At 46.6% G+C, this 461,373-nt stretch carries 388 protein-coding genes, 5 tRNA genes, 1 other RNA gene and 3 pseudogenes (2 of these 397 only partly in view); 137 read left to right on the top strand and 260 right to left on the bottom strand.

The window, feature by feature from the left end; translation table 11 throughout:
• From ACZ5NB_RS08170 to ACZ5NB_RS08130, 9 genes are all read right to left on the bottom strand, one after another.
• Positions 1-948, bottom strand: the 5' portion of a protein-coding gene (locus ACZ5NB_RS08170) for a polysaccharide deacetylase family protein (protein WP_460232637.1). Its footprint begins 84 nt before the window's first position; the window shows 948 of its 1,032 coding nt (coding positions 1-948); its start codon is at positions 946-948; its stop codon lies off the left edge, out of view.
• Entirely contained in the window at positions 945-2,210 is a 1,266-nt protein-coding gene (locus ACZ5NB_RS08165; protein ID WP_464107903.1) for a glycosyltransferase, read from the bottom strand. Before ACZ5NB_RS08165 ends, ACZ5NB_RS08170 begins: the two co-directional genes overlap by 4 nt.
• Positions 2,210-2,977, bottom strand: coding sequence for a WecB/TagA/CpsF family glycosyltransferase (locus tag ACZ5NB_RS08160; RefSeq protein ID WP_460232634.1), 768 nt, complete (start codon positions 2,975-2,977; stop codon positions 2,210-2,212). The genes ACZ5NB_RS08165 and ACZ5NB_RS08160 overlap by 1 nt, the downstream gene beginning before the upstream one ends.
• Positions 2,978-3,098: 121 nt before the next feature.
• A complete protein-coding gene (locus ACZ5NB_RS08155; RefSeq protein ID WP_460232633.1) occupies positions 3,099-4,517 on the bottom strand; it encodes an undecaprenyl-phosphate glucose phosphotransferase in 1,419 nt (472 codons plus the stop codon).
• A gap of 40 nt (positions 4,518-4,557) precedes the next feature.
• The gene (locus ACZ5NB_RS08150) at positions 4,558-5,565 is read right to left on the bottom strand and encodes an ExeA family protein (RefSeq protein WP_460232631.1); all 1,008 of its coding nucleotides are present in this window, start codon (positions 5,563-5,565) and stop codon (positions 4,558-4,560) included.
• Between the two features lie 15 nt (positions 5,566-5,580).
• Positions 5,581-6,912 carry a hypothetical protein gene (locus ACZ5NB_RS08145; protein WP_460232629.1) on the bottom strand — a complete coding sequence of 444 codons (1,332 nt, stop codon included), beginning with the start codon at positions 6,910-6,912 and terminating at the stop codon, positions 5,581-5,583.
• 19 nt (positions 6,913-6,931) lie between these two features.
• Positions 6,932-7,792 (bottom strand): CpsD/CapB family tyrosine-protein kinase, encoded by an 861-nt coding sequence (locus tag ACZ5NB_RS08140; protein ID WP_460232628.1) that lies wholly within the window; start codon positions 7,790-7,792, stop codon positions 6,932-6,934.
• 3 nt (positions 7,793-7,795) lie between these two features.
• Positions 7,796-9,331 (bottom strand): XrtA system polysaccharide chain length determinant, encoded by a 1,536-nt coding sequence (locus ACZ5NB_RS08135; protein ID WP_460232626.1) that lies wholly within the window; start codon positions 9,329-9,331, stop codon positions 7,796-7,798.
• Between the two features lie 54 nt (positions 9,332-9,385).
• Positions 9,386-10,015, bottom strand: coding sequence for an XrtA/PEP-CTERM system exopolysaccharide export protein (locus tag ACZ5NB_RS08130; protein ID WP_460232625.1), 630 nt, complete (start codon positions 10,013-10,015; stop codon positions 9,386-9,388).
• A gap of 861 nt (positions 10,016-10,876) precedes the next feature.
• Between ACZ5NB_RS08130 and ACZ5NB_RS08125 the strand changes: the two genes are divergently transcribed.
• The gene (locus ACZ5NB_RS08125; protein ID WP_460232624.1) at positions 10,877-12,157 is read left to right on the top strand and encodes a nucleotide sugar dehydrogenase; all 1,281 of its coding nucleotides are present in this window, start codon (positions 10,877-10,879) and stop codon (positions 12,155-12,157) included.
• Positions 12,158-13,165, top strand: coding sequence for an NAD-dependent epimerase (locus ACZ5NB_RS08120; protein WP_460232622.1), 1,008 nt, complete (start codon positions 12,158-12,160; stop codon positions 13,163-13,165).
• Between the two features lie 88 nt (positions 13,166-13,253).
• Here the strand turns inward: ACZ5NB_RS08120 and ACZ5NB_RS08115 are convergent, their stop codons facing one another.
• The 17 genes from ACZ5NB_RS08115 to leuB form a co-directional block, all read right to left on the bottom strand.
• Complete coding sequence (locus ACZ5NB_RS08115; protein WP_460232620.1) at positions 13,254-14,552, bottom strand: ammonium transporter; 1,299 nt, start codon at positions 14,550-14,552, stop codon at positions 13,254-13,256.
• Between the two features lie 219 nt (positions 14,553-14,771).
• Positions 14,772-16,763 (bottom strand): transglutaminase TgpA family protein, encoded by a 1,992-nt coding sequence (locus tag ACZ5NB_RS08110; protein WP_460232619.1) that lies wholly within the window; start codon positions 16,761-16,763, stop codon positions 14,772-14,774.
• The gene (locus ACZ5NB_RS08105) at positions 16,760-17,767 is read right to left on the bottom strand and encodes a DUF58 domain-containing protein (protein ID WP_460232617.1); all 1,008 of its coding nucleotides are present in this window, start codon (positions 17,765-17,767) and stop codon (positions 16,760-16,762) included. Before ACZ5NB_RS08105 ends, ACZ5NB_RS08110 begins: the two co-directional genes overlap by 4 nt.
• A gap of 37 nt (positions 17,768-17,804) precedes the next feature.
• Positions 17,805-18,755: an AAA family ATPase gene (locus ACZ5NB_RS08100; RefSeq protein ID WP_460232615.1), complete on the bottom strand. Its 951-nt coding sequence runs from the start codon at positions 18,753-18,755 to the stop codon at positions 17,805-17,807.
• Positions 18,756-18,864: 109 nt separating this feature from the next.
• A complete protein-coding gene (locus ACZ5NB_RS08095) occupies positions 18,865-20,067 on the bottom strand; it encodes an O-succinylhomoserine sulfhydrylase (protein WP_460232613.1) in 1,203 nt (400 codons plus the stop codon).
• A gap of 49 nt (positions 20,068-20,116) precedes the next feature.
• Positions 20,117-21,652 carry an amidophosphoribosyltransferase gene (gene purF / locus ACZ5NB_RS08090; RefSeq protein ID WP_460232612.1) on the bottom strand — a complete coding sequence of 512 codons (1,536 nt, stop codon included), beginning with the start codon at positions 21,650-21,652 and terminating at the stop codon, positions 20,117-20,119.
• Positions 21,653-21,720: 68 nt separating this feature from the next.
• Positions 21,721-22,218 carry a CvpA family protein gene (locus tag ACZ5NB_RS08085; protein ID WP_460232610.1) on the bottom strand — a complete coding sequence of 166 codons (498 nt, stop codon included), beginning with the start codon at positions 22,216-22,218 and terminating at the stop codon, positions 21,721-21,723.
• Between the two features lie 123 nt (positions 22,219-22,341).
• Positions 22,342-22,914 carry an SPOR domain-containing protein gene (locus ACZ5NB_RS08080; protein WP_460232608.1) on the bottom strand — a complete coding sequence of 191 codons (573 nt, stop codon included), beginning with the start codon at positions 22,912-22,914 and terminating at the stop codon, positions 22,342-22,344.
• Positions 22,907-24,211: a bifunctional tetrahydrofolate synthase/dihydrofolate synthase gene (folC, locus tag ACZ5NB_RS08075; protein WP_460232606.1), complete on the bottom strand. Its 1,305-nt coding sequence runs from the start codon at positions 24,209-24,211 to the stop codon at positions 22,907-22,909. The genes ACZ5NB_RS08080 and folC overlap by 8 nt, the downstream gene beginning before the upstream one ends.
• A gap of 57 nt (positions 24,212-24,268) precedes the next feature.
• On the bottom strand, positions 24,269-25,075 hold the full coding sequence (gene trpA / locus ACZ5NB_RS08070; RefSeq protein WP_460232605.1) for a tryptophan synthase subunit alpha: 807 nt from the start codon (positions 25,073-25,075) through the stop codon (positions 24,269-24,271).
• A 39-nt stretch (positions 25,076-25,114) separates the two neighbouring features.
• Positions 25,115-26,329 (bottom strand): tryptophan synthase subunit beta, encoded by a 1,215-nt coding sequence (gene trpB / locus ACZ5NB_RS08065; protein ID WP_460232603.1) that lies wholly within the window; start codon positions 26,327-26,329, stop codon positions 25,115-25,117.
• 82 nt (positions 26,330-26,411) lie between these two features.
• The gene (locus tag ACZ5NB_RS08060; RefSeq protein WP_460232602.1) at positions 26,412-27,092 is read right to left on the bottom strand and encodes a phosphoribosylanthranilate isomerase; all 681 of its coding nucleotides are present in this window, start codon (positions 27,090-27,092) and stop codon (positions 26,412-26,414) included.
• A 166-nt stretch (positions 27,093-27,258) separates the two neighbouring features.
• Positions 27,259-28,137 carry a tRNA pseudouridine(38-40) synthase TruA gene (truA, locus tag ACZ5NB_RS08055; RefSeq protein ID WP_460232600.1) on the bottom strand — a complete coding sequence of 293 codons (879 nt, stop codon included), beginning with the start codon at positions 28,135-28,137 and terminating at the stop codon, positions 27,259-27,261.
• Positions 28,138-28,261: 124 nt separating this feature from the next.
• Complete coding sequence (locus tag ACZ5NB_RS08050) at positions 28,262-31,576, bottom strand: FimV/HubP family polar landmark protein (RefSeq protein WP_460232599.1); 3,315 nt, start codon at positions 31,574-31,576, stop codon at positions 28,262-28,264.
• A 308-nt stretch (positions 31,577-31,884) separates the two neighbouring features.
• Positions 31,885-32,889, bottom strand: coding sequence for an Asd/ArgC dimerization domain-containing protein (locus ACZ5NB_RS08045; protein WP_460232597.1), 1,005 nt, complete (start codon positions 32,887-32,889; stop codon positions 31,885-31,887).
• Between the two features lie 126 nt (positions 32,890-33,015).
• A complete protein-coding gene (asd, locus tag ACZ5NB_RS08040; RefSeq protein WP_460232596.1) occupies positions 33,016-34,125 on the bottom strand; it encodes an aspartate-semialdehyde dehydrogenase in 1,110 nt (369 codons plus the stop codon).
• 127 nt (positions 34,126-34,252) lie between these two features.
• Positions 34,253-35,326, bottom strand: a complete 1,074-nt coding sequence (leuB, locus tag ACZ5NB_RS08035) for a 3-isopropylmalate dehydrogenase (RefSeq protein ID WP_460232595.1) — start codon at positions 35,324-35,326, stop codon at positions 34,253-34,255.
• A 317-nt stretch (positions 35,327-35,643) separates the two neighbouring features.
• Between leuB and ACZ5NB_RS08030 the strand changes: the two genes are divergently transcribed.
• A complete protein-coding gene (locus ACZ5NB_RS08030; RefSeq protein WP_460232593.1) occupies positions 35,644-38,178 on the top strand; it encodes a hypothetical protein in 2,535 nt (844 codons plus the stop codon).
• Between the two features lie 182 nt (positions 38,179-38,360).
• Here the strand turns inward: ACZ5NB_RS08030 and ACZ5NB_RS08025 are convergent, their stop codons facing one another.
• Positions 38,361-38,846, bottom strand: coding sequence for a regulatory protein RecX (locus ACZ5NB_RS08025; RefSeq protein ID WP_460232592.1), 486 nt, complete (start codon positions 38,844-38,846; stop codon positions 38,361-38,363).
• Positions 38,847-38,872: 26 nt separating this feature from the next.
• A pseudogene (locus ACZ5NB_RS08020) lies at positions 38,873-39,304 on the bottom strand (recombinase RecA family protein); the annotation flags it as partial.
• 227 nt (positions 39,305-39,531) lie between these two features.
• On the opposite strand from ACZ5NB_RS08020, the gene ACZ5NB_RS08015 reads away from it, so the two are divergent.
• The 8 genes from ACZ5NB_RS08015 (at position 39,532) to ACZ5NB_RS07980 (ending at position 54,279) form a co-directional block, all read left to right on the top strand.
• Positions 39,532-39,831: a hypothetical protein gene (locus ACZ5NB_RS08015; protein WP_460232590.1), complete on the top strand. Its 300-nt coding sequence runs from the start codon at positions 39,532-39,534 to the stop codon at positions 39,829-39,831.
• A 200-nt stretch (positions 39,832-40,031) separates the two neighbouring features.
• On the top strand, positions 40,032-43,451 hold the full coding sequence (locus tag ACZ5NB_RS08010; RefSeq protein WP_460232588.1) for a TM0106 family RecB-like putative nuclease: 3,420 nt from the start codon (positions 40,032-40,034) through the stop codon (positions 43,449-43,451).
• A gap of 134 nt (positions 43,452-43,585) precedes the next feature.
• On the top strand, positions 43,586-45,085 hold the full coding sequence (locus tag ACZ5NB_RS08005) for a restriction endonuclease-related protein (protein WP_460232586.1): 1,500 nt from the start codon (positions 43,586-43,588) through the stop codon (positions 45,083-45,085).
• Positions 45,082-48,531, top strand: coding sequence for a pPIWI_RE_Z domain-containing protein (locus tag ACZ5NB_RS08000; protein WP_460232584.1), 3,450 nt, complete (start codon positions 45,082-45,084; stop codon positions 48,529-48,531). The genes ACZ5NB_RS08005 and ACZ5NB_RS08000 overlap by 4 nt, the downstream gene beginning before the upstream one ends.
• Positions 48,532-51,381, top strand: coding sequence for a pPIWI_RE module domain-containing protein (locus ACZ5NB_RS07995; protein ID WP_460232582.1), 2,850 nt, complete (start codon positions 48,532-48,534; stop codon positions 51,379-51,381).
• Between the two features lie 142 nt (positions 51,382-51,523).
• Positions 51,524-52,108, top strand: a complete 585-nt coding sequence (locus ACZ5NB_RS07990; RefSeq protein WP_019604646.1) for a hypothetical protein — start codon at positions 51,524-51,526, stop codon at positions 52,106-52,108.
• An 82-nt stretch (positions 52,109-52,190) separates the two neighbouring features.
• Positions 52,191-52,382, top strand: coding sequence for a hypothetical protein (locus ACZ5NB_RS07985; protein ID WP_460232581.1), 192 nt, complete (start codon positions 52,191-52,193; stop codon positions 52,380-52,382).
• Between the two features lie 322 nt (positions 52,383-52,704).
• The gene (locus tag ACZ5NB_RS07980) at positions 52,705-54,279 is read left to right on the top strand and encodes a hypothetical protein (RefSeq protein WP_460232579.1); all 1,575 of its coding nucleotides are present in this window, start codon (positions 52,705-52,707) and stop codon (positions 54,277-54,279) included.
• A 103-nt stretch (positions 54,280-54,382) separates the two neighbouring features.
• On the opposite strand, the gene ACZ5NB_RS07975 is transcribed toward ACZ5NB_RS07980, so the two are convergent.
• The 4 genes from ACZ5NB_RS07975 to cadR all read right to left on the bottom strand — a co-directional run bounded on the left by ACZ5NB_RS07975 (position 54,383) and on the right by cadR (position 57,282).
• Positions 54,383-55,021, bottom strand: coding sequence for a hypothetical protein (locus ACZ5NB_RS07975; protein ID WP_460232577.1), 639 nt, complete (start codon positions 55,019-55,021; stop codon positions 54,383-54,385).
• Between the two features lie 129 nt (positions 55,022-55,150).
• Positions 55,151-55,876 carry a hypothetical protein gene (locus tag ACZ5NB_RS07970; protein ID WP_460232576.1) on the bottom strand — a complete coding sequence of 242 codons (726 nt, stop codon included), beginning with the start codon at positions 55,874-55,876 and terminating at the stop codon, positions 55,151-55,153.
• Complete coding sequence (locus ACZ5NB_RS07965; RefSeq protein WP_019604650.1) at positions 55,873-56,535, bottom strand: hypothetical protein; 663 nt, start codon at positions 56,533-56,535, stop codon at positions 55,873-55,875. The genes ACZ5NB_RS07970 and ACZ5NB_RS07965 overlap by 4 nt, the downstream gene beginning before the upstream one ends.
• A gap of 348 nt (positions 56,536-56,883) precedes the next feature.
• Positions 56,884-57,282, bottom strand: a complete 399-nt coding sequence (gene cadR, locus ACZ5NB_RS07960) for a Cd(II)/Pb(II)-responsive transcriptional regulator (protein ID WP_460232574.1) — start codon at positions 57,280-57,282, stop codon at positions 56,884-56,886.
• A 71-nt stretch (positions 57,283-57,353) separates the two neighbouring features.
• Here cadR and ACZ5NB_RS07955 point away from each other — a divergent pair, with 71 nt between their 5' ends.
• From ACZ5NB_RS07955 to ACZ5NB_RS07875, 17 genes are all read left to right on the top strand, one after another.
• Positions 57,354-58,259, top strand: coding sequence for a cation efflux transmembrane domain-containing protein (locus tag ACZ5NB_RS07955; RefSeq protein ID WP_460232572.1), 906 nt, complete (start codon positions 57,354-57,356; stop codon positions 58,257-58,259).
• A gap of 151 nt (positions 58,260-58,410) precedes the next feature.
• Positions 58,411-58,974, top strand: coding sequence for a hypothetical protein (locus tag ACZ5NB_RS07950; protein WP_464107902.1), 564 nt, complete (start codon positions 58,411-58,413; stop codon positions 58,972-58,974).
• A gap of 457 nt (positions 58,975-59,431) precedes the next feature.
• Positions 59,432-60,706: a TolC family protein gene (locus ACZ5NB_RS07945; RefSeq protein WP_460232568.1), complete on the top strand. Its 1,275-nt coding sequence runs from the start codon at positions 59,432-59,434 to the stop codon at positions 60,704-60,706.
• A gap of 55 nt (positions 60,707-60,761) precedes the next feature.
• Positions 60,762-61,661 (top strand): efflux RND transporter periplasmic adaptor subunit, encoded by a 900-nt coding sequence (locus ACZ5NB_RS07940; protein WP_460232567.1) that lies wholly within the window; start codon positions 60,762-60,764, stop codon positions 61,659-61,661.
• A 9-nt stretch (positions 61,662-61,670) separates the two neighbouring features.
• Positions 61,671-64,784 (top strand): efflux RND transporter permease subunit, encoded by a 3,114-nt coding sequence (locus tag ACZ5NB_RS07935; protein WP_460232566.1) that lies wholly within the window; start codon positions 61,671-61,673, stop codon positions 64,782-64,784.
• Positions 64,785-64,909: 125 nt separating this feature from the next.
• Positions 64,910-66,811 carry an FTR1 family protein gene (locus tag ACZ5NB_RS07930; protein ID WP_460232564.1) on the top strand — a complete coding sequence of 634 codons (1,902 nt, stop codon included), beginning with the start codon at positions 64,910-64,912 and terminating at the stop codon, positions 66,809-66,811.
• A gap of 227 nt (positions 66,812-67,038) precedes the next feature.
• Complete coding sequence (locus ACZ5NB_RS07925; protein WP_460232562.1) at positions 67,039-67,395, top strand: hypothetical protein; 357 nt, start codon at positions 67,039-67,041, stop codon at positions 67,393-67,395.
• A gap of 61 nt (positions 67,396-67,456) precedes the next feature.
• Positions 67,457-68,728 (top strand): TolC family protein, encoded by a 1,272-nt coding sequence (locus tag ACZ5NB_RS07920; protein ID WP_460232560.1) that lies wholly within the window; start codon positions 67,457-67,459, stop codon positions 68,726-68,728.
• Positions 68,729-68,782: 54 nt separating this feature from the next.
• Complete coding sequence (locus tag ACZ5NB_RS07915; protein ID WP_460232558.1) at positions 68,783-69,058, top strand: hypothetical protein; 276 nt, start codon at positions 68,783-68,785, stop codon at positions 69,056-69,058.
• Positions 69,058-70,146 carry an efflux RND transporter periplasmic adaptor subunit gene (locus ACZ5NB_RS07910; RefSeq protein ID WP_460232556.1) on the top strand — a complete coding sequence of 363 codons (1,089 nt, stop codon included), beginning with the start codon at positions 69,058-69,060 and terminating at the stop codon, positions 70,144-70,146. Before ACZ5NB_RS07915 ends, ACZ5NB_RS07910 begins: the two co-directional genes overlap by 1 nt.
• A gap of 10 nt (positions 70,147-70,156) precedes the next feature.
• Positions 70,157-73,273, top strand: a complete 3,117-nt coding sequence (locus ACZ5NB_RS07905) for an efflux RND transporter permease subunit (RefSeq protein WP_460232555.1) — start codon at positions 70,157-70,159, stop codon at positions 73,271-73,273.
• A gap of 37 nt (positions 73,274-73,310) precedes the next feature.
• On the top strand, positions 73,311-73,913 hold the full coding sequence (locus tag ACZ5NB_RS07900; RefSeq protein WP_460232553.1) for a methyltransferase family protein: 603 nt from the start codon (positions 73,311-73,313) through the stop codon (positions 73,911-73,913).
• A 10-nt stretch (positions 73,914-73,923) separates the two neighbouring features.
• Positions 73,924-74,814, top strand: coding sequence for a cation diffusion facilitator family transporter (locus tag ACZ5NB_RS07895; RefSeq protein ID WP_460232551.1), 891 nt, complete (start codon positions 73,924-73,926; stop codon positions 74,812-74,814).
• Between the two features lie 3 nt (positions 74,815-74,817).
• On the top strand, positions 74,818-75,210 hold the full coding sequence (gene merR, locus ACZ5NB_RS07890; protein ID WP_460232550.1) for an Hg(II)-responsive transcriptional regulator: 393 nt from the start codon (positions 74,818-74,820) through the stop codon (positions 75,208-75,210).
• Between the two features lie 67 nt (positions 75,211-75,277).
• Positions 75,278-75,637, top strand: a complete 360-nt coding sequence (locus ACZ5NB_RS07885) for a mercuric transporter MerT family protein (protein ID WP_460232548.1) — start codon at positions 75,278-75,280, stop codon at positions 75,635-75,637.
• Between the two features lie 12 nt (positions 75,638-75,649).
• Entirely contained in the window at positions 75,650-75,940 is a 291-nt protein-coding gene (gene merP, locus ACZ5NB_RS07880; protein WP_460232546.1) for a mercury resistance system periplasmic binding protein MerP, read from the top strand.
• Positions 75,933-76,148, top strand: coding sequence for a GDCCVxC domain-containing (seleno)protein (locus ACZ5NB_RS07875; protein ID WP_460232545.1), 216 nt, complete (start codon positions 75,933-75,935; stop codon positions 76,146-76,148). Before merP ends, ACZ5NB_RS07875 begins: the two co-directional genes overlap by 8 nt.
• 192 nt (positions 76,149-76,340) lie before the next feature.
• On the opposite strand, the gene petA is transcribed toward ACZ5NB_RS07875, so the two are convergent.
• The 19 genes from petA to ACZ5NB_RS07780 all read right to left on the bottom strand — a co-directional run bounded on the left by petA (position 76,341) and on the right by ACZ5NB_RS07780 (position 88,945).
• On the bottom strand, positions 76,341-76,925 hold the full coding sequence (gene petA / locus ACZ5NB_RS07870; RefSeq protein WP_460232544.1) for a ubiquinol-cytochrome c reductase iron-sulfur subunit: 585 nt from the start codon (positions 76,923-76,925) through the stop codon (positions 76,341-76,343).
• Positions 76,926-76,967: 42 nt separating this feature from the next.
• On the bottom strand, positions 76,968-77,312 hold the full coding sequence (locus ACZ5NB_RS07865; RefSeq protein ID WP_460232542.1) for a hypothetical protein: 345 nt from the start codon (positions 77,310-77,312) through the stop codon (positions 76,968-76,970).
• A gap of 42 nt (positions 77,313-77,354) precedes the next feature.
• Positions 77,355-79,043 (bottom strand): alpha-glucan family phosphorylase, encoded by a 1,689-nt coding sequence (gene glgP / locus ACZ5NB_RS07860; RefSeq protein WP_460232541.1) that lies wholly within the window; start codon positions 79,041-79,043, stop codon positions 77,355-77,357.
• Between the two features lie 24 nt (positions 79,044-79,067).
• Positions 79,068-79,439 carry a cation transporter gene (locus tag ACZ5NB_RS07855; protein ID WP_460232539.1) on the bottom strand — a complete coding sequence of 124 codons (372 nt, stop codon included), beginning with the start codon at positions 79,437-79,439 and terminating at the stop codon, positions 79,068-79,070.
• 82 nt (positions 79,440-79,521) lie between these two features.
• Positions 79,522-79,860: a hypothetical protein gene (locus tag ACZ5NB_RS07850; protein ID WP_460232537.1), complete on the bottom strand. Its 339-nt coding sequence runs from the start codon at positions 79,858-79,860 to the stop codon at positions 79,522-79,524.
• 9 nt (positions 79,861-79,869) lie between these two features.
• A complete protein-coding gene (locus ACZ5NB_RS07845) occupies positions 79,870-80,520 on the bottom strand; it encodes a methyltransferase family protein (RefSeq protein WP_460232535.1) in 651 nt (216 codons plus the stop codon).
• 10 nt (positions 80,521-80,530) lie between these two features.
• Positions 80,531-80,824, bottom strand: coding sequence for a DUF2933 domain-containing protein (locus ACZ5NB_RS07840; protein ID WP_460232533.1), 294 nt, complete (start codon positions 80,822-80,824; stop codon positions 80,531-80,533).
• On the bottom strand, positions 80,817-81,158 hold the full coding sequence (locus tag ACZ5NB_RS07835) for a DUF5676 family membrane protein (protein ID WP_460232532.1): 342 nt from the start codon (positions 81,156-81,158) through the stop codon (positions 80,817-80,819). Before ACZ5NB_RS07835 ends, ACZ5NB_RS07840 begins: the two co-directional genes overlap by 8 nt.
• Positions 81,155-81,520, bottom strand: coding sequence for a cupredoxin domain-containing protein (locus ACZ5NB_RS07830; protein ID WP_460232531.1), 366 nt, complete (start codon positions 81,518-81,520; stop codon positions 81,155-81,157). The genes ACZ5NB_RS07835 and ACZ5NB_RS07830 overlap by 4 nt, the downstream gene beginning before the upstream one ends.
• A gap of 27 nt (positions 81,521-81,547) precedes the next feature.
• A complete protein-coding gene (locus ACZ5NB_RS07825; RefSeq protein WP_460232529.1) occupies positions 81,548-83,869 on the bottom strand; it encodes a heavy metal translocating P-type ATPase in 2,322 nt (773 codons plus the stop codon).
• Entirely contained in the window at positions 83,862-84,293 is a 432-nt protein-coding gene (locus ACZ5NB_RS07820) for a MerR family transcriptional regulator (protein ID WP_460232528.1), read from the bottom strand. The genes ACZ5NB_RS07825 and ACZ5NB_RS07820 overlap by 8 nt, the downstream gene beginning before the upstream one ends.
• 106 nt (positions 84,294-84,399) lie before the next feature.
• The gene (locus ACZ5NB_RS07815) at positions 84,400-84,753 is read right to left on the bottom strand and encodes a hypothetical protein (RefSeq protein WP_460232526.1); all 354 of its coding nucleotides are present in this window, start codon (positions 84,751-84,753) and stop codon (positions 84,400-84,402) included.
• Between the two features lie 37 nt (positions 84,754-84,790).
• The gene (locus ACZ5NB_RS07810; protein WP_460232524.1) at positions 84,791-85,342 is read right to left on the bottom strand and encodes a c-type cytochrome; all 552 of its coding nucleotides are present in this window, start codon (positions 85,340-85,342) and stop codon (positions 84,791-84,793) included.
• 11 nt (positions 85,343-85,353) lie between these two features.
• Positions 85,354-86,475, bottom strand: a complete 1,122-nt coding sequence (locus ACZ5NB_RS07805) for a porin (RefSeq protein WP_460232522.1) — start codon at positions 86,473-86,475, stop codon at positions 85,354-85,356.
• A gap of 187 nt (positions 86,476-86,662) precedes the next feature.
• Positions 86,663-87,037 carry a hypothetical protein gene (locus ACZ5NB_RS07800; RefSeq protein WP_460232520.1) on the bottom strand — a complete coding sequence of 125 codons (375 nt, stop codon included), beginning with the start codon at positions 87,035-87,037 and terminating at the stop codon, positions 86,663-86,665.
• 139 nt (positions 87,038-87,176) lie between these two features.
• The gene (locus ACZ5NB_RS07795) at positions 87,177-87,557 is read right to left on the bottom strand and encodes a hypothetical protein (RefSeq protein ID WP_460232518.1); all 381 of its coding nucleotides are present in this window, start codon (positions 87,555-87,557) and stop codon (positions 87,177-87,179) included.
• A complete protein-coding gene (locus ACZ5NB_RS07790; RefSeq protein WP_460232516.1) occupies positions 87,541-88,101 on the bottom strand; it encodes a GNAT family N-acetyltransferase in 561 nt (186 codons plus the stop codon). The genes ACZ5NB_RS07795 and ACZ5NB_RS07790 overlap by 17 nt, the downstream gene beginning before the upstream one ends.
• Positions 88,088-88,633 (bottom strand): c-type cytochrome, encoded by a 546-nt coding sequence (locus tag ACZ5NB_RS07785; protein ID WP_460232515.1) that lies wholly within the window; start codon positions 88,631-88,633, stop codon positions 88,088-88,090. Before ACZ5NB_RS07785 ends, ACZ5NB_RS07790 begins: the two co-directional genes overlap by 14 nt.
• 30 nt (positions 88,634-88,663) lie before the next feature.
• Positions 88,664-88,945 (bottom strand): hypothetical protein, encoded by a 282-nt coding sequence (locus tag ACZ5NB_RS07780; RefSeq protein WP_460232513.1) that lies wholly within the window; start codon positions 88,943-88,945, stop codon positions 88,664-88,666.
• A gap of 228 nt (positions 88,946-89,173) precedes the next feature.
• On the opposite strand from ACZ5NB_RS07780, the gene ACZ5NB_RS07775 reads away from it, so the two are divergent.
• Both ACZ5NB_RS07775 and ACZ5NB_RS07770 read left to right on the top strand, forming a co-directional pair.
• Positions 89,174-89,854, top strand: coding sequence for a heavy metal response regulator transcription factor (locus tag ACZ5NB_RS07775; protein WP_460232511.1), 681 nt, complete (start codon positions 89,174-89,176; stop codon positions 89,852-89,854).
• Entirely contained in the window at positions 89,838-91,256 is a 1,419-nt protein-coding gene (locus ACZ5NB_RS07770) for a heavy metal sensor histidine kinase (protein WP_460232509.1), read from the top strand. Before ACZ5NB_RS07775 ends, ACZ5NB_RS07770 begins: the two co-directional genes overlap by 17 nt.
• Before the next feature lie 97 nt (positions 91,257-91,353).
• Here ACZ5NB_RS07770 and ACZ5NB_RS07765 read toward each other — a convergent pair whose 3' ends face one another.
• The 7 genes from ACZ5NB_RS07765 to ACZ5NB_RS07735 all read right to left on the bottom strand — a co-directional run bounded on the left by ACZ5NB_RS07765 (position 91,354) and on the right by ACZ5NB_RS07735 (position 99,982).
• Positions 91,354-92,220: a formyltransferase family protein gene (locus ACZ5NB_RS07765; protein ID WP_460232508.1), complete on the bottom strand. Its 867-nt coding sequence runs from the start codon at positions 92,218-92,220 to the stop codon at positions 91,354-91,356.
• Between the two features lie 194 nt (positions 92,221-92,414).
• On the bottom strand, positions 92,415-92,765 hold the full coding sequence (locus ACZ5NB_RS07760) for a hypothetical protein (RefSeq protein ID WP_460232506.1): 351 nt from the start codon (positions 92,763-92,765) through the stop codon (positions 92,415-92,417).
• Between the two features lie 65 nt (positions 92,766-92,830).
• The gene (locus ACZ5NB_RS07755; protein ID WP_460232504.1) at positions 92,831-95,941 is read right to left on the bottom strand and encodes an efflux RND transporter permease subunit; all 3,111 of its coding nucleotides are present in this window, start codon (positions 95,939-95,941) and stop codon (positions 92,831-92,833) included.
• Between the two features lie 3 nt (positions 95,942-95,944).
• Positions 95,945-97,612, bottom strand: coding sequence for an efflux RND transporter periplasmic adaptor subunit (locus tag ACZ5NB_RS07750; protein WP_460232502.1), 1,668 nt, complete (start codon positions 97,610-97,612; stop codon positions 95,945-95,947).
• A gap of 22 nt (positions 97,613-97,634) precedes the next feature.
• The gene (locus tag ACZ5NB_RS07745; protein WP_460232501.1) at positions 97,635-98,975 is read right to left on the bottom strand and encodes a TolC family protein; all 1,341 of its coding nucleotides are present in this window, start codon (positions 98,973-98,975) and stop codon (positions 97,635-97,637) included.
• On the bottom strand, positions 98,975-99,469 hold the full coding sequence (locus tag ACZ5NB_RS07740; RefSeq protein WP_460232500.1) for a DUF411 domain-containing protein: 495 nt from the start codon (positions 99,467-99,469) through the stop codon (positions 98,975-98,977). Before ACZ5NB_RS07740 ends, ACZ5NB_RS07745 begins: the two co-directional genes overlap by 1 nt.
• Positions 99,470-99,583: 114 nt before the next feature.
• Positions 99,584-99,982 (bottom strand): hypothetical protein, encoded by a 399-nt coding sequence (locus ACZ5NB_RS07735; protein ID WP_460232498.1) that lies wholly within the window; start codon positions 99,980-99,982, stop codon positions 99,584-99,586.
• Between the two features lie 326 nt (positions 99,983-100,308).
• Between ACZ5NB_RS07735 and ACZ5NB_RS07730 the strand changes: the two genes are divergently transcribed.
• Positions 100,309-100,944, top strand: a complete 636-nt coding sequence (locus tag ACZ5NB_RS07730; RefSeq protein WP_460232497.1) for a DUF6088 family protein — start codon at positions 100,309-100,311, stop codon at positions 100,942-100,944.
• 45 nt (positions 100,945-100,989) lie between these two features.
• Here ACZ5NB_RS07730 and ACZ5NB_RS07725 read toward each other — a convergent pair whose 3' ends face one another.
• On the bottom strand, positions 100,990-101,340 hold the full coding sequence (locus ACZ5NB_RS07725) for a helix-turn-helix domain-containing protein (protein WP_460232496.1): 351 nt from the start codon (positions 101,338-101,340) through the stop codon (positions 100,990-100,992).
• Here ACZ5NB_RS07725 and ACZ5NB_RS07720 point away from each other — a divergent pair.
• Genes ACZ5NB_RS07720 through ACZ5NB_RS07710 form a run of 3 tightly spaced genes read left to right on the top strand, consistent with a single transcriptional unit; the run spans position 101,330 to position 103,707 of the window.
• Positions 101,330-101,893: a hypothetical protein gene (locus ACZ5NB_RS07720; RefSeq protein WP_460232494.1), complete on the top strand. Its 564-nt coding sequence runs from the start codon at positions 101,330-101,332 to the stop codon at positions 101,891-101,893. The genes ACZ5NB_RS07725 and ACZ5NB_RS07720 overlap by 11 nt on opposite strands.
• Complete coding sequence (locus tag ACZ5NB_RS07715; RefSeq protein WP_460232493.1) at positions 101,887-103,326, top strand: DEAD/DEAH box helicase; 1,440 nt, start codon at positions 101,887-101,889, stop codon at positions 103,324-103,326. The genes ACZ5NB_RS07720 and ACZ5NB_RS07715 overlap by 7 nt, the downstream gene beginning before the upstream one ends.
• Before the next feature lie 27 nt (positions 103,327-103,353).
• Positions 103,354-103,707, top strand: a complete 354-nt coding sequence (locus ACZ5NB_RS07710; RefSeq protein ID WP_460232492.1) for a hypothetical protein — start codon at positions 103,354-103,356, stop codon at positions 103,705-103,707.
• Between the two features lies 1 nt (position 103,708).
• On the opposite strand, the gene ACZ5NB_RS07705 is transcribed toward ACZ5NB_RS07710, so the two are convergent.
• From ACZ5NB_RS07705 to ACZ5NB_RS07665, 9 genes and pseudogenes are all read right to left on the bottom strand, one after another.
• Positions 103,709-104,140, bottom strand: a complete 432-nt coding sequence (locus ACZ5NB_RS07705) for a regulatory protein RecX (RefSeq protein WP_460232490.1) — start codon at positions 104,138-104,140, stop codon at positions 103,709-103,711.
• Positions 104,137-105,384, bottom strand: a complete 1,248-nt coding sequence (locus ACZ5NB_RS07700) for a site-specific integrase (RefSeq protein WP_460232489.1) — start codon at positions 105,382-105,384, stop codon at positions 104,137-104,139. Before ACZ5NB_RS07700 ends, ACZ5NB_RS07705 begins: the two co-directional genes overlap by 4 nt.
• Positions 105,369-105,812: a hypothetical protein gene (locus ACZ5NB_RS07695; RefSeq protein WP_460232487.1), complete on the bottom strand. Its 444-nt coding sequence runs from the start codon at positions 105,810-105,812 to the stop codon at positions 105,369-105,371. The genes ACZ5NB_RS07700 and ACZ5NB_RS07695 overlap by 16 nt, the downstream gene beginning before the upstream one ends.
• Entirely contained in the window at positions 105,813-108,071 is a 2,259-nt protein-coding gene (locus tag ACZ5NB_RS07690) for a hypothetical protein (protein WP_460232485.1), read from the bottom strand.
• Positions 108,068-110,059: a hypothetical protein gene (locus tag ACZ5NB_RS07685; RefSeq protein WP_460232484.1), complete on the bottom strand. Its 1,992-nt coding sequence runs from the start codon at positions 110,057-110,059 to the stop codon at positions 108,068-108,070. Before ACZ5NB_RS07685 ends, ACZ5NB_RS07690 begins: the two co-directional genes overlap by 4 nt.
• Before the next feature lie 12 nt (positions 110,060-110,071).
• Positions 110,072-111,106 (bottom strand): recombinase RecA, encoded by a 1,035-nt coding sequence (gene recA, locus ACZ5NB_RS07680; protein ID WP_460232482.1) that lies wholly within the window; start codon positions 111,104-111,106, stop codon positions 110,072-110,074.
• Positions 111,107-111,268: 162 nt separating this feature from the next.
• Positions 111,269-111,892: pseudogene (gene recA, locus ACZ5NB_RS07675) on the bottom strand (recombinase RecA); the annotation flags it as partial.
• Between the two features lie 167 nt (positions 111,893-112,059).
• Positions 112,060-112,566: a CinA family protein gene (locus tag ACZ5NB_RS07670; protein ID WP_460232481.1), complete on the bottom strand. Its 507-nt coding sequence runs from the start codon at positions 112,564-112,566 to the stop codon at positions 112,060-112,062.
• Positions 112,567-112,726: 160 nt separating this feature from the next.
• Complete coding sequence (locus tag ACZ5NB_RS07665; RefSeq protein WP_460232479.1) at positions 112,727-113,794, bottom strand: GGDEF domain-containing protein; 1,068 nt, start codon at positions 113,792-113,794, stop codon at positions 112,727-112,729.
• A 428-nt stretch (positions 113,795-114,222) separates the two neighbouring features.
• On the opposite strand from ACZ5NB_RS07665, the gene ACZ5NB_RS07660 reads away from it, so the two are divergent.
• The 3 genes from ACZ5NB_RS07660 (at position 114,223) to ACZ5NB_RS07650 (ending at position 118,983) form a co-directional block, all read left to right on the top strand.
• The gene (locus ACZ5NB_RS07660; RefSeq protein WP_460232477.1) at positions 114,223-116,346 is read left to right on the top strand and encodes a PKD domain-containing protein; all 2,124 of its coding nucleotides are present in this window, start codon (positions 114,223-114,225) and stop codon (positions 116,344-116,346) included.
• A 262-nt stretch (positions 116,347-116,608) separates the two neighbouring features.
• Positions 116,609-117,847, top strand: a complete 1,239-nt coding sequence (locus ACZ5NB_RS07655; protein WP_460232476.1) for an acyl-CoA dehydrogenase family protein — start codon at positions 116,609-116,611, stop codon at positions 117,845-117,847.
• A complete protein-coding gene (locus ACZ5NB_RS07650) occupies positions 117,847-118,983 on the top strand; it encodes an acyl-CoA dehydrogenase family protein (protein ID WP_460232474.1) in 1,137 nt (378 codons plus the stop codon). Before ACZ5NB_RS07655 ends, ACZ5NB_RS07650 begins: the two co-directional genes overlap by 1 nt.
• 77 nt (positions 118,984-119,060) lie before the next feature.
• On the opposite strand, the gene ACZ5NB_RS07645 is transcribed toward ACZ5NB_RS07650, so the two are convergent.
• The 3 genes from ACZ5NB_RS07645 to ACZ5NB_RS07635 all read right to left on the bottom strand — a co-directional run bounded on the left by ACZ5NB_RS07645 (position 119,061) and on the right by ACZ5NB_RS07635 (position 123,918).
• Positions 119,061-120,365 (bottom strand): thiolase family protein, encoded by a 1,305-nt coding sequence (locus ACZ5NB_RS07645; protein ID WP_460232473.1) that lies wholly within the window; start codon positions 120,363-120,365, stop codon positions 119,061-119,063.
• 143 nt (positions 120,366-120,508) lie between these two features.
• The gene (locus ACZ5NB_RS07640) at positions 120,509-122,329 is read right to left on the bottom strand and encodes a di-heme-cytochrome C peroxidase (protein WP_460232472.1); all 1,821 of its coding nucleotides are present in this window, start codon (positions 122,327-122,329) and stop codon (positions 120,509-120,511) included.
• A 317-nt stretch (positions 122,330-122,646) separates the two neighbouring features.
• Positions 122,647-123,918 (bottom strand): NAD(P)/FAD-dependent oxidoreductase, encoded by a 1,272-nt coding sequence (locus ACZ5NB_RS07635; protein ID WP_460232470.1) that lies wholly within the window; start codon positions 123,916-123,918, stop codon positions 122,647-122,649.
• A gap of 368 nt (positions 123,919-124,286) precedes the next feature.
• On the opposite strand from ACZ5NB_RS07635, the gene ACZ5NB_RS07630 reads away from it, so the two are divergent.
• The 3 genes from ACZ5NB_RS07630 to fdxA all read left to right on the top strand — a co-directional run bounded on the left by ACZ5NB_RS07630 (position 124,287) and on the right by fdxA (position 129,348).
• A complete protein-coding gene (locus ACZ5NB_RS07630) occupies positions 124,287-126,185 on the top strand; it encodes a fibronectin type III domain-containing protein (protein ID WP_460232468.1) in 1,899 nt (632 codons plus the stop codon).
• 116 nt (positions 126,186-126,301) lie between these two features.
• Positions 126,302-128,929 (top strand): DNA mismatch repair protein MutS, encoded by a 2,628-nt coding sequence (gene mutS, locus ACZ5NB_RS07625; protein WP_460232466.1) that lies wholly within the window; start codon positions 126,302-126,304, stop codon positions 128,927-128,929.
• Between the two features lie 95 nt (positions 128,930-129,024).
• Entirely contained in the window at positions 129,025-129,348 is a 324-nt protein-coding gene (gene fdxA / locus ACZ5NB_RS07620; protein WP_460232465.1) for a ferredoxin FdxA, read from the top strand.
• Between the two features lie 288 nt (positions 129,349-129,636).
• On the opposite strand, the gene ACZ5NB_RS07615 is transcribed toward fdxA, so the two are convergent.
• The 7 genes from ACZ5NB_RS07615 to ACZ5NB_RS07585 form a co-directional block, all read right to left on the bottom strand.
• Positions 129,637-129,726, bottom strand: a tRNA-Ser gene (locus ACZ5NB_RS07615).
• 538 nt (positions 129,727-130,264) lie between these two features.
• Entirely contained in the window at positions 130,265-130,459 is a 195-nt protein-coding gene (gene csrA, locus ACZ5NB_RS07610; protein WP_460232464.1) for a carbon storage regulator CsrA, read from the bottom strand.
• A gap of 243 nt (positions 130,460-130,702) precedes the next feature.
• Positions 130,703-131,935, bottom strand: a complete 1,233-nt coding sequence (locus ACZ5NB_RS07605; protein WP_460232463.1) for an aspartate kinase — start codon at positions 131,933-131,935, stop codon at positions 130,703-130,705.
• Positions 131,936-132,191: 256 nt separating this feature from the next.
• Entirely contained in the window at positions 132,192-134,789 is a 2,598-nt protein-coding gene (gene alaS, locus ACZ5NB_RS07600) for an alanine--tRNA ligase (RefSeq protein ID WP_460232461.1), read from the bottom strand.
• Between the two features lie 553 nt (positions 134,790-135,342).
• The gene (locus ACZ5NB_RS07595) at positions 135,343-135,693 is read right to left on the bottom strand and encodes a histidine triad nucleotide-binding protein (RefSeq protein WP_460232459.1); all 351 of its coding nucleotides are present in this window, start codon (positions 135,691-135,693) and stop codon (positions 135,343-135,345) included.
• Positions 135,694-135,784: 91 nt separating this feature from the next.
• Complete coding sequence (locus tag ACZ5NB_RS07590; protein ID WP_460232457.1) at positions 135,785-135,982, bottom strand: Trm112 family protein; 198 nt, start codon at positions 135,980-135,982, stop codon at positions 135,785-135,787.
• 92 nt (positions 135,983-136,074) lie between these two features.
• Positions 136,075-136,980 (bottom strand): M23 family metallopeptidase, encoded by a 906-nt coding sequence (locus ACZ5NB_RS07585; RefSeq protein ID WP_460232455.1) that lies wholly within the window; start codon positions 136,978-136,980, stop codon positions 136,075-136,077.
• A gap of 223 nt (positions 136,981-137,203) precedes the next feature.
• Between ACZ5NB_RS07585 and ahpC the strand changes: the two genes are divergently transcribed.
• Both ahpC and ahpF read left to right on the top strand, forming a co-directional pair.
• On the top strand, positions 137,204-137,773 hold the full coding sequence (ahpC, locus tag ACZ5NB_RS07580) for an alkyl hydroperoxide reductase subunit C (RefSeq protein ID WP_460232453.1): 570 nt from the start codon (positions 137,204-137,206) through the stop codon (positions 137,771-137,773).
• Positions 137,774-137,879: 106 nt separating this feature from the next.
• Positions 137,880-139,460: an alkyl hydroperoxide reductase subunit F gene (gene ahpF / locus ACZ5NB_RS07575; protein ID WP_460232451.1), complete on the top strand. Its 1,581-nt coding sequence runs from the start codon at positions 137,880-137,882 to the stop codon at positions 139,458-139,460.
• A 74-nt stretch (positions 139,461-139,534) separates the two neighbouring features.
• On the opposite strand, the gene ACZ5NB_RS07570 is transcribed toward ahpF, so the two are convergent.
• The 4 genes from ACZ5NB_RS07570 to msrA all read right to left on the bottom strand — a co-directional run bounded on the left by ACZ5NB_RS07570 (position 139,535) and on the right by msrA (position 144,083).
• A complete protein-coding gene (locus ACZ5NB_RS07570; RefSeq protein ID WP_460232450.1) occupies positions 139,535-141,418 on the bottom strand; it encodes an alpha/beta hydrolase family protein in 1,884 nt (627 codons plus the stop codon).
• 194 nt (positions 141,419-141,612) lie between these two features.
• Positions 141,613-142,137, bottom strand: coding sequence for a hypothetical protein (locus tag ACZ5NB_RS07565; RefSeq protein ID WP_460232449.1), 525 nt, complete (start codon positions 142,135-142,137; stop codon positions 141,613-141,615).
• Between the two features lie 209 nt (positions 142,138-142,346).
• Positions 142,347-143,270, bottom strand: coding sequence for a DUF4382 domain-containing protein (locus ACZ5NB_RS07560; protein WP_460232447.1), 924 nt, complete (start codon positions 143,268-143,270; stop codon positions 142,347-142,349).
• Between the two features lie 177 nt (positions 143,271-143,447).
• On the bottom strand, positions 143,448-144,083 hold the full coding sequence (msrA, locus tag ACZ5NB_RS07555) for a peptide-methionine (S)-S-oxide reductase MsrA (protein ID WP_460232445.1): 636 nt from the start codon (positions 144,081-144,083) through the stop codon (positions 143,448-143,450).
• 152 nt (positions 144,084-144,235) lie between these two features.
• On the opposite strand from msrA, the gene ACZ5NB_RS07550 reads away from it, so the two are divergent.
• From ACZ5NB_RS07550 to ACZ5NB_RS07540, 3 genes are all read left to right on the top strand, one after another.
• Positions 144,236-144,312: transfer RNA gene (locus ACZ5NB_RS07550), tRNA-Pro, on the top strand.
• 137 nt (positions 144,313-144,449) lie between these two features.
• The gene (locus tag ACZ5NB_RS07545) at positions 144,450-145,280 is read left to right on the top strand and encodes a polyphosphate kinase 2 family protein (protein ID WP_460232444.1); all 831 of its coding nucleotides are present in this window, start codon (positions 144,450-144,452) and stop codon (positions 145,278-145,280) included.
• Positions 145,281-145,370: 90 nt separating this feature from the next.
• Positions 145,371-146,177 (top strand): N-acyl homoserine lactonase family protein, encoded by an 807-nt coding sequence (locus tag ACZ5NB_RS07540; protein WP_460232442.1) that lies wholly within the window; start codon positions 145,371-145,373, stop codon positions 146,175-146,177.
• Positions 146,178-146,353: 176 nt separating this feature from the next.
• Here ACZ5NB_RS07540 and ACZ5NB_RS07535 read toward each other — a convergent pair whose 3' ends face one another.
• Positions 146,354-146,617: a DUF3144 domain-containing protein gene (locus ACZ5NB_RS07535; RefSeq protein ID WP_460232440.1), complete on the bottom strand. Its 264-nt coding sequence runs from the start codon at positions 146,615-146,617 to the stop codon at positions 146,354-146,356.
• A gap of 225 nt (positions 146,618-146,842) precedes the next feature.
• Between ACZ5NB_RS07535 and ACZ5NB_RS07530 the strand changes: the two genes are divergently transcribed.
• From ACZ5NB_RS07530 to ACZ5NB_RS07520, 3 genes are all read left to right on the top strand, one after another.
• Positions 146,843-147,244: a hypothetical protein gene (locus ACZ5NB_RS07530; protein WP_460232439.1), complete on the top strand. Its 402-nt coding sequence runs from the start codon at positions 146,843-146,845 to the stop codon at positions 147,242-147,244.
• A gap of 92 nt (positions 147,245-147,336) precedes the next feature.
• Positions 147,337-148,848, top strand: a complete 1,512-nt coding sequence (locus ACZ5NB_RS07525) for an efflux RND transporter periplasmic adaptor subunit (protein ID WP_460232438.1) — start codon at positions 147,337-147,339, stop codon at positions 148,846-148,848.
• An 8-nt stretch (positions 148,849-148,856) separates the two neighbouring features.
• Positions 148,857-151,982, top strand: coding sequence for an efflux RND transporter permease subunit (locus ACZ5NB_RS07520; protein WP_460232436.1), 3,126 nt, complete (start codon positions 148,857-148,859; stop codon positions 151,980-151,982).
• Between the two features lie 500 nt (positions 151,983-152,482).
• Here the strand turns inward: ACZ5NB_RS07520 and ACZ5NB_RS07515 are convergent, their stop codons facing one another.
• The 15 genes from ACZ5NB_RS07515 to ACZ5NB_RS07445 form a co-directional block, all read right to left on the bottom strand.
• The gene (locus ACZ5NB_RS07515) at positions 152,483-153,484 is read right to left on the bottom strand and encodes a YhdH/YhfP family quinone oxidoreductase (RefSeq protein ID WP_460232435.1); all 1,002 of its coding nucleotides are present in this window, start codon (positions 153,482-153,484) and stop codon (positions 152,483-152,485) included.
• 45 nt (positions 153,485-153,529) lie between these two features.
• Positions 153,530-154,636, bottom strand: coding sequence for a protease SohB (gene sohB, locus ACZ5NB_RS07510; protein ID WP_460232433.1), 1,107 nt, complete (start codon positions 154,634-154,636; stop codon positions 153,530-153,532).
• A 151-nt stretch (positions 154,637-154,787) separates the two neighbouring features.
• Entirely contained in the window at positions 154,788-155,444 is a 657-nt protein-coding gene (locus tag ACZ5NB_RS07505; RefSeq protein WP_460232431.1) for a cation/multidrug efflux pump, read from the bottom strand.
• A 12-nt stretch (positions 155,445-155,456) separates the two neighbouring features.
• On the bottom strand, positions 155,457-156,290 hold the full coding sequence (nudC, locus tag ACZ5NB_RS07500; protein ID WP_460232430.1) for an NAD(+) diphosphatase: 834 nt from the start codon (positions 156,288-156,290) through the stop codon (positions 155,457-155,459).
• A 20-nt stretch (positions 156,291-156,310) separates the two neighbouring features.
• Positions 156,311-158,020, bottom strand: coding sequence for a pilus assembly protein (locus tag ACZ5NB_RS07495; RefSeq protein WP_460232428.1), 1,710 nt, complete (start codon positions 158,018-158,020; stop codon positions 156,311-156,313).
• A 685-nt stretch (positions 158,021-158,705) separates the two neighbouring features.
• Positions 158,706-160,103, bottom strand: coding sequence for a Si-specific NAD(P)(+) transhydrogenase (sthA, locus tag ACZ5NB_RS07490; protein ID WP_460232426.1), 1,398 nt, complete (start codon positions 160,101-160,103; stop codon positions 158,706-158,708).
• 30 nt (positions 160,104-160,133) lie between these two features.
• The gene (gene nqrM, locus ACZ5NB_RS07485; RefSeq protein ID WP_460232424.1) at positions 160,134-160,370 is read right to left on the bottom strand and encodes a (Na+)-NQR maturation NqrM; all 237 of its coding nucleotides are present in this window, start codon (positions 160,368-160,370) and stop codon (positions 160,134-160,136) included.
• Positions 160,371-160,421: 51 nt separating this feature from the next.
• Positions 160,422-161,492, bottom strand: a complete 1,071-nt coding sequence (locus ACZ5NB_RS07480; protein WP_460232422.1) for an FAD:protein FMN transferase — start codon at positions 161,490-161,492, stop codon at positions 160,422-160,424.
• 19 nt (positions 161,493-161,511) lie between these two features.
• Entirely contained in the window at positions 161,512-162,732 is a 1,221-nt protein-coding gene (gene nqrF, locus ACZ5NB_RS07475; protein WP_460232421.1) for an NADH:ubiquinone reductase (Na(+)-transporting) subunit F, read from the bottom strand.
• 9 nt (positions 162,733-162,741) lie between these two features.
• A complete protein-coding gene (nqrE, locus tag ACZ5NB_RS07470) occupies positions 162,742-163,350 on the bottom strand; it encodes an NADH:ubiquinone reductase (Na(+)-transporting) subunit E (protein WP_460232419.1) in 609 nt (202 codons plus the stop codon).
• A gap of 3 nt (positions 163,351-163,353) precedes the next feature.
• Positions 163,354-164,010: an NADH:ubiquinone reductase (Na(+)-transporting) subunit D gene (locus tag ACZ5NB_RS07465; protein ID WP_460232417.1), complete on the bottom strand. Its 657-nt coding sequence runs from the start codon at positions 164,008-164,010 to the stop codon at positions 163,354-163,356.
• Positions 164,010-164,783 carry a Na(+)-translocating NADH-quinone reductase subunit C gene (locus ACZ5NB_RS07460; RefSeq protein ID WP_460232416.1) on the bottom strand — a complete coding sequence of 258 codons (774 nt, stop codon included), beginning with the start codon at positions 164,781-164,783 and terminating at the stop codon, positions 164,010-164,012. The genes ACZ5NB_RS07465 and ACZ5NB_RS07460 overlap by 1 nt, the downstream gene beginning before the upstream one ends.
• Positions 164,776-165,978, bottom strand: coding sequence for an NADH:ubiquinone reductase (Na(+)-transporting) subunit B (locus ACZ5NB_RS07455; RefSeq protein ID WP_460232415.1), 1,203 nt, complete (start codon positions 165,976-165,978; stop codon positions 164,776-164,778). Before ACZ5NB_RS07455 ends, ACZ5NB_RS07460 begins: the two co-directional genes overlap by 8 nt.
• 2 nt (positions 165,979-165,980) lie before the next feature.
• Entirely contained in the window at positions 165,981-167,324 is a 1,344-nt protein-coding gene (locus ACZ5NB_RS07450) for a Na(+)-translocating NADH-quinone reductase subunit A (RefSeq protein WP_460232414.1), read from the bottom strand.
• 366 nt (positions 167,325-167,690) lie between these two features.
• Entirely contained in the window at positions 167,691-169,091 is a 1,401-nt protein-coding gene (locus tag ACZ5NB_RS07445; RefSeq protein ID WP_460232988.1) for a glyceraldehyde-3-phosphate dehydrogenase, read from the bottom strand.
• 377 nt (positions 169,092-169,468) lie between these two features.
• Between ACZ5NB_RS07445 and mfd the strand changes: the two genes are divergently transcribed.
• Positions 169,469-172,936 (top strand): transcription-repair coupling factor, encoded by a 3,468-nt coding sequence (mfd, locus tag ACZ5NB_RS07440; protein ID WP_460232412.1) that lies wholly within the window; start codon positions 169,469-169,471, stop codon positions 172,934-172,936.
• Positions 172,937-173,935: a CsiV family protein gene (locus ACZ5NB_RS07435; RefSeq protein ID WP_460232410.1), complete on the top strand. Its 999-nt coding sequence runs from the start codon at positions 172,937-172,939 to the stop codon at positions 173,933-173,935.
• A gap of 101 nt (positions 173,936-174,036) precedes the next feature.
• Here the strand turns inward: ACZ5NB_RS07435 and ACZ5NB_RS07430 are convergent, their stop codons facing one another.
• The 5 genes from ACZ5NB_RS07430 to nagZ all read right to left on the bottom strand — a co-directional run bounded on the left by ACZ5NB_RS07430 (position 174,037) and on the right by nagZ (position 178,349).
• The gene (locus tag ACZ5NB_RS07430; protein ID WP_460232409.1) at positions 174,037-174,249 is read right to left on the bottom strand and encodes a cold-shock protein; all 213 of its coding nucleotides are present in this window, start codon (positions 174,247-174,249) and stop codon (positions 174,037-174,039) included.
• 392 nt (positions 174,250-174,641) lie between these two features.
• Positions 174,642-175,415, bottom strand: coding sequence for an S-methyl-5'-thioinosine phosphorylase (locus ACZ5NB_RS07425; RefSeq protein WP_460232407.1), 774 nt, complete (start codon positions 175,413-175,415; stop codon positions 174,642-174,644).
• A 120-nt stretch (positions 175,416-175,535) separates the two neighbouring features.
• Positions 175,536-176,105, bottom strand: a complete 570-nt coding sequence (locus ACZ5NB_RS07420) for a hypoxanthine-guanine phosphoribosyltransferase (RefSeq protein WP_460232406.1) — start codon at positions 176,103-176,105, stop codon at positions 175,536-175,538.
• Between the two features lie 10 nt (positions 176,106-176,115).
• The gene (locus tag ACZ5NB_RS07415; RefSeq protein ID WP_460232405.1) at positions 176,116-177,225 is read right to left on the bottom strand and encodes a mechanosensitive ion channel family protein; all 1,110 of its coding nucleotides are present in this window, start codon (positions 177,223-177,225) and stop codon (positions 176,116-176,118) included.
• Between the two features lie 68 nt (positions 177,226-177,293).
• Positions 177,294-178,349 carry a beta-N-acetylhexosaminidase gene (gene nagZ / locus ACZ5NB_RS07410; protein ID WP_460232404.1) on the bottom strand — a complete coding sequence of 352 codons (1,056 nt, stop codon included), beginning with the start codon at positions 178,347-178,349 and terminating at the stop codon, positions 177,294-177,296.
• 301 nt (positions 178,350-178,650) lie between these two features.
• Between nagZ and lexA the strand changes: the two genes are divergently transcribed.
• Positions 178,651-179,256, top strand: a complete 606-nt coding sequence (gene lexA, locus ACZ5NB_RS07405; protein WP_460232403.1) for a transcriptional repressor LexA — start codon at positions 178,651-178,653, stop codon at positions 179,254-179,256.
• Between the two features lie 39 nt (positions 179,257-179,295).
• Positions 179,296-179,862 carry a hypothetical protein gene (locus ACZ5NB_RS07400; RefSeq protein WP_460232401.1) on the top strand — a complete coding sequence of 189 codons (567 nt, stop codon included), beginning with the start codon at positions 179,296-179,298 and terminating at the stop codon, positions 179,860-179,862.
• 263 nt (positions 179,863-180,125) lie between these two features.
• Here ACZ5NB_RS07400 and ACZ5NB_RS07395 read toward each other — a convergent pair whose 3' ends face one another.
• From ACZ5NB_RS07395 to topA, 3 genes are all read right to left on the bottom strand, one after another.
• Complete coding sequence (locus ACZ5NB_RS07395) at positions 180,126-180,590, bottom strand: hypothetical protein (protein WP_460232399.1); 465 nt, start codon at positions 180,588-180,590, stop codon at positions 180,126-180,128.
• Between the two features lie 305 nt (positions 180,591-180,895).
• Positions 180,896-181,426 (bottom strand): DUF6586 family protein, encoded by a 531-nt coding sequence (locus ACZ5NB_RS07390; RefSeq protein WP_460232398.1) that lies wholly within the window; start codon positions 181,424-181,426, stop codon positions 180,896-180,898.
• A 33-nt stretch (positions 181,427-181,459) separates the two neighbouring features.
• Positions 181,460-184,180, bottom strand: a complete 2,721-nt coding sequence (topA, locus tag ACZ5NB_RS07385) for a type I DNA topoisomerase (protein WP_460232396.1) — start codon at positions 184,178-184,180, stop codon at positions 181,460-181,462.
• Positions 184,181-184,578: 398 nt separating this feature from the next.
• Between topA and ACZ5NB_RS07380 the strand changes: the two genes are divergently transcribed.
• Positions 184,579-185,418 (top strand): hypothetical protein, encoded by an 840-nt coding sequence (locus tag ACZ5NB_RS07380; protein WP_460232394.1) that lies wholly within the window; start codon positions 184,579-184,581, stop codon positions 185,416-185,418.
• Between the two features lie 13 nt (positions 185,419-185,431).
• Here ACZ5NB_RS07380 and ACZ5NB_RS07375 read toward each other — a convergent pair whose 3' ends face one another.
• Positions 185,432-185,980, bottom strand: coding sequence for a hypothetical protein (locus ACZ5NB_RS07375; protein WP_460232392.1), 549 nt, complete (start codon positions 185,978-185,980; stop codon positions 185,432-185,434).
• Between the two features lie 130 nt (positions 185,981-186,110).
• On the opposite strand from ACZ5NB_RS07375, the gene ACZ5NB_RS07370 reads away from it, so the two are divergent.
• The 3 genes from ACZ5NB_RS07370 (at position 186,111) to ACZ5NB_RS07360 (ending at position 189,657) form a co-directional block, all read left to right on the top strand.
• Positions 186,111-186,545 carry a universal stress protein gene (locus ACZ5NB_RS07370; RefSeq protein ID WP_460232391.1) on the top strand — a complete coding sequence of 145 codons (435 nt, stop codon included), beginning with the start codon at positions 186,111-186,113 and terminating at the stop codon, positions 186,543-186,545.
• 298 nt (positions 186,546-186,843) lie between these two features.
• Positions 186,844-188,904 carry a transglycosylase SLT domain-containing protein gene (locus ACZ5NB_RS07365; RefSeq protein WP_460232390.1) on the top strand — a complete coding sequence of 687 codons (2,061 nt, stop codon included), beginning with the start codon at positions 186,844-186,846 and terminating at the stop codon, positions 188,902-188,904.
• 189 nt (positions 188,905-189,093) lie between these two features.
• Positions 189,094-189,657 (top strand): hypothetical protein, encoded by a 564-nt coding sequence (locus ACZ5NB_RS07360; protein WP_460232388.1) that lies wholly within the window; start codon positions 189,094-189,096, stop codon positions 189,655-189,657.
• A gap of 48 nt (positions 189,658-189,705) precedes the next feature.
• Here the strand turns inward: ACZ5NB_RS07360 and ACZ5NB_RS07355 are convergent, their stop codons facing one another.
• From ACZ5NB_RS07355 to ACZ5NB_RS07340, 4 genes are all read right to left on the bottom strand, one after another.
• A complete protein-coding gene (locus tag ACZ5NB_RS07355; RefSeq protein ID WP_460232387.1) occupies positions 189,706-190,659 on the bottom strand; it encodes a chemotaxis protein CheV in 954 nt (317 codons plus the stop codon).
• An 89-nt stretch (positions 190,660-190,748) separates the two neighbouring features.
• Positions 190,749-190,997, bottom strand: coding sequence for a glutaredoxin family protein (locus ACZ5NB_RS07350; protein WP_460232386.1), 249 nt, complete (start codon positions 190,995-190,997; stop codon positions 190,749-190,751).
• A gap of 66 nt (positions 190,998-191,063) precedes the next feature.
• Entirely contained in the window at positions 191,064-192,335 is a 1,272-nt protein-coding gene (locus tag ACZ5NB_RS07345) for a DUF5610 domain-containing protein (protein WP_460232384.1), read from the bottom strand.
• A 153-nt stretch (positions 192,336-192,488) separates the two neighbouring features.
• Entirely contained in the window at positions 192,489-193,394 is a 906-nt protein-coding gene (locus ACZ5NB_RS07340) for an FHA domain-containing protein (protein ID WP_460232382.1), read from the bottom strand.
• Positions 193,395-193,670: 276 nt separating this feature from the next.
• Between ACZ5NB_RS07340 and ACZ5NB_RS07335 the strand changes: the two genes are divergently transcribed.
• Together ACZ5NB_RS07335 and ACZ5NB_RS07330 are read left to right on the top strand one after the other, a co-directional pair.
• Entirely contained in the window at positions 193,671-194,525 is an 855-nt protein-coding gene (locus ACZ5NB_RS07335; protein WP_460232381.1) for a PP2C family protein-serine/threonine phosphatase, read from the top strand.
• 89 nt (positions 194,526-194,614) lie between these two features.
• Entirely contained in the window at positions 194,615-196,996 is a 2,382-nt protein-coding gene (locus ACZ5NB_RS07330) for an SUMF1/EgtB/PvdO family nonheme iron enzyme (RefSeq protein WP_460232380.1), read from the top strand.
• A gap of 11 nt (positions 196,997-197,007) precedes the next feature.
• Here ACZ5NB_RS07330 and uvrB read toward each other — a convergent pair whose 3' ends face one another.
• On the bottom strand, positions 197,008-199,014 hold the full coding sequence (gene uvrB / locus ACZ5NB_RS07325) for an excinuclease ABC subunit UvrB (protein WP_460232379.1): 2,007 nt from the start codon (positions 199,012-199,014) through the stop codon (positions 197,008-197,010).
• Positions 199,015-199,039: 25 nt separating this feature from the next.
• Positions 199,040-201,208 carry a bifunctional 23S rRNA (guanine(2069)-N(7))-methyltransferase RlmK/23S rRNA (guanine(2445)-N(2))-methyltransferase RlmL gene (rlmKL, locus tag ACZ5NB_RS07320; RefSeq protein ID WP_460232378.1) on the bottom strand — a complete coding sequence of 723 codons (2,169 nt, stop codon included), beginning with the start codon at positions 201,206-201,208 and terminating at the stop codon, positions 199,040-199,042.
• 798 nt (positions 201,209-202,006) lie between these two features.
• On the opposite strand from rlmKL, the gene rmf reads away from it, so the two are divergent.
• Entirely contained in the window at positions 202,007-202,210 is a 204-nt protein-coding gene (gene rmf / locus ACZ5NB_RS07315; RefSeq protein ID WP_460232377.1) for a ribosome modulation factor, read from the top strand.
• Positions 202,211-202,347: 137 nt separating this feature from the next.
• Here the strand turns inward: rmf and ACZ5NB_RS07310 are convergent, their stop codons facing one another.
• From ACZ5NB_RS07310 to ACZ5NB_RS07300, 3 genes are all read right to left on the bottom strand, one after another.
• Entirely contained in the window at positions 202,348-203,373 is a 1,026-nt protein-coding gene (locus tag ACZ5NB_RS07310) for a quinone-dependent dihydroorotate dehydrogenase (protein ID WP_460232376.1), read from the bottom strand.
• Between the two features lie 143 nt (positions 203,374-203,516).
• A complete protein-coding gene (locus ACZ5NB_RS07305) occupies positions 203,517-203,735 on the bottom strand; it encodes a DUF2835 domain-containing protein (RefSeq protein WP_460232375.1) in 219 nt (72 codons plus the stop codon).
• 26 nt (positions 203,736-203,761) lie between these two features.
• A complete protein-coding gene (locus tag ACZ5NB_RS07300; RefSeq protein ID WP_460232374.1) occupies positions 203,762-208,690 on the bottom strand; it encodes an NAD-glutamate dehydrogenase in 4,929 nt (1,642 codons plus the stop codon).
• Positions 208,691-209,079: 389 nt separating this feature from the next.
• On the opposite strand from ACZ5NB_RS07300, the gene ACZ5NB_RS07295 reads away from it, so the two are divergent.
• The 6 genes from ACZ5NB_RS07295 to ACZ5NB_RS07270 all read left to right on the top strand — a co-directional run bounded on the left by ACZ5NB_RS07295 (position 209,080) and on the right by ACZ5NB_RS07270 (position 216,639).
• Positions 209,080-210,081 carry an AAA family ATPase gene (locus tag ACZ5NB_RS07295; protein WP_460232373.1) on the top strand — a complete coding sequence of 334 codons (1,002 nt, stop codon included), beginning with the start codon at positions 209,080-209,082 and terminating at the stop codon, positions 210,079-210,081.
• A 20-nt stretch (positions 210,082-210,101) separates the two neighbouring features.
• Positions 210,102-211,100, top strand: coding sequence for a DUF58 domain-containing protein (locus ACZ5NB_RS07290; RefSeq protein ID WP_460232372.1), 999 nt, complete (start codon positions 210,102-210,104; stop codon positions 211,098-211,100).
• A gap of 64 nt (positions 211,101-211,164) precedes the next feature.
• Positions 211,165-211,773, top strand: coding sequence for a DUF4381 domain-containing protein (locus tag ACZ5NB_RS07285; protein ID WP_460232371.1), 609 nt, complete (start codon positions 211,165-211,167; stop codon positions 211,771-211,773).
• Positions 211,766-212,842 (top strand): vWA domain-containing protein, encoded by a 1,077-nt coding sequence (locus ACZ5NB_RS07280; protein ID WP_460232370.1) that lies wholly within the window; start codon positions 211,766-211,768, stop codon positions 212,840-212,842. The genes ACZ5NB_RS07285 and ACZ5NB_RS07280 overlap by 8 nt, the downstream gene beginning before the upstream one ends.
• On the top strand, positions 212,835-214,820 hold the full coding sequence (locus ACZ5NB_RS07275) for a VWA domain-containing protein (RefSeq protein ID WP_460232369.1): 1,986 nt from the start codon (positions 212,835-212,837) through the stop codon (positions 214,818-214,820). The genes ACZ5NB_RS07280 and ACZ5NB_RS07275 overlap by 8 nt, the downstream gene beginning before the upstream one ends.
• On the top strand, positions 214,807-216,639 hold the full coding sequence (locus ACZ5NB_RS07270) for a BatD family protein (RefSeq protein WP_460232368.1): 1,833 nt from the start codon (positions 214,807-214,809) through the stop codon (positions 216,637-216,639). Before ACZ5NB_RS07275 ends, ACZ5NB_RS07270 begins: the two co-directional genes overlap by 14 nt.
• A 6-nt stretch (positions 216,640-216,645) precedes the next feature.
• Here the strand turns inward: ACZ5NB_RS07270 and ACZ5NB_RS07265 are convergent, their stop codons facing one another.
• On the bottom strand, positions 216,646-218,457 hold the full coding sequence (locus ACZ5NB_RS07265; RefSeq protein ID WP_460232367.1) for a hypothetical protein: 1,812 nt from the start codon (positions 218,455-218,457) through the stop codon (positions 216,646-216,648).
• Positions 218,458-218,634: 177 nt separating this feature from the next.
• Between ACZ5NB_RS07265 and ACZ5NB_RS07260 the strand changes: the two genes are divergently transcribed.
• The gene (locus tag ACZ5NB_RS07260; RefSeq protein WP_460232366.1) at positions 218,635-219,252 is read left to right on the top strand and encodes a histidine kinase; all 618 of its coding nucleotides are present in this window, start codon (positions 218,635-218,637) and stop codon (positions 219,250-219,252) included.
• Positions 219,253-219,254: 2 nt separating this feature from the next.
• Complete coding sequence (locus ACZ5NB_RS07255; protein WP_460232365.1) at positions 219,255-220,214, top strand: GGDEF domain-containing protein; 960 nt, start codon at positions 219,255-219,257, stop codon at positions 220,212-220,214.
• A 27-nt stretch (positions 220,215-220,241) separates the two neighbouring features.
• Here the strand turns inward: ACZ5NB_RS07255 and ACZ5NB_RS07250 are convergent, their stop codons facing one another.
• The 12 genes from ACZ5NB_RS07250 to ACZ5NB_RS07195 form a co-directional block, all read right to left on the bottom strand.
• The gene (locus ACZ5NB_RS07250) at positions 220,242-222,116 is read right to left on the bottom strand and encodes a SurA N-terminal domain-containing protein (RefSeq protein ID WP_464107901.1); all 1,875 of its coding nucleotides are present in this window, start codon (positions 222,114-222,116) and stop codon (positions 220,242-220,244) included.
• A gap of 274 nt (positions 222,117-222,390) precedes the next feature.
• Positions 222,391-222,663 (bottom strand): HU family DNA-binding protein, encoded by a 273-nt coding sequence (locus ACZ5NB_RS07245; protein ID WP_460232363.1) that lies wholly within the window; start codon positions 222,661-222,663, stop codon positions 222,391-222,393.
• A gap of 353 nt (positions 222,664-223,016) precedes the next feature.
• On the bottom strand, positions 223,017-225,440 hold the full coding sequence (gene lon, locus ACZ5NB_RS07240; protein WP_464107900.1) for an endopeptidase La: 2,424 nt from the start codon (positions 225,438-225,440) through the stop codon (positions 223,017-223,019).
• Positions 225,441-225,652: 212 nt separating this feature from the next.
• The gene (gene clpX / locus ACZ5NB_RS07235) at positions 225,653-226,957 is read right to left on the bottom strand and encodes an ATP-dependent Clp protease ATP-binding subunit ClpX (protein WP_460232361.1); all 1,305 of its coding nucleotides are present in this window, start codon (positions 226,955-226,957) and stop codon (positions 225,653-225,655) included.
• A gap of 290 nt (positions 226,958-227,247) precedes the next feature.
• Positions 227,248-227,883 (bottom strand): ATP-dependent Clp endopeptidase proteolytic subunit ClpP, encoded by a 636-nt coding sequence (clpP, locus tag ACZ5NB_RS07230; RefSeq protein ID WP_460232360.1) that lies wholly within the window; start codon positions 227,881-227,883, stop codon positions 227,248-227,250.
• Positions 227,884-228,133: 250 nt separating this feature from the next.
• Complete coding sequence (tig, locus tag ACZ5NB_RS07225; protein WP_464107899.1) at positions 228,134-229,453, bottom strand: trigger factor; 1,320 nt, start codon at positions 229,451-229,453, stop codon at positions 228,134-228,136.
• A 74-nt stretch (positions 229,454-229,527) separates the two neighbouring features.
• Positions 229,528-229,612 (bottom strand) — tRNA-Leu (locus tag ACZ5NB_RS07220).
• A 169-nt stretch (positions 229,613-229,781) separates the two neighbouring features.
• A complete protein-coding gene (locus tag ACZ5NB_RS07215) occupies positions 229,782-231,176 on the bottom strand; it encodes a hypothetical protein (protein WP_464107898.1) in 1,395 nt (464 codons plus the stop codon).
• A 122-nt stretch (positions 231,177-231,298) separates the two neighbouring features.
• On the bottom strand, positions 231,299-232,477 hold the full coding sequence (fadA, locus tag ACZ5NB_RS07210; protein WP_464107897.1) for an acetyl-CoA C-acyltransferase FadA: 1,179 nt from the start codon (positions 232,475-232,477) through the stop codon (positions 231,299-231,301).
• A 43-nt stretch (positions 232,478-232,520) separates the two neighbouring features.
• Positions 232,521-234,671 (bottom strand): fatty acid oxidation complex subunit alpha FadB, encoded by a 2,151-nt coding sequence (gene fadB / locus ACZ5NB_RS07205; RefSeq protein WP_464107896.1) that lies wholly within the window; start codon positions 234,669-234,671, stop codon positions 232,521-232,523.
• Positions 234,672-234,971: 300 nt separating this feature from the next.
• Positions 234,972-235,535, bottom strand: a complete 564-nt coding sequence (locus ACZ5NB_RS07200) for a cupin domain-containing protein (RefSeq protein WP_464107895.1) — start codon at positions 235,533-235,535, stop codon at positions 234,972-234,974.
• A gap of 205 nt (positions 235,536-235,740) precedes the next feature.
• On the bottom strand, positions 235,741-237,657 hold the full coding sequence (locus ACZ5NB_RS07195) for a beta-ketoacyl synthase (protein ID WP_464107894.1): 1,917 nt from the start codon (positions 237,655-237,657) through the stop codon (positions 235,741-235,743).
• A gap of 166 nt (positions 237,658-237,823) precedes the next feature.
• Here ACZ5NB_RS07195 and ACZ5NB_RS07190 point away from each other — a divergent pair, with 166 nt between their 5' ends.
• Positions 237,824-238,840, top strand: a complete 1,017-nt coding sequence (locus tag ACZ5NB_RS07190; protein WP_464107893.1) for a GlxA family transcriptional regulator — start codon at positions 237,824-237,826, stop codon at positions 238,838-238,840.
• 24 nt (positions 238,841-238,864) lie between these two features.
• On the opposite strand, the gene ACZ5NB_RS07185 is transcribed toward ACZ5NB_RS07190, so the two are convergent.
• Both ACZ5NB_RS07185 and ACZ5NB_RS07180 read right to left on the bottom strand, forming a co-directional pair.
• Positions 238,865-240,037 (bottom strand): methyl-accepting chemotaxis protein, encoded by a 1,173-nt coding sequence (locus tag ACZ5NB_RS07185; RefSeq protein WP_464107892.1) that lies wholly within the window; start codon positions 240,035-240,037, stop codon positions 238,865-238,867.
• A gap of 226 nt (positions 240,038-240,263) precedes the next feature.
• Positions 240,264-245,435, bottom strand: coding sequence for a hypothetical protein (locus tag ACZ5NB_RS07180; protein WP_464107891.1), 5,172 nt, complete (start codon positions 245,433-245,435; stop codon positions 240,264-240,266).
• Positions 245,436-245,635: 200 nt separating this feature from the next.
• On the opposite strand from ACZ5NB_RS07180, the gene ACZ5NB_RS07175 reads away from it, so the two are divergent.
• The gene (locus ACZ5NB_RS07175) at positions 245,636-245,773 is read left to right on the top strand and encodes a hypothetical protein (protein WP_460232350.1); all 138 of its coding nucleotides are present in this window, start codon (positions 245,636-245,638) and stop codon (positions 245,771-245,773) included.
• Between the two features lie 70 nt (positions 245,774-245,843).
• Here ACZ5NB_RS07175 and ACZ5NB_RS07170 read toward each other — a convergent pair whose 3' ends face one another.
• Together ACZ5NB_RS07170 and ACZ5NB_RS07165 are read right to left on the bottom strand one after the other, a co-directional pair.
• Positions 245,844-247,103, bottom strand: coding sequence for an ABC transporter permease (locus ACZ5NB_RS07170; protein ID WP_460232349.1), 1,260 nt, complete (start codon positions 247,101-247,103; stop codon positions 245,844-245,846).
• The gene (locus ACZ5NB_RS07165) at positions 247,097-247,804 is read right to left on the bottom strand and encodes an ABC transporter ATP-binding protein (RefSeq protein ID WP_460232348.1); all 708 of its coding nucleotides are present in this window, start codon (positions 247,802-247,804) and stop codon (positions 247,097-247,099) included. The genes ACZ5NB_RS07170 and ACZ5NB_RS07165 overlap by 7 nt, the downstream gene beginning before the upstream one ends.
• 157 nt (positions 247,805-247,961) lie before the next feature.
• Here ACZ5NB_RS07165 and ACZ5NB_RS07160 point away from each other — a divergent pair, with 157 nt between their 5' ends.
• On the top strand, positions 247,962-248,573 hold the full coding sequence (locus ACZ5NB_RS07160; RefSeq protein WP_460232347.1) for a DUF3299 domain-containing protein: 612 nt from the start codon (positions 247,962-247,964) through the stop codon (positions 248,571-248,573).
• A gap of 21 nt (positions 248,574-248,594) precedes the next feature.
• On the opposite strand, the gene ACZ5NB_RS07155 is transcribed toward ACZ5NB_RS07160, so the two are convergent.
• The 7 genes from ACZ5NB_RS07155 to ACZ5NB_RS07125 all read right to left on the bottom strand — a co-directional run bounded on the left by ACZ5NB_RS07155 (position 248,595) and on the right by ACZ5NB_RS07125 (position 254,270).
• Positions 248,595-249,062: a transcriptional repressor gene (locus ACZ5NB_RS07155; RefSeq protein WP_460232346.1), complete on the bottom strand. Its 468-nt coding sequence runs from the start codon at positions 249,060-249,062 to the stop codon at positions 248,595-248,597.
• Between the two features lie 116 nt (positions 249,063-249,178).
• A complete protein-coding gene (locus ACZ5NB_RS07150; protein WP_464107890.1) occupies positions 249,179-250,186 on the bottom strand; it encodes a CobW family GTP-binding protein in 1,008 nt (335 codons plus the stop codon).
• Positions 250,187-250,397: 211 nt separating this feature from the next.
• Complete coding sequence (locus ACZ5NB_RS07145) at positions 250,398-250,979, bottom strand: ZrgA family zinc uptake protein (RefSeq protein WP_460232343.1); 582 nt, start codon at positions 250,977-250,979, stop codon at positions 250,398-250,400.
• A 47-nt stretch (positions 250,980-251,026) separates the two neighbouring features.
• Positions 251,027-251,680 carry a DUF1826 domain-containing protein gene (locus ACZ5NB_RS07140; protein ID WP_460232342.1) on the bottom strand — a complete coding sequence of 218 codons (654 nt, stop codon included), beginning with the start codon at positions 251,678-251,680 and terminating at the stop codon, positions 251,027-251,029.
• Between the two features lie 37 nt (positions 251,681-251,717).
• Complete coding sequence (zigA, locus tag ACZ5NB_RS07135; RefSeq protein WP_460232341.1) at positions 251,718-252,944, bottom strand: zinc metallochaperone GTPase ZigA; 1,227 nt, start codon at positions 252,942-252,944, stop codon at positions 251,718-251,720.
• A gap of 1,110 nt (positions 252,945-254,054) precedes the next feature.
• Positions 254,055-254,130 (bottom strand) — tRNA-Gly (locus tag ACZ5NB_RS07130).
• Positions 254,131-254,194: 64 nt separating this feature from the next.
• Positions 254,195-254,270: transfer RNA gene (locus ACZ5NB_RS07125), tRNA-Glu, on the bottom strand.
• A gap of 276 nt (positions 254,271-254,546) precedes the next feature.
• Between ACZ5NB_RS07125 and ACZ5NB_RS07120 the strand changes: the two genes are divergently transcribed.
• Positions 254,547-255,329, top strand: a complete 783-nt coding sequence (locus tag ACZ5NB_RS07120) for a hypothetical protein (protein WP_460232340.1) — start codon at positions 254,547-254,549, stop codon at positions 255,327-255,329.
• Here the strand turns inward: ACZ5NB_RS07120 and ACZ5NB_RS07115 are convergent.
• From ACZ5NB_RS07115 to msrB, 3 genes are read right to left on the bottom strand one after another with little or no spacing between them, the layout of a single operon-like run.
• Positions 255,326-256,063, bottom strand: coding sequence for a DUF1499 domain-containing protein (locus tag ACZ5NB_RS07115; protein ID WP_460232339.1), 738 nt, complete (start codon positions 256,061-256,063; stop codon positions 255,326-255,328). The two genes, ACZ5NB_RS07120 and ACZ5NB_RS07115, sit on opposite strands and share 4 nt — an antisense overlap.
• A 37-nt stretch (positions 256,064-256,100) precedes the next feature.
• Positions 256,101-256,787 (bottom strand): DNA-3-methyladenine glycosylase I, encoded by a 687-nt coding sequence (locus ACZ5NB_RS07110; RefSeq protein ID WP_460232338.1) that lies wholly within the window; start codon positions 256,785-256,787, stop codon positions 256,101-256,103.
• Complete coding sequence (msrB, locus tag ACZ5NB_RS07105; RefSeq protein WP_460232337.1) at positions 256,784-257,200, bottom strand: peptide-methionine (R)-S-oxide reductase MsrB; 417 nt, start codon at positions 257,198-257,200, stop codon at positions 256,784-256,786. Before msrB ends, ACZ5NB_RS07110 begins: the two co-directional genes overlap by 4 nt.
• A 151-nt stretch (positions 257,201-257,351) precedes the next feature.
• On the opposite strand from msrB, the gene ACZ5NB_RS07100 reads away from it, so the two are divergent.
• On the top strand, positions 257,352-258,569 hold the full coding sequence (locus ACZ5NB_RS07100; RefSeq protein WP_460232336.1) for a pyridoxal phosphate-dependent aminotransferase: 1,218 nt from the start codon (positions 257,352-257,354) through the stop codon (positions 258,567-258,569).
• Positions 258,570-258,601: 32 nt separating this feature from the next.
• On the opposite strand, the gene pdxB is transcribed toward ACZ5NB_RS07100, so the two are convergent.
• The 3 genes from pdxB to ACZ5NB_RS07085 are packed head-to-tail and all read right to left on the bottom strand — an operon-like array spanning position 258,602 to position 261,210.
• The gene (pdxB, locus tag ACZ5NB_RS07095) at positions 258,602-259,738 is read right to left on the bottom strand and encodes a 4-phosphoerythronate dehydrogenase PdxB (RefSeq protein WP_460232335.1); all 1,137 of its coding nucleotides are present in this window, start codon (positions 259,736-259,738) and stop codon (positions 258,602-258,604) included.
• 2 nt (positions 259,739-259,740) lie between these two features.
• Positions 259,741-260,649 carry a 5'-3' exonuclease gene (locus tag ACZ5NB_RS07090; protein ID WP_460232334.1) on the bottom strand — a complete coding sequence of 303 codons (909 nt, stop codon included), beginning with the start codon at positions 260,647-260,649 and terminating at the stop codon, positions 259,741-259,743.
• On the bottom strand, positions 260,650-261,210 hold the full coding sequence (locus ACZ5NB_RS07085; protein ID WP_460232333.1) for an elongation factor P hydroxylase: 561 nt from the start codon (positions 261,208-261,210) through the stop codon (positions 260,650-260,652).
• A 266-nt stretch (positions 261,211-261,476) separates the two neighbouring features.
• On the opposite strand from ACZ5NB_RS07085, the gene ACZ5NB_RS07080 reads away from it, so the two are divergent.
• Positions 261,477-262,178, top strand: a complete 702-nt coding sequence (locus tag ACZ5NB_RS07080; protein ID WP_460232332.1) for a hypothetical protein — start codon at positions 261,477-261,479, stop codon at positions 262,176-262,178.
• A gap of 104 nt (positions 262,179-262,282) precedes the next feature.
• On the opposite strand, the gene tusA is transcribed toward ACZ5NB_RS07080, so the two are convergent.
• Genes tusA through ACZ5NB_RS07065 form a run of 3 tightly spaced genes read right to left on the bottom strand, consistent with a single transcriptional unit; the run spans position 262,283 to position 263,451 of the window.
• Positions 262,283-262,561 carry a sulfurtransferase TusA gene (gene tusA / locus ACZ5NB_RS07075; RefSeq protein WP_460232331.1) on the bottom strand — a complete coding sequence of 93 codons (279 nt, stop codon included), beginning with the start codon at positions 262,559-262,561 and terminating at the stop codon, positions 262,283-262,285.
• 13 nt (positions 262,562-262,574) lie between these two features.
• Positions 262,575-263,204, bottom strand: a complete 630-nt coding sequence (locus ACZ5NB_RS07070; RefSeq protein WP_460232330.1) for an alpha/beta family hydrolase — start codon at positions 263,202-263,204, stop codon at positions 262,575-262,577.
• Positions 263,182-263,451: a YheU family protein gene (locus tag ACZ5NB_RS07065; protein ID WP_460232329.1), complete on the bottom strand. Its 270-nt coding sequence runs from the start codon at positions 263,449-263,451 to the stop codon at positions 263,182-263,184. Before ACZ5NB_RS07065 ends, ACZ5NB_RS07070 begins: the two co-directional genes overlap by 23 nt.
• Positions 263,452-263,636: 185 nt before the next feature.
• Between ACZ5NB_RS07065 and ACZ5NB_RS07060 the strand changes: the two genes are divergently transcribed.
• On the top strand, positions 263,637-264,158 hold the full coding sequence (locus ACZ5NB_RS07060; protein WP_460232328.1) for a glycine cleavage system transcriptional repressor: 522 nt from the start codon (positions 263,637-263,639) through the stop codon (positions 264,156-264,158).
• A 4-nt stretch (positions 264,159-264,162) separates the two neighbouring features.
• Here the strand turns inward: ACZ5NB_RS07060 and ACZ5NB_RS07055 are convergent, their stop codons facing one another.
• From ACZ5NB_RS07055 to pilM, 17 genes are all read right to left on the bottom strand, one after another.
• The gene (locus ACZ5NB_RS07055) at positions 264,163-264,921 is read right to left on the bottom strand and encodes a VIT1/CCC1 transporter family protein (protein ID WP_460232327.1); all 759 of its coding nucleotides are present in this window, start codon (positions 264,919-264,921) and stop codon (positions 264,163-264,165) included.
• A gap of 17 nt (positions 264,922-264,938) precedes the next feature.
• A complete protein-coding gene (locus tag ACZ5NB_RS07050; RefSeq protein WP_460232987.1) occupies positions 264,939-268,772 on the bottom strand; it encodes a DUF6701 domain-containing protein in 3,834 nt (1,277 codons plus the stop codon).
• 8 nt (positions 268,773-268,780) lie between these two features.
• Entirely contained in the window at positions 268,781-269,236 is a 456-nt protein-coding gene (locus ACZ5NB_RS07045; protein ID WP_460232326.1) for a hypothetical protein, read from the bottom strand.
• Positions 269,226-270,029 (bottom strand): prepilin-type N-terminal cleavage/methylation domain-containing protein, encoded by an 804-nt coding sequence (locus ACZ5NB_RS07040; RefSeq protein ID WP_460232325.1) that lies wholly within the window; start codon positions 270,027-270,029, stop codon positions 269,226-269,228. The genes ACZ5NB_RS07045 and ACZ5NB_RS07040 overlap by 11 nt, the downstream gene beginning before the upstream one ends.
• Positions 270,030-270,037: 8 nt before the next feature.
• Positions 270,038-270,526 carry a type IV pilus modification PilV family protein gene (locus ACZ5NB_RS07035; protein ID WP_460232324.1) on the bottom strand — a complete coding sequence of 163 codons (489 nt, stop codon included), beginning with the start codon at positions 270,524-270,526 and terminating at the stop codon, positions 270,038-270,040.
• Positions 270,516-270,944: a prepilin-type N-terminal cleavage/methylation domain-containing protein gene (locus ACZ5NB_RS07030; protein WP_460232323.1), complete on the bottom strand. Its 429-nt coding sequence runs from the start codon at positions 270,942-270,944 to the stop codon at positions 270,516-270,518. Before ACZ5NB_RS07030 ends, ACZ5NB_RS07035 begins: the two co-directional genes overlap by 11 nt.
• A gap of 26 nt (positions 270,945-270,970) precedes the next feature.
• Positions 270,971-271,393 carry a type II secretion system protein gene (locus ACZ5NB_RS07025; protein WP_460232322.1) on the bottom strand — a complete coding sequence of 141 codons (423 nt, stop codon included), beginning with the start codon at positions 271,391-271,393 and terminating at the stop codon, positions 270,971-270,973.
• Positions 271,394-271,526: 133 nt separating this feature from the next.
• Positions 271,527-272,129, bottom strand: coding sequence for a type II secretion system protein (locus ACZ5NB_RS07020; protein ID WP_460232321.1), 603 nt, complete (start codon positions 272,127-272,129; stop codon positions 271,527-271,529).
• On the bottom strand, positions 272,113-273,333 hold the full coding sequence (locus ACZ5NB_RS07015; RefSeq protein ID WP_460232320.1) for a type II secretion system F family protein: 1,221 nt from the start codon (positions 273,331-273,333) through the stop codon (positions 272,113-272,115). The genes ACZ5NB_RS07020 and ACZ5NB_RS07015 overlap by 17 nt, the downstream gene beginning before the upstream one ends.
• Positions 273,334-273,335: 2 nt before the next feature.
• Entirely contained in the window at positions 273,336-275,072 is a 1,737-nt protein-coding gene (locus ACZ5NB_RS07010; RefSeq protein ID WP_460232319.1) for a GspE/PulE family protein, read from the bottom strand.
• Positions 275,065-276,264 (bottom strand): hypothetical protein, encoded by a 1,200-nt coding sequence (locus ACZ5NB_RS07005; protein WP_460232318.1) that lies wholly within the window; start codon positions 276,262-276,264, stop codon positions 275,065-275,067. Before ACZ5NB_RS07005 ends, ACZ5NB_RS07010 begins: the two co-directional genes overlap by 8 nt.
• Entirely contained in the window at positions 276,261-277,178 is a 918-nt protein-coding gene (locus tag ACZ5NB_RS07000) for an ExeA family protein (protein ID WP_460232317.1), read from the bottom strand. Before ACZ5NB_RS07000 ends, ACZ5NB_RS07005 begins: the two co-directional genes overlap by 4 nt.
• Positions 277,179-277,189: 11 nt before the next feature.
• The gene (gene mshL / locus ACZ5NB_RS06995; protein WP_464107889.1) at positions 277,190-278,848 is read right to left on the bottom strand and encodes a pilus (MSHA type) biogenesis protein MshL; all 1,659 of its coding nucleotides are present in this window, start codon (positions 278,846-278,848) and stop codon (positions 277,190-277,192) included.
• Positions 278,849-278,851: 3 nt separating this feature from the next.
• Positions 278,852-279,172 (bottom strand): hypothetical protein, encoded by a 321-nt coding sequence (locus ACZ5NB_RS06990; RefSeq protein WP_460232315.1) that lies wholly within the window; start codon positions 279,170-279,172, stop codon positions 278,852-278,854.
• Entirely contained in the window at positions 279,165-279,857 is a 693-nt protein-coding gene (locus ACZ5NB_RS06985; protein WP_460232314.1) for a hypothetical protein, read from the bottom strand. The genes ACZ5NB_RS06990 and ACZ5NB_RS06985 overlap by 8 nt, the downstream gene beginning before the upstream one ends.
• A complete protein-coding gene (locus ACZ5NB_RS06980; RefSeq protein ID WP_460232313.1) occupies positions 279,854-280,468 on the bottom strand; it encodes a hypothetical protein in 615 nt (204 codons plus the stop codon). The genes ACZ5NB_RS06985 and ACZ5NB_RS06980 overlap by 4 nt, the downstream gene beginning before the upstream one ends.
• A complete protein-coding gene (gene pilM / locus ACZ5NB_RS06975) occupies positions 280,465-281,400 on the bottom strand; it encodes a type IV pilus biogenesis protein PilM (RefSeq protein ID WP_460232312.1) in 936 nt (311 codons plus the stop codon). Before pilM ends, ACZ5NB_RS06980 begins: the two co-directional genes overlap by 4 nt.
• A gap of 231 nt (positions 281,401-281,631) precedes the next feature.
• Between pilM and trmL the strand changes: the two genes are divergently transcribed.
• The 5 genes from trmL to ACZ5NB_RS06950 all read left to right on the top strand — a co-directional run bounded on the left by trmL (position 281,632) and on the right by ACZ5NB_RS06950 (position 286,172).
• Positions 281,632-282,096: a tRNA (uridine(34)/cytosine(34)/5-carboxymethylaminomethyluridine(34)-2'-O)-methyltransferase TrmL gene (gene trmL / locus ACZ5NB_RS06970; protein WP_460232311.1), complete on the top strand. Its 465-nt coding sequence runs from the start codon at positions 281,632-281,634 to the stop codon at positions 282,094-282,096.
• A gap of 10 nt (positions 282,097-282,106) precedes the next feature.
• A complete protein-coding gene (fldB, locus tag ACZ5NB_RS06965) occupies positions 282,107-282,649 on the top strand; it encodes a flavodoxin FldB (RefSeq protein WP_460232310.1) in 543 nt (180 codons plus the stop codon).
• Between the two features lie 6 nt (positions 282,650-282,655).
• Positions 282,656-284,782 (top strand): bifunctional tRNA (5-methylaminomethyl-2-thiouridine)(34)-methyltransferase MnmC2/FAD-dependent 5-carboxymethylaminomethyl-2-thiouridine(34) oxidoreductase MnmC1, encoded by a 2,127-nt coding sequence (mnmC, locus tag ACZ5NB_RS06960; protein WP_460232309.1) that lies wholly within the window; start codon positions 282,656-282,658, stop codon positions 284,780-284,782.
• 101 nt (positions 284,783-284,883) lie between these two features.
• Positions 284,884-285,252 carry a late competence development ComFB family protein gene (locus ACZ5NB_RS06955; protein ID WP_460232308.1) on the top strand — a complete coding sequence of 123 codons (369 nt, stop codon included), beginning with the start codon at positions 284,884-284,886 and terminating at the stop codon, positions 285,250-285,252.
• 65 nt (positions 285,253-285,317) lie between these two features.
• Complete coding sequence (locus tag ACZ5NB_RS06950; protein WP_460232307.1) at positions 285,318-286,172, top strand: glutaminyl-peptide cyclotransferase; 855 nt, start codon at positions 285,318-285,320, stop codon at positions 286,170-286,172.
• On the opposite strand, the gene ACZ5NB_RS06945 is transcribed toward ACZ5NB_RS06950, so the two are convergent.
• A complete protein-coding gene (locus ACZ5NB_RS06945) occupies positions 286,105-287,247 on the bottom strand; it encodes a DUF484 family protein (protein WP_460232306.1) in 1,143 nt (380 codons plus the stop codon). The two genes, ACZ5NB_RS06950 and ACZ5NB_RS06945, sit on opposite strands and share 68 nt — an antisense overlap.
• Positions 287,248-287,558: 311 nt before the next feature.
• On the opposite strand from ACZ5NB_RS06945, the gene fnr reads away from it, so the two are divergent.
• The 3 genes from fnr to ACZ5NB_RS06930 all read left to right on the top strand — a co-directional run bounded on the left by fnr (position 287,559) and on the right by ACZ5NB_RS06930 (position 289,886).
• Positions 287,559-288,314, top strand: coding sequence for a fumarate/nitrate reduction transcriptional regulator Fnr (gene fnr / locus ACZ5NB_RS06940; protein ID WP_460232305.1), 756 nt, complete (start codon positions 287,559-287,561; stop codon positions 288,312-288,314).
• 54 nt (positions 288,315-288,368) lie between these two features.
• Positions 288,369-288,953, top strand: coding sequence for a DUF4202 domain-containing protein (locus tag ACZ5NB_RS06935; RefSeq protein ID WP_460232304.1), 585 nt, complete (start codon positions 288,369-288,371; stop codon positions 288,951-288,953).
• Between the two features lie 402 nt (positions 288,954-289,355).
• Complete coding sequence (locus ACZ5NB_RS06930) at positions 289,356-289,886, top strand: hypothetical protein (protein WP_460232303.1); 531 nt, start codon at positions 289,356-289,358, stop codon at positions 289,884-289,886.
• 85 nt (positions 289,887-289,971) lie between these two features.
• Here ACZ5NB_RS06930 and ACZ5NB_RS06925 read toward each other — a convergent pair whose 3' ends face one another.
• Positions 289,972-290,286 (bottom strand): BolA family protein, encoded by a 315-nt coding sequence (locus ACZ5NB_RS06925; protein ID WP_460232302.1) that lies wholly within the window; start codon positions 290,284-290,286, stop codon positions 289,972-289,974.
• Between the two features lie 332 nt (positions 290,287-290,618).
• Between ACZ5NB_RS06925 and ACZ5NB_RS06920 the strand changes: the two genes are divergently transcribed.
• The gene (locus ACZ5NB_RS06920; protein ID WP_460232301.1) at positions 290,619-290,849 is read left to right on the top strand and encodes a hypothetical protein; all 231 of its coding nucleotides are present in this window, start codon (positions 290,619-290,621) and stop codon (positions 290,847-290,849) included.
• A gap of 22 nt (positions 290,850-290,871) precedes the next feature.
• On the opposite strand, the gene ACZ5NB_RS06915 is transcribed toward ACZ5NB_RS06920, so the two are convergent.
• From ACZ5NB_RS06915 to ACZ5NB_RS06905, 3 genes are read right to left on the bottom strand one after another with little or no spacing between them, the layout of a single operon-like run.
• The gene (locus ACZ5NB_RS06915) at positions 290,872-291,390 is read right to left on the bottom strand and encodes a hypothetical protein (protein WP_460232300.1); all 519 of its coding nucleotides are present in this window, start codon (positions 291,388-291,390) and stop codon (positions 290,872-290,874) included.
• Between the two features lie 5 nt (positions 291,391-291,395).
• Entirely contained in the window at positions 291,396-292,118 is a 723-nt protein-coding gene (locus ACZ5NB_RS06910) for an OmpA family protein (protein WP_460232299.1), read from the bottom strand.
• Positions 292,078-293,367, bottom strand: coding sequence for a hypothetical protein (locus tag ACZ5NB_RS06905; RefSeq protein WP_460232298.1), 1,290 nt, complete (start codon positions 293,365-293,367; stop codon positions 292,078-292,080). Before ACZ5NB_RS06905 ends, ACZ5NB_RS06910 begins: the two co-directional genes overlap by 41 nt.
• A 244-nt stretch (positions 293,368-293,611) precedes the next feature.
• Between ACZ5NB_RS06905 and ACZ5NB_RS06900 the strand changes: the two genes are divergently transcribed.
• Genes ACZ5NB_RS06900 through ACZ5NB_RS06890 form a run of 3 tightly spaced genes read left to right on the top strand, consistent with a single transcriptional unit; the run spans position 293,612 to position 295,856 of the window.
• Positions 293,612-294,316, top strand: a complete 705-nt coding sequence (locus tag ACZ5NB_RS06900; RefSeq protein ID WP_460232297.1) for an START domain-containing protein — start codon at positions 293,612-293,614, stop codon at positions 294,314-294,316.
• 6 nt (positions 294,317-294,322) lie between these two features.
• A complete protein-coding gene (locus ACZ5NB_RS06895) occupies positions 294,323-295,054 on the top strand; it encodes an START domain-containing protein (protein ID WP_460232296.1) in 732 nt (243 codons plus the stop codon).
• Between the two features lie 37 nt (positions 295,055-295,091).
• On the top strand, positions 295,092-295,856 hold the full coding sequence (locus ACZ5NB_RS06890) for an SIR2 family NAD-dependent protein deacylase (RefSeq protein ID WP_460232295.1): 765 nt from the start codon (positions 295,092-295,094) through the stop codon (positions 295,854-295,856).
• A gap of 56 nt (positions 295,857-295,912) precedes the next feature.
• Here the strand turns inward: ACZ5NB_RS06890 and ACZ5NB_RS06885 are convergent, their stop codons facing one another.
• Together ACZ5NB_RS06885 and ACZ5NB_RS06880 are read right to left on the bottom strand one after the other, a co-directional pair.
• Positions 295,913-297,133, bottom strand: coding sequence for a serine hydrolase domain-containing protein (locus tag ACZ5NB_RS06885; protein ID WP_460232294.1), 1,221 nt, complete (start codon positions 297,131-297,133; stop codon positions 295,913-295,915).
• 42 nt (positions 297,134-297,175) lie between these two features.
• Entirely contained in the window at positions 297,176-297,697 is a 522-nt protein-coding gene (locus tag ACZ5NB_RS06880) for a TIGR00645 family protein (protein ID WP_460232293.1), read from the bottom strand.
• Positions 297,698-297,864: 167 nt separating this feature from the next.
• On the opposite strand from ACZ5NB_RS06880, the gene ACZ5NB_RS06875 reads away from it, so the two are divergent.
• From ACZ5NB_RS06875 to ACZ5NB_RS06850, 6 genes are all read left to right on the top strand, one after another.
• On the top strand, positions 297,865-298,635 hold the full coding sequence (locus ACZ5NB_RS06875; protein ID WP_460232292.1) for a redoxin domain-containing protein: 771 nt from the start codon (positions 297,865-297,867) through the stop codon (positions 298,633-298,635).
• A 43-nt stretch (positions 298,636-298,678) separates the two neighbouring features.
• A complete protein-coding gene (locus ACZ5NB_RS06870; RefSeq protein WP_460232291.1) occupies positions 298,679-299,134 on the top strand; it encodes a GNAT family N-acetyltransferase in 456 nt (151 codons plus the stop codon).
• 260 nt (positions 299,135-299,394) lie between these two features.
• Entirely contained in the window at positions 299,395-300,357 is a 963-nt protein-coding gene (locus ACZ5NB_RS06865; RefSeq protein ID WP_460232290.1) for an NAD(P)H-dependent flavin oxidoreductase, read from the top strand.
• A gap of 545 nt (positions 300,358-300,902) precedes the next feature.
• Complete coding sequence (locus ACZ5NB_RS06860) at positions 300,903-303,005, top strand: TonB-dependent receptor (RefSeq protein ID WP_460232289.1); 2,103 nt, start codon at positions 300,903-300,905, stop codon at positions 303,003-303,005.
• A gap of 61 nt (positions 303,006-303,066) precedes the next feature.
• Entirely contained in the window at positions 303,067-303,828 is a 762-nt protein-coding gene (locus ACZ5NB_RS06855; protein WP_460232288.1) for a sulfite exporter TauE/SafE family protein, read from the top strand.
• Between the two features lie 79 nt (positions 303,829-303,907).
• The gene (locus tag ACZ5NB_RS06850; protein ID WP_460232287.1) at positions 303,908-304,714 is read left to right on the top strand and encodes a sterol desaturase family protein; all 807 of its coding nucleotides are present in this window, start codon (positions 303,908-303,910) and stop codon (positions 304,712-304,714) included.
• A 67-nt stretch (positions 304,715-304,781) separates the two neighbouring features.
• On the opposite strand, the gene ACZ5NB_RS06845 is transcribed toward ACZ5NB_RS06850, so the two are convergent.
• From ACZ5NB_RS06845 to ppnP, 3 genes are read right to left on the bottom strand one after another with little or no spacing between them, the layout of a single operon-like run.
• The gene (locus tag ACZ5NB_RS06845) at positions 304,782-305,888 is read right to left on the bottom strand and encodes an S-(hydroxymethyl)glutathione dehydrogenase/class III alcohol dehydrogenase (protein ID WP_460232286.1); all 1,107 of its coding nucleotides are present in this window, start codon (positions 305,886-305,888) and stop codon (positions 304,782-304,784) included.
• Between the two features lie 40 nt (positions 305,889-305,928).
• Entirely contained in the window at positions 305,929-306,759 is an 831-nt protein-coding gene (fghA, locus tag ACZ5NB_RS06840; RefSeq protein ID WP_460232285.1) for an S-formylglutathione hydrolase, read from the bottom strand.
• Between the two features lie 22 nt (positions 306,760-306,781).
• A complete protein-coding gene (gene ppnP / locus ACZ5NB_RS06835; RefSeq protein ID WP_460232284.1) occupies positions 306,782-307,096 on the bottom strand; it encodes a pyrimidine/purine nucleoside phosphorylase in 315 nt (104 codons plus the stop codon).
• A 289-nt stretch (positions 307,097-307,385) separates the two neighbouring features.
• On the opposite strand from ppnP, the gene ACZ5NB_RS06830 reads away from it, so the two are divergent.
• From ACZ5NB_RS06830 to ACZ5NB_RS06820, 3 genes are all read left to right on the top strand, one after another.
• Entirely contained in the window at positions 307,386-307,604 is a 219-nt protein-coding gene (locus ACZ5NB_RS06830; RefSeq protein WP_460232283.1) for a DUF6316 family protein, read from the top strand.
• A gap of 288 nt (positions 307,605-307,892) precedes the next feature.
• Positions 307,893-309,692, top strand: a complete 1,800-nt coding sequence (locus ACZ5NB_RS06825) for an acyl-CoA dehydrogenase (protein ID WP_460232282.1) — start codon at positions 307,893-307,895, stop codon at positions 309,690-309,692.
• 135 nt (positions 309,693-309,827) lie between these two features.
• Positions 309,828-310,373, top strand: coding sequence for a hypothetical protein (locus ACZ5NB_RS06820; protein WP_460232281.1), 546 nt, complete (start codon positions 309,828-309,830; stop codon positions 310,371-310,373).
• Positions 310,374-310,392: 19 nt separating this feature from the next.
• Here the strand turns inward: ACZ5NB_RS06820 and ACZ5NB_RS06815 are convergent, their stop codons facing one another.
• Complete coding sequence (locus tag ACZ5NB_RS06815) at positions 310,393-311,268, bottom strand: alpha/beta fold hydrolase (RefSeq protein WP_460232280.1); 876 nt, start codon at positions 311,266-311,268, stop codon at positions 310,393-310,395.
• Between the two features lie 270 nt (positions 311,269-311,538).
• Here ACZ5NB_RS06815 and ACZ5NB_RS06810 point away from each other — a divergent pair, with 270 nt between their 5' ends.
• A complete protein-coding gene (locus ACZ5NB_RS06810) occupies positions 311,539-313,110 on the top strand; it encodes a hypothetical protein (protein ID WP_460232279.1) in 1,572 nt (523 codons plus the stop codon).
• Positions 313,111-313,147: 37 nt separating this feature from the next.
• Here ACZ5NB_RS06810 and ACZ5NB_RS06805 read toward each other — a convergent pair whose 3' ends face one another.
• The 4 genes from ACZ5NB_RS06805 to ACZ5NB_RS06790 all read right to left on the bottom strand — a co-directional run bounded on the left by ACZ5NB_RS06805 (position 313,148) and on the right by ACZ5NB_RS06790 (position 318,236).
• Positions 313,148-313,987, bottom strand: a complete 840-nt coding sequence (locus ACZ5NB_RS06805) for an ion transporter (protein ID WP_460232278.1) — start codon at positions 313,985-313,987, stop codon at positions 313,148-313,150.
• A 114-nt stretch (positions 313,988-314,101) separates the two neighbouring features.
• Positions 314,102-315,544, bottom strand: coding sequence for a sodium:proton antiporter NhaD (nhaD, locus tag ACZ5NB_RS06800; RefSeq protein WP_460232277.1), 1,443 nt, complete (start codon positions 315,542-315,544; stop codon positions 314,102-314,104).
• A gap of 317 nt (positions 315,545-315,861) precedes the next feature.
• Complete coding sequence (locus ACZ5NB_RS06795; protein WP_460232276.1) at positions 315,862-316,893, bottom strand: hypothetical protein; 1,032 nt, start codon at positions 316,891-316,893, stop codon at positions 315,862-315,864.
• Positions 316,894-317,039: 146 nt separating this feature from the next.
• Positions 317,040-318,236, bottom strand: a complete 1,197-nt coding sequence (locus ACZ5NB_RS06790; protein WP_460232275.1) for an acetyl-CoA C-acyltransferase — start codon at positions 318,234-318,236, stop codon at positions 317,040-317,042.
• Positions 318,237-318,493: 257 nt separating this feature from the next.
• Between ACZ5NB_RS06790 and ACZ5NB_RS06785 the strand changes: the two genes are divergently transcribed.
• From ACZ5NB_RS06785 to ACZ5NB_RS06760, 6 genes are all read left to right on the top strand, one after another.
• On the top strand, positions 318,494-320,842 hold the full coding sequence (locus tag ACZ5NB_RS06785) for a Tex family protein (RefSeq protein WP_464107888.1): 2,349 nt from the start codon (positions 318,494-318,496) through the stop codon (positions 320,840-320,842).
• Between the two features lie 174 nt (positions 320,843-321,016).
• Positions 321,017-321,616 carry a DUF2239 family protein gene (locus ACZ5NB_RS06780; RefSeq protein ID WP_460232274.1) on the top strand — a complete coding sequence of 200 codons (600 nt, stop codon included), beginning with the start codon at positions 321,017-321,019 and terminating at the stop codon, positions 321,614-321,616.
• 4 nt (positions 321,617-321,620) lie between these two features.
• Positions 321,621-322,097, top strand: coding sequence for an ABA4-like family protein (locus ACZ5NB_RS06775; protein WP_460232273.1), 477 nt, complete (start codon positions 321,621-321,623; stop codon positions 322,095-322,097).
• Between the two features lie 117 nt (positions 322,098-322,214).
• Positions 322,215-324,170 (top strand): VacB/RNase II family 3'-5' exoribonuclease, encoded by a 1,956-nt coding sequence (locus ACZ5NB_RS06770; protein WP_460232272.1) that lies wholly within the window; start codon positions 322,215-322,217, stop codon positions 324,168-324,170.
• A gap of 25 nt (positions 324,171-324,195) precedes the next feature.
• Complete coding sequence (locus tag ACZ5NB_RS06765; protein WP_460232271.1) at positions 324,196-325,131, top strand: TraB/GumN family protein; 936 nt, start codon at positions 324,196-324,198, stop codon at positions 325,129-325,131.
• 488 nt (positions 325,132-325,619) lie between these two features.
• On the top strand, positions 325,620-328,718 hold the full coding sequence (locus ACZ5NB_RS06760; RefSeq protein WP_460232270.1) for a YncE family protein: 3,099 nt from the start codon (positions 325,620-325,622) through the stop codon (positions 328,716-328,718).
• 75 nt (positions 328,719-328,793) lie between these two features.
• Here the strand turns inward: ACZ5NB_RS06760 and ACZ5NB_RS06755 are convergent, their stop codons facing one another.
• The 9 genes from ACZ5NB_RS06755 to ACZ5NB_RS06715 form a co-directional block, all read right to left on the bottom strand.
• Positions 328,794-329,150, bottom strand: coding sequence for an FHA domain-containing protein (locus ACZ5NB_RS06755; RefSeq protein ID WP_460232269.1), 357 nt, complete (start codon positions 329,148-329,150; stop codon positions 328,794-328,796).
• A gap of 96 nt (positions 329,151-329,246) precedes the next feature.
• Positions 329,247-331,688, bottom strand: a complete 2,442-nt coding sequence (locus tag ACZ5NB_RS06750; RefSeq protein WP_460232268.1) for a protein kinase domain-containing protein — start codon at positions 331,686-331,688, stop codon at positions 329,247-329,249.
• Between the two features lie 102 nt (positions 331,689-331,790).
• Positions 331,791-332,144 (bottom strand): FHA domain-containing protein, encoded by a 354-nt coding sequence (locus ACZ5NB_RS06745; protein ID WP_460232267.1) that lies wholly within the window; start codon positions 332,142-332,144, stop codon positions 331,791-331,793.
• A gap of 32 nt (positions 332,145-332,176) precedes the next feature.
• On the bottom strand, positions 332,177-333,754 hold the full coding sequence (gene guaA / locus ACZ5NB_RS06740) for a glutamine-hydrolyzing GMP synthase (RefSeq protein WP_460232266.1): 1,578 nt from the start codon (positions 333,752-333,754) through the stop codon (positions 332,177-332,179).
• 122 nt (positions 333,755-333,876) lie between these two features.
• Positions 333,877-335,352, bottom strand: a complete 1,476-nt coding sequence (guaB, locus tag ACZ5NB_RS06735; protein ID WP_460232265.1) for an IMP dehydrogenase — start codon at positions 335,350-335,352, stop codon at positions 333,877-333,879.
• An 80-nt stretch (positions 335,353-335,432) separates the two neighbouring features.
• On the bottom strand, positions 335,433-336,800 hold the full coding sequence (locus ACZ5NB_RS06730) for a CaiB/BaiF CoA transferase family protein (protein ID WP_460232264.1): 1,368 nt from the start codon (positions 336,798-336,800) through the stop codon (positions 335,433-335,435).
• A gap of 28 nt (positions 336,801-336,828) precedes the next feature.
• Positions 336,829-337,989, bottom strand: coding sequence for an ABC transporter permease (locus ACZ5NB_RS06725; protein ID WP_460232263.1), 1,161 nt, complete (start codon positions 337,987-337,989; stop codon positions 336,829-336,831).
• The gene (locus ACZ5NB_RS06720; protein WP_460232262.1) at positions 337,989-338,717 is read right to left on the bottom strand and encodes an ABC transporter ATP-binding protein; all 729 of its coding nucleotides are present in this window, start codon (positions 338,715-338,717) and stop codon (positions 337,989-337,991) included. The genes ACZ5NB_RS06725 and ACZ5NB_RS06720 overlap by 1 nt, the downstream gene beginning before the upstream one ends.
• Complete coding sequence (locus ACZ5NB_RS06715) at positions 338,710-340,320, bottom strand: alpha/beta fold hydrolase (RefSeq protein ID WP_460232261.1); 1,611 nt, start codon at positions 340,318-340,320, stop codon at positions 338,710-338,712. The genes ACZ5NB_RS06720 and ACZ5NB_RS06715 overlap by 8 nt, the downstream gene beginning before the upstream one ends.
• A 179-nt stretch (positions 340,321-340,499) precedes the next feature.
• On the opposite strand from ACZ5NB_RS06715, the gene ACZ5NB_RS06710 reads away from it, so the two are divergent.
• From ACZ5NB_RS06710 to ACZ5NB_RS06695, 4 genes and pseudogenes are all read left to right on the top strand, one after another.
• A complete protein-coding gene (locus tag ACZ5NB_RS06710; protein ID WP_460232260.1) occupies positions 340,500-342,053 on the top strand; it encodes an alkaline phosphatase in 1,554 nt (517 codons plus the stop codon).
• A gap of 132 nt (positions 342,054-342,185) precedes the next feature.
• Positions 342,186-342,832, top strand: a pseudogene (locus ACZ5NB_RS06705) (M14 family zinc carboxypeptidase); the annotation flags it as partial.
• Between the two features lie 352 nt (positions 342,833-343,184).
• Complete coding sequence (locus ACZ5NB_RS06700) at positions 343,185-343,934, top strand: alpha/beta fold hydrolase (RefSeq protein ID WP_460232259.1); 750 nt, start codon at positions 343,185-343,187, stop codon at positions 343,932-343,934.
• A gap of 38 nt (positions 343,935-343,972) precedes the next feature.
• Entirely contained in the window at positions 343,973-344,575 is a 603-nt protein-coding gene (locus ACZ5NB_RS06695; protein ID WP_460232258.1) for a glutathione S-transferase family protein, read from the top strand.
• Between the two features lie 29 nt (positions 344,576-344,604).
• On the opposite strand, the gene ACZ5NB_RS06690 is transcribed toward ACZ5NB_RS06695, so the two are convergent.
• Together ACZ5NB_RS06690 and ACZ5NB_RS06685 are read right to left on the bottom strand one after the other, a co-directional pair.
• The gene (locus ACZ5NB_RS06690; RefSeq protein ID WP_460232257.1) at positions 344,605-345,117 is read right to left on the bottom strand and encodes a hypothetical protein; all 513 of its coding nucleotides are present in this window, start codon (positions 345,115-345,117) and stop codon (positions 344,605-344,607) included.
• Between the two features lie 11 nt (positions 345,118-345,128).
• Positions 345,129-348,080, bottom strand: coding sequence for a S8 family peptidase (locus ACZ5NB_RS06685; RefSeq protein ID WP_460232256.1), 2,952 nt, complete (start codon positions 348,078-348,080; stop codon positions 345,129-345,131).
• Positions 348,081-348,818: 738 nt separating this feature from the next.
• Here ACZ5NB_RS06685 and ACZ5NB_RS06680 point away from each other — a divergent pair.
• Positions 348,819-349,454, top strand: coding sequence for a histidine phosphatase family protein (locus ACZ5NB_RS06680; protein ID WP_460232255.1), 636 nt, complete (start codon positions 348,819-348,821; stop codon positions 349,452-349,454).
• Between the two features lie 109 nt (positions 349,455-349,563).
• Positions 349,564-350,217, top strand: coding sequence for a maleylacetoacetate isomerase (gene maiA, locus ACZ5NB_RS06675; protein ID WP_460232254.1), 654 nt, complete (start codon positions 349,564-349,566; stop codon positions 350,215-350,217).
• A gap of 47 nt (positions 350,218-350,264) precedes the next feature.
• On the opposite strand, the gene ACZ5NB_RS06670 is transcribed toward maiA, so the two are convergent.
• The 3 genes from ACZ5NB_RS06670 to ACZ5NB_RS06660 form a co-directional block, all read right to left on the bottom strand.
• Positions 350,265-352,814 carry an ABC transporter permease gene (locus ACZ5NB_RS06670; RefSeq protein WP_460232253.1) on the bottom strand — a complete coding sequence of 850 codons (2,550 nt, stop codon included), beginning with the start codon at positions 352,812-352,814 and terminating at the stop codon, positions 350,265-350,267.
• Positions 352,815-353,495 carry an ABC transporter ATP-binding protein gene (locus ACZ5NB_RS06665; protein WP_460232252.1) on the bottom strand — a complete coding sequence of 227 codons (681 nt, stop codon included), beginning with the start codon at positions 353,493-353,495 and terminating at the stop codon, positions 352,815-352,817.
• Between the two features lie 121 nt (positions 353,496-353,616).
• Positions 353,617-354,099 (bottom strand): YajQ family cyclic di-GMP-binding protein, encoded by a 483-nt coding sequence (locus ACZ5NB_RS06660; RefSeq protein WP_460232251.1) that lies wholly within the window; start codon positions 354,097-354,099, stop codon positions 353,617-353,619.
• Between the two features lie 136 nt (positions 354,100-354,235).
• Here ACZ5NB_RS06660 and ACZ5NB_RS06655 point away from each other — a divergent pair, with 136 nt between their 5' ends.
• Positions 354,236-355,456, top strand: a complete 1,221-nt coding sequence (locus tag ACZ5NB_RS06655; protein WP_460232250.1) for a transposase — start codon at positions 354,236-354,238, stop codon at positions 355,454-355,456.
• A gap of 12 nt (positions 355,457-355,468) precedes the next feature.
• Here ACZ5NB_RS06655 and ampE read toward each other — a convergent pair whose 3' ends face one another.
• The 3 genes from ampE to ACZ5NB_RS06640 all read right to left on the bottom strand — a co-directional run bounded on the left by ampE (position 355,469) and on the right by ACZ5NB_RS06640 (position 359,474).
• Entirely contained in the window at positions 355,469-356,323 is an 855-nt protein-coding gene (gene ampE / locus ACZ5NB_RS06650) for a regulatory signaling modulator protein AmpE (RefSeq protein ID WP_460232249.1), read from the bottom strand.
• A 68-nt stretch (positions 356,324-356,391) separates the two neighbouring features.
• Positions 356,392-356,973, bottom strand: coding sequence for a 1,6-anhydro-N-acetylmuramyl-L-alanine amidase AmpD (gene ampD, locus ACZ5NB_RS06645; RefSeq protein ID WP_460232248.1), 582 nt, complete (start codon positions 356,971-356,973; stop codon positions 356,392-356,394).
• A gap of 107 nt (positions 356,974-357,080) precedes the next feature.
• Entirely contained in the window at positions 357,081-359,474 is a 2,394-nt protein-coding gene (locus tag ACZ5NB_RS06640; RefSeq protein WP_460232247.1) for a DUF1631 domain-containing protein, read from the bottom strand.
• Between the two features lie 321 nt (positions 359,475-359,795).
• Here ACZ5NB_RS06640 and ACZ5NB_RS06635 point away from each other — a divergent pair, with 321 nt between their 5' ends.
• The 3 genes from ACZ5NB_RS06635 to ACZ5NB_RS06625 all read left to right on the top strand — a co-directional run bounded on the left by ACZ5NB_RS06635 (position 359,796) and on the right by ACZ5NB_RS06625 (position 362,273).
• Positions 359,796-360,317: a retropepsin-like aspartic protease family protein gene (locus ACZ5NB_RS06635; RefSeq protein ID WP_460232246.1), complete on the top strand. Its 522-nt coding sequence runs from the start codon at positions 359,796-359,798 to the stop codon at positions 360,315-360,317.
• A gap of 91 nt (positions 360,318-360,408) precedes the next feature.
• Positions 360,409-361,272, top strand: coding sequence for a carboxylating nicotinate-nucleotide diphosphorylase (gene nadC, locus ACZ5NB_RS06630; RefSeq protein WP_460232244.1), 864 nt, complete (start codon positions 360,409-360,411; stop codon positions 361,270-361,272).
• Positions 361,273-361,379: 107 nt separating this feature from the next.
• Entirely contained in the window at positions 361,380-362,273 is an 894-nt protein-coding gene (locus ACZ5NB_RS06625; RefSeq protein ID WP_460232243.1) for a glycosyltransferase, read from the top strand.
• 141 nt (positions 362,274-362,414) lie between these two features.
• Here the strand turns inward: ACZ5NB_RS06625 and ACZ5NB_RS06620 are convergent, their stop codons facing one another.
• The 5 genes from ACZ5NB_RS06620 to ACZ5NB_RS06600 all read right to left on the bottom strand — a co-directional run bounded on the left by ACZ5NB_RS06620 (position 362,415) and on the right by ACZ5NB_RS06600 (position 368,101).
• Positions 362,415-363,356, bottom strand: a complete 942-nt coding sequence (locus ACZ5NB_RS06620) for a glycosyltransferase family 2 protein (protein WP_460232242.1) — start codon at positions 363,354-363,356, stop codon at positions 362,415-362,417.
• Between the two features lie 21 nt (positions 363,357-363,377).
• Positions 363,378-364,610, bottom strand: coding sequence for a glycosyltransferase (locus ACZ5NB_RS06615; protein ID WP_460232241.1), 1,233 nt, complete (start codon positions 364,608-364,610; stop codon positions 363,378-363,380).
• A gap of 13 nt (positions 364,611-364,623) precedes the next feature.
• A complete protein-coding gene (locus tag ACZ5NB_RS06610; RefSeq protein ID WP_460232240.1) occupies positions 364,624-365,502 on the bottom strand; it encodes a glycosyltransferase family 2 protein in 879 nt (292 codons plus the stop codon).
• A gap of 66 nt (positions 365,503-365,568) precedes the next feature.
• Positions 365,569-367,503 carry a tetratricopeptide repeat protein gene (locus ACZ5NB_RS06605; RefSeq protein ID WP_460232238.1) on the bottom strand — a complete coding sequence of 645 codons (1,935 nt, stop codon included), beginning with the start codon at positions 367,501-367,503 and terminating at the stop codon, positions 365,569-365,571.
• Positions 367,504-367,672: 169 nt separating this feature from the next.
• Positions 367,673-368,101: a pilin gene (locus ACZ5NB_RS06600; RefSeq protein WP_460232237.1), complete on the bottom strand. Its 429-nt coding sequence runs from the start codon at positions 368,099-368,101 to the stop codon at positions 367,673-367,675.
• A 345-nt stretch (positions 368,102-368,446) separates the two neighbouring features.
• Between ACZ5NB_RS06600 and pilB the strand changes: the two genes are divergently transcribed.
• Genes pilB through yacG form a run of 5 tightly spaced genes read left to right on the top strand, consistent with a single transcriptional unit; the run spans position 368,447 to position 373,143 of the window.
• Positions 368,447-370,177 carry a type IV-A pilus assembly ATPase PilB gene (pilB, locus tag ACZ5NB_RS06595; RefSeq protein WP_460232236.1) on the top strand — a complete coding sequence of 577 codons (1,731 nt, stop codon included), beginning with the start codon at positions 368,447-368,449 and terminating at the stop codon, positions 370,175-370,177.
• Between the two features lie 4 nt (positions 370,178-370,181).
• Positions 370,182-371,402, top strand: coding sequence for a type II secretion system F family protein (locus ACZ5NB_RS06590; RefSeq protein WP_460232235.1), 1,221 nt, complete (start codon positions 370,182-370,184; stop codon positions 371,400-371,402).
• Positions 371,403-371,408: 6 nt separating this feature from the next.
• Positions 371,409-372,275: a prepilin peptidase gene (locus tag ACZ5NB_RS06585; RefSeq protein WP_460232234.1), complete on the top strand. Its 867-nt coding sequence runs from the start codon at positions 371,409-371,411 to the stop codon at positions 372,273-372,275.
• A gap of 18 nt (positions 372,276-372,293) precedes the next feature.
• Positions 372,294-372,899 carry a dephospho-CoA kinase gene (gene coaE, locus ACZ5NB_RS06580; protein ID WP_460232233.1) on the top strand — a complete coding sequence of 202 codons (606 nt, stop codon included), beginning with the start codon at positions 372,294-372,296 and terminating at the stop codon, positions 372,897-372,899.
• Between the two features lie 43 nt (positions 372,900-372,942).
• On the top strand, positions 372,943-373,143 hold the full coding sequence (yacG, locus tag ACZ5NB_RS06575; protein WP_460232232.1) for a DNA gyrase inhibitor YacG: 201 nt from the start codon (positions 372,943-372,945) through the stop codon (positions 373,141-373,143).
• Positions 373,144-373,166: 23 nt separating this feature from the next.
• Here the strand turns inward: yacG and ACZ5NB_RS06570 are convergent, their stop codons facing one another.
• The 21 genes from ACZ5NB_RS06570 to ACZ5NB_RS06470 all read right to left on the bottom strand — a co-directional run bounded on the left by ACZ5NB_RS06570 (position 373,167) and on the right by ACZ5NB_RS06470 (position 398,437).
• Positions 373,167-374,129 carry a Nudix family hydrolase gene (locus tag ACZ5NB_RS06570; protein WP_460232231.1) on the bottom strand — a complete coding sequence of 321 codons (963 nt, stop codon included), beginning with the start codon at positions 374,127-374,129 and terminating at the stop codon, positions 373,167-373,169.
• Between the two features lie 12 nt (positions 374,130-374,141).
• Entirely contained in the window at positions 374,142-376,901 is a 2,760-nt protein-coding gene (secA, locus tag ACZ5NB_RS06565; RefSeq protein WP_464107887.1) for a preprotein translocase subunit SecA, read from the bottom strand.
• Positions 376,902-377,115: 214 nt separating this feature from the next.
• Complete coding sequence (locus ACZ5NB_RS06560; protein WP_460232229.1) at positions 377,116-378,048, bottom strand: M23 family metallopeptidase; 933 nt, start codon at positions 378,046-378,048, stop codon at positions 377,116-377,118.
• A gap of 279 nt (positions 378,049-378,327) precedes the next feature.
• Positions 378,328-379,239, bottom strand: a complete 912-nt coding sequence (gene lpxC / locus ACZ5NB_RS06555) for a UDP-3-O-acyl-N-acetylglucosamine deacetylase (protein ID WP_460232228.1) — start codon at positions 379,237-379,239, stop codon at positions 378,328-378,330.
• A 283-nt stretch (positions 379,240-379,522) separates the two neighbouring features.
• Entirely contained in the window at positions 379,523-380,695 is a 1,173-nt protein-coding gene (gene ftsZ, locus ACZ5NB_RS06550) for a cell division protein FtsZ (protein WP_460232227.1), read from the bottom strand.
• 59 nt (positions 380,696-380,754) lie between these two features.
• Positions 380,755-381,990 carry a cell division protein FtsA gene (gene ftsA / locus ACZ5NB_RS06545; RefSeq protein WP_460232226.1) on the bottom strand — a complete coding sequence of 412 codons (1,236 nt, stop codon included), beginning with the start codon at positions 381,988-381,990 and terminating at the stop codon, positions 380,755-380,757.
• 14 nt (positions 381,991-382,004) lie between these two features.
• Complete coding sequence (locus ACZ5NB_RS06540; protein ID WP_460232225.1) at positions 382,005-382,910, bottom strand: cell division protein FtsQ/DivIB; 906 nt, start codon at positions 382,908-382,910, stop codon at positions 382,005-382,007.
• 2 nt (positions 382,911-382,912) lie between these two features.
• The gene (locus ACZ5NB_RS06535) at positions 382,913-383,857 is read right to left on the bottom strand and encodes a D-alanine--D-alanine ligase (protein ID WP_460232985.1); all 945 of its coding nucleotides are present in this window, start codon (positions 383,855-383,857) and stop codon (positions 382,913-382,915) included.
• A gap of 30 nt (positions 383,858-383,887) precedes the next feature.
• Positions 383,888-385,300 (bottom strand): UDP-N-acetylmuramate--L-alanine ligase, encoded by a 1,413-nt coding sequence (gene murC, locus ACZ5NB_RS06530; RefSeq protein WP_460232984.1) that lies wholly within the window; start codon positions 385,298-385,300, stop codon positions 383,888-383,890.
• 1 nt (position 385,301) lies between these two features.
• A complete protein-coding gene (gene murG / locus ACZ5NB_RS06525) occupies positions 385,302-386,381 on the bottom strand; it encodes an undecaprenyldiphospho-muramoylpentapeptide beta-N-acetylglucosaminyltransferase (RefSeq protein WP_460232224.1) in 1,080 nt (359 codons plus the stop codon).
• Positions 386,381-387,562 (bottom strand): putative lipid II flippase FtsW, encoded by a 1,182-nt coding sequence (ftsW, locus tag ACZ5NB_RS06520; protein WP_460232223.1) that lies wholly within the window; start codon positions 387,560-387,562, stop codon positions 386,381-386,383. The genes murG and ftsW overlap by 1 nt, the downstream gene beginning before the upstream one ends.
• A gap of 5 nt (positions 387,563-387,567) precedes the next feature.
• Positions 387,568-388,938 carry a UDP-N-acetylmuramoyl-L-alanine--D-glutamate ligase gene (gene murD, locus ACZ5NB_RS06515; RefSeq protein ID WP_460232222.1) on the bottom strand — a complete coding sequence of 457 codons (1,371 nt, stop codon included), beginning with the start codon at positions 388,936-388,938 and terminating at the stop codon, positions 387,568-387,570.
• 28 nt (positions 388,939-388,966) lie between these two features.
• Positions 388,967-390,049, bottom strand: a complete 1,083-nt coding sequence (mraY, locus tag ACZ5NB_RS06510; RefSeq protein WP_460232221.1) for a phospho-N-acetylmuramoyl-pentapeptide-transferase — start codon at positions 390,047-390,049, stop codon at positions 388,967-388,969.
• Positions 390,049-391,422, bottom strand: coding sequence for a UDP-N-acetylmuramoyl-tripeptide--D-alanyl-D-alanine ligase (locus tag ACZ5NB_RS06505; RefSeq protein ID WP_460232220.1), 1,374 nt, complete (start codon positions 391,420-391,422; stop codon positions 390,049-390,051). Before ACZ5NB_RS06505 ends, mraY begins: the two co-directional genes overlap by 1 nt.
• On the bottom strand, positions 391,419-392,951 hold the full coding sequence (locus ACZ5NB_RS06500; protein WP_460232983.1) for a UDP-N-acetylmuramoyl-L-alanyl-D-glutamate--2,6-diaminopimelate ligase: 1,533 nt from the start codon (positions 392,949-392,951) through the stop codon (positions 391,419-391,421). The genes ACZ5NB_RS06505 and ACZ5NB_RS06500 overlap by 4 nt, the downstream gene beginning before the upstream one ends.
• On the bottom strand, positions 392,951-394,789 hold the full coding sequence (locus ACZ5NB_RS06495) for a peptidoglycan D,D-transpeptidase FtsI family protein (protein WP_460232219.1): 1,839 nt from the start codon (positions 394,787-394,789) through the stop codon (positions 392,951-392,953). Before ACZ5NB_RS06495 ends, ACZ5NB_RS06500 begins: the two co-directional genes overlap by 1 nt.
• A gap of 30 nt (positions 394,790-394,819) precedes the next feature.
• A complete protein-coding gene (gene ftsL / locus ACZ5NB_RS06490; RefSeq protein ID WP_460232218.1) occupies positions 394,820-395,110 on the bottom strand; it encodes a cell division protein FtsL in 291 nt (96 codons plus the stop codon).
• A 23-nt stretch (positions 395,111-395,133) separates the two neighbouring features.
• Positions 395,134-396,069 carry a 16S rRNA (cytosine(1402)-N(4))-methyltransferase RsmH gene (gene rsmH / locus ACZ5NB_RS06485; RefSeq protein WP_460232217.1) on the bottom strand — a complete coding sequence of 312 codons (936 nt, stop codon included), beginning with the start codon at positions 396,067-396,069 and terminating at the stop codon, positions 395,134-395,136.
• A gap of 2 nt (positions 396,070-396,071) precedes the next feature.
• Complete coding sequence (gene mraZ / locus ACZ5NB_RS06480) at positions 396,072-396,515, bottom strand: division/cell wall cluster transcriptional repressor MraZ (RefSeq protein WP_460232216.1); 444 nt, start codon at positions 396,513-396,515, stop codon at positions 396,072-396,074.
• 537 nt (positions 396,516-397,052) lie between these two features.
• An RNA gene (gene rnpB, locus ACZ5NB_RS06475) (RNase P RNA component class A) lies at positions 397,053-397,426 on the bottom strand.
• A gap of 39 nt (positions 397,427-397,465) precedes the next feature.
• Complete coding sequence (locus tag ACZ5NB_RS06470) at positions 397,466-398,437, bottom strand: alpha/beta fold hydrolase (RefSeq protein WP_460232215.1); 972 nt, start codon at positions 398,435-398,437, stop codon at positions 397,466-397,468.
• Between the two features lie 292 nt (positions 398,438-398,729).
• On the opposite strand from ACZ5NB_RS06470, the gene ACZ5NB_RS06465 reads away from it, so the two are divergent.
• Positions 398,730-399,749 (top strand): hypothetical protein, encoded by a 1,020-nt coding sequence (locus ACZ5NB_RS06465; protein WP_460232214.1) that lies wholly within the window; start codon positions 398,730-398,732, stop codon positions 399,747-399,749.
• Between the two features lie 73 nt (positions 399,750-399,822).
• On the opposite strand, the gene ACZ5NB_RS06460 is transcribed toward ACZ5NB_RS06465, so the two are convergent.
• From ACZ5NB_RS06460 to ACZ5NB_RS06445, 4 genes are all read right to left on the bottom strand, one after another.
• Positions 399,823-401,859 (bottom strand): TonB-dependent receptor family protein, encoded by a 2,037-nt coding sequence (locus ACZ5NB_RS06460; protein WP_460232213.1) that lies wholly within the window; start codon positions 401,857-401,859, stop codon positions 399,823-399,825.
• A 126-nt stretch (positions 401,860-401,985) separates the two neighbouring features.
• Entirely contained in the window at positions 401,986-402,480 is a 495-nt protein-coding gene (locus ACZ5NB_RS06455) for a Crp/Fnr family transcriptional regulator (RefSeq protein WP_460232212.1), read from the bottom strand.
• A 158-nt stretch (positions 402,481-402,638) separates the two neighbouring features.
• Positions 402,639-403,241, bottom strand: coding sequence for a Yip1 family protein (locus ACZ5NB_RS06450; RefSeq protein WP_460232211.1), 603 nt, complete (start codon positions 403,239-403,241; stop codon positions 402,639-402,641).
• A 118-nt stretch (positions 403,242-403,359) separates the two neighbouring features.
• On the bottom strand, positions 403,360-404,415 hold the full coding sequence (locus tag ACZ5NB_RS06445; RefSeq protein WP_460232210.1) for a COX15/CtaA family protein: 1,056 nt from the start codon (positions 404,413-404,415) through the stop codon (positions 403,360-403,362).
• 273 nt (positions 404,416-404,688) lie between these two features.
• Between ACZ5NB_RS06445 and ACZ5NB_RS06440 the strand changes: the two genes are divergently transcribed.
• The 3 genes from ACZ5NB_RS06440 to ACZ5NB_RS06430 all read left to right on the top strand — a co-directional run bounded on the left by ACZ5NB_RS06440 (position 404,689) and on the right by ACZ5NB_RS06430 (position 407,534).
• Complete coding sequence (locus tag ACZ5NB_RS06440; RefSeq protein WP_460232209.1) at positions 404,689-405,156, top strand: c-type cytochrome; 468 nt, start codon at positions 404,689-404,691, stop codon at positions 405,154-405,156.
• 2 nt (positions 405,157-405,158) lie between these two features.
• A complete protein-coding gene (locus ACZ5NB_RS06435; RefSeq protein ID WP_460232208.1) occupies positions 405,159-405,839 on the top strand; it encodes a cytochrome b/b6 domain-containing protein in 681 nt (226 codons plus the stop codon).
• 246 nt (positions 405,840-406,085) lie between these two features.
• Positions 406,086-407,534 carry a spinster family MFS transporter gene (locus ACZ5NB_RS06430; protein WP_464107886.1) on the top strand — a complete coding sequence of 483 codons (1,449 nt, stop codon included), beginning with the start codon at positions 406,086-406,088 and terminating at the stop codon, positions 407,532-407,534.
• A 151-nt stretch (positions 407,535-407,685) separates the two neighbouring features.
• Here the strand turns inward: ACZ5NB_RS06430 and ACZ5NB_RS06425 are convergent, their stop codons facing one another.
• The 11 genes from ACZ5NB_RS06425 to ACZ5NB_RS06375 form a co-directional block, all read right to left on the bottom strand.
• Positions 407,686-408,399, bottom strand: coding sequence for a sulfite exporter TauE/SafE family protein (locus ACZ5NB_RS06425; protein ID WP_460236467.1), 714 nt, complete (start codon positions 408,397-408,399; stop codon positions 407,686-407,688).
• Between the two features lie 25 nt (positions 408,400-408,424).
• Entirely contained in the window at positions 408,425-408,634 is a 210-nt protein-coding gene (ccoS, locus tag ACZ5NB_RS06420) for a cbb3-type cytochrome oxidase assembly protein CcoS (protein ID WP_460236466.1), read from the bottom strand.
• Between the two features lie 53 nt (positions 408,635-408,687).
• Complete coding sequence (locus tag ACZ5NB_RS06415; RefSeq protein WP_460236465.1) at positions 408,688-411,156, bottom strand: heavy metal translocating P-type ATPase; 2,469 nt, start codon at positions 411,154-411,156, stop codon at positions 408,688-408,690.
• A gap of 11 nt (positions 411,157-411,167) precedes the next feature.
• Positions 411,168-411,707: a FixH family protein gene (locus ACZ5NB_RS06410; RefSeq protein ID WP_460232203.1), complete on the bottom strand. Its 540-nt coding sequence runs from the start codon at positions 411,705-411,707 to the stop codon at positions 411,168-411,170.
• Between the two features lie 179 nt (positions 411,708-411,886).
• Positions 411,887-413,281 (bottom strand): cytochrome c oxidase accessory protein CcoG, encoded by a 1,395-nt coding sequence (ccoG, locus tag ACZ5NB_RS06405; RefSeq protein WP_460232202.1) that lies wholly within the window; start codon positions 413,279-413,281, stop codon positions 411,887-411,889.
• Positions 413,282-413,454: 173 nt separating this feature from the next.
• A complete protein-coding gene (gene ccoP, locus ACZ5NB_RS06400; protein WP_460232201.1) occupies positions 413,455-414,360 on the bottom strand; it encodes a cytochrome-c oxidase, cbb3-type subunit III in 906 nt (301 codons plus the stop codon).
• An 84-nt stretch (positions 414,361-414,444) separates the two neighbouring features.
• Entirely contained in the window at positions 414,445-414,627 is a 183-nt protein-coding gene (locus ACZ5NB_RS06395; protein ID WP_460232200.1) for a cbb3-type cytochrome oxidase subunit 3, read from the bottom strand.
• A 33-nt stretch (positions 414,628-414,660) separates the two neighbouring features.
• Positions 414,661-415,272 carry a cytochrome-c oxidase, cbb3-type subunit II gene (gene ccoO / locus ACZ5NB_RS06390; RefSeq protein WP_460232199.1) on the bottom strand — a complete coding sequence of 204 codons (612 nt, stop codon included), beginning with the start codon at positions 415,270-415,272 and terminating at the stop codon, positions 414,661-414,663.
• Between the two features lie 56 nt (positions 415,273-415,328).
• Positions 415,329-416,768: a cytochrome-c oxidase, cbb3-type subunit I gene (gene ccoN, locus ACZ5NB_RS06385; RefSeq protein WP_460232198.1), complete on the bottom strand. Its 1,440-nt coding sequence runs from the start codon at positions 416,766-416,768 to the stop codon at positions 415,329-415,331.
• A 438-nt stretch (positions 416,769-417,206) separates the two neighbouring features.
• On the bottom strand, positions 417,207-418,439 hold the full coding sequence (locus tag ACZ5NB_RS06380) for an argininosuccinate synthase (RefSeq protein ID WP_460232197.1): 1,233 nt from the start codon (positions 418,437-418,439) through the stop codon (positions 417,207-417,209).
• 185 nt (positions 418,440-418,624) lie between these two features.
• Positions 418,625-419,539, bottom strand: a complete 915-nt coding sequence (locus tag ACZ5NB_RS06375) for a flagellar protein MotY (RefSeq protein WP_460232196.1) — start codon at positions 419,537-419,539, stop codon at positions 418,625-418,627.
• A 202-nt stretch (positions 419,540-419,741) separates the two neighbouring features.
• Here ACZ5NB_RS06375 and pyrC point away from each other — a divergent pair, with 202 nt between their 5' ends.
• Positions 419,742-420,779, top strand: a complete 1,038-nt coding sequence (gene pyrC / locus ACZ5NB_RS06370) for a dihydroorotase (protein WP_460232195.1) — start codon at positions 419,742-419,744, stop codon at positions 420,777-420,779.
• Between the two features lie 68 nt (positions 420,780-420,847).
• Entirely contained in the window at positions 420,848-421,462 is a 615-nt protein-coding gene (gene rnt / locus ACZ5NB_RS06365; protein WP_460232982.1) for a ribonuclease T, read from the top strand.
• A gap of 14 nt (positions 421,463-421,476) precedes the next feature.
• On the opposite strand, the gene ACZ5NB_RS06360 is transcribed toward rnt, so the two are convergent.
• Genes ACZ5NB_RS06360 through ACZ5NB_RS06330 form a run of 7 tightly spaced genes read right to left on the bottom strand, consistent with a single transcriptional unit; the run spans position 421,477 to position 427,498 of the window.
• Complete coding sequence (locus ACZ5NB_RS06360; RefSeq protein ID WP_460232194.1) at positions 421,477-422,283, bottom strand: hypothetical protein; 807 nt, start codon at positions 422,281-422,283, stop codon at positions 421,477-421,479.
• Positions 422,276-422,806, bottom strand: coding sequence for a DUF2878 domain-containing protein (locus ACZ5NB_RS06355; protein WP_460232193.1), 531 nt, complete (start codon positions 422,804-422,806; stop codon positions 422,276-422,278). Before ACZ5NB_RS06355 ends, ACZ5NB_RS06360 begins: the two co-directional genes overlap by 8 nt.
• Before the next feature lie 12 nt (positions 422,807-422,818).
• The gene (locus tag ACZ5NB_RS06350; RefSeq protein WP_460232192.1) at positions 422,819-424,078 is read right to left on the bottom strand and encodes a class I SAM-dependent methyltransferase; all 1,260 of its coding nucleotides are present in this window, start codon (positions 424,076-424,078) and stop codon (positions 422,819-422,821) included.
• Positions 424,079-424,106: 28 nt separating this feature from the next.
• Positions 424,107-424,952: a DUF1365 domain-containing protein gene (locus ACZ5NB_RS06345; protein WP_460232191.1), complete on the bottom strand. Its 846-nt coding sequence runs from the start codon at positions 424,950-424,952 to the stop codon at positions 424,107-424,109.
• Positions 424,953-424,965: 13 nt separating this feature from the next.
• A complete protein-coding gene (locus tag ACZ5NB_RS06340; RefSeq protein ID WP_460232190.1) occupies positions 424,966-426,273 on the bottom strand; it encodes an NAD(P)/FAD-dependent oxidoreductase in 1,308 nt (435 codons plus the stop codon).
• Positions 426,270-427,064, bottom strand: a complete 795-nt coding sequence (locus ACZ5NB_RS06335) for an SDR family NAD(P)-dependent oxidoreductase (protein WP_460232189.1) — start codon at positions 427,062-427,064, stop codon at positions 426,270-426,272. Before ACZ5NB_RS06335 ends, ACZ5NB_RS06340 begins: the two co-directional genes overlap by 4 nt.
• A gap of 2 nt (positions 427,065-427,066) precedes the next feature.
• Entirely contained in the window at positions 427,067-427,498 is a 432-nt protein-coding gene (locus tag ACZ5NB_RS06330) for a nuclear transport factor 2 family protein (RefSeq protein WP_460232188.1), read from the bottom strand.
• Between the two features lie 206 nt (positions 427,499-427,704).
• Between ACZ5NB_RS06330 and ACZ5NB_RS06325 the strand changes: the two genes are divergently transcribed.
• Together ACZ5NB_RS06325 and ACZ5NB_RS06320 are read left to right on the top strand one after the other, a co-directional pair.
• Positions 427,705-428,292, top strand: coding sequence for a sigma-70 family RNA polymerase sigma factor (locus tag ACZ5NB_RS06325; protein ID WP_460232187.1), 588 nt, complete (start codon positions 427,705-427,707; stop codon positions 428,290-428,292).
• Between the two features lie 4 nt (positions 428,293-428,296).
• Positions 428,297-429,040 (top strand): ChrR family anti-sigma-E factor, encoded by a 744-nt coding sequence (locus ACZ5NB_RS06320; RefSeq protein ID WP_460232186.1) that lies wholly within the window; start codon positions 428,297-428,299, stop codon positions 429,038-429,040.
• A gap of 91 nt (positions 429,041-429,131) precedes the next feature.
• Here ACZ5NB_RS06320 and ACZ5NB_RS06315 read toward each other — a convergent pair whose 3' ends face one another.
• On the bottom strand, positions 429,132-429,734 hold the full coding sequence (locus tag ACZ5NB_RS06315; RefSeq protein ID WP_460232185.1) for a peroxiredoxin: 603 nt from the start codon (positions 429,732-429,734) through the stop codon (positions 429,132-429,134).
• Between the two features lie 364 nt (positions 429,735-430,098).
• Here ACZ5NB_RS06315 and ACZ5NB_RS06310 point away from each other — a divergent pair, with 364 nt between their 5' ends.
• The gene (locus tag ACZ5NB_RS06310) at positions 430,099-430,299 is read left to right on the top strand and encodes a (2Fe-2S)-binding protein (RefSeq protein ID WP_460232184.1); all 201 of its coding nucleotides are present in this window, start codon (positions 430,099-430,101) and stop codon (positions 430,297-430,299) included.
• 187 nt (positions 430,300-430,486) lie between these two features.
• Here ACZ5NB_RS06310 and ACZ5NB_RS06305 read toward each other — a convergent pair whose 3' ends face one another.
• From ACZ5NB_RS06305 to nirB, 6 genes are all read right to left on the bottom strand, one after another.
• Entirely contained in the window at positions 430,487-431,662 is a 1,176-nt protein-coding gene (locus ACZ5NB_RS06305) for a pyridoxal-phosphate-dependent aminotransferase family protein (protein WP_460232183.1), read from the bottom strand.
• 147 nt (positions 431,663-431,809) lie between these two features.
• Positions 431,810-434,773: a TonB-dependent receptor plug domain-containing protein gene (locus tag ACZ5NB_RS06300; protein WP_464107885.1), complete on the bottom strand. Its 2,964-nt coding sequence runs from the start codon at positions 434,771-434,773 to the stop codon at positions 431,810-431,812.
• Positions 434,774-435,228: 455 nt separating this feature from the next.
• The gene (locus tag ACZ5NB_RS06295) at positions 435,229-436,983 is read right to left on the bottom strand and encodes a protein kinase domain-containing protein (protein WP_460232181.1); all 1,755 of its coding nucleotides are present in this window, start codon (positions 436,981-436,983) and stop codon (positions 435,229-435,231) included.
• Positions 436,984-437,104: 121 nt separating this feature from the next.
• A complete protein-coding gene (locus ACZ5NB_RS06290) occupies positions 437,105-438,571 on the bottom strand; it encodes a NarK family nitrate/nitrite MFS transporter (RefSeq protein WP_460232180.1) in 1,467 nt (488 codons plus the stop codon).
• A 113-nt stretch (positions 438,572-438,684) separates the two neighbouring features.
• Positions 438,685-439,026, bottom strand: coding sequence for a nitrite reductase small subunit NirD (gene nirD / locus ACZ5NB_RS06285; protein ID WP_460232179.1), 342 nt, complete (start codon positions 439,024-439,026; stop codon positions 438,685-438,687).
• Positions 439,027-439,029: 3 nt separating this feature from the next.
• Positions 439,030-441,561, bottom strand: a complete 2,532-nt coding sequence (gene nirB / locus ACZ5NB_RS06280) for a nitrite reductase large subunit NirB (protein WP_460232178.1) — start codon at positions 441,559-441,561, stop codon at positions 439,030-439,032.
• Positions 441,562-442,066: 505 nt separating this feature from the next.
• Here nirB and moaA point away from each other — a divergent pair.
• From moaA to ACZ5NB_RS06260, 4 genes are read left to right on the top strand one after another with little or no spacing between them, the layout of a single operon-like run.
• Complete coding sequence (gene moaA, locus ACZ5NB_RS06275; RefSeq protein WP_460232177.1) at positions 442,067-443,053, top strand: GTP 3',8-cyclase MoaA; 987 nt, start codon at positions 442,067-442,069, stop codon at positions 443,051-443,053.
• A gap of 4 nt (positions 443,054-443,057) precedes the next feature.
• Positions 443,058-443,573: a molybdopterin-guanine dinucleotide biosynthesis protein B gene (mobB, locus tag ACZ5NB_RS06270; RefSeq protein ID WP_460232176.1), complete on the top strand. Its 516-nt coding sequence runs from the start codon at positions 443,058-443,060 to the stop codon at positions 443,571-443,573.
• Positions 443,557-444,066, top strand: a complete 510-nt coding sequence (gene moaB / locus ACZ5NB_RS06265; RefSeq protein WP_460232175.1) for a molybdenum cofactor biosynthesis protein B — start codon at positions 443,557-443,559, stop codon at positions 444,064-444,066. The genes mobB and moaB overlap by 17 nt, the downstream gene beginning before the upstream one ends.
• A gap of 23 nt (positions 444,067-444,089) precedes the next feature.
• Positions 444,090-444,386: a DUF1244 domain-containing protein gene (locus ACZ5NB_RS06260; protein WP_460232174.1), complete on the top strand. Its 297-nt coding sequence runs from the start codon at positions 444,090-444,092 to the stop codon at positions 444,384-444,386.
• A gap of 19 nt (positions 444,387-444,405) precedes the next feature.
• On the opposite strand, the gene ACZ5NB_RS06255 is transcribed toward ACZ5NB_RS06260, so the two are convergent.
• Complete coding sequence (locus tag ACZ5NB_RS06255) at positions 444,406-446,070, bottom strand: BamA/TamA family outer membrane protein (RefSeq protein WP_460232173.1); 1,665 nt, start codon at positions 446,068-446,070, stop codon at positions 444,406-444,408.
• 154 nt (positions 446,071-446,224) lie between these two features.
• Between ACZ5NB_RS06255 and ACZ5NB_RS06250 the strand changes: the two genes are divergently transcribed.
• Entirely contained in the window at positions 446,225-446,578 is a 354-nt protein-coding gene (locus ACZ5NB_RS06250; RefSeq protein ID WP_460232172.1) for a 4a-hydroxytetrahydrobiopterin dehydratase, read from the top strand.
• A 140-nt stretch (positions 446,579-446,718) separates the two neighbouring features.
• Here ACZ5NB_RS06250 and ACZ5NB_RS06245 read toward each other — a convergent pair whose 3' ends face one another.
• The 4 genes from ACZ5NB_RS06245 to ACZ5NB_RS06230 all read right to left on the bottom strand — a co-directional run bounded on the left by ACZ5NB_RS06245 (position 446,719) and on the right by ACZ5NB_RS06230 (position 454,029).
• Positions 446,719-447,927, bottom strand: coding sequence for a TonB-dependent receptor (locus tag ACZ5NB_RS06245; RefSeq protein ID WP_460236464.1), 1,209 nt, complete (start codon positions 447,925-447,927; stop codon positions 446,719-446,721).
• Positions 447,928-447,958: 31 nt separating this feature from the next.
• Positions 447,959-450,361 carry a tetratricopeptide repeat protein gene (locus tag ACZ5NB_RS06240; protein ID WP_460236463.1) on the bottom strand — a complete coding sequence of 801 codons (2,403 nt, stop codon included), beginning with the start codon at positions 450,359-450,361 and terminating at the stop codon, positions 447,959-447,961.
• The gene (locus ACZ5NB_RS06235; protein ID WP_460236462.1) at positions 450,358-452,862 is read right to left on the bottom strand and encodes a sugar-transfer associated ATP-grasp domain-containing protein; all 2,505 of its coding nucleotides are present in this window, start codon (positions 452,860-452,862) and stop codon (positions 450,358-450,360) included. The genes ACZ5NB_RS06240 and ACZ5NB_RS06235 overlap by 4 nt, the downstream gene beginning before the upstream one ends.
• 138 nt (positions 452,863-453,000) lie before the next feature.
• The gene (locus tag ACZ5NB_RS06230) at positions 453,001-454,029 is read right to left on the bottom strand and encodes an amidohydrolase family protein (RefSeq protein ID WP_460236461.1); all 1,029 of its coding nucleotides are present in this window, start codon (positions 454,027-454,029) and stop codon (positions 453,001-453,003) included.
• Between the two features lie 160 nt (positions 454,030-454,189).
• Here ACZ5NB_RS06230 and ACZ5NB_RS06225 point away from each other — a divergent pair, with 160 nt between their 5' ends.
• The 3 genes from ACZ5NB_RS06225 to ACZ5NB_RS06215 all read left to right on the top strand — a co-directional run bounded on the left by ACZ5NB_RS06225 (position 454,190) and on the right by ACZ5NB_RS06215 (position 456,687).
• The gene (locus tag ACZ5NB_RS06225; RefSeq protein WP_464107884.1) at positions 454,190-455,176 is read left to right on the top strand and encodes an adenylate/guanylate cyclase domain-containing protein; all 987 of its coding nucleotides are present in this window, start codon (positions 454,190-454,192) and stop codon (positions 455,174-455,176) included.
• 340 nt (positions 455,177-455,516) lie between these two features.
• A complete protein-coding gene (locus tag ACZ5NB_RS06220; RefSeq protein WP_460236459.1) occupies positions 455,517-456,116 on the top strand; it encodes a hypothetical protein in 600 nt (199 codons plus the stop codon).
• A 43-nt stretch (positions 456,117-456,159) separates the two neighbouring features.
• The gene (locus ACZ5NB_RS06215) at positions 456,160-456,687 is read left to right on the top strand and encodes an RDD family protein (protein ID WP_460236458.1); all 528 of its coding nucleotides are present in this window, start codon (positions 456,160-456,162) and stop codon (positions 456,685-456,687) included.
• On the opposite strand, the gene lptG is transcribed toward ACZ5NB_RS06215, so the two are convergent.
• Positions 456,684-457,778 (bottom strand): LPS export ABC transporter permease LptG, encoded by a 1,095-nt coding sequence (lptG, locus tag ACZ5NB_RS06210; RefSeq protein ID WP_460237049.1) that lies wholly within the window; start codon positions 457,776-457,778, stop codon positions 456,684-456,686. The two genes, ACZ5NB_RS06215 and lptG, sit on opposite strands and share 4 nt — an antisense overlap.
• Positions 457,778-458,920, bottom strand: coding sequence for an LPS export ABC transporter permease LptF (gene lptF / locus ACZ5NB_RS06205; protein ID WP_460236457.1), 1,143 nt, complete (start codon positions 458,918-458,920; stop codon positions 457,778-457,780). The genes lptG and lptF overlap by 1 nt, the downstream gene beginning before the upstream one ends.
• A 219-nt stretch (positions 458,921-459,139) precedes the next feature.
• Between lptF and ACZ5NB_RS06200 the strand changes: the two genes are divergently transcribed.
• The 3 genes in view from ACZ5NB_RS06200 to ACZ5NB_RS06190 are tightly spaced (at most 48 nt apart) and all read left to right on the top strand, a layout consistent with a single transcriptional unit that may run on beyond the window.
• Positions 459,140-460,639, top strand: a complete 1,500-nt coding sequence (locus ACZ5NB_RS06200) for a leucyl aminopeptidase (RefSeq protein WP_460236456.1) — start codon at positions 459,140-459,142, stop codon at positions 460,637-460,639.
• 23 nt (positions 460,640-460,662) lie between these two features.
• The gene (locus tag ACZ5NB_RS06195; protein WP_460232162.1) at positions 460,663-461,109 is read left to right on the top strand and encodes a DNA polymerase III subunit chi; all 447 of its coding nucleotides are present in this window, start codon (positions 460,663-460,665) and stop codon (positions 461,107-461,109) included.
• 48 nt (positions 461,110-461,157) lie between these two features.
• Positions 461,158-461,373, top strand: partial view of a hypothetical protein gene (locus tag ACZ5NB_RS06190; protein WP_460236455.1) — the 5' portion only. Its footprint extends 1,065 nt past the window's final position; 216 of the gene's 1,281 nt are visible here — the first part of the coding sequence; the start codon lies at positions 461,158-461,160; the stop codon falls past the right edge of the window.

The raw sequence follows: 461,373 nt of genomic DNA, 5'->3' as shown, positions 1-461,373 counted from the left end.
GCGTCTGAGTAAAAATAGATTATCTCCAAGTTTATTCAGCCCTTGTTGAGTCGTGACAGCGGAGTTGTATCCACATTGCTGCACAAGGCTAGCGGTATTTCGAGAAGCATCTCCATTGGGATAGCAGAAATGTTTACACTCCCGTCCCATGTACTTTCCTAGAGTTTCTTTTGACTGCGCCAGCTCTTTAATTAGCTCGCTGGTACAAACATGAGTGACTCGTATATGTGAAACAGTATGGCTGCCGAAATCTAATAAAGGGTTCTGCACCTGTAGATCATCCTTCTGAAGCAAGTCACTCCATACATCACCATCTAGCACTTGCTCTAGTGACGCTCCACTTTCACTCTCAAGCATCGAGCAGTTTTTATCTAAGTCGGCAAGCATTTGATAATCGTTTTGGTAGGCACCCTTCAATGCTAAACGGTATGCTTGATAGCTAAAAGATAATTCTTTACGACTTCTAAGATTAATCGTCTTTGAATCCGCCCCACAGGGTAATTCTACGCAGCTCTTATCGAGCTGCTGAAGAGCAAAGTCTAACCGATCAATCCAATATGGTTTTCTTTGTTCCACCGCTGAAAGCGTTGGGTAAACGATCATTGGGACTTGAAGGTTTTCTAGTACGGGTAACGCTTTAGTTAAATTGTTCTTATAGCCATCATCAAAAGTAAGAACTGCAGCATTTTTAACCCACTGAACCTCGCCTTGTAGCATCGCCACCGCATGCTCCAAAGAAATAAAGGTAAAATGCTTTTGATAGGCTTTGACAATAAGCTCCAACTGTTCAGGCGAGGTTCTTTGCCAAGTTGGCTGCCATTTGTCGTGAATTGTAGGTGCCGCAACTCCATGCAACATGAAGATTACCAATTTGTTCCGTGTCAAGTAGCGAGCCAACCAATTAATGCCCAACCACTGAAACATACGAGACAAAATTGCTTTCTTCATCCCCCACTGGCCTCCTTGCCACCCGGGTAAGAACTTCCGGATTTTTGTTCTATAACTCGGTTCAGATTTCTGAACCATTTCCCCGCCACAACATCTCGAGCCACATTTTGCGCTGCCCAGTCGTAGCCAGCCGAGGACAAACTATTCCAGTGCTCGATATCAGACAACAATTTAGCAATAGGCTCAACAAATTCTATTGCTTCTCCATCTAGTAAATATCCCGTTTTACCTTGCTTAATCGCTGACTTTAAATCACCCACGTTAGACACTACTGGAACCGTACCTGAACCCAGCGCCTCCAACATTGCTATTGACACGCCCTCCCACCGGGAAGTGAGTAAAAACACCTTTGCATTTGCCAACAGGCTTTCAACATCTTTCCGCTGCCCGAGAAAATGCAAATTCTCGGTCAACTTATATTCTGCGCTAAGGGCTTCAAGCTCCTGACGCATCTCGCCGTCGCCAACAATATTGATCGACAATTTGGGACATTGCGTAACGAGGTGACGTGCAATATCGACAATCCACTGAGGCCTTTTCCTTTCGATCAGTTGCCCAACATAAATAATATCGCAAGACCGTTCCTGATAGCTTGCTCTATCGCTGGGAACAATCACGCTGCCTGTTTGTATAATAATCTGGCCAGTAGGTTTAGCTTTCTCAAGAAAATACTGTTTCGCACCCTCTCCCCTCACCACGATTAGATCAATGTGCTTTACCAGCCTCTCGGCCAAACGCTCAACAAAATGGCTAGGTTGGGACAACGCATTTAATATTCGATTATCAGCTTTCCAACCACCGCCCTCTATTTCATTGGAGCCAGAAGTCGCTTGATAACATACCGGACGGTTAAATAACGCGCCGCAAAATACCGCTATAGGGGCTGTGGGATAAATATGATATGCCATAAATAAATCAGGACGATATTTATACCCTACGTAGACCGACCAAACAAATTTGGCACCCGCTCTTGATATAACTTTTGATAACCATTTAGGAGGACAGGCATAAACTAAGTTGTCCAAGCTATCAACGACATCATCCGTAACTAAAACCACTTCACCAATTTGAGCCTTTGCAAGAGGAGCCACATGCGCATGGAACCAATTAGGGTTGTGAAAAGTACCTATTACGACGATGCAACTTTGTCGATCCCACCTATTATTCGCAAATGGTCTCATCACGAAACGAACAACAATAGGTAGAAGATAACTAATTGACAATATAACTCTTGATAATAGCTTCAATAGGAAAGTTTTCATCAACTTTCCTTTGATTGAGCACTTGAGGTGGGCAACAATCGTTTAACGATTGCAATCAACAGGTACCAGCAAAATAATGAGTTGGTTACCAAGTATCGACGCCATAGTCTACCCGGCTCTTGCAACAGTCGATACATCCATTCAAGACCGAGTTTTTGCCATAAAACTGGCGCGCGTTTTACTTTACCTGCAACAACATCGAAAGAACCGCCAACACCATGCACGACCGGGACGTTCATAATTTTGGCCCAGTCGGCCATAAACTTTTCTTTTTTGGGGGAAGTTATCGCGACAAATAAAACATCGGCTTTTGACTCACCGATTGAATCAGCAATACTCTCTTCTTCTTCAGCTGTAAAATAACCGTTTCTTCTCCCTGCAATAACTACATGTGGGTAGTTTTCTTTTACAAAACGTTCTACCTTTTCTGAAATTTCTTCAGTTGCGCCAAGGAAATAAACCCTCCAACCTAACAAATTTCCTTTTTCAAGAATCTCCAGCATTAAATCAATTCCTGCGACACGCTCTGTAAGGGGCGAGCCTAACAACTTACTAGCCCATACAACAGAAGCCCCATCAGCGAGAACCATATCAGAGGAAAGTACGTCTTGAGCAAGTTCAGGGTTTCTATGCATGTTGACCACTTTCGCGGCATTAACAACACCGACATGAAGCTGATCTCTCGATTGAATAGCAGAGGAAACACGCTCAACAGCCTGGGACATTGAATAGTTGTCTATAGGAATACCGAATAGGTTAATTCTCATTATCTAAGCTCAAGCAGTAAAATGTTCAAAATAGGTGGAGGTCTAGTCGAATGCGGAGGTTTAGAACAAGCGCCCCAAAAGCCCAGTGTGATACTGGGCTTAATGTATAACTTATAAGGTTCTAGTACGCGTTGCTATGCCCCATAACAACTTGCCTAATGGTAAGAAAGATAATTCTCAAATCAAAACCGAGGTGCCATCCACGAATGTAATCCAAATCGTATTCAACACGCTTTTCCATTTTCTCAAGCGTATCTGTTTCGCCTCGCCAGCCGTTAACCTGCGCCCATCCTGTAATACCTGGTTTCACTTTATGACGCAGCATGTATCCTTTAATCTGAGACCGGTAGGCTTCATTATGAGCAACGGCATGGGGTCTCGGACCGACAATTGACATGGTTCCACCCACAACCTGCAAAAATTGCGGCAACTCATCCAGCGAGGTGCGGCGTAAAAAACCACCGAATTTGGTAATACGTTGATCACCTTTAGTCGCCTGAACAACATTGTCACCATCTTCGCAAACCGTCATTGTGCGAAACTTTAGCACCTTCACGACTTCGCCATTAAGACCATATCGGCGCTGTTTAAAAAACACTGGGCCTGGAGAACTTAACTTTACGCCAATTGCAATAATAGACATCGGAATGGCAATCATCGCTAAAATAACAGAGCCAATACAAATATCTTCAACTCGTTTTAATATTCCGTCTACGCCATAAAAAGGATTATCAACGACACTCATAACGGGAATATCGCCAATGTTGGACCATTGCGCACGCAACAGATCGAACCCGCCAAAATCGTACGCTAAGTGGACGGATGCTGTAGTATCTGAGAGACGACTGACAAGTTCTGCAATTCGTGGTTCTGCTCGCGGTGGAAGCGCGATATATACATGGTCCACTTCGTTATTTCGCGCTGCCTCTACAAGCGCACTAAGATTACCTTTTAATCCGCCCAATCGAATACTGTTTGGATCGAGCCGGTCCAACATCCGATCATCATAAAAACCTACCAACTCTAACCCCATCCAGGGTGAGTTTTTGATACTTTGCGCCAACTGCGCACCTAAAGCAGAAGCTCCAACAATCGCTGTCGTTCTTACATTATACCCTCGGCTATGCGCTTCTTGAGATAAAGCTTCGGCAATTACACGCCAGATTGAAAGGACGACTGGTGAAATAACCGCCCAAGTCATCATCACCCTACGCGAGTGCTCTTCTGATGTTTTGGAGGCAAAGGCGTAAAGAACTACAACAAGAAAAGCGGCGCCCCAGGCAAGCGCGACTCTTTGAACGAGTGTAAACATCTTTCCGCTAGGTGCTGCACGGTATAGACCAGAAATTTGAGCTGTTAAGTAAAATACGATGCCCGCAATTACCGCACCCACCGTATATTCATTGCGCCACACTTCGGATTGAATGTAACACGCGAGCCAAAAACTAAAACCAATTATGGCCATATCTAGCAAGCGAGAAGCGAAATTCAGCTCTGCCTCGAAAGGCCGAATCATCGCTTTATCCTTTCCTCTTGTCATCTGATCTACTCCTATAGAACATTGACTATTAAATCACTGACTATCTATTTACTTCTTTTCCAGGAGAGCCGACATCCTCTCTCGAACTCATTTCTCTTAAACTATTTGCTATATCTGCCAAGTGTTTTTCAATTGCACCTAGCGTGCTTTCTAGTTGATCATTCCTAACAGCTGATTCTTGGGGTGACCGCTGCAACTCAACAATATTGTTGTTGCCCTTCCTTGCTTCCTCTCTCGAAAGCCTAGGGGGTTGCGTATCCCAACCCAATTCGGTTTCAGCTTCAGAAACCTGCTTGGATGAGATCGCGTAGAAACCATCTGCATACCCGCAAGTTAGCGCGGTGTCTGCCAGAACATTGATGAGTCTAGGTAACCCATTCGTTAATTCGTAAATTTTCTTGACCGCATCTTGAGTGAAAATCTCTAGTTTTTGGCCCGCTTTTTTAACCCTAAATGAAACATACTCTTTAGTTTCATTGTAATCTAATGGTGTCAGATGAAAGCGCAGTTTTATCCGCTGATTCAACTGTTCCAGCGTACCACTTTCTACAATCTGTTTTAGCTCTGGCTGGCCACATAAGATTATATTGATATTGGTCTTGGACTTAAGCAGGTCAATACCTGCCAAAAGCCTTAATTCTTCTAAAGTTTCGCGTGAAAAGCGCTGAGCCTCATCAATCACCAAAACAACATTTTTTTGAGAGTCCAGGATGTAGTCATTAATTAACTGAAATAGCTTGGGTTTAGGGACCTGCTCTCCCGAAACCAACCCCAATTGCTCGGCAATGACATAAAGAAGCTCATACGGAGATAACTGTGTCTGGTAAAGCGTAACAACTTCAGCACTCGCTGGCATAGTCTTAAGTAAATGCTGGAGCAATATTGTTTTACCTGAACCGATATCTCCAGTAAGTAGAGTAAATGTATCCTTGTTCCACAACGCATAATTAAGATACGTGAACGCCTTTTTATGACCACGACTTAGGTACAAAAACTCTGAGTTAGGCGCGATCTCGAAGGGTTCGACTTCAAAACCAAAATGCTCCAAATACATGGCAATTCCCTAGTTACGAATTAATGGGGTATACACAAAACCAATTCTTCCACCCCTTTCGTCAAAATTGTTGTTCGCCGCTTCGCCTGAAGCATCTCGCGAATTCAACTCGATATAAGTTTCAAAATTTAAGGAAGCAAAATAGGTGAGCCTAAGCGCTAGCGACCCAGTATCCTGGGTCTGATCCGTAAGATTAAACTCATCCTCGCTATAGAAATAGCGCACCTGATAACCGAACGCTGACACACCACCGGTATTCGAAAAACGGTCAGAGAGTGAAAAATTAAAGAATGTCCGTTCTTCGTCAAACAGGCCTTGATTACCCTGAACGTCTTCATCACTTTTGATAGTTCGCGCACCGACATTTACATCCAATAGTAAATTTCGCTTCACATAGGTGTATCGAAAATTGAGTGCCTTTTCGACAACAATGCCATCTGAAAAACCGGCCTGATCATTCGCCGATACATTAACTAATGTATTATCAAGATCAACTGTTAGTGCATCCCCAAAGCCCTGGCTATATCCAGCAGTCAATGAGCTAAAGGAATTAATTTGACGAATGAGTGAAAAGCGAGCAGAAGACTGGTAAGCATCATTTACGCCTCCGTCATTGAGAATCCTCTGCCTTCCATATTCAAGCACAAAATTAGTAATGCCTCCGCGCCCAGAGATGCCTACAAAACCCTCTTCTTGCTTAAACTCCTGATCTGTATCTGAAAGCTCAGTATTTTGTTTTCTAGCATTGACCAGAAGCGACAGGTATGAATTGACTTGTCTCTCATAGCCCAAAGTGAAAATATCGAAGTCCCTCGACGTCACACCCTCTTTATCTCGAATACTGGAAAATCTGTACTCTGTGTTGATTCGAGACACAGGTGATATAAGAATGAAGTAGCTAGGCACAACACTAAATACGTTGATATCCCTGAGGTTATTAACTGTCTGGGCAGACTCCCGGTCCAGCGCCACCTGAAGATATGAATCGAAAACCCCTAATCTAAAGTTAGTATCATCAGGTTGGTACACACCACTTAGATTCAGTGTTCGCTGATCATCAGAGGTAAGCTCATCTAGCGAATACCAATTTCGAGCATAAGCCCCATCAATCGATGTAACGAACTCTACATTAGGGTCTGACTGAAAATTAAACTCGACGCCAGCAGTAGTGACCGTACCGCTTTCAGTTTCTTGCCCTCCTCCCAACACGGGAAGCTGGGCCAGGTTATCCGAATAGCCAACGCTTGAAAAAAAGCTATACCCATAACTCTGAGCTTTAGAATCCAACGGGAAAACCAGTGTCAAGATAGCGACAACAACAACCGAAAAGCCCTTTATCATTAGTCCTTCACCAACCAAATCAGAATTGATTTAAAACCACACCTGCCAGCTTTTGCTTGCCAATAATTTGAGCAGCAGCCTTAATCTGATCAGTAGTGCATAGCCCGTATGGGATAACTAAAATTACTCTGTCACACAACTCCAACAATATGCGCGCGTCTGCAGATTCATTAATACTAGGAGCGTCTATAATCGGGTATCGCTCTGGATACCGCTCAACCACCTCGCCGATAACACTTTTCATTTTTTCAGATGTAAAATATTCGGCTGAGTTTTCTTGCGACCTTCCACTTGGCATAAACCTTAGACGCGGCACACCCGTTTCATAGAGAATGTCAGCAACATGGAGCTCTTCGCTTTCTAGACAATCCATCAAACCGGGCTTTTCATTATCCAGTTCAAACAAACCCGCTAATGACGGCGTATGGACATTCCCCTCTATCAGCAATGACGTTTTTCCTTCATCAAAAGCAAACGTCGCTGCCAAATTAGCGGAGACTAAACTGCTTCCTCCGCCTGATACAACCGATGTAACTAACGTCGTAAAATTACTGGACGCTGACGATGCAAGCAATTTTGTTCGCAAATTTCGGTAGATATTGAGAAGCTCTTTATCTTTCATACGAGGATAAATGAGCCGCTTTGCGGCCATCTCTTCTTCAGAAAGCAACAAGCGGTGAGACATGTTTTTAATTTGCGATTTTGCCGAAACGATATCTTTCATGCGTGCTTTAGAAACGGCTTTTGACGTTTCTTCGGAAACGGGCTGACTATCACTAGCGGCCAAATTATCTGCGGCTGCATGCTGGTCTACGCCACCCGATTCCTTCTGCGCATGCTCTCTTAACGCTTTAGAAAAAGCAGATTCTAGTTTACTCATAACTTAACCCGCTATCCTCAACCATGCAGCGTACCCATACAGAGCCCAGCTTAATAAAATCACAAAAAGTATTATCGATTTTTTAAATGTATTTAGTGTGTATTCAGTTGGAGTGTTGACGTGATAAACGGACGCTAAAACTGGCAGCCCCATTCCTTCTGTAATCAATTTTTCAGAACGAACTTTCTGATCTATCAAGGTAACGCCATAAATCAAACACAATGGGAGCATAAAACTCAAAATCGCGCCTGCAGCGAGAAAATGTGCAAATCGGATACCTTCCGGCGTCAAAGGCAGCGCAGCGTGCTCTTGAACTTTGAAAGTCATACCTTGATTTTCTTTGTCTATATTCATCGAAATGCGAGCATTTTCACGTTGGCGCAGCAATGACTGATACAGCTCCTGGTTTACTTGATAATCCCGCGTCAATTGAGCTAATTTTGCCTCTACATCGTTAATTCGGATTATTCGTTCTTCTTCTACGGCTAATAGCTGCTTGGTTTCCTCAAGCCGAGCAGTTAACGACGCTAATTGCGTTTCCGCGGCCGACGCCTGGCTTCTTAACTCTTGATATAGCAGACTGGTTGTAGCAGCTTGAGAAATACCCCGTTCTTTATCAGCCACACTTAAACCGGCATTTGACTCTTGTTCTTTAAGCAGCGCCGTCTCAATAGTTGCGATCTGAGTTTTGATTCTAACGATATCAGGGTATGTGTCTAAATAGCTCAGTCTCAGAGTGCTTAGTTGCTCTTCAAGCGCCGCAAGTCTTTCTCGGTATTGTCCTTCACGAGTTAAATTTTCAGTAATAGCAGCCTCACCAGAAAGTTGCTTCTGAAGAGTTTCTTTACGGATTTTCAGCTCCCGGACTTCCAACTGCGTTGCCTCCATTCGCCGACGGAGTTCCATGATTCGGCCATTGACTTCATCTTGTGAGCCTGGGCGCGCATCTACATTCGCAGTGTGAAAATCTTTTAGGGCTTGTTCAGCAACCTGTAATTTTTCTTGGTACTCTTCGACCTGACCGTTAATAAAATCGTAGGCGTCCTGACTTTCTTTCTGCTTTGCTGAAATACTATGCTCGATGAAAACATCGGTTATCGCACTAGCCGTTTTGTAAGCAACCTCAGGGTCAGCATTTTTTACCGCAATACTTAATAAGTTTCGTCCAGCATTTCTGACCTCGACCATTTTGCCTACAGCAACAATTGCCTTTTCTTTCTCTAACTCAGTAGAGTTTTCAGTTACCCACCCTGACGTTACCAATGCTTCTTCCATCGCGCCTCTACTGGAGATAATTTGTCGGGCGATTCGAGCTCGATCAACCACGTCAGTGGTTACTGCCGTCCCCTCCATTAGCGGGCGCAGGATATTAAATTGATCAACAAGAATAGCGCTTGAAGAGGTGTAAGATTTTGGCCAAAACCAGCCCACACCTAAAAAAGCGAGACTAGTAATCAAATACAGTGCTGCAAATACGCGTCTCTTATCCCAGATTTCACGCCGTAGCAACGATAATATTTCAGAAATTTCAGCGTTCATTCAAAGATGTACCTGCTTGATCGAATTTATTGGAGCGTGACGACAAAACTTAGATTAAAAGAGGCGCTCAGGAATAGTCAGGACATCACCAGGCTCCACGGCATAATTTGTATCCATTTTCCCGGACTTCAGAATATCAGCAACCTTCACCGAGATCGCTTGGACCCCTTCTTCCGTTTGCCGATACAGCTTGGCACTGTTGCCTGAAGCAAAATCGTTCAGACCTCCAGCCTCCAACACCAAATCCAATACCGTCATCCCCTGCCGAAACCGAAAAGAGGAAGGAGTATTAACTGCACCAGAAACCCGTACTCGAGACAGAAACTCATGGCTTCTTAGCTCCACTAGAATAACGGCAACTTGCGGGTCACGAATGTAGGCGGAAAGTTTTTGTGTGATATCGTCAGCGACCATTTTTGGCGTTTTACCTCCAGCCATCACCTCCCCAACAAGAGGGATAGATATTTGGCCGTCTGGGCGCACAGGAACCGTAATGGATAAATCAGGGTTTTTCCAAACGCTCACCTGTATTTGGTCATCGACCCCAATCAAATACTGGTCGACCAATAACACCGGCACAGCATTCTTTTGCGGCGCATAAGCCATGTCATCAGGCGTACTCGAACAGCCAACCACTAGACTACAAACCACTATAGCGGTTAACGATAAAAATATAGTTTTCACTTTGTTATAGCTATATAGCACTTTTCTAATGCTCCCAATCCATCCATAAAAGGTCATTAATAAGGTGTGTATCTCAAACGCCTCTTCCGCTAGAGCCCCGCTTGCAATTTATACAGTGAACCATCTAGCACTTTAAGCAAACTTTGCCTGTCGCTGAAATCTATTTACTTTAAGCTGTGGTGAGCGTACTCCAATTTACCCCAATTACAGCTAACCGAAGCTCACCCCTGCAGTGGCTGGAATCACCAGCAGAAACCTTGAATATTATCACATAATGGACATCTGCAACGACACCAAAATCAACATCCACCCGACAGAGAGCAACGCTCGCCCAACCAGCTTTTTGTGATACAAGTCACAAAATATGCCGATATCACTGTGACGGAATAAGCGCCCGCGGCAGGTGAAACAGAAAACGTAAGCAATGCTTATCTTCCACCCAACAAAACCTCTCAAATATTGTTGGCATGGCAATGATTGGTTAAGCACTTGCGTAGAGAAATATACTCACACTATGCACTTAAATCTTTATACGAATGACACAAGGGCTTTGATAGCCGATGAAACGAAGCTCAATCTAAGTTGAAGCTTCGGGTGCACCTAAGATAGAAAAATAGAGATAGGAATATAAGATTGCCTCTTCCACTCCCTGAAAAAGCAGCTGCGTATCTGAACTCATCCATAAGACGCGCGTAATCTAACTTACCCATAATTAAAATTCAATATTTATCCTTCTCATAGCTTCCCGACTGAGCACCTCTTTCGCAGAAATCACCGCAGCACTAAAAGCTCCGCACAGTCACATGCAATATGTCATAATGTCGCCGCCTTGATTACCTCCTCTGACCAAGAGAGCATACAGTGAACAGAAAAATATCCGTTATCGGTCTCGGCTATGTTGGACTTCCTGTCGCCGTTGCCTTTGGACAAACCCACCACGTTATTGGATTCGATATCAACACGCATCGAATCCGAGAACTTAGTGAGGGCAAAGACTCTACCCTCGAGGTAGAACCAGAACAACTTCAAGCAGCAGACATCCACTTCACCAGTGACGCGCAAGACTTAAGTGAGGCGGACTTTCATATAGTGGCAGTTCCTACACCTATCAGACGCACCAAGCAACCAGATCTTGGTCCCCTACTGAGCGCCTCGAGGACTATAGGTAAACACCTTAAAAAGGGCGACATCGTTGTATTCGAGTCTACTGTTTACCCTGGAGCAACGGAGGAAGACTGTTTACCTATACTTGAAGCGGAATCCGGCTTGACCGCAAGCGTAGATTTCACCGTTGGCTACTCACCAGAGCGGATCAACCCAGGAGATAAAGAGCATACCTTCACCAAAATAACCAAAGTAGTCTCGGGTCAAACAATAGAGACACTCAATATTATCGCTGAGGTCTATGGCAGCGTTGTGACAGCGGGTATACACAAAGCGCCATCAATTAAGGCGGCCGAGGCTGCCAAAGTGATCGAGAATACACAGAGAGATCTCAATATCGCGTTGATGAATGAGCTATCTGTTATCTTCAAGCGTATGAATATTGACACGCTTGACGTGCTTCAAGCAGCCTCTACCAAATGGAACTTCCTTCCATTTAAACCAGGGCTCGTTGGAGGTCATTGTATTGGTGTAGACCCCTACTACCTCACCTACAAAGCAGAGCAGCTAGGATATCAACCTAATGTAATTCTTGCAGGGCGTCGCATTAATGACTCAATGAGTGATTACATAGTCACCGAAGCCATCAAAAAGATGGTGTTAAATGACATTCCCGTGCGTAATAGCCGCGTTGCGATTCTTGGCCTTACCTTTAAAGAAAACTGCCCCGACCTTCGGAACTCCAGAGTGATGGATATTGTTTCCGAGCTTTCCAGCTATGAGATCAACCCGCTAATCCACGATCCATTGGCTGACCCAAAAGAGGCCACTGAAGAATATGGTCTAACGCTCAGCGAGTGGGATGACATCAATCAACTGGACTTGGTTATCATAGCAACCGCTCATGATGACTATAAATCGCTCTCACCAGCGAACCTAGCAGCACGATTAAAACCTAACGCGTTAATATTCGACGTAAAAGGAATTTTGAACCGAGAAGACTATGCCGCAGCAGGCATGACCATTTGGAGATTGTAAATGAAAGTATTAGTAACTGGCGCTGCTGGTTTTATTGGATCTACTCTCAGCCACCAATTACTTGAGCGCGGAGACCAGGTTGTCGGCATCGACAATTTGAACGACTACTATGACGTGCAGTTAAAATTAGATCGCCTAGCCCGCCTTGAACCACATAAAAGCTTCAGCTTTGTAAAGCTTGATGTCGCTGATCGGGAAGGTATGACCTCTCTTTTTAACAAAGAAAAATTCGACCGAGTCGTACACCTTGCGGCACAGGCTGGCGTGCGCTACTCGATTGAAAACCCTCACTCCTATATAGATTCAAATATTGTCGGTTTTTGCAATATTCTAGAAGGATGCCGCCATAACATGGTAGAACATCTTGTTTACGCGTCATCAAGTTCTGTCTATGGTGCGAACAAAGCTCAACCATTCTCTGAACAACACAATGTAGACCACCCAATCGCCCTATACGCCGCCAGTAAAAAAGCAAATGAGTTAATGGCGCACTCGTACTCTAGTCTGTACAACCTGCCGACCACAGGGCTTCGCTTCTTTACGGTTTACGGCCCTTGGGGCCGCCCCGATATGGCCCTATTCAAGTTTACAAAAGGAATTATTGAAGATTCGCCTATCGATATTTATAACCATGGCGAAATGATCCGTGACTTTACCTACATTGACGACATAGTCGAAGGTGTCGTGCGGACTCTAGACAACGTTGCCACTGCAAACTCTGATTGGGACGGGACTGATCCAGACCCCTCGACAAGTTATGCGCCTTATCGGATCTACAATATTGGAAATAACACACCGGTAAGACTAATGGACTTCATCGAAGCAATCGAAAAAGCCGTGGGAAAACCTGCTATCAAGAATATGATGGATATGCAGCCAGGGGACGTTCCGTCAACATGTGCTGACGTTTCAGCGCTAGAAAATGATGTCGGTTTCAAGCCCAATACATCAGTCGTTGATGGTATTAACCGATTCGTCAGCTGGTACCGCGAATACTTCAAAATATAGCGGCGGCGTTACCACGCGCTCGACACAACTTACTCACAAAAAAGGCCATCGTATGATGGCCTTTTTTGTGACTACGCGATAACAAGCTTTATAAGTTATACCCAGACTCTTCATGCGAGACCACATCCAGCCCCTGGGTCTCATCTTCTGCACTGACTCGAATACCACCGGTCAATACACTGGTGATCTTGAGAATCACCCAGGTAGCCACCGCGGTGAATACGATAGTCGCGACAACACCGATTAGTTGCGCTTGAAGCTGACCTCCCATGGTCATACCTTCAGCGTATCCTTGACCACTGAAAGCACCTATCTGGTCAGATGCAAAGAATGCCACTAAAAGACTACCTAAAATGCCGCCTACGCCATGGACTGGAAAGACATCCAGAGAGTCGTCAATTACTAGCTTGCGTTTGATGAACTGAGTCGCCGCAAAACAGACCAAACCCGCCAACAAACCTATAACAATTGCCCCTACTGGTCCAACAAATCCGGAGCAAGGCGTGATGGTCCCCAAACCTGCTACCATGCCAGTGACAATACCTAACACACTTGGCTTACCAAATTTCTTCCACTCCATCGCGACCCAAGCAAGAGATCCAGCCGCTGCGGATAAATGGGTAACCAACATAGCCATCGCTGCGTCACCATTAGCTGCGAGAGCGGAACCACCATTAAACCCAAACCAGCCAACCCACAGCATGCCAGCACCCGTGACTGTCATGGTCAGGTTATGTGGAGGCATAGGTGTTTTTGGAAACCCATTGCGGTTACCAATGACAACAGCACACACGAGTGCGGCAACACCGGCTGTAATGTGGACCACAATCCCACCCGCAAAATCTAGCACGCCAAGCTCTGACAACCAGCCGCCGCCCCATACCCAGTGGCAGACAGGTGCATACACACCGATCAACCAGAGTGAACTAAATATGAGAACCGAGGAAAACTTCATTCGCTCAGCAAACGCACCAACAATGAGTGCCGGCGTGATTATTGCGAAGGTCATTTGGAACGTAGCGAACAAGCTTTCAGGAATATCTCCCGATAAGGTATCTTCTCCTATACCGCTAAACAACACCTTGGAAAAATCGCCAATCAAGCTATTGCCAGTCCCAAAGGCAAAACTATAACCGAGCAGCAACCACAGGATTGACGCAATACAGGCAATAGAAAAACATTGCATCAACACCGATAAGACGTTTTTCTTACGAACAAGACCGCCATAAAACAGGGATAAGCCTGGCAGAGTCATAAATAAGACAAGCGCAGTAGATGTCAAAATCCACGCTGTGTTGCCGGTGTCTAATGTATCGGCTAGTGCAGTTGTCGGGATCAGCAGCGCGAGCAACGCCGCCGTCGGTAAGGTTACCAACGTTCTTTTCATGGGGCTCTCTCCAAGCAATGGTCTATCTTTGGCTACCGTCGAGGGCAGCTCTGATCGTTGTATTGTTATATTAATTACAAATTAGAGGATAGAGAGTTGCCTAGCTCAAAAACTAGCCATCGACTCGCCCCATTTTGCGGCACAAATAATAACGAAAATCGGAAGCGCGTACAGCTCAAAAATTGAATTTTCTGAATCGACAGACAGTCAATCGGCACTTTATCGATTGACTAGCGAACGCAGCACCTCCAGCTGAGCGGCGTCATTTTGATAGGTGTACGTTTCATAAGCGGTTGAAACCTGCTCAATCCAGTCTGCCTGATCCGGTAAGGCAGACATTGAGCGTCGAGCAAATGTCCGCGGTGGCTCTCCTTTCCCCCTCTCAATTCCCAGCGTTGAAAGGCGCTTTAAAAACTTATGGTAATACTTATCAGCCAATGTCATTCGCTGCTGACGCATTGAGATCAACAAGCTCACTCCGATTGCGGCCAAAATAACTGCCCCCGAGCCAATGAGTAGCAATGCTATGCGCATTGGAGTGATATCTCCCAACAACCGGCGTAAAAAAGCAGTCTGTTGTTCTTGGTTATAGCCCATCACCGTCGACTGCCACTGATATTCGATAGCCTCTAACCTCAACTTAAGGTTATTGATAAAGGAAAGGTGGCTAAAACGCTCGAGTGACAATGTGCCTGTGAGCAAAGGTACTTCGTCAACGCTTAACGCGGCGTCTATCCCGCTTTCAATTCTATTCGGCGCTACCCAAGCGGTAGGATCAACTCTCACCCACCCTTCGCCTTCAAACCAAACTTCCGACCAAGCGTGCGCATCCGCTTGTGATACTCGCAAAAAATTTTCTAAAGGATTCCACTTCCCGCCTTGATAACCTGCAACCACTCTCGCTGGTATACCAGCTGCGCGCATCATCACTGTAAAGCTTGACGCAAAGTGTTCACAAAACCCCCGACGCGTTTTCCACATAAACTCGTCAACGGAGTGTTGCCCCAACAATGGAGGAGATAATGTATAAACAAAATCGGAGCGGAAATAATTAAGGACTTTTTGCATGTAGGCTCTTTCATCGTTACCTACCTCGTTTAACCATTGATGGGCCGTTGCAATGGATTCAGCGTTGAATCCGTCGGGCAAATAGGTGTTACGCCGACGAATATGGCTGGGCAAAGAGTCCATTTGAAATGCAAAATTCAAATAACTTTCCACAGAATAACTTATTCTTGTCCCGATAGGTTTACGACGGACCAAACGATTGTCACCGGTAACACGAACTGCCTCTTCATTTGAACGAGCAGTAGGAATAGCGTAAAGCCAATGCTGCTGAGTCGGCTCCATAATGACATTATAGCGAATTAGCTTGCCGTCAGCTTGAAGTAAAGGTTCATCCCTTGTCGCGCTAGCAGATTGCCGCGTTGGAACAGGATAAGATGAAATACCACCCAGTTCCCAGCGCCTCCCATCAAAATCAGAAAACACAAGACCGCGCCAATACAGATCGGAATTAAGAGGAATGACTTCGTTTTCAAATTTCACTTTAAAGGCTGTGGCGTTACTTTGAGCCAGGTTGCTAAAATCACCGGGCGCCATACTGTCACTAACCCCCGTTTTAGCCGTGTTAGTAGGCTGCGGAACAGCCCATATCGACCCAACTCTTGGCATCGTAATGAATAAAACAAACATTAACGGGACACTTTGAAATACCATGGTCGCGGCATAGCGAAAGCTTATAGCGGGTCGTGTGTGCGCAGACTGATACAAACTAAGCAAGGTTGTAGTTAACAGAATCACGCAGAAGAACACATAGATTGTTGCGAGCATCGACTGGTAAAAAAGTAATTCTGTCGCAACAACAAAATACCCCAAATAAATAATTAACAACGCATCGCGTTTACTACTCATCTCCAGCAACTTCAGGATAAACATAGTAATCAACAGCGCGACCATCGGTTCTAAACCGTAAAACTTGCGAAAACTTGCACCCAGGCCTATCACGCAAACCAACAACAACGTCGCTTTTACCCAAGATTTTGGAAATCCCCAAATACCACGATATATTTGTACTCGCCACACAACCGCAACAGACCATGCTGCAATAACCCAAATAGGAAGACGACCTAGATGTGGCACTATCAGCAGTAATTGGCTCACCAACAACCAAACAAAACTGGCACGCGATAACTGAAAATAAGGCGTCATAATGTGGACGACTCCGCTACGTTCCCGTTTGCTTCACCAGCTCGAAACAGCGCGAGTTCGCGTAACATGTTTTCGATATGCTGCGACCCTTGCGCAGGACTGACCTCGATACCGGGCAAACGCAGTCCAACATCGCGTCTCTCTTTCGACGCCTCTAACACCCAATAACACAAACGTGACAAGCGCGCTTCAGTATCCATCCCTCCGAGGTAATCCCAATCCAACCATAAACGCTGATCAACATAAGCCGAATATTCTTTCGACATCACATCCATTCCCCGAGCGAAATGTTTCCATGAGACATTCTTCATCGAGTCTCCGACGTGATATTCACGAAAACCGACGAACTCATCTGCTCCCACACGAGCGGATTCAACGCCCTCATCAGCAATAGCCATTGATGGTGGCAAAGGCCCTGCGTCTACCGGTTTGGGATAGACCAATACAGCGGGAGGGAAACGAAGACGAGCCCAACAACGTATCAATCCGAGCGGGAAATAGGATTTTACGTGTAGCACCCCTGGGTTAAACCAACCTCTTTGGTCGGCGCTGGCACTTACCGACACAGTCCGCTCTATAATTGATACCAACTCTGTATGTACAGGGTCATTCTCTTCCCAAGCCAGCCCAATATCTTCCCGGATCCGTTTGCTGTTTCGGGTAAGCAATATTTTTATTTCTGCTATTTCCCCCTGAAAAACGGGGGACGCGCCCTGCAATTCGATGCTAAGGCCTGATAAATTTGAGTACGAATGTAAAATCGTGACGACCATTAATGTTGTCAGTAAAAAAGCCAAACTAAGCACGATATTATTTTCGTAATTTGTCCCCAGCAGCCAAAGAAGTAGTGTCACCAGCAAGAACCAAAAGCCCTGCATCGAAGGAAAAATGAAAAGATTTTTTTGGCTAAAGGTATGTTGATTGGAAATAGGAATACGTTTGTTTGCCCATTGGACAAATCGCTTCTGAAAAAAATGCTTTAAGCGCTGTATCATTGTGAACATTATCAACTCGTTAATGCAGCTAGCTTGAAAGGCAAATTTATGCGAATACATCTACCGCATTAAGAAGTCTATCCACCAGGGCTTTGCCGTGACTCTCCCCATAATCGCCGACATCGCGCACACGATGACCGATTACTGCCGGCGCAACAGACTGAATATCTTCAGGGATAACATGTTGACGATTATCTATTAACGCCCACGCTTTTGCTGACCGTAACAACGCAATAGCACCTCGAGGAGACAACCCATAACCAAACTCAGGCGCTGTGCGGGTATATTTTATAATTCTTTGCACGTAGTCGAGCAACGCATCGGACGCCATGACGCCATCAACCTGGTCTTGTAAGCTAGCAAACTCTTTTAGCGTCACGCGAGGTGCAAGTGTGTCGAGCTTTTCGCGGGGATTAAGCCCTTCTAACAAGGTTCGTTCAGCGCGAGGATCGGGATAACCCAACTCAATCCGCATCAAAAAACGATCAAGTTGGCTCTCCGGCAAGGCAAAAGTACCCGATTGAGATGAAGGGTTCTGTGTGGCAATGACAAAAAATGGATCAGGCAGCGCACGGGTCTCCCCTTCAATAGTTACCTGGCGCTCCTCCATTGCTTCCAGTAACGCGCTCTGTGTTTTGGGTGTGGTACGATTAATTTCATCGGCCAATAACACTTGAGAAAATACCGGGCCTGGATGGAAATTAAATTGCTGTGTCTCCTTGTCGAAAATAGAGTACCCCAGGATATCTGCGGGTAGCATATCGCTAGTAAACTGGATGCGTTGGTAGGCTAAGCCTAAGGTGTTTGCAACAGCATGCGCCAAGGTAGTTTTACCCATTCCGGGTAAATCTTCGATGAGCAAATGGCCACGGGAGAGCAAACAGGCCAAGGCAAGCTTCACTTGGACATCTTTGCCCAACAAGACTGTACCGATCTGCTCGACTATTTGATTGAGGGTATTGTAAGTGTCGCCGCTTTTTACTACTGCTTTTTTCATAGGATAATCGAACGATGCTTAAGACTGTTGGCAGGCTCAGCACATCTATCGATAACCAGGTTGCGACTATGTGTGGAGATAAATGGCGCGATGCTAAAACGATAACCCTCTACACACGGGCAAAACCGCGATCAATGTCTGCAATTAAGTCTGCGGGATCTTCTAAGCCTACCGCGATGCGCACCAAATTTTCAGTAATTCCCGCTGCACTCTTATCTTCCGGCGACAGGCGGCCGTGAGTAGTGGTAGCTGGATGAACAATGGTGGTTTTTGCATCACCTAAATTGGCTGTTAAAGACATAATAGACGTCCCATCAATGAATCGCCATGTCGCGTCCTGATCGCCTTTCACGCAAAACGATAGCACTCCACCAAATCCACTCTGCTGTTTCTTAGCAAGATCATGGCCGGGGTGGCTAGGTAACCCAGCGTAATATACTCGCTCTACCTTGGGATGTACGGCTAGGTACTCGGCAACTTTCTGCGCATTGCTGGAATGTGCTTCCATACGAAGCCTCAAGGTTTCTAAACCTTTGAGAAAAACCCAAGCATTGAATGCACTCATAGTTGGACCGGCAGTACGTAAAAAAGAAAGCACTTCATCCATTTCTTCGCGCCGGCCAACTACCGCACCGCCGACACAACGCCCTTGGCCATCAATATATTTTGTCGCCGAATGGATGACGATATCAGCGCCGAATAACAGCGGTTTTTGAAGCGCTGGAGTACAAAAGCAGTTATCAACTACAAGCAGGCAATCTCGCGAATGAGCAAGGTCTGCCATTTGTTGAATATCCACTACCTCGCACAACGGATTAGACGGTGTTTCCAAAAACAAGAATTTTGTTTTATCAGTAATGGCACCTTCCCATGCGGCATAGTCTTTCAATGGCACAAGTGTTACATCAACGCCAAACTTTTGCATGTAACGCGTAAACAATACGGTGGTTGTTCCGAAAACACTGCGCGAGCATACAACGTGATCACCTGACTGCAATAACGCCATACACGTACTTAAAATGGCCGACATTCCCGACGCAGTAGCAACGGCCGCTTCGGCACCTTCCAACGCCGCGATACGATCTTGGAAATTTCGCACTGTTGGGTTGGTGTAACGCGAGTAAACATTGCCAGGTTTGTCGCCAGCAAAACGTGCGGCAGCATCCGCAGCCGAATCAAAGACATAACTTGACGTTAAAAACATCGCTTCTGCATGCTCACCTTCTTGCGAACGGGTTTGCCCGCCACGTACCGCAATGGTGTCTATTTCCCCATCCAGAATAAATGTTTGTGCGTCCGAATCTCGGCTCATCTTGCTTCCCAACTGCTTAATCAATTAATTGAATCGTATATCGTATTACTTAACCTGCTTCGGATGCATCATTATGTAAACCGATAATTGTTTCGTTATCGCTCACCGTTTGTTGGCGGCGTAATGACTTAATTTTATCGTTTCGCTCTGATTCTATGCGGTCCAAATAAGTGGTGTCGACATCACCGGTGATGTACTCACCAGTAAACACCGAGCATTCAAAAGCATCGATATCTGGGTTACCTTCGCGCGAAGCCGCTATTAAATCATCTAAGTCTTGATAGATTAATAAGTCCGCTCCAATTTCTTGGCATACCTCTTCGGTCGTTCGCCCATGCGCAATTAATTCTGAGGCGCTTGGCATATCAATGCCGTACACATTAGGATATTTAACTGCCGGTGCAGCGGACGCAAAATAGACCTTCGCTGCTCCCGCCTCTCGAGCCATTTGGATTATCTGCTGGCAGGTAGTACCACGCACAATAGAATCGTCTACCAGTAACACGTTTTTGCCTTTGAATTCTAAATCAATCGCATTAAGTTTTTGACGAACCGACTTTTTGCGTTGTTGTTGACCAGGCATGATAAAGGTTCGACCAATGTAGCGGTTTTTCACTAAGCCTTCACGAAATTTGACGCCTAAATGTTGCGCTAACGCTTGCCCAGCTACCCGGCTACTATCAGGAATAGGGATAACCACATCAATATCGTGGTTCGGCATATCACGCAGAATTTTTTCGGCAAGTTTTTCACCTTGGCGTAAACGCGCTTTGTACACGGATACATCATCCATAATGGAATCAGGGCGCGCGAAATATACTTGCTCAAAAATACACGGGCGAAGAATTGGCTTTTCAGCACATTGCCGTGTATGTAATTTACCGTTTATATCAATGTACACCGCCTCACCGGGAGCCACATCGCGTACACGATCAAAACCAAGCACATCGAGAGCAACGCTTTCAGACGCGATCATGTATTCGTCACCTTTTGGTCCCTGTCGTTTTCCAAAAACCAACGGCCGAATACCCCACGGATCGCGAAAACCCAGAATGCCGTAATTGGCAATCAGTGCAACGGCTGAATAACCACCGCGTACACGCCGGTGTAACCCTTCGATTGCTTTAAAAATTTCTTCTTCTGTGGGTACCAATTTACCCATCGCTTGCAATTCGTGGGCAAAGACATTCAGCAACACCTCAGAGTCTGAATCAGTATTGACGTGGCGAAGATCGGTTTTATATAAGTGCTCGTTAACTTCTTTCGAGTTAGTTAAATTTCCATTGTGCGCAAGCGCAATACCATAAGGCGAGTTAACATAAAAAGGTTGTGCTAGCGCTGGTCCTGAACCGCCAGCAGTAGGGTAACGAACATGACCAATGCCAATATTGCCTAACAAGCGCTGCATGTGACGAGTTCGGAAAACATCGCTGACCAAGCCATTGGCTTTTTGCTGCGCAAGCTTCCCGTCTCCGCAGGTCACCATCCCGGCTGCATCTTGTCCACGGTGCTGAAGAACCGTCAGAGCATCATACAACTGAAGGTTAACATCGGACTTACCTACGATACCGACTATGCCACACATATAAGAATCACCTTTGATCAATATCGACCGGGACAGTGTCGATCACCAACCCAATCCTAAAATCTACTTTAAGAGAATAGCCCTTGTACCATTTCGATAACAGTACTCGCCAACTGTCTGCACCAACCTTCCATCGATAAAAAATAGGGAATTAACGATGACTCTCGCCACCAGGGTTCTTGATCGATAGGTAAGATGGGAGGCACTAACAACAATAACGCCATCACGACAATCACACCGCGTACAGCGCCAAACACCATGCCAAACGTTCTATCTGTGCCAGCAAGGCCGGTCATTCGCACCACCTCGCCGATGAGATAATTAGCCATGGCTGACACAACCAATGTGGCAGCAAACAGAATACCGAAGGAAACCATTTCTCGAAGCGATGGCGAGGCAATGGTATCGACAAACAGGGTTGCCAGTGAACGACTGAACAGAATTGCAACCACGAAAGCGGCCACCCAAGCGGCCAGAGATAGCGCCTCTTTAATGAATCCTCGCTTCAAGCTAATCAAGCTGGAAATGAGAATAATTACCAGGATGGCTATGTCGGCCCAGTTCATTATGGCGTCTCATGAAAAGGGTCTAGAACAACCCATGTTGAGTGAGCCGGTATGCTACTGACAATCGCTAAATGAATCAATTCGCGACAGCCGCTTTGACTAATTTCTCGCATACAGCTGTTATTAAGGCGCAAATTTAACCAATAAGCTATCAACCTTGAGCTCCCGCTCTAACGTCGCTTGTTCTTCGAGCGCCTTTTCTTTGCTTAACTTTGGACCAACAAATACTCGATAGACTGGCTTCCCCGCCACATCGCCCTGACGAACATAGCTTCGGGCGAACCCTTTATCCCTGACCAACTGCAAAAACGCGTCAGCGCGCTTGCCGTCAGCAAAGCTAGCGACCTGAATAGACCAGCCAGTAGGGACACCACTGCTGCTTATATCGGGTGCCCGCTGTGGGACACGATCGGCCAGGCTTTTAGTGCTGGTTTCAGCGGGTGTTATATCCGCTTCTAGCTCGGCTTCGGGATGGGCGTAATTTTCATCGAGCGGTTTAGCAGGTCGAACCACCTGAGGCGGTGCAGGCGGGGGCAATTCGAGTGGCTCTGCGATGACCACTGGCTCTGGAGGCACCTTGGTTGCTAGATCTATTACCCTTCGCCCGCCGCTGTCCAAGAAAGTTGGGACAAAAATTACAGCAACCGCAATAAGAACAACGGCTCCAATTAGTCGCTGCTTTAAACCATCATCCATTAAGGTCTCCTGATTCACTTGAAAACGCTGTGATGACGGATAACACCTCTGCCACAGTATAGAATGAGCCAAACACTACAATTGTATCGCCTGCCGGTGTGTTTCGAATACAGCGCTCAAACGCTTGGCGCACTGTATCACAGCGATCAACTGCATGCCCTTCCCTCGCTAGCTGCTTTTGCAAATCGTCAGACGCTGCTGCACGCGGGTTGTTTTCTAAACCCGCCACCACCCATTGATCTATGAGAGGTAATAATGGACGACAGATTCCGGGGATGTCTTTGTCCGCCATCACTGCAAATATCGCTGCTTTACTACCTGGTATTGTCGATAAACGCGTTGCAAGCAACTCTGCAGCCGCTGGGTTATGAGCAACATCGAGAATAATTCGCCTACCCGATACCCAGCACTGCTGGTTCCGGCCGGTTAACGTCAAACGTTTTAACTCTCGACTCACCTGGTCTCTATCGAAGGTTACCCCGACATAAGCTAGGGCCTGCAACCCTGCAACAACTGACGGCATAGGTAGAGAGGGAATGGGGAGACTAGTGTAATCACTGTTTGACCGCAGGTCGGCCTGATCCCGCGTGATGCTAAATTGCCAACTCACATCGTCCGTAGACCAATTCAGGCTATTGCCGGCAGAGACCAACCTAGCGCCAACCTCAAGAGCGTAGCCAGCAATACTATTTGGTGGATCTGGGTCTACACAAATTGCGGGAGCCCCGGCGCGCATGATGCCGGCTTTCTCTCGGCCAATTGTTTCACGGTCATTACCTAACCAATCTTGGTGATCCAGGGCAATACTCGTAATCACAGCAACATCAGGCTCGATGATATTGACGGCGTCGAGCCTCCCTCCTAGACCGACTTCGAGCAACCAAATATCAAGGTCTGCCTCACAAAATATCCATAAGCCTGCGAGGGTCGTGTATTCGAAGTAAGTTAATGAAACACTTTCGCGGGCACGCTCGATGACGTTGAATGCTCGCAATAAGGCATCATCCGACACCATTGCACCATTAACCCGAATGCGCTCATTGAAATGCAAAAAATGGGGGGAAGTATAAGCGCCCACCGTGAGGCCAGATGCTAGCGCGAACGTTTCCATGGTTGCCACGCAGGAGCCTTTTCCATTAGTCCCGGCAACAGTAACAACTTTGGTATTACTCGACTTAAGACGAGTAAATATGTCGAGACGTTTAGCAACGATCGAAATGCGATCGAGTCCCAACTCAATATCTTTTGGGTGCAATGACTCTAGCCAACCAAGCCAATCCGACAGGGTCTTTCGCATAGTGAGACCGATACCAATTTATACTGACAATTGAATCAACGACAGGCGCTCAAAACACTAGCTATCAATCGCCGCACGGATAGGTGCAACCAATTCTTTTACTGCCGCCGCAATTTCATCGTCGGCTTTAGATGCCCGCTGCCCCATGGCATCAACAAATAAACTGCCAACCACTGCGCCATCGGATATTTGTGTCACTGCACGCGCAGAATCTCCAGTTTTGATACCAAAACCGACGCAAATCGGTAAGTCAGTTAGTTCGCGTAATGCGTTCAATTTATCATTCACATCGTCGGTATCGAGAGTACTAGAGCCGGTAACACCTTTAACTGACACGTAGTACAAAAACCCGCTGGCACAAGCAATAATTTTTTTCGCGCGTTCTTCTGTCGTGCTCGGTGCAACTAGGTAAATCATATTTAAGGAACGGTCGGCCAAGGCTTGTTTTAGTGCGGCGCCCTCTTCCGGTGGAAGATCTACAATAATCACTCCATCGACACCCACTCGCTCAGCTTCGGCTGCAAACGTTTCGTAGCCCATGCGCTCAATCGGGTTTTCATAACCCATTAAAACAACGGGAACATCTTTATTGCTTTTGCGGAACTCTTCAACAACAGCGAGACTAGAGCGCAAGCTTGCTTTATTTTCTAGTGCTCGTTGATGCCCCAACTGAATCGCACCGCCGTCTGCCATCGGATCTGAAAACGGCACACCTAATTCAATGATATCCGCCCCGCCTTCTACCAAAGCATGCATAGTCGGTAAGGTCGCGGTCAAACTTGGATCGCCATTCACGATGTAGGTTACTAACGCTTTACGGTTCTCTTTTTTTAGTGCTGCAAAGCGCTCTTCAATTCGGCTCATGTAAATTATTCCCGCACAATGTCTTTATCTAATTGGTAATCAGCTAATCTGAACGCCATCAAGTTCGGCGACGGTATACAAGTCTTTATCTCCGCGACCCGATAAATTAATTACTAAAATATCCTCTTTATCCATAGTAGGTGCCAGCTTTGCGCCATAGGCCATTGCATGGCTAGACTCCAACGCGGGAATAATACCTTCAACCTGAGAGGTTTGCCGGAAGGCTGCCAGCGCTTCGTCATCATTGATAGTGACGTAATTAACGCGACCAATATCATTTAACCAGGCATGCTCCGGGCCAACACCTGGATAATCCAAACCGGCGGATACAGAATGGGTTTCGATAATTTGTCCGTCTTCGTCTTCCATTAAATAGGTACGATTCCCATGAAGTACACCAGGAATTCCTGCGGTTAACGGTGCAGCATGTTTTCCAGTCTCAATACCAAGGCCACCCGCCTCAACTCCATACATCGCCACTGACTCATCAGCCAAAAAGGGATGGAACAAGCCAATCGCATTTGAGCCGCCACCAACACATGCAATCAATGCATCGGGTAAACGGCCCGTTTGCTCAAGACACTGCGCTCGAGCCTCGCGACCAATAACTGCTTGGAAATCTCGCACCAGTAAAGGATAAGGGTGTGGCCCCGCAACAGTACCAATAATATAAAAGGTGTCATCGATGTTCGTAACCCAGTCACGCATCGCTTCATTCATGGCATCTTTTAAAGTTTTTGAGCCTGAGTGAACGGGAATTACTTCAGCCCCCAACAGCTTCATACGATAAACATTGGGTGCCTGGCGCTTCACGTCTTCAGCCCCCATGTATACCTGGCACTCTAAGCCAAGTCGCGCAGCAATCGTCGCCGTCGCCACACCATGTTGACCTGCACCAGTCTCAGCGATCACGCGCTTTTTACCTGTGTGCTTCGCTAACAATGCTTGACCAATCGTATTATTAATTTTGTGCGCGCCAGTATGATTTAAGTCTTCGCGCTTTAAAAAAACTTTTGCTCCGCCCCACACTTGAGTTAAACGTTCTGCAAAATACAGGGGTGAGGGTCGACCAACATAATGCGCGAGATCTCGATCAATATCCGCTAAAAACTCTTCATCACTTTTTAAACGGTCATACAACTCCGTCAGTTGATCGAGTGCATCCATCAAGGTCTCAGCAACAAAGCGTCCACCGTATGGCCCAAAGTGGCCAGTGGTGTCAGGAATTGCTGCATAATCGGGTTTATCGGTCATCCGAGCCTCTTTCAAATGTCATTTACTGTGTGTTTGGTTGTCTAACCTAGTGGTTAGGTGCCGATAATGTTCGTCGGCGAAGTCAATGGTCTACGCACCAGCCGTGCGAATTGATTACAAATTCGCGTACTTTGTCTAAATCTTTTATCCCCGGCGAGATTTCGATGCCGCTACTGACATCAACTGCATACGGTTCCACACCTTGTATAGCCTCCCCCACATTGCCGGCCGTTAAACCGCCGGCAAGGATTAGCGGGATATTTTCACAACGGCCACTGTGCAACTCGGGCACCGCTTGCCAATTAAACTGTTCACCAGTGCCGCCGTATGCCGATTCACTGTAAGCGTCTAATAAAACGCCGCTCGCGGATTGGTAAGACAACACTATTGTTTTCACCCCAGCTCTCACCTCGCTGAGGGATGCATTGGGGTCTCCAGACCGGACACGTAGAGCTTTAATGTAAGGAAGATTAAATTGCGAGCAATAGGCTTCTGTTTCATCGCCATGAAACTGGAGCATATTTAAATCGACCGAAGCTGCCACCTCACTGACACGCTCTTGCGACGCATTGACAAACAGTCCAACGACAGACACAAACGGCCCAACTGCTCGAACAATCTCTTGGGCAGTGCTAATAGAAATATAACGCGGACTCTGCTCGTAAAAATTAAGCCCTATCGCATCGGCACCTGTTTGCGCAACAGCCATTGCATCGGCAACTGATGTTATACCGCAAATTTTCACACGCGCGAAACTAGACATTGCTTGATTGCTTACCAAAAGGAAAAGGCTATATGTATATGATTGACCAGTGCTTGAAGGGTACTACTCAACCGAAGGAAAATCTTTCCAAAATTGACCGCTGATAATAACAGATGATGGCGCTGCTGTCTGGATATCCTCGGTCATCGTGCCCGTGCAAAGACGCCTATTTATCGCCTACAATTTGCCAATCCAGTTGCTCTGGAACAAGATCTGGCCCCGGCGGGGTGTCGGGGATGCCAAATTCTGCTGGGTAATCGACAGCCACCAAGTATAGCCCGTCGCCTGGTGCCGTAGCAGCAGCTAAGCGGCGATCCCTCCCCTCGAGCAATTCTTTCATCCAGCTGACAGGTTTATCGCCCGCCGCAATAGCGAGTAGCGAACCGACAATATTTCGAACCATATGGTGCAAGAATGCATTGGCTTTAATTTCTATGACAACAAAGTCTCTAAATGCCGCAAAACGGAGTGACTCGACTCGCCTTACCGGGCTATTCGCCTGGCACTGAGACGCTCTAAACGCACTGAAGTCATGCTCTCCGAGCAAACACGCCGCAGCGCTTTGCAGTGAATCGTGATCAAGCGGACGCTTGAACCACGTTACTAGCTTAGACAAAACCGCTGGCCGACTAGGATTGTTGTAGATGACATACCGATAGGTTCTCGCCGTTGCACTAAACCTCGCGTGAAATGCTGGTACCGCAGGCATAGCCCACTTAATACTGACCCCAGCGGGCAAACGTGCATTAACCCCCATCGACCAGGCCTTTAGTGGCCGGTCAGCCAGGGTATCAAAATGCGCCACCTGACTGGAGGCATGAACACCAGCGTCGGTTCTCCCAGCGCAGACCAAGGTAATACTTTCGTCAGCAACCCAGGACAGAGCCTCATGCAATGCTCCTTGCACTGTATCAACAGCAAATTTCTGCACCTGAAACCCATGAAATGCAGTGCCATTGTATTCAATACCAATACACATGCGCTGCATATGATCAGGGAATTCTATTCCAGGTTTTAGTTCACAATTGCGGGAGTAAATTGTCATTAGGGTTACAGCACGTTAAGAACGGATTATCTATTAGAACAAAAAAGCCCTGCTCATAGAGCAGGGCTTTCTGTATTGTCTAACGATTTAAGGTCGAAGTCGATTAGCCTGATTGAGGAGCAGCTTATAACCGCCCCAACAGCTCTTGCGCCTCAGACTTCTGCTCGTCGTTACCTTCACTACTGACTTCTTCGAGAATATCTCGCGCACCATCTTTATCGCCCATATCGATATAGGCACGTGCTAAGTCTAATTTTGTAGCGACTTCGTCTGTATCAGCAAGGAAGTCTAATTCGCTGTCCATATCGTCGTCAGCACTATCATCGTCGCTGTCAAACGTTAAGTCATCAACAGAAAAATCGTCTGCAGCGCCGTCCTGATCGCCAAGCGCCAAGTCATCAAGCGAAGTATCATCAAGCGAAATCAAATCATCCAAGTCAGTGGCAGTTTCGCCGCCTGAGGCATCTCCGTCTAGCGCTGCCTTATCTCCAATATCGTCAGCCGACACTTTGGGGACAACTTCTGTAGGTGTAACCTCTAGATCAAGGTCATCGTCGTCATCAAGACCACCAACTAATGCATCCATTTCTTGGTCTAACGCGGCAAGATCAACATCTCCACTTTCAAGATCAAAGGCATCGTCGAGCGCATTGGCGCTTTCGTCGCTAGCAAAGTCGAAACTCAAATCGTCACTATCTTCACTATCGGCAGTTTCAGCTTGAGGCTCTGCGTCGTCATCAGAAGCGGGGCTAAACTCTAGGTCAGCAAGGAAATCATCCTCTTCAGAGGCGCTTTCACTGTCATCTTCAGCTATATCAAGATCGACACTATCGTCACCTAAATCGAGGTCAGCGGCGTCGAACTCAATAGGCGCCTCGTCGTTTTCAATCTCAAGGTCATCAGCCTCAACACCCAACTCTAGGCCGTCACCTTCCGGCGCTTCGTTAGTATCAAAACCTTCAATAGATAGCTCTTCCGTATCCAGAGCACCATCGAGATCAAGCGTTAAGTCGTCTTCATCAGTTGCTGCTTCCTCAGCGCTTTCCCCGAGGTCAAAATCAAAAGTGAGGTCATCATCCTTCGTTTCTTCAGCGGCGACGGGCTCTTCTGAGGAGTCTAGATCAAGGTCGAAGTCGAGAGTATCCGTATCAGCATCTGACGAGCCACTTTCATCGAGATCTAAATCAAAACTGAGATCGTCTTCAGCCGATGCTTCCGTATCGTCGGAATTTTCATCACCGAGGTCGAAGTCAAAATCTAACTCTGTATCGTCTCCGGACACTGGCTCAGCGGTGTCTTGTGGCTCAGACTCCGTACCCGCGTCTAAATCTAGGTCGAGGTCACCAAAATCAAAATCATCAGCTTCTTCGTCTGGAGCACTTTCCTCTTCAGGCTCATCGATTTGGTCTAAGTCATCGAAATTTAAGTCACCTGATAAGTCTTCAACATCACTATCAGTGGCAGTAGCAACGGCCGCTGCGCCCCCAACAAAGGCGGCGATACCGGGTATCGTATTGCGAAGATCAGCCGCTTTTTGTTCTGCTGACGCATCGCCTGTTGCAACAACCTGCGCGTATTGGGCATCAAATTTATCAGCGTCACGGGTCTCAGCATAGACCTCTAGGAGTTTCAAACGCGCTTCAGTATTACCTGGCTCATCATCTAAGGCTCTAACTAGCATTTCCTCAGCTTGATCAAACTTACCGTAGGCAATATAGATGTCCGCCTCAGCGACAGCATCTCCAGTCTCAGATTGGACAGGTGCCGCTTGCTCTTCTTGCGGCTCTTCCTCTTCATCCAATTCGTCCGTCGCGAGATCAAATTCGTCGGTATCAAACTCGGTATCAGCGAGATCTCCAAAGTCATCATCTAGAGAATCTTCCTGATCAACAAACTCAGTGTCATCGTATGAATCAAACTCTTCCATTTCACGCTGGGTACGACGCTGGAAGATTACAAATGCAATGATCGCCACGAGCACACCAATACCCGCTAACACATACCAGATGTATCCCATTAGGGTATCGACGAGAGAAGGCTCTGGTGGTTTTGCTCGGATAACGGGCGCCTTGCTAACCGGGGCCTCTTCGACTGCTACTTGATCATCCTCAGTCGCTGATTCAGCCGTGCTTTCCGCATCAGACTCGGCGGCATCTGCTACTTCATCTTGGGCCGCAGCTTCAACAGCATCTGTTTGCGCGATGCCTTGTTGCAATTCGCTTAGCTCTGCATTGCTAACCTCGATAAGGCGCTCAATGGTCTCTATTTGGTCGTCCAGCTCACTGACACGTTCGTTAAGCTCATCGTTCTCGCGGCGAACTGAATCAAGTTGCTCCATGTTAATCGCGAGATCGTTTTCCAAGATTTCTTGGTTGAGAGAGTCACCACCGCCACTCTGTGATGCGGCAGACGCGCTGTCACTCGGCGCAGCAATGCGCAATTGGCCTTGCTGTTCCGATGGCTCGTCGTCATAACTAATTTCAGTACTCGCGCCCTCAAGCTGAGCACCCACAGATGAATCGGATCCACGCCACTGATTGTTTTGATAGGCAACTTCGCTAACAGCCTCAGAAAGCGACAATGCATCTATATCAGACTGGCTTGGGATACGTAAAACCTGCCCTTTCTTCAGCAGGTTAATGTTGTCATTAATAAACGCATCAGGGTTTAAACGCTGCAACGCAAGCATCGTCTGCTGGACAGATGAACTCCTGCTCGGTCTGGTACGCAGCGCGATCTCCCACAAGGTATCATTGGCTTGCACTTGATAGCTGTCGTCACCGTAACGAACAGGTTCTTGAGCAGGCGTCGCTTGAACAACGGTGGTGCGAGCTGGTGCTTCTTCTACATAATCGTCTTCAGGTGCAGCACGAGGGGGTTCATTAGCGGCAGTTGGCTCAGCAACATCTTCCCGAGTTGCCTGAACTGGAGCCGGCAACGGGCGCGCTTGGGCTGGTGCGACAGGTTCTGGGGCTGGAGCAGGTTGCGCAACAGGGCGCTGAGTTTGGGCTGGCTGAATAGGCTGAGACGGGGCCCGCTCAAAAACGGGCAAGTCTAAAAGTACAGTATATTCTCGCAGCAAACGTCCGCTAGGCCATTGCGTTTTCACCAAAAAATTAAGAAATGGTTCCTGAACAGGACGGTCTGAGGTTACATGAACAACCGGTCCACCCGGGTTATCCATATCAACATCGAATTCTAAGCCTTGAAGAAAGAAGACGCGATCAACACCAGCACGTGCGAAATCTGAACGATCAGCTAGCTCAACGACAATTTCGCTTTCAGACAGGTCTCGCACCTGAAGCAGCTTGATCTCTGCGTCCAATGGTTCATTGAGCGCGGAGTTAAGAGTAATCTCTCCCAAACCTAGGCCGTAGGCCCCGCTGGCACACATTGCCCCAACTGTGCTAATGGCGAGCGTCAGTTTTCGAAGATGCATAGGAATTTCCTTTATCGTTCACCCCAGCGGCTGACACTGCAGGTCTCGCCCTGCCCTTGCCCTATACCACTATTTCCTGTGTAACCGCGATTGCGATTCACACTCACTCACAGTATGGATCCACTCAAAACTGCCGCGAAGCTCGATGAACCGCACACGTTTTACAACCAATTTTCGGTTGAAAGTGCGGCTTTTAGCAAAAGCTCTGAACAGTTTTAGCAGATTCACCAATGTGAGTTGCTTTAAAATGCATATAAAATTAGAGCGGAAAGCTAGAATATCTCTTCACTATCCGTCGTAAGTATTCATTATAAATAGCTTTTTATCAATATTTCTGCAATTTGTACAGCATTCACAGCCACACCTCTACGGAGCTCATCAGCGACCGACCAAAGGCAAAAATGGCGATCGCTACCAGATACTTGGCGAATTCTACTGATCACTAGCTCTCCAGATGAAAGCATGTCACTCACCGCAGTAGGCACCGTCTTAGCACTATTAGACACCCTCACGCCATCCACTTTTTTGAGAGATGATGAAATAGCACCGACACTGACAGGCTCGGCAAACTCAACGTTTACGACCATGGATTGCGAATAGAACACGGGAACATGGAGGCATGTAGCAGAAAGCAGCATAGCCTCCTGTCCTAGCACCTGGCGCACATCCGATGTAATGGCGGCTTCCTCAATACTGTTACCTTGTTCATCCCGAACCGAGTCACCCGGAAGTACATTAAACGCAATTTGCTCCGAGAAAATTTTCTTCTCTGCTGGCAAGCCATTCATAAGACGCGCAGTCTGCCCTACCAACTCATCCACTCCCTCTTTGTCGCGACGAATTGCCGGAAGATGGCAACAAACGGACACGGATCGAATGGCCGCTAGCGCACCTAGCGGATTTAGAATTAAAGATAGCATTACGCTGCTTGAACAAGGGGCTCGCACAATGTCGCCCGGTTTTACATCAGCTAACAGGCTCGCATTTACGTCAGGAATAACAGGTGAAGCTTCGACGCCATCTCGCGCAACATCTGCCCGGCAATCGATGACATAGCATGCTTCGCCCCGGGCAGATTGAATCACGCTCTCATCTACAGCCCCCATGAGAAATACAATGTCGGCTTGACCAAAATCGAAATCCACCACTGCCTGGGGTAAAAGTTTACGCTTTTGGTAGGTTAGCTCCTCGGCATCATATGGCGCATCGCTTAATAATGTCAGTGCCTCGCAATCAACACCCCTTTCTTCAATAGAATCGACCAACACCTGCGCCGCTGCGGCTTCGGGACCAATAATAGCAATATGAGCCATAACCATATTCTCTGTTATATATAGCCGTCAGCTAATGAGGCTATGCAGGGGGATTCTTCCCCATAAAACGAAAAACCGGGTGCCATGATCGCGCATGGGCACCCGGTAAACTCTACAAATGGAAAATTACTGCTCGCGCAATATATTCAACATTCTGCGAAGGGGCTCGGCAGCGCCCCACAACAGCTGATCGCCCACTGTGAACGCAGATAAGTAATTAGACCCCATTGCCATTTTTCGGAGTCGACCAACGGGTATTTCTAACCCCCCAGTAACGCGAGTTGGAGTCAAGTCATGAAGACTCGCTTCACGCGTATTGGGTACAACTTTGGACCAGTCGTTGGCATTCGCTATGATCGATTCGACATCACTGAGCGGTACATCCTGCTTAAGTTTGATTGTTAAAGCCTGGCTATGACACCGCATTGCTCCGACACGCACGCACACACCATCGATCGGAATCAGTGATTGCTGAATGCCAAGGATTTTGTTGGTCTCGGCCTGAGCTTTCCATTCCTCACGGCTCTGACCGTTCTCCAGTTGGCGGTCAATATAAGGTAACACGCTACCCGCGAGTGGAGTGACCGTTTGACTGACTGGGAACTCGTCAGCACGCATGGTCGCGAGAACTTTTTGATCAATTTCTAGAATGGCGCTCGCTGGATTTGCAATTTCCTCCGCAACCGCGCCATGAATTGAACCCATTTGAGCGATCAACTCGCGCATAGCTTGGGCTCCAGCACCGCTCGCGGCTTGGTAGGTCATTGCCGACACCCACTCGACTAGGCCTTCTTTAAATAAACCAGAAAGCCCCATTAACATGAGACTGACGGTGCAATTTCCACCGATGAAGTCTTTCACACCATCTCGCAAGCCCTGATCGATGACATCACGATTCACAGGGTCTAACACGATGATTGATTGGTCTTTCATGCGTAACGTTGATGCAGCATCAATCCAATAGCCTTTCCAGCCGGCATCACGCAGTTTTGGATAAATCTCTTGGGTGTAATCCCCTCCCTGGCAGGTAACGATGACATCCATCGGTGTTAATTCAGCAATGTCTGTCGCGTCTTTGAGGGCGGGAATGTCAACACCAATAGCAGGGCCTTCACCGCCAACATTAGATGTGGTGAAAAAAATTGGCTCAATACCTTTAAAATCGGACTCAGCCAACATTCGCTCCATTAAAACGGAGCCAACCATTCCTCGCCAACCAACAAAACCTACTCTCATTACAACTCCACTATGTGTTACGACCGCTTTTAGCGGCCAACGGACAATTTTCAATCAGACTGACTATTTTACAACACCAGCCTGTTAATTTGCAGGGTAATGACACGCTCTCAAAATGATTTATCAATTAAAGCGCATCGACAACCGCGTCACCCATCTCTACCGTTGACACAGCCTTGAAACCATCAGACACGATATCCGAAGTTCTCAAGCCCTGATCAAGAACACGCCCCACTGCCGCCTCAATTCGGTTCGCGGCCGCTTGCTGGTCTAAGGAATATCTCAATAACATGGCGCCAGATAAAATCGTGGCAAGCGGATTAGCGATACCCTGCCCGGCAATATCGGGCGCTGAGCCGTGACATGGTTCATAAAGCCCGCAACCAGTGCTGTTTAACGAGGCAGACGGCAACATCCCGATTGAACCCGTTAACATTGCCGCCGCATCAGACAAAATATCGCCAAACATGTTGCCAGTAACTACCACGTCAAATTGCTTAGGCGCTCGCACGAGCTGCATTGCAGCATTGTCGACATACATATGAGACAACTCGACATCAGGATATTCTTTCGCTAGTTCGTCCATCACCTCTCGCCATAACATAGTGGCTTCTAACACATTGGCTTTGTCTACTGAGCACACACGCTTATCGCGTTTTTGCGCCATCTCAAATGCCACTCGACCGATACGGATAACTTCGTGTTCCGCATAGCGATAAGTATTGAACCCTTCCCTCTCGCCATTTTCGAGGGTCTGAATTCCTCGTGGTTGCCCAAAGTAAATCCCACCCGTTAGCTCCCGAACAATCATAATATCGAGGCCACTGACGATGTCAGGCTTGAGGGACGACGCATCGGCTAGTTGCGGATAGAGCAAAGCAGGACGCAGATTCGCAAATAAACCCAAACCAGATCGCAACTGCAACAATCCTTGCTCCGGACGAATCGAGCGCTCAATATTGTCCCACTTAGGGCCGCCAACAGACCCCATTAAAATAGCATCGGCCTGCTTCGCCTTGGCTAGCGTTTCATCGGGAAGAGGCTTGCCCACCGCATCAATGCCCGCCCCACCCAAAGGAGCTTCTTCAAACGTTAGGTTTAAGCCTTCAAGCTCACTTACCCGGCGAAGAACTTTGGAAGCTTCCGAAACGATTTCGGGACCAATACCATCACCAGGCAAGATAAGAATGTTATTCGACACGTTGTACTCCTAAGGGAAATCAAAGGTATCGGAGCGTAGGCTCCCGCAAATGGGCGGGGATTATAAAGGTAAACGTAGCCAGTCTCTAATACTTCTACCTCCCGCGAGCATTTGGCAATGCGTCACTTGAGGGCATCGTATAATCGCCTCCTGATCGTTAACTGCTCACAATTGAAACTGAGTGGTACGTCTCACGCCGAAAAAATAGCCAGAACTCTGTGATAAGGCGCACATATTTTTCGGCGTTTATGGCTATTCTTCCAAGACGATTGTCTGACCAATTTACCCCCAAACAACCCACTCTGTTGGTAATGAAGATGCAATTCAGCGTAATTCTTGAAGGTGCCTGTGAAGAATATTCAGCTTCCACAGAAGACTCTAAATCAGAGGTAGAAAGGTTTTTGCACTCTGTTAAAGTGTCTCCGCAACTCCTCACCAAACTCACATCGAATAACGCCATCACCTTAAAAAACGGCTTAAAATACGATGAAGCAATTAAGATCTGCGACCGCCTGGGAGAGTTTGGTCTAGACTGTTTTATCGACCCCCCAACTAAACCCGAAGAAAACGAAGAACCCGTACTAGCGAGTACCGCGAACGTCCACAACATGGCGGACAGCGCACACAAGGCTCGCAAAGAACAGCCGTCCAAACCAAAAGAGAATTCAAAACCGGCCCGAAGCAACGTCACGCCTCTGCGTCGACCTGAACCCATACGGAAAAAACTAGAGGGTAAAAAACCAGCCAAGCAGCCCGACCTAGCAACCGCGTTAAGGCAAATTAAAACCCTATTTCAGCTTCCAAAGGAAGGTGCCATAAAGCACAGCACCTCGCAGTCAAAAAGATTCGCGGCTTTATCCCACACGATAACCCTGATGAGCATTTGCCTTGGTTACCCAATATTAATCGCCGGTCTAACGGTAATGTCCGCTTTTGGTGTTTATAGTCTTTTTACGCTAGTGAGCCAATTCAGTATTTTGTTCGCAATCATTAGCGCAGGAGTACTCTCTTGCTGCGCAGGCGCTATCATTTTTATCCTGCTAACACCGCTTTGGAGTCGACAAGCGGCACCTGTTGAGAGCATTTTTCTGAAGGAAGACGAAGAAGCCAAGTTTTTTGCTCTAGTTACCATCTGCTGCAAAATCTTAGGCATTACACCACCCGCATCAATCAACTTAGTGCTGCCGCCAAACCCAAATTTCTCGTATGCCATGCGCTGCGAAACCGAATCTCCTCGGGAGCAACTATTACGCATCGGCTCGAAGCATGACACCGGTTACACGTTATCTATTAACGCTCTGCACATACGTTTTTTTAGCGCCCGCGAATTCTGCGGGTACCTGGCGGCCACATGTGCTAGGTATAGTGTTCCAGCGCTTCGATATAATTGTATCCTAGAGCAATATGCTACTAATCTGCTATTCGAGTTTTCACGAAACACCTCGGTTAGCAGCCACAGCCTATCTAAACTTGCTCAAAATACACCAAGCATATCAACAGCCGCTACAAGGCTTGGGCAACTTGTTTCGGGCATTGAGTCTTTCCCAAGGGCTTATAGTAAATTGACGACCAACATCCTCAGGAAAAAACTAGCCGAGCCACCGCGCTTTACAAAAGAGTTCCAAGCCTGTGTAGAAGGCTCTAAAAAACAGCAATTAACCACTCAGACGCTAGAGAATGCCGATATATTTTACCGCTTGGCGCTAGAAGAATTACTAGAAAACAATTCATCCAACGAATTTATCAATGACATACCCGAGTTTGCTCGACTCCTATTGAAGGAGTCGTCAACGGAAACTACAAGCACTCAGGAAATGAGTGCGGTCGAAGCCACCAACAGTATCATTGTCAAAGATTTTCCGATTCGAAATTTGCTAGTAGGACGATCAAAATACAGTGCACAATTAACAGCTGAACTGCTCTACCAAAACGGCATTAAAATCAAAAAAGAAAACCTCATTACCATCAAGTCTTTTAGAGCCAACTTAGAAAAACAACGTAAGCTAAAAGCACTGTCTGACGAATACTTTAGCCACTGGTTTAGTACACAGCAATTCTGGAGACTCCCGTCTATTGACTCTTTTAAAAACCTCCATAGTGACGCAGTAATGAAGCAGTTGGACCACTGCATTGAGCGTATTCGTTTCGCCTCTCCTGACCGGAATAACCATGTCGAAACACATCATAAGCAGGTCCAGCAAATTGCAGAGCTACAAGCTTCAAACAAACTAAAACAAAGCGGAATTGAGTTAGCAACTAAAACAACGCATATCGCGGGCACTGAACAAGAGAAGTATCTCAAAAAAGTATTATTTGACTTTAAAGAGCTCACTACTGAGCTCGGCCAGCAAAATGCGCTAATGGGAGAACGGCTCGCGTTAGGCCTATTACTCGATGTTCAAAGACACGCAACTACTCAAAAGCTTCACCAAAGTCTCCGCGAGATTGGCGAATATGGAAATAAAGTGACTCAGCTCCGTACATATTTAATAGAGTTTTCTCTTCTTCTGCGTAACCAGCCCAAGAAATATTCGCAACACCACCAACTCCAGACCAAGGAATTATCAAACAAAGTTAGCGAAGGTAGTAAAAATCTTCTAAGAACACTTAAACACTGCCCTTTCGACATGTGCGACCCTCGTTACTTAACCCTGGCACATTTTGCAGAAAATAAGCTGTCACTAGTTAACACAAACAACGCTGATGAACGAATTTTAGAAAGAGGAAAAGCCATTGTGAATGCCCTTGAACAAGGGTATGAACAAATGAGTTATGTAGCTGCTGCGTACGCATCGCGCATGGAAAAATTGTGTGGTGTGCAAAGTATTCGAAAAGCGGTAATGACCAAATAAGTCGCGATAATACGATGTCATTATTGACCCATTCGTTTCAACATGTGTTAGGACGTTTATACCTTAGACATAAGAGCAGTACGAAAGTGTACAAAAGTGGCCGTCACATTGCATAGTTCAGAATCAATTGATGATGGTCTATTACGAACGCAGCCTATGATTACGAGAGAAGCACCGAAAGCTCATGAGAGCGCCTTTCGAATATGATCTGCAGAGAAACCACGGTATTGCAAAAATCGATATTGCTTCGCTTGCTGTTTTCTATCTTGAGTGGCGTTTTCACCATATTTACGAGCACAAACATCTTTCGCTAGCGCCACCCATTCAGACGGATCAAACGCTTCAAGATTCATCGCTATCACGCTTTTTTCAACACCACGCTGACGCAACTCCATACCGATTCGGTTTGGCCCCTGACCTCGCCTTACCCGCGATGCTACAAACGCTTCGGCAAACCGCTCATCTGATTGCAGGTTTTCTGACTGGAGCTGCTTAATTGCTTCGGTAATTAAGGAAAGATCTCTAGGAAATCGCTTTTGGAGTTTTTGATACAGCTCTTGAGCCGAATGCTCGCGACGCGCAAGTAGATTCATTGCGGAAAAACGGACAGCGCCGAGCGACGCTGTCCCAGTAGACGACTCGGAAGTCGTGGCCAGAGTTTTAGTCATAGGACTAAAAGGAGAAAAATAAACAGTTACTTGGCTTCAAGCTCAACGACATTATCATCAGCCGCTTCACCCTCAGAGCCTTCACCAAGCAGCTCTTGACGAATTTTAGTTTCTAGCGCCTGCACAATTTCCGGGTTCTCTTCCAAGAAGCGAACCACATTATTTTTGCCTTGACCGATTTTAGTTCCTTGGTAGCTGTACCATGCACCAGATTTCTCAACAAGGCCCAGCTGCACACCAAAGTCGATAATCTCGCCTAAATGGTTAATGCCTTTACCGTATAAGATTTGAAATTCGGTCTGCTTAAAGGGCGGTGCGACCTTGTTTTTAACAACTTTAACGCGAGTTTCATTACCAGTAACTTCATCACCATCTTTGACCGAGCCAATGCGGCGAATATCTAAACGTACTGAAGAGTAGAACTTCAAAGCGTTACCACCAGTAGTAGTCTCTGGGTTAGATCTACTATTGAGAAATACGTCACATTCTGTACAGACCCAATCATCAGTATCCACACACCAACCACAATCCGCTGACAACCCCACCCAGAATACTCACCCGCATCGACGAAGTAAAACTCCTTACCCAAAAGAAATCCACCATCAACCGACCAATCGATCCAAATTTGACGGGCTATTTATTCGTGTCACGGTTTCATCTCACTTTCAAACAAGAGGCATTTGATATGGCACGATACCGAGTGGGAAATAGCTACCTTTCACAGCACGAATACGATCAACATGTTTTTGAGCATGCTGCTGGCGTAATTATGATCATCGGAGCGTCTATAGGTGGGCTGCTAGCCTATTACTTCAGCAGCCCAGAATGGCCGAAACTTATACGACTTGGCCTTATCGTTGGTGCATCCATATATTTCGGGTATAAATCAGTACAGTACCACGCCATAATTCTTGCTGTTGTTCAACTAAGCCTCATGGGGATTGCAGCCTACCAATTAGTACCATTTATATGGTCACTCCTGTAAACCAATACAAGACGGCACCCCTTTCAGTCAAGCCAATCCCCTCGTAAGAGAGGTGGTTGCGATGCCACACAAATATCTTGCTCGCCAAAAGCCTTTTTGCCCCCTTAAGGTGGCGCCACTCCTCATTACTACTTGTTACGCTCTACAAAAAAACAGGGCATACTTCCTTAAAAACTAGATAAAGGCTAAAACCATACCCAATGTATAAAGAAGCCGGAAAACTATTCTTCTCTCCAACCGACCTAACGACTTTCGTGAAAAGCCCGTTTGCATCTTGGATGCAGCGCCTTGAAGTCGAATCTCCACTGTCTGCTCCAGAGAAAGACCCTGAATCTGAAATGACAAAGTCTCTGTCTCAGAAAGGCTATGAGCACGAACAGAATCTGCTCGACGACCTAATAAATCAGGGACTTCATGTTGAAGAGATTACCGACGAGCTTATCTCCGAAGAAGAGCATGTACCCTTCAACCTAAAACACCAAGCCACCGTCGACGCTATAGATAGGGAAGTCGATGTTGTTTTTCAAGCCGCGCTACAAAGTGGTCCATTTAGAGGTTTTGCTGACTTTTTAGTTAAAAAAAGCACTTCATCCGGACAAAGTTACTACGAAGTTTGGGATACAAAGCTTTCATCAACTATCAAGCCGGCCCACATCATTCAATTGTGTTGCTACACAGATATACTTACCACCACCAAAGTAATCAAGCCAGATTCGTTCGTTGTTGTATTGGGCTCGGGCGAACAAGAGCGTCTTTATGTGGATGACTATTTTCACTATTACCTTGCCCTAAAGGATAGATTCCTACGATTTCATGATGAATTTGATGAAAACAATATGCCTGACCCAGCGAACTCTAAAATGTTTGGACGCTGGGAAACATTTGCCACTGAACAACTAAAAGCGCGAGATCATGTTTCTTTAATCGCAAACATTACTCGAACCCAAGTCAAGAAACTCTGTGCCGCTGGGGTAGAAAGCAGAGAAAAGTTATTATCCGCTCACCATTCTGAAATCAACGGTATCCAAGTAGATATTTTTGAAAAATTAAAGAAGCAAGCCAGCCTACAACTAAAAACTAACGGTCGTATTCCGCCACAATTTGAAATCAAACACTCTGAGCAGCAAACTCATATTGGGCTGACTTTGCTACCACCACACTCAGCAATGGATATATTTTTTGATATCGAGGGATACCCTCTTACTAAAGGTGGACTGGAATATCTGTGGGGCTCCACCTATTACGATGAATCTGGCAATAGAGCGTTCAGAGATTTTTGGGCTCATAACGCCGACCAAGAAAAGGCTGCCTTTGAAGCATTTATTCAGTGGGTTTACAAACGCTGGACAGCTGACCCTGCAATGCATATTTATCATTACGCAAATTATGAAATTGCAGCATGCCGAAAACTCATGGGGCGCTACGGGGTTTGCGAATATGAACTGGACCAGTTACTAAGAAATGATGTATTTGTTGACCTATACAAAATAGTAATACATGGACTAGTCGTAGGAGAGCCAAGGTACTCCATCAAGAACATCGAGCATCTTTATCGCGGGCAGCGTGACACAGAGGTCGAATCTGGCGGCGACTCCGTAGTTGTCTATGAAAAATGGCAAACACTCCATAGAGCAGGCTTAGAAAATGACAACTGGCAAGAATCAGAAATACTTCGAGATATCCGAGACTACAATATCGATGACTGCAACTCTACTGAAGAGCTCACAATTTGGCTTCGAAAGCAACAAGCAGAACACAACATTCCCTATATGGGCACAACAGAAACTGTTGAGCCCGACATTTCGGAAGAGGTCACTGCTAGAAGCACTCTAAGAGACGAACTCTTGGACAAAGTCCACCTGCAGCCTGAGCCCCAAAAAAGCGTTACCGAGAATCTTGCATGGTCTCTGGAATTCCACCGAAGAGAAATAAAGCCACTCTACTGGCGCCTCTTCGATCGCCTAGGTATGGAGCACAATGAATTATTGGACGATATGGACTGCCTGGCAATGTGTCACCGCACCGATCGAGAACCGTTCAAGCCAACAGCCAGGTCAAGGAACATGGCATACGAATACCAGATGAGCGTGGATCAAGAATTCAAGCCTCCTCGCCTAGCCTCACTTTACCTCCTTGAACCCGAACAGAGGAAAGTAAATCTAATTAAAGACCAGTCAGATTTTGATAGCGGCCTCATTGTCATTCAAGCCAGCCATGATCCAGCCCCCCTTATCACTCTCATTCCCGATGAATACATAAGTCCCGGCCAAATTCCTCAGGCCATTGACGACGTTATCAATGATTACAACACGTTAAGCGATTCCGAATTCGACTCCAAGCACAGCGCAATAGCAGACTATTTGTTTCGTAGAAAACCCAATATTAAGGGCTGCAGAGGAAACATAGTCCATAGCGAAATACCCGACGAAAAACTAAAAGAAACCATAACGGCAATCAACAATCTCAATAAAAGCTACCTCATAATCCAAGGCCCGCCGGGCTCAGGAAAAACCTATACCGGAAAACATGTTATTGCCAACTTACTTTCTCAAGGCAAGAGCGTGGGCATTTCCAGCAATAGTCATAAAGCCATTAATCACCTTCTCTGCGGCGTTGCCACATACTGTAAAGAACAACAAATCGCTGCGGCGACCTACGCCACCAAAAATACCGGAGAAGAATTACAAGAAGCTGGGGTGGAGATCCTGACAAGCCGAGAACTCGCTGACAAAGCTGGCCCAGGCGTCGTCATCGGCACCACTGCGTGGGGGTTCTGTCGATCTGACCTAATCAATACTTTTGACTATCTATTCATTGATGAAGCCGGACAAGTCCCCATGGCCCGCCTCGTTGGAATGAGTCGTGCAACAGATAACCTTATATTAATGGGGGACCAAATGCAGCTAAGCCAGCCCTCGCAAGGAACACATCCTGCCGAGAGCGGATTATCCATTCTGGATTACGCGCTAGGCGATACCGCTATCGTAGACAATGACATGGGCATTTTTCTCGGAACGAGCTTCAGAATGCACTCCAAGATTAACGAGTTTATCAGTCCAGCCTTTTACCAGGGAAAGCTACTCACAGAACCACAAAACGATACACAAGAGCTCCTAATAGGTAACACCCAATGCAACCCACCCCTAAAAAGCGCAGGCGTCCAGTTTATTTCAGTTGAACACTCCGGCAACCAACAAGCTAGTGACGAGGAAGCCGAAAAAATTCTTGAGCTATCCAAAGCTTTGATGAACTGCCAATATCGAGACAAAAATGGAGTCACTCGACCGATCACTCTCCATGACATGCTTTTCCTAAGCCCCTATAACCACCAAGTCAATCGTCTTCAGATGCTATTAGGTGCGGACGCAAAAGTGGGGACAGTGGACAAATTTCAAGGGCAAGAAGCTCCTATTGTGTTCTACAGCCTGTGCTCAAGTGAACCATCCGAATCGCCACGAGGGTTAGAGTTTCTTTACGACCGCAACCGCACCAACGTCGCAATATCTCGAGGCCAATGCCTGGTAATCACAGTTGGAAACCCGACGCTTGCGTGCCCTGACACCTCTACAATTGAACAGATGAAACTTGCAAACAATATGTCACGACTGCTATCAATCTGACCTGCCACACGACCAGAACGCCAAAATACTACAGTAATAAGTGTAATATTTTGCAATAATTCTAGTTTAGACCTTGAATACTACAGTTATAAGTGTAATATTACACCTAACACTGTAGTTTCTTATGGCTAGATATGAATATTGAATTATCGCAATACTCTGAATGGAGCGGATCACAAGACGGGTTAGTAGCCCTTGTTGGCGAACTCAGCCCTCTCCTAATTCCGGGCGACCAACCCATCACTAAAAGAACGCTCATTTATTACCGCGGCAAAGGGGTCATCTCGCCCGCAAACGGTAAAAAGTATGGCTACCTTCATCTGGCACAATGCCTAGCAGCAAGAAAACTGATTTCACACGGATGGACTGTGAGCCAACTGGCACAACTGATAGCCAATGTTGATGAATGGACCCTCACACAAGTCGCATACGGGGAAATCGAAGCCGATGCTGCCATAGGACTTAGTGCATCGCCTGCCGCCCAAGATTTAAAGCCGAACGAGCTAAACGATAAAGCCTTTAATGTAACCCCTGATTTACCTCTCCCAGAGCTGGCTGTACAAATGCTGGCAATTGGAGTCTGTGACAGTTTTAACCGCGTAATTGATGAGCACAAAATTGTAAACGGGAACGATATCCCCTTTAACCTAAAGAGAGCTATGGGACTACTGGGGCGCCTTTGCATTGAGGAGGGTAAAGAGGACTCCTTCGCGTCCATTCATGACACATTAACGCTCTGTAAACTGCCCTTTAACGATGCCTCCTGGGCTCTCTCTGCATTTAAAGACGCACATTTTGAGCTAGGTTCTGTCAATCTAATTGACCAAGACCATCGGTGCCCAACTCAGGATTGCGTAGAACTTGCCAGCGGCGGTAATGAAGCCAATATCAAAGAGCAGTTCAGTTTTGAGCTTTTAACTCAGCTGTGTTCAGGCTTTGGAACACAAAAACACAGAGTCTACACGTCAGTGCGACGGTTCATTGGTGAAAAACCGGTCACAACAGGGCGTGAAATTGCTGCTCACGCCAAAAAGCACTCAATGGCAAAGATCGAACAGTTTTTATCCCGAGAAGTGTACTCCCCGATAGGAAGCCACATATTGATTGATGAGCGACTTTATTTATGCCCCAAATGCGGAGCGCCGATCCGCAAGGTCGAAGAAAAACTTGGAAAATGTACGATTAAACAATGCCCCGATTATGGGAAGCATATACCGCTCATTGACGGCCGCAAGCCCGAAGCCGATAGCCTTGTTTTAAAGCCTCACTTACTTTCTTTTTGGTTTGGCCCTTCAATCGATGAGCTAGCGGTATATGAGTTGGCAAGAAAACTACTGCCAGAGACTGAGATTCAGTTATACCCTGAGAGTGATGCCTGCGATATCTCAATTGACGGATATGATATCGGTATTGACGTAAAATCTTATTCAAGCCCATACCTATTAGCGAACGCCCTTAACAGAACCATTGGACGTCTCAACCGATACACCAAGAAGATTATTGCTGTCAGTGACACCTCGATATCTCGCCACAGAGATTATCTCGCCACCCTAAAAAGATACTATAACAACGAAATTCCCATCGAGTTCATGTCCGTATCAAGCGTTAAAAATATGATAAGGAGTGAGCGATGAAACAATCAATCGACATCTGGACAGGCAATGACAAAATTAATTGGCTCTGCCTATTCATTAATGAGTTCACAGGGAAAAGTGATTTAAACTTAGCTCCACTATTACTGTCTGGGTTTCACTCACTTCGCTCCTCTTCTGTCGCCCAAGAGAATGAGTTCGCGTACTTCAATATTCGCCAATTAATGCTGCGCTTCTCTAACCTAACAGCAATTAAAAAAGCGGTTGTCCGTTATAATGAACATTATACAAGCGGTGAGACTACGAGCGACCAACGACTGTTTAATATCGATGAAAAGACACTGACCTTCCAACCACTACTGGATTTAATGCCACCCGAATACGAGCAAGCCAAACAAGTTTTGCTAAAACCTCTCGAATTTTCAAAGCACGGAAAAAGTGTCGCAAAAGCCGATAAAGAGTTGTTCATCGAGGTAGACGATATCGGTATTAAACGTCCGTACAACATTAAAGATTTGCCGAGCACCCTTTCAAACACGCAACATAATATAAGCAATCAATCCAGCGGACCTATTCAAATCCCTATCGCAGAGTTATTCGAAGAAGCAACAGAGATGGATCTACTTGACGTAAAGCACTCGCGACGCCCTGGTAACTGGGTTTCACGGCTTGAGAACATCTTATTAGAAAAACCCAAGGAAAACGGCGGTTTTTCTCGCGCAGATACCCTTGAACTTGCAGGTTTAAAACACCTCATTGGACTACCAGGAGCCGGCAAGACAACGCTATTAATGTGCTTAACGCGATGGCTCTCACGAAAAGACTATAAAACGGCCGTTGTATTTCCATCTGTAGAAGTCAGCCGTCAATACCTGACAGCCTTAAAAGACTACGATGTGGCTGCAGGCCTGTTAACTGGACAAAGCCAATCCACTCGAGCCCGACACGCTCATAATATCGCCGAAACAATTGCATGTGCAGACCCACTAAAAGGCTTCGCAAAAGAATTTGCAGGAAGCGAGTACTTTTCCACGCATTGTGTATTACCTGCTTTTACCGATGCAATGGAAGATGGGATAAATCCAACACGTAACTTTTGCGGCAAGGTAAAAGAAAGAACAAAGAGTCGAGATGGTAGTGCGAGCAAGCCTGTCAGCCGCCTCTGTCCTCTATGGGGGATGTGTGGTTATCACAAAGCATCCCGAGAACTTATTGATGTGAACGTCTGGCTAGGCCACATTGCATCATTTGACACCCTCATTCCTCCTCATGCAACTCAGCTTCATTATCGATACTTCGAGCACATCGCTAGGGAGTTTGATGTCGTAATTATTGATGAAGCAGACCAAGTTCAATCTTGGCTAGATGATCAAGGCGTGTCGAAGCTCACACTAACAGGAGACTCCGAATCATTTCATGCCGACCTGCAAAAACGCCAAAATCAAATGACCGTCGAGCATAATTATGCGCTTGGCGACCCCAACATATTTAACTTTACGTTAACGGCCATGGATTTTAGCCGAAACAGCCATATGCTGGTTGGCACTATCCAAAAACTAGACGAGGAACTCCGAAAACAATATCAAGGCATTTTTCTTACCTCTTCTCGCTTGATAAATGCCATTGTCAGTGGTGATAAAGCCAAGAGCGGATTGGCCGAAGAACTAGAGGGTATCGATAGTCGCTTCAGACAAAAAGAAGCCATTACACTTCTTTGGGAAAGCGCAGCTAACGCCGCTTTTTACAATCGACAAGATATGGCCGAACAAGATACCGTTGAACAATTGAAAATTCAGCGTATAGCTGAAAACCTTAACTTTAGTGAAGAGGAAATTAAAAACCAATTTAAAAACCTTTCAAGTGCTTGCAGAATTTGGCTAACAGAAGAACGTAGCTCTAATCGCGACATCGGAATGACCAGGATATGCACAGCTCTTTCTGAACTAGCTCACCGAAGTCAATCCCCGTCTTTCGATAAAAAGGTTCACTTACTGGTTTGCGTAACTTTTACGATTTTCTCCTACAAAAAACTGGCCCCCCACTCCGAAGCTCTCATTGAGCAAGGTTTTTTGACGCCGTCGCATGTCGAGCAACGTTGCTCTGACGATTTACTAAGCTACACAACAGATAATATATTAGGCAGACTGTCCGGGGTGCGATTTTTTCTTGATAATCGTTCGTCCAAACACTCGGAGTTGTCGAGCGTAAAGTTACAATACGCCGTGTTTTCAGGTTCTCCGAGATCCTTTATTTATCACCTCCACAAGTCCGTACCGGGAGTAAGTCGCGCCCCCGCCGTTTTATTAGCAAGTGCTACAAGCTATTTAGAGCAAAGCCCTGCTTACCATATCAACCGCGTACCAGATTATATCGTCAGAGCGTGCAACAACGACGAAAGATCTGACAAAAGCTTTTTTGAATTTAAGCCCATTCCTAACGCATCAAAGCCAGGAACATGCCTCCGATACAGTGGCGAAGCACTACCCTCGGTTCGAGAAGGCAATCTCCGAAAAATGGTATCGTACCTACTCAAAGATGGCGTTGATGACTCCGTGGTAGGCAAAGCGATTACAAGCTTCGATTCAGGTGAGCGCAAAAGGAAAGCCGCATTCGTGGTGAATAGCTACCAACACTGTGAAATGCTCAAGCGACACATCGACCAACGACATCCTGAGTGGGCCTCAAAGACAGTTGCCGTTGTAAAGGATGTGGAAGCATACGATGGCGCCCCGGGTTACGTCACGAACTCACAAGTCGAAGCGCTCGGAGACATGGATAATATTGAACTTATCATTTTCCCTATGGGCGCCATAGGCAGAGGAACTAATATCGTATTCAGTAAAGGGACGAGAGCACGAGACGCGGCAATAGGAACGATGTACTTTTTGACACGCCCACACCCTTCCACTGATGACCTATCACTACTGATTAGCATTGCCGCACAACAATCCGAGGAGTTTAACGCCGAGACATTCTCGGAAGACGCTTCATTTGAAGATATTGCCACGCATCATATGACTGCTCGTAATAAAGCCTACGATAAAGTCTGGAGGCTGTTACTCAACCCACTTATTGCCAGCAGGCTTGGCGATTTAATGGAACCCTTCACGGCTAACATTTCCGTGTCGCTACTACAAACTATTGGACGGGGAATGCGAAATAGCTGCCGAGTTCAATGCTTTTTTGTGGATGCAGCCTGGGCTAAAAACTCCGCCAAAAACGATGAATCGATACTAGATACAAACGAAACCAGTATGCTCGTGCAGCTCATCAACATATTAAAATCCTGCGTAAATCACACCGATCCAATTAAGCGCTCAGTTTACGAGGAGTTATACAGCGCTTTCTTAGAGCCGCTAAGCGAAACACAGGGACTTCATTACGATAAAAGAAATGTAAAAACACTCTCGCCGCACTACGACGCCGCAAGCGAGAGTAGCCTCGATGGAATAACTACAACCGAAGCTTTACTTTCCGACAACACCTAAATGACAAAGGTAACAAAAGTGACTAAGAATACGAATAAATCGACTGAAAAGGATGTTGCACATGCGCTTTTTTACCCTGGAGATGCGGAAGCGCTTTCTAGAAATACCTGTTTAGTAAAATGGACGCCGCAATGGATGACAATCATGCGGGAAATCATATCTTACGCTGAAGCCGCAAGTAACGACTTCCAATCCATTCCAACAGCATCGTTAAAATCTATCCTGGAAATACACTTAGATGGGCTGCTACTTGTACGAGCATATTCAGGCCTAAAAACAAACGACTTAAAGTACTTCAAGCCTTCATCAAAAATAGAACCCTTTATTATCGCGATTGATCAAAGTGATATTGCTGAAACCATTAGTAGTTGCATTGATACTTGGGTGGACGACTACCTCGTACCGTTCATGGAAAAGCGTGAAATGCCGGATTCATTGCGCGATAATTTATTTTCAGCGCTGGATTCAAAATTAGTATTTTCTGTAGAATCACAATCCTTTGAGCTACTGCCTTGGGGCGCCTCAAACAATGGCACTGCCGCACCACTCTTTAGCCCACATGGGTATTCTATTACAGCAAATGATATCGCCAGACTTTTAGAGGGCGTATCTATCTTCCCCGAATTACCGCCAGTAATGCGAGTTATAGGATCAGATTTAGGCAACAATACCGCCGAACTCATAACCCCAATCATAGATCAGTTTCAAGAAAAGGGCTTATTTAGTCTTTATTGTAAAATTTCAATTGAAACACTGCCCACCGTCAGTTACCCAATTATCAATTTCAATTTTGGCCGCAGGCGATGGGTATCAGCACTGAAAGAAAAGTTTTCGCACAATCAAAATGCATCAGCCTTTCTATTTGATGAAGGCAAGGGGCGTGTTTACACCTTCAATATTGCGAAGAGGAGGCAGGATAACGGTGAGAGAAAATGGCTTCCCGACGACTCATTTAGCGCCCTGCGTGACCGCTTTGATCTACCGGAGATAATCGATGAAAGTGAAATATATACGCTCAATATCAATGGTATTCGATCTAGCGTCAGCCATTCTCACTCCAGCGATGGCGGTGGCTATTCTGGGAAAAATTTGTTGGGCTCCGGGGTAACAGAACGAGATAGAAGCGACGCATTTAATCTTATATTCGATAACTTAGCGCCCTACGGGTTTCATAGAATGGATAGCTTTCACAAAATTGATAATGAAATTCAGTTTTTAAAAAGAAAAAAGATCAACTATCTCGACCTCGTCACACTGTGCATGCACATTAATGAAGATCAAACCGCCTCTGAGGATTTGAGCAACGAAACCATCAATAGCGATATTCTACCAAACGAAAGAGAAACAATACAATTGTTAGGTCAGGAATGGTTTGAAATGACCGCCCTACTCGCGGAAAATTTAAGTGACCCTGACAAACTGAAAAATATAAAACAAAAAGCCGATAAAGTGGGGAATATGAAAAATATAAACCGCGATATTATCCGCGACCACTTCCCCACCAATAATGCCCCTAGAATTTTACTCATTTGTCAAGATCAGAGCCAACAAGGGATTATTAAGTATATTGTTGATCAATTATTTGGCGACAGCATTCAAGTGATCAGCACGCTATTACCAGCAAACACGCATGGACCAAAAAAATCCCTCCCCGGCTCAGAGTTAACTACAGCAAAACGATTACAACTTCGAAAAGATATTTGGGACGCAGCAATTAACAATGCCATTTCCAATCAACAAGTGGATATGTGCATAATCCAAGCAGACCAATTTTATGAAGGCCAAGGACGAGATGATACAATTAACAAACCCGCAGCAAAGATCGCTTTCGCTCAGTCAGGAATACCCACACAATATTTAAATCCAATCGACCGAAGAATCACTAAGCGAGACAAACAATTAAAAGACTATCTCAATAGAATTCGGAGTGCATTTTTCGATCTGGTTTTTGGGCACCATGGCATCGTCCCTGCGATCAGCGAGAGTGTCACTAAGTATTTCCCTAAGGAGGAAAGTAAGCCTCACTTCATTTATGGCATTACAAATATTAGAGTGAACACGCGATCAGGGCCCACACCTGCTGAGATTGCCGTTGCGACACGGATAGACGTAAACACCGGCCAACCTTCGATTAGATTTTGCCACCAAGAGCGCATTTTAGTCACCTCGGACTGGCTCAATTACCGAGATGCAATTCAATATCTCACCACGCGATTTAACCGGAAAGTCACACTCGGAACAAATAAATCAAGACTCCCTCGTCACGAAGTCTACCTCCTATTTTGCAAAAATATTTTTAAGGAAGCCAACCAGAACAAAGGAGTCATCTATCTGGAAAGCGCCCCAAAGAGCGCATTGACCCCGTGGATGTCTGACACCCAAGTCGGAGAAGATTCAAGCTTATTCTCAGACTTCCCCGCTCTTAGAGTGATACGAGTTCGTAGGCAGGCTCCACAACTCTTGATCGAAAAACACAAGGATAATTATTTTACACCTACAACCTGTCGCCGCTTATATTCTGTCGATATGGGAGAGGTTCCAACATATTGGTCACTTGGTCAGCCACTCAGTCAAAAGAAACGTGGCATTAGTACTTACCGCAGCATTGAACTGCCAGGGAAAGGAGAAGACGAAACAAAGCTTCATGATCCAATCCTGGGCTCAACGCCGACGCCAAACGCCGTTGAATTTGTCGTACTATCAGCACCTGAAGATGAACCGGTCGATAAGCTCATCCAATTTACTACTTCACTAAGGGTTGGCATTCTTCAGGCTAATTATTCGAATTTCGTCTCTTTACCTGCACCGCTTTTCATCACCAGAAAGCTCAAAGAGTATTTTGAACTGTGAACTGACGACGCTTTCCGTTACGACGTACACAACTGACATATTCATAGAGTGGGAAATGTAAGCTATGCCTATAACTCATAACAAATACAGCCCAACATCTGCACAAAACATAGTTAACAACATTAAGGGAAATTGAATTTTAATGAGCATTATCTGGTGGGAAAAAACGGTCGAATATTATTTCGTAAAAAAATACGTAGAGCTAGATGCATTTATTGCTCCCCTTGATGGACATCAGGAGCGCGCAGGGGACACAATATTGGGAAACGAAGAAAACTGGATTCTTATTGAATTCAAAAAGGACGAAACATGCTTAACAGATGAGTGCCGAAAATTCACCAACTATGAAGAAGCAAAAGGTATTCTAATTGATGAAAGCAGCCACCACTTAATAATCTACGGAGAGAGTTCAGGAAGAGACATTGATTTAGTATGCCAAGAGTATTTTTCTGAAGAACAACTGCATATCGAGGATGCTCTTAGCCAGGGCACTGATATCGATAGTTTTTTTGAGTACGTGAGGAAGTTTGTCACATTTAAAAAGAATTCAAATAAGAGTTCCGGAGGTTTCGGACTCGTTGCGGGTATTAGGAGCGATGGCACAGTGACGAAGTGTATGAAACTATCTGAGTTTGGACAAGCGATGCAACTGGAACAGAAACTACAAGCGAAACTCAAGCCGTCGCCAGTACGCAACAGAGACCCGGGGCCGTCATGGGACCGCTAGATAAATCCAAGATCTCACTTTACCACCGCAAAGAAGTCCCCTATAAAACAACTTTAAAAGCTAATTATACAGAGCGAACATCTTGAAATCACATACCGGAGGAAAGCAACTCACGATTCCTTATGCCTTAGTGGTCACACTAGATTCGAGCAACGTCAAGCCACATATCTACGAAGAAGTTAAGCCCAGCCTTGAACAACAGATAAAACAAGCGACCAAAGAGAAAACCTCGCCAATGAGACTCACTCACGCCATCTGCCTCATTGCAGCCTAAGAAGGTAGGTGCTTTTAGCATCTACCTTTATACAACACCCCGCCCGCTCAGATAACAGCTACCCCCCACTACAAGCCACAAACGCAGCCCCCAACAGAACATTCAAAGGCGCCCTCTTTGTTTGTTGACCGTATTGCCAAAACCTGTAGATCTGGTATCTTAAGTATCGGAGCTGATGCCAAGGCTGTAAGTGACCTAAAAGACAGCAATTTTAACTACCTACTTTTCAGTCGATTTTTTCTAACTCCGCTGGCAAGTGTAGTGAATTAAACACTTACTACTACATACCAAAGCCCAGCATTGTTAAGAAAGGATCACTCCAATGAGTACAGACCTCTCCAAGCTTTGCGCAGATTTTCTGCGTCAAAAACATGCTTCTCTATCCCCCGAAAAACTAAAAGCATCACATGCCAGAGAACTGGTGGCGGCTTTTTTTGGGTATAAAAGCCATGCAGCGCTTATGGCAGAAAAAGCGTATCCCCTTCAAAGGCTCGAAGATGCCTATATCTTTATTCCCGACCTTCCCTTACTGGAAGATCGGCGCGTGAAGCTAAACGATTTACCTGCCGACCTCATCTCTTCAATGAATATTGCGAAGCTTCTTTCAGACTTTTTATCCGGTGAAGGATTATGTGGCGGAAACGTTTGGCTCTATGACTCTCTCGAGAGCTACATCACTGACGTCTTCCTTCCTGACAGCCAAACACTGATTGATGATGAGCTATCGGGCGTGATGGCAGAAACTAATGCGGGCTTCTTTGACTCGCCATATTATGATGATGTCAAAATTCATAATGGCGATGACGAATTGATCGTCACTGCCTCCGCGCAATACAAAGGCGAACCTCTCGATGATAAGCCATTTTGTGGTGACACCATTGATATGGGCGTTCAAATTACTTTACCTCGTATAGCCGGAAAGCGTGGTTTTTACGACTTCGAATTAGAGGTAGGCGGCAGTATCAATGATGACTGGGTGGATCCGGACCTAAAATATGGCAAACCTCTTCAAAGCAGACTCGCAGAGGAACTGGGCATTAGTGATGATGACCTAGAAATGCTGGAATGGGAAACACAAGAAAACAGCAGTAATGACGGACTGATTTATGATTTCATTCTGACCTTTGACGACACTTGCCCACCTGAAATATTGGGGAAAATTGAAGGCTTGAGTGATGACAAAACTATTCGTGTTAGCGCCAACGTATTTGATGAGCACACACAATTAGCGGAGCCTTCTACACCTAACGACAATAGGGGAAATACGATGAGCACTTACCCCAAACGGGTTGCCGATAATATTTTGCCATTATCCATGGCGGGGGATTTGCCTGCGGCATTTAAAGAATGGCATTTCACCGATAAAGTGAAAGATCATTTAAAACCTAATGAAGATTGCGAGCTATGTGACAACGAAAAGTTACGATATCACTTCGAAATTGAAAACGAAATTACTCGAAACCGACTATGGATTGGATCCAGCTGTATTCTAAAGTTTCAAGTTCAAGTATTTGATAATAAGGGTAACGTTCTCAACGCAAAAGATACCGAGAAAAAACTAAATAAATTAAAAGACAAAATGTGTTATGACGCGTGCATTAATGCTCTTAAAAACCTCGCAATAGCTGAACCAAACGAAATTTTAAGCAATGCACTAAATTATTACCTTAAGAACAAATACTTGACCCCCAAGTATGCCTTTGTCGTTTTCTGGCGACTGAACAAGAATGACATTGATCATAGTCCGTCATTTTTTAAAGTCGCACTCAATAAGAACAAGTACAAAGAACACCTGGAGGAAATGGACACCTTTAAAGTTCATACGTTCTGGAAGGCTTTATCCAGCAGCCAAAAGAAAATTGCTGAGCGATTGGGTCATACCGCGCCTCCAGCATAGTTATTGGCCGCGAACCACAGCAGCTTGCCAGCACCGCAGAGGTCAACTGACCAGTTTTATATCGAATCAACTAATACTTGATGGGTATCTCTCCGAGTACCCATCAAGCGTAGATAACAAATAAATTAGGCGAGTCAGATTGCATTTTAAGCGCCGACCTACCACATTTAATCGTCAGATAGCTGGCATCATCCACAAGCTTACTCATTTCAACCCCCTCCTGAAGGTGCTCACTCCAATACCCGTCGGTACCAATGACAATACTGGCTGCGGCTAGCTCTGGATCTTTAATGTCTATTTTGGAAGTCACTAAATCTGGGCGAGTAAAGCGGCGCGCATTGAGGCATTGCGTCAGTGTGTGCTCTGAAATATCACGCGCTGATGGGTTAATATCTTGGCCCCCCTGCCCTTGAGGAATTAATAACGGGAATTCATTCAATCTATGCGGCCTATTTAACCACTGCGCTTCCCCTGAATACGTTACCAACCCAATGCGACAATCACCTGTATAGAGCCACTGAACATCGCCAGTCTCGAGATTCAAAATGAGTATGCCATAGCTTGCAATATCATGAAGATAGAGACTTCTAAGTTGTTTTTGCTGATCCGATAACATATTAATTATCGCTTCATCAGAATAGCTCCCTTCAAGCTGAAGTATTCTCTTTAAGCAGCTATCCGCCCAGAAAACCGCAAGTCGCTTTTTTTGCCCCGGAGTACTCGATGTTACTCTTCTGGTCACGCGGCTCTCCGCTGCATCTACTAGAACTGCAATTAAAAAGCCGCCCTTGTAACCCAATGCAATCGCGTCGTTGTTCTGAGAGCGCTCATTTCCACACCGGCTTGTCCACTTAACATCCATAATATCGCATTACTCATTACCATCGATGGTGTATGAAGCCAAAGCCTCTAACCGCTCAAAAATCAAGGCCTCTCTACCTTCATCCCCTTTGGACTGGCTTTGAACTGCGTACTCAAAATTAGTGTCACTTAAGAGCGGGGTTAACTCTTTCGATATATATTGCTGTAATTCAGGCGATGCTAATTGCACCTCCCCCAAAAGCTCTTCCCTACCATCGACAAGATTGAGAATATCCTCGATGTCTCTACTACCGAGCGCATCGTTATTCCCTCGACCTTTGTAGGCCTCTAATTTGGTAGCCAGAAAATAAACTGGGGTTACTAGTTTAATCGATAACTCAGTAGTGAGGTCATAGCATTCCGCGGTCTCCATGGCGCCTTGATACCAACGATTACCAAAACCTAGAACACCCTCATCATCGGGCATGAAATCCACCCGAAGATCACCCAGCTGCATTGCGCAGATAGGCGACTCCTCACCTGGAACGGGGCTAGGGATAGTGAAACCTCGCTCTTGAAGACTTTTCTGTAGCTTATGAAATTCAACATAACCCATTGCATGGACAATTAGGTCTACGTCATCCGTATGTCGCACTTGCTCTTTTGTATATTCATCTGTGAGCAACAGTCCGGTGGTGCAGCCGCCGACAAATGTCATTTGCTGTCGAAACTCTTCCCCAAGTGCGTTAGCCACTTGCTCGAGCATCTTGATGTGAACTGGAAGTGCGCTCATCATGAAACCCCAAGGCGCTGCTTAAGCAAGTCAGCTGCAAGGGCCTTCTCACGAGGCTGCCCTAGACGTATAGCATCGACCAAAGCCAGCAAGGAATACATTTCAGGATCTCGCCTTATTGCATGCCCCACGGACTTGTATAATGGCTCTACAGCCTGCCCTTTTGTATTGCCTTTTGCGTCCGGCCAAATAGGCACAAACTCTCCAGCGCTCATCAGCTTGTCTTTCAATACTGGCGCGGCAAAAGCGGTGGCTATACCCCGCGTGATTTCTTTTGGCTTAGCAGGAAATACATATTTAAGGCCAAAGACAATAAATTCAAATAAGGCTCGAACATTAGCCCTGGGAACCCCTAGCTTTCGGTCTTTTTTCGCTAAACCAATATCGAGGCAGCGGTTTAACGCCAGATTGATTTGAGACTTGCTTATCCCGGTGTCGGCCTCAAGCTTCCTTGCGGTATATAGAGTGGAGATATATTCATTAACACCAAACCTTCTCTCTGGAAGCAGAAAATCATCAAGAGCGGACTGCTCCTCTTCAATAACCTCCCAGTCCTGCCAGCCAGAGGGCCAGGCATTGCTTTCGGAGCCGCCCTCAATTCGCTGTTCTTGTTTCCGTAGGGATACAAGCTTCAGCAACAATAATATATCTTGACTTTTCAAAGCGCATCACCTCTCTACGTCCCGCGTCCTAGGATTTAGGACTAACATATCTTAGTATACTCAAGCTTTCAACCAAGAACACTAAAAAAGAGGTCTGAATGGAGGGGTCAGGCTGTCTTGATAGGATTAAATGGGCTTGCTGCGAGCATACTCACGCATACCAGCATAATTGTTTAGTGTGTTGCTGGCGCAATCATGGTCACAGGGGCGCTTTTAGAAATGCCGAATGGCCCAAATAGGCTCGATTTAGATTAATCATGAGCGGATCAATCTACACCAGATACAGCTCAAGACCACACCAATATTCATACTCTTGTTCATCTCAGGGCATAACCTCAAATATTTGCCTCATCCTCCTTCCGCTTTTAGCCCCCTGATTATTCCACACTGCTCAACAGTACGATTCTCTGCGCAATGCCCTCTTAACCCTATTAGCTGGCTGTGTAGATCTTGAAGTTCAGCGATTCTATCCTCCACTCGCTGGATATGCAGGTCAAGGATCTGATTGACCTTATCACACGCTGAGCCAGGCTCTTGGGTAAGGGTCAATAGCTGCTTCACTTCCACCAAAGTGAGATCCAGACTGCGGCAACGCTTAACGAACATCAGCCGCTCTTCCGCATACTTATCATACAACCGGAAGTTCCCCTCGCTGCGCGCAGCAGAACTCAATAGCCCCTCCCTTTCATAGTACCGAATGGTCTGCACTGAGCAGCCACTGCGCTTTGCCAGCTCACCAATTTTCATCAACTCCACCCTTGACTCTATAGTTGCTATAGAGTTTACACTCTCCATTACTGTGTAAACAAGAGCCATTTATGACCGAAGACTCGAAGACTTGTGGTTGCAACGCTAGTCAAGAAACGTCATTGCAACCTGAATCGCAAGCAGCAAGTAGTGCTCACGCTGAAATGAGCCACCTGAGCGTATTTGACGTTCCTAAGATGGATTGCCCATCCGAAGAGAACTTGATTCGTACGGCTTTTGCTAGCTTTGAAGCAACCGTCGTATTCGAATTCGACTTGCCCGGACGCAAGGTGCATATATATCACCCTGATATGGCGGATAAAGTGGAAAAAGCCTTGAAGTCTGTTGGCCTCGGCGCAACCTTGGTCTCATTCGAGTCAGTAGATCACAATGCGGTTCAGGCTGCCTTGGAAGCCACAACAATCAATGAAACGCGTGAATATCAAGTATTAAAATGGCTGTTGGCCATTAACGCGGCCATGTTTGTACTTGAGCTCGGCGTGGGCATTGTGGCGCAATCGACAGGGCTTATCGCCGACTCACTGGATATGTTCGCCGATGCGGCGGTCTACGGCGTGTCGCTATATGCAGTGGGCAAGGCGGCCACGCTTAAACTCAAAGCGGCTCACTTTTCGGGTTGGTTGCAGATTGCACTTGCTCTGGGTGTTCTATTGGAGGTTGTCAGACGCTTCCTATATGGAAGTGAACCGGTCTCGGTGCTCATGATGAGCTTTGGCGCCGTGGCCTTGATAGCGAATATTACCTGTCTCTTGTTGATCTTCAAATCGCGAAACCAAGGCTCCCATATGAAAGCGAGCTGGATATTTTCTGCCAATGACGTGTTGGCCAATGCGGGAGTGATAACAGCGGGAATTCTAGTGGCGGTGACAGGGTCTCAAATGCCAGATTTGGTCATCGGCCTATTAATAGCAGGCCTGGTTATGTGGGGGGCGGTTCGCATCTTGCGACTGAAATAAACGCGATATGGTCAATACAATGCGACAACTATTCACCAAAAAGAAGTTGACACTCTTGCTCATCAGCGTCGTGCTCAGTGCTTGTGTTAGCAACAATCGGCCAAACAATATCACCTCTATTGGTATCGAGGACTTATCTCAAAAAAAGGCAGTGAATGCCATTATTTTTGACAATATAAGCCCCGCAGCACAGGAAAAAACAAAAAGTTTCGATCAGGCGGCCAAAGATATAACCAATGCTTTAAAGGAACTAGCCAAGGGCAATAAAATACGCCTAAATAACACAGCCACATATGCTGGGGATTGGCTCGATGTTGCTGATCTGCATTTCAATGACGCAGACTATAACTGGACCCTAAGGTTTTGGGACTCAAACCTACCTAAGTTAGGCTTTCAAAACTTTTCAACAGACATAGATTCCTCCATCGAAGTGCATTTCCGTTATTGCAAGGAACGAACGATACAATTTGCGAATATTTCTGAATCTCAATTATTGAACGATCACAATTATTGGTTAAAACATTTTTACCCTGCAGCGATACATAGCCTGTATTTATTGATGAAAGGCAATATAGAACTAGCCCCCATTCAAGTAAAAGCCTATGGCGGCAGGCTGGTTAACGGCACAAAACTAGGGGAGAACGAAGACTTTATTTTTGTGTTAAATGGCGAAACCGAAATCTATATTGTGCCCAAGTTAAATATGAATTCTTAACATCCTATTATGTATTTTTTAATCGAAACCTAGTGGCAGCCCTGATGGTAAAACCCACCCTAATATATTTGATGCTCGTATTGACGGTTTTTCAGTCAAGTATCGCTATGGGGGATGTAGACCAGATAACACTGTCAGGCTCTGATAATTATTCAGTTAATAATACTCTAACTGGGTTCGACGAGATGGATCCGACTGAAACAAATATTGATCCGCTTGAAGAGGAACACGACTGCAGTCACTGCAGTCTTTGTCATGGGCATGGCTGCCTCGTAATATTAGTTAAATCGTCGGGTTTTTCGCTTCAAAAAACGCGCACAGATGTTCCTGATTATCGCAAAAACTTCTCCTCTGAAATACCTAGCCCTCTCCAGCGTCCTCCGATCTCCTGATCCTAATTGATACACACCACTCACTCCGCTAGCGCGGAATAGATTGACTTAATCAGGATCATTTTATGCTATTTAACACCACACTTAATGGGTGTCGGTCGATTTGCCTGTCAGCTATAGTTTTGGTCGCAGGTATATCCGCGTCTCCTAGCTATGCAAGTGCTGACCCCGCTCTTACATTAAAAGAAGCGATTACCCAGACGCTAGAACGGAACCCGCAGCTATATCAGTACACCTTCGCTACTGAAATGTTTGAAGCTCGAAAGCAAACCCACTCTTTGCGCCCAGCAATAGAACTCGAACTCGAAGTAGAAAACTTTGCAGGGTCCGGCGATACCCAAGGGTTTGAAGGTGCAGAAACCACACTACAACTCTCATCGGTTATTGAACTAGGGAGCAAGCGCAAGGCGCGTATGTCCCTAGTAGATGCTCGAATCAATAAAAATCATTGGGAACAGCAAGCAGCTACATTGGATGTCTTGGGTCAACTGACCCAAGTATTTATCGAAGGCTTGTCAACGCAGGCAAATATCGACCTTGCTAACAACTCGTTGGATCTGTCGCGATCACTGTTCAAGGCCGTACAAACACGAGCAAAGCAAGGCGCGACACCTGAAGCCGAGGTTATGCGTGCGCAGGCTGCGGTCATTCGGGCGGAGCTTCAATTAGCCGCGTTGACCTCAAAGCTTCAACGACAAAAAATACTGCTGGCACATTTTTGGGGAGAGACATCTCCCGAATTTAGTCACCTAAATGGAAGTTTATTCGAATCTGGTAAGAGCGAGAGTTTCGATCAGCTTTATGCGCGCATTAAAACATCGCCTTCTCTTCAGGTGTTTGCGAGTGATGCACGAATAAAAGACGCGGAAATTACTTTAGCGCGCACAAATAGTCGTAGCGACATTACCTGGCGTGCGGGCGTTAGGCGCTTTGAAGAAACGGGTGATTCTGCGTTAACCGCCGGCCTGTCAATACCACTGTTTGCATCCAAGCGAAATCGGGGTGAAGTTAAAGCCGCACTCGCTGAACGCAACGCCATCGTGTATGCCAAGCAAGACTCCCTCCTGCGCTTACATGCAAAACTTTTCCAAGCTTGGTCTCTGCGAAACCAAAACATGGACGCTGTGATGAAGATGGAAGACACGGCCATCCCCGCTCTGGAAAAGGCATTTCAATCAACAAAAAAAGCGTATGAAAACGGACGATATCGATATCAAGATCTCGTCGCCGCACAGGAAGAGTTACTCGCGACAAAACAAGCCCTTATTGATGCCGCCACGAATGTGCAGATAAGCCAGGTACTGATCGAACAGTTAACCGGTGCATCGATCTCTCGATAAACCGTTTTGAACAATTTAAATGACCCATCAATACATGGATCAAACAGGACTAACAATGAATAAATACTTACTCTCACTACTTCTATTGCTTGGCGTTTTAGCGCCGATTCAAACCATCTTGGCAGATGACGACGATGATGATGATGAATATGAAGAAATTAGTCGAATTAACGACGAGTTATCTACCAAGGTAGGCATTGTTACCGCAAAAGCAACTGCAGGGACAATCAGTCAAACCGTTACTGTTTATGGCAGCGTGACACAAGCGCCTGAGAACAGTCACGAAATTTATGCGCGCTTCCCCGGCATCATCAAATCAGTCAACGTTGCAATCGGTGATACTGTTGAAAAAGGGGATCGCATCGCGACCATTGAGTCAAACGAAAGCTTAAAAAGCTATCCGATACACGCGCCAACATCTGGGATCATTGTGCAACGCCATGCGAACCCAGGTGAACCAACTCAAGAACGGCGGTTATTGACGATTACCAACCTGGATACGGTGTGGGCGGAGTTCCGTATTTACCCGGAAAAGCAGGCAAAAGTGAGCGCCGGACAGCCTGTTTCTATCACCATCAACGATAAGACTATTCGTTCCGTTGTAGCTCACCTGATACCGGTAGAGGGTAAACCTTATGTGCTTGCTCGCGTAAAGCTTGAAAACAGCGAATTAAACCTGTCACCCGGTCTGCTTGCCAAAGGGAAAATACATACCAATGAATTTGACGTCTCTTTAGCGGTAACGAAAGACGCCGTACAAGAATTGGGGGAACGATTAGGTGTGTTTGTTAAAGAAGGTGAAGCTTATGAGTTTGCGCCTTTGGTACTAGGGAAATCCGACGACAATTTCATTGAGGTTGTTTTAGGGCTGGAACATGGGGCCGAATATGTTTCAGAAAATAGCTACTTAATCAAAGCGGATATTTTGAAATCCGAAGCTGAAGACGACGACTAGGGGTGCATTATGATTGAATCAATTTTGCGCCTCACGATAGAGAGGCGTTTTCTATTTTTAAGTTCTATTTTGGTGATTGTCAGTATTGGCGTGTGGAGTTATCAAAAACTTCCCATCGATGCAGTACCGGATATCACCAATGTACAGGTACAAATTAATACCTCGGCACCGGGCTATTCGCCTCTGGAATCAGAACAACGGATCACCTATCCCGTTGAAACGGCTCTCGCCGGCTTACCCAAGCTTTCGCACACGCGTTCTTTATCTCGTTATGGCTTATCTCAAATCACAGTGGTATTTGAAGAAGGCACCGATATCTATTTCGCTAGAAACCTGATTAATGCGCGCCTTGGTGCGATTAAAAGTGTGTTACCTGCAGGGCTGGAGCCAGAGATGGGCCCCATATCAACGGGCCTTGGTGAGATATTTATGTATACGGTTCAAGCAGATCCGTCTGCGCGCATGAGTAATGGCGAGCCGTATACAGCCACTGCGTTACGAGAAATTCAGGACTGGATTATTAAACCTCAGCTCGCCCAAGTAAAAGGCGTAATTGAAGTTAATAGTATTGGTGGCTACAACAAGCAATACCATGTGATGCCAACCCCGGAAAAGCTTTTATACCATCAGGTCAGTCTCGAGGATGTTGCCGATGCTTTAAGGTCAAATAACGATAACCGAGGTGCCGGCTACATCGAAGCCAATGGCCAACAATTATTGGTGCGTTCTCAAGGTCAATTAGGCACGATTGAGGAGATTCGTCAGGTCATCATCAAACAAAATGATGGTGTGCCTGTGAAAATAGACGATGTAGCAGAGGTTGCCATAGGGAAGGAACTCCGTACCGGTGCCGCAACGCGGAATGGAGTGGAGACAGTACTGGGAACCGCCATGATGTTGATTGGCGAAAACTCACGTACAGTGGCACGAGATATCGCGCTTAAACTGGCGGATATACAAGCCTCACTGCCAGAAGGCGTTATTGCGGAAGCGGTATACGATCGTACAAGCCTGGTTGATAAAGCCGTTAAGACCGTAAGCAAAAATTTATTGGAAGGCGCGCTACTCGTTATTGTTGTTTTATTTGTATTACTGGGGAATATACGTGCAGCACTGATCACCGCTGCAGTCATTCCTTTGGCGATGCTGATGACGATAACGGGCATGGTAAAAACAGGCGTGTCTGCCAATTTAATGAGCTTGGGAGCGCTCGATTTTGGTTTGATTGTCGATGGCGCTGTAATTATCGTTGAAAATTGTATCCGACGCTTGGCTGAAGCACAGCATCAGAGTGGACGACAAGATCTTCGTGAACGACTGAATACGGTATTTGAAGCGACTTCTGAAGTGATACGTCCAAGCCTGTTCGGTGTCGCCATCATTACCATCGTCTACATCCCGATATTTAGCTTGACTGGCGTTGAAGGAAAAATGTTCCACCCGATGGCTGCGACCGTCGTGATGGCGCTAATTTCTGCCATGATATTGTCGTTAACGCTGGTTCCTGCAGCGGTCGCGGTGATTATGAATGGAAAAATTAGTGAAAAAGAAAGCGTCGTCATCAGCGCAGCCAAATCTGTTTATCGTCCGTTACTGCTTGCCACACTCAAGTTTCGCTGGGTGGTCGTATCAGGTGCAGCTCTCCTTGTGGCGTTTAGTCTTTGGCTGGCGACCACCCTAGGGTCAGAATTTGTGCCGCAGTTAAACGAAGGTGACATTGCTCTTCAAGCGCTACGCATACCCGGTACAGGCTTGGAACAATCTGTCGAAATGCAGGAGGTTCTGGAACAGCGCATTAAAGCGTTTCCCGAGGTCGATAAAGTCTTTGCGCGTATAGGGACACCCGAAGTAGCCACTGATCCCATGCCGCCAAGTATTGCAGACATTTTTGTAATTCTAAAACCCAGAAGTGTATGGACAGAACCATCAAAAACAAAGAGTGAACTACTTGAAGAAATTGAAGAGGCACTGTGGCAATTACCCGGCAATAACTATGAATTCACGCAACCCATACAAATGCGTTTTAATGAACTCATTTCGGGTGTGCGAGCTGACCTGGGGATAAAGATTTTTGGTGATGACCTAGATCAACTGACCTTGACCGCAAAAGACATTCTTCAGGTTGTCACTACCGTTGAAGGCGCGGCGGATGTCCGAATGGAGCAAGTGGAGGGATTACCATCCTTGTCAGTGAGCCCTAAACGAGAAACACTCGGCCGCTATGGGCTAAATGTAGTTCAACTACAGGACTGGATTGCTGCAGCAATAGGCGGTGAATCAGCGGGTGTTTTATACGAAGGAGATCGTCGCTTCGAGCTAATCGTGCGACTTCCCGAGTTCCTCAGACGGGATATCGAAGGTCTTAAATCCTTACCTGTTCCTCTTCCCAACGGCGACTACGTCCCTCTGGAAGAAGTGGCGACTCTCAGTATTGCGCCGTCTCCAGCACAAATTAGTCGAGAAAATGGGAAACGACGTGTTGTGGTAACTGCAAACGTGCGCGGGCGAGACCTTGGAAGCTTTGTCAGTGAGGTAAAACAGCAAATTCGTGACCAAGCCGATATCCCTCCAGGCTACTGGTTAGATTACGGCGGCACCTTTGAACAGTTGGAATCGGCCAGTCAGCGACTATCCCTTGTGGTGCCACTCACTCTGATAGTGATTTTGGGTTTGCTGGTCATGGCCTTTGCATCACTGAAAGACGCATTGATTATTTTCAGTGGTGTGCCACTCGCGCTCACTGGTGGCGTGTTATCACTGTATTTACGTGATATGCCGTTATCGATCTCGGCTGGCATCGGGTTCATCGCTTTATCAGGGGTAGCCGTTCTGAATGGCCTGGTGATGCTCGCTTTCATACGTCAACTTTGGCATGAGACGGGAGAATTGACCCAGTCCATCGTAGACGGAGCCATGATCCGACTACGGCCAGTGTTAATGACGGCACTTGTCGCAAGTTTGGGGTTTGTGCCGATGGCACTGAATACCGGTACCGGTGCCGAGGTCCAACGCCCACTTGCGACTGTTGTGATTGGAGGAATTATCTCCTCAACTCTCTTAACCTTGCTCGTACTTCCAGTGTTGTATCAGTGGGTACATCGAAAAGATGTTAAGCAAGGCTAGCAGAAATCCCCCCCCTCTTCAGCCGTGGAGGGGCATCTATAAGCGGGGTGTTGACTCTATACTAGCTATAGAGCTTATAATCGAGATTAATTCTCATTCCACTTATAAACCCCTGAGGTTGTATCGTGTTTTTTCCTTGGTTTAATGGCTCTAAAGTTCACACAGCAATGTTGCTATTGATATCAATACTATCGGTCAATTGTATTGCCAATACACAAATACCAGACTACAGGCAGATGGCTCAGTTGGCCGAATATATAGGCGTGGACTATCCAGAAGCAATCGATAGTGGTGAGATTATCAATAATGCGGAGTATCAGGAAATGCTGGAGTTTTCCGGTATCTTGATAACACAGGCAAAGGCATCAAAGGTAAGTGCACTCGCTTCCAAGGCAGAAATATTGGAAGCGGCCATCAAGGAAAAGAAAGCATCTTCAGTAATACAACAATTGTGTAACGAGCTACGTTCTGAACTATTGGAGCAAATGCCTCAAGCGGTACTGCCTCGGCAACTGTTGCCAGAGCCTGAAACCCAATCTCTATTTCAGCAACAATGCTCAACCTGTCACGGCCGCCAAGGCAAAGGTGATGGCCCCACTAGTATTGGGCTAGAACCACCGCCCACAGATTTTACCGACAGAACGCGCGCGATGAATCGTTCCATTCTCGGGTTATACGATGCGATATCCAATGGCATCGATGAAACAGCCATGGTTGCTTACGACCAACTGGGCGAAGAGCAGCGTTGGTCGCTGGCTTTTTATGCGGGAAGTTTGGCTTTTGAAGAGGTTAAGGTCGAGTTTGCGAAATCACCAAATGTTACCTTGGAGGATTTGATCAATAATAGCCCAACGCAATTAGCTAATGGGGATATCGACGAGCTTGAAAAAGTTGCGCGACTTCGCGCTTCACCCAACTCGCTTTTTTCATATTCCCCTTCCCCCCTAGGTATAGCTCGAAGCAAGTTGTTAGCAGCTCGCTCCGCCTACGAAAATGGTCAATTGGAGAAAGCGAATCACCTCGCCGTGAGCGCATACTTAGACGGGTTTGAGTTGGTGGAAAGCAGCCTCGATACACGAGACTCAAACCTGAGAAGGCAAATTGAAGCCAATATGATGGCACTTAGGAAGCTATTTAGAAGCACCACGAACCGTGAACAACTAGAAACGAGCTTGGACACTACTCTGGCCCAACTCGAAAGTGCTGAACAGCTCTTGTCTGCAGAAGGCTTATCTAACGCGACCTTATTTAGTGCCAGTTTAATAATACTGCTCCGTGAAGGCCTAGAAGCCCTTCTGGTTACGCTTGCACTGGCGATGGTGTTGATACGTTCTGGACGAGCCGACGCCCTCAGATACGTGCACGCAGGTTGGGCCACAGCACTCCTAGCTGGAGGACTAACCTGGTGGGCTGCGCGTGAACTTATCGGTATCAGTGGTGCCAGCCGTGAAGTAATGGAAGGCGTGGCCGCCCTGACTGCCGCTGCAGTGTTATTTTACGTGGGCGTTTGGATGCACAGTAAAACTCATGCAGCACAATGGAAAGCTTATATCCAAAAACAGGTCACTCAGAGATTAAAGGCCGGCACACTTTGGGGGATCGCCCTATTAGCGTTTATCGCGGTCTACCGAGAGGTCTTTGAAACAGTGTTGTTTTACGAAGCCCTTTTAACACAATCGCTACCTTCTCAAACGCCCACAATTATCAGTGGATTCTTAGCAGGAACACTTTGTTTAGCGGTGGTAGCGTGGCTGACAATCCGTTACTCAGTTAAACTTCCGATTGGTCGATTTTTCTCCGTGACGACTTATCTGCTGGTTGGACTATCTTTTGTGCTGATCGGTAAAGGTATTATCGCTTTGCAGGAAGCAGCAATCATCGGTATCTCTCCGCTGCCTATGACTTTCGAGCTAGACTGGATAGGACTGAAATCAACGTGGCAAAGCCTCCTAGCTCAAGCCTTAGTCATTGCTGTATTTGTTGCTTATACAATCCGCTCCAGACTTTCCAGAATCCAGGTCATGTAATGAAAAATATTCCCAGCCGATTAAGCGGGCTAGATAAAGATGTATTGGCCAGGCGTGGTCATTGCGGGAACCCTTGTGGCGCTGACGGGTCTCAAATACCGAACTTGATCATCGGTGTTATCATTGGGTTCATTGTTTTAAACGGCGCCCGACGTATACTTTTGCTAAGATGATCGAGTGATAACCCATTTAATAGAATCACATAACGAATGAATTAGAATTGTATAATGAGCAAACGTTTCCTGACATATTTTATCCTTGCACTGGTGGTGTTCCAATCCGCCGCAGGGATTGCCGATGCGCATCAGTCGCATCAGTCAGGCACGGAGCATCTCACTTTTGACGATCATCAGCATTCGCACGAAGATGTCGAGGTTGATCATAAATTAGTTGATGGAGCAGGCGGTCAAGAAAGGGACTGCCACCATTGCTGCCATTGTCATGGTCATTTTAGCCCTGCAGTTTTAGTTAAACCCTCTGGGTTCGTCTTAAATAAATCGTCCACATCCAATACGGATTACAGCGAAAACTTCCCATCTAAAGTCATTAACCCGCTCTTACGCCCTCCGATCGCACACACCTAATTCAAGCCCTTATTTTAATTTCGCGAAAGCGGAAAAATTAGACTTAATTTAGGATCAAGTTATGCGATTTATTACACTTATTGGGTGTAGAAAGATCTGTGTGATTGTGTTTATCCTCGCTGGAGGTTTACTACCACCAGTTGGATACGCTAGCACTGACACCCCGCTCACACTAAAAAACGCGATCACTCAGACCCTCGCGCAAAACCCACAGTTATATCAATACCGGTTTGTAAATGACGCTTTAAAAGCTCAAAAGCAAACGGGTGCACTACGCCCCGCAATGGAGCTCGAGTTAGAGGTAGAAAACTTTGCGGGTTCAGGTGCATTTAAAGGACTCGATAGTCCTGAAGCCACACTGTCACTTTCTTCCGTTATTGAAATGGGTGGAAAAAGAAAAGCACGCATGTCTTTGGTGGATGCTCGAATTCACCAAGCGGAATGGGAACAGCAAGCCTCTACACTGGATGTACTCGGTGAACTGACGGCGAGCTACATCGAGAGTTTGGCAACCCAAGCCAACATTCGGCTGGCAGAAGAATCATTGGCGCTATCCCAGTCATTACTAAAAACTGTCAAAAGGCGCTCAAAGAAGGGAGCAACACCCGAAGCGGAAGTCATGCGCGCTCAAGCGGCAGTTGCCCGCGCTGAGATCCGCCTTGCTGCGTTAGTGGAGCGGCTAGAACGTCAGAAAGTGCGGCTTGCGCGTTTTTGGGGAGATACCACTCCGGCCTTTAGTTCTCTGGAGGGAAGCCTATTTGCATTTGGCTCAAGCCAAGGATTCGACCAGCTGTATGCGCGAGTGAAGACATCACCCACTATTCAGGTGTTTGCGAGCGAGGCGCGAATCAAAGATGCAGAAGTGACGCTGGCACGCGCCGGTGGTCGCAGTGATCTGACCTGGCGTGCGGGTATCAGACGCTTTGAAGAGACTGGCGATTCAGCATTCACCGCAGGGCTCTCCATTCCCTTATTTTCAAAAAAACGAAACAGCGGTGAAGTTAAGGCTGCCCTGGCAAACCGCAACGCCGTGGATTATGCCCGGCAGGATCTTCTTTTACGTTTGCACTCCCAACTTTTTGAGGCCTATTCGCTTCGACGGCAAAGCATCGCGGCCGTGAATAAAACCGAAAATGAGATCATTCCAGCGCTTGAAAACGCGCTCAAACTCACACGTAAAGCTTATGAAAACGGGCGCTATCGATACTTGGATTTGATTGCTGCCCAGGAAGAGCTGCTTGCTACCAAGCAAGCACGTATCGATGCAGCATCGACAGCACTTATTAGTCAAGCATTGATAGAAAAGCTGTCCAGTGAATCGCTTAATCAATAATTCAATCCATTTTATTCAGGTTTGATCACTATCAGGCCTTAGGAATTTATGACCATGAAAAAATCAATTGTCACAGTACTCACGACGCTAACCGTTATTTTAAGCAGCTTTGTTTTAAGTACGTATGTTCACGCAGCGGAAGAACATAACCACGACCATCAACATGAAGAAAGTGGAAACCATAAAAAACATCACGCTGAAGGCGATCAAGAGCAACATGAAAAGCATGTCGATCACGAAGAGAAATCTAAAGATAAACACGTTGAAGATCATGACCACAACGATCACGCCGATGACCATGTGAATAAAAAAACAAAGGAGAATAAATAATGAAAGGCTTAACTACTTTGTTTTCTTATTTCAAACCTAAAAGCAAAACACCTTTTTTAGGCGTACTGTTTGCTTCGGCATTTCTGTTAAGTGCACTTTCATTAAACGCCTGGTCGGAGGGTGACCACGAACACGAGCATGAAGCCAATGAACAACATGCACCACATCATGAAGACGGTGACCATGATAAGCACGAAGATCATGTTGATCACGATGAAGACGAGCACGATCATGATGAGCATGGTCATGGAAATGATGACGAAGATGAGCACGGACACGGCGAAGCTTATGGCAGCCGCATCGATAGCGACATGGCGCAACAAGTGGGCATCGTTACCGCAATCGCCGGCTCACAAGAGCTCCACCAAACCATCACTGTTTACGGTAACTTGGTCTCGGGGCCAGAACAACTGAGTCATGTACGTGCACGCTTTGAAGGTCTCGTTAAGTCTGTTCAAGTTACTATTGGCGATACTGTAAAAACCGGTGACGTATTGGCAGAAATTGAATCCAACGAAAGCCTTAAAATTTACAAAATCCGCTCACCTATTTCTGGTCGTGTTGTTCAACGGCATGCCAACAGTGGTGAAGTGACTCAGGATCAAATTCTATTTTCTATCGCCAACTTTGACACTGTTTGGGCAGAGCTGCGCGTTTATCCTGCGCAACAATCCTCGGTCGCAGAAGGTCAGTCCGTGCATGTTTTGACAACCAACGGACGCGTTGAGTCTAGGGTCAAACATGTTGTGCCGTCGATGGACTCCCCTTATCAATTGGCGCGCGTCAAGCTGGACAACAGCAAGCACACCTTATCTCCGGGCTTGATGGTGGAAGCCCAATTAGAGATTGGTCGCTTTCCCGTCTCCCTTGCCGTTGCGAAAGATGCCGTTCAAAACTTGGGTGGCCGCCAAGGCGTATTTGTTAAGCGCGGCGACGAATACACCTTTACACCCCTTGTGCTAGGTCGTGGAGACGATCACTTTTATGAAGTCATCGATGGCCTTGAGAGTAGCGCTGAGTACGTCAGTCAAAACAGCTATTTAATTAAAGCCGATATCGAAAAATCCGAAGCTGAACACGAACACTAAGGGGCGCACCATGATTGAATCTATCTTGCGCCTAGCTATAGAAAGGCGCTTACTGCTTTTATGTTTTATTTTTGTCATCGTCGGTGTGGGTGTGTGGAGTTATCAAAAGCTCCCGATTGATGCGGTACCCGATATCACCAATGTTCAGGTACAAATCAATACCGCTGCTCCGGGTTACTCACCATTGGAATCGGAACAACGCATAACCTATCCGGTGGAGACTGCGCTGGCCGGCTTACCCAATCTATCCTACACGCGATCACTGTCACGTTATGGTTTGTCACAAGTTACGGTCGTGTTTGAAGAAGGCACGGATATCTATTTTGCCCGCAACCTAATTAACGCTCGACTGGGTGCGATCAAAAGTGTCTTACCGCCTGGGTTGGAACCCGAGATGGGCCCCATATCCACCGGTTTGGGTGAAATCTTTATGTACACCGTGCAAGCCAAACCTGATGCCCGCATGGCCAATGGCGAACCCTACACCTCAACCGCATTGCGAGAAATTCAGGACTGGATTATCAAACCTCAGCTCGCCCAGGTGAAAGGCGTGATAGAAGTTAACAGTATTGGCGGCTACAACAAGCAATACCACGTGATGCCTGATCCCACCAAATTGCTGCTCTACAAAGTCAGTATTGAAGAGCTTGTGCAAGCCTTGCAAGCTAACAACGATAACCGTGGCGCGGGCTATATCGAAAGAAATGGCCAGCAACTTTTAGTTCGTTCGCCCGGTCAGCTCGCAACGACCGAAGACATCGGCAATGTCATCATTACAGAACATGACAGCGTGCCGATCAAAATCAAGGATGTCGCTGAGATTGGAATTGGTAAAGAACTTCGCACAGGCGCCGCAACACGCGATGGTGCTGAAACGGTGTTGGGTACCGCGATGATGTTGATCGGCGAGAATTCGCGTACGGTTGCTCAAGATGTAGCGAGCAAACTCGACAATATCCAAGCATCATTACCGGAAGGTGTGGTGGCGGAAGCCGTCTACGATCGCACCGCACTGGTCGATAAGGCCATTGCTACGGTGTCCAAAAATCTGATGGAAGGCGCGCTTCTAGTTGTCGTGGTGTTGTTTCTCTTGTTAGGAAATATGCGCGCTGCATTGATCACTGCGGCGGTCATTCCATTAGCCATGTTGATGACAATTACTGGCATGGTGAAAACCGGCGTGTCGGCCAATCTTATGAGTTTGGGAGCCCTCGATTTCGGATTGATTGTTGATGGTGCGGTGATCATTGTTGAAAACTGTGTTCGCCGCTTGGCCGAAGCTCAGCATGCGAATGGCAGACTGCAAGACTTACGCGAGCGTCTAAACACGGTCTTCGAAGCAACATCCGAGGTGATTCGCCCAAGTCTGTTTGGCGTGGCCATTATTACCATCGTTTACATCCCGATATTCAGCCTAACCGGCGTTGAAGGCAAAATGTTCCACCCGATGGCTGCAACTGTGGTGATGGCCTTATTGTCTGCCATGGTGCTGTCGTTAACGGTGGTGCCTGCGGCGGTTGCCGTGTTTATGAATGGCAAGATCAGTGAAAAAGAAAGCATCGTTATCAGCAAAGCAAAATCTGCCTACAAACCCTTGCTTAACCTCGCTTTGAAATTTCGCTGGGCAGTGGTGAGCTTTGCCTCAGTACTCGTTGTGTTTTGTTTATGGTTAGCTTCCACTTTAGGCTCCGAATTTATTCCACAATTAAATGAGGGGGACATCGCACTGCACGCCATGCGTATTCCAGGTACTGGTCTTGAGAAAGCCGTGGAGATGCAAGAAATCCTTGAACAGAGAATCAAATCCTTTCCTGAAGTGGATAAGGTCTTTGCCCGTATCGGCACAGCGGAAGTGGCCACCGATCCTATGCCACCCAATGTTGCAGATAACTTTGTGACATTGAAGCCGCGAAGTGAATGGCCAAATCCAACCAAGACGAAAGCTGAACTCGTTGAGGAGATAGAACGCTCGGTGGAGGAACTCCCAGGAAACAACTATGAGTTCACCCAACCCATTCAAATGCGCTTTAACGAGTTAATTTCGGGCGTGCGTGCGGATCTGGGCATTAAGGTGTTTGGCGACGACTTGGACCAACTCGTCATAACCGCCAACGACATCCTGGGCATCGTTAACGCAATTGAAGGCGCGGCCGATGCTCGGGTTGAACAAGTGACTGGGTTACCAACGCTTTCCGTGATACCGAACCGTACTGCGTTAGGCCGATATGGCTTAAACGTTGCCGAACTTCAAGATTGGATTTCCGCTGCCATTGGTGGTGAATCCTCCGGCATTATCTACGAGGGTGATCGACGCTTTGAATTGGTGGTTCGCTTGCCAGAAACAACACGTCGCGATATCGATCGCTTAAAGTTTTTACCCGTGCCTTTGCGAAATGGAGATTACGTGCCACTCGAAGAAGTCGCCACCTTGGATATCTCACCGGCGCCTGCGCAAATCAGTCGTGAGAATGGTAAGCGCCGCGTTGTGGTAACAGCCAATGTTCGCGGACGAGACCTGGGCAGTTTCGTTAAAGAGGTACAAGCCAGCATCCGAGAAGAAGCGGATATCCCACCGGGCTACTGGTTGGATTATGGCGGCACCTTTGAACAACTGGAGTCAGCCAGCCAACGCTTATCCATCGTCGTACCTATCACCCTGTTGGTAATCTTAGGTTTTCTCGTTATGGCCTTTGGCTCGCTTAAAGATGCACTAATTATTTTTAGTGGAGTACCTCTCGCACTAACGGGTGGAGTTTTATCGCTCTATTTACGAGGCATGCCCCTTTCTATTTCAGCCGGTATTGGTTTTATCGCTCTATCCGGCGTAGCGGTATTAAATGGCCTTGTGATGCTCGCCTTTATTCGGGACCTTTGGCATGAGAAAGGCGACTTAATTTTGGCAGTTACCGAAGGCGCAATGATTCGTTTGCGACCAGTCTTGATGACAGCACTGGTTGCAAGCTTGGGCTTTGTGCCGATGGCACTCAATACTGGTACCGGTGCGGAAGTTCAGCGCCCACTTGCCACAGTGGTGATCGGCGGCATCATTTCATCAACACTCTTAACGCTACTCGTTTTACCGGTGCTGTATCACTGGTTGCATAAAAACGAAAAGGTTAACCAATAACAATGGAGGAGCCCCTTCTTTGCAAGGGGCTATACCTATGCAAAATACCATTATCATTTTTTTAGGCGTTTACTTTATTTGCTTCTTTGGGTTCGCCGTTATATTCAGGAATTTTGTTGTTACAAAGAGAACGGGCGTCAACGCCTTTAAACTCAACCAAAAGACAGGCGCCGAATCGATTACGGGGTGGTACTTTAAATTTCTACCTATTGTTTCCATTCTGGTTTTTATTCTCTATAGCTTTCTGCCAAACCTGTATCAATCTATCGGGCCGATTGACCTGATGAACCATGCCGCTATTCAGTGGATGGGAATGGGAATAATGGTTGTTTCACTAGTTTGGGTACTGGCGGCACAATCTCAAATGGGCGCGTCATGGAGAATCGGAATTGATCATGAAGCAAAGACCGAGTTTGTTCAGAAAGGCTTATTTAAATACTCTAGAAATCCTATTTTTGTCGGGGTGATTTTCATTTCTTTCGGATTTTTTCTGTTACTCCCCAATCCAATGACGTTAACGATACTTGCCCTCGATATTGCGCTGATTCAAATACAAGTGGCCTTGGAAGAGGAGTATTTAACAAAGCAGCATGGGGAATCATATAGTGAGTATTGCCAACATGTTCGTCGCTGGCTATAGGTGAAATACTATGCACAATCATGCGCACCACAGCCACGCACAACACAATGAAAGTACTTCCAGAATAGCCTGGGCATTTTTCCTGAATGTCGGATTTACGATCATCGAATTTATTGGAGGCTGGCTGACTAACAGCACCGCAATCATGGCTGACGCGGTTCACGATCTTGGGGATAGTTTATCGATTGGTCTCGCTTGGACACTTGGCAAACTGAGCAATAGGGAGTCCACCTCAAAGTTTAGCTATGGCTATCGCAGGTTTTCTTTACTGGGCGCACTGATTAATGGAATCGTATTAATTATCGGTTCAATTTGGGTATTATCTGAAGCAATACCCAAAATCTTTAATCCAGAAATGCCTGCTGTGGAAGGTATGTTCGGCCTGGCCATCCTGGGAGTAGCAGTCAATGGCTATGCGGCGTTTAAATTATCCAAAGGTAAGTCACTTAATGAGCAGATGCTGAATTGGCACCTGCTGGAAGACGTACTGGGTTGGGTGGCCGTACTGGTAGTCTCAATCATTTTGATGTTTGCCGAGTGGCCCATACTCGATCCTATTCTTTCCATTGCTTTTACAATTTTTATATTGATCAACGTTCTTCGTAATTTATGGGCCACAACTAAACTGTTTCTTCAGGCGGCGCCAAATGATGATACGGCCAATACTATTCGTGAATCACTATTGAGTTTTGCGGAAGTCAAAGAGATTCACCATCTACATTTTTGGTCGCTCGATGGGGAGCACCATGTCATGACTGCGCATTTAGAATTGAGTAAGCTAATCGAACCAACTCGTCAAATCCAATTAAAAACCGAGATTGCTGACCGTCTATCGGGGTTTGGTTTAGAGCACACAACCATCGAGCTAGAGTTTCCCAATGAACCGTGCAGGGATCGATAAACCATGACCAGAACAATCAGCCGCCTTGCGAAAGAGCTGGGTATTAATATTGAGACCATTCGTTTTTATGAACGCAAAGGCTTAATCCAACAACCACCAAAGCCAACAACCGGGTACCGCCACTACCCGAATGAGACGGTCAATCGAATCCATTTTATTAAGCGTGCACAGGAACTAGGATTTACCCTTGATGAAATCGTGCACTTACTTAGCCTGGAAGACTCGCCGTGCAACGAGATCCAAGCACTTGCAAACAATAAACTTGAAAAAGTGCAGGCCAAAATACTCGATTTAAGACGCTTAGAAAATGCACTTGAAGCACTACTCTCTCAATGTCATGAGAATGACGACAAAAGCCATTGCCCCATTATCGACTCATTACAACCGCCTCTATAACCTTGACTCCGTACCTAAGTACGGAGCATACACTTACGGTATCTCAACCTGAATAGGGGCAAAAGCAGTGCTCAAGAACAAATCACTTTGGTCAATGCTGGCGGGCCTTGGCGCCGCTATCGGTGCCAGCCTTTGCTGTGCTGGACCACTGATATTATTGTCAGTTGGTGTGAGTGGCGCCTGGATCGCCAACCTGGCTAGCCTGGAGCCCTACCGCCCCCTATTTGTCGCCGCCGTCATTGTGTTATTTGGCTGGGCAGGCTGGCAATTATTCAAACCAGACTCAACAGGAAGCAATAATTGCAAATTTGGGGAAGCATGCGCGATTCCTGAAACACAAAGAAATCGCAAGATCCTGTTTGTCGTATCACTTATTGCTGCTATTGGCTTTGTGGCAAGCCCATACTGGATTCCACTATTTGTATAGAAAGGTACTCACATGAAAAAGTTAACCGTTTTTTTATTAAGCTTGTTTTCGATCGGCAGCGTATTTGCAGAAGAACAGCTAGTTGAACTGAGCCTTCCCTCCATGAATTGCGCGGTATGCCCGATTACAGTGAAAAAAGCATTGGAAAAAGTTGAAGGCGTGCATTTTGTCGAGGTCACTTATAAAACCAAACTTGCAACGGTGAAGTTCGAAGACACGGCCACTTCTATTGACGAGTTAATCTCGGCAACCACCAGTGCTGGCTTTCCATCTACTTTAAAGTCAGAAGCGACCAATGACTAAACCACTCGTAGCAGACTCAGAGATCACATGCCCAGAGTGCGGCTTTAAGAAAGTGGAAACAATGCCTACCGATGCTTGCCAGTGGTTTTATGAGTGTAAGTCGTGCCACTCGCTGTTAAGCCCGAAGCCAGGAGACTGCTGCGTGTACTGCTCTTATGGAACGGTGCCATGTCCACCGATTCAGCTAAACCAGCAATGCTGTAAGTAATCTCAATATAAGTCGACAGAGTGTGACCATAACTCGCATACAGGCTCTTAAAATGGAGCCTTAAGATCGTGAGTTTATAGTGAGAGAATTGCACGCAGAAGTTAGGACTGCGGCGACAATAACTATTACAATGGTTTTTGGCGATAAGTTAATATCGGGTAACTCTTGTTGTGCTTGTGGCATGAGACACTCCTAGCTGGTTTTATCGGTACCGATTTCCACGATACTGTCGTTGATATAATGATGAGGTGGCACAATGAGATTGGTCGGCGCAGGAACGCTCTTATACACACGACCCGCGAGATCAAATTTCGAGCCATGGCACGGACAAAAATACAGGCCATGAGACACATTGATCATCCCGTTTTCGCGATACTCAGGCACACAGCCTAAATGCGTACAAATCCCAACCACCACCAAGATATCGGGGCGGATACTTCTAGCCGCATTTTTGGCGTACTCAGGTTGGTTATTCACATCCGAAGCGGGATCGCGTAACTGACTCAGATGCTCAGCAGTCGATAAGATGTCAAGAATGCCCACCGACCGGCGCAACACGAACACAGGTTTCCCCTGCCATGCCACACTCACCATTGCCCCTGGTTCAATTTTGTCGACATTGACTTGCACGGGTGCACCAATGGCTTTTGCTTTCGCACTCGGCTGCCAGGAACCGATAAAAGGGACTGAGGCTCCGACCACGCCGGCGCCAGCGACAAAGCCGGTGGCAAGACTTAAAAAACGTCGTCGTTTTTCATTGGGAATGGTTTTATCCACACGATTCACCTTACTCTGTTAGAAAACGATGGGTTTCGATACTTATGGCGAAAACTCCACAATATCGTGTTTCTTAACACTTCCCTCTGTCACGTTTGCAACAGCAAAATGTTCGCCTGTTATACGCGTAATTTTGACTTTGCCGACCGTTTCTCTGTCATAGATATCAGTACCTGAGGCATCCTGTCCCGATACAACGACCCGATAAACGTTCAGCTCATCAGATACTTCTGCGCCATCTTTTTTCCCAATGCAGACTCGAACTTGATCATCGCTCACATTTACCACATGCCCTCGCATAAAATGCTCGTGATAAAAAGGGTTTTGCGAACATGCAGCAAGAAAAAGTGAGGCAGTCACAAGCCCTAACAACACAATATTTTTCATCAAATCGTCCTCAATTAATTTCGTTCTTTAAACCATGCCAATCTACAAATAGGCCTCACAGACATAACGACGCATCATGCGATGACTATTAAAATAGGTACCGTTTTTCTGGATGCAGGTTTTCATCATTTGGATCCAGTCAAGCTTACAGTCGTAATACATTGGCAATACTTGCTGCTCTAGCTTTTGATAGAGGCTCAATGCATCATTGCCATTTTCTGACGGGGAAACACCACCGATGGCCCACCCGGTTTTTCCTTCAACACAGCCTTCTATCCACCACCCATCGAGCACGCTCAAATTGGCTATACCGTTAATCGACGCTTTCATCCCGCTCGTGCCAGATGCTTCATATGGTCGCAGTGGAGTGTTCAACCAAATATCGCAACCGCCGATCAATTGCCTGGCTTGAGCGATATCGTAATTTTCGAGAAATACAACAGGGAGCACGTTTTTCACGGTCTTTGCAACAATATGTAATTGTTGAATCAAATGCTTTCCTTCATGATCCTGTGGGTGGGCTTTCCCTCCCAGAACAATCTGAAAAGGATATCGCTCAGCAATCTGAACCAGTCGATCAATATCGGAAAATAGTAAGTCCGCACGTTTGTAGGATGTCATTCGGCGAGCAAACCCTAAGATCGGCAATTCCAATTGAAGTGCTGTTTTTTGTTGCTCTTGGATATGCGATATTAGGGATTGTTTCGCTAACTGATGCGCCTGCCAAAGCGCGTCATTTGGGATACCGTCAACGTTGCGTAACAGCTCAGGCTCGTGGCACCAACCCGGTAAATAGGTATCCAATACTTCCGCCAATGATGGGCTCACCCAGCGATGTGGGTGCACGCCGTTGGTAATTGCATGGATACGATAGCCTGGAAACATATCGCGTGACACGTCCGCATGTTTTTTGGCGACGCCATTGATATATTGACTTCCATTCAAAGCCAACTGCGTCATGTTTAAGCACTCGTCTCCAGCCAGCTTTTTTACGGTATTGAGGTCAACTTCTTCTCCTAATACCGCCTCAACCATCGCGTAGTCAAACCTATCGTGCCCAGCATCAACCGGTGTATGCGTGGTAAAACAGCACAATTTTTTTACACGTGGAATATCGGACGAATATTCACTATTCCGCATATTCTCCGATGAAAATCGATACTGTTTCAGTAATTCTGAGATCAGTAACGCGGAATGGCCTTCGTTCATATGGTAGCGAAAGATTGTAAAACCCAGCGCGCGGAGCATTCGTTCACCACCCATGCCGAGCAGCGCTTCCTGCTTCAAACGGTAGTGCGCATCGCCCCCATACAAGCGATGTGTCAAGGCCTGATTATCAGACGAATTCCCCTCGACAAACGTATCCAATAAAATGATCGGGATACAACCATTCATATGCCCTTTCAATTCATAGAGCCACGCACCGATCCATACGGTTTCCCCCTGTAATTGAATAGAGGTTTTCGCGGGCAAGCGCGTGGCATACTGGGAGGGATCCCACGTTTCCGGTGACTCCGATTGACTGCCGTCGCGATCAAGATGTTGGCGAAAATAGCCCTCACGGCTGACCAGCGTGACGCCCACCATCGGTAAATCCAAATCCGCGGCCGACAGCATCGAATCACCTGCGAGCACACCCAAGCCCCCCGAGTAGGTAGGCAAGTCTTCGTGAAAGGCGATCTCCATTGAGAGATAGGCAACACGTGGCGTATGAGCAAAATAATCTAACATGTCTTCCCCTCCCGCATCGACGCTCTATTTTTTTCGCTTCGGTGCTTGGTTCACGTTGCCATGACAGCTCCATGGTTCAGTTTTGGCATTCTCTTTGATGTTGTCATCCACAAAGCGGTAATAGCCTTCTTTAAAGTGCGTCCACCAATCATGACTAATCTGGACCTGATATTTCTCGAGAACTTCCTCGACACAATCAATGCAAATACGTGTCGCATCATAGGCAACGTTAAGCACATGTGATTTTTCATCAAAGGACACGGAGTCAAGGCCGTATATTTCATCAATTTCAGCCACGGCTTTCGCAACGCTGTCGTTCTCGGCCGTTTCTAATTTCAGATGACGCACGACGAGATTAACCTCGGACACACCGAGTCGATGCTCGTTATTACTCATAATAGAACTCCTCGTTTATTCATTTATTCTCAGCCTGACAGTTATAGTCTTGCTGCACATGAGATAAAATTAACTACTCAGGTCAGCTTCCCTTATGTTCGTGACCCATGGGAGATTCGCCCATCATTTTTTCCATCATGCTCATACACGCTTGCATGTCAGCCATTTGTTCTTGCATCAGTACTTCGCGTTTTTTTACGTCTTTTTCTGACTGTATTTTTTTCATTGTTAACTTCATTTTCTTCATGCGCTGTTGCATCGCCATTTTTTGTTCGTGACTCATCTTATCCATCATTCCGCATTGCATAGCATGCGCTTGATTGTTCCCGTCAATTGAATTGCCTCCATGCAAATGACCACCTTGTGCGTAGGTAAAAGCGCTAACCAAAAATGCTAACGCAAACGTTGTAATAAATTTCATGTTATCTCCTCAAGCTGTTTTAATTTTTTCGCTGTTAAATTTTGGTAGCCATGCTGGTGTGACTTCCATATACGCGCGATACTCATCACCAAATTCATTGAGCGCAATGGCTTCTTCACGCTTTGCTAAACGCACATAGACCACTACCAATATTGGGAACATCACAACGGTTGGAATCGTCGGCCACTGCAATAGAAATCCGAACATAATCATGATAAATGCGATGTATTGCGGGTGACGGCAGCGCGCGTACCAGCCGGTAGATGCCAGTGACCGCGTCTGTTGGGCTTTGTGTAAGACCGACCACGCCGAGGAAAGTAAAATGAATCCCAGGAAAATAAGCACATTGCTGGCAATATGCAGTGGATCAAAATGCGCATTCCCCTCAAATCCAAATAGCGTATGGAGCAAATGGCCATTCTCGTGCGCAAGAAAATCCACGCCAGGATAATTTTCTGCCAGCCAACCGGATAAAAAATAAATGGTCAGTGGGAACCCATACATTTCTGTGAATAACGCTACGATAAATGCAGAGAATGCGGTAAGGCTCCGCCAGTCCGTTTTCGTTTTTGGTTTTACAAAACTAAACGCGAAAAAAATAAAAATGGCCGAGTTTAAAATGACTAAAACCCATAGGCCGTAAGAAGAGTCGCCGTGCATAATCCACCTCCTAATGTGAGTGGTGTTGGTTGGAATTTTTTTGCCCATCTTTCAGGCCACGCTTGTATGCTTCCGATTCATTTTCCGAACTTCCGTTATGATCATCGTGTCCACCATGGTTATGGCCGTGGCCACCGTGCATAAATATATGCATCAGCGGGCACAATAAAATAATGAGAAACGGTAACCACTGAAAAAAGTGCTGGCGATGCTCCATTAGTACAAAATAAGACACTGAGGCAATAAGCCCCATCGCAGCGAAGCCCTTAGGGCTCATCCAGAAAGATTGTTTTTGATCACTCATAAGTTGACCCTCCAAGCAAACGTTGATAAACAGTCACGATGCTCCACACCGTCACCCATGAAAAAAGTGTCCAGGCCAACAGGCCTACAACAAACGTGTCCAGCCCCATATCCCAAGCCCACTGAGAAAGGTTGAGATGCACCATGGCGCCCGATATCGTGCGCAACGCGTCCGGTGCAACGACAATAGCAACGGAACACAACACCCACACCGCGGCCACATAAACTGCCGTGGCGGTTGCCAGTTTTACGGAGTTAATTCGCATGATTGCCCCCCTAAAAAAGTGGTTTTCATTGAAACTATCGAAAATCGCGACGACTTTGCATAGACTCATGATGGGTCTCCTTCCACCTTGATCGTTCCTTTGTACATTTGCATTTGACAATGAAAGGCGTATTCACCTGCATTTAATGGCGGGATGTGTATTTTTGTTGGCTTGTTGAGCGGTAAGGTTTCGCTGATTTCTAACTCTGGAATCAAGAGTGTTTCAGCACAAGGTGAAGCATCTTTGCGTAAAAACGTTATGCCGTGAGCATCGTTACCATCCATCAAAATATGGGACGGTTTATACACGCCGTTTTCGACAACGACCACCAAGTCATCATTACCCACCTGCTCTGCTTTGGGTTTGTACAACCAAAACCACCAAATAATAAGCGCAATTAAAATCACGCCGGCTATATTGATTATTAACATCTGAACGCTCCTCAGTGTTGCTGTGTATTAGTGTTCTTTGGCTTTAAATAAACGCAATCGATTGGCGTTGCTCACGACCGTGAGTGACGAGAACGCCATGGCCGCACCGGCAATAACCGGGTTCATCAATATGCCAAGCACGGGATAGAGAATGCCGGCCGCTACCGGTACACCGGCGACGTTGTAGACAAAGGCGCCAAATAAGTTTTGTTTGATGTTTCTCAGTGTGGCTTTACTCACGGCAATGGCATCGGCCAGCCCATGGAGTGACCCACGCATCAGCGTGATATCGGCACTTTCAATGGCCACATCAGTGCCAGTGCCAATGGCAAAACCCACATTGGCTAAGGCCAGTGCAGGCGCATCATTGATACCGTCCCCCGTCATGCCCACGACTTCCCCGGCCATTTGAAGCTCTTGTACTTTCTTAGCTTTATCCTCCGGCAACACCTCGGCTATAAACTCCGATATACCCACGTTTGCCGCCACGGCTTTGGCGGTATCGCGGTTATCCCCCGTGAGCATGACGACACGAATACCGTTTTTCTGTAGTCGCTGAATTGCCGAGATGGAGTCTTCTTTGATGGGATCGGCGACCGCGATAATGCCGGCCAACTTGCCATCAATTGCGAAGTACATGGGCGTTTTTGCGTCAGCCGCCAACGACTGTGCCTTTTGAACAAAATCGTCTCCTTCCACATTCAAAGTGACGTCTCGTTCATGCATTAGCTTTTCATTACCAAATAACACACGACGACCGTCTACTTCAGCCTCGACACCTCTTGCGGTAATCGCGTTAAAGGACGTCGCTTTACTCAGCTCGATCGCTTTTTCTTGTGCGGTTTCCATAATGGCCAGCGCCAATGGGTGCTCTGAACCCGCTTCCACACTGGCGGCTAACTGCAATACTTCGTGCTCAGTTCGCCCCTTCACGACGACGACATCGGTTACCTTGGGTGAACCCAAGGTAATCGTGCCGGTTTTATCGAGAATCATGGCGGTAATTTTGGAGGCGGTTTGCAAGGCTTCACCATTGCGAATCAAGACACCAGCCTCCGCGGCTTTTCCTACACCGACCATCACCGACATGGGCGTCGCTAATCCCAAAGCGCATGGGCAAGCGATAATGAGTACGGTGGTCGCAGACACGATGGCAAAGGCGATGGCTGGCGTTGGGCCAAAATTGAGCCAGGCTAAGGCACTGATGACAGCGGTAATCATGACGACCGGCACGAAAAACGCTGAAATAACATCGGCCAATCGACCAATCGGTGGCTTGGAGTTTTGGGCGCGCTTGACCATATTGATGATCTGCGCCAACGCGGTGTCTTTTCCTACCCGCGTTGCCCTAAATACAATACTGCCGGTTTTATTGAGTGTGCCGGCGACCACTTCGTCACCCTTGGCTTTTTCCACAGGCATGGGCTCACCCGTCAACATGGACTCATCAATGGCGGTGTGCCCATCCGTCACCTCACCGTCGACGGGGATCTTTTCGCCGGGGCGGACGCGAACAAGGTCATCCAGCAGTACGTGCTCAATGGGTAAATCCATTTCTTGATCGTCACGAATGACGCGTGCCGTTTTCGCCTGTAAGCCGATCAAACGCTTAATGGCTTCACTGGTACGACCTCTCGCCTTTATCTCCAGCGCCAGACCTAAATCTATCAAGCCGATAATGATGGCGGTGGCTTCAAAATAGACGTGCCGGGCTTGAGCAGGCACCGCTTCCGGAAAAAACACCACCACCATGGAATACAGCCACGCCGTGCCAGTACCCAACGCAATCAATGTATCCATGTTCGCGGAGTGATTGAGAAATGACTTCCAAGCACCGACGAAGAAGTGACGTCCGCTGGCGAGTAGGACGCCTAGCGTTAGAATACCGATGATCAGCCACACGATGCGCTCAGTCGTGGTATTGACACTCATCTCCCCGGTGATCAGCGCATAGGCCATCAACGGCGCACCCAGAGCCAAGGCAATCCAGGTCTCTCGCATCAACTTTTTGTAGTAGGTAAGATCGGCTTGTTCTTTTTCGTCTAGTTCATCACTATCTGACTCGGCGGAACTGACCTTGGCGTTGTACCCCGCGCGCTCTACTGCCTGAATCAATGCCTCATTGGGTGCCGTACCTGAAACACTGACGGTGCGTTGCGCAAAGTTCATTTCAGCCTGCTGCACCCCGGATACCGCTTTGAGCGCACCTTCGATTTTGCCTACACAGCTGGCGCATCCAGCACCGTCGATAATGAGTTCAGTAACCGCCGAGGTCACGGGTTGTACCGCACGCGGTTTTTCGGGGTGTTCGGAATGACAATGATTGTCAGTAACGGTGGATTCACTCATTGCGTTCGCCTCCTGTGGTGTTTTTGGTAAAGTTTTCAATCAAATGGCAAATCATATGTCCGGTGGGTTCTTCATCCGGCAAACCACTCCACTCGCGCACAGCGGTGCGCATACGATTACGGAGTTCTTCGGTGGCTTTAAATTGCGCTTCAGTTTCCATCAGGCGTTGCTCAATCAGCATTCGCACTACTGGACAAGGCGCATTTTGCTTATCCGCCACCGCCAATATTTCACCGATATCATTGACCGTAAAACCGAGTGCCCTCGCGCTCAAAATAAAACGCATACGAGCCTGATCTTTAGGGCCGTACTCTTTGTAGCCGTTCGCTGGGCTCTTGGTCGGCGACAAATAGCCCTTGCGGGTATAGAACCGCACCGTTTCAGCGCTGACCTTAAGCATCTTGGCTAAATCTTTGACTCGCATGGCGTTACCTGTCCAATCCAAATATTTCAGCTTAGACCCAAGTGTTAAACCTAGGTCTAATCGTTAAGTTTCACGATAAACCTGTGTCCAACACACAGGTCAAGGCTTATTGATTATGTTTTTCACCCTCCATAGTCATTTTGTGGTGTTTATGGCTCTTTTTTTCTTTGCTTGCATCGACAAGGTCCTCTTGTTTTTCACGGTTAGCGTGTTCGCGATGGGTTTTCCCTTGCATCTGAGCACCATTGCGCATGGTGTGCTTGTTGACCGTTTGCTTGTCGCTATCACTCGGTGCTGCTTCGTTTTTCTGTTTTTCCATATACTCCTGGTGTGACGCTTCTGGCATGGTGGCTTTATGGTGCTTATGCGTTGCTTTGTCTTCTGCAAACGTCAATGATGCGTACCCTACTGCCAACGTGGTCAATGACAGAATGGCGAAATGGTTGATGTGTTTTTTCATGATGCTATTCCTGTATTTTTTTCGTTAATTAAGTGGATTAAAATGTTGATAGATAATCAGCCAAGGCTTCAATTTCATCATCCGATAACGGCATTTTTGGCATCGGCGAGGCCGGATTATTAAATTGAGGGTTTTTTAGCTTTTGATGAAAATACGTTTTTCCTTTATCCGCTATTGTGGTGTCCAAAGCAGGCCCCACTGTCCCACCTTTCCCGTTAACACTGTGGCAACCCTGGCAACTGTATTTGTTAAACAGCGCTTCACCATTTAAAACGAGAGCTCCCTCTTTTGCGCTAGCGCTTTTGGTCTCACCCCTTTTCACGAGGGTAATAAATGCCATCACGGCATCGGTTTCTTTGCCAGTCAAGTGCGCTTTTTCACGCATGTGCGGCATAATCACCGCCCACTCTTGCAATGAAAATTCATCAAGTGAACGTGCGTTATGGCAGCGGGCACAATTGTTATTAAAAACCTCCGCGCCGTTGATCCGTGATGGTTCAGCGCTTACCCAAGGTGCGCTAAACATCAATAAAAACAGGATCGACATGAAAGTTGTTGATAAAGGAGTGCGATTTATAAGTTGTTTCATAGTGGTCTCTCCTAGAAGCCATAGCTCAATTGAATGGCAAAACGTTGATCGTCTTCTCCCTCTTCGAGATCGGTATCGTCATAGGCAACTTTGATCACCGAGCGGGCATCCAACCAGTAATTCACCCCGACCATCCAACGACTGGCTTCTGCCAGCTTGTTGGTTTCGGCGTACTCGAGCACCAACTCCGTACCCGAAAGCGATGGCCAAAGTTTTCCCGTTTGAAAAGTGCTTTGCAGATACCAGCCATCGCGCTTGAAGGTATGAGTTTCACTCTCGCCGTCTTCTTCCTCGCGCCCATCCGTTTGCGTTTCAATGTACTCTCCACGCAGCAGGTAATGTGAGCCAATCAGATTGATATCGACACCCTGGGCCCGGAAGTCTAATGACTCTTCTTCGTCATAGCTGGCGCTATAGTAGGATGCGCCAAGTTCGAGGCCTGGCAGCATGGCGTAAGCGACACGACCACCAAATGCCTTGTCTTTATTGTTGTCACCACTGGTAGCCTCAAAGGCAAGTTCAGGCAACTCGGCGTGTTCACTCTCTTCTTCTTGATGTTCACCCTCAACAGGTTCTTCGGCGTGATCGTCGGCCTCCACTCCAGGACCATTGGTACTGTAGAGATCGATAAATATCTTTTGATGGCCACCCAGAACAATGGTTTGCTGAACGGCGACGCCCACATCACTCAATATCGGCAACAAGGCTTCCATCGCTTGATTGCTGCCGTGCGATCCATAAATACCTGGGGTCCACGGCGAACGATTGATCCAGCTTGGGTGAATATTGGGCCCAAATTGACCAAACGGGATGAGAAATTTACCCGCTGTAATCGTGGTGGTGTCGGTCAGAAAATAATGAAGATCGGCATATTCCAACTCAACTTCAGTTTCACCTTCTGCGTTAATGCTAATTTCAGTTTCAGCTTCAACGTGCATTTTGTCGTTGAGGCTGAATAGAAAAATGGGGACAAAGCGCGCGCTGTACGCACTGCTGTCTTCCGCTTCCGTTGTTTCATATTTCACATCGCCATAGCCACCAAGAGCAAACCGTTCTCGGTCAATTTCGGCTGCCATTGCGACATGGGAAAACGACGCAGCAAATGTTATTGCAGTAAAAGACTTTATAGTCATTTAATTTCTCCTTTTTTTCATCACAGTTGAAACTCTTTGGTTCACAAAAAAATGTTTGAAGGATTGATTCCTAATAATTAAGAGGGACCGTTGTCGATGTAGGGCGCATACTTGTGAAACACGTCGAGCTTGAGTTGGTGGAATTTAGGGGGACTCATCCACAGAAAACCACAAACGACAGACGGACTTACCCAGAGTTTAAGAAAAAATGGGGGGGGCGAATTAATAGCCGTTTGTGTGCGGCTAACGTATCTCGAGAAAGAAACAGGTTGGCTGGGTCGGTAGGATCGAAAAGGAAAGAGAAAGAGAACGCAGCGGGTACTACAAACGCGCCACATTGGCAGAGGCTCACGTCACCATTAACACATGGATCGGCGTTGTGAGCAGTGATATTTCTTAGCGTTTCAGGCTGGCCACGACTTGTATGATGTACATTCTGTGCAACATACTGGTGTTCCAGTGAATATCCGTGCTTCGCCGCAGTTTTGGATAGGAGCGAGAGTGTGGGCTGAAACAACAGCACCCATGCTAATAGTATTGCTTTACCTCGAGTCAATTTCATTGATTACTCTAACTCATCACAATTTGGCAGTGCCGTCAGGTCAAGCTCAAAAATCAGCGTGTTTCAATACAAAACACCTTTTGTAAAAAAGCAGAAAAGTAGTGCACCACTAAACTACCACTCTGTTCACGCTTACTTACTAAATAACCTCGTCTAATTGATCCAACGTTTTCTTAGTCGCTTTAAGCGCCTTACCCAACTCTTTGAAATAATCGACTTCACCTTCTTTTTTAATACAATTTTTTGCGCGAGTTCCTGATAGCTCATTCCTTAATAGCAATAGTGTTGACCTTATTCCTCTTACTTGTTGAGAAAGGTGTTTCTTTTTTTTATTTAGGTCGGAGGTTAATTCAAATTCAGCATGATGCGATTTGATCTGGGTCGATAGATTTTTCAATTCCCGATTTTGATCAAGACCACTATGTGGGTAAGCGGTATTGCTAGAAACACCAATAATCAACACACCAAAGAGTGCAAGGCGCAATGCAGAATTGCAGTAACTATCAATACTTGTTTTCAATGATTTCTCCATCATTACCTGATCGCTCACTATACTTAGATGTCAATAATTTTTGAGTGTGTACGCACACGAGTTCAACACCGAATTTTTTATAAAGATTTCTCAACACATTATTTTCTATCGGCCTAGAAATCGTCATCAAGCTTACGCCTTGCCTCGATAAGCGCGTGCTAGCCAGTGATAGGAGTTTGGTGGCAACGCCTTTTCTTCGAAATATTCCTATGACGTACACGGAAACTATTTCGGCCATATTGATCTCTTGCCCATAATAAACATCATGCTTAACCTGAGTCGCTATAAACCCAACTTTATGGTTTCCACTGTAGGCTGCGATAACATCTATACCAGAAGTCGTTGCCCAGAAATCGAGCACAGCGCTCACGGTATTCTTGTCTCTTGAAAAGCGCATTAAAAATTCTGCATGCGCAAAAAGATACCGCTCTTCATCAAGCTGGGCATTCAATAACGGGGATAAGGCTCGCATTTGTTCAATCTTTTCAACCGTTTCATACCTTGCAATCCCGGTCTCATCAATGATGCTCATGCTGGCCTTCGCCTCGCGCGGTTAGGATCTGATATTGCTCTGAGTCCAGCTCTGGTAATCGCTGCAAAAAGGCCACCATCGCCCAGATACGCTCATCACTATGCGTCGGTCCCCACGCAGGCATACCTGAAGCCTTAACTCCATGCTTAATGATCCAAAATTGGCGCCTAGCTTGCCCCTCTACAGACGGGGCGTCGTATGTATGGCCCGTGTGTATTACACTTAAATTTGGCGGCTTAGGGTACAGTCCAACGCTCAAATCAGATTCCACCTTTCCTGGCTTTAAGTGACAAGAGGCACACATATCGTTGTAGTCCGCCCCACCGCGTAATAACCAATCCGGGCTTTCTAGATTTGGCACTTCAATATCTTGAGATGCGCGCGAAATCGAACGTTCACGAACAAACTCAAGTAGACCGTAGGTCAGCGTGGTGTGAGGTACATCTGCCCCGATGGGATACAGGCCTAAAACCACGTAGCCTACCCCACCAAAACCGAATGAAAATATCACCGCAAATAAAACGCGTTTCACAAGAGTTGAGCTCCTAGTTACCACGAATAATTAATGATTGTGCGAATCCTCTTTTTTATGATTCGCTGACTGTTGGTGTGACGCCTCCATTTCTTTTTTCGGCTGATTGGCGTGTGTTTTCATGCACTTTTTCATCATGGCCTGCATCACGGGGTCACCCTTTTTCATTTTGCTATGATCCATGGCGCTCATCGCTTCACACCTGGGAGACTCGGCAGTTTTTCCATGCTCAGTCTCTTCGTGAGCCAGCACAAAAGTTGGCAAAATGATCAGTGCGCCATAAGCGGCAACATGAGTAATAGTTTTATACATAACAACAGCCTTTCTCTGCGCATGATTGGATTTACTGCTCCCCACCTCAATTCCGATCCTACACTCAGTAGAATGGATGGTTATCTGGGGGCCTTATTCATCGTTTATAATTTAGCTCACTCCCCCCAACAAACCGATTACGACTGCATTACAATTTGGTAATGTCACTCGCGAGGATGGAGAGGACAGCGTACCCTTGAATTTCTTTAGGCAGCGCTAGATAAACCTATGAAAATACTTGTAGTAGAAGATGAGCCAAAGATCGGCCAATACGTACAAAAGGGGCTCTCAGAATCCGGATACAATGTCCATTGGTGTGATAACGGGCTAGATGGGCACCACATCGCGAAAACCGAAGCCTTCGACATCATCATTCTGGATGTTATGCTGCCGGATATTGATGGGTTTCGTTTGGTGACTGCTCTCCGGGAAGCCGCTATTACAACGCCTGTACTCTTCCTTACAGCCAGAGACAGTATCGATGACCGTGTGAAGGGCCTCGAGCTTGGCGGTGACGATTACCTCATTAAACCTTTTGCTTTTCCCGAACTCCTAGCCCGTGTAAAAACTCTATTACGCCGGGGAACAGCTGCCCCGCTGTCAGAGACCATTGACATTGATGACATGCATATCGACCTAAAAAAGCGGCGAGTGCATCGTGCTGGTCAGCGTATTGCTTTAAGCGCAAAGGAGTTTTCATTGTTGGAATTTCTCGCCAGTCGGCGTGGCGAAGTGCTGACTAGAGCTCTGATTGCATCCCACGTTTGGGATATAAACTTTGACAGTGATACCAATGTAATCGATGTTGCTATACGACGCTTGCGCGCTAAAATTGACGACCCCGCATCAACAAAACTGATTCACACGGTACGTGGCATGGGGTATACCTTAGATGTTCTTAATGATTAATCAGCTGCCGCGTTCTATTACGTTTCGTACGGCGTCATTCGTTGGTGGCATCGTATTGGTCTGCTTCTTGTTATTGGGGTTTATAGTTGAATATTCCGTTAAACGCCATTTTATCGAACAGGATACTGACGAGCTACAAGTGGTCCTCATGGCGATTGATGATACGCTGGAATTGAAAAACGCTGACATTCCTACTCTGAGTACTCATTTAGAATCAAGTGTTGCCGGCCATCATGGCATCCATTTTGGTGTATATATATACCCAGATCATCTTGTATATAGCAACCACAAGACTCTCACAGAATATGCGTTAACCATTGGTACAAGCTATCAAGATTTGAGCTCCAACACCCTGTCTAATGCCGTATTTATGGGGCATGAGTACCGCCTTACGCGTTTATCTCGTCAGGTAAATAATCGAAGCTACGTCATAATTCTCGGCGCCTCGCTCGACTTTCACAATCATTTTATAAAAGATTTTCGACAAGCACTGTGGCTCATCATCTTTGTCTTGTGTAACGTCAGCGCTGTGGCTATCTTCTATTTTACACGGCTCGGACTTAGCCCAATTCACCGTATTTCGGAAGACATCCGCAACATCGGCGCCAGTGAGTTAGACCAGCGTTTGCAGATAAAAAACACGCCAGTCGAGCTAAAAGAACTTGTTTGTGCGTTTAATGCGATGCTGACAAAAGTCGAAAAAGGCTACGATACGCTCAACAATTTTTCAGCCGATCTTGCCCATGAGTTTCGTACCCCCCTAGCCAATCTCAGCGTGCAAACACAAGTTGCGCTAACCAAAACACGAACGAATGACGAGTATAAAGAAACACTATACTCCTGCCTTGAAGAGTATGAGCGTTTAACAGGAATGGTCAACGACATGCTGTGGCTGGCAAAGACAGATAACATGCAATTTGATATTGTCCGAGAGCCTATTGCTTTCGATTTCGAGGTTCTTTCCATTATCGACTACTTTAGTGATCTTATTGATGAAAAGATGATTAAATTAAGTGTTTCGTTGGATCCGGTGAGTATCAATGGGGAGAAAAACATGGTTCGACGCGCCCTTAACAATATGGTATCGAACGCTATTCGGCATACGCCGGAAGAAGGAGCCGTTACGATTCGGCTTAAATCTAATATTCAACATTGCAGTGACAAACCATGCGCAATGCTGTCCATAAGCAATACGGGAGATACAATTCCGAAGAGTGAAATCAACAGAATTTTTGACCGTTTTTATCAAGCAAAGGGTGGCCGAAACTCAGGCAGCAGTGGCTTGGGACTCGCCATTGTGAAAGCTATTATAGATCTACACAAAGGTACTATACGTTGCACCAGTGAAAGAGGGGTAACAGAATTTGCCATCCAGTTTCCGGTTGTAACCAGCCCCAAGTGACGCCCAAATAACCGATACCAATAGGTATCGTTTCCTACCATTAAACCATTAAGCCGTTATACGTAAACCAACGATGGATCAATACTCATTAAGATAATCAATGGCCAATTGATAAACCAAGATTCCGCACTTCAGTAACGTCAAGCGTCCGAAGAATATTCTTTTTAGCCAAAAACGCGAGCCCCTCTTTAGTCGCGATAGTGAAAGCATAACGGTCTTCGCTTAATGGTTTTCCCGCCGGGAAACGATGAGAAAAAATGCTAAGTTCAAGATCATTAATGAGTAAATACGTATCGCCCACCATTGTAATCACACCCCATCGACCAAACGCTTTTGTGATGGTTCTGATTTTATCTTGAGTCATATCCCAATCGATTAATCGCTCAGCTATTGTAGCCGGTGGCCAATTAACGCCTAACTCCTGACTAATTGCTTTTTCATAAAGTTCGGAAAAATTCTCTAGCAACTCAGGAAGAGCCCAAGCCACCTCAATCTGGACCTTCGCCATGTACAATTCCCAACCATCCTGTTCTTCTAACAGAATTGACCTTTGGCATAAGATATCACCCGCATCAAAGGTACCATTCAACTTGTGGAAAGTAACACCTGCACCCTCTCTGTATTTGAGCGTTACCCAAGCAGCCGCATCTGGCCCTCTCCCTAATGGCAACATCGTTGGATGAATATTCAGTGACATGACAGCATCATAATCAAATTGGATTTTCCATCCGTAACCAGCAGAAAATACACAATCAATTTTCTCTTCACAAATGATTTTATCTACAAACCCAGCCTCTACCTTATCGAATCTTATGGGAATGTTTTCAGCATTCGCCAGTGCAAGTAACTTGTCTCCATACCCTTCTTCTGCGCAAACGAATACATACGCTATTTCATGTCCGAATTTTCGCAGCATATAAAAGCAATTAATAAAAAAGTCATCCCCAAAATATGCTATTTTCACTAGTCCGCCCTTACCCTTGTATTGTTTACTGTCGCCCCTCATCGTCTCGAGTGAGTTTAGAAGAGCACTGTAAATCAACAGTAGATAGCGGCAACCAACACAAACATGACACCCTCATTACAATTATGTAAGCCACTCAACTAAATGAAAACAATGGGCGCCCAGTATGAGGCACCCATTGCTTAAGTTTCGTGTTATTTAGCTCGCTCAGCAATATCGTGAACTTTGATATCTCCTTTGATCACTTTAGCGATCGCATAGTGTTCATCAACGATGCTTACGATTTCAACATGACCAACATCAATAAGTTCGTAGTCAGACTCTCCCTCTTCAACAACAGCTGTACGGAAAGTAGAGCGTACAACACGGAATTCATCGTTCACTTTAGCCCCTTCACGACTGCCAATACATAGCGTAACTTCACCGTCATTCACCTTAACAACCTTCCCCTTCATTAACACTTTGTGATAGGCGGAGGAAGAGCAAGCGCCAAGAATTAAAACAAAGGCCAACAAGACACCGATCTTAATAATTTGAGTTTTCATAGTAGCTTTACCTTTTTAACGTTTAAAAAATGCCGACATAGCCAATCAGGTGCCGGCATGCGAGATTAGGAAACACGCTTCTTCCATAAGAAATATACGGCTGGCAATACCAACAGTGTTAAAAACACCGCACTGATCATTCCGCCAACCATCGGCGCGGCAATCCGGCTCATCACTTCGGAACCTGTGCCTGAACCGTATAAAATCGGAAGCAGACCGACGGTCACAGCCGCGGCCGTCATCATGACTGGCCGAACACGAAGACCCGCCCCATCGATAACCGCTTGTCGAAGTGCTTCAGGTGACAAAACGTCTCCCTCAGCATCGGCCTTTGCTCGGTTCCATGCTTGATTCAGGTACACCAACATGATCACGCTTATTTCGACGGCGACACCGGCGAGGGCAATAAACCCCACGCCAACGGCGATAGAGAAATTAAAGCTTTCAAAATACATCAGCCAAATACTGCCAATCAGGGCGAATGGCAATGTCCCCATCAAAATAGCCACTTCAATAAAGCTTCGGAAGTTCAAAAACAGCAATATGGCGATAATGGCCAACGTTAACGGAATGACGTAAGTCAGTTTTGCTTTGGCACGCTCCATGTATTCATACTGTCCTGACCATCCCACCGAATAGCCTGCGGGTAATTCGAGCTGCTCCGCAACTACCTGCTGAGCGTTCACAACATAAGTGCCGACGTCAATGCCATCGATATCCACAAAGGTCCAACCATTTATGCGGGCGTTCTCACTTTTTATACCTGGAGGTCCATCTTCTATCCTTACATCCGCGACATCACCAAGGGCTATCCGCTCACCTCTGGGCGTAACAATCGGCAGTAACGCAAGTTGTTGGGGCGAATCTCGATACGACTGAGGATACCGAATATTAACAGGGTAACGTTCAAGTCCTTCCACGGTTTGCGTGACGTTCATGCCACCAATCGCCGACGCAATGACCTGTTGAACATCCGCAATATTCAACCCAAAGCGCGCAGCTTTAGCCCGGTTAATATCTACGTTGAGATAGCGCCCGCCCGCTACGCGCTCTGAGTAAACCGATGCCGTACCGGGCACATCTTTCAAAATTACCTCCAACTGCTTTCCGATGTCCTGTATCACAGTTAAATCCGGTCCCGCGATTTTTATGCCCACCGGCGTTTTAATGCCCGTGGCTAACATATCGATGCGCGTTTTAATGGGCATCACCCAAGCATTTGTGACACCTGGAAGTTTAACCAAGGCATCAAATTCTTTTTTTAGCGTTTCCGTGGTGACACCTTCTCGCCACTCGCTTTGTGGTTTTAATTGAATGAAGGTTTCTATCATGGTGAGCGGTGCGGGGTCGGTCGCAGAATCCGCTCGCCCGATCTTGCCGAACACTGTTTTTACTTCGGGCACACTGGCAATCAGCTTATCGGTTTGCTGCAGTAACTCTCGAGCTTTACCGATTGATATCCCTGGATACGTGGTTGGCATATACATCAAGTCACCTTCATCCAATGGCGGAATAAACTCACTGCCGATTTTCCCTAAGGGCCACATGACAGTCGATAGTAGCAACAGTGCGATCACCAGCGTCATTTTTGGAAACGCCAGCACTTTTTTCAGCACGGGCATGTACGTCGCCGTTAAAAAACGATTGATGGGATTTTTGTGTTCCGGCAGAACACGACCGCGAATAAAATACCCCATTAGTATCGGCACCAAGGTGATTGCCAGTGCCGCGGACGCGGCCATTGCATAGGTCTTGGTATAGGCAAGTGGGCTAAACATCCGTCCCTCTTGAGCCTCTAAAGTAAATACAGGAACGAAACTCACTGTAATAATCAGCAAACTAAAAAACAGCGCTGGCCCAACCTCAGAGGCCGACTCCGCGACAACCTGCCAACGATTCTCTTTGGTCAATGGCGTCTTTTCCATGTGTTTATGCATGTTTTCAATCATGACAATTGCTCCATCAATCATGGCGCCAATGGCAATCGCGATCCCTCCGAGAGACATGATATTGGCGTTAATACCTTGAGCATGCATGATGATAAACGCCGTCAGAATACCCACCGGCAAACTGAATATTGCCACTAGGGATGAGCGAATATGAAAAAGGAAGGCCATACACACGAGCGCAACAACTACAAACTCTTCAAGCAGTTTGTGCCACAGATTTTCAACCGCGCGCTCAATCAGGCCAGATCGATCGTAAACAGTGACAACCTCCACGCCTTCAGGTAAGCCCTGTTTCAATTGCTCAAGCTTAGCTTTGACACCATCGATGGTGGTTTGGGCGTTTTCACCAAAGCGCATAACCACAACACCACCCACCGTTTCACCTTCGCCATTGAGCTCGGCAATCCCTCTGCGCATTTGCGGTCCGAGACCAATATCCGCAACGTCCTTCAGAAGCAATGGCGTCCCATTTTCGTTCACGCCCAAGGGGATATTGGCCAAATCATCTTCACTTTGTAAATAACCTGAGGCTCGTACCATGTACTCAGCTTCAGCCATTTCAACGACTGATGCACCGACCTCTTGATTTGCTCGCTTAATAGCCATCTGGATATGGGACAAGGGAATATCAAAAGCCCGCAATTTTTCAGGGTTTACAGTCACTTGGTATTGCTTGACCATGCCTCCAACTGCTGCGACTTCAGAAACACCTGGAACCGTCTGAAGTTCGTATTTCAAGAACCAATCCTGCAAACTTCGGAGCTGGCTTAGGTCGTGTTTTCCCGTTCGATCAATGAGCGAGTAGATGTAGACCCAACCCACGCCGGTAGCATCGGGGCCTAATTGAGGTTTCGCCGCTGAGGGTAACGAAGGCGCCACCTGACTCAGATACTCCAAGACGCGGCTTCTCGCCCAGTAGAGATCCGTTTGCTCATCAAAAATGATGTACACGTACGAATCACCAAAAAATGAGTAGCCGCGTACGGTGACTGCACCAGGCACTGACAGCATCGCGGTGGTAAGTGGATAGGTCACTTGATCTTCAACAACCTGAGGCGCCTGCCCCGGGTAAGACGTTTTGATAATGACCTGTACGTCACTGAGATCGGGAATCGCATCCACAGGTGTACGTTTTAGTGAAAACAACCCGATGCCAACCAGTATAGCTGTCGCTAGTAGCACAAAAAAACGATTGACAACGGACCATCGAATAATGGATTCAATCATGCTTTACTCCTTTTCGCCTGAATGCTGTTGGTGATTGGAGTGGTCCATCTTTGAGTGATCAACCGTAGTTTTCATACCACCATGATTCATCTCACCATGATTCATCTCACCGTGATTCATCTCATCGTGATTCATCTCACCGTGATTCATTAGGCTGTGGTCCACATTTTCTTCAACTACCGGAGATATGCTTTCATCACTTTCGCCATTCATAATATGCGTGCCAGTCATTTCATACTGCCCACTATCGAGCTTGGTAATTTCCATATGTAGCTGAGTGCCAGGTGTTAAAACCTCAAAATTTACTTTTGGGTTAACCTGAAAATCCATGCTCATTGCTGGCCACTCCCAAGCGTCAATCGCATCATGCTTGACGGTCACCATGCGGTGGCTCGACATTACGCTATCGATTGTTGCGGCTACCCAGACTGAACTTGGCTGACCGTCGCCGTGATGCATCCGCTTAAAATCAGAAGTTTTACTGGATTCAGAGTCGAGTAGGAACTGGGCTGATGTCACTACCCTATCTCCTTCGCTCAGGCCATCGATGATTTCGGCAATCGTTTGGTCTTGACGGCCTACTTTGACGGCAATCGATTTGTAGCTACCCTCACCCAAGGCCAACACCACTCGATCTTGACTACCGGTACGAATCAGTGCCTCCCTAGGGATAACAAGTAATTGCTCAGTACTGTCGGAGTGCACAGCGACTTGCGCAAACATATTAGGCTTGAGAGCAAAATTTGGGTTTTCAAAACGTAAACGAAGACGAACAGTGCGTGTCTTACTGTCCAGAGTTGGATAGATATAATCAATCTGACCAGACCAGGTTTTACCCGGTAGGTAGTCCAAGGTCATGGTGACAGGATCCCCGGCTTTAACGAGGGCCGCTTGGCGTTCAAAGATTTCTGCCTCTACCCATACTTGATCCAATGCGCCAATACTGAGCATCGTCGTGCCAGGTTTAACGTAAAAACCTTCCCGAATATTCAGATTATCTACGACGCCAGTTTGCGGTGCGTAGAACGTCACTGTTTGCTGAACTTTTAAGGTGCGCTTTAGCGCTTTAATTGACTCATCTGGGATTTGTAAGGCCTTAAGCCTGTCTTCCGAAGCTTCAATTAAGCGTGTGTTTTTTCGATTAAGTGCGAGCACCAACTCCTCTTGTGCATTGACTAATTCTGGTGAATAAAGTGAATACAAAGGCTCGCCCTGTTGTACCGGATCGCCCGCTGCCTTCACGTATAATTTCTCCACCCAACCAGAAATTCGAGGATGAATGTGGATCAACTTGTCTTCATCGTATTTAACATACCCGACAGTGACAATTTCCGTATGAAGTGGCTGGCGCTCAACCAAGCCGGTACGAACCCCCAAATTATTAATCACGTCGGGTGATATGCTGATTGTTCCGGGGCCTTCGTCATTGGCTTTTGCACCTTCGTCGTAGACTGGAATAAGATCCATGCCCATGGGCGACTTACCCGGTTTATCGCGTCGATAATTCGGGTCCATCGGCGCCACCCAATACAAGGGTTCTTGTTTAGCCCCCGGAGACGTCTCGGAACCGCTGTTTCCACCACCAAGAGAGACAGTCAGTAGGCCGCCTACAAGGATGCCCGAGATTGCAGCAACAAGCGTTGCGGGCTTAAATATGTCTGATGTATTCATGTTTTTCTCCTATCGTTGCGCTTCACTCAAACGCAGCGTGGCTAGATTCTTTTGTAGATGGGGTGCCCGCCTGAAAATAATTAAGCTGGGCAATGTTTTTTTGCATGTCGATATCCACATGTAATGCTTCTATCCGTGCATTAAGTTCGGCAATACGCGCACGCACGACTTCAGCAAAATCACCGTCGTCATTTGTATAAGCGGAAAGAGACGCTTCTGCTTGCTCGGCCATTTCTTTTAGCAAACGGGAATCAAATAAAAACTTGCGCTCGACTAACCTGAGGTACATGGCTTCTGCCGAGTCATAGCTAGCTTTCAATTGTCGCAGTACTAGCGCTCGCTCGGTTTTCACGGCTTCTAATTCAGCATTAGCCGATTGCACCTTTTTGTCTTGTCGCTTACCCGTAAACAACGGCACATCGAAGCTCACACCAACAGAAAAAAAGTCTGAGCGATCATCGCCCATGGGTGTTTGATCCCGATAACCATAACTCGCGTTAACGCCCCATTGCGGCTTGTAGCTTTGCTTCGCTAATTTCACACTGGAATCAAACGCATTAATTTTTTGGTCAATGCGTTTTATCTTGGGATGGCGACTCAAGACGTCTGACAATTGACGAAGCTTCGTCGAGCGATCACGTTCTTTTAACAAACCAGGCGCCTTCAGTTCAATGAGGCTTTCTGAGTTCTCGTTTTCGGAAATATTGATGACCGGGTCGCCCAACCATTCACCCAACTTAGCGAGCGACATATCCCGCTGCTGATATAAACGAGTGAGGCGGTCGTCAAGCCGAGTCAGTTCGAGCTGTGCCCTGACAAGATCCTGTTGACGCGTTCTCCCGGAAGCTGTGGTGTAGCTAGATTGAGCCACGTCGACCAGATGCTCAAAAAGCCCCCGGTCCTGCTCTATCAGATGGATTGTCTGTTCACTTCTGTAAGTATCCAGCCACAGCTGAGCAACCGTTACGGCAACTTGCGCGTTTCGATCCGCTCTCGCATGGGGTTGCATCTCACTCAACTTTTGTAGCTTTTCACGCTTGAGAGCGAGCGTTTTACCGCGCGGGAACATTTGGCTCACACCCACTTTAAATTGCGTCATGCCCTCCTGAGAAAAATCAAAGGTATCTATCGGAAGGTTTGCCACGCCCAAGCTGACTGAGGGGTCCGGGAGCGAGCCCGCTTCAACACTCAGCGCATCAAGGCTTTCTTGACGCTTCAAACTTCCCTGTACCCAAGGGTCTTGTCGTTGGGCTGTTGTCACTGCATTTTCAAGCGAGTATGAATCGGCTTGTGCTAAGTTTGCCGACAAGGCAACCAGCGAGGCGCATACTATGGGCCTCCAAATTTTGTAGTCAAAGTGCATTAATATTGCTCCTCTAGGCTGGACACCGTGGCGAAGGGTTCCGTGCTGCCGTCAGCTTTTACCAATAACACTTCATAGGGTGTGAAACGGTCCCCCATTTCCATACCTGGACTACCGGCGGGCATGCCCGGCACCGCCAGACCAATCGCACCTTCCGGCGGATTGGCTATAAATGCAGTGATATGCTTGGCGGGAATATGGCCTTCAAAGAAATACCCATCAGAGGTCACGCCGGTATGGCAAGACTGCATATTGGCAGGAATATTGAGGTTCTTTTTGATGCCATCGAGGGAGTTACGATTGCGGATGGTGGGGTCAAAACCATTTTCTTCGATATGGGAAACCCATTTGCCACAACACCCGCAGCTTGGGCTCTTAAATACTTCTATTGCGATGCCTTGTGTCGCCTTTGACGATTCAGGTGCTGACGATTCGGAACAGGCCACCAGGGCCATAAATATGATTGAAAGGATACTGAGCGTTACAGCTTTCATTGTTTAATCCTCTAAGATCCACGAGCAACAGCGCTTGCGGAAATGATTAAATATGAGGATCAAAGGGATCCTCGGCTTTAAAAACGTCTTATTTCAGACGCAATTAGGGTGTGATTAGCCGAGAATGGGAGGACGGTAGAGAGAGCTAGTAGGCTTAATGACTCCTGCCTGACTTAAAAAGAAAGAAGATTGATTACGAAACCCGAGAGTCTCAAGTCGAACGGAAGTTAGAATCGCGCTGACAGAGTGGCATGCTGTCATCGGGCATCCGTCATCGCAACACTCGTCATCAGCACTAGTGACCGTTTCAGAGGTGTGAGTTGCGGCCTCAGGATGGTGAACTGCGTCACCATGACATGTCGAGCTTACGGCAGGCTGAAGAGCAATGTCAGCGACTGTATTACTAAACATCATATTCGATTGCACGTCCGCCAACACTACCTGACCCAAGAAGGTCAATAGTGCGAAAAGCACCCATTTGCGGGTGTTTTTGTTGGTTCGGAACGAATTCATATTCATCTTTAACTTAGATTACAACGTTAACAATAGCATTTCGTATCGAATTTGCCCAGCGAGCAAGAGGTATAGATTGACTTAAGTCATGTTACATATCACGTAACCGGTCTACGTCAATCCACTCACTGATTGTCACTTTCAAACTCGGGCACGACTCGACAAATTAGATAAAATTACGTCCTCTCAGCGGTAGGGTAGGTATTTCTTGTACCTACCCTACCGCTTCAAGCAAACCATTTTCTGAGGCTCAACACCCTGCTATTCAATGCATGTCTTATACTGCACCGTCAACACGAACTCGGTACATAGAACTTTTGGCAAACATGACCACACAAGATATTGTCCTTCACTACATTGATAACCTCGAACGTGGCACCCCATTCTACATAAACGAACTCTACGAGCTCGCGCCCAAGGGCTCTGTTCAAAAAGCGATAGGTAAGCTTGTCCGAGCCGGCAAAGTCGTTCGCGTTAACAAGGGGATGTATGCAGCACCAAAACCACTTCCGAGCGTCCCAAGCATTGTCATCACAACCAACCCAGATGAAATCGCCAAGCTTTGGGCAAAGAAACGTCGGTATCGCCTAGTCAGCCAAGGGGTCGAAGCAGCCTATAAAATTGGCTTTCAAACGCAAGCACCGGTCAGAACTGTTTATTGGAGTGATGGGCCTACAAAGGAATTTACATTCGGGAACGCTACGTTATTTATTCGCCGAGTTTCTAGTAAAAAGCTTAAGTTTTCTGGCCAAGCTCTAGGTGTATTGCTGCGAGCGATCTACGTAACAAACGCAGATGCGATTGAGATGAAGGATCTACAAACTGCGTTTAACCGGTTGTCTATTACCAGTATAGAAATGGCAAGGATTCTTAAACAACTCCAAGAAGAACCTTTGCCGAAGAAGTGGATTAGCAAGCTTAAATCTTTCGAGAAGTTATCTACTCAGGGGCTCGGCGACTAATACGCTCAAAAATCCGTTGTTGTCGATTTTGACAACTATATAAATCTAAGCATCTACGTTTCGGCTTTCACTCGACATAGACTGAATCATCACTTCCAACCCTTCTTGTGGGTCAGCACCAATGACATGGCAGTATTGGATAAACTCTAATATCTCTATTTTACGTCTATCCTGTTCCATCTTCCCCAACACAGAATGATGTCTCCCCATCTTAATAGATGCAGCTCGAAGAGATAGACCACTGTCTTCACGCTTCTGCTTCATCCAAGCGCGCAATCTATCGTAGTGAGGTGAATAAGGAGATGTTTTCATTGTCTCGATGATAGAGACAATATAGAATGTCGCGAAATTCGAGACACCAAAAGACATAGACACTAAGAAGTAGATGAAGACCATAGAAATCAAGCCTGAGCTACTTGCTGTCCTCAGATCCTTTACCCAACAGCAATTTACGGTAGACCAACTGACAACAGCCTACCTAGAAAGTAAGGCATGCAAACATTCGAACAAAAAATCAGCACGCCAATTCGTCTATAGAAATATGGTTCGAATGATGAAAGCTGAATTAATGAGTCGCGAAATCAAGAAAGGTGGTTGGCCAACCTATGTGCTCACTAAGCGTTTTAGCGAGAGCGCCGACAATAAAAAAGTCTCCCCTAAAGTGAGCACCAATAAGCAACGCCAACACAGGAAACAAGATGATCCAGAAAAGCCTAGCGTTACTACAGCCATAAGAGAGTTATCAGAAAGGTTAAGCCAGCATAGATCGGACATGCTTTGTGCCGTTGGGGAAGCCGAAGAATATCACGCCCTGTGCACTGCTCATCCAGGGCTAAAAATACAGACTCAAGAGCTCTACAACCGAGCGAGGGAGCGCAGTGCCATCCTCCTTGGCAAGATCAAGGCTCTCGAAACACTTATCTCTATCAAAGCGCCTGAGCAGTGCTAAAGCTTCGTAAGTGGCAAGCAGAGGCGATTTCTGCAATTCGGCGAAAGTATGCGCAAGGACAATCACACTTTCTCTGTCTTGCGACCCCCGGTGCGGGCAAAACGCTCATGGCATCAATTTTGGCGAAACAGTTATTTCAATCCAACAAGATTGACTTGGTCATTTGTTTTTCACCGTCGATTAATATCGCTACTGCCTTACAGCACTCTCTCGAAAAACATATTGGACATCACATTAACGGACGGCTAGGTGCCAAGGGTCATGTAATGACCTATCAATCAATGCTAAGCCTTGATCAAAGCTATTGGGAAATTCTTTCTCAATACCGTGTTTTGGCCATTTTTGATGAAATACACCACTGTGCCGGCGACGCGTTTGGCAACGGCAATAGCTGGGGGCAAACAATAGTTAACTCCATACAAGGTAGAGCAACCTATACGCTGTCGTTGACCGGCACACCTTGGCGTTCAGATAACATACCCATTGCACTCTCTAACTATTGTGAGCAAGGAAAAGTCAACTGCGACTATAGCTACGGTTTAAATAAAGCCATTAAAGATTATGTTTGTAGAGCCCCTAAAATTATAGCCATCGACAACGAGAAGATATCGTTACGAGAAAATGGTAGGGAGTCCTATTATAACTCGTTTGAATCACTACTTAGCGAGTCGACTTGCAGCTACCAGCAAATACTCGACAATCCCGGCCTCATTCGCCAAGTCATCAAAAAGGCATCGGCCCAGCTATCTTCTTTACGCAAGCAAAACCGTGACGCAGGTGCTCTAATCGTTGCAGCCAGTATTAACCACGCGTTAAAAATTTCTAAAACCCTCAAAGAGGTTACAGGTGATGAAAGTGCTGTCGTAACTCACTTACACGACGACGCTCAAGATATTATTCAACAATTCCGATCTTCCACTCAAAAATGGATTATTTCCGTTGGCATGATCAGCGAGGGTACAGATATTCCTCGACTTCGTGTCTGCTGCCATTTAAGCAGAATAAAAACTGAACTCGCCTTCCGTCAAGTGCTTGGAAGGGTTCTCCGCTCTTCAGGAAAGCATGACTCTCCCGGATACCTATTTATGCCAGCAGAGCCCAACCTAATTGCATTTGCACAACGCGTAGCGGAAGACGTTCCCGAGGAACACACCGTATCCATTGACGTAATGGAAGAGCAAACATCCTTCACCGAATGCACCAGTAACGAACCTAACGACGAACTAGGGATTAACTATCCACCTATCGATGAAGTGCTTTTACACGTTCCATTCGATTTGGACGGGTCACCTCTTAATGAGAATACATCATCACCGGATATAACCAATGGAATCTACCCAAGTTTATCCGACACATACAATATGACGATCGACTTTTTCGGACGCTTCAAGCAGCAAATAATTCAACCCACGATTCTCAACAGCTCAACCTAATTGTTTCAAAAAGATAGGAGTAGACCTTTGAAATTACCTGAAGATAAACACCAAGGCCAATGTGACCACTGCAAAACCGAGGTGCCTCTCGATGCCGTTGTTTGTGCTGCCTGCGGCGCGCGCTGGGGTAGTTCAACGGGAAAGACCAGACAACAAGTCTATGATCTCGGTAAAACTAAAGTTAAAATGGGGCTAATAGGAGGGGCATTTTTTATAATATTTTTAGCCGTGACCCTCTATTTCGAGTCCGGATGGATGCTGTTGTCGATGGCACTTGGTTTTTTAGCAGGACCTATATGTGTAGGCTGGATAATCGGTGGACTACTTTCAATACGAAGAGCGAAAACAAATCTTTCGATTCAGTGGTGGCGACAAAGTTAATTCACCAACTAACAACTTCACGAATGAGTTCAGGCGAATAACCCTTGTATTGAAAAAAACGAATGCGCTTGGCTCTTTCTTTATCATCTTGCGCTACTGTTTCACCATACTTTTGGAATGATAACGCCTTCAAAGCAGCGCACCATTCCACACCTAAATCGGCGAGCACCAATTCGGCTAATGATGCATCAACACCCTTTTGGCGAAGCTCAGAGATAATTCGTATGGGCCCAATGCTCTTAGCCACACGCCCACGAATATACATCTCTGTAAAGCGTTGATCGGATAATAGGTTTTCATTCTCTAGCTTATCAAGAACAGTATCAATCGATTGCTCTTCATTCCGAAAGCGATGAAGTAGTTTGTTTCTTAACTCAGTCCGAGAGTGCTCTCTACGAGCCAATAAATCTAGCGCTTTATTTCGTATACTCACAGCACCTCCACAGCTTCACGTCCCAACTTCCTGAGTTCTGCGTTTGCGTTATTTAAGCTTTGCCTCAAAGCAACGTTTTCCTCTTCTAAACTCAATTTTTTATCACGCGCTGCGTTTGCTCGCGCAACAATCCGTTCAGCTCTAAGGTAGTATTTAAGAAAGATGTTACCTGCATTTCGATTTTCTATTTTGTGCCCAGCTTCCTGACTCACGGTCAAAATGGCTGTAGTTTGTGAAACACCCAGCTCAATTAGCTCAATAAATCGCTCTGTTAACCCCTGAGCCCTGCCGTCCTGAGGTGTCACGCCGAATTGTCGACACAAGTTAGTAATAGAGTTGGGCATAAAAAAACTACCCGTTTTCAAGGAGGGTATAAGTGCAGCAGACTTCTTCTTTCCAAGAACCAATTCTCTCCTTGAAGTCGCTATAAACGTCTGAATATCAGAGTATAAAGCCGAGTGAATACCAACATCCCTAACATCGTATATTTTGGTCTTGGGCAGGGTAATAATCTTCTTACGCTCACCAGGAATAAGTGGCTCAGTAAAAAGCCCCACCGTCAGATGAATCATCTCAATACGACGCAATGAGCTTTCTAAAAATAATCTTAAAATCATCTCATCTCGGTGAAACCTTGCGACCATTTGATTACTTAATCCATCCGCGTCAAACTGAGTCACCAAATCTATCGCTTTATCCCACGCATTCCGAGAACTCGTTTTCCTTATACTCCCTCGCTTCGTTTTACCTCGAGAAAGCAGAAATGGTATTTTGTACTGCTTGCCTCTCTGAAAAGACGGTTCAAGCGCCACCTGGTACAGACGTTCAGACACGCTGATATCATTAATACCTATAACCCCATCGCAAATCCCGTTTTTTTCTGCCCACCAAAGGAAAGCAATAAAGGTACTGATATAACTATTGATCGTGCCTTGTTGCAGGCTTTTTTTGTTATGTCCATCTAACCTTAGAGTATTCATTAGCAACTCAAGATGAGAGCTTGTCACGTGACGCCACTGAAATCCTGAATCTCCCATGCCAAGCCTGTTCAGGACCACCAAAATACGTAGCACTGCTAGCCGTACAGTATTATCCAAATCTTTATCCTGAGTACCTGCCAAATATAAGATATAATCATTCAGCTCATCAAAAGGTTTCCCTGCCTGGTCCACAATAAAGGGAAGCTCGGGTAGCGGCTTGCCGTTGTGACAAAAGTTTTCTGTTCCTTTTATCCTAACGTACACTTACACTCCCCCTCTCCGGCACAGAGCCTCCTCTCGTATTGCCTGAGCTTTCTATCCTGTTCATTTAACTTCACTCTAAGATCTCTATTTGCATCAACTAACCCTGCAACTTGCAAATTCAAAGTTTCAATTTCTTCTTTCAATCCTTTAATCGTGTTACCAACGGTTGCCTTAGGTGTTTTTACCTTTTTGACCAAAGACTTGACTTGCTTTAGAAATTCTTTATTACGCTCCTTGTATAAATAAGTTCCGTTAGTTACGTTTACCCCACCTTCTGACCAAATCAAAAAGTCGCTAACACTACGAGGGAGGCCATCACAAGAAATATTTTTCTTCAATCGATCATCCACTACCGACTTTAAATATTTAACTTTCTTTGATAGGGCTTCTTTTGCGTCATCACTTTTTTGCTGGTTATGATCGTTCATTTAACCCTCTACTTTTCTATCGCCCATAGAAAGTTTAATAGCGGCCTCCAATATTGAGGACGAATCACACTCAGGGGTTTGCATTGCAGCCACACTCCTATCGTTCTTAATATCTTCGACTGGTAGTAAGTTTGGGCACCCATCACACATTTCCTCGGATGCGCGATGACACATTACGTAACCATCGCTGTAACACTTGCTTAACTCTGAGCGCCTTGGTGTATTCCCAAAGCAAATCCCCTCACTAATAAAATCCATTCTTAATGAATTTTCTTCAATATACTTCATCGCGATTACTGAACGATTTTCAGGGACAACATCGATCGTTTGTTTAATTCTATCACTCAAATCACGCAATACGCCTCGAGTTTCACCCTCTGCCCCCAGCATACCCACTAGCTTCTCAGCCATAAACTCTTTTTCAACTTCTCGAAAAATACGGCCACATTCTTGCTCAGTCAGATAAACCGCTGTATTTGACCAATCTTCATGGCGAAGTTCGTACGTCAGGGCTTCTAGATCAGCCTGCTTTTCGTATCGATAAAAATACATAACGGCAAAGAATCGGCGAAACTGGTGTTCACTGAACTTAAACCTTTCTCCACCCTCGGATTTTTCGACTCCTATAAAATCCAAAAATGACTCCATCGCGATATTTAGTCGATCCATATTAATCGGAGATCGATTAAAGGTATCATCAAAACAAAACAAGGAATCACTGTTCGAGACTTGACGCCCCGACTCACTTAATCGCTCAAGCATCTCTATCGCCTTAATAACTACCGGAACACTTGTAAACCACTCATGGCGGCGTCGACTCTTAGCAACATAAAATTTGACTCGCCATCCATCATAAAATTTTTTATAACAATCCGTGGTCATACCAAATACCTCTGACTCCCTTCGGGCAGAAAAGGCGAATATAACAACCAAACAACTCAGTGGTAAAAACTGGTAGAGAGCCTTCTGCAAGGACACTCCTGTATGAGGAACATCACGACTATAATTATGTATTTTACGAGCGCGCTTAGATCGGTAATCAAATTGGCCTTTTGACAGCCCTAGTCGATCTCTCACTTGCTTGGGGCTTAGACCGGCATCAAGCAATGAACACAAATCACTCAAATCTTTTTGCGAAATTTTCTCTTCACGGGCTTGGTAGTGCTTATAAGAAGCCAAAGGAAAAGGCGAATACCGCCCTTCAACCAGCATCCCCATCTCCCTAGCAATTCCATTCACCTCCTTCCCCGCCAAGTAATTTCCGAGTCTTTTTGTGTAACACTCATGCTTTTCAGCTAATATTTTTTCTGCATCAAAAAGTGCTTCTGAATAATCCAGAATGTACCGAATGGAAGCATCAACTAATTTCAGAAATAATGGGACAGGAATATTTCTTGTCCGAGATCCATTAGCGGGTTTTAGATTTGAAAGATTCAATGCCTCATAAGAATCACCAATAAGCTTAATCATGCTTGCATTGACGAATTGATTTGGCAGTAAATATGTCTGCTCTTGATACAGTTCCGTTGCTCTTAGAATATCGTGATAGTAATCCCGACTTAAAGTCTTTTGGTAGGCTGTTGCTCGAGACTCACGCTTGTCACGGCGTAATTTTTTCAACGGCAACTGATCATTGTACATCTCATATACCCGATCCCAGTATTCTTGAATATTGGGATTACGCTGGGCATGAAACCTATTTATACCAATCGCGTCATAAACAACTTCATAATTAATTTTGTTAATGGACTTAGAGCTTCGAACAGGAAGATTGGCAACCCCAACATTATTAATATATTCCTTTAACCGAGGAAGGTAGCTTTGTGATACTGAAGGCTTATTCTTTAACCGTTCTATCAATATTTGACTTTTTCCCCTTGTCCATTCCGACCAACAAAATCCGTCCATATCATAGATTTCATTGAAAACACGCTTAAGAGCGTTAAGGTGATGCCGCATAGCAGAGCAACTGCGTATCTTTGCGTGCTTTTTAAAAATTGAAAACTCAACAGCAAGCACCAAAGATTGCTTTAAGTCATCCATTAGCCCTTCGATTTCTGACAAACGTCCGCCACCAATCAGGGGGCCATCAAAACTCAGGGTTTCTGTTATAGGGCTCGATGGATTCTCCGGATCGCGTATATTCCAAGTTAACCCAGAGTATTCCGATTGTAACCAATCATATTTCCTTTGTGATATGTCCTTACTGTGTGGCGAACCATCTAGAATCCGGTAAATGATCGATGAGCTATTACTCATAACCCACCAAAATCAATACGAAGGTAAGGATTTTCCATAAAATCGAGCTTAACTTTGGCGCTGTGCAGAAGCGCTCTATATCTTTCGCCCCCTTGATATAGCCTTTCTAAAACAACCTCAATAAATACGCACCAAAAAGCCCAGTCAGTCTCCTCAACAACATTAATTTCACCTGCTTCGTCTGCTTTTTTCAATGCCTCATTCCATTGCAATAGCTGCACAATATTATTTTCCGTCACAACAAATAGATTTTTTTTATTGCCACAGGTCATACACTTGCTAATTGCGCCACAATTTTCTCCTTTTTGGGTTCCGGGCTGTATTCCTGCTCTTGGATCGCGGCAATATACTCCACCGAACTGTGACGCTATGATTTTATTTTTATTACATTCATATTGATCCTTATCAAGGCCAAGCTTAATCGGCACATCTTCAAGATCAACCGTAACGAGAACCTGAAGCCACTCTCTAAACTCTCGCATTTTCTGATCAAAAGCCATTCGCATTGGAATAGAGTTGGAATACAACATTGAAGTACGAATACTGTTATGCTGTGCGGCTTGTTGAACAGCAATTAGTCCTCCAGTCAGCCCTTTATATAGCAATAAGCTAACGCGGATAGATCGTGCTGTTCCGCCCCAAAGCCCACCCGAAGCTGCATGAATTATCTTTTTAATATAGTTCAGCAGTGTGAACGAACTTGGAACCATAGGCGTAACATGCTCTTGGTTATAATTTTTTTTGGATGAGCCTTTCGCTGAGTGGTGATGCAAAAACAATTGATTTCGAAAATGATTAGCTGCTAACTTCCTGTAGCGCGTCGTAGCCCGTCTAATAATTCTTATAACTTTTGCTGGGGAGTATTCCCTCTCTCTACAGTCAATAGCCGTTAGCAATCCTTTTGCTCTCGGTTTTACCCACTCAATATCAACAGCTCCGTAATCGGTTACGCTATCTGCATCCACGGCAATATTGCGAATTGAATCAACATTTGCAACGAGATCATGAATTAACAAAATACTCGCTGAGGCAATAAACTCCATGCTACAACCTATTGCTTCCGCTGTAGCCAAGTCAGCTCTGCGATCCTTTCGACTCGAAAACTGCTTTCTAATCATGTTGTATTCTCTTGAGGCTAATACACCAGACTTCGGCTCAACACCTCCATTCCGATACCAGCACCAAGCTAGATAGACTCCCCACCATTGTTCATCCGATAGTTGATTAATATTATCCTTATAAGGATTAGTAGCTCCAGTATCTCTAGATTTACGCCAAGCAAACCATTGATCAACAACAGGAAGCAAATAACGATACTTTCTAATCGACAAGAGCCCTGAAAGCCTAAGATTTCCACAGCGAATAAATTGCTTTTCCGCTTCTGAGCGGATCACAGTCAATCTATTCTTTAATAAGCAGGCGCATAGGTCAGCAATATTTTCAGAACCAACATCACCCAACTCATACTGCAACGACTCAACAATTTTACCAATTTCGTCTACGTCTTCGCCCTCAGGTTCGCATCCGAATATTTCATACTCATCAAAACAAAAATCAAGCAACGACTTTGAAACTTTCTTTTCAATTTTAAATGTTGATAAAGCATTAAACCTAGGTATAAAACCATCATTTTGAAGACGGAGAAAAACGTAATTCAAACCTGAAATGTATTTGTTTTTTCCAGACGAGGATAAATTTTGCCCCTGTAGACGCCAATAAACTAAAGCAACAAATTTCATCCAGGATGATTTTTTTCCGAAGGTGGTTAATCCACACTGTATTTCAGTTAAAAGTTCTGGATTTAACTCTTCTAGCTCATTAAAAAGAAGCTTTATGGAAGAGCAAATACTTCTAAAGTGATAAATCGAATATTGTGAGACATCATTGCAACTAGACTGAATAGCGACAACAAAGGGATTGCCCGCAACAGGGAGAAACACCCCGAGATCAAAGTCCTTTTCGGGGTGTCTTAATTGAAGGGAACTCATTACAAAACAAGTTTAGCGTTCTAACTCTCCAACCTCAATCTCAGACGATTTCGGCTCGGGTTCCTGTAAAAACTCACTTCGGATCGCCTTATCCAGCTCCTCAACGGCTGCAGGGTTCCCTTCAAGAAACACCGCTGCATTCTTTTTGCCTTGACCAATTTTGTCGCCTTTATAGGAATACCAAGCACCTGCCTTATCAATCAATCCAACTTTTACTCCTAAATCAATAAGCTCTCCAAAATAATTAAATCCTTGGCCATACAATATTTGTGTTTCACATTGCTTAAATGGCGGAGACACTTTATTCTTAACGACCTTGATCCGTGTTTCGTTACCAATAACTTCGTCACCTTCCTTTACAGAACCTATTCGACGAATATCCAATCTAACAGAAGAATAGAACTTTAAGCTGTTCCCCCCCGCAGTAGTTTCGGGGTTTCCGAACATAACACCAATCTTCATTCTGATTTGGTTGATAAAAATCACTAGACAATTTGCATTTTTAATATTGCCTGTTAACTTTCTCAGTGCTTGCGACATCAATCGCGCTTGAAGACCGACATGGTGATCACCCATCTCACCTTCAATTTCTGCTTTTGGTGTTAAAGCAGCAACAGAGTCAATAATTACAACATCAACGGCACCCGAGCGTACTAACATATCGGTAACCTCTAACGCCTGCTCACCAGTATCTGGTTGCGAGACAATAAGATCGTCCGTATTAACTCCCAATGTTTGCGCATAACCAGGATCTAGTGCATGCTCGGCATCAATAAACGCACATGTCTTGCCTTGCTTCTGCGCTTGCGCAATGGTACTTAATGTTAAAGTCGTTTTACCAGATGACTCCGGCCCATATATTTCAACAATTCGGCCGTAAGGTAAACCACCAATTCCCAAAGCAATATCAAGTGGCAAACTACCTGTTGATACCGAAGGTATTTTTTCTATAGGCTTATCACCTAATTTCATCGCAGTTCCTTTACCAAACTGCCGATCAATTTGAGCTAATGCAGCCTGCAAAGCTTTTTCTTTATTCGCATCCATAATTATTTCCTACCAAAAAAATTAAAGTATTTTTAGACGACTCACAACAACGCTTTGGCTATATTAGGCTGCTGAAGCTAGGTGAGAATTGTACAGACCGTCATTTGCGGGCTGAAGGCCAATAATAGCAAGGGATTTAGTGGGTGTGTATAGTTCTTCAATAGTAGATAATGGGTTACCAAACATGACGCCAATTTTCATTCGGATTTGGTTAATAAAGATCACCAGGCAGTTAGCGTTTTTGATGTTACCGGTAATTTTACGTAGTGCTTGCGACATCAAACGCGCTTGCAAGCCCACGTGGTGATCACCCATCTCACCTTCGATCTCAGCTTTTGGCGTTAGCGCCGCCACTGAGTCAACAACAAGTACGTCAACAGCATTAGAGCGTACCAACATATCCGCAACTTCTAGCGCCTGCTCACCAGTATCTGGTTGAGAAACAATCAAATCATCAACGTTTACACCGAGTTTTTCCGCATAGATAGGATCGAGAGCGTGCTCTGCATCAACGAAAGCGCAGGTACCCCCGGTCTTTTGTGCTTCGGCAATAACCTGCAAAGTCAGTGTGGTCTTACCCGATGATTCTGGGCCATAAATCTCCACGATACGACCACGAGGTAAACCACCCACGCCAAGGGCCACGTCGAGCCCCAGTGAGCCAGTGGAAATCGCAGGAATATTGACCTTCTCTCGGTCTCCCATGCGCATCACTGTCCCTTTACCGAATTGACGCTCAATTTGACCCAGTGCTGCTTGTAAGGCTTTTTCCTTGTTTTGATCCATGACTCACCTCTAATTAGGTAAAATAGGTTGATATTTGTGTCCAGGCATCCGCGACCGGAGTTGTTTTTAGCCTGGAAGCAGCCCAAACCTCTGACATACAGGGCTACGTTGTAAGTTGCAGGCTACGATACAGTATTTTTACTGTATACGCAAACAGTGCTAAGCATTTATACAGGGGTTTTTAGTAAGATACTATTCAGGCCGCTGATAGCGTGCTCAATTGCCTGCTGCCGCACATGGTCTCTGTCACCCTTAAAGAAGCATCGCTCGGCCTCTGGGGACTGCCCCTTGATCTGCCACGCAAACCACACCGTGCCAACCGGTTTCTCAGGTGAACCACCGTCCGGCCCAGCAATACCACTTATTGCAACACCTACTTCTGCGTCGCTTAAAGATAGAGCCCCCGCGACCATTTCCTTCACAACGGCTTCACTCACAGCGCCCAGCCTTTCCAGTGTTTCCTGATGCACGCCAAGCAGTTTGTTTTTTATACGATTGCTATAAGTGACATAGCCCGCTTCAAACCAAGTAGAGCTCCCCGGTACCGCTGTAAAAGCGTGGGCGACGCCCCCACCAGTGCATGATTCGGCGGTGGTGACACACCATCGACGACCGATTAGATGATCGGCTAGATCGGTGACTGCTTTTTCCGAGATCAATTGTAAGTCAGACATCAAAGATGAGCCTCCATAAAACACAGCGCAAATATAACACTATCGCTTGATGTGCAGGAGAGCTAATAAACGATAGTGTAGATTAGAGACTGTACGCCGAATGGTTGTGCGTGGCTTGAGTACAGAGAAGGGAATGTAACTTAGCTAAGTAAGCGAGTGATTAAAAGAGTTCAATATCATCGTCACGTCGAATGGTAAATTTATCTGCAATAGTAGAAAAGTTTTGAACACAATTGCGACCCGCACTTTTGGCTTCATAAACAGCTTTATCGGCTTCTTCAAGCAGGGAGTGCAATGTTCGATTAGCATCAAAGCGCGTATAGCCGACACTTACCGTAACATGTTCAAAAGGAAATGGATAAGATTCTACTGCACAGCGAAATCGTTCCAATACTTTTTCCACTGCGTCATTACTAACGCCATTCAGGATCACTAGGAATTCTTCTCCACCATAGCGAAAAATAAAATCAGAGTAGTTGAATGTTTCTTTCATTAGGTTGGAGAAATGAATTAGAACCTCATCACCATAAAGATGACCATGCGTATCATTCACATGCTTGAAGTGATCGATATCAAATATCACCAACCAAGACGCCTTGCGTGAATCATAGGCCAGAGGGCTTCCTCTGTAATAGGTAACGATTTGATCAACGATATGGTCTAGGCTGTGACGATTTAGCAATTGGGTTAGGGAGTCCCGTTCTTTACGGTCTAATAATGCAATTTGAGAGGCATATACAGAATACAGGCCATACAGGATGCTCTTATAGTCTTCGCTTAACTGACCTTTGATGAGTACTGCTCGGCGAGGACTCGCCCCGTCTATGACATTCAGCAATATGTAGTTGCTTCCGTGAACAAGGCAATCAAAGAGTACAGTTTCGTCTGTATGGATCAAGCGATGAAGAACATCAAGGTTCTCGTCGTTGACAACTTTCTCAAGGGATAGAGGAAATCGGCGAAAGAACACATCTCCCCCGCCGCCGTCCTCGTTAGTGTTACCGGCGTTGGTGTTGCAGGGGTTGGTGTTGCAGGGATTGCTGATAAAGACCTCGTAAGCAGAGGCTTCAATAACTCCAGGCATGCTTCCAACCAAACCAAGTAGAGTATTGGTCATCGAGTGATAGTCGCCACAACGTATCAGTGACGCCGAAAGCTCGAACGCTCCACGAATTGCCTGTAAGCCATTTGACCCTACATCACGCAGCGCTAATTGATTATCCGACACACATCTATCCATAAGAATGCTAATAAGTTGATGGCTTGATGTTTAACTCACACGAAAAGTCGTTCACTTTTGATACTTTATAAGGACTATTGTTTTAGTATTGTCTAAAAGTCGGCTAGATCAACTCATTTCTTACTAAATTTGAATAAGCGCCTCCGCCTCGTCTTAATCATGACGAGTACACCGACAATTTCTCGACAAAATCATCCATGACGCTTTAAACACTCCCCAAAATAAGGGATACCCCACCCCTTTGATTAGCCTTATTGTTCTCGCCAGTAGTTTCGCGTGCTCATCGACTACCAGCAGTTTTACTTTTAATCACTTGTTGAAAGAAGCAGTACGGCTAACCATCGCTTGGAATACCAAAGTGCAGGTTCAAACGTATGCAACTCTTTTGAGACTAGAACCATTGAAGGATAGCGTTTATGGCTTGCTTAAAAAATTCCCGCTCCACCTGCTACCGCGTGATTGTTGCGATGCTATCAGTCACGGTGCTGCTCAATTTAACCGGGTGCCCGTGGTTTGATTCGGATGATGATGGACCCTCAGAAACTGTAACAACCACATTACCCGAATCGAGCTTTAGCGCATCAATACAAACTGGGCAAGCGCCACTCAGTGTCGATTTTATCGATACCTCGAGCAATGGTTCCTCCGCAATCACAAGCTGGCAATGGGATTTTGGCGACGGCAATTCAAGCAATGAAAGAAACCCTCAACACCTATATGAAGAACCTGGGGTTTACGATGTTAGCCTAACCGTCATAAGCGAAGATGGTGAAGATACGTCCACACAGCTGGACCATGTGACTGTTTATGGCGCAGATATCCCAGTGACTTTTGCCGTGGTAGATACCAATGGATTATTGCTGGATGACATTACTTTCGAGTCTTCAACTTACCAAATAGCCCCCACAAGCAAAGGCATTAATGGCTTTACTGTCAGCGTCAAACCCAGCGACGATGAAGGTGTGATAAAAATAAGCAAAAGTGGTTACCTCAGACAACTTGTGCATTTTGAAGGCATCCTTAATCCTGAGCATCGCTCAGTTACCCTGATTGAACGTGGCGACCCCATCCCTTTCAACGGCATGACCGGTAGCACACTGCAAACCACTCACGGAATCTCAGTCGATATTCCTGCCGAGTCTCTCGTTGATAGCAATGGTAGCGTTGTCTTAGGAGAAATCTCGGCTTATGTAACGCCCATAGATACCAGCGATAGAATTGCTCTCAATGCGTTTCCTGGTAGTTTCTTTGGAGCATTGGATGAAAACACTCCAGTCGATGAACAAGAACAGCTATTTTCGTATGGCGTCGTCGATATCACTTTTCATGACAATCAAAGTGGTGAGGAACTACAGCTAAGAGATGGATTTGAAGCACAATTAAAACTGCCATTATTTTCCAATAAAAACGTTAATGGCGAAGACCTAGAGCCGGGCGATGTAATTCCAATTTGGTATTTAGATGAAGACACAGGTATTTGGCTGCGTGTAAACGACGGAATTGTAGTTGAAAATCCATTGGCACCTCACGGATTATCATTGCTTGGTTCTACCTCGCATTTTACTACGTTTAATTCAGACATAAATCCTCCAGGTTTAGGTCGCCGAGACAACGGCAGTGGTGGTGGAAACGGAGGCAGTGGTAACGGCACGTCCTTCTGCACACTCAACTTAGATATGTTAGGGGGAGAAGTTGGAGAAACGTATACGTATGTACTTCGCTACTTTCTCGCGGGCCTACCACCTTCTGCTAGAACGCGTTTGTGGAGATATAATGGCAGCCCACTATCCCACTCAATCATTCGCGGCTACATGATTAACGTACAAGCAATATCGCCAGATGGCGAGAGCGCATCAGAAGTTGTGAGTTGCGGTTCAAACGATATCGTTGAAGCATTGTTTGACTTTGGCAATTCAGAACCAGAATTTCGTTATTTCGAACCAACCGCACGTCCCGTTTTCACGAAAACCGGCCTCATCAGTCGATACGAGATTATCACCAATACAATTCAAGTGGGTGCCGAGTTCGTTGGTACTGACGCGATAACAATTACTTCTGACATTTTAGATCAACCATTAATTCTCGGTCGAAACATTTATCGAGATATTACATACTCCATCAATGATGCTAGCCCGGTCAGTTTTACAGCGACCCTTTCTGATGAAAGCGGCGATATCGTAGTAGAACAAACGAAGACGGTTGAATTTATTGATAGCCAAGCACCGATCCCAGGTATCACAGTTGCCTTTTATGATAGTGACCTCTTTGCGACAATCATTGAATGGATAAATTGGCAGGGTGCAGATGAGTACCGCATCTATTACCTAGGTGAAGATCTTACAGCACCAGGGTCGCTGGAAAGCTCAGGGACGATTGACCATAGATTTTCGCGTCAAGTACGACAAATTAATCAGGAACTTACGGGGTATCTACGCATAGAATTTGTAAATCAATACGGCATCACTGAAGAGTATATTCGTATTTCGGAAACCCCCTGCCCTATTGGAACCGATCTTTGTACGCCAAGCCAAACTCGTTAATAGCTAATTGATGAGTCGCTAAAGCGGCTCATCAACTCGATTTTGTGAATTCCCCTGCTACCGTTCGCGATCATTATAGGTTATCAACCAACTCTTAGTGGTTCTTAACGTTTCTCGCAAGCTATCCTCTCTACGATGATTTAACCTTAGTGGCGATTAGAAAGCATGACCAATATCATAGACTTTCGATTCAATTTCTTTACATTGCTTCTTCAATCAAAACATATTGACTGCACTTGCTGATAGCAACGAGGAGGATACCTTGGCTACATTAGATGAGTTTCGCGCAAGCACCCGCGCCTGGCTAGAAGAGAACTGCCCTGCTTCTATGCGCACCCCTATGCCTGAAGATGAAGTGGTTTGGGGTGGACGCAACCCCACCTTCAAAAACCCCGATAGTAAGGTGTGGCTCGATCGCATGGCCAAAAAAGGCTGGACCACCCCTACCTGGCCTTCAGCCTACGGTGGCGGCGGCCTATCTAAAGAAGAAAATATTATTCTCCAACAAGAGCTCGCTCGTATTAAAGCCCGCCCTGCCCTAAATAGTTTTGGCATTAGTATGTTGGGGCCGGTGCTTTTAGAGTACGGTAGTGAAGAACAAAAAATGGAGCACATTCCTAAAATCATCCGTGGCGAAATACGCTGGTGCCAAGGTTATAGTGAACCAGGCGCGGGGTCTGACTTAGCGGCACTGGGAACAAAAGCCGAACGCGATGGCGACGACTTTATTATCAATGGCCAAAAAATTTGGACGTCCTACGCAAATTTATCTGATTGGATTTTCTGTCTAGTTAGAACCGATAGCACTGTTGCAAAACATTCGGGTATCAGTTTCATTTTGTTCGACATGGGCTCACCCGGCGTTTCCACGCGCCCCATTCCACTTATCAGCGGTGCCTCGCCTTTCTGTGAAACTTTTTTTGATAATGTGCGTGTACCAGCAACCAATCTAGTTGGCGAGCTTAATAGCGGCTGGACAATTGCCAAACGTTTGCTGCAACACGAGCGCACAATGATCTCTGGCTTTGGTCTTGGTCGAGCAAGACCCGGTGCAAAAGCCTTAACCTTAGACGAAGCGGCTAAGACCTATAGCGGCGACGGAGAAACTATTACCGACGCAGGCCTTCGCGATCGTATCGCACAATTTATGATTGATTCAGAAGCCTTCGCCTATACCTCTCGACGTTCTATCGAAGAAGCCAAACAAAGTGCCGGACCCAATGCGACTTCGTCAATGCTGAAATATTACGGCACAGAATTAAATAAACGGCGCTTGGAGTTAATGGTTGAAGTCATGGGAAATCAAGGCTTAGGCTGGGAAGGTGACGGCTTTGAAGGTGAAGAATTATCAGTGACTCGTCAGTGGCTCCGTTCAAAAGGTAACTCCATTGAAGGTGGTACGTCAGAAGTACAACTCAATGTGATTGCGAAACGCGTGCTTGGTTTGCCTGACATGACTAGCATGGTCGCAAGCCTAGACAAGTCTAAGGGAGCAAAATAATGAGCTTAGTACTAAATGAAGATCAAAAAATGGTACAAGAGTCTGCAAGCGCATTTTGCCAAGAACAAGTACCAGTCTCAGTCATGCGGCGCCTTAGAGACGACAAAGATGCAACAGGCTACGACAAAGACTTATGGGCAAAAATGGTAGAACTCGGCTGGACGGGTATGGCGATCCCAGAAGCTTATGGCGGTTTTGGGTTTGGTTATGGTGGCCTTGCTGTTGTTTTGGAAGAAACAGGAAAGACATTAGTTAACTCACCGCTTATTTCAACAGTTTTATTATCGGCCACTGCTGTTAATGAAGCGGGTACAGAAACACAAAAAGAAACATTGTTGCCTGCAATTGCATCAGGTGAGTTAGTGATTGCGTTTGCTATTGACGAAAAACCCGTTCACGCACCAGCATTAACGGCACTTTCTGCTAAAGCCTCAGGCGATGGTTTTACCCTCAACGGCGAGAAGGTCATGGTGTTGGATGGACATGTCGCGGATAAAATTATCGTTGTCACTCGTACGACTGAAGGCGATAACGAACTCGGTATGTTTATTGTGGATGCCAATGCCCCTGGCGTTGACATTCAACGCTTACACATGGTGGATAACCGCAACAACGCCAAAGTAACATTTAGCAATGTTAGCGTTACCGCTGATCAAGTATTAAATGGCGTAGATAATACCGGTGAGGCCATCGAGAAGACATTGGATATCGCACGTCTTGGTATAGCCGCTGAAATGCTCGGGAGCATGCAACAAGTGTTTGAAACTACCGTGCAATACCTAAAAGATCGCACACAGTTTGGCGTTGCAATCGGCTCATTCCAAGCGTTACAACATCGCACATCCATTATGTACAGTGATATTGAGTTATGTCGCTCAATGGTCCGCCGCGGTTTTGAAGCACTTGATGAAAATGAACCCGCTGAAAAAATTGCACAGTTAGCGAGTGCTGCAAAGGCCAAAGTTTCTGACACGATGTTTTTAGTCAGTAACGAAGGTGTTCAAATGCACGGCGGTATCGGCATGACCGATGAATTCGATATTGGCTTTTACCTAAAACGCGCGCGTGTTGCGCAACACTTTTTAGGTAACGCCTCGTTTCATCGAGATCGCTATGCGACATTGAAAGGGTTTTAGTCCAGTTTTATATAAACAAAAAAAACCGTGACCAATTCGGCCACGGTTTTTTCGTTTCTAGCAGCCCGCATTTATTCTTAATAGAGTGCTTCAACAATAGTCGATATACCCTCACCCGAACCAATACATTGTGTCGCTAACCCATAGCGTTTACCACTACGGCGCAATTCTTTAGCCACAGTCATCACAAGGCGAGCACCAGTCGCGCCCAATGGATGACCAATACCTAACGAACCACCATTAACATTGACAATATCTTCTGAGATACCGAGTTCGCGCACAGAAGGAATAACTTGCGCCGCAAAGGCTTCATTAAACTCCACGCGATCTAATTCAGCAGCTGTAATGCCCGCATGTTTAAGCGCTTTATGCGTTGAAGGAATTGGGCCAATACCCATTAGCTGCCCTTTAACACCACCCACTCCCATACCTACAATTCGTGCAATTGGCTCTAAACCTAGTGCAAGCGCTTTTTCTTCGCTCATCAACAACAATGCAGACGCGCCGCTATTGGTTGGGCACGAATTTCCGGCTGTGACATGCACTTCATTGCCCAACAAACTCACCACGCCTTTAATCGGGCCAAGCTTGGCTAAGCCTTCCATGCTACATTCGCGACGCAAGCATTCATCTTGATCAAAAGTGACCATCGGTCCTTTTTCTTCCGGTACCCACAATTTGTTTTCATCAAAGATGGGTTTTTCCACTTCCATTGGAATGACTTCATCTTTGTAAAAGCCAGCATCGTAAGCCGCCGCCAATTTTTTATGACTATTGACTGCAAACTGATCCAGCTCTTCACGTGTCAGGTTATACATATCCACCACATTTTGCGCGGTTTGCGGCATTGGCTGGGAAGGTGGAGAGTCTAGAATGGCATCCGGAATTGGCACAGAAAAATACTTATCGTGATCCTCTGACATATCCCGTTGTAATTGCGTTTTTTCCATCGCACGGGGGTTCGGTTCATTTACGCGAGTGGTTTCCATTTGTGGACGACCACCGACCAACGAGCGCCCCAATCGCTCGACACCGAGCGCAATACCACACTCACTAGCGCCAACCATAATCGACATAGCAATACGCTGCATTGTCTCCATGGAAGAGCCACACTGGCGATTGGTCACGAAATTAGTGGTTTCTACAGGCAAACCTGAAAGGCGTTTGATGACAGTTACATTGGACAAGTCAGGCTGTCCCGCGACATGCCCCAACCCAAAGTCTTCTACCATGGTGGGCTTCACTTTAGGGTTGCGAGCCATCAGCTCTTTAACCACGTGAGCGGCGACATCATCGAGCCGAGTCGCTTCAAACATTCCACGACCGCCCCACGAAAAAGGAGACCGCACTCCATCAACAATAACTACATTATTAAGCTTCATCGCTGCTCCTTGAATATTGAAAATATCACCGAAGTCTACCCAATGCTTATTCGATTAAAAGCAAATTTTTCTTAAGCCACCTTAAGTAATTATCAAATAGTCTATTGATGGCGATGACCACAAAGATGCATAGGACTGAGTCTCTACAGCGTTTTTAAGAATTCTAGCAATGCTAATTTTTGCTCTTCTGTTAATCCACTGGCCATATCGTGCCCCGCATTGCTGTTTCCGGGGATAATTCTATTATTCTCATCTCGTACTTGAAATTGCTCTAAGCCTTCATGTGACACTAGGCCTACGTTGACTGTATCAATTTTTCGAGAGCCAACCCAAAATCGCGAAGGTCGATCATCTGGATGTTGCAGCAGCGCATGTAAATTCGGCACCGAACCATTATGAAGGTAGGGAGCTGTCGCCCAAATACCTGTGAGTGGTCTCGCCTTATAGACTGGGCCTTCTGCCTGCAAGGTGCTTGTTGCTTGGATGTAATCGTTAAACGCTCGTTCAAGTGTTAGCTCAGCCTGGTCGTCGTTAGTTGGTTCGCTTATTAAAGGTTCCAGATTGGAAGAACTTTTTTGGCCAGATTTTAGCCCAGCTTTTACAACGGTAACCGGCTCTTTTAGCATTAAACCAAACGTGCCATTAAAAGAAAATTTAATCGCTGGTTCTATCTCAGCAAACTTAGGGCCTTTTAAAATAGCTACACGCTGCCCCTCTAAAATACCGCTGCGAGCCATATGACTATTGGCTTGCTCCGTCATCAGTGGATCAGTCCCAACAATGGCAGCAGGTATCAAGTTAGCCTTGTACAATTCACCTTCATTTTCGCGCGGGACATATTGGTGGCATCGCACGCACCCTATTTCTTGGTCAAAATAAATTTCTCTACCGCGTTCCGCGAGCGCGTGATCAATTTCGCCGGGCCAACTGGGTGATCTCAAATCACGCAGAAGAACTTCAATATCACCCAGGTTCGCAAAATCAATACTGCCTTGGTATTTTAATTTTTGACCGGGAACCCAACTCCACCACCACGGGTTTTCTTCGATAGCTAAACGGCCTAGTACTCCGATAACCTCACCAGAATTACGTGCTAGAGGACCAAGAAACACATCATTCGGTAACGCGCCATTCCACTGCACGACATTACTTTGGTGTGCCCCCCACAAAAACGGATAAGACACTGGTGCATTCGGTTCATTGATATTACCTTCATCATCTAGTGCTAGCACTGATGCAGCATTTTGAATTATGCCAAACGCATCAATCCGGCCAAAGCCGTAGTGGTCTTCACCAGGCGTTGAACCGACTTGGTTGATACGCTCATGCCTATTTAAATAATCGATGACATTTTTCATGTCGCGCAGTAATTCGCTACGCATAGATTCTGTATTCTTTTCAGGCCCGTATAAATTATTTGCAAAGCGGGCGAACTTCGCTCCATCCTCTTTGCCACTACGATAGGTTACCTCCAGAGCCCCAATTAACTCAGAAAAAAATAAATGCCAATTCCCCATAGTCGGTCCACCTTCGACCAAATACGGGCGCCCCTCGAATTCAACTTTCGCTGTATGACAAGCGGCACAGGTAAAACCCATCCACGCATCTTGTGTTTGCTTATCAATTGTGACGGCAAAACCCAGCGGCAACGCGCCTCGATTTTCAGGAGAACGAGACATGGGAATGTAGCGCATCGACTCGATATGCTCTGGCTCATTAAACCATGCTTGAGAATCCGCTTGCTCTAGATAGGCATACCACATGTAAGGCACAAAGCGGGAGCCTTGTGACGTATACCAAAATCGCTTTCGCTGCGTGTTGTCCCAATTTTGATCCAAATAAGACACTGACTTGGTTTCATAGTCATGTTCGACGGCCCGAAACTCGCCAAAACTGGGGTGCGGCTGAGGCTTTTCAGCACACGCACACAGGATAAAGCTTAATAGCAACGCTAAATATTTCATTTATTGTTCCTCACGGCATTTGATTGTTGCCGATATACCCCCGCAATGCGCATATCTGCCTTGCGCATCATAAGCAAAGATATCGAGGGAGACTACTAGCCAAAGGGCGTACGCCCTCGCGCTTTCGAAATCTGTGAATACAAGTAGCGCTGATCGAATACCGTATTATTAGTGAGTACTACAAAGTGAAATATTGACACTATCCGTGTAATCAACAAGGGAACGAACTACAGCTCACCTTTAACTGAGCGACGAGCGAAACGAAAACAGATAGCCTAAAGCTACCTGTTTAAGGACATGCAAAAATAACAAGCTGACTAATCTTTCAGGCGAACAATCCCCAAGGCTTTCAATACGTATTTCTCATAAATCGGTTCGGTCTTGCCCGTGCGCATTTTACGCATGAAATATTTTTCAAAAGCAATCTTTCCAAGGTGAACCCACTTACCACGTTTTGCCCAGGTCACGTTTCTAGGAGGTATTTGCGGCAGCGCCACGAAAGCAATGCCATCATCTCCCAGATCCGCAAGACACAAAGCGTTCCAGGTGGCCTTTGCCGTCGCCTCTTTTCCGTGAATGTCGGCATGAATATTTTCAACAATCGCGGTAACCATCGACTCAATCATGTAACCTGTCTTTGGCGCACCTGTCGGTACTGGCGTGGGTTCAACTGGCGGAATGGCAACGCACACTCCAGCTGAAAAAATATTGGGGTATTTGGGGTTCCGTTGGTGCTCATCAATTTGTACAAAGCCTCGCGGATTCACCATCCCTTCCACTGCCGCCACAGGGTCTACGCCTTTGAACGCGGGTATAAACATATTAAAGCGACTTGGTAGCTCATGTGTATTGATGGGCTCGGCCTTGTCATTGTGCTCTGTGACCTTAACAACGTCTCCGGTAACTTCGTCCAATTTAGCATTTGTAATCCATTTAATGTGGCGCTGGCGCAGTTCAGACTCTAGCAAGCCTTTGGAATCACCTACGCCCCCTAACCCCATATGGCCTACATAGGGCTCACTGGTAACGAAAGTAATGGGCACTTTGTCGCGAATTTTTCGTTTGCGTAAATCAGAATCGAGAATAAATGCGAATTCGTAAGCCGGACCAAAACAACTTGCTCCTTGAGCGGCTCCGACGACGACTGGACCAGGGTTTTCAAGAAATTTTTGGTAATTTTCGAATGCGGTTCGTGCGTGGGGGGTCGTACATATCGATTGCGTATAACCTTCGGGCCCTAATCCGGGGACTTCATCAAACGCTAGTTTTGGCCCTGTCGTAATCACTAAATAGTCGTAATCGAGAGTATCGCCGTTCGCCAACGCTAATTGGTTTGCGTCCGCATCAATCCGCTCAACCGCAGAAGCGATAAATTCGACACCGCGCTTTTTGGTGTGCTGTTCTATTGGAATAACGACGTCATCTTGCGTGCGCCAACCTACCGCAACCCATGGGTTGGACGGGGTAAACTGGAAGTACTCATCTCGGTTTACCAAGATTACTCGGTGCTCTTTACCCAACTCCTTCTTTAAATCATAGGCAGCTGGCATCCCCCCCAGACCTGCACCCATCACCACAACAGTAGCCATATGCATTCCTCCGCTTCGCGGTTTTTATTCGTGTGGGATCGACGAATACAGGGCTAGGAGACATATACCTTGCCGCTCTGTCGATTATGTTTTGCGACGACAATTGTATATTAGCACATTCTAATATAAATAGACCCTTTTTCTTCTATTTTCCGTAAAGAGTTATTAAGAGAGAAAAATTGGTGTACCGGAGCACATGGAGCGTGTCGCCGCATTATTCATCTAGAGCTAATAAACCACAGTGTATTCGAATAGTTAACAGCAAACCGCCCGGAGTTAGAAAAATGATCGTTCAATGTCAACCAATTAGCCCTGTCATTCGTTAACCCTATTACTCGTTAAAATTACCTGGAGATCACTATGCCTGCATGGAGCAAGTTGTTTGTTTAGCTAGTTTATTGTTGACGTTATGTCTCGCTGCATGTGGCTCAGGAGGCAGTGATGGCGGGGGGCAGAATCAGACTGGAGATGGTGACCCGATTTCAGACCCCGGTGACGATGGTATAAATTTTGACGAAAATGACGATCTAATCGACATTGGCGGGGAAAACAACGAACCAGAATCCCCAAACCAAATCAGCTCACTCAACACTCATTTATTGAGCAATACAAATAACTTGGTGCACATAGGCTCAATTCTCGCCGTCCCAACGGCACTAACATTAGAAGATCTGCAAAACGTCAGCGTATACCTCACTAACACAGGAACAGATTCGATAGTCCGAACTAAATTTTCGTTTGACAGCACAACGGGGCAACTTCTAGTGGACCCGGAGTATGACCTCACCCCCAATCTCGGGTACCGCTTGGAGGTATCGACACCAACGAATACTGCGATTTATGACCTCAACACGCGACCCGTCGAGTGGCACGCTGCAGGGTATATTCTCTATGCAGTTGACCAAGTGATCTCATCAGATCACCCCGCATTAAATTCATCCGGCTCGGAATTTTTGGAGGGGGTCGCTCTCCGATTTTCATGGCCAAGCTTTGAGAATGACTCTGGAGAGTACGACTTCTCACCACTTGCCAATTCGCTAGACGTGATTAGAGCCGTAAACAAAAAAGCCTCCGTAAGCATTTTTCCTGCCAGCAAGTCATTGAATGAACCACTGCTCGCTAGACCAGAAAGAGTATTCTATAGCGCCAATGCTAACCCCAATGGTGGCACACTAGGAGATTGCAGTCGCATTGCAGATCCTTTTGATGAAAATTACCGCAGCCGCTACTACCGTATGTTGCATGCACTAGGACGACACCTAAACGAAAATCCAGAATTAAACGATGCAATAAGTTATGTCATTGGAGCTGGCGATATGACGACGCGTAATTGGGCTTACGGTTTGGCATTCCAGGATTTATTTTCAGACGCCACATGCACAACGCCAATCACCTGGGCAGAGGCCGGATTTAACGCCGAGTCTATGCTCGCAATAGTCAAGGAAGGTATTGCAGTATTCATGGAAGCTTTTCCCGATAAAGTACTGTGGCTGTCAGTGGGTGATCTGAAGTTTGATGGTACAGAGTTGAGTTGTGGTAAATCATCTTGCGTTGCAACGCTCGCAGCAGACTGGGCGTTAGAACATTACCCTAATCGAGTTGGTATATGGCGAGAGGATTTAAATGCAAAACAAAACCCTCCAAGAGAAGGCTCTCTGTGGGAAACCATCTCGAGTTATAGGCCACGTCTAGGTGCACAAATGGTATTCAATGTTCAAGGTTGCCCCGGAGACGCTACCCGAAATTGTCGGGTCGCCGATAACGGCACGCCACCGGATGTCGCACTTAGTTCAGCACTGACTATTGGCGTATCAAATAACACAGCGCAGAACTACGGGCGATATCTCATGAACTACGTAGAGATCTATGCAGCAGATGTCCAAGATGAAAGCCTGTCATCCGTGTTCTCCGAGATGGCAGAAAACAATGAATGGCGTTCAGACATCACGCCTCCCACCACTCCCTTGGGACTATCTAACCTCAGTAATGAAGCAGGCAGGGTAGAATTAACGTGGTTACCCGTTTTAGACCGCTGGGATAAAGAGAATAGTTCAACCGATGCGTTAAACCCTTTTCCTTCTAAAGCGGCAACTTTATCCATAGTCTACAAAGTCTGGAAAGATGGAGCGTTAATCGCTAACACCAATGTCAATAACTTCACTGACTCTGCTGCAGTTAACGGTACATTTAACTATCAAATTTCCGCAGTAGACGCACTAGGCAATGAATCTCAACGGTCATCAATACTGGCTGTAAACGTTCCATAAATTCAAGGCAAGCGAAACCACCTTGCCTTTCAAAGGCCTATTTTATTTGGGTAAAGCCAACAAGTGCCGTAGAATACGCGCCTGTTAGTAAGCCACCCAAAATAATATAAGTTCTTATGAATCAAGAAGTTACCCCAAAAGAAAAGCACACACCCATGATGCAGCAGTACTTGAAGATCAAGGCTGAGCACCCCAATGAACTCGTGTTTTATCGAATGGGCGACTTCTATGAGCTGTTTTTTGACGATGCTAAAAAAGCCTCTGATCTTTTAGACGTCACCCTGACTGCGCGTGGCAAATCCGCCGGAGAACCCATCCCCATGGCCGGAGTGCCCTACCACGCAGCAGAGGGATATCTGGCAAAATTGGTACGACTCGGACAGTCCGTCGCGATCTGCGAACAAGTCGGCGATCCTGCGACTAGCAAAGGGCCGGTAGAGCGCAAGGTAATGCGCATTGTTACCCCCGGGACCTTAACCGATGAAGCGCTTCTTGATGAGTCCAAGGATAATTTGCTCGTCGCGATACACGAACAAGATGGCACGTTTGGTATTGCGCATTTAGATATTGGCAGTGGCCGCTTTCGTGTCTTGGAAGTAGTCGGTGAAGAGCAAGTCAGTGCTGAGATTGAACGCTTAAACCCTGCGGAGTTGTTACTGCCACCTGATTTCCCACAACTCGCCGCTTTAAAGCCTCGCAAAGGCATTCGCACAAGACCGGAGTGGGAATTCGATCTAGACAGCGCTACCGATTTATTAACGCGACAATTTCAAACACAAGACCTTAACGGCTTCGGCTGCGCACACTTACTAACAGCAATTTGTGCTGCGGGGTGCTTACTTGCCTATGCCCATGAAACGCAACGCACAAAGTTGCCACATATCACCCAAATCAATCATGAAAACCGCGCGGATACTGTCACACTCGATGGCGCAACCCGGCGCAATTTAGAAATAGATCGCACGCTATCAGGTGAAGAAGAAAACACACTATTTGCAGTACTCAATAAATCCGCTACAGCAATGGGTGGACGATTGCTACGTCGCTGGTTAAATCGGCCACTGCGTAATCTTGATCAATTAATTCAGCGCCAAGATGCGATTGCGGAATTAAAAAAGAATTATCAATTCGAACAAGTACATCGCGCATTGCGACACATAGGCGATATGGAGCGTATATTGGGCCGAGTTGCACTGCGTTCCGCACGCCCACGTGACCTATCACGGTTATACTCGTCCCTTGCTACCTATCCAGAAATTCAAAGCCTACTAGAAGATACTGACACTACACTGTTAAAACAAACAGCGTCAGATATTTCAACGTTTCCAGAGTTAGTAACAACGCTGGAAAAAGCTATCGTCGAAAATCCACCCGTAGTAATTCGAGATGGCGGCGTTATTGCCGATGGATTTGACAGTGAGTTAGACGAGCTTCGGAACATAAGTACCAATGCGGGACAATACCTAGTTGATTTAGAGCTGCGGGAAAAAGAGCGAACCGGAATTAGCACGTTAAAAGTAGGTTACAACCGCGTCCACGGGTACTACATTGAGATATCAAAAGGGCAATCTGCTCAGGCACCTGCCGAATATATTCGTCGGCAAACCATTAAAAATGCGGAGCGCTTCATCACACCAGAACTCAAAGAGTTCGAGGATAAAGCACTTTCAGCCAAATCGCGTGCGCTGACGCGCGAAAAAGCGTTATACGATGACTTAGTCGAACTCATTAATGAATCACTAATCAAGCTACAAATTTCCGCTGCTGGCGTATCGCAACTCGATGTACTAACCACATTGGCTGAGCGCTCTGACGCGCTCAGCTATCGTCGACCGACGCTTATTCACGACCGCTGTATTGATATTAAATCCGGGCGCCACCCCGTTGTGGAGCAAGTTATCGATGACTCATTTATTCCCAATGATCTAGAGTTTAACAGTGCGCGCGAAACACTCATTATCACCGGCCCAAACATGGGTGGTAAATCTACTTACATGCGCCAAGCCGCCCTCCTCACCCTGTTAGCACATATCGGCTCAGATATTCCTGCTGAATCGGCGACCATCGGGATGGTAGACAGAATATTTACCCGAATCGGCTCATCGGATGACCTCGCAGGAGGGCGTTCAACCTTCATGGTCGAGATGACGGAAACGGCAAATATTCTGCACAATGCCACAGACCGTAGCTTGGTACTGCTTGATGAGATTGGTCGAGGAACAAGCACCTTTGATGGACTAGCTCTCGCTTGGGCATGCGCCAATCATCTCGCCAATCAGAGCAAGGCATTCACCCTCTTCGCAACACATTATTTTGAGCTAACGAGCCTCGCCGAATCAAACCCAGCGATTCACAATGTTCACCTCGATGCGACCGAACACAACGATTCCATTGTGTTTCTCCACCATGTGCAGCCGGGGCCGGCGAATAAAAGCTACGGCATCCAAGTGGCCAAGCTTGCAGGACTCCCAGAGGCCGTATTAAGTGACGCACGCCAGTTGCTTGAAAACCTCGAAAGTGAGGCATCGTCGAACACCGTAAATTCGCCCCCAAAGCAAACCCCATTGCCTGATACTGAGCCCATGACCTCACCTGATGGGCCCCCGTCTCAATCAGAGCTGTTTAGCGCACCTGCACCAAACCCTGTAGTGGGTATGCTCGAATCCTTGTCGATAGACGATTTAACCCCAAGGGAAGCATTAGACAAATTGTACCAACTGCAGAAAATGGCGAAAAAACTTTAGTAAACAAGGATATAAAGATATAACCGCAAGGCTCTTTATCCTTTATTTAATTCTGCTAGAATGCGGCCCTCAATTTTTCGATGGGAGTTCACACAATGACGTTTGTGGTCGGTGAAAACTGTATTAAGTGTAAGCACACAGATTGTGTGGAAGTTTGCCCTGTAGACTGCTTCTACGAAGGCCCTAACTTCTTAGTCATCCACCCCGATGAGTGTATTGATTGCGCTTTGTGTGAGCCTGAATGTCCAGCCAATGCCATCTTCTCAGAAGACGAGCTTCCCGCTGATCAAGCTGTATTCTTGGAGCTTAATGCCGAACTCGCCGAAGTCTGGCCGAACATTACCGAGATGAAAGACGCTCCAGACGATGCTGAAGAATGGGATGGCGTTGAAGGGAAGTTGAAGTATCTAGAGCGTTAAAACCTAGTGTGTTAATTCTCGAAAAAGCCGCGTTTATCGCGGCTTTTTTGTGGGTGGTGTCCCGTCCTGCCACCCGGCCTTCGGCCAGCGGAGCAGTTCAAAACGTCTGCCCTGACGATTTATCGTCGCTTCGTGCATTACCTGGCCATTTGCTTGGCGTTGAAGGTGTTTTTCGCGCAACATGTTTCGTACGTTTTGAACACCCGAAATCGATGATTTTGCGTTGGATCTTGCGACCGTGAGCCATAAACAGAAAAGCCAGGCTATGCCTGGCTTGATCCTAATTAATGGCGGTGAGGGAGGGATTCGAACCCTCGATCAGGTTTCCCCGATACTCCCTTAGCAGGGGAGCGCCTTCGGCCACTCGGCCACCTCACCGGAAATCGTTTCTATTTGTCTATTTTGCAGAGCCAAACTGAACATCAAGTCGGCGCTGTTTTTATTTTTGGGGAGCGCGTGACTCGTCGCTGCTCTCCTCGCCCTTCGGGTCGCCTGTTCGGCGCTCTCTCCGCTGGCGCTGCGAGTCGGCCACTCGGCCACCTCACCGGAAATCGTTTCTATTTGTCTATTTTGCAGAGCCAAACTGAACTTCACGTCGGCGCTGTTTTTTATTTTTGGGGAGCGCGTAACTCGTCGCTGCTCTCCTCGCCCTTCGGGTCGCCTGTTCGACGCTCTCTCCACTGGCGCTGCGAATCGGCCACTCGGCCACCTCACTGGAAATCATTTGTACAATCAATAGAGCATATCTGTCGCCCTATCGAAGGAGCGCGATCATACCATATCTCGCTAAAAATCAAAGTTTATTGCGCAATAAAATCAATAGTTTAACAAGTTTTGATCAATTGAATTTTAAATACTCTAGAAACAACAAAGGCAGCTCCGCAGAACTGCCTTCTGTATATCAACATCGCGTCGCTTAACGAGAGCTGTTGCCTCCCTCGTCTTGCTTTTCACGTTGAATTCTTTGGTAAATCTCTTCGCGGTGTACGGCAATTTCTTTGGGGGCATTGACACCAATGCGCACCTGATTGCCTTTCACACCGAGGACCGTGACCGTGACTTCATCGCCAACCATCAAGGTCTCGCCGATACGGCGGGTTAAAATTAACATTGCATCTATCTCCTTAGGTCATCCTGTGAAGCAGAGCTTTCGTTGTATATGCTCTACAAGAACCCTTCCCTATTCCTGTCGCCAGTTATTTAAGAGTAGCTGGATATTTAAGCAATATCGACCGCTACCTTAAAAAGAAAGGGTTTAGCATATCGGTAATTCTTATAGTGATACGTGCGTTACCGTCTATGCGAATTGGCACCAAAGTCATCATTTTGCAAAACTTTGGCGCCAAATTCTACATTAATCTTCAAGATTCTTATCTAAACCAAATGCGGTATGCAAGCTGCGTACAGCCAACTCTAGGTAACGCTCATCAATGATAACTGACACCTTGATTTCCGATGTAGTTATCATCTGAATATTAATATTCTCTTCCGCTAAGGTATTAAACATTTTGGCAGCTACCCCAGCGTGAGATCGCATGCCGACGCCCACTAAAGACACTTTAGTAATTTGATCGTCTGACTCGACACCTTGAGCACCTATCTCATGTGCGATCGGCTCGAGCACTTTCACGGCTTTAGCGGAATCATTGCGATGCACAGTGAAGGTTAGGTCATTTGCATTATTTGCTGCGACGTTTTGTACAATCACGTCGACTTCGATGTTCGCATCACCAATAGGTCCAAGCAGCTTGGACGCGACACCGGGGATGTCCGGCACACCTTTAACCGTAATCTTTGCTTCATCGCGATTGTACGCGATCCCAGAAACCAGGGGCTGCTCCATAGAATCATCTTCCTCATCGAGGGTTATTAACGTGCCTGGGCCATCCTCAAAGCTCGATAAAACACGTAGTGGGACTTTATATTTGCCTGCAAATTCTACCGAGCGAATTTGCAATACTTTTGAGCCAAGGCTCGCCATTTCTAACATTTCTTCAAATGTAATTTTTTCTAGCCGCTTAGCTTTAGGCACCATCCGAGGATCTGTTGTGTAGACTCCATCGACATCGGTATAAATTTGAGCTTCGTCAGCTTCAAGTGCCGCAGCAAGCGCAACACCTGTGGTATCTGAGCCGCCTCGACCAAGTGTTGTGATATTGCCGTCTGCATCCATCCCCTGAAAACCCGCGACAACAATGACACGTCCCTGGGAAAGATCAGTACGCATGCGTTCAACATCGATTTCCTGGATGCGCGCCTTGGTATGAGCACTATCCGTGTGGATACGTACTTGGCCACCAGTGTATGACTTAGCATCGATACCGAGCTTTTTTAACGCCATGCATAAAAGCGCGATCGTGACCTGCTCACCAGTGGAGACAAGTACGTCCATTTCACGAGGATCTGGATCGTCCTGAATGTCTTTTGCTAATGCGATCAATCGATTGGTTTCACCACTCATGGCTGAAACCACAACCACCATATCGTGGCCATCAGACTTGAATCGTGCAACGCGCTCCGCGACTGCTTCAATTCGTTCGGTCGTACCTACTGAAGTACCACCGTACTTTTGAACATACAATGCCATGCTCAAATTTTCCTAAAATTACTAACAACAATAAAAGGCTCTTTCAGGCACTAGCCAAAAGAACCTGCTCCTTAAACACTTTATGTATACGTGCAGCCTGAACTACCTGGTCGAAAGGACATAAAAGGGGGCGCCAATTTAACAACAAAACTCCGTAAAAGTTAAGCTAGAAATACGAATCTTTATAGTTAGCAAAGCGCTAACATTCGAGCTCTTTCCAGTATCAATCGACACTGCTCAGAACTGTTATAACTATTTAAACTAGTCTTTCCGATATCCATTCCTTTGCTGCCTTTAATGCATGAGGAAGCGCAGCGACGTCACTGCCTCCACCTTGAGCCATATCGGGTCTACCACCACCTTTTCCTCCAACGTGTTGTGCTACTTCACGCATAAGATCGCCGGCTTTCAACTTAGAGGTTGTACCCTTACTCACCCCTGCCACTAGAGAAATTTTCTCTCCATCACTACAAGCCAACAAAACAACTGACTCACCAAGCTTATTCTTGAGCTGATCAACCATATCGCGCAACGACTTAGCATCAGCACCCTCAACATCCACTGCCAATACTTTGGTGCCGTTCACATCAATCGCTTGAGCAACCAAGTCGTCGCTGGAGCTGCTAGCCAATTTGGATTTGAGGGCGAGCATATCTTTTTCAAGCTGTCGGTTTTGCTGTATCAACTGCTCAACTTTTTCAATTACCCTATCGGCATTAGATTTCACCAATGAGCTAACAGTATCCAACGTTGATTGTTGCTGGTCTATATACGCTAGTGCGGTGCTACCAGTTACAGCTTCGATACGCCGAACACCGGCGGCAATACCTGATTCGGACAGAATTTTCATTAAACCGATATCGCCTGTTCTCGATACGTGCGTGCCGCCACAAAGTTCAACGGAAAAACCATCCCCCATACTCAAAACACGTACTTCGTCGCCGTATTTTTCTCCAAAAAGCGCCATAGCACCTTTTGTTTTCGCGGTTTCCATATCACATAATTCTGTGTAAACAGATGAATTTTTTAAAATCTGTTGATTCACCATCTGCTCAATAGTTTTTAATTCGGCTTGAGTTACGGCTTCCAAATGAGAAAAATCAAAACGTAGACGCTCCGAATCCACAAGCGAGCCTTTTTGCGTCACATGTTCGCCGAGCACTGTTCGTAATGCCGCATGTAACAAGTGAGTTGCCGAGTGATTGAGTGCTGTTGCTCGCCTCACATCATCGTCAACATTCGCTGATACTTTTTCTCCAACCGCCAAAGAACCAGAAAGTAATTTACCAATGTGCAAATGGTTAGAACCCGACTTTTGACAATCACGCACTTCAAATTTTGCGCCACTAGTAATCAAGTAACCTGTATCTCCGACCTGGCCACCGGACTCTCCATAAAAAGGCGTTTTATCTAGAACGATTACCGCTTCGTCACCTTCATTTATCTGAGACACCGCATCATTCGCCAGGTAAATATGTGACACAGTACTGTTGTCACTTAGTGCGTCGTAACCCGTGAATTCTGTTACGCCGTCTACTTTGAGTGACTTTGTGTAATCAATACCAAACTGGCCCGCTTCGCTAGAGCGTTTACGTTGTTCCTCCATGCAGCGTGAGTAACCATCCATATCAATGGTTAAGCTTTTCTCACGCGCAATATCATTGGTTAGATCAGTGGGGAAGCCATAAGTATCATGCAGCGTGAAAACCACCTCGCCCGGGATTTCTGTACCAGATAATTCTGCCAAGGCGTTTTCCAAAACAGCCATGCCTTTTTCCAGCGTTTTTGCAAATTGCTGCTCTTCCGTTAATAGAACCTTTTTTATGAGATCTTTTTGTTCAATAAGTTCTGGATACGCTTCGCCCATTTCTGTTGCTAAAGCATCAACCAGTTGATAGAAAAAATTCTCGGTCTGTCCAAGTTTATTACCGTGACGAACAGCTCGTCGAATAATCCGACGCAACACGTAACCCCGGCCTTCATTAGAAGGAATAACACCATCGGCAATAAGAAACGAGCAAGAACGGATGTGATCTGCAATGACTCGAAGTGATTGGTTAGATAAATCTTTGGTGCCTGTGACTTTTGCAGCGGCGCTCAGTAAAGCTTGAAACAAATCAATTTCGTAATTGTTGTGAACGCCTTGCATAACCGCGGCAATACGCTCTAGCCCCATGCCAGTATCAACCGAGGGCTTGGGCAAATTTTTCAAACTACCATCAGCTTGACGTTCATACTGCATAAAGACCAAATTCCAGACTTCGATATAGCGATCAAGGTCGTCATTTTCACTGCCTGGTGGTCCGCCAGGCACATCCTCACCATGATCGTAGAATATTTCAGAACACGGGCCACAGGGACCGGTATCCCCCATTTGCCAAAAGTTGTCTTCGTCAAGGCGAGAAAAACGCGCGGGATCGACACCCATTTTTTTTATCCAGATGTCCGCAGCTTCATCGTCAGAAATGTGTACTGTGACCCACAAACGCTCAGCCGGCAGTTTGAGTACTTCGGTAAGAAATTCCCAAGCAAAGCGGATCGCGTCTTCTTTGAAGTAGTCGCCAAAACTGAAGTTGCCCAACATTTCAAAGAACGTATGGTGGCGCGCTGTATAGCCTACGTTTTCCAGGTCATTGTGTTTACCACCTGCGCGAACACAGCGTTGAGAACTGGTAGCACGTGTATACGGGCGTTGCTCTAAACCTAAGAACGCATCCTTAAATTGCACCATACCTGCATTAGTAAATAGCAGAGTGGGATCATTGCCAGGAACCAGTGAACTACTGGGTACGACGGTATGGTCCTGTTTAGCAAAATAATCTAAAAACGCTTGGCGAATTTCGGCGCTCTTCATACGTAACTTCCAAATGATATCAAAGGCTTACATCCCTTTTTCGGGACGCCTCTGCAGGTTGGGAAAAATGTGTGCAATGGTAGGGATTACTGCTCTGAGAAACAAGCTATCTAGGCGATATATACAGGCTATAGAGGGTTATTTCCTTATAAAAAGTACGTGCTTGACCAAAATTACACCGTCTTATACGGTTGGACCGGAGAATTTGAGTGAAAACTCAGAATTCCCCGCTTCACGCAGTATCGAAGTCGTAGTCAAATCCATAATAAATTGGCACAACGGAGATAGTTTATGAGTAGCGAAAGTTTACAACCGGGCGATGCCCAAACACTAAAATCAGTCGGCTTGGTGGTTGGCGGCCTTATTCTCGTCATGGTCATCTGTATCAGCATTGCACTGACTATATAGCGTCAATGACGTCTTGGGCAGCCAGGCTTTGGGTCAACTTTTTAGGACTCGTGATGCCCCAGACTATCCAATTACCAGCTTCCCTCGCAAAAGCCACAAAGGCTTTTACGCACACAGCTCGAACGCTGCAAGCCAAAGAGGCGACTTAGAAGCCTAGATTACCCTCACTAAACGACTTGCCACCAAGAATATGCATGTGCAAATGGAAGACGGTTTGACCAGCCTCTTCGCCATTATTTATTACTAAACGAAACGCATCACCAACACCTAACTGCGTCGCTACTTTGCCGACAGTCACCATTAGATGACCTAATAGTGCTTGATCTTCAGTCCCTGCATCGACTAAGCGGGGAATCGGCTTACGCGGAATGATAAGTACGTGGGTCGGCGCTTTGGGAGCAATGTCTTTGATACATATGCAATGGTCGTCTTCGTAGATCGTCTCCGACGGAATCTCTCCGTTCATAATACGCGTAAAAATGCTGGGTTCGCTCATGGTACATTGATCCTTTCTGGACTTAGCTCGGCACCGGCTGGAGGAGCTAACGGGAATAACGATAGGTATGCGGCAATTTCAGGTTTTAAAGCTAGGCTCGACCGTGTGCTTCGCGCTCTTCGGCGGTAATCGGCCTCGCCTCACTCTCCAGCATTACCGGAATATCATCTCGAATTGGGTACACTAGACTACTAGCCCAACAAATTAGCTCCTGCTTTTCTTTATCATATTCAAGCGGTGCTTTGCTCACGGGACAAACCAAAATACTTAATAATTTTTGATCAATCATTCTTCTGCCTAAAATCTGTATTGCAGCGCAAGCCTGTTACTAACCTAGATCTTGCCCGAATAGGTGTTGGTTTAACGCGAGTATAACGCGATCTACTGCGATTGGTCTTGCCGCATAACCTCCGCCATCGGCGGCACCAACAATTGGGGGTCTATTTTCGATGTAAACCAATTCATCCGCCAATCTAAGTGTGGCCCGGTCACCCTACCGGTAGCACCTATTTTGGCAATCGGTTCGCCCCTCTCCACCTCCTGGCCTTCCTTAACGAGTATTTCACTGAGGTGCAGGAAGCTAGACGATATACCATGGCCATGATCGAGAATCATTGTCCCTCCCGAAAAAAACATGTTCTCGTGAGCCATAGTGACGATACCGCCAGCTGGCGCAACCACTAACGTGCCAGTCGGTCGCGCCACGTCAACACCATAGTGCGGCCTCCGCGGCTCACCGTTATAGTAGCGTTGACTGCCATAAACTCCGCTAATAGGACCAAGCACTGGCCATTGGAACTCGCTCAAAAAGTCCCTCCTCGGTAAGTCTTTGCGCCGAGCAGCCCGCGTCAATGCACTTTCTCGATTAATCCTGGCAATTTCTTCAGCGGGGGGATTAACTGTTTTTGCAGGAACGCCCTCAACCCGCTGAATGTTGTATTCACGTTGCTGAACTGAAAATGAGTGACGCTCACTAGAGCCGTCAACAGACGTCACTATCACTTCAACAGAAGCAGGCTCATCCCTATCCAACCCGATAACGAATACACCATCACTATCAACCCGAACATCACGCTTGTTAAAGGACACCGAACTACCGGGAGTAACCTGGCCAATCAGCATCTGACCTTGAACCCAGTCCCCTTCAAGCTCCAATGCGTAGGACTTGACTGGAATCGACAACATCAACATCACCCAAAGGGCAACTCTCTCAATGATTGTCGTGCGTTGTCGAAGTAGATGCATTGTTAATAGCACGCTAAAAATCCCTAATCGATTGAATTTCATAGATTTTATGGCCTTTGCAAAGTAAAGGCTTATGTCGTCGAGTATACCCCGCTCCCACTGTCACGAGAACCGTAATACACCGGCAGATACGGCCGATTAATATTTTTTATTAAACCCTTTGATTATATTGATTTCATCAAGCGCAAAGCACTCCCTAAGATGTGCCTATCTTAACCCGTTAGAGAAAAACCCAATTAACCCAAGACTCAACCAGGAGATATCCATGTCACAGTCACTCATTAATACTGAAATCAAACCTTTTAAAGCGACCGCATTCCACAATGGTGAATTTGTCGATGTTAGCGACGTGGACCTCAAAGGCAAATGGTCCGTTGTGTTCTTTTACCCGGCTGACTTTACTTTCGTCTGCCCCACCGAGCTGGGAGACGTCGCAGACTATTACGAAGAGCTGCAATCACGCGGAGTCGAAGTGTACTCAGTCTCTACAGATACTCACTTCACGCACAAAGCTTGGCATGACACTTCCGAAACCATTGCGAAAATAAAATTCCCAATGATCGGTGACCCCACAGGCCAAATCACCCGCAACTTCGGTGTCATGATTGAAGAAGCGGGTTTAGCGGAACGCGGCACGTTCGTGATTGATCCTGAAGGAAAAATCCAAGTCGTAGAAATTAATGCAGGAGGCATTGGCCGCGACGCATCCGAATTAGTCCGAAAAGTAAAAGCAGCACAATACATCGCCGCTAATCCAGGTGAAGTATGCCCCGCGAAATGGAAAGAAGGTGCTGAAACACTTGCCCCCTCTTTGGACTTGGTGGGGAAAATTTAACGGCAATAGCTAAAGAGGCACACCGCCCTGCGGTGTGTCGTCGAATACACCGGTTGCGTGTCGCAATCGCGCGCAATTCTTAACCGACATAATGGTAGGAGTACCCATGTTAGACAATCAATTAAAACAGCAATTAAGTGCTTATCTACAACACATCGTACACCCGATTGAGCTGCATGTGCGTACCGGCGAAGATCAAAAATCAAAAGAGCTTTCCGACCTTGCAGAGGAAATCGCATCGATGTCCGACGCCGTATCCATTGTGACAGATGGAAGCCAATCTCAACGATCACCGAATCTCGGCATAGCTCAAAAAGGTGGGACCCCACGAGTAAATTTTGCCGGCATTCCAATGGGACACGAATTCACATCCTTGGTGTTAGCGCTACTTCAAACAGGCGGGCACCCACCCAAAATAAGCGCTGAAGAAATTGAGCAAATTCAATCGTTATCAACTGAATTGCACTTTGAAACCTATATCTCGCTTAGCTGCCAAAATTGCCCTGAAGTTGTTCAAGCATTAAATTTAATGGCCACCTTGAACCCCAATATTTCGCATACGATGGTAGACGGTGCATTGTTTCAAGAAGAGGTTGAAGCCAAAAATATAATGGCTGTACCCGCAATTTACCTAAACGGCGAACCACTGGCGAGTGGTCGTATGTCATTAACTGATATTTTAAATAAAGTTGATACCAACGCGCATCAACGTGCTGCCGAAAGCCTAGCAAACAAAGACCCTTATGAGGTTTTGATTATTGGAGGAGGACCAGCAGGCGCATCCGCCGCCATATATGCTGCGCGGAAAGGTATTCGCACGGGTATTGTAGCGGAACGATTCGGTGGTCAAGTAATGGATACTGTCGCTATCGAAAATTTTATTTCCGTAAAGGAAACCGAAGGCCCGAAGCTTGTTGCAAACCTAGAGCAGCACGTACTCGAATACGATGTGGATCTAATCAACACGCAACGTGCGGTATCCCTCAACGACCAAGGAATGATAGAGGTCACCACGGAAAGCGGCGCAACCCTACGTACACAAACCGCAATTTTGGCAACGGGTGCACGCTGGAGAGAAATGAATGTACCCGGCGAGAAGGAATACCGAGGAAAAGGCGTTGCTTACTGTCCACACTGTGATGGTCCATTATTCAAAGGCAAAAAAGTTGCCGTTATTGGTGGAGGAAACTCTGGTATAGAAGCGGCCATCGACCTAGCGGGGATTGTCGATCACGTAACAGTGCTAGAATTTGCCGACACGTTACGTGCTGATGAGGTATTGCAACGTAAAGCCAAGTCGATGGGGAATATTGATATCGTTAAGAGCGCAATGACCACCGAAGTCGTCGGGAATGGAGAAAAAGTCACTGGACTTCGCTATACCGATCGCACAACAGACGAAGAGAAATCACTAGAGCTCGCGGGCATCTTTGTGCAAATAGGCTTAATACCCAATACGGATTGGCTCAAAGATACCGTTGAACTCAACGAAAGAGGTGAAATCATCGTTGACAAACGAGGGGAAACCTCGATCCCTGGAGTATTTGCTGCAGGCGACGTCACTGACAGCCACTACAAGCAAATTATTATTTCCATGGGATCTGGGGCAACGGCCGCTTTGTCGGCATTTGATCATATTATTAGAGAAATTGATGACAAATCGATTCAGGAGGCGGACGCCGCCTAGATTTAAATTCCTGCCACCAAAATATTTTTTTGGCGACAGGAATTTATTTGCTGAGTATAGAATAACGCTATTAACTAATTAGAAGACATATTTTTTTCCAGAAAAGCAATTACTTTTTTCATATAAGAAATTCTATTTTCGTTACTATAAAAACCATGACCGGATTTTTTTATAACGAAACTTTCGTATTCAAGTCCCACCTCATCCATTGCCTCAGTCATACGCTTGTAGTGCTCATAGTGCGCTCTTGAATCCTTTTCACCGTGAGCAATAAAAATATCAGCCTTGATTTTTTCAGCGTAATTCACAGGTGATATTGATTTCAACTCTTCAATATCGTTGCCAATAACTTCTTCTAAATATTCATCTCCCCAATAGAAATCTTTAACATCACCTTTGGTATATAGCAATCCCAAATCATAAATACCAGCTGCAGCAACAATACATTTATATAAGTCTGGCTCTAATGAGGCACTTTGGAAAGCAGAGTAGGCACCAAAACTTCCGCCCATTATGCACACTTTTTCTTCCAACACGTTTTTATGTTTTATTGCCCATTTAGTACCTGCGATAATATCTCTTTGTATTGCTTTTCCCCACTGTTTATCTCCGGCATGCAAAAACTCTTTCCCATAACCTTTTGAGCCACGGTAATTTATCTGAAGCACAGAATAACCAGCGGATGTTAAAGCTTGCACCTGTGGGTGAAAACCCCAATAATCTCTAATTCTAGGTCCACCATGAACCAAAACAATCATCGGTGATGGTTTACCACTCTCATTATGAGCTTGCGAATAATATCCGTGTATTTCTAGGCCATCAAAAGATTCATAACTTATAGCTTCCATTTTAGTTAATTTTTGGGTACTTAGCTCAGGGTAGGATTTGAATAAAAATTTCATTTTCGTATTCTCTTTATCAAAGAGATAGTAGCTTGCGGGCTCGACATCAGAACTCACTAAAACAATCCAATATTTGTTATCTCTACTGCTACTAGTAATATTGACGACTGCCCCTGGAAAGGACGCTAACATTCTTCTAAATACCTTCGCATTTTCATCCTCCTGCGAAAGCATTAAATAACTAGGGTAACCATCATAGACCATCATACCCACAACTGCGCTATGATCTTGATTAAAAATAAACCTTTTTATATCTACCGTATCATGCACAAATAGCTTTTCGTATCCGCTCCCATCTAGTGACAACTTAAATAAACCAGCCTTATCTGTCTCATAATCGTCAAAAATAAAATATGAACTCCCCGATGGATCAGCAGCTAAAGGGCCAAAAGCGTCACCAAACGTGCCGTTTTCTAATTCAAGCCAATTGCCATCTTCCATCTTCACTTCAATATGAGCAGTACGATCTGCACGCACGCTCGTAATTATTCGGGGCTCGTGCTGCTGATCAGTATAAAATCTCGCCTCAGGGTATTTAGAAGACTTTCCCGTATCTTTATCAAACCCTCGATATACATCAAGATACTGGACTCTCGACACGTTATTTCGAGAATAGGAGGCTTGAGTATAAGAAATCAGTATTTTCCTTGGATCATTTGGCAATAAATCAATAATTTCAGCCCAGGCTCTCTCTTCTTTCTTTTGTCGAACTGCAGTGCCCACTCGCTCACGTCCGGCACGATAACCGAAGATAAGCTCGCCTTTTTTTCCATCAAGATTAATAGCGTAAAGCTCCCCGTAAAACCTTGGCGCCTCTTCAAATCGGTTAAATTGCTGCAAATTGATCACAACTCGTTCATTATTTACCCAAAAAAAATCTCCCACCTCTTCTCCACCAGGTAGAAAACCGCCCCCTGTTGCTTTGAATCCATCTCGCTCGACAAACATTAGCCCATGCTTTCCATCCCTGAAAATTCTCAGTGCAAAGTGCTCACCATCTGGCGATATTTTAACCGATGTAATTTCTGGCCTAGAAAATAGCGCTTCTATATCCACCGCTATTGCAAAAGGAGGGAAAAGTGTAAGAACTATCAATATAAGAGAGCAAAGACGCATCGATTTCAGATCCCCAATAAGAAATTATTATTTATTGCAGAAACCTTAACGTCAAAAGACTACAGACGCAATATGGCCTCCAAGCTGAACCCTGGATAACTTAACGCGACCGGAGTTATGCGAATGCGGCAATTTTAATACCTTGAGTTGAACCTAAACATGAACTGCATAAACAGTAGAGGTGATGTATTCGATTTGAATTTTGGTATATATACAAAGTTTATCGCCAAGGCTTCTGTTCCGACGGATATAAACGGTAAGACACCTAAGAATGGTGCTCCATCTCGATAGCTTTCATGACTCATAACGAATGCAGTAAGGCCAGCATCGACTCTACCTTTAATTTCCAGCGCTTCGAACTGAAATCGACGCTGAATACCACCGCCAATCATGTTCGCCGTGTGGTTTCTGCTATCTTTGAAGGTATTAAAGGTGACAAATTTTTGGACGGGTTTCCCCTCGTCGAACAATACATTAATACCCGCCCCCCAATTTTTTTCGTTGTAAGGCGTTTCTCGATCAAAGTGGTACGCTTTACCATTCGCAACGAAGCGAACTTCGTTTGCCATGGCGGAATGGCTAACGATCCATAGCCCAAGAAAGACGCTAGCGACAAGACCGCTGGCTCGATACGAACGCTCAAACCACGTGGACACCATTGATATCTACCTACGCATTTACCCAATATTATTGGTGTTACACCTAAATCATTATTAAGCGTAGGAGAAATTCATCCTTTGGGTGTGTATTTTTTATGAAAACTAGAATTGCACAGATAGGATTTTATACTAGAGGACTAAAAAATAGGGGGTAAAAGCTGCACACCGACTAGACAGATGCGCAGCAACATCACAGTAGATGAAAACGGTCAATCAATAAAGTTTACTGTTTCAATTTCGCCCGACCCTACCTGTATTTCTTCCGCATCAGATCGAGCCATAATGCTTTCATTATCTGCTTGGAGCTCATCTAATTTTCCATCACAGGTAAAAAACAAGGTGTAGGTGCCAGGTTCTAGATTGTACAGGCTGTAGGTATAACCCGTAGTGCTTTTGATGACCGAAGCAACCGCATAAGGGTCGCCACTATTTTGCTGAATATCTTGAAAAGTCACGCCAGCGCCTAAAAAAGCATACACTGCATTCCCTTCGTCGTCGCCGACTCCATTGTCGTCGCAGGATGAGTCTTCAGGAAGAGCATTATCGACTTGCCCAGTAATCGTTGCAGAGCGTTCATTCCGAACCAGGCGTAAGGCAGGCAAAAGATAATACACTTGCGGATCTACGCTAGCATCTTCCTGTAGAGACTTATAGAGGTCGATATTGATAGTAATTTCATACTCTGAATCATCTTCTATTTCAAAATTTACGTTGCTAGTTAGGTTATTTTCAAAACCGGCTTTTACAGATAAATCGAACATTTGGTTTTCAAATTCAACGTTGTTATCAAAGCTACTGAGCACTAGCTCAACGGATTCGTAATTATCGATATCCAAAGAATACTCATCGAGCAATCGTTCTGTTTCACCGTTTTCTAGCCCCATTAAATTAACAGCGATATCAGGTTCAATATCAATGTCAATCGGAACACCACCCGTCGGTGTCACACGTAAGGCAGTGATCAGCAGGTTTACTGAATCGACCCTATTGCGGTCATCAATGGGGGAGCTGCTAATATAAACGGAAACCTCACCTTGGCCATCATTACGGGTATCTTTAGTGTCAACCCCGCGACATGCAGTTATCGAAGCGATGCACGCGACGAATACCACACTCAATTTCAATGCTTTCACTAACGGTCTTCCTTATAAAATGAGTTGTCTATTTATTGTCTAATAGTTCTATTTATTTATATCGTCTTACTATCAGCCTCCGACTGAACGACTGCACTAGCGGTTAAATTTTAGCAGCGATAAGCCGCCGAGTTATATGACACTAGCTGCCTAATTATCTCCCAGCCTGCGCTCAACTTACGAAGATGGACAGGAAACACCTGTACCCTGAAGACCGCAATAACCTCCGGGGTTTTTGGCTAAATATTGCTGATGATACCCTTCTGCATAGTAGAACGTTTCAAGTGGCATGATTTCAGTCGTAATCTCATCTAGCCCTCGTACATTCAGTGCTTGCTTATAACGGTCTCGAGAGTTTACGGCAGCCTGGTACTGTTCACGGGAAGTGGTATAGATACCAGAGCGATACTGAGTACCACGATCATTCCCCTGACGCATTCCCTGTGTTGGATCGTGAGACTCCCAAAACACCTGCAGTATTCGATCGAGATCTAACTCAGCCGGGTCATACACAATCAGTACAACTTCATTGTGGCCTGTATACCCCGTACAAACCTCTTCGTAGGTTGGATTGGGTGTCAAGCCAGCGGCGTAACCCACCGCTGTGGTATAGGCTCCTGGTAAAGCCCAAAAAAGACGCTCTACACCCCAGAAGCACCCCATGCCAACAACAATTGAGTCGCACGTTTGCGGAAATGGAGGTTGAATCGGCCGACCGTGAACATAATGCTTGTTCTCCACCGCCATTGCCTCACAGCGCCCCGGTAAGGCTTGTTCTTTAGCCGGTAGGCTAGTCAACTTTGTTCTCCACATCAGATGTATACTCCAACAGCGGTGTAGTGAATCGATACCTTTTCGGACAATCCTAACATGGATATGTCACACAGAATTTAACATTAACGCTCAAATTACTTCGATACTGAAGCCTTCACAGTTTTACTCGACGTAAGCTAGAATAACCGCAACGGAGCGTAGCGCAGTTTGGTAGCGCACCTCGTTCGGGACGAGGGGGTCGGAGGTTCAAATCCTCTCGCTCCGACCAATTCATCGAGACCCGTGACAACTTTCACCCGATTAACGTTATGTTAACGACTTCCTTCTCGCTCCATCGCACCCACCACCTGCTGCCGCTTATCACGAGGCATACAGCTAAACACCTCAGCTAAGGTAGTTCATTCGATGACAAACGCCCCATCCCCGATTGATATTGAAACTCAACCACCGAAACTCAGCGATATCGACCTCAGCGCTTGCTGCACTGAAGCGGAGTACGAGTCCGGTTTGAACTTACTTCAATGGGAGATGCTACGTATTCAACAAGCCTATTTTCACCAACAGTTGCGTGCATTAATTGTTTTCGAGGGGTGGGACGCTGCTGGAAAAGGTGGCGCGATTAGGCGCTTAACGGAAAAGCTCGACCCGCGCAGCATCAACGTCTACCCAATTGGAGCGCCCTCAGCAGAAGAGCAAAGTAGACACTATTTATACCGATTTTTTAACAAGTTGCCTGCGGCAGGCTCCTTGGCCGTGTTTGACCGCTCCTATTACGGTCGTGTACTAGTTGAGCGAGTTGAGGGGTACGCGAGCGATCCTGAATGGCAGCGCGCCTATCAAGAAATAAACGAGTTTGAGCGCCTACTCATTAATGATGGCGTGCGTATTGTAAAATTATTTTTACATATTGACGCCGACGAACAACTGAAACGCTTTGAACAGCGATTGCAAGACCCGGTAAAACGTTGGAAACTCACGGCAGATGATATTCGAAATCGGCAACAATGGTCCGAATACGAAATCGCGATTAACGACATGTTTCGCAACACATCCACACGATTAGCCCCCTGGTGTGTTATACCTGCAAACAAAAAATGGTTCGCTCGCCTAAGCGTCATGCAAACTGTCGTCGATACACTATCAAAGGGCGTCGACCTTACAGCGCCACCACTTGATAAAGACCTTATTATTGCAGCTGAAAAACAATTGGGCATCAGTTTTTCAGATAAAAAATGATCGCAGCATTACCACTGAGCGACGTTGATCTACTAAGCCAATTGTGGTCCACCACATAAACATAACAACGAAATAAAAAGGAGTGAAAACATGCAAAGGTTACTAATGTTCGCTGCCGCTTGTGTTTTTAGCGCAGGGTGTCTGAGCGACAACACTGTCGAGATATCACTAACCCGGCTCGATTGCGGTTCTGCCCCAGAACCTTCTAACGTTTCGCGATTTTCCGACGCCTACGATTACCGCGATACAAAAATTCAATTTACCTATAGCTGTTATCTCATCAAACACGGGGAAAACTATCTAATGTGGGATGCTGGGAATCCAGATGATGGCAGTCCCCGCGCCCCCCAAAAGAACCTTGTTACACTATTGGGTGAGCTCAATATTAAGCCCAATCAAATCGATTATTTAGCATTGAGCCACTATCACGGGGACCATATTGGGCAATCATATTTACTACCCGATGCGACCTTGCTCGTGGGACAGGGCGACTGGGATGCACTTTCTGGACGAGTACCCAATCGAATGGCCAATGCAGCTCCGGTAAAACATTGGGTAGACGGAAATGGCAAAGTCGACGTTGTCGCCAAAGACAAAGATATATTTGGTGATGGAACGGTCATCATGCTAGGCATGCCAGGCCACACACCAGGGCACTCTGCATTGTTAGTCCAGTTAAAAACCATGGGGTATGTGTTGCTCAGTGGTGATTTAGCACATTTCCACGAGAATTATGATAATGAACGTGTACCCAGTTTTAACACTAATCGCGCTGATACTCTCGCATCGTTTGACCGATTTAAGGATATCGCTAAGAACTTGAACGCTACGGTAATTATTCAGCACGATGCACGCGACATCGATAAACTACCTAGTTTTCCACAAGCCGCGAGATAAAAACGCTTTTTTCGGCGAATGCCGACACAGTGTTTTAACCAGAGCGCGACTGTGGCAGCATCACTCTAACGTCATATCCAGTGATAGACTTTTAGAGTCGTTCAATCAGCTACATGGGCAGAAGTGTTACGTCCTTGAAATGCCTCAAGGATGTAACACTCGACGCTTCGTTAACGTTATTGCTCACTTTCGAAGTCTTCTAAACTTTCTTCTAACATCACTCGGTACTGCTTGGTGAAATAACGAAGCGCACCGGCTTTCTCACTCTCAAAATCTTCCTCGGTGGTATTCGCGACAATAAATGCATTAAATCTGGCAGCCGCATACAAGATCGCGGAACTCACTTTACCTGGGTCTGAGTGTTCCATTTGTTCATTCGCCATGTTGATGAAGCTATCGGCTAAGTCCCAAAATTCCTGATCAGGTTGATTGTCATTCATGTAGTCTATCTCTTTTACTTGTGTACTTAGAGCCGCGATTATACGTAGCCAACCCGCTAGGCGATATGGACCCAGACCAAATTTTGTTGATTAAAATGCGCCCCCAACTTGGAACCCGCGGTCATATCCTATACTCTAAGCTAATCGTTATTCACTAGGATAAAACCTCTTCACGGGTCCTTGTAGGATCTGAAAATAAAGGCTCTATAAAATGGCGCGCTGTACATGACACGCTATAAACATGTGTTTGCAATGTTTTGCTGGCTGCTTTTCACACTTGATGTGATGGCCGCTGCGCTGCCTGCCTGTAGCGATATGCCGGTGACCACCAGCGATTCAGACTTGTCGCAACACATGTCGCAACAGGTGTCACAACATAGTCACCATCATGCGGCAAACGATATGCTTGAGCCACCACTAAACGAGCCCTCTCCATCGAACCAACTACATGATTGCTGCCAAATCGATTGTAGTGAACAGTGCGCCCCCCTCCATTTCAGCGCGGTTGCTGCCGCTAACATAGACCAAGTGTTTTTAGGCTCTGCAAAACAAGTGCCTACCGATCTACCGTCATCGATCCACCCTTCCTTCGACAATACCCCCTTTCGTCCTCCCATCGCTGGCTAAGACAGGATAGTTGCGCCCGCAATTCCTGAAATCTCTTAGGTTTTAATGCTTTCTGTGCTATGCGCAGGAGATAACTTAGCGTGGGAAACACAATGAATCTGCTTGCAAAAAACGCCGTATTAATTGCTCTGGGTATTGGCTTGGGTATTGCCATCACACTAATCGCAACCCCCTCATTTAATAAGGGGGTATCAAGCGCTCTCAACAGCAGCGATGCCCTCAATAAGCCCTTGTACTGGGCCGCACCGATGGACCCCAATTACCGACGCGATGAGCCAGGCCTTTCGCCTATGGGAATGGAATTGGTTCCCGTCTATGACGAATCAAATAACGAGACCGATGTCGGCGTAGTAAAAATTTCCCCCGACATCGTGAATAACCTTGGCGTACGCACAACGATTATCAGCGAGCAGTTATTGCAAAGTGATATTAAAACTGTCGGATACGTACAATACGATGAAGATCGATTAGTCCATATTCACCCTCGCGTGTCGGGCTGGGTCGACAAATTGTATATCAAAGCCGAAGGCGACCCGGTGATTAAAGGCGAGAAATTGTATGACTTATATTCGCCCGACTTGGTAAGCGCGCAAGAAGATTTAGTCCAAGCACTTCAACGCAACTCATCGCGCTTGGTTGAAGCTGCGATAGAGCGTTTGCGCGCACTGCAAGTGCCTGAGTCCACCATTCAAACGTTGAAAAAAGATCGTAACGTCAAGCAAACGGTAACGCTCTACGCGCCGCAAAATGGAGTCGTGGATAATTTACTCATCCGCGAAGGGTTTTATGTTCAACCGGGCACAACGATGATGTCGATTGGTGATCTCGACGAAGTATGGATTCAAGCTGAAATTTTCGAGCGTCAGGCAGCGTTAGTCAACGAAGGTGCTGCAGTCACTATTTCATTAGACTATTTGCCAGGCAAGGTTTGGCAAGGTCGAGTAGATTACGTTTATCCCACCTTAGAACCCACCACCCGCACGGTGCGAGTTCGCATGCGCTTTGACAATAAAGATCGCGAATTAAAACCCAACATGTTTGCGCAAGTAATTATTCACAGCGAAGACCAATCCCCCACCCTCCTCGCACCGCGTGATGCCGTCATACGTACGGGGTCATCGCAGCGCATCGTGCTAGCGTTGGGTGAAGGACGCTTTAAATCAGTCAATGTTACAACTGGTAGGTCCGACGACAAACATATCGAAATTCTTAACGGGCTGTCATCAGGCGATGAAGTCGTTGTCTCGGCGAACTTTTTACTGGATTCAGAATCCAGCATTCACTCCGACTTTACTCGCATGAACCACAGTGCGCACAACGACCTCGTATGGGTCGATGCCACCATCGAGCAAATTGATATCGACAACAATAGAATCATGGCAACCCATGAAGCCATTAGTGAATGGAATCAACCACGCATGCAAATGGATTTTTCAGTAGCCAGCAATCTAGACGTCTCACACATTGAACCCGGCATGCATGTGCGCTTGCACATTTATGAATCGGCATCGAATCAATTTGTGATTGCCAATATCGCGCACAAAATGACGAATGAACATGACGGAGTAGAAGCCGCCTCACCAACTGATCATTCGAATCATTAGGAGTGGCTATGATTAATTTTATTATTCAGTGGTCAATCCACAATCGCGTGTTAATTTTGATTCTAACCACACTACTTTGTGGCGCAGGTATTTTCGCCATCAAAAACACACCGGTTGACGCCATTCCAGATTTATCTGATGTCCAGGTAATCATTAAAACCAGTTATCCGGGTCAAGCACCTCAAGTGGTAGAAGACCAAGTCACTTATCCACTCACCACAGCAATGCTGTCCGTACCCGGTGCAGTCAACGTGCGCGGTTTTTCTTACTTTGGGGATTCTTATGTGTACGTTATTTTTGATGACGACACCGACCTTTATTGGGCGCGCAGTCGTGTACTCGAGTATCTCAGCCAGGTGGCCCCCACGTTGCCAGATAGCGCTAGGCCACAACTTGGTCCAGATGCCACGGGTGTTGGTTGGATATATTTGTATGCATTAATAGACAAATCTGGTCAACACGACATTAGTCAATTGCGCAGTTTGCAGGACTGGTTTTTAAAATACGAATTACAAACCGTACCGGGCGTCTCTGAAATCGCAACTGTCGGCGGTATGGTCAAGCAATACCAAGTCAAAGTCGATCCAGAAAAATTACGTGCATTTGGTATTCCGCTAAGCCATATTCATACCGCGATTCATCGCGGCAATCAGGAAGTCGGTGCATCGGTTTTAGAAATGGCCGAAGCAGAATATATGGTACGAGCCAGTGGCTACATTCAATCAGTCAGCGATTTAGAAAATATACCATTAGGCATCAACAAAAATGGTAGTCCCATTTTATTAAGAGATGTGTCGCAGATTAACTTAGGCCCCCAGATGCGCCGTGGAATTGCGGAGTGGAAAGGTAAGGGCGAAACTGTCGGCGGTATCGTGGTGATGCGGTTCGGTGAAAATGCACAGAAAACAATCGATGCCGTCAAACAAAAGCTCGACACCTTGAGCCATAGCCTGCCTCAAGGTGTGGAGGTTGTCACCGTGTATGACCGCTCAAGCCTCATCGAAAACGCAACCAATCATTTGTGGCAAAAGTTATTGGAAGAGTTTTTTGTAGTTGCTCTTATTTGTGCACTCTTTTTAGTCCATGTGCGCTCATCACTGGTTGCCATCATCTCCATACCAGTAGGCATCTTAGCCGCCTTTATAGTCATGTATATTCAAGGTGTCTCCGCCAACATCATGTCGCTTGGGGGGATTGCCATTGCAATTGGAGCCATGGTCGATGGAGCAATTGTGATGATAGAAAACCTACATAAACACCTCGAAGGGAAAACATTGAATAACACTGATCGCTGGAAAGCCGTCTCCGAGGCAGCGAGCGAAGTAGGCCCAGGGTTATTCTTTAGTTTGCTGATCATTACGGTGAGCTTTTTGCCGGTATTTACGCTGGAAGCACAGGAGGGCCGGATGTTTAGCCCCCTGGCCTATACCAAAAGCTATGCCATGGCAGCCTCAGCCATTTTAGCCATTACTCTTGTACCCGTATTAATGGGCTATTTGATTCGTGGCAACATCCGACCCGAAGCCACGAATCCCGTGAATCGCTTTTTGATTACACTTTATCAACCGACACTTCGTGCGGTATTGCGCTTTCCCAAGATCACCTTGGTGTTCGCGCTCATCATCACTATCGTGGGGTTTATGCCGATTAAAAATATCGGCAGCGAATTTATGCCGCCACTCGATGAAGGTGATTTGATGTATATGCCAACCACGCACCCTGGTGTGTCTATTGGTAAAGCCAGAGAAATACTACAACAAACCGATAAGCTCATCATGACTGTACCCGAGGTCGAGTCAGTGATGGGGAAAATTGGTCGCGCCGAAACCGCTACGGATCCTGCACCATTAACAATGGTGGAATCTTTTATTCGACTTAAACCCCGCGATCAATGGCGTGAAGGCGTTACACCGGAATCCTTGCGCCAGGAACTCAATCAACTGATCCGCATACCCGGTATGGTTAACGCATGGGTAATGCCGATCAAAACACGTATCGACATGCTAGCCACTGGAGTAAAAACACCGGTAGGGATTAAAGTCTCTGGACCGGATCTTGAAATCATACAGCGCGTCGGTCAACAACTGGAATCCATTCTGTCGACACTACCAGGCACAGCCTCGGTCTATTCCGAGCGGGTTGCCGGTGGTCGCTATATAAAGGTAGATATCGATCGTGGGCGCGCCGCTCGCTATGGTTTGAATATTGCCGATGTACAACAAGTTGTCGCCACCGCCATTGGCGGTACCAACGTGACCTATTCCGTTGAGGGTTTAGAACGCTACCCTATTAGTCTTCGCTATCCTCAAGATTATCGTAATTCACCGGAAGCACTTGAACTGCTACCCATCGTAACGCCAAGCGGTGCTCGCATCGCACTCAGTGATGTAGCAAGTATCCGTATTGCCGATGGGCCTGCCAGTATTAAAAGTGAAAATGCACGAATTAACGGCTGGACGCTGATTGATATTGACGGTACCGACGTCGGCAGCTACGTCGACGCTGCCCAGGCCGCTGTTAAACAACAACTCCAGCTTCCCGCAGGCTATTCCCTGCAGTGGAGCGGACAGTTTGAATACATGGAGCGAGCAAAAAATAACTTGCTGTACATTGTGCCGCTGACGTTCGCCATTATTGTGTTACTGCTATTTTTGAATTTTCAACGCTTCACGGAGATCGCTGTCACACTTGCCTGTGTACCTACCGCCACACTCGGGGCGGTTTGGATGATGGCAGCACTCGGGCACAATTTTTCGGTCGCCGTTGGCGTGGGTTTTATTGCCTTCATTGGTGTTTGCGTCGAGCTGACTGTAATTATGTTGATGTATTTAAATCAATCGACAACCGACGTCTATGCTCAACTCAAAGCGAGTCCTCAGCAGGTTACCGATCAACAGCTTCGGGATAGGGTGTTAGCCGGAGCCACTCGGCGCGTCCGCCCGATAGTGATGACGACAGCAACAGTCGTCTTGGGCTTAGCGCCGATATTGATAAGCTCAGGCACCGGATCGGAAGTAATGAGTAGAATTGCCACCCCCATGGTCGGCGGAATGCTTAGCGCAATTGTCGTTACCTTGTTCCTAGTCCCTACGGCGTATTACTGGTTGATGACTATTAGAATCATTAACAAGTAACCGTTAACAGGGGCCCACCGGGACAACACGTGTCGCCTTAAAGCACAAATCTCCACTTATTCAACGGGGTCCAATACGAATTCAGCGTTAGCCCATCTCCTGCGGCCCAGTAATTGAACGGATTGTTCAGCCATAAATCAATGTGGAATTTTCCACAAAATCTGTGGATAAGTCAGTGGATAATGAGGTGCAAAACCGGGAAAAGGCCCATTTTATCGGGGGGTGTTACAAATTGATTAAAATTTACTCTCGGTATATTTTTCTTTATTTTTCAATAGGTTATAAATGTCAACAACAATATGTAAAGAAGAGAAAGTCGAATTTGGGTCTTCCACCGTGCACACACCAAATTTGTGCATAAAAAGTTAGTAGCCTCTAACCGTGGAACGGCCGCAAACACATTTAGATGACATTTTTTCGACAGGGTTATATTGAATAGTTATTTAAACCCGGTCCAGAAATGAACACAAAATCTCAATCCTGAGGACGCGATAGCGCGACTACAAGCTTAGATCTACAACATATCGACCACGGGCGTGGCCATTCAACAATCTAGCAAGGTACTCGGGCGCCTCCTGAAGGCGGATCAACTCAGCCATAGTCTCAAGCTGGGGCAGTTTGAATTCGCCAGACAACAAATCCCAGTTCGCCACTTTTGCGGCAAGAGGCAATTCAACACAATCCACTCCAAGCAAATTGACACCGCGTAATATGAATGGAAATACATTCGTGTTCAGCTGCGGAGACAACGTCATACCACAAATGGCGACGCTACCTTGGTACTGAAGAGATTTGATAACGTTATTAAGAATTTCTCCACCCACACAATCAATGGCATGCGCCCAACGCGGCTGCGCCAGTGGTCTGTCCGAGAGTTCCGTTAAGCTTGCACGATCTAAAATTTGTTGCGCCCCTAAGCTTGATAACCATTCGCTTTGCTCCAGTTTGCCCGTGCTCGCAACGACCGAAAATTGCAGATGGTTTAACAGCGCAACAGCGAAACTTCCCACTCCACCGGTGGCGCCTGTCACGATGACTTGACCATCGTCGGCTTTAGCGCCCATACGAAGAATTTTTTGTACACACAGTGCGGCAGTAAACCCAGCCGTGCCGATAGTCATCGCTTCTAACATCGACAAATTATCGGGGAGAGGTACGGCCCAGTCAGATGGGACGGATATCCGTTGGGCTAGGCCACCGGGCGTATTCATGCCGAGATCATAGCCCGATACAATAACGGCATCACCCACTTGAAATTTTCCGCTGGTGTCTTCGATAACGTAACCAGCGGCATCAATACCTGGCGTATGTGGGTATTGCTTGGTGACACCGGGCTTGCCGTTGGCAGAAAGCGCATCTTTATAATTCAGTGAAGAGTAGCGAACATCAACCAACAGCGGGTGTTTGGGTAAATCACTTACGTTACGCTCGACGACTTTTTGTACCGTTTGCCTATTTGCCGTTGATTCAACCCAAAGCGCGGAAAAGACGTCGTCACTCATAGTTTTTCACTTCCTACCTATCACTAAATCAAATGTTGTTAGAACCTATGAAAAAAATCGGCTCTGATTCGCCCGCTCCCACCATGTTAACAATAGGCGGTCCATCGCGTGTTGGGCGGCAAAACCAATTTTTTCCTGAAGACTCTTTTTCACCAGGTATTGCACTTCTACGATATCAGCATCTTTCACTTGCCCTGTGAGATAGGCATCGCTTGTCTGCACTAGATCAATTAACTTATTGTCTAGCGCTCGCTTGCCATACCATGTTTCACCGGTAGCGACTGCTTCAACATCAAGCTCTGGACGGTTATCTCGGATATATTCTTTGAACAGCCCATGAGTTTCTTCCAACTCTTGACCAAACTTCTCTCGTGCCTTGTCGGTATTTTCCGCAAAGACGGTTAAGGTGCGCTTGTACTCTCCGGCCGTGTGCATCTCAAAGTCGATATCGTTTTTCTTCAGTAGGCGATTAAAATTGGGTAACTGCCCCACCACACCAATCGATCCCACAATGGCGAACGGCGCCGCAATAATTTTGTCCGCCACACAAGCCATCATGTAGCCACCGCTGGCCGCAACTTTATCGACGCAGACCGTCAACGGAATTGATTTTTCAGTAATTCGTTGCAGCTGGCTAGCGGCTAATCCATAGCTATGTACCATACCGCCTCCGCTCTCGAGACGCATGACGACTTCGTCTTTTTCTCTAGCAAGGCTGAGAATAGCGGTAATTTCTTCACGCAAGTTGTCAGTAGCCGACGCTTTGACATCTCCATCAAAATTCACCACATAGACGCGCTTACGTGCGGTGTCATCAGCTGTCTCAGCCGTACTGTCTGATTCCGACGCTTTGGCCTTCTGGGACTTCATCTGCTTTTTACGCTCAGCTTTCTCTGCTTTCGCTTTTTTCTTGGCAGCTTTTGCATCGAGCTTTTCTTGCTCAGGGGATACCACAGAAGCTTTAAGGGTATGGCTCATATCGTCGTAAAGATCATTTAAGTTAGTAACTTCAATATGACCTTTTTGCGGCTTGTGCCCTTTTTGCCCAAGGGCAAACGCCAAAATCATAATAATGGCAATACTGACAAGGACTGTGAGTGTTTTGGCTAGGAAGAGTCCATAGCTGGAGAGAAAATCTGCGGTATATTCCATGAAGGGTCTGTCTGCGTTAATAGTCTTAAGTGAACGTGCGATTAGCAAGCAACCATTATTAGAATTATCCAGTTGGTTGCGAGCCTACAGCGCATCATTCTAACGTATTACACAACGTTTACCATCCTATGGAGGTGCGTAACGTTTACGCTTATTCAGACCATTGATAGAGGGCCGTACGCGCGATGTCATTCAGTGGCCGTGCAAGGAGACCCGTATTCGACAAGCGTACTTCATAGACAGCGCCATCCGTCATGGGAACGAATGTGGCCGTGCCATATATCGCATCAATGATATTGAGAAAAGAACCCCAACCACGGAAGCTCTCCCAAATGTCGATACCCATGGCGCTTTCATTCAAGGCATAAACTGTCCGCTCAGCGTTGCGCTCTTCCTCGAGGGAGTAATAGCGACCACTGATTCGATCCAAGCGATATCCAGGTTTAACACCGGCACCTTGTAGCGCCGTTGGCCATTTGATCAGCCGAGCATCCAATTGCCATTGGTCACCGGCCAATTCGTAACGTTGTTCAGAGCCATCGCTATCTACCAGTATCGCTGTATATCGCTGAGTCTCAAGCTGCTCAAAACTCACCGTCGCCACAAATTCCTCTTCTACCAATTGTTTGTAGCTATACAAGTCGAGCGCGCCAAAAACTACTATTACGCCGCCAAAAACCAGCAACACCCCCGCCATACCGCGTAACCAGCCTAGCAGCCAGCCTTTGCGAACCAGCACTTTTAAAGCCAAGAGTACGAGGACGACACCGAGAAGGGTAATAACCGCTGAAAAAATTGTGTAGAACATAGTTATCCCTTTTTATTGATGCTGTTCCACAAAGCGTTGTATCAACCGCCCTGCAATACTGCCAGTAGGAGGGACAGGGGGCAGCTCGTTAAATTTGAACCATCGCGCGTCCGCAATTTCCACACCGTCTACCTTAATCTCACCGCTATCGTATTCTGCCGTATAGCCCAACATCAACTGTCCGGGGTAAGGCCAGGGCTGTGATGCAAAGTATTGAATGTTCTTCACCGAGACCCCAACTTCTTCTGCCACCTCGCGATGTAGCGCTTGTTCCACGCTCTCTCCCGCTTCGATAAAACCTGCAAGCGTGCTATAAAAATTAGACGGGCTTCGATTGTGTCGTGCCAACAAACAATGATCATCTCTCGACACCAGCGTGATAACACAAGGCGAGATGCGGGGATAAAAATGAATTTTACAAGATCCGCACACCTTGGCTCTATCGCTCGAGTGCTCGCCCACTGGCGAGCCGCAGCGGCTACAAAATTGGTGAGTTTGTTCCCAGTCCAGCACTTGCAACGCTGCACCGACCATCCCAAATTCATCGTCTAGAATTCGTTGAGCCGACAACAATTGGCGCAAACCAACCCAATGAAAAGGTTCTGGTGGCATCGACAGGGTATCAATCTTAACCGCAAAACAAGGATGGCCTTCATAACCACCTAGAAGATGTTGGGCTGACGCAGGTATATCCAGTGATCGCCACTGCGGCTCAGATAGAGGTCGCCACGGAAAATCCCCCGTCGCCAACAAAGTGTCCCCTTCCCCCAGTACAACATAGTAAGGTGTTGGGTTAGACGTGGTTTGATCTACTGCAAACTGTTTACCGGAGATAAAGCGATGCATTAATTTGCCACTAGGTCGTTTTAACTTGCCACGGGGTGGCCTAAAGCCTCTAAACTTTCTTCTGCAATTTCCAAGATCGCGTCACCCGCCTGGCGGTCAGTCTTGACAGCATCAAGGTAATATTCCAGGCCAATTACCGCATCCGCAAAGGTCTCTAATAGATGTTGCAACGCTGCAGGTTGATCATTGTGTAGCAAAGTATCTTCTACAAACTCAACGCAACTGGCTACAACTTTACTGCCCCGCTGTAGATTCAAAACCGCCATGCCACCACGCACGCTATTAAGTGTTGCTGCAACATTTTTGATGTGGCCACGATCGTAGTTTGAATCAGCAAAAGAGTTGAGTGCTCGCTTAATCATGGCTAGACCGGATTCCGCTTCATTCAACACAACCATTTCGGCTTCAGCTAATTGGCTAGAGGCGATGACTTCTTTTCGCGCGATAGAATTTGCACGGTTGAGCTTATCATCCGATAAATTGGACATTTCTAAGCCAGAAATTGTGCTTTCGACGTAGAGGACTGCGTCCGCGAGATCAATCATGCCTTTTGCGTCAGCCGATTGTGGTGACTCTTTCCACGTCGCTACGTGCTTAATTTCATCTTTTAACGCATTGCTGGCCATTGTTAAGCCAACAACGGCGAGAATTTCTGCAACTTTGTTAAGGGTACTCACTAACTGGTCGATGTCATCGATGCCTTCTACACCACTCTGTGACGCGCGCTCTAGAACATCTTTAATAGAATTGAGTTCATCTTTCAGTACCGCCGCGACAGAATTAACAGTAGTCGCACTTGGGCCACTCAACGCCTCTCGTTCCCGGGCTAACTCTTTGTCGGTATAGCCTAAAGCCTCGTAAGCGTAGACTTCTTGAATGTTGTTAACCTCCTCAGAAGAAGCACCTGAGGAAGCGATAATGTATAAACAATCTTTTACCAATAACTTGGGAGGCTCTTTATCGAGAGCTGCCTGCCCTTTCTGTTGAAGTTGTTTGATTTCGCGGTCGATTGCACCAAAGAGTAATTTACGCGCGCGGTTAGCCTCCATCTGTTCGGAGCCCATTACACCAAATGCAACCGACGCCACTTGCCAAAGCGTATCGAGGGGTCGACCACCACATACTGCCGACAACCTTTCAACGGCACGCTGCATCATCCCAAACGAGGGTTTTACCAATTTACCATGCATGATGTTGAGCAAGCCGACTTGGTACATATGACGTAAACGCCGTACAAGTGCCGATAAGTCTTCGCTCAATACCGCACTACTGCGTCCTGCCAAATTTTTCCCGCGGGTTAAGTCCACTTCAAAAAAGTAGCTTTCTTCGTAAGCTCTAATACCTCTTGCTTGTCGAAGTTCATTGATATAGGGGATCAGTAATACGGGAATGGCACGATGAGTTTGTAAGGTATACTCAATATAACGTGGGACGATGAAAAACGCGCTGGTGAGGACACTGAGCTTATGCTCCATGCCGTCATCGCCGACCGTAATTTCATTGGCGAGTGCGAGCAATTCTTTTGCGAGCAGATCAGCGCCATGCAGCTGCAATAGACTCAATGTACCGCTAATTTGCTGCATACCTTCAATGCTCTCTTGCAGCAGTTCGGCATTATTCATATCGCCGACAAACTGTTCCAGCTTTGACGCGGCTTGTTCAATCGTGGCAACTAATTCATCGTGAACCAGCTTAAGGGAAGTTAAATTCACTTTAGCGCTTTGCGTCACAACAGTTTCCTTAAAACGAATGATAGTGGTGATTAGGCTGCGAGCTAGATCGAAAGCGGCGACCAAAGCCTGGTGAGGATTCTGCGCCCTCTAGTGTGCGGACCTGAGGCTCAACTTTAGAGGCTCAACTAATGACGCCCAGTTAAACACGCCTAGATATCAATCAGCTTCTAGTAAAAATTCATTAGATTCCCGAAGCTTAGCGTATCTAATTAAACTTTTCCCTCAGTTTTTCGCTGAACTGCCGGCTTTTTCAGCCCTGCGGTCGATCATTAGCGACCGACTGCGTTGAGCACCGCTCGTTATGCTAGAATTCATCTTTGATTCATAGGCTAACTTATTGTTGTTAAAAGAAATATACCTCATATTCCTTTTCTATTTGCTGCGCGCAAACAAGAAAAACCCTACATTTTGCACAACTATACAGTTGCTATCAGTGTTTACTTTGATAGTGATACTCGACACGCCAAAAGCTGGTCTCAGTTATCACATAACATTGAGGCGATGCTCATTCGATATCCGCTACATTAAGTGCCTACAGCCTTGAAGCGACTGATGAAAGAGAATCGAAAGCTTTTCTCCTAACCCGAGTTATCGTCGATTGAGTATCTCTTGATCTTAAATGCACAAAAAAGCCGCGAGTATCTTCACTCACGGCTTTCGCGCTTACTTCAATCATTCAGGGTTAATAGCGGTTTAGACGATTAATACCTTCCAGTGCCGCGGTCCGGTAGGCTTCTGCCATGGTAGGATAATTAAAGACGGTATTCACAAAATAGTGAATATTGTTGGCGTCACCGGTTTGATTCATGATGGCCTGGCCAATGTGAATAATTTCAGATGCTTCCGCGCCAAAGCAATGGATGCCTAAAATTTCATAGGTATCTATATGAAACAGCAACTTAAGAACGCCTACTTCGTCACCACTAATCTGAGCACGCGCGGTGTTTTTAAAATATGCCCGCCCTACCTCGTATGGAACCTTCGCTTCGGTGAGTTCACGCTCCGTTTTACCTAACGAACTAATTTCTGGAAGCGTATAGATGCCCGTCGGGGTTTCAGTGATTGGCTTTGATTCTTCACCCAATATCGCGGCGGCAACAACTCGCCCTTGGTTGTATGATGCACTCGCCAAACTAGGCCAGCCAATCACATCACCGGCAGCATAGACATGATCTACGCCAGTTTGATACTGCTCGTTAACCGATACTTGGCCGCGGTGATCGTGAACCAAGCCAACGTTTTCCAAGCCTAACGTATCGGTGTTGCCGCTGCGGCCGTTACACCATAACAACGCATCGGCACGTAAACGTTTGCCAGACTTCAGATAAATTTCCAAGCGATCGGCGTCATCGCCCATCTTTAGGAATTCTTCATTGTGCCTTACCATCACACTATTATCGCGAAGGTGATAACTTAAGGCATCGGAGATTTCATCATCTAAAAAGGATAGCAATCTATCGCGACTGTTAATGAGATCAACTTTAACGCCCATACCAGAAAAGATAGAGGCATATTCACATCCAATGACACCAGCGCCATAAATAATCATGGTGCGTGGAGTATGCGCCATGTCTAAAATAGTATCGCTATCGTATACGCGAGGGTGATTAAAGTTCACTTCATCCGGGCGATAGGGTCGCGAGCCGGTAGCAATAACAATTTTATCGGCCGTGTAGGTTTCTCGCACACCATCTTCATACTCGACTTCGACTTTATGCAGGTCAACCAGTTTGGCCAAACCTTTTAAAATAGTGATTCTGTTTCGAGTGAAATGCCGTGCATGCATATCGGCTTGCTTAGGTATGACATGCAATGCGGATTCAACGACTTTCGGAAAGCTTAAAACACGTGCATCGCCGATAGCTCTGAAAAGCGGATTAGTATTGAATCTAGCAACTTGCTTTATCGCGTTACGCAAAGCTTTAGACGGGATAGTGCCTTTGTGAGTACAGTTGCCCCCGACGGCCATCTGACTTTCCACCATGGCGACGCGTTTGCCATTTTTCACACAGGCCATTGCGGCACCCTCACCTGCTGGGCCGGAGCCGATGACTAAAACATCATAATCCATACGCATCATCCAAAGCTAACTGCTCAATCAACACGAACATTACGAGTTACGGGAAGCATCGTAGGCCAATTCTTTCTGCTCCCGAACTTCATCGTCGGCATTCGTTTCTTCACATTTATTGGGGTCACCGCCGCAAATATCACAACTAGTATCAATGCCTAGCGCGCTCATACCGCCGCATGATCCAGATATTGGCTTCCTGCCCAACAAAATGCCAATCGACATTCCTGCCACTACGAGCGATAACACAATTAAAGTAAACACAAAGGTAGCCATAAAACTCTCTCTTTCTAGCACAACGCTAGTCATTAACTTCGACTGACAGGTTTATCCTTCAGCCTTCAGGTATCGATTAAATGCGCTCGAATACCGGGTAATAAATTGATCGCCTTCTTTGATAATAACGTAAATAGCCAGGTTCTGCTCTTCCGCTAGGCGCAAAGCATTTTCCGCACCCATCACTGATAGACCTGTCGCAAGCCCATCTGCAAATGCCGCCGTGTCGGCAACGACCGTAACCGACGCCAGCGCATTGGCTATGGGTTTACCGGTGCGCGGATCAATGATGTGCGAATAGCGGACTCCGTCTTCCTCATAAAAATTTCGGTAGTCTCCTGAGGTTGCTACCGCTTTACCACTGACGCTAATCGCCTGCTGAACACCACCTTGCACTGGTGAGGGGATTTCGATGCCTATACGCCAAGGCTGTCCTTTCGGATTCGCCCCTTTTGTTCGCAGCTCACCACCAATTTCCACAAGATAATCTTCGACTCCGTATGCTGCCAACAATTCCGCCACAACATCAACGCCGTAGCCTTTGGCAATCGACGATAAATCAATATGAAGCCCCTTAGGCTTTTTTAACTCAGGTGGAGACAAATGCAATTGCAGCTTTTCGTAGCCGACATCTTGGCGAGCAGCGGCAATTTGAATATCGGTCGGTATAACAATTGGCTTTTGGCTCGGACCAAAGCCCCATAAATTAACCAAGGGCGCGACGGTTACATCGAGCGCACCACCGGTCATTGCCCCCACCAAAATAGCTTCAGAGAGAACTGTAGCCAACTCTGTGGATACGGATTGCCAGCCGGGGTCTATCGTCGAATTTAACTGACTTAACTCTGAGTCAGGAATGTAAGTCGACATTGCTTGATTCACGCGACGCAAGCGCTCGTCAATAATGCTCTTAATTTCCTCTGGTAATCGGCTTTTTTCCCCTGGTAAGAGAGTAATATGATAACTGGTGCCCATGGTTTGGCCGGACAAGGAAAGCGTAGCCGGTCCGTCACTACACCCCGTCAACACTACAAAAGAAAGGGCAGCCATAACGAATAAAAGCGAAGAGAGTTGTGCTCTCTTCGCTTTTATTAATGAAATGCCGAATACAAGTCTGGCCATTATTTAAAGCAATCGCCTATTAACCGCCAAAGTCATCCAACAGAATGTTCTCGTCCTCGACACCGAGGTCTTTCAACATTTTGATAACCGCAGCGTTCATCATGGGAGGCCCACACATGTAGTACTCACAATCTTCTGGTGCCGGATGATCTTTCAGATACTCTTCATACAAGACGTTATGAATAAAGCCAGTAAGACCTGTCCAGTTGTCCTCAGGTTGAGGGTCAGACATAGCCACGTGCCATGAGAAATTTTCATTCTCTTCGGCTAGTTTATCGTACTCATCCTGATAGAACAGTTCACGAAGTGAACGAGCACCGTACCAGAAGGACATTTTGCGATCGGAACCTAAGCGCTTCAACTGATCGAATATGTGTGAACGCATTGGCGCCATACCAGCACCACCACCGATAAACACCATTTCGTTTTTGGTTTCTTTCGCGAAGAACTCACCAAATGGGCCATAAACTTTTACTTTATCACCTGGCTTTAAGTTAAATACGTAAGACGACATAACACCGGGTGGAATACCTTTGGAACCAGGAGGTGGTGTAGCAATACGAATATTGAACTTCACCATTCCGCGTTCTTCAGGATAGTTCGCCATAGAATAAGCACGAATAACGGGTTCGTTATTTTTCGCCGTTAGATTAAAGAACCCGAAACGCTCCCAATCACCACGGTATTCTTCTTCAACATCAAAGTCAGAGAACTTAATATCGTATGGAGGGCACTCAAGCTGAACGTAACCGCCCGCACGGAAGTCTACGTTCTCCCCTTCTGGCAACTTCAGTGTTAGCTCTTTAATAAACGTCGCAACGTTGGGATTAGAAACAACTTCGCATTCCCACTGTTTTACACCGAAGACTTCTTCAGGGACTTCGATTTTCATATCTTGCTTAACAGGGACCTGACAAGACAAACGCCAACCTTCGGCTTCTTCACGACGTGTGAAGTGCGCTTCTTCGGTCGGCAACATCGCACCCCCGCCTTCGCTAACGACACATTTACATTGCGCACACGAACCGCCACCGCCGCATGCTGATGCAAGAAACAAATCATTGTCCGCCAAGGTGTTGAGCAATTTACTACCAGCGGGAACAGTAATGGTTTTCTCACCATTCACTTCGATATTTACGTTACCGCTATTTACAAGTTTTGACCGGGCAAACAAGATCACAACCACCAGCGATAAAACAATCGCTGTAAACATGCCTACACCGAGTGATACTTCATTCATGGTTGCTACCTATAGATCAATTCCGCCGAAAGACATAAACCCTAGAGACATAAGGCCTACCGTGATAAAGGTAATACCTAAACCTTGCAAGCCGTCGGGAATGTCGCTGTATTTCATTTTTTCACGAAGGCCCGCTAATGCAGTTATCGCGAGAGCCCAACCGACCCCTGAACCTAAACCAAACACTACACTTTCAGAAAAGTTGTATGAGCGCTCTACCATAAACAATGAAGCACCCATGATTGCGCAGTTCACTGTAATTAGCGGGAGGAATACGCCAAGAGCGTTGTATAGAGCAGGGACAAACTTGTCGAGAAACATCTCGAGTATTTGTACCAACGCAGCAATAACGCCGATGTACGAAATTAAGCCCAAAAAGCTTAGATCAACATCAGGGAAGCCAGCCCACGCCAACGCGCCATCTGCCAGCAGGTAGTTGTAAATCAAGTTGTTAATCGGCACGGTGATACCAAGCACAACGACTACGGCAATACCTAAACCGATCGCCGCATCTACTTTCTTGGAAATAGCCAAAAAGGTACACATTCCCAAGAAGAACATCAGCGCCATATTGTCGATGAATATGGAGCGAACAAACAAGCTAATTAAATGCTCCATCGCTTAAGCCTCCTGAGGGCGAGTGTTTTTGGCAATTCTAAATTCAGGCGCTTCAACCTGATCTTTCTTCCACGAGCGCAGCGCCCAAATAATGAGGCCAATGAGGAAGAAGGCACTAGGCGGTAGCAGGAAGAGACCATTTGGAACATACCAGCCACCGTCGTTAACCGTTGGCAAAATCGTAATTCCAAATAATTTACCGGCGCCAATCAGTTCGCGGATGAAGGCTAAAACAAGTAGTAAAACGCTATAACCTAAACCGTTACCGATCCCATCTAAAAAGCTAGGAATCGGCGGGTTCTTCATTGCAAACGCTTCCGCTCGGCCCATCACAATACAGTTGGTGATAATCAAGCCAACAAATACAGACAACTGTTTACTAATTTCGTAAACGTATGCTTTGAGCATTTGATCCACCAGAATTACCAAAGAAGCAATAATGGTCATCTGTACAATAATGCGAATATTGCTAGGGATCTGCTTACGAACCAACGACACAAAAAAGTTTGAGAATGCCGTTACGGTGGTTAGCGCGATACACATAACGACTGTGACTTGTAAGCTAGCCGTTACCGCCAGCGCAGAACAAATACCCAGGATTTGTAACGCAATCGGGTTATTGTCAAAAATGGGTTTGAAGAGGAGTTCTTTAGCTTTCATTACGCTTTCCCCTGTCTTAGGTTAGTCAAGAATTTGCTATATCCATTCTCGCCCAACCAATATTGAAACATTAAATCTACGCCGCGAGTTGTTAACGTCGCGCCAGCTAAGCCATCTACCTTGTACTCTTTACGAGGATCAGAAGGCTCCACTGGACCTTTTTGTACGTGAAGCGCTAGATCGCCGCCCTCATACAACTTCTTACCAGTCCACAAGCCTTTCCAGCGGGGATTATCGACTTCTCCGCCGAGTCCAGGTGTTTCTTGATGATCGTAGTAGGACAAACCAATGACTGTATTAGCATCAGATTCCAGCGCGAGGTAACCATACAAGGTTCCCCACAGTCCGTAACCACGAATGGGCAAGATAACCAACTCGATGCCGTTGTCACCTTCGAGCGTATACACTTCAGCATATTTCTCTCGGCGTTTTAACTTCGCGATATCCTCGTCGCCCGGAATAGATTCCGACATGTCTTGGCTTTTCGCTGCGATCAGCTGATCATAACTTTCAGGATCAACCGCGTCAGTGAATTTACCCGTATCAAGATCAACAATACGTGCTGTGAATTGCTCGAATTGCTCCTGGACGGGCTTCGACGCATCGTACATATGCGCAGACTGAAGAATATTGCGTTTTAGGAATGCTGCCTTGTTCGTTTCTTGCTGTGGTCTTAATAGTACTGCCGCCGCCGAAACGATGACCGAACACACCAGGCAGAGAACAACAGCAACGATAAAGGTTTTTGAAATCGTATCGTTATTACTAGACACGCGCTAACCTCCGCTTAATGTTGGCTTGCACAACGACATGATCGATCAGTGGTGCAAATAAATTGGCAAACAAGATGGCGAGCATGATGCCTTCGGGAAACGCTGGATTCACTACGCGAATCAACACCACCATCACACCGATAAGAATACCGAAAGCCCAACGGCCAGCGTGAGTCATCGATGCAGAAACGGGGTCAGTTGCCATGAACATCATACCGAACGCAAAACCACCCATTACAAGGTGCCAGTGCCAGGGCACTGCAAACATTGGATTGCTTTCAGAGCCGACCACATTGAACAACAACGCAGTCGCTACCATACCAATCATTACGCCAGCCACGATGCGGAAAGAAGCGATACCCATTGCTAACAAGACAAGGCCTCCTAGCAAAATCGCTATTGTCGACGTCTCGCCGATTGAACCATGGATGTTGCCCACAAATGCATTCATCCAACCAATGTGGGACTCCAGCCCTTCCACACCTTGCGAAGCAGCAACAGACAGTGAAGTCGCACCCGAAAAGCCGTCAACCGCAGTCCATACGCTATCACCAGACATCCAAGGCGCATAAGCAAAATACAAAAACGCTCGGCCGGTTAGAGCAGGGTTAAGGAAGTTTTTGCCGGTGCCACCGAAAACTTCTTTACCGATAACAACACCGAAACTAATACCCATTGCTACTTGCCACAATGGCAGATCAGGGGGACAAATTAAGGCAAACAAAATTGAAGTGACGAAGAAGCCTTCGTTTACTTCGTGTCCACGAACCATCGCGAATAAGACTTCCCAGAAGCCACCCACGATAAAGGTCGTCATATAGATTGGCAGAAAGTAAACCGCACCGTGCCATAAGCAATCCCAAATACTATTTGGGTCATAGCCCGCGAGCAATTCAATCAATGGCGCATGCCAATCACCCGTGGACAAAATGCCTTGCGCTTCCATGATGGTATTTGCCTGAAAGCCCAGGTTGTACATTCCATAAAACATTGCTGGGAATGTACACGCCCATACCGTAATCATAATACGCTTAAGGTCGATGCCATCACGGACATGCGAAGTCGTTTTGGTTACTTCGTTAGGCTGGAAAAGTCCGGTATCTACCGCTTCGTAAAGTGCATACCACTTTTCTAGCTTTCCACCTTTGTGAAAATGCGGCTCTAGAGAGTCAAACCAGTTACGTAATGCTTTCACGGTTACCCCTCCTTCTCAATTTTAGTGAGATTGTCACGCAAGATGGGACCGTATTCGTACTTACCGGGGCAAACATAGGTACACAAGGCAAGATCTTCCTCATCTAGTTCTAAACAACCAAGTTTTTGAGCGACCTCAGTATCACTAACAATCAATGCACGAAGCAATTGGGTTGGTAAAATATCAAGAGGCATAACACGTTCGTAGGCACCCACTGGCACCATCGCACGCTCACTGCCATTGGTTGACGTTGTGAAATTAAAACGCTTTCCGCTGAAAAGCTTGGATATGTAGATAGGCATTTTCGAGAAGCGGTCTGCACCAGCTCGCATGTAGTGCAAAAACGGACGCTCGCGGCCCTCTTCCAACACAGCCACTTGGTTGTGATAACGTCCAAGGTATGCGTACGGACCGTAGGCGTTACGACCACCAAATACAGAGCCGGAAATAACACGGTTTTCACCGTCTCTCATTAAACCAGCCGTTAATTCTTCGAGGTTTGCACCCAGCTGAGTGCGCACGAGCTTCGGCTTTTCTATTTGCGGCCCTGCTAATGAGATGACGCGATCAACGTATAATTGGCCAGTAAGGAAAAGCTTACCAAACGCAATAACGTCTTGATATCCAATAGTCCATACGGTCTTAGTTGCGCTGACAGGATCTAGATAATGGATATGCGTGCCGGCATTGCCCGCTGGGTGAGGCCCAGCAAACGTTTGCACAGATACTTGCCCAGAGTTGGCTACGCCTAAATCCGCACCCTGCGCGGCACAGACATACACTGAACCTTCTGTTAAGCGAGCGAGTACCGTCAAACCAGCGTCAAAGGCCTCTTTTTGCTCAGCAACTACTACAGCAGGATCGGCAGCTAGCGGATTGGTGTCCATCGCCGTCACAAATATTGAACTCGGCTTAGATCCGATCTCTGGCACTTTGCTGAATGGACGTGTGCGCAGAGCTACCCATAGGCCTGACTTAACCAGGTTATCGGTAATTGATTCGGCATTCAGTCCGCTGATTTGATCAGCGCTATAGCTGTCGAATGACTCTTGCTCATCGCCTTCTACATCAATCACGACCGATTGGAGTACACGGCGCGCGCCACGGTGAATAGCCGATACAACACCTGCAGCAGGTGCAGTGTATAGAACGCCTGGGTTCTTTTTATCGGAAAAGAGTACTTGCCCTAATTTAACCTTATCGCCCACAGCGACAGCCATGGTAGGTTTCATACCATTGTAGTCTGGTCCAACAACGGCCACTGAGCGAACGGGATTACCTGGGGCTATGGACTGTTCGGGAGAACCCGATATAGGTAAATCTAGTCCCTGACGGATCTGGATCATACGTCTTAGCCTAATTTAAATGGATAAAACGGGCTTGCGATTGCTTACCCTGATGTCACAGGCACACAGGTACGTGAGCCTAGTTTAGTGCTGATAAAGTGACAGACCTTATTTCGCCAGTGTAGTACATCACTGGGTTTACGGCAGACCACTTCACCAAGTGTAGGCGATGCCGGGGATACCGGACCCACCCCAAAGAAAAATCGGCGCAATTATAAAGATGACGCTTAAACCTTTCCAGGTCTAATTCACTATTTATCGAAGGGAATTCATGCGCCAACAGAGCAAAGACGATATACGCCTATAAAATCGACAAGGAGCGGGCACTATACCCACTCCTTAATTCCACTGTCACGGAAATACCGATCAAGCATTTTCCTCAAGCGGATACATCTTGTAGTTAACGCCCGCCATATCCTCTAAACAGCGCACCACCTGACAGCTATAACCAAACTCGTTGTCATACCAGCAGTAGAGCACGCAGTTTTCACCATCGACGATACTTGCGCGACTATCGAAAACACACGCATGGCGTGAACCAACAAAATCCGTCGATACAACTTCCGGCGAATTGGTGTAATCAATTTGGCGCTGAAGATCAGAATGTAGAGCAACCTCGCGCATGTACGCGTTCAACTCATCTTTAGTGGCGGCGTTGTTGAGGCGTAGATTAAGAATCGCCATCGACACGTTAGGCGTAGGTACGCGAATCGCATTACCGGTGAGCTTGCCACCAAGTTCTGGCAACGCTTTAGCCACAGCTTTCGCAGCACCGGTTTCGGTGATGACCAAATTCAAAGGCGCTGCACGACCACGGCGCTCACCTTTGTGGAAGTTATCAATCAAGTTTTGATCGTTGGTGAAAGCATGCACAGTTTCTACGTGTCCATGCTCTACGCCGTATTTATCATTGATCGCTTTTAATACAGGCACGATCGCATTGGTAGTACAAGATGCCGCTGATATGATCTTGTCTTCAGGCTGAATCTCACCATTGTTGATACCGTAAACGATGTTTTTCAAGTTACCTTTACCCGGTGCGGTCAAAATCACCTTCGATACGCCAGGGCATTCTAAATGCTGACTCAAGCCGGCTTCGTCACGCCATACACCAGTGTTATCCACCACGATAGCGTTGTTGATACCGTACTTGGTGTAATCCACTTCACTTGGCGAGTTAGCGTAGATCACTTTGATCTCGTTGCCATTACATACCAAGGTATCGGTATCTTCATCAATTCGGATAGTACCTTTGAAGGAACCATGCACGGAATCACGACGTAATAGACTAGCGCGCTTCTCCAGGTCGTTGTCGGCTTTCGATTTGCGCACAACGATAGCTTTGACTCGCATCACCTCGCCACTACCCGCTTTTTCAATAAGCAGGCGCGCCACTAAGCGACCAATTCGGCCAAAACCGTATAGTACGATGTCCTGCGCTTCGGGGATTGGCTTGCCGGCTGTACCGACAAGATTGGCTAGCTCCGCGTCCAAAAAGCTATCAATACCATCGACAACACCATTATTGGCCTTCATGTTGTGGACAGCGAGCTTACCAAGGTCAATATGGGCGTGACCAAGGTCTAATTTGCTAAGGGCTTCGAGGATAGGAAAGGTTTCGAATTCCGACAGTTCATTCTCTTCAATCTGGCGAACACGACGGTGCGCTTTCATGATATCGATGACAGAACGGGCCACCAACGAACGGCCATACATATAGATGTTCACGTTACGATCTCGGTTGAGCTTACCGATGATGGGGATCATGGCCTCAGCGAGTGCTTCACGTTGTTTCCAGTCTTTAAAGTAGTCTTCCGGTTTTGGTCGATTCACGTGTCGTTACCTTTGCTCTCGATTCTCAATGATGAACTCTAATTCCTTCCCCGCGCCCGTCACCCAGGTTCTGGGGGCCGCCATTATCCCGATAGGCCCACTAGATTGCAAAAAATTTGTCCACTTTAGATGACCGAAGTCTGCCCCTGAGTGATGAGTAACCAAAGAACCGGGTTCGCACCCTAACGGGTAGCATTAAATCCCCGTATCATCCCGTAAAAGCGACACCCCTGACCTACCGATAAAGCTCAAAACCGTTACAATACCCGGCCACATAACCACCCCCACCAAGACAGCAGCTATTACACGTAATGACAACGATCAACCCTTTAACGCCAGACATTCCTCAACAAGCATCTGACCACAGACGCTGGGGCGATTTTGCGGGCAGCAGCCTCGCGCTTTCCATTGTAAAAGCCGCCGAGCAGCAACCCAATTTGACCGTTGTGATTACTGCAGATACAGCAAGTGCCGCAACACTAGAAGCAGAAATCAACTTCTACAGTCGTCAGGAGGATAGCTCCCCTCCTTGGCCAATTTTTCATCTACCCGACTGGGAAACTTTACCTTACGATTTCTTTTCACCACACCAGGACATTATTTCTGAACGTCTCAACACCCTCTACCACCTTCCTCACACAGAACGAGGGATATTGGTAGTACCCGCCAGCACGTTAATACACAGACTCTGCCCAAAGGAGTATGTCCAACACCAAAGCCTGATCATAAACACCGGCGATAGCGTCACGCTGCAAGATATGACGCGACAGCTGGAGGCAACGGGCTATCGCAATGTCGACACTGTCTACGAACACGGCGAGTACGCCGTACGTGGGTCAATACTCGACATTTTCCCAATGGGAAGCCACCAGCCCTACCGAATTGATTTGTGGGACGATGAAGTCGAAACTCTCCGCACCTTCGATCCCGAGAACCAACTAACCGTAGAAAAGATTGACAGTATTCGGCTCCTTCCCGCTAAAGAATATCCGCTAGACGGCGACGGAATTAACGCCTTTCGCAATAGTTGGCATCAGCACTTCGATGTCGATCACCGGCGCTGCCCGCTATATCAAGATGTGAGCGAAGGCATTGCTCCCGCAGGCATCGAATATTACCTACCCCTCTTTTTTGAACAGTGCGGAACTCTATTCGACTACTTGCCAAAGAACGCACTGATTTTTACCTGCGGTAATATAGAGGCATCCGTCGACCACTTTTGGCAAGAAGCACAGCGTCGATTCGACAGCCGCTGTGCAGATATCGAGCGCCCTATCCTGCCGCCCTCCTCACTATTTCTCGGCAACGATACGCTCTTCGCGAAACTCAAAGAATATCCGCGAATCAACGTCAATAACGAACTCCGTGGTGCACTCCAATCTAGTTCCGCAGCACTTCCTAATTTAAGTATTGATAGCCGAGCAACCAACCCTCTATCCGCCCTAGAAGCATTTTTATTGGAGACCGACACGCGAGTGTTATTTTGTGCGGAAACAGCGGGCCGCCGAGAAACGCTACTGGAGTTACTCGCGCGCATAGGCGTTAAACCTCAAGCGATGTCGTGCTGGCAAGAATTTCTTGGCGACAAGGTCGACATTGCAATGACTGTCGAACCGATAAGTCGAGGTATCTGGCTGAAGGAAGACAACATCGCCATCATCACTGAAGGCGAATTATTCGGCCAGCGAATTCAACAACAAAGACGCCGTAAACGCGAGCAGGATAATGCCGATCAAGTCATCAAGAACCTCACTGAGTTAAGTATTGGTGCAGCCGTAGTCCATATCGATCACGGCGTTGGTCGTTACCAGGGCCTGGAGATCCTTGAAGTCGAAGGTCAGTCTCATGAATTTTTACTATTGGAGTATGCCGGTAACGACAAGCTGTATGTTCCAGTTGCGAGCTTGGAGAGAATTAGTCGCTATTCTGGTAGCGGCGATAGCGTTGTACCACTGCATCGCTTAGGCAGTGATCAATGGGCCAAAGCGAAACGCAAAGCGGCTGAAAAAATTCGCGATGTTGCCGCCGAACTCTTGGACATCTACGCACAACGCGCCGTGAAACCGGGTTATCAATTTGATAATCCTGGCGATGCATACGAGAAATTTTCAAACGCATTCCCGTTTGAAGAAACACCAGATCAAGAACAAGCCATTGCCGCAGTCCGCAGTGACATGTTATCACCCAACGCAATGGATCGATTGGTGTGCGGTGATGTGGGTTTCGGTAAAACCGAAGTAGCCATGCGCGCAGCGTTTATTGCCGTTCAAAGCGGGAAGCAAGTGGCTGTACTGGTACCAACCACACTCTTAGCTCAACAGCATTTCGAAAATTTTAAAGATCGCTTTGCCGATTGGCCCGTCAATGTAGAAGTGCTATCTCGCTTCCGCAGCAACAAAGAGCTGGAATCTGTTCAAGCTAAAATAGCCTCAGGTAACGTAGACATTGTTATCGGTACTCACAAACTAATTCAAAGTGACATTAAATATCACGAGCTTGGCCTTTTAATCATCGACGAAGAACACCGTTTCGGCGTGAGGCAAAAGGAAAAACTCAAAGCAATGCGCAGTGAAGTGGACATCCTCACATTGACCGCGACCCCCATACCTCGCACCTTAAACATGTCCATGGCCGGCATGCGTGACCTCTCAATCATCAGCACACCGCCAGCAAAGCGTCTGTCAGTAAAAACCTTCGTGCGTCAAAGTGATGATGGACTCATCAAGGAAGCGATCGCTCGAGAAATTTTACGGGGTGGTCAAGTTTACTATCTTCACAATGAAGTCAAGTCAATTGAAAAAACTGCACGGGAACTGCAAGAGCTAATGCCCGAAGCGCGAATCGGTATTGGTCACGGACAATTGCGCGAAAGCGAATTGGAACAAGTGATGAGCGATTTCTACCATAAGCGTTTTAACGTCTTGGTCTGTAGTACGATCATTGAAACAGGGATTGATGTTCCAAATGCAAACACCATCATTATTGATCGAGCCGACAAATTTGGTCTCGCCCAACTGCATCAGTTGCGTGGTCGGGTTGGTAGATCTCACCATCAAGCCTATGCTTATCTCCTAACACCTCCGCCAAAACAAATGACGGGTGACGCAGTCAAAAGGCTTGAGGCCATCGCGAACACCTCGGATTTAGGTGCAGGATTCACGCTGGCAACACACGACATGGAAATTCGCGGCGCGGGCGAACTTTTAGGCGACGAACAAAGCGGCCAAATAGAAAGTATTGGCTTCTCACTGTACATGGAATTGCTAGATAAAGCAGTTAAGGCCTTAAAGGCTGGCAAGGACATCAACTCGGATCTAACCGCTAGCACCAATGTTGAAGTGAATCTAAGCCTCCCGGCGTTGATTCCCGACGACTATCTGCCGGATGTCCACAGCCGTTTAATCATGTATAAACGAATTGCAAACGCTCAAAATAGCGATCAACTGCGAGAGCTTCAAGTTGAAATGATTGACCGCTTTGGCCTCCTTCCGGATGCGACCAAAAACCTCTTCCATGTCAGTGAGCTAAAATTGCGAGCAGAAACCCTGGGAATCATTAAAATTGAAGCATCGGTGGAACGCGGACGTATCGAGTTTTCAAGCGAACCACTCATCGATCCTTTGACCATTGTAAAATTGGTGCAAACCCAACCACAAAATTACCAATTAAGTGGCGCAAACCATTTGAAATTCAATGCCGAAATGGCCACTATCGAACAACGCTTTGCCAGTATCGAACAATTACTCGACAGACTGTCGCAAAAATCACAGGCCGCTTAAATGTTGCAAAAATCGCTTTTACGATACCTCACTCTTCCGCTGTTTGTCGGCGGCTTGTCTTGCTCTGTAAATGCACAGGAAAGCGAGGCTTCAGATGTTACTTGGTACACAGTCGAACTGATCCTCTTTCGTCAAGGAGGCAACCCCGATCATACAGTGGAGCAGTGGCGTAACGATATACGCATGTCATATCCATTAGAGTGGCGCAGCCTCATCCCCCAAAGCCTAGCACCTGAACCACTCGTTTCTGACGAAGAAATTCAAAGCCTCAGCGATGACAGTGCAATGTCGCTTGCCGCAAGTAACGGCGACAATAATCCAGCCAGTGAACCTGTCCTCAACAACGAAGACGATGGCGTTGAAAACGATTCTCCAGCGTTAATCATTGGTGATGATCCATTGATATTACTTGCGCCAGAGGAGCTACAACTCTCCGAACAGGTTGAAAAAATTCAACGCAATAACCATTACCGAGTATTATTTCATGGCGGCTGGCATCACCCTTTTGTTGAACGTGAAAAAGAGCGAGGCATCATAATTAGCGCTGGTGACCGCTTCGATCATCACCATGAGTTGGAAGGCAGTATCGAGCTCAAGTTGCAGCGTTACCTGCACTTAACCACCAACCTTTGGCTCACCCAATTTGCGACAAACTTTGGCGAAGAGAGTGAATGGCCAGAACTACCCTGGCCACCAAATCGGCAACGTCCCATTCAAGATTTAAGTACAAACAATTGGTTCACTGGTGGCTTCAATCAAAGTTTTAATAACGAGATCCAATTCGATTCTTTGGTAGAAAAATCATACGTAGTGAAAAACATAGCCCCTGTCGAGGTGACTCGACGCATGCGAAGTAATGAACTGCACTACATCGATCATCCGTTAGTAGGCATCCTCGTCCAATTCACACCCTATGATCCACTTGAAAATGTACAAGAAGACGTGATAGCTGAAGACGAAGGTGCAGAACAAAACCCACCCATTTCTTCGCCTAACTAAGCCTCAATAAGTGTAAGCCATTAACAAAAAAGGCCGGGAATTAATTCCTGGCCTTTTTTGTTTTTATCGATCAATAAATTGACTATCAGCAAGCGTGCTATTTAGACACAGACAACATCTTCTGCCTGGAGCCCTTTTTCCCCTTCCTGAAGAGCAAACTCAACTTCTTGCCCTTCATTGAGAGAACGAAAACCATCACCACGAATGTTACGATAATGAACAAATACATCTGAACTTGATTCCCCACAAGTGATAAACCCATAACCCCTTGCGTTATTAAACCACTTAACCGTTCCCCGGTTTCGATCTTCCATACTGCCTAACCTCGTTGATTTTTTATCATGTGCGCTATTGTTAACAACCGTCACATTCCTTTGTTGTCCACTCCCGTTTGCCTAGAATGCGCGCCAGCAAGACCTTACTCTTCAGGACATATTAGAAACCGTTTTACGCAAAAACGTGTTAGCTTAGTGACAAGCAACAAGCCCCAATAAAATCAAGACAGCTCTACATCGAAGGTGAAAACGTCCGGTATTTTATTCAAATTAGTAAAATGATAGGGAAGCGAACAGCACTATTTTCGTAGTCAAAGTTAACAAAAAATAACACCCAAATAGCGAAATGGCGGCGTAAGTGGTTTTTGGCACACCACTCATCATTATAAAAACCAACACTTACCAAAAAGCGAAAAGTTGTTTGAGAAAATTTAAGGGGGCGGGCTATCTCCTACAGAGCGGGCAAAGGCTTCAACGAATGACTTAACATCTTCAATTGAACTCTCCAATTGCTGATAAATTGCTTCAAGAGTAATGGCTCCTGGGCTCAGTCCGGCGGCCCAGTTCACCACCACAGACAATGAGGCATAAGGCAGATTTAACTCACGGGCTAACGCCGCCTCCGGCATCACAGTCATACCGATTAAATCACACCCATCACGCTCAAAGCGCTTAATTTCCGCTGCTGTCTCTAAGCGTGGGCCCTGAGCACAACCATAAACGCCGCCCGCAATGAGTTCGTGCTGATTTCGCTCAGCTAAATGTATCAACGCACTTCGCCAGCTAGGATCAAAGGGTTCTGTAAAATCAATATGCTCAACACCAGCCTCATCGCCAGTAAAATATGTGTGCTCCCGCCCATAGGTGTAGTCGATGATTTGGTCGGGCAGTACTAGAGACCCTGGCTGCATATCCGAACGGATTCCGCCGACCGCGTTCACCGATAAAACAGCAGCGACACCTACGCTGTGAAGAGCCCACATGTTGGCTCGATAGTTAATCCGGTGAGGAGGTAGCGCGTGACCATCGCCGTGACGCGGCAGAAAGACGACATCAGACCCACTTAATGTTCCAAAAACCGCAGGCGCAGACAACCCGTAGGGTGTTTCAATAACGGACGTTTCGTGGATGTTTAATTCTGGAAATTGATTAAAGCCAGACCCACCAATGACGGCGAAAGCTTTGCCCTCAAGTGAAAAACTCATCGATACCTCTTTCTTTAATGTGTTTACCGGGCAGCAAACGTGCTAACGCTTACTCCTCTATCTATAGAATATTGACTAGCCAGCAATTGACTGATTACCACAGGCGACCAATGTGGCCGACTAAGAGAGCAATAGCGACTGTAATTGATCATCGAGAGCATAGATGTTCTCAAGATTGCGACCATACCCCGCCACATCCATACCGTAACCAACGACAAATTTATCTGGCACCTCAAGACCGACATAGTCGGCACTTAACACGTGTTCATTTTTCTCTTTAGGCTTCGCTACCAGTACCGCGGTCGCAACTTTTTCTGCACCGCCGCGTCGACAATAATCAGCAATGGCCGCCAAAGTAATACCTTCGTCTAAGATATCATCGACGATGATAACGTCGCGGCCTTGTAATGACACTGATGGCTCAACTGTCCAAGATAGCTCATCGCCAACACATTGATCGCCATAGCGGCTTGCATGAAGGTAATCCACCTCTAGAGGAAAACGCAGTGATAACATAAGCCGAGCGAAAAAAGGTAACGCCCCGTTCATCACCCCGACAAGAATGGGCTTAGAGTGTCGAAAGTCGTTAGTTATATCCTTGGCCATACATTCAATAGCATTCTCTATCTGGTCACGTCGCCAAAGTAGCTCCGCATTTTGCCGAATGGCTTCGAATTGATCACTATTCATTGCGGTACGTCTACTTGCTAGTATTTTCCGGGACAACGCCTTGCAGTCTCACGACTTCAGGAACATGTAACGTTGATGTGGGGAACGCACACTCGGCACCATGCTGTTCAATAATATCGAATATTGAAAATAACACGCGCTGTTTGATCTCGTGATACTCAATCCAGTTCGTCGTTTTTGTGAAAGTGTAAACAAAAAAGTCGAGTGATGAAGCACCAAAACTATTAAAGTTAACAATTAACGTTTGAGAGTGATCAATGTCTTCATGACCTTCTAACATCGCCCTCACATCGTCAACTATTCCCGGTAATTTACTGGCATCGTCATAACGCACGCCAATTGTTTCGTAAATGCGACGATTCGTCATACGTGAGGGGTTTTCAACCGAAATATGAGTGAATGTTGAGTTCGGCACATATAATAAGCGTTTGTCGAACGTGCGGATTCGAGTTAGTCGCCAGCCAATTTCTTCAACTGTGCCTTCGATTTCTTGGTCCGGCGAACGAATCCATTCGCCAACCGAAAACTGCCGGTCAAGGTATACCATTAATCCGCCGAAGAAATTAGCTAACAAGTCTTTCGCTGCAAAACCAACGGCCAAACCACCGATCCCACCAAATGCCAATACACCACTAATACTAACGCCAAAAGTTTGTAGCACGAAAAGAACCGCGGTGATGATGACCGAAACCCGCAGTAGTTTTCCAACGGCTGTCACCGTCGTGATATCCATGGGCTTATTTTTTGTAAACTCTGGCTGCGTTAAATTTTCTTCCGCTTTGCGAATAAAAAGCACTAAGAACCAGGTAACGATAACGTTGACCCCCACCTTTCGCGCGGCATCTACAATATCGACTAACTCTGGAGACGTTTCCTTTATTGCAAACTCGATAGCAACAGACAACCCTACAAGCCAAATAAACCATTTTAGCGGCCGCTTCACAGAGCTAATCAGTGCATCATCCCACAAGGTCTTGGTCTGCTGGGTTCGCGCCTCAATCCGATCTAAAACAACCTTGGCAATGTACGCGACAATCAACGTGGTAAACACCACCAGAAAATCTTTCATTACCCAGAGATACGCCTCTGGAATCCACTGCTTTAGCCACTCTTCTAACATCCTGCCTTTCCTACTATTCGTTTAACGCTTTAATGAGATATTGTCGATACACCTGGCCGAGTGTAGGTTTAAATAATTTCTTTTTGTTGTGTTAATTCAGCCAATGATTCACGGACGTGTTGCCAACGTGTGGACGCTAACAGTTCTGCCCAGGAGACCTCTTGTCGAGCTTTCATAGAGGCCAAACGGGGGCTCGGCTCCAACGCCTGACCTTCAAGCCCCGCTACAACTTCATTTGCACCGTCACGATTGTTACACACCAACACCATGTCGCAGCCTGCCGCAAGCGCTTGCCGTGCGCGATCGGTGAAACTACCTGCGGAGCGGGCACCTGCCATATCTAAATCATCTGAAAAGATGACCCCTTGGTAAGCCAAATCACCTCGCAAAAACTCCTGCAGCCATTTTGAAGAAAACCCTACTGGCATGGGGTCAACGTCGGAGAACACAATATGAGCGGGCATGACCGCATCGAGTTCATGTTGCAAACGCATAAACGGCACCAGGTCTCGTGCTTTGATATCATCCATCGGTCGATCATCGACAGGCAACTCAAGATGACTATCCCCCACCACACTGCCATGTCCTGGGAAATGCTTGCCAGTGGTTGCCATACCGGCTTCATGCATTCCTGCCAGAAACGCACTAGCGAGCTCTACCACCTCTTCCGGCTTATTTGAGAAAGAGCGATCGGCTATGACACTACAATAAGCATCATCAACATCCAGCACTGGGGCAAAACTAAAATCCATTCCTGTCGCCAACACTTCACTAGCCATTAGCCAACCACAATCCTTCACTAAGCCTAATGTGTGTTCCTGATTGGTTCGATATAGAGGAAGAAATGCCTGCATGGGTGGCAATCGTGTATAGCCGTCACGCAAGCGCTGTACTCGTCCTCCCTCTTGGTCAACCGCAAGCAAAAGTTCTGGTCGAATATCACGCACGGCAGAGACCAGAGCGAAAATTTGCTCTCTAGATTCGATATTGCGCGCAAAGAAGATCACTCCACCAACCAATGGGTTTAACAACAAGGCTCTGTCATCTTCCGTTATTTCGGTTCCGATCAGGTCGACCATTACTGGGCCGAGCTTTAAAGGGGTTCCGGCTAAGCTTACTGCCATGGTTGATTGTCCTCGTGAGCAACTTGCTGGGTATATTTAGAGGTCGTAACCATATACCAACCTCCTCACAAGTTACAGCGCGCTGGCTATCAGAAATGACGGATTTAACGAAGAGCCGCCTACAGCAACAGAGAAATCGCGCAAAAATAAAACACTTGCACTGGCATTAACACTGTATATAATGCCATGTACTGTATATACCAACAGACTGTATAGGATAAACACATACAGTTTACATACCATTGACGGCACAGACGGATTGCGTTGACACCGTAAATGCAATCCAGCACGAGGACATAGCATGATTAAACTTACCGAACGCCAGGAAGAAGTTCTGCAGTTAATCCGTGATTATATTGAAGAAACAGGCTACCCCCCTACTCGTGCAGAAATTGCAGAGGAACTTGGTTTTAGGTCTGCCAACGCCGCTGAAGAACATTTACGCGCACTTGCACGCAAAGGTGCTATCGAGATGGTTCCAGGTGCATCTCGTGGCATTCGGTTACCCGAAAGCGAATCAGGAATTCCTGTCGTCGGCAGGGTCGCGGCAGGCAACCCCATTTTGGCAGAGGAAAATATTGAAGACTATTGTGATATTTCGCCTTCTTTTTTCTCTCCCCAAGCTGACTACATGTTACGAGTAAAAGGCTACAGCATGAAAGATGCTGGGATACTTGATGGTGACTTGCTCGCCGTTCACAAAACCAATCAGGCTCGCAACGGACAGATTGTTGTCGCTCGTATTGGCGAAGAAGTCACTGTGAAGCGTTTTCGTCGAGAGAGAAATAAGCAACAAGTTGAGCTTGTGCCAGAGAACGCTGATTTTGATGTGATCGAGGTCAATCTGAAAGATGACGATTTCGAAATCGAAGGTTTAAGCGTCGGGATTATTCGTCGCGGCGAATAGTTTCGCTGAAAAGCAAGGTAGATCAGAGGTAACGTCGTTATGTTCCCACAGCAGCTTTCTGAAACAACAGCATCATTTCCAGAGGATCTGGCTAGCGCAGCTTATCATGCTTCTAACTCACAGGGGCAGCTGTCTCCCCATGCGACAGCTCACGCCGTGACATCGCTCTCTATAGAGCTTCCCCGACTCAACACTCAGCAACAATCACTGTCACTGAGTGTTTATAGACACTGTCTCTTGAGTTCTATAACAAGCGCATTAACTACTGCAGACGATGATCTCGATCAATCTCGATGGGTAACGGTTATCGTGGATTCTTTGACCGCGCGCTGGCTTGCTTCGCAAACACTGAATAGTAAACATCTCCGCATCATTCGTGTCGATTGTAATGATGATGCACTTTGGTCCGCTTGGGAGGCATTGGCGCTGGGCAATAGTATGACAGTGATTGCTGCTCTGACTAATCTCACATCTCAAGAAAAAAACCATCTCGAACAGGCCGCGCAGAAAGGAAGCTCGCGAGCCTTACTCATTAACCAGCTTATTTCTATACCATCGCAGCAGGTTGATTATTTCAGTCCCGAAATACAAAACGCTGCAGCATAGTATCAGTAATCCAATATCGCTCTATAGAAACTTTTCCAAGGAAATGTTGCTGACGGGCTTCAAGGGTAAGTACGTTGCCTTACAGCCTGAAAATTCACAAGCGGTGTAAGACAAGTGGAAAACTAGAGCGGGTTATGTGGAACGTAATCCTAAGGAAATTACCTTTTAAGCCATTCGCGTACAACTCTACGTTGATTAGAGTCTCGACAGCATCCACATCTTTTATGAGTGATGATCTATCAACACTCATCGTGAGATATAAGTTAATGAACCAAATGTGACTCCATGGCGAGTGAATTCATGTCAGTACCACTCTCGCTATTATCGTTGTCGTTCTCCAAACTATTACTGCGCTTGAGGCCCTTAATTTGAGTCTGATCCGCACCCTTCTGCGGAGTAACTTCTGGTTCAGTCGATGTTCCAAGCGATTCTTTAGCATCCGACAAAGACGTCTGCTGTTCATTCTCTTCGCTTGTAGATTCAATTCCCAACTCGACCTGTTTTGCCCCATCACTGGTGATCGCCGCATAGTGATTGGCAACCTCAGCCACTCTCTCTAGGCCTGCCTCCATCATCACTTTCGCAATAGAGAACTTATCCCCCTCAAGGAAGCGTACTAGTTCTGTTGAAAATCGTATTGTAACCAGTGTTTGCGCATCATTTTCGCCCTCTCGCTGCAGCGCAACATCCCCGTTAGGAAGTTCTACGATTTCGTATGTTTTAGTCATTTTTTTCTCCAAATGGTACAGCTGTGCTTACCTCTGGTGTAAACATCTAACCCGTTTCTATTATTCCTTCGCGGTGTTAAAAACTCGAACGCGACAACTAAAGCCCCCAAACAGTCACAGCATACTGAATAACGTCGATCAAAGGTCGTGATTAAACTTCAAAAGCGACAGGTCAGCCTACTCACGGCCCCAGCGGGTAGACAAATTCTACCATCCAATTAACGCGCGCATGGAGTGCTGTTTTGAAATAGTCAGAGAAATGTGACAGATAAGGCTTTAACAACCGGGTAGTGCTTGGTTAGAACTTATTCTTCTGCGCAATGTATGCGTTGAGCGTCGATCAAAGACTGGGCTTCGCTCAACAAGCCTTTGACCATCGAAAGCCCATCGGTATTGTTTCGCGTATCAAGCGAGGTTGAGGCAATTAAACTAGGTGTCGCAGATGTCTGCACTGGTTGAGAGAGAGCATTGCCATTAAGAAAGCTACCAAGGCGTTGAGGATCACGCTCGAGCGATATCAAGAGGCTCAACCAGGAATCTGTTTGTGACGAGAGCTTCTGCCATTCTTGCAACTCTTTGCTATGAGGATGTGCAACACAGAAATACGCGATAACACTGCCAATGTTTTCGGGTAACGCAAGCAACTTTTCAGGCTTAGACTCTCCACTCAGCTCAGCCAAGAAAAATACGATGGCTTTGTGGAGCTGCAATATCGCCGCATCAAGTGCCGCATGTTGACGTAAACGCTGTTCGATATCAGGGTCCGGTGTTGGTTCAGCTGTTCTCAGCTGCACACGGACAAAAGCCAGCCGTTGGTTAACCAGTGTTGATATCATTTAAACCCCTAAAACTCGAACTCAGTACCCTGGCTATTTCTTTTTCGCACTGGCTTTTTTCTTAGGTGCTACTTTTTTCTTTACTGCGGTCTTTGCTTTTGGCTTCGCCTTGGCCTTCGTTTTGGCAGTAGTGCCCTGTGCAACCCATTTGCCGCCCTCGTAGAACGCCTTCCAGCCCGTTGCCTTTCCTTCAACTTCCGACTGTACGTACTGCTCCTTGGTCTTCCTACTGTAGCGAATAACCGTTTTTACCCCATCTGGGTCTTCGGTAGGCGCACTGAATAAAAAGCTATATTTTGGATCGATTTCATCTTTGTGAGGCAAAATTTCGTCGACCAGTGGTGCACGAGTTTCGCGGTTTTTCGGAAATTGACTTGCAGCCAAGAATAAACCTGAAGCCCCGTCACGCAGCACGTAAGTATCATCAACCTTTTCACAGGCAAGCTCTGGCATCGCCACCGGATCCATTTTGGGCGGTGCCGCTTCGCCATTTCTCAATAGCTTGCGGGTATTTTTACAGTCATCGCTTGTACAGCCAAAGTATTTACCAAAGCGCCCTGTTTTAAGCTGCATTTCACTACCGCATTTGTCGCACTCTAGGGTAGGCCCCTCGTAACCTTTAAGTTTAAATGAGCCTTTTTCGATTTCGTATCCACTACAATCTGGATTGTTACCGCAAATATGTAGTTTTCGTTGCTCATCTAATAGGTAGCTGTCCATTGCGGTGTTGCATAATTTGCAGCGTCGGCGTTCACGGAGTTGCTTTGATTCAGCCTCTTCATCTTCATCAACATTCACCGCTTCGTCGCCAGAGACCAAGTTCATGGTACTTTTGCAACGCTCTTTAGGCGGTAAGTTATAACCCGAACAGCCTAAAAATACCCCTGTACTGCCGGTACGAATCTGCATCGGACGTCCGCACTGCTGGCACTCAATATCCGTTTCAGTCGGTGAGTTTCGTCGCATGCCATCATCAGGGCTCTGTGCCTTTTCCAGCTGAGTCGTAAAATCCGCATAGAAATCATCAAGTACGGAGCGCCAGTCTTTATCACCTTCCGCGACTTCGTCTAACAGTTCTTCCATCTTCGCGGTAAAGCTGTAATCCATAAGCTCTTGAAAGCTTTCAACTAAACGCTCCGTCACAATATCGCCCATTTTTTCAGCGTAGAAACGACGGTTTTCAACACGAACGTAACCACGATCTTGAATCGTAGAAATGATCGACGCGTAAGTTGATGGCCGCCCAATGCCGCGTTTTTCCAACTCCTTTACCAAGCTAGCTTCTGTATATCGCGCGGGAGGCTTAGTGAAATGCTGATTGGGATCGAGTTTAACCAGATCAAGAATATCACCCACTTTGACATCAGGCAATACAACATCTTCTTCTTTTTTCGATACAGGCGGCATGACTTTCATAAAGCCATCGAATCGCATAATACGACCACGTGTTCTTAGCTCAAAGTCACCCGCCTTAAGCGTGACCGATGTACTGGTGAATTGCGCAGGCGTCATCTGACAGGCAACGAATTGCTGCCAAATTAGCGTATACAATCGCTCTGCATCTCTCTCCATGCCCGATAACTGAGTAGGCTTAACAGCAACGTCCGATGGGCGTATCGCTTCGTGAGCCTCTTGTGCACCCTCCTTACTGCTGTAGCTGTTGGGAGCCTCAGGCAAATATTTTTTGCCATAATTATCGACAATAAAATCTCGACAGGCCGCCACCGCTTCCTTGCTTAAATTTGTGGAGTCTGTACGCATATAGGTGATGTAACCAGCTTCATAGAGGCGCTGCGCTAACACCATGGTTTTTTTCACCCCGAATCCCATACGTGTACTCGCAGCCTGTTGTAGAGTCGACGTAATAAATGGAGCTGAGGGTTTAGATTGTGTGGGCTTATCTTCCCGTGTCGCGACCTGATATTCTGCTTTCTCAAGCTTGCTTACAGCGTCTTTCGCTTGGGCCTCATTGAAAGGTTTAAATGCCTTGCCGGCTTCCTTTTTAACTTCGAAGCGGACTTTTTCTTTTTTCTTGGTGTTTAAATCTGCAAAAACGTCCCAGTATTCCTCAGGAATAAAGGCTCGGATCTCGCGTTCTCGCTCAACAACGAGACGCACCGCTACGGATTGAACGCGCCCGGCGGACAAACCTCGAGCAATTTTTTCCCATAGTAACGGGGATACCATATACCCAACGACTCGATCCAAAAAGCGCCGTGCTTGCTGAGCATCTACTCGGCTTTGGTCGATAGGACCTGGATGCTGAAAAGCCTCCTGAATGGCGGATTTGGTAATCTCGTTAAATACTACCCGGCGAAAACGGTCATCGTCGCCGCCAATGGATTCTCGCAGGTGCCAAGCAATGGCCTCTCCTTCGCGATCCAAATCCGTTGCGAGATAAATAGTGTCGGCGTTTTCAGCTAGCTCGCGCAGCTCTTTAATCACCTTTTCTTTATTCGGCAAAATCTCATAATGCGCTTCCCAATTTTTATCAGGATTAATACCCATTCGGTTAATTAACTGCGCTTTAGCTTTCTTTAACTTGTGCTTAACTTTCTCTGCAGGCGACAGTTTACGGGTAATAGCCGCTTGTCGAGCCCTCTCTTTGGCGTCGACCGGCTTTTTCGCACCACCACTTGTAGGAAGATCACGAATGTGACCGACACTGGATTTTACGATGTAGTCTTTACCCAGATATCGATTGATCGTCTTGGCTTTGGCTGGTGACTCGACGATAACAAGAGATTTACCCATAGTTCCCTTCTACTGCAGTAGCGGCTGCGTTAAAGCATGTGACGTGTGATTAGCTAAACCACCGGGCATTAGAGACGTCGCAACGCTGAAAAAACAATCAAGACCGTCAATTTCTGACTAAAAAGCATACAAAACGATCTTGCCTTCGTATTATTCATCTTTATGGGAGCGCATATATAAAGGCTCAAAATTGACGGGTCAAGCATAAATAATTTTTCTCTTAGTGTTCGCGTCCCGTTTTAACAACATTTTACACCTACCAAACACGCCCACCCCGCACCACCTAAGTCTATGATTTTAATCATTTTTAATTTGCTCATTAGGCTGTTTTATAAAACCAACCAAATCAAATATTACTGCTAAAATTAATTTATCTTCCCTGATAGTCTTAGCTGCCAATGATTACCGCTGCAAGTTTAATCCTACTCAGTGCAATCGGAATCGCCGCACTTTTTCTCGTCAGCCTGGTGAATCGTCGACAAGCGAAAGCCAGGCAGGCTCGCCAACGGGTCAAAATGCTCAAGTTCCGCTTCGATTCGCTAGACGAACTAGCCTCTGTTATCGATAGCCTTGTCGATAATCGAGCAATTTCAAGGCGTATCTATGACGAAGCACTAAAAATGCTAGACGCTATGCAGCGTCTGGATCCTACCGCTTCTCACATCCAAGCGAGTGTTGCCCACGCTCAACGTAGAGCAGTAGAACTCGCCGACAACGCCAGTAGCCGGGTAATTAACCGCTTGCGCGAGAGCGATGGGCAGATAGCTAAGGCTCAGCAATCACTGGCCGAAGCCGGCAGAATACTTAAACAGCAGTTTAACCGAGGCGATATCGCGGAAACTGAGTACGATAATTACATTGCCGAGCTTCGCTGGCTTCACTTATTTGTCGAAGTCATTTCACTGACAGGACGCGGCATGATTAGCATGCAGCGTGACGATGTGATGGGTGCTTTCTCCTTTTATAAGCGCGCTCAAGCGTGCTTACTACAATCCGAAAACCGTGATGAACGCCGCACGAGGCTAATAAAAGAATTGAATGAAATGATAGGTAAAAAACGTTCAAGCTTGTCGCCGGACTTAATGCCGGAAGCTAAACACCTTTTGCATAAGTTAGATGAGCTCAATACCAATGTGCCTCACTCGACACCAGAGCAAACTCAATCACCCGTTGAGGAAGATTTGTTACCCTTGGATGAACCGTCCTCAACGCCTTCTCGAGGCTCAGAGCCACTTTAGCTATGCCCCTATTTCAAGGTAAAAAGCATTGAGCACAAATCTGTTTTAAATCCTGAAGTGTTGTTTTTAAACGATCAACCGAATCGACACCACCTTTTTCGGTCCACGCAATTGCAACCCCATCCGGTCTGCACTGCAGAGCTACAATAGTGGGATTCAATGACTCAACGAAGACTTTAAGTGGTTCAAGCTTCTCTGAATCTCTTTGCAGAGACCCCGGAGCTTTTCCAGACAGCCACTGCCAATGATGATGAAAATGGATTTCATGAGCGCTCGGGCGGCGGCTGAGCAGCCAATTATTTCCACTGTCTAGCACAGCTAACGCTTTTTCTTGGTCCTGGCTTAAATCCCAGGGCAAAAAATAAACGGCCACTTCATCTTTATCCTCTCTCGTATCCAAGCGAAGTTGATCACGAGGCACCAATTGCACTTTTAAGCCACAATTCGCAGCGCGGGCGCGTAGGCTACCAATTCGTCGGTCACGATCCGAAGGGCTCAGCCAAAAAACCGGGCCAGCGACCATCGCGATGGTCAAGCCAATAATCAGAATAGAAACCCACATACCCAAACCTTTTGCTCATTTTATTAATCAAAATCAATTCTTTAGCGCGATTCTGACTTGTTAATGCTATGCACCCCAAATAAAACGGAATAGTATAGGGAAGAATAAATATTAGGGGGAGGAATAACTCATGAGCCTATACAAACACATTCTTGTCGCGCTGGATTTAACGGAAGAATCCACGGAAATTCTGACTAAAGCCATGCAGCTTGCAGAAGGGGCTAACTTGCATTTAGTTCACGTGATTGAACCTTTGGCATACGCCTATGGAGGAGATATCCCAATGGACCTAACGGAAGTCCAAGCGCAACTGCAACAACAAGCCAGTGAGCAACTAGCAAAACTGGCACAAAGTGTTGGCATCAGCCCAGAAAACCAGCAAGTTGTTATCGGACAACCTACCTCCGAAATTCACCGCCTAGCGGAAGAGCTTGATGCTGACCTCGTCGTACTGGGGAGCCATGGCCGTCAAGGCTTAGCCTTGTTATTGGGCTCTACCGCTAACGGCGTTCTGCACGGTACAAAATGTGATGTGCTTGCCGTTAGAGTATCCAGTCCAGACTAGAACACTAATACCTGCTTCGACCTTCCAATGTTGGGTGCCATCCTAGTGGCACCCAACGTGCATATCTTTATTCCTAACGGTAAATTCGAGCGACTAGTCACGACACGTCTATAATTAACACGTGATAGGCTAGCACTTTCTAGATCAAAGCCTTTTATTCCTGGGTTTTTGCCAGAATTTGATAGGTGGTCGCCAGTTTTTTGACACCTTTCTAGAACATAATGCAGCGGACATTGCCGTTAGGTGTTTAAACCTGACGCTAGCCGCTAAAAAACACGTAGTAGATAGTCAAAAGCTTATGGCCAACAACCCAGCGAAAAGCCGCCATTTTGCTGTCCGTGTAGCTCAGCAGCTCGCGGTGACAGCGGCGACGCTATTAGTCACAACAGGATTGTTGAGCGTTAGTCATATTACCAACGCAAACTCCTCTATAAAACCTAAAGATTTGCTCAACCCTGGTGGATCAGGCCTAACCCAGCTGCAACGAGGCCAATACCAACAAGCCAGGCGCGCGCTCAAAAAAGGGCACTTCAAAAGCTTTAACAAATACCTCAAGACACTTAACGGCTACCCCCTAAAACCGTACTTGGACTACGAAAACCTTCGGCGCAAACTTTATTTATTCCCTTACCAAGAAGTCGAAGCCTTTCTGCAACAACACCAAAACACCTACATCGGCGATAAGCTCGATCGAGACTGGCTAGAGTTACTGGCCAAGCAGCGGCATTGGCACGATTACAGAACATACTACCCGACGTCGACTATCGCCAAGGGCAGCGCCGAACTGACTTGCTACTATATTCAAGCTCGCATAAATACTGGCGATGCCAAGGCGTTAGAAGAAGTCGAGACACTATGGAATGTTGGCAAATCTCAACCAGACGAGTGCGATCCACTGTTTAAAACTTGGCGAGAAGCCGGGTACCTAACCCCCGAATTGGCCTGGGACCGTCACAGCAAAGCCATTGACGGCCGCAAGCGAACACTTGCACGCTATATCGCCAAACAAATGCCGGTGGAGATGCAGAAGCTCGCCAAACTCTACCAAACGGTTGACCGCTATCCTCAAAAGCTCGAAAACGTCCGTCGCTTTGCCGACCAGACACCAGAAATGCAAGAAATCATTCTGCATGGGTTAAGGCGATACGCACGGCGGGATTCACTAAAGTCATTGGCACTCTGGGAACGCTACAACGCAAGCCACTACTTTGACTCTGAGGAGCGGGCCTACACGTTAGAATATTTGATTACTCAATTAGCCCGCCAAGGCAATATGCCTCAGGCCGAACTGTTGCTTGCTACGGCACCTAGCGCCTCGAGTGAAGAACTTGTGGCTTGGATGGTTCGCGATTCTCTGAGTCAACAAGACTGGCAAAGAGTGTATAACGCGCTGCAATTATTTAGCCCTGAAGAGCAGCAAAGTGAACGCTGGTTATACTGGCGCGCTCGCGCAATGGAGCAACTAGGCATTGACGACCCAGCCTACCCAACTCCCAAACAGATCTATGCAAGCCTTTCATTAACGCGCAGCTTTTACGGCTTTATGGCTGCAGATATTGTGGGGCAAGACTACACCCTCTTAAATCGACCGGTTGATTCCCCGGTAGATCAGGTGAATATCGTCCGTAATCTACCGGCAATGCAACGTGCCTATGAATTACTTGAGATAGGCAATCTGCGCGATGCACGCCGTGAATGGTATTACGCAACCAAAGATATGGAGCCTGATCAGCTACTCGCCGCTGGAAAATTAGCTGATCAGTGGGGATGGCACCGAAAAACCATTCAAGCGATGGCAGCTGCCCGTTATTGGGACGATTTAAAATTACGATTCCCGCTCGCCTACCAAAGCGAAGTCGAAGTGGCTTCAAAAGCCACCCATATTGAGAGCCCATTGCTTTTCGCCATTGCTCGCCAAGAAAGTGCCTTTGCCGCGGACGCCAAATCTTCTGTCGGTGCCATGGGCTTGATGCAACTAATGCCCGCAACCGCCAAACAAACGGCACGACGTAATGGAATAAAGTATCGGTATTGGGACTTAATTAAACCCGAGCACAATATCGCTCTTGGCAGCCGCTATCTCGATCAATTGTTAGAGCAATTTAACGGAAATCGCGTCCTTGCTGCGGCTGCCTATAATGCAGGCCCTCACCGTGTTAAACAGTGGCTGGCGAAAACAGATTCTGAACTTCCAAACGATGTGTGGATCGAGACCATTCCCTTTAAAGAGACGCGCGGTTACGTACAAAATGTTCTCTCCTACTCTCTGATCTACAGCTATCGCTTAGGCGAAAGCGCGCCACTGCTGCAAGCACACGAACTATTGCCGCCAAAACAGTCCCTGCGGAATACAAAATAACCATAATCAAATTATTTTGATTATGGTTTAAATCTTCAATGCATATTTTCAAGATTTTCTTTCTCTTATCGGACAGTTGTCTATCCTTAGATAAGGCGGTCAGTTTTCCGCATTAACCAGCTAATAAAATGGTAGTCGTACTCCATTGCTGTCTAAACGCTCACTATAGAATTTACTGCGAATATGAATATGGACTCGTTCAAACAAAGCTCAGAATCACAAACAGCTCCCTCAGATGTGATGACTCACGATGCTTGGGTACATACACGCGAAACTGTCACCATGCTCTATCTCGCCATTTGCCAAATAGAGACTTCTATCGTTGAGAGCAATACCTCAGTACAACAACTGACTGACACTTTTACCCGCCTAGCAGGGCAAACACTCGGCAGCAATGTTGAAAAAGACAGTGATGGCAACCCTATCTGGACGACTGAAGAAATGCGCGAGCGCATTAACGAAGCCATTACCGCTTTCCAATTTTATGACCGCATCAGCCAACGACTCGATCATGTTTCTCGTGGGCTTGAAAGGATGACAAAAATTTTTAGCGACCTAAACTCGCTTAACGATATTGGCAGCTGGGAACAGATCAAAGAAGAAGTACGCGAAAGCTATTCGATGGAATGCGAGCGCGCCATGTTCGAGAAAATAGTCAGCGGGGCAAGTGTTGAAGAAGCCTTGGCCACCTACCGAGAATTACTGCACAAACAAGACGATCAAGAAGACGAAGATGATATAGAGCTCTTTTAGAGCTCTAAAAGAAAGTTACTACAGAAATCGCTTGATTCTGAAAGCATTCTATTGATCTTTTGGTTTCACACCTAATCTCACACGCACGCGCTCTTGAACACGCTCCGCCAATAAGTCTGGAGTGAACTTCGATAAAAAATCATCACACCCAACTTTTTCCACCATTGCTTTGTTAAAGCTACCACTTAACGAGGTGTGAAGCACAATGTACAAATCTTTCAGACTAGGGTCGTTGCGTATTTCGTGGGTAAGACGGTAGCCATCCATCTCAGGCATTTCAGCATCCGTAATTACCATAAACACCTTGTCATGCGGGTTAACACCAGTGGCGACCCACTCTTTCAGTAGACTTAACGCCATCAAACCATCTTGCACCGCAATCAACCCAACGCCAAGATTCTGCAGCGTTTCTTTTACTTGACTCATTGCTGTAGGTGAATCGTCGACAAATAATACTTTGAGCTCAGCATCGCGCGCCAGGTTCGCCAACTCCGCGTCCAAAACATCGTCTGAAACCGATGTGTCATACGGCACAATATCAGACAATACCCGCTCAACATCGAGAATTTCAACAATACGATCGTCCACTTGAGTGATTGCCGTCAGGTAGTGTTTTTTCCCCGCACCCTTTGGCGGAGGCATGATGGTATCCCAGTTTAAATTCACAATTCGATCGACGGCGCCGACCAAGAAACCCTGTACGCTCTGGTTGTATTCAGTAACAATGAGGTTACATTGACTCATATCCGCCATCGGCCTTCTGCCAATCGCTGCACTTAAATCTATAACAGGAATGGTGCGATTCCGCAGGTGTGTTACGCCACAAACCAAAGGGTTTCGTTGTGGCATAGCAACCAGAGGGGGAACGCTCATCACCTCTTTGATTTTGAATACGTTAAGCGCAAACATCTGCTGACCGTTCAAACAGAACATCAACAGTTCGAGTCGGTTTTCACCTACCAGCTGGGTACGAGAATCGACGGAAGCGAGTATTTTCGACATAATAATGCTAATTCTTGGTATCTACTTTGAAGTGTAGACCCAAAAATTCGCGATAGCCGAAAAATAAACGACGCGGAGCGCATCAAATACTAGGAGATACGCGAATTGAGTAGCAAACGAACTTGGGATTCGTCGAAGGGCCAGTAAAGCTTTTCTCCAGACTTTTCATATTCTAATACTGGAATAGATGTGCCGTAGAGTTCCATTAATTGATCAGAGTCGGCAATATCGACCTCTGATAACGTAAAATTTGTGTTCGCAAGAATTGGCCAAAGAATCTCCTTGGCATGATCACACAAATGACAGCCTAGCGTGGAATAAAGTATCAATTGCTGCATAATTTGGCCCGACAAAAAGCCGACATTTTAACACGCAGAAATAGCGTTCGTCAGAATGATGAAGCGTTAGCTGTTCGCTTCGGGCAGAGCGTCTAGTATGTCACCAACAAAGCGCTCGAATCGCGATGGCGACTCGGCCTCTTCATGTGCTTGATATAATTGCTCAAAACGACCGGCCAGATCGCTAATTAAACGCGCTGGATCTGCAAAGGGATGAGCTGCATCAACAGCATCCAATACACCGCGAGCGAAATCTCCAACAGGTAATAAACTGTTTGAAAATCCGGTTCCGCCATTATCAGCAGCAGGCGACGCGGGCAGGAACTGCTGATAAGCTGCCGTGACGCGCTCTACTTCTACCTGACGCAGGTTCAACGAGTAACCAACAATCTCCTGCTGATCATAGCCTAGATTTACGGCTTGATTGAACGCACCTTCAACATCGCCAGAAAAAAACGTTTGTGAAAGATCTTCCACTCGCCCCAGCAAATCATTGATTGCCGACATTTCGTCAGCATTTAAATCGCCGTCGACGGAAAAAGAAAAGCGCGATGAATCTTGGCTGTTACTGGAAAATTGCTCGAATGCGCCACTGAAATGGTCACCATTCGTACCCTCTTGGTTAAAAGCACCATAGCGGTATTGCGCAACATACAGCGATTTTGAACTCGCTTGGATGGTAACAGTGTCGCCTTCTGCTGTTTCCACTTCAAATTCAAAGCTACTGGATTGACCGTAACGGACCTCGCCAAAGCCTGCCTCTAATGCGGCACCAACTGTCGAGCGAGCTGGCTCTGGCTCCTCGGTGCGAGCAAGATAGCGTTCCTTCAGATCGTCTATCCCGGCGGTCACGAGTTCGTAGGTCTTGCCAATATCTTCATTAATCTCTGGCGATAGAAACCCCAATGACTCAAGCTTCTCCTTTGCCTCAGCAAAACCCTGCTTAAACCCTGCCAGGCCCTCTTCCAAACGCTGCGAAATTTCCTCTGTGCTAGCTCCCTTTTGAATGTCTTGCTTCACTCGGTGCTCAATGAATCCGAGAATGTTGTTAGCTACATTTTCAGCCGATGTCGCAGGCAACAACTCCGTTGCCCCTACTTTCACACCACGATTAGCAAGAAATTCGTAGGTTTTCTCTAACTGTTTTTCAAAAGCCGCAAAACCCGCTTTGCGAAGGCTCCCCCCCTGCCCATTCGAATGCTCGCTAGAAGCCCCAGAATGGAGCCTGTTAACGTTTGCCTGATGATGACGGCCACCTTGCTGTGCGTGCTGCAAACCCTCTCGACCGGACAACAGTCGGCTAAGGTCTGAAGGTTGTGTAAATGGCAGAATGTGCATGGCAATCCCCTAGCGTTAGAGCCTACTGCTCGACAAATGGCAGCGATTGCTAGGGTTATCGGCTAGATTGCGGAGACCTTAATACTAAATTGCCCACGTGGCGCCTCACATCACGGGTGGAAGGGATATTGGCACCTCAATGTTCACTAGCTCTTAAAAAGTGATTAAGCCTTGCTGAACACCGACCGCCACGGCAGCCGCTATGCCGAGGATGAGAACCCCAAGGATCAAGCCAAACTTCGACTTGGGTTCTGGGGTCGAATAATCTGTGCCAAATTCGTCAGAATCAGACCAGTCGCTCGACTCTTCCGCTATCGGCAATGCTCCGGTATTACCTTTAACAGCATGAACAGGTGCCTTGTGTTGCTTAGCCGCCGCCTTTTGTGGCGCTGGGGTCTGTTGATTAGCAGGCCGAACCGTTGTTTTATCCAAATCCTGTGACGGCCCAATGACTCCAAAACTGAGCGTATCAAAGCGCAAATCGTCGCCACGGTTGACGCGAGACTCGGTTATCCTCTCTCCGTTGAGGTAAGTCCCATTCGCCGAGCCAAGATCTTTGACATACAGTAAACCTTCATTCACCGTTAATTGTGCGTGACGACGTGATAAGTGCGCGGCAGCTAAAGTAATGTCGCATTCGTTAGAACGACCAATAACGGTTGTTGCTTTGATGCTAAACACTCGATTGGCTAACGCGGTGCTATTCGCCTTTAACGCCCAGCCAGTACTTGGGGGAGCTTTCTTGGCAGATTTAGGTGCTACCGGTCGATCCGACTTAGGGTCAACAATTTGCAGAATTGTCTTACCAATAATAATTTCGTCGTTGATAGACAACGGCGCAGTATGATTAATCGCTTTACGATTGACGTATACAGGTTTGTTACCGGAAACGTTAACGATATTTAGACTTTCATACTTCACCGTGATTTCGGCATGTGCGTCCGCCACATTGGGATCATCAACCACAAGATCGTTGCCACTGGCACGACCAATGGTTACTTTTGGTTCTACAAGCCACACCGCATTGAGCTTATTATTTTTAAAGCGGATCTTAAGCATGAGTAACGCCCTGTTTTTAAGCTCTTTGTTGCTGGCATTGGCTTTGTTTAAGCATTCGAGCCAGAAAATAAAGAACTACACTGCTGTTATTTGTATCTAACTTGACCACCAGTGCGGCATGTTGGATGCGTGATAATTTAACAAAAGGATTTGATAATTCAATAGCTTAGAGACAAAATGTAGATTAAAGGAACCGCTGGTTAACGCCAACACAGCGGAAGAACAATCAGTAAATTGTTGCCCAAGTGTGAACTAATTCGCAATCTAGGACCCTGAATGGCCATAATAAAAAGCAGCGCTGTCACCGATAAAGGACTACAGCGAGGCAATAACGAAGACAGCTATATAAGTCTTCCCGAACAGGGTCTTTGGGTTATTGCCGACGGCATGGGTGGTCATGACGCCGGTGAAGTCGCCAGTGCAATCGTTGTCGAGACCATTCAAAAAGAACGACTCGATGAACGTTCATTAGCTGATGCTATTCAACGCTCGCATCAGTCGGTTTTAGAAGCTGTGGAAAATGGCACCGGTGCGAAAGGCATGGGTTCGACAGTGGTCGCGTTGGAAACTAGTGAGACTGAATACCAGGTTTCCTGGGTCGGAGACAGTCGTGCCTATCTGTGGACGCCAGACAAATCAGGCGGCACGTTAGAGCAACTCACAACTGACCACTCTTACGTGCAAATGCTCCTAGCCACAGGCGCCATTAGTGAAGAAGATGTCGCCACCCACCCTGATAAAAATATTATCACGCAATGTATCGGTTCAACCGATGTTGACGCTGTAAAAGTCGATTCAGTGCACGGCAAATGGCAAAGCGGCCAATGGGTATTATTGTGTAGCGATGGACTGACCGATGAAGTCTCCGATGAAAATATTGCGCAAACACTCTGCGAAAGTAGAACAACAGATCAAGCGGCAACCGCGTTGATGAAGTTAGCTCTCGATCACGGCGGTAGAGACAACATTACACTTCTACTCGTTGAAGCACCGAGACAGCAGCATTCAGCAATCGCATTTTTACAAGACTGGCTGCCCTCCTTATCGGGCAAGCCAACCGTCGATCATAGTATCTATGGTATTACTCTCTTGTGTTTTATCTTATTGTGCTACTGGCTTTGGATGGTGTAGTCGCATCTATTTTAACCAAGCATATAGATCAAACTTCATTGAGTTTATTAATAATTAAAATAATCTAAGAAAGGTTATAAACCGCGCACATGCAAATTCCTGGTTACAAAATTCTGCGCAAAATAAACCAGGGCGGTATGTCTACTGTTTACCTTGCTATTCAGCTCAGCGTCGGGCGTGAAGTTGCACTTAAAGTCATGTCGCCAGTACTCAATGCAGATCCAGTATTTGGAGAGCGTTTTCAGCGTGAGGCCAACATTGTTGGGCAATTATCTCACCCCAATATTGTGTCCATTTATGATATTGGCCGCTACAAAGGTTTGAATTACATTGCGATGGACTATCTTCCTGGCGGAACAGTCCATGAGAAAATGGTTCAAGGGTTAGACACGGCGGGCACATTATCCGTATTGCGCCAAATTGCTCACGCCCTAGATGTCGCACACCGGAAAGGTTATGTACATCGGGATATCAAGCCAGAAAACATCCTGTTTCGCGACGATGGAACTGCGGTATTAACCGATTTCGGTGTCGCCAAAGCCGCGTCGGCGTCGACACAAGTGACGAACGCGGGCACCGTGGTTGGAACCCCGCATTATATGAGCCCAGAACAGTCGCGGGGAATGCCTCTCGACGGCCGTTCAGATCTATACAGTTTAGGGGTTGTACTCTACGAAATGTTGACGGGGTCTGTACCCTTTCAAGGGGAAGAGTCTGTTGCTATCGCTATCAAGCACCTCACCGAACCTGTTCCGAAGTTGCCTGGTCAGCACGCCGTGTTACAACCTCTCATCGATAAATTATTGGCTAAAAATGCCAATGATCGTTTTCAAACGGGTGCCGAATTAGTTGCCGCTATCGATATATTAGAGGAAACCCTTTCGGGGTTCCCGAATCGAAAAACACCTTATACAGACCCCGCCAGCATGAATGTCATGGCGCTGTTTAAGGCCCTCGTGCTCACAAGTATCGCAGCACTGCGCATCAAGTGGATGCAGCTAACAGAACGGCTCTTTAGCTGGCGCTGGACGCCTTCACGCGGCCTCTATAAGCGCCCTCAGGTGAATGTTACTGAGGTCTACTTCAGCAGCGACCCTAGCCTTGAAACCCGCGACACCGTGGTCTCAACTCGCGTAAGAAAAGCAGCACACTATCAAGAGGTAGGCGCACGCCAAATTAGTATCATTACGCGTTTTTTTACCATTGTTTTGATTTTGGGCGTTATGTGGAGTGCGTTCAGTGTGGGCTTTACTAAACTCATTGAGCCACGTCATTCCGTTTATGCCAGTGGCATGGGAAAAATTATTCATGTCACAGCATCTGTCATCGAAAGCTACGCTGACGAGCTGCTCGGTCGCGATCAGGTAGCGATCGAGTCGCCACCTGCTACGCCGAGTATACCCACCATCGTCGAACAGCCCGCGCCACAGCAACAAATAGAGCCTGAGGCGGTAGACACTCATGACTCAAGTGACGTTACTGACGTGACTGATGACGAACCACCGACGGTCACGGAGTTGGTGACATACCACCTCAATGTCACACCTAAACCTAACAACGCACGAATAAGAGTCCTTAATATCAAAGAGCGCTTTCATCAAGGAATGCGATTAGAGCCCGGCCGCTATTTAATCGAAACGTCACGCCCGGGCTATATCACCGAGAAACAATGGATAAACATTAATGATGAAGACTACCAGCATATTGTCTCACTAAAAGTTGACTATCAACCGGGTGACAAAATTCGGGATACGCTGGCCGATGGCTCTCAAGCCCCCTCGTTGGTCGTTGTACCCACAGGAGAATTTTTGATGGGTCATAAAGGTGAAGCAAACGCTTCACCCCAACATTCCGTGAGCATTAATACACCGTTTGCAATAGGTCAATTTGAGGTAACATTTGTTGATTACGATAAGTTTGCGAAAGCGACAAGCCGACCACTTCCTAGCGACAACAATTGGGGACGAGCCAATCGGCCAGTTATCAACGTAAGCTGGCAGGACGCCTACGAATATACCCAATGGTTAAGCCAGCAAACCGGCGCTCAATACCGCTTACCTTCCGAATCAGAATGGGAGTACATTCACCGCGGAGGAACCGAGACTAATTACTGGTGGGGGAATGGAAAGCCGGAGCAACATGCAAACTGTAAGCGTGGGTGTGATTCAGATTACACCAGCCTCTTCAAAGCAAAGACGGCTCCAGTAGGAAGTTTTCCTGCGAACCGTTATGCCGTTATGGATACAGCTGGAAACGTTGCTGAATGGACACTGGATTGCTATCAACCGCATTACATGGGTGCCCCCACAGATGGTCAAGCAGTGGAAAATGAAAGCTGCACCAAACGGGCTATCCGTGGTGGCGCTGCAAATGATTCAGCGAAAAAATTGTTTAGCTATTCACGTGACGGAGAGAAATCACATACAACTAGCGAATGGATCGGCTTTCGAATTCTTAGAGAATTGAACTAACACGTTATCCTTTAAGATGCGTTCAATTTGAGCTTCTCGATACGATCGCGCAGCGCTGCCGCCTCTTCAAACTCCAAGTTTTTGGCATGCTCGAACATTTGTTTCTCTAATTGATCGATCAACTTCCAGACATCTTTCCCACTCAGTGCATCAACATCATACTCTGCGTATTTCTGCGCAACTGTTTGACGTTTTTGCTTGGGCCCTTTCCCAGGGTTATAGGTCGCCTCGAGAATATCAACCACTCGCTTGGTTATACCTTGCGGTGTAATATTGTGTTCTTCGTTATGTGCGATTTGTTTTTTACGACGCCGTTCAGTTTCTGCTATCGCTCGCTCCATTGACCCTGTCATGCCGTCTGCATATAAAATTGCTTTACCATGAACATTCCGTGCAGCACGACCAATTGTTTGAATCAGTGATCGATCTGAACGTAAAAAACCCTCTTTATCTGCATCAAAAATAGCCACCAGAGATACCTCTGGCATATCCAAGCCTTCTCGCAAGAGGTTAATTCCGACGAGCACATCGAACTTACCTAAACGCAAGTCACGAATAATCTCAACGCGCTCTACGGTATCTATATCAGAGTGCAAATAGCGCACGCGAACACCCTGCTCATCCAAATATTCAGACAAGTTTTCCGCCATACGTTTGGTGAGCACTGTGATCAAGACACGTTCATCAAGCGCTACACATCGCTTAATTTCAGACAGGACGTCATCCACCTGCGTACTGGCGGGACGCACCTCAATCTCTGGGTCGACTAATCCGGTTGGTCGTACCACTTGCTCAACCACTTGCGCTGCGTGCTCTTCCTCGTATGGCCCTGGAGTGGCTGATACAAAAATCATTTGCGGCGCTAACCGCTCCCATTCATCAAATCTCATCGGTCGATTATCTAACGCCGAGGGCAACCGAAATCCGTATTCAACCAACGTTTCTTTTCTTGAACGATCTCCACGATACATTCCGCCAATTTGAGGCACTGACACATGGCTTTCGTCAATAATTAGCAACGCATCAGACGGCAGATAATCAAATAGTGTTGGCGGTGCTTCACCTGGATTTCTACCAGATAAATATCGCGAGTAGTTTTCGATACCCGTGCAATAACCCAGCTCGCGCATCATTTCGATATCATAGCGTGTGCGCTGTTCTAACCGTTGCGCTTCCACGAGCTTGTCTTCCTTGCGCAAAAACTCTAAGCGTTCGCCTAACTCCGCTTCAATTTTGTCGATCGCATCGAGAACTGTTTGCCGAGGCGTCACGTAATGCGATTTAGGGTAAATCGTAAATCGAGCAACTTTTTGTAGCACTTCGCCCGTCAATGGATCGAATAAAGATAAGTTTTCGATTTCATCATCGAACAGTTCAACGCGAATCGCTTCGCGGTCTGAATCTGCGGGGTAGATATCGATCACATCGCCGCGCACGCGATAGGTCGCGCGACGGAAATCCATATCATTTCGGTTGTATTGTAATTCAGCTAAGCGCCGTAAAATGGCGCGTTGATCAATGCGATCACCTCTCACCAGGTGAAGCACCATTTTGAAGTATGACTCTGGATCACCCAAACCATAAATTGCAGAAACTGTGGCTACGATCAACGCATCTTTTCGTTCCATCAATGCCTTAGTCGCCGACAGCCGCATTTGCTCGATATGTTCGTTAATTGATGCATCTTTTTCGATAAAGGTATCTGAAGACGGTACGTAAGCCTCTGGCTGATAATAATCGTAATAAGAAACAAAATATTCTACGGCATTATCGGGAAAGAACTCTTTAAATTCGCCATAGAGCTGCGCCGCCAGCGTTTTGTTTGGAGCCATAACCATGGTCGGGCGCTGCACTCGTTCCACCACATTCGCCGCGGTAAAGGTCTTACCGGACCCAGTCACGCCCAGTAACGTTTGATGTGCTAAGCCAGCGTTGATTCCATTAACTAACCCTTCAATGGCAGTCACCTGGTCACCAGCGGGCTTGAATTGACTCTTTACAACGAAGGGTTTTGACATTTCTACCTAACCTATTCAACCGTGTTCACGACGTATGGCGGATAAGGAAACACTGATGGATTTTGCTATTGCGTTGAAAATCTTTGTCCAACGTATCGACTGTAATATCACTCACATCAAATTTATCGAGAGCTTCGTTGTCTAGTTTGAAGCTACGTAAATTGTTGGAAAACACTAAGGTACCTTTTGGATTAAGTAGTTCCATGCAGCGCTTAATTAATGATACGTGATCGCGCTGAATATCCAAGACTTCGTCCATCCGTTTGGAGTTTGAGAAACTAGGAGGATCGAGCAGTATTACGTCGAAGGGCTCGCGGCAGGCCTTCAACCAAGCCAAACAGTCCGCTTGAACGAGTTCATGACGATCACTTAGTTTGTTGGTACGAAAATTCTTTTCCGCCCACCGCAGGTAGGTGCGAGACATATCAACACTGACACTGCTACTTGCGCCTCCTAGCGCCGCCTGCACTGTGGCAGTCGCCGTATAACAAAACAAATTGAGTAAACGCTGTCCCAAAGATAATTCGGCAACCAACTGCCGGACTGGTCGATGATCAAGGAAAATTCCGGTGTCTAAGTAGCTATCCAAATTCACCCAAAAGTTTGCCTTGCCTTCTCGAATAGTAAATTGGTCTGTAAAAGGATCTGAGCCGAGCTTTTCGTATTGCTGTTTCCCTTTATTGCGACGGCGCTGCTTTACATGGATATGCTCGCGGGAAACATCACAACTCGCTACCACAGCCTGCTGTAATTCGTTAAATCGTTTTTCTGCTTTTTTAGGGTCTACGGATTTCGGCGCCGCATACTCTTGCACATGGATATGATCTTCGTAGACATCAATTGCTGCGGCATATTCGGGTAAGTCTGCATCGTATAGCCGGTAGCAGCTGACGTGTGACTGCTTTAACCACTTCGCCAATTGCTTCTGATTTTTTTTCAGGCGATTGGCTACCATTTGCGCCCCTTCAGATAATCGCGGCCCTCGATCACCAGGTTCGCGATCCTTCACGAAATACTGCGGCTCAATGTCAAACATCAATAATTGGCTCGCCAAAGCCCCATTGAATAGCTTGTATTGCTTATAGGAACGCAGCCCCATGTTTTTCGCGAGTTCAATATTCGATGTGAAGACACCGGCTTTCCAGCCTTGAAACTCAGACTTCAACACCGCTCCCAAACGCTGGTACAGCGGCAACAAACTCTCTTGATCTCCAAGACGCTCACCATAAGGCGGGTTGGTTATCACCAAGCCTTTATCGAGAGGCTTATGGGTGGGCCGCTTAAATTCAGCGAGCGGCTTCACCATTGCTTTAATCAAGCCCTCGAAACCAGCAATGGCACTATTTTCCTGCGTCGCAGTTACAGCTCGAGGGTTCTCATCGTAGCCGCGAATCTCTTCTAGCGGCCGCTCTAACCCTGCTTCGTGCCGAGCAAAGGCTTCTTTACGCAACGCCGCCCAAACATCGGGTTGATGCTGTTTCCAACGCTCAAAACCAAACTGATCCCGCAACAACCCTGGGGCTGTATCCGTCGCCATCATGGCGGCTTCGATCAACAAGGTGCCACTTCCACACATCGGATCAATCAAACCATAGCCCTGCTCAGCCAATGCAGGCCACTGGCAGCGAATGAGTAAACCAGCAGCCAAATTCTCTTTCATCGGTGCTTCGACGGTGAATTCTCGATAGCCACGCTTGTGAAGGCTAGCCCCAGAAAGGTCTATAGCTATAGTTAGCTGCCCCCGGTGCAGGCGCACGTTGATGACTACATCAGGGCTATTCTTGTTGATTGTTGGCCTACAACCATCAGGCTGCCTGAGCTGGTCAACAACGGCGTCTTTGACTAGCTGCGAGCCAAACTGAGTATTTCGAATCGCCTGACTGGTACCATTGAAGTCGATCCACAGGTGCGATTCTGGCTCCATATGGCTCGCCCATTCAATCTTATCAACCGCCCTATACAGTGCTTGAGCATCATCAACAGGGCTTCGTGAAAGCACGAGAAGCACTCTGTTAGCCAGCCTTGACCATAGACAGCACCGATAGGCCACGGTGCAATCGCCTTGAAAGCTCACTCCAGCGACTGTTTCGCGCACATTTTGACCACCCAACGCATCAATTTCAGCGAGCAATAGCGATTCCAACCCTTTAGGACACGTTGCAAATAGGTCAAACAGTGGAGAGGAGGTAGTCATTATCAATTCTTCTTTCAAAAATGTGTGAATCTAGCGATTGGGTACGTTACTTTCTTCGACGTTTTTCAACGACTTAGCGATGAATATTTCATTAAGCGATAACCTTCTAAAGCTATAGAACAATTAATTCATTCACAAGCCTCAGGATTTTTTGTCTACTGGAAGTCCGCTTTGACGAAAGTTACTTTTTCAACAGGGGCTCTGCGGTTCGGTTTTTGAACAACTCCTATTTCGGAGTGCTTAGCCAAGCCCGCCTTGTTTCTCAGATGACCGCCTACGTTATTTAGGCTTTTTACCACCTAAGACCAATTGCCTCCAGCATTAGGTCGTGTCAAGAGGTCAGTAAGTTTTCAAAATATTAGCTGCTTGGATGACATGTTCAAAAACACGTGTTCCGAAATTGTTGCCGTAAACGCTTTGAAGGCAACTAATACATGATGCAAATTATTTGGCCAAAGCCAAGATTTTCATACACTAACAAACCAACAACGATAACCAACCACGGAGGTTAAAAAGTAAGGGGCAACGTGATCGCCCGCACCCAAATTGTTTTGGATATTGCTTTTACAGCATAGCGGCAAATACCTTGTAAATACTCAATACACAGGTCTGCGCCCGCTAAAGACCCAAAACATTATGCACCGATTCGCATCTTCAATAACCTTATAAAGCATTAAACACTCGCTTTATTTGGTGAACATGCAAGAGGAAAACAACTGCTGAGTGATAAGCGCTATGTCATCAACATCGCCTACAGCTCTCGCAGTTAAGTCATAAATACAAGAGGTACTTACACTTATGAAACGCCAAAAACGAAACCAAATTAACCGTGCATTTACAAAAGGATATCAAGCAGGTGTTGAGGGACGATCACATTCTCAATGCCCCCACCAAGACGGTCCAATTCGTCACGAGTGGGTAAGTGGCTGGCGTGAAGGTAGAGAAGATCTCTGGAATGGTTTCAACCGAGCAGCTCAGGCTCAACGTATTAGCAATTTTTGACCTCTAAAGTCCGATTTCTAACGCATTAAAACTGCCCTTGGCAGCCAACAATTTCCTGTCTCCTCAACAGGGATCCCGAGACGTTTATCGTCTCATTTGATAGCTCACTGATTCGGTGAGCTGGTACTTTAGGTACCCTAACCCGAGCGGCACGACGCTATCGCGTCTGCCGCCTCGGTAATTAGCTCAGGCCCGCGATAAATAAAGCCACTATAAATTTGAACAAGACTAGCGCCAGCTTCTATTTTTTCTTGTGCGGACTCACCATCCATAATGCCACCGACACCAATAATGGGTAACCTAGAGCCTAGTTCTGCATGCAGTAATTTAATGACTTGAGTTGAAGCTGCTGTCACTGGCGCGCCACTAAGGCCACCCGCCTCATCTGCATAGACATGCCCAGCTACAGCCTCACGACTTAATGTGGTATTTGTCGCGATGACTCCATCTATACCGCTGCCTAGCAGACTTGTAGCCACCTGTTTGATTTCCGTTTCATCCATATCCGGCGCGATTTTGACGGCAATAGGTACATAACGTCCGTGCTGATCCGTTAATAATTGTTGCTCGTGCTTTAACATCGAAAGCAACTGATCGAGTTGCTCTCCATATTGCAGCGTCCGCAACCCGGGAGTATTAGGGGATGAAATATTGACAGTTATGTAATCCGCATGCGGATAAACTTTATGTAGGCAAATTTTATAATCGTCGTTGGCATTTTCTACCGGCGTAACAGCATTCTTGCCAATGTTGATACCCAAGACTCCCTTATATTTTCGCGCTTTTACTTTTTCGACCAGGTGATCAACACCGAGATTGTTAAATCCCATTCGATTAATAATGGCCTGGTGTTCTGGCAATCGAAAAAGACGAGGTTTGTCATTCCCCGGTTGCGGCTTCGGTGTGATGGTACCAATTTCAATAAAGCCGAACCCTAAATTCCCAAGAGCATCGATATGATCTCCGTTTTTATCTAAGCCTGCTGCGAGCCCTACCGGGTTAGGAAAAGTGATTCCCATTACCGTGATGGGGTCACTAGGAACCTTAGGAGCAAAAGGCTTGAGAAGATGGCAGGCATTTACCCAATCCAAGGCGGACAAGGAGACGCCATGAGCACGCTCTGCATCTAGCTTAAACAATAAAGGGCGAATTAAACCGTACATAGAATCGAAGCAAACCTCTAGCTAAACGGAAGGGTAAGTCAGGCCGCGCAGCTTACCGGAATCGCTGCAGAAGGTCGACCGAAGCACGGTGATTGACCAAAAGAAAGCCAACCTTGCTTAAACACAATACACTCTGAATAAACCTACAATTTGTAAACAGAGTGAAAGCGGTTACGGTGGTCAAAGTTAATTTGAAAGCGGCCACGAATGCCGCTGCGAGTCACATAGGGTATAAGTATTTTTCCGGGGAATCTTACCGTTTGGCCATTGCTAGCGTGGGTTACCACATCTTTGGCGCTGCCCTGATACAGTCGCTCAAACTCGTCGGCGCTAATTGCAATATCGACAATAAGACTGTTCATAGCCGATGTGACTGTCCCCTCTCTTCCTAACAAGCCTCATCAAGGGAAATACAATGCTGGCTCGCCTGTGCCAGATCCAGCAGTTCGCGCAAAGCCACAGAGAACATAGCGAAGTCTGTCCCAGGTGCCGCTTGCAGCTCAGTAATCATATCTCGCCAGCGGCCCACTAACGTAGAGTGAAAGGCCATCCATTTTTCGACGGTTTCTTCGATATCACCTTCTGGACCTGCCAGCCGAATAATCGCGACTGACAGCGTCCGCATCTGAGCCTCTAAATCATCCATGTATGACTCTCGGGCCATCGCTTGCCAATAGCTCTCGACTTTGACTTCTGACACCTCGTTGGCAAACCAACCCAGTGATATTTTATCTCCCAGAATAAAATACGTCTGAGCGGCTTTATGAACAGATGTTTCCGATTGCTGTGCGGCCTCAATCATACCGAGGCCACTATAAAGATTCGTGGGCATCGCAAGTGCGGTGGCTAACTCAGAAGAAACCCCTAAGTTGATTAGACGGTTATATTCACTATTCCACTGCACCAGCGAATCACCTCGTAGTACATCCGGCAAAGAAGCTGAAATATCTTGCATTAGCGGTAGAAAGGTATTGATCTCTTGCTCCGGCGATAACTGACCGCGACGGTTTCGCAAAAACCAACGTGTGCCTCGACGGACACGCCTCACCATCCCAATTAACATTTCAGATTGTAAATCTGCGGGAATTTTGTAGTCGAAACCTTCCACCGCATGTTTAAATTCGGGAAAGCCAAAGATATCTCGCGCGGTAACATAGGCCTTGGCAATTTGATCCGCACTGGCACCCGTCGACTCAGACAAGCGTTGAACAAAGGTAAAGCCCATGGTGTTAACCATATCATTGGCTAATTGGGTGGCGATAATCTCATTGCGCAATCGATGAGCAGCTATTGCATCAGAAAAACGTTGTTGTAAAGGCGTTGGAAATGGTTTGTTCAAGCATTTCGCCATATAGCTATCAGCAGCTAAATCACTCTTAGCCAACACTTCCTTTAGCTCAACTTTTGAATAAGAGACGAGCACTGAAAGCTCAGGGCGAGTTAAACCTATACCTGCTGTTTGGCGTTCAATTAATACCTCATCCTCTGGAATAAACTCCAATTGCCGGTCTAAAGTACCTTTTGTTTGCAAATCATTGATAAAGCGCCGATATTCCCCCATTCGCTGAACGGCTTGACTAGACGCAATACTGATCGACAAGGTTTGTTGATAGTTGTTGTCTAACACCAACTCAGCCACTTCATCCGTCATTTCCGCAAGTAACTGATTACGCTGCTTCTCAGTCATGTCACCGTTAACCACCAAGTCATTTAAAAGAATTTTGATGTTAACTTCATGGTCAGAACAATCGACACCGGCGGAGTTATCGATGAAGTCTGTGTTACATGCCCCGCCATTAAGACAAAACTCAACTCGCCCCAATTGCGTCATCCCAAGGTTGCCGCCCTCCCCAAATACTTTGCAACGCAGTTCATCCCCGTTCACTCTTAACGTATCATTGGCTTTATCTCCAACATCCGCGTGGCTTTCATTGCGTGATTTGATGTAGGTCCCGATGCCACCATTCCACAATAAATCAACGGGTGACCTGAGCAAGGCTGATATCAACTCGTTCGGCGTCAACGATGAGGCACTAATACCAAACCGTTTTTTCATTTCAGGTGAAATTGAAATGGACTTAAGCGAACGGGAAAAAACACCTCCCCCCTTGCTAATTAAGGTGTCATCATAATCTGACCAACTACTTTTGGGCAGAGCAAATAAACGCTGCCTTTCTTTAAAACTTTTTGCCGCGTTGGGATTAGGGTCTACGAAAATATGTAGATGATTAAAGGCTGCCGTCAAGCAAATATGCTCTGACAACAACATGCCATTGCCGAACACATCACCTGCCATATCCCCGATACCAACGACAGTAAAGTCATCCTTTTGTATATCAATACCTTTCTCTTTAAAATGCCGTCGCACACTCACCCACGCACCGCGAGCGGTAATACCCATACCTTTGTGGTCATACCCTTGGCTACCGCCTGAAGCAAAGGCATCACCCAACCAGTGGTTGTAATCTTTTGAAATGGCATTCGCGATATCTGAAAAAGTGGCAGTCCCTTTGTCCGCCGCGACAACAAGGTAAGGATCATCTCCGTCTTTTCGCACAACCTGTTCCGGAGGCGCTATTTCGTTATTAATGAGATTATCGGTAATATCCAGCAAACCCGAAATAAACGTTTTGTAGCAAGCAACTCCTTCCTCAAAAGTTTCTTCGCGCGTGAAGTGTGGCATCACTGACTTTGCGATAAAACCACCCTTCGCCCCACCAGGAACTATCACGGCATTTTTAACATGTTGTGCTTTGACCAATCCAAGTACTTCAGTCCGATAGTCCTCAAACCGATCCGACCAGCGTAAACCGCCACGAGCAACTGCACCGCCGCGCAAGTGAACACCTTCGACACGAGGTGAATAGACAAAAATTTCAAATTTTGGTCGAGGTTCCGGAATGTCCGCGATCGTTCTTGGTGAAAACTTGATACTCAGGTATTCCTTTCGCTTACCATTGGAGTCAACCTGAAAATAATTAGTCCTTAACGTACCCTGTATAAGATCCAGGTACCGGCGGATGATTCGATCCTCGTTTAAATTTTCAACGGCATCTAAAGATTTAAGTATTTTATCCGTAAGCCTATCAATGCGCTCGCGATCCTTATCGGTACTTTGATTTATTCTAGGGTCAAAATTTGCTTTGAATAACGCGATTAAATTGCGAGTTATATCTAAGTGTGCAGATAATGTACTGGCGATATAGCTTTGGCTAAAATTGAACATCGTCTGTTTCATATACGCGGCGTAGGCACGCAGAATATTGACTTCTGGCCAGTTAAGACGAGCACCGAGAACGAGATGATTAAACTCATCGCTCTCAACCTTCCCTTGCCATATTGCCAAAAAGGATTCATGAAAATTCTGTCGCGCAGCGTTGACATCGATAATCGTGGGCAAATTATATTCTAGCGAAAAATCATGCAGCCATATCATCTGCTTTTCTCCACTGACAACACGTCGCAACTGATATGGATGCTCACCGATAACTCTTAAGCCCAGATTTTCGAGCAGAGGAATGATATCTGATAATTCTAATGCGTGATCTTTACGAAAAATCTTAAATCGAACTGATCGCTCTTCGGAACCAATAGGCTGATAGAAGCTCATAACAATATCAGTATCGCCATTTAGTTCGTCCAGCATTTGAATATCGTGAACTGCGGTTCTCGCGTCATAGCTCTCGCGATAAGCGTTAGAAAAACCATCTTTATACTGGTTATAGAACTGGGTCCCTTTCTCCTCACCTAACGTTTCAACAAGAGATGTCGCAAGATGCTCACCCCATGAGCGAATGACATCGATAATTCGCTGTTCAAGCTCTTTGACGTCGAACTCAAGAGGCGACTTTGGATTGATTTTAAATACCAGGTGCACTCTTGCCAGAATGGACTCTGAGAAATAGGTGGTAAATTCCTGCTCCGTTGCCCCGAGAACCTCACCAATAATGCTTTGTATTTTCAGCCTAACTTGGGTATTGAAAATATCCTTCGGCACATAGAGCATGCAGCTGACAAATTTTCCGTACGGCCCTCTGCGCATGAACAACCGAACGCGGTAACGTTCATTGATTTGCGCTATGCGAATGGCTACATCATATAATTCTTCTGGCGTAGACTGGAACAGCTCGTCTCTTGGAAATGTTTCCAAGATTTGTTTTAGCATTTTTCCCGTATGACTATCGACCTCCAACCCTGCCTTTGAAAAGACATAACCAACCTTATCAGAAATGATGGGGATTGCGGTCGGCGAGTCATTATAGACTTCAGCGGTGTACAAACCCTTAAACCGGCTTTCTCCACAGACGTTACCGTTTTTATCAAATCGTTTCACGATGACATAATCAGGATAAGCTGATCTGTGTACCCGCGACCTGGCAAACGCCTTGGCGAAGTTTATCACCCGTGAAGATTCATAAAATTGCTTGACGCCGGGAAGGTCTTCGCTCAAATCAATGCGCCGGGCAGGAATGTCAAGTAATTTTGCAATGCCCATGCGAGATTCTATATTCTCAACTAACTCTTTTCCGGACTTACTTTTTTTTATGTCATATTCGGCATAGCCCATAAACGTAAAGTAGCCTTCTCTCATCCATTGCAGAAAGATCTCGGCCCTCGCCATCTCAGTCAGTAGTGAATCGTCGCTGCACTGTGAACGCGCGTGTTTAATGTTGTCGATTGAGGCCTGTGCTTGTTCTAATAGTGGATGATAACTATTGACCACCGCATCAACGCTTTTTAGTACATCGCTAATTGCTGAACTAATCTCATGCAGTGCTTGTTTATCGGTATGACGATTAATCTCCAAAAACAATAGCGACTCATTTGCCGCTAAGCCCTGAGCGGCATCAGCTGATGGGAGCTTATCGCTGCTCTTACCCGGAAGCACTCTAAGCAACTCGCTGCTCTCATTTCGCTCCACCGAAATCAAAGTACTTTTGATTGTATGAATTGCTATGTTTCGTCGATTTATTTCGAGGCGAATAGAGTCAACTAAAAAGGGGACATCTCGATGTAGTACCGCAATAGCCGTGTGGCTGCTTAGCCAGCCATGCTCTTCAAGGCTAGGATTAAAGACCCGTACTTTACTGCTCGAACGGTCAAATTTTTGTAGAAACTCCCACCAACCGTAGAGGCAGCCAAATAGGTCATCCCAATTTTGGCCAACTAACTCCTCCCGAGGGTACTGGTGGAAATACAGTTCAACGAAAGTAAAAAAGTCAGCATTTTCGGTCTCTCTGAGCCGATCCCTAAATTGCGTGTTAACCTCTTTCGCAAACGCCTCTGCCGTCTCTATATCCAGTGCACTTATTTTCACGGTCTGGTCCTTAAATTCAATAAATACCTACCCTTCTGTTTAGCATAGACCATACTGAAAACCAGGCATCACAGAGGCTTGGGCGAGTTTTAGAGCTATACCTAGCTATCAACCCATAATGCAAATTCCAGCGTTTAGGGGACAAAGCTTCAATCGGGAACTTTTAATCGATAAGGGTCTCAATAAGGGTTTTACGGCCCTAGGCTAGAGGGTAAAATCTCTCGACAATTCAATAACTTGAGATATAACCCAGCTTAGTGTGAGGCGCAGCCCTCGCAACACGGGCTGCGGTAGCTTGAAAACGGGCACATGGCCCTCATTTTGGCCGCGAGCGAAATAGTACGGCAGTCAGCAGGCGCTGATTAAAATAACAGTTTAAGGAATATTTGATGAGCAACCCTACGTCAGCGGAAACGTCAGCCAATACCGTTCACGGTCCGGCAAACGCCATTGACCAACTTCGACGCTATATGAATGGCCAAATTATCGGCCAGGAAGCGTTAGTTGAGCGACTATTAATCGCCTTGCTGGCTAACGGACACTTGTTAGTGGAAGGTCCCCCCGGACTAGCTAAAACCAAAGCCATTAAGTGTTTATCCGATGGAATCGAGGGCAACTTTCACCGGATTCAATTCACGCCAGACTTGCTGCCATCCGATGTCACAGGGACAGATATATACCGCCCAGAAACAGGTGACTTTGAATTCCAACCTGGGCCCATCTTTCATAACCTCGTATTAGCCGATGAAATCAACCGCGCACCGGCGAAAGTCCAGTCTGCCCTTCTAGAAGCTATGGCTGAGCACCAAATATCAGTCGGTAGAGCAACCTACGCCTTACCCGAACTATTTATGGTCATGGCGACACAAAACCCTATTGAACAAGAAGGCACTTATCCTCTACCAGAAGCACAGCTCGACCGTTTCTTAATGCACGTCAAAGTGAGTTACCCCAAAGCGGAAGCTGAAGCGGAAATCCTGCGGTTAGTCCGCCAAGAAGCGCAAGCCAATGAGGCACCACCCTCACAAGCTATAAGCCAAGCAGATTTGATGCAAGCTCGCCAAGATATATTGCAAATGCACATGGCACCAACTGTAGAAGAATACATAGTGCAATTGATCATGGCGACACGTGAACCACAACTCTACAATGAAGAACTAGCGAGTTTATTTGAGTTTGGTGCAAGTCCACGCGGCACAATTGCATTAGACCGTTGTTCGAGAGCGCATGCCTGGCTACAAAATAAGGATTTCGTAACACCGGACGATGTTCAAGCTGTTGTTCATGATGTACTGCGCCACCGCATTATTTTAAGTTTTGAAGCCGAAGCAAACGGCGTCACAAGTGACCAAGTCATCGACAAACTCATTAATACCGTTCCAGCGGCATAACCAAAGTTGAGAGTGACCCAGTGGTGAATCCCGCACAGGCATTAAGATCAAAAAACTCAGCGGCGGAGACAAGCGCGCTAAAGACAGCGCTATTAGCGAAAGGCGCCTTCACGGATCTTGAGACGTTATTAACGTTACGACATGTTGCTGCTGATCTAAAACTCTGGCCATTGAAACCTAGCCTCGCGACACAAGCAGGTAGCACTCGAACACGTTTTCGTGGTCGCGGAATGGAGTTTGAAGAGGTTCGTGTCTACCAACCCGGCGATGATATTCGAACCATAGATTGGCGTGTCACCGCACGCACACAAGTCCCGCATACAAAATTGTTTCGAGAAGAGCGCGAGCGCCCAACATTGATTGTATTCGATCAGCGTTCGAGTTTATTTTTTGGCAGCCAACGTTGTTTCAAATCAGTGTTAGCTGCACACATTGGCGTTTTAATCGCTTGGGCATCATTACAACACAGTGACCGAGTCGGAGGCTTGGTATTTGGCGATACCCACCACCAAGACGTAAGACCCCAAAAAAGCAAACATGCTGTACTCGAGCTGGTCAAAGTCATTAATCAGTTTAATCATCAACTGAAGTCACCCGATAAAAATACTGGTGATCAATCTATTTCTTTGTCACAGCTATTAGAAGACACACGACGATTGGCCAAGCCAGGCACCGCTGTCTATATCATTAGCGACTTTCAAGACCTCCTGACGGAGACAAAGAATGATATTAGCAAGCAGCTGTATTTGTTAGCGAGACATTGCGAAGTGACATTATTCCAAGTATTCGACCCGTTAGAACGTCGTATTGATACGCCTGGATTTTTCACGGTCAGCGACGGCAACCGACGGGCTCAAATTAAAGGTGACGATAAACATCTGAACGACTCGCTACAGGCCCAATTCGACAACGTCATCAATACACTTAAACATATTACCGGTCCATTGCGGATAAACCACGCTATGTTCTCGACCGCAGATGACGAACTACAGCAATTGAGACAAATATTTAGAAAATAGAACGGTTTGATAAACAACTAAGCTAATCACCACGTCAAGACAATAACGAATCTGAATAATCTGAATGAATAGTAACGACCCGCTAGCGCAGCTGCGAGACATCCACCTACCACCCGAGATTGGTTTATGGCCAATAGCACTCGGTTGGTGGATCGTATTGGCGGTTATAATAATTGCTGCGGTAGGCGTAATAGTGTTTTTTCTCAACAAGCGACGAGGGGGTAATCACTACCGCCAACAAGCGTTGTCATTACTCGACGTCTCGTGGCATCAATATCAGGCTAGTGGCGATGCAAGGCAGCATCTGGCTGAACTAACCCGCATACTTAGACGGACTGCAATAACGGCTTACCCACACTACCCCATACAGTCACTCTCCGGAAAATGTTGGCTGCGCTTTCTCGATGCTTGCGATGATCGTTCGAACAGTGAATTTAGTAACGGTGCGGGTCAAGCCATAGCCACACTACCCTATCAAGAATCCATCAATCAGGATCTAAAACCACTACACCAGTGCGTTAAAATGTGGATTATCAATCACCGCAACAAAGTGCCAACATCCATCATACTGCGCATTTTTTCGGATGCAAATATTTCTTTCATCCCAAATGACTCATCGATGGTGGCCGCAACCACCCAACACGCTACTCGAGAGTTACGTCACCATGCTTGAGTTTGATCTACCATGGCTTTGGTGGCTACTGCCGCTTCCAATAGTAATTTGGCTAGCACCTCGAGCGCCACAAACCGAGACAGCACTCCGTGTACCTTTTTATCGCTTACTCAGCAATCAACATATAGAGAGCTCAACCTCTAATTCTTCTCCCCGACTCTACTCAATTGCAATCGGTTGCCTATGGGTTTGTATTCTCGCCGCAGCTGCTGGACCTCGCTGGTTTGGTGAACCGGTATCTCTACCTAGCAGCGGACGAGACCTACTCTTAGCGGTCGATATATCCGGTAGTATGAAAACTGCCGATATGGTTATCGGCAATGACCGCGTCGATCGCCTTACGGCAGTAAAAGCAGTCGTCAGTGAATTCGTCGAGCGTCGACAAACAGATCGCCTTGGTTTAATTTTGTTTGGCACAAACGCCTACTTGCAGGCTCCTCTGACATTCGACAGAAACACTGTTCAGACATTGTTACTCGAAGCGCGCTTAGGTTTTGCCGGAGAAAAAACAGCCATAGGCGATGCGATTGGCTTAGCCACAAAACGATTACTTAATCGCCCAGAAAATTCTCGCGTACTTATTCTACTCACCGACGGAGCAAATACCGCCGGTGAAGTGAACCCTATTCAAGCCGCCGAGTTAGCTAAACAAACGCAAGTAAAAATTTATACCATTGGCGTAGGTGCCGATGAACTCGTGGTGCCAGGCATCTTTGGTAGCGACTTGGGCGCACGACGCATGAACCCTTCTGCCGACCTCGACGAAAAAACGCTGCAGCAAATTGCTGAAATCACCGGAGGCGAATATTTCCGAGCAAAAGACATCACCGAACTGCAAGAGATTTATGCCAAACTCGATATCTTAGAACCTATTGAACAGGAGGCGGAAACGTTTCGCCCAACCACTGCCTTGTTTTATTGGCCCTTGACCATTGCGCTAGCGCTAAGTATTGCGCTTGCATTCGCTAAACGCTGGCCCATCGGTTTAAATCGCAGTACGCCCAACAACACTCGTCAATCGCGCCCAATCGACGTTAGTTTAAAAGCGGAGGCCCGAACCAATGACTGAATTTCATTTCATTCGGCCACTTTGGTTGCTTAGCCTTCTACCGTTATTGGCACTTTGGTGGGCGCTGTGGACACGCCACAGTAAACAAACCCAGTGGAGTAAGCTCATTCCTCAGGATTTATTACAACACCTCCTCGAGTCCAGTAATCAACAACGTCAACGATGGCCGTTGATTGCGCTTCTTGTCGCGTGGGTGTTAGCAGCCGCCGCATTAGCTGGCCCTACGTGGCAAAAATTACCTCAACCAATTCATCGCTCAACCGCTGCGGTCGTTATTGTGATGGACCTTTCTCCATCAATGGTAGCCGAAGACTTAAAGCCGTCTCGCTTAGTACGAACGCGTTATAAAATTCTTGATTTTCTGAATCAGCGCAATGAAGGGATGACAGCACTTGTCGCATACGCCGGAGAGGCACATGTAGTTAGTCCACTCACTGACGACAACGACACCATTAGCAATTTAGTGCCTGCTTTGTCACCCGATGTACTCCCATTGACAGGCAGTAACGTAGAGATGGCCATTGAAAAAGCTCAAACTCTACTCGCCGACGCAGGAATTCATCGTGGGCAAATTCTATTATTTACCGATGGCATTGCAAAAGAGGCGATGAATGAAGTTAAAAAACTAATCATTGGATCGCCACATACATTGTCTGTCATTGGCGTCGGCAGTGATGATGGTGCCCCAATTCCAACAGGAAACGGGGGCTTCACCAAAGACCGACAAGGTAATATTGTGATCGCCAAGCTCAATAGCAGCGGGCTCTCTGATTTAGCACGCTCAGTTGGGGGTAGCTATTCACCGCTCACTACAGACACTCGCGACCTTGACAGTCTGGAAGAAATACAACGGCAGCAAGCAGCTCTATCAGAAAGCCAACAAGTGAATCGGGAATTCGATGTGTGGCAAGACCAAGGCCACTGGCTGGCGATATTGCTTGTTCCTTTTGCATTGTTTACCTTCCGAAGGGGCTGGGTCCTGTCGATTGCTGCAGTGGCATTTATCTTTCCACAGCCCAGCAACGCCTTTGAGTGGCAAGATCTATGGGCAACCGATGACCAACAAGCGCACGCCGCTTTTGAGTCTGGCGACCCGCAAACAGCGGCTGAAAAATTTGAGAGCCGCCAATGGCGCGGTAGCGCACAGTACAAAAGTGGCGATTACGCAGCAGCCGCGAAAACATTCGCAGAAGGCAAGTCAGTATTAGATTATTACAACCTTGGCAATGCCCTATTAAAACAAGGTGCGATTGATGATGCTATAGAGGCATATCAAACAGCCTTAGATAAAGACCCCAAGCATCAAGATGCTAAAGCAAACTTAGAGCTTGCTCGGTCGTTAAAAAATCAGTCGCAGCAGAATTCATCCTCAGATGACCAAAATCAGCAGAGCGATCAAAATGGCGAGCAACAGCAAGATGGAAATTCTAGCTCGCCAAAAGACGGGCAAGAAAACTCGGACAACGGACAAGCCGATCAATCCAGCAAGAAATCCGGCGAGAACGGCCAGCAAAATGACAATCAAAATCCGGAGAGCACGAGAGAAAACACGGAGCTAGCTGATAAATCCGCCGAATCGCAATCCAGCAACAGTAGTGGAGAAATCGACGAAGAAGCTGCGCAACAACTCGCTGCCGACGACCCGACCCGACAAGCGCTGTCAGATAACGAGAAACAACAAATAAACAACTCAGATTCGTCGGAGCCTGAAGAAGAGAATGAATCGACAGCGGCACTTAATACAGGTGAAAATGATTCGCAGAAAAACGAAGAACAATCGCTAGTTGCACAAGAACTCACAAGCCAACAAGGCGACAGCGAAAAACAACAAGCTTTGGAACAATGGCTGCGCCAGATCCCTGATGATCCAAGCGGGTTACTACGACGCAAATTCGAGTACCAGCACAGACAGTTGCGACAACAGTATCGCACAGGCGAGTGGCAACCGCCGGAGAACCAGGCCTATGAACGCTGGTAACTCAATAATTAACTATATTGTAAAACCATCAAATATGATGACTTCGATGAACACAAAGTACTTTAAATTTACAACACTTAGACCACTGTTGGTGTGTTTAAACCTGTTTTTACTTATCATAATAAGTTTGCCTTCTTTCGCAGCAGATTTTTCTGCGGAAGTCGATCGAACAGTCATTACTGAAGATGAATCTCTATTGCTGACTTTACATATCAACGAGCAAATTGGTTACGGTGGACCCGATTTAACACTGCTCGAAGAGGATTTCGACATTCTCAATCAGCAACGTAGTAATCAGTTTCGAAGCCTCAACGGCCGTACAGAAGCCTGGACCGAATGGACTATTTCGTTGTCACCTAAACGTCATGGCAAACTGCTTATTCCCAGCTTCAGTTTTTCAGGTAGTTATACCGATGCGATTGAAATTACTGTCAATCAACTCACAGCAACCAACAATGAATCGCGAGATATTTTTGCTACTGTCGCAACTGAAAAAGAAGCGGTATATGTTCAAGAACAACTTTTAGTCACTGTTCGACTCCATACCGCCGTTGATTTAAGAGAAATAACAGTAGAAAAAGATTTAGTCATCGATGGTGCAACAGTTGAACACGTCAGCGAAGTGTCGTATCGCAAGAATATCAACGGAAGGCTATATAAAGTCGTCGAAATGGTCTATGCGGTTTACCCGCAACAAAGTGGTGAATTAACGATTCCTGAGCTCGCTTGGAATGCGTTGGTAGTAAACAATCGCTGGCGAAACGACCCTTTTAGAGCATCACGAGGCACTCTACGGCGGATAAAAAGTTTACCAACAAAGGTAGCCGTGGAAAGTAAACCTGATAATTACACTGGCAACATCTGGCTACCTGCAAAAAATGTAAGACTAGAACAGCATTGGAGCAGCGACCCAAAACGCTTTGTCGTCGGGGAGCCTTTGACCCGTCGCATATCGATTATTGCCGAAGGTCTTTCCGCCGCGCAGCTACCGCCTTTTGACGAACCAATGCTGGACGATATAAAAATATACAGTGACCAGCCGCAACTGGATGAACAAAAATCTTCCAGCGGTATTGTCGGCTCTCGCCATGAAAGCCTGGCTATCGTGCCTACTCGTTCAGGTAACATCACTCTACCTGCGATCGACATCACATGGTGGAATACCACCACTGGCAGACAAGAAGTAGCCACTTTACCCTCTCAAACCATTCAGGTTGCTCCAGCGCCGGTGAACAACCCAATGGCGACCAATCTTGCTTCACCCGCGCTCTCCACTCAGCCGGGTGCCGACAACAGCAATGTAGAGCAAATTAATTCCGAAATTTCGGGTGACGGGTTCGGCGCAACACCTTTGCATTTATGGATAAGCAATGCACTATTCGCCGTGCTTGCCGCTGTATTTTTTATCGCTTGGCTCAACGCCCGCACACGCTCTGCACATAATCCGCTTCATGATGATGAAACCGCAGTTCCTGAAGCGGTTAATGAGAAGCAGCTCTTCAATGAGCTGCGAAAATCTTGCGCTGATAACCAGGCAAACCAAGCACGACACGCACTATGCCAATGGGCACGGTGTCATTGGCATTTAGCTCAGCAGCCAAGCCTAGAGAATATTAAATTGCAATTTGACGATGAAAAACTAAATTATCAGCTGGATCTTCTCGACAAGACATTGTATTCAAACAATAACGATTCAGACTGGGACGGCACTGCCTTATGGACGGCACTAACAGCCGCAAAACGGGCAGAAAGAAAGAGAAAGAATAGCGAAAGTACGTCACACAATGACCTCCCTCCCCTTTACCCCAGTACGCGTTAATCTCGACTAAGGTAGAATTAACGCTCCCTGCAAATCGACCTGCGGCAAAGCAACAATAATATCCATTGCGTGGCGCGATCCACCAGGTTGCATGAGGTGCAGCCTGTAGTCAGAGAATATTTTATTAATCCTTTTTCTTGCTTGACTCAGCGAATTTCCCGCAACGACTTCGCCCTCTAAAAGCTCAGAATCAATTGTTGAATACCCAATTAATTGATTCGCCACAAAAAAACCTAAAACATTTGCGATACAAAGACCATCGCAGTCGGGGTTTACTTGAGGTAACTCCTGGCTACCAATCGGGTTTAGCGAACTGTAGTTTCCATAAAGCTCAATTATCTTGCGCGCACTTCGCATCTGATCTTGCGCGGATTGAGCATTTAACAAAGCCATCACACGTTGCAAAGACTGAAAGCTTTCTGTTAGATCTTCTTGTTTCTTAATTTGTCGCGCTATACCAAACTGTAGAAAGTCATAACTTGAAAGCTGCCAATTAAACCAGTTGGTACTAATTACCATCAATCCTGAATCGAGACCATCACTGCCATTCGACCACCACGTTTGGTTAACCATTAGGACATGAACTAATTTTCCGTATGCAGCAGTTAACCCTTTCCAGTGCGCTACAGAAAAATCTTTATCTAACGACGGCTCCGAAATATAGAGATGATACATTGCATCGCGACTAGCGGCTTCTGGCCCTAGGTCGGAATAGCTTGGATAGCCCGAGGCAATCAAAAGCGGAGGGGAAACATCGTCATCACCGTTCTTAACAGTATGAAATATCACGCGGCCAAGCGCCTTACCTTGATAAAATATTTCATAACCATGCCCAACACCCACATCTTCGTGCGATGCCAAAGGGATTAGTTCCAGGCCGAGAGCAGACGTTAGCGCTTGATGTATAGCCAATTGCCACTCGCTTACACCCCAGCGGCGAATTGGATGACTGGCTGATAGCGCCAACACATTGTTTAACGGTAACTGTGAAAGCTGGTGTAGGTCATCCTCCACATCTTCAGCGAGAATATTGCTACTGAGTTGTGGGCGTTGGTGTTCGATGTACTGGTCAATCTCCCCACTTGCGTGCCCTAAAAATACCTCCAGCGCGCCTGGTGCAGGCATGCTAGTCAACTCTCTCGCCATAGCTAGCGGCGTTGGATAGCCTAACTGACTTGCGAGCTTGCCCAATCCTTGCATTATGTTCTCTAAATAAACTTTATCTTCACCTGATGACTTTGATCGGGCTTGCAACTGGCGCCTGATCCGATTGAGTTCATACCCGACGCGTAACCCAGACGCTACTTCAAATTGATCTCTAGGTAAATTCACGCCGGTATGACGCATATCTTGTAGCCATTTATTAACCATATGTTGAGTAGCCGTATCAAAAGGACTGACATCAACATGACTAATAACGCCGTAGACTTCAGGTGAATGTAGTTTGCTATATCGAAAACGGGCGATGGTAAGTAAACAGCGGTCTATCTCCGCACGGCCTTGTAGATCAGCTTGTAAATATCGCAATTGCTGAGAGGCTTCGACTTCCGCTAACGCCCTAAGACTAGAATCGATTATTGATAGCGTTTCGCGCCCGAGCTCGGCACTGGCCCTGTTGAAAGGCTCAGAAGGCATTAACCTTGCTAAGGAGGTTTCTATTTTTTCTAACTGAGCAAGGCACTGCTTATTTCCATTTGCGCTTAATTGATTCGACAACGAATCGTCACCTTGTCGCTCCCCACCACAGGCACCGAGAAAGATCGCGGTAACTAGGGCCAACGCTTTCATGCGCAAACGTAATAGATTGAATCGCGGCACTGTCAAACACTCCGATGAAATTAAATGTGTGATGAGCTCGTACTCAAACCGAGGAAAGACAGGCTGACTCCCCACATTTTGGCTATGCTTAAAAGAAACCAACACACCTAAGCTCATTGGGTATCAAATCGTACCCCAATGATCTTAAATCTCAAGACAAACACAGCCAAAACCTAAATGGATGCAGCAAACACAATAAACCTCTCAGCTGACGAGCGCGACTGCCTTCAGGAAATAACCAATGTTGCGATGGGACAAGCTGCAGACCATCTAGCACGGTTATTAGATCAATTTGTCGTACTCTCGATACCCCACGTAGAGCTGCTCAGCCCGTCTGACATAGCAATGGCCTTGCAATCATTACAAGGGCCTCAATCAGTCTCTGGAGTTTGCCAAGGATTTCTGGGAGGCGGATTAGCCGGCGAATGTATGCTGATTTTTAATGACGCCAGCTTTCAGGATTTAGCCAGTCTGTTTAAATATGAATCCGAATTAGATGAGCATACTGAACACGAGCTATTAATGGATGCCGCCAACGTCCTGGTCGGCGCCTGCTTAAAAGGCTTAGCAGAACAATTAGACGTCGAGTTCAGTTTTGGCCCCCCAATGCTTCTGGGCCAACACCTTTGTATTGACGAACTCTTAAAAAATACCAACAAACTATGGAAGCAAGCACTTGTTGTAGAAATAAACTACCGAATCGAAGACTTCAATGTCAACTGCGACCTACTGCTTATATTGACGGAAGACTCTATTCACAGACTGCTCACTAAGATCGCCTGTTTATTGGATTAATTATGGCCGAGAAGATCAACATCCTTGATGAACTGCATTGGCTAATGGACGTGCTTCAAAGCATTGACGTTGGCTTGGTGGTATTAAATCAGGATTTTGAGATAGAGCTGTGGAATAGCTTCATGCAGAACCACAGCGCATTAATGCCATCCGACGTAATGGGCAAAAGTTTATTTAGCTTATTTCCCGAACTACCGGAAAATTGGTTTCGACGAAAAGCTGAATCGGTGTTTGTACTACATAATGCAGCTTTTACCACTTGGGAACAGCGTCAATATCTCATCAAATTTAAAAACTATCGACCCATCACGGGCGTAGCAGAATACATGTATCAAAACAGCACCATCGTGCCGTTGATTGATACTCAGGGTGACGTAAATCATATTTGCTTAATAATATATGATGTCACAGACACCGCTGTGAACAAGGAAGGCATGCGCAATGCGAACGCGCAGCTTGAGCAACTCAGCCGAACTGACCGCTTGACCCAATTATTCAATCGAGGTTGGTGGGAAGAATGCTTAGAAAAAGAGTTTAAACGTAACCAAAGACAGCCAAGTGATTGCTGCTTGGTTATGTTCGACATTGATCATTTTAAGAAAGTGAATGATACCTATGGGCATCCAGCTGGGGATGAAGTCATTCGCCGCACCGCCGAAACATTACGCAATAACTTACGCGATGTAGATATAGCCGGTCGTTACGGTGGTGAAGAGTTTGCGATCATTCTCATTAATGCCGACGAAGATGGTGCCGGTATATTCGCCGAACGATTGAGGGCTAATATCGAAAGCCTCGAAGTATTCTACGATGGAACCCAAATACCCTACACAATAAGCCTGGGTATTTCACAGCTGAACGAAAAAATTAACTCTCCAGGAGGCTGGATAGAGGCGGCCGACTCAGCGCTTTACGAAGCCAAGCATGCAGGAAGAAACTGCTGGAAGGTTAACAAACCATAACCCTCCAGCAATAGTTTTTTGGTAAACCTAACGATCTATTGAAGCTTGAGCTTGTTGATGAGCTTCGAAAGCAGAATAAGACACTTCCCCCCAGCTAGATGCCAAGCGGTCACTCAAATTAGCTTTTTCCGCATCACTCAAATTTCCTAAACTGCCGTCTGTCACACTGGTGAGGCTTACCACTGCGTAGTCACCTGAGGCAAGTTCAACTTTTTCGACAAGCGCCGAGCCTGCGGGCTTAGCCATTGCAAATACATGTTGCAAAATATCACGCCCAACTTTCGGATCGTTCCGCTGAGCACTCTCAGCAATCTGCCACTCGTATTCATCGGCCTGCGCAACTTCTTCAACACTTTTACCTGATTGAATCTCAGAAACCAGTTCATCTGCAACAGACGCTATTTCTGCAATCGCCTTGTTACGCTTTAGGTCAGCGACAATCGAATTCTTCACTTCATCAAGTTCAAGCGCTCGCGGCTCATGATGATTCGTCACTCGCAGGACTACAAGGTGAGTGGAAGACACCTCAATGACATCGCTTGAATGACGGGTATCGAGCGCATCACCATCGAAGGCTGCTTCAATTACTTTGGGGTTTGATGCTAGGCCAAAGCCACCACTGCGGCTAAAGGGACCCGCAAACTGAAGTCTCAAACCCAACTCTTTCGCGGCAGGGCCAAGTTCAGCAACGTTGTATGTAAGATCTTCATATTGACGGCGCAACTCGACGAAGCGGTCTTCTGCCATCGCACGTCGCATAGCGCGCTCTATCCGACCACGATCTTCCTCAAAACTGGGTGGTTCTGCACCACTGACTTCAAGTAACTTGATAATGTGAGTACCTGCATCAGTCACAACTGGAGCCGATACCTCTCCCACCTGTAGGCTTGCCAAGGCGTCTTCGAATGCTTGTGGGAATGTATCACCGGATGTAAAACCTAAATCACCTCCATCTTCGCGCGACCCAAAGTCATCTGATAACTCTTCAGCCACATCGGCAAACGCCTCACCATCTGCAAGACGCTTTTGGACATCAGCGATAATTTCTTGCTCAGAACCATCGTCTTTTGCCTCGATTAAGATATGCGCCGCTCGACGCTCTGAGTCAGCAACGAATGCCGATATCTCTTGCTCATACTGCTCGCGAATGTCCTCTTCTGAGAGCTCAATCTGCTCTTCCAGTTGCGCCAAGTTGAGCTCTACAAACTCAATCGCGACTTGTTCTGGGTTCTGATAATCCGCTTTATTAGCCTCGTAGTATTCACCGATCTCCTCATCACTAATCTCGATAGAGGCTTGCACCGGCGCTAGTGGCACGGTTAGGTAATGAAAGCTTCGAGATTGCTGCGAGAGCGCTACCATACGCTCAAGCTGTGCGTCTGTTATAAAACTGCTCGATGTAAGCCCCGCCACTTGCTGACCCAGCACAATATCTTCTTCGAGCTGACTTCGGTAGCTCATCGGAGTATAGCCAACACGCGCCAGTAAATTTCTGAATGTATTCTCGTCAAATTTACCGTCGACGCGAAACTCAGGAACACTCAAAATATATTCATTGATCCGCGCAGTAGACGCCGCAAATCCCGAATCTTTAGCCGCAACAACCATTACTTTACGACGAATCAATTCGTTCAACACTGGCTCGCGCAAATTATCGTCCGACAAAAATTCTTCTGGAAGATTATCTCCGAATTGTGAACGCAATTGATTTTGACGGGCACTTATCGCGCGCTGTAAATCAATTTCTGTAATTTTTTCGCCTTCAACTTCTGCTACCTCACCCGGAGAAATACTACCGGTGAACAGCGAATCGACACCGAACAATACCAGTGGCACAACCATCAATCCGACGATGATTACTGCAACCGCACCCTTAAGGTTATCTCTCAAACTTTGTAACATGTTGACCTCGAATTATTACCCAACGTGTTTCTTTCCTGCTATGTCAAACACGGCTGGGCACAAAAACGTGCTAGGAAATAATTTTAATTTACCTAACTCGTTAAGCTTATGCTCAAATCTAAACGGAATCGCTTCAATGAAAAAAGGCGCATCGTTCAGAAGCGCCTTAATGTTTATAGTGTCTCTAGTCGCTTATGTGAGCTCTCAAGTAACGCTTATCTAATTTAAGTTCACAAATTGCTTTTAGGAATCTAAAGACCTTTTTAATGTTAATTTAGTTAACTGCGTCTTTAAGCGCTTTACCCGCCTTGAAACTAGGAATTTTCGCCGCTGCAATCTGAATTGGCTCACCTGTTTGCGGGTTACGTCCGGTGCGCGCTGCGCGGTCTTTAACACTAAACGTGCCGAAGCCCACTAAAACAACCTGGTCACCTTTCTTAAGAGCATCGGCAACAGTGTCTACCATTGCGTCTAATGCGCGTCCAGCCGCTGCTTTTGGAATATCAGCAGACGCTGCGATCGCTTCAATTAGCTCTGATTTATTCACTCTATACACCCCTTATTATTGTTTTCTAGAACCTTTATCCAGAAAATTTGAATGGAAATCTGTTGTCGGTCTTCGGCGGCTATAAGTCCCGTAATATCTGGCTTATAGCCCACCCCAAGCGCTGAATGGAGATTTATACCAACTGCAATATAGGGGGTCAAGGAGACATTACTCAAATACACAATAAGTATGAATATCTGATTGGTTTTTAACCGATTACCCCCGAAGTTTCGACCTTGTGGATGAAGCGTTACTCAAAAGCGCCCCAATTTGATATCACAATCACGTAGCCGCTATTGCAACTATCAATGCACCCGCCGCGCGAAATTGCGCGACGATTTCACTTTTCGTTATCAATGAGCTTGAATGGCTCCGGGCTTCCCTTCAGATTCAGAAGACTCAGCCTTAGCTTCTAACGCTTGAAACTCTTCATCTGAGAATGGCTCTGGCTTATGCGCGAGTGCAAGCTCAAGAACCTGGTCAATCCACTTAACCGGGTGGATATCCATCGCCTCAGTAATATTGTCTGGAATCTCTTTTAAGTCTGGTTCGTTGTCGGCTGGAATAATGACTCGTTTAATTCCGCCCCGATGGGCAGCCAACAATTTCTCTTTTAAACCACCGATTTTTAATACTTCGCCGCGTAAGGTGATTTCTCCGGTCATCGCTACATCAGCTCTGACAGGTATATTAGTTAACACCGATACTAATGCCGTACACATCGCAATCCCGGCACTAGGGCCGTCTTTTGGCGTTGCACCCTCGGGAACATGGATGTGAATATCTCGACGGTCTAAAAAGTCGGGATGAATACCCAATACCTTGGAGCGGGAGCGCACAACCGTTAGCGCCGCTTGGATGGACTCTTGCATAACGTCTCCGAGGGAACCCGTTTTTACAATTCGTCCTTTACCACGCACAGCCGATGACTCAATAGTTAACAGCTCACCACCAACTTGTGTCCATGCTAAGCCTGTGACTTGACCCACTTGGTTTTCTTCCTCAGCTCTGCCAAAGTCGAATTTCCGCACTCCTAAATATTCTTCGAGGGATTCGCTCGTCACGTTGATGGTATCGTTTGAATTGGCTTTTACATTGGCAGTTACCACTTTGCGGCAAATTTTTGCGACTTCTCGGTCTAGGCCACGAACTCCCGCTTCACGTGAGTAGTAGCGAATGATGTCACGAATTGCAGCTTCTTCGACATGAATCTCACGCTCTTTCAAACCATTGCGCTTCATTTGCTTCGGTAGCAAGTAGCGAGTTGCAATGTTGACCTTTTCGTCTTCCGTGTAACCAGGAATTCGAATAACTTCCATACGATCCAATAATGGACCAGGGATATTCATTGAGTTTGAAGTACAGACAAACATCACATCAGAAAGATCGTAGTCAACTTCAAGGTAATGATCATTAAACGTGTTGTTTTGCTCGGGATCTAACACTTCCAGCAGCGCTGACGCCGGATCACCGCGGTGGTCCATTCCCATTTTGTCAATTTCGTCCAAAAGGAACAGCGGGTTTTTAACCCCTGCTTTCGACATTTTCTGTATCAACTTACCAGGCAATGAACCAATATAGGTTCTACGATGCCCTCGGATTTCTGCCTCATCTCGCACACCACCGAGCGCCATACGAACAAATTTACGATTCGTGGCACGAGCGATGGACTCGCCTAACGAGGTTTTACCAACACCGGGAGGGCCAACCAAACACAAAACAGGGCCTTTGATTTTTTTAACCCGCTGCTGTACTGCCAAATATTCCAGTATCCGCTCTTTCACCTCTTCTAAACCATAATGGTCTTCGTTAAGGATTTTTTCTGCACGACCAAGGTCATGACGTACCTTGCTACGTTTTTTCCACGGTACATTCACCATCCAATCGATGTAGGCGCGTACGACAGATGCCTCCGCTGACATTGGCGACATCATCTTTAATTTATTCAGTTCAGCACGGGTTTTCTCTTCGGCCTCTTTTGGCATACCCGCTTCTTTTATTTTGTTATCAAGGTCTTCGGCTTCATTGGGTTCATCACCTAAATCACCCAACTCCTTTTGGATAGCCTTCATTTGCTCGTTGAGGTAGTACTCGCGTTGGCTCTTTTCCATCTGCTTTTTAACGCGTCCACGAATTCGCTTCTCAACTTGAAACAGGTCAATTTCAGACTCCATCAAACCCAGCAAATGCTCGAGTCGCCCCCTAACATCAATCATCTCCAAAATTTCTTGCTTTTGCGGAAGCTCCAGAGACATATTTGCAGCAACCGTATCGGCCAAACGACCTGGCTCATCAATACCAGTCAGCGCCGTCATGACTTCAGCCGGAACTTTCTTGCTCAAATTGACATACTGTTCGAATTGAGTCATCGCAGACCGAACCAGAAGCTCCGCTTCCTTAGATGGGATGACCTCACTTTCTAAAGACTCGACATCAGCACGAAAATAACTTTGCTCCGTGTCGACTGATAGTATCTTTGCACGCGTGCCGCCCTCGACAAGGACTTTAACGGTGCCGTCAGGCAACTTTAGGAGTTGCAGAATTGTGGAGATGGTTCCGACTTCGTAGATATCATCAGCGGAGGGGTCGTCTTCCGAGGCGCTACGTTGAGCAACAAGCAAAACTTGCTTATCGGTTGCCATCGCTGTTTCTAAAGCTTCAATAGATTTCTCTCTCCCAACGAAGAGTGGAATAACCATGTGCGGATAAACCACTACATCGCGAAGAGGTAGTAATGGATATTGGTTGGAGCTGTCTGTTATTGAGTGTTCGGTCATTTTTCCCTCTTTATCACTGAGGCTGCGGCCCAAAGGGCTCGCTGCAATGAATTTACAGTGGGGGCACAGAAAAGGAATTACAAGTCAGGGCGAGATAATCCCCAAAATTAATCTTACCGCCTGGGCTACCTGAGTAACTAGGTTATCTAAGCATCTAAGTTACCCAGAAACAATTAGGGCGGTTAAAATTTAACCGCCCTACTCGAAGTGTGCTAGTTTTTGTCTTTGGCTGATGCAGCTGACTTGCCGGACTCGGCATTTTCATAGACCAGCAAGGGTTCTGATTCGCCTTTTATCACAGACTCATCAACAACCACCTTAGCGACGTCTTTTTCCGATGGAATTTTATACATCGTATCTAGGAGAACGTTTTCCATGATAGAGCGCAACCCTCGAGCACCGGTTTTACGCTCCATCGCCTTCATCGCCACAGCATCGAGCGCATCTGGACGGAAGTCTATTTCAACACCTTCCATACTGAATAGCTTCCCATATTGCTTGGTCAGCGAGTTCTTAGGCTCAGTGAGGATCTGAATCAGGGCTTCTTTATCAAGTTCTTCCAATGTCGCGATAACCGGTAACCGACCGACAAATTCAGGGATCAAGCCATATCTAACAAGATCTTCAGGCTCGAGATCACGGAGCGTTTCACCTACGTTCTTACCGTCCGCTTTGCTCTTCACTTCCGCGCTGAAACCGATGCCGCCTTTCTCTGATCTATCACGAATAACTTTGTCTAAACCAGCAAACGCACCGCCACAGATGAATAGGATATTAGAGGTATCCACTTGCAAGAACTCTTGCTGAGGATGCTTACGGCCACCCTGAGGAGGAACGGAAGCGACAGTACCCTCGATGAGCTTTAATAGAGCCTGCTGCACACCCTCGCCCGAAACGTCGCGGGTGATTGATGGGTTATCAGATTTTCGAGAGATCTTGTCAATTTCGTCAATGTAAACAATACCTTGCTGTGCTTTCTCTACATCGTAATCGCACTTCTGCAATAACTTCTGGATGATATTTTCAACATCCTCACCCACGTAACCGGCTTCCGTGAGGGTAGTTGCATCAGCAATGGTGAAGGGTACGTTAAGCAGTCGCGCCAATGTCTCAGCCAGTAGTGTTTTACCGCTTCCGGTTGGCCCAACTAGGAGGATGTTACTCTTACCTAGCTCAACATCTTCTTTATCTTTCTGCTTGTCACCAATTCTCAGACGCTTGTAGTGGTTGTATACCGCCACTGCAAGTACTTTCTTGGCGCTTCGCTGGCCAATGACGTACTGGTCCAGAATCTCAGAGATCTCATGCGGCGTCGGCAATTTGTCTGAACCGCCTTCACTAGCACTTTCTTGGATCTCTTCCCGAATGATGTCGTTACATAGGTCAACGCACTCATCACAGATGAACACGGAGGGTCCTGCGATCAGCTTCCGCACTTCGTGCTGGCTTTTTCCGCAAAAGGAGCAATACAGCAACTTGCCGTTGTCGTCTCCATTGTCATTACTACGATCGGTCATTAAACCACTCCGTCAAACTAAGTCTCTGGCACATAAAGATGCTAGGTTTAGGGCGATATTTCAAGTCCCACGACACCCTTTTTAGTGCCATTTGCGTCATCTTGTCCACCTGACCAATGGGGTCCGGACAGACTTCAAGCAAAACGGCCAGGGAGTAATCAGCGCCTCCCAAAGCTTTTTGCCGTTCTCTCAACAAGTTTAGCCGTGAACCACCAGCTTACATTGTAAAAGGAGGGAAAAAAGGACACTTTTATCCCTCAATTACCAACAGTACAAATTATAAGCAGATTTTATGCCGGGGTTATTCGACGACTGATCACGTCGTCAATCAAACCGTACTTCTTCGACTCTTCAGCACTCATAAAGTTGTCTCGCTCAGTATCAACAGCTACCTGTTTCACAGACTTGCCCGTGTGCTCTGCCATAATCTCGTTGAGACGTTCGCGAATTTTCAAGATTTCTTGCGCATGGATATGAATATCGCTGGCCTGGCCCTGTGCGCCGCCGCTAGGCTGGTGAATCATGGTGCGGGCATTAGATAAGCAATACCGCTTACCTTTAGCGCCTGCTGTCAGCAAAAATGCCCCCATGCTACATGCTTGGCCAATGCAGATAGTGCTTACATCAGGTTTAATGAACTGCATGGTGTCATAAATTGAAAGGCCAGCCGTCACAGACCCCCCCGGTGAATTAATGTACAGGCTGATATCTTTGTCTGGGTTTTCCGCTTCCAAAAATAGCATCTGAGCAACGACTAGGTTAGCCATGTAGTCTTCCACCTGGCCAACCAAAAATATGACACGCTCCTTCAACAAACGAGAATAGATATCCTGGACACGCTCGCCTCGAGCGCTTTGTTCGATAACGTATGGAATTGTTACATTTGATACATCCGGTACCAAACCGGTCTCATTTATAATCGACATAGTTCAATTGATCCTTGCGGAAAAGATAACGGGAAGACTGGCGAAGGCAGAGCCTGTCGCGGCAGTTTAAAAGCTACTTCAGCTCATGAGCTTAAACCCAGTCTAGCGGTTATGCCAGCCGAGATCAGGGGTTGAATGGATTTTTTATTAAAATAGGCGAGATAGAAATCAATTTGGTAATAAATTGAACAAATTGCAGACATAAAAAAACCGCCTAGAAATAGGCGGTTTTTCAGATTGAGCGTGTTGCTTATTGCGCTTGTTGATTTGCTTCGGCAGAAAGAGTCTCGTAATCGCTCGCTTCTTCTGTCACTTTTGCGACATTCATCACGTGCTCAACCGCCTGCTCTTCCAAAACCATCGCCTCAATACTGGACTTCGCTTCTTGGTTAGACGAGTAGTATTGAATAACCGCATCTGGATCATGATAGGTGGAGGCTAGCTCATCAATTGCTTCTTTCACCTTATCTTCATCAGCAGTCATTTCTTGAACTTTGATGATTTCTCCCATGATTAGGCCAAGCTTAACGCGCTTGCTTGCTTGCTCTTCGAACATCGAATCAGGAAGTAGCGATTTGGTATCCAATTTTTCCGCTGCGGCACCAAACTGCTGCAACATTTGCTTGCGCATATTTTCAACTTCATTCGCAACTAACGCACCGGGAATATCGACCGCTTGCGCTTCTGCTAATGCATCGAGTACTTGAGTTTTGACTTTATTCTTGATGGCATTTTTAAGTTCGCGCTCCATATTTTTCTTTACTTCAGCACGAAACGCTTCTGCACCACCCTCTTCTACGCCAAACTTTTTATAGAACTCTTCATCAAGTTCAGGCAAAGACTGCTCTTTGACTTCCTTAAGTGAAATTTTGAACTGTACTGCAGCACCTTTTAATTCTTCAGCGTGGTATTCCTCTGGGAACGTAAGATCGAGAGCTTTTTCATCACCGGCTTTCATGCCAACAATGCCGTCCTCAAAACCTGGAATCATACTATTTGAGCCCAGTACAAGGGTTTGGCCATCCGCTTTGCCGCCTTCGAACTCTTCGCCCTCTTTGGTACCCACGTAATCAATGATCACCTGGTCATCAGTCTTGGCTGCGCGCTCAACAGTTTCATAGGTTGCTGCCTGTTTGCGCAGATTCTCGATCATTGTATCGATATCCGTTTCTTCAACAGTGGCGACTGGCTTAGCGATTTCAAACGCAGAAAAATCTGTTAGTTCAAATTCTGGATATACTTCTAACGTAGCAACGTATTCAATGCCTTCGCCTTCGGTATCTTTCGAGATATCGATGTTTGGCATGCCAGCAGGGTTTAAGGATTCTTGCTGAATCGCTTCAAAATAGGTGCGATTAATCACTTCGCCCAGAACTTCTTGGCGAATACCTTCACCAAAGCGCTGTTTGACGACTTTAAGAGGAACCTTACCAGCACGGAAGCCATTAATTCGGGCTTTTTTTGCGGTATCTTGTAGGCGCTTAGCCACTTCACCGTCGATTTGTTCAGCTGGTACGCCGATTGTGATCCGGCGCTCTAAGTTTGACGTTGTCTCTACAGAAACCTGCATGCTGTCCTCTTAATCAAGTTCGTGAGTCAAAGGGCTTTCTGATCTCGGGCGAATCAAACCCGAGCATTTGAATATGGTGCGGTCGGAGAGACTTGAACTCTCACACCTTGCGGCACCAGAACCTAAATCTGGCGTGTCTACCAATTCCACCACGACCGCTAAATGATCTCTAAATTCCGACATTGCGCTCTGATTGATTATTTTGCGAATCTCTGTAACTCGTTGATTTACAAGCTTTAATATCGCAAAAAACGCACTTGCCCGAACGAAGGGGTGGAGATTGTGCCACAGTCACTTTGGAGGTTCAATAATAATATTGAGCAAATATTTAATGAGGCTTAGCGAGTAGAAAAACAGCTTCACTTGCTGAAGTGTTACTGATCAAAAGAGGACCAGTGCCAGCTGGTAACAATTCAGCTTGCTCGGACGGTCGCTGGCTACCATCAATGCAGATGCCGCTGCTAACAGTTATGAGTAAGCGATAGGAATGATCTAGGGGCAAACTAAACGTAGCGCTAGGTTGGAGACAAATTCGCTCCACAGAAAAGTCTTGGAACTCGACAACCGACTCAATGCTACAGCCATCTTTCTCGTGGATGAGCGCTAGATCGGGTATCGTCGCCGGTGACAGGTCCGCAAGCTGCATGGCGGCATCCGTATCCCAGTGACTTTGCGTAAGCACTTTTTGGGCGAAGGATAAAATTTTGCGCTCATAAACAGGGGTTTGAAACTCAATAGTGCGCACGCCGTGCATTAAAGAGTGAGGAGTTAATGTCGGCACTTTGACCACATCACCTAGCTGTAACGACTGCACATGGATAAACGACTCCATGTCTTCGCGCAGGGCTTGCTCTTCTCTCAACAGCTCTGCGGGCAATTTTGCCAACCACTGCTTGGACTGATTAGCCGATACAGGCTCATTGACGCCTATCCCCTCTTCAACCCTGAAACCATCAACGAGTTCATCTATTTGTTCTCTAATTACTCGATATTTTTTTACGCTGGCAAGATAGGCTTTTTTAAAATGAGTATCGTCAGGAAACTCGTCGCGCTTCTCTACCGAGAACCCAAAGCGTATGCCACCCTCACCGCCGGGCCAAGCTTGCTGGTCAATATGAGTGACCACGTAGACTTCGCGTTTCTCTTCGTGCAGTTCGAAATATAAGTCACCAAATACCGGTTCGGGTAATGGGTCTAATGTTTTAAGCAAAATTGGCGTTGCGTCAAAACTCTTTCCATTGTTGCTCTGCTTTGCGAGACAACATTCACCACAGGCTGAAAGTAGCCACGGTAACGGAATGGAATATCGTCCATCAGTGACGCGAGACTGACCTCGTTCTTCAATACCGGTAAACCAAATCTCTTGGCCCCAGGGTTTGGGAATGTGAATCGGCTGCAATTCTATTGGCTGATCCAACCAAAAAAATGGCGTTTGGCGCTCGGCTAGCCAGGATATCAACGCGCTACTTGTCTCTGTGAGGCTTGTTAGTTCCTGGACACCGTGATGATCTGCGAAGACTCCCAGACCGATCCTCACCTGCTTTCCTTGACGTACAAGGCAAAAAACCGCGACCAGCACCTCTGTCTCGCCGCGCTTGAGATAGTTCGGACTCCAGTCGTAGCGAACTGCAACTATTTTTTGCTCAAGCGTTGTCTGCGCAAACGTTGCCAGCTCTTTATGCAATAGTCCCTGCGGGCTCGGATGATGAATTAACGGAATCACGCGATCTCTAAAATCAAATTAGCTAAAACGAAAAAGCCCCAGTTACCACTCATGCAGTCACTGGGGCGGCTATGATAGCACTTCTTTTCCAAAAGAAAGCCGTGCTAATTGCGTCGAGCTAGTTAATTTAGGCGCTCAACAATGGTGGTGATTCCCTGGCCCAGGCCCACACACATAGTCGAGACACCAAAGGTCGCGTCCTTTTCCTTCATGACGGTCAATAACGATCCTGTGATGCGAGTACCAGAACAACCCAAAGGATGTCCCAGCGCTATTGCCCCACCATTTAAGTTGACCTTCTCTTCCATACTATCGAGCAACTTTAGATCTTTCAAAACAGGTAAGCTTTGCGCGGCAAAGGCTTCATTTAATTCAACCACTTCCATATCATCAATGCTCATATTGATGCGCTTTAATGCTTGCTTGGTTGCAGGAACAGGACCATAACCCATGATGGATGGGTCGACACCGGCCACACCGGTTGAAATAATTTTCGCCAAAGGCGTTAAGCCTAACGACTGTGCTTTTTCCGCTGACATCACTAACATCACCGAAGCACCATCTGATAACTGGGACGACGTACCCGCAGTCACTTTGCCATTAACGGGATCGAAAACAGGTTTTAACTTTGCTAAATCTTCAACATTGGTTTCAGGGCGAATCGTTTCGTCCTGCTCAACCATAATGGGGAAACCATTTGCATCGTGACCAGCAACCGCGAATATTTCGTTGTCAAACTTGCCGCTTTCACGTGCCTGGTGTGCGAGCGCATGTGAACGAACGGCAAACTTATCCATATCCTCACGACTAATGCCGTGCAACATAGCTAAGTATTCCGCTGTCATTCCCATGCTACCAGCCGCTTTAGCAACAGAGCGACCCATCATCGGGTTAGGATCAATTCCTTCCATCATACTCAGATGGCCTAGATGCTCTACGCCACCCACCACATAAGTATCGCCCATACCACACTGAATATTAGCCGCAGCAATATGAATTGCAGACATTGAGGAACCACACAAGCGGTTCACTGTTTGCCCAGGAATAGTATGAGGAAGATTTGCTAACAACCAAATATTTCGGCCAACATTCCCACCGTTTTCTTCTCTTTGTAGTACACACCCCCAAATAAAATCATCGACTTCTTCGGGATTCAACGCTTCGTTTCGCGCTAACAATGCTTTTACAATCTCTGCCGAAATAGTGTCGCCACGTACATTGCGGAAACACCCATTTTTAGAACGACCCATTGCACTGCGACCATAATCGACGATCACTGCATCTCTTGGATTTAAACCCACGGTAATTCTCCTCTAAATTCTTTTCGTCTGTGTTAGCTCAACGTTACTGGTAATACTTACCTTCGTCGGCAGCCAACTTCTTCATTGATTCGGTCGCCTCATAAACACCACCGAGCGCTTTGTGCTTGTCGGCCATTGCCAACGCCGCTTTCGCACCAATGGAATCCAGCCATGCGAAAAGGCCGCCGCGGAACGGAGGGAAGCCTACGCCATAGATCAATGCCATGTCCGCTTCACCATGCGAAGCCACAATGCCTTCGTCAACGCAACGCGCTAATTCAGTGACCATGGGTGTCATCATGCGCTCGATAATTTCTTCCTCACTGAAATCTTTCGCCTCAGCAACATGCGGCTTAATTAATTCAAGCACCTCAGGGTCGAAGGCTTTTTTGGGTTTGCCACGCTTATCGGTTTCGTATTTATAAAAACCTTTGCCATTTTTCTGGCCTAGGCGATCGGCTTCGAAAAGCACCTCAATGGAATCTTTAAACGTTCGCGCCATGCGCTCAGGGAAACCGTCAGCCATCACACCACCAGCATGAACAGCGGTATCCATGCCAACAACATCCAGCAAATACGCGGGTCCCATTGGCCAGCCCCACTTCTCCATGACTTTGTCGACTTTTTGGAAGTCAGCGCCATCACGTAATAGCATCGAAAAGCCTGCGAAATAAGGGAATAACACGCGGTTTACTAAAAACCCAGGGCAGTCTTTTACTACAACGGGTTTTTTGCCCATCGCCGATGCATAAGCAACGGTTCGGGCTATCGCCGTGTCAGATGTTTTTGAACCACGAATGACTTCAACCAGGGGCATTGCGTGGACAGGGTTGAAAAAGTGCATACCGCAAAAGTTTTCTGGTCTCGCCAGTGGCTCAGAAAGATAATCAATAGAGATTGTTGACGTATTCGAAGCAAGGACAGTATCTTCAGTTACCTTGCCCTCAACTTCTTTCAAAACTGCGTGTTTAACTTTAGGGTTTTCGACGACCGCTTCTACCACGATATCAATGTCTTGGAATCCACCATAGTCGAGCGTTGGGTCAATATTGTTTAACACGCCGGCCATTTTCGCGGGCGTCATGCGACCTCGGTCGACCCGCTTGGTCAATAGTTTCGCAGCTTCTGATAAGCCTAAATCTAAACCAGCTTGGTTGATATCCTTCATTAAAATAGGCGTACCACGGAGCGCTGATTGGTATGCAATACCGCCGCCCATAATCCCCGCACCCAATACGGCTGCACGCTCAACTTTTTTGTCGGACTTTTTCGCCCATGTTTTGGCTTCTTTTCCGAGTAACTGATCGTTCAGGAAGATGTTAACAAGTGCCCGCGCTTCACTCGTTTGCGCAAGCTTGACGAAGGTTTTTGTCTCAGCGGCTAAAGCTCCCTCACGATCGAGAGTCGCTGCTTGTTGCATAGTACTCACCGCAGCAAGCGGTGCCGGATAATTCTTACCCGCCGTCGATCCAACGAATGCTTTCGCCGTTTCAAACGCCATCATCGTTTCCATCATATTGATGGGTAGCGGAGATGTTTTTTGCTTGCGACGAGCGTGGTAGTCGAGCTTGCCGTCTATACACAAACGTAACGTATTTAGCGCGGCATCTCGTAAAAGTTCAGGCGCAACCACACCATCAACGGCACCCACCTTGAGCGCGGCGTCGGCTTTTTTATTTTGACCTGCGGCAATCCATTCAACGGCAGTGTCGACACCCACTAGGCGAGGGAAACGCACAGTACCACCCCACCCAGGCAGAATACCCAGCTGAGTTTCAGGAAAGCCTACCTGAGCTACCGAGCTCGCTACTCGGTAGTCACATGCCAATGCCAATTCAAACCCGCCACCCAAAGCAAAAACATTAATCGCTGCCACTACAGGTATTTTCAAGTCTTCAATACGATTATTGTTGGTATTGTTTTCAGACAACATGGCGGCAATCGCGTCACCACCCGCTTCAAACACGCCGCCAAACTCGGTGATATCGGCGCCGACGATGAAGACATCTTTGGCACTAGTGATGATTACTCCACGAGCGGAAGAATCGTTTTCTAACGCGGTTATCGCTTCACTTAATTCTTTAACGACACTACTGCTAAATTTGTTAACCGATTCGTTTTGCAAGTCGAACTTCAATTCGGCAATTTGGTTATCCAGCAGCTCAACGGTAATTGCATTACCCGAGTAGATCATTGTTGGCCTCATACTGTTGGTTGGTGGGGCGCGGTTGGCTAGCCAGCCGCTTGTTTAAGCTTCGCTACGGAAGCATTAAGGTCTATATCAATCACTAATGATGTTTTGGCTCATCTTATGGCAGCCAAGCTCTGGAAAAGTTTATTGAGCTACCGCACTTCGAAGATGAGAATGATTGCCATTTCGACCAAAAAACAGCGAATCGTTCACACCAAGCGGCAATATAGAAGTTTTGAGTTGAATTGCAAGCAGGACAAGCAGTCAGAAATCATCAGTCTCTGACCAGCCATATCTGACTCACTAGCCAATATACGGCTGCTTGGCCTTAGGTGGCAAGAGCGCAGCGATTAGCTCTGCCGGATTTTCTCCAAGGTTTCGGAAACGGTGCGGACGGCGACGCTCAAAATAAAAGCCGTCGCCAGGTTTGAGCTTGTCCACTTCACCACCGATAGTCACTTCAATTTCTCCGCTGACCACATAACCCATCATTTCGCCGCTATCAACGAGTAGCTCATCACCTGTATCAGATCCAGCCGGATAGGTTTCGCGAACAAGCTCAACGGGTTCTTCACCTTTAGACTGAATAGCCGCTCGCACCATCGAGCCTATTCCTTCTTCTTCGATATCTTTCTCTTTGTAAAAAACGCGAATTTGCATATTGAGGTCAAGCGCAAAGAAATCCGCCAGCGAGATAGGGACCCCATCAAGGACTTTTTTAAGGGAGTTTACAGAGGGGCTCACCTGGCCGTGCTCAATCATTGAAATTGCACTGTGAGGAACGCCTGCGCGCTTTGCCAATTGCCGTTGGGACCATCCATTTAATTTGCGCAAGACCAACATACGCGCACCGACATCACTGATCATACGTAGAAAACTCGTCCTATTATTGTTCTGTTTGTGGGCAGTGTTAATTAATACCAACGATAAAACATCGAGCTGCTTCTACTGTAGCAATAAAATGTAATTTTTGCCCAGCTTTTGTCATTAAAAGAGAATCTGATCTATAAACGCAAAAAGGATGCTCCATAGCACCCTTTTTCCGTTACAACAAAGATTTACCCCGTCTGATTTATTCCACCATATCATCAAAGGGATTTGGAATATCGAGTGAAACACTATTTTTAAAAGAAGGAATGGACATTTCCTGATCGCCAAATTGGATCTCTGATTCATCAATCATGCCTTCACCGAAACGATAAATCGCATCCAATTGACCCAAGTTAGCTTTTTCAACATATTGTTGCGCAACCTCTCTAGTACCTTCACGCCGGTTGGCATACTCGCTAAATGCTTTTTTACCGTAACGTTTAGCAAGCATCGATTCCGTGTAACTTGCGGACAACACTGACGCGGTAGCATTGTTACCACCAAAACCTTTGGAGTTTAAGAAACTAACAACGGGAGGATTATCAGACAGATCAACATCCGTATTAGAAATAGCTAAGCGATCTGCATGCACGTCGTCTGCCACACGATCAATTGTTTTAATTCCGGGCAGAATTCCATGTTGATATAAACCAAGTGTGGCAATGAGCTGGTCTGCACTTGCGGGTCCAATGGTGTGACCAACATAGGCTTTAACCGCACCTACTGGCCAATGCTCGATACCAAACGCTTTCGCAATGCGATCAAAAATTAATGATTCACTGGTTCTATTTGCAGGAGTACTCGAACCGTGAGCTTGTACAACGCTGCGCTCTTTTATCGCTTGCTCACCAATAATGGCTTGCGTTGCAGCCACAGCTTTTGCGAACGTGATGTAGTTCCCAGGCCCTGGGGCAGAAATTGATTTTTTGTAGCCGTCAGCATTGATATAGACATTCGGCACGGCACCGTAAATATCGGCACCCAATTCAAACGCCAGCTCATCATCCATAAGCACAACATACTGTGCAGACTCACCAATAACAAAACCGCAGTTTTCACCAAACGGACGACTCGCTCTTCGATAATTAGGAATGTCACAACCATCGAGATGTTTGAGGTTTGCATCCGATGCCAATGCACTCATTGCATCGAAACCTTCCATAAATTCAGGGTTCACTGGCGCTTCCGCCGCGCCAACCATGACCACGCGGCGGCGACCACTTTGAATATCTTCAATACCCTGTCGCAGCGTATACAAAAAGGTCGCGCACGCGCCTACCGCACTGCCAGTGACACCAACACTTCCAAGCACGTAGGCGTTTACAAAGTCCGCTGGCATGGTGTTCATTCCCATTGCCAACTGTTTCGATGAAACTCGAGCGCCTTTCATCCGCGATTGCGCTAGCCCAGCGTTACTGTACTCGTCCATTTGCGACAGTACGCTTCCAGAGTAAACGCCAATTTCATCGGGACGTACTGCATCCACGATCTTTTCCCACGGCATACCTAAGGAATGTACGGCATCGGATGCGCCAAGGATTGTCATTTGCAACCCGCGTGGATGAAACCGCGAATTGTAATGTGCGCTGGGGTCGAACCCGGTGGGTAACTGACCGGCCGACTTCACAGGAAAATCACGATAACTGTCAATTTTTATATCAAGAGGCTCAGATAGAGTCACCCGTACCTTGCCACCCTCTCCTTCTGAGAGCGTCCAGCTAGAGGGAATAGGTTCGGGCAAGTGCTTTCGTGACACCTCAAAAGTGAGTTCGCTACCTCCCACTGCAGACATCGACATCTTCTTGTGCCAATGAGTCGCATCAGGGTCAAAGTGGCTTGTCTCGACACGTCGAATCAACGTCGCAGCTTCGATGGCCTCTTTATAAATTTCACCCACCTGCGCTTTGGTGTATTCCTTGCCCTGACCGTCGCTGTATTTACCGCCGTCTATTGCCTCAACCATACCCGTTAATGTCGCAAGACCAGCAACCGTATCAGCAACCTGATCTGAAGGAAGGCTCTCCAAAATCATACGACGGTAACTTTGATGGCCAGAGCTACGACCAGCAGCATTGAATCCACCAAAACCAACAATGACAGGTAAACGCGTATTAGACATAAGACTTGATTCCAGAAGCTGTAATCGAAACGATATCGACCAAAGAACAGGTCGGCTGATGGGTACATTCTAGTCACGAAGATAGGCCATAAATGATGGCGTTTCAGCCATTCTATATGGCATTATAGCCATCCAAGCAATAGAGACTCTACGGCAGAGGCTTTACATGACAGCTAGTCACCACCCATTGACGCACCGCGTGCAATTTCTGCTAGTGGACGAGATGCTGGCCACCAGTGCGAGCCTACCTGCAGAGATGTTATCAGCCGCTCAAAGTGTTGCGGACAGTCGGCAGCGTGGCCAACATTCACTGTCGATAGATACCGTAGCGACCAGTATCCGGCGAGTAAAAACGCGAGCTGGTTTACCGATCATTCCAGAATATACATTATCAACAGCACCCGCTGGCGACATCATTTTTGTCCCCTCCCTATGGCGCAATCCACAGCGAATCATTCGAAATAATCCCGGGGTTACTCACTGGCTACAACAGGCAGCGGAACGAGGAGCAACCATCGCCGGCGTTGGCACTGGCTGCTGCTTTCTCGCGGAAGCAGGATTACTCGATGGTAAGCCCGCGACAACCCACTGGTATTATTTCGACGAGTTCGCCCAACATTATCCAAAAGTTAAACTCAAGCGCGATTACTTTATTACACAAGCGGGTGAAATCTATTGCGCAGCGAGTGTGAATTCACTTGCAGATCTGACAGTGCATTTTATCCAGAAGTTATACAGTTTACCGATTGCCCATCACGTAGAACGGCATTTCTCACACGAGATTCGACGCTCATACGAAAGCTTGCGGTATTTTGAAGGGAATATTGACAAACACTCAGATGAAACTGTTTTACAAGCTCAGCTGTGGATGCAAGATCACTTTTCCGAGGAGGTAAAAGTATCTCTCCTTGCTGAACTGTTCGATATGAGCACACGGACGTTCAATAGAAGATTCAAAGCGGCAACAGGGAAAACACCGCTCGATTATTTGCAAGAACTAAGGCTAAACACAGCGAAGGAATTACTTCAGACCAGCAACTTAAACATTGGCGAGATAGCCTTTAAAGTCGGTTACACGGATGTCAGTTACTTTTCGCGACTATTCAAAACTCACTATCAAACTAGCCCCCATGAGTATCGAAAAACAGTACGGGCTAAACTATTTAGTGTCAGCACGGAGTAACGAGCTCTAAAATCCAGTGAAACCTTATCGTTTAGTCATTTGATCTAGTTTTTGGTTGAAGGCATTAGTCAGTGAATTTAACTTACCGCTCAATGCTTCGGCGTCTGTACTTTCTCGAGACGTTTCTTTCGCCAAGGTGTTAATGCGGTCAATCAACTCGGCCAACGAACGCGCTACGGCTGTTTGCTCCTCTGCCGCTGTCGCGATATGCGCATTACGCTCATTGATAATAGACACCGCATTGACTATCTCGCGCAAGTGCTGATCAGCAGTCTCAACTTTGCTCGACGTCTCTTCGGTTTGAGTTTTCCCCGTATTCATCGCAACCAGCGCGTCATTTGCGCCGGCCTGAATGTTCTCAAGAATAGTCTGTATTTCAACCGTCGACTGCTGTGTTTTTTGTGCAAGAGAACGTACTTCATCGGCAACAACCGCGAAGCCTCTGCCCTGCTCTCCCGCGCGGGCCGCTTCAATTGCGGCGTTTAATGCAAGCAAGTTCGTTTGCTCAGCAATACCTTTAATGACATCCAAAACCGAGCCTACTTTGTTCGACTCATCCGCCAATTTGCTGATGGCCACCGTAGTATTTTCTGTCTCCGATACCAATCGACGCATATTTTCCTGCGCAATACTCATTGCGCCATTACCTTCTTTGGCTAGCTCTGCTGCATTTTTAGTGGTATCAGATGTCTCGACAGCATTTGTAGCGACTTCACGTGAAGCGGCCTCCATCTGTTCTATCGCTGTAGCCACTTGGTGAGTCAGATCGTTCTGCTCGACGGTGGTTCGCGAAATGTCGACCGCCATTTTGTCCAGCTGCTTACTTGCTTCCGTAAGATGCTGGCTGTTAACCTGTAGATCGTCCAAGGTTCCACCAATAAATACCCGCACGCGCTCTAACGTTCTCGATAAAACACCAAACTCGTCACCAAGTAATTCGGCAATGCTATGACGATAATCACCTTCGCGCAGCATATCTACAGCGGACATCAAGTGAGCAAACGGCCCACTCAATTGCATGCGCATAAAGACTATTAGGCCTACCAGACATACAATACCAGCGCCAAGCAAGAGGAACGTGGCCGAGGCACTCGACATATCCGGGTGGGTAATAATCCATACACCCGCACCAATTAGAATCAAAAAGCTCACTAATACCGCGGTAAACAATCGAAATTGAACAGAGTTTGCGTTCATACTGACAACCTAATCCTGACATTTTTGAGGTTTCACGGCACGGGAAGCACGTCGTGTACTCTTCAGTGTAGATTAGGTTTTGAGAAGGTAGAGAAAATTCTTCAATAAGATGGGGCCAACTTTATAGAGTAATACATCAAAAGCGACAGATTAAAAATTAAAAGGCCCATGTATAACTAGGCCCGCATTGTGCGGGCCTATAAAAAGCAATGGATAAAACGCGGCGTTATTCTTGTCCGAAAACGATATAGCTGACTTCCTCAGAGGTGTGGCTTCTTTCGTTGTCTTTGAGTTGGTCTTCATCAATCGCAACAGGGAGGATTCCGGCACCAGGCGTTTGACGCAACACTGCCCAGCCGCCATTACCACCATCCATACCGCTTTGACTTGCGACAGCTGCTGTGACATCCGTGATTGTCTGCAGCGAGTAATCGTAACCATTGCCATTGAGACCATCAACAACATCCGCACCCATTGCAGCTTCATAGAGATAGCCATTAATTTCGCCGCTACCCTCTTCCATAACGATATAGCCAATGGTTTCATCTGCACGGGTTGTGTCGGGATCTTCCGCAATATTTTTACCCACGAACAGATCGGTTGCCGACGCGCTATTTTTAACCGAGCTGCCACGCGACCAGAACACCGAGAAATCTGGGTCGTTTGCCGACATAACCTGACCAACCAGGACAGGCTGCACATAACTATTAATGTACAACGCCGCCTCTCCGGTCCACCTTCCTTTTCGATCAGTGACAGTGCTCAAGTACTTCACAGCCTCCATAGTAATACCGTGAGTTGCCAACTGGTAATCACCCTCTTCGACGACAGTGAAGTGAACGTCGGCATTCGCTTCGGTGCTGTTTCCATCAGCGCGATCAAGCTTCATTTCAAACGTGTTACTCACGGCGTTGCGAACTCTTACAACCATCGGTGCTTGCGGAAGGTCATAAACAGGCGCCGCTACCACAACCATCGAAGCGTATTCGTGGTCCAGTGCTACCGTCGTCCAACTGCTACTCGACACTGATTGGATAACTCCAGATTGCAAGAACGGGCTACCTGGGCTTGCAACATCATTGGGATCACTCGCTAATTCAAACTCTCGTAAATTGGTGTAGCGATCTTCATCAACATCTTGCGCCGCATCGATTGCCGATAACGGATCAAAGTTGTTTGCCAATTCCCACGCATCTGGCATTTGATCGTTATCGTCGTCCGTGTCGGCCACATCACCGATGCCATCGTTGTCGTTATCGGCAACTTCAGTTGCGTCGTTCGGGAAGGCATCAGCGTTATCGCCAACACCATCCCCATCTGTGTCGGCCCATTCGTTTGAATCAAATGGAAATTCATCGTCGCCATCAGCAACGAGATCCCCATCAGTGTCGGCCTTTGTTGGGTCAGTACCAACACTCCACTCAACGAAATTTGTTAAACCATCGCCGTCGCTATCTTGATGACTTTCCCCGCTATCAACAACAGGGTTAAAGCCATATTGCACCTCAAAGCCATCGGGTAATCCATCGAAATCAGAATCCCAGCTATTGAGGTCGGTGCCAGCGGCAATTTCTTCTCTGTTATTGAGCAGGTCGCCATCCCAGTCTTCCGTCGCATCACTCGGGTCGCTAGGATTTAAACCGTTGGCAATTTCATCAAAGTCTCCGATGCCGTCACCATCACTATCAGCGACACCAGGTCCAAACGGATCTCCTCCGGTTTTAAACTCTTCGATGTTGTTGAGGCCATCATTATCTGGGTCAAGAAGCGCGTCATACGTATTAGATGGGTTAAGCCCATAAAACGTTTCCCAAACGTCAGGAAGCGTGTCCCGATCCCAATCCTGGTGATACAAAGAATTCAGAACGTATCGATCTTGACTATCAGGCCAGCCATCTCCATCGGTATCCTGATCTAGTGGATCACTACCCAACTTAAACTCTTCGATATTTGTGAGCTGATCCCTATCAAAATCCTCATGAGCATCACTCGGGTTGTAATCACTTAGTCCGTTTTCATATTCCCAATTTTCCGGAAGACCGTCTTGGTCGTGGTCAAACGCAACCCCTGTGATGGGATCACCATCTAGTGGGTAAAAATCATCACTATCACTAAAGCCATCTCCATCAGTATCGATTAATTCAGGATTTGTCCCGAGAACAAACTCTTCTGCATTTGTAAGAAAATCGAAATCAAAATCGAGATTGGCATCTTCTCCATTAAGCGGACTTAGCGCGAATGGGTGCGCATTTTCATATTCATCTGCGATTCCATCACCATCTGAATCCAAAGCATAAAGCGCGCTTAACGGGTAATGGTCTTCTCCATCATTAACACCATCCAGGTCTGTATCTGGAGAATTGATATCTGTGCCGCTGATAAATTCTTCGAGGTTAGTTGCCCCATCACTATCCAAATCATCTAATGCATCGTTTGGAAAATTTGGATCTAAACCGTCTAAAACCTCCCAAGCATCGGCCATACCATCATTATCAGAATCTAGTGCTTTAGTTGGGCTTAAAGGCCAAAAGTCTTCACCGTCGACAACACCGTCAAAGTCAGTGTCATTTAGGTTCGGCTTGGTTCCCGCAAAAAACTCTTGTGAATTATTCAGCTGGTCGTAATCTGGATCTTCCGCACCATCATAGGTATTCCAATCATTCGTACCGTTAAGCATTTCATACTGCTCGGGCATGCCATCACGATCCATATCCCAGCGATAACGGGCATCAAGCGGAAAATGCTCATCCCCGTCATAAGCGCCATCATCATCACTATCGGGGTTATTCGGATCAGTGCCCAACAAATATTCTTGAAGATTAGACAGTCGGTCGCCATCAATGTCTTCCCAGCCATCATCACGCCATGCATCTAAACCGTTATCCCATTCATATTGATTGGGTATCCCATCACCATCTTCGTCGTATTCAAATTGCTCACGAACCAGCGAGTCACGCGGTCGATAGTCATCGCCATCATAAAAGCCATCGTTGTCGGTATCGGGAGCATCCGGATTAGTACCGAGTTCGAATTCTTGTAGATTGGTCAGCTGATCTCCATCCCAATCTTCTGTTGCATCAAAGGAGTTAAAATCATTTAAGAAAAAATATTGCTCTTCGTATTCAACCGGAAGCCCATCATTGTCGTTATCCAGGGAATAATTTTTATTAAGCGGAGCAACGTCTTCACCATCCCAGACACCATCGCCATCGGTATCAACCTTTCGCCAATCAGTACCGGCAAGGTATTCACCCAATAATGTCAATCCGTCCGACGAGCCATCGAACTCATCAAAATCCTGCTGCGCGTCAAAAGAATTGAGTGGATCAAAACCATTAATAATTTCCCACGCATTGGGCAGGCCATCATGATCATCATCGAGGGCTTTGGTACGATCTGTTGGCCACAAATCTTCACCGTCGTTCACTCCATCCAAATCTGTATCGGGGTGATGAGGATCTGTACCCGCGAAGTATTCTTGTGAGTTATTTAATCCATCGTAATCAGGATCGTCGGCACCATCGTATGTATCCCAGTCATTCGTTCCGTTAAGCATTTCATACTGCTCGGGCATGCCATCGCGATCCATATCCCAGCGATAGCGCGAATCAAGCGGAAAATGTTCATCACCATCATAAGCACCATCATCATCACTATCGGGGTTATTCGGATCAGCACCCAACAAATACTCATGCAGGTTAGAAAAACGGTCGCCGTCGAGGTCTTCTTCGCCATCATCACGAAATGCATCTAGACCATTATCCCATTCGTATTGATTGGGTATCCCATCACCATCTTCGTCGTATTCAAATTGCTCACGAATTTGTGGATCAAGTGGCCGATAGTCATCGTCATCAGCAAAACCATCGTTGTCGGTATCGGGAGCATCTGGATTAGTTCCGAGTTCGAATTCTTGGCGATTGGTAAGCTGGTCGCCATCCCAATCATCAGAACCATCGATTGGGTTGAAATCATCTAAGAAGTAAAATACTTCTTCGTATTCAACTGGAAGGCCATCATTGTCGTTATCGAGAGAATAAGCATTATTGAGCGGTGCAACGTCTTCACCGTCCCAAACACCATCACCATCAGTATCCTGTTTGCGTGGATCAGTACCTAAGCGGTATTCATCCAGAACGGTAAGATCATCAAAATCGTCATCAGATACGGCATCAAATGGTGTCATCCAATCAAAACCATTAATCACCTCCCAAGAATCGGGAAGGCCGTCCGCGTCGGTATCTAGCGCCTTGGTACGGTCGGTTGGCCACAGGTCTTCACCATCCATGACGCCATCGTAATCGGAGTCTGGATTATCAGGAGATGTGCCCAAAATAAATTCGAAGGAATTACTTAACTGATCGCCATCTAAATCCATGCCGCCATCAAGCGCCATTAAGTCTGAAAAGCCAAACAACCACTCGAATTCGGATGGCATGCCATCTTTGTCATCGTCCCGCATGTAGCGAGAATCCAGGGGATACTGATCGTGACCATCGTAAACCCAGTCACCATCGCTGTCGGTATTTTGAGGGTCAGTTGATTTTTCGAATTCCGCTAAGTTGTGTAGCTCGTCACCATCGAAGTCTTCCCACCAATTAGGGCGGAATGCGTCGCTAAAAATTTGTTGCTCCCAAGCATCGGGTAGGCCATCGAAATCTGTATCAAAGGCATACTCAGCATTGGTGGGATAAAGGTCATCTGAGTCCCAGACGCCATCTCCATCGGTATCCGGTAACGCTGGGTTAGTGTCTTGATCGAATTCGACGCGGTTTGATACTTGGTCACTATCAAAATCGTCTGTCGCATCAGGCAGAAAATAGGGATCCAAAAATGCATATGCGTTTTCATACGCATCCGGCAAACCATCACCATCGGAGTCGGTATGATAAAGAGGATCGGCTGGGCGAATATCCTGGCCATCTATAACACCATCGCCGTCGGAATCTTGACGCGTAGGATAGGTATTCGCTTGATATTCTTGTAATGCTGTAAGCCCATCAAAATCGAAGTCATTCGACGCATCACTGCTAAAATTAGGGTCGAGATTGAAGCGGATTTCCCAACCGTTGGGCAAACCATCGTTATCGCTATCTTCCGCTACTAGCGGATCAGTGGGTTCGATATCCACTCCATCCTGGAATGAATCGAAATCAGAGTCGGGATTTTTCGGATTCGTTTTTGCAATATATTCATTAAAATTCGATAGCCCGTCGAGGTCTGCATCTTCGTTTGCATCTATAGAGTTGAATGAATCAAGCGCATAAAAGTTTTCCCAATCATCGGGCATACCATCGCTGTCAGAATCCATCAACTGTGCTGAAGCAACACCGGAATAGGAAAAAATAGAAGAAATAGAAAGAGCAAGAAGAGATCGAACAAATAGTTGCTTAGACACAACAAATCCTCCGTGACGAGTAAAAAATCCAGCAATACCGGAAGCCCAATATTTTTATAGGCTGACTTAGGTAATAAAAAAGCCAGCGATCCAACTAATAAGTAATCGATGATAACTTAGCAGTAGATTTTTGAATCGCCTATCCTAACGCAGCTCACCGAGAAACTCCCCTATTTTTCGTAGCACTATGAAATAGTGCGATGAACCTCTCACGCTTCGAGGTCACTCACTCAAAAGAAGATTTGAGCGCCACACAACAACGTGATCGACCAGAATTAATCAGTCATACATCAGTGATCAACATCCAAGAAGAAAAAATTTATCAAGTTGCAAAATAAATTTGCAAGGTAAGCTAGATGAATGGTGTAACTAGCGGCAAAGTGGTCGCGACTCGTTATTGCGGAAATATTAACGACTCGCTTTAAGAGACACTCGGTAAGCGGCTACAGCTGGTAGTATGCCAATAATTAACCCACCGGCAAAAATGGAGAGTGCGACAATCAAAGTAGAAACACTAAACATATTACCGCTAATAAATAAACCAAATTCAGATTCAAGATAGTGCCTCCCTATAAGCAAACCACACCACGCAGAAAGAAAGCCTGCAATCAAACCGGCGGCAGTAACGACCAATACTTCACATTCGACAAACAATAATATGAATCTTGGAGAGGCACCTAATGTACGTAACAACAACAGTTCTTGCTTTCGCTCCCTTAACGCGGTGAGTAGGACAGCGGCCATGCCGAATAAAGCAGCGACAAGTACTAGCAGCGAAATCAATTGCAGCACTTGCTCGAACATCGCCATCATTTGCCAAAGCTCTGCGAGCGCCACACCAGGTAAGAGCGCCGTCAATGGTTCTTTAGAAAAATTGTTAATCTGTCGTTGCAAACTAAACGTAGCAACTTTTGAACGTAATCCCAGCATAAATGCAGTAATTGATTCCGGCTGCAGTTCTTTTAGTATTGGGCCATCAAGCGAAAAATTCTCTACTGTTACCTCGGAATTCGCCAGCTGGACGCCACCACTCCAACCTAAATGAATGGCTTCCAAACCAGCCAAGCTAATGTGAACGGTTCTATCAACGGGTGTCCCTGTTGGGGATAAAATGCCTACCACGGTAAACGGATTTTCATTGTGTTCAACGAAGCTCGTGCTACCGATACCATGTTGCAGTGTAATATTGTCTCCAATCCGATAACCGAGTGTTTGCGCGACCTCGTAACCGAGAACGGCACCGAACACTTTGGTGAATGCAACACCGCTGCTAAACTCTAACGGCTGTTGTTGTCCATATTTAAAATGCTCAAAATAATCACTGGTGGTTCCCATAACACGATAACCACGATGAGAGTCTCCCAATGAAATTGGAATTGACCAAGCGACCTGAGGATGACTGACGATGTCCTGATAGCTCGAGTAGTCAATGTTGTTGGTCGCGCTACCCATTCGAAAGACGGAATACAAAAGCAAGTTAAGTTGTCCGGTCCTTGCACCAACGATAAGGTCTACACTCGATACGGTTTTGCCAAAACTGTTTTTAGCTTCGACGCGGACATGCTCAACGATTGAGAGAATAGCCGTGCTCAATGCAATGGAAAAAATAGTCAGCGCAATCGCTCCTCGACGACTCCATAGACTCCGCCCTGCAATTCGCCCTAACATACCGTCACCTTCTCGTTAGTATTCAATGATCGAAGGTCAACGACTTCATCAAATGCCGTCGACAAACTCATGTCATGACTCACGAAAACTAGTGTAGCGTTGGATTCGTCAACAACCTCTCGCAACAGCGTAATAAAACCATCTTTCGCATCGGCATCCAATGCAGAAGTGGGTTCGTCGGCAATAATAATTTCCGGTCGATTAATTAACGCTCTCGCAATAGCGACTCGCTGCTGCTGGCCGACACTGAGTTGAGTGGGGGTTCGATCCATTACTTCACTGGGCAACTGCAAACGTTCGAGCAAAGTAGTGGCATTATCTCTACTATGGGCTAACTTAGTTTGGGAAGAACTGAAATGAATTGCCAAACGCAAGTTATCCCACACCGACAAGTACGGTACGAGATTGAATTGCTGATGAATAAAGCCAATATGGTTGGCGCGGAACCTATCGCGCTTTGCCGCACTCAACGACGACAACGAATGACCGAGCACCACCACTTCACCCTCTTGCGCAACAAGCATGCCCGACAATAAATTCAACAATGTGGTTTTCCCCGAACCAGACGGCCCATAGAGAAACACTTGCTGCTGACTTTCAACTTGCCAATCATCAACACGCAGCACCTGCTCACTTTGCCCCCTGGAATAAGAAAAACCAAGATCACGCACACGAATGGCAGGAGGCGTATAAGGGCTCAAGTCAAGTCTCCTTGCTGATTAGTAGGTTGGGATTCAACATCTAAAAAGTATGGTGTTATTGTTGCTACGAACGCAGACCGATGCAATCTAACACACAAAGCAATCCACAGTGTGATAACATATCATAATCAAAAACGCCAATTGAGGGCTAGTCCTAATGCGCAGCCAGATCAAAACATTCATCGGCATGAGTAGCGGCTTAGTAATAGGTTTATGCGTGTCTGTTTTGTGGATTCTACCAAACAACAGTTATCAGGCTGTGGCCGCTGACACCACCGCCCGCGAAGACTCAGAGTATCAAACTATTCAATGGGTAGACCTAATCCCAGAGGAAGATTTAGTCGCTCTATTAAACCCGCCTAGCGTAATCGACGAAATCCCAGATGGGTCCATCGATGACTCGATTGAGAAGATCGGCGAGCTCAACAAAAACTCACCCTACGGACGCGCGTTAAAGTCTACGCAAATCATTCCTGAGTTTAACGATAAGAAAATTCGCATACCCGGATTTGTCGTACCACTGGATAGCGATGAAGATCAGCGCATAACCAGTTTCTTTCTTGTTCCCTATTTTGGAGCCTGCTTGCATTTGCCACCGCCACCGCCGAATCAAATTATTTATGCAGAGTTCCCAAAAGGTCTTGTAGTTGATGTGTTATATGACCCGTTTTGGATTGAGGGAACTGTAAAAACGGAGATTAACAGTACGATGCTGGGCACATCCGCTTACACGATGACAGTTGATCGAATAGAGATCTATGAAGAATAAACGCGTCAGTAAAGGTACTGTCTACGCTTTAAGCTGACTGCAAGATTTGCACACGCCATGTAACTCTAGTTGAGGAGTACCCAGCGTAAAGTCAACCTGTTTTAGGCTAGCGCGAATAGCATCGATAATCTCTTTTTTGATACCGATTTCGCTCACATCCTCACATGAATCACATATCATAAATTGCGGAACATCGTGAGTGTGATCACAGGCTATATGCGAGCACGCGATAAATTTGTTAATTGAGCTAAGCTTGTGGACCAGGTTTTCTTCGGCCAAAAAATCAAGCATGCGATAAATAGACATTACCGGCAGCGAATCATCGAAATACTCCTTATAACAATCCGCAATTTCATAGGGCGATAACGCGCGCCGACTTCTCAACAACGTTTCTAGCACATTGCGACGCTTTGCGGTAAGCCTTGCCCCCGTCTCGCTACAGGTTTGTTCCGCACTTTTTAAAATTGTCTTGATACTAGCAGTCGCCATTTTCGATAAAATTCCCAGTGATCTGCAAAAGGAGAGTTAGAAGCCTACCAAACGACGTCAGCAGCCTACCGAAAAGCAGTGTAGCAAATAAGATATCTAACATGAAACACAGACGGCTAGACTGATACCAAGCAATTGCTGGGATCAATGAGCGTGAGCTCCTGGTCAACAGGGTTTATAACTTCAACCTTGCTACCCAAGCAGTCGTCCAGCTCAATTTCCGTCAAAACGTCGCCACTCAAGTTATAGCCAAATACACCTCGATCGGTGATAAAGACTCCCTTGGCTCGTTCAACCTGCAGCCCACTAAACCAAGTAAATAAGGAATCATAGTTGAATACCTGATCCGCAGAAAAGCGCCAACCCCGACTTCGGTAACCATTGCCGGCATTCTCAACCTCTACAACACCGGTTTCAGAGAAAGCATCTGCCCAATCCTTACCCAAATCATCCAAAAGCTGAAATCTAGGCATCCCAGCTGACTTGGCCGCTTGATTGAGAGTGCACCCCGTCAACAGAGAAACATCAAAACGCCCCTCTCTCGCGAACACTAGTGTCTTACTCGAATTATGACTGTCGTAGAGCGCTTTAAGACTTTCTTTATCCTTATTGGAGTAAAGGTCGACTTTATTGCCCACAATAACATCCGATACCTCCACGTGCTGCTGATAAGTTTGATGCGTGTAGAACTTCGGATTAGATAGCTGTCTCGCGTCTACCAACGTCACGGTTTTTTGGATCTCAAGCGTATCACGATAGTGATCAGCTGAAAGTACTTGCAACACTTCTATAGGGTGACCTAGCCCCGTAGGCTCAATTAATAATCGATGCGGCTTAGCTCGATTCAATAGTTGAGCAAGCGCGATCTGCATTGAGAACCCCGAAGAGCAACACATACAGCCGCCAGGGACTTCTCGAATAAATACCCCACGCTCCTCCGAAAACTGCCCCTGAAATAGCTCGCCATCTATACCCACCTCGCCAAACTCGTTAACAAGAACCGCCCAGCGTTCATTGCAACGCTTTTGCTTTAACAAATTGATAATAGCCGTGGTTTTTCCTACACCAAGAAACCCGGTAATGACATTTGTAGGTACTGCGCTAATGCGAATCGGATCCGACATTGCAAATCACTCGAAAATAAAATGCGTGAAGCTAGTGACACACCTCGTCATATCGCAACCTCACCCAGCAAAGCGCCTTTAACGACGCAAGTTTTTGAAGCTCCCTATGGCAAAGACGATAGTGTAGAAAAGCATAGGAAGAGCTAAATAGCTCATCGAACAGGTGACCGATATTTTTATCAGCATAACGCTGAACTCACTTCATCAGCCATTAAAATTTTAGGCTATTAGCGTTCTTATTCAATGGTGTTGAACCTTGCATACCGTTAATGATCCACTGAGTGCTTATATCCTCAAACCCTGAAAACTGTTCGAATAGTTTGATCTGAATTTTTGGCGGTATTCTACTAGCACACAACCATTGATAAGATAGTTTCACATCTTTGTGAGAATCATCTCTAGCCTCTTCCTGATGATCAACATTTGCCTTACCAAACCCGTTCTCTGATGTTTGGTCATCTCCCGGTTCTAAAAATGGAAAATCAATAGCTATACTGACTAGCTCGCAAGAGGGGCTTAACTCAATCAACTCTTCAGGTTGCTGCAATAATCTCGATATACGTTGAACCTCTGCTCTCTGTTGATCGGTAAGCGGTTCGTGTTCAAAACCTAAAAAGTTGGCTAACGGGGACTCCAGCTCGAAATAAAGTCGATTGCTATCATAAACCAGAGCAAGATCGGCCGATCCATGGCTATGTACAGTATGGCTATGTACAACGTGGTGAAGTGGCTGCTGAGAAAAACATATTCCAGATTTGACGGTAAGTAGTAACAATACCAGTAAATGCTTCATCGGTTCCTCGTATCTTCAACAAATTAAAGAGGCATAGTACATTGAGTTCACGCAAAATCTAATGAGAGCAGCAAGCGAGGATTATCTGGCGTTGCACCAGGAGAACGATGTACCAAGCCAAATCCTTCGTTACCTTCCCATGATTCTCCTTTTAGTAAGGCGATAGCACGAGTAGGGATCATCTGGATCATTTCTTTGCCGGAAAGCAATCCGGGTTGTTCATCGGGAATTCCAAAACTCGCAGGACCCAACTTGGTACGGTCTACCACGTGATTTGGCAACCATTCGGTCGAACCTCCGCAGTAATTGAGCAATAGCCTGCAAGGCACTCTATCCACATGAAATTTAGGGCACATGGCGCAATCAAGTTTTGTTAGGCGAAACCCTACGGATCGAAGATCAAATAAACAGGCGAACATTTCTATCGTTTGCATTAGGTCAGCAATAAACCAATCTCGAGCCGGATGTTCGGGTAACTGTTTTCCAAGCTCATTTTCAACGGCAGAAATGGCTATCGATTTTTGGAATTGCTGAAACTGCGAACCACTCGCGACCAAAAATGCTGTGTATTCACTCACTGTCGCGTTTTCTTCACGAAGCCAAACTGCCAAATTACATGAGGGGTCATAGATCCGAGTCAACTCATCCAAGTCTGATGATATAATTACCGACTCCCTTAATTCATTTTGTGCTGTTTGCATAACTGATTAACCTAGTTAGTCGCGGTTATTGGAGTCATTATTCTTCGCTCATTTGTGGAAATGGATCGCTTAGGGTTTCCCAATATTCTCTGCCCTTTAACACATCTTCTTCACTGAGTAAGCATTCATCCAATTGCGCTTTTATTTTAGATTCGTTTAATCCCTGTCCAATAAACACCAACTCTTGACGCATATCACCAAAAGGCTCAATCCATTTCTCATGGATAGACTCTAAATACTCTGGATCATCCGGCCAGTTCTTTTGCGGCACGGCTTTCCAAAACATGCCTGCAAAGGCGTAGCGTGCGATACCACCCGCCTGATTCCACTGCCACGCGAACTCGGGGCGAGAGGCCAACCAAAAATACCCTTTCGAGCGAATCAGTTTTCCTGAGGCTGTGCTATTTTCCGTTGCTTGTTCAAAGTCATATTGATGAAAGAAGTTATATATTTTCTCTGGGTGAAAAGGCCGGCGCGCCTGGTAAACAAAACTAGCAATTCCGTATTCTTCGGTCTCCGGCGTATGCTCACCCCGTAATTCTTTTAACCAACCGGGAGCTTGTTGGGCTCGCTCAAAACTAAATCGACCGGTGTTCACGATGCACTCGATGGGCACATTGCCATGTTGAATTCCGTGTATTTCCGCATCACGGTTGAGGCCACGCAATATGCCATACAGGCGCTGTGTTTCTTCAGGCTCGATTAAATCTGTTTTGCTAATGAGAATTACATCCGCAAATTCCACCTGGTCAACTAGCAGGTCAGCAACGCTACGTTCATCCTCCTCGCCTAGAGACTCTCCTGTTTCCTGTAATTGCTTGGCCGCCTCAAAGTCATGCAAGAAATTCACGGCATCAACCAAAGTGACCATGGTATCCAGCCGAGCTACATCCGATAAACTCGTACCTTCTTCGTCTGCAAAGGTAAATGTTTCTGCTACGGGAAGAGGCTCTGAAATGCCTGTTGATTCAATTACCAAATAATCGAAGCGCCCCTGCTTGGCCAAGTCGTTCACTTCGAGCAGCAAATCTTCACGTAATGTGCAACATATACAACCATTGCTCATTTCAACGAGCTTCTCTTCACTGCGATTTAACTGCACCTCACTTTGCACTGTATTCGCATCAATATTAATTTCGCTCATATCATTAACAATGACAGCTATTCGCAAGCCTTCGCGATTATTGAGCAGGTGGTTCAATACCGTAGTTTTACCCGCCCCTAAAAAACCCGAAAGAACCGTCACCGGTAGTTTATTAATCATGCCATGCTCCAACATTTAATCCGTAACACTACACGTGTGCCTTGTCATACCCACAGCCAACGCGTTGTCGAATTGGGACATCAATTTTCTGAACCCAGTACGACCTCCCCGCTATCTCTCAAGCGCGACGCGAATTCCCAAAACTGTCAGAAAAAATGGCGTCGAGGAGACGCCAACTAGAGGGGGAGAGACCTTATTAAAAAACGAGGAAAACACCATCACCTACATCCAACTTACTTAGCGAGCGTTCATTACCAAAAGAAGACAAACACGCTAATAGACAGAAACTCGATATAAACAAAGCATCTCAAACTGTTGATATATGTTATATCATATCTTTTTGAAGTTTCAACCTCTCCAACTTAAGCCGCGCCGGTATCTTAGAGTGAATAAATCAAGAGCATACATATAGAAAGGATTAAGCAACGAAAGAAAAGGTCTCAGCGGCGGCAAGACTCCATGGAGCACAAAGACGTAACCCATGTAATCTCGTTTCCCTACGAAGCACAATAGAAACCGAGGACGCATTGCCCTACAGAACATTAAACTATCGAAGTAAAGAAAAATTGGAGCGGCGACAAAAGTGCAGGAAGCACTTTTGGACAGCGCGACTAAGCGCTGCCCCGAAGGGGTGAGCCACAGGACGTGGTGAATCAAACGAGATGCAATCTCGTTTCCCTACGAGCTCAAATAGAACACGAGGACACATTGCCCTACAGGGCATTAAACTATCGAAGTAAACAAAAACTGGAGCGGCGACAAAAGTGCAGGAAGCACTTTTGGACAGCGCGACTAAGCGCTGCCCCGAAGGGGTGAGCCACAGGACGTGGTGAATCAAACGAGATGTAATCTCGTTTCCCTACGAGCTCAAATAGAACCCGAGGACACATTGCCCTAAAGGACATTAAATTATCGAAGTAAACAAAAACTGGAGCGGCGACAAAAGTGCAGGAAGCACTTTTGGACAGCGCGACCGAGCGCTGCCCCGGAGGGGTGGGTCACATGGACGTGATCCATCCAACGAGATGTAATCTCGTTTCCCTACAAGCCACAATAGGACCCGAGGACGCATTGCCCTGCACGATACTTAACTAACAAAGGAGTGAAAATTGGAGCGGGAAACGAGATTCGAACTCGCGACCCCAACCTTGGCAAGGTTGTGCTCTACCAACTGAGCTATTCCCGCTTTAGGAAGGTCTGGCCTATGCCAGAGCCATGTCTCACAAACTGCTTGAGCCACGGTGTAAAAATGGCGTCCCCTAGGGGAGTCGAACCCCTGTTACCGCCGTGAAAGGGCGGTGTCCTAGGCCTCTAGACGAAGGGGACCTAGATATCTGAAGGCGTGCTGCCTGTCAGAAGAGGTGCGCATTCTAAGGACACCTTGGGTGACTGTCAACACCTTTCAGCAAACTTATTTTCGACCAAAAACAAGCACTTACGCTGCGGGGGGATAAATCGTATTTCCTGGCTATACTGAAATAGATAGCTATACAAAGGCTAACTTGAATATACGCCTTTAAACACCAGCTGAGTCGGTCACTTTTGCTCCATGATGGCCGCTTTAAGCGCACGCCGCGCTATTTTGTAACGCAGGAAAATGGCATGTCTTCGGTTTTTATTGTCGGCATTATTATCGTGGTACTCGTGATGCTCGTTAGCTATGCTTTTGTTTTCCAAACCATGGACAACAAGAAGAAGCAACGCCAACGCCTGCTTACCGCACTCAAACAACGAGTGGGGAATTTTAAATACATGCTGAGCGGCTTCCCCGAAGGATTCTTAACGAAAGACCTAACCGTGCTGGTTTACCGCTGCCTCATTGATGTCACCGAGCAAATATCCCGTTTAGATGACAAGAACCCCACTACCGTTGAAGAACTACAAACTTATCGCGCGCAATTGACGGAAGCACAAGGTCGATCCGACAACTCTCGGCGAGTCCATTTAGAAAACCCAAAACAAATTAAAGAAGTTCGAACCCAGCTACAGGAGCTTCATAAATTCATCGAAAAGCTAGCGAATAAAGGCACAATCAATAGTAACCAAGCAAAAGGCTACAGCAAGCAGGTGGCTAAACTTATTCTACAGATTTCCGTAGATGGTTATCTTACCCACGCGAAACAGGCTCAAGGGTCTGGCAAGACTCGCCTTGCTGCACACTATTACACACTGGCGAGAAAGCTTTTGGTCCGAGAAAACAGCCAAAAAACATACAGCAAACAAATCGAACAACTCGACGGTGCTATCGCACGCTTAGAAGAAAAACTCAAACAAGAGGCCAGCCAACCACTCCCAGATAAAGCTGGCGCACCGCCAGCAAACAAAGAGTGGGCTGACTTTGAAAAAGAAGAAGATGGCTGGAAAAAGAAAACCGTTTACGACTAGTTTTTCGTTTGCTTTAGGCTCTCCATAAACGCTGAAATTCTGCGTGCGTTTGCCCCCAAGTCGCTCTGCCCTACCCTCGACGCTGATCGAACATCGATACGAGATCCATTCCCGGCTGGCGAAATACGAATGACGATATCGTCTTTAAAGCCAAACATTTTGGTTTCCGCGTAAGCTTCGATTCGCATAGCTTGTTCGTTTGCCTCTACCAGCTCCCACCCCATTTCAGCAGCGGCTTCCATGGCAGCATTAAAGGCTTCGGTTGGCGTCATAGCGCTTTCAAGAGGCTGGATGTGTGGATAGGCCTTTCGTTGAAGCTCGATCACTTTCTCAGATATCTCCAGTGAATTGTGACTCGAATCGCGAATGCGTTTCACCGCTACAAATTCAGGCGGATTATCCAGATCAGTCGATATATCGTGAATGGCTGGAACACTCAGGTTTGACGGGCCTACAAACACGAGAATAACAACCAATGGAATAAAGCCCAGGAGCGCTGCGATCAGTGAGGGCTTGAGCCACGTCATCTTCGAGAAAATCACTGAGTAGCCAGCCGCTAGCATGCCGACGAGTGCAATCAACATCACGACCACTAAACCTAAACCAAAAGCGCTGAAAGCCTGCTTGAATGGCAGTACCGAAAACTTGTGCCCAACTAACGCAACCAACATGACCGCTAGCAAAGCGATTTGCGTGCGAACCAACCAGAGTGTCCATACAGAATCTGAAGACATGATGTTTCCTTATTTAAAATTTAGGATCTTTACAATATCAAAGCGGGTAATTATCGCCGCTGGTATACGAAACAATTCGGCTTATAGCGCACATAGGTAACCCGGATTCGTCATGCCATTGATTAAAAGCGTGCTGAACCGCTTTGAGGTCACGCTGACTCGTAGGCGTCTTATCAATCACGCCTTCTCGGATCATTACGGTGACGACATCGTCACTCATTAGAAAGGTATCCTTGCCAACCATTCGCAAAAAACGCGACCCTGATTGACCACCCATTTGTGCACCTTGTTTCTTGAGTAACGTCCATAACCCAACGATATCTGCTACAGGCCATGAACCTATTAGCTGCCCAACACTACCGTGTTCAGCGATTACATCCAACAACCAGCGGGCATTCTCTCGTACGGCTTTAATTTTGCCAAAATGACGTATTATGGTTTTATCATGCGCAAGGCTTTCCAGCTCTTCATCACTAAAGCTTGCAACACGCTTGACGTTGAATTGCTTAAACGCTTTTTCAAATGCCGGCCATTTGCCATCCACCATCGAATGTTTGAGACCTGCGCGGAAAACTCGACGACTCATTTCTGACAGATAACGATCATCTCCCAGGTTAGCCAGTGCTGTCGCCGACTTCGGCTTCGGAAGGCTCTCCTCGATAGCTTTGCGACTGCCTTTGCGCTTAACAGCTTGCGCTAATACGTCTTCGAAAGCCAACATCATTCACTCTCGCCGGGTTTGAGATCGAGAGACGCACTATTGACGCAATAGCGCAAGCCTGTGGGTGCTGGACCATCGGGAAATACATGCCCAAGGTGACTATGACAATTCGCACAAACGATTTCAGTACGCTGCATCCCCAGGCTGTTATCGACATGCTCAATAATGCAGTCGCTTGTGGCTGCCTGATAAAAGCTTGGCCAACCGGAACCAGAATCGTACTTGGTTGCTGAAGCAAACAAGTCAGCACCACAGCATTTGCAGGTATAACGGCCCGGAGTTTTTTCATCCCAGTACTGGCCGGTAAAGGCACGCTCAGTACCTTTTTCACGGCATATGCGAAACTCCTCAGGCGTCAGCTTATCGCGCCAGATTTCATCGCCCGTGAGATCGTCATTTCCTGTGGAATCTGCCATAATCGGAGAACCTCATTATTACCATTATTCAACCAGCAAAGGTTACTAATGGCGAAACTGAGTAAGTAAACATTGCTGGCCAGCGATGGTACGAAAACTACCAGGCGGCAAGCAACCCTATTTGCATTTAAGAGTACCTTATCCAGCGTGTATGAAACAGTTACTGCAATCGACTAAATTAAGCGACGTCTGTTACGACATCCGCGGCCCAATCCTCGATCAAGCTAACCGACTTGAAGAGGAAGGCCACCGTATTTTGAAGCTAAACATTGGCAACCCTGGTGCCTTTGGCTTCGAGGCACCTGAAGAAATCATCCAAGATGTGATTTACAACATTCGAGAAGCTCAGGCCTACACCCACTCTAAAGGTCTCTTTGCCGCGCGCAAAGCCATTATGCAAGAGTGTCAGCAGCTCAATATTCCTGACGTAGAAATGGATGATATCTACCTCGGCAATGGTGTTAGTGAACTGATTGTTATGGCCATGCAAGCGCTGCTTAACAACGGCGATGAAATGTTAATTCCCGCCCCAGATTACCCTTTGTGGACGGCATCGGTGAATTTGTCTGGCGGTAATGCGGTTCACTATCGCTGTGACGAGTCATCTGACTGGTTCCCGGATATTGACGACATAAAAAGTAAAATTACCGATCGTACTCGCGGTATTGTTGTTATCAACCCCAACAATCCAACTGGTGCGGTCTACAGCAGAGACTTGTTAGAGCAAATTGTTGCACTGGCACGAGAGCACAACCTCGTGATCTTCGCCGATGAAATCTATAGCAAGATTTTGTATGACGACGCCACCTTTACACCAATGGGAAGCATTGCCGATGATGTGGTTTGCATTAGTTTCAATGGTTTATCCAAATCCTATCGGCTTGCGGGTTTTCGTTCTGGGTGGATGGTCATAAGCGGTGCTAAACATCGAGCAAAAAGCTACATCGAAGGCTTGGATGTTTTAACCTCAATGCGACTATGCGCTAACGTGCCAGCAATGCTTGCGGTGCAAACTGCTTTAGGTGGCTACCAAAGCATTAACGAATTAATTTTGCCGGGTGGGCGATTACTAGAACAACGCAACATAGCAATGGATATGATCGACAAAATCCCAGGTGTTTCTTGCGTTAAGCCCAAAGGTTCGATTTACCTATTTCCTAAAATTGACCTAGACATCCATAAAATCCACGACGATGCAAAAATGGTCGAAGACTTTTTAGTACAAGAGAGGATTTTGCTCGTCCAAGGAACAGCATTTAACTGGCCTGAGCCCGATCATTTTAGAATCGTGTTTTTGCCACGCGTTGATGAACTCGGACCGGCAATAGAAAAGTTTGGTCAGTTTATCGAACGTTATTCGCAAGATTAATCATTAAAACCGCCAAACAACGTTCGCAATCACTAAACCACTTGGAAGCCAAGCGCTTCTAAGTGGTTTTTTATATCAGGTGCTTTATCTTTTAGTTTAACCTGGTAGTTGTGAAATTCTCGACGGTATGGGTACTGTTTACGCAGGCGATCAAATACCTCGTTGACCGCGTCTCCACCTGTTAAATCACCTCTCAAGCGATTGTCATCGTCTAATGTGTCGTACACTTGACGAATACCATCACTCGCGGCAGAGAACACTGAACTCTCGTCAACCATGAGCGGGCTTTCAGGCTGCCATTGATCAAACTGTTTTGCCGTCAAGGTAGGAGTTACTCCAACGAATTGGCAAAATGCTTTGTAAGCCATTTCCGTTCCAAGAACTTTCCCATCCACGCTATGGCCAGCAATGTGGGGCGTACCAAGATTCACCAGATCTAACAGCTCCGTACTGATTGATGGTTCCTGTTCCCACACATCCAGCACAACACGTAAATCTTTTCGTTCCTCTAAAACACGACGCAAGGCATGATTATCAACTACAGCACCTCGACCCGCACTGATAAGAATGGCATGTTGTTTCAACTTCTTTAAGCGTTCTTCATTTAGCAAATGATAGGTTGGGTGGCTACCTTCAACGGTTAAAGGGGTGTGCAAGCTTACAACATCACAACTCAGCACATCATCGAGCGATGCCAAATTGAAGCCATGTGAATTATCTATAAGCGGGTCGTAGCCAATACAATCTGCACCTAAGGCTACTAGCTGCTTATACAGACGCCCACCCACATTTCCACAACCCACAATACCAACACGTTTCTCAGACCAATTCTCTTTAAGGGCAACCAAACTGCTTAATACGTATTGCACTACGGAATTCGCATTACATCCTGGAGCACTTGACCATTGAATACCCACTTCATCAAAGAAATGCGTATCAAAGTGATCAAAGCCTGCAGTACAAGTTGCGACAAATTTAACCTTCGAACCTTCTAGCAATTCACGCCCTATTTTGACAACAGACCTTACGATTAACGCATCAGCGTCCTCAACTAAGTCTGCTGTCATGCTGCGTGGCGGCATCGTAATGACGTCGCCAAATTCACTGAAGAACTCGGTAATAAGTGGAATATTTTCATCAGCGACAATTTTTTTCCGGGTATTTGCCATCGTTAGATATTCTTCAGTCGTAGTGCTTTGGTGACTAAACGCGGAAAGCCCATTCGCTCAAAGAACTCTTCCATTAAATCCTCACTCAACCTTTTGTTGCGCCAATTGAGCTCCGATACTGAACAGCCTAGTTCAATGTTATCGACGATACGCGTTAATTCTCGTGCCATATATATTTGGTCTTTATAATCACTGAGTTTTTCTGCCAAACTTTTCGCACCTCTCACCGGCAACAAACACAAGTCTGTTAAGTTGTTGAAAATGCCGTCAATGCAGCCATGGGCCGATAACAAGGCAACCGCCGATTTTGGTCCCACCCCAGGCACTCCGGGAATATCGTCAATCGCATCACCTACTAGGGCTAGATAATCAGCTAATTGATGCGGATGTACGCCAAAACGGTTAAATAACCCGTGCTCATCAAAGCGATCGTCTTTCGCGTAGTCCCAAAGGTAGTCTTGCTGACGTAACACAAGTTGGCCAAGATCTTTGTCGCGAGTGAGAATGGCAATCGGTACGGGACTCTTTCTCAAGCGCTTCACTAAGCTGCCTATCAGGTCATCGGCTTCATATTTATCGCTAGCAAATGTTTTGATACCAAGAATTTCAGTCACTTCCCGGCAAGCCTCAATTTGATAAGCCAGCAATTCATCTGCCGGAGGTCGACTTGCCTTGTATCCGGAATATATTTGATTGCGAAAGCAACTACCCAAACTTTCATCAAAACACGCGGCGATTCGGTTTGGCTTTTCGGTTTCCAACAAGCGCAATAAAAATGTTGTGTAGCCGTAAACAGCCGCAGTTGGATACCCCTCACGACTGAACCAATTGTCAGGCATCGAGAAGTAATATTGAAAAATATAAATGGATGCATCGATTAGCAAGTGGGGTTTTACCACAGGATCTTTCATCTATAACTGATCCCTTGTGTAGTGCTCACTAGATAAAGGCTGCTCTACATTGTAGAAATCAGCCAAGCGTGCCATAAACCGCGCTGGTCGAATCGATAATCCGTCACGACAGTAGCGTTGCACTTGATCAAGAACCGCATCTTTAAAATGTTCACTCAAACCTACGGCTGCATTCAGATTATCCGCGCTCAAGCGAAACCTGTAACCCGATGCAGCCGAAAAGATCCACTCTAATGCTTGTGGCTTCACTTCTACGCGCTCAAACAACTGTTGCTGTTGGGCATCGCGCCCATCAGGCTCATACCAATACCCATAGTCTTCCTGCTGTCGACGCGCACTGCCTGCGATACACCAGTGAGAGACTTCGTGTAGCGCGCTGGCAAAATAGTCTCGCGTGTAATAGATGGTGCTAGTCTCTGCTTCTACCCGACCGGGTGAGTAAAGTGGCTCAGTCGCCCCACCCACCAGCTGTGTTTGAAAGTCGATGAACTCCTGGTTGAATAGGCGCTCTAAGTCGCGAGACTGGTGGTGAGTGGTTGCAGATTGATCAAGTACTGACATAGAAAACTGCTAAGTCACGTGTTGGTGGCCCTGTACAAATTCCGCAGTAACGCGCGGAAAAACTGGGCTAACGCATAAACAGGAGAGGGTTCACCCAGCCAATGCTGAACAAAATGCGACCAATTTTAACTTAGACCAAAAAATAATTAACAAAAAGTTGTGCTTTTGCCCAACTGCATATACCTTATGTAGTGATGGCTACTATTTTCAACCACGCAACGCGTGGGATAGTATTCTTCAAGAGCCCCCATAAAGGAGGTGGTATTATGAAGACCTCGTCCACTGACGACAACTTCGATAATGTCGTCGATTTCTTTTCAGGCCGTCCCTACTCCTCTCTTGCGGATCAACGCTTTATTCGTCTGGCTCCTGAGCTTGATGGATTAGAGATGTTGTATTCCAACGAAGCAAACCCAGACAAGCTATTTAGCCTTAAAGTCCTCTGTTGGGGTCTAAGGGCCAATGGCGATGTGGTTGGCCTCGTACCTTGGTTGGATGACATTGTCGCTTGCCCCGATATTTGTGATCCACTCAATGGTCAATGGGAAGGGTATTACGACGCTGGTATCGACGATATATTTTTCGAAGCCCCCATTCACAAAGTTGTAGAACTGGAGACTGCCGCCGAGTATTACGAAGCCATTTGCGACGACGAGACTGATATCATTCAGGAAATCCCTGACATGATTGGGACTCATGCCGTGTTTTCTGCCAATGGATTTCAAACAATTACCCTTACGGAAATTGTAAGCTGGCGACTCCACCACGATGGCGTGATTTGCGGTATGGCCGCAGACGAAAGTTTAGTGGAAACCACGCCGGTTTTACCCGGTGATGAAAGCCTCTATCCGGTCCAGGCCAAGGAAGAGTTTCGCTATTTCTTCCAGCACCATATAGCCAACAGGCTAAAATCGCATGACCCAGAAGCACTGGCTGCGATTTCCTTACTCGCGGACGATTCGGTTTAGCCACCCAATCTACGCAGTAAAACGAGAGTTTATGGTTTAAACACGTACCTATGTGCGTGTTTACACTGAGGGGTTAGGTCGCTCCAATGACTGCGGCCGCTCTTCTAAACTTTGCGAATTTGGAAGCACCAGGTTCCATCGGTGCCCGCTTCGCCCAAACGTTTCTCCTCGCACTGCTCAGGAGTAATAGCTTTCTCACTCACTAAAGTATGGCCTAGATAAGTACAAAACTTATTCACATCCCTCGACGTCGATGGGTCGGTCGCAAATAATTCCAGTACTTCGCCACTGTCAATTTCACGCATACCGCTGTGCAGCATCATTAGCGGTTCTGGACACAGCAACCCCGTAGCGTCGATGGTTTTAGAAATTTTTTCTGACATCAATAACTCTCTCTCAGCTACCCGCTCCAACAAACTCTGCTATCCGATCCGCAGCTCTAATTAAATGTTCTTCGTGGCTATGGCCTGATCGCTTTCGCGGCTTTAAATCATGATCGCCGTCTGCAAGCCAGTTGATCGCGACGCTTTTCGCTAGCTTATATTGTGAGACAGTTTCTTTATTACCTAGACTATCGCGTTGGCCTTGGATAACCAACGTTGGCTTTTTTATCTGTTGCAACGTCTCGACGCGATTTTTTTCGGGCTTTCCAGCCGGATAAAATGGGAATCCCAAACAAACCACACCGGCACACGCCAATTCATTCGCAATAATGGCTGCCATCCGACCGCCCATAGATTTCCCGCCAATGTAGGTCGGAACAGTCGCTGCTTGTTGCTGGCTGAAAACCATTCGCCAAGTATCCAGTAATTCGGGCTGGCGATTAGGAGGCCGCTTTTTACCAGTTGCTCGCCGTTCGGCCATATAGGGGAATTCAAAACGAACCACATCAATATGTCGATCGGCCAACAACCGGGCTATCTGCGCCATAAAAGGCGAGTCCATAGGCGCACCAGCCCCGTGAGCAAGTAGTAGTCGCGCTACAGCATCGCCGCGTGCTCGATCAGTAATCGTCGGTATCGCCACTAGTTTTTGCCTGACTGATTTCTACAAGAAATTGCTGCGCGTCTTGCTTGGTGAGAATATTGATTGACTCGGAAAGGCCGTCAAAAACCAACACCAATTCTCCTCGACGCAATTGCGCTTTCACCTGATCAATTTTGGTCGAAAGGTCCACTTCTTCTTGGCCATAGTCCGTACCCTCCCGGTGAACAACAGATTCAATCACCGAGTCCAAGGTATCTGAGGGCAGACGATCATAGGGAATAATCATATCGACCAATAGCACTACGTAATTTATCGAAGGCTGGCAATTCTGCCCGAAACAGCTCTAATTTGCCATTGAGTTAGGGAGCTCCAACCAAAAGTTTGCTCGCACCCTTGAGCAAGGCGCTAATTGCCGTCACCGACGATGTCTGCTAGCGTTAGAACATAAACATAATAAATGGAGTGCCCCCGATGACTCGACAAATCGTGATGACCACTATCTGCAATGACCGGCCAGGGATTGTAGAGACATTGTCTCGTACAGTGTCAGAAAATGGAGGCAATTGGCTGGATTCTCATCTTTCACACTACGCTGGTAAGTTTGCGGGCATTATTCATGTCAGCGTCACTGCGGAAAACTGTGAATCACTTATGGAGCAACTCTCAGCACTGGCAAACGATGGGATTCAGGTCACTGCTGAACTTGCAGAGACTAAGGCAGACCCGCATCAACAGCATTGGTCATTCACCTTATTTGGTAATGACCGACCAGGAATCATAAAAGAAGTTAGCCAGGCCCTCGCCCACTACCATATTAACCTTGAGCAGCTGAGTTCACGCTGCACCACCGCAGCCCATACAGGCATACCGCTATTTGAAGCGGAAGGAATGATTAGCTTACCAGACACTGTTGATATTGATGAACTAGAGGACCAGCTTGCAACAATTTCAAATCAACTTACCGTTGATATTCAATTAGAGGAAGCGCAATAGCGGATTAACTCACCAAGCCTTGCAGCAAGTGCCCAACAATGTACGCCAAGGCCGCGGCAGCACCGCCAATTAAGACCGTTTCACTCCCGGAGCGTAGAGGGCTATGGTTGACGAACTTCCCTTTCAGCGCGCCGACAATAAAAAAAGCAATTAGAGTAAGCGCGCTGCTGATATAAAAAGGTGAGCCAACAGTGGCCGGGCGCCACCAGTTTAATAAAAACGGGACTAATGGCAGCGAGCCGATCAATGCAAACGCCCAAAACGTTACCCACGCTGCCATACCCGCATTGGTCGGAGCAATCGACAAACCGTGCTCTTCTTGAATCATGGTATCGACCCAACGTTCTTTATCCGACGTAATTACATCGACAATATGCTCGAGGTTATCTCCTGTAAAACCCTTTGATGCGTATATCTGACGAATTTCTTCCCGCTCACCTTTTGGGTTGTGCTCAATTTCAGCAAACTCTTCTTGGCGTTCATTTTCGAGATGTTGGTTATCAGCCTTCGTACCGAGGTAATTGCTGATCGCCATACTAAATCCGTCGGCTAAAATATTAGCTAACCCTAACACTATAATAACGCTACTCGACAAACCCGCGCCGGCGACACCTGAGACAACCGCGAATGTCGTGACACCACCATCAATTCCGCCGTACACGAAATCCTTAACGTAAACTTGCCTGGGTTCAGTGGAAAGCCGTGCGGCGACAGCCTCGGGGCTGTGATCTTGATAAATACGTCGACGAGGTTTGCCCCACATAAAATGCCTATTTATTGTTATTGTAAAACTTCGCGCCAATAGATAACGCGATCATGACCACGATAATTTTCAAACCGTACAATAACACGAGGATGGGTTGTATCGGAATGATCTCCATCAAGATTCCAGTCGCCTTGTAGGTAAGGCAAACCCGTTAAGTTGATATCAATCGGATAGGCAGCGATAACGCCAGGTGCGCCGTATTGGATACCCGCTTTGCCGTTACACATACCAATAGCGGCCCCTGATAAACAATCGTCAAAGCCAATGGGATCAGAAAAATCAAAAATTGATGTCGCACTTCCGATCGTCACTGCTATCGTATCAGCCGCTGCGTTAATAACCGACGTCGCGCCGACGAAATTCACTGCTGATAAAGGCAACTGCGTGCATTGATCGTTGATGTTAGTAACAAATTGTACTCCATCCCAATATTCTGTTTGCCACACCATAGGAATAGGCGCGGACTCTGGCCCATGAACGTCACGCAAATACAGCTGCCCAAATATGGCATTGAGCACACCGGATAACTCAGCCGTGTTGCAATTGCCCGCCGCAACACAATCTCCGGCTGTACTGGGATTCATGTCGAGTAAATTGAAGTCCGCACCATCGGCATCGCTAACTTGAACACCAAGTTGTAACGCGTTAAAAGGGCCATCAGGAATAACATTCAAGCCAATATCCATATCACGTTGAAAATCGGCCGCTGTATCAACTAGGCTGTAAACACCGTCATCCCACGTTGAACTAGCGGTAACTAAACGATTCGATAAATTCACGCCATCATCGTTATTTTCTGATTGAAGCGTTACGGAACCCGTTATGTAATTCAAATCTGTATTGTCGTAATTGACGACACTTACCCCAGCGCGATTTCGAGCGGAGATGTCGTAGCTCACGGAGATACCTGCATCGCTCATATAGGTATAGCTACCCGCAACACAACTATTGCTTACAGCGCTGGCAACTAAATCAAAATCGACAGGATAAAAACGTCCGATATCTGCCGAAGCATTCCCAGTAATATCGCCCGTCCCTAAATAATCACCGTCAGCAACGCTTGCAGAGATTTGCATAGTGCCAACTTCATTCCAACTGAGAGAAATATTGGTGAATTCTCCCGGATTAGATGCAGAAAAACTCGAAGGATTAGTTAACACGCCCACACTGCCCCCAATAGGGAACGTTAAATTGGCTAAATTAACTGTGACAGATTCTACAGTGGTTTCATTACCATAATTGGGTGTCAAATTTCCGGATGCATTTCGCGCTTCAACAACCACCGTGAAAGGATCACCCGCGGCGACAAACCCTGAACCGCTCGACGTCGTACCGGGGTTTGCAACCGCAGCCGGGGTTTCTACCGTCGTCACCTCCAAGGAATCTGGCTGCACCACGAACTCACTACTCGTGCCGGTAATAGTTATCGCCGGGTCATCATTTTCTGGGGGTAAATTGAGTTCTGTATGCAGTCGAATTTGACCCACATCAGTGTAATTAAATGGAATGGCTGCAAAGCCATTCGCATCAAACGAAAGGTTAACGGTACTGTAATTTATAGCAGCGCCAAGATCGTTCGCCGTAATGGGAGTACTATTGAGCGAAAGTGTTTGGCCAGCGATACATGAGGTAGGGTTGCGGCATTCAAACCCAAGTTCAACATCTCGATTGGTGTTTTGTAACCGCGCCACACAGGCGCCGGTATCTGTGCTTGTTTCTACCACACGCAAGACCAAGTTCGGGTCGGTCACTGCAGCGACTTGTGTCGGCAATGCATTTAACCCGGTATCACCGTAGAACCTCACACCCACATCAGTAAACGTAATGTCCGGATCTGCGCTAGCGGATTCAAGCGCGATGCCATCTGTTACATCAATGTTTAATGTGGCGGGTGTGGTTTGTTGCAAGTATTTTGTCGCAATACTCGTAGTGCCATCGAAAACGTAGGTATTTCCCCCGGACCAAGTTGCACCGGCAGGTGTTGTTGATAACGTTAAGGTAGTGCCGCTGAGCGGATCAACTGTAGCGCCACCTGCATCATAGGCTGTGATGGTAATCGGCTCACCTTCACAGGTAATTCCGTTACCCGAGTGGGATATTTCGTAATAACTGACGGCCGTATTCGCACAATAATACAATCCCGCACCCAAAGGTGTCGGCCCACTGGGAATGGTGACGTAACTGCCGCTGGATGGCGTACTCCACTGTAGCCGAATTTCCGACAAGCCAAAATTCTCGTAGTACTCTAGACTAATCGCGTAATGCTGCCCGGCAGTTAAGGTCACTGCTGCACTGGTATCAATTTGAGCCGCATGGTCGGTCCAATTATCGATAATTAATTGGCCACCCACTCGCAAACGTACGCCGTCATCCGAAATAGTTCGAAAATAATAATCACCCGTTTCTGTAACGCGGATGTAACCGTCCCAAGAGACCGAGAACTGGTCGGTACCTATTCCTGGAACACCGGGGCTACCGCTGCCCCAATTAAAATTCACCACGGTATCAACTCGAGTACCAACAACACCGCCAGACAGACTAGTGCCGTTATAGTAGCTACCCACTAATCCACCTTGCGGTGTTTCGAGCGGGCACAATTCCGTCGCACAGGGATGCGTTTCGGCCATAATAGCCGTTACCACTGCATCCGTTAGCACTCCATCGTAAACACGTACTTCATCGAGCAGACCTTGAAAATATTCGGGGGAGCCGCCGGTATCTTCAATCCGCCCAATACTGGAATAACTATTACCAATAACCCCAGTGGCGATACTACCGCTCGCATCCAATGCACCATCGATATAAATTTTATAACTGCCCGCCGAGTGATCACGTGTCAGCACAATATGATGCCAAGCACCATTATTAATTGATGTACTCGATTTAGTAGTAAAGTCGTTCGCAACAGAAATCCCGATACGCCCTGAAGCGTCGAGCCATCCCCAAAAAATATCGTCGGTACCGCCGGATTCTTCCACGCCCGCAATACCGGGGGCTTGCCATCCCGTGTTATTTCCCGTTTGCGTCGTTTGAATCCAAAACGCCATGCTCGCGGTTGAGTTGAGCGTGCTAGATAAACCGCTCCACGTGAGATAATCATCGACGCCATCAAAATCACCATAGCGACAAGTGCCAGGATTGGTAGCGATCGCCGGATCTAATTCACTCGTTGTAACACCGCCAACCGCGGTTGCATTATTCCCATTGCCACTTGAGTCGACAACCTCACCACTGCTACCGCTCCACGATAATTCTTCCATTTGCCATTCAGCGATTAACGTAGCCGCAGCGACCGCAGCTTCGGTAATAATCACGTCATCAATGTGCCAATAGTCAGCGTTGGTATTACCATCAATCACCCAAAATCGAACACGTAGACCGTTATAGAGTGCATCACTGGGTAAATTATAAATGGGTGTGAAAATTTCCCCTGGTGTTCCATCACCGGCAAACTGTTCAAGCGTGACCCAGGAGCCATTATCATTTAGATATTGAACGCGTAAATCTTCTCCGGAATCTGGGTCTTCAGAAAAACTATCGTTACCTCGGCGAATCCACAGTGTTAAATCAACGCCGATCCCCTGCGCATTGATAGAACGGCTCGATTTCAATGTCAATGTCTGTGAACCTTGGCGTATAAATGCAGAATTAGATGGCGATAAAAACGTATCACTACTGACGCCCACATCACTTGTACTCGACCTATCCCAATCGCTATTGAGGTCGCCATTATTATTAAAATACTCTTCAAATAACACATCGCCCGGAGCGGATTGAACGCTCAACGAGAAACACACCAACAGCGCTGAAAAAATGAGTGTGTTGTAATACTTAGGGTCAAATAGCATCACACTTCTCACTGTAAATAGGCCGACACTGAAACAGTGCGCTGCGATGTGACATTACCAGAGCCACAATTCGCCTGACTCGATATGGTAAAAAATGTCGTAGTATTACTCGCATCAACAACACTTTGACAATTAACTTGCGTACGACACCCGCCCAAGCCAGCCGCATTAAAATTAATCACCTGTCCATTACTGGAAGCACACGCTGCCGTACCGGATGCACGCGACGTTGGTGAAGCGGTATCATAAAATACTCGCGACATTCCATATTGTGCCCCAGCTTCCGCCGCGTAGAATGTTTGTGTTGAAATTAACTCCTGTGCGCTTGCGACACTGGTATTCGAAACCAATCTCCCAAGAGTGACCGCGAGCAATGCCATGACAATGACAATAAACGCCGCCAAAGGCATCAACCATCCACCCTGTTTTTCTCTATAGTTATGAGTCCGAGTACTAAGGAACATTTCTCACCATTACCTGGTGACGAATCACAATCTGCTCACCACCTTCACGAAAAGGCATTTCGATATCCACAATAGTATTTCTATCTTGCGTTCCATTGGTAATAGAAAATGGCAATTCAGCCGTAGGGTTAACACCCTCAGCCATTACGATACCGGTGTTAGGTGGGGAGCCGGTTAGAGAAGCCAGGCTCGGTAAACTTCCGCTACTGGTATAGCCTTCATGCAGACGCAACTCGCCACCATCTACGCAAGCTTGCATCGGTAAACCACCAATGAAAATTCGCTTATTAACAGAATTGCGCAAAAACTGTTTTGCTGAAGTAAGACTTAAAACATTAGGTACTGAACTAGAATTAATTCCTGCGTAGAGTGCCACCGTGTTACCACCGTATACCTCCGCACTTGTCAGTGGTGCGACGATGACGTACTCACTACTGCCAACATCAAACCCCATGGGGCCAGTGGAAATTGACGATGTTGCAGAGGCACCGTTATTGGTATCCGGTAATTCTCCAAGATAATGACCACCACCCACAACCGGTATCCATTCAATACACAGGTTATTTGCGCTGACACGAATACTGTTAGGCACCGCGATCCGCAAATAGCGTGTGAGTTGCTCTATAGACTGACGGGCAGTTTGAATTAATCGAGTCCTATTAACCGTGTCGTGATATGCATTGGCGGTTTGTAAAACAAAGGAGCTGCCCATCACTGCAAGAATAGTGATAATCACGATGACTGCTATAAGTTCAATTAAGGTAAAACCTCGCTGTTGCATATCTCTGCGCATGATCTCTCCTAAAAGTTTGCCTTGTAGGTAGAGAGCGTCACGATACCACCGCCAGGAGACGTGACATCCACGGTGATGAGCCGCGCTTGTGCAATTGCCAACCCGAGGTCACCACCCGCGTTAGACACTGTAACCGAGATACTACAATTAGCCCTACTGTTGTCGACTTGCCCATCATAATCGCCGACATCATCGAAATCTGAATCGTTGCTAATTCCAGCGCACGCCGTTGCACCCGTTTCAGCACTACCACATGGCGGCACACCGCCTGTGGGAGAATTCTCATCGAATTTGCGAGCCATAATCTCATCAAGTTTTGCTTGAGCGCATTCCAATGCACGCACCTGAACAATAGGGTCAACACTATTTCCCAGAAATGCGCTGAACGCTGTTACCAGTACACTTAAGCCGACCGACACGACGATGATAAAAATTACCGTCTCAATTAAAGTGACACCTACTTGAAAGGATTGTCGTCGGAAGTGATTAGTGCGCATAGCCACTGGCCTCCACAGCAACCGAAGCGCCTCCATTATTAAGGGAAATAGTCGTTGGCGTGGTTCGCCCTAACTTATCGAACGCTAAAACACCTGTGCCTGCGGTCACACTAACACCGTTTTCAAAACTGATTGGATATTCTACGCCAGGAATAACAACACTATTGCCGTTTTCCCGCACATCAATTGACGCAGTGTTCACTACGAGTGTGATTGGGTTTGATACGCTAGCGCGCGCCATAGCAACTTGTTGAGCATGATTGGCGGCCGCTACAACTGTATCGCGACCGGCAAGAAGACTCGAATCAGAAATATTGAGTCTCGGTAGGGTAAAAAAAGTCAGAACACCTAAAATGACGATGATGGTCACAAGTTCAAGCAGCGTAAAACCTTTTGCGGTTCGCCACGCGCTGAACATAGTAGACCACCTACGTCGTGCCAGAATTAGTCAGCGTAATACAGCGTAAAGTTAGCTGTGGCTGCACCATCGTTTTGATCCGTTAACGTGCATACAGCAAAGTCTCCAACGGCTGGTGTACCAGGATACGCTGTAGTCGTTGAAATACTGTAGTCGTTGGTGAAATCAACTTGTGTTCCCGCATCTAGCAAACCATTGACAACACCTGACGTACAACCCGCCGTAGTAGACACAGAAGCAGCGCCCGCAACGCCAGCTTCTTCTGCGAGTTCAGTGGCATAGTTGATGGCACTAGCCGATTCAACAGCACCGGCAATACCCGATACCGCACCAGACCGCGCTGCTGTTTGCAAATTAACGAATCTAGGCACAGCCGTCGCAGCCAAAATACCTAAGATAACGATTACCGCGATCAACTCAATTAATGTAAAACCTTGTTGCCCTTTCATTGATGATGCTCCATTACTTTGCCATACGTATATTTTCGCTAAAAATGGCCTTAACTAACGCTTACAGAGAACATATAAACCTAATGCACCCGGTTAATTTAGATCCTATATTAACTATAGCTTTTGAATACACTTAATCCAGTGGAGGAACGGTAATTAATACCTGTCCTGTCTTTAAGTTATATTCAAAGTAATGCGACCCTTCTGGTTCGGTCACAAGTTCATAACGGCACACAGAATTACTGCGTTGAGAAATATGGTATCGCTGCTGACCTTTAGCATTCTCTTTAAGGTTATTTGACGAACCGGAACCTCGCCCCTCCACCGTAACCGGTGATGGATTTTGTAAAATCGTTTGCCAAATTTGATAACACTCTTCGGAAGTCTGATCGTTACTACTGCGACTTCCATTGTCTGTATTAGCCGGCCAGCCATACTCATTCAAAAATATAGCAACGTTGTCTACATCAACGCGAAATGTATCCGGAACCTTACCTTGTAGTTGCATCGTACTTTCTACGATCCATTGCCCGCGAATTAATGCTATAGCCGCTGTAAATCTATTTGCTAATATTTCAACACCCGTTCGCTTAGCATCATCAAGAATTCGCTGGTAATACACCAAACCACTTGCCGCCAATATGCCAATTAGCGTTACGACCAATATCAACTCCAAAAGCGTAAAACCACGCTCGTTGGCGCCTACATTTTGTGTATCACTATTTTTGAACGTCATACATACTCCACATCGGCAAAAATATTCCCAAGGCCAATATCAATACAATTGCCGCCATCGCAACAATCAAAATAGGTTCGATTCGCGCACTTAGGCTCTCTACATCATAGTCAACCTCACGCTCATAGTATGAAGCAACTTCACCAAGTAACTCGTCGACTTGACCGCTCTCTTCGCCGACTGCAATCATCTGCAATACCAGTGGCGTAAACATAGCGCTACCGGTGTGAGTTCGTAATAGACTGTCGCCTCGTTCAATACCACTACGAATTGCGCGTATTTTTATCGCAAGAAAGGCGTTATCAATGACACGAGCGCACAGTTCTAGCGATGTCGGCAAAGGCACACCTGATTTCAACATCAGAGAAAAGCTCCGACTGTATCGCGCCATGGATGCCCGATTGATAATGTCGCCGATGACGGGTATACGTAGCTTTTTGTCACCCCAGAACATTTGCCCGTTATCCGTTTTTAAATATTCCCGCCAGGCGAACCAGGCAGCAACGATACCCACTAACAAGTAGGGCCACGCAACGACAAAAAAATTGGATGTCGCAATCAAAATTTTAGTGGGCATTGGTAATTCAGCCCCAAACTTGGCAAACATTTTTGCAAACTCTGGGATGACTTTAACGTTGATGACCGCGAGTGCCAAAACAATTGCCGCAACAACAAAAGTTGGATAGCGAAGTGCCGCTTTAATACGCTTGTTAGTTTCAAGGTCCCGTTCCAGGTATTCACTTAGCTGCAAAAAAGCTTCATCTAAACGACCACTATTTTCACCGACATGAACAATATTGACGAACAACTCGTTAAACACAGTGGGGTGATGACCAAACGCAACAGACAAACCCAAACCACTTTCAAGTTCCTGCGCAACTTCTTCTAAGGTTTTTCGTAGTACGGGGTGATTGATAGAGACAGCTAATCCCTTGACGCCTCGAATCAACGGTATGCCTGATTTGGTAATCGTGTAAAGTTGACGACATAACATGATTAATTCAGGCGCACTGATAGAGCGGTGCCCAAGCTTTTCAAATAGCGCTTGAATATCAGACGTTTTTTCGTTTAGCTCATCGAGCTGGACGGGTATCAACCCTAGGTTGGCAACCATAGACGCTGCACTCTCGCGGTTACTAGCGTCTAGAGTGCCAGTAATGAGCTTGCCTTCGTTATTGCGTCCTTTGTATTCAAAGTGAGCCACGTTTAACCTACCTCACTCAGGTGTTCATCTTCCACCAGAGCAGAAACTCTCATTACCTCTGATAGGGAAGTAATACCCTGCACAGCAAATTCAAGCGCGGCAAAACTTAAAGGTCGAAAATGCGGATGTTGGTGAGCCGCTCTATTAAACGCACTAACATCATCAGAGCGCAATGCATTGGTCATTTGCGTGTCCAACTCAAGCAGCTCAAATACACCAATACGACCTCGATAGCCGGTGTTGTGGCAATGCGGGCAGCCTCTTCCCTGGCGAAAGACTGCACTCGATAAATTCATCGACTTAGAGGCAATAGCCAGCAGTTGTTGTTCTTGTGCATTGGGGGTATGCGTCTCTGCACAGTTCTCACAAATTCGACGTACGAGGCGTTGTGCAACCACCGCTTTTAAGGACGCGGCGACTAGGAATGGATCAACGCCCATATCTACCAACCTTAGAGCAGACGTTATAGCGTCGTTGGTGTGCAAAGTACTCAACACCAAATGCCCGGTCATGGCCGCTCGCAGTGCGATTTCTGCCGATTCTTTATCGCGAATCTCCCCGACTAACAGCACATCAGGGTCCTGGCGCAATGTCGCACGCAAAACTTTACTGAAGGTTAAGCCAATTTTCTCGTGCACTTGAACTTGGTTAACTCGCTGAAGGCGGTATTCAACAGGGTCTTCCACCGTAATGATTTTTTTATCGGCGGTATTAAGTTCGGAGATTGCGCCATAAAGCGTTGTGGTTTTACCACTTCCGGTTGGCCCTGTGACCAAAATCAAACCAAAAGGACGATGAATTGTTTCTCGAAAACGTTTAACGATCGTATCCGGCATACCGACATCGCCCAGACGCATAACACCATCGGTATGATCAAGAATCCGCATCACTACAGATTCCCCAAATTGCACCGGCATGGTAGATAAGCGAACATCGATATTACGGTTATTAACACGCAGATTGAAACGCCCATCTTGAGGAATGCGTTTCTCAGAAATATCCAAACCTGACATCAATTTCAAACGTACAACCAGCGCTGTGGCAATACGTTTTTCGTTCATAACTTGTTCACTTAGAACACCGTCAATACGCTGTCGAATTCGCAGCACATGCTCATCAGGCTCAATGTGAATATCAGAGGCTTTGGTTTTAATGGCATCTTCAAATACAGCCTGCAATAACTTTACAACTGGCGCATCGGAGTCAGCAGCGTCCATTGCTACATCAGCAAGGTTTACCGATGAATCTTCGAGCTCTTCGCCCAGCTCTCCAGCAAGAGCTGCAATATCGGATTCCCTGCTGTACACCATGTCGAGAATATCGAGTAATTCGGATTCTCTTACTACCGCAGGTTTTAAGGTATCTTTAAGTGTGCGAGCCAGCTCATCTAGAGCGAAAATATCGGTGGGGTCTGCCATACCCAACAGCAACCCATCAGGCTCCTCACTTAGGATGAGCACTCTAAAACGTCGTGCCACGGTTTCAGGAAGACGTTTAACAAGTTCCGCATCAAATGCGAATTGTTTTAAATCGATAAAAGGGAAATTAAGCTGCTTTGATAAAATGGATAGTAAAGTGTTTTCATCGACATAACCCAATTCAACCAAGGCACGACCGAGTTTACGGCCAGACTTTTTCTGATCGGCCAGCGCCTGCATCAATTGATCTTCGGTGATAATTTGCTGCGCAACCAGAATATCACCGATCCGAATTCGCTTTTGCTGAGAGGGGTTATTCATGGATGCGCTCCTTTCGACCAGAGAAAGATGACGCGCGATGAGGTCCTTCATTCAGCTCGACCGCGTTTCTTAAAGCATCAATTCGCTGAGCAACAAAGTTTGTCGCTGAATCGTTTTTTCCTAGGTATAAATGAGCGCGACGATAGGCGTTCAAAGCCTCTGAAACCTCTCCTCCCGCATCCAGTGAACTGGCATAACCTAACCAATATTGACCTTCTTTTGAGTTCAAACGAATCAGCTCTCTATAAATCTGCGCAGCTTGGTCAAAGTCTCGTTGTTGATGTAAAAGAGCTGCTTTGACGCGCAATATTTTCGGCACCTGCTGCACTTCCTCTTCGCTATTATTAATTGTGTCTAAGGCATCAAGATAAAATCCGTCGTTAATTAGTGATTGAACTTTAGCTAACGTAGCTTCTGATGTGGGTCTATCGCGAAGAACAGCAAGTTCTGACGAACTAGCGTCGTAAGCAGTCACATCGCTAGAAGATACTTCAAAGCTATCGGTTACTTCACTGACAAAAGGATAGTCATTCGCAATAACTAAAACCTTATTTTTATAGTGATCGGCTGTCTGATTACGCCCTTGCTCAAAAGTGAGACGATACATTTCCCAATACCGAGCCGCGATAGCTAAAATTCCGGACCTGGCTTCTGAATTATTTTTGTCGAGCAATAGCACCGACCTGAAATATCTTAGCGCGTTGTCATTCTCTGGTGTTGTTAGTCGGTCTCTAGTCAAAGCAACCTGTGCTAATGCCAACAAACGGTCAACATCGCTGTCGCCATCCGATAATGTCTCTCTCGTATTCGAGTTTTCCCATGTTTGAGGGGTGTTCAACACCTTATGCTGCAAAACGGTATCAGTTTCAGGCGTATCGCGGACGCTATTAGACATGTTGGGCAAATAAGAATCTGACGATGACTCACTCGACTCGCTTAGTGATGAATGCCCCTGCTTCGTCGTATCCATAACAGGAATAGCTGATAGAAACGCGGTCCCGAAATCATCTACGTCATGAACAATCTTGAATCCAATAAACAACACACTAAGAAAGAGCAAGACTAACAACGCCCATTTTAGGAGCGCCCCTGGAACCTGAACTGTTTCCTGCATGGGAGGCTGAATACCATCACAGTATTCATTGGCATGACGCCCATCTAAATCCATTAACATTTGATTCACGAGGCTCATTGCAACATTCCTCGTCCGGGGCTAGTCAACCACAAAGGTAAAAATAGTATTACGCCCAACAAAGGCCATAAAACATGGGGATTGGCGGCTAGCAGCTTACCCAATTTGCGACTTTCACTAGTATCGCGGATAGCACGAGCTACTGCAGAAATGGTGACGCTGCCTTTTCCCATCCCATACGCCGCTAACAAGCTTTTGTGAGCAAGTATGTTGATTAACCTCGGAATACCACCCGAAGCAATGGCAATGAGCAGTGCAGCTGAATTAGTAAATACTTTTTGATCCGAGCCCGCTGCCCTCACCCGGTGCTTTACATAAGCCAAGGCACCGATTCTCGACAAAGGATGGATCGTTTCGGAGTAGATTATTCGCTGCTTTAACTGCCTAAGATCAGGCCTAGCGAGCAACTTATCTAATTCAGGCTGCCCTAAAAGAACGACATGTAGCAATTTACGTTTTTCGGTTTCTAGGTTGGTTAGTAATCTGAGCGACTCGACCGTCTCCCGAGGCATTGCTTGTGCTTCATCAATGACCAGTACGACTTGTTTTCCTTGTCGTGCAAGCTGGATGAGGCGTCGATAGATAACACCAAGTAGTTTATAACTCGGCATATCAGATGCAGATTGAATATCCAATTCTTCTGCCACAAAATATTTTAGCTCGTCTGGTGTAAGATATGGGTTCGGAATATATGCTGTTATAAACTTATCACCCAAAGAAGAAAGCAATTTTCTGCAAACAATGGTTTTTCCAGTACCAACCTCGCCAACGATTTTTATGAATCCTTCTGCATGACGAAGAGAGACCAGCAAGGTATTCAATGCATTGCGGTGACTACTTTTGTTGAAAAAGAACTGCGTATTAGGCGTTAATCCAAATGGCGCTTCTTTAAAATTAAAATGGGATTTATACACTGCGGCGACCTCTAAAACTTTTCCCTATAGCCGTTGCCCATGTCTTTGATCCGATTGTTAGAACGCGTAATATCTCTTTCCCACGCATCGTCATCCACCACAATCGGTCGCATTAAAATGACGAGTTCCGTCTTTCTATTTTGATCATCATCACGCCTAAAGAAAACGTTAAGTCCAGGCACTTTGCCAAACCAAGGTTTAACATCCATTTGTTCGCGGCTAACCTCCTGCATCAACCCACCCAAAACGATGACCTGACCATTTTTGGCTTTGACGATACTATCCGACTCGCGAATATCTCGATAAGCCAATGGTAAAGAGAACTCTTCGTCACCCACCGTTAATTCTTTAAGCTGGTCTGTTACATCGCTAATCACAGGATGAATATGCAGAATGACATCACCATCATCGGCAATCTGTGGTGTGACATCCAGCGCTATGCCACTAAAGAATGAAGTGAGTTCTATGTCGGGGGTGCTGGTTGTCGTGGCTGCACCAGTGGTCGTCGAATTTGAAATACCTGTGACGAAAAACTCATCGGAACCAACACGGATCAACGCTTTTTGGTTATTAACCGTCGACACACGAGGGCTCGACAGTATTTGAACGCTACCCTGAGTGTCTAGAAAACTGATGAAGTCGGTTATGTTAGGTACTGCAAAGACCGCTTGAAACGCTTGATCAATCACTTCAGTTGGAGTCCCAAGACTACTGCGTGATTGATTGTAGCCGTAGCCCACCTGCCCCTGAATCGTTGACCAATCAATGCCTGCTTCAAAACCATCATTTAATTTAACTTCAACAATTTTGGTTTCTAAAATTACTTGCCGCGCTGCCGACAATTGCGATTGCTCGAGAAACTTTCGTACTGCCGTCAGCTCTGCTGGAAGAGCTCTCACAACCGCCATCCCCGTTTGGGGGTTGACCATCACCATAGGTTGGTTAAGTTGAGGCTTGGCGGTAAGGTCAATACCGACTATCGCTTCTAGACTCAACTTGAGGTGAGCCCAAAAGTCCGCATCTGATTGCGTTTTTATCCGCGCACCGGATGCAACTTCAGCATCGCTCGAGTTTCGCCCCGAGCCACCATTGCTGTTATTGTTGTTGTCGTCATTAGAGCGGACTTGACCAACTAACACGCTGGTATTAGAGGATCCTTGGCGTTTTACATCAATGTAGTCAATGGCAAAGACTTCGGTACGTAATGTTCTTGGGTACACTGTATAAATCCCATTACGCAAGGTGAACTCATATCCAAATATATCGCGGGCAACGTCGAGCACTTCGGCGACCGTGACTTGTTTTAGATCTAATGTAACTGATCCTCGCACTTCTGGGTGAACAACCAAATTAGTCACTGTGCCCTCGACCAAGCCTTTAAAAAACGTTTGTGCCGGCAGATTCCTAACAGACACATCGAATGTAACCTCCAAGTCACTTTTCGGTGTTTTTTCCCCTAGTGCGTCTTGCAGTAGCCGTTGCGAAACCTGTTCCGTATCTATAGGAGGTTGAGAGCGGGCCTCTTCAATACTATTTTCCATAAAGGTTTCTGCGATAGTCGGCTGCTCATCTTGCTGGCTAGCACACGCAGTCAATAATGTACTCAAAAATAAACCTGTCGTTACTAACTGCGATCGAACCAGCCACCTATGAGATATCTTCATTTGCATAACTTACTTCCTTACTCCGACGGCCGAGCCACCCATCGATAAACGCAATTTTCTACCCTGATGTAAAACGTGTACTGCTTGTTCTTCAACAGACACCACACGAATCCCAGCGACACTTTCACCCAAGGATATGACATGCCCATTGATAACCGCCACCTTTCTATCATCGGCTATCAGTATCGAGTTGAGTTGCAAGCTCACACCGCCACTGGTTTTACCGCGTTTTTCCAAAGGTAACGTGGGATCACTCAGGCCCTGTGCAAAAAGATCGCTGCCTGTACTCATGAACGTAACAACCGCCAAGAAAGTGAGTAATCTAGACACCGAATAGTCCCTCATCTGTGGATAGCGTATAAACATCCAGGGTGATATTCGCTTTGGGGTGTTGTTGTAGATCGAAATCCAATTCATCCCAGTAAAAACGCCAAGACAAACTCTCTAGTTTTTTCAAGTAGCGTTCTAATTGAAGATAGCTCCCAGACAACTCAAGTTGTACTCGGTGCTTATAGACGTTCTTATTGTCGCCTTCTTGTGAAGGAAAACCGTCCGGGCTTATGTCACTCGCGCCATCCGAATCTTCAATTCGAATAGTTTCCACCGGTAGGGTTTGAAGACGAACTAAGGTGAGGTTTGAGTTCGAGTCCAGTACTTCCTGCAAAATAACAGGTAGCTGATCGACAGGAATGAGTCCAACAGCCATCGCCGCGAGCTCTTCGTCGAGTTCAGATATGCGAGTATCGAGGTTGGCAACTTGTACTTTTAGATCGCGATCTGGGTCTTGTGATAGCGCCAACAACAGCGTCTTCTCTTCTTGCACCATTGAAGTATTTTTTTGCTCAATGGCAATGAGTTCTTTTTCAAGAGTGGCTCCATTGGAAAGAACAGGCCCAAGAAATAGGAAATCCCATACCAAATAGGTAACAGCAATCGCTGTTAGCAATACCAATCCTCGCTCACGCAGGGTAAGGGAATTTATTTTCTTAGCGATATCCAGCCAGCGTTGCTTCATAGATTGCCCTCGCTAGCGATTGTGTTCTCATTACCTAAAATGAAATAGGCTTTATCTGCCGCTATTTTTTCTCGCGCAATGGATAACGTACCAAATCGAACTGATTTAAAAACTTCTTCGGTACGTAACAAGTAGAGATATCCTGGGACAACACTCGGACGACGCGTCCAACCCTCAAGTTCAAGTAATGTCCCGGCCTCTAATATTCGAATATCTGTTAGCGCAATATTGTCATCCGCTTGTGTAGCCAAAGCGGTTAAATACTCTGAAAACCCTGCAAAATTACCGAGGTCCTGCGCACCAATAATATTACGTAGCTCTTCTCGTCTTTGGACTTGTTTCTGCAGTGTTTGTATCTGAGCTAGCAGTTGTGGTCGCTGACTTAAAGGTCTCGAGGCTTTTAGCTGCGCTAACCGAGTAGATATTGTTTGATTATCGAGTTTTGCTTTTTCGATACGTTGCTTTAATGCCGATTGCTGCACCAGCATAAAAACCGATATAACGCACAACAGCAGGGCTAACGTCACAGTCGCCAGTGCAATAGCATTGGCAGACAACGGCTTGAGTGATTCCGCGTTGTCCACTCGAAGCAAATTGACTTCTTGTCTCACGCGGCACCCCCTATTTTTCGCAACGCGCCACCAATGGCGCCGACACATTGCTGGGCTACCGCGTCGTCAATATTGTCAGCTCCTGCGACTACGTCCGATAGCGCTAAACATTGCACATCGCCTGGGAGGCTATTACGCATGGTGTTGGTGATTTTATCGTCCGAAATATTTTCGCCGCACATGTAGATTTTGTTTGGACTGGCTTGTCCCATTTGTCGATCGTAATAATCCAATGATCGTTGCAGCTCAAGAATAAGAGATTCTTCGGGTAGGTCGTCTAGCAGGCCTGCGTTATAGTCAATATCAAATTGGCGAGAAAGATACACTTGATCTCCGCGTATCAAGGTCAAACTACCCGCGCCTTGCCGTAGCCGGACCACAGCAATGCTGCGCTCATCTTCGGCAATCAGCTCAACAATGTTGCGCATCGCTAGCTCGGCGATATCGATGTTTGCTAATTTGATATTGGCTTTTTTGGCTAACTTCATGATCGACCGAATTTCAGACGTTTCCGTAGCCACGACGTAAACCATTTTTTTTCCGGATCGCACGCCATCATCAGGTAGAGGGAAATAGTCGAGCGTCATATCGTCAACGTTATACGGCACTAAATCCTTAATTCGCCAACGAATCGCCTCATGCATTTCTTCGGGTGGTACATTAGGTGATTCCACTAACAACAAGGTGTAGTGCGAGGGGTGCATGACCCAATTGCACGGAATGCGAGCCAGTTTTAATGCTTCCACTCGCTCAACAAGAAGAGCATCTATATCTTCTGCCGCATCCGCACTGTAAAACTCACAGCGACTCAGTTGTGAAGCGCCCTTTCCGGAGTTCAGCACATGCGCAAGCCCTAAGCCGTCAGGGCTCAGTTCTATGCCAACGTAACCTTTACCGAATTTGCCTCCAAGCAAGCGATCCAAACCGATCACACACCCTACTCCTGGTTGTTAAACTCCCATCATTAAGCATAGACTCAAACCATCGAATCGCATCCCTATTGGTATTGAGTCAGGGTGTCTTTGAGCAAATTTCTCGTTATTCGGCCACTACCCTATTGAAAGCGGCAAAGTATTGCCGACTATCTGTATAGAAGCCTTGTCACTGACAGTGGATTAGCGTCAGAATACGCGCCCTTTAGGAATTCTTATTTACATTGCATCATGATTAACATCGTTCTCTATCAGCCTGAAATTCCACCGAATACTGGCAATATCATTCGTCTCAATGCCAATACCGGCAGCCGTTTGCACCTCATCGAGCCACTGGGCTTTGTCCTAGACGACAAACGACTACGCCGCGCCGGTTTAGATTATGGGGAATGGCAAGATATGAAAGTCCATTCAAGCTGGGAGGCATTCTTAGAGAGCGAAGAACCTAAGCGTCTTTTTGCAATTTCGACGAAGGGTACGCAGTTTTATCACGAAGTAACGTTTGCCCAAGATGATTGGGTTGTATTTGGTCCAGAAACGCGAGGGCTACCCTCAGATATTTTACAAAGCCTACCGCCATCCCAAGTGCTGCGCATTCCCATGCTTGACGGTAGCCGCAGTATGAACCTATCAAATTCTACAGCGGTCATAGTGTATGAAGCTTGGCGGCAACTGGGCTTCCCTGGCGGACAGTAGGTCGTAGTTCATGACGATAAAAATCGGTTTGTTCTACGGCAGTACAACGTGCTACACGGAAATTGCGGCTGAAAAAATTCAGGCTCAACTGGTAGCGTTAGATAACCAATTCCAGGTCGACCTTCACAACGTCAAAGAGATTGCTCTAATCGAGTTGATGAATTATGAACTACTGATTTTAGGCATACCCACCTGGGACTATGGCGAACTACAAGAAGACTGGGAAGCTCGTTGGAGCGAATTCGCCGATTTAGACCTCTCTGGAAAAATCGTTGCGCTCTATGGCTTAGGGGACCAGATTGGTTATCCCGAATGGTTTCAAGATGCGCTTGGCTATTTGTATCAAGAAGTAACACAATGCGGCGCAACATGTGTTGGATTTTGGCCTGCGGCAGGCTACGAGTTCGAGAATTCACTCGCACTCACAGAAGGCAAGCAACATTTTTTCGGTTTGGTACTCGACGAAGAAAACGAGTTTGACCTGAGTGATGAGCGCATTCTTGCTTGGTGCAAAATTCTTTGCACCGAATTCAAATCTCAGTCAACCTCATAACACAGTATGCAGAGCGATTTATCGAAAACACATCACGCAACGATCTCCTGGAACGAGCAGGGCCTCCCCATCTCAAATCAGTTTGACGATGTATACTTTTCAAAAGGTGGTGGGCTTGATGAAACTCGCCATGTATTCCTGCAACAAAATCAGTTAGAAAAGCGCTTCTCACGACTAAAGCCCCGGCAAAGTTTTGTCATCGCAGAAACAGGCTTTGGCACTGGTCTGAATTTTCTCGCGACCTGCCAACTATGGAACCAGGTTCGACAATGTAATGGCAATTCTCAGAATTCACGGCTACATTACATCGCCGTTGAGAAATACCCTCTCAGCCTTCCGGATATGCAACGCGCCATGTCACTATGGCCCGAACTCAAGCCTTGGGCAGATGCATTGTTAGCCCATTATACAGGCCTACATTTATCAGGGTTTCAGTTTTTCCAATTCAAAGACAATATCGATTTAACATTAATTATTGACGACGCAATAGACGGGCTGAGACATCTCCAGCAAAGCGAACACACGGCACTCTCCGCCGCGAACTTCGCTGGCGTCGATGCATGGTTTTTGGACGGCTTTGCCCCCTCCAAAAATCCCGACATGTGGCAACCTGCTCTCTTCGAAACACTTGCGAACCTTAGCCACACTAACACCACACTTGGAACGTTTACTACCGCAGGGGTTGTAAAAAAAGGCTTAACCAATTCAGGGTTTTCAATTTCAAAAAACCCTGGATTCGGCCACAAACGCGAACAGCTCAGCGCCCAATATGTTCCGCAACCCAAACCCAGTTTAGACAGCTTTAATCTCTCCAGCCGGCGCAGTGAGGAACCTATTCCCTGGCCAGTCGACTTCGTGAATCGTCATCGCGTTGAATGTCACGAACAGCTACCTGCTAGAATAGCCATTATCGGTGCCGGTGTCGCCGGTTGTCATACCGCCGCTGCACTGGCCAAACGCGGCATACGTGTAACGGTATTTGATCGCGAAGCACGTTGCGCACAAGGGGCTTCCGGCAACCCACAAGGCATCGTGTATGGCAAGCTTTCCAAAGACAACGACGGCCTTGCACAATTCAACTTAGCTTCGCTGCTTTTCGCTCAACAACACTATGCGCCATTTTTCGCAGACCCAGAAATCGGACAAGCTTGCGGTGTAGTACAGCTGGCAACCGCTCCTGCCGCCCAAAAGCAATTACCACTGCTCCACGAGCTGTTTGCTCATGCGCAGAACTTCATGCGGTTTTTAGACTATGACGAAATGCAGGCGGTAACGGGCATTAGTTTTAGGTCCACTTCTGATTCCTCGCAAGACAACCAATCAAAGACTGGCATCTATTTTCCGCGTTTAGGATGGCTTGCCCCCCCAAAAGTCTGTGAAGCACTGCTTTCCCACCCACTGATCGAGTTTTGTGGAAACATGTCACTTGATTGCCTGGACTACATCACCGAAGAAGATCAATGGTCTTTAACGTTTAGGTCTGGAAAGCGGGCTCAGTTTTCTCATGTCGTCATCGCGAATGCCAACGACTGCCGCCTACTCCCTCAAACCAGTCACCTACCATGCAAACCTATCAGAGGCCAAGTCAGTGTCAGCCCGACCGCGATAATCCCAGAACTGAAAGCAGTCATCTGCGGTGAAGGTTACATTGCTCCGGCCAATGCACTGGGACAACAAACATTTGGCGCGACATTTTGTCAGTCCAATCTATCGTTGGAATGTACTTCTTTAGACCACCAAGAAAACCTTTCACACATTAAAAAGGCAGCCAAAGGCCTAAATAATATTGATGATGAGGTACTTCTTACACTCAGTGGTCGCGCTGCACTGCGTTGCACGACAACTGACTATTTACCCATTGTTGGACCAGCCCCCAATGAACGGGATTTCTGTGAAACATTCGCTCTGCTGGGTAAAAATGCTCACTGCAGTATCCCAAAAACAGGGCCCTATCTACCCGGTTTATTTATAAATGTTGGACACGGCTCTCGCGGCCTTGCATACAGCCCTCTAAGCGCTCAAATACTGGCGGCGCAGATGTGTCAAACGCCCCTTCCTGTCAGCCAAGATATCGCCACAGCCCTTAACCCCGCCCGTTTTTTGATTAGAGACCTGATTAGAAACAAACGTTAAGTGAACGTAATTGGGCAATTCAGCGCAAGCGTCTACACTTAGGTAAACACCTGCATTTCACCTTTCACGACGCTCTTTACGTTTATGCTAGAGGACAGACCATGTGGCTTAACACTGGACATATCTACGAAAATTTGCCGTCAGGGCTCGACAGTATCCACAACTATTACGAACGCCTTGTACTCGAAGAAATTGCACAGCAGAGCAGCCGTTCAATAGAAGACCAGGATTTCTGTGCCGATGTTGCGTGTGTCGCTCTGAATCGTTTGCCACCTCGCTATATTCGTTATGATGTCGACATGACTTTTTTCTTATCACCGGTAGAACTTCAAGAAATCCATGACAAAGTTACACGTTCAGTCAGCGAAGCACTTGAGTATGTCACGAGTCGAGGTAGAAGAGACGACGTTGAGGACGAGCCCATCGAGCAGGAAGATATCAGTCCCGACCGCGATCTAGGAGAGCACTAGCCACAGCATTCCAACTTCATCCAATCAGCGCCATAATATGCTCCTGTTTAACTGGGGTTCGGCGCATGCAACAAAATTCGATTGACTCGCTTGATAACTTTTCTGCTCTTGCCGTTGGTGCACGTTTACCGGCCACTGTCCTAGCTTTGTTTACCCTATTGGCAATGCCTGTGTTTTGCGACGCCGATGCCATACACCAAATCCCGTTACAGATTGAAAAAAAAGAACCGAGAGATAAGCGAATTTTCACACAAGGGTTTGTCGTTGACGACGATACTTTTTTCGTGAGTAGCGGTCTGTACAACCAGTCTTTCATCCAACGCTATCCTCGCGCGGCACCCGATAAAAGAGAAAACCTCAGTATTCCTCGGCAATATTTTGCGGAAGGGTTAACGATCATGGGGGATTCACTCTATCTCATCACTTGGAAGGCAGGCATTGCGTGGCGGTTCAATAAAGAAACCCTCCAACTACTGAATACCTATCGCTATTCAGGTGAGGGCTGGGGACTAACCCACAATGGAACAGAACTGATTACGAGTGACGGCAGCCATATTTTAACTTTTCGCGAGCCTCAGTCTTTTACCCCTATTAAGTCAATATCGGTCACACAGAACGGGTCTAACGTCAGCGAACTTAATGAGCTTGAGTATCACGACGGCATCATTTGGGCGAATCAATGGCGCAGTCATATTATTTATGGAATTGACAGCGATACCGGAAAGGTCATCGCGGAATTAAATGGCGAAGCGCTGCTTAAGGAAGAAGGTTTTTACAATCGTAGTGGTAATCGGAGCAGCCAAAATGTGTTAAATGGGATCGCATACGATGCGTATCACGATGCATTTTGGGTCACTGGCAAACGTTGGCAGTATCGCTATCTGGTGAAGTTGCCCTTGCCGCCAACCAAAACTGATTAGTGACCACTCGATTGCGCCCTTTTTCTTTCGCTTCGTACATGGCTAAATCAGCGTTTTTCAACAACCCTTCGCGCACTTGGTGCAAACTCTCGTGGTTATCATCTTGCGGTTGCCAAGTACTCAAACCGATAGAGACGGTTAACGGAATTGTCCTATCCGGAGCTTCATAAAATGGGTTGTTAGCCACTGCGAGTCTCACCCTCTCGGCAATGGTTGCGGCTTCTTCTAGATGGCAATGGGGTAACAGAGCGACGAACTCTTCTCCACCGTAGCGCGCCAGCGAGTCCGTTTTGCGCATCTCTGCGCTAATCAATTTAGCAACCTGGCGAAGACATTGGTCACCAACCTGGTGCCCATAGGAGTCATTAATACTTTTGAAGTGGTCCATATCAACAAACATACAGGATAGGCGCTCGCCATGCCTCGCGGAACGCTCCAACTCCTTAGTGAACTCTTCTTCAAAACTTCGACGATTCCGCACTTGCGTTAAGGTATCTTCCTGGCCTTGACGCTGGAGCTGCTCTAACGCGACACAGTTTTCGATACAGATAGCCACCATGGAGGCTAGATGCCACATAAAGCTAACCCCCTTATCTGGACTGTAGCGATTCGCGGAGTGACTAGCGAAATGCAGGCTACCAATTTGCCTGTCTTGCCGCATTAATGGCATTAATGCAGCACTGCCGACAGTAGGCGCACCAGGAAACAGTCGAGAGGCGGCTAACACGTCGAGCGGACCTAAAATAACCCGTGGCTGCTGCTGATAAAGTCCGAAAAAAAACTCGGCATTGTGACGGACTTGTACGAGGTGTTTCGCCCCATCAAGCTCAACGTCATCTAACAAACCAGAGATGGCATAATCAGGGTCGTAGAGAATGAGACTGACTGCCGCCAGATCAAAATGAGACGTCGCACCTAATAGCAACTTCTCTAATAGCTCTTGAAGTCGTTTGCAGGATAACAACTGGAATTCAAAATCATGGAAGCGTGATTGAATCTGCTGATTCTCCTCAATCCTGAGCAGCAAATTGGTTACCGTCTGACGCAGACGTTGATAGTCCTCGGGCTCGGTCATAGACGCTGTTAAATCCTCATATATTCAGGCTTACTTCCTATTGTAGCCCCAAGAGTCGCATGATTCTTCAAATAGACACTCATCTTTGTGACTCGTCGCTCTTATGACAGCCAAACTCAGGAAACTCTCCGATGAATGCCTTCCTTTAACCCAGTATTTTACTAAACTATGCACCACGCATTTGATTGATTTTAAATAAGATATTTTTGACACTTTGCCACTCTTACCCTACCCTTGAGCCCCGCTAAATGAGGTGCTAAAGGCCTCTTATGGGCTTGATTAACGACTAGGCGAGAGTGTGGATAAATCCTATGACCGAAACCTCCTGTAACGTGTATCCTCGTTGTCACGTCAACCCAAATATCTCTTGCGGTGACTGCCGCCTTAATACCATCTGCCTCCCTATTAGCCTGCACGTCGATGATGTCGCAAAAGTCGACAAAATCATCCAGCGCGGCCGCCCATTGCAGAAAGGCGAGTACTTATTCCACCCACAAGACGAGTTCAAGTCCGTCTATGCTGTGCGCAGCGGGACGGTGAAAACAATATCGATTACAGGCGAAGGACAAGAGCAAGTCACAGGCTTTTACCTACCGGGAGAAATCCTAGGCATGGATGGTATCGCTACAGGCAGCCATACCAATGCGGCCATATCATTAGAAACATCCGCCGTCTGTGAAATTCCCTTCTCCAGATTAGAAGAGCTTAGCGCCCAGTTGCCCAGCTTGCAGCGGTATCTTTTCCGTCTGCTCGGTCGGGAAATTAGCACCGATCAGCAACTCATTACGTTACTCAGTAAAAACAGTGCTGATCAACGTATAGCCACTTTACTGCTGAGTATTTCTGCACGTAATGGACGCCGTCATTTGTCTGCGACCGAATTTCGCCTGCCCATGTCCCGCGCCGATATAGGCAACTACCTTGGGCTAACCGTCGAAACTGTTAGCCGAGCCTTGAGCCGCTTTCAAAAACAAGGGCTCATCTCTGCAGATAAAAAAGAGATAAGTATTCTCGACATTAATGCGCTAAAAAAGATGGCGAATGTCAATGTCGTAGATGAGGCGTAGCATTAGCTACTCCCGCCATTACCTTACTTTTTACCAAAATCTAATGTAGCACCGATGACTGAATCTCGCCTCCAGCAAACACTTGCCGCTATTGATCACGTTAACAGTGAAGACGCAAACACCGAAGTCGTTGATGGGCAACCGCAGCCGAAAGAATTGATCTATGGCAGGCGTATGAGCGAGTGCTTGGCGACTTACGCACCAGACGCAAGTGAAGCGCTACAGATTGCCGCACGCGGACAACACATCAAGCGCTGGGCCATCCCCCGTGATCAATACCCCAAAACACGGGCTGGATACCTTCAATGGCGGCGAGAGTTAGGTAAATTTCATGCAGAACAAGTGGCCGAGTTGATGGGCGATAACGGCTACGATGAGGCGACTATTGATGCCACCAAGGTACTACTTACCAAAGCCCAATTACGTAACAACCGTGATGCTCAAACGCTTGAGGACGTTATTTGCTTGGTGTTCATCCAGTTCTATCTGACCGGTTTTGCGAATACCCAAGCCCCAGAGAAGCTCATTACGATAGTGCAAAAAACCTGGGCCAAAATGAGCCAGAAAGGCCAAGATGCCGCGCTTAAACTGACTCTCAGTGATGCGCAAAAAGCGGTTATTGAGAAAGCACTCGCTTAGTCGTTCGTTGCCCTCTTCTGGCACCCCTCTCCCCTGATGCTTCATCTTAAGCACAGTCAAACACCGTTATTCCGTGACTACACAGGCAAAAAAGAGTGACAGCCAACGTCGGATTGTGCGCCATTTGAGAATGAACGGTCGAAAAAACTGCTGAAATGCGGATCGCTCCAACACCTCAAAAATGGTCAATTATTAAACACAATTAGGGTTTTTATAACCTCAGAATAGCGATTTAAGCGCTTTAATAGCCACAATTTGGTGCATTTGATTATAAAAATCAGTTCCTAAGACTATTTAGTTACGAGCTAAGTAATGGCGTTGACTTGATTTTGGCCTGTGATATACATCACAACAACAGTGTGATGTTTACTCTGACAACATAAAATTATAAGGGACACCACCATGAAAAAATTATTCGGTCTCAGTTTCCTGCTGGCGTTAGCATTCCCAGTATTCGCATGTGATGAAGCATGCCAACGCGATAGAGCGGAAGCCTTGCAAGGTTCAGAATTCCCTGGCTACCTGTCTTGGAAATTTTGCGAGGATACTAAAGCGTCATTTGTAGAAGGTGATGTGCGAAGTTTGGAAAAGTACCGCGATACCCGCATCAATATCCAACATAAGCGCCGCATGAAAAACATTCAAAACTTTGTGGAGCAACGCAAAGAATGGCTGGTCGAATGTGACAATTACTTTGTCGCAACGAAAAACGGTCGAATTTTTCAAGACGACAAAACCACTCAAGAGATTTTCTCGGCAATGGACGACGTAGCCAGCGAACTCGCCAGTGCGATTAATGGCGTCACTTATGTCGCTGAAAGTGAAGAAACCGCTCCTACGGCCATCATTGGTGGAAAGTTTGATTCACTCTTCAAGATGGTGGACGATCATAAGACTGTCATGATGCTCAAAGGTCAATTTGTTCGAAATTAATTGCCTTAAACGTTGAGTTCAACAATCCCATAAAAAGCCCTAACGGGCTTTTTATGGGTAATCAGTAAGGGTCCTTCACCCTAAACTACTCCGCTTTGCTTCCCCCTAAGCATTGGGGTGAATCCGTCACGCTGACTTGTTCTGACCATTCCTTCGGCGTGTAAGTATGCAGAGCCAGGGCGTGTACACCATGACTCATTTCCTCTTGTAGCAGCTGATACACTTGCTGGTGTCGCTGCACGGGCCGCTTGCCTTCAAAGCTTTCACTGACCGCAACCACTTTAAAGTGAGTTTCAGAATTCTCCGGTACGCTGTGCATGTGACTTTCGTTAATAACTTCGAGGTGAACTGGCTGCAACCCCTGTACTAGTTTGTTGTCGATCATCTGCTGAATAACCACTATAGCTCCTAATTAGGCTTGCCAATAATTTTGGAAATTATAACGCTGATCAACGATGATATTTGCGCCATTTTCGGTTATTTTTACACCTACACGCTCGATTTTTACGCCTTTTGTGCTAAAAATTAACCAATAGTGGTATTCAAAGCATAACGAAGGACTCGGGAATCGTAATTCGATATTAGCGGATACCATTATTTGCGTTTAGCATTAACCTCGATTCTGTCGCTCAAGATCTTTTAACAGTCGTTGTGAGCGTTAGGCGCACCCGTTGAAATTTAGTTGTCGCTCTGAGATTTTTGCATGTTCAGGGTTGAAGGTAGGTCCAGAAAATGAATAGCCATAACTCTCCAGTCTTTATCGATCGACGTAATAATGATCGCCGTACTGACCATGATCCCTGTGAGAAGCTCGACATAGATCTCTATAACCGCAAACGCCGCAAATCAACCGATAGACGATCTCCAGATAAATCACTCGCCGATGATTACTACGCGTTTACTCATCAAGGTGATGAGTCACCAAACGTATCGCTTCAACCACCAGGCCGTGAGTTAAGTTGACGCCGTTGATTTCCCGCACGTCTTAAAAAAGTAATGACGTCTTTTTTTCTGTAATGGGATACGAAGGGTAAGCCTTAAAATATTCAGATAATTTAAACGTTTGCAGCACATGTTGCGCATAGCGTTGATGACGAGCCCGAACCGCATCGAAACCTGAGTAATTCAGAGTATGCAAGCATTGCTCGCAAACTTGCACAACGCTATCAGACGTGTGCGGAGCATCCGTAGCGACGGTCAACGATGTCACCCCACCCGCAATCTCATCGAATATTTCGCACCCGGCCAAATGATATTGTGTGACCGTCGGTTGGCCCTCAACTGCCATTGCGATAACTCGTGCGTTTTTCCATGCTAACGTTTTATCCGGTAGCACACGAAGCTCAGATGCGGCAATGACCAACCCTTTCTGTAGTGCCATTCTTTCGTAAGCGCTGAGTTGTACTTTAGCATCAAAAAATTCAAAAGCGCCCAGCTTGGTGGCACCCATTGTTTGCCTAATTTGATTAAATGGCTCAAATTCTAAAAAGTCAGGGAATTTCATATCATTCAGAGGTCTTGCAGAATCGACGCCATGCGAGAATCGGCGTCAGTACGAACACGAAACTCAACCCGCCGGCTTCGTTCTGGGTCTTCGTTACCTGTTTCATCTAGCACGGGTTTTGATGAAGCTAATCCATTTGCTGTCAAATAACGTGTCAACCAATGACGGTCTTCCGATAAAGACGGTAAGGCCAATAAGTACGCCAGCGTCGTTCTCGTTCGAGCTTGGCTTAAGCGCATATTTAAAATATAAGCTTCCTCGATACCGGTCGCCAACCCCCAGCCACTAGAGGTGTGCCCCTCTATTCTCACCTCAAGAATATCATCGCGATATTTTTCTGAGGTTATAATCGCAACATATCGAGGAAAGAAATCGCTTAAAATATCTTGAAAAGCAGGTTTTATATCAGACTCTCCTCTGGCAAAAAGAACCTCCGTATTGTAAAAGCGAACCGCAAGATCACGGTCAAGCTCAGCGCCCCAACGTGGCAAATCCTCTTTAAACTCAGCATAAAGGTCCTGGTACAACTGCGTTCTCAAGTGATCGTAAAGAATAGCCACATCTTTAATTTTTCGAGACTCTATCTGCAATTGCACCATATAGATAACAGCAATGAATAAAAACACCATCATTAGCCCGCCCATCAGGTCACTGACGGCGATCCAATGCTCCTCGTGCTCTATATCACTACTGAGTGGGGATTCTAATTCTGCGCTGCGGGGCTTCATTGGCATTCGTTACCGTTTCTGAAATAGATAGCACAGCTTGCAGTTTTTCTGTAAGCGGGGCGTAATCACTAACAAACTTTTCGGAAAGTGACGTTAATTGGTACCCAAAGGTTTTTAGCGCTTTCACTAATTCATCTTCCATCGCATCATCAAGCCGCATGATTTGCTTTTCCGTTCTTGCCACCATGCTCTCTATATGAGTATGCAAGCCTTGCTGAGAGTTAACTAAGGTTTCACTTAAGGTACGATTAACTTCAACTACAGTCTTATCGAGTGCGCCTGTTGCTGACTGCAATACTGAGGTGAGTTGTTGCTGGTTGCTCGTGACACTACGAGCCAATTCCGTGGTAATTGAATCTATACGCTGTTCAAGTGCTGGCAGACCTTCTGCCGCTTTGTCAGCTACTTTTGCCAGCTGTGTAAGGTACGCATCTAACCGCTCGGACTGACTCTGCAAAGCGTTCAGCATCGTACCTAGCGAATGAGATACATCAGAGAATACTTCGGTATGAGCGACTGTTTTTTCGTAGGCCTGACTGGCTTTATCCAGTAGATCACCATTTGATTGCTGGGTTGTAAGTAGTTTTTCAAGTTCAACTTTATAGCTTTTTTGCCACTCCAACATCTTACCGACTGCGCTATTAAGTTCTTTGAAATTATCGCCATACTGCTCATTAATTTGTGTATTAAAATTACGCATGACCTCTTTGAGTGCGCTAATTAATGCCGCCGTATTGGCCTTGACCATTCGAGTTTCATAACTTTGCAGTGATTCACTAAGCGCAAGCATTTGTTTTTCTTGATCTTTATGCATAGATACAAGTGTGCTGCGTAAACCACTCCCGGTATCCTTCGTTAAAGAATCGCGAATATCACTCAGTAAATTCGCCAAATCAGTAACCGTTGCCGAGCGGTATTGCTCTTCCACTTCCCGCTGCTTGAGCACTGAGGCCAAATGCCGAAATTTAACTAAGAGCGCACCGACCAAACCTGCAATAGAGGTCCAGAAAGCTGTTTTGAGCCCACCGATCAATGACGGAACACTCGACTGAATATCACTGGTATCAAAGTCCAGCAAGCCTAACGCAACGCCCAGAAAGGTCCCGAAGATACCGACGCTCGTCAGAATCGTTGGCGAATGTGTAGCGCTATGGCTGTTGTATCCAGGCCCTATAAACCACATTGTTAAAAGGAATATAGCGCCGAGTATTGACAGCGTTAGTATTGAAAAACCGGCGAAGAATTCCATGTTGAAAGTCCAAAGATAGGTGTTCTACAAAGTTTAGACGAAGCTTCAAAAGCCTGCGGTCCAATTGATGAACTAACCACAAAAAATATCTAGAACTCGTAAAATGTCACGCTAAAACGGCAAATATTTGCCGCTTCCCCCATATCAACCCCCATGGCCGTCAGGAACAGTGAAGTCAACCATGGCTTCCCAACCACAAATTCAATAAGATAACGGTTCATCGACTACCGCTATCTTAAAATTTATGTCTAGACCTCACTTTTTTGCGAGCATCCCACGCCTAACCGCAACACTTTGTGTGCCTATCGTCATACTTATTAGCGGAGGCTGCACACACTATCCAGATTGGACACTCGTTAAAGAAGAGGATGCAACGTCTGTATTCTTCCGCGATACGCCAAATAGCAATATTCCGAGTTTTCGAGGCGAGGTTATCATCGACGGTGACTTTCAGGACGTCATGCAGGTTTTGACAAACTTTGCTAAGTTCGATGAGTGGGTATATCAATGTGAACGGATAGAGGTAGTGGATTTCGTAAGCTACAGCGAAGCGTATTTGTATCAAGTTAACTCTCTGCCCATTATTCGCGATAGGGATATTATCGTTCACGGTACCGTAACTTACGATACGGTCAGCGCCCACACCGACACAACACATAGCACGGCTCAACAACGCGCAATCATTGCGCTAACCTCTGTACCAGAATATTGTGATACCAGCGAATCAATGAGTTGTGACGAGATTAAGCAAAGTAACTATATTAGAGTGCGACGCTCCGAAGGCATTTTCGAAGTGATTGAGTTAAGCGATAATCGCGTCAAAGTCTCGTGGCAACAATCACTAGAGCCAGGGGGCTGGATTCCCGATTGGTTGACCCGTATGATGATTAGCGATGTCCCAATAATCACTCTAAACAATTTGAAAAACCTTGTAGAACAAGTGAATTAATTTATCGTGACAATATCTTCATATCGCTACGTCGCAGGGGCCCTATTAGCTACAATCGCACTTAGTCTTTTCGGCGTAACACATAAAGCCCATTCGCAAAACGATAACAAGGATGGCTGGGAGCATGTGACTGAAGAATATAGCGTTCGCTTATATTATCGCCCTTACCCTCAATCTAAAATCCCAGAGTTTAAAGCTATCACCACAGTACAAAGCTCAATGGCCAGTATCATTGCTGTATTGTTGGACTCAGAAGCTTGCGCACTATGGGTTCATCAGTGCAAAGAATCTTTTCCACTACATATCGTCAACGATGCGGAACAAATCGTCTATCAGGTAAATGATTTACCTCTGGCCAAAGATCGAGACATCATCCTTTTAGCACGAATGGAAGTTGCTGATGATACGCACAGTGTAAAAATATTTCTAAAGGCTGCCTCGGATTACTGCAGCAAAGCGAACCCTGGTTGCGAAAAAATTGATCACAACAAATATATTCACGTTGTTGACTCCCATGGCTTTTACTTACTGGAGCAAGAATCTCAAAATCAAGTAAAAGTCACATGGCAACATTATGTTGACCCAGCGGGTAAGCTGCCCGACTGGCTTGCAAGGTCTCAATTGAAAAATTTACCACTGAAGACGCTACATCAACTACGCAATATCGTTAAAGAAGACAAATACCAAAGGACTACTCTGACATTTAGCGATGGTATAGTTCGGCTCGAGCACCAATAATATTTCATTTGTCCATAGCAAGAGCAAAAGCAAAATTATGACCCACCAGAATACATCGATTGGACAAATAGCATCACTACTACGAAGTAGCCAGTGTGCTGTGGCATTCACGGGAGCGGGCATTAGCACTGAATCCGGCATCCCAGACTTTCGCAGCCCTGGCGGGCTTTGGGACAAATACCAGCCTATTTATTTTGACGACTACATGTCATCAATTGAGATGCGTAAAGAAAGTTGGCGACGAAAAATTCAAACCGACAAAGTTATCGGCGTTGCAAAACCTAACACAGGGCATCTTTCTCTCGCTCAACTGGTCGCAGACGGTCATTTACGATCGATAATCACTCAGAACATCGATGGTTTACACCAATCGTCTGGAATCAGCGAACAGAACATTATCGAGCTGCACGGGAATAGCACCTATGCAAAGTGTCTTGATTGTCAGAAGCGCTTTGACCTCAAACCTCTTCTCGCAGCATTTGAAAAAGATGAAACCTTACCCGTGTGTGATGAATGTCGAGGGATAGTAAAAACAGGGACTATTTCTTTTGGACAACCAATGCCGGAAGAGGAAATGGAGCGGGCATATGTGATGACCGAAGCAGCAGATGTTTTTATAGTACTCGGGTCATCATTGAGTGTGTATCCTGCTGCCGCATTTCCAGAAAATGCAGCTAGACGTGGGGCAAAGTTAATTATTATCAATCGCGACCCTACCCCTCTAGACCCGATAGCAGATATCGTGATCCATGCCAGCATCGGTGAAACACTATCCAAAGTGTGCCACGCGATGGCCATTTAGAGCTGGACTCGACTCGTCAAAACTAGGCGCTAAGTAGGTGACGACATCATACTTTGTCAGTCGATAATGGCCTGGGTAGCGAGCACCTGCATATCAGATCGAATATTTAGATGGTCGTAGGGCCGCACTTGAGTTAATACCATACCAAACAGATCTTCCTGCGGGTCGTTCCACCAATGTGTGCAAAACATACCACCCCACGAATAGCTACCCTCTGAGGCTATCGCGTGGGTTTTACCCCGATCTAACACAACCCCAAAACCTAAGCCGAACCCATAACCAGGGCCGCTCAACCAAATGAGCTTGTTGCCAGTGTGATTGGTACGCATTAACTCCAGTGTTTTGCGCGATACAATGCGTGTTTCTCCGTTGCTACCATTGCGACGCAACATATCGGCAAAGCGAAAATAATCAGCTGCTGTTGACACCAGACCGCCAGAGCCAACATAAAACTCGCTGTCGGCACTGGCATAAAAGCTTTCCGCTGTATCGGGATCTTCTAGCTCGATAGTAAGATCTTTTGTAGGTTTATAGGAGGCAGAAAAACGCGATAGCTTGTGATGAGGAAGGAAAAAATGCGTATCTTCCATACCGAGTGGCTGCAAAATACGTGTTTCAACAAAATCTTTTAACGACATGCCCGACAATACTTCTACCAACCGCCCTACAACACAAGTGGCTCGCGAATAATCCCACTCGGTTCCCGGCTCATACACTAGCGGAACTTGCGCAAGACGGGTAACAAAATCGTCGATGGTGCCACTGCGATCAAATGGTCGACCGATATCTTTAAGTAGCTTATAACTTGCTCCGTTACATCGTGGATTGTACTCGTTTGCGAATCCCGCCGTGTGAGTCAAAATATGACGCACATTGATCTCACGTTGCGCTGGTCGAAGGCGATAGCCTCCTTGGCCATCATCTTCCATAACCTGCATATCCTTAAACGCAGGCAAGAAACGACTTATCGGGTCATGTAATTGAAATTTTCCTTCTTCAAACAACATCATTAACGCCAAAGAGACAATCGGCTTGGTCATTGATGCGATACGAAATACAGTATCCTTTCCCATTGCCTCCTGAGTGTCGATATTTTTCAAGCCTTGGCTATCAAAATAAACCACCTTCCCATGGCGGGCAACCATCGTTACCGCACCAGGTATCAATTGTTTATCAATGTAGCGTTGAATAGCAGGTGCAATATGCGCAAGCCTCTCACCACTCATTCCGACGGATTCAGGGTTAGCAAAAGGCAGATTGTCGATAGGACTATTCATAGCGATGCATCTCTCTTTTTTATTCTGATGGTGTAACCATTTTTAGTGGTTCGGCGTACCCGCTGCAATACGGTCCATTAACGCAAACATAACGCCTGAGAAAACAAAGGTCATATGAATAATCACTTTCCACATAACGATATTTTCATTGCCTTCTCCAAGCTCTTTCATCTCGACGAAAGTCTTCAGCAGCTCAATAGCAGAGATAGCAACGATGGCACCAATGACTTTTAGCTTTAGACCACTAAAATCGACTTTGCCCATCCAGCTGGGCTTATCTTCATGTTCGTCAACATGAATTTTTGACACAAAAATTTCATAGCCACTAAAAATAATCATGAGCAACAAGCTGCCTACCAGGCACATGTCAACCAACGTCAGTATTTTTATAACGACGAGGCCATGATCAAGAGGAATAACATCAGTAACTAAATGGACGAGTTCTTGGCAAAACTTGACCAATAAAATGACGATGCTCAAGACAAGGCCAAGGTAAAACGGGGCTAGCAGCCAGCGGCTATTAAAAATAGTCGATTCAAGAAACTTCTCTAGGGGCTTTGACATGTTTACTCCTCTAACGCAATGCAAACCCAAATTAACGCGCCACATAGTATCAGAGACGGGCGAATAGCCCAATACAGATAATGGCGCATCAATAATCAATCAACCTTGAGTTATAGATTATGATCACGCACACTTTGCCCAAGCTACTGACTACAGGGATCGGTTTCATGAATGGAATAAGCTGTAATCGCTTTCATCACTCTTTTCGCCTTTTTTCTCAAGCACCCAAACGAATTACTAAATACATAGTTAAACCTATAAACGCTCACTTAATACTCTGTATATCGTTCGCCTTCTGCTCACAAGTCTTCGCGGACAAGCCACTCACACTACCCGCAAGTGCGGGGCAGATTCTTCTCTCCACTTCCGAAGATTCAACGCTTGGAACACTACCAAACGGTATCGGTGTTCAACTTGGGACAACAATACCTTCGACTGTAGTCCACGATCACTTAGGTGTAGCAACCGACATTACAACGCTATCAGCCGACCAAGTACTCATGGTTGTTTTCTATCGTGGCGGTTGGTGTCCCTACTGCAACTTACAAATTCGACAAATGGTCGACAACTATTCTCGTTTTCAAGATCGAGGGATGTTACCGGTTTTCATCAGCGTTGACAAACCCGATGCGGCAGCCCTCGCCCAGAAAAGCTATGAGATACCTTTCCCGGTGCTATCTGATCCACTGTTAGTGGCCCACAAGGCCTTTAATGTGATCTTGGAGCAAAGTGAAGAGATAGTCTCACGTTACAAAGAGTATGGTATAGACCTCGAAGTTTGGTCCGGGCAAACACATGGCAACATCGCTGTATCCTCAGTTTTTTTACTCGATAAAACAGCCACCGTGCAATGGGCTCATGCTTCTATTGATTATAAAACTCGCCCCAGCGTCAATCAGCTCATACACGTTATTGATCAGTTAATACCAACATCATAAGAATAGTAAAACGTCAATTGATCCGTCAGAAGGAGTCCGACGCATGTACGTTCGTGAAGCTCAGAAAAAAGATGAAGAACAGGTCAAACAACTGGTTTCATCCGCACTTAGTGAATACGGTTTAAAAGCAGAGCTAACATCAACGGATAGAGACTTGAATAATCTCGAGGCTCATTACACAAAAAATGGCGGATACTTTGGCGTCGTTACTGAAGATAACGAGGTTGTGGCAACGATCGGAATCTTTAGAATTAACGATAAAACCTGCGAACTCCGAAAGCTGTATACGGCCCCCAACCAACGCGGAAAAGGTTTGGGTAAAGCATTATTAGATTTTGCAATGAATCTCGCACGAAAGCGGGGATTCAAACGAATTACACTGGAAACCACCACCACTTCGAACGAAGCCATTGGGCTCTACAAGGGTTCCGGTTTTAAAGAGTTTCAGCCTCCTCAATTCACAGCACAATGCGATCGAGCTTTTGAATGTGAATTGTAAGCCACTTTTCAATTAGTCTATTGAAAAGCTGAACCATAACAAACTCACGGCGAATAAACGCCACTTAGGCCTTTCCATCCATGATAATGATCCCTCGTGCGAGAATATCATTCATCACTCCTCAGCGTTGACCTTTAACTAACTTAGCTCTACAGTTGGGCGTCATTTTTATCGCCAGCCACTAGCTGCTCTGCGACCGATCAGTTGTAACCAGAACTCACTGGTATCGACTATATTAATTCAAGATGTAGGAAGTGATTATGAGTTTACCCCCAATCCTTACCGAGCGTTTAGCCATCCCGATGATCTGCTCTCCACTGTTTATCATCTCCAACCCCGATTTGGTTATTGCACAATGTAAAGCTGGCGTTGTGGGTTCATTTCCAGCACTGAACGCGCGCCCGGCCGAGGAATTGGAAAAGTGGCTCATTAAAATTACAGAAGAACTTGATCGCCACAATCAAGAGAACCCCGATAGTCCCGCCGCACCGTTTGCGGTAAACCAAATAGTTCACGCGTCGAACGACCGCCTAGAACACGACCTGGAGCTTTGCGTAAAATATAAAGTTCCCATCGTTATCACGTCCTTAGGAGCCCGCCCGGAGGTAAACCAAGCAGTCCAGTCATACGGCGGTATCACATTACATGACATCATCAACAATAGGTTTGCAAAGAAAGCCATCGAAAAAGGGGCTTCAGGTCTAATTGCAGTTGCTGCTGGGGCCGGTGGCCACGCGGGTGTTATTTCTCCGTTTGCACTGGTACAAGAAATTCGTGAGTGGTACGACGGGCCACTAATCCTATCCGGCTCTATTGGTCGCGGTGACTCTATCCTCGCAGCGCAAGCAATGGGTGCGGATATGGGCTACGTCGGATCCGCTTTCATCGCCACCAAAGAAGCCAATGCGGTTGATGACTATAAGAATATGATCACTTCAAGTAGCGCGGACGATATTATCTATAGCAATCTATTCACCGGCGTCCATGGAAATTACCTCAAACCGTCCATCGAGCGCGCGGGCTTAGACCCCGACAACCTCCCTGTCAGCGACCCGAGTAAAATGAACTTTGGGTCAACACGTACCAAAGCGTGGAAAGACATTTGGGGCTCTGGCCAAGGCATCGGCGCGGTAAAGGATGTTCTGCCCGCTGGAAAACTGGTAGAACGATTTAAGCGTGAGTACTTTGCCGCACGCGATCGGCTTTGCAAAACACCTTCGTAGTCAAACTGTATACGTCCCCGCCTAGCCGTCATTCACAGCCCCGAGGGACACTCAAACCACCGGGGCTCCCTCACCACCTAGATACTGTATTGATATTCACTTTCTCATCTGGCTATAATCGCCGCTCACTTCAACGCAACAGTCAATCGCTTTGAGCATTGCAATGAGAAAATTTTTGCCGTCTTCGTACCGCTGGATTTTCCTGGCTAGCGCGCTGCTATTCGCGCAGATCTCGCTAGCCACGCACGTGCACATTGATGAAGCCCCCCAAGTTTCCCACGACTGCGCAGTGTGCCAAGTACACTCTATCCTTGACCACGCGGATACCGTCAGGTATTCCGTTCTCGCAATCTCTATCAACCTCCCGTCTTTTGCGCAATATAGCGCTGCAGAGACAATTAGCACTACGCTTTTTAGCCAACCGGCTCGTGGCCCGCCTACATTTCTTCGCGCTTAACCGTTACATCCAAAATTACAGTATCGCTCGGTCGCTCTGATTCCGTGGCGATTTTTATGCATGCGAGGAAGTTATGTCGACATATTCTATGTCCAAGATTTTATTTACCACGCTCGTGACAACGAGTGCGGCCAGCGTTAACGCGCAACACGAACATTCTGATCACCTTGAAGAAATTATCGTAACCAGCTCTCAGAACAAAAGCAGAGCGGAAACAGCTCTACCAGTCACCATCTTGAGCGGCGAATCATTACGAAAGTCCGCCAGCAGTACCATTGGCGACACAATTAAATCCGAACCGGGTGTCAACAGCTCAACCTTCGGTACTGGCGTGGGCCAGCCGATCATTCGTGGCCTCGCCGGAAACCGAGTGAGCGTGCTGGAAAACAGTCTCAGCACCCTCGACGCCAGCGGTGCCAGCCCCGACCACGCCAGTGCCGTCGAGCCATTAATTGCTGAACGCATCGAAATTGTTAAAGGCCCCGCAACGTTGCTTTACGGTAACAACGCCATTGGTGGTGTTGTGAATGTTATCGACTCACGCATTCCAGGCGAGCGCATTGAGTCGTTAACAGGTGCCGTCGAGGTTAGGGGAACGAGTGTCGATGACGGCAGCGCAGTCGTCGGTAAACTGCAAGGCGGCAAAGGTCAATTTGCTTGGCACCTCGATGGTATGCAACGCAGCAGCGATGACATGGATGTCCCTGGTGATGCGATTGCAGAAGGCGCGCTCGATGATGACGAGTTTGAAGAACAAAATACTAACGGCTTTCTCGCCAACTCCGACACCGAAGCTGATAGTTATACCATTGGCGGATCGTGGATTGGGGAAGACACTGTCATCGGTTTTTCGTTCAATGAATCCAACAATGAATATGGCCTACCTCCTGGAGCTCATGCTCACGAACATGAAGAACACGAGGAGGAGGAAGAAGAGGAAGGCGAAGAGCATCACGAAGAAGAAGGTGAATTTGTTCGCATTGACCTTGAACAACGACGTACCGACTTTAAATTACAACACCGCTTGAATGATACCTTCAATAACCTAACGCTTTTGGTTCGCAAAAGTGATTACCAGCACATCGAACTTGAAGGTGTCGAAGAAGGTACACGTTTCATCAACGACGGTATCGAAACACGCTTCACAGCTAACCACGCTTTTTCTGGCGATTGGAATGGTATCTGGGGAATTGAGTACAAAAACAGTGAGTTCAGCGCTGTTGGAGAAGAAGCCTTTATTCCAGCGACCGATGTCGAGTCCTATGGTATTTTTGCCTTAGAGACGATCAACTTTGACACGACTATCGTTGAATTTGGACTGCGTGCCGATCACTTTGCATTATCGCCGCAGGCTAGCTCTGCCTGTAGTGCATCGGATACCAGCGTTAGCGCCAGTGCATCAATCATCGCGCCCTTAACGGACGACATTAAATGGCTGGTTGGGTTTAGCCATGCACAACGCGCTGGCTCAATTGAAGAACGCTACTCGAATATTGACCCTGTAACCTGTATGCGTTTGGAAAATCCCGTAGAACATTTGGCTACCGCGCGCATCGAGTTTGGTGATGCCGACCTCGGCAACGAATCATCTAACAATATTGAGTTAGGACTATTAAAAACGATTGGTGTGTGGCAGTTCGAGGTTAACGCCTTTTACAACCAATTCGATGACTACATTTACTTAGAGGACATCGGCACAGCAGACGAGCTGCTCATCTCTGATGAGGAGATTATCGTCAGTGAATACAAGCAAGCAGACGCGGACTTCTATGGCTTTGAAGGCCAAGCAACCGCTCCGCTCTTCGATCATGGCGACCACCACCTCGATATCACTCTGCTAGCAGACTGGGTGTATGCTGAGCTGGATAATGGCGAATATGTTTCGCGCTTACCACCTGCGAGCGTCGGTTTAACCTTCGACTACATTTTTTCCAACTGGTCGATGCAGTTAAGCAGCCGCTGGCACAGCGAACAGGATAAGCTAGCAGTCAACGAAACCAAAACTGATGGCTACACCTTGGTTGATCTCTCAATGGATTACCACCTTCCAGTTGGTTCAAGCGAGCTGCTCTTATTCTTCGCAGCTAACAACTTAACCGACGAAGAAGTTCGAGATCACACCTCATTCTTAAAAGACTTCGCACCCGGCCCAGGTCGTGGTTACAGCCTAGGCGCCAGACTGAGCTTCTAATTATGTAATTGGCCCTAAGTGTGAGAAGATGCGCGCTTGTTTTTAGCGCGCATCTTACTCCATGCTTGATATCACTCCCTGGTTCATCGCTCTTCTATTAGGTACAGGCCTCATCGCCGGTGTGATCAACACGCTAGCCGGTGGCGGCTCAAACCTGACCCTCCCTGCCCTTATGATCATGGGGCTTCCTGCCGACATCGCCAACGCCACCAACCGTGTCGGTGTTTTTTTGCAGTGTTTAGTGGGCGTCAAGTCATTTGCCAATCATGGTGCACTTGACCATAGCGACGTACCCGCGATGTCAGTCCCTATTTTATTGGGTTCAGGTTTGGGGGCGCTCGCAGCGTCTTACTTTCCGCCCAGTTATTTAAAGCCCGTCTTATTAATTACTATGCTGGTAATGGCGGGAATTATTTTGTTACGCCCGTCTGTTGTCATCCCAGAAGAAGACGAGCAAGCTAAAAAATTGAAAGGCAATAAAAAAGCTTGGGTAACGCTCTTTATTTCAGGTGTGTACGGTGGCTTCGTGCAGGCCGGTGTCGGGTTTATTTTGATTGCGGCCCTCGCAGGTAGTCTGCGTTACGATTTATTGCGCACCAATGCATTAAAGATGTTGTTTACCATGATCCTCACCTCACTGGCACTGCTCGTGTTTATCGTGCGGGGGCAAGTCGAGTGGGTACCGGGGTTAGTTTTAGCTGTCGGCACTATGGCAGGCGCTAGGCTTGGCGTTAAATTCGCTCTAAAAGTCAGCGCAAAAACCATGAAATGGTTTTTGTTTACCATGACACTGTTCGCCAGCGCTGCAGCCATGTGGTTATGATGTGCAAAGCTTGTGACAGCTGCTAGGTTCACTTCTTAAAATGTCCCCATGTCTACATTAACGGCATTAGGAATATTTTATGCCCTTTGAAGAATTTATTACCCAACATGAGACCGTTATTCGTCTAAGCGCTTTTATTAGCATTTTCGCGATTATGGCAAGCCTAGAACTGATTAAACCTTGTCGACAATTATCGGTTTCTAAGTCACAGCGCTGGATTGCCAATCTCGGTATTACGGTATTAAACACGCTGGTTTTACGCTTAGTGTTTCCTATTGCAGCGACCAGTATGGCATTGTGGAGTGCCAACAAGGGTTGGGGGCTGTTCAATATCCTCGAGCTACCCACCTTGGTTGAGGTCGCGTTAGCCATCATCGTTTTGGACTGCGTAATTTATTGGCAACATGTGATCTTCCATTACGTTCCATTCTTTTGGGCGTTCCATCGAATGCACCATGCAGACCTTGATTACGACGTCACGACCGGTGCACGTTTTCACCCAATCGAAATCGTATTATCGATGTCTATTAAACTAGTCACCATTCTGCTGCTCGGACCGAGTGTCGCAGCAGTGGTGCTATTCGAAGTCATCCTCAATGGCTGCGCCATGTTCAATCATTCCAATATCTCACTGCCCGCCAAGTTGGATCGAGTATTACGCCTATTTTTGGTTACACCCGATATGCATCGAGTACACCACTCTGTCATTGAGAAAGAAACCAACAGTAATTTTGGCTTTAGTTTGCCATGGTGGGACAGATTATTCGGCACCTATACCCCTTACCCCCAGCACGGGAATCTCGGCATGACGATTGGGTTAAATGAGTACCGTGATCACCAAGAAGCCGATAAACTTAGAGGCATGCTGCTAATCCCTTTCAAGTAGCGCCGAATACCCATAAAAAATGCCGCATAGAGCGGCATTTTTTATGATTCATCGCTGGTACAAGCACTTAATAAAGAACCACTGAGCGAATACTTTCGCCTTTGTGCATTAAATCAAATGCGTTGTTGATGTCATCCAATGGCATGGTGTGAGTAATTAATTCATCAATGGCAATTTTGCCATCCATGAACCAGTCAACAATGGTTGGCACATCCGTCCGACCCCGAGCTCCACCAAAAGCCGAGCCGCGCCAGACTCGCCCAGTAACTAATTGGAAAGGACGAGTAGAAATTTCTTGGCCCGCACCCGCAACACCAATAATAATGCTTTCACCCCACCCTTTGTGCGCGCATTCGAGCGCACTGCGCATGGTATTCACGTTACCAATACACTCAAAGCTATAATCAGCTCCACCATGGGTAATATCAACCAATGCCTCTACGACATCGTCAACCTCAGTAGGGTTGATAAAATCAGTCATACCAAATGACTTAGCTAACTCGACTTTACTAGGATTAATATCGACACCAACGATTTGCTTCGCTCCCACCAATCGAGCGCCCTGAATAACATTGAGGCCAATTCCACCCAGACCGAACACAACCACGCGAGAACCGGGTTCCACCTTCGCATCAAACACCACCGCACCAACGCCAGTGGTGACACCACAACCGATATAACAGACTTTATCGAGAGGTGCATCTTCACCAATTTTCGCTACCGCAATTTCCGGCAACACGGTGTAGTTCGAAAAGGTAGAGCACCCCATATAGTGCAAGATCGGCTTTCCTTCGAACGAAAAGCGACTAGTACCATCAGGCATCAAGCCTTGACCTTGAGTCGTGCGGATCGATTGGCACAAGTTGGTTTTAGGGTGAAGACAATACTCGCACTCGCGGCATTCAGGTGTGTATAAAGGGATAACGGTATCACCTGGTTTTAAAGACTTTACCCCAGGGCCCACATCCACTACTACACCAGCGCCTTCGTGGCCCAAAATCGCAGGAAAAGCGCCTTCTGGGTCATCACCGCTGAGGGTAAACGCATCAGTATGACACACCCCCGTCGCTTTCAATTCGATGAGTACTTCGCCAGCTTTGGGGCCTTCTAAATCTACATCGACAACTTCGAGCGGTTTGCCCGCGCCAAACGCAACGGCAGCACGTGTTTTCATGAATCAATCTCCGTATCCCATTTTTCTAGGGATTCTCTAATTAAAAAAGATACTTCGCGTGAAAGCGAAGATGCTCTTCAATGAAGGTCGCGATAAAATAGTAACTGTGATCGTAACCCGCCTGCAAACGTACCGTGAAATTTTCTCGGGATTCTATTGTGCGAACTAAATTATCTGTTAATAACTGTTCGGTGAGAAAATCATCGGCATCCCCCTGATCAATTAAAGTGGGGAGCATCCAATCGCGATCTCTTTGCAGCAATTCCACCGTATCGTAATTCGACCAGGAATTTCTATCCGCGCCTAAATAGGCTGCAAATGCTTTTTGCCCCCAAGGACATTGAATCGGATTTACAATCGGTGCAAAAGCAGACACGGAACGATAGCGGTCGGCGTTTTTCAATGCGATGGTCAAAGCTCCGTGACCACCCATCGAGTGGCCGGAAATTGATCGAGCCGTGGTAACGGGCAACTCTGCCTCAACTAAGGCAGGCAGCTCATGCACGACGTAATCATACATCACGTAATGTTTTGCCCATGGCTCTTCGGTCGCATTAAGATAAAACCCTGCACCTTGGCCGAGGTCATAGCCCTCATCATTAGCAACCTCATCTCCGCGGGGGCTGGTGTCAGGCATGATCAATACAATACCCAGCTCTGCAGCTATCCGCTGCGCACCGGCTTTTTGACTAAAGTTTTCGTCGTTACAGGTTAGACCTGATAACCAATAGAGCACAGGAGCCGGGTTTTCTTTTGAAACCCCCGGAGGGACGTAGGCGGCAAAAGTCATGGGCGTATTCGTGCTTTCAGCATCATGCTCATAGCGACTGTGTTCGCCCGAGAACAACCGTTGCTTAGACAATAACTTCATAGCTCTCCCTCCACGGTTAATATTAAGCGATGTATGAACAGCAATAGTCAGTAACACTCAAGACTTTGATATCAAAACTGGCGTTTGCAGGTACCTCAAACGTGTCACCACCCTGATACGCTGTAAAGTCTGTTTCACCGGGTAGTTTCACTTGCACGTCACCAGCAAGTAATTCCATTATCTCTTTTTCTTCTGTGCCAAAAGTGTATTCACCGGGATTCAAAATCCCCAACGTTTTGCGCTCTCCGTTTGGAAACAAAATAGTTCGACTAGTGACCTTACCATCAAAATACAGGTTCGCTGCTTTAACAATGGTGACATTTTCAAATTGACTCATACTAAAACTCTCACATTCAATAATAGACCCGGCAGCAAAATTGCCTGCTGACGCGGCGCGCAGTGTAGCATACCCAACGCACTCTTTTTTGTTTCGATACTGAAGCCGCTAAAGTCCGTCGCATGTAGGAAATATCCTACAAACATTGCGGACATGGCGGACAGACTTATATGTGTAAATCTCATACCATAGTCTTATTGACGATTTAGACGTCAGTATCATTTAATGACAACTTCCAAACCCAACTGGTTTTTACATCATTTACGGGTGTAGCGAAGGAGAGATTGCTATGGAGGCAGATGTGTTATCCAACCGCGAAAAAGAAACCGGGCCAATTCCCAAGAGACACCAACGTCTCTATAAACAAGGGAATCGCTGGTATATTGCTACTCGCGAAGCACCTATAGGGCCGTTCACTGAAGTTAGAGAAGCCATCAAAGTCTCTCGAGATTACGTTGAGTACCTACGGCATGCACCTTCCTTAGAGGATGTCATTCGAGCGGGATAAGACCTGCTCGATTCGCCGCTCTTGCATCCTTCTGTTCGGGGCGCCCCTTTCTCGAGATTTTCGCTCATTTCTCATCAATCGTTACTCACAATATCACCACAGCAATTCAGTAAAACCATTCGGTCTTTACATTCCCCCCAGAAGCATATGGTCACGTTGCTGAGAATCTAGTATTTTACACCTCCCATAGCCAGCAGCTGACTAAGCATTAGTTGACCTTGCAACAACATAAACACATAGATCGGCAAACCCTTAGCTACAACAATTGCCAGCAGTCGAGTAGATTCCATGTCGCAAAACACGCTTCTCAATGAAAGAGATATTGAATTTTTACTATATGAAGTTCTAAACACACAGGCGCTATTTAAGCGGCCCCGCTACAGCGAGCACACAAGAGAAATATTTGCCGCGACACTAGAGACCGCTCGCACCATCGCAGAGAAATACTTTGCCAACCATTACGCAAAAGGTGACGCCGAAGAACCTAGCTTTGATGGAACGAATGTTCACTTGATCCCGGAAACGAAAGAAGCTTGGACGCATTTTGCCGATGCGGGGTTTCTCGCCGCTCACTACGATTTCGATGAAGGTGGCATGCAGTTACCCGAAATTATCTTGCGTTGTGCCATGGCCTACATTGATGCCGCCAATATCGCGTCAGCGGCCTACCCATTTCTCACCATTGGATCGGCCAACTTAATTCACACATTTGGTAGCACCGAACAAAAAGCGCAGTTTTTACCCCACATGCAAAGCGGCCGATTCGCTGGCACTATGGCGTTAACCGAACCCAATCAAGGATCGGCGCTCGCGGACATCACTACCTATGCTGTACCCAACGACGATGGCAGCTACCGAATCTTCGGCCAGAAGATGTATATCTCAGGCGGGGACCAGTCGATTACCGACAACATCGTCCACATGGTACTCGCGAAAATTAAAGGTGCCCCTCCCGGCGCGAAGGGGATCTCGTTGTTTATTTGCCCGAAATATCTCGTTGATAATGAAGGCAACCTCGGTGAGCGCAACGATGTCGCACTGGCTGGGCTACTGCATAAAATGGGCAACCGTAATACCACGTCGACGGTTTTAAAATTTGGCGAAAATGGTGGCGCTACCGGGTATTTGGTGGGGAAACCTCATCACGGCCTAAACTACATGTTTCAAATGATGAATGAGGCACGCATTGGTGTTGGTCTCGGCGCATCAGTCCTGGGTTATCAAGGTTTCAATTATTCACTCGCTTATGCTCGTGAACGCCTTCAAGGGCGCAAACCTTCGAATAAGGACCCGCTCTCCAAACAAATCCCGTTAATTGAACACAGTGATGTACGCCGACTGCTGCTCGCACAAAAAGCCTACGCGGAAGGTGCATTAGCCATGTGCCTATTTGGTAGCTCGCTATTTGAGGACTCTCGCACAGCAGAAACAGAACAACAACGAAGCGAAGCCGCATTGTTACTGGACCTTGTTACCCCTATGGTTAAGTCTTGGACATCGACCTACGGCATGAAAGCCAATGAATATGCGATACAAGTCTTGGGAGGAGCCGGTTATACGCGAGAATACCCTGTAGAACAGTACTATCGAGACAACCGCCTCAATCCTATTCATGAAGGCGCTGAAGCCATCCACGGCCTCGATATTTTGGGGCGTAAAATAACAATGAAAAACGGCGCGGCATTGAATCTCTTTATTGATCGCGTCGAAGAGGACGTGAACCAAGCTGAGCGACTCGAGCAATGTTCACCTCTTGCAGGCCCTATTCGAAAAGCCCTATCCCTGCTTCACGACGTCAGCACCACACTGACTCAAAAGCTCGCGGAGGATCCTGACCTAGCCCTAGCAAACGCGACTCTATATCTAGATTTCTTTGGCAGAATCTTTGCCAGCTGGATCTGGTTGCAACAAGCCATTGCCGCAAGCAAGGGCTTAACCACCTCGCCACATGATGACAACTTCTATCAAGGAAAACTGAAAGCGGCTCAGTACTATATCGAGTGGGAGTTACCCTACACAGAAGTTCAGGCCAAGACGCTTACTGAATTCAACGATATTCCGCACACCATGCAAGACGAATGGTTTTAATGGCAAGGCCGTTGATTAATGGCCTTTTACACCTTAAAACAGCCAAACAGCGCGACTACATCACCGTTCAGGCAAGATTCAGATAACGCAGGTCATACTGGATGCATCCTTAAATAAAATCAAAAAGGTTGCACCATGAAATCAATCACGACCTTCGGCCTTGCTTTCATCACGCTACTCATTGTCGGCTGCAATACTGAATCATCCCGCGACACGGTGATCATCATCGAAGAGGACTCGCCGCCCCCGCGCTTGGATGCCTTTCACCTAGTAGATAGCTACGGGGTTAGCAGTGAGGAGTCGCCCAACAGTGATTTAGTCCTAAACCCCTATTTATATAATGGCGAATTTGAAGTTTTTTGGGATGTGACCAGTGAGCGCGATTATGCGGTTGAAATTAGACTAAATGATCAGCCCACCTACGAGAACAGCCGACTGATTAGCACAGATTATTGTGGGACTGCCCTTGAATGTGAATCGACGGGTCTGCAATTTTGCAACTACTATTCTGATTTTAGTATGAGCTGTGATCCTCCTAACACAATCAATCCAGGCCAATACGTTACTTTTTTTGAAGACTGGGTTTATCAACTTCCCCAGCAGCTCTATATGCTAGTTGATGTGTGTGATACGGAAAGTAATTATTGCGAGTATAGTGTGCGTGAAATATTAGTTGAATAACTTCACTTCAACACTAGATCTAACTGTCCAACCAGGCGATTACATCGGCAACAACCTGTTGCCGATTGGTTTCATTTAACATTTCATGGCGACCGCCCTGGTAATAAAGCGTATCAACCTGTGATATACCAACCTGTTTATAGCGCTTGTAGAGTGTTACTAAGAACGCTAGCTGCCCGGTGACAGGATCATCGCTTCCAGCTAGCAGCAATACAGGCAAATTGGTGGGTATCTTTTTTAGATTATTTAAATCCGCAAGCGTTGCGGCCTGGGCAATTAATCCCATGATACTTTCCGTCGTTAACTCAAAACCACATAGCGGGTCAGAGACATAACGATCGACCTGCTCTTCGTCACGGCTTAACCATTCATAGCCGGTTCGATGAGTAAAAGCTCGATTATGAATATTGAGCCCCGAATCTGAAGACTTACTTCGAGCCTTGGCTAAAGCCGCAAACAATTCATCGGTAGCCGCTGAACCTGACAATACAACCCGATCAAGCAATTCCGCATCCGATAGCAAAAACTGTTGCGTCGCAAAAGACCCCATGCTGTGCCCAAACAACACAGTATCTAGCCCGCTAAACTGAGACTTTGCAAACCTGACCACTTGAGCCAGATCCTTAACTAACGCATCCCAACCGGCTTTACCAAAGTCACCCAGGCCGTTTGGGCCAGGCGAAGCGCCGTGGCCACGATGATCATGAGCGACCACCATGTACCCTGCCTCATTGAGCGCTCTTGCAAATGTTACATAGCGCTTGGCGTGCTCGGCCATACCATGGGCGATAACCACTAAGCCGCGAGGGGTATCAGCTTGCTGAGCTTTCCATAGATAGCCTGTTAGAGGAAGGCCATCGACTTCAGAGTCTAGAGTAAAGGTTTGGTCGGTCATTAGGGTTCTCTACAAACATTGTTAAAAGCATTAGGGTCATTATTCGATATAAAACCCGTAGTGTATTCTATCAAATGATTGTTTTGGGTATGGCTATTCCGCCCCAAAACCCACCTATCTGAACATACAAGAGTCTTGTCATAGATCGCTTAAAAAACCCGCTGATAAATTACTATACTTTCAGTCAGTCACTTGCGGCCAGCGCGTAAATACTGCATACGAGACGTTCTTTTTTGATTTTATCAGGTCTTGCTTAGCGATTCGTAATCTATGGGTATTCATTCACCATACACAAAAAAATATCGGCACGCCGAACATCGCGCGAAATATTACCTGCGTATCTCTATCAGATACTGCCTCACGCTATGTTTATATTTAGCATCGAGCACTGCACTTCCCCACTACGCCAGCCAAGCGCTCAATCAAAACAACGCACACTTACTAAAAATCTCAAGTGGTGTCATAGCGATTGAAAGAAAAGATTTATTGTTTTCGCGGTATTCGGCCTCTGGCAATACGCTACAACTAAGCTCTCCCCGGGGGGATGAGCTACAGGTGTTTGCATTAACAGCCCAAGAAGCTGACTCACTTGAGAAAGCTATTAATATTCATCAGAAGCACAAGACCCATTATGGCGCCACCCTAGACGTCAATATTGCAGAACCCATTAATTTTGAATTCGGTTACATTGGCGAACGTAAAAATATATTAAACAGAGCTATCGATAAAAATACCAACCTCAGTGATACCAGTAGTTGGAACATGTCGATAAAATCAGTTTGGTTGAACAAGAGTTTACGTACTCACTGGGAGTACGCTGAGTCTTCGGGCACGCTAAGGCAACCAGACTTAACAGAAAACAAAACCGGCAATGCGCTGCATGCAAGGCTACAACTATCTTCCGATGGCGACCTGGGTAGAGGTTGGTTAGATTTCTGGACGAGTAACGTCGTCTATCGACGAGTCAATCCAAATTACTACACACCAGGCAACCATAAACTGGCGACGGGAAAAGAACTTACTCAAGTTGCGTTTGAAAGCGGCTTAAATAACATTGATATGCGGCTTAGCTGGCAGGAAGAACAGGAGATCGAACCAGTGAATTCACTCCAACTTACGCCGGTAACAGAACGGACTAGCCTGCAGTTTAAATACGACCTATCACGTAGCACACTGCCCTCTCCCTTACTCCATTTGCTCGATACCCCCACGCTAAGCGCCCGATATATTCGCAGAGAAAAGGCAGACAACAAAAAGCTTCTCAACCTATATGGACAAGCCAAACAGCAACTTGCCTATGAATCCGGGGTTAACCTGGCATTTGGTATTGATCAGTGGCATTGGAGCCTAGATTATCAGATCTTGGAAAAGCGAGCACAAACCGTCACTGCAAACGAAACCTGGCACAACGATCTTTCGATAAAAAAACACTTACAACGGCGCTCTCAATTGCAGCTCAGTTGGGTCCCGAGTTCACATATCGCCTTGAAGTTAAAAGCCCAAAAGCAGTATCAAAACGAAGTCTATTCATCCAACGACAAGCACCATCACCTTTATCGAGTAGAAGCATCAGTTGATATGATTCCGGATGTTATTAGCTTCAAGATGAAATACGACTATAAAGCGGAAGAAAAAAACCAGACACGGCAAACCAACCATACATCCCATAAAGGCAATGCCAAACTATCCTGGCATTCAGTCGATGAATACGGCCATCGACCATCGGTCGACATCTATTTAAAGAGCTCTTTTGATTATCAACAAAGCTCAACGAAAAGCCTACCAAGTAAACAGTGGTCTGCGTATTTGGGTGTGGAACTCTATTGGCCTCATTCACTCTAGCAATAATCTTTATTCAGCGGGTTGGATTCAGTGATCACTATGGGTCGCCCTTACCACCGAGACTTTTTTCAATTCTATCGAGCTGCGTTTGCATTTTTGAGATTTGGTCCGCCATTTCATGTCGCTCTTGATGCGCCTGTTCAGCCGTTTCCTTATTATGCTCTTCAGTCATCACCTCAAGAATGGTACCGACCATCATATTAAGGAAGATAAATGCCGTCAGAAAAATAAAGGAAAGGTAAAACAACCAGCTCAAGGGGTGGACAGCCATCGTTTCATACATGACATCCGTCCAATCTTCAAAAGTTGCCACCCTAAACAATGTCAGCATAGCGATCGACACATCGCCCCATAATGCTGGATTGATCTTGCTGAAAAAAAGCGAACCCACCGCTGCATAAATATAGAAGATAATGAACATCAACAGCGCGATGTACCCCATACGCGGTATGGCTTTTAATAGCGCATTAATTAGTGAACGCAACTCTGGTACGACTGAGACCAAACGTAACACACGAAAAACCCGCAACAAACGCCCGATCAACACTGTTTGTGAATTCTCCAGTGGCACTAAGCTACCTATCACGATGATCGTATCGAAGAGATTCCAACCATTTAAGAAAAACCGCTTCTTATCTTCTGCGACAATAAACCGCAAAATAATCTCGACTAAAAAGAAGTAGGTAATCCCCATATCCATTAGTGATAACAAGGACTCAGCCATGGGCGGCAACTGGTATGTCTTGGCGCCAATGGAAATTGCCGACAATACAATGATAAAAATCACGGCGCTCTGAAAAAGCTTGCTTTGCTCAATGGCGTGCAAGACCGTAGCCGCCGACCGGGTGGATGCCAGACCTCTATTAGAATCACTCATAATTCACTCACTGGTATTTCTTTAAGACAAAAAAATAGCCGGATATTGATACCCAGCTACTTAAATCAATAAGATAGATTTTAGGTTTACCCTCAAAGGATGGCAACTACCCTGCTAGAACGTACCGCTATTCACCCACATATGTACCACAATGCTAGCAACGTAGCCGAGGGCGATCACTGGCGTCCATTTTAGATGGCTGAAAAACGTGTAGTAACCACGAGCCTGCCCCATCAGCGCAACACCCGCAGCGGAACCAACGGAGAGCAAGCTTCCCCCCACTCCAGCTGTTAAAGTGACCAATAACCACTGACCTAAGCTCATATCTGGATGCATGGTTAATACTGCAAACATCACAGGGATGTTATCGACAATCGCCGACAAGATGCCGACTGCGACGTTGGCATAAGTTGGATTCCATTGGTTGTACATCACATCTGACGCCAAACTCAAGTAACCTAAAAACCCTAGCCCACCAACGCACATCACAACGCCGTAGAAAAAGAATAACGTGTCCCACTCAGCACGCTGAATGTGGCTAAATATATTAAATTCAGTAACGTGATTGAGACTTTCTAGCTGCTCGGGGTCATTTTTGTAGAGTTCACGCTTACGACTCAAGGAAGCAGGTAAGGACTTCTTGAGGAAATAACCAAAGAACTTTAGATACGCCAAACCAGTCATCATGCCAAAAACAGGGGGCAAATGAAGCAGCGTATGGCAAAGAACCGCCGTAATAATTGTTAGCAAAAATAAGCCCACCATGCGCTTGGCACCACGCTTAAGCTCTACACCTTTATCTCCTTCATCTATTGCAGGTTTACCTTCACCTAATGCAAAACTCATGATTACAGCGGGAACGACAAAATTCACCACAGAAGGCACGAATAGTTTAAAGAATTCCAGAAAGTGAACATGCTCTTCCTGCCACACCATCAACGTGGTGATATCGCCGAAAGGGCTAAACGCTCCACCGGCGTTGGCAGCAACAACAATATTGATACATGCGATACCGACAAACCGAGCGTTTGTGCCACCGACGGCCAACACCACCGCGCACATCACTAAAGCCGTAGTGAGGTTGTCGGCGATGGGTGAAATAAAGAATGCCAGGATACCGGTCGCCCAAAATAACTGGCGATAGCCCATACCCCGACTGACCAGCCAATAACGTAACCAATCAAACAACCGACGCTCTTCTAGCGCAGAGATATAGGTCATAGCGACCAACAAAAACAACAATAGCTCAGCATATTCGAGCAGGTTGTGCCGTAAGGCTTCCTCAACAATCGGAGGGTAACCCTGGCTGGCATAAAAGGCGGCAATTAAAATCCAGATTATTCCGGCAGCCAACAGCACTGGCTTAGATTTACGCAGATGCAGATACTCCTCACCAATCACTAGAATATAAGCAATGATGAAGACTGCAAGACAGACAAAGCCTAGTGTAGAAGACGTTAGATCAACCGGGGTGAAACCTTGAGCGGATTCGGTCGAAGCGAAAACAGGCAAAGAAAATGAAGCAAGGAGAGCAACAAGTAATGTGTAAAAGCGCATAGGAGGGATTCTGTGTTTGAACGAGCGGAGGTTTGACGCCGCGCATTCTACTCCTGTGCTATTACCACTACAATTTTAAGGGACTTAAAACTGATACATTTTTTAACCATTAATTTGACTGATCAGCACAAAAAACAGCCAATAATTATTCAAAACTCAAATACCTGTCCGGGACACCATGCACCCCAGACAGGGATAACTTCCTTCAAGGTTTAACTATCGGTATTGACGATATCAAAAGTGCTCAAATCTCATCGCAACCAATTCACCACCTCCAATACACAAACTCGCGACGCCTTTTTTGAGATCGCGGAGATTTACTTACCCGAAATTTTACCGCCTGTGGCCGAAACCATTAGTTCGATAATTTTTTCAGTAACGCTTGGCTCCAAGCCCTCCGTGTGGCCCTTGTCGATACGAACAACATCTGCCACTACCTTTCCGTCTTTGCAATTGGGGTAGTTAAACACATCTGCCGTGCCCGGACGCGCCGCCATACCCCACACTTTGTAACCTTTGCGGCCAGAATCTTCTACCCACCCCGCTTTTGTATCAACGATCTCACTTTTTTCGCGAGCATCACAAGAATACTTTTCAGCCCAAGGGGAAGTTTCCGGCAACTCGGCAATTTCATGCTCGCCAATAGCAAAAATATGGGAGAAGTCGCAGGCGGGGAGTTGTGTATCCGATAGTGAACGCGGTTCACGCGCTGGCGGTGGGTTGCCATCAGCATCTGGCGGGCCAAACCTGGGCACAAAATCTGCGCGACCAATGCGACCACCTGATAAACTCAAGAAACCATCCACTTTATCTGCAAAAAAATCATTGCAGACAACACGAAAGGAAGTCATTCCACCTTGGCTATGCCCTGCTAGCCAAAATGATTTGATTCTCTCCTCACCCAAAGCGGCAACCACTTGATTAACAATATTTTGCAAGTGTTCATCATCCTTACTAGGAGACCACATACGGATGTTAACATCACCCCGGGTTACACCGCCCTCGCCTGTTGGTGTCGCTACCACCAAGCGGTATTTTTCTTTGTAGTCCATCGCGGGAAAATAGTGGCGTTGCCAGTTTCCAATCGAGCCACCTCCGTGCAAATTCAAAATAAAGACAACGCTTTCATCATCCTTAAGATCGCAAGGATAATCGAGAAAGTATTGGCGACCCGTTTGTTCATCCGTGATATTGCCACGCATGGCGAGTTTACTCCCGCATTCACCCGAGGCGCAGTGCATCGGTGGTGGAGATTCACAGGCGATGCCTAGCAATCCACCTTCAGCAAAAGTAAATTGAGCACACACAGTGAGAGCCAAATAACTGGCACACTTTAGCAAGCGATCCATATCCCCTCCAGAAATCGATTAAAAACAGCAGAACATTATTCTTCTTGGATTTTTAATGTCACGTTCGTGGGTTGTTCTTTATGCTTCACACGTAAAGCTCCAACCCACTAACCACTACGGACACGTTATTGTTTTATTTTTATAATCTAAAACCGCTCAAACGCCATCGCTACCGCTTCACCACCACCAATACACAAACTGGCCACACCTTTTTTGACATCGTATTCTTGCATGGCGGACAACAGCGTTACCGAAATACGAGCACCGGACGCACCGATGGGATGACCCAATGCACAGGCACCGCCGTGAACGTTGACTTTATCGTGTGGTAGATCCAGTTCTTTCATGGCAGCCATGGTGACAACAGCAAAGGCTTCGTTAATTTCAAACAAATCAACATCGCCCGCTTTCCAACCGGTTTTATCGAATAGTTTTTGCATCGCGCCGACCGGTGCCGTAGTGAACCATTCAGGTTGATGCGAATGACTGGCGTGGCCCACAATTTTTGCAATGGGTGTTAGGCCACGTTTTTCCGCTTCCGATAATCGCATCATCACCGTGGCGGCGGCGCCATCGGAAATAGAACTGGCATTGGCTGCGGTGACTGTGCCGTCTTTGACAAATGCAGGGCGCAATTGCGGGATTTTGTCGAGACGTGCTTTGCCTGGTTGCTCATCTATGGCAATAGTGACATCGCCCTTTCGACCTTTGACCACATACTCAGAAATCTCATTAGAAAACGATCCATCTTCTGTTGCCTGCTGAGCGCGTTTTAATGAAGTGATCGCAAAGTCATCTTGTTGTTCACGGTTAAAGCCATATTTGCTCACGGTGTTTTCTGCATAGACACCCATTGGTGTGCCTTTTTCGTAAGCATCTTCTAAGCCATCGAGCATCATGTGATCGTATATAGTATCAGCGCCCATTCGGTAACCGCTTCGCGCTTTCTTTAATAAGTACGGTGCATCAGTCATACATTCCATACCACCGGCAACCGCGACAGTGTTATTACCCAAAACCAATCCATCATGCGCAAGCATCATCGCTTTCATGCCCGAGCCACATAGCTTATTTAGAGTGGCACACTGGACGCTTTGCGGTAAGCCCGCGCCCAAAGCCGCTTGGCGGGCCGGAGCTTGCCCCTGCCCTGCCTGTAGTACGCAGCCCATAATGGCTTCGTCAATTTGGTCTCCAGCTAATCCCGCACGACTTACTGCGGCTGCAATGGCATTAGCGCCCAACGCAACGGCTCCCACCCCAGCATAATCGCCTTGAAAACCACCCATTGGGGTCCGTGCCATGCTTACTACTACGATTGGATCGTTTGCGGGGGAAATGGTCATTTTTACATCTCTCGTTTAGTTATCTGAGTTAGAAGAATAAAGCGTGAATTAAACACCATCGCGCGAAGCGTGTCTGCCTTTTGCATTAATTTGCAACACTCTACCGAATCCCTGTGATCGCCACAAAAATTTTCGAAATTCAAGTCTGTTATCGAACAGGGAATTGCGCATAATAGCCGCCTTCTGCTGCAGCTCTCTGCGAGCTACAACAACAAAAATAGACTATTTTTCAACCACTTATAGCTAGACGATAATTCATGATTAAATCTATTCCCGCGCGCATTGCCGAAGAGCTCGGCGTTAAAGAACAGCAAGTCAGTGCAGCCGTCGAGTTACTCGACGAAGGCGCTACCGTGCCCTTCATCTCACGCTATCGCAAAGAAGTCACTGGCGGACTAGACGATTCACAGATGCGAACACTGGATGAGCGATTGGGTTATCTGAGAGAGATGGAGGAGCGCCGCGAGACCATCCTCAAAAGCATCGATGAACAAGGCAAGCTCACCCCTGAACTCGAGGCCGAGATTAAGTCAGCTGAAACTAAAAACCGTTTGGAAGATTTGTACCTACCCTACAAACCAAAACGTCGTACTAAGGGCCAAATCGCCATTGAAGCCGGTCTAGAACCGCTGGCAGACGCGCTATTCAGCGACCCAACACTAGACCCTGCCGCTGAAGCCGCAAAGTACCTGAACGAAGAGCACAAAATTAACGAGCCCAAAGACGCTCTAGATGGTGCTAAATACATTTTAATGGAACGGTTTGCTGAAGATGCCAACTTGATCGGGAAGCTCCGCGAGCGTTTCGCTGAAGAAGGTCACGTATTCGCCAAGGTAATGAAAGACAAAGAAAAAGAAGGTGAAAAATTCCGCGATTATTTCGAATACGATGAAAAGCTAAGCAAAGTCCCCTCGCACCGAGCCCTTGCTATTTTTCGCGGCCGAAACGAAAGTATTTTGGCCATTAATGTTGATCTCAAACTAGATGACGATGCACCAAAAGCTCACCCATGCGAATTTATGATTGCCAAACACTTTGGTATTACCGATGAAGGGCGTGCGGCAGACGCCTGGCTAGCCGAAGTCGTTCGCTGGACTTGGCGAGTCAAACTCCATAACCACCTGGAAACCGATTTACTTGGTGAGCTGCGGGAACGCGCTGAAGAAGCCGCCATTCAAGTCTTTGCGTCTAACCTCAAAGACTTACTGCTCGCTGCGCCTGCCGGTCGCAAAGCAACCATTGGCTTAGATCCCGGTCTACGTACCGGCGTGAAAGCGGCGGTCGTGGATGACACCGGAAAGGTATTAGACCACGGTGCCATCTTCCCCACGCCACCACAGAACAAAAAGCAGGAAGCCGAGGCACAGCTAGTCCACTGGTGTAAAACCTACAACGTCAATCTGATTGCCATTGGTAATGGGACCGCGAGCCGCGAAACCGATGCGTTTGTTGGCGACGTATTGAAGAATAACCCTGAGCTTAAAGTACAAAAGGTCATGGTCAACGAGGCCGGCGCATCCATATATTCGGCCAGTGAGTTCGCGGCAAAAGAATTTCCTAACCTAGACGTCACCATTCGTGGCGCCATTTCTATCGCCCGCCGCCTGCAAGACCCGCTCGCTGAACTCGTAAAAATCGAACCTAAGTCCATTGGTGTCGGCCAATATCAGCACGATGTCTCGCCTAGCAAACTGAACCGTTCACTAGACGGTGTGGTAGAGGATTGTGTGAACGCGGTGGGCGTTGACGTAAATACGGCGTCTGCGCCCCTACTTACTCGTGTATCGGGTTTGAACCTGACACTGGCAAATAACATCGTTACCTTCCGAGACGAGCATGGTGCTTTCTCTAGTCGAGACTCGCTCAAACAAGTCCCGCGCTTTGGCGATAAAACTTTCGAACAAGCCGCTGGCTTTCTGCGTGTGGCTAATGGCGAAAACCCCCTCGACGCCTCAGCTGTGCACCCTGAGTCATACCATGTCGTAGAAAGAATTGCTGGCAACACGCAACGAGACGTTAAGAGCATCCTGGGCGACAGCGGCTTCTTAAAGAGCCTCAAACCGCAAGATTATATTGACGACCAAATTGGCCTCCCCACAGTGGTCGATATTATTCAGGAGCTGGATAAACCTGGCCGCGACCCCCGTCCAGAATTTAAAACCGCGCAATTTAAAGAAGGTGTTGAGAAAATTTCAGACCTCGAAGAAGGCATGGTACTAGAGGGGACAGTCACCAACGTCACCAACTTTGGCGCGTTCGTGGATGTTGGCGTCCATCAAGACGGCTTAGTACACATCTCGGCAATGTCCAATACATTCGTGAAAGACCCCAGAGATGTGGTGAAAGCGGGTGATATCGTCAACGTTAAAGTCATGGAAGTTGACGTACAACGTAAGCGCATTGGTTTAAGCATGCGCCTCGACGACCAGCCGGGGCAGGCTCCTTCGACCGGTGCCGCCGCGGGTGCTGGCCGCAACAACAGCAGCAACCATAACAAAGCCAACCGTTCCGGCAGCGGCAAACGCAATAACAATCAACGACCACAACAAACACAAATGGGGACGATGGGCGCTCTGTTACAGCAGGCCATGAAAAAGAATAAATAAATCCTCTCTCGCCTTAACCTCTACCAAAGCCCCGAGTACCCCACAGTGCTCGGGGCTTTTTCGTTTAACACCTATGCTTCGTAAGCTCGACCCCGCTATTTTTACCCGGATATTATTGACAACCGATTAATACCCGGGTAAATTGCAAGCACAATTAATACCCGGGTAAATATAATGAAACGATCCGCTGAACTTCTATGTAGCGCTTTTTTGAATGATCACTGTCTCGCCTCTGGCAGATTGTTAGATGTCGCTCAACGCGTTAAGTCGTTGCTCGGAGATGATGCAATCACCGCAACCATCATTGAAAACCAGACTAGTGAAGTCATCGAAGTCGATTTTCGTGGCAGCATCGACCATCTAGCGGAGCAATTTGCGTTCGCTAAAAAGCCGGATACTCCCCAAGCGATGCCCACCAAAGGGAAACGGGGCCGCCCCAAGTTAGGCGTCGTCGCGAAAGAGGTCACACTACTCCCCAAGCATTGGGAGTGGCTACAAAAACAACCAGGAGGTGCATCCGCAACACTGCGCAAATTAGTGATGTCTGCACAACGCTCAACCGAACAAGAAGACACTCAACGCGCCGCCCAAACTGCTGCGTACAAATTTATGACGATTTTTGCTTCGAGCCAAAGTGAGTATGAGGAAGCTCTACGGGCTTTGTATGCGGGTGATTCAGAGCAGTTTGAACGGTTGATCGAGGCGTGGCCAAGCGACATAAAACATCACATTCGAGAAATAATGCCTCACGCATTTTCAATCGAGAGTAACTAATTCAATGACTAACTTACTACCACCGGAAGCGGGCTTATTTGAGCTTTTCAACACGATCATATGCGTCCCCTGGGCAGTGCTAATTTTTGCGCCACACTACAGCAGGACTCGTTGGGTGGCCCAAAGCATTTGGCTCCCGCTGCTGTTATTATCCCTGTGGCTAATGCTCAAATTGGCCAAGCCGCCAAAGCTCGATGGCGCAGGGATTTTTTCTTTCTCGGGGTTTCAACTGCTCCTTACCAGCCCCTATACGTCGACTCTGCTGTGGCTCCAGGTATTAATTTGGGATTTCATCCTGGGTACCTGGATCGTCAGAGATGCCAAACGCTGTAGGATCCGTCACTTATGGACGGTCCCAGCTCTTGTGCTGACATTTATTAGCGGACCTCTGGGATTGATCCTATATTACGTACAACGCACCTTACTGACTCGAAGTTTCACCTTAGAAGAAACAGCAGCCAACCCAAGACTAAACAGCTGAATTATTCATTTTCACCTGACATTCCCAACTCGACTCTCTAAAATAGCCGCTCCACTAGACATGCTAGCGGGGCTGTCGTACATGCCTCGCCTACTTACCGAATAAGCCCAATTACTTATGCTCAATAAAGACGCACTTTCTCAACTCTCTCAATTAAAAAAAGACATCATTGACTCAAAAGATATCGCCACTGGTGTAGTACGCGGCACAGCACATCGCTACGGCTTCGTTTCACTGGACGACGGACGCGACGCATTTTTGCCGCCTGACACCATGAACCGTGTATTGCCTGGCGATAAGGTCCGGGTATGCGTAAATACAAATGACAAAGGTAAGCTGGACGCAACACTTGAAAAGTTAATAAAAAGTGACACGAAACAGTTTGTTGGACGTTATCAAATTAAAGGCAAGAATCATTTTGTTGAGGCCGATGCGCCGCAATTGAACCGCTGGTTTTTTGTACCACCCAAAGAGCGCAAAAAGTACCAGCAAGATGATTTAGTCAAATGCTTTCTCACCCGTCACCCGTTTCGTGATGGTCGCGCGCAAGTCAGTATCCAACACCTTATTGGCAAGTCCGACGAGGCAGGCATAGAGCGTCGCTACCTTTTAGCTAAATTCGCTTTGCGGAGTGACTTCAGCCAAGAAGCTGTTGCACAAGCCGTCAGCATTAGTGACGAACTTGATGGAGCACTTCCCACTGGCTATCAAGATTTTAGAGCGCTTCCGTTTTATACAATCGACGCTGAAACCACACAAGATATGGATGACGCGTTGTATATTGAAAGCACCGACAATGGTTGGACACTCTACTCAGCAATTGCCGACCCAAGTGCTTTAGTTGAACAAGGGTCTCCTCTTGATATAGAGGCGCAAGAACGCGCATGTACCGCCTACTTAACAGGTGGCACTATTAATATGTTTCCTCCCGCGCTTTCTGAAGGGTTGTTTTCGCTAAAACCTGAAGCTGATCGATTAGCGCTCGTCTGCAAGATGCAAGTCGCAAGTGACGGCAACATTGCGAGTTTTGAGTTCATTCCTGCAATGATTAATTCGAAAGCGAAGCTTTCCTACGAACAAGTACGACAGTGCATAGAAGGAGACGCAGAAGGTTCTAAAATTGATTCTGCCCTTCAACCATCTCTCACTACGTTGCAGCAGTTTGCCATCGCTCGAAGCGAATACCGTGCAAAACACAATATTCAGCAAGATGATAACGTTGACTATGTCTACTTTCTCAACGACGATAAAAAAATTGAGCAAATTCAAATCCGGCAAACCCATCGAGCACACCAACTGGTGGAAGAATCCATGCTCGCCACCAACCTGTGTGCCGGCGTTTTTTTAAGTGGACACAACGCGGAAATCGGCCTGTTTTCGACTCACGCTGGCTTCAGGTCAGAACGACTGCATGAGGTAGAAGTTTGGCTTAAAAAAGACATGCCAGACTACCAAGTCAACGATCTCACGCAATTGGATAATTTTTGCCATCTTATCCATACGCTGCAAAACGACTCCGATTCCTCGGTGATGCTCGCCACGCTACGCCGCCTGATGCAAGCAGGTGAACTGTCGGCAATGCCAAATGCTCATTTTGGCTTAGGTTTTTCGCAGTACGCAATGACCACTTCACCTATTCGCCGCTATCAGGATCTGCATAACCATCGAGTAATTAAAGGCATTGTGCTTGGCCAACCCCTGAAGAGCAAAACCGATGCGATCAAAACCTTAGCCTCACAATTGCAAGAGCGTATTAATCTAACACGACAAGTTAATCGTCAATTAAATCAATGGCTACTGTGCCACTTCATGCAAGACAAGGTAGGACAGCAATTCTCTGCCAAGATTATGGCCATTAGTAACCAAGGTATTGCGTTGCGATTAGATGATTCAGGTGCCGAAGGGTTTATTCAATTGCGCGGCACTAAAGAGAACCCCGCAAAATATGATTCGATACGTATGCGACTCACGGTCAACGAGTCTACATTTGTCATAGAGCAACCGGTCCAGGTCAAGCTCGAAGGCGTTAATACTGGCTCACGACAGCTAAACCTTTCGCTAATAGAGAGCTAAACAACAACGAGATAGGGAGAATAAAATGACAGTACAGGCAAGACTAAAACATTACTTCAAACACGTTTTCCTGTTACTGATTTTATTCTCCCTTTCCTACAACGCCACGTCCAATACCACACAATGCGCCGACCCTTCTAGCTCATTACTATGGCGTTTACCCGGCGAACATAGCACCGTCTATATATTCGGATCGATACATTTAGGTTCGCCCAGTTTTTACCCTTTACACCCATCGATAGAAAAAATCATTCGACAATCAGACCATTTCGTCTTTGAGCTTGCTCCCGATGAGATGAACGATCCAGCTTCCGCTCTAATGATGCAACAACAAGGAATGCTGCCGGCGGGTCAACGTCTCGATAATCAATTGTCTCCCACCGTCCTAAATCAACTACGCAATGCACTAGCAAGCTATGGGCTACCAGCAGACAATTTCATGGTTTTTAAACCGTGGTTTCTTACCGTGACCTTGTCGAGTCTACAACTTCTTGCCGAAGGCTATAGCCCGGAACACGGCGTCGAAAGCTACGTAATGCGCAACATGCCAACGACGGCAGATACGCACGGCCTAGAGACAATGGAAAGCCAAATCACTTACTTACAAACGCTTGATGGTGAGGCCATTCTCGCTCACACCCTAGCATCTCTTGAGCAAACGAAAGAAAACACATCAAGGATGATGCAGGCCTGGCAGTGTGCAGATAAGGCAACCCTACTCGCCTTAACGGAAGATGAGTTCAGCAGCGCCGGGCCACTCGCCCAGAAAATGGAAGACATCAAAGAATCTTTACTATACCAACGCAACCACATCATGGCTGAGAAGATTAAAACCTTTATAAAAAAAGGAAAAGGAAATTACTTTGTTGTGGTTGGTGTCGCTCACCTATTAGGTGAACAAAGTATTGTGCATCTTCTAAAACAAAAAGGTTATCAGATTCGACCTGTATCGCTAAATTAATTGCGAGACAACGATAGCATCTATTGACTCAACATGTGTGACACGAAAAAATATTTTTTGTCGCCGTGTTCATCGCACATTCCCTCTCTAAATTTTTCATACCCCTCACCACATTCAGTTGAATATAAAAACTAATTTAGGATTGGTTCGCATTTTCTTAATTTAGATAGCCCGATTATTACATCAACAACCGTTTTAAAAGCAACAAGCCGTTTACTGTAGTTGTCAGCTACAGTAGTAGTTCAATACTATCCGCCGCGGTGATTCGCATACAAACGGAAGCTCATTGGCAATAATAACAATAACTTTCCCCCGTCTGCTGCCTTTAAGATGTAGGTATCACCAAGCGCCATCTTGCATTACCGAAACTATTTATTCAGTTTTTATCGGCGCTATTCCAAATCCAATCAGTTGAGCGCTTTGATCAGCGCTTTCATTCGATTGTGACAATTTTTCGCACTCACACCACACTCATCGTGGAGACTCCTATGAGACAGGGTAACAATAAATATTCAATTAAGGATTTACTGTGCGCAACGTTAGTCGCGTCCGGTGGACTTATAAGCTGTACTGCGTTTGCGCAGACAACAGTTTACGAAGAGAGTTTTGACAATGGCACCGGGCAATACACAACGAGCGGCCGCGTCTATAGCGGAAGCTACGGCGTTCGTCTTCGCGGTGGTAGCAGCAGCTCGATTACATCGCCCAGTATCAGCACGCAAGGTTTTGAAGACCTCTCCATCAGCTTTGATCGAGGGACAAGTGGTTTAGACTCTGGTGAAGCCGGCATCGCCGAAGTTGCTATCAACGGCGGCAGCTTTCAACCAATTGAATCGACGCAGTCCTCGGCTCAACGTGTAACGTTTGAGCTTCCGCAAAGTGCTGATAACAGCAGCTTACAATTGCGCTTTAGGCTATCAGCAAGCAGCTTTTTTGAAACTTATGAAATCGACAACATCGTCTTAGAAGGCACAGGTGACGACAACCCACCACCGCCGCCCCCCGTAAATCGTGACGTACCGGAAGCTGGTGATTTTGTTACCTTTGAAACGGGACACGTGCGGCCGATGGCATTGTCGCCAGACGGCAATCGATTGTATACGGTAAATACACCGGATAACCGCGTCGAAGTGTTTAATGTATCTGGCAATACTCCCGTACTCATAGAATCAATTTTGGTTGGACTTGAGCCAGTTGCCGTCGCACTAAAAGATAGCGGCGAGCTTTGGGTAGTCAATCACCTATCGGATAGCATCAGCATTGTCGATGTGTCGCAAACCCCAGCACGCATTACTAAAACGTTATTAGTTGGCGATGAGCCACGAGACATTGTTTTTGCAGGAAGCAACAATCGATTTGCATTTATTACAGCGGCACACCGTGGTCAAAATGCGCCATTCGACCCGCAACTACAAACCGAAGGTATTGGCCGCGCTGACGTTTGGGTCTTTAACAGCAATAACACGGGATCTTCGCTGACCGGCACTCCCGTCACCATTTTAAATATGTTTGGTGACACTATGCGCGGCCTCGCTCGAAATGCCAGCGGCACTCGTGTCTATGCGGCGGTACTTAATTCGGGAAACAAAACCACCGTTATTACCGATGATCGTGGTGAAGGCGGTATTGAAAAAGCCCCCCCTTACACCGATTCCGCAGGTGATGAGCAACCAGAAACCGGTCTAATTGTTCAGTTTGATGGACAAAACTGGAAAGATCACGGTGACCCAACGCGCGGCGTAGCACCACAAATTTGGAATAGTCGCGTTAATTTAAACTTGCCCGACTACGATGTATTCACCATCGATGCTAGCGCGACCACGCCACGCGTCATAGACCGTGTGTCTGGTGTTGGGACAACACTATTCAATCTTGCCGTGAACCCCGCCAATGGCAACGTGTATGTTTCAAATACAGAAGCACGCAACCTCGTTCGTTTCGAAGGTCCAGGGTCGCGCTCTACAACTGTACGTGGCCATTTTGTTGAAAGCCGAATCACCGTCATTGACGATGGCAATGTGTTACCCCGCCATCTCAATAAACATATCGATTACAGCCGCAATCTCGGCACCACATCGGAGAAGACACGTGCCCTAGCAACACCGCTCGAAATGGCGGTGACGTCGGATGGTAGCACGCTATTTGTTGCGGCAATGAGTTCGAACAAACTGGCGCGACTCAATACCAGCCAACTTGAAAACAACACATTTTCTCCATCCACAGCAGATCAATTGGTTCTCACCGGCGGTGCACCCACAGGCGTCGTGCTCGATGAGGGTCGAGGTCGAGCTTTCGTTACTACACGTTACGACAATGGTGTTTCTGTTGTCAGTATTGCGAGTGGTTTAGCGGAGACTGCACACGTTACCATGCACAACCCTGAACCAGAAATTGTGAAGACGGGTCGACGTTTCCTCTACGATGCCAATTACACATCGAGCCGGGGTGATTCTTCCTGTTCTGGCTGTCACACTTTTGGTGACATGGACCACTTGGCATGGGATCTTGGAAATCCGGATGATGAAGTTGTCCGCAACCCTGGTGAGTACAACGAGAATATTTTCTTTTTCGGAAGAAACCGTGATCTTCACCCGATGAAAGGACCAATGACAACGCAAAGTCTTCGCGGTCTACGCGGTAATGGTCCTATGCATTGGCGTGGAGATAGAACCGGTCAAAGTGCTGATGCCAATGAAACGATAGAAGAACAAGCTTTTGAAGACTTTAATGTCGCCTTCACTGGCTTGCTGGCTCGCGAAAATCAGCTCACCACCGCTGAAATGGATGCGTTTGCAAAATTTGCATTGGAAATAACCTATCCACCGAATCCAATCGCGAATCTAGACAATAGCCTAACACCACGTCAGCAAGACGCATTGGATATCTACAATAACGTCGTGTCGGATACCATCACTACGTGCAACGGCTGTCACCGTCTCAACGTCAACCTTAACCAATTTGGTACCGATGGCACGATGGCAACGGAAGGCCCAGGCGTGGAAGAAGATATGAAGATTCCACATCTACGTAACATGTACCAGAAAGTGGGTATGTTCGCGACGAACTCTCAACTACGTCAGTTCCCTAATTTAGGTGATCAAATTCGTGGTTATGGTTTTGATAACGCAGGTTCTCACGGGACAATCTTTGACTTCTTAAGTGAAGACGTATTTACGCTTAACGATGCGGATACCCGATTGGTAGAGGAACTATCACTCGCATTTTCTTCGGAGATGAATCCTATTGTCGGCCAACAAGTGACAGTTACAGCGGGTAATAGTAGTCGTAGCGATGTCACCAATAGAGTTAGCCTTCTTATAGAGCGAGCTCTCGTGGTTGTCCCCCGCCCCGAGTGTGATCTTGTAGCCAGTACAGTACTTGGTGGAGATGCCATTAGCTTCGTGATGAACGACTCGCAAGCGTTTGTTCCTAACGATTCAAGTGTTGCGGTCCACACTCGTACTAGCCTTATCAACACGGCAATCAATCAAGGCAGCGCCGTCACCTTTACGTGTACCCCACCTGGAAATGGTACTCGCATTGGTGTCGATCGGGATAGCGACGGCGTCTTTGACAAAGACGCTTAAGCAGCCAACTAAACGCGCATAAAAAAATCCGGCCTAGGCCGGATTTTTTTATGCTCACACGAAACGGGAAATAAACTAATCACTACTCACCATATGACGCGTCCTCTCCAAATCAGCCTCGTGCTCATCGATAAATTTGAACTTATTCCAAGCAATGCGAACGATATCGTTGTGGTGTAACCGCACAGTACCCGATACTTTATCATCATTAACGAATGTGCCATTCGTACTTTGCATGTCCTCAAGATAATACTCATTAAACTGTGCAAAGTCGGGGTTAGGTTTACAAGAGATAACCGCATGGCGGCCACTGACGGCATCATCGTCGATATATACCAGGTTACTCGGGTGCCGACCAATCGTTAACGACTCTTTTTCAATCTCAAAGCGCGTCGCCACCACACCATCATTAAGCTGAGCTAACAAAGCCATATATCGTCTCCAAACTTCATTGTTAAGCGTTTAACTCTAAACCAAACAACGCTTTCGCGATGTGAACAAGTAAACGCTTTGACGCGCCAAAACCACCTAGAGCTCGTCTTTCGATAGCTTTCGCAACGCTACCGCGAACTCTTCTGCTGTAGAAAAGCGTTTATCCGGATCTTTGTTCATCGCGCGATTAATGATTCGTGTGAACCCTTTCGGTAACTCAGGCCTAATATCACGAACGCCCTTATGTTTTTCATTAATAATGTTGTATGTCAGAGTGGCAAGATTTTCAGCACTAAACGGCAATTTGCCAGTCAACAATTGGTACAAGGTCACGCCAAGACTATAAATATCAGTTTGGAAACTCACCTTGGCTCCCTGCAGCTGCTCTGGCGACATATACAAAGGGCTACCCAAGATATCACCGGTATTTGTTTTGGCAGAATCAACAATTCTCGCCACCCCAAAATCTGCCACTTTTGCGATACGGTGAGACACCTGATACATAATGTTCCCGGGTTTAATATCGCGATGTATTATTTGATGTTGATGCGCATAGGCTAATGCATCAGCAACCTGCGCGATCAGTTCGCACACATCGGCGAGGGATAGCAAATGATCTTCATGCACATAAGACGCAAGTGATTTACCATCAACGTAGTCCATAGCAATAAACGCAAGATCGTGCTCTTCACCCACATCATAGACGGTAATTATATTGGGATGACTCAATCGGCCTGCCGCCTCAGCCTCTCTAAAAAAACGCGATTTAAATTCCTCTAGCTCTTTCGAGTCGAGCTGCGCATAGCTCAATGTTTTAATGGCTACTTGCCGAGATATTTTGGGATCTCGCCCCAAATATACAACGCCCATTGCACCACGCCCCAACTCACGTTCGATTTCGTAACGGCCAAGCACAGGTTTATTAATGGTAGATTCTGAAATAATTAATGTTTTAGCGATGTCGCCAGTATCATGAAAACTGGCAGCCCCGCCACTACTAAAAGCCATCAGTTTTTCAACTTTCTGCTTAGCATCTTTAAAGTTTTCTTGGCGTTCGACAATTGATTGGTAGGTCTTAACGGCTTCCGCATAGTGGCGCTTTCTCTCTTGCTGCGCCGCAATGTCGTACATCAAGCTTAATACAGCTTCCGACGCATGGCACTCTTTGATTGCTAATAAGGCATCATCATTTCGACCATCGCGATAAAGCTGTAAACCTAACTGATAGCGGGCACCATGTGCTGCTGCGATCAACTGTAACTCCCGTGATCGCTGCGATTGCGCAACAGAAAGTAAGATAGCAGCCAACAAAACAAACTGCATAATAATGCCCATAGGCAACCATTGCTGTTGCGTTACTTGCCAACCGAGTTGCGCGACAACTAACAGCGTCACAATCAGGCAAACAGCCAACACTTTTGCGCCGTTAGATAGCTTTGGAAATGAAACGATCAGTAAAATTGAAAGTAGAGAGAGTAGAATCACCTCAAAGCTATCGAACCAATAAGGCTTATAAACATGAGTTTGCTGCCGTAAGGATGAGAGAGTGCTCAACAAGGCCTCATTTTGAAACTCAGATAAAGCACTCACTATAATCAAACGCTCTTGTGGAAGTTGTTCGAGCGTTTCCTCGACCGTTTTTGCAGCGTACGGAAAAGAAACGTTGGCAGGTATGACTTCAGCCATCGATGATGTATTGATATTGAAGCCTGAAAAATGAATTGCCTGTTGATTCCAACGATATTGATATTGATTTTCGAAATGCCCCAAGACAGCCAAAGGCAGCCCGGCCTCTATTTGACTCATTTTAGAAGTAGTCAGTAAATGCACTGTTCGATTCTTGTCTGTCGAAAAAGGCGGTTCGTCTATCGAATGGAGTTGTGGCCTCAGGAAATTTGGCAGTGAATTAAAATAGTGACTAGCTGTGGACTCCGATAATGAAATTTCAAAATCATTTCGTGTGACTGATACGAAATTCGATTGTGAATCCCAGACAATGACTCGATTTAAATCGAGAAGACGCCGGATATGAGGGGCTGCTTTCTGATAACGGCGGAGTGTTTCTTCTGCACTGATGGTGGTGTCTTGTTGAGACTCACCAACCTTCAAATTGTCACTTTCGAGATTAGAGGATGGCTTATCTACGTCGCTGCTATTTTGCGGAGTTATTTCAGGCTCAACAAGCTCGACCTCAGACACCGCTTGCTCTAAAACGCTTGCACCCTTTACACCACCGTCAACGATAATGGCAATTCGAGTGTCGTTCCTCGCCAATAACCGATTGAGCATTGTGTAGACGTCATGAAGGCTACCGGGGTTATGGGTAAACGCTTCGGCTTCAGCGGATGATAAAGATACAACGGCAATTGGGAGAGGTTGAACATCCACTTTACGCAGTATTTCACCTGCATTGAAAAGCCATTGGTCTAATACCAAAAGCCACCCAGGCCGAGCCATCGGCAGGACAAGCAGAAGCGCTAAAACGATCACAGCAACGCGGAGGCTGAAAACCCTTGTGATGTTTATCATTGACGCCATGTACCGCAGAAAACCTTTTCGTTAGTGAATGAAAAACTCTGCTAGAAAACGATGGCCTGCTACCACCATAAGCAACGCCGTCATGAAACTGATATAAGTGGCCTACTCGGTGTAGTAAATGCCAGGTATCCAGCTCTTTTTTATTTTAAGTGTTCGCTCAAATTCTTTGGGCAGCTCAAACACAAACTCAAATTCATGAGTACCAATAGTGATGATGTCGCCATCATTAAATGTATGCTCAGTAATTTTATCGCCCTGAAAAAAAACACCGTTGGTACTATTATTATCCACCACAGCCCAAAGCTCGTCGCGCGGTAGCACCAGTGCATGACGCCCACTGACAGTACCGTCGTCTAAAACGATGGTATTTTCATCTGCTCGACCAATGGTTACCGCCTCGGTCAATTCGATTGCGCCAATGGGGGAGCCATTGGCGTAATGTCTTAGAAATGCCATGATGGAGCCTATCTCTTGTTAGGTGGTGCTACCTACTCCCACTCAATAGTAGCAGGCGGTTTACTCGAAATATCGTATGTCACACGCGACACGCCTGAGATTTCGTTAATAATGCGATTTGAGACACGTTCTAGCAGATCGTATGGTAGATGTGCCCAGCGAGCGGTCATGAAATCAACCGTCTCCACAGCGCGGATCGCGATCACCCAAGCGTAGCGACGACCATCCCCGACGACTCCCACTGACTTTTGTGGAATAAATACCGCAAATGCCTGACTAGTTTTGTGATACCAGTCAGCGTTATGCAATTCTTCTAAAAAGATCGCATCGGCTTCCCGCAAGATATCAGCATATTCTTTCTTCACTTCCCCAAGAATACGTACGCCTAACCCGGGGCCCGGGAATGGGTGGCGATAAACCATGTCGTAGGGCAGGCCCAATTCCAAACCAATTTTGCGGACTTCGTCTTTAAACAATTCACGCAGCGGCTCAACCAATTTAAGGGCCATATCCTCTGGCAAACCACCCACATTGTGATGAGATTTAATGACATGGGCTTTGCCGGTTTTTGCGGCCGCCGATTCGATGACGTCGGGGTAAATTGTGCCCTGGGCCAACCATTTCACATCGGTAATTTTTGCAGCCTCTTGGTCGAATACCTCAATAAAGGTATTACCAATAATCTTGCGCTTTGCTTCAGGGTCGGCTTCGCCTTTCAATTTTGATAAAAACAAATCCTCTGCATCGGCACGTATAACTTTCACACCCATGTTTTTAGCAAACATGTCCATGACTTGATTGCCTTCGTCTTTACGCAACAATCCATTATCGACGAAGACGCAGGTGAGCTGATCCCCAATGGCTTTATGCAACAACGCCGCAACAACAGAAGAATCTACCCCACCCGAAAGTCCTAGCAATACTTTATCAGAACCCACTTGTTCACGAACTTGTGCAATCGCATCCTCAACAATATTCGCGGCCGTCCAATTTTTTTCACAACCACATAGATCCAATACAAAGTGTTCGTAAATACGCTGACCTTGCGTGGTGTGCGTCACCTCAGGGTGAAACTGTACGCCGAAAAATCGCTTTTCTTCACACGCCATACCCGCTATCGGGCAAGACGGCGTTGACGCGGTAATCGTAAACCCGGCAGGAATCGCGCTGACTTTATCGCCATGACTCATCCATACATCGAGCAGTGCTTTGCCGTCATGGTCGACATGGTCTTTGATGTCTTTGAACAATGCAGTTTCCGACTCTACAGCGACCTGCGCATAACCGAACTCTCTAAGCTCTGAGCCCGTCACTTGTCCGCCTAATTGTTCCGCCATGGTTTGCATGCCGTAACAGATACCCAACACTGGCACACCCAACTCAAAAACCACTTGCGGTGCACGAGGGGAAAAACCTTCGGTCACGGACTCGGGTCCGCCCGCTAAAATAATACCTTTTGGTTGATATTCTCGAATCTCTTCTTCGCTCATATCAAATGCGCGAATTTCAGAATAGACTCCAATTTCCCGAACGCGACGAGCAATCAGTTGCGTGTACTGTGAGCCAAAATCCAAAATTAGTATACGGTGTGCGTGAATATCTAGTGTCATAGGTTTAAGAACGTCATTGAATGGTTAAAACAATAGCGGGAATTGTTCAGGATGAACAAACCTCCCCGACTGACGGAACGAAAACGGGGCCTTGCGAGGCCCCGTCATTGAGTCGCTTTCGGTTAGCGGCCTCCGATCGGATAGTTCGGAGCTTCTTTGGTAATCTGCACGTCATGAACGTGCGATTCACCCATCCCCGCAGAAGTCACTCGGACAAACTGTGGCACGGTGCGCATGGTCTCGATATCGACGCTACCGGTGTAGCCCATTGCAGAACGCAGCCCACCCATCATCTGATGGACAATAACCGTTAACGCACCCTTGTACGGTACACGCCCTTCGATACCTTCGGGCACCAACTTTTCGGTTCCCGACTTGATATCTTGGAAGTAGCGATCAGATGACCCTTGGGTTTTCGACATAGCGCCTAAGGAACCCATTCCTCGATAACTTTTATAGGTGCGGCCTTGGTAAAGCTCTACTTCACCAGGGGCTTCTTCGGTACCTGCAAACATGGAACCCATCATCACGCAGTGCGCCCCGGCGACAATCGCTTTAGCGATATCCCCAGAGTAACGAATACCACCATCAGCAATGACACTGACTCCGGTACCTTTAAGGGCTTCAACAACATTAGCCACCGCCGAAATCTGCGGTACACCAACACCACTGACGATACGAGTAGTACAAATGGAGCCCGGCCCAATACCGACTTTAACGCCATCGGCGCCGGCTTCAGCCAAGGCTTTTGCACCTTCCGCCGTTGCAACATTTCCACCAATGACTTGAACTTCGGGATAGTTTTCTTTGATGCTGCGAACACGATCAATTACATTTTTGGAATGCCCGTGAGCAGTATCGACGACAATGACATCAACCCCTGCTTTGACCAGTGCAGCCACACGATCATCGGTATCAGGGCTCGTGCCGACACTTGCCCCAACCCTTAGTCGACCCTCTGGATCTTTACAGGCATTCGGGAAGGTTTCGGCTTTATTGATATCTTTTACGGTAATCAATCCGCGTAATTCAAACTGCTCATTGACTACCAGTACTTTTTCGATGCGATGTTTATGCAACAAGAAGCGGACTTCATCGGAGGTTGCGCCTTCCTGAGCGGTTACCAACTTTTCCTTGGGTGTCATAATACTCGACACTTTTGCATCCAAGTTTGTCTCGAACCGCACGTCACGCCCCGTAACAATACCGACTAGATCGCCATTCTCTATTACGGGAACCCCGGAGATATTATTCTGCTTGGTCACTGCAACCAAGTCGCGAATAGTGGCATTCGCGTCAATAGTAATAGGGTCTTTTACGACACCGGCTTCAAACTTTTTAACCGCTCGAACTTCCATCGCTTGTTCTTCGATGGACATACTTTTATGAATAATGCCTATACCGCCCTCTTGGGCAATGGCAATAGCAAGGCGAGCATCGGTGACGGTATCCATCGCAGCGGATACTAGGGGGATATTTAGTTCTATATCTCGAGTGAGCTTGGTTTTAAGGGATACGTCCCTACCAATCACTTGTGAATAGCCAGGAACCAATAAAACATCGTCAAAGGTTAGCGCTTCCTGAGCAATACGTAGCATAGGTCAACCTCCTTAGGTTAACGCGCCATTGTATCAGACTCTTGGGAAAACTGGATAGCTGTCCAGTGAAATTTTTACGTCTAATTGGTGCCTTGGGCATCGGGCTTTGAGGCTACTCTAATGACCCCCTTCTCTAGCCACTGGTCGATCTGCTCCTGATCATACCCCTGTTCCAAAAGAACAGCTCGCGAATCCTCCCCTAGCGTTGGCGCTCCCCGGTTGGGTTCCACCGGCGTTTTTGAATACCGAATAGGATGACCTACTGTTGTGTAACCACCAAGATCAGAATTTTCCAGCTGCCAAAGCATGCCTAGCGCATTAGCTTGCGGGTCTTCATACATATCAGGACGGTAATTGACCTGACCACAGGGAACACCCGCCGCCTCTAACTTTTCTAGCCAATAGTCGTTTGATTCTGCTTTCAGACTCTCTTCGATTTGTAACATTAAGCGCTTTTGAGCGAAATAAGCCTCGTCGGAAATGCTCCCAAAACTCATATCCTGAAAAGGGTCTTCCAGCGCCAATAGTTCACACAGCTTTTTGCGCTGGGGAGTATTCAACGCCGCAATACTAATGTAACCACTTGCGGTCCGATAAGTTCGATAATATGGATAAACATGCAAGTCCGTCGGCCGATGGCTACACTCAGGCACCTCTATTGGACGGGCTGTGTCCGGCTGTTCACTGCGCAAGCGAGCGTTAGCAAATTCGTCGATTATATCTGTGTGGCTTTTATGGCTATTGGGTAAGTCATCTAAAACCTCCCGCTCATGGGAAGTCATGCTTTCATCGAGTTCGTCGATATTTACCAAGCCAATCATTTGCAACGCCATGCCGGTACTGAACAGCGAAGATTCAATTTTTTGGCCTTCACCCGTTTTCAAGCGGTGAAAAAGCGCACTAGCGATGGCAAACGCGTTGTAGATTCCGGTACTAATATCAATATACGGTAGACCACCTGGACCGCGAGGCTCCGCTTGCCCGTCAGCATAATTTGACATAATGCCAGACGCCGCGTGAGCAATAATGTCAAAGCCTTTACGACTCCTGTAGGGGCCCACTTCACCAAAGGCAGTACTACTAAGAAAAATAATTTGCGGATTGATAGCGCGTAAGGTGTCGTAATCAATACCTAATCGATCAGACGCACCCGGAACAAAGTTTTGTACGACAACATCTGCCGTCTTCACCAACTCGTGAACAATGCTGCGCCCCTCTTCCGACTTAAGGTCAACGGATAAACTTTTTTTCCCTCGATTAAATGCTAAGGACATCCGCGTGTTACCGCGATAGCGCACCGGAGACCCTAGTCGCCGCTCTTCCGCACCATCTGGTGGTTCAATTTTTATGACATCGGCCCCAACATCGGCCAGTAAGAATCCGCAATAGGGTCCGGCAATGTATTCAGAGAAATCTAACACCTTAATACCAGACAACAGACTATTCACGATTCACGACCTTCATATTTTATGGATACTATCCGTAAATTATTTTTTCTCTATTCAGCTGACGCGAGGTTAACCACGAAGCAAAAAATGCAAACACTAACGTTGCCGTTGTCGACGCCGCAATGTGCCAAGCATTCATTCCCTGGGTATCCAACACATCCTCCATTAACATTTGTGTACTCATTAATGGAACCCAGTATTGCCAATCATGAGACACATCGGACCATACAACAAAGTATCCCACGAAAATGGGCAATATCATCAACAGCCCAATATAACTTTGCGCTTCTTTATAGGTTTTGGAAGAGATTGAAATAAACAGCTGCAAAATGGTCGACAACATCGCCAAAGGCATCAAGACAACAAACAGTTGCAACACATCACTGGGGGCGAGGTCGCCTCTGATGCCCAGCTGGGAAAATGGCAGCCGAGGAATGAGCAAACCCAAAGCAAACAAAACCAACGCCACCACCAGCAACGTAAAAATACAAGCGGTGAGCCATTTTCCAAACAATATTTTTATCGGTGTCACGGGCGTTAATAAAAGTGACTCTAATGAAAAGCGCTCACGCTCTCCAGCCATCATATCAATGGCTATACCAGTACTGGTGGTAAAAGTGGTAATTGTCAAAATGAGAGCGACCAAACCAAACACCATTGAGGATCCAGATTGCGAGCTTGATATATCGTAATCTTGCACTTTTACAGGTGACAACACCTTTGGCGAAACGCCACGCACAATCAGCCTCAACGCCCCTATTTGCTGAGCCCACTGTTGCACCTGAATCTTGATGTTAGTAGCCTTACCTAAAATATCTTTACGGTTTTTATCGTAAACAAGCTGAAGCGCTGGCGTATCGAATTGATCAAATTTTTCTGCAAAATCACTGGGAATAATCAGCACCATATCAAGCTTGCCAGCTGTGACTTTTTCAATAGCCTCTTCAGGCGCTGGCGTAACTTCTACGTCGTGCTCTTCCAACCAGTCTACAATAGGCTGGGCATACTCAACTCCTTGCACGGGCAATACAAATCGTTTTGCGGATTGTTGCAAATATACAGACAAATTAACAATGACAAAAATCAACAAAATATTTAATGCCGGCGCAATAAATATTGTAGCGAGAGCCCGGCGGTCTCGCAGCGCATCTCGTAATTCTTTTTGGAGTATCGTAACCACCGGTCTCATCAGGCCTCTACCCCCGCGTACGCGAGTTTGACAAAAGCGTCCTCAAAGGTCTCGCTAGCAGTTTCCTTTTTTAATTCAGTCAAACTGCCGCTGGCTGTCACCTTACCGTTTGCGACAACAACCGCCCTGTCACAAAGATGATCGACTTCGTGCATTAAATGACTGGAAAATATAATTATTTTATTTTCCTGCTTGAGTTGTAAAAGCAGCTGACGTACCGCGCGAGTAGTTAATACATCAAGACCATTGGTTGGTTCATCAAGTAAAATAATGCGAGGATCATGAATGAGTGTTCGTGCAAGCGCGACCTTAGTTTGCTCACCATGGGAGAAACCCTGGGTTCTGCGATCGATGATGGCTTCCATATGCAACAAAGCAATGAGCTCGTCTAATCGCTGGTGCAGTTGTTTCTTGGGTAAATTATAGAGGGAACCAAAATAGACGATATTTTCTCGCGCTGTTAACCGGGGGTATAGGCCCGCCCCGTCAGGCAACGAACCCAACGTGGTGCGCAACAGGGTCATTTGAGACTCGATATCTTTTCCATCTATCAATATCTGGCCTGATGTTTTCTTTATAAGACCGGTTAACATTCGCATGGTCGTGGTTTTACCCGCGCCATTCGGCCCCAGCAGCCCAACAATTTCACCGGGGCTCACAGAAAACGATACGTCATCTACCGCCACCACGGGCCCATAGGTCTTTCTTAGATTTCGCACTTCAATCATTCAACACCTCGCTCGCCGCCATAGCGGGACCAGCAGGGGTAATAAAAGGCGGCGTAGGCCTTATCTTGTCGATGCATGAGGTATCAACCAGGCGCGTTCTGGGTACATTGAAGAACTGACTAATAAGCTTGGGCATACAACCCAATATACTCGCACCGTGATGAGCACCAGGCACAACAAGATGCTGCGCATGCTCGATGGTTGTTAAAGCTTTCTCCCCCCACCGTGATGGTGTCACAGGGTCAAACTGGCCAGAGACAAGCAGCATCGGTTGCTTATACACAGTTTGGCGAAAGTAATTTTTTGGAAGGTCAACTTTGGGGAGTTTGTCACAAATTCGTTTATAGCTTTGGCGCGGATCGAGGCTCAACAGAGTAGAAGATCCTTGAGAAATTGTTTCGATCTGAGGTGAAGGCACATTGGCATTAACATCCGTTGCACAAAGGATAGTGTAATGTAACCCCGCACTTATCACCTGATCACTTTCCGCACCCAGCGCAATCAAACTTGCTAGAGGTTGGTAATCGCCTTGCGTAAGAGAATCGATAACCAGCAGCAGTACACTCGATACTTCACGCGAATAAAGCGCTAAGCGAATATATTGAGATAGAAGCTTGCCTGTGACGTGTACTTCAAGTTTTTCTTGTGACAGAGGGTGCACCAATTCAATCACCCTAGGTTCCCTATCGAGGCGCTCGATGAGTATTGACAATTTATTTTCCAAACCACCAAATTGCTGCTGACACGAAGCCTGCCGTCTGCAATTTTCTAAAAGCGCACGCAACGCGGCTTCAGCATCTACCGCCATGTTTTGAGTTAAGACAAGCTCCAAAGGTGCAACCGCATCCAAAACGGCACTGCGAATAAAGTCTGGGTGACGACGCATAAAAATCAATGCAGCTCGTGTTCCATAAGATGAGCCCCATAGGTTAACTTCAGAATAACCAAGCTGCCGCATCACATAATGAAAGTCGTCAACTGCATACGGCGTTAGATAATACTCAATGTCGGCTTCATACCCTTCAAAACACTGTTGAATAGCCGTCGCTTGCCACTCAATGATATCTGCTTCACTCAGCCCTAAAACATCATGGTCGTCTAACTCGCATTTAAGAGGATTCGACTTCCCCGTACCGCGTTGATCAATCATAACAATATCGCGTTTGCGATTGATTTCTGCCAACATGGGATAGAGAGCAAATTCTAACTCCGTTGCCGCCTGCCCTGGACCTCCCGCGAGAATAAGTACCGGGTCTTTCGCTGGGTTAGCAGACAATGCGGGCGCTTTCACCACATTAAGGGAAATTTTCTTGCCACTGGGTTTATTAGGGTTTTCTGGGACAACGAATTGCCCACACTGCAGATCTCGAAAATAAGTATTGCCTCCCAACTCTTCCGGAGTGCAATTGTGTAGAGTCGCTGCAACCGCAGCGGGCATGGTAAAGAACGCCATTCCAAGACAAAGAGCCACTAGCATCGTGATACTAACAACATTAACCCAAACACTGATAGCACAAGCAATATAATGGGCGACGCCGTACTGTAAATCACGAAGAAATTCTATGAGGGAGAGTTCACGACTTCTGAAATTTTGGTTTATCACAGACTATTTATAATCCTTATTATTAGCGAGTTGTAAGAATACAGGATCTCCAATGCTGTAGATGATTATAGCGGCCAATTACAACTAACCGCTAATTTTCTGTCGGATCGTCTAATTTAGGAAATTGACGATCTACCTGCTAACATTCGAGCGCCAACTTCATTTCGAGAACATTCATTATGGTCATTCCATCCACTTGGTTCGTTAAGAAGTGTCACAAAGTACTCGCGTTAGCAGTGGCATATATAGTCGCCTCTTCACCCGCATTGTCTGACGAATCTCCCGCTTCATGGTACCAATCAGGCGAGGATGCACTTCGTTCCGCTTTAAATAAAACCAACAACGAGAACAATGCGAAGAACGTTATTCTGATCGTGGGTGACGGCATGGGGATATCCACCGTCACAGCCTCTCGCATCTTCGATGGTCAAAGTCGCGGTGAACAAGGGGAAGAAAATTTGCTATCATTTGAGCACTTCCCTGCCCTAGCACTATCAAAGACGTACAACACTAACCAGCAAACTCCGGATTCTGCCGGCACCATGACAGCAATGATGTCAGGAATTAAAACAAAGGCAGGATTTATTAGTGTTAATCAACTGGCGACTCGCGGTGACTGCCAATCGAGCCAGGCTAACCATGTCAAAACATTGTTAGAACAAGCTGAAGATGCCGGGTTGGCTACCGGTATCGTATCGACGGCCCGCATCACTCACGCAACGCCAGCAGCAACCTATGCTCATACTCCAGAACGAGACTGGGAAGATGATTCCGAATTACCCGATGATGCAAAATCTCGTGGTTGCAAAGACATTGCTGCTCAACTAATTGAATTCCCCTACGGCGATGGTGTTGACGTTGCGCTGGGCGGAGGGTTGAGACATTTTCTTCCTAAAGAGACTATTGACCCACTGGAGGGAAAACCCGGCTTCCGATTAGACAAGCGAAACCTAGTCAATGAATGGAAAACAAACGGTGGCTCTGTCGTATTTAACCGAGAACAGCTTAAACAGATCGATGTAAACAGCACACCAAAATTATTAGGCTTATTTCATCGATCGCATATGTCATTCAATCAAGACCGAGAGCGGGAATCACAAGAACCTTCCCTTGAAGCAATGACACAATCCGCACTAGATATACTTAAGAAAAATACCAAAGGGTTTTTCTTAATGGTGGAAGCTGGGCGAATCGATCACGCACACCACTTCGGCAATGCCCATCGCGCATTGAAAGACACACAGGAATTGTCTCGAACGGTTCAACTCATTCTAGAGAACGTAGATACCAAAGATACTTTAATTATCGTTACAGCCGATCACAGCCATACGTTCACAATGGCGGGCTATCCTACGCGAGGCAACCCAATATTAGGAAAAGTGGTGGGGAACAATAGCCAAGGTGAACCCAAAACCACACCGCAGCTCGCGTTGGATAAAAAGCCCTACACAACACTTGGCTACCGAAACGGTCGTGGGTTTTTAGTGCCACCAAAAGAAAAACAACGTGGCACATACAGCATTGGCCGCCAAGATTTATCACAGATCGACACCGAACATGTCGATTTTCACCAAGAAGCCTTAGTTCCGATGCCTTCCGAAACGCATGGCGGAGAAGACGTTGCAATTTATGCTACCGGACCCTGGGCACACCTGTTTCATAGTACACACGAACAGCACTACATTTATCACGTCATGCATCATGCACTGAAAAAACAATTACACGAGAAGTAATGACTATGTGAAATTATTATGACAGCGGCTGAACGGCCGCTCAGTTTTGCTATAGTAAATCGCGACTAGGTTCATCTTCTGATCGAGGTTTAACGCAACATTAATACATCAATATATTTCCAGCAACTCGACATGCTCGAAGCACACAGCTCGAACCATGTTCGGGTAAAGCAACTTGTTAGCATCTCTCATCGCCATGCTACGTACCCTGTCTATGCCTTGAGCATGGGCAACCCTAGCCCCGAAACACCCACCCTGACTTTCATCGCTGGTATTCACGGCCTTGAAAAAATTGGTAGCGAAGTGGTCCTTGCGTTTCTTGATACATTAATTCAACGCTTGGAGTGGGATCAAAGCCTCATTACCGGTTTGAAAAGTGCTGCATTCATTTTATCCCTATCGCTAATCCAGTCGGCAGCGTAATGAACACACGCAGCAATGGAAACCATGTTGATCTTATGCGGAATGCGCCTATCGACGCAGAAAAACGCCCCCCCTGGTTAGTCGGAGGTCACCGGTTACACAAGCATATCCCCTGGTACCGCGGAAAAAAAGGGGATGAGATGGAGCCAGAAACGCTAGCACTATGCGACTTTATCGAGAACAACTTATTTACTAACCCTTTCAATATAGTGCTAGATTGCCATTCAGGATTCGGTTTTGAAGATCGATTGTGGTTTCCGTTCGCATACTCGAAAAAACCCATTTACCACTTGAGTGAAATCTATGCGCTTAAACGCTTACTCAATCAAACCTACCCTCACCTCAACTATGTTTTTGAACCACAGTCAAAGCACTACACGGCTCACGGCGATCTATGGGATTACCTCTATTTAAAATCGTTTGAAAAGAATACGATATTTTTGCCCCTTACAATGGAAATGGGGTCTTGGCGGTGGGTAAAGAAAAACCCCAGGCAACTCGCATCGATTAGCGGTTTATTCAACCCTACCATTCCACACCGCTTAAAGCGTGTGTTACGTCAGCACATCGTGCTTATGGAATTTTTAATACGCGCAGTACGCTCCTACCAAAACTGGCAGCCTTTGGCGGAAAAGCGTGCACATCTGCACTCAGAAGCGGTAAGGTATTGGTATTGGTATTGGTATCGCCATACTGACCGGAATCTAAATGGATACACAATGGGTTTTTCTCAGAGGCTTGGCGCGGGATCAACGCCATTGGGGGACGTTTCCCCAATTGTTTTGCCAAAACGTTGGAAACGTCAACGTGTTGTGTTGCGACCTACCAGGTGCGGGCGAGCTATCTCATTTGAAAAGCCCAAGCAACATCTCTGCAATCGTCGATCTTATCCGAGACCATTATAAATCACAGCTTCTTGACGAAGAGCAACGGCGCAAAAAAGTGAATATTTTAGCCGTATCTCTTGGGGGGATGGTCGCCGCCGACTGGATGAAGCGATATTCCCACGAGATAGCTTCCGCTGTCATCATCAATTCCAGTAGCCGCCTGAATCCGATCTGGCAGCGATTAGAACTTTCAAATTTTTTAAAATTGTTATTGATTCGCCCCAGTCGTTTTGCAGCCCGTGAGAAAAGAATTATTGAAACGATCAGTAACAATCCGGATATTTATCCAGACCTCACAGAGGACTGGATACAATTTCAAATAGAGAACCCGCTACCTTTCAATACAATACTCAAGCAACTTATCGCTGCAGCGAAGTTTAAGCCTCCTGCTATCACACAGCCGACCTTATTGTTGGCCTCTCGCAAAGATCGCCTCGTAAACCCGGCATGTTCGGTTAAACTTGCCGAGCATTGGAATATGCCATTACGTTGGCACCCAACGGCAGGTCACGACTTAACCACGGATGACCCTAGTTGGGTGGTCGATAAAATTGTAAACTGGATGACATAGCATCCCATTTAAAATTGACTAACTATCGGACATGCTGGATGGAAATATACGGGGATATTAAATCAGGGAATTGCTACAAAGTTAAACTCCTATGCGACTTGCTTGGAAAATCCTACGAGTGGATTCATGTTGACATTTTAGACAACGACACGCACACGCCAGAATTTCTAGCAATGAACCCTAATGGCAAAATTCCGGTGATACGCCTAGAGAATGGAAAATGCTTATCTGAATCTAACGCTATATTGCATTTTTTGGCTGAAGAAACAGAGATGCTGCCAGCGGACATTTGGGCGCGAGCAAATGTTTTGCAGTGGCAATTTTTCGAGCAATATAGCCACGAACCATTTATTGTCGTGGCTCGATATATCGCGTTGTACTTGGGCTTACCCGACTCGCGTCGCGACGAATACGAAAGCAAACGAGCTGGCGGTAATAAAGCACTCACCATACTAAACGACCGCTTAAGTCAGTCCTCGTTTCTTGTCGGCGATAACCCCACAATTGCTGATATCAGTTTATTTGCCTATACCCATGTCGCTAGCGACGGCGGGTTTGATCTCGATAACTACCCGCAGGTTCAAAGATGGATCAACGATATTCAAAGGCTTCCCGGGTTTACACCAATGAGTATCGACTAAGAGCCTGCCTGGGAACGTTAGATGGGGTGTTATTGAAGACGAATCGAAGAAATGTCACGTTCAGTTGTCACGGCAAGCAAGATGCAAGGCGTCACGATCACTTGTGCATACATTTTATTAGGATCAGGTCGCTTCATGACCAAAGGTAATGACAGCTCGCCGTTTTTTAAATCTGCTGATGTGTTTTCAAGCTGCCAATAATAACCGGGGTTTGGCTTCTGCCCCATACTGGCCAATATCAGTTGTTCTGTTTGAATACGATGTTTGGCCACGGCATTGACGATCGCCTGCCGACCTACACTATCACTAGACACCAACTCAGTTCCAGGAGCATTCAACTGCGTCGGGTTGAATTCTGTAGCAAGCACTGCGGGAATATCATCAGTACTGGCAATTACCAATAATGATTCACGCTCTATGCCGCAGTGCTTAGATTCAATGACTGCGCGAATAGAAACCACAGAATGAGTGGAACCACATCCTGTGCCCACAACCAGAAAGATTATCAGTGACATCCATTTCCATCGTATAACTAATCGCATAGCGGTGAGGCTTACCTATGGTTGTCCAGCCGTTTTTCGCTCAGCTGTTTCGTACTTTTTTTAATGGCATAGCCATTAGGCTTAGATTGGCCATTTCCTGCCGAGTTAATAGTCGTTGTCGCTGAAGAGGTTCGACCTAATATATCCGCGACAATATCGCGGTTTGCGATATCGCTGTCCTCAACACGCACAATACCAATATCGTTAAGTGAGGGATAAGCCCCACAAGACTCTCCAAATTGACAAATAACAAAATCGTTCTCGATGTCAGAGCCAGACACGATGTTATATTCTCCGGGGACAACGCCCGTAAATTCAAACTCGCCTGTTGCTAAATTGGCTTGTGTTTGATCGACGACGGTATCAGTAGCTGAGTCAATCAGTAAAACATAATGAGGGTGTAAACGTCCGGCAGTCTCGACCGTTCCCACTTGCATTGTTACGTTCACAGATAGCGTTTGCTGGCTATCAATCTCTACGTCAATCGAGGTTTGATAGATACCATCACCAAGTCCTGTCCGATCAACCTGTACGTCATAGGTCCCTAGACCACTTGCATCAATTGCATTCGGGGAAACAGACAACCACACCGCACTAGAATCAATATTGGTCACCGATGGCGAACCACCTCCTAGATTCTCAATTGTAAGGGGCTGAACTGATCCACCGATAAAAGTTAATGACTGAGGCGTTGCGCTAACCTGGACAGGCAATGGCGGGGCGACTCCACCGTTGGCCAGTGTTCTTGCTTCTATCACTGCTTTTGAGGCGTTGAGCCTGCCATAGCCAAAGAAATTGTCCCTGCCAGCCGTTCCTAAATCGTCCGTGAGCTGGCCGTTTTGCAACAGCGCGTCAAATTGCGTAGGCGTTAACTCTGGATACTCGGCTTTCATTAAGGCCACGACACCGGCAACATGCGGGCTGGCCATCGAGGTGCCTTGATAGAAGCGGTAAGTGGAGCGACGCCCCCCTTCCGAATCGTCAGCAGCGGTGCTGAGCACGCCATCTCCGTAACCATCCACATTAAGATCGCGATTCACATCGCCACCTGGAGCAGCAATATCAATCGTGTCACCGAAATTTGAATAGGGTGCTAAGTCATCATTGAAATCAACGGCACTTACCGACACCACACCTTGGTAGGCAGCGGGATAATTGCGCTCACTGGTGGCATCGTTACCTGCCGATGCCACAAGAATAACGCCCTGGGCCCGCACTTGATTGACGACATTTTGAAAAGACTGTTGAGCCCCCGGCCCACCTAAACTCATGTTGACCACATCGACAATTTGAGAGGGTACACTGCCACTATCATTGGGCAATCCGGCTGCGTAGAGCAGGCTCTGCATAATGTCGTAGCTAGACCCCGAACCATTGAGCCCTAAGGCACGAAGCGGCATTACCTTAGCACCCCAAGAGACACCAGCAACGCCCAAACCGTTATTGGTTCGTGCGGCTATGGTTCCCGCAACGTGTGTACCGTGCCAAGAACTCTTCCCTGGCTCATCGTCGTCTCCCGGGTCATCAGGATCGCTGTCGATACCGTTGCCATCACGGGCATCGGATATATTCGAGATAAAATCGTAGCCATTAACCAGTTGATCTTGAAAATCAGGGTGCTCGGCAACAATTCCGGTATCTATGACACCCACTATCACGGGATCACCCGCACGATCGCCGGTGGTAAGATCCCAAGCTTGCGGCAAACTAATTTGAGGATAATGCCACTGGAAGCGATAGGCCGTATCGTTGGGCACACGCATAGTTTTATAGCGGTAATTGGGCTCTGCATACTCAACATCGTCACGAAGAGACAAGGCTTTGATCATGCGCAAAGTATTCGCTTTGTCACCCAGCGGACCACTGGACTTGGTGGATGCATTCATTCTGTAAACAACGGATGGATTCAGCGTCGCCAAGGTGGGACGGCTGCTGTCTTGGTGTCGAAAACCTAGTTGTTGCGTCGAGATGTTTTTCACCGAGAAGTCTGCAGATTGGGTTTCGGCAACCTCAGTATTTTTGGTGCCCGTGCCATCCTTAAACTTAACAATCATCTGGTTAGGCAAGAAGTCCATCGAGTTATAGCCAGCATTGCTATCTCGCAACGTAGCGGTCGAACTGCTGGGTGCGGGTAATAAGTCTAAGACATATTTTGAAATTCCCTCCCAAGCTTCCACGACAATGAAATACTGACCTGCGTCGAGAACCGTAATGGTTTCTTCTTCGGTAGTACCCCGCGAAGCGGCGACCTCATTTCGGTTTTCATCAAATAGCCACAAATCCAAGTCGCCGAAAAAGTCTCCGCCAACTAATTCGTGATCAACTATCTGGAGGTTAATACGCTGACCGGCTTGCAAATAAACGGTAAAGAAATCAAATTCATCATAATCTGACTGAAAGCGCCCATCCAAACCAGCTGTTTCACCATTCGCAAACGATGAAAAACCATGCAGTGTCACAATATTGTTGATCGATTGAGCGTCTGGAAAGTCATCGTTAGACGCGAAATTCGCAAAAATGTCGTTAACATCGGTGTCGTAATCGATTGAAATCGCCGCGTCCACCATCCCAGACACAGTGCGCGCTAAAGTATTATCAACGCACTCAACTTGGAGGTTATCGACGTCGGCGCCAGCAATGGTCCCTCGGCTATTCAGTAAAATGCACGATTGATTAGTTGGTTTGCCGTCAATACGGACAAAGTATTCTGTGTCATCCGCTATACGCGTGCTAAAAGCAAAGTTACCATTTGATGTAACATTGAGGTTCTCGACAATACTTTGATCCACCTCATTACTCAGCTGTAAGTTGCCGTTTAATCCAGTAACAACACCCGATAAACGGAATTCTGTCTCAGCAGCTGGACTCCCCGAAGAAGACGAAGACCCTCCTCCGCATCCCCATAGCGAAGCCAACACCGCGGCGCATAAGGTAAAAGAAATGCGAGATCTTGCTTTTATCATCCTCGCCCTACCAATTTTGATCATCCAATACCTCAACCAATTCTGTTCATTAGCCTACCACCAGCGGTCTCGACCATTACGCAAGGCAGATTAAGCATCCTAGTGTGAATTATCAATTCAGCCGGTGTGGATTCACGCGAAGCGTGTGAACGGTATCACAACTTTCCCCAACCCACACTGCCTAATAATTAGACAGCGACGACCAACTAATGTCACAAGACACTTTATTTATAATAGGCGACATCTCTTCTGTGTAGGACTGAATAACAGCCATACCAGATCAGCCAAACTAACAAAGGACAAGCTGTTTTAGGCGTATGCCCATGAGCACGGCTGAGACCATAAAAACCGTTCTCCCTGGCACATTGTATTGTCAGACGCTCAAATTTAGTTCAAGTCATCCTTGCACGGTTCCTAGATAGGACGATGAATACTGTAGAAGTGTATGGGGTCGCGTTTTCTGTCCTACTTAAACAGGGCCCCTTCAAATGCCGCTGACAGATTTACCACCCCCCAACAATCCTCTCGCTGATATGAAAGCTTGACGAGATAACTAAGTTGCTTGAAGGCGTCGCTGTTCATTCCCCTGCGACCTGATGAGCTCTACCTGGCAAACTAACGCGCCATACTTCGGATCGCCAAGGTGTTCTTCCTCAGCGCCCTCTCGGTTGGACTAGCCGGCAACGCTTCGCTCCGTTACTATTGGTCCATTCGATCTTCAAAAGAACTGATATTATCGTGACAACCATCCACCTAATCCGCCACGGGCAAACCAATTGGAATGTTGAGAAACGCATTCAAGGCCAAACAGATTCGGTTCTCACCGACGAAGGACACATCCAAGCTAAAGATGCCGGTGAAAAACTAAAACACCTTCCCGTTACCGTTGCCTATGCAAGTAGTAGCATCCGCACACGTGATACAGCCAGTCACATCCTCCACCACCACAACGTAGATTTAAATTTACGCGACGAACTACGGGAAATCTATCTCGCAAGCTGGGAGGGAAACCTGTACGAGGATATGAAAGAAACAGAACCAACTCAGCATCGTCATTTTTGGGAAGACCCATCGCAATTTGCGATTGTCGACGGAGAAACCTTTTATGATGTTCAAGCACGTGCTGTTAACGCCGTGAAACAGATCGTTTCTGATCATGCAGAAGAGGAAATATTGCTGGTCAGTCACGGCGTTTGGATTAAAACGTTATTGACCTATATAGAAAAACGCCCACTAAGTCATTTCTGGCATCCCCCCAAAATGACAAACTGTTGCCACAGCATTGTGACCCATGATGGTAGTGATGATTTTGCCCCTGAGAACTTCACCATTCATCAGTACGGCAATCTTACAGAATGGGATACAACACAATAATGAATTCTGTGCTACATTTTGGTGGAGCTATAAAACCACTGTAGCGACGTTGAACAACTCAGCTTTATAGAAAGATAATAAAAAATAGCCGCCCCAGGAGAGGTATCCAATGAAACTATACACATACTACCGTAGTTCGGCTGTGTATCGTGTCCGCATCGCATTAAATCTTAAAGCACTCGACTATGAGTCGGTGTCGGTCTCTCTTGGGGACAAAGAAAATGCGATGAAAGCATTGGATTATTTTTCGATAAATCCGCAGGGGTTTGTACCTGCGCTTGAGGACAATGGACAAATATTCACTCAGTCGCTAGCAATCATTGAGTACCTTGACGAAGAGTATCCCGATATTTCACTGCTGCCAACCAAACCGAAAGATCGGGCCGTTGTGCGAGCCATGGCACAAATGATTACCTCTGACGTGCATCCTCTCAACAACTTGAGGGTATTAAACTATCTGCGGGATCAGCTAAAACAACCGGAAGAAAGTATAAATGCGTGGTATAAACATTGGATTCAAGAGGCATTTGCCGCACTGGAAACCATGGTCGAACAACACGGCGGAGCTTATTGCTTCAAGGATACTATTTCACTTGCTGATGTTTGTTTAGTGCCGCAAATGGCCAATGCCAAACGTATGAACGTTGATATCAGCCCGTTTTCAAAACTTAGAGAAATTGATGAGGTCCTGTCGAGCCACCCGGCTTTCATTGATGCAGCGCCTGAAGCTCAAGCAGACGCACCGGCAGATTCAGTGCTCTAGCCATTTAGCATTGTTTTAACATCACACAAGTCTTTTCAGTCGCTAGTCTAACTAGCGACTTCCCTCAGCACCACTGCCGGCGGCACTGTGACAACGCGTCGGCATGCAATTATACCCAACCCACCAATTGTTAGCGTACCTAAACCAATACCCAATACCCAGATAAACACATGGGGTTGCACGGTGATATCAAAAACCCATTGTCGCAGACTGAACAAAAGGATCTCAGAACCAACAACAGCAACAACACCTGCAATCGCACCCAGCACCATAAACTCTATCGAAACACTACCGAGAATCAGCTTCCGAGAACTACCTAAAGCGCGCAATAAACCAGCTTCCTGCATCCGGGACTCCATACTCGCATTCACTGCCGCAAAGAGCACCGTAAAACCGCCTGCAATCACCAGCCACATGACCAACTCGACGCCTTGTGTTACCTGCTCGACAATAACGCGTATTTGTTCGATCAGCTTGTCGAACTCGAACACTACTACCGTAGGATTATCCAATAAAATACTGTTAACGATATGTTTCTGAGTTTTATCTAAGTAGATATCGGCACGATATGTCGGCTGAAATTGCTCAAAAATACCAGGCTCTAATAGAAACAGATACCACTCAAATGATTCCCTGTCGACGGTACGAAAACTTTGAACCTCTACCAGCGCTTCCAACCCACCGATACTGAATGTTAAAATATCACCTAACGCAAGACCCAGTCTTTTAGCGACATCAGCTTCTACTGAAACGCCACCGATAACCGCATCGCTGTCGCTACTATCCTGCCCACCAACCTCTGCTTTATCCGTTGAGGCATCTACGCGGCGGTCTGAGAACCAGGCCCCAGACACTATTTCGTTATCACTTGGCAACGTATTTCGCCAACTGACATTTAGCTCCCGCCGTAAAACGCCGTTGCTTTTCCGCAACGCTTCACTCGGCTTCTCACCATTTATTTCTGCAATTCTCGCACGCAACATCGGCGAAAAGTTTTGCGCTTCTAAACCATTATCTTTTAGTAGCTGGTTGATCCCATCGCGTTCATATTCTGCAACATTGATTAAAATGTGATTCGGTGTATCAGGTGGCAAACGTAACTGCCATTCTTCAAGCATTGAAGTTCGTACAACAATCAATGACAGCAGAAGCATAATCGCCGTAGAAAAAACCATAATCTGAACAATACTTTGCCCCACTTTACGCTGTATACCTGACAGTGCAATTCGCCAAACACTGCCTGCTTGGGCACCTATTTTTCTGCAAAGTCGCAGCAAAGCATATGCGGAAAGCGCAACAACAAGGATTATTCCGATCATACTGATGAAAACAGAGGCAGTTAACCAGATACTTTGGCTATAAATTAGGATCAAACACAATACAGCAAAAGCACCGAGCCCCGCATTGATGGATGCTCGTAACGGCGCGATAGTCATTTCTCTGCGCAATACTTTAATCGGGGGAATTGTTGGCAAGTGCCACAATGGTGGTAATGCAAAAAACAAAATGCACACTAACCCAGTAAAGAGTCCTATCCCATAGGCACTTAGTGAGGCACCACCCAATATCACAGGAAACAAACTACTCAGCGCACTGGCAATTCCCCGCTGGATAATCTCGCCTACGGCCAACCCCACTAATGATGCGATAAAACCTAGCAATAACAACTGACTAAAATACAAAAAACGGACTGTGGCGGTCTTCGCCCCCAAACTTTTCATTAGTGCGACTTGATCAACATGCCTAGCGGCAAATTGTTGCGACGCCATAGCGATAGCAACGCCCGCAAGCAGTACTCCTACGATACCGGACAACATTAAAAACCGTGTTCCCCGATCCAGAGATCTCGCAAGCTGCTCCTGGGAATTTTCTAACTTAATAATCCGTTGGTGGTCAGACAGCTCTGGCTCTAACCATTGCATTGCATCTTCAATATCGTCGTTGTCACCCGCTAACAACCAACGATAATTCACACGGCTTCCAGGTTGAATTACATTTGTAGCAGGGAGGTCGCTAATGTTTAACAATAGTCTCGGGCTGACCATTGCGAAGCCGCCACCACGGTCAGGCTCATTCGCAATAATTTTAGATAAGGTAAAGGTCGCATCTCCTACTTGAACTTGCTCGCCCAATTGCGCCTCAAGCAGAGGCAACAACCTCGAGTCGACCCAGACTGTACCGGGCTGCGGGATACCATTTGCTACCGTAATATCCTTTTGCTCTACGACAAATGGCACATCGCTTACTTCGACTTTCCCAAGCAACGGATAATTACTCGACACCGCTTTAACCGATGCGAGGTTCATTCCCGCATCCGAAAATACCATGGAAACAAATTCTGTTGTGAAAGCTTGATCGAGTGTCGACTCTTCACCGAGCCGGTTGATCCATTCAGCGGGGATAGGTTGCGAACTAGAAATTACGCGATCAGCCCCTAAAAACGTCGCACTTTCTTTGGTTATGGCGAGATCGACGCGACTGGTGAATACACTAATAGCCGTTACCACGGCAACGGCGAGCAACAAGGCAACGGCCAAGACTCTTACCTCTCCGCTGCGCCAGTTTCGCCACAGTAGTCTAGTCGAGAGAGCTACCATTTACAGTAGCACCGATTCGGCGGTTGTCACAATTCCCCCGGCAGCGAGTTCGATATGCTGGCTACAGCGTTGCGCCAGCCGTTCTTCATGAGTGACTAATACCAATGTCGTGTTCAACTCTTGATTCAATTGAAAAATCAAGTCAATCACTTTTAAGCCCGTTGCGGAATCGAGATTTCCCGTGGGTTCATCGGCAAACAAAATCGCTGGCTCACTAGCAAACGCTCTCGCTACCGCAACCCGTTGCTGCTCGCCGCCGGACAATTGCTTGGGGTAATGATGCAAGCGGTGGGCAAGACCAACTCGTTCCAGAAAGACTGTGCTTTTTTCTTTTGCACCTTTCACGCCATGAAGTTCTAAAGGCATCATGACATTTTCAAGAGCCGACAAGCCCGGTAAAAGCTGGAAAGACTGAAATACAAAACCAACATTTTTGGCACGAACTTCAGCTCGACCTTCTTCCGTCATTTGATTGAGGTGGTTGCCATTTAGAATTACCTCACCACCTGTCGGGGTATCTAGGCCTGCGAGAATACCAAGCAACGTAGATTTTCCTGAACCCGATGCGCCGACAATGGCAGCGCTATTTCCTGTAGCTATCGAAAGTGAAACGTCATGAAGAATAGTAAGTTCACCTTCACTGGTGGTCACGACTTTTGACAATTGCTTGGCTTCTATCATTGCAACCTAAACTTGTATGGCTTTGTATAATGAATTAATACGACTGGTTATTATAAAAAAGTTCACTCGTTGACGGCTTTATCGCATACTAACTAGGAAGTTAGATAACGAATTAGCTCAATTAATCGCGAAAGTTATTAAACTGCAATGGCATATCAATATCCGCTTCTTTCAACAATTGAATCACTTGCTGCAAATCATCGCGTTTCTTTCCTGTCACTCGAACTTGGTCTGATTGTATCTGAGCCTGCACCTTCACCTTACTGTCTTTAATCATCTTAACGATCTTCTTACACAGTAGCGACTCGAGGCCAGTTTTAACGGTTACGGTTTGTTTCACCAGTTTGCCTGACGCATAGGGATCGTTAATGTCCAAGCAGCGAATATCAATGCCTGTTTTATGTAATGTGGACTTCAACATGTCCACCATTTGTTCTAGTTGAAAATCGGCTTCAGCCTGTAAATTGACGACATAATCGTTACGTTCAAACGTGGCGTTGACGCCCTTGAAATCAAATCGATTGTTGACCACCCGATTAGCTTGATCGACAGCGTTGGTTAGGTCGTGTTTATCGACTTCCGATACCACATCAAATGAAGGCACTTTGTCACTCCTTGTTTGGATTTACATAGCGCTATCATATCATCGCTGCTATTCCGCCAATCAACATTTGCACCCGACCTTGGCAAAAGACCTGTGTGTCACTTGCGGTTAACACATTCTCAACTAATCTTAAGGCATGACTGAGAAGGAACCCATCGAAATAACAAATGCGTACTATTACTTGCGCCTGGCGAGTAATGGCCTGCAGCCTATTTTCTCTGAACAGTCTGAGTGCGACTTGATGCTGAGCGTGCTCGATAAGCTGTATAGCGAGACCAACACATCGACATTGGCCTACTGCTTAATGACCGATAGCATCCATTTGGTAATTCATGTGGACGAGCTGCTCAGCGAGCAAGTCGCCGACAAGGTTATTTCTACTTACACCTCTCTCTACAACGCACGTCACAACCGAAATGGTAGCGTATTTGACGACAGCCTGGTTTCAACTTTAATCGAGCCTAATCGCTATTTGCTCGCTGTTGTGGCGCAAACCCATAACGCGCCTGTCAACGCTGGGCTCGTCGCACATGCCGCTGCCTATCCTTGGAGTAGCCACAGAACTTACCTTATGCCTGACTGCCCCGAATGGCTGCGCAGAGACGAAGTCTTGCGCTATAGCACAGGCGCTCAATCATCGCGTTATCGGCGTTTTCAAGATTACGTCGAGCAAACACCACCTGATAATCTCGACTGGATCAACGGCAGTCACCCAGAATACTATGCTTTGTCTTCGCGCCACTATATAGACAAGCGCATGCAACCAAACACGCCTAACTCGCGGCAAGGTCACTCTTTATCTATCGAAGGATTGTGTCGTTTGGTTTGCCGTGAGTACCACATACAACCGAGCGATTTACTACTGTGGAGACATCACCGCCTCGGAGTGGAAGTAAAAGGAGTGATCGCCCATTTAGCGACGAGCTTCGGGTTAGCCGACATTCGCAGCCTGGCTACAATGTTAAAAATTGACCCAGAGCTGTTAGCCAGCAGCGTTAATGCCACTGAACAGCACCGTGGGATGTTTCTGCATCGGCTGCGGTTGCAGCTTGAAAAACATTTCATGTCCGTCAGGCCAACTGATTCAGAGGCTAAAGATAAGCGCTTGGATCAACCATCAGACGTGCGTGGCCAATCGAATAACCTAACCACAAAGTCGATCACACCAAGAGGTAACACTCAAAACGATCAAGCGCTAGCCCCCGGTGATCAGATAAGTGGTAAAGAGAGCGGCAGCATTGACGATCCCATTTTTTCGGTGCCTTACCAAGCTTCGGAAGAGACTGCGACTCAACCGCAAGGCCTTAATGAATTACACCCGGAAAACACGCCTCAAAACACAATAGCTTCACCCTAGTGCGCTGCTTAATTAAATTACCAAGGTAATAACTGCCAGCAGACACATCCAAAAAACCCATGTTCGGTAGTAAAGCGCTAAAACAGAACGTAACTCTCTGTGCGTCATCGCAATAGATTGCTCTGCATCGCTTTCAATCCCAAGAGCACCACGCATATAGTGATCAAGTACACTGGGCGTTGTGCGTTTTGCGCAAAATAAACACTCACGCCACGCGGCAAAACAACCCGTAAAATTACCCGTTAGAGCCAGCGATAAGCCAAGTACCCGCGCTGCCGGCCACTCTATAATCCAAAGCCATTTTTTAGCGATATCCACATCCTCTGAGCTTTCGCAGTCGACGATATATAGATGAGTTAGCCGATAAACTAAAGCGCCTGCCGGGCCAAGCAGGATAAACCAAAATAGCACAGCAAATAGCCTTTCAAACCCTCGGTAAGCTACGACGTTCATCATCGCGTCGTGGAGCGCACTCCAGTCACCCTCTTTTATTTCTGCCCGTTCACCATCCGCCACTAATGCATAATAGCTCTCTAGCGACTGCGACCAGTCTTCTTGAAGAAGCCCATTTAAATACTCATCGACACACTGGGTATATTCTCCACGTCCAAGACAGTAAATCAGCACAGGTACCGTCACTAGTAGCCCAAGCCAAGACCAGAGGCTGGTCACTGTGCCGTAAATCACTATAACCACAATTACGGGTACTAACAGAGTCGCGGACAATGAGGCACCCGGCCTTTTCAACCAGCCCTGCGATGATACTCTCACCGCCCACACTGAAAACCAGCTGTCATGGTGAAGAGGACGGCCAGAGCCCGATAGCTGAACAAATAGATAGACGATTAAAACTGTCAAAAACATCATTGTTTAATAAGCCTGTTCAGTTGAATTAAAGCTGCACCTGTAAGTGTGGCATTCCTAAATTAAAGTAATTAACCACTTAACTCACCCAAGAACCGCGCCCATTCAAAGGCTGGTCCAGGATCCGTTTTTCTCCCAGGGGCAATATCGCAATGGCCAACAATAGACCGCTTATCTATGCCCGGATAGACCTGCATCAACGTTTGTGTAATGGCGCTCAGCTGACGATACTGTTCAGGCGTATAAGGTATATCGTCGGCCCCCTCCAGCTCAATACCAATAGCAAAATCGTTACACGCTTCACGCCCATCAAAAAGGGATTTGCCTGCATGCCATGCGCGATCATTAAAACTAACAAATTGAATCACACGACCAGTTCGCTCAATGAGTAAATGCGACGACACTCGCAACCCCCGCAGCCGCTCGAAATAAGGATGGTCTTCACACGCTAAGGTGTTACAAAAAAGCTGCTCTATTTCTCCACCGCCAAACTGACCTGGCGGTAAGCTTATATTGTGTATCACTAGTAGATCCACCTCGCAGGATACTGGACGCGAATCATAGTTTGGGGAAGTGACATGAACCGCAGGCTCGAGCCAACCGTGGCGTATCTGGTAGGAAAGATTCTGACTAATTGAATCGCGGGTGGACATAATGACAGTGCAATAATTTCAGGTGCCGAGATTATTGCACAGGCCAAGTTCATTGCACAGGTGAGCGCCGCGCAAGATGATAGAGTGGTAATAGTCAAGCGAAGAGGCTACTCCGCGCTTTTGGTAACGCCTTTCGCTCGTTTACTGCCGATAACCGCTTCTAATGCACGATCAAACAGCATGGTGTCATCCAATAAGGTGAGGCTACCGCCCTGTAATGCCAGCGCTAAGGACTCCGCCGTTTCTTCGGCGACTTTCATGCCGCTGCGATTCACGAAGATATATTTTCCTGTAGCCTTGATAATTGCAGCCAACCGGCATCGATATTTACGATCTTGCTCATCAACCATTTCGAACCACGTGCCGTGGGTCAAACGTTGTACAAGTGACAGGTATTCCTGCTGAATATTGGCCGCCGACGCGCTTGTAGAGGATTTGCCTGTAGACGCCTCTGCTTGAGTTTCCGCCTTTGGAGCCTCCTGTACAGGCTTTGCGGCCTCTTGACTCGGTGACGAAGGCGATGCGGGTGTATTGGCAGGCTGAACCGCTTTCAACGCCGGGCGCTGATTACTCTCCGCACGGATTGAAGACCTATCGGGTGTTTCAGAAACGACTCTTTTACTACCACCGTTCGCTGTGGGAACTGAGCTAGGCGCATTAGCCGACGCTGGCGCTTTGAGCCTGTCCAAGTGAAGTTTTTCAAGCTGGCTTAGCAACTTTGTAAGTTCAAATGGGTTGAAAGAAATTGACTCCAAGCCCTTTCTCAAGCGCTTGATGAGGTTTGGAATCATTGTCAGCAACGCTTTTCTTGATGCTGCATCAACTGGCGTAGTTACACTCCAAACAATGTCTTCGGCAGTCCGGATTGCCTCACCCCAGGCAGCACTCTTACCGCCCTCTTTTAGGCAAATAAGGAACATGACGTTATTCCAAGCTTCTGCGAGTAAAGCATTGGCAGCGTCTGGTAGTTGGTTGTCACCAATGACTTTGGCGAGCGCTTTCGCTACCTGAGCACGGGCCGCCTCTGCTTTTGCTTTTCCATCCTCGGCATCAACCATGCGTTTTTCAAGTAATGCCGCTCGGCGTTTTTCTTTGTCAATGAACGACACGAAATCAGCCAGCGCATCACCAAACATGGATTGATCCGTTTCAAATCCACTTAACAAGTTATGTACTATGTCCGAAATTTTGCGGTACAGAGGATCTTTAGGCTCATCTCCGGCTTCTGCTGACGGATCTTCCTGCCAGCCTACAGACGCCGTAGCGATTTCATTCAATAACCGTCTAGCCGGGTGACCTGGTGTGCTGAAAAAACTGGAATCCATGATCGCGACTTTCAATATCGGGATCTGCAAACGACCAATCAGCGCCTTCATTGGCTCAGCCAGGTTTCTATCATCGAGAATAAACTCGAACAACATTTTCACTAGGTTGATGACGTCATTTTGTTTGTCACCCACATCCTGTGCGTTCTTCAACAAATAACCAAGAACATTATTTATTTCAGCCTGGACCGCCGCGACAGTCCCTGCGGGATGTTGTATCCATTGGTCACTTTGCTGAGTTTGTACTTGTGACAGCGCCTGCAGAAGCATCGCATTAGGGTCTGAGGGTGCAGACGGAGCGCCGCTAGTGACGCCCTGCTGGCCTGAGTGCGTTGCGCTAGCGCCGCTATGATTACCGAGTGCACTACCCGTTGAGGGGGCTGCATTTGGCGCAACGCTTTGCCCAGCCGGGGCATTCTGCGTCTGTGGCGCGGAGGTATGACTTGTCGAGGGACGAGAGGGAGTCTGCCGCAATGCCTGAGGTTGCAACGAAGGCAACACATTGGCATCAATTAGAACGTTGTTGAGCTGTTCGTATATATGTGGCATTTGCTTAACCACATAGTGATCGAACAATTTAAACAAGACCAGCTTGACCTTGAAGTCGATGGCCAAACCATTGACTCGATCAACAAATAGCGTGCTGACCACAGAGGGGCCGACGGGGTTGTTCTTTTGATACACCTTGATGGGAACGAGACTATCTAATCTCAACGAGAGCAACTGCAGGCTCTCACCGCATAATTCGTTGGCTTTTGCAGCCATCTTATCGACGGCAACCATTGCTTCCAACTCATCATCCTGCACAAGCGATAGGTTATCGGAAGAGGTTTCCTGGGTGTTTGCTCTATCTTCACGAACCAAATCGGCGAAGGACTCTTCCATATCCTCCATGAATTTACTTTCAACAGTACGACGCTGAATTCTGACTTCACGCATCGACTCAAAATACATATTTTGATCGTTATTGTTGGTTGCCTTGTCTGCCAAACTGAACAGCGCATCATCCGCATTGTCGAACAACGCACGCAAGGCCTTAAGAAATAGCTGTTTACCTTTTTCTTGTACCTGATGTACGGGCGCCGGCAACCGCGCCAACTTCGCTTTTTCAGTCGGGTTCATACTGTTTTTCGCCTTAAAAGGCACCACCGTCGACACTTTTGAGCTCATAGTCATGTTGCTCTGTCTCCAACAACCGAAAGATCCCCAATCGCTAAGATTACCGTCACTGGTGTACGATAGATCGGCCTAAATTGAGCTAACTTTAAGTATTGCTCAAAACCGATAGATAGGAAGCAAAACCCCACGCTCCGTTGTGAAAGGCTAACAACTCTAGTATATAGAGACGCCATCTTAACGCTTCCGGCAATTGCCTGAATCGCGAAGTCTGTCACAAGAAGGAATATCAAAAGGGCTTGCTTATTCTTTTTTTATTCTAAAAAAATTGTAAAGACTCAGTTTCTACTACTTTATCTCATTACAAAGGCTGCATTAGACATGAACGACCCTGCTCCCGGCCAAGGTATTGGCAAAGGTATGCTCATCTTAGGGTGGGTACTGGTCCTCGCCGCCCTCACGATGTTTTTCGCCAACTGGGAAGAAAATCAACGTAATCCCAACGCGCAACTAACGGGAACTTCCGCTGGTGGAGTCAATGAAGTGATTCTAAAAGCAAACCAGCAGCACCATTACATCGCCCCTGGAGCGATTAACAAAGAGCCCGTGACCTTGTTGCTTGATACGGGGGCAACAGATGTAGCCGTGCCAGGGCACCTTGCCGACAGACTAGGCCTTCAAGCCATTGGCAAGGGCTATGCAAACACAGCCAATGGCACAGCAGAAATTTACTTCACAACCATCGAAGAATTAACACTCGGCTCGCTTACGTTTCACGACCTTAGGGCAAGTATTAGCCCAGGAATCGAAGGCGACGAAGTATTGATGGGCATGAGTGCACTAAGGCAAGTTGAAATGATCCAGCGAGACGGCCAATTAATCCTTCGCCAATACCCCCAATAGTCAAATAACGCAGGTGATGATGGAGAGGTCTAACAGATTCAAATCTGCTATCATCCCACCAATTACATTAAACAGCTCAAAGCAGTAATTCATGATAAATTCAGTACCCAGCCTAGACGACTACCCCACCCTGAAACGCGATATCGAACGCGCTGTAGCCATCGCACTAGAAGAAGATATAGGCGATGGCGACATCACCGCTCAACTTATTCCGGCGGACAAAACGGCCTCAGCAACCATCATCACTCGCGAAGATTGCGTCGTTTGCGGCTGCCCCTGGGTAGAGGAAGTCTTCAAGCAACTTGACCCAAATGTCACGATCACCTGGAATGTAAAAGACGGCGACCACGTCGACGCTAACAGCACATTGTGCAGCCTAGAAGGCAATGCAAGAGTTCTCCTAACCGGCGAACGCACAGCGCTAAACTTTCTACAATTACTCTCAGGTACCGCCTCCACCAGCCGTTCCTACGCTGAACTGGTCAAAGACAGCCCAGTAAAAATTCTCGACACCCGAAAAACGATTCCTGGGCTCCGCACCGCTCAAAAATATGCCGTAGCCTGCGGCGGGTGCTTTAACCATCGCATGGGGTTATATGATGCGTTTCTGATTAAAGAAAACCATATTGCGGCTTGTGGGGGGATTGCAGAAGCAATTGCCCAGGCCAGGAAACAAGCTCCAGGAAAAAAAATTGAGGTCGAAGTTGAATCAATTACTGAACTCGAGGAAGCCATTGACCATAACCCCGATATTGTGATGTTAGATAATTTTTCCAACGAGCAACTTAAACAGGCTGGAGATTGCAAACCAATCAAGCAGCTCTACGAAGCATCTGGAAACATTGACCAAACTAGCCTCGACCAGCGCCGGAACGCATGCGTCGACCTTATATCAAGTGGTTCTTTAACAAAAAACATCATTGCAATAGATTTATCTCTTAGAATAATTATTTAGCGCACGACTTTTTTTGTAATAGGGAGCTAAAAACATAGAGACCCGTTTAGCGGGTCCCAACTTTCTCATAAAGACGGACAACATTACACCATTACAAGGCTCACTTAATGAAGGAAGGATACCCTCTGGTTACTATTTACATCCCCACTAAAAACAGACACAAGTGCCTTGCCAACGCTATCAACTCTTGCCTAACTCAATCTGAAAAAAATATCGAAATCATTGTTGTAAATGATGGGTCAACCGACTCCACTCCGGAATTACTGCAACATTACAGCAATTCCTTCGATAATATTCATCATGTAAATATGAAACAATCACTGGGCGCTCCAGCCTGTAGAAACGTTGCAATAAAAATGGCTAAAGGTAAATTTGTTACAGGCCTAGATGACGACGACATTTTTGAGGAGTTTCGAGTGCGTGACTTTCTGAGCATATACAACTCAAAATGGAGCTTTTTATGTAGTACCGCTAGCGAGTGGCAACCTGAGACCGGAGAGGTAATAAACACGCACCCATCCAATAAAACAATTAGCTTTAACGAAATAAAAAGACGCAACCTCGTTGGCAACCAAATTTTTATTGAAACCCAACGAATCCAAGCAGTAGGAGGATTCGACGAAACTCTGCAAGCATGGCAAGACTACGATCTGTGGTTCAGACTTATAGAAAGATATGGCCCGGCATTCAAAATAGGAAATAGCTCTATGAGGATTAGAACCTCAGGCGAAAGGATCTCCTCTTCCCCAAAGGCGAAAATTGGCTACCAACAATTTATAGCCAAGCATAAAATCAAGCTTTCAAAGGAAGAACTTTTATCACAATCTATCAACGATCTTACAAACAGAAGAGTAAAATTATCGCTCTATAAAAGCCTGATAGTCGGCTTTCAAACAAAAAACACAACTAGGATGTTGCTTTTGTACCTTCGAACAAACTTTAATTGGCTTTATACTACTGCTGTAAAGTTTGCAATAAAAGCTCCAAAAATAAAAAATTAACTTAGCATTAGATACAGCAAATAACACCACCCATACACGAAAGCGAACACAGCCTGAAACGCCAGCCCGCCCAGCATCAAGCGACAACCCTTATAGCATTACCACACAAATAAGCCCTATAAACTCAAAAAATAAATCAACCTACAATCGTCGATTGACTCCCGCAGCGTAAGCTGACGCGAGCACCAATTTAACAACTGCATTTTTTAAAACATATGGAAAGCAACTTTTGTTTGAAAGAAGCATGTCAATAAAATTAGTTTTTCCAGCCAAAAAAGGATACAAAGCATACAAAATTTTAACCAACAGCCCCTTATTCACCCTAGGATCAACTTTGGCATAATTTGAGCTCACATACTCTGAGTAGTGCAGCTGTGAAAAAACCTCACCTGAAAAGCAACCCATTTCATACATTTTCTGAACCAACTCCGCAATATAAGTTGGAGAGTAGTGAATAACTAGCGCGCCGTCGCAAAAAGAAATTTTTTTGCCATGAGACTTCATGCGTATTAACAAATCACGATCTTCAAACCCATAACCTTTATAAAGAGGCGAAAACACTTCCAGTTTAAACCATTCGACAGGCACAAAAAGATTAGTAGAAGAAATAGCTTCTATCGATCCTTTACCCAACTCCTCTTTCCATTTTGAAAAAACGTTTTCTTGATACGTCTTCCAAAACTTATTCCGAGACTCGGCCCGCAAACCACCATAACTGCCTTCTTTATTATTTCGAACAGACTCGTAATGCTTTAAAAGCGCATCATCATTTACAAAGGCACAATCAGCATCAATAAAACCTACGACCTCCCCATTTGCCGCTCTAATTCCTGCATTACAAGCCAACGCTCGACCCGAATTTCTATCTAGCTCTACAATTTTAATACGAAAACTTTTTCTCTCTTCTAGATAATTAAGCAAATTATCCGTCGAACCATCATCGACAACAATCAATTCATAAGAAAAAACATCTGATGTTCTTTGGGATAATAAATTATCAATAGTATTTTTCACCACCGGCATACCGTTGTAAACGGGAAGAATTACACTCAAATTTACACGGGGTGACTTGCTTATCTTCATACGGGGCAACCTAGCACTTTTTTACGACTCTTTACTCTCACTAGCTAGTCGATTCAATAGGCATCGATAATTTTCAACTACAACCTTCCAGTCAAACTTTGAAAACACCGATGCCCTGCCTGCATAAGCCAAGCCATCTCTTAACTGTTGATTACAAATCAGCATTAAAATGGCGTCAGCCAATTTTTCAGAATTTTTTTCCGGCACCAGAATTCCGGTTTTCCCATTCTCGACAACATCTCTAATAGCCGGAAGGTCCGAGGCAACTACTGCGCAGCCGCAGCCCATTGCCTCTACTGAAGTTAACCCCAACCCCTCTTGATCTCCATCCTGGCCAACAACAGAAGGGACCACCGCTATACTCTGACTACGTAGTATTTCAGGAATCTCAGAGTTTCTCACAGCCCCAACAAAAACAACATGCTTACTCAAACCAAGATCATGAACTTGCATTTTTAATACACTTGCCAAGGGACCGTCACCGACAATGGTAAGCTTAGCTCGAGCTTCTGACTGCAAAACAGTTTCGAAAGATTCTATAAGGTATTCAACACCTTTCTTTTCGACAAGGCGACCAACAAATACAACACCAAATTCGTCTCGTAGCGCCGCGTGACTAGCAGTAAACATACTGGACAAATCTACGCCCATAGGAAAAATTTGAACCTTCCCATCAGGAACAGCGAACTCGTTCGCACACACATTTTTCATGTTTTTGCTAACGACCGTAACCATATCGGCATTTTCGAGTGTCCAACGCTTTAATAAACGCCCCAAAAATCCGTTTAACGAAAACAAATCTGCTCCGTGAGACGTCACGAGGAAGGGAATATTTTTAGCCAAAATTTTCTTAGAAAGCGCAGCCACTGCCCCTTGTGGCAAAATCCAATGGGCGTGGATCAAGTCGAATTTTTCTTTGTGAAGTAGTCGAACAGTGGCAAGGATTTGCCCCATAATAAAAAGTGGCACAAGAAGGTACTTAAGCTTATTTGCTTTCAAGTTAGCAAGGATACCTCCACCATAAGCTAGAGTTTCCCACTTGGAAAAACAATACCTGTACCTCAGAACTCTTACACCCTCAATGTACTGCTCAGCTGCGGCGCCAGGTGCGCTTGGAGTCAATACCGTTAACAACATATCACCAGCTAAAGAAAGCTCTTCAGTCAAGTTTTTAACGAAAGGTGGTAATGTGTCGTTATCTGACAATGGATATGTTGATGTCATTACCAATACACTAACCACCTCGCTCTCCATCAAAATCTCTTAACTATTTTTTATCTTGACTACTTTTTACGTAAAGGAGAGAAGTAATTTGCTCTGAAACCAGGCCAATTAAAAAAACAAGCACGGATGTTGAAAACAACAACGCACTCATATTGGTAAATCGCCCCTCGGTGACCAATGTATAGATATAATAAAATAGGCCTGTACAAAAAAATGCCATGCTTATCGGGAAGAACAGTTTTAAAGGAGAAAAAAGTGTCCCCACCTTAAAAATAATTAGCAGGAATCTCGCACCATCCCTCCAGACATTGATATGACTTTTACCCGACCTGCTTAACACCTCTATAGGGCAATACGCAACCGAATAACCAGCTCGAAAAAATGCCATGGTAGATGTCGTTGGATAGGAAAACCCATTCGGCAGCAAATTGATAAACTCCCGAAATTTCACAGCGTTTACGACCCGAAAACCAGAGGTTAAATCTAATATAGCGTGGCCAGTAATCCAGCTCGACAGCTTGTTATATATTGTGTTTGCTACTAACCGCCCAAAACTTGCTTGATGTTTCGTAGAGCGCGCACCTACGACCAAACTATAGCCTTCTTCGTACGTGCCTAGCAGTCGCGGAATATCTTCAGGTCTGTGCTGTCCGTCAGCATCCATAAATACCAGCACTTCCCCCAATGCCTTTCTAGCGCCAGTTTTTATTGCAGCCCCGTTGCCCAACGAATAAGGGTGAGAAATAACCTCGGCACCTGCTTGTGCTGCAAATTTGGCAGTTAAGTCATCTGATCCATCGTCCACAACGATAACCTGAGCTTCAGCAAGTACATTTACAACCTCAGCCACAACACTTGCGATAGAATGTTCTTCGTTTTTGGCTGGAATAACCACGGATATATTTTTAGGATGAATCTTCACTATTTGGTTACCTTAATCCATTCAACAATACTTTCGCGGCAAATATAACATCTTTCTGTATCTGTCTCATTCTTGCATCTGAGTCCTAAGTATTTCCTGAAATACGGCAATATCTTTTCCAAGTGTGTCCCTATCTCTGTTAGTAGATCCAACATTGCCATCTTCTACATAGCTCATTGCTATATCAGAAAGGATCATTGCCTCTAAATAGTATTGCTTTGATGCCAGAAAGGCGGCCATATTCATCGCCTTGCCCGGCCCTGACCTTGCCCTTAGAGAGCTTTTGAAATACTTTAAAGCGAAATCAGGTTCGGCCTGGTACACAGCTAAACGACCATTTAAATATTGCAGCTGAGAAAACCTACCTGACTTTGGATTGGCATTAGCAGGAAGAGCCATCAAACCATGCAATACGACCTTTACTTCATCCAGACTCAAACCGTTGCACTTTCCTTGAGCCGCCTCATCGACAAACAACTGATAGAGGTTAAATGCCCTCAGATCATAAATGCTATTTTTAGAGAGCTTTTGCAACGCGAGCAAATCAAGCGAATTCATTTGCGTATAACGACAGCTATATATTATTTTCCACATCCTAAGAGTCATATCGTTAGGAATACGGTCAATTGCCCTCTCAAGCGTTGCCATCGCTTTTTCATGCTGCCCTAAATCAAATAAAACCTGCGCCGCTTGCTGTTGGGCTCGCGAAGACATAGGCGCTTTTTGTGCCCATGACAATGCCAATGAAGGGTAATTGGACCATACAACAGCAGAAAAGTAACAGAAGCTGGCCAATATAACTACGCCAAACACACTAGAAATTGCAGCCCAGACCCGCGAAAAGTGGTTAAAAGCTAAATAACATAAAGGTAAAAATAGAAAAGCGGTCGCCAGATAATTTCTATGCTCAAAGTACAATTCTAATAGCACCACACTTGACTCAATTAAATGCGACACGTAAAAGAACAAAACTGAGAAGGCAAACAACGGCCACTCTTTTCTTTTAAGGGTCATAGTCGCTATTACTATAATATGAGCTAAAACTGCAACCGTGGTCGTCCAAGGGGAAAGTAACGATATAGACTTTGGATAATTATCTTGGTATAAACCAGAGGTATATAGCTTCGGTACGAACCAGTGGTATAAATATTCGAACAATATGCGAGTTTGAGTTAACAGGCGCTCATAGGGACTGAAACCTCGCGCACTATTTTCGACAAAGAATGCCCCTCCAAAACCAATTTTCACTAAATACCCTACCACTAGTAAACTTGGAAGCATTAAAAATACCAAATACCATAGTTTATTTAATGATCCAAAGACAGAGCGCTTACTAGATATCAGAGTAATTTCAATTAACCAAAGCATTAAGGGAAGGACTGCGCCGTTTTCCTTAGATAACACAGCCAGCAAGGTATTCGCGCCGACACTGAAGCTCATCAACAAATATCCGCGAACCCGAGACTCAAGCGCCAGCTGCCTTCCCCAGAGATAGCCTGCAACGCCCAAAAAACAGAATAGGGCCGAGAGCTGTGCCATTCGTTGCACAATATATAACGTCGTCGAGACTAAAAACGGGTGCAACAACCACAACGCTGCCGCAACTATAGCTAGCCAGTATGCGCGCACTGGCAAATTAGTAGGTAAACTTAGAACTCTTAACAACTGAACAGATATTACCGCCACCAAACTGCCATTTGCCAGGTGAATAAGTAAATTTGTGCGTTTGAATGGCCAAGCTTCCGTCGGCCAAGAAGAGCCGTCAATTAAAAATGATAAGAGTGATATCGGTCGCCCTGTTGGCCCCGCGCCCCCCCCAAAAACAAACGCTTTGAAGCTTTCCCAGTTTCGGATGCCACCTAAATCACCCAAGCGTGATAAACTACCGTAGTCATCAAAGAGAAACGGCCCTTGCAAACCCGGCCAATATACAAATGTAGCTAACAGCAGAACGCCAAACCATACGACCAGAACACTGTACCGGCTATTTAAAATACACAAACTGCTCTCCCTTTTGCCTCCCAATACGACAATTCCGACACAAACCATTGTGTTTCGAACTACGCATATACTGCGAGCTATCTTTAACACAAAACAATATTCAATAGACAAAAAAAAACCCGCTTGACGCGGGTTTTTTCTAGCTAGCTAAAGCTAACTATAATCGATATTAACGACAAGCTGAAGGCAGGTACTTATCTTCTAAAGTACCAGTATCACACGTCCACTCCAACGAGCCGCCAGTTGTAGTCGGAGATAATACCAGAGTAAATGTATCTACCGAAGCAGAAGCCTCACCACCCATAGTCGCAGTGATTACGCCATCTACCACACCAACTGTTGCAACATATTTACCGGTGACCTCAGCTGCTGCAGGAATACCTTCACTACCACTATCCGCTTCATCAAAATCACCGTCATCGGCATACACATCAGCAACTTGCACTTTAAGACCGCTAGCCAAGCTCATCGCTTCAGACACTTGTGAACGAGACACATAATCTTGGTAAGCTGGTAGTGCAACCGCAGCCAAAATACCGATAATCGCGATAACGATCATCAATTCAATCAATGTAAAACCTTTTTGTACTTGTTTCATCTTTATCTACTCCGATAGCGTTAAAAACCTGCTCACTCGATCGCCTCGCGTGAGAACTAATATGTTGTCAGCAAAAGGCAGGCCAACTTTTAAAAACCCTTAGACAAAGGCTTTCCCGAGGTATTGAAGTAAAAAATCAACGCTATACTGTGACAAATATTGTCAATAAGGGCTGATCCTGGTAACCATCGAGTGAGTTGCAGTGCAAACCACCACCAAATTGGTGTAGGCAAACATCGATAACTATTGACTAAACCTCTTATATATCATAGCGTTAGAGGAATATCCTAAAGTACTACTCTATACTGTAGTAAAGCTTCCCTAAATTAATCGGTCCCCATCTATATGAATGCGCCAAACATTGTAATAAGCGGCCTAGCGAGACGCCTCGTTAATGACGGGGTGATCGATGAGTCGACCGCGCAAGATATTCTGAAGCAATCGACTAAAAGCAAAGTTCCTTTTGCCATTCAGCTAGTCCAGTCAACTGACGTAAGCGCCATCCTAATAACCTCGGCAGCAGCTGATGAGTTTGGGTCGCCTGTTCTTGATATTGATACTCTCAACACTGATGCGATACCCGCAAACTTAGTAGACGACAAGCTGATTAGGAAACATCATGCGTTACCCTTGTTTAAAAGAGGCAACCGGCTCTTCCTTGGTGTTGCGGACCCAACTAACCTCCACGGGCTTGATGAAATAAAATTCAATACGGGAAAAAGTATTGAGCCGGTACTCATTGAGGCAGATAAGCTCCAAGCCGCCATTGAAGCGTACTTCAACAAGAAAGAAGAGACGATTGGTGACGCTCTTGGCGATCTAGATGACGATGCACTTGAAGACTTAGACATTCAAGCCGTTGACGAAGACTCAGATAAAGATGATGGCCAGGGGTCAGAGGCTGATGAGGCTCCTATTGTTAAGTTCATCAATAAAGTACTTCTGGACGCCATCAAGATGGGCGCATCGGACATTCACTTTGAACCATACGAGAAAAGTTACAGGGTGAGGTATCGCGCTGATGGCATATTGCAAGAAGTATCGAGGCCTCCTATCAATTTGGCAACACGGCTAGCCGCGCGCCTCAAAGTCATGTCTCAAATGGATATATCTGAACGCCGTGTCCCGCAAGACGGCCGGATCAAGATGAAAATATCCAAAACCCGAGCTATCGACTTTCGTGTAAATACATTACCTACCTTATTTGGTGAAAAGATTGTACTGCGTATCCTCGACCCGAGTTCTGCAAAACTAGGCATTGACGCGCTGGGCTATGAAGACGACCAGAAAAAACTATACATGGATGCGCTGGCTCAGCCACAAGGTATGATCCTTGTTACAGGCCCGACAGGTAGTGGTAAGACAGTCTCACTTTATACAGGCCTGAATATCCTCAACACCCCAGAGCGAAACATCTCTACCGCGGAAGACCCTGTGGAAATTAACCTTGAGGGTATTAATCAGGTTCAGATGAATACCAAAGTGGGCCTGACATTCGCGGAAGCATTGAGATCGTTCCTCCGGCAGGATCCTGATATCGTAATGGTTGGTGAGATCCGGGACCTCGAAACTGCTGAAATTGCAATCAAAGCTGCACAAACGGGTCACTTGGTCTTATCTACTTTACATACCAATAGCGCCCCTGAGACGCTCACTCGTCTGTTAAACATGGGTGTACCAGCGTTTAACGTGGCAACCTCTGTCAGCCTTATTATTGCCCAACGTCTGGCGCGCCGGTTGTGTAATAGCTGTAAAAAGCCCGCCGACGACGTTCCCGACGAAATCCTTTCCGAGGAGGGGTTCGACGATATCGGGATTCCACGAGATGAAATGCAATTGTTTCACCCGGTGGGCTGCTCCCAGTGTAATAACGGATATAAGGGACGGGTAGGTGTATATGAAGTGGTTCGCATAACTTCAAAGATTGCTAGCCTTATAATGGAAGGTGGCAATTCACTGCAGATAGCTAAGCAGGCTCAAGAAGAAGGGTTTAGAAACCTGCGAGTCTCTGCTCTACGCAAAGCGGCGCAAGGGCTAACGAGTTTAGAAGAAGCAAATCGCGTAACGAAGGATTAATTCCATGGCGACGGCTACAGTAAAATCAGACGTTTTTGTTTATAAAGGCGTCGACAAGAAAGGAAACAAAGTTGAGGGCGAAATCAAAGGCCAAAGCAGTGCGTTGGTCCGTGCTCAACTGATGAAACAAGGCATCCGTACCAGCGGTGTTCGTAAAAAGCCCAAGCCTTTATTTGGTGGTGGTAAAAAAGCCATCAAGCCTGTTGATATTGCAATGTTCACGCGTCAAATGGCCACTATGATGAAAGCTGGTGTTCCCTTGGTGCAGAGTTTTGAGATTGTTGCCGACGGCTTGGAAAACCCCTCACTCCGTGATCTGGTTTTATCGATTCGAGAAGATGTATCCGCTGGTGGAGGTTTTGCGCCGTCTCTAAGAAAACATCCGAAATACTTTGACGACCTATTTTGCAGCCTCGTTGAATCCGGTGAGCAATCTGGTGCTCTTGAGACGATGCTCGACCGTATTGCAACCTATAAGGAAAAAACCGAGCAATTAAAAGCTAAAATTAAGAAAGCAATGACTTACCCAATTGCCGTCGTTGTTGTGGCTGTAATTGTTACAGGTGTTCTACTTGTAAAAGTCGTACCTCAGTTCGCACAAACATTTAGTAGCTTTGGTGCTGACTTACCTGCATTCACTCTTCTCGTGCTAACGCTATCAGACATCGTCCAGGATTGGTGGTTTATAATACTCGCAGCGGGAATCATAAGTTTCTTTGCTTTTAAAGAAGCGAAGCTCCGTTCGCCCAGTTTCGCGACAGCGATAGATCGATTTTCCCTAAAAATCCCTATCGTTGGGGAAATATTATACCTATCCATTATGGCTAGGTTTGGCAGAACACTATCTACAACATTTGCTGCGGGTGTGCCGCTCATTGACGCTTTGGAATCTGTTGCCGGTGCAGCAGGCAACTCTATATATCAAAAACTTATTTTTAAAATTCGAGAAGAGGTTTCAACCGGTATTCAGCTAAATACGTCCTTAAAATCAACCGGCAAGTTCCCGGCGCTATTAGTCCAAATGACCGCCATCGGTGAAGAATCCGGTGCTCTTGATGACATGCTGGAAAAAGTTGCCCTGTTTTACGAAGAAGCAGTTGACAATATGGTCGACAACCTCACGTCACTCTTAGAACCACTAATCATGGCGGTGCTTGGTATTTTAGTTGGTGGCCTAATGGTCGCCATGTACCTACCCATTTTCCAAATCGGCCAAGTGGTATAACACTCAATGCTCACAGAACTCCAAAGGCTCTCACCCGAGAGCCTTATTTTTATCTGCTTTATATTAGGCTCCATTGTCGGTAGTTTTTTGAACGTCGTTATTCTTCGACTTCCCAAGATGATGGAGAACGGGTGGAAGGAAGACTGCTGCGACCTGTTAGAGATTGTCCAAAAAGACAAGCCGTCGCCATACAACCTAATATTTCCTTCTTCCCATTGCCCAAAGTGCAATCACAAGATCCGCGCCTGGGAAAATATTCCTATGCTGAGCTATCTATTCCTCAGGGGAAAATGCTCAGGATGCGCTACCGGAATTTCTGTTCGCTACCCGCTGGTAGAACTTGCGACCGGTATGCTATCTGGCTTTGCGGCCTGGCACTTTGGTGCCACGCTTGCAATGCTATTGGTGCTAGTGCTTATCTGGTCATTAATTACCTTAACGATGATAGACATCGATACTCAGCTTTTGCCCGACAACATCACGCTTCCACTTTTATGGTTAGGCTTAATCGCTAACTGCTTTGAATTATTTGTCCCTCTCCACGATGCCGTGATCGGGGCGGCGGCTGGTTATTTAAGTTTATGGAGTGTTTTCTGGCTATTTAAATTAATAACCAAGAAAGAAGGCATGGGCTACGGGGATTTCAAGCTTCTTGCCGCTTTTGGTGCGTGGCTTGGCTGGCAGGTATTACCATTAATAATCATTCTCTCCTCTTTCGTCGGCGCCGCAATAGGAATCACTGCGATTATCATACAAGGCCGCGATAAGAATATTCCGATCCCTTTTGGTCCCTATCTTGCCATTGCAGGCCTGATTACATTATTCTGGGGCCAAGAAATCACTCGTTATTACCTGCAAATTAGCCAACTATAGCGCGGTCATATATTTAACATGTTTGTTGTAGGGCTTACCGGCGGGATCGGAAGCGGGAAAACAGCCGTTTCCGATTATTTCGCGACCAAAGGCGTAACTATTGTCGACGCGGACGTTGCCGCTCGTATCGTGGTCGAACCAGGTTCGCTCGCACTCAACAGTATTCGCGATCACTTTGGAGAAGAAATTCTCAATGACGATGGTAGCCTGAACCGGGGTGCCTTGCGGAAAGTAATCTTTAGCGATGCAGGAGAGCGAGGTTGGCTAGAGAAGTTACTACACCCTCTCATATACCAGGAAATCAAAAAGCAATTGAAAGCGGCAACAGGCCCCTACGCGATGCTGGTTTCGCCACTACTTGTGGAGACAGGGCAAAGCCGCCTTACTAATCGTATCATTGTTGTTGATGTTCCCGAAAAAATACAGGTCGAGCGCGTCACGCTGCGAGATAGCAATGACGAAGCGCAAGTAAAGGCCATTATGGCTGCACAAACCAGTCGAGAAAAACGACTAGCGTCGGCAAGCGACGTGATTACCAATGATGCTTCTTTAGAGGCGCTACACCAACAGGTTGACCAGTTACACGATAAATTTATAGAGCTGGCCAGTACATCTCGAACATAGGTGAAACTCTCAGCGCCCGAAAACACAACCCCCCTTTGTGACTATGAGCAAACATCCAACAAAGTTAGATTGCCCACAATGTGGAACATCAGTAGAGTGGAGTGACGATTTCCCTCACCGCCCCTTCTGCTCGAAACGCTGCCAACTAATTGATTTTGGCGGATGGGCGAAAGAGGAACATCGCATAGCAGGCGATAATGTCGAAGATGAAATTTTTTCGGAAGATTTAGATCGACTAAACTAATCAAACCCGCATAACCGTTTGTTTCACCTCCAAAAGCCACGTATACCCGCCACACCTCTAGCGCCACACCGTATCGCTAGCTTGACATCGCTCGCGTCTAGACCGCCAAGGGCGTAAACCGGCGTGTTGGTATTTTTCACCAATTCTTCGAAAAGGTTCCATCCGAGAGGTGCCGCATTTTGGTGTGTCTGCGTAGGTTTGACTGGAGACAACAGTATGTAGTCCACACCTGCTTCTGACGCCAGATTTATCTCCTCAGTATTGTGGCATGATGCCCCGATAAGATAATGGGCTAACGCATTAGACTTCTTGAACGACCTAAGTTCTTTGCTGGACAGGTGAACGCCGCTGACGGATGACAATTGATCATCCGTTAGCTGCTTAAAAATGTAAAACGGGACTTGCAGGCGGATGTTGAATGCTCTGCAAGCCTGAATAGCGGCGTCGATATAATATTCATCTACAGCTGCCTGGGTCGCAGCTCGAAAATAAATCATCCCCACGCCAGATCGCGCCGCATTTTCGATGCGAGACGAGAACTCATCTACATCACCAAATTCCCCGGTGATGGCGACGAGGGTTGGCAATTTAATTGCGCAAACTATGTGTGCATTCGCTGCAGGTAGCGGGTAATCAGCATCACCCGTGATGTCTAGATTATCCTTCTTAACCCACCCTATCGGCTGCCCTTCCTTTCCATGAGCGGTACCTTCGAACGATGTAACATCCCACACATCAAGCAGTACTGACTTGTCAGGATAATGGTGACGAATTTCGATTAGAGGTGAATACTCAGTGGGAGTAATACCAATCTCTTCCTGAAGCTCTCGAATGAGAGCCTCGGAAACTGCTTCTCCGGCTTCAACCTTACCGCCGGGAAACTCCCACAAACCGCCTTGATGTGCTTGGTCGGATCTTTTTGCGAGAAGAATATTGCCTTCAGCGTTTCGTACCACACCGACAGCAACATGAACCCACTGAGTCATTGCCAAGTAGCCTTATGCTAATTTGCCATGACATTGCTTGAACTTTTTACCAGAGCCGCAAGGACAAGGGTCATTTCGACCGACTTTTTTGCCTTCTCGCACAAAAGGTTGTGCTTGAGGCTCGTCATGTGATCCTTGAGGTCTAGCACCAGGAGTCTGCTGAGGCTGAGGTGCTTGCTGAGGTTCAGCCAAAGCCGACGCCTCTTCGTGCTGCAGCTTCATTTTTTGTTGTTCTAAGGCTTCGCGCTGACGGCGTTCCATTTCGTCAACCTGCTCTTGTGTCATCGGCTCGATACGCGCCAAAATACGAATCACTTCATGCTGGATAGCTGAAAGCATTCCTTGAAACATTTCGAAAGCTTCACGCTTGTATTCCTGCTTTGGGTTCTTCTGGGCATATGCGCGTAGACCAATACCTTGTCGCAAATGATCCATGCTCGCCAAATGTTCTTTCCAATGGTTATCGAGAACTTGCAGCATAATTTGCTTTTCAATTTCACGAATAACTGGACCAAAACGCTCACATTTTTCATCATAAGCCGCTTGAATTTCAGCGAGAATTTTTTCACGAAGTGATTCTTCATGAAGTGAAGAATCTTTTTCTAACCACTCTTGAATAGGCAGCTTAACACCATATTCCGCAGTTAAATGCTGCTCTAAGCCAGCCACATTCCACTGTTCTTCAATACTTTGAGGCGGAATAAAACCACTAACCGTATCGTTAACTACTTCGGCACGAATACCCGTAATCGCATCAAGAATATCGCCAGACTCAAGTAAGTCTTGGCGTTGTTGGTAAACCACTTGCCGTTGGTCATTGGCGACATCATCGTATTCCAGCAACTGCTTTCGCATATCGAAGTTGCGACCTTCAACTTTGCGTTGCGCCTTTTCGATGGCATTGGTTACCATGCGATGCTCGATAGCTTCACCTTTTTCTAAACCAATCGCTTGCATAATGCCGCGCATCCGGTCTGACGCAAAAATGCGCATAAGGTTATCTTCCATCGAAAGATAAAAACGCGACACACCTGGATCACCTTGACGGCCTGCGCGACCTCGGAATTGGTTGTCAATTCGACGACTCTCATTGCGCTCGGTACAGATAATGTGAAGACCACCGCTCTCTATGACTTGGTCGTGACGCTTCTTCCATTCTGATTTGATGTCGGCAATTTGTTGTTCACTGGGATTTTCCAAGTTTGCAATCTCAGCTTCCCAGCTTCCTCCGAGCACGATGTCAGTGCCTCGACCGGCCATGTTGGTTGCGATAGTCACTTTACCTGGTCGGCCAGCTTGCGAAATAATGTCTGCTTCTTTTTCGTGAAACTTTGCGTTGAGCACTTGGTGCTCGACATTTGCCTGCTTTAGACGTTGAGATACTTCTTCCGACGTTTCAATCGAGCCAACGCCAACCAGCACAGGCACGTTCTTTTGTTGACACTCTTTGATATCTTCAATGACTGCCGCATACTTTTCTTCAATCGATAAATATACGAGGTCATTGAGATCTTTTCGTTGAATAGGGTTGTTGGTTGGAATCACAACGACATCCAAACCATAAATTTCCCTGAACTCAAACGCTTCGGTATCAGCCGTGCCGGTCATCCCAGCAAGCTTGTCATATAAACGGAAGTAATTTTGGAAGGTCGTCGATGCAAGGGTTTGGCTTTCGCTCTGAATGGCGACACCTTCTTTTGCCTCAATCGCCTGATGCAGACCCTCCGACAAACGACGACCCGGTAATGAGCGGCCCGTATGTTCATCAATCAGCACAACTTGATTGTTTTGTACAATGTAATCCACATTGCGTTGAAACAACGCGTAAGCTTTCAGGCCAGAATGAACATGATGCAAAAGCCCAAGATTCGATGCCGCGTATAGACTGTCATTTTCATCAAGCAAGCCATCTTTTATCAACAAGTCTTCAACAAACTGATGACCATCTTCAGTTAACTCTACCTGTCGCGACTTTTCATCAATAACATAATGCCCTGGCGCCACTTCAACGCCCTCTTCCGCCATCTCTTGGCGCGTCAGCTTGGGAATTAACGCATTTATGCGCTTGTACAACTGAGAGCTATCTTGGGCAGCACCAGAAATAATGAGAGGTGTTCTGGCTTCATCAATCAGAATTGAATCCACTTCATCGACTATCGCAAAATTTAATTCACGTTGCGCTCTGTCTTCTAAGCGAAGCGCCATATTGTCTCTGAGGTAGTCAAAACCAAATTCATTGTTGGTACCGTAAGTGATATCGGCTTGGTAGGCTGCACGTTTTTCTTCGGCACCCTGCATGGACTGAACCACGCCCACGGTCATACCTAGAAACTCATACACCGGCCTCATCCAATTAGCATCGCGGCCTGCTAGATAGTCATTAACTGTAATAAGGTGAACACCCTTCCCAGACAGTGCGTTGAGATAAGTAGGTAGGGTGGCAACCAAGGTTTTACCTTCCCCTGTGCGCATTTCCGATATGCGGCCTTCGTGTAACGCGATACCGCCAATCATTTGCACATCAAAATGGCGCAAGCCTAAGGTCCGTTTGCTCGCTTCTCGCACCACAGCAAAAGCTTCAGGCAGGAGGTCATCGAGCGTTTCTTGAGCTAAACGAGTTTTAAATTCATCCGTTTTGGCTTTTATTTGATCATCGGTAAGCGCTACCAACCCCTCTTCCAGCGTGTTGATCTTAGAAACCAGCTTCCCCATACGCTTTAATTCGCGATCATTTTTTGTTCCGAATACCGATCGGAATGCTTTGCCTATCATTGTCTATCCTAATGGTTATATTTGCCGCGAAGCACTTGCTCATAAAGGCTGCACAATCTACTACAGCTGGCACAGGCTCGCTAGTTAGAATTATGAGTAAATCGACGTGGACACATTGCAAAACAGCAACATCAGCTCAAAGCACAGCGACTCAAGCTAATCAGCTAGCCATATTCCACGTTAGAGTTGAATAAAGGAATGTCGAGAAGGGAAATCAGCGCGCAGCGCGGTGAATATAGGTTGCGGGATCGACTGGTCGACCATGCTTATAGACTTCAAAATGAACATGAGGGCCTGTAGACCGGCCACTGGAGCCCATCTTAGCGATGACTTGGCCTTTTTTAACCACATCACCAACACGAACAAGGTTTTCTGTATTGTGTGCATAGCGAGTAGAGAAGCCAGCACCGTGGTTAATTTCAACCATTTGGCCGTAACCACTGCGCTCCGAAGACCAAGTAACAACACCAGCAGCAACTGATATAACATCTGAATTCAGTTTACCGGCAAAGTCGACACCATTGTGCCAAGCTATATGACCGTTAAACGGATCAGTTCGACGTCCAAATCGGGAAGACATCCAACCTTTTTTAACCGGCCGACCCGCGATAAATATATCGCTCTGGATTTTTTGTTTAGCTAGAAGCGCCTCAAGAGTTTCAAGTTGGAGTTCGCGGTCTTCGATTTGAGCAGTGAGACCATCGATAACATCAACAAAATCAGGAGCTTGGTAGGCATCCCCTAGTTCAGCAGTCTCGGGACCACCCAGTGCCGGCGGTTGACTAAAGTCAAACTCACCTTGGTCCAGCTTTGCAATGGTGGTAAGTCGCTCACCGAGTGCATCGAGTCGAACGAGACGAGCTTGAAGCTCTGCAAGACGAAGCGTGAGAGCAGCAATCCGCTCTTCCGCTTGGCGACGAGTCTCAATAACTTGCTGTTGTTGCTCTTCTATTGCCTCGTTCCAGGCGCGGGTAGACTCTTCAGAAAATAGATCGGTATTGTCATTGCGATCATATTGGACGGAAACCATATAACCAAAGCCAGTCAACGTGCCTAGAACACACAATGACAACACACCACGCGTCCACCCACTTAGCGTAAAGCTGCGAGTTCTGCCGTTGCGTTTACTGACCAGAATGACTTTCATACTTTGATACTAGAAGCTATTTGGGGGTTTATCTAATCTCGCACAATCTACCAAACAACTTCTCACTCACGATTGATCTAGCACATGCGGATTGTAATAAGCGTCCAAGCTTATCAGAACCTCAGGCGATTAAAAGCCGAGGAATAGACAAAAGGCGCCATTACAAGCAGCTCTTTTGCTGCTTGAATTGCACCGTCCTAGTAAAAATATGGCATAGAAAACAAGCAATTACCATCAATTACTTGAGGAATTACTTAAGATCTGGATAAGTGGGCGTTATTAGACCGCGAGTATCGGTTTCATATAGGAGATTGGCGCCGCACTTTCTTCCTCGAAAGTGACTACTTCCCACGCATCTTCCCGGCGAATAAGCTCTCGGAGAGATCGATTATTGAGAGCATGGCCCGATTTATGGGCTTTAAACTCTCCAATTAGGCTATTACCCAACAAATAAAGATCTCCAATTGCATCAAGAACTTTATGTTTTACAAATTCGTCCTGATAGCGTAAGCCATCTTCATTCAGGATACGGTATTCATCCACTACGATTGCGTTATCGGGGCTACCGCCTTTCGCAAGTCCCTTCGAGCGAAGGTACTCAAACTCGTGCATAAAACCAAAAGTACGAGCACGACTCACTTCTTTGACAAACGAGGTACTGGAAAAATCGACCTCGGCAGCGTTGACGCGATCGCGGAACACTGGATGATCGAAATCAATTGAAAAAGACACCTTAAAACCATCAAACGGTAAAAAGCTAGCTTTCTTGTCGCCTTCTTCAACAGTGACTGGTTTCTTAATACGAATAAACTTCTTAGCCGCATTTTGCTCGGCGACCCCGGCAGACTGGATCAAAAATACGAATGGCCCTGCAGAACCGTCCATAATAGGTACTTCAGACGCATTAACTTCAACGATGACGTTGTCAATACCAAGGCCAGCCATGGCTGACAACAAATGCTCAACAGTTGATACCCTTACATCGCCGGACATCAAAGAGGTAGAAAGAGTTGTGTCACCAACATTTGCCGCTGTAGCTTGGATTTCAACGACCGGATCAAGGTCAACACGACGAAACACAATGCCCGTGTCGACAGGTGCGGGTTTAAGTGTCAGTAACACTTTTTGTCCGGTGTGAAGCCCAACGCCAGTGGCGCGAATTTCGTTTTTTAGTGTGCGTTGTTTAATCATGTGTACAAATTTTCACCGGATAGGAGAAGAAGGGCCGGAATACTACCAGAAATGAATTCGAGCACCAATACTTAAGTCGTAGGACTGAATAACATTTTCTTTGCGAACTGTACTCTTTGATAACCAAATTGCAACATTTTCGCCGTAGAATTAAAGCCGCGCGAGTCTATCCTCTTTATAAAGTTGAAGGAATGAGCCAAACACCACCTCTTAAAATGTGCTCGGCCCTCTTTCACTAACTACCACTATCAAACAAACAGGTAACAACAACCCAATACAGCGATTAATCCGCTTGGCGGCGCAAGAATGCTGGAATATCTAGATATTCCATCTCGCTGTCGTCGATTTTCGCTTCTGCCTGAGGCCGCGCTGCGCTCGCTGCAGCCTTAGCTCGCATAACCGTTGGACGGTCTAAATTCGCGTAATCAGGCTGAGTCGCTCGAGCTGTATTGTCTACGACGACCTTAGTTTGTGTTTTTGGCGGCTCGACTTCGACTGAATCACGGCCCAAACCGGTAGCAACCACAGTCACGCGCAACTCATCAGACATCTCAGGATCGATAACAGTTCCGACAACTACGGTCGCGTCACTCGAAGCAAACTCTTCAATTGTGTCACCAACTTCAGCAAATTCACCCAGCGACAAATCCATACCTGCCGTAATATTAACCAAAATGCCACGAGCACCTTGTAAATTGATATCTTCAAGCAGTGGGCTGTGAATTGCCGCTTCAGCCGCTTCCCGAGCGCGGTTTTCACCAACAGCTCGACCAGTGCCCATCATCGCCATACCCATCTCTGACATCACCGTACGAACATCAGCGAAATCCACGTTAATCATTCCAGGACGAATAATTAAGTCAGCGATACCTTGTACCGCACCCAGCAGTACATCATTTGCAGACTTGAAAGCGTCCAACAACGATGTTTGTTTGCCCAAAACGGCCAACAATTTTTCATTTGGGATTGTAATTAAAGAGTCAACTCTATCTTTCAGATCGTGAATGCCTTCCTCAGCAATTTTCATTCGTTTTTTCCCTTCGAATGAAAATGGTCTCGTAACTACCGCTACGGTCAGAATTCCAAGTTCACGCGCAACTTCAGCAACAACAGGTGTGCCACCTGTACCTGTACCACCACCCATACCAGCGGTGATAAAAACCATGTCAGCACCTTGCAGAGATTCAGCGATACGCTCACGATCTTCCATCGCGGCTTGACGACCAATCTCAGGATTCGCACCGGCACCAAGACCCTTGGTCATATTGTTGCCCAATTGTAGAACAGTTCGCGCCTTCATATCTTTGAGCGCTTGAGCGTCAGTGTTTGCGCAAATAAAATCTACGCCTTCAACATTATTGTCAATCATGTGACGGACGGCGTTGCCACCGCCACCGCCGACACCAATGACTTTGATTACTGCATTTTGTGGTACGTTATCAACTAACTGGAACATAACTAACCCCTTTTTTAGACCCGCAACTAAAAATTAAATTTAAGAAAATAGAATTAATATTAAAAATTTGATTGATACCAAGATCGCACCTTGGCCCACCACGATTCATCTCTACGACGTTTGGGATTCCCTCCATGTGTATCTCCTTGCTGAGCCAACCCGTAATTAAGCAAGCCAACTCCGGTTGAATAAATTGGGTTATCAACTATATCTTTCAAACCACTGACATTCGTGGGCGCACCCAAACGAACAGGCATATGAAAAATTTCCTCTGCCAATTCGACTACACCTTCCATCTTCGACGTGCCACCAGTTAGAACAACGCCAGCCGCTAATAAATCTTCAAAGCCACTGCGACGTAACTCAGCTTGTATTAAGGTAAATAGCTCATCGTATCGAGGCTCGACAACCTCAGCCAATGCTTGTCGAGACAAATCTCTAGGCGGGCGATCACCCACGCTAGGCACTTTAATTGTTTCATCTGCACCCGTAAGTTTCGCTAACGCACACGCATACTTAATTTTAATTTCTTCTGCATAAGGTGTAGGCGTACGTAGCGCCATTGCAATATCGTTTGTTACTTGATCCCCCGCGATGGGAATTACACCGGTATGACGAATAGCACCTTCGGTAAAAATCGCGATATCGGTTGTACCTCCACCGATATCCACTAAACAAACGCCAAGCTCTTTTTCGTCTTCTGTCAGAACCGAATAACTGGACGCCAGCTGCTCCAAAATGATGTCATCGACTTCCAGTCCACATTTTCGAATGCATTTTTCAATATTTTGGGCCGCGTTTACCGCGCAAGTCACTAAGTGTACTTTTGCTTCTAAGCGTACACCTGACATACCTAGAGGTTCTTTAACGCCTTCCTGATCATCTATTAAATATTCTTGAGGCAAAATGTGCAGAATTTTTTGATCTGCTGGAATTGCTACCGCTTGAGCTGCATCTATCACTCGATCAACATCTTGCGCAAATACTTCGCGATCTTTTATTGCAACAATTCCGTGTGAGTTCAAGCTTCGTATGTGACTACCTGCAATACCCGCATAAACTGAATGAATTTGGCAACCCGCCATTAGCTCTGCCTCTTCCACAGCACGCTGGATAGATTGAACCGTTGATTCGATATTCACAACAACGCCTTTTTTAAGGCCGTTTGAACGATGGGATCCAATACCGACTATTTCGATCTCACCATCACTTGTTATTTCACCCACTATGGCTACCACCTTGGATGTTCCTATATCCAAGCCAACGATCATTCGGCTATCGTTTGAACTGGCCATCTTTTAACCCCGTTTTATACTTGGCCACTGTGGGTAGCTTCCGCCTCCACAGCCGCTTCGAGTTTCCATTTCACTGCCACACCATTGCCATAACGCAAATCAATGCTAGCAATATTCTCTACTTGTGCTCTTAATGAGGTGTTATACACCAGCAAAAAACGTCGCATTTTTTCCATGATTTCGTCACGTCCCAATGTAATCTCAATACCATTACTTAAAACTACTCGCCAAGACATTAAGTCATCACATAGAAGTTCACGTATAGCTAACTTGTACGGTCGCAATTGCTGCGTTAACTGTTGATAATCATTCATCATCTTTAAAGACAACTCTTCACCACCTTGAAGTAGTGGCAAATCAACTAAAAATTCATTTCGGCCAATATTAATTACGTCCCCATGGTGATTCACAAATCCGTAATCCGACCAGCGAGCAATTGGTTGTTGCTCAATAACCGAAATGTACAACGTATCTGGCCAACGGCGACTGACTAAAGCTGTTTCAATCCAAGGTTCATTTTCCAAACGCGATTTAATGTCACTAATAGGCGCCTTCAAAAACCCTTCTACAACAAATGGCGATACTAGATCAGAAATATCTTGTTTGCTCACATAGTTAAATGAACCTTCAATACCAATATTGTTGAGCGGGCGGGCTCTGGCCTGATCATACAAACCGTGACCCAGGTATACGGCACCAAACACTAACCCGCCACCAATCGCTAACAAGCCACCTCTCACAAACCACTTTGAGATCGAGCCTGCAAGCATTGAAAGACTGCTCTTTCCCAAATCAGAGCGCCGATTGCTTTTTCTAGCTTGTAGGCCATCGCTCCACTTTTTTATCTCTTTACGCTTTACAGGTAACCGCGCCTTTTTAGCGCTTTGGTTTTTCATGCCACGGTTCTTGAGATCAATCATGGCTAAGCTCTCGCGCCCGCTAAAATATTTAATACCAATTGCTCGAAGCTTAGACCTGCTTGTTTCGCCGCCATTGGTACCAAACTATGGCTCGTCATGCCAGGCACTGTATTTATTTCAAGCAAATAGAAATTACCATTTCTATCGGCCATCACATCAACCCGCGCCCAACCGCTACAATTAACACTCTGATATGCACTAACCGCCAAGCTTTTTAAACTTTCTTCTTGCTCAGAATCCAGACCACAAGGACAAACATAGCGAGTATCGTTTGCTAGATACTTTGCATCATAATCATAAAATGTATGGTCGGTCTCTAGTTTAATAGGCGGTAGTGCGATCCCATTCAAGATGGCGACTGTATATTCAGCACCAATAATAAATTGCTCTGCGATTACGCTTGTATCGTACTGCTTCGCTGTTTGGTATGCGTTTTCAAGCTCTTGCGCACTCTGAACAAAGGACATACCTAAACTTGAACCTTCGTGGGATGGTTTTACCATTGCGCTACCACCAAGCTGCTCAATTTCCACCGACCAGTCGCTGTCATCGTTTAATACTGAAAAATTAGGCGTTGACAAGCCAACACCACGCCACAACTGCTTACTCAGCAGTTTGTCCATCGCGATGGCTGATGCTTGGACACCACTGCCCGTAAATGGAATTGAGAAAAAACTTAACAAACTTTGAATGCGGCCATCTTCACCACCAACGCCATGTAACGCGATAAAAGCTCGATCGATGTTGGCTTCTCGAATTTGGTCGACAGCATTGTTATTCACCTCAACAGGCACGGCGTTGACGCCTGCAGCTTGTAAGGCATTTAGTACGGCAGCACCTGATTGCAGCGAAATTTCACGCTCAGCGGAATTTCCACCAAACAACACACCCACTCGCCCCAGCGTTTCGCGCTGATCGACTGAAATCGGCAATGTGTAAAACTCTATTTCACTCACAGTATTGCTCTCTGGATAAAACTAACTTAATTGACGCTTTGCCAAATCCATTGCTAGTGCATTCACATTACCTGCACCCTGCGTAATAACAATATCGTCGGCTTCGACGATGTCGCGAATCACATCTGGAACTCCGTCGATACCTTCAACAAAAATTGGGTCGACTAAACCTCTATTGCGAATACTGCGACAAAGATGACGACTATCAGCGCCTGGTACCGGTTGTTCTCCTGCCGAATACACTTCTAACATGACCAATACATCAACTTTCGACAGAACATCAACAAAGTCTTCATACAGGTCTCGTGTACGGCTATAACGATGCGGTTGAAAAATCATTACCAATCGACGATCAGGCCAACTTTTTCGAACGGCTTCGATAGTAACGGCAACTTCTCGAGGGTGATGACCATAGTCATCAACTAACATCGCGAGCCCTTCACCAACTGGGTATTCACCGTAGACTTGAAAACGTCGACCTACGCCGGAAAAATTGGATAAGCCTGATTGTATTGCGTGATCATCGATGCCTTCATCAGTCGCCACTGCAATAGCTGCGGTTGCGTTTAATACATTGTGTTCACCAGGCATGTTCAAAGAAATCTCTAACGGATCAACAATACCGGGGCGCTTCACTTTAAAACGAATACGCAACGCATCCTGTTGCACATCATAAGCTTGGAAGTCACAGTCGTCTCCAAACCCATAAGTCAAAACAGGCCGGCCCAAATCGTCAACTAAACTCCGCACGACAGGCTCATCACCACATAAAACGGCCAGACCATAAAAAGGCAGATTGTGCAAAAAACTCACAAATGTATTCACAAGTTGCGAAAAGTCACCGCCGTAGGTATCCATGTGATCAGCATCAATGTTGGTAACGATAGCGACAACTGGTTGCAGGTGTAGAAAGGACGCATCACTTTCATCTGCTTCGGCAATTAAATAACGGCTCGCGCCAAGTTTTGCATTTGTACCCGCGCTATTGAGTAACCCGCCGATGACAAAAGTTGGATCGCGTTCTGCAGCACCAAAAATGCTCGCTAATAAACTAGTCGTGGTTGTTTTACCGTGCGTACCAGCGACCGCGATGCCATGCCGATAGCGCATTAACTCGCCCAACATTTCTGCACGACGAACAACTGGAATGCGGCCTTCACGTGCTGCCACAATTTCTGGATTGCTTTCATCAACCGCAGAAGAGACAACTACTACATCGACGCCAGCGACGTTTTCGACCTTGTGTCCAAAAAACAGTTGAGCACCCATCGCCACCAAACGATCAGTGGTGTTTGATGCTTTCAAATCCGAGCCCGAAATATCATAGCCTTGATTACACAATACTTCGGCAATACCGCTCATTCCCGCGCCGCCAATGCCGATAAAATGAATACGGCGAATACGTCGCATTTCAGGAACTTGCGAGACAATCATGTCAGCCACGGGCTTTCTCCAAACAAATATCGGCTACATCTTGTGTAGCGCGAGGTTTCGCAACTTTCCGAGCTCGATTCGCTAAGTTACGTAATTTTTCTGAGTCGCTTAGCAGCGGTTTAGCCAAATCAAATAAAGTTTGTGCATCAAGTGCTTTCTCTTGCGCCATTAACGCAGCGCCTTCACTCACCAGCCACTCAGCGTTTTTCGTTTGATGATCATCAATGGCGTAAGGGAACGGGATAAAAATCGCTGCTACTCCCACTGCGCTAATTTCGGAAACCGTTAATGCACCAGCCCTGCAAATCACCAAATCGGCCCACTGATAGGCGTCAGACATGTCATCAATGAAAGCACTGACATCAGCCACAACACCTTTCTTGTTGTACAACGACTGGGTTTCTTCAAACGTCAATCCACCGGTCTGATGCCGAATATCGGGTCGCTCTGCCACTGGCATCTTGGCAATCATTTCGGGCACTAACTGATTGATTTTTTTTGCGCCCAAGCTGCCACCTAACACGAGTAATCGTTTAGGTTGACGCCTGCCAAGCTGCCTTTGATCAGGTGATTGACTTTCCACTATCGCTGACCGAATGGGGTTACCAACACATTGCGCTTTGGGTAACACACCAGGAAAAGCCGAAAGCACCTCATTCGTCAATTTACTCAACCAACGATTAGTAGTACCAGCTACGGCATTTTGTTCGTGAATAACCAATGGAATACCCATCAATTTTGCCGCCAATGCGCCAGGCCCAGACGCAAAACCACCCATACCAATGACAACCTGTGGTGAAAATTGCTTGACCACTTTCAATGCTTGCCAAATTGCTCGCGTTAATAGAAAAGGCATTTTTAACCAGGTAACGATGCTTTTTCCGCGCAAGCCAACAATATCAATCACATTCAGCGTTATGTTTGCCGACGGCACAATCCGCGCTTCAATACCTTTTTCGGTGCCGAGCCACTCGACTGCAATACCGCGACCACGGAGCTCATCGGCTACGGCCAATGCTGGAAAGACGTGTCCGCCTGTACCACCTGCCATGATCAACACCCGTATTTCACTCTTCGACATTATTGAGCTGCTCGTTTGGTCGACACATCTTTGACCGGCTGAGTTAACATTTCCCAGTCCATGCGCAAAACAATACCAATTAACATGCAACTAACGATCACACTGTTGTTACCGTAACTGATAAACGGCAACGTCAACCCTTTAGTGGGCAGCAAGCTCGATGCTACACCCATATTAATGAATGACTGACCCGCAAATAAAATTGCGATGCCAAAAGCTGCCAAACTGACAAATACGTTGTTCTGACGCATCGCACGGCGCGACAACATTAAAATTCGAAACACTACCAAGCCAAAAAGCGCTATAACGAACACAGCACCAAACAACCCGAGTTCCTCACCAATGATGGCGAAAATGAAATCCGTGTGAGCATCCGGCAAATAAAATAACTTTTGTACGCTTCGCCCCAAACCAACACCAAACCACTGGCCCTGACCAAAAGCGATCAACGACTGTGTCAGCTGGTAACCACTATTAAATTGATCAGCCCAAGGGTCCAAAAAAGTCACTAGACGTTGTAAACGGTACGGCGACAAGATCGCAATAACGAGTAGTCCAGACCCGCCTAAAGCCATAAGACTGAAGAACTGCCACAACTTCATACCGGCGAAAAACATCATCGCAACAACCGTCCCGGCGATAACGACAGCGCCACCAAAATCGGGTTCTAGCAATAGCAAAAGAACGACAACACATACGACGGCCAGCGGTTTTACAACACCAGCCCAAGTCGTTTTGAGCTCATCATGCCGACGAGCGAGGTAACTCGCGAAGAACATTATCATCATCAATTTCGCAAGTTCAGACGCCTGGACGGTAAACGGGCCTGCATTTAGCCACCGTTGAGCACCATTAACACGACGACCAACACCAGGAATTAATACCATCAGCAAAACAGCAATTGTCAGCACCAAAAGCAGCCACCCATAAGATTGCCAAGCGGATACAGGTATCATCGAAATAGCCGTTGCAGCCAGTAAACCAACAACTAAAAATACACCGTGCTTAGCAGCCATACTCCACGGATTACCTGTACGTACTTCAGATAAGCTCATGGACGCGGAAGCCACCATCAATATTCCCACCGTCATCAAAGCAACAACAGCGCCAATCAGTAGCCAATCGAGATCGCGATAGGCAGGCATCGTGATGCGGGGCATCTCAAATTTAGTTACTGCCACACCCATCACGCCGCAAACCCCTTAACTATCTCAGCAAATTTATCGCCACGCTCTTCATAGTTTTTAAACATGTCGAGGCTAGCGCAAGCAGGGGACAACAACACCACATCACCTACAATAGCGTGCTTAACCGCTACCGAAACTGCAATTTTTAATGTATCAACTTGCTCCGCAGGCACATTAACTTGTGTTGCTTGATCGAAGAGCAACTGTGCATCTTTACCAAAGCAAATCATGTAACGTACTGTATTTTGCAAAACAGTCTTCAACCCAGAGAAATCAGCACCCTTACCATCGCCCCCGGCGATAAGCACGATTTTATTTTGGGGCGACCGATCTAATCCCTCTAACGCAGCGAGAGTTGCACCAACGTTGGTACCTTTTGAGTCATTGATAAAATCAACACCCTGATAGTTAGCAACCCATTCACATCGATGCTTTAAGCCCTTAAATTCACACAAGGCCTTAACCATAGCGTCTACGGTTAAACCAATTGCATCACCAATTGCTAACGCCGCCAGGGCATTCGCCAGGTTGTGCTTACCTGCAATTCGAACTTGACTCGACAGCATGATTTTTTGCAAGCCTTTCGCAAGGTACAGCTGAGCTTGATCTTCAATAACACCAAAATCTTTTAGGTCAGGCACCCCCAAACCAAAGCTCACGCTAGCCATATTTTTTCGAAGCGGTGTCGAAGTTAACGCATCATCTCGATTAATAACTACCGTTTTAGCACCAAAAAATATGCGTTGCTTAGCGGCATGATATTCAGCCATCGTCGCATATCGATCCATATGATCTGCCGAGACATTCAGGAGACATGCGACGTCAGCGTTCGGCTGTTCTACGGTTTCAAGCTGAAACGAAGAAAGCTCTAGCACATAAAAGTCCGGCTCTTGCCCCCCGCTTAAATCGGATAAGAGGTCTAATACCGGTGTTCCGATATTGCCCGCGACTGATGCCCGCTTACCGTCAGCCTCTATCATTTCACCAACTAATGTAGTGACTGTGCTCTTGGCATTCGAACCAGTGATTGCGATGATTGGCGCTGTAACTGCTTCGATAAATAATTGAATATCACCGATAACTCGCACGCCGGCGTCAATGGCAGCTTGAATTGCAGGCTCTTTTAGGGATACGCCCGGGCTAACTACTATTAACGCTGCTTCTTTCAAAAATTCGGTATCAAGATCGCCCAATACTAAAGAAACCTGTGGAAACTCATGACGAAACACTTGCTCATTTGCTGGCGCCGTTCTTGTGTCTACTGCAACCACGCTTTTACCACGACTAAGTAAATGACGCACAACCGAAAAACCGGTAGCGCCTATACCAATGACAATGGTTTGATGATTAGTGGCAATTAGCTGAGACAACCCGACATTCCTTCCAATCAACTAAAACTTAACGAAGCTTGAGCGTTGCTAGCCCAAACAACACCAACATAACGTTAATAATCCAAAATCGTACAATCACTCGCGGCTCAGGCCACCCTTTCAACTCATAGTGATGATGCAGCGGAGCCATTCTAAAAATTCGTCGGCCTGTTAATTTGTATGAACCGACTTGCAAAATGACTGAAACGGTCTCCATTACAAATACACCACTCATGATAAAAAATATGATTTCGTGGCGAATAATGACAGCGATAATCCCAAGCGCTGCACCCAGGGCAAGCGCTCCTACATCACCCATAAACACTTGTGCTGGATAGGTGTTAAACCATAGAAAGCCCAAACCGGCACCCGCTAAGGCCCCACAAAAAACCACCAACTCACCCGTTCCTGAAACATAGGGGATATTTAAATACCCTGAGAATTCAGTATGCCCAACCAAGTAGGCGATGATGCCAAGTGCACTCCCTACCATAACGCAAGGCATGATCGCCAAGCCATCTAAGCCATCGGTTAAGTTCACTGCGTTACTTGAGCCAACAACAACGAAGTAAGTGAAAATGATATAGAACCATCCTAAGTCGATGGCGACATTTTTTAAAAACGGGAGAAACAGCGTCGTTTCCACGCTCGATTCAGCCGACCAGAATAAAAAGGCGGCGGCACCAAGGCCGCCCAAGGATTGCCAGAAATATTTCCAAAAGGCCGATAAGCCTTTCGAATTCTTTTCAACCACCTTGCGGTAGTCATCAACAAAACCTACTGCTGCAAAAATAAATGTTACGCCAATCACCACTAACACATAACGGTTTGATAAGTCTGACCATAACAGAGCACTGATGAAAATTGCTGCCAGGATCAAAGTCCCACCCATGGTTGGTGTGCCAGACTTTGATAAATGCGACTGGGGACCGTCATCACGGACCGATTGCCCGATCTGCAGAATATTTAACTTGCGAATCATCCAGGGACCAAGTAACAGCGATATACCGAGTGCCGTCAATATTCCCAAAATCCCGCGAAGCGTGAGATATTGAAAAACGGCAAAGCCGCTTACATACTGCTGTAAATATTCAGCCAATAATAAAAGCATTATTCTTCCCCATCTCTAAGCAAAGCCGTGACCACTCTTTCCATATGGGAAACACGCGAGCCTTTCACTAACACTGTTGTTGATTCTTCGGTTTGTTTTCCAAGAATACTTTTTAATCTAGCAATCAATTCAGCTTGATCACTGAAATGTTCAGAATTCACACCAAAGGCATTGGACGCTGATGCAGTAAGCTCACCAACTGTTAGCAAATTTGAAACACCTTGCTCTTTCGCATACTGTCCTAATTCTGCATGCAGCGGCTTGGTTTCGCTTCCTAACTCTGCTAGATCACCCAGTACGAAAACAGTACGGCCAGCTCGTTGCGCCAAGGCGTTGATCGCTGCACGCACAGAATCTGGATTTGCGTTGTAGCTATCATCAATAATCGCGGCCCCATGAACACCATCCAACACCTGCATCCGACCTGCTACAGCTTCGCTACTTTCTAGCCCGGTTTTGATCGTGAGCAAGTCCGCACCCGCCGCATAAGCACATGCTGATGCAGCTAAGGCATTTGCGACATTATGAGAACCTAATAGCTGCAACGTTATTGAATGAACTTCTCCATTGCTGCACAAGTCGAATTCCTGTCCGCGCTCTGTGACAGCAAGATTGGTCGCATAAAAGTCGGCCTGATCATCTTCCAAACTAAACGTCAATGAGCGGCGGTCCCCCACTAGCTCACACCACTGAACATAGGCCGGGTCATCTTTATTGAGTACCGCAATATCCGCATCATCGAGCGAGCTGTACATCTGTCCTTTCGCTTTGGCGACCCCTTCAATTCCACCAAACCCTTCAACATGAGCACGCAGCGCATTAGTAATGAGGCCAATGGTCGGTTTAGCAATGCCCGCTAAATAACCTATCTCGTTTGGACCACTGGCACCCATTTCAATAACAGCAAAATCATGTTCAGGCTGAAGGTCGAACAACGTGAGCGGTACGCCAATATGGTTATTGAAATTCCCTTTGGTGGCGAGAACGCGGCCGCAACCAGACAAAATATCAGTTAGCAGGGATTTCACTGAAGTTTTACCACAAGAGCCAGTGATGCCAATAAGTGGTTTATTGAAAAAAAGACGGTTTGCATGTGCAATATTGCCTAATGCTTCTGTCGTATCGATAACAACAACCTGAGGGATACCCAAATCCAGCTCATTGCTGACTACAACCGCTGCCGCACCTTTTCTTTCTGCTTCGCCAACAAAGTCATGGGCATCAAAGTTTTCTCCACGCAAAGCGACAAACAAATCACCTTCTCGCACTGACCGCGTATCCGTACTAACTCTTTTAATCTCAACAGACGAATTTTGAGTTAAGCGTCCACGTGTTGCGGTCGCAATATCGATCAATGAAAAGCTACGCATCATGAAGAGATCTCCATGCGCTGCTGTAATGCAAGCCGGGCATGACCAACATCACTAAATGGCAATTTCTCGACGCCGATTTGCTGGTAGGTTTCATGCCCTTTACCCGCAATCAAAATAATATCCTCATCCGCCGCATGCAGGATTGCATACTTGATCGCTTTCGCACGGTCGCGCTCGAAGACCACATTGTCTAGCTGTTGAAAACCCAGCCGAATATCTTTTTCAATAGCCTCTTGTGGCTCGGTGCGCGGGTTATCACTCGTGACCACAACACAATCCGCTAGCTGTTCAGCGATACTCGCCATTTGCGCGCGCTTTCCTCGGTCTCGATCGCCACCGCAACCAAACACACACCACAAGGTTTTTTCACACTGAGGCTTGAGTGTTCCTAATGCCTTTGATAGACCATCAGGGGTGTGTGCATAATCAACCACAACCAATGGCCGCATCGACATAGAAACAACTTCCATTCGACCCGTCGCTGGGCTGACTAAAGCGATGTTCGTTAAAATATCTTGCAGATCAAAACCTTCAAGACTTGCCGCAGCAATCACCGCAAGTAGATTACTTAAATTAAATTCTCCGAGCAGAGAAGCCGATAACTTACCTTCGCCCCATGGCGTTACAACCCAGGCATCGACGCCTTCAGCAGAAAATGAAACGTCTCTGCAATATACGGCCGCTTTCTCATTGGATGTGCTGTAGGTAACTACCTTACCAGCAGCCAGCCTTTGCGTTAATTCACACCCAAATTCATCATCAATGTTGACTATCGCATGCTCTAACGACGAAAAATGAAAAAGCTTAGCCTTAGCCTCCGCGTAGTTTTCCATCGATCCATGATAATCGAGGTGATCACGACTTAAGTTGGTCAATATTGCTGTTTTAAAATCGACCGCAGCAACTCGAGACTGGTGCAAGCTATGGGAAGAGACCTCCATAACACAACGCGCTACGCCTTTCGCAGCGAAAGAACCCAGCGTTGCCTGAACAGCTACTGGGCCGGCAGTTGTTAATCCAGTAGATGTTAGCGAACTCGAACTATTATTTTCACTGTCAGCACTAACGATGCCATTCCCTAGGGTGCCCATTAAACCGCACTGTTGCTCAAGTTTTGCTACCAGCTGAGAAAACAAGTAAGCAACCGTTGTCTTACCATTAGTCCCAGTAACAGCGATACAACGGACCGAGTGAGACGGCTCAGCGTAAAAACGTGAAGCTATAGCGCTAACGATTTGATCAAGTTTCTTAACAGGAATAACCGGAACATTGGAATGCCAAGAAATACCGTCATCTTCGTTTGACAGTTCTTTGATAATTGCAGCGGCACCAGCACGTAGTGCTGCGCCGATGAATTGCCGAGCATCGACACTAGCGCCAACTTGAGCAATAAAGACATCGCCTTTTTGCAGTAAACGGTGATCACTTTGCACACCAGTGACGAACACATCGCCAACCTCACCCGGCAACCAGATATCCGGTAACAGATCCGACAAACGCACACCATATGATTGCTGGTTTGCACTCATCACAATGAGGCTCCTTGCAACTGACCACTGCCACCTGCTTTCGCAATTGATGTGTACATGTTCGGGGCGAGTTTATCCGGTGCCGTTTGCAAAACACGCAAAGCCTCTTCGGCAATACCAGCAAAAATAGGCGCAGCCACTTCACCGCCACCATCCAACCCACGGCGCGGCTCATTGATCATGATGCCAATCACAATTCGAGGATTATTTAGAGGAGCAACGCCAGCAAATACAGAAAATTTCGCCTCATCCAGATAACCACCAGACGCGGCTTTGTGTGCGGTACCTGTTTTTCCGCCGGCACTGTATGATGCCAATCGAGCTCGCACTCCAGTTCCACCGGGCTCTAACACCTCAGCCAACATCGACAATACTTGTTGGCTGTGACGCTGACCGACAACACGGTCTGCATCGCGCGAAGCCAAATCGCGCTCATCGACTTTCAACAGCGAAACCGGCCGTTGCACACCACCATTGGCGAACACCGTATACGCGTGCGCGAGCTGCAACGTGGTTACTGTGAGACCATAACCATAGGCCATAGTCGCATGCTCAACTGGATGCCACTTCTGTCGGTTTGGTAGCGACCCGGTAGACTCGCCCGGAAACCCAATACCCGATGACTGCCCAAGACCTGTGCGATGGAACATTGCGCGAATATTTTGAGGGTCAAGGTTCATGGCAATTTTGGTAATACCCACTTGGCTAGACTCAGCAATAATGTGAGTCACATCAAGAACGCCATAATTTACTGGATCAAACACTGTTTTACCTGGCAGATGGATTCGACCCGGCGACGTATCGATGCGCGTACTTGGGCTAATAATCCCTTCTTCCAGCGCAGCCAAAACTGTCAACGGTTTCATGGTTGAACCGGGCTCAAACTGATCCGTGACGGCGCGATTTTTCATCGCTGCCGCGGCTAATTGCGCGCGGTTGTTCGGGTTATAAGATGGCTGGTTGACCATAGCCAACACTTCACCCGTCTGACTATCCATCATCACCACAGAGCCCGATACTGCATCGTGTTGAGCCACTGCTTTTTTGAGCTCTCGGTAAGCGAGGTATTGAAGCCGCAAGTCAATACTCAACTGCAAATCATTGCCGGGTTTCGCTGCTTCAACCAAGCGTACTTCTTCAACTACACGCTCAAGCTCATCTTTGATAACCTCTTTACTACCCTCTTGGCCTTTCAACCAATCGTTGTAACTTAACTCCAACCCTTCTTGGCCATCACCGTTAATATTGGTGATACCAACGACATGGGCCGCCACTTCTCCAGCGGGGTAAAAACGACGGTATTCGGTGCGAGGAAATACACCTTTAATTTTTAAATCCAGTACGGACTGCGCAACATCAGGTGGAATTGCGCGCTGCAGGTACATAAAACTTTTATTGCGATAAACATCTATTTTTTCCGCCAGCTCGACAGGCGACATCCCCATGGACTTCGCAAGGCGTGGCCACTCTTCTTTATTTCCTAACAACAGCTTTGGATTTCCGCACAAAGAAACCAACTCTGTACTTACCGCTAACAACTCTCCGTTGCGATCGGTAATCACACCACGATTCGCAGGAATAGTTTCTTCATGAACAAACTGCGACTTACCGTAACGCTGCAAGAACTCAAAACCCCTTTCCTGCTCGGGCAACACTTGAATGCTGGCCACCTTCCACACCAACAAACTGCTCAGACACACCAAAACGCCACCGGCGACCACAAAGCGCCAACCGACCAACGCTTGACGATGCTCTGGAGTCCGCACTGCACGGCTTGCACTACGTCGCGTTTTTGCGACGGAGCCCTGCTTTTGCGTTTTGTTAACGGTGCGTTTCATTTTTTGCCTTTGGCTTTTCAAACTCGCCACTTATTGTGTAATAACAACCACTTTATCTTGAGCCGGAACCTGCATATCCAATTGAGTGTTCGCTACATTTTCTACTCGGTTGTATGCAGCCCACGTACTCTTTTCTAACAGGTATTGACCCCACTCAGTGTGCAGAGCGGCAGTTTCACGCTTTGCGACTTGCAACTCATTCATCAGCTGACGACTCACATGAGTTACATAGACAACACTGAGCCCGCTAACTACCAGCATCAACCACAGGGCCGCGATGAGCATTGCTCGCTTTACAAAACCTGTATTCGTTTGACTCACTCTCGCCTCGCAAGGCAATTACATTAAAGTTTTTCGGCGACTCGCATGACGGCGCTTCGAGAACGCACGTTTATCGCAATTTCTTGATCCGACGGTTTTGTCGCCTTTCCAATGATGCGCAATGTTTTATTGAGCTGACTTTCCAGCACAGGCACATTACGTGGCAAGTTATCGCCTTTCGCCTTGTCACGCATAAAGCGTTTTACAATGCGGTCTTCCAAAGAGTGGAAACTGATCGCAACTAAACGGCCTCCCGGTTTTAGGGCTCCCGTAATCTGCTCAAGCAAATCTCGCAGATCTTCCAACTCTTTGTTTATAAATAAACGAATTGCCAAAAATGATCGTGTGGCGGGATGCTTACCGACCTCCCACGAGGGATGGGCGTCGGCAATAATCTTCGCCAATTGAAGTGTGCGCACGATAGGTGTTTCTTCTCGTGCTGTGACGATGGCTCTGGCAATACGTTTGGCAAATTTTTCTTCACCATATTCTTTTAATATTTTCGCTAACTCTGTGTCCTTTGCGGTACTTATCCAGTCAGCTGCACTTTGTCCTTGTGTGGTATCCATTCGCATATCGAGTGGACCGTCCTGCATAAAACTAAATCCGCGCTGCGCCTCATCTAACTGCGGAGATGACACACCGAGATCAACTAACACCCCGGCCACCTCTCCACTGCGTCCACGCTCTGCAACCAGCTCCTCTAGCTGCGTAAACGATCCCTGCGCAATTTCAAAGCGCTCATCCCTGGCAAACTTTTCACGACCTGTCGCGACAGCTTGCGGATCCTTATCGATGGCCAACAATCGCCCCTGTGGAGATAATCGCTCCAATATCAGTTGCGAATGCCCACCGCGCCCAAAGGTTCCATCTATGTAGAATCCATCTGGGTCGATAACCAATGCATCAACCGCCTCATGTAACAGGACGGTGACATGAGCCGCTGGAGAATCACTCATGATTACAACGACAGCGACAACATTTCGTCAGTGAGCTCATCCTCTTGAGCAGAAGCCTCGAGCCACTTATTCCAGTGCTCTTCACTCCACAACTCAAGCTTCTTACCTTGGCCCACTAACATAAGTTTCTTTTCCAGCCCCGCAAAATCTCGCAAGGTTTGCGGCAACAGCACGCGGCCATTGCCATCCATCTCTAAAGGACACGCATAACCAATCAATAAACGCTGTAAGCGACTTGCAGCTTTATTGAGGTTCGGTAGCGCCTCAATTTTGGGGAGTAGTTCCTGCCACTGCGGCTCCGGATAAACCAGTAAACAACGCTCCTCATTATGCGCCGTGATGACAACACGCCCTTCACAGACAGACGCAAGGGTTTCACGGATGCGCGTTGGCACCGCAAAACGTCCTTTTGTGTCCATGTTGATGCTGTGACTGCCGAGAAACACGTTTACCCCTAAATGTAGGTAGATGGGCTACTTAACCAAGATTAGCCACATCTTTCTAAAATTTCCTACTATTTTCTACTTTTTCCCACTTTTTACCACTTCTTGCTACTATAAGTTGGATCGATGCAAAGTCAAGCAAGTGCTCGCTAAATCATTGAAAACACGGGGTAAATCACGAAATGAAGGGGGCTATTTCACAGCAATATTGGGCGCCAACCCACGAACAAGTTGACCAAAAACACAGGGGTACAGATAGAAGTTAAAGTAATACTTTAAGAGTAAGATTATTTTATTGCCGGGAAGGGAACGCTTATAACCTAAGGAGATAAAAACAAGGTGCCCAGCTAGCTGGTTTAGCTGCGCACCCGATAGTGGATAGGATCTTAGGCAACCTCTCATCAAGATCTTTCGCAGCATCAACATCCAGCTGCTTTAAGTTCTTTGAGTTAGCCTGTAAGCCCCTTTCCTGTGGGGGTAGCGTCATGGGCAATCATTCTTGAAGATTTTATCGCCGTATCAAGATGCCACGTTAGAAGTTCTTTGAGTTAGCCTATAAGCCGGGTTCTGTCATGGACAATCATTCATCTAGACTAAGCGTCACCGCTTAGTTCAAGCGACCTACCCGAATCCAGTGCGGGTCGCACCGAAGGATTCCTATTTGGTCTTGCTCCGAGTGGGGTTTACCATCGCCACACCTGTTGCCAGCTGCGCGGTGCGCTCTTACCGCACCTTTTCACCCTTACCCACTAAAAGTAGGCGGTATACTTTCTGTTGCACTTTCCGTAGGCTCACGCCCCCCAGGTGTTACCTGGCACTCTACCCTATGGAGCCCGGACTTTCCTCCGCTCGTGGCCAACCGAAACACAAGTGAATCACTCAGCGAAACGAGAGGCGACTGCCCAGCCAACTCAGGCAGCGAGATTACCTACTAGACGTTATTCGCGCAAGAATTAATTAGCCTCTAAGAAGCCCAGTAAAGCGAGGTTCACCTCTTCCCCTGCCTCTTGCTGAATCCAGTGACCGATGTCCGGGAGTAAATTAATTGACAAATTAGGCACACGGCCTGACATCATCTCGCTCAGTTGTTGTTCACTACGACCTTTAATAACAGGGTCTTTTTCACCTGCCATAAACATTACAGGCATTGCTAACTGCACATCTTTATAGGGGGCCATCATCTCCCAGTTACGGTCAATGTTTCGGTAATAATTAATGCCACCCTCAAAACCCGATGCATTGTATTGTGCTTCGTAGTAGTCGATATCAGCAATCGTAATCCATTTCGGCAGCTCAAGCGGGGCTCCCTGGCGATCAATCCAACCTCCAGCACTCGCTTTGGCGCTGGTAATTAACGGAGCCTTTCGTGGTGTGTCTGGCGAGCAGTAGAGTGCTTTCAGTAATTCGCGCGTCCTCTCTTCGAATTCTCGTTCGGCCAACCCTTGCGCCTGAAAATAGAGCTGATAGTAGAAGTCATCCTCATAATGACGCCTTAATAAACTCATTGGAGGCTCTTTGGTATGAGGATGAAGTGGCACACTTAACGCTGTTAACGTTTGAAACATCTCAGGAAAACGTAACGCTAGTTGCCATGCATGCGATGCACCAAAGTCATGACCGACTAAGTGGCAGTTGCGAATCTGGTAAAAATCCAACAAGGCCAGAATAACATCGGCCACATTGTCACAGTGATAATCTTCCACACTTGTAAAGGGTTGCGACATACCAAAGCCCGGCATGTCAGGCGCAATAACGCGATATCCTGCTTGAGCAAAATATTGGATTTGCTGTCTCCATGAATACCAACACTCCGGCCAACCATGAATCAATAGGATAGTGCCTTTTTGATTAGTCCCTTCGGAAGCAACACGCATTTGCATTCCACCCAGGTTGATTATCGACAGTTCAACTGGCGCCAGATTCATCAAAACTCCCAAATTGAGAAGTCGTTCACCTACACTATTTTGACAACTAAAAGCGCGCCAACTGAGCTACCTTCGAGTTATAGAAAATTGTGAGATTCAAACTTTACGATAGACGTTATGTTTTTAAACATTAACAATAAGTAGTTTTCAAATGTATTGGCATATGAATTCTCTCAACTTGCCATTTTTCCCGACGAAAGCCCCTGTTTACTATTGATGCTGAGCGGCTAACCCGGATAATGCAAACTCCATCACACCCTTAGTCCACATGTTCATTTTCGGAAGTTGTATTATGAGCTCACAGCATATCAAGATCATTCGTGTCAGTTTTATTGCAACACTCGCACTACTTTTTTTAGGCAGCAGTGTTTGTAGCGCACAATCGGTTAACGACCTACAAAATCGCCTAAACCAACTGCAAAGAGAAAAAACGCAACAGGAAGCATCCGCCAAAAAACTCCGTTCCGAAATCGGCGAACTTCCCGATCGCGTTGCCGAAGCTGAAGCAGAATTTCAGCAAGCGGAGCAACAGTTGCTTCAAGACGAAAAAGAGCTACAGCGCCTTGAGTCTTTAAGCAGTAATGGTGAGGACGTTTCTCGCGAACTGAATCTTCAATCACATTCTGTCAAGATGGCGGCTCGGCGCGTAGAAAGCAAGTCTCGATCATTAGATCGCGTTCGATCGAATTACGACGCTCTTCAATCAGACATCACTTCAGCGGAATCAAAGATTGAGGCGACCGACTCACAAATCGCCAAACACCAACAATGGATCGCCGAGAAGAAAGCGGAGGAGGAACGCCAAAGAGTCGCTGCGCAACAACGCAAAGCCGTGCCTCCAGCGCCTCCGGCCCCAGTTGCAGCAAAGCCAGCACCAAAGCCCGCACCCAAAGTGATTGTGCCACCGAAGAAACCAGCAGCTAAAGCTGTTGCGGCACCCGCACCAGTTCCCGCTCCAAAACCTAAAGCAAGACTTTCGGCAGCAGATCAAGATGCGCTGGCGTCGGCAAAAGAGTATCTTGCGAAAGTAGAAGACTACAAACAAAACAATCAAGGCGGTTTTGTTCGATATGACTCTCTAAAACTGAGCGGCGGTAAAGTGAGTGGCAGCCCAAGGTTCGAGCATATTGTTAATAACCAGTACCGAACAGAAGCAAAAATGGACTCAGGTATTCAATTTATTAACATCAACAACCGCACATTCCGAATTGATGTTCCTGACGCAGACACTTACGTAGTCTATGTTGATGGCACTGACCCTACACGGATGCAACTTGTTTACTTTAAGAAGTCTCTCCTAGACCATATGTAAATCATATTTAACTACACATAAAAAAACCCAGCTCTGCTGGGTTTTTTTATGTGTCACGCTGTATACGCAGCTATTAAAAGCGGTACTCTGCGCTAACGTAGTAGGATCTCGGCTCCCCAGGAAAATACCGCGCACCACTGAAGCCAGTAAAGTCTGCACGTTCAGCGTAACGCCGATCTGTTAAGTTCAACACCCGTAATCCAAGATTCAATGAAGGTATTGGCTGGTACTCGGCCCGTATATTGGCAATATCGTGGCCAGAGTAGTCATTATCATTTTGCGGGTCAGTGAAATAGCTGCCCATATGAACCCACTCAAGCTCACTACGCAAATTGGGCACAACTTGCCAACTTAACTGGGCACTACCAAAACGCTTAGGCGCGGTATCTACCTGATTATTTTTTACATCGACCCCACCAACAATGATAGATTTACTGTAGTAATGATCGCCGTAGTTTGCCGCAACTGAAAGGTCCAACCCTTCTACAATCTGCACCCCCAGCTCTAATTCGTAACCAACATGTTTGGTTTCACCGTTGTCAACATTTTGCCTGTTGCTATCTTGGAATATGACATTTTGTTTTTCCATTGCATACGCATTTACTTCGTAGCGAAACTTTGTGCTACGACCTCTTAAACCAAGCTCAACGCTTTCAAGCTTTTCTGAATCGATATTCGCAACCTGTTGCCCACCTTGAAGCCGATAGACTTCCGTTGCTTGCGGTGCCCGATAGCCCTTTGCGATATCGGCATACATTACTATGTCATCGGTAAGCGCGTACTTTAAACCGAGGTTGGGAGACCAATTGTTATAACTATCTTTTCTATCCGCAGGTCGAGTATAGCGGCACGGGAATGCGCACGGAGATCCATCAGCTTGGGTGTTGCCGTCACGCATACGATTGTCATAGTCGTAGCGCATCGATTCAAATCGCAACCCGGCATTGAGAGAAAGTTGATTTGTCATAGCCCACCGCAAGTCTACATACGGTGACGCCTGCAATGCTTCGACGCGATAGTTATATTGTCGACCCGTCGGAAAAACAGCAAAACTCGGAGCAGCTTGTGTTTGCTTCAGATAACCATCGGTGATCTCTGCATCGAATCCCACTACCCAATCAACATCCGCAATAGATGAATCATAAAGTCGAGAGGTAACACCTAAACTTTTTTGACCGTTCTCTTCAACCGGGTTACCGGGTAAAAAGTGCATCATAAAATCCATTTCAGTTTTTCGAGCATAGGGTGTAATAACCAAATTGCGATGCTCGGACAACGCTCGCTCAAAGCTTGAATACAACCGGTAAGACTTCGCGTCACGATAAGCTTCTGGATTTTCATTTGTAGTAATTGCATCATCATCTTTGTACGAGTCTTCACCAGTAATGTAACCCGCTGTTTCTTGATTCAAATTACTCGCAGCAAATGCACTGGTAATAGTCCAAACGTCACCACTGTATTGATGCTTAACATGTAATTTTTGTTCGTCATAGCCGGAATCATCGCGAAAGCCGCCGTCATGTGTCGCCGTAAGCTGAGATGTAATGGCGTGATCACCCAACGCAATATTTCCATCCAAGGTATTACGGCGATAATCGTTAGACCCCGCTTCAGTTTTGATAGAAATTTCGTCATCTTGTCCCACTGACGGCATTAATACATTTACGACCCCATGCAACGCATTAGAACCGTAGAGCGCTGTATTAGGCCCTCGAATAACTTCGATCTGTTGAGCCACTTCGGTATAGGATTCAAACAACTCATTCACATTGCAAAAACCAGCCGCGCGCAATGGTATGTTATCTTGAGCAGTCAAAAACGCTCCACACGCTCCGGCACCAGTTAACACAGGCGAGCGGACTGACGGGAGATATTCTTTACCGTTACCCTGCTGCAAGTTCACACCCGGTACGCGCAACAACGCATCTTGAATGTGCAATGCCGAAACCATTTCAAGCGATTTTCTATCCATCTTTCCAATATTGCCAACGGTGTCAAAACGCTCGGTAGACTTTTTGCTAACAGTGACAACTTCATCAACATATTCATCACCCGCTTGAGCAAGCGTGACGGCGGTAGGGACCAAAAGAGATAGAGCTATATAGCGCATAACGAAACCCGATTAACACTGAAAATGAAAGAGGGGGCACCTTATCAAAAAGGCAGTCACGCTGACTAGAAGATTCGCGTCTAGCGACGGTTAAGCACTGTTAAATGACGTAATGTATTGGAAGGATTAAGCAACAGCAGAATGCGAATGAGAACTTAATAAATGATTGACCTCATTAAGGCGACGACAGCTCTCCCGGGCAATGTTCAGCACAACAATGCCAAACACTTCCTTGTCTTCATTAAAAATATCCATCAGGTTCTCGCGGGACAGCACCAATACTTCGACGTCGCTAAATGTTCGAACACTAGCACTGTGTGGCTGAATCCCAATCACTGAGGTTTCGCCAAAACAGCTGCCGACCTTAAAGCAATGACCATACAATGGATGTTGGTCATGCTCATATTCGAGCTGCGCTATCCCACTGAGCAAGATGAATATATCTGACGCTGGATCGCCCTCGTGGAAGATGACCTGATTCACTGCGTAACGTCGCTGGCCAAACTTGCCAGACAAATATTCCACCTGGTTCTCAGATAGCCCCCCAAACATAGACACCGCATCGAGCACACTTTGAAGTTGGGCTCGATCAATTGAGGTCTGGCTGGTGTTTACTTCCACGATTACTCCTAGGCAGCGCAATCAAAAGTGCTGCTTATTCTAAGTAAAGTAGATCATCTGGAGGTTTGGCAAGAAAACGCCAATAATTTTCCCTCGCTAGCCGGAGGCTAGCGAGGGAAAATGGATAGAAATAGGGAAACGTGTGGAATAGGTTTGGTCTAGCGTTGGAACTCAGGCTCGGAGATAAACTCCCAGAAAATCACAGTGACACCCATGACAGCAATCAGAATGACGAGCGCAACCGCAACGATGGCACTAGCAAACAAAAAGCCACGATCTGCCGGAATCCCCATAACAATCGGAATACCCACATACAAAAGGTAGACCGCATAGGCCACGGCGGCGGTTCCTAAAACCACATCCAACCACAATATTGGGTAGATGCCAGCTATTCCTGCGACAAAAATTGGTGTCGCGGTAAACCCAGCTATGACGATACCTTTCACCGGATTAGATGCGGCACCATAAGTATGAGCCATCCAGTGGATGAAGTACCCTACACCGGCAACACTCAACACCATCGCAATATAAAACGCACCAGCCAAGGACATAGCGCTCGATTCAGAAATGGTGATACTGGAGCCTTCTGCACCTATATTCCAGCCAGTCTGCGTGGTCCCAAAGTACCAAGCAACGGCGGGAAAAATCGCTAACACCAGAGCGTAAGGTAAATTACGCTTGAATGACTCTTCTGGTAAATTACTGATTGCTTGCCACTGCGATCGCGGGCTAAAAATCAGGCCGAACATGTGGTTCAACATAGCATCTTCCTCAGCGTGTATTTCGTTATTATGTTATGCCTATAATCTTAGAGGAACCTTGTCTGAGGTCAATAGTTTCCCCTTTTTCTTTGAGGTTAGTGGTCAATTGAGCGTTCGGTTACTGAGCGAAGCTTCGCTTTGCTGCATGACTCACGAAAAGTGATACCGTCAGTAACGCGACCGCACCCGCTTGGTGCGCAGCGGCTAAAGAAACCGGCACCACATAGACTAGTGTCAATATCCCAAGGGAAACCTGCAAAATCAAAAATACTGGAAATAAAATAACCCCTAGACGTAAACGCCCAACTATATGTTGGCTCAGCGCGTAGAGAGTATATGCTGCAACAGCAAGAGAGATAACATAGGCGAAGAAGCGATGGTTGAACTGCACAGTCGTGACATCATTAAAAATGTTCAACCAAAAGGGCTCCAAATTAAACAAGCCTACAGGGAAAAACTTTCCATCCATTAATGGAAAGGTGTTGTACGCAAACCCGGCATCCAAGCCGGCAACCAACCCACCCGAGAGAATCATAAGAAAAATCAACACGTTTAACGTCATGGAAAAGCGTCTTATCCGATTGGCCGCTTGCGCATTAATTTGCGGCTGCTCATCAGCGGAAAACAGCAGGTCAAAAATCACCCACATCATGAAGCCGTATATAACTACCGCTAAGCCAAGATGCGCCGTCAATCGATACTGGCTGACTCGCGGAACATCAACTAGCCCACTTTTTACCATGTACCAACCCATTAACCCCTGCAACCCACCAAGTACCAACAAAATCCACAGCCGAGGAGAAAGGGACTTAGATATTTTTCCGCGTATCAAAAAGTAAATGAAGGGGATGAAAAACAAGAGGCCAATCAAGCGCCCTAATACACGGTGAGCATACTCAAAAGCGAAGATTTTTTTGAACCCTGAAAGATCCATACCGCGATTTATTTTCTGGTATTCAGGGAACTGCTTGTACTTTTCGAAGGTCTCTTGCCAATGCTCTTCCGTCAAGGGAGGAATTATCCCCATAAGTGGTTTCCACTCGACCATCGATAAACCTGACTCCGTCAGACGGGTAACGCCCCCAAGAATAATCATTCCATAGATCACAGCAGCGCAAATAAGGAGCCATATTGCGATGGGGCGACTATCACGATCTTGAACAATTGGGGCCATTGTTTACTACTACCTATTCACTGTTGGCAAAAAATATTAGCGCGACATTGTACTTGATGGAAGGAATGCTGAATACGGATTAACAGTTTTGGTAGTTGAACTACCAGTTTACCAGCGCCTGGGACGAGGGAGCATGGCAACCCCAGCAAAAAGCTGGTAATTTAACGCGCGGTGACCGGCTCCCAGGTCTACAGGACGTATTCGGTCACCCAAGATTACGCATAGATATAGATAATGAAGTTGCCGAACAACCACCCTTAGGAGCCAAACAGAATGAAATCTACCCTTATCTCAATCGCACTCAGTACCGTCATGTTAGCCACCGTTGGCTGCGGTGGAGGCGGAGACCCAGAAGCCGAACGAATTGCCAAACTTCGCCACGATAATTTCGAAAAAATCGGCGGGGCATTCAAAACTATCCGCGATGAATTTAAAGAGTCCCCTGCCGACATGGCCAAAATAAGTGGCGCTGCGCAAACGATTGCCGGCTTAGCGAAAGAAGTGCCATCGTGGTTCCCAGCAGGTTCTGGCCCAGATTCTGGGGTAGATACCGAAGCCTTACCGTCTATCTGGGAAAAACCCGCTGAATTCCAAGCAGCCGCTGATCAGTTCGTATCGGCCTCCGATGCCTTTGCGGCCGCCGCCGCATCAGGCGACGCTCAAGCCACTATGGGCGAAATTCGCAATCTGGGTGGTGCGTGCAAAAACTGCCACGACAATTTCCGCGAAGAAGACGAATAACTGTGGAAAACGAAGTAAACTCAAAAACGGTGTGGGATTTTCCCACCCGTTTTTTTCATTGGTCTGTGGTTTCACTCTTCCTACTGTCTTGGTGGTCTATCGAATACGATAGGGTTGATATCCACCATTTATCCGGGTATTTACTGCTCGCACTCCTCCTCTTTCGTATCACTTGGGGTTTCGTCGGCAGTACGACATCGAGATTTTCCAACTTTATCCATCGTCCCAGCACCGTATTAAATTACTGCAAGCGGCTACTCGTAAAAGACGCCGGCGACACTGTTGGTCACAACCCGCTGGGTGGTCTCAGCGTTATTGCGATGATTGCATTGTTGCTAGCACAAATAATTCTTGGGCTATTTATCGAAGATGTCGACGGATTAGCACCTGGACCACTATCCCATTTGGTAGATTACAGCACTAATCGGTGGGCAGCGGAGACACACGAAGTATTATTCGATGTATTGCTAGGGGTTATCGCTCTGCATATTTCAGCAATTTCATTTTACTTGCTGTACAAAAAGCGAAATTTAATTTCACCGATGATAACGGGAAAGATGAAATTGAATGTGCACACTGGCATTGACATTAAACCCACATGGGTTGCATTACTGATCGTTATCAGTTTTGCCGCGGCACTTTACTGGGCCTTCGGCGAGAGTTGGCTTGATCTATTTAGCTAAAATGCACTGCTTGCTGATCTTTTCAGTTACTCTGCGAAACATTTAACAATTAATGCTGACCTATAAACAGCATTAATCGTAGTTGACCCAACATTCCAAATGAGCGGGATTCGTTCAAAACTTGCTCCACCGGCCAGGGAATCCTCGCCCTTGATAAAGATAAACAATCGCTAGATAGACAACGCGTCCGTTAGCACTTACAGTCCACCCTAACTATAAAAAATAATATTCAGGAGTGATTTACCTATGTCAGGAACTACTGCTGCGACCGGTGGGGAGGTTTCCGGTCACGTTACAGGATTCGGCACCAAACCCTACCGATCCTACGTACTCTTCGCGCTCACACTCATCTATATCATGAACTTTGTCGACCGCGGGCTATTAGCCGTGGTTGGTCCAGATCTCATTCCAGACTTAGGAATATCGGACACTCAATTTGGGCTTTTGACTGGGTTTGGTTTTGCGCTTCTCTATACTTTCGTTGGTATTCCATTGGCACGCTTCGCCGACGTCGCTCACCGTGTTTGGATAATGACCGTCTGTGTCGCATTGTGGTCGATAATGACAGCGCTGTGCGGCCTTGCTGCTGAAGTAACCATCGGCTCGATCACAATCGGCGCGTTTTGGATTCTCCTCGCCTGCCGAGTTGGTGTGGGTATCGGTGAAGCTGGGTGTACACCCCCCGCAAATTCATTGATCGCTGACTACTACGCACCACGAGATCGATCGCAAGCGCTTGGATTCTATGCGATGGGTGTGACGCTCGGTACGATGTTTGCGAACTTAATCGGTGGTTGGGTAACTGACTTATTCGATTGGCGTACCGCGTTCTTAGTCGTTGGTCTGCCTGGTCTACTCATTGCCGTCATATTTAAAATGACCGTGACCGAGCCACCTCGAGGTTATACTGACCCGCCCGAAACCGAAACAAAAGAAAGTGCCCCACTCAGCGAAGCAATACGAGAGTTAATGACTAAGCCCGCATTCTGGCTTATGTCTTCTGGCGCCACTATTGCAGCATTCTGCGGCTATGGTATTTCATCTTTCCAATCTCTATTTCTTGTTCGGGCTCACGAAATCACTACCGGCCAAGCCGCTATTTGGATCAATACGCCTGTAGCGCTCTCGTCTGCCGTTGGCACCTTTGCAACCGGCTGGATCGCGACCAAACTTTATCAGAAACACCCAGGGGCAATTGCCTGGGTACCCGCTGCCGGTTTGGCATTGTCTATTCCTTTTTACGTTTTCGCGTTCACGACTGAAAGCCTATTTTTCGCAGCGGTTGGCCTAGTTATTGGTGGGTTCGTGAAATACGGTTATCTAGCGGCTCAATACACTATTGGCCAAGGCGTTGTCACAATGCGTGTACGCGCAATGGCTACAGCGGTACTGCTCTTTGTCGTGAACCTCATTGGTTACGGCTTTGGTCCATTATTTATCGGAACTATCTCAGATATATTCTTTAGCAGCGGTATAGCAGATTTAGGGGTAACTGCGGAAGAGTTAGCTCGAAACCAATGCCACCCGCGTGTGGTGGCTGAGCTCAGCCAGAACCTGCAGGACGTTTGTGGACAGGTGTACGCACAAAGCCTTCAAACGGCGATGGTCATTGTTGCACTAATGTACGCAGCCAGCTCCTTATTCTTCGTGTTAACCTGGCGCAGACTGGATAAAGATATGGTCGCCAGGGGATAGCGAGCATTGTCTAGCACGTCGAGAGAGGGCGTTAATCGCCCTCTTCTTTTATTTGCAGTTTGACGAAGAGTGAACGCAATAATCAGCACTCACCGCAACACTGAATCGCGCCCAGCACTGAGCAAGTTTCAGGCGTTCCTGCCACAACGTGTTAAAGCGGTAAGGATAAACCCAGCGCGCTCGAAACAGTCCACAAACCAAAAGCAAGAATTAACGCGCCCATGACATGCCGAACAATAGGTCGTCGCGAGAACGTTTGTACTTGCTGGGCAAACACACCAGACACCACCAGCGCAGGGGCAGTCCCCAGGCCAAACGCAAACATAGTTGCAGCAGACATGAATGTATTGTCCTGGGTAGCACTGAAAGCTAAGGCGGAATACACCAGGCCACAGGGTAGCCAGCCCCACAACAGTCCCAAACATAACGCCTTGTAGAATCGGTCAACAGGCATCACGCGCTGTGTAAGCGGCTGGATTCTTCGCCAAAGTATATGGCCCAGTTTTTCCAGTTTTACCAAACCGTACCACCAACCCGCCAAGTACAAGCCCATCGCAATGAGCAAGGCACCAGACAACAGCTTTCCAACTGAAACACCCTGATGGTGATGTTCTCCATCACCCATACCGTGCATGGCATGCGGATCTAGATGGATCAGCCACCCCAAGACTCCACCCATGAATGCGTAGCTAATCAAGCGCCCGACGTTGTAGAGAACATTGTATAGCCAACGACTGCGCGTGTTGTCATTGCCTGAAGACACACCCAGCGCGGAGGCAATCCCTCCACACATACCAATGCAATGCACACTACCCATTAAACCCACAGTAAATGCACTTGCAATGCTAATCAGTTCTTCTGTCATATCGAATTAGCTGTTGCTGCGCTTGTTATTCGCTAGCGCTGTCACGTTGTTTAGGAGGTGATTGCTCGTCATGATGGTTGCTACTGACTGGGGCATTATCATCATCCAGTAGTATTCGTTGCGATTCTTTATCAAGGTCATCATATTGGCCACTTTTAATCGCCCAAAACAACACGCCCATTGCAATACCAATAGCCACCAACACAAGCGGGATTAACAAATAAAGAACTTCCATAGTTTTCATCTTCCGCGAAAATTATCTCGTACTTACGCGCTCTGCCGTTTGTCCTAGCGAGGTTTTTTTGCAAACCCATACAACCGTGTCGCATTCAGTATGACTAACAACGAACTTAAAGACATACCAATGGCCGCCAAATAAGGTGGCACTAATCCAGCGGCTGCGAGCGGTAGGGCTAAAATATTGTACGCCACAGCCCAACTCAAATTTTGCCGAATGATACGCCGACAATACTCTCCAATTCCTAATGCGTGTTCAACCACACGTAAATCATTATTCAATAAAACGCTATCAGCCTGAATTTGCGCTAAATCCGTAGCCGAAGACATCGCCATCGACACATCAGCACCGCTTAAAACGGGTAAATCATTTAGCCCGTCGCCTACCATCAGCACCCGGTGGCCTAAGCGCTGTAGCTGACTGACGCGCTTCAATTTATCTTCCGGACTAACGCTTGAACGGTAGTTGTCTATCCCCACAGCATCTGCGACCACTTTAACTGGTGTCTGATGGTCACCACTAAGCAACTCTACTCCGGTGCCATGCGACAGTAGCGCAGATACAACTGAGGCCGCTTCCGCTCGAACAGAATCACTTACCAAGAAGTGTGCGATCCAACCATGCTGATCAAATAGCCAAATTCCTTGCGAGCGACTGTCATCTTCAAGCAAATCTAAACTCGAACTGGTCCCACCGCTTGCCGCGGCTTCTTTTGCAAAGAGCCAACTACCTAGTCGATACTCCTGACCATCAATACTTCCTTGAACACCCGCACCGAGTACAGTCTGTATATTATCAGCAGAACGAGTTGTTCCGAGCTTTTTGAACACTGCCGCCAGCGGATGTGATGAGTGCTTCTCTAACGCGCTTGCAATCTCTACCGCGCTGTCGTTGGTAAAGTGCCGGGATTGATTAATCTCGATAGCATGTAGGGTTATATTTGCGGCCGTCAACGTTCCTGTTTTGTCGAAAATGACGTAATCAATATACGCGAGGTTTTCCAAAACATGTGGTTTAGTGACTAACAAGCCGAGCTGTCGCAAACGATGAATCGCCGCCGTTAAACTAACAGGAGTAGCCAATGATAAAGCGCATGGGCAGGTCACCACCAAAACAGAGAGTGTTACCCACAGCGCATCAGCTGGATGAACGAAATACCAAACCAGCGCAACGGCAGAAGCGACGACTAATACTGCTGCAACAAAATAGCCCGCCAATCGATCGGCTTGTGATACTTGTGACGGTTTTTGATGAAGCGCCTCATCCATCAAGTGCTTAATAGCGGAAAGGCGCGTAGCACGACCTACAGCAGTGACTTTAATGACTAACCCGCCCGATAAGTTTATTGTTCCGGCCGCAACGTTATCACCGATGGATCGCGTAACCGCTTGGGCTTCGCCGGTCAGCATTGACTCATCGACATGACTGGCACCGTCAATTACTTCGCCGTCGACCGGTATAGTGCCACCTTCTTTCACGAGGATGTAATCATTCACCGCAATCTGATGGAGCATAACGGTTTCAGTTGCTGACCCAGCTCCTTCCGACTGTTCGCTGTTACGTTTTATCCGCTGAGCATAGTGCGGCAACATACTCGATAGTTGGTTAACGGCAGACTCGTTCCTATGCCTTACGCGCATTTCTAGGTAACGACCGCTCAATAGAAAAAAAGTAAACATACTCACGGAGTCAAAATACACCTCCCCTGAGTTTGTTATAGTCGCCCAACAACTCGCCACATAGGCCAGCCCAATGGCTAACGCAACAGGCACGTCCATGGTCAGGTGCCGCGTTTTTAAAGCATGGAAGGCGCCTTTAAAAAAAGGTCGCGCGCTAAATAAAACCACAGGTGTTGCCACTGCCGCGCTCACTGCTCGCAATAGCCATTGCCATTCAGCGTCCATGCCTTGAAGTGCGCCAGCATAAAGCGCAACGGCAAACATACCGACCTGCACCATAGCAAAACCCGCAACACCAAGCCGCATCAACGCCAGCCGATTTTCATGCTGTGCCGCTTTGACCGTCTCGGTAGCAATCGCAGGTTTTGGCTGGTAACCGATCTCAGTAAATTTTTTCAGCAATGATGACAATCTGGTATTGTCTTTCCACTTTAGCAAGCAGCGATGGGTAGCTGAGTTAACACTGACAGTTTCTACCGCTTCATCTCGAGACAAATACTCTTCAATTAACCAAGCGCACGCCGCACAGTGAATACCCTCGATATACAAATTGGCCTGCTGACAACCATCGTCTGACGAGGTAACAAACTCATGATTTATCTCGGGGTTATCCCAAGCTGTATAATCGACGGAATTGGCGGCATCGGCGGCTTGCGAGGTTTCAGGGGCAACAAAGTCTTTTCGGTAACGATAAAAGTTGTCTAACCCAGCTCCTTCAATAAGTTCTGCCACAGCCAAACACGCCGTACAACAGAACTCTCGAGGCTGGTTGTTAATAGTTGCGGATACATCGATAGCAGGAGGGATTGGAAGCCCGCATTGGTAACAAGAAGCGGTCATAGCGAATTAAATCAACCTTGAATGTCAACGCTATTTGACTGGCTAAAATCGATCTCACCTTTCAGTTGCCACCCCCCAGTAGCCTGTGCAGCGGGTTCCAGATGCCAGTACCAGCGATTGTTCCATTCACCAAGGTACTCGGCTGAATAGATGAACGATAAAGAATCTGCGCCGGCAATTTTTTTCATTGTTATCGTCGCATCTCGATCGGAAAACGCTGGATGGCTCATCTTTAAGGTCATTGACGATGGCAACGGCTCACTAGCAGACGTAGCTTGTAGCCGAAGAACAACCTCAGCCAATTCAGCATCAAATGTTAGCTGGCCGCGTAGGCCAAGTTTCGCAGCGAGTTCTTGCTGGCTTTTTTTCTCGTTAAGCAGTAAACCTTCTTTGTAGTAATCACCAATAACCACATCATCGCGATTGGAAACCGCTATAGTCACGGTAATACAACACGCAATAATCACCAGAATAAGTGGTGACATGATGAACCAGAACCACTTTTGTTTGTAAGCAGGAATGGTGGATGGGTCTACTAAATGCTCTGTCATAACTGATAAAAACCGATCAAAGTGATTGCCTCCGCTGAACAGCGATTAATTTTCACTGCCGGCTGAAAATCACCCATAGTTATCTTTTCAAGTTCCGATTTCCGAACTCAGGTTGAGATTACTTAAATCGATAAAAGCAAACTACCAGCCAGCTGATATAGCTGGCTGGTAGAAAGCGACTAAGGACTTAAGAAGCGTGCAATATGTGACGCTTCCATTTCTGCGTTATCTTCGGCTTGCACGTAAAACTCAACGCCGATGTTACTCGCCGATAACGCACTCTTTGGAATCGACAAGCGAACAGGTACCGTTAGAATTTCACCCTCTTCCAAATAGATTCGGGTATTACCCAAAAGTTTCGCGTCTTCAATACCCCTGACGGAGACATTGTAATAATGAGGATCTCGGTCTTTATTATTCACACGCAAAGAGTACACGTTTTCAACATTCTCCCCACGAACTCGATAGAGGTTAACACCACGATCTCGTAGCACATCCATACCCACCGGCACTCGGTTAGCGATAGATATCGAAAATAACGTCGCCATTACACACAACGCCAATAAATATCCGATAAGGCGAGGGCGAATAATATGTGCCTTTTTACCTTCGATACTTTCAACCGTCGCGTAGCGAATAAGACCTCGCTCGTAACCTAACTTATCCATGACGCTGTTACAGGCATCAACGCATAAACCGCAATCAATACACTCGTATTGAGTCCCGTCTCGAATATCAATATTGACCGGGCACACCTGCACACACCAGGAACAGTCGATACAATCCCCTAAGCCCTTGGCTTTATAATCCTCTTTAGGTTTGCGAGGACCTCGACTCTCCCCCCGAGAGGCATCATAGCGAACAGCCAATGTATTCTTGTCATACATCACCGATTGGAAGCGAGCATAAGGACACATATATTTGCACACTTGCTCGCGCATGAAACCCGCATTCAGGAACGTTGCCCCAGTAAAGAAGGCAACCCAAAACGCCGCCACGGGATGCACCGTTAAATTGACAATCGACGAAATCAATTCTCGAATCGGGACAAAGTAACCAACGAAAGTCAACGCCGTGACCAATGCAATCAAAAACCAGGTGGCGTAAGTTGCTCCCTTTTTAAATATCTTTTGACTATCCCAGGGTTGCTTATCTAGCTTGATTCGCGCGTTCCGATCACCTTGAATAAAGCTTTCGACGCGTATAAACATCATTGTCCAAACCGTTTGCGGGCAGGTGTAACCACAATAGACACGCCCAACCAGCACGGTAATAGTGAACAGGAGGAAGGCCGCCATAATAAGCAACCAAGCCAAGTACATCGCATCTTGAGGCCAGAAAGTCAGCCAAAAAACATGGAATTTTCGTGCGGGTAAATCGAACAACATGGCCGGGCGACCATCAAGAATCAACCAAGGACAAAGCAAAAAACCGGCTAACAAAGGCATCCCCGTATAACGGCGAACTTTGGTAAAAAAACCGGTTATCTTTCGTGTGTAAATTTTATCGTCTGCAACATACAATTCGCGGTATTGCTTCGGTTTATCTGAAGCGATCTGATCACCCTTTTGCATTTATAACCACCTTTTCAAACATCACATTAACGCGGTGTGTGATGTACAAGACTATACATAAAGTGTAGCGGAAAGAGAGAAGGAAAGTGCCCTTCCTGGTTGCAGACATCGAAGAGAGCCCCAGAATCACGTTCCGGGGCTTTATTATAAGAGCGGGTACTAAGTTGGCAGTACTACTCTGCAAAGCGTTGTGACAAGTTGTATACGTAAGCGCTGAGTAGATGAATCTTCTCCTCGCGCAACGTTTCTGCTTGCGCAGGCATAATGCCATTTCGACCAGATCGAATGGTTTGTGCAATACCCTCGCGAGAACCGCTATATAGCCATGAATCAGAATCAGCTAAGCTAGGCGCGCCAAGCATAGGGTTTCCTGTTCCATCTGCCATATGACAGGCTGCACAGCTTTGCTGAAATAACGGTGCACCTTTTGAGGCGAGCGCTTCATCATGATCCTGACCAGAAAGCTGCAGCACATATTCAGTCACTGATAACACACCCTGCTCGCCAAGAATGCCGCCCCAAGCTGGCATTTGACCTACTCGACCATGAGTAATACTTGCTTTGATGTTTTCAGGAGAACCACCCCAAATCCATTCGCCGTCAGTTAAATTCGGGAATCCAAAGTTACCACCCCCATCAGCTCCGTGACAAACAGCACAGTGCGTGGAGAACAAGCGAACGCCCATTTTCTGCGCGCGAGGATCGTCAGCAAGCTCAGCAATCGACTGCCCCATAATATCCGAATACATCGCTGAATAGCGCTCATCCGCCTTCGCAAATTCATTTTCTAAGCGATTTTCTGACGTCCAGCCTAGCACCCCGGGCCATGAACCTAGGCCAGGATATAAAATGAGGTATATCACGGTAAAAATAAACGTAAGAATAAACATCTGGAACCACCAGCGTGGTAACGGATTATCATACTCCTCGATACCGTCGTAAACGTGACCCGTTGTGCGGTTCTCTTGATCAACATCATCGCGCTTAGCCACCTTGCGGTTGGCTAGGAGCACCCACATCACCAGTACGATTGCAATAACCGTTAAGACAATGATCCAAAGATTCCAAAAGAGACTCATAATGACTCCTGACTTATGAAGGCAGCCAGTTGGCTACCACTTCGCGACTCGCCAGCAAGCCGCGGCTTAACTCACTAAATAGCGTTAGCGTTCTTTCTCGCCGACGCTCTCTGTTGTGCGCGAATGTTGCGACTCATCAGCAAACGGTAGGTTTGCCGCATCGTCGAAACGTTTTTTGCGTCGAGGCGCAAACGCCCACCAACAAATAGCAATGAATGCAATCATCACAATAATTGTTGAAATACCGCGCCACGTATTGATATCCATTGTTTTCGCCTCACTCAAATTTAGCGCTAAACTCTAGCGTTTATGAGTTAACAGCGTGCCAAGCTGCTGTAAATATGCGATGAGTGCATCCACTTCTTTGGTACCTGCTACAGCAGCCTCCGCACCAGCGATGTCTTCATCGGTATAAGGCACACCGACTAAGCGAAGACCACGCATTTTCGCCGCAGTACCTTTGCCGTCCAACTCATTATCAAGCAACCAAGGGAAAGCCGGCATATTCGACTCGGGGACAACCGCTCGCGGATTAAACAAATGCACCCGATGCCAATCATCAGAGTACAAACCACCAACACGTGCCAGGTCAGGCCCAGTACGTTTTGATCCCCACAGGAACGGATGCTCATAAACAGATTCACCAGCCACGGAGTAATGACCGTAGCGCTCTACCTCCGCGCGCAAAGGCCGGATCATTTGCGTATGACAAACGGTACAACCTTCACGAATATAAATATCACGCCCTTCCAACTGAACAGCAGTTAAAGGCTTTAGACCTTCGACCGGTTCGGTGGTTTCTTTTAAGAAAAACATTGGAACTGTTTCGACCAAGGTACCGAAACTGATGGCAACAACCACCAAAATTCCCATTAGAAAAATATTCTTTTCAACTATATCGTGATTCTTCACGCTAAGTTCTCCACTGTCTTTTTGCTATAACGTTGAGAATAAATTAACCGTCGAGCTTAAGCCGCTTGTGGCTCTACAGCTTCAGTTACTTGCGTTCCACCCTGTTGAATAGTGCGGAACACGTTGTAAGACATAATCAGCATACCCAATAGGAACAATGCTCCACCTATTGCACGGACAATGTTGCCTGGGCCTTTCGCTGCAACTGATTCTACGAAGCTATAAGTCAACGTGCCGTCAACGTTAAATGCTCGCCACATCAAACCTTCCATAATGCCGTTAACCCACATCGACGCGATGTATAGTACGGTACCGATAGTCGCTAACCAGAAGTGCGTGTTAATCAGTTTCACGCTCCACATTCCTGGAGTTCGATATAGAGAAGGCAATAAATGATAGATCGCACCGATTGAAATCATTGCTACCCAACCCAACGCACCGGAGTGTACGTGGCCGATAGTCCAGTCGGTGTTATGCGACAAAGCGTTCACCGTTTTAATCGACATCATCGGACCTTCAAAGGTCGACATGCCGTAAAACGATAAAGAGACAACAAGGAAACGTAGGGTTGGATCAGTCGCCAACTTATGCCACGCACCCGACAACGTCATGATCCCATTAATCATGCCCCCCCAGCTTGGCGCCAGCAACATTAAGGACATAACCATTCCTAAACTTTGAGCCCAGTCTGGTAATGCAGAGTAATGAAGGTGATGCGGGCCGGCCCAGATGTAAAGTGCAACCAAAGCCCAGAAATGCACAATGGAAAGTTGGTAAGAGAAAACGGGGCGACCGGCTTGCTTAGGAACCACGTAATACATGATGCCCAAGAACCCAGCAGTCAAGAAAAAGCCTACTGCATTATGGCCATACCACCACTGCACCATCGCATCGGCAGCACCGGCATAAGCAGAGTAAGACTTAAACAAACCCACTGGAATCGCTGCGCTGTTTACCAAATGCAACACAGCGACGGTAATAATGAATGAACCGAAAAACCAGTTTGCAACATAGATGTGGGATGTCTTGCGCTTGACGATAGTGCCAAAGAAAACAATCGCATAGGCTACCCAAACCAATGTAATCAAAATATCAATTGGCCACTCTAGCTCGGCATACTCTTTTGACGTGGTGAAACCCATCGGCAATGTAATAGCGGCCGCGACAATGACCAGTTGCCAACCCCAAAAGGTAAATGGAATTAAAAAGCCACCAAATAATTTCGCCTGACAAGTCCGCTGGACAACATAGTAGGAGGTAGTGAACAACGCACAACCACCGAATGCAAAAATAACCGCATTCGTATGAAGTGGACGAAGACGCCCAAAATGGGTAAAGGGTTGCCAAATGTCGTTGACTTGTGGAAACACAAGTTGAACGGCGAGAATGACGCCAACCAACATGCCAACCACACCCCAAACGACCGTCATGATGGCGAATTGCCTAACAACTTTATAATTATAGGCTTCTACCGATCCATTAGACTCATGTGTCATAACAGGTTTTTCCTCACATTTGTTCGTACAAACGGTGATAACGAACGTAACACTTCAAAATTATTGCGGTGTATTTCCTAGAACAGGATCATGGGATTCTTGGTAAGGCGCTCGTCCCATAGTGTTCACTACAGACTGCAAAATTATTAAGAACCACGATTTGCCCCAAGCAAAACTATAACTCTTCCACAGAGCCAAAACGCGTTGGCGTCATTATAGTTTTCAAACTGCAGTTTATCGACCGAAAATATAAAAAAAGTCCCGCCGAGACTGCTTTCGTCTTGGCGGCCATTATCTTTTATACAGCGTGAGACGCTATTGATAGATATCAACTAAAGATGAGTTTGGGTGTCAGCATCTACCAAATACACGGTATAACTGAGCTGAATGATGCCCTGCTTCAGCGCAGTAACAGAAAAAGGCTCTTTCGTGAGAGCCTTATTTGAGGGGACTGCGTCCTTTGTTAGCAGCAATTCGCATTCGGAGCGCATTGAGTTTAATAAAGCCTTCCGCGTCTTTTTGATTGTATGCCCCAGCATCGTCTTCAAAGGTCGCAATGCTTTCATCAAACAAACTGTCATCAGAACGACGACCAACTACCGATACGTTACCTTTGTAGAGCTTGACCCGCACATCGCCATTAACGACTTGTTGCGACTCATCAATTGCCGCCTGCAACATTTTGCGCTCTGGACTCCACCAGTAGCCGTTGTAGATAAGCTCCGCATACTTGGGCATAAAGCTATCTTTGAGATGTGTGACTTCGCGGTCTAGAGTGATCGACTCGATAGCGCGGTGAGCTTTCAACATAACCGTGCCCCCTGGCGTTTCATAACAACCACGAGACTTCATACCGACATATCGGTTTTCGACGATATCTAAACGCCCGATACCATTTTCTCCCGCGACTTTATTCAGAAACGCCAGTACCTGAGCCGCTGACATCTCTTCACCATTGATAGCAACAATGTCGCCACAGCGGTAAGTTAACTCAAGATAAGTTGGCTGATCAGGCGCAGCTTCAGGACTGACAGACCAGCGCCACATGTCGTCTTCAGCTTCTTGCCAGGGATCTTCAAGGATGTCACCTTCATATGAAATGTGCAGCAAGTTTGCATCCATTGAATACGGGGATTTTTTCTTGTTCGAGGAAAAGTCCACAGGAATATTGTGCTCTTTGCAATATGCCATCAACGTCTCACGTGACGTTAAGTCCCACTCGCGCCACGGTGCGATCACGTGGATACCAGGCTTAAGCGCATAAGCACCCAACTCAAAACGCACTTGGTCATTACCCTTACCGGTAGCACCATGGCAGATAGCATCTGCACCGGTCTCGTTGGCAATTTCTATCAATCGCTTAGCGATTAACGGACGCGCGATTGATGTACCGAGCAGGTATTCGCCTTCATAAATGGTGTTTGCACGAAACATTGGAAACACGTAGTCACGCACAAACTCTTCTTGCAAATCATCAATGTAAATTTCTTTCACGCCCAAGGCTTCTGCCTTTGCACGAGCGGGCTCGACCTCTTCCCCTTGCCCGATATCCGCAGTAAATGTCACCACTTCGCAATCGTAGGTTTCTTGCAACCAGCGAACAATCACTGAGGTATCCAACCCACCTGAATAAGCGAGGACGACTTTTTTAATGGATGCATTTGCAGACATGAACTTCTCCAACGGACGGAAATGAGACATCGAGGCGATTTGATCGCACGATTGCACGCGAGTGAATAAGCGTAAGGCCGGACAGATGACAGCGCAATCGAACGAGCGAGCCGGTGATCGGCGCGCATTGTAGCGGGAAACCTACAGCAAGTGTAGAGCTAGTGGCAGATTGGGATGGATCTTACTTAGCGAGAGGCCATTTGATCAGTTTCATCAGGGAATTCCGGCTCCTCATCAGAACTCCCTTTCACCAAGCGGATGGTCACCCGGCGGTTTTGTGCTCGCCCTTTCCTGGTCTGGTTACTGGCCACGGGATACCTTTCTCCATGCCAGCGAGTAACGATCATCTCAGGGGGGACGCCCCTAGCCACCAAAAATTTGGTCACCATTTCGGCCCGTTCCCGTGCCAGCTCAAAATTCTCTACTCGAGATCCTAGGCTGTCGGTATGGCCGTCAACGTAAAACTGGCTAATCTCACCATCGGCTTTAAAGTACAAACCAATATTATCGAGTTTCTCAACCTCCGATGGGTTTAGCGCTTCCTTACTAGAGCCAAAATAAATACTGGTACGCTCTATCTGCTCAAAATTGACCGGCAACAGCCCGGACAAACAACCAAGATAGCGATCATAGGCCGCCCGGAAGTTGACGGCAGAAATAGCAACCTCAACGGATTTTTCAGCGCCGTACCACGGTCTCCGCGTGAAAACGACTTCCATCCCTTGATGCAATTCTGTCAGTACCCGTTGAGATAAACGCGTATCTAAGCGAATAGGGGTGTTTCCCTGGCGAACCTGTACATACCCCATATCCTTGCCAGCGGCATGCTTAACCCACACAGGAGCATGGGATTTAAGTGATGCCTGCCCGCTTTTTAAGCGTGGGGTATCAGAGTCGATGACAAAGCGCTGAGACTCACCGGCTCGCTGATAAAACACTGCATCACCGTAGAACTCGATCCCATGAACCAACCGGCATTCGAAAATCGAAACATTAACCACCCACTCAGACTCGGTAATGTCGGTATCGTATTTAACGGCCAGGCAGGACGTACTCCATGCCACTATGCCAACCAACAAAATAACCACGAATCGCAACATCAACCGTTTAACTCCACCAAAACCAGCACCCGCCGTCGCAACCTGCCGTACTAGAGCACAACACAACAAACCCAGGTATTGTTATAGGTATCGGCCGAAGATGCCTGTGCTTTAACGGCCTTTTTCGGTAGGATGCGCCTTCGCCACACAGCATCCAAACGTGTCGCGATCGTATGCATAAACTATAGGTAATCTCACCATCATGAGCGCAGAACTGACCATTACCCGCCCAGACGACTGGCACATTCACCTCCGGGATGGTGCAACACTGAAAGACACTGTCCGAGATGCTGCACGTTATATGGGGCGGGCCATTGTCATGCCAAATTTAGTTCCTCCAGTGACAACCACTGAGCAAGCTTTGGCCTACCGAGATCGCATCACAGCTGAAATCCCCCAAGGCTCAAGCTTCCAGCCCCTGATGGTGCTCTATCTCACCGATAACACTACGCCTGACACCATTCGCCAAGCGAGCGAAGCAGGCATCGTCGCATGCAAGCTTTACCCTGCGGGGGCTACAACGAATTCAGATGCCGGAGTCACCAACATCCGCAGCATTTACCCAGCATTGGAAGAGATGGAAAAAGTCGGCATGAAGTTGCTCGTGCACGGCGAAGTTACCCATGATGACATTGATATTTTTGACCGCGAGCAGGTATTCATCGACCAAGTGTTAAAACCACTCACAAACCAATTTCCCGGTTTGAAAGTCGTCCTTGAGCATATCTCCACAGAAGATGCCGTCGATTTTGTTACTGCCGCAAACAACAACATCGCTGCTACAGTAACTGCACACCACTTATTATTTAATCGCAATGCGCTGCTAGTCGGCGGCATCCGGCCTCATTACTATTGCTTACCCATTTTGAAAAGCAACCAACACCAGCAGGCTTTAATCAAGGCCGCCACCAGTGGCAATCCGAAGTTCTTCCTTGGTACCGATTCCGCCCCTCACGCCATTAATAAAAAAGAGATCGCATGCGGCTGCGCCGGTTGCTACACCGCTTACACGGCCATAGAAATGTACGCTGAGGCATTCGAACGTGCCGGCGCTCTCGACAACCTCGAAGCATTTGCCAGCCATTTTGGCCCGGATTTTTACGGTCTACCACGCAACAATGACAGTATTACTCTCGTGAAATCCGCATGGCAAATCCCCGAAACACTCGCTCTTGGTGAGCAACATGTCGCTCCACTCTGCGCAGGCGAGACACTTCAATGGCGTATTGCCACCCTTTAATTGGTTATATTTAGGATACACTTTTGAGCGCAAATACTGCCGACAACCAGGACGAACCGAAAACATTAATGGCATCACGCTTCCGTGGTTTTTTACCCGTAGTGATTGATGTAGAAACCGGAGGGTTTAGCTCGCAGACCGATGCGCTGTTAGAAATCGCTGCGGTCCCACTGGAGATGGATGATAACGGCACCCTCTTTCCCGGCGACGTCCTTGATTTTCATGTAGAGCCTTTCGAAGGATCCAATATCGAGCAAGCAGCGCTGGACTTTACAGGGATTGATTTAGATTCGCCTGACCGCCCAGCGGAACCCGAAGAAATTGTCATTAGCGAACTTTGCCGACCTATTCGAAAAGCGGTCAAAGCGGCTGGCTGCAATCGCGCGGTAGTGGTTGGCCATAACGCGCATTTTGATTTGGGTTTTCTAAATGCGGCGGTTGAGCGCTGCGAAATAAAACGTAACCCGTTCCACCCTTTCTCCTGCTTTGATACCGCCACCCTTGGTGGTCTAGCTTATGGTCAAACGGTATTAGCCAAAGCTTGTATCGCTAGTGGTATTGAGTTTAGCAACAGTGACGCGCACTCAGCTGCCTACGATGCGCAAAAAACCGCCGAGCTTTTCTGCCGCATCGTTAATCAGTGGAAGTCCTTGGGTGGCTGGCCGCTGCCAGAAAACAACTAACGCGAACAATATCGCTAGTCGAAATTGTAACTTGGGTACTTATAGTCAATATCAACCGACATGTAATCGCCCGACGCGTTTGCGATATTCCCCAAACCTGAAAATTTCATCAACCGTTGACTTTCTGCATCGTAGTCAACTCGAATTGGGGCAACAAAACGCCTCAACAACCAAGAAGATGGCGCAGCTTCAAAACATCTCGCCTCTCGATTTTCAGCACAAGATACAGACGCCAGTCGAAATGAGTAGCTGGACAACCTCGAAGGGACGAGAAACTGGAAATCTATGTCGTCCTCTACACTCATGCTCCAATTGTTTCTAACCAAGCCATCAAAACCAGCATCAACAACTATACTATCGTCAACACTCAACGCTTGCGTTCTTTCGCCTTCATTTACTGTTTCACGGTATGTGATACTCAGCTGATTATCATTCAACCTTTTTACAGACACTACTTCGCCTACAAGGTAGTTGTATTGAAACACGGCTGGCCGTGTTGCTAATTCACCGTAACGCAACTTTTTAAAGGCAATAATTTTGCTTTGATCATCGCGATACACCACTGAATGAGAGCCAGCTGCTCCTCGCGAATAATGGTATTCGGTGTATAGATGCTGGCCAGTTTTCCTATCGCGCGCATTACCGATAAGATAGGGAAGTTCATACTCAGCGGCAGCAAGCCACTCCTTTTCCAACAATAGTGTTGTGTTGAGATCCTGAGCCGATAACACTGCCGGACAGAAACTTAGCACCAGGTAAGTTACAACGCTGCACAAACCTAAAATCTGATTGTGTCGATATTGCAAAAAGCGCTCACGCATTGGCACAACCTCGGTCGGAGGTGAATGACTCAGTAATCCAAAGCATAGCGGGCAACATCAAAGCCCAGCAGCATGCAACAGTTAGCATCGATATCTCCGCTGACAGTCCGAAACTAACCCCCGTCAGTTTAGCGCCAGAAAAATACGACAGAGGTGCAAACAGAAAGGCCAGGATAACGCTAAGCGATTTTTTAGAGACAAGCCAATTCAGGCTGCGAACGAGTAACGTCGCAAACATTATCCAAATCGACACTAACCAGAGAGGAATTAAAACGCCGCCCGAAAACTCGAAGACACCCATCAAACCCAAGAGTTGATCCATCACGCAACCGGCAACTGACACAACACCAACAACAAACCACTCAGCTCGAGAAAAGGCGGACAGAAGCTGGTTGGCAATCAACACCATGACCAGCGCGACCAAAACCACGAGGCTGCTATCATAAAAAAATAGGGACAAGAACCAACCCACTTGAAAAATCACGGCGTTTCCGACATTGACAACCCAAGAAGCTTGGTTCATTGAACTATCTCACTAGGCTATTCTAGCTTGCGGTTTTGCCAACAAAATTTGTGCTGTACTGATCACCCTTTCCGCGAAACCTCCTTCGCAGTAACACAGATAAAACTCCCACATGCGCGCAAACTCATCACCAAAGCCTTGATTCTTGACCTCTGCTAGACGTTTGTTAAATCGATGCCGCCACTCTTTCAACGTGCGCGCGTAATCGTTGGTAATGTCATGCAAACCAACAATTTGCATATCCGTATCCTTCGACACATGCTGAGCTATAACCTCATTCGAGGGAAGACAGCCGCCAGGGAAAATATACTTTTGAATAAAGTCCACAGCCTTTAATGCGGCATGATAACGTTGATCGGGAATAGTGATGGCCTGAATCAACATCAAACCATCTTCTTTCAGCAAACGACTACACTGCGAGAAATAACTTTGATAATACTGATGACCGACTGCCTCTATCATTTCTATCGACACTATCTTGTCAAAACGGCCTTCGAGTTCTCTGTAATCTTTCAGTAAAACCTGAATTTTTCCAGACAATCCGAGCTGCTCGACTCGGCGAGAAGCATATTCAAACTGCCGTTGAGAAATCGTTGTGGTAGTCACTCGACAACCATAGTGCTGAGCCGCATAAATAGCCATACCACCCCAGCCCGTGCCGATTTCCAACAAATGATCATTTTCGTTAAGTTTCAACTTTTCACAAATAACACGCAGCTTATTAACCGCTGCTTTATCAAGCGAGGTGTGCTGATCATCATATATCGCAGATGAATACATCATTTCCTGATCTAAGAACAGTTCAAAAAAATCGTTCCCCAAGTCGTAATGGGCACCTATGTTTTTCTTTGAACCAGTCAACGTATTAATATTCGCTAACCGCAGAATCCAATTAGACACTTTCGATCCTATTGACATATCGCCATCAAGTTTTTCAACGATAGACATATTCAATACCATAATGCGAATCACATTGGTTAGATCAGGAGTTGTCCAGTCACCCTGCATATAACTTTCACCGGATCCAATCGTTCCGCGCATCAATACATTTAAATAAGCAGCAGGATTTCGAACCTGAATTTTTGCAACCAGATCTCCCTCTTTCTTCGGGGACCCAAACGAAAAAACCTCACCACCTTCCTCAACAATCAAACTGCCCACCCGAAGATTTTCAAACACTTTAAATACCGCTTTCCTCGCGATGCGTTCTTTCATCGAAGCCGGCTTCACTGATACGGAGGGTTGTTTTAAAAGACTTTGGGTTACCTGCATACTAATCACCTAATTAAAACTCTATAAACTATCGCTCAGGGTGAGGGACAAATGAAACACCTTTGATGCGCAGTTTCAACGCCTGCCAATAGATGGCACCAAACACTTTCATGGTCATCAGGGGGTACATTAAGATTTGCTTAGTCAACACCCCTTTCGATATGGGCACACGTGTAAGGTTTAAGTTTGCATAAAACTGCCTTTTCTTGCCCTGCCAATTCGACAACCCAATTTTCAATTCACTTCCTGGCTTACCACCCACCCAACGGTACACCATATCCATATCGAAAAAGGGAGATACGTGCATTGATTTTTCAAAAGATTTACGCTGAACATCATTACTTGGATCACATTCAAGCACGTATCTGCATTTTTCTCTCCACGGTGTATTGGTGACTTCAAGAACGATGAAGCGAAGTGATTCTTGTTGATCAAAACAGTAGTAGCAGGAGATTGGGTTGATAATAAAACCAAAGTAACGCAGGTTAGTTAGAACGCGAACACTCCCGGAAAACGACTGCCCTGTACTGCGGAAAATTTCATCCACCACCGCGTCGTAGATCGTCTCTTGAGGATTACCAATAAAGTCCTTTCGGCGCATCCAACTTAGGTTAAACGTCTTGTTCGACCAGAGTCGACTCGTCGAGAAAATTGTATCGATCTCATCCAAATCGAGATACATCATGAATACGCGATAACTAAAATAGTGCCTCTTAGGGCTGACTCGACAATGTTCCAGCGTGCCTTTATAGATGGCACTTTGATAACAATCGGTAACGCCAGAATCATCGACCGTTAGTGGCCTAGCTTCACTTACGCTGTTACTCACACGCTTCAACGATATCTCAGCACTATTCATTAAGTTACTATTCATTAAGTCACTCTACTTAATTCCAATCTACACCCAACGCCTTAGCTACTCGCTTCGCGCTTACTACACCGTCCTCGTGAAATCCGTTACCCCAGTATGCACCGCAAAACCACGTATTGTTGACCCCATTAATATCAGACCATCGACTTTGAGCGAGAACGGAGTCCATAGAAAATGAGGGGTGCGCGTAATTAAACTTCCCTATCACTTGGTTGGGGTCAATCTTTTCATCAGCGTTCAACGTGACACAGTAAGTTTTTGGCTGATCAAAACCTTGCAATATATTCATATTGTAGGTGAGTATTGCTGCATCTTGACGTTTTGAACTCAGATGATAGTTCCAAGCCGCCCAAGTTTTTCTATTGTTCGGCAGAATAGATTCATCGGTATGCAAAACAACCGAATTGTCCTTATACGGAATAGAGGCGAGTATTTCTGATTCTTCTTTGGATATATCGTGTAGGAGCTTAATTGCCTGGTCGCTATGGCAAGCCAGAATAACGTGGTCAAATGTTTCAACGTTGCCGCCTTTGAATAAGATCTTAACCTTCCCTTCGGTACGCGACACGCTCTCTATTGACGAAGCAGTGACAATACAATCACTAAACTGTTGAGTTAGTGGGCGGAGATACTGCGACGAACCACCCTTGATGACTCTCCACTGAGGCCTATTGTTAACACTTAATAGGCCGTGATTTTTAAAGAACTTCACAAAAAACAGTAGCGGCATTTTCATCACCATATCGTGCGACGCCGACCAAATTGCAGCGCACATAGGTACGAGATAATGCGAAGTAAACAAACCTGAATAGTTATTTTTGTGAAGATATTCGCCTAAGGTTGTGCCTGGATCAATTTGGCCGTTATCAAGGTCAGCAACGGCTTGCTTGTTAAAGCGCAGTATGTTCGACAGCATCACCCAGTATTGGTAACTCAACAAATTCTTTCTTTGCGCGAACAGCGTATTCAGGTTCTCACCACTATACTCAAGCCCGGTATCCTGGCAACTAACACTGAATGTCATATCCGTCGGCTGATTTTCAACACCTAACTCAGTTAATAATTGAATAAAATTTGGGTAGGTCCAGTCGTTATACACGATAAATCCGGTATCGACATGCAACGTCTCTCCATTAACGTCAACCGGGATGGTTGCAGTATGACCTCCAATTCTCGTGTCTTCTTCAAACACACGAATATTGAACCGGTCTTGTCCAGAGGCCGTTTTACCCCCATGCTGTCGCAGCAGGTAAGCAACGGTTAATCCAGATACACCGGCCCCGATAATTGCTACGTTGAGCGGTTTCGAATTTAAATCTGTCACTTAGCCGGCTCCTTCTGTGTTTCTCGGCTTAATTTGTTTACTGCTAACCAGTGCCAAAGCTTAGGAAAACACCTCAGACTATAGAGCAATACGGCAAAACGCTTGGGAAAGGTAATCAAGCGTCGTTTTTCTTTCATCTCTTTCACAATGCATTTAACAGCAGACTCCGTAGAGACAATAAAAGGCATAGAAAAATCATTGGCGTCGGTCATAGGCGTCTTCACAAAGCCCGGCTGTATAATGCTGACTGCGATATTCGTCTCGGCTAAATCTATTCGAAGAGACTCAAAAAAATAATGGACGGCAGCTTTAGAAGCTCCATAAGCCTCCGCTCTGGGGAATGGCACAACGTTCGCCAGAGAAGAAGTTACCAGTATTTGGCGAGATCGACTGGAGGATTTTTCTAGCAGCGGTAGCGCATTGGAAACTGTATTGACCGCACCAAAGTAATTAACATCCATTACCCTTTTCATCGCATCCCAATCAGGGGTATCGATATCAAAGTATTCGCACACTCCAGCATTGATGATTACTCTGTCAATATAACCAAATTTGGCGTCAATCCAGTCTTTAGCATCCTGCATCTGTTGCTGATCGGTAACATCGCAAGTCAGAACGTGGATACCACTAGATTGAGCAGCAAGTTCCTCTAATGCTTGGTTATTCCTGGCAGTGGCCACTATGGTATTGCCGCTTCTCGATAACGTCCTGGCAAGTGCTTGCCCGATACCACTCGAGGCGCCAGTGATCCAGATCACCTCTCCTTGCATCATTGTTGGTCCTTGAATCATTGCTAGCGCTCCGCCAAGTTACGTTTTAACCAACGAATACATCGTCCAATCACCGGAACATGCTCGTAGAGCATTGCCCCCATATCGTAAAAGTCCTCGTGATAACTTATACCGTCTTTCCCGAATTGCAGTTGAGTCACGCCACGTAACGTCAGTGGATGTCCCTTTTGAATTTTGGGATGGCTAAAGTGCATGTCCCACTTGATATACGCTGCGTTGTCGAGAACGAGTTCGTCTAGAAATTCAAACCGACACTCTTCGACGTTTTCGCATAGATCCGCGAAATAATGGTGAAGCGCCGCACGCCCCTTGATCGAATGGATGGGGTCTGTGAATACCACGTCTTTCGCATAAATGACGTCTAACTTTCCCAACTCATGGTCTGAAAAATGGGTATAGAACTGTTTAAATTCTGAGAACATTTGCTCCGGCATAAGCGCCTCGTAAACTTGATACTCTGTCGCACTTCTACGCCCTGCTGCCTGGTTCGGATCACATGCGTTATAGAGTGATCCAACCCTCATCTATGACCGTATACCGTCTACAAGTGGCTTGATGTGTGGGTGGTTTAATGGAAGCTCACTTAGCAAGCACGATTATTCGCTAGGATAAGAGAGACTGCGCAGCTAATATGCGACACATGACTAATTCATCTGATAAGGATCAAGAAAAGGCGCTTGCCAACCAACATTGGACAAGCATCCTGGCGCGGATCAGCGAACGCGATGCGGAAGCCTTTAGCCTCTTTTTCGATCATTTTTCGCCGCGCGTTAAGGCCTTTTGCCTCGCTAAACAACCAGGCGCCAATCTGCTGGCTGAAGAGCTAGTGCAAGAAGTGATGATTAAGGTGTGGGACAAAAGCCATCTGTTCAACCCTAAACTGGCTAGCGTCACAACGTGGCTGTTCACACTGACTCGAAACTGCCAAATTGATCATTTCAGGCGCAACAAGAACCATCTTTATCAAAACCTTGAAGCGGATGACTTGTGGTACGAATATGACACCGCACCAGATCCATTTTTAGCCATTCAGCAGCATAAGTCGGACTTGAACGTTCACCAGTCGCTCAAGGAATTGCCCAGAGAGCAGCACGACGTGCTCGAGAAAGTTTACATACAGGGCCGCACCCAGCAGCAAGCGGCGGAGGAACTTGGCGTTCCTCTCGGCACCGTCAAGTCGCGCGTTCGACTTGCGGTAGCAAAGTTAGAGAAGATGTTGAGGTCTTAACGTCATGACAAACGAGTCAATCCTACACCACCCTTCACAAGAGCTACTCGTCAGCTATGCGGCTGGATCATGTAGCACCAGTCAGGCTTTGTGCATCGCCACACATTTAGAGTTTTGTGCTAAGTGTCGAGCGTTACACAATCGCAACAATGCGATTGGCGGCGCTCTGCTAGACACTGCCGCATCAAGTACTCACAGTGTTAGCTCTATCAACCCTCGTAGTAAATCCCGAGTCATGGAACTGATTGCCAATCGTCAGACCGAGGGGGGGCAAGCGTTAGCGCCCCAAACACCGGAGCCTTTGACGAAAACAGAGCCCTCGCCAAGAAACCAGCTCACACCCAGCAAACAAAGTGCAACGCCCCGAGCACTTCGAAAGCTAGTGCCTGATGGCTTATCATCTATTCGCTGGAAGATGGCTACCTTATCGGTCAAAACATCTGATTTATTTAAGGATCACGATGGCACCAACGTCAGCCTTTTGAAGATTAAAGCCGGAGGAAAAGTGGGCAAACATCGCCATTTAGGCGACGAGTACACGGTAATTTTACAAGGCAGCTTCTCGGACGAAACTGGAGTCTATAAAAAAGGCGACTTTTTATTACGTGATGCCAATCAGCAGCATACACCGGTTGCCACTAAAGACACCGAGTGTATATGTCTAACAGCCCAAGAAGCCCCCCTTCAGTTTACGGGTAAATGGTGGAGTGTTTTCAATCCATTTCTTCGTAAGGCTTTTACTCCGTAAAAACACACAGTGTTACAAGAGAAGTTTTTTTCCACCCACAAAAAAACCCGCTACCGTTACCAGTAGCGGGTTTTTCATTGATCAGCCAAATTTACAGGCTGTCAGCGTTTTCACTAAGGTATTTAGCAACACCCGCTGGAGACGCATCCATACCCGCGTCACCATCTTTCCAGCCTGCTGGACAAACTTCACCGTGCTCTTGGTGGAATGCTAACGCATCAACCATGCGAATCATCTCGTCGATGTTGCGACCAAGTGGGAGGTCATTAATAACCTGATGACGAACAACACCTTCCTCATCAATCAAAAATGAACCGCGATAAGCCATACCATCTGGAGACTCAACATCATAAGCTTTGGAAATTTCATGAGTCATGTCCGCAGCCAATGCGTATTTAACTGGTCCAATACCGCCCTGATCCACTGGAGTGTTACGCCATGCATTGTGAGAGAAGTGAGAATCAATAGACACGCCGATGACTTCTACATTTCGCTTTTTAAACTCATCAAAGCGATGATCGAACGCTAGCAGCTCAGAGGGGCAAACAAAGGTGAAATCCAGAGGATAGAAAAACACAACCGCTTTCTTACCTTTGATAGTGCTGGCCAAGTTGAACTCATCAACAATTTCACCACTTCCTAATACCGCCGGCACGGTAAAATCTGGGGCCGGCTTACCAACTAGTACACCCATAACATACTCCTGATTGTTAATGTATTAATGCGCCACGAGTCAAGATCGCATCTCGCGACAACCCTACGGACACAAGGCGCCCGAAAATCGGTCAAATAGATAAAATATTAGGCTGTTTCACGGCTTAATAGATGTTCGCTATCCTACACCTTCCAATAGCTGGTAACACATTGATTTTTTTAATAATGGCGATAGTCGAATCTAAGAGAGTCGAATCTAAGATAGGCAAATGCAATGAATTCACACCTGACAACCTGATGCAATTGCAATTAAATATTAAATAGCAATAAAACACATTCGTTATTGACAATTATTCGCATTTGACTACAATTCGACTATCACTCACCGTTAACAGGAAACAAAGATGTACATATGCATCTGCAACAGCGTCACAGATCGAGCTATCCATAAAGCTGCTGACAATGGTGCGAGCAGCCTGTTAGAACTGCGCAAAGAGTTAGGTGTAGCCAGCCGCTGTGGGCAATGTGCTTGCGCTGCTCAAGAGGTGTTAGACCAACGCAATAGCGATTTGCCGCAGGACTTCGACCTTTCTTACGCTGTGTGACTTCTCACGCGCTGAGAAAAGGGAGCACACCAACCATTAAGATGGGTGCCGCAATTCACTTGAGATACGGCGTAGCCTTTCGACGCCATACCCACCAAATGCCCACACCGACCTCCACAAGCATTTTTACCAATAAAAAACCGCCCTTCGGCGGTTTTTTATTGGTGGCCTATAAGCTCCTCAGAATCTAACGATAGGCTGCCATAGCGGCCGGAACGGCGGCACCAGAATTGATCTTAGCCCCCATCTGAGTCAGCACGCTATCCAACGCCCCAAGACATAACAGCACGTTACGTTTATTGGCGGCAAAGCCCATCAAGCCGATGCGCCAAACTTTTCCGGCAAGCGCGCCTAACCCAGCACCAATTTCTAAACTGTAGTCATTTAATAACGCCTGCCTAACAGCGGCATCCTCGACGCCTTCGGGAATGGATACGCTGTTGAGCTGCGGTAAGCGAACGCCCTCCTCAACCACCAGCGACAGCCCCATCGCTTCAAAACCCGCTGCCAAAGCGTTGTGGTGCATTGCATGGCGAGCCCAAGCGGCTTCCAATCCCTCTTCTTTCAGTATCAACAAGGATTCATGGAGTGCGTACAAAGCGTTGATTGGCGCTGTGTGGTGGTAAGCACGTTTGCTTTCACCACCCCAGTAACCCATCACCAGATCCATATCGAGAAACCAGCTTTGAACTTTTGATTTTCGCGCTTTAATGGCTTCGATTGCCTTATCACTAAACGTGACCGGGGAGATCCCGGGCACACAGGAAAGACACTTCTGCGTCCCAGAGTAAACCGCATCGGCACCCCAACCGTCGACATCGACCTCAATACCACCGAGAGAGGTCACGGTATCCACGATACTTAGGCAATGGTATTTTTGAGCCAACGCACATAGTGCAGCTGCATCAGAGGTAGCACCTGTTGATGTTTCCGCGTGAACAAAGGCCAAAGCTTTCGCACCAGGGTTGGCTTTTAGCGCAGCTTCTACTTTAGACACGTCGACAGCGGTCCCCCAATCATCCTGAACCATTATCGCGGTAGCGCCGCAGCGCTCTACATTTTCTTTCATCCTGCCGCCGAATACACCGTTTTGACAAACCACCACAGTGTCACCCGGTTCAACTAAATTCACAAAGCAAGCTTCCATTCCGGCAGAACCCGGCGCTGAAACCGGCAACGTTAGCTGGTTTTTGGTTTGAAACGCGTATTGCAACAACGCTTTGATATCATCCATCAGGTCGATAAACGCAGGATCTAGATGTCCAATAGTAGGACGAGAAAGCGCTTCTAAAATACGCGGATTGACGTCGGACGGGCCCGGGCCCATCAACGTTCGAACAGGAGGATTAAATTGTCCCGGCATGGGTAACTCCAAAGTAAGGTAAAAATTCAGGGCGAGATTTTAACGAAAGCGTTTATGAATTGCGAAAGTTTGATGAACACCCGAAATCAAAAACGAAAAAACCCCGCTAGCGCGGGGTTTTAACGTTGAACTGACTAACTGGCTGAATTAGAAGTTAGCAGTAACACCTAACTTAATAGTACGTCCCAATGCACTGTGAGTGAAAGGATCGTAGTTAAGATCAAGCTCAACAAAGGGTGGATCTTCGTCGGTCAAGTTTTCAATGGTAACGTTGAAAACAGTTTCAGCAAGATCAGTTGACATAATGTAACGATAGGTGAAGTCATAAGTTACCCAGCTATCGATTTTAGGTTGTTTTCCGCCATTAGCTGTAATAGAGCTAGGACGGATATCAACATACTCATCGATCATGCGAGCAGTAAGGCGGAAGTTATTCGCATCACCCATGGCATATTGCGCATAGATGTTACCTTTAACCTCAGGCAGAGGGTAAGCAGAAGTTTGCGCATTCAAAGCACCAACTGCATCACGACCTTCTTCAACTAGGATACCTTCAACATACACGTCTTCGAAATCATACCCAAGAGTGTAGCTACCAGCAGTACCGGCAGTGATAACGTCACCGTTAGCTAGATCCCAATCGTAACTCAAAGCCCAGTCAATACCTGAAATTTCTCGGTCCGATCCGTTTACGTTGTTGGTACGAACGCGAGAGATATTGTCAATGCCACAAGTGCCAGAGAAGGTAAAGCGAGACTCAAGACCAGCGTATAAAGCATTACCACAGTTATCGTCTAGAGCAGAAGCTGGATCACCAAACATAGCTGCAACCATGCCACCTAGAGGATCAGTAGTCAGGGCTTCAGTCATATCGAACAACCAGTAATCCAATGACGCATTCAGCCCACCGTGTGTCCAAATCACACCCAAGTTGTATGCATCTGCTTTTTCTGGCTGGAGCTCTGGATCACCGAAGGTATCGATAGCACGGAACGTACTATTGATATTCTGCAAGCTAGTTCCTGATGCATCCTGCAACGACACTTGAGTTGGAGCGCGGAAAGTAGAACTGTATGACGTACGGAACGCCATCCAATCAGTGGCTTGCCAGCGAAGCGCTACCTTAGGATCAGTAGTGCTACCAGTTTCACCACCATACGCCTCATGACGCAACGCTATTGTAGCTTCAAGAGTGTCAGTAAGAGGTAACATAAACTCAGCAAAAACTGCAGACACATCTGAATCTAGAGTAGAGTTTCGGCTTCCTCCTAAGAAGAAGAAAATGCCAGTATCAACAGCCTCACCAGCTGCGGCACACGTAGTAAATGCACCAGCTTCATTGAGAGTATATTGAGTTTCAGCTGCAGCAGCACATGGATTGATATCCAAGTTTTGGTTGGCAGAAACGCTTCTCTCATACTCATTATCACGGTATTGAATACCCGCAGCCCATTGGATCATACCGCCAGACAGCTCAACCCCTAAGTCACCATTAAATACAGCGTCAAAAGTAAGGTTAGTGTTAGTGGTAGTATCCCAACGTTCAGCAAACATCCAGTCTAACAACTCAGCGTTGTTGTTCAGATTTGCATTATCTACGTTCGGGTTAGCAACGCCAGTAATAGAGTTCGCTGCAATGGCAGTACTAAATGGATTGAAGTAATAGCAACCATTAGTACCAGGAGTAAGCGTATTACAGTTTGGACCACCTAGACCCACTAGAGCCGCTTGATAGTGGTTTACCACTGTATCATGGCCAATTCGATGCCCCTCAACCTCGGAGTAGGACAAGCTAACATCCCAACCGATAGAGTCACCAATCAAGCCACTAAAGCCGGTAGCAAATCTAAATTGCTCGTACGAGCGATCGTCAACGGTAGCATCGTTACCCTGAAGAGGGTTTCCGCCCCAACCATATGGTCGAAATGTTAAGACAGCTTGTGTAACACCATTTGTAGTAAATGGAGCAACTGAGGGATAGGCAGCTTCCCATGCAGCGAACGCAGGGTGAGTGCCATAAGTCGCGTCATTCTTCGGAATATAAAACATACCAAAGAAGCTACTAGCGGTAGGGCTTTGGGTCGCTAGATAAGAAGGCGAAGTATTGAACTCTGTTTCAGTTTTGGAATAAGTTCCCTCAATATGGAAATCAATATCCGGACCGAAAGTTAGGTTGTATTCAGCATGAGCTTGGTAGCGATCTAATGGATCAACCAAATTGTCAAGCGCTGTGTATTGAAAACGACAACGAGGCACACCGCTGGTAATTTGCGAAGCATTAGCCACAAAATCATTACAACCGCCATCAATTAACGGGACAATACCAAGAGGGTTTGTAGCTGAGGGTCCAACGAGACCACCGTTAATGTCAGTGATAAATCCACCTGGGCTACCACCGCCTGACCAACCACCTCGAGGGTTCTCTTCGAAGCTCTTTAGCGCCCAATCGCGCTCAGAATTGTCAAGCTCGCTTTTAGTCTGGTAACCCAAACTCAACAAGAAATTTTGGTTGTCGCCAACCCAACCCCAGTTTGCTTTCAGGTTAGTGTTTCCATCAGAACCATCTACAAACTGATGATCCAAGCCTAGTTCAAAGCCATCAAGGTCAGTCTTGGTGATGAAGTTAACAACACCAGCAACAGCGTCAGAACCGTAAAGAACGGCCGCACCGTCTTTCAAAATTTCAACTCGACCCATTGCAGCAAGTGGCAACAAGTTAGTATCAACAGAATCAGTGTCTGGGTTATTGGCTACGCGCTTACCGTTAACCAAAACCAACGTACGTTGAGGCCCTAAACCGCGAAGGTTAATAGTACCCGCGCCATTAGCGCCCTGTGCTTTACCATCGAATCGGTTTGAAGAACCAAGCACACCAGAACTCACTGGTTGGTTTTTGATGAACTCCAACATATCTGGAGAACCGATTTTCGCCATTTCTTCTGAGGTGACCACATCAACGGGTACCGCAGCATCTTCTGGCGAGCCAGGAATGTAAGAACCGGTGACGATCACTTCTTCGATCACCTGTCCGCTATCCTGTGCGAATGTTAATGAAGAGGCGCCTGATACGGCCAGACCGGCCAACGCCATATAGAGTGGTGTTCGCTTCATATTGAAACTTCCCCCGTTATAGGATTGCTATTGAGTTATTATTGGGCCGGTATCCTTACTCTTTTTTAAATAAGAGTCAATGCCTTCGCTCATTTGATCGGTGGAATTACACGAAATGTCTGGAGGCTGCTCAATTAGCGCCCAAAAGGTCAAAAATCGGGTGTTTTTTGGTAATTATTCGCTAAAAATGCTGCAACAAACTGTTACCAAACTACACAGTGGCTGCATTGCAACAACCAGTGCTAGTAACCCTGAGAAACAACTTTAACGTCAACACACGCAAACAACTGCAACTCACCAGGCATAAACTCTTCTGTTTTGACCACGACTATTGAAGTAGTTAGCGTCTAACAAACAGTCAATCAACCTCTAGATAAATGTTATCTATAGTTACATCTCAACATCACTTACAGACGCAGCAAAGCAACCAGGAATTAAAAATCACTTGAAGTGATTTAATTAAAATTAATATAAATAGTTTGAACAACAACCAGTGCTGCAAGCGCGCCTGATACGATCTTCCAAAATAATAAGGGGTTACGCTCGATAAATGGTGCCTGCTTCTGCTTACTAATTAACGATGCATTGGGTACAGAAAAATCGTGGAGAAATTCAGAAAACGCATGGTAACGCTTTCGAGGATCCGGTTCGGTGGCTTTTTGCAAACATAAATCCAACCATTGAGGTATGTCGTTACGGGAGTTGATACTCGAACGATAGGTCCAGTCGCTGAAATGTTTGGGTAATCGATTGGCGAGGTTTTCTTTAAATGGAAGCTTGCCGGTCAACATTTCGTACGCGATAACACCGAGCGAAAATAAATCTGACATCGCGTGGTACTGCCCCATTACTGTTTCCGGCGCCACATAATCAACCGTTCCCACTGGAACCTCATCATCAATAACCGATTGAATTTCTTGCAACCCCTGAACAAGCACAGTACCAAAGTCAATCAATTTAACTTGACCTCGCTCATCCAACATTATGTTGTCGGGCTTCAAATCTCGATGAGACATACCTTGCCGCTGAAAAACACGCAGTGCATCGACGATTGATTTTATAATATTTCGCACTGCTTGAATGGAAGGTTGAGGGTTATCGTACATCCATTGTTGCAGTGTTCGTCCTTTGATGTTTTCGCATAGATGATAGAGAAACGGTGAGTTTTCTGGGCGCTCGTAAATCTTCATCACTCGCGGATTATTGATTCGCCGACCCACCCATTGTTCGCGTATAAAACCCTCTAAGTAAACCGGATCATCGGCAAAATTTTCCGAAGGCGCCTTAAGGACAAACGTTTTATGCGTCCCTTTCTCGCAAACAACATATAAATGACTACGAGATCCACTATGCAACACATCAAGAATTTCGTATCCATCAATGACGTTCCCCACCTCCATGACAGGAGGGATTTTTAGCGCGGTTAGCTGACGATGAACCTCGTCGATTTCTTCGGTGGGCAAGCTATCAATCTTAACCACCAAACAACTAAGATTATCTTCACTGCCTCGCTCAAACGCAGTATCAACAAATCCTTTTGCCACTCCTTCCAAGGCAAAGCCTTCGCTTTCACCCCGCTTTATAAAATCAGCGAATTCAGCATATTTTAGATACTCATGGACGCCATCGGTGGTTAACACGAAGACGTCACCCTCTTGAAGACTCTCTTGGTAATAGTCGACTTCCAGCCGACTATCCATACCCAACGCACGCACAAGATAACCTTGATCACCACCCTGATTATGCGTGTGATCCCGAGTCAGCAACACACATTCACCCTCACGCACGCGATAAACGCGACTATCGCCAACGTGAAAAATATGCGCGGTGGTAGATTTACAAACCAGTGAACTGAAAGTTGTGACCAGACCGTTGTGCGGAAGGTAAGATGACTGCCCTTGAGAAAAGAGCCAAGCATTCATTGAAGACAGCACTCGTGCCGCCGCTGTTTTAACCGGCCAAGTATCGGGGGTACTTAAATAATCTTCAATAAACTGGGTTACACTCGTTTGACTTGCCTTCTGTGAGTTTTCACTACAACTGACACCATCTGCAATGCAAGCTACCGAGCCTTTTAAATGCCGAGTACCAATATTGGGCTGAAATGCTGCGAACGCATCTTGGTTTTCAGGTTTTCGGCCAGCAATAGAATAGCCGCCAAAACTAAGCGACAAAACATTAGAAGTATCTACCGCTAGATCAACACCCACTTACCTAACTCGCATTATTCTTATAGTTTCTAAAAGCTGGCCAAACATCGAGCTGAGCCAGCAACTCCATATTTAACCAGTTGCTGACCTAGCAAAATGTCATGTCCCGAGACAAAAATTACTATTTCACATCAATGAGTTCAACAGAACCGTCTTCACGCACTTCAGCCATTTGGCCTTCAGGCTCTTCCATAAAGAGCAAAGTAATAAAACCAACAACTGCAGTACCTGCAATCACGAAGAAGAAAGTTGAATAGTCGACAAACGATAGAACAGTTAAATAAACAACAGCCCCCACGTTCCCGTACGCCCCTGTCATACCAGCTATTTGCCCTGTCAAACGACGCTTGATTAACGGCACTACCGCAAACACGGCGCCCTCCCCCGATTGCACAAAGAAAGAGCATGCCATCGCAGCGACTACCGCAACCCATACAGCCCAGCCTGAATCGATAATACCCATCACAAAATAGCCTGCGGCCAATCCAGCCGTCAAGAACAACAATGTTTTACGTCGACCCGCTTTATCACTAATGAGTCCACCCGCAGGCCGAGACATCAAATTCATGAAAGCATAAGCAGAAGCAACCATACCCGCAACAACTGGGCTTAAGCCAAAAGTTTCCGCAAAGAAAAGAGGCAGCATAGAAATCACGGCCAACTCGGAGCCAAAGGTCGCAAAGTACAAAATATTCAAAACAGCTACCTGTTTGAACTTATAGCGATGTAGCTCAGGAACCGGCTTTTCAAATACTTCTTTGTTTACTTGCCAAACTTTTGATATATCAAAGAAATAAAGTACAACCAAACCAACATAAATAGAATTCACAACAAAATCGCTTAGAATGTCTGCTCCCTGAGGAGCCAGTTTCCAAGCGAGCAGCGCCAGCGCTGCATACATAGGCACTTTCATCACAAGCAGCAAGTAGAAGTCGCCCTTACTGGTGACCTCCATAGCGCCAACATTTTTTGGTTTGAAGTAGGTAGATCCTTTAGGAGTATCATTGACATTCTTGTAGTAAATAAACGAGAAGACTAAGCTCATCACGCCAGTAATACCAATGGCATAACGCCAACCCTCATCACCGCCAAACATTAGAGCAACAGTGGGTAGAGTGAATGCCGCTGCTGCTGACCCAAAGTTACCCCAGCCCCCATAGATACCTTCGGCCGTACCCAACTCATTGGCCGGAAACCACTCAGACACCATGCGAATACCAATGACAAAACCTGCGCCAATAAAACCAAGTAGGAAGCGTGCCAGTGCCAATTGTGTATAAGTATCAGCTAACGCAAACATAAAACACGGGACGGAACAAACCATCAACAACCCCGAGTAAATGAGGCGAGGACCATATTTATCCGTCAACATACCGATTAAGACGCGCGCAGGAATCGTCAGCGCAACATTCATTATCAGCAACGTTTTCAGCTGGTCCATCGAAATATCAAGCGATGATCCGATGGCCTGCATCATTGGTGCATGGTTAAACCACACGAAAAAAGTAATAAAAAACGCCATCCAAGACAGGTGAAGTATTTTCATCTTTCCTGTAAAGGAAAATATGTTGAGCTTTTCGGAAGACATGTATATCCCTTTTTAAAAAGTAAACGCTATTTTTTAAGCCAAAAAAAAGGGTGGCGAACCACCCCAAGGCTTAGAGAGCAATTGGTTAAATCAAAATGAAAGGTTGAAATTTATTATTCTTTTCCTAACTGTACTTTTCCACTTTCTATGCGAACAGGAAATGTATCGATTGACACAGTCTCATCTTCCAGGCAAGTGCCGGTTGTTAGACTGAAATGCTGCTTGTAGAGCGGTGATGCAACAACCAACTCACCACCAATAGACCCGATGAGACCTCGTGATAAAACGTTCGCTTCACCAAACGGATCAAAGTTATCTACGGCAAATACATCGTCACTAGTGGCCAATCTAAAAATCGCAACTTGACGACCATTAAATAGTGCACACACCCCAGTATTAGGTGCTATGTCATCCAACTGACAAACGGTTTCCCAATTATTCGCTACTGCTGTCATGCGTTACCCCACCGCTTCTAAAATTTTGATACGCTCTTCTTTGGTTGCAGGACGTCGCTGACCACGCTCATCCATATAGACCAAGTTATCATCAGCCGCATCTGCGTTAATAAAGTGTTGGAAACGTTTAAGTTTTTCGGGACTTTCAATCGTTGTTTTCCATTCGCATTGATATGTCTCAATCACTTTTGCCATCTCTGCTTCAAGCTCATCGCAAATCCCCAGCTTGTCGTCAACAATGACACTTTTTAGGTAATCCAATCCACCTTCTAAGTTTTCCAGCCAAACGGAGGTACGCTGTAAGCGATCTGCCGTACGGATATAGAACATGTAAAAGCGATCGATGTATTTCTTCAGCGTTTCATCATCGATATCCGTCGCAAATAAATCGGCATGGCGAGGTCGCATACCACCGTTACCACAAACGTAAAGGTTCCAACCTTTTTCGGTGGATATGACTCCAACGTCTTTGCTCTGCGCCTCAGCGCACTCACGGGTACAACCGGAGACCGCCATTTTTAATTTATGTGGCGAGCGTAAACCTCGATAACGCTCTTCTAACTCAATCGCCATGGATACAGAGTCTTGCACGCCGTAGCGACACCACGTGCTACCAACGCACGACTTAACGGTACGTAAAGATTTACCGTAAGCATGGCCAGTTTCAAAGCCCGCATCGACGAGCTTGCGCCAAATTATCGGCAGCTCATGCAACTGCGCGCCAAATAAATCAATTCGCTGGCCGCCAGTAATCTTCGTGTACAAATTAAATTCTTTTGCCACTTCGCCGAGAACAATGAGTTTTTCTGGCGTAATTTCACCACCAGCAACACGAGGGACTACAGAGTACGTGCCGTCTTTTTGCATATTGCCAAGAAAAACATCGTTGGTATCTTGCAACCCAATGTGCTCATCTTTAAGCACGTATTCGTTCCAATATGACGCCAAGATTGACCCCACAGCGGGCTTACAAATTTCGCAACCGTGCCCGCTACCATGGTCTTCGAGTAATTCTGCAAACGTTTTGATCTTCTTAACACGAACAATGTCAGCCAATTCTTGACGAGAATATTCGAAGTGCTCGCAAATATTGTTCGATACTTCGACACCTAATTTAACCAGCTCAGCATCTAACACCTGTTTCACCAGGGCGGTACAGCCTCCACATGCCGTCGATGCTGTTGTAGTCGCTTTAATATCACCCATTGTGACGGCGCCGCCCTGGACCGCTTGGCAAATTGCGCCCTTAGAGACATCGTTACAAGAACAAATCTGTGCAGTATCAGGCAAGGCATCAACACCCATAGTCGGTGCTGCGCCATCTAAGCTTGGCAAGATTAACGCTTCGGGGCTGCCAGGCAATTCAATATTATTGAGCATCATCTGCAGAAGATTACCGTAAGCATCGACATCACCGACCAACACCGCACCTAGCAAATACTTACTATCAGCCGACACAATCAGGCGCTTATATACCTGATCAACATCGTTGTGATAGATGTAAGACAATGAACCTTCAGTCCGCCCTTGCGCGTCTCCAATACTGGCCACATCGACACCAAGCAACTTCAGCTTGGTACTCATGTCGGCACCGGTAAACTCTTCCTCACCACCGGTGATATGCGATGCCGCCACTTTTGCCATTTGATAGCCCGGCGCCACCAACCCAAAGATACGACCATCCCAAAGAGCACACTCGCCTACTGCATAGATGTCTGGAGAAGATGTTTGGCAATTGTTGTTCACCACAATACCGCCACGAGGACCAACTTCTAGACCGCAGCTTCGCGCCAGCTCATCTTGCGGGCGAATACCCGCTGAGAACAAAATCATGTCAGTTTCAAGGAAAGAGCCATCCGCAAAATTCATTCGGTAACGGCATTCTTCTCCCGCAACGATTTCTTGAGTATTCTTTTCTGTGTGAACTTCTACATCGAGTTCTTCAATTTTGGTGCGGAGTAATTGACCACCACCCTCGTCTAACTGAACAGCCATTAGACGCGGCGCAAACTCAACGACATGCGTTTTTAGACCGAGGTTTTTTAGCGCGTTGGCCGCTTCAAGACCAAGCAAACCGCCACCGACAACCACACCAACCTGACTCTCTTTAGCTGAGGCGGTAATCGCCTCGAGATCTTCTATGGTGCGATACACTAAACAGTGAGGCTGATCTTTACCTGGGATAGGCGGAACAAAAGGAAACGAGCCCGTGGCGAGCACTAACTTATCAAAAGACTCAACCTTACCTGAGGCGGTTGTTACAGTTTTGGCATCCGCATCAAAGCTAACGACCTTGTCGTTGAGCAAGTACGTCACGCCATTTTGCGTGTAGTACGCTTCATCCGTGAGAGCGAGGTCTTCTGCTGTAGCACCACTAAAGTACGCGCTTAGCTGAACTCGGTCGTACGCTAGTCGAGGCTCTTCCGAGAACGTAATAATATCTTGTCGCTCTGCGTCGGGGGCACCGAGGAGTGACTGGATAAACTTATGGCCAACCATACCATTCCCGACCACTAAGACTCGTTGTTTTTCCATCAAAATCCACCTTACTGCTTGCTGGTTACATCGTTGACGCTGATCAACTCTCGATTTTCAACTTGTTGGGTATCATCAAAGGCTGGATGAGTGGTGACACTTCGCTTCGCCAAAACCGGATGACCCCATCGCCGCATTTCGTTTTGGCTAATAAAGCAAGTCTAATGCCAGAAAATAACAAAAAATAAAACTCTTACATTTCAATAAGTTAAAAAATGCAGCACCAACTCTGGGCAAATGCGACCCGACATGCCGCACCACCCTACCGCAAAAAGCACATATCATGGCTCACTACTGGTGCAGGACCAACACCAGCGCAGCCCCATATTGAGGCACAAATGATCCTATTCTCGGCGTACCCTTTTCACCTATATCGTTGATACAATGCCTCCAATTACATTTTCTCAGCTTTGATACCGCTACCATGCAACAGCAATAGTATTTACGGGTCCATATCAACCCACGTTGCAGAACCACGTATCAATCCCTTACATGAGCCTCATTGATGCCATTAGTTGATCCATTTGCTAGGCAGGTTAATTACCTCAGAATTTCGGTCACCGACCGTTGCGATTTTCGTTGCGTATACTGCATGACAGAAGAGATGCAGTTTTTGCCTCGTCAACAAGTACTTTCGCTGGAAGAAATCACACAAATCGCCAAAGCATTTGTTGAGCTTGGAGTAACAAAAATTCGCATCACTGGCGGCGAGCCGCTGGTCCGCAATAACGTCATGGCTCTTTTTGAGCAACTCGGGGCGCTGAACGGATTGAGTGAACTTACACTCACGACAAACGGCTCTCAGCTGAGCCGCTATGCGAGCCAGTTGAAAAACGCAGGCGTCAAACGCATTAACATCAGTCTGGATAGTTTACGACCAGACCGCTTTAAAGAAATGACGAGAACCGGTGACCTCAACAACGTACTTGCCGGTGTCGATGCTGCAATCAGCGCTGGGTTTGAGCGAATAAAGTTAAACGCCGTCGTACTCAAAAACCGAAACGCTGACGAAGTCATTGATTTAGTGGATTTCGCAGTGAATAAATCCATTGATATAAGCTTCATCGAAGAAATGCCATTAGGCGCCATTACCGACCATGTGCGTGGTGAAGAGTTTTTGAGCAGTGCGGCACTTAGAGAATTAATTAGCCAACGCTACACACTGACGCAACTCACCGACACCACTGGCGGCCCGTCGAAGTATTGGCAAATTGGCGAGACCCTCTCTCGCGCAGGGTTTATCTCTCCTCACAGCGAAAATTTTTGTGCCACCTGTAATCGAGTACGCTTGACCGCTGAAGGCCGACTTCTGTTGTGCCTAGGAAACGAACATTCGGTTGATCTTCGCCAACAAGTGCGCGACTACCCAAATGATATAGAAAAACTAAAGCAAGCCATCAGGGATGCAATACTCATTAAACCCGAACGCCACTATTTTGATCACAGCGATGAACCGCAGATTGTGCGTTTAATGAACATGACCGGCGGTTGATTACATGAGGTTATTTGGCATTACCGGCTGGAAAAACAGCGGTAAAACAACGTTGATGGTAAACATCGTGTCGGAACTACGTCGGCGCAACTATAGCGTCGCAACCATTAAACACGCCCATCACGAATTTGATATTGACCAACCAGGAAAAGACAGCTTTCGACATCGCACCGCAGGTGCCTCTCAAGTCATTGTTGCTTCATCGAAACGTTGGGCTTTGGTGAAAGAGCTTGATCAACAACCCGAGCCGACTCTCGATCAGCTTTTAGCGAAATTAGACCCAGTGGACTTCGTTATCGTCGAAGGCTTTAAGCGCTCCCCTCACCCGAAGCTTGCCGTAGTGCGTCCCGACCATAACGCAGAGCCACTTCCCGACGCAGAGCCATTGCTAGCCTTAGCTTCAGATCAATCAATTAATGCAATTGATTACGGCTGCAACGGGCCAGTATTCCCTTTAACCGACGTCAAACAAATTTGCGATTTCATAGTAGAGAATGCCAACAATGACTTCAGCGCTTAATGTTGCGATATTAACTGTTTCAGATACTCGCACACTTGAAAATGATACGTCTGGACAATACCTTGTCGACTCCTTACAAAGTCACGGCCATCGATTACAGCACCGTCATATTGTCATCGATGATATCTACCAGATGCGCGCGATCGTTTCCGAGTGGATTGCCGATAACGATACCCACGCAATAATCACAACAGGTGGCACAGGGTTTACCGGGCGAGACAGTACGCCTGAAGCACTCAGTGTATTATTTGATAAAACTATCGAAGGGTTTGGTGAGCTATTTCGCCAACTATCTTACGATGATATTGGTAACTCAACTATTCAATCTAGGGCAACCGCTGGTCTCGCCAACAACACCGTTATATTTTGTTTGCCTGGTTCTACTGGCGCATGCCGCCTTGCTTGGGAAAAAATTATTGCTGCCCAGCTCGACGATACGCACCGACCCTGTAATTTTGCGGAACTGATTTTAAAGGGCAGCCACGCCCATTAATGTAAAAGCGATACGGAGACACTGTGGATAAACAAACGCAAACCGAAATAGAAGCCGCTGCCTTTAGACGTTTAGTACAACACTTTGACGAACGCAAAGACGTGCAAAATATCGAGCTAATGAACCTAGCCGGGTTTTGCAGAAACTGCTTGAGCAAATGGTACATGGCAGCCGCCGAAGAGCGCGGAGAGTCAATCGACTACGCGCAAGCCCGCGAAATAATTTACGGCATGCCGTACGATGAATGGAAAAACGCTTACCAAACAGAAGCAACGGCAGAACAACAGGCCGCATTCGCAAAAAGCCACTCTCACGATTAGCGCAGCATTCCATTCGTCGTTAAAAAGACGTTTTCGCCTCCACGACGACCTGATATCGATCCACGTCGTCGGGGCGATTGAATGGGAAAGCAATATCGATGTGCAAAATACTTTTACTCTGTGCTCGGCTTGATGCTATTCGCAACCCAAACCCCGCATCCGACAACCAACCCGTAGCACCGTCGTTACGATCCCCAGTTTCCCAGGCTCTTCCCACATCCAAAAACGCGGCAGCTCCGACCCTAAAAATACGCAATATATGCCAATCAGTGTAATAGCGGTGCTCAGCTGTAAACACCACACTACGATCCCCCTCTTGATAGCGAGATGGATAACCACGCAGCCTTTCATCTGACCCCACTAAGATTTGTTCACTTCCTGGTAAATTGCGGGCATATCGTGCATCTGCCGCGAAATAGGTTCCGTGCTTTTTATAGACGCCATTATAGTAACGCCAACTGAGCGCCACCTGTACTTCATCACTAATGTCTTCATCATAGCGCCAAAAACCGTTGATGCTCGATTCAAGTTGCATCAATGTGTGGTCAGATAACATCCAAGCATCTCGATAATACAAATCAAGTACTAACCTATCTTCATCAGAGCCAAAAGATTTATCCGCAACACCAAGCAGAGCACTCCAGGTAACCCCTAAGTTAAAATCTTCAATGCGGTGCATCTGGTTTAGGTTATTGACTTTAATAAAACTTTCGTGAATTTTTTCGGTAGAGATAAACGGATAATTAACTTCTCTATTTTGTGGTATACCGGACGCACTGAAGTCGCCGGACAAGGGCTCGTATTCTTCCAGCTGAGTATTGACACCGAGCCACCAACGCTGGGTTTTACCGTCAACCCAGCCATTGGACAACCCCCAATAAGCGCGAGCACTTTGCTTGTAGGTTTGAAAAGTCGCAACCTCCTCACCTCGCTCGAAGAGGTCATCCTCGCGCTCCACATCGTGATATGCAACGCCCCACGCATTGTGTGAATTCAGAGAATAAAATGGCCGCTCCACAACGACATCAGTTTGAGAACCATCAGAATTGTCAGCATAAAACAACTCCAACCGGTGGCGACTGCCAACCACGCTATTGTCGATATAACCCAGTTGCCAGCCGTCGCGATCCGTCGTGGATTTATATTCAACGGACAAGGTTTCTCCCCGCCCCAAGAAATTAGCATCAGTCACGTATAGGCTTGTTTTATCATTTCCTCCAGAACGGCTGAGGGAACCTCCGGCGTACAACGTCCAAACCTCTCGAGTCACTACCTCCATGTCCACGCGATTACCACACAACTGATAAGGCCAAATACGCGCATCGTACAAGTAGTCGGCCTCGCGTAAAATTCGGGCAGACTCCTCAACAACGCGCGGCTCATAGACATCACCCGGGGCAAAAAGGATTTGATCGCGCAATATCCGTTTTTTTGTATCAATGTGTAGCCAGTCAACCAACGAAAAAAGTTGATTATCTTCCTTAGGGTCATTCGCATTAAAAATTGGATAGCGGGAGTATTGGATCTCTCCGACAACCGTACCACTGGGGATTTGTGCAGGCTCAACAGGACTGGGCGCGAGAGATATATCAAACGGCGCACTCCCCGGCTTGGTAAACTCTATACATTGATCCATGCCCTCACCACCAGCCTCTGGCTCGAGGTATGTTTGGGCAAAAAGCATACTACTCATCCCAAATGGGAAAGCGGAGACAAAAATAGTTGTTAGGTGTCGTAACATAAAAAGTTGGAAACCGTTAGGCGGCAATTATTGTTATTATAGAAACCTGCGGGCAGTATCACCCCTATAATTTGAGAACAATAGACAAGAGGTTAGCATGACTGATAGCACCGATGAACTACTCAATCAAACTTGTGAAGCGTGCCGCATAGATGCTCCACGTGTTACCGAGGAAGAAGCCACAGAGCTGCACAAACAAATTCCGGAGTGGGAATTAGTCATTGACGATGGTGTAAAGCAATTACATCGACGCTATAGCTTTCCAGACTTTGCCAGTGCACTGGCTTTTACCAATGAGGTTGCGGCAATTGCCGAAGACGAAGGTCATCACCCCGCGTTACTGCTGGAATGGGGTAGCGTCAACGTCGCCTGGTGGTCCCACAAAATACGCGGGTTACATAAAAACGATTTCGTCATGGCGGCAAAAACCGATTCGCTTTACAACAGCTAACAATGCGTTTCCAACAAATTGAGATAGCCAATCTAATCGGCTAATTTAAAAAAGCCAGTGTGGATTCACACTGGCTTTTTTATGTGATAGCGGTTTTGCCGAAAACTAATTGTGGAGAATCAAAGCCGTGCCATGTGCCTTTAAAATGGCTGCCAACGAATACCGCCGTATATCTGCCCTCTATCATAGGCAAACTTCAGGTTTGAATTATCAAAGTCTTCGTAGCGTGCACCAATAATGACATCGAGGTTGATAAATTTTTTACGCACAATTCGACGTATCAATTCTGCTTCGAACCGAAAACCTTCTCGTCTTCTACCGCTTTCTTCTTCTGCGTTCACATCGTCAATCGCATTATCATAGCGGCGATGGTTGTAACTTAGCCCGAGGGTAAAACGCACGTAATCTCCATTGCGATAGCGCAGCCGCATGTAGGCTTTACCTGCCAGGCTATCGTAATAACCATCTTCGTTGTCTAGTCGCTGATAAACGTTAAGCCCCCATTTAAATTTCCAACGTTTTGCTATGCGATGATCGAGACCGTTTTTGGCCTCTAAATAACGATAACTCAAGTCTGAGTTCAGGATTTCATTCCCGTCTTCGTCTTTTGCTCGTCTATCTGTGTAATTACGTCGCGCAAATACAATCGAGTTTTCAAATTGAGTGTTGGGCCAAATTTCTTTTTCAAAACCCAGCTCTAAATCAGCTTGCTGATAATCGAGATTAGACGGTGGAGGGGCAGGATTACCCGACAAATAAAAAAACTCTTCGTCCTGATAATCGTAGTAATCCTTGTCTTTAACTTTGAGTTCGTAAACAAACTTAGCATCTTCAGATAGGGGGACTTTACCGTTGGTTTTAACTTCCACCCAGGTTGCGTCAAAACGTTCACCGATAGGCACATCGTACCAAGTCTTTACATCTCCAGTGCTGCGGTCGACATACACAGAGTCTTTGCGATTAACATTCACTTCCCAACGGTACGTGGCTCTGCCATTTTTCGTCTTCGGACGCCATTTCCAGCCTAGATCAAGATTCGCATCCAGCTCTTCAGTATTGTCCTCAGATGTGGTTTCTTCCCCCGTCACATAGTCCGTATTTCGAATATGCAACTCATAATAGTATCCCGTAAAACCAGGGGTGTGGGATAGCTCAAATCGGGTTTCGCTAAACGCACCGTTGTCCAGATCGAGAGTATCTGTCAATTTATTGGGGTTGGAATCAACACCGTTTATGATATCAATGGTAAAGTCATGAGCGACTGCATTCCCCGCAGCAGCTAATAACCCAGCCAAACCAAAGCAAACCGAACTCAGCACTCGCCTTTTTGCTAACCACTCTACATTCATACTGTCTAACCTTCTAAAACACAGGCGTACTTTACTGGATATTCGGCTCAATCGCGATAGTCGTACTCGCTTCCGCATACATTTGCTCCAAAGCACCATTTCCTTCACGGAAGTTTAGGTAGTTATCAAGCAGTGCAACGAGCTGCTTGTATTCCCCTAGACTATTCAAGGCTCCCGCTAGATTCACCACCAGTTTTTCGTTATTGGGCAAGGTAGCTGAGTTCGATAACAAAGCTACCGTTTCGCGATACCGGCCGGAGCGGTTGAGTACCGCCGACAGATTCACGAGTGCCTTATCTCTTGAAGCGTCTAACTCGAGGATTTGGCGGTTGAGTAATTCAGCTAATGCCAAATCTTCAGCATCGAGCGCCCGAACACCTAAGTTATACATCTTAGTAATGACAACAGGGCGATAGGCTTCAACGGGCAAATTCAAAATAACATCCCCAGCTTTACGCAATTCGCCCCGCTCTCGCTGCACATCGAACAAGAGTATTTTTGCGCTAACACTGTCTGGGTTGAGTGCAACCAGACGCTGAACTTCAACATACGCCTGTTGGTATTCAGCTAATTGCATATAGGTTTTGGCTAACATCTCGCGATAACGTCGATTGGCTGGTACGGCATCGGTTAGGTCAATCAAATGCGGAAGTGCTTGGTCATATTGCTGAGTATCAATATACAACTTGGCAAGATTGTACTGCGCATTCGTATAATTTGAGTCAACATCCAGAGCGGCTAGCAGCTGATCTTCAGCTTCGTCATACCGATCTTGTCGTAGCAACAATAGCGCAAAATTAAAATGAGCTATCTTGTGATTAGGCGCAAGCGATAAAAGCGATCGGTAGGCCGCTTCAGCTTCATCAGCCTTTCCGTCTCTTACAAAGCTAAGCGCCAAGCTCAATCGGTATTGAGTATCGGTTGGCACAAGCGCTACCGCCGTTTGCAGATAGGGTTTTGCTTCCGCGGGTAATCCCGCATCCATCAACCATCGCCCCGCCTGGTACTGAAGCAAATGGCTGTCCGGTGACAAGTTGATTAGGCGCACGATGCCCTTAGTCGCCCGTTCGTATTGACCATCAGCCGAGGCAGCCTCCGCTTTCCTGAGTTGCCATTCACTAAAAAGAAACGGGTCTTCAAACTGGTTGAGTGATTTCCGGTTTTGTGCAACTAGCCGGTTATCCTTTTCACCGCAGCGAATAGACTTAATAGATAAACCACAAACATACAGATGGTAGGTTTCAATCCACTCAGCGATGCGCAATATTTCAGCGTTCTCGTCCTTGCTTGCAAGAAGCGAGGCGCTATCCTCTCGGAGCTGCGCCATCGATTGCCAATCAGCATTTACAATGATCTGCATCCAGCGCACTAAAGTACTTTCTTCCGGTGATAGCGTTTGTTGACTGACCCACTGCAAAGATTTTTTTGAAGCATTCTTGCGCCCAGTCAATATATTGATGTGCGCCAAACTCCAGCGGGCTGGTGCAAATTCCGGTGCTCGCTTTGATATATCACGCAGTTCACGTCTTGCTGCCTCTGGTTTTTGCATCAACCACAGCAACTGCGCTCGATTGTACTGAGCCAACAAATAATCCGGTTGAAGCTTTAGCGCGTTATCGAGCGTCGCTAACACCTCGTTCCAGGGTTTTTCATTTCTCAATTGCGCTACTGCAAGCTTACGCCATGCTGGCGCATAACTCGGTCTGTATTCAATAGACTTGGCGAATACTTCTTCTGCGGTACTGTACTCACACAACATCATTAAGGCACTCGCTTTTGCAGAGAGCGACTTACCTTTTTTGATACCACTGGAAATTTCAATTGCGCGATCTAGCTCCACAACCGCATTGCTGTAATCTTGCACTTTAAGTAACGTCAAACCCAAGTTGATCTGACTAGCTTGATGAAAATTGTCTAACGATAAAATATGACGGTACGTTTGAATAGCGCCCGCTAAATCACCACTGACAGAATGCCATTTAGCCAGCAAAAACTGAAAATTCACGTCGTTGGGGTAATAGCGAGCAAATTCGACAATAAGCTCTCCCGCGGCTGTTGGAGCTTCTTTTTCGTAACGTTCTAGCACCCCCAACCAGACATGTGGCGCTGCTGCGGGATATTGACTTATTAGCGCAGGAAAACCGGAGTAAGATTCGTTGAGATAGCGAAAAATAATATTGACGTATTCACTATCGTCATTGGATAACTCCGTTGCATCTATCCCCACCTCATCGCTATCACTCGCTTCCTCGGCGGCGATTAGAATACTGTTATTGACCTCTTGCGATTTACTTAGCAGCATTCGTTCACTGACAAAAAAAACCAACACCAATAAGGCGCAGATACAGGAAACAATCAACCCATTGTCATGCCAGGTGATCCCCTTCGCTGCCAAAAATGGACGATTCGTCTTTTCTGCGGTGAGATTATTCATGAGGTTAAATCCACCCGAACTTGCTGAAGCAGATCCATTAAACCTCGATTATGAATATTCTGAATCTCTAGCCCAGGTCGCGCATTGACTTCAAGTACCAATGGCCCCAAGACTTTGTCTATACAAATATCACAACCGAGATACCCCAAAGGAATGGCTCGATAGCAATCTTTCGCCATACGCAAAACAGTCGGCCAGTGAGGAATTTTAATCGTATCCAGGGCGCGGCCAGTATCAGGGTGATGAGTAACCGGCTGGCCGTTATGTTCTGCTCGATAGGTACAGCCTGATGACAAATCAATCGCGGCACCAATCGCACCTTGATGAAGGTTTGCCTTGCCACCGGATGCATTGGTAGGAATGCGTAACATCGCGGCAACAATTTCGCCATGGTGCAAAATCACACGGATATCGCACAAACCTTGATTAAAATCTTCCACATTGGAAAGCTCACCGGGCACGGTCAGCCGATCATCCGTGACCAACAATGGCTCGATAAAAGCAATATCAGGTTGACCGTCAACGGAAAAACTACCTTGTAGAATTTCTTGTACGTGTCGGTATATATCACCTTCACTAAGTTCACTCTTGTTTGTGGTCAGCCAACCAAATTCAGACCGACCATCGAGCACCAAAATACCACGACCTCGACTGCCGGTATTCGGTTTGACAACAAATCTATCCCACTGCTGAATATCGCTAGTCAACGATTGGCAGGTCAAAACAGAGTTGTAACTCGCTAAGGTTTCAGGCACCACCACGCCCTGTGCCGACAGCGCGGTTTTAGCGGCAAGCTTGTCGTTGGCTAAGCGGATAAGATCATTGGTGTTGTCCATCATGACGAAATCTCGATTGCGCTTGTTAATACCAAGCAACCCAGATTGATAAACGCCTCGCAATATTCGATGAAAACGCCAAAGCTCGCTCACACGAATCCCCATCCAGCGGCCGATAGCCAATTGCGCTGCGAAGACCAACAGATAACTTTCTGGATAGGATGCAAATATGCCGCGCAGCAACAACGAATCGAAGGCAAAGTAGCAAACGGCAATGAGCGCTAACGTACCGAGGGTGTGCGTTACGATATCGGCTAACACACCGTCTTCTGCCATGTGATGTAACCGCTCAGCGGTAAAAGAAATAATGACAACAGGAAATAGCGCAATAATTCCCAGCTGAATTGGCGAGTGTGTTACGTCAAGCAACGCGATAACGACCAAGAAAAACACAGTCACCACTGTAATAACGGCCGCCAATCGAGGGACCTTCAACATCCGGCCCCGTTCCAACACACGATAGACGGTAAACGCGACAGCCAAAATCGACATGAATGCAACAACACCAAGTAATAACCCGGTATAACGGCAAGCGGCCGCAACCAACATCGGCATAAAAACGCCAAAGGTTTTCACACCAATCACATTGCGGAAAAAGCTGATGCACAACGCACAAAAAGGAAAGAGTAAGAAAATTCCGGCTGTTTGCTCATCAAGTCCAAGTGCCGCTAAAAGTGCAACGGTATTGAATCGATCCGCCGAATCAGGTGACATGATCGCCGCTTGTGTACCGGCAGGAATTTGTCGACTGCTGGAAGAGAATCGATAATCAAAATTGATATTGCTAGTGCGACGAAATAGCACGTGATCACCGCGATACAACTCTAAATAGTTGTCTGGCAAACTGGCAAAATGACCATTGGTTGGGTCAAACGGCACCCAATATTCACCAACGCGTACTTCGACCCATTGATGTGATGTCTTTTTTTCCCGCGCATCAAGAATCACCCCGCCCACCAGTCGAGCTGGCAAGTGATTTAAGCGCGCTAATGCCACAAACAAGCGGCTCTTTCCGTTACAGCTCGCTTGCCTGAGTCGCAACGCTGTGAGTGCGTCCGTTGTACCCTTGAAGGGGACCGACTCTAATTCATCATGGGTAAACTGGTAGATCGCATGCAGTGTATCGATCACCCGGTTCGAGGTGGGCGCTAACGTCTGCCATAGCGCTTTGATTTCGGGATCGTTCACTTGAACGTCTTTGGTGGCCTTCAACTGATCTGAATATGCCGCATTGTATTGGGTCGGCAGAAGAATATCGGGGTCAATGGAAAAATTAACCGCGTGGATGATCAAGCTCGCGTTATAACTTAATTTCACCTTATTGGACGGAGCCTCCCCTGACCACAACGCGCGCAAACCGCCCGTTTCAGGTTCGAGGTAATAGTCAAGCTGGCTAGATTGTATAGACTGCTCAACCACTGTTTGACGAGGTGAGTTTTCTGGGACAAAGGTCGAAATCTCAACCTCTCGACCACCGGCATCAAACAACATGGCAACGTTAAACTGCTGAACGGTGACGGGGTACAACTGTTGAATGCGCTCTGGCGTGCCCACCATGTGCCAGGCCAGTATCACAATGCCTAAACACAGAAACACCATATCCGGCCGCCGTATCAGCGGACGAAATATCCGATCATGTAATGTTGAAAGACTAAAACCTGCCATAAATGAGTAACTCGCGCCTGGCGCCGTGCCAATGTCTTCGCTTACGTGTCCCTGCCTACGCAGGCGCCCATTCTATCTTTTGGTTGTTACTCAGTCCGGTTATTTCTCACACTTTGCAGCGGCTTTACAGTCCCTGGGTCACAACCGATAAACACGTTTCGCATTGGCGTAGAAGAGTTTGTGTTTATCGTCTTCCGAGCAATCCATCACCATTTTCTTGAAGGCATTCCACACCACGTGGTACGACAAACTCCACTTATCCACCGGGAAGTTACTTTCAAACATGCAGCGATCGACACCAAAGCACTCCAATGTATGCATGTAGTAGCGTGATTGCGCGGTGATGAATTCATCCGAGGTCGGCGGAACGTCGCCCAGATTCCAACCGAATCCATTGTCAGGCATCGCCAGCCCACCGAGTTTAGCGACCACATTAGGACATTGGGCGATATCAGCGATATCTTTACGCCACTGTTGATAGATCTCATCCCGTTGACCCGCGTAAGGCCCCACGCCCAGCGGGGTACCAAAATGGTCTAGTACAATAGTCGTCTCAGGCACGGATTTTACAAACTCAAGGAAGTCCCGATTTTGATGATGGTAGTGCCACGTATCGTATGTTAAGCCCTGGTCGCCGAGCGTTCGGACGCCGCGCCTAAAGTCTTCATCGAGGTACAGGTCAGCGGGCTGGCGGGGTTTAATAAATAAGATATCGCGATTTGCCTCGTAGGCCCCCGCTTGACGAATACCGCGAAACCGCCCTTTTGCCGCGTTCGCGTGCCCGTCGAGCACCTGCTGGAGAACCTCGGTCGGCAGACGCAGATCAGCGGCAGCAACGATGCCTGCGACACGGGCTTGCCCTGCATCGCCCGCATCACTTTGGTCCGCAATCGCCGTCACAAACTCGGTTTCACCAATGGGCCTAAGATGCTCTGGCCCTTCTTTACGGTATTCAGCGTGACACTCAATAAATACCGTTTTTTCAATGTTGTGCCCGGAATTTGTATCACCCCAAAGCTCAGGCAACAGGTAATCCCCGGCTCCCCGGGCTATCCACAAATGATGATGAGGGTCGATAATCGGTCGTTCAGGCTCAACGATCTCTTCTACAACTGCCTCTAGCCAGTCGTGGTTTTCATGAATTATTGGTTTTTTGGTGTCAGTCATCTCGCCCCCAGGTCTCATCGCCATATGGCTGCTTCACAAAGTCAGCCATGATAGCGCGGATTTAACCCCCGTAGAATGTGAACCAGTCCCTAGGGCATGGAGTCCTATCATCAGAACATGGCGAATTTAACCGCCAGTCGTTACACTTTAGGAAAGTCCATTGGCGTCGATATCTAAGCGCCCGGATCGACGATCGATCAATCGCCGGCAATCAACAGGGAAACTCGTGGTAGACAAAAGTATCGTAAAAAATGAACCTGTACCGCAAACCATTATGTTTGCCGATGTTTCGGGCAGCTCTGCCATCTACAAAGCCTTGGGCAATGTCGACGCAAAGCGACTTATCGATGCCGTCATCCACTCCATGCGCAAGATCACTCAAGCTCACAATGGCGAGGTTGTAAAAACCATTGGCGACGAGATCATGGCCAGGTTTAACTCTCCCGCTGATGCCTGCCGCGCAGCAATAGAAATTCAACGCAGCAGCCAACAAAAAAGCCATCAAAGTGAACAGCAATTGGCACTGCGCATCGGCATGGACTATGGCAATACCTTAGTCGATGGCAATGATGTTTTCGGCGATACCGTCAATGATGCCGCCTGTGTAGCACACATCGCGCGCGCCAACCAATTAGTCGTTACACAAAATTTAGTGGATGCACTACCAGATGAGTTACGAAACATTTGTGAAGAGTTTGACCGCGTTAATTTAAAAGGCGACACCGAAAAATGCTTTATATACCGTGTTATCTGGGAAGGTCCCGAAGAAAACCATGAAGCCACACGGGTCATGCATATTAACCATGTGACGCAAAAAATTAATACCAAACAATTACAGCTCTCGTTCAACAATCAAATTTTTGTTATCACGCCCGAAGATGTACCGTTTATTATTGGACGAGATCACCGCAAAGCACACCTGCATATCGACTCAAGTCTGGCCTCACGCGATCATTGCCAAATTACTCTACAACGCGGGAAATTTGTGTTGCAGGATCACAGCACCAATGGCACCTATGTACAAACCCCTGATCAAAATGAAATATATCTACGACGAGAAGAAATCCCGTTAGCTGGAAAAGGGACAATTTCCATAGGCCGACGCGCGCACCAAGCCAAAGAACTCACTATCAGTTATCAGCTCTAGCCCTCTCTTGCCCTTCAAACTGTCAGCGTATACCTTGGTTTTTGCCTCAATGACCTTTGAACGCGGCGCATTTATTAGATCATTTACTTCATAAAGCCAGTCTTTTACTCCCACAAAGCATGAAAAACCGATCGGGCCAAGGTAACCTTTGATAGCAGGTAAGCGATAACTAACGTGACGCGCCGCCTCCCTCGTGGCGCAAAGAACCTCTTTTTCAGAATAGTGTTAACCCGTTCAAATTTTAAAAAGGGACAGAGCCAAACCGTCTAAATTCCCCCCTCATCTTCCCCAGGAGAAACTGGCAGTATGGTCGATAATTACTGTTAGAGGAGGTGCTGTCATGAAACACAGAATCACCCAGTCAGCTCAACGACACATGGAAAGAAACCACTCCGATCATGCTCAGGCCAACGTAATAAACCCAGCCTGGCAAGTGCCGATCACATTCGCCTTGGCATTCACCATCGCGTGCATACTTTCATTATTAATGGCCCACAGTGCGTCGGCCGAATCGGTCCCTGCTCAACCGGTGCTCGAAAGCCCTTTTATCCCCGATGACAACGAGTTTTTCACAGGCAAAAAGGGCGTAAAAGGCAACTGGCTGACAAGTAAAGCGCGCTCTCTCGATAACACTGAATTGTTACAAACAGCCAACAATTTACGGATCAATGACATGTCTGCCGGCCAACGTATGCATAACTACTATTGGATTCAAGGCGGAAGCGACAAATTGACCTCTGGTAAATCCGCCTCAAAATACCTTTTGCAATCCTTTGCCAAGGCCTACTGGAATTACCTGCGCGAAACTGAGTTTAATGGCCTAGCAATTATTCCTGATGCTGATGGTGCTGGCTCAATCAAGATTAACCGTCGCGATATTGATTACAAACTGCGTGTGTCCGCGGATCGCGTTAAGCTGATGGTAAAACTCGATTTCTAGCCACAGTCTTCTGTACAATCACGCCTTTTCAGCGTGATTTTTTATGGGCAACCACTCAGATACCTCCCCCTCCTTCAGCCACTCCCCTACTTCGGGTCCACAGCCGGTCAGCATCGCAGGCCCCTTTCGACGAATCGCCGCACTGGGGTACGATCTATTACTTCTCGGTGGAATTAGTCTCATTTATGGCGCCGTTGCACTGGCCATAGGTAAAGCCGTTGGCGTACCGGTCGAGCAAGCGCAACAACCGTTACTGTTTTCCATTGCGGTACAGTTAGGTTGGGCTGGCGTTATTGCCGGCTTTTATTGCTACTTTTGGGTTCATGGTGGACAAACCTTGGGCATGCGCGCATGGCGGCTGCGTTTAGTCACACCGGAAGGGCAACCCGTGAGGGCCATTCAAGCCGCCAAACGCTGTGCCATCAGCCCATTTGGCGTACTTCTAGGGGGAATTGGATACTGGTGGTGCTGGCTGAATAGTGAAAGAAAAGCTCTCCACGATTTGCTTAGCGACACAACGGTTGTGTGTTTACCGAAACCGGAAAAAAAAACGACAACACCGTCAACCTAACGCGAGCGTAACATCCACAAACCAATGGACGCTGAAAACATAATAGGAATGGCAACCGCAATCAGCGCTGAGAAGCCGAAAACGAGGCTCGATGCGGCAGCGAAGTCCTGCAACACAGTGAAAACAATCCCAACTGTCACCGCGATGGTTAAACGGAACCCCATCGTCGATTCACGCAGCGAACCAAAAATAAACGAGATGCCCACCAGCGCCAAACCGACTACCACTAACGGCTGAGAAATTTTTTGCCAAAAAGTCAGCCACAACTCATTGCTTTCTAATCCCTGCGCATCTCGATCTCGAGCATACCGATAAAGGCTTCGGATCGATAACGCTTCAACCGGCAACACTAAATCGTTTAGCAGCGTCGGCGTTAACTGCGTTTCCCAATGACGCGAAGTGAACGGCTGTTGTTCAATATAGGGCAACGCATCGTTCAATTCAGGGGATGTGGATTCCGGAAAAACAAATCGACTATCACGACCTTCTTCCAAGCGCCAACCGTCGGCATAGTAGGTGGCCTCTTTAGCAAAACTGCTAGACAACAAGCGCTTGCGATCCTCTGCAAACTGATAGGTTGTGACACCGTACAGTTTGCGGTTTAACCCACTAAAAAACTGGAATGCGTTGTTATCCAAATACCAAACACCCACATCAGAGTCTAGCGCCCGATTATCCGCTGTGGCCGATGCTTTGACACCTTCGGCCAACTGGGTAGTAAGCGGGGTGACATATTCACCCCACAGTACGCCGAGAAAGGTCAGAGCCAAAATAGGCCGCATCGCAATCCAAACTACCCGCCGTCCACTCACGCCCGCTGCGCGGACAATAACCAGCTCATTTGCATTAGCGTGTTGCCCCAGACCGATGACACAACCGAGAAACGCGGCAAAGGTAAGGTTTTCATAGATTGCTCCAGGTATAAGCCAAAGGGAATGAACAAATACAGTGGAAAGAGTATATGCATCATCAAGGTTTCGAAGCTCGGAAACTAAGATCGAGAGATAATGCAAAAAAACTAAAATACAGAGGGTTCCCAGTGTCGCGAATAATACCGTGCGACCCAGGTAACGGTTGAGGCGCCTTAGCATCACTGTGCGTCCCCTTTCTCTTTATTCACGGCTGACTTTAACGGGCTTCGTAATTTACTGCGAGGCTGTCCATTGTTATGCCACAAAAGGCCGCAAGCAACTGTCATAAAAATAGCGTGGACCCACCATAAACCAAACGACACCGGAATCTTTTTTTCCTCTAGCCAACCCCGACCGGCAATCAATAACGCCGGATAAATCATAAAAATAAAAAAGGCAGGCACTAATTTGGAAAAACGGCCTTGCCTAGGATTGGTATGACTGAGAGGCACCGCAATAAGCGTCGCCACTAACACCATAATGGGTAAAGCCAATCGCCAATGTAGTTCTGCTTTAAAAGCAGGATGACTGATTTCTAACAATTCGCGTACCGTGACATTCTCAACACGAATACGGTTACTCTTTTTAACTTCGCGCTGCGGCAAATAATATCCATAACGATCAAATTTTAGCTGCCGATAATTGGCTTTACCGGGTGTCCCTATGTATTGATAACCGTCTTTTAGCAACAAATAGCGACGACCTGAATCGGGGTCAAACCATTCCTCTGCGGTGTCTGCAACGAGCACCGATAACGGCTGGCCATCATCAACATCGCTAGAGGTCATTTCTGCGATAAACACTTTTTGCATTTGTGTCTTATCGTCGTTAAAACTTTTGAAGTACACCGTTGCGCTATTACCACTCAGCGCTTGAAAACGGTTGGGAGATAAAATATCGAGCTCACTTCGACTGGCCTGCTGTAAACGAATCGCTTCCACTTGTCGCAGCGAATAAGGCCCAAGAAAGAGTGAAATAGTCCCAACGATTATGGCTATCAAAGACGCTGGCACCATCACGTAAGCAAGAATTCGTCGCTTACTAACACCGCAACCCGACAAAACGGCCATCTCGTTATCAACATACAAACGTCCGAGTGCCACGAAAATGCCGAGAAAAAAACCAACCGGTAAAATCAGCGATAAGAATTCAGGGATACGATAACCAATAATCGTAAAGATCGCGCTTGATGCCAGTTCGCCTCGCCACGCTTCGTCCAAATACTGAGCGAATCGACGACCAAGCGTAAATACCAGCCAGGCGCAACTAATAACAACAGTGGTGGTTAAAATTTCTCGCGATAGATAACGAAGAATAATCACTGGGAATAGAGCCTAATTCGGTCGTCAACCGACTGAGTTGTTATAATGAAGAGTATCAACGCTGCCCCTTTTGCCATGCGTTGTTCATAGCGTACACTATGACGCCGACAACACACCGCAAAATCAAAGCGTTCGCATTATACCTGTGGGACATCACGAATCCCATGTTTGTTACGACGAACCTTAATCGCATTCCGGCTACCTAAGATAGGAAACCCTATGAAGTTCACGATCGCCAGTAGTTCTACCGCCAACCTTACAGTAACAACCGCCAAAAGCAGCTGCGTAGTGCTGCCCATTTTCGAAAAAGGCAAACTAGCCAACAGTACAAGCGAATTCGATAAAGCCAGCGGCGGCTTGGTTCAGAAATTGATCAAATCAGGGGATATCAAAGGCAAAAGTGCCGAATGTACGCTACTTCACCACCCTGCCGGGATGAAAGCCGAGCGAGTCATATTATTGGGGCTTGGCGATCAAAAAGGCAGCAGCATTAGCAACCTTCGCAAAGCTCTCCAGGCGCTCTTTGCTTGTATCAACAAAACCGCCAGCAAATCAGTGCATTTATACTTTTCAGAGATCACAGTCGAAGGCAAAGAGCCTGAGTGGGTTGCTGAGCAGGCCATTTTAGCGGCAGCTGGCAGCACCTATAGCTATCAAGAAACGAAAAGCAAAAAGACGCCAGCCCCGAGCTTTAAACAATTCACCTTGGTCTGCGACGGAAAAGTCAGCGCCGCGATCAAGGCCAGCGTCGCTCAAGCCGCAGCGACTGCCGAAGGCGTCGCCGCAGCGAAAGAGTTAGGTAACCTACCGGGCAATATTTGCACGCCGTCCTACTTAGCCAAGCAAGCCAAAGCCCTCGCCCGCAAGTCTTCGTCACTCTCGGTCAATGTCCTCAGCGAAAAGCAAATGGCTGACCTTGGTATGGGTTCACTGTTAAGTGTCTCGGCGGGCAGTAAAGAACCCGCGCAACTTATCGTGATGAATTACCAGGGCGGCGCAAAATCTAAAGCACCGACCGTCCTCGTTGGTAAAGGCATTACCTTTGATACGGGCGGTATAAGTCTGAAGCCAGGTGCAGGCATGGATGAAATGAAGTTCGACATGTGCGGCGCTGCCAGCGTGATGGGTGTGATAACAGCACTCACCGAATTAAAACCGAAAATCAATGTTATTGGCGTTATCGCCGCCGCTGAGAATATGCCCAGTGGTAAAGCGACTAAGCCTGGCGATATCGTTACGTCAATGGCGGGCAAAACCATTGAAATCCTCAACACGGATGCGGAAGGCCGTTTAGTATTGTGTGATGCCCTGACCTACGTTGAACGCTTCAAACCTGCTGCGGTTATCGATATCGCAACACTCACCGGTGCTTGCGTCGTGGCACTGGGTGCTCATGCCAGCGGTTTATACAGCAACCGAGATGAACTCGCGGCAAAGCTCCTGAGTGCAGGCGAGAGTGCCGGCGACCGGGCATGGCACATGCCGTTATGGGATGAATACAAAGAGCAGCTTTCCAGCAATTTTGCTGACCTTGCCAATATTGGCGGCCCTGGCGGCGGCAGCGTAACGGCGGCCTGTTTCCTGTCTCACTTTACTGAAAGTTATCCCTGGGCCCACTTAGACATCGCGGGTACCGCGTGGCTAAGCGGCAATGCCAAAGGTGCAACCGGTCGGCCGGTGCCGCTGTTAATGAATTACCTCATTAACAATGCCAAGTAACCTAGCCAGGTAAAGTCAGTATCGTGCCCCAAGTTGATTTTTACGTACTACCAAGGGAAGAGCTTAGCGCCCGCCTTGAATTTGTTTGTCGCCTCGCCGAAAAACTCTTCAAGATGGGCAAGCCTACGCAAATAGCACTACCAGACCAAGACTCGGTCAAACAGCTCGACCAAATGCTGTGGGCATACCCTGCGGAAGCCTTTATCCCGCACAGTTGTGACACGCCTTCAAACAGCACACCCAATGCAATGGAGCTGATTCATCTCAGCGTGGGAAGTACGCCGCGGTCGGATGCAGGGCAAGGCGTCCTAATTAATTTGTGCCCAAGCACGGTAGAGGCACCGGCTGCTTTTGAACGGCTGGTAGAAGTCGTCGTCAAAGCGCCGGAAGTGTTAACCGCAACGCGACAACACTTCAAAACTTACCGAGAACTTGGCTATTCGATACAATCCCACGATATTGCCCATTAGCAAGGCATTTCAACACACTATGATCACGTAAGCAGCTAGGGTTCATTGATGTCAGACGATAAAAAAAAGGCCAAGGATGCGATTCTAGGAGAGCTTGAATCCATCAAGCATTTATTAGAAGCCAATAAAGAGGGTGAGCTTGCAGAGCCACCGATTCTGACTGACCATTTTTACTCTGTTGCTGAGGATGACGTCCCCATGCTAACGGAAGCACTCAGTGAAGTACTTGATGATATCCGTGGCGGTGACGGCCTTGAACAAGAC

The organism is Aurantivibrio plasticivorans (assembly GCF_055392955.1).
The sequence above is the reverse complement of the archived record's forward strand: the minus strand, read 5'-3'. Positions and strand labels throughout refer to the sequence as shown.

Bases quoted from the DNA above. Each gene is read 5' to 3' on its own strand.
- ACZ5NB_RS08080 (WP_460232608.1), bottom strand. From the start codon at position 22,914: ATGGATGATGGTTTAAAGCAGCGACTAATTGGAGCCGTTGTTCTTATT.
- fghA (WP_460232285.1), bottom strand. From the start codon at position 306,759: ATGAAGTTATTGTCTAAGCAACGGTTGTTCTCGGGCGAACACAGTCGC.
- ACZ5NB_RS07830 (WP_460232531.1), bottom strand. From the start codon at position 81,520: ATGTTAATAATCAATATAGCCGGCGTGATTTTAATTGCGCTTATTATT.
- mnmC (WP_460232309.1), top strand. From the start codon at position 282,656: ATGCAGAGCGATTTATCGAAAACACATCACGCAACGATCTCCTGGAAC.
- ACZ5NB_RS07725 (WP_460232496.1), bottom strand. From the start codon at position 101,340: ATGGTCTTCATCTACTTCTTAGTGTCTATGTCTTTTGGTGTCTCGAAT.
- ACZ5NB_RS07370 (WP_460232391.1), top strand. From the start codon at position 186,111: ATGAGCCTATACAAACACATTCTTGTCGCGCTGGATTTAACGGAAGAA.
- ACZ5NB_RS06230 (WP_460236461.1), bottom strand. From the start codon at position 454,029: ATGACTGACACCAAAAAACCAATAATTCATGAAAACCACGACTGGCTA.
- rmf (WP_460232377.1), top strand. From the start codon at position 202,007: ATGAAACGCCAAAAACGAAACCAAATTAACCGTGCATTTACAAAAGGA.
- ACZ5NB_RS08145 (WP_460232629.1), bottom strand. From the start codon at position 6,912: ATGATAAAGGGCTTTTCGGTTGTTGTTGTCGCTATCTTGACACTGGTT.
- ACZ5NB_RS07150 (WP_464107890.1), bottom strand. From the start codon at position 250,186: ATGTCGGATCCGATTCGCATTAGCGCAGTACCTACAAATGTCATTACC.
- ACZ5NB_RS07100 (WP_460232336.1), top strand. From the start codon at position 257,352: ATGAAACAGTTACTGCAATCGACTAAATTAAGCGACGTCTGTTACGAC.
- ACZ5NB_RS06870 (WP_460232291.1), top strand. From the start codon at position 298,679: ATGTACGTTCGTGAAGCTCAGAAAAAAGATGAAGAACAGGTCAAACAA.
- ACZ5NB_RS07525 (WP_460232438.1), top strand. From the start codon at position 147,337: ATGAATCTGCTTGCAAAAAACGCCGTATTAATTGCTCTGGGTATTGGC.
- ACZ5NB_RS07055 (WP_460232327.1), bottom strand. From the start codon at position 264,921: ATGTGGGGCAAACCTCGTCGACGTATTTATCAAGATCACAGCCCCGAG.
- ACZ5NB_RS06290 (WP_460232180.1), bottom strand. From the start codon at position 438,571: ATGTCTTCCGAAAAGCTCAACATATTTTCCTTTACAGGAAAGATGAAA.
- tig (WP_464107899.1), bottom strand. From the start codon at position 229,453: ATGCAGGTTTCTGTAGAGACAACGTCAAACTTAGAGCGCCGGATCACA.
- ACZ5NB_RS06440 (WP_460232209.1), top strand. From the start codon at position 404,689: ATGAAATCTACCCTTATCTCAATCGCACTCAGTACCGTCATGTTAGCC.
- ACZ5NB_RS08140 (WP_460232628.1), bottom strand. From the start codon at position 7,792: ATGAGTAAACTAGAATCTGCTTTTTCTAAAGCGTTAAGAGAGCATGCG.
- ACZ5NB_RS07865 (WP_460232542.1), bottom strand. From the start codon at position 77,312: ATGAAAAATATTGTGTTGTTAGGGCTTGTGACTGCCTCACTTTTTCTT.
- guaB (WP_460232265.1), bottom strand. From the start codon at position 335,352: ATGCTACGTATTGCTCAGGAAGCGCTAACCTTTGACGATGTTTTATTG.
- ACZ5NB_RS07430 (WP_460232409.1), bottom strand. From the start codon at position 174,249: ATGGAAGATCGAAACCGGGGAACGGTTAAGTGGTTTAATAACGCAAGG.
- ACZ5NB_RS07780 (WP_460232513.1), bottom strand. From the start codon at position 88,945: ATGTATAAAACTATTACTCATGTTGCCGCTTATGGCGCACTGATCATT.
- ACZ5NB_RS08105 (WP_460232617.1), bottom strand. From the start codon at position 17,767: ATGTTCACAATGATACAGCGCTTAAAGCATTTTTTTCAGAAGCGATTT.
- ACZ5NB_RS08010 (WP_460232588.1), top strand. From the start codon at position 40,032: ATGTATAAAGAAGCCGGAAAACTATTCTTCTCTCCAACCGACCTAACG.
- ACZ5NB_RS07815 (WP_460232526.1), bottom strand. From the start codon at position 84,753: ATGAAAAAACACATCAACCATTTCGCCATTCTGTCATTGACCACGTTG.
- ACZ5NB_RS06945 (WP_460232306.1), bottom strand. From the start codon at position 287,247: ATGACCGAGCCCGAGGACTATCAACGTCTGCGTCAGACGGTAACCAAT.
- ACZ5NB_RS07080 (WP_460232332.1), top strand. From the start codon at position 261,477: ATGAAGACCTCGTCCACTGACGACAACTTCGATAATGTCGTCGATTTC.
- ACZ5NB_RS07345 (WP_460232384.1), bottom strand. From the start codon at position 192,335: ATGCACATTCTGCCATTTACACAACCTTCAGACCTTAGCCGACTGTTG.
- ACZ5NB_RS06745 (WP_460232267.1), bottom strand. From the start codon at position 332,144: ATGGCATTTCTAAGACATTACGCCAATGGCTCCCCCATTGGCGCAATC.
- ftsA (WP_460232226.1), bottom strand. From the start codon at position 381,990: ATGGCCAGTTCAAACGATAGCCGAATGATCGTTGGCTTGGATATAGGA.
- topA (WP_460232396.1), bottom strand. From the start codon at position 184,180: ATGGGTAAATCTCTTGTTATCGTCGAGTCACCAGCCAAAGCCAAGACG.
- ACZ5NB_RS07065 (WP_460232329.1), bottom strand. From the start codon at position 263,451: ATGATTATTCCCTATGATCGTCTGCCCTCAGATACCTTGGACTCGGTG.
- ACZ5NB_RS07910 (WP_460232556.1), top strand. From the start codon at position 69,058: ATGAAAGGCTTAACTACTTTGTTTTCTTATTTCAAACCTAAAAGCAAA.
- ACZ5NB_RS07340 (WP_460232382.1), bottom strand. From the start codon at position 193,394: ATGCTTAAGATCCGCTTTAAAAATAATAAGCTCAATGCGGTGTGGCTT.
- ACZ5NB_RS07990 (WP_019604646.1), top strand. From the start codon at position 51,524: ATGAGCATTATCTGGTGGGAAAAAACGGTCGAATATTATTTCGTAAAA.
- glgP (WP_460232541.1), bottom strand. From the start codon at position 79,043: ATGTTAGATTATTTTGCTCATACGCCACGTGTTGCCTATCTCTCAATG.
- ACZ5NB_RS07295 (WP_460232373.1), top strand. From the start codon at position 209,080: ATGAGCAACCCTACGTCAGCGGAAACGTCAGCCAATACCGTTCACGGT.
- ACZ5NB_RS06470 (WP_460232215.1), bottom strand. From the start codon at position 398,437: ATGAATCTGGCGCCAGTTGAACTGTCGATAATCAACCTGGGTGGAATG.
- ACZ5NB_RS07750 (WP_460232502.1), bottom strand. From the start codon at position 97,612: ATGAATACATCAGACATATTTAAGCCCGCAACGCTTGTTGCTGCAATC.
- ACZ5NB_RS07120 (WP_460232340.1), top strand. From the start codon at position 254,547: ATGTCTTCGGTTTTTATTGTCGGCATTATTATCGTGGTACTCGTGATG.
- ACZ5NB_RS08120 (WP_460232622.1), top strand. From the start codon at position 12,158: ATGAAAGTATTAGTAACTGGCGCTGCTGGTTTTATTGGATCTACTCTC.
- fdxA (WP_460232465.1), top strand. From the start codon at position 129,025: ATGACGTTTGTGGTCGGTGAAAACTGTATTAAGTGTAAGCACACAGAT.
- ACZ5NB_RS06775 (WP_460232273.1), top strand. From the start codon at position 321,621: ATGACTAACTTACTACCACCGGAAGCGGGCTTATTTGAGCTTTTCAAC.
- ACZ5NB_RS06860 (WP_460232289.1), top strand. From the start codon at position 300,903: ATGTCCAAGATTTTATTTACCACGCTCGTGACAACGAGTGCGGCCAGC.
- ACZ5NB_RS06615 (WP_460232241.1), bottom strand. From the start codon at position 364,610: ATGGAGAGCGAGGTGGTTAGTGTATTGGTAATGACATCAACATATCCA.
- ACZ5NB_RS06950 (WP_460232307.1), top strand. From the start codon at position 285,318: ATGCAACAAAATTCGATTGACTCGCTTGATAACTTTTCTGCTCTTGCC.
- ACZ5NB_RS06335 (WP_460232189.1), bottom strand. From the start codon at position 427,064: ATGATTCAAGGACCAACAATGATGCAAGGAGAGGTGATCTGGATCACT.
- ACZ5NB_RS07650 (WP_460232474.1), top strand. From the start codon at position 117,847: ATGAGCTTAGTACTAAATGAAGATCAAAAAATGGTACAAGAGTCTGCA.
- ACZ5NB_RS07145 (WP_460232343.1), bottom strand. From the start codon at position 250,979: ATGAAGCATTTACTGGTATTGTTACTACTTACCGTCAAATCTGGAATA.
- rsmH (WP_460232217.1), bottom strand. From the start codon at position 396,069: ATGAGTGATTCTCCAGCGGCTCATGTCACCGTCCTGTTACATGAGGCG.
- ACZ5NB_RS07695 (WP_460232487.1), bottom strand. From the start codon at position 105,812: ATGAACGATCATAACCAGCAAAAAAGTGATGACGCAAAAGAAGCCCTA.
- ACZ5NB_RS06620 (WP_460232242.1), bottom strand. From the start codon at position 363,356: ATGAAGATAAGCAAGTCACCCCGTGTAAATTTGAGTGTAATTCTTCCC.
- nqrM (WP_460232424.1), bottom strand. From the start codon at position 160,370: ATGGCTACCTTTGTGTTTACTTTAATTGTGTTATCGCTCGTAGTGGCA.
- ACZ5NB_RS07435 (WP_460232410.1), top strand. From the start codon at position 172,937: ATGTTGCAAAAATCGCTTTTACGATACCTCACTCTTCCGCTGTTTGTC.
- sthA (WP_460232426.1), bottom strand. From the start codon at position 160,103: ATGATGCGTATGGATTATGATGTTTTAGTCATCGGCTCCGGCCCAGCA.
- ACZ5NB_RS06935 (WP_460232304.1), top strand. From the start codon at position 288,369: ATGACTGAATCTCGCCTCCAGCAAACACTTGCCGCTATTGATCACGTT.
- ACZ5NB_RS06200 (WP_460236456.1), top strand. From the start codon at position 459,140: ATGAAGTTCACGATCGCCAGTAGTTCTACCGCCAACCTTACAGTAACA.
- asd (WP_460232596.1), bottom strand. From the start codon at position 34,125: ATGAGAGTAGGTTTTGTTGGTTGGCGAGGAATGGTTGGCTCCGTTTTA.
- ACZ5NB_RS07770 (WP_460232509.1), top strand. From the start codon at position 89,838: ATGTTCTTAATGATTAATCAGCTGCCGCGTTCTATTACGTTTCGTACG.
- ACZ5NB_RS07155 (WP_460232346.1), bottom strand. From the start codon at position 249,062: ATGGCGACTGCTAGTATCAAGACAATTTTAAAAAGTGCGGAACAAACC.
- ACZ5NB_RS07255 (WP_460232365.1), top strand. From the start codon at position 219,255: ATGGCCGAGAAGATCAACATCCTTGATGAACTGCATTGGCTAATGGAC.
- nirD (WP_460232179.1), bottom strand. From the start codon at position 439,026: ATGACAGCAGTAGCGAATAATTGGGAAACCGTTTGTCAGTTGGATGAC.
- alaS (WP_460232461.1), bottom strand. From the start codon at position 134,789: ATGAAGAGCGCCGAAATTCGCCAAGCGTTTTTAGATTATTTTGCTAAA.
- ACZ5NB_RS06865 (WP_460232290.1), top strand. From the start codon at position 299,395: ATGAGTTTACCCCCAATCCTTACCGAGCGTTTAGCCATCCCGATGATC.
- ACZ5NB_RS06450 (WP_460232211.1), bottom strand. From the start codon at position 403,241: ATGTTGAACCACATGTTCGGCCTGATTTTTAGCCCGCGATCGCAGTGG.
- ACZ5NB_RS08110 (WP_460232619.1), bottom strand. From the start codon at position 16,763: ATGACGCCTTATTTTCAGTTATCGCGTGCCAGTTTTGTTTGGTTGTTG.
- ACZ5NB_RS06900 (WP_460232297.1), top strand. From the start codon at position 293,612: ATGTCTAGACCTCACTTTTTTGCGAGCATCCCACGCCTAACCGCAACA.
- ccoG (WP_460232202.1), bottom strand. From the start codon at position 413,281: ATGCAAAAGGGTGATCAGATCGCTTCAGATAAACCGAAGCAATACCGC.
- nudC (WP_460232430.1), bottom strand. From the start codon at position 156,290: ATGCATCGCTTTATCTCCGGTAAACAGTTTGCAGTAGATCAAACCACG.
- ACZ5NB_RS07450 (WP_460232414.1), bottom strand. From the start codon at position 167,324: ATGATCCAGATCCGTCAGGGACTAGATTTACCTATATCGGGTTCTCCC.
- ahpC (WP_460232453.1), top strand. From the start codon at position 137,204: ATGTCACAGTCACTCATTAATACTGAAATCAAACCTTTTAAAGCGACC.
- ACZ5NB_RS08030 (WP_460232593.1), top strand. From the start codon at position 35,644: ATGCAATTCAGCGTAATTCTTGAAGGTGCCTGTGAAGAATATTCAGCT.
- ACZ5NB_RS07110 (WP_460232338.1), bottom strand. From the start codon at position 256,787: ATGATGTTGGCTTTCGAAGACGTATTAGCGCAAGCTGTTAAGCGCAAA.
- ACZ5NB_RS06785 (WP_464107888.1), top strand. From the start codon at position 318,494: ATGATTAAATCTATTCCCGCGCGCATTGCCGAAGAGCTCGGCGTTAAA.
- ACZ5NB_RS07520 (WP_460232436.1), top strand. From the start codon at position 148,857: ATGATTAATTTTATTATTCAGTGGTCAATCCACAATCGCGTGTTAATT.
- ACZ5NB_RS06770 (WP_460232272.1), top strand. From the start codon at position 322,215: ATGCTCAATAAAGACGCACTTTCTCAACTCTCTCAATTAAAAAAAGAC.
- yacG (WP_460232232.1), top strand. From the start codon at position 372,943: ATGAGCAAACATCCAACAAAGTTAGATTGCCCACAATGTGGAACATCA.
- ACZ5NB_RS07040 (WP_460232325.1), bottom strand. From the start codon at position 270,029: ATGCGCAGAGATATGCAACAGCGAGGTTTTACCTTAATTGAACTTATA.
- ACZ5NB_RS07160 (WP_460232347.1), top strand. From the start codon at position 247,962: ATGCGCAGCCAGATCAAAACATTCATCGGCATGAGTAGCGGCTTAGTA.
- pdxB (WP_460232335.1), bottom strand. From the start codon at position 259,738: ATGGCAAATACCCGGAAAAAAATTGTCGCTGATGAAAATATTCCACTT.
- ACZ5NB_RS06825 (WP_460232282.1), top strand. From the start codon at position 307,893: ATGTCGCAAAACACGCTTCTCAATGAAAGAGATATTGAATTTTTACTA.
- ACZ5NB_RS07805 (WP_460232522.1), bottom strand. From the start codon at position 86,475: ATGACTATAAAGTCTTTTACTGCAATAACATTTGCTGCGTCGTTTTCC.
- coaE (WP_460232233.1), top strand. From the start codon at position 372,294: ATGTTTGTTGTAGGGCTTACCGGCGGGATCGGAAGCGGGAAAACAGCC.
- trmL (WP_460232311.1), top strand. From the start codon at position 281,632: ATGATTAACATCGTTCTCTATCAGCCTGAAATTCCACCGAATACTGGC.
- mfd (WP_460232412.1), top strand. From the start codon at position 169,469: ATGACAACGATCAACCCTTTAACGCCAGACATTCCTCAACAAGCATCT.
- ACZ5NB_RS07465 (WP_460232417.1), bottom strand. From the start codon at position 164,010: ATGAAAGCTAAAGAACTCCTCTTCAAACCCATTTTTGACAATAACCCG.
- ACZ5NB_RS07595 (WP_460232459.1), bottom strand. From the start codon at position 135,693: ATGAGCGAACCCAGCATTTTTACGCGTATTATGAACGGAGAGATTCCG.
- ACZ5NB_RS06325 (WP_460232187.1), top strand. From the start codon at position 427,705: ATGACTAATTCATCTGATAAGGATCAAGAAAAGGCGCTTGCCAACCAA.
- ACZ5NB_RS06985 (WP_460232314.1), bottom strand. From the start codon at position 279,857: ATGAAGCAACGCTGGCTGGATATCGCTAAGAAAATAAATTCCCTTACC.
- ACZ5NB_RS06710 (WP_460232260.1), top strand. From the start codon at position 340,500: ATGGTCATTCCATCCACTTGGTTCGTTAAGAAGTGTCACAAAGTACTC.
- ACZ5NB_RS07720 (WP_460232494.1), top strand. From the start codon at position 101,330: ATGAAGACCATAGAAATCAAGCCTGAGCTACTTGCTGTCCTCAGATCC.
- ACZ5NB_RS08015 (WP_460232590.1), top strand. From the start codon at position 39,532: ATGGCACGATACCGAGTGGGAAATAGCTACCTTTCACAGCACGAATAC.
- ACZ5NB_RS06750 (WP_460232268.1), bottom strand. From the start codon at position 331,688: ATGGCGTCAATGATAAACATCACAAGGGTTTTCAGCCTCCGCGTTGCT.
- ACZ5NB_RS07045 (WP_460232326.1), bottom strand. From the start codon at position 269,236: ATGTTCCTTAGTACTCGGACTCATAACTATAGAGAAAAACAGGGTGGA.
- ACZ5NB_RS07605 (WP_460232463.1), bottom strand. From the start codon at position 131,935: ATGGCATTGTATGTTCAAAAGTACGGTGGTACTTCAGTAGGTACGACC.
- ACZ5NB_RS07060 (WP_460232328.1), top strand. From the start codon at position 263,637: ATGACTCGACAAATCGTGATGACCACTATCTGCAATGACCGGCCAGGG.
- ACZ5NB_RS06855 (WP_460232288.1), top strand. From the start codon at position 303,067: ATGCTTGATATCACTCCCTGGTTCATCGCTCTTCTATTAGGTACAGGC.
- ACZ5NB_RS06380 (WP_460232197.1), bottom strand. From the start codon at position 418,439: ATGTCTGCAAATGCATCCATTAAAAAAGTCGTCCTCGCTTATTCAGGT.
- ACZ5NB_RS07970 (WP_460232576.1), bottom strand. From the start codon at position 55,876: ATGATGAGCGCACTTCCAGTTCACATCAAGATGCTCGAGCAAGTGGCT.
- ACZ5NB_RS07185 (WP_464107892.1), bottom strand. From the start codon at position 240,037: ATGAACGCAAACTCTGTTCAATTTCGATTGTTTACCGCGGTATTAGTG.
- ACZ5NB_RS07415 (WP_460232405.1), bottom strand. From the start codon at position 177,225: ATGTTAGAAGAGTGGCTAAAGCAGTGGATTCCAGAGGCGTATCTCTGG.
- ACZ5NB_RS06820 (WP_460232281.1), top strand. From the start codon at position 309,828: ATGAAATCAATCACGACCTTCGGCCTTGCTTTCATCACGCTACTCATT.
- ACZ5NB_RS06330 (WP_460232188.1), bottom strand. From the start codon at position 427,498: ATGCCGGAGCAAATGTTCTCAGAATTTAAACAGTTCTATACCCATTTT.
- ACZ5NB_RS06355 (WP_460232193.1), bottom strand. From the start codon at position 422,806: ATGAACCAAGCTTCTTGGGTTGTCAATGTCGGAAACGCCGTGATTTTT.
- fadB (WP_464107896.1), bottom strand. From the start codon at position 234,671: ATGATCTACTCGGGTAATGCAATTACCGTTGAGCTGCTGGATAACCAA.
- ACZ5NB_RS07355 (WP_460232387.1), bottom strand. From the start codon at position 190,659: ATGTCGAAAATACTCGCTTCCGTCGATTCTCGTACCCAGCTGGTAGGT.
- ACZ5NB_RS07640 (WP_460232472.1), bottom strand. From the start codon at position 122,329: ATGAAATATTTAGCGTTGCTATTAAGCTTTATCCTGTGTGCGTGTGCT.
- nagZ (WP_460232404.1), bottom strand. From the start codon at position 178,349: ATGGCAGTAAGCTTAGCCGGAACCCCTTTAAAGCTCGGCCCAGTAATG.
- ACZ5NB_RS08160 (WP_460232634.1), bottom strand. From the start codon at position 2,977: ATGAGAATTAACCTATTCGGTATTCCTATAGACAACTATTCAATGTCC.
- ACZ5NB_RS07690 (WP_460232485.1), bottom strand. From the start codon at position 108,071: ATGAGTAATAGCTCATCGATCATTTACCGGATTCTAGATGGTTCGCCA.
- ACZ5NB_RS06590 (WP_460232235.1), top strand. From the start codon at position 370,182: ATGGCGACGGCTACAGTAAAATCAGACGTTTTTGTTTATAAAGGCGTC.
- ACZ5NB_RS07380 (WP_460232394.1), top strand. From the start codon at position 184,579: ATGATTACCGCTGCAAGTTTAATCCTACTCAGTGCAATCGGAATCGCC.
- ACZ5NB_RS07280 (WP_460232370.1), top strand. From the start codon at position 211,766: ATGCTTGAGTTTGATCTACCATGGCTTTGGTGGCTACTGCCGCTTCCA.
- moaB (WP_460232175.1), top strand. From the start codon at position 443,557: ATGACTTCAGCGCTTAATGTTGCGATATTAACTGTTTCAGATACTCGC.
- ACZ5NB_RS07400 (WP_460232401.1), top strand. From the start codon at position 179,296: ATGTTCCCACAGCAGCTTTCTGAAACAACAGCATCATTTCCAGAGGAT.
- ACZ5NB_RS07760 (WP_460232506.1), bottom strand. From the start codon at position 92,765: ATGAAAACTCAAATTATTAAGATCGGTGTCTTGTTGGCCTTTGTTTTA.
- csrA (WP_460232464.1), bottom strand. From the start codon at position 130,459: ATGTTAATTTTAACCCGCCGTATCGGCGAGACCTTGATGGTTGGCGAT.
- ACZ5NB_RS07895 (WP_460232551.1), top strand. From the start codon at position 73,924: ATGCACAATCATGCGCACCACAGCCACGCACAACACAATGAAAGTACT.
- ACZ5NB_RS06600 (WP_460232237.1), bottom strand. From the start codon at position 368,101: ATGAAACAAGTACAAAAAGGTTTTACATTGATTGAATTGATGATCGTT.
- ampD (WP_460232248.1), bottom strand. From the start codon at position 356,973: ATGTCCACCCGCGATTCAATTAGTCAGAATCTTTCCTACCAGATACGC.
- mobB (WP_460232176.1), top strand. From the start codon at position 443,058: ATGAGGTTATTTGGCATTACCGGCTGGAAAAACAGCGGTAAAACAACG.
- ACZ5NB_RS06685 (WP_460232256.1), bottom strand. From the start codon at position 348,080: ATGATAAAAGCAAGATCTCGCATTTCTTTTACCTTATGCGCCGCGGTG.
- pilB (WP_460232236.1), top strand. From the start codon at position 368,447: ATGAATGCGCCAAACATTGTAATAAGCGGCCTAGCGAGACGCCTCGTT.
- ACZ5NB_RS07935 (WP_460232566.1), top strand. From the start codon at position 61,671: ATGATTGAATCAATTTTGCGCCTCACGATAGAGAGGCGTTTTCTATTT.
- maiA (WP_460232254.1), top strand. From the start codon at position 349,564: ATGAAACTATACACATACTACCGTAGTTCGGCTGTGTATCGTGTCCGC.
- ACZ5NB_RS06875 (WP_460232292.1), top strand. From the start codon at position 297,865: ATGAATGGAATAAGCTGTAATCGCTTTCATCACTCTTTTCGCCTTTTT.
- ACZ5NB_RS06310 (WP_460232184.1), top strand. From the start codon at position 430,099: ATGTACATATGCATCTGCAACAGCGTCACAGATCGAGCTATCCATAAA.
- ACZ5NB_RS07745 (WP_460232501.1), bottom strand. From the start codon at position 98,975: ATGCACTTTGACTACAAAATTTGGAGGCCCATAGTATGCGCCTCGCTG.
- ACZ5NB_RS07020 (WP_460232321.1), bottom strand. From the start codon at position 272,129: ATGACGTTCAAAAATAGTGATACACAAAATGTAGGCGCCAACGAGCGT.
- ACZ5NB_RS07995 (WP_460232582.1), top strand. From the start codon at position 48,532: ATGACAAAGGTAACAAAAGTGACTAAGAATACGAATAAATCGACTGAA.
- ACZ5NB_RS06235 (WP_460236462.1), bottom strand. From the start codon at position 452,862: ATGGCAGGTTTTAGTCTTTCAACATTACATGATCGGATATTTCGTCCG.
- truA (WP_460232600.1), bottom strand. From the start codon at position 28,137: ATGACAATTTACTCCCGCAATTGTGAACTAAAACCTGGAATAGAATTC.
- lon (WP_464107900.1), bottom strand. From the start codon at position 225,440: ATGACCGAACACTCAATAACAGACAGCTCCAACCAATATCCATTACTA.
- pyrC (WP_460232195.1), top strand. From the start codon at position 419,742: ATGAGCGCAGAACTGACCATTACCCGCCCAGACGACTGGCACATTCAC.
- ftsZ (WP_460232227.1), bottom strand. From the start codon at position 380,695: ATGTTCCAGTTAGTTGATAACGTACCACAAAATGCAGTAATCAAAGTC.
- ACZ5NB_RS06695 (WP_460232258.1), top strand. From the start codon at position 343,973: ATGGAAATATACGGGGATATTAAATCAGGGAATTGCTACAAAGTTAAA.
- ACZ5NB_RS07140 (WP_460232342.1), bottom strand. From the start codon at position 251,680: ATGCAAACAGCACAAAATGAATTAAGGGAGTCGGTAATTATATCATCA.
- ACZ5NB_RS06905 (WP_460232298.1), bottom strand. From the start codon at position 293,367: ATGGAATTCTTCGCCGGTTTTTCAATACTAACGCTGTCAATACTCGGC.
- ACZ5NB_RS06795 (WP_460232276.1), bottom strand. From the start codon at position 316,893: ATGGATCGCTTGCTAAAGTGTGCCAGTTATTTGGCTCTCACTGTGTGT.
- ACZ5NB_RS06540 (WP_460232225.1), bottom strand. From the start codon at position 382,910: ATGATTGATCTCAAGAACCGTGGCATGAAAAACCAAAGCGCTAAAAAG.
- ACZ5NB_RS06360 (WP_460232194.1), bottom strand. From the start codon at position 422,283: ATGCGTGAGCGCTTTTTGCAATATCGACACAATCAGATTTTAGGTTTG.
- ACZ5NB_RS06240 (WP_460236463.1), bottom strand. From the start codon at position 450,361: ATGAATAATCTCACCGCAGAAAAGACGAATCGTCCATTTTTGGCAGCG.
- merP (WP_460232546.1), top strand. From the start codon at position 75,650: ATGAAAAAGTTAACCGTTTTTTTATTAAGCTTGTTTTCGATCGGCAGC.
- nadC (WP_460232244.1), top strand. From the start codon at position 360,409: ATGATAAATTCAGTACCCAGCCTAGACGACTACCCCACCCTGAAACGC.
- ACZ5NB_RS07670 (WP_460232481.1), bottom strand. From the start codon at position 112,566: ATGTCTGACTTACAATTGATCTCGGAAAAAGCAGTCACCGATCTAGCC.
- ACZ5NB_RS07920 (WP_460232560.1), top strand. From the start codon at position 67,457: ATGCGATTTATTACACTTATTGGGTGTAGAAAGATCTGTGTGATTGTG.
- ACZ5NB_RS07645 (WP_460232473.1), bottom strand. From the start codon at position 120,365: ATGAAGCTTAATAATGTAGTTATTGTTGATGGAGTGCGGTCTCCTTTT.
- ACZ5NB_RS06765 (WP_460232271.1), top strand. From the start codon at position 324,196: ATGACAGTACAGGCAAGACTAAAACATTACTTCAAACACGTTTTCCTG.
- ACZ5NB_RS07425 (WP_460232407.1), bottom strand. From the start codon at position 175,415: ATGAGTTTTTCACTTGAGGGCAAAGCTTTCGCCGTCATTGGTGGGTCT.
- tusA (WP_460232331.1), bottom strand. From the start codon at position 262,561: ATGTCAGAAAAAATTTCTAAAACCATCGACGCTACGGGGTTGCTGTGT.
- murG (WP_460232224.1), bottom strand. From the start codon at position 386,381: ATGTCGAAGAGTGAAATACGGGTGTTGATCATGGCAGGTGGTACAGGC.
- lptG (WP_460237049.1), bottom strand. From the start codon at position 457,778: ATGCTAAGGCGCCTCAACCGTTACCTGGGTCGCACGGTATTATTCGCG.
- nirB (WP_460232178.1), bottom strand. From the start codon at position 441,561: ATGGAAAAACAACGAGTCTTAGTGGTCGGGAATGGTATGGTTGGCCAT.
- ACZ5NB_RS07835 (WP_460232532.1), bottom strand. From the start codon at position 81,158: ATGAGTCTATGCAAAGTCGTCGCGATTTTCGATAGTTTCAATGAAAAC.
- nqrE (WP_460232419.1), bottom strand. From the start codon at position 163,350: ATGGAGCATTTAATTAGCTTGTTTGTTCGCTCCATATTCATCGACAAT.
- ACZ5NB_RS07270 (WP_460232368.1), top strand. From the start codon at position 214,807: ATGAACGCTGGTAACTCAATAATTAACTATATTGTAAAACCATCAAAT.
- ACZ5NB_RS07420 (WP_460232406.1), bottom strand. From the start codon at position 176,105: ATGAATAGTGATCAATTCGAAGCCATTCGGCAAAATGCGGAGCTACTT.
- ACZ5NB_RS07635 (WP_460232470.1), bottom strand. From the start codon at position 123,918: ATGGCTACTGTTGTGGTGATGGGTGCAGGTCTGGGGGGGATGCCAGCT.
- ACZ5NB_RS07365 (WP_460232390.1), top strand. From the start codon at position 186,844: ATGGCCAACAACCCAGCGAAAAGCCGCCATTTTGCTGTCCGTGTAGCT.
- msrB (WP_460232337.1), bottom strand. From the start codon at position 257,200: ATGGCAGATTCCACAGGAAATGACGATCTCACGGGCGATGAAATCTGG.
- ACZ5NB_RS06930 (WP_460232303.1), top strand. From the start codon at position 289,356: ATGAAAAAATTATTCGGTCTCAGTTTCCTGCTGGCGTTAGCATTCCCA.
- zigA (WP_460232341.1), bottom strand. From the start codon at position 252,944: ATGATTAATAAACTACCGGTGACGGTTCTTTCGGGTTTTTTAGGGGCG.
- ACZ5NB_RS07200 (WP_464107895.1), bottom strand. From the start codon at position 235,535: ATGATCAGTGATGTCGGTGCGCGTATGTTGGTCTTGCGCAAATTAAAT.
- ACZ5NB_RS06315 (WP_460232185.1), bottom strand. From the start codon at position 429,734: ATGGGTGTACTAGTTGGTAAGCCGGCCCCAGATTTTACCGTGCCGGCG.
- folC (WP_460232606.1), bottom strand. From the start codon at position 24,211: ATGCGAAAGACCCTGTCGGATTGGCTTGGTTGGCTAGAGTCATTGCAC.
- fnr (WP_460232305.1), top strand. From the start codon at position 287,559: ATGACCGAAACCTCCTGTAACGTGTATCCTCGTTGTCACGTCAACCCA.
- ACZ5NB_RS07515 (WP_460232435.1), bottom strand. From the start codon at position 153,484: ATGAGTGACGACGTCTTTTCCGCGCTTTGGGTTGAATCAACGGCAAAT.
- trpB (WP_460232603.1), bottom strand. From the start codon at position 26,329: ATGACCGATAAACCCGATTATGCAGCAATTCCTGACACCACTGGCCAC.
- ACZ5NB_RS07735 (WP_460232498.1), bottom strand. From the start codon at position 99,982: ATGAATTCGTTCCGAACCAACAAAAACACCCGCAAATGGGTGCTTTTC.
- ACZ5NB_RS08045 (WP_460232597.1), bottom strand. From the start codon at position 32,889: ATGGCTCATATTGCTATTATTGGTCCCGAAGCCGCAGCGGCGCAGGTG.
- ACZ5NB_RS06495 (WP_460232219.1), bottom strand. From the start codon at position 394,789: ATGAAACGCACCGTTAACAAAACGCAAAAGCAGGGCTCCGTCGCAAAA.
- ACZ5NB_RS07285 (WP_460232371.1), top strand. From the start codon at position 211,165: ATGAATAGTAACGACCCGCTAGCGCAGCTGCGAGACATCCACCTACCA.
- ACZ5NB_RS06755 (WP_460232269.1), bottom strand. From the start codon at position 329,150: ATGGCTTTGTTAGCTCAGCTTAATGATGGTGTGGTGGCGACGCGCTTT.
- ACZ5NB_RS07330 (WP_460232380.1), top strand. From the start codon at position 194,615: ATGCAAATTCCTGGTTACAAAATTCTGCGCAAAATAAACCAGGGCGGT.
- lpxC (WP_460232228.1), bottom strand. From the start codon at position 379,239: ATGATTAAACAACGCACACTAAAAAACGAAATTCGCGCCACTGGCGTT.
- ACZ5NB_RS06955 (WP_460232308.1), top strand. From the start codon at position 284,884: ATGTGGCTTAACACTGGACATATCTACGAAAATTTGCCGTCAGGGCTC.
- ACZ5NB_RS07925 (WP_460232562.1), top strand. From the start codon at position 67,039: ATGAGCAAACGTTTCCTGACATATTTTATCCTTGCACTGGTGGTGTTC.
- cadR (WP_460232574.1), bottom strand. From the start codon at position 57,282: ATGAAAATTGGTGAGCTGGCAAAGCGCAGTGGCTGCTCAGTGCAGACC.
- ACZ5NB_RS06625 (WP_460232243.1), top strand. From the start codon at position 361,380: ATGAAGGAAGGATACCCTCTGGTTACTATTTACATCCCCACTAAAAAC.
- ACZ5NB_RS08135 (WP_460232626.1), bottom strand. From the start codon at position 9,331: ATGAACGCTGAAATTTCTGAAATATTATCGTTGCTACGGCGTGAAATC.
- ACZ5NB_RS07170 (WP_460232349.1), bottom strand. From the start codon at position 247,103: ATGTTAGGGCGAATTGCAGGGCGGAGTCTATGGAGTCGTCGAGGAGCG.
- ACZ5NB_RS07740 (WP_460232500.1), bottom strand. From the start codon at position 99,469: ATGAAAGCTGTAACGCTCAGTATCCTTTCAATCATATTTATGGCCCTG.
- ACZ5NB_RS07800 (WP_460232520.1), bottom strand. From the start codon at position 87,037: ATGAAATTGACTCGAGGTAAAGCAATACTATTAGCATGGGTGCTGTTG.
- ACZ5NB_RS07005 (WP_460232318.1), bottom strand. From the start codon at position 276,264: ATGAGCCTCGTGAATCAAATGTTAATGGATTTAGATGGGCGTCATGCC.
- ACZ5NB_RS07955 (WP_460232572.1), top strand. From the start codon at position 57,354: ATGACCGAAGACTCGAAGACTTGTGGTTGCAACGCTAGTCAAGAAACG.
- ppnP (WP_460232284.1), bottom strand. From the start codon at position 307,096: ATGAGTCAATTTGAAAATGTCACCATTGTTAAAGCAGCGAACCTGTAT.
- ahpF (WP_460232451.1), top strand. From the start codon at position 137,880: ATGTTAGACAATCAATTAAAACAGCAATTAAGTGCTTATCTACAACAC.
- mutS (WP_460232466.1), top strand. From the start codon at position 126,302: ATGAATCAAGAAGTTACCCCAAAAGAAAAGCACACACCCATGATGCAG.
- ACZ5NB_RS06915 (WP_460232300.1), bottom strand. From the start codon at position 291,390: ATGAAATTCCCTGACTTTTTAGAATTTGAGCCATTTAATCAAATTAGG.
- ACZ5NB_RS07945 (WP_460232568.1), top strand. From the start codon at position 59,432: ATGCTATTTAACACCACACTTAATGGGTGTCGGTCGATTTGCCTGTCA.
- ACZ5NB_RS07395 (WP_460232399.1), bottom strand. From the start codon at position 180,590: ATGACTAAAACATACGAAATCGTAGAACTTCCTAACGGGGATGTTGCG.
- ACZ5NB_RS06425 (WP_460236467.1), bottom strand. From the start codon at position 408,399: ATGACAGAAGAACTGATTAGCATTGCAAGTGCATTTACTGTGGGTTTA.
- ACZ5NB_RS06465 (WP_460232214.1), top strand. From the start codon at position 398,730: ATGAGCTCACAGCATATCAAGATCATTCGTGTCAGTTTTATTGCAACA.
- ACZ5NB_RS06320 (WP_460232186.1), top strand. From the start codon at position 428,297: ATGACAAACGAGTCAATCCTACACCACCCTTCACAAGAGCTACTCGTC.
- ACZ5NB_RS07630 (WP_460232468.1), top strand. From the start codon at position 124,287: ATGGAGCAAGTTGTTTGTTTAGCTAGTTTATTGTTGACGTTATGTCTC.
- trpA (WP_460232605.1), bottom strand. From the start codon at position 25,075: ATGAGCCGAATTGAAGAGCGCTTTGCAGCACTAAAAAAAGAGAACCGT.
- ACZ5NB_RS08100 (WP_460232615.1), bottom strand. From the start codon at position 18,755: ATGAAAAAAGCAGTAGTAAAAAGCGGCGACACTTACAATACCCTCAAT.
- ACZ5NB_RS06810 (WP_460232279.1), top strand. From the start codon at position 311,539: ATGGGTATTCATTCACCATACACAAAAAAATATCGGCACGCCGAACAT.
- ACZ5NB_RS07540 (WP_460232442.1), top strand. From the start codon at position 145,371: ATGCAAAGGTTACTAATGTTCGCTGCCGCTTGTGTTTTTAGCGCAGGG.
- ACZ5NB_RS08165 (WP_464107903.1), bottom strand. From the start codon at position 2,210: ATGAAAACTTTCCTATTGAAGCTATTATCAAGAGTTATATTGTCAATT.
- ACZ5NB_RS07010 (WP_460232319.1), bottom strand. From the start codon at position 275,072: ATGAATAACCCCTCTCAGCAAAAGCGAATTCGGATCGGTGATATTCTG.
- ACZ5NB_RS07390 (WP_460232398.1), bottom strand. From the start codon at position 181,426: ATGATATCAACACTGGTTAACCAACGGCTGGCTTTTGTCCGTGTGCAG.
- ACZ5NB_RS07445 (WP_460232988.1), bottom strand. From the start codon at position 169,091: ATGATCCCCATCATCGGTAAGCTCAACCGAGATCGTAACGTGAACATC.
- clpP (WP_460232360.1), bottom strand. From the start codon at position 227,883: ATGTCGATTATAAATGAGACCGGTTTGGTACCGGATGTATCAAATGTA.
- secA (WP_464107887.1), bottom strand. From the start codon at position 376,901: ATGATAGGCAAAGCATTCCGATCGGTATTCGGAACAAAAAATGATCGC.
- ACZ5NB_RS07905 (WP_460232555.1), top strand. From the start codon at position 70,157: ATGATTGAATCTATCTTGCGCCTAGCTATAGAAAGGCGCTTACTGCTT.
- ACZ5NB_RS06890 (WP_460232295.1), top strand. From the start codon at position 295,092: ATGACCCACCAGAATACATCGATTGGACAAATAGCATCACTACTACGA.
- ccoP (WP_460232201.1), bottom strand. From the start codon at position 414,360: ATGAGTCTCTTTTGGAATCTTTGGATCATTGTCTTAACGGTTATTGCA.
- ACZ5NB_RS07190 (WP_464107893.1), top strand. From the start codon at position 237,824: ATGACAGCTAGTCACCACCCATTGACGCACCGCGTGCAATTTCTGCTA.
- ACZ5NB_RS06505 (WP_460232220.1), bottom strand. From the start codon at position 391,422: ATGATGCGTAGCTTTTCATTGATCGATATTGCGACCGCAACACGTGGA.
- ACZ5NB_RS07755 (WP_460232504.1), bottom strand. From the start codon at position 95,941: ATGATTGAATCCATTATTCGATGGTCCGTTGTCAATCGTTTTTTTGTG.
- ACZ5NB_RS07025 (WP_460232322.1), bottom strand. From the start codon at position 271,393: ATGAAAGGGCAACAAGGTTTTACATTAATTGAGTTGATCGCGGTAATC.
- ACZ5NB_RS06250 (WP_460232172.1), top strand. From the start codon at position 446,225: ATGACTGATAGCACCGATGAACTACTCAATCAAACTTGTGAAGCGTGC.
- ACZ5NB_RS06760 (WP_460232270.1), top strand. From the start codon at position 325,620: ATGAGACAGGGTAACAATAAATATTCAATTAAGGATTTACTGTGCGCA.
- ACZ5NB_RS06395 (WP_460232200.1), bottom strand. From the start codon at position 414,627: ATGGATATCAATACGTGGCGCGGTATTTCAACAATTATTGTGATGATT.
- ACZ5NB_RS06720 (WP_460232262.1), bottom strand. From the start codon at position 338,717: ATGATTGAAGTGCGAAATCTAAGAAAGACCTATGGGCCCGTGGTGGCG.
- ACZ5NB_RS07685 (WP_460232484.1), bottom strand. From the start codon at position 110,059: ATGAGTTCCCTTCAATTAAGACACCCCGAAAAGGACTTTGATCTCGGG.
- ACZ5NB_RS06585 (WP_460232234.1), top strand. From the start codon at position 371,409: ATGCTCACAGAACTCCAAAGGCTCTCACCCGAGAGCCTTATTTTTATC.
- ACZ5NB_RS06460 (WP_460232213.1), bottom strand. From the start codon at position 401,859: ATGCGCTATATAGCTCTATCTCTTTTGGTCCCTACCGCCGTCACGCTT.
- ACZ5NB_RS06350 (WP_460232192.1), bottom strand. From the start codon at position 424,078: ATGCAGGTAACCCAAAGTCTTTTAAAACAACCCTCCGTATCAGTGAAG.
- ACZ5NB_RS06215 (WP_460236458.1), top strand. From the start codon at position 456,160: ATGGGCAACCACTCAGATACCTCCCCCTCCTTCAGCCACTCCCCTACT.
- ACZ5NB_RS07260 (WP_460232366.1), top strand. From the start codon at position 218,635: ATGGATGCAGCAAACACAATAAACCTCTCAGCTGACGAGCGCGACTGC.
- ACZ5NB_RS07565 (WP_460232449.1), bottom strand. From the start codon at position 142,137: ATGGTGTCCACGTGGTTTGAGCGTTCGTATCGAGCCAGCGGTCTTGTC.
- ACZ5NB_RS06700 (WP_460232259.1), top strand. From the start codon at position 343,185: ATGGATACACAATGGGTTTTTCTCAGAGGCTTGGCGCGGGATCAACGC.
- ACZ5NB_RS06690 (WP_460232257.1), bottom strand. From the start codon at position 345,117: ATGCGATTAGTTATACGATGGAAATGGATGTCACTGATAATCTTTCTG.
- ACZ5NB_RS07915 (WP_460232558.1), top strand. From the start codon at position 68,783: ATGAAAAAATCAATTGTCACAGTACTCACGACGCTAACCGTTATTTTA.
- ACZ5NB_RS07590 (WP_460232457.1), bottom strand. From the start codon at position 135,982: ATGATTGATCAAAAATTATTAAGTATTTTGGTTTGTCCCGTGAGCAAA.
- ACZ5NB_RS07840 (WP_460232533.1), bottom strand. From the start codon at position 80,824: ATGAGTGATCAAAAACAATCTTTCTGGATGAGCCCTAAGGGCTTCGCT.
- ACZ5NB_RS06885 (WP_460232294.1), bottom strand. From the start codon at position 297,133: ATGAATAGTCCTATCGACAATCTGCCTTTTGCTAACCCTGAATCCGTC.
- ACZ5NB_RS07275 (WP_460232369.1), top strand. From the start codon at position 212,835: ATGACTGAATTTCATTTCATTCGGCCACTTTGGTTGCTTAGCCTTCTA.
- ACZ5NB_RS07250 (WP_464107901.1), bottom strand. From the start codon at position 222,116: ATGTTACAAAGTTTGAGAGATAACCTTAAGGGTGCGGTTGCAGTAATC.
- purF (WP_460232612.1), bottom strand. From the start codon at position 21,652: ATGTGTGGCATAGTCGGTATCGTAGGTAAGTCCGATGTTAACCTTCAG.
- ACZ5NB_RS08095 (WP_460232613.1), bottom strand. From the start codon at position 20,067: ATGAGCCGAGATTCGGACGCACAAACATTTATTCTGGATGGGGAAATA.
- ACZ5NB_RS07090 (WP_460232334.1), bottom strand. From the start codon at position 260,649: ATGAAAGATCCTGTGGTAAAACCCCACTTGCTAATCGATGCATCCATT.
- ACZ5NB_RS06345 (WP_460232191.1), bottom strand. From the start codon at position 424,952: ATGAATAGTAACTTAATGAATAGTGCTGAGATATCGTTGAAGCGTGTG.
- ACZ5NB_RS06920 (WP_460232301.1), top strand. From the start codon at position 290,619: ATGAATAGCCATAACTCTCCAGTCTTTATCGATCGACGTAATAATGAT.
- ACZ5NB_RS06845 (WP_460232286.1), bottom strand. From the start codon at position 305,888: ATGAAAACACGTGCTGCCGTTGCGTTTGGCGCGGGCAAACCGCTCGAA.
- ACZ5NB_RS08000 (WP_460232584.1), top strand. From the start codon at position 45,082: ATGAAACAATCAATCGACATCTGGACAGGCAATGACAAAATTAATTGG.
- uvrB (WP_460232379.1), bottom strand. From the start codon at position 199,014: ATGTCAAAACCCTTCGTTGTAAAGAGTCAATTCAAGCCCGCTGGTGAC.
- ACZ5NB_RS08060 (WP_460232602.1), bottom strand. From the start codon at position 27,092: ATGTCTAGTTTCGCGCGTGTGAAAATTTGCGGTATAACATCAGTTGCC.
- ACZ5NB_RS06880 (WP_460232293.1), bottom strand. From the start codon at position 297,697: ATGTCAAAGCCCCTAGAGAAGTTTCTTGAATCGACTATTTTTAATAGC.
- ACZ5NB_RS07660 (WP_460232477.1), top strand. From the start codon at position 114,223: ATGGCTTGCTTAAAAAATTCCCGCTCCACCTGCTACCGCGTGATTGTT.
- ACZ5NB_RS08005 (WP_460232586.1), top strand. From the start codon at position 43,586: ATGAATATTGAATTATCGCAATACTCTGAATGGAGCGGATCACAAGAC.
- ACZ5NB_RS07875 (WP_460232545.1), top strand. From the start codon at position 75,933: ATGACTAAACCACTCGTAGCAGACTCAGAGATCACATGCCCAGAGTGC.
- ACZ5NB_RS07350 (WP_460232386.1), bottom strand. From the start codon at position 190,997: ATGCAGCAATTGATACTTTATTCCACGCTAGGCTGTCATTTGTGTGAT.
- rnt (WP_460232982.1), top strand. From the start codon at position 420,848: ATGGCATCACGCTTCCGTGGTTTTTTACCCGTAGTGATTGATGTAGAA.
- ACZ5NB_RS06665 (WP_460232252.1), bottom strand. From the start codon at position 353,495: ATGATAGAAGCCAAGCAATTGTCAAAAGTCGTGACCACCAGTGAAGGT.
- ACZ5NB_RS06790 (WP_460232275.1), bottom strand. From the start codon at position 318,236: ATGACCATTTCCCCCGCAAACGATCCAATCGTAGTAGTAAGCATGGCA.
- ACZ5NB_RS07820 (WP_460232528.1), bottom strand. From the start codon at position 84,293: ATGCGAGTCAAAGATTTAGCCAAGATGCTTAAGGTCAGCGCTGAAACG.
- ACZ5NB_RS07360 (WP_460232388.1), top strand. From the start codon at position 189,094: ATGGACTCGTTCAAACAAAGCTCAGAATCACAAACAGCTCCCTCAGAT.
- ACZ5NB_RS08155 (WP_460232633.1), bottom strand. From the start codon at position 4,517: ATGACAAGAGGAAAGGATAAAGCGATGATTCGGCCTTTCGAGGCAGAG.
- moaA (WP_460232177.1), top strand. From the start codon at position 442,067: ATGCCATTAGTTGATCCATTTGCTAGGCAGGTTAATTACCTCAGAATT.
- ACZ5NB_RS07775 (WP_460232511.1), top strand. From the start codon at position 89,174: ATGAAAATACTTGTAGTAGAAGATGAGCCAAAGATCGGCCAATACGTA.
- lexA (WP_460232403.1), top strand. From the start codon at position 178,651: ATGATTAAACTTACCGAACGCCAGGAAGAAGTTCTGCAGTTAATCCGT.
- ACZ5NB_RS06570 (WP_460232231.1), bottom strand. From the start codon at position 374,129: ATGACTCAGTGGGTTCATGTTGCTGTCGGTGTGGTACGAAACGCTGAA.
- ACZ5NB_RS08115 (WP_460232620.1), bottom strand. From the start codon at position 14,552: ATGAAAAGAACGTTGGTAACCTTACCGACGGCGGCGTTGCTCGCGCTG.
- ACZ5NB_RS08085 (WP_460232610.1), bottom strand. From the start codon at position 22,218: ATGAACTGGGCCGACATAGCCATCCTGGTAATTATTCTCATTTCCAGC.
- ACZ5NB_RS07585 (WP_460232455.1), bottom strand. From the start codon at position 136,980: ATGAAATTCAATCGATTAGGGATTTTTAGCGTGCTATTAACAATGCAT.
- ACZ5NB_RS07195 (WP_464107894.1), bottom strand. From the start codon at position 237,657: ATGTCTAATACGCGTTTACCTGTCATTGTTGGTTTTGGTGGATTCAAT.
- ACZ5NB_RS06805 (WP_460232278.1), bottom strand. From the start codon at position 313,987: ATGAGTGATTCTAATAGAGGTCTGGCATCCACCCGGTCGGCGGCTACG.
- nhaD (WP_460232277.1), bottom strand. From the start codon at position 315,544: ATGCGCTTTTACACATTACTTGTTGCTCTCCTTGCTTCATTTTCTTTG.
- ACZ5NB_RS06305 (WP_460232183.1), bottom strand. From the start codon at position 431,662: ATGCCGGGACAATTTAATCCTCCTGTTCGAACGTTGATGGGCCCGGGC.
- ACZ5NB_RS06635 (WP_460232246.1), top strand. From the start codon at position 359,796: ATGAACGACCCTGCTCCCGGCCAAGGTATTGGCAAAGGTATGCTCATC.
- ACZ5NB_RS07730 (WP_460232497.1), top strand. From the start codon at position 100,309: ATGACCACACAAGATATTGTCCTTCACTACATTGATAACCTCGAACGT.
- ccoN (WP_460232198.1), bottom strand. From the start codon at position 416,768: ATGACACATGAGTCTAATGGATCGGTAGAAGCCTATAATTATAAAGTT.
- ACZ5NB_RS06780 (WP_460232274.1), top strand. From the start codon at position 321,017: ATGAAACGATCCGCTGAACTTCTATGTAGCGCTTTTTTGAATGATCAC.
- rlmKL (WP_460232378.1), bottom strand. From the start codon at position 201,208: ATGACTACCTCCTCTCCACTGTTTGACCTATTTGCAACGTGTCCTAAA.
- guaA (WP_460232266.1), bottom strand. From the start codon at position 333,754: ATGACACTAGATATTCACGCACACCGTATACTAATTTTGGATTTTGGC.
- nqrF (WP_460232421.1), bottom strand. From the start codon at position 162,732: ATGAATGAAGTATCACTCGGTGTAGGCATGTTTACAGCGATTGTTTTA.
- ACZ5NB_RS06560 (WP_460232229.1), bottom strand. From the start codon at position 378,048: ATGAAAGTCATTCTGGTCAGTAAACGCAACGGCAGAACTCGCAGCTTT.
- ACZ5NB_RS07940 (WP_460232567.1), top strand. From the start codon at position 60,762: ATGAATAAATACTTACTCTCACTACTTCTATTGCTTGGCGTTTTAGCG.
- ACZ5NB_RS07480 (WP_460232422.1), bottom strand. From the start codon at position 161,492: ATGGCCAGACTTGTATTCGGCATTTCATTAATAAAAGCGAAGAGAGCA.
- ACZ5NB_RS06670 (WP_460232253.1), bottom strand. From the start codon at position 352,814: ATGGTAGCTCTCTCGACTAGACTACTGTGGCGAAACTGGCGCAGCGGA.
- ACZ5NB_RS07845 (WP_460232535.1), bottom strand. From the start codon at position 80,520: ATGCACGGCGACTCTTCTTACGGCCTATGGGTTTTAGTCATTTTAAAC.
- ACZ5NB_RS07810 (WP_460232524.1), bottom strand. From the start codon at position 85,342: ATGAAACAACTTATAAATCGCACTCCTTTATCAACAACTTTCATGTCG.
- ACZ5NB_RS07535 (WP_460232440.1), bottom strand. From the start codon at position 146,617: ATGAATGACAATCAACCTGATCAGGAATTTTGGGACTTAGCCGATAGC.
- ACZ5NB_RS06445 (WP_460232210.1), bottom strand. From the start codon at position 404,415: ATGGCCCCAATTGTTCAAGATCGTGATAGTCGCCCCATCGCAATATGG.
- merR (WP_460232550.1), top strand. From the start codon at position 74,818: ATGACCAGAACAATCAGCCGCCTTGCGAAAGAGCTGGGTATTAATATT.
- ACZ5NB_RS06415 (WP_460236465.1), bottom strand. From the start codon at position 411,156: ATGACCGCTTCTTGTTACCAATGCGGGCTTCCAATCCCTCCTGCTATC.
- ACZ5NB_RS06910 (WP_460232299.1), bottom strand. From the start codon at position 292,118: ATGAAGCCCCGCAGCGCAGAATTAGAATCCCCACTCAGTAGTGATATA.
- ampE (WP_460232249.1), bottom strand. From the start codon at position 356,323: ATGATGTTTTTGACAGTTTTAATCGTCTATCTATTTGTTCAGCTATCG.
- ACZ5NB_RS06815 (WP_460232280.1), bottom strand. From the start codon at position 311,268: ATGACCGACCAAACCTTTACTCTAGACTCTGAAGTCGATGGCCTTCCT.
- ACZ5NB_RS06640 (WP_460232247.1), bottom strand. From the start codon at position 359,474: ATGACTATGAGCTCAAAAGTGTCGACGGTGGTGCCTTTTAAGGCGAAA.
- ACZ5NB_RS06725 (WP_460232263.1), bottom strand. From the start codon at position 337,989: ATGAGACCGGTGGTTACGATACTCCAAAAAGAATTACGAGATGCGCTG.
- ACZ5NB_RS07335 (WP_460232381.1), top strand. From the start codon at position 193,671: ATGGCCATAATAAAAAGCAGCGCTGTCACCGATAAAGGACTACAGCGA.
- ACZ5NB_RS06375 (WP_460232196.1), bottom strand. From the start codon at position 419,539: ATGTTGCGATTCGTGGTTATTTTGTTGGTTGGCATAGTGGCATGGAGT.
- mraY (WP_460232221.1), bottom strand. From the start codon at position 390,049: ATGCTTTTATTATTGGCTGAATATTTACAGCAGTATGTAAGCGGCTTT.
- ACZ5NB_RS06500 (WP_460232983.1), bottom strand. From the start codon at position 392,951: ATGAGTGCAAACCAGCAATCATATGGTGTGCGTTTGTCGGATCTGTTA.
- ACZ5NB_RS06220 (WP_460236459.1), top strand. From the start codon at position 455,517: ATGAAACACAGAATCACCCAGTCAGCTCAACGACACATGGAAAGAAAC.
- sohB (WP_460232433.1), bottom strand. From the start codon at position 154,636: ATGGAATATACCGCAGATTTTCTCTCCAGCTATGGACTCTTCCTAGCC.
- ACZ5NB_RS07980 (WP_460232579.1), top strand. From the start codon at position 52,705: ATGAGTACAGACCTCTCCAAGCTTTGCGCAGATTTTCTGCGTCAAAAA.
- recA (WP_460232482.1), bottom strand. From the start codon at position 111,106: ATGGATGCGAATAAAGAAAAAGCTTTGCAGGCTGCATTAGCTCAAATT.
- ACZ5NB_RS07505 (WP_460232431.1), bottom strand. From the start codon at position 155,444: ATGTTCTACACAATTTTTTCAGCGGTTATTACCCTTCTCGGTGTCGTC.
- ccoS (WP_460236466.1), bottom strand. From the start codon at position 408,634: ATGGAAGTTCTTTATTTGTTAATCCCGCTTGTGTTGGTGGCTATTGGT.
- ACZ5NB_RS06850 (WP_460232287.1), top strand. From the start codon at position 303,908: ATGCCCTTTGAAGAATTTATTACCCAACATGAGACCGTTATTCGTCTA.
- ACZ5NB_RS07825 (WP_460232529.1), bottom strand. From the start codon at position 83,869: ATGAGTGAATCCACCGTTACTGACAATCATTGTCATTCCGAACACCCC.
- ACZ5NB_RS06245 (WP_460236464.1), bottom strand. From the start codon at position 447,927: ATGAATGTAGAGTGGTTAGCAAAAAGGCGAGTGCTGAGTTCGGTTTGC.
- ACZ5NB_RS08025 (WP_460232592.1), bottom strand. From the start codon at position 38,846: ATGACTAAAACTCTGGCCACGACTTCCGAGTCGTCTACTGGGACAGCG.
- ACZ5NB_RS07790 (WP_460232516.1), bottom strand. From the start codon at position 88,101: ATGAGCATCATTGATGAGACCGGGATTGCAAGGTATGAAACGGTTGAA.
- mshL (WP_464107889.1), bottom strand. From the start codon at position 278,848: ATGCAAATGAAGATATCTCATAGGTGGCTGGTTCGATCGCAGTTAGTA.
- ACZ5NB_RS06830 (WP_460232283.1), top strand. From the start codon at position 307,386: ATGGAGGCAGATGTGTTATCCAACCGCGAAAAAGAAACCGGGCCAATT.
- clpX (WP_460232361.1), bottom strand. From the start codon at position 226,957: ATGACCGATCGTAGTAATGACAATGGAGACGACAACGGCAAGTTGCTG.
- ACZ5NB_RS07545 (WP_460232444.1), top strand. From the start codon at position 144,450: ATGACAAACGCCCCATCCCCGATTGATATTGAAACTCAACCACCGAAA.
- ACZ5NB_RS07035 (WP_460232324.1), bottom strand. From the start codon at position 270,526: ATGCGCACTAATCACTTCCGACGACAATCCTTTCAAGTAGGTGTCACT.
- ACZ5NB_RS07305 (WP_460232375.1), bottom strand. From the start codon at position 203,735: ATGAACAGTCTTATTGTCGATATTGCAATTAGCGCCGACGAGTTTGAG.
- ACZ5NB_RS07375 (WP_460232392.1), bottom strand. From the start codon at position 185,980: ATGTGGGTTTCTATTCTGATTATTGGCTTGACCATCGCGATGGTCGCT.
- ACZ5NB_RS07050 (WP_460232987.1), bottom strand. From the start codon at position 268,772: ATGCTATTTGACCCTAAGTATTACAACACACTCATTTTTTCAGCGCTG.
- murC (WP_460232984.1), bottom strand. From the start codon at position 385,300: ATGATTGTCTCGCAAGTTCCTGAAATGCGACGTATTCGCCGTATTCAT.
- ACZ5NB_RS07115 (WP_460232339.1), bottom strand. From the start codon at position 256,063: ATGTCTTCAGATTCTGTATGGACACTCTGGTTGGTTCGCACGCAAATC.
- ACZ5NB_RS06430 (WP_464107886.1), top strand. From the start codon at position 406,086: ATGTCAGGAACTACTGCTGCGACCGGTGGGGAGGTTTCCGGTCACGTT.
- ACZ5NB_RS07030 (WP_460232323.1), bottom strand. From the start codon at position 270,944: ATGTTCAGCGCGTGGCGAACCGCAAAAGGTTTTACGCTGCTTGAACTT.
- ACZ5NB_RS06410 (WP_460232203.1), bottom strand. From the start codon at position 411,707: ATGACAGAGCATTTAGTAGACCCATCCACCATTCCTGCTTACAAACAA.
- ACZ5NB_RS07850 (WP_460232537.1), bottom strand. From the start codon at position 79,860: ATGAAATTTATTACAACGTTTGCGTTAGCATTTTTGGTTAGCGCTTTT.
- ACZ5NB_RS07900 (WP_460232553.1), top strand. From the start codon at position 73,311: ATGCAAAATACCATTATCATTTTTTTAGGCGTTTACTTTATTTGCTTC.
- ACZ5NB_RS08050 (WP_460232599.1), bottom strand. From the start codon at position 31,576: ATGCATCTTCGAAAACTGACGCTCGCCATTAGCACAGTTGGGGCAATG.
- ACZ5NB_RS06255 (WP_460232173.1), bottom strand. From the start codon at position 446,070: ATGCTTTTTGCCCAAACATACCTCGAGCCAGAGGCTGGTGGTGAGGGC.
- ACZ5NB_RS07530 (WP_460232439.1), top strand. From the start codon at position 146,843: ATGACACGCTATAAACATGTGTTTGCAATGTTTTGCTGGCTGCTTTTC.
- ACZ5NB_RS07085 (WP_460232333.1), bottom strand. From the start codon at position 261,210: ATGTCAGTACTTGATCAATCTGCAACCACTCACCACCAGTCTCGCGAC.
- fldB (WP_460232310.1), top strand. From the start codon at position 282,107: ATGACGATAAAAATCGGTTTGTTCTACGGCAGTACAACGTGCTACACG.
- ACZ5NB_RS07855 (WP_460232539.1), bottom strand. From the start codon at position 79,439: ATGAGTAATAACGAGCATCGACTCGGTGTGTCCGAGGTTAATCTCGTC.
- ACZ5NB_RS06655 (WP_460232250.1), top strand. From the start codon at position 354,236: ATGACTGAGAAGGAACCCATCGAAATAACAAATGCGTACTATTACTTG.
- ACZ5NB_RS07310 (WP_460232376.1), bottom strand. From the start codon at position 203,373: ATGTACGGTTTAATTCGCCCTTTATTGTTTAAGCTAGATGCAGAGCGT.
- ACZ5NB_RS06300 (WP_464107885.1), bottom strand. From the start codon at position 434,773: ATGAAGCGAACACCACTCTATATGGCGTTGGCCGGTCTGGCCGTATCA.
- msrA (WP_460232445.1), bottom strand. From the start codon at position 144,083: ATGTGGAGAACAAAGTTGACTAGCCTACCGGCTAAAGAACAAGCCTTA.
- ACZ5NB_RS07175 (WP_460232350.1), top strand. From the start codon at position 245,636: ATGAACCTCTCACGCTTCGAGGTCACTCACTCAAAAGAAGATTTGAGC.